General features: G+C 53.7%; 411 protein-coding genes, 3 tRNA genes, 3 rRNA genes, 1 other RNA gene and 2 pseudogenes (2 of these 420 running past the window's edge). 254 read left to right on the top strand and 166 right to left on the bottom strand.

Annotated elements, in window-relative coordinates:
• Positions 1–1,117, bottom strand: partial view of a glycerol kinase GlpK gene (gene glpK, locus PS2015_RS12150; protein WP_058022488.1) — the 5' portion only. It extends 377 nt beyond the left edge of the window; 1,117 of the gene's 1,494 nt are visible here — the first part of the coding sequence; the start codon lies at positions 1,115–1,117; its stop codon lies off the left edge, out of view.
• 89 nt (positions 1,118–1,206) lie between these two features.
• On the opposite strand from glpK, the gene glpD reads away from it, so the two are divergent.
• Both glpD and PS2015_RS12140 read left to right on the top strand, forming a co-directional pair.
• Positions 1,207–2,748, top strand: coding sequence for a glycerol-3-phosphate dehydrogenase (gene glpD / locus PS2015_RS12145; RefSeq protein ID WP_082628125.1), 1,542 nt, complete (start codon positions 1,207–1,209; stop codon positions 2,746–2,748).
• Complete coding sequence (locus tag PS2015_RS12140; RefSeq protein WP_058022487.1) at positions 2,738–4,144, top strand: 1-acyl-sn-glycerol-3-phosphate acyltransferase; 1,407 nt, start codon at positions 2,738–2,740, stop codon at positions 4,142–4,144. The genes glpD and PS2015_RS12140 overlap by 11 nt, the downstream gene beginning before the upstream one ends.
• A gap of 5 nt (positions 4,145–4,149) precedes the next feature.
• Here PS2015_RS12140 and PS2015_RS12135 read toward each other — a convergent pair whose 3' ends face one another.
• Both PS2015_RS12135 and PS2015_RS12130 read right to left on the bottom strand, forming a co-directional pair.
• A complete protein-coding gene (locus PS2015_RS12135; RefSeq protein WP_058022486.1) occupies positions 4,150–4,575 on the bottom strand; it encodes an SMI1/KNR4 family protein in 426 nt (141 codons plus the stop codon).
• Between the two features lie 6 nt (positions 4,576–4,581).
• Positions 4,582–5,361, bottom strand: coding sequence for a class I SAM-dependent methyltransferase (locus tag PS2015_RS12130; RefSeq protein ID WP_058022485.1), 780 nt, complete (start codon positions 5,359–5,361; stop codon positions 4,582–4,584).
• A gap of 62 nt (positions 5,362–5,423) precedes the next feature.
• Here PS2015_RS12130 and PS2015_RS12125 point away from each other — a divergent pair, with 62 nt between their 5' ends.
• The gene (locus PS2015_RS12125; RefSeq protein ID WP_058022484.1) at positions 5,424–6,089 is read left to right on the top strand and encodes an alpha/beta hydrolase; all 666 of its coding nucleotides are present in this window, start codon (positions 5,424–5,426) and stop codon (positions 6,087–6,089) included.
• On the opposite strand, the gene PS2015_RS12120 is transcribed toward PS2015_RS12125, so the two are convergent.
• Both PS2015_RS12120 and PS2015_RS12115 read right to left on the bottom strand, forming a co-directional pair.
• Positions 6,083–6,517 carry a DUF2214 family protein gene (locus PS2015_RS12120; protein WP_058022483.1) on the bottom strand — a complete coding sequence of 145 codons (435 nt, stop codon included), beginning with the start codon at positions 6,515–6,517 and terminating at the stop codon, positions 6,083–6,085. The genes PS2015_RS12125 and PS2015_RS12120 overlap by 7 nt on opposite strands.
• Entirely contained in the window at positions 6,510–6,875 is a 366-nt protein-coding gene (locus PS2015_RS12115) for a glutaredoxin domain-containing protein (protein ID WP_058022482.1), read from the bottom strand. The genes PS2015_RS12120 and PS2015_RS12115 overlap by 8 nt, the downstream gene beginning before the upstream one ends.
• 84 nt (positions 6,876–6,959) lie before the next feature.
• On the opposite strand from PS2015_RS12115, the gene PS2015_RS12110 reads away from it, so the two are divergent.
• The 6 genes from PS2015_RS12110 to PS2015_RS12085 all read left to right on the top strand — a co-directional run bounded on the left by PS2015_RS12110 (position 6,960) and on the right by PS2015_RS12085 (position 13,740).
• The gene (locus tag PS2015_RS12110; RefSeq protein WP_058022481.1) at positions 6,960–7,589 is read left to right on the top strand and encodes a TetR/AcrR family transcriptional regulator; all 630 of its coding nucleotides are present in this window, start codon (positions 6,960–6,962) and stop codon (positions 7,587–7,589) included.
• A 123-nt stretch (positions 7,590–7,712) separates the two neighbouring features.
• The gene (locus tag PS2015_RS12105; RefSeq protein WP_058022480.1) at positions 7,713–9,506 is read left to right on the top strand and encodes a thioredoxin domain-containing protein; all 1,794 of its coding nucleotides are present in this window, start codon (positions 7,713–7,715) and stop codon (positions 9,504–9,506) included.
• A gap of 93 nt (positions 9,507–9,599) precedes the next feature.
• A complete protein-coding gene (locus tag PS2015_RS12100) occupies positions 9,600–10,844 on the top strand; it encodes a serine hydrolase domain-containing protein (RefSeq protein WP_058022479.1) in 1,245 nt (414 codons plus the stop codon).
• A gap of 9 nt (positions 10,845–10,853) precedes the next feature.
• Positions 10,854–11,291, top strand: a complete 438-nt coding sequence (locus PS2015_RS12095) for a hypothetical protein (protein ID WP_058022478.1) — start codon at positions 10,854–10,856, stop codon at positions 11,289–11,291.
• Positions 11,292–11,306: 15 nt separating this feature from the next.
• Positions 11,307–12,278 (top strand): alpha/beta hydrolase, encoded by a 972-nt coding sequence (locus PS2015_RS12090; protein ID WP_058022477.1) that lies wholly within the window; start codon positions 11,307–11,309, stop codon positions 12,276–12,278.
• Positions 12,241–13,740, top strand: coding sequence for an ATP-binding cassette domain-containing protein (locus PS2015_RS12085; RefSeq protein WP_169792317.1), 1,500 nt, complete (start codon positions 12,241–12,243; stop codon positions 13,738–13,740). Before PS2015_RS12090 ends, PS2015_RS12085 begins: the two co-directional genes overlap by 38 nt.
• Here the strand turns inward: PS2015_RS12085 and PS2015_RS12080 are convergent.
• The 3 genes from PS2015_RS12080 to PS2015_RS12070 are packed head-to-tail and all read right to left on the bottom strand — an operon-like array spanning position 13,727 to position 17,940.
• Positions 13,727–16,303 carry a GAF domain-containing hybrid sensor histidine kinase/response regulator gene (locus PS2015_RS12080; protein ID WP_156412732.1) on the bottom strand — a complete coding sequence of 859 codons (2,577 nt, stop codon included), beginning with the start codon at positions 16,301–16,303 and terminating at the stop codon, positions 13,727–13,729. The two genes, PS2015_RS12085 and PS2015_RS12080, sit on opposite strands and share 14 nt — an antisense overlap.
• A 15-nt stretch (positions 16,304–16,318) precedes the next feature.
• Positions 16,319–17,521 (bottom strand): EAL domain-containing response regulator, encoded by a 1,203-nt coding sequence (locus PS2015_RS12075; protein WP_169792316.1) that lies wholly within the window; start codon positions 17,519–17,521, stop codon positions 16,319–16,321.
• Between the two features lie 44 nt (positions 17,522–17,565).
• Entirely contained in the window at positions 17,566–17,940 is a 375-nt protein-coding gene (locus PS2015_RS12070; protein WP_058022473.1) for an Hpt domain-containing protein, read from the bottom strand.
• A 201-nt stretch (positions 17,941–18,141) separates the two neighbouring features.
• On the opposite strand from PS2015_RS12070, the gene PS2015_RS12065 reads away from it, so the two are divergent.
• From PS2015_RS12065 to PS2015_RS12050, 4 genes are all read left to right on the top strand, one after another.
• Positions 18,142–18,441 carry a hypothetical protein gene (locus tag PS2015_RS12065; protein ID WP_058022472.1) on the top strand — a complete coding sequence of 100 codons (300 nt, stop codon included), beginning with the start codon at positions 18,142–18,144 and terminating at the stop codon, positions 18,439–18,441.
• Entirely contained in the window at positions 18,441–21,281 is a 2,841-nt protein-coding gene (locus PS2015_RS12060) for a PAS domain S-box protein (RefSeq protein WP_169792315.1), read from the top strand. Before PS2015_RS12065 ends, PS2015_RS12060 begins: the two co-directional genes overlap by 1 nt.
• Positions 21,282–21,588: 307 nt before the next feature.
• On the top strand, positions 21,589–21,957 hold the full coding sequence (locus PS2015_RS12055) for a hypothetical protein (protein WP_058022470.1): 369 nt from the start codon (positions 21,589–21,591) through the stop codon (positions 21,955–21,957).
• 106 nt (positions 21,958–22,063) lie between these two features.
• Positions 22,064–22,534: a hypothetical protein gene (locus PS2015_RS12050; protein ID WP_058022469.1), complete on the top strand. Its 471-nt coding sequence runs from the start codon at positions 22,064–22,066 to the stop codon at positions 22,532–22,534.
• 24 nt (positions 22,535–22,558) lie between these two features.
• Here the strand turns inward: PS2015_RS12050 and PS2015_RS12045 are convergent, their stop codons facing one another.
• The 3 genes from PS2015_RS12045 to PS2015_RS12035 all read right to left on the bottom strand — a co-directional run bounded on the left by PS2015_RS12045 (position 22,559) and on the right by PS2015_RS12035 (position 25,268).
• Entirely contained in the window at positions 22,559–23,302 is a 744-nt protein-coding gene (locus tag PS2015_RS12045; RefSeq protein ID WP_058022468.1) for a response regulator transcription factor, read from the bottom strand.
• A gap of 48 nt (positions 23,303–23,350) precedes the next feature.
• The gene (locus PS2015_RS12040) at positions 23,351–24,154 is read right to left on the bottom strand and encodes a hypothetical protein (RefSeq protein ID WP_058022467.1); all 804 of its coding nucleotides are present in this window, start codon (positions 24,152–24,154) and stop codon (positions 23,351–23,353) included.
• A gap of 73 nt (positions 24,155–24,227) precedes the next feature.
• Positions 24,228–25,268, bottom strand: coding sequence for an MBL fold metallo-hydrolase (locus PS2015_RS12035; protein WP_058022466.1), 1,041 nt, complete (start codon positions 25,266–25,268; stop codon positions 24,228–24,230).
• Between the two features lie 137 nt (positions 25,269–25,405).
• On the opposite strand from PS2015_RS12035, the gene PS2015_RS12030 reads away from it, so the two are divergent.
• The 14 genes from PS2015_RS12030 to gspN all read left to right on the top strand — a co-directional run bounded on the left by PS2015_RS12030 (position 25,406) and on the right by gspN (position 40,904).
• Positions 25,406–27,052, top strand: a complete 1,647-nt coding sequence (locus PS2015_RS12030; protein ID WP_058022465.1) for a beta-helix domain-containing protein — start codon at positions 25,406–25,408, stop codon at positions 27,050–27,052.
• A gap of 116 nt (positions 27,053–27,168) precedes the next feature.
• Positions 27,169–29,829: a TonB-dependent receptor domain-containing protein gene (locus PS2015_RS12025; protein ID WP_169792314.1), complete on the top strand. Its 2,661-nt coding sequence runs from the start codon at positions 27,169–27,171 to the stop codon at positions 29,827–29,829.
• Between the two features lie 46 nt (positions 29,830–29,875).
• Positions 29,876–30,709: a type II secretion system protein GspC gene (gene gspC / locus PS2015_RS12020; RefSeq protein ID WP_058022463.1), complete on the top strand. Its 834-nt coding sequence runs from the start codon at positions 29,876–29,878 to the stop codon at positions 30,707–30,709.
• Positions 30,710–30,722: 13 nt separating this feature from the next.
• Positions 30,723–32,681, top strand: coding sequence for a type II secretion system secretin GspD (gene gspD, locus PS2015_RS12015; protein ID WP_169792313.1), 1,959 nt, complete (start codon positions 30,723–30,725; stop codon positions 32,679–32,681).
• A complete protein-coding gene (gene gspE, locus PS2015_RS12010; protein WP_058022461.1) occupies positions 32,678–34,141 on the top strand; it encodes a type II secretion system ATPase GspE in 1,464 nt (487 codons plus the stop codon). Before gspD ends, gspE begins: the two co-directional genes overlap by 4 nt.
• A gap of 2 nt (positions 34,142–34,143) precedes the next feature.
• The gene (gene gspF / locus PS2015_RS12005; RefSeq protein ID WP_058022460.1) at positions 34,144–35,367 is read left to right on the top strand and encodes a type II secretion system inner membrane protein GspF; all 1,224 of its coding nucleotides are present in this window, start codon (positions 34,144–34,146) and stop codon (positions 35,365–35,367) included.
• Positions 35,368–35,381: 14 nt separating this feature from the next.
• Entirely contained in the window at positions 35,382–35,825 is a 444-nt protein-coding gene (gene gspG, locus PS2015_RS12000) for a type II secretion system major pseudopilin GspG (RefSeq protein WP_058022459.1), read from the top strand.
• Positions 35,797–36,318 carry a GspH/FimT family pseudopilin gene (locus PS2015_RS11995; protein WP_058022458.1) on the top strand — a complete coding sequence of 174 codons (522 nt, stop codon included), beginning with the start codon at positions 35,797–35,799 and terminating at the stop codon, positions 36,316–36,318. The genes gspG and PS2015_RS11995 overlap by 29 nt, the downstream gene beginning before the upstream one ends.
• Complete coding sequence (gene gspI, locus PS2015_RS11990) at positions 36,315–36,695, top strand: type II secretion system minor pseudopilin GspI (protein ID WP_058022457.1); 381 nt, start codon at positions 36,315–36,317, stop codon at positions 36,693–36,695. The genes PS2015_RS11995 and gspI overlap by 4 nt, the downstream gene beginning before the upstream one ends.
• Positions 36,692–37,393, top strand: a complete 702-nt coding sequence (locus tag PS2015_RS11985) for a type II secretion system protein GspJ (RefSeq protein WP_058022456.1) — start codon at positions 36,692–36,694, stop codon at positions 37,391–37,393. The genes gspI and PS2015_RS11985 overlap by 4 nt, the downstream gene beginning before the upstream one ends.
• A gap of 1 nt (position 37,394) precedes the next feature.
• Positions 37,395–38,459: a type II secretion system minor pseudopilin GspK gene (gspK, locus tag PS2015_RS11980; protein ID WP_058022455.1), complete on the top strand. Its 1,065-nt coding sequence runs from the start codon at positions 37,395–37,397 to the stop codon at positions 38,457–38,459.
• Positions 38,460–38,464: 5 nt separating this feature from the next.
• Complete coding sequence (gene gspL, locus PS2015_RS11975) at positions 38,465–39,685, top strand: type II secretion system protein GspL (RefSeq protein WP_058022454.1); 1,221 nt, start codon at positions 38,465–38,467, stop codon at positions 39,683–39,685.
• Positions 39,682–40,188 (top strand): type II secretion system protein M, encoded by a 507-nt coding sequence (locus PS2015_RS11970; protein WP_058022453.1) that lies wholly within the window; start codon positions 39,682–39,684, stop codon positions 40,186–40,188. Before gspL ends, PS2015_RS11970 begins: the two co-directional genes overlap by 4 nt.
• Complete coding sequence (gene gspN / locus PS2015_RS11965; RefSeq protein ID WP_169792311.1) at positions 40,185–40,904, top strand: type II secretion system protein N; 720 nt, start codon at positions 40,185–40,187, stop codon at positions 40,902–40,904. The genes PS2015_RS11970 and gspN overlap by 4 nt, the downstream gene beginning before the upstream one ends.
• Here the strand turns inward: gspN and PS2015_RS11960 are convergent.
• From PS2015_RS11960 to pxpB, 3 genes are read right to left on the bottom strand one after another with little or no spacing between them, the layout of a single operon-like run.
• Complete coding sequence (locus tag PS2015_RS11960; protein ID WP_058022451.1) at positions 40,888–41,625, bottom strand: 5-oxoprolinase subunit PxpA; 738 nt, start codon at positions 41,623–41,625, stop codon at positions 40,888–40,890. The two genes, gspN and PS2015_RS11960, sit on opposite strands and share 17 nt — an antisense overlap.
• Entirely contained in the window at positions 41,622–42,572 is a 951-nt protein-coding gene (locus tag PS2015_RS11955) for a 5-oxoprolinase subunit C family protein (protein ID WP_058022450.1), read from the bottom strand. Before PS2015_RS11955 ends, PS2015_RS11960 begins: the two co-directional genes overlap by 4 nt.
• Positions 42,565–43,245 (bottom strand): 5-oxoprolinase subunit PxpB, encoded by a 681-nt coding sequence (pxpB, locus tag PS2015_RS11950; protein WP_058022449.1) that lies wholly within the window; start codon positions 43,243–43,245, stop codon positions 42,565–42,567. The genes PS2015_RS11955 and pxpB overlap by 8 nt, the downstream gene beginning before the upstream one ends.
• A gap of 60 nt (positions 43,246–43,305) precedes the next feature.
• Here pxpB and PS2015_RS11945 point away from each other — a divergent pair, with 60 nt between their 5' ends.
• A complete protein-coding gene (locus PS2015_RS11945) occupies positions 43,306–44,034 on the top strand; it encodes an SIMPL domain-containing protein (RefSeq protein ID WP_058022448.1) in 729 nt (242 codons plus the stop codon).
• A gap of 95 nt (positions 44,035–44,129) precedes the next feature.
• Positions 44,130–46,292: a PQQ-dependent dehydrogenase, methanol/ethanol family gene (locus tag PS2015_RS11940; protein ID WP_082628121.1), complete on the top strand. Its 2,163-nt coding sequence runs from the start codon at positions 44,130–44,132 to the stop codon at positions 46,290–46,292.
• Positions 46,293–46,429: 137 nt separating this feature from the next.
• Here PS2015_RS11940 and uvrA (PS2015_RS11935) read toward each other — a convergent pair whose 3' ends face one another.
• The gene (uvrA, locus tag PS2015_RS11935) at positions 46,430–49,258 is read right to left on the bottom strand and encodes an excinuclease ABC subunit UvrA (protein WP_058022447.1); all 2,829 of its coding nucleotides are present in this window, start codon (positions 49,256–49,258) and stop codon (positions 46,430–46,432) included.
• 145 nt (positions 49,259–49,403) lie between these two features.
• Between uvrA (PS2015_RS11935) and ssb the strand changes: the two genes are divergently transcribed.
• The 6 genes from ssb to PS2015_RS11905 all read left to right on the top strand — a co-directional run bounded on the left by ssb (position 49,404) and on the right by PS2015_RS11905 (position 56,253).
• Positions 49,404–49,910 carry a single-stranded DNA-binding protein gene (gene ssb, locus PS2015_RS11930; protein ID WP_269465425.1) on the top strand — a complete coding sequence of 169 codons (507 nt, stop codon included), beginning with the start codon at positions 49,404–49,406 and terminating at the stop codon, positions 49,908–49,910.
• Positions 49,911–49,936: 26 nt separating this feature from the next.
• Positions 49,937–50,842, top strand: a complete 906-nt coding sequence (locus PS2015_RS11925; protein ID WP_058022446.1) for an SDR family oxidoreductase — start codon at positions 49,937–49,939, stop codon at positions 50,840–50,842.
• The gene (locus PS2015_RS11920; protein ID WP_237113326.1) at positions 50,835–52,076 is read left to right on the top strand and encodes a molybdopterin molybdotransferase MoeA; all 1,242 of its coding nucleotides are present in this window, start codon (positions 50,835–50,837) and stop codon (positions 52,074–52,076) included. The genes PS2015_RS11925 and PS2015_RS11920 overlap by 8 nt, the downstream gene beginning before the upstream one ends.
• Before the next feature lie 32 nt (positions 52,077–52,108).
• The gene (locus PS2015_RS11915; RefSeq protein ID WP_058022444.1) at positions 52,109–52,864 is read left to right on the top strand and encodes a hypothetical protein; all 756 of its coding nucleotides are present in this window, start codon (positions 52,109–52,111) and stop codon (positions 52,862–52,864) included.
• Positions 52,865–53,112: 248 nt separating this feature from the next.
• Complete coding sequence (locus PS2015_RS11910; RefSeq protein ID WP_058022443.1) at positions 53,113–54,540, top strand: purple acid phosphatase family protein; 1,428 nt, start codon at positions 53,113–53,115, stop codon at positions 54,538–54,540.
• Positions 54,541–54,663: 123 nt separating this feature from the next.
• Positions 54,664–56,253, top strand: a complete 1,590-nt coding sequence (locus PS2015_RS11905) for an SLC13 family permease (protein ID WP_058022442.1) — start codon at positions 54,664–54,666, stop codon at positions 56,251–56,253.
• Here the strand turns inward: PS2015_RS11905 and PS2015_RS11900 are convergent.
• Complete coding sequence (locus tag PS2015_RS11900) at positions 56,243–56,650, bottom strand: CBS domain-containing protein (RefSeq protein ID WP_237113325.1); 408 nt, start codon at positions 56,648–56,650, stop codon at positions 56,243–56,245. The genes PS2015_RS11905 and PS2015_RS11900 overlap by 11 nt on opposite strands.
• A gap of 163 nt (positions 56,651–56,813) precedes the next feature.
• Here PS2015_RS11900 and PS2015_RS11895 point away from each other — a divergent pair, with 163 nt between their 5' ends.
• Genes PS2015_RS11895 through modC form a run of 4 tightly spaced genes read left to right on the top strand, consistent with a single transcriptional unit; the run spans position 56,814 to position 60,131 of the window.
• Entirely contained in the window at positions 56,814–57,617 is an 804-nt protein-coding gene (locus PS2015_RS11895) for a TOBE domain-containing protein (RefSeq protein ID WP_058022441.1), read from the top strand.
• Complete coding sequence (gene modA, locus PS2015_RS11890; RefSeq protein ID WP_058022440.1) at positions 57,614–58,378, top strand: molybdate ABC transporter substrate-binding protein; 765 nt, start codon at positions 57,614–57,616, stop codon at positions 58,376–58,378. Before PS2015_RS11895 ends, modA begins: the two co-directional genes overlap by 4 nt.
• Positions 58,379–58,383: 5 nt before the next feature.
• Positions 58,384–59,070 carry a molybdate ABC transporter permease subunit gene (gene modB, locus PS2015_RS11885; protein WP_058022439.1) on the top strand — a complete coding sequence of 229 codons (687 nt, stop codon included), beginning with the start codon at positions 58,384–58,386 and terminating at the stop codon, positions 59,068–59,070.
• The gene (gene modC / locus PS2015_RS11880) at positions 59,067–60,131 is read left to right on the top strand and encodes a molybdenum ABC transporter ATP-binding protein (RefSeq protein WP_082628119.1); all 1,065 of its coding nucleotides are present in this window, start codon (positions 59,067–59,069) and stop codon (positions 60,129–60,131) included. Before modB ends, modC begins: the two co-directional genes overlap by 4 nt.
• Positions 60,132–60,147: 16 nt before the next feature.
• Here the strand turns inward: modC and PS2015_RS11875 are convergent, their stop codons facing one another.
• A complete protein-coding gene (locus tag PS2015_RS11875) occupies positions 60,148–60,459 on the bottom strand; it encodes a TraR/DksA family transcriptional regulator (RefSeq protein ID WP_058022438.1) in 312 nt (103 codons plus the stop codon).
• Positions 60,460–60,658: 199 nt separating this feature from the next.
• On the opposite strand from PS2015_RS11875, the gene PS2015_RS11870 reads away from it, so the two are divergent.
• The 6 genes from PS2015_RS11870 to PS2015_RS11845 all read left to right on the top strand — a co-directional run bounded on the left by PS2015_RS11870 (position 60,659) and on the right by PS2015_RS11845 (position 70,042).
• Positions 60,659–61,471, top strand: a complete 813-nt coding sequence (locus PS2015_RS11870) for a UDP-2,3-diacylglucosamine diphosphatase (protein ID WP_058022437.1) — start codon at positions 60,659–60,661, stop codon at positions 61,469–61,471.
• Between the two features lie 7 nt (positions 61,472–61,478).
• Positions 61,479–63,212 carry a bifunctional ornithine lipid synthase OlsF gene (gene olsF / locus PS2015_RS11865; protein WP_335338237.1) on the top strand — a complete coding sequence of 578 codons (1,734 nt, stop codon included), beginning with the start codon at positions 61,479–61,481 and terminating at the stop codon, positions 63,210–63,212.
• Positions 63,213–63,371: 159 nt separating this feature from the next.
• On the top strand, positions 63,372–66,380 hold the full coding sequence (locus PS2015_RS11860; RefSeq protein WP_058022435.1) for a TonB-dependent receptor: 3,009 nt from the start codon (positions 63,372–63,374) through the stop codon (positions 66,378–66,380).
• Between the two features lie 248 nt (positions 66,381–66,628).
• Positions 66,629–67,864, top strand: a complete 1,236-nt coding sequence (locus tag PS2015_RS11855; protein ID WP_082628118.1) for an NAD(P)/FAD-dependent oxidoreductase — start codon at positions 66,629–66,631, stop codon at positions 67,862–67,864.
• A gap of 27 nt (positions 67,865–67,891) precedes the next feature.
• Positions 67,892–68,320, top strand: a complete 429-nt coding sequence (locus PS2015_RS11850) for a protein tyrosine phosphatase family protein (protein ID WP_058022434.1) — start codon at positions 67,892–67,894, stop codon at positions 68,318–68,320.
• 12 nt (positions 68,321–68,332) lie between these two features.
• Positions 68,333–70,042 (top strand): SulP family inorganic anion transporter, encoded by a 1,710-nt coding sequence (locus PS2015_RS11845; RefSeq protein WP_058022433.1) that lies wholly within the window; start codon positions 68,333–68,335, stop codon positions 70,040–70,042.
• A gap of 107 nt (positions 70,043–70,149) precedes the next feature.
• Here the strand turns inward: PS2015_RS11845 and PS2015_RS11840 are convergent, their stop codons facing one another.
• The 11 genes from PS2015_RS11840 to dksA form a co-directional block, all read right to left on the bottom strand.
• The gene (locus PS2015_RS11840) at positions 70,150–71,331 is read right to left on the bottom strand and encodes an acetyl-CoA C-acetyltransferase (protein WP_058022432.1); all 1,182 of its coding nucleotides are present in this window, start codon (positions 71,329–71,331) and stop codon (positions 70,150–70,152) included.
• Positions 71,332–71,336: 5 nt separating this feature from the next.
• A complete protein-coding gene (acs, locus tag PS2015_RS11835) occupies positions 71,337–73,274 on the bottom strand; it encodes an acetate--CoA ligase (RefSeq protein ID WP_058022431.1) in 1,938 nt (645 codons plus the stop codon).
• A 30-nt stretch (positions 73,275–73,304) separates the two neighbouring features.
• Positions 73,305–74,174, bottom strand: coding sequence for a pantoate--beta-alanine ligase (gene panC, locus PS2015_RS11830; protein ID WP_058022430.1), 870 nt, complete (start codon positions 74,172–74,174; stop codon positions 73,305–73,307).
• Between the two features lie 18 nt (positions 74,175–74,192).
• The gene (panB, locus tag PS2015_RS11825; protein ID WP_058022429.1) at positions 74,193–75,005 is read right to left on the bottom strand and encodes a 3-methyl-2-oxobutanoate hydroxymethyltransferase; all 813 of its coding nucleotides are present in this window, start codon (positions 75,003–75,005) and stop codon (positions 74,193–74,195) included.
• 41 nt (positions 75,006–75,046) lie between these two features.
• The gene (locus tag PS2015_RS11820) at positions 75,047–75,694 is read right to left on the bottom strand and encodes a deoxynucleoside kinase (RefSeq protein ID WP_058022428.1); all 648 of its coding nucleotides are present in this window, start codon (positions 75,692–75,694) and stop codon (positions 75,047–75,049) included.
• Positions 75,694–77,229 (bottom strand): polynucleotide adenylyltransferase PcnB, encoded by a 1,536-nt coding sequence (gene pcnB / locus PS2015_RS11815; protein ID WP_237113324.1) that lies wholly within the window; start codon positions 77,227–77,229, stop codon positions 75,694–75,696. Before pcnB ends, PS2015_RS11820 begins: the two co-directional genes overlap by 1 nt.
• 512 nt (positions 77,230–77,741) lie before the next feature.
• Entirely contained in the window at positions 77,742–79,133 is a 1,392-nt protein-coding gene (locus PS2015_RS11810) for a sigma-54-dependent transcriptional regulator (protein WP_058022427.1), read from the bottom strand.
• Positions 79,134–79,164: 31 nt separating this feature from the next.
• Entirely contained in the window at positions 79,165–82,098 is a 2,934-nt protein-coding gene (locus tag PS2015_RS11805) for an ATP-binding protein (RefSeq protein WP_058022426.1), read from the bottom strand.
• Positions 82,082–82,258, bottom strand: a complete 177-nt coding sequence (locus tag PS2015_RS15635; protein WP_156412731.1) for a hypothetical protein — start codon at positions 82,256–82,258, stop codon at positions 82,082–82,084. The genes PS2015_RS11805 and PS2015_RS15635 overlap by 17 nt, the downstream gene beginning before the upstream one ends.
• 13 nt (positions 82,259–82,271) lie before the next feature.
• The gene (gluQRS, locus tag PS2015_RS11800) at positions 82,272–83,177 is read right to left on the bottom strand and encodes a tRNA glutamyl-Q(34) synthetase GluQRS (RefSeq protein WP_058022425.1); all 906 of its coding nucleotides are present in this window, start codon (positions 83,175–83,177) and stop codon (positions 82,272–82,274) included.
• Positions 83,165–83,617, bottom strand: coding sequence for an RNA polymerase-binding protein DksA (gene dksA / locus PS2015_RS11795; protein WP_058022424.1), 453 nt, complete (start codon positions 83,615–83,617; stop codon positions 83,165–83,167). The genes gluQRS and dksA overlap by 13 nt, the downstream gene beginning before the upstream one ends.
• A gap of 273 nt (positions 83,618–83,890) precedes the next feature.
• Between dksA and PS2015_RS11790 the strand changes: the two genes are divergently transcribed.
• Entirely contained in the window at positions 83,891–85,093 is a 1,203-nt protein-coding gene (locus PS2015_RS11790) for an aminotransferase class I/II-fold pyridoxal phosphate-dependent enzyme (RefSeq protein ID WP_082628117.1), read from the top strand.
• A gap of 2 nt (positions 85,094–85,095) precedes the next feature.
• Here the strand turns inward: PS2015_RS11790 and PS2015_RS11785 are convergent, their stop codons facing one another.
• The 3 genes from PS2015_RS11785 to PS2015_RS11775 are packed head-to-tail and all read right to left on the bottom strand — an operon-like array spanning position 85,096 to position 88,077.
• Complete coding sequence (locus tag PS2015_RS11785; protein WP_058022423.1) at positions 85,096–85,440, bottom strand: Rieske (2Fe-2S) protein; 345 nt, start codon at positions 85,438–85,440, stop codon at positions 85,096–85,098.
• Between the two features lie 3 nt (positions 85,441–85,443).
• Positions 85,444–86,685: a cystathionine gamma-synthase family protein gene (locus tag PS2015_RS11780; protein WP_058022422.1), complete on the bottom strand. Its 1,242-nt coding sequence runs from the start codon at positions 86,683–86,685 to the stop codon at positions 85,444–85,446.
• Between the two features lie 9 nt (positions 86,686–86,694).
• Entirely contained in the window at positions 86,695–88,077 is a 1,383-nt protein-coding gene (locus PS2015_RS11775) for a YfiM family lipoprotein (RefSeq protein ID WP_058022421.1), read from the bottom strand.
• A gap of 57 nt (positions 88,078–88,134) precedes the next feature.
• On the opposite strand from PS2015_RS11775, the gene PS2015_RS11770 reads away from it, so the two are divergent.
• Positions 88,135–88,749 (top strand): hypothetical protein, encoded by a 615-nt coding sequence (locus tag PS2015_RS11770; protein WP_058022420.1) that lies wholly within the window; start codon positions 88,135–88,137, stop codon positions 88,747–88,749.
• 42 nt (positions 88,750–88,791) lie between these two features.
• On the opposite strand, the gene PS2015_RS11765 is transcribed toward PS2015_RS11770, so the two are convergent.
• Positions 88,792–89,424: a hypothetical protein gene (locus tag PS2015_RS11765; RefSeq protein ID WP_058022419.1), complete on the bottom strand. Its 633-nt coding sequence runs from the start codon at positions 89,422–89,424 to the stop codon at positions 88,792–88,794.
• A gap of 158 nt (positions 89,425–89,582) precedes the next feature.
• On the opposite strand from PS2015_RS11765, the gene apbC reads away from it, so the two are divergent.
• The gene (gene apbC / locus PS2015_RS11760; protein ID WP_237113322.1) at positions 89,583–90,401 is read left to right on the top strand and encodes an iron-sulfur cluster carrier protein ApbC; all 819 of its coding nucleotides are present in this window, start codon (positions 89,583–89,585) and stop codon (positions 90,399–90,401) included.
• Here apbC and PS2015_RS11755 read toward each other — a convergent pair.
• From PS2015_RS11755 to PS2015_RS11740, 4 genes are read right to left on the bottom strand one after another with little or no spacing between them, the layout of a single operon-like run.
• Positions 90,382–92,091 carry a sodium:solute symporter family protein gene (locus PS2015_RS11755; RefSeq protein WP_058022418.1) on the bottom strand — a complete coding sequence of 570 codons (1,710 nt, stop codon included), beginning with the start codon at positions 92,089–92,091 and terminating at the stop codon, positions 90,382–90,384. The genes apbC and PS2015_RS11755 overlap by 20 nt on opposite strands.
• A complete protein-coding gene (locus tag PS2015_RS11750; protein ID WP_058022417.1) occupies positions 92,088–92,375 on the bottom strand; it encodes a DUF4212 domain-containing protein in 288 nt (95 codons plus the stop codon). Before PS2015_RS11750 ends, PS2015_RS11755 begins: the two co-directional genes overlap by 4 nt.
• 43 nt (positions 92,376–92,418) lie before the next feature.
• A complete protein-coding gene (locus PS2015_RS11745; protein ID WP_058022416.1) occupies positions 92,419–93,438 on the bottom strand; it encodes a phosphotransferase family protein in 1,020 nt (339 codons plus the stop codon).
• A gap of 34 nt (positions 93,439–93,472) precedes the next feature.
• Positions 93,473–94,165 (bottom strand): histidine phosphatase family protein, encoded by a 693-nt coding sequence (locus tag PS2015_RS11740; RefSeq protein WP_058022415.1) that lies wholly within the window; start codon positions 94,163–94,165, stop codon positions 93,473–93,475.
• 103 nt (positions 94,166–94,268) lie between these two features.
• Between PS2015_RS11740 and PS2015_RS11735 the strand changes: the two genes are divergently transcribed.
• Positions 94,269–95,177: a LysR family transcriptional regulator gene (locus PS2015_RS11735; protein ID WP_058022414.1), complete on the top strand. Its 909-nt coding sequence runs from the start codon at positions 94,269–94,271 to the stop codon at positions 95,175–95,177.
• On the opposite strand, the gene yjgA is transcribed toward PS2015_RS11735, so the two are convergent.
• The 11 genes from yjgA to PS2015_RS11680 all read right to left on the bottom strand — a co-directional run bounded on the left by yjgA (position 95,153) and on the right by PS2015_RS11680 (position 103,410).
• Positions 95,153–95,698, bottom strand: a complete 546-nt coding sequence (yjgA, locus tag PS2015_RS11730) for a ribosome biogenesis factor YjgA (RefSeq protein ID WP_058022413.1) — start codon at positions 95,696–95,698, stop codon at positions 95,153–95,155. The two genes, PS2015_RS11735 and yjgA, sit on opposite strands and share 25 nt — an antisense overlap.
• Positions 95,699–95,712: 14 nt before the next feature.
• Positions 95,713–95,979 (bottom strand): HPr family phosphocarrier protein, encoded by a 267-nt coding sequence (locus PS2015_RS11725; RefSeq protein WP_058022412.1) that lies wholly within the window; start codon positions 95,977–95,979, stop codon positions 95,713–95,715.
• On the bottom strand, positions 95,972–96,856 hold the full coding sequence (gene rapZ / locus PS2015_RS11720; protein ID WP_058022411.1) for an RNase adapter RapZ: 885 nt from the start codon (positions 96,854–96,856) through the stop codon (positions 95,972–95,974). The genes PS2015_RS11725 and rapZ overlap by 8 nt, the downstream gene beginning before the upstream one ends.
• A 22-nt stretch (positions 96,857–96,878) precedes the next feature.
• Complete coding sequence (gene ptsN, locus PS2015_RS11715) at positions 96,879–97,346, bottom strand: PTS IIA-like nitrogen regulatory protein PtsN (protein WP_058022410.1); 468 nt, start codon at positions 97,344–97,346, stop codon at positions 96,879–96,881.
• A gap of 67 nt (positions 97,347–97,413) precedes the next feature.
• Positions 97,414–98,910, bottom strand: a complete 1,497-nt coding sequence (locus PS2015_RS11710; RefSeq protein WP_058022409.1) for an RNA polymerase factor sigma-54 — start codon at positions 98,908–98,910, stop codon at positions 97,414–97,416.
• 101 nt (positions 98,911–99,011) lie between these two features.
• Positions 99,012–99,737, bottom strand: a complete 726-nt coding sequence (lptB, locus tag PS2015_RS11705; protein WP_058022408.1) for an LPS export ABC transporter ATP-binding protein — start codon at positions 99,735–99,737, stop codon at positions 99,012–99,014.
• Positions 99,737–100,309, bottom strand: a complete 573-nt coding sequence (locus tag PS2015_RS11700; RefSeq protein ID WP_169792310.1) for an LptA/OstA family protein — start codon at positions 100,307–100,309, stop codon at positions 99,737–99,739. Before PS2015_RS11700 ends, lptB begins: the two co-directional genes overlap by 1 nt.
• A complete protein-coding gene (lptC, locus tag PS2015_RS11695; RefSeq protein ID WP_058022406.1) occupies positions 100,272–100,898 on the bottom strand; it encodes an LPS export ABC transporter periplasmic protein LptC in 627 nt (208 codons plus the stop codon). Before lptC ends, PS2015_RS11700 begins: the two co-directional genes overlap by 38 nt.
• 7 nt (positions 100,899–100,905) lie before the next feature.
• On the bottom strand, positions 100,906–101,448 hold the full coding sequence (locus tag PS2015_RS11690; RefSeq protein WP_058022405.1) for a KdsC family phosphatase: 543 nt from the start codon (positions 101,446–101,448) through the stop codon (positions 100,906–100,908).
• Between the two features lie 9 nt (positions 101,449–101,457).
• Positions 101,458–102,432 carry a KpsF/GutQ family sugar-phosphate isomerase gene (locus PS2015_RS11685; protein ID WP_058022404.1) on the bottom strand — a complete coding sequence of 325 codons (975 nt, stop codon included), beginning with the start codon at positions 102,430–102,432 and terminating at the stop codon, positions 101,458–101,460.
• A 15-nt stretch (positions 102,433–102,447) separates the two neighbouring features.
• Entirely contained in the window at positions 102,448–103,410 is a 963-nt protein-coding gene (locus PS2015_RS11680) for a calcium/sodium antiporter (protein WP_058022403.1), read from the bottom strand.
• Positions 103,411–103,550: 140 nt separating this feature from the next.
• Between PS2015_RS11680 and PS2015_RS11675 the strand changes: the two genes are divergently transcribed.
• From PS2015_RS11675 to hisD, 5 genes are read left to right on the top strand one after another with little or no spacing between them, the layout of a single operon-like run.
• Positions 103,551–104,156: an MlaC/ttg2D family ABC transporter substrate-binding protein gene (locus PS2015_RS11675; RefSeq protein WP_058022402.1), complete on the top strand. Its 606-nt coding sequence runs from the start codon at positions 103,551–103,553 to the stop codon at positions 104,154–104,156.
• A gap of 28 nt (positions 104,157–104,184) precedes the next feature.
• A complete protein-coding gene (locus PS2015_RS11670; protein WP_082628115.1) occupies positions 104,185–104,427 on the top strand; it encodes a BolA family protein in 243 nt (80 codons plus the stop codon).
• 38 nt (positions 104,428–104,465) lie between these two features.
• A complete protein-coding gene (murA, locus tag PS2015_RS11665; protein ID WP_058022401.1) occupies positions 104,466–105,725 on the top strand; it encodes a UDP-N-acetylglucosamine 1-carboxyvinyltransferase in 1,260 nt (419 codons plus the stop codon).
• A 10-nt stretch (positions 105,726–105,735) separates the two neighbouring features.
• Positions 105,736–106,392: an ATP phosphoribosyltransferase gene (gene hisG, locus PS2015_RS11660; protein ID WP_058022400.1), complete on the top strand. Its 657-nt coding sequence runs from the start codon at positions 105,736–105,738 to the stop codon at positions 106,390–106,392.
• Complete coding sequence (hisD, locus tag PS2015_RS11655; RefSeq protein ID WP_058022399.1) at positions 106,392–107,726, top strand: histidinol dehydrogenase; 1,335 nt, start codon at positions 106,392–106,394, stop codon at positions 107,724–107,726. The genes hisG and hisD overlap by 1 nt, the downstream gene beginning before the upstream one ends.
• A 3-nt stretch (positions 107,727–107,729) precedes the next feature.
• Here the strand turns inward: hisD and PS2015_RS11650 are convergent, their stop codons facing one another.
• Entirely contained in the window at positions 107,730–108,911 is a 1,182-nt protein-coding gene (locus PS2015_RS11650) for a S1C family serine protease (protein ID WP_169792309.1), read from the bottom strand.
• A 50-nt stretch (positions 108,912–108,961) separates the two neighbouring features.
• On the opposite strand from PS2015_RS11650, the gene PS2015_RS11645 reads away from it, so the two are divergent.
• Positions 108,962–109,726, top strand: a complete 765-nt coding sequence (locus PS2015_RS11645) for a Nif3-like dinuclear metal center hexameric protein (RefSeq protein ID WP_058022397.1) — start codon at positions 108,962–108,964, stop codon at positions 109,724–109,726.
• A gap of 22 nt (positions 109,727–109,748) precedes the next feature.
• Here PS2015_RS11645 and cysN read toward each other — a convergent pair whose 3' ends face one another.
• From cysN to PS2015_RS11630, 3 genes are all read right to left on the bottom strand, one after another.
• Positions 109,749–111,659, bottom strand: a complete 1,911-nt coding sequence (cysN, locus tag PS2015_RS11640; RefSeq protein WP_058022396.1) for a sulfate adenylyltransferase subunit CysN — start codon at positions 111,657–111,659, stop codon at positions 109,749–109,751.
• Position 111,660: 1 nt separating this feature from the next.
• Complete coding sequence (cysD, locus tag PS2015_RS11635) at positions 111,661–112,587, bottom strand: sulfate adenylyltransferase subunit CysD (protein ID WP_257721217.1); 927 nt, start codon at positions 112,585–112,587, stop codon at positions 111,661–111,663.
• An 87-nt stretch (positions 112,588–112,674) separates the two neighbouring features.
• Positions 112,675–113,112, bottom strand: coding sequence for a Z-ring associated ZapG family protein (locus PS2015_RS11630; protein WP_058022395.1), 438 nt, complete (start codon positions 113,110–113,112; stop codon positions 112,675–112,677).
• Between the two features lie 264 nt (positions 113,113–113,376).
• Here PS2015_RS11630 and zapE point away from each other — a divergent pair, with 264 nt between their 5' ends.
• The 8 genes and pseudogenes from zapE (at position 113,377) to PS2015_RS11595 (ending at position 119,494) form a co-directional block, all read left to right on the top strand.
• Positions 113,377–114,495 carry a cell division protein ZapE gene (gene zapE, locus PS2015_RS11625; RefSeq protein WP_418054910.1) on the top strand — a complete coding sequence of 373 codons (1,119 nt, stop codon included), beginning with the start codon at positions 113,377–113,379 and terminating at the stop codon, positions 114,493–114,495.
• Positions 114,496–114,594: 99 nt separating this feature from the next.
• Entirely contained in the window at positions 114,595–115,023 is a 429-nt protein-coding gene (gene rplM / locus PS2015_RS11620; RefSeq protein WP_058022394.1) for a 50S ribosomal protein L13, read from the top strand.
• Positions 115,024–115,050: 27 nt separating this feature from the next.
• Entirely contained in the window at positions 115,051–115,443 is a 393-nt protein-coding gene (rpsI, locus tag PS2015_RS11615) for a 30S ribosomal protein S9 (RefSeq protein ID WP_058022393.1), read from the top strand.
• 335 nt (positions 115,444–115,778) lie between these two features.
• On the top strand, positions 115,779–116,378 hold the full coding sequence (petA, locus tag PS2015_RS11610) for a ubiquinol-cytochrome c reductase iron-sulfur subunit (protein ID WP_058022392.1): 600 nt from the start codon (positions 115,779–115,781) through the stop codon (positions 116,376–116,378).
• Positions 116,379–116,458: 80 nt separating this feature from the next.
• Positions 116,459–117,646, top strand: a pseudogene (locus PS2015_RS15955) (cytochrome b); the annotation flags it as partial.
• Between the two features lie 6 nt (positions 117,647–117,652).
• Entirely contained in the window at positions 117,653–118,396 is a 744-nt protein-coding gene (locus PS2015_RS15950) for a cytochrome c1 (RefSeq protein WP_418054920.1), read from the top strand.
• Between the two features lie 61 nt (positions 118,397–118,457).
• Positions 118,458–119,090 (top strand): glutathione S-transferase N-terminal domain-containing protein, encoded by a 633-nt coding sequence (locus PS2015_RS11600; protein WP_058022391.1) that lies wholly within the window; start codon positions 118,458–118,460, stop codon positions 119,088–119,090.
• Between the two features lie 11 nt (positions 119,091–119,101).
• Complete coding sequence (locus tag PS2015_RS11595; RefSeq protein WP_058022390.1) at positions 119,102–119,494, top strand: ClpXP protease specificity-enhancing factor; 393 nt, start codon at positions 119,102–119,104, stop codon at positions 119,492–119,494.
• A gap of 13 nt (positions 119,495–119,507) precedes the next feature.
• On the opposite strand, the gene PS2015_RS11590 is transcribed toward PS2015_RS11595, so the two are convergent.
• The 4 genes from PS2015_RS11590 to PS2015_RS11575 all read right to left on the bottom strand — a co-directional run bounded on the left by PS2015_RS11590 (position 119,508) and on the right by PS2015_RS11575 (position 123,038).
• Positions 119,508–120,083, bottom strand: coding sequence for a BON domain-containing protein (locus PS2015_RS11590; RefSeq protein ID WP_058022389.1), 576 nt, complete (start codon positions 120,081–120,083; stop codon positions 119,508–119,510).
• Positions 120,080–120,673, bottom strand: a complete 594-nt coding sequence (locus tag PS2015_RS11585; protein WP_058022388.1) for a D-sedoheptulose-7-phosphate isomerase — start codon at positions 120,671–120,673, stop codon at positions 120,080–120,082. The genes PS2015_RS11590 and PS2015_RS11585 overlap by 4 nt, the downstream gene beginning before the upstream one ends.
• A 94-nt stretch (positions 120,674–120,767) precedes the next feature.
• Positions 120,768–121,151 (bottom strand): YraN family protein, encoded by a 384-nt coding sequence (locus PS2015_RS11580; RefSeq protein WP_058022387.1) that lies wholly within the window; start codon positions 121,149–121,151, stop codon positions 120,768–120,770.
• Between the two features lie 30 nt (positions 121,152–121,181).
• The gene (locus PS2015_RS11575) at positions 121,182–123,038 is read right to left on the bottom strand and encodes a penicillin-binding protein activator (protein ID WP_058022386.1); all 1,857 of its coding nucleotides are present in this window, start codon (positions 123,036–123,038) and stop codon (positions 121,182–121,184) included.
• 128 nt (positions 123,039–123,166) lie between these two features.
• On the opposite strand from PS2015_RS11575, the gene rsmI reads away from it, so the two are divergent.
• On the top strand, positions 123,167–124,054 hold the full coding sequence (rsmI, locus tag PS2015_RS11570) for a 16S rRNA (cytidine(1402)-2'-O)-methyltransferase (RefSeq protein WP_058022385.1): 888 nt from the start codon (positions 123,167–123,169) through the stop codon (positions 124,052–124,054).
• Here rsmI and PS2015_RS11565 read toward each other — a convergent pair.
• From PS2015_RS11565 to PS2015_RS11555, 3 genes are all read right to left on the bottom strand, one after another.
• Positions 124,051–124,404 (bottom strand): YdbL family probable chaperone protein, encoded by a 354-nt coding sequence (locus PS2015_RS11565; protein WP_058022384.1) that lies wholly within the window; start codon positions 124,402–124,404, stop codon positions 124,051–124,053. The two genes, rsmI and PS2015_RS11565, sit on opposite strands and share 4 nt — an antisense overlap.
• A 22-nt stretch (positions 124,405–124,426) precedes the next feature.
• Positions 124,427–124,627, bottom strand: coding sequence for a YnbE family lipoprotein (locus tag PS2015_RS11560; RefSeq protein ID WP_058022383.1), 201 nt, complete (start codon positions 124,625–124,627; stop codon positions 124,427–124,429).
• Between the two features lie 68 nt (positions 124,628–124,695).
• The gene (locus PS2015_RS11555; RefSeq protein ID WP_082628111.1) at positions 124,696–126,408 is read right to left on the bottom strand and encodes an intermembrane phospholipid transport protein YdbH family protein; all 1,713 of its coding nucleotides are present in this window, start codon (positions 126,406–126,408) and stop codon (positions 124,696–124,698) included.
• A gap of 67 nt (positions 126,409–126,475) precedes the next feature.
• Here PS2015_RS11555 and rnpB point away from each other — a divergent pair.
• The 20 genes from rnpB (at position 126,476) to argJ (ending at position 150,121) form a co-directional block, all read left to right on the top strand.
• Positions 126,476–126,864: RNase P RNA component class A (gene rnpB / locus PS2015_RS15370), an RNA gene on the top strand.
• A gap of 278 nt (positions 126,865–127,142) precedes the next feature.
• Complete coding sequence (gene mraZ, locus PS2015_RS11550) at positions 127,143–127,598, top strand: division/cell wall cluster transcriptional repressor MraZ (protein WP_058022381.1); 456 nt, start codon at positions 127,143–127,145, stop codon at positions 127,596–127,598.
• Between the two features lie 27 nt (positions 127,599–127,625).
• The gene (rsmH, locus tag PS2015_RS11545) at positions 127,626–128,549 is read left to right on the top strand and encodes a 16S rRNA (cytosine(1402)-N(4))-methyltransferase RsmH (RefSeq protein ID WP_058023317.1); all 924 of its coding nucleotides are present in this window, start codon (positions 127,626–127,628) and stop codon (positions 128,547–128,549) included.
• A 42-nt stretch (positions 128,550–128,591) separates the two neighbouring features.
• Positions 128,592–128,936, top strand: a complete 345-nt coding sequence (gene ftsL, locus PS2015_RS11540; protein WP_082628110.1) for a cell division protein FtsL — start codon at positions 128,592–128,594, stop codon at positions 128,934–128,936.
• Positions 128,929–130,656, top strand: coding sequence for a peptidoglycan D,D-transpeptidase FtsI family protein (locus PS2015_RS11535; RefSeq protein WP_058022380.1), 1,728 nt, complete (start codon positions 128,929–128,931; stop codon positions 130,654–130,656). The genes ftsL and PS2015_RS11535 overlap by 8 nt, the downstream gene beginning before the upstream one ends.
• Before the next feature lie 3 nt (positions 130,657–130,659).
• Entirely contained in the window at positions 130,660–132,210 is a 1,551-nt protein-coding gene (locus PS2015_RS11530) for a UDP-N-acetylmuramoyl-L-alanyl-D-glutamate--2,6-diaminopimelate ligase (RefSeq protein ID WP_058022379.1), read from the top strand.
• Complete coding sequence (locus PS2015_RS11525) at positions 132,207–133,577, top strand: UDP-N-acetylmuramoyl-tripeptide--D-alanyl-D-alanine ligase (protein ID WP_058022378.1); 1,371 nt, start codon at positions 132,207–132,209, stop codon at positions 133,575–133,577. Before PS2015_RS11530 ends, PS2015_RS11525 begins: the two co-directional genes overlap by 4 nt.
• Positions 133,577–134,659: a phospho-N-acetylmuramoyl-pentapeptide-transferase gene (gene mraY / locus PS2015_RS11520; RefSeq protein ID WP_058022377.1), complete on the top strand. Its 1,083-nt coding sequence runs from the start codon at positions 133,577–133,579 to the stop codon at positions 134,657–134,659. The genes PS2015_RS11525 and mraY overlap by 1 nt, the downstream gene beginning before the upstream one ends.
• 23 nt (positions 134,660–134,682) lie before the next feature.
• Positions 134,683–136,047: a UDP-N-acetylmuramoyl-L-alanine--D-glutamate ligase gene (gene murD, locus PS2015_RS11515; RefSeq protein WP_237113320.1), complete on the top strand. Its 1,365-nt coding sequence runs from the start codon at positions 134,683–134,685 to the stop codon at positions 136,045–136,047.
• The gene (gene ftsW, locus PS2015_RS11510; protein ID WP_156412728.1) at positions 136,044–137,228 is read left to right on the top strand and encodes a putative lipid II flippase FtsW; all 1,185 of its coding nucleotides are present in this window, start codon (positions 136,044–136,046) and stop codon (positions 137,226–137,228) included. Before murD ends, ftsW begins: the two co-directional genes overlap by 4 nt.
• Positions 137,225–138,319, top strand: a complete 1,095-nt coding sequence (gene murG, locus PS2015_RS11505; RefSeq protein ID WP_058022374.1) for an undecaprenyldiphospho-muramoylpentapeptide beta-N-acetylglucosaminyltransferase — start codon at positions 137,225–137,227, stop codon at positions 138,317–138,319. The genes ftsW and murG overlap by 4 nt, the downstream gene beginning before the upstream one ends.
• Complete coding sequence (murC, locus tag PS2015_RS11500) at positions 138,309–139,742, top strand: UDP-N-acetylmuramate--L-alanine ligase (protein WP_058022373.1); 1,434 nt, start codon at positions 138,309–138,311, stop codon at positions 139,740–139,742. Before murG ends, murC begins: the two co-directional genes overlap by 11 nt.
• A complete protein-coding gene (locus PS2015_RS11495) occupies positions 139,739–140,659 on the top strand; it encodes a D-alanine--D-alanine ligase (RefSeq protein WP_058022372.1) in 921 nt (306 codons plus the stop codon). Before murC ends, PS2015_RS11495 begins: the two co-directional genes overlap by 4 nt.
• Positions 140,652–141,566 (top strand): cell division protein FtsQ/DivIB, encoded by a 915-nt coding sequence (locus tag PS2015_RS11490; RefSeq protein WP_058022371.1) that lies wholly within the window; start codon positions 140,652–140,654, stop codon positions 141,564–141,566. Before PS2015_RS11495 ends, PS2015_RS11490 begins: the two co-directional genes overlap by 8 nt.
• 13 nt (positions 141,567–141,579) lie before the next feature.
• Positions 141,580–142,824 carry a cell division protein FtsA gene (gene ftsA / locus PS2015_RS11485; protein ID WP_058022370.1) on the top strand — a complete coding sequence of 415 codons (1,245 nt, stop codon included), beginning with the start codon at positions 141,580–141,582 and terminating at the stop codon, positions 142,822–142,824.
• Positions 142,825–142,840: 16 nt separating this feature from the next.
• The gene (ftsZ, locus tag PS2015_RS11480) at positions 142,841–144,004 is read left to right on the top strand and encodes a cell division protein FtsZ (RefSeq protein WP_058022369.1); all 1,164 of its coding nucleotides are present in this window, start codon (positions 142,841–142,843) and stop codon (positions 144,002–144,004) included.
• A 131-nt stretch (positions 144,005–144,135) separates the two neighbouring features.
• A complete protein-coding gene (gene lpxC, locus PS2015_RS11475; protein WP_058023313.1) occupies positions 144,136–145,047 on the top strand; it encodes a UDP-3-O-acyl-N-acetylglucosamine deacetylase in 912 nt (303 codons plus the stop codon).
• A gap of 18 nt (positions 145,048–145,065) precedes the next feature.
• Positions 145,066–145,998, top strand: coding sequence for a M23 family metallopeptidase (locus tag PS2015_RS11470; protein ID WP_058022368.1), 933 nt, complete (start codon positions 145,066–145,068; stop codon positions 145,996–145,998).
• A 115-nt stretch (positions 145,999–146,113) separates the two neighbouring features.
• Positions 146,114–148,876 (top strand): preprotein translocase subunit SecA, encoded by a 2,763-nt coding sequence (gene secA / locus PS2015_RS11465; RefSeq protein WP_058023312.1) that lies wholly within the window; start codon positions 146,114–146,116, stop codon positions 148,874–148,876.
• Positions 148,877–148,897: 21 nt separating this feature from the next.
• Positions 148,898–150,121, top strand: a complete 1,224-nt coding sequence (argJ, locus tag PS2015_RS11460; protein ID WP_058022367.1) for a bifunctional glutamate N-acetyltransferase/amino-acid acetyltransferase ArgJ — start codon at positions 148,898–148,900, stop codon at positions 150,119–150,121.
• Here argJ and PS2015_RS11455 read toward each other — a convergent pair.
• Genes PS2015_RS11455 through PS2015_RS11430 form a run of 6 tightly spaced genes read right to left on the bottom strand, consistent with a single transcriptional unit; the run spans position 150,107 to position 155,705 of the window.
• Positions 150,107–151,102: a Nudix family hydrolase gene (locus tag PS2015_RS11455; RefSeq protein WP_058022366.1), complete on the bottom strand. Its 996-nt coding sequence runs from the start codon at positions 151,100–151,102 to the stop codon at positions 150,107–150,109. The genes argJ and PS2015_RS11455 overlap by 15 nt on opposite strands.
• A 4-nt stretch (positions 151,103–151,106) precedes the next feature.
• The gene (yacG, locus tag PS2015_RS11450) at positions 151,107–151,319 is read right to left on the bottom strand and encodes a DNA gyrase inhibitor YacG (protein ID WP_211271211.1); all 213 of its coding nucleotides are present in this window, start codon (positions 151,317–151,319) and stop codon (positions 151,107–151,109) included.
• Positions 151,316–151,930: a dephospho-CoA kinase gene (gene coaE / locus PS2015_RS11445; protein WP_058022365.1), complete on the bottom strand. Its 615-nt coding sequence runs from the start codon at positions 151,928–151,930 to the stop codon at positions 151,316–151,318. The genes yacG and coaE overlap by 4 nt, the downstream gene beginning before the upstream one ends.
• 33 nt (positions 151,931–151,963) lie before the next feature.
• Positions 151,964–152,866 carry a prepilin peptidase gene (locus tag PS2015_RS11440; protein WP_156412727.1) on the bottom strand — a complete coding sequence of 301 codons (903 nt, stop codon included), beginning with the start codon at positions 152,864–152,866 and terminating at the stop codon, positions 151,964–151,966.
• The gene (locus PS2015_RS11435) at positions 152,863–154,065 is read right to left on the bottom strand and encodes a type II secretion system F family protein (protein WP_156412726.1); all 1,203 of its coding nucleotides are present in this window, start codon (positions 154,063–154,065) and stop codon (positions 152,863–152,865) included. Before PS2015_RS11435 ends, PS2015_RS11440 begins: the two co-directional genes overlap by 4 nt.
• The gene (locus PS2015_RS11430; protein ID WP_058022363.1) at positions 154,065–155,705 is read right to left on the bottom strand and encodes a GspE/PulE family protein; all 1,641 of its coding nucleotides are present in this window, start codon (positions 155,703–155,705) and stop codon (positions 154,065–154,067) included. The genes PS2015_RS11435 and PS2015_RS11430 overlap by 1 nt, the downstream gene beginning before the upstream one ends.
• 109 nt (positions 155,706–155,814) lie before the next feature.
• Here PS2015_RS11430 and PS2015_RS15910 point away from each other — a divergent pair, with 109 nt between their 5' ends.
• Together PS2015_RS15910 and PS2015_RS11420 are read left to right on the top strand one after the other, a co-directional pair.
• The gene (locus PS2015_RS15910) at positions 155,815–156,261 is read left to right on the top strand and encodes a pilin (protein WP_058022362.1); all 447 of its coding nucleotides are present in this window, start codon (positions 155,815–155,817) and stop codon (positions 156,259–156,261) included.
• A gap of 226 nt (positions 156,262–156,487) precedes the next feature.
• The gene (locus PS2015_RS11420; RefSeq protein ID WP_058022361.1) at positions 156,488–156,886 is read left to right on the top strand and encodes a c-type cytochrome; all 399 of its coding nucleotides are present in this window, start codon (positions 156,488–156,490) and stop codon (positions 156,884–156,886) included.
• Here the strand turns inward: PS2015_RS11420 and nadC are convergent, their stop codons facing one another.
• Positions 156,887–157,765: a carboxylating nicotinate-nucleotide diphosphorylase gene (gene nadC / locus PS2015_RS11415; protein WP_058022360.1), complete on the bottom strand. Its 879-nt coding sequence runs from the start codon at positions 157,763–157,765 to the stop codon at positions 156,887–156,889. It lies immediately after the preceding gene.
• A 65-nt stretch (positions 157,766–157,830) separates the two neighbouring features.
• Between nadC and ampD the strand changes: the two genes are divergently transcribed.
• The 4 genes from ampD to aceF all read left to right on the top strand — a co-directional run bounded on the left by ampD (position 157,831) and on the right by aceF (position 163,752).
• On the top strand, positions 157,831–158,370 hold the full coding sequence (ampD, locus tag PS2015_RS11410) for a 1,6-anhydro-N-acetylmuramyl-L-alanine amidase AmpD (protein ID WP_418054909.1): 540 nt from the start codon (positions 157,831–157,833) through the stop codon (positions 158,368–158,370).
• Positions 158,367–159,260 carry a regulatory signaling modulator protein AmpE gene (ampE, locus tag PS2015_RS11405; RefSeq protein ID WP_058022358.1) on the top strand — a complete coding sequence of 298 codons (894 nt, stop codon included), beginning with the start codon at positions 158,367–158,369 and terminating at the stop codon, positions 159,258–159,260. Before ampD ends, ampE begins: the two co-directional genes overlap by 4 nt.
• Positions 159,261–159,370: 110 nt before the next feature.
• Positions 159,371–162,061, top strand: coding sequence for a pyruvate dehydrogenase (acetyl-transferring), homodimeric type (aceE, locus tag PS2015_RS11400; protein ID WP_237113319.1), 2,691 nt, complete (start codon positions 159,371–159,373; stop codon positions 162,059–162,061).
• 32 nt (positions 162,062–162,093) lie between these two features.
• The gene (gene aceF, locus PS2015_RS11395) at positions 162,094–163,752 is read left to right on the top strand and encodes a dihydrolipoyllysine-residue acetyltransferase (RefSeq protein WP_058022356.1); all 1,659 of its coding nucleotides are present in this window, start codon (positions 162,094–162,096) and stop codon (positions 163,750–163,752) included.
• 302 nt (positions 163,753–164,054) lie between these two features.
• Here the strand turns inward: aceF and PS2015_RS11390 are convergent, their stop codons facing one another.
• The 4 genes from PS2015_RS11390 to PS2015_RS11375 form a co-directional block, all read right to left on the bottom strand.
• Positions 164,055–164,999: an HpcH/HpaI aldolase family protein gene (locus PS2015_RS11390; protein WP_058022355.1), complete on the bottom strand. Its 945-nt coding sequence runs from the start codon at positions 164,997–164,999 to the stop codon at positions 164,055–164,057.
• Positions 165,000–165,124: 125 nt separating this feature from the next.
• Complete coding sequence (locus PS2015_RS11385; RefSeq protein ID WP_058022354.1) at positions 165,125–165,913, bottom strand: ABC transporter ATP-binding protein; 789 nt, start codon at positions 165,911–165,913, stop codon at positions 165,125–165,127.
• On the bottom strand, positions 165,913–166,923 hold the full coding sequence (locus tag PS2015_RS11380) for a FecCD family ABC transporter permease (protein WP_058022353.1): 1,011 nt from the start codon (positions 166,921–166,923) through the stop codon (positions 165,913–165,915). The genes PS2015_RS11385 and PS2015_RS11380 overlap by 1 nt, the downstream gene beginning before the upstream one ends.
• Positions 166,924–166,933: 10 nt before the next feature.
• A complete protein-coding gene (locus PS2015_RS11375; protein WP_082628109.1) occupies positions 166,934–167,908 on the bottom strand; it encodes a 2-dehydropantoate 2-reductase in 975 nt (324 codons plus the stop codon).
• 51 nt (positions 167,909–167,959) lie between these two features.
• On the opposite strand from PS2015_RS11375, the gene PS2015_RS11370 reads away from it, so the two are divergent.
• The 15 genes from PS2015_RS11370 (at position 167,960) to PS2015_RS11300 (ending at position 185,686) form a co-directional block, all read left to right on the top strand.
• Positions 167,960–168,442: a YajQ family cyclic di-GMP-binding protein gene (locus tag PS2015_RS11370; protein ID WP_058022351.1), complete on the top strand. Its 483-nt coding sequence runs from the start codon at positions 167,960–167,962 to the stop codon at positions 168,440–168,442.
• Positions 168,443–169,843: an AmpG family muropeptide MFS transporter gene (locus PS2015_RS11365; RefSeq protein ID WP_058022350.1), complete on the top strand. Its 1,401-nt coding sequence runs from the start codon at positions 168,443–168,445 to the stop codon at positions 169,841–169,843.
• On the top strand, positions 169,840–170,355 hold the full coding sequence (locus PS2015_RS11360; RefSeq protein ID WP_082628108.1) for an FxsA family protein: 516 nt from the start codon (positions 169,840–169,842) through the stop codon (positions 170,353–170,355). The genes PS2015_RS11365 and PS2015_RS11360 overlap by 4 nt, the downstream gene beginning before the upstream one ends.
• A 139-nt stretch (positions 170,356–170,494) precedes the next feature.
• Positions 170,495–170,785: a co-chaperone GroES gene (locus PS2015_RS11355; protein ID WP_058022348.1), complete on the top strand. Its 291-nt coding sequence runs from the start codon at positions 170,495–170,497 to the stop codon at positions 170,783–170,785.
• Between the two features lie 57 nt (positions 170,786–170,842).
• Positions 170,843–172,486: a chaperonin GroEL gene (groL, locus tag PS2015_RS11350; protein ID WP_058022347.1), complete on the top strand. Its 1,644-nt coding sequence runs from the start codon at positions 170,843–170,845 to the stop codon at positions 172,484–172,486.
• Positions 172,487–172,596: 110 nt separating this feature from the next.
• Complete coding sequence (locus PS2015_RS11345) at positions 172,597–173,535, top strand: sodium-dependent bicarbonate transport family permease (protein ID WP_058022346.1); 939 nt, start codon at positions 172,597–172,599, stop codon at positions 173,533–173,535.
• A gap of 2 nt (positions 173,536–173,537) precedes the next feature.
• A complete protein-coding gene (locus PS2015_RS11340) occupies positions 173,538–173,855 on the top strand; it encodes a P-II family nitrogen regulator (protein WP_058022345.1) in 318 nt (105 codons plus the stop codon).
• A 39-nt stretch (positions 173,856–173,894) separates the two neighbouring features.
• Complete coding sequence (gene purE / locus PS2015_RS11335) at positions 173,895–174,398, top strand: 5-(carboxyamino)imidazole ribonucleotide mutase (RefSeq protein WP_058022344.1); 504 nt, start codon at positions 173,895–173,897, stop codon at positions 174,396–174,398.
• 7 nt (positions 174,399–174,405) lie between these two features.
• The gene (locus PS2015_RS11330; RefSeq protein ID WP_058022343.1) at positions 174,406–175,482 is read left to right on the top strand and encodes a 5-(carboxyamino)imidazole ribonucleotide synthase; all 1,077 of its coding nucleotides are present in this window, start codon (positions 174,406–174,408) and stop codon (positions 175,480–175,482) included.
• A gap of 78 nt (positions 175,483–175,560) precedes the next feature.
• Positions 175,561–176,475, top strand: coding sequence for an alpha/beta hydrolase (locus PS2015_RS11325; RefSeq protein ID WP_058022342.1), 915 nt, complete (start codon positions 175,561–175,563; stop codon positions 176,473–176,475).
• 91 nt (positions 176,476–176,566) lie between these two features.
• A complete protein-coding gene (locus PS2015_RS11320) occupies positions 176,567–180,205 on the top strand; it encodes a response regulator (protein WP_058022341.1) in 3,639 nt (1,212 codons plus the stop codon).
• A gap of 25 nt (positions 180,206–180,230) precedes the next feature.
• Positions 180,231–181,286 (top strand): HD domain-containing phosphohydrolase, encoded by a 1,056-nt coding sequence (locus PS2015_RS11315; RefSeq protein ID WP_335338236.1) that lies wholly within the window; start codon positions 180,231–180,233, stop codon positions 181,284–181,286.
• Positions 181,287–181,290: 4 nt separating this feature from the next.
• On the top strand, positions 181,291–183,378 hold the full coding sequence (locus PS2015_RS11310; protein ID WP_058022339.1) for an ATP-binding protein: 2,088 nt from the start codon (positions 181,291–181,293) through the stop codon (positions 183,376–183,378).
• Positions 183,379–183,383: 5 nt separating this feature from the next.
• Positions 183,384–185,276, top strand: coding sequence for a sensor histidine kinase (locus PS2015_RS11305; protein ID WP_058022338.1), 1,893 nt, complete (start codon positions 183,384–183,386; stop codon positions 185,274–185,276).
• Positions 185,277–185,290: 14 nt separating this feature from the next.
• On the top strand, positions 185,291–185,686 hold the full coding sequence (locus tag PS2015_RS11300; protein ID WP_058022337.1) for a response regulator: 396 nt from the start codon (positions 185,291–185,293) through the stop codon (positions 185,684–185,686).
• Between the two features lie 12 nt (positions 185,687–185,698).
• On the opposite strand, the gene PS2015_RS11295 is transcribed toward PS2015_RS11300, so the two are convergent.
• Positions 185,699–186,505 (bottom strand): OmpA/MotB family protein, encoded by an 807-nt coding sequence (locus tag PS2015_RS11295; protein ID WP_058022336.1) that lies wholly within the window; start codon positions 186,503–186,505, stop codon positions 185,699–185,701.
• Positions 186,495–187,304: a motility protein A gene (locus tag PS2015_RS11290; protein WP_058023306.1), complete on the bottom strand. Its 810-nt coding sequence runs from the start codon at positions 187,302–187,304 to the stop codon at positions 186,495–186,497. Before PS2015_RS11290 ends, PS2015_RS11295 begins: the two co-directional genes overlap by 11 nt.
• A gap of 159 nt (positions 187,305–187,463) precedes the next feature.
• Between PS2015_RS11290 and PS2015_RS11285 the strand changes: the two genes are divergently transcribed.
• Positions 187,464–188,699 (top strand): DUF3667 domain-containing protein, encoded by a 1,236-nt coding sequence (locus tag PS2015_RS11285; protein WP_082628105.1) that lies wholly within the window; start codon positions 187,464–187,466, stop codon positions 188,697–188,699.
• A gap of 38 nt (positions 188,700–188,737) precedes the next feature.
• Here the strand turns inward: PS2015_RS11285 and PS2015_RS11280 are convergent, their stop codons facing one another.
• Complete coding sequence (locus tag PS2015_RS11280) at positions 188,738–189,325, bottom strand: superoxide dismutase (RefSeq protein ID WP_058022334.1); 588 nt, start codon at positions 189,323–189,325, stop codon at positions 188,738–188,740.
• Between the two features lie 177 nt (positions 189,326–189,502).
• Here PS2015_RS11280 and PS2015_RS11275 point away from each other — a divergent pair, with 177 nt between their 5' ends.
• The 3 genes from PS2015_RS11275 to PS2015_RS11265 all read left to right on the top strand — a co-directional run bounded on the left by PS2015_RS11275 (position 189,503) and on the right by PS2015_RS11265 (position 191,574).
• Positions 189,503–190,291 carry a hypothetical protein gene (locus PS2015_RS11275; RefSeq protein ID WP_058022333.1) on the top strand — a complete coding sequence of 263 codons (789 nt, stop codon included), beginning with the start codon at positions 189,503–189,505 and terminating at the stop codon, positions 190,289–190,291.
• A 42-nt stretch (positions 190,292–190,333) separates the two neighbouring features.
• Positions 190,334–190,418: transfer RNA gene (locus tag PS2015_RS11270), tRNA-Leu, on the top strand.
• Between the two features lie 136 nt (positions 190,419–190,554).
• Complete coding sequence (locus PS2015_RS11265) at positions 190,555–191,574, top strand: glucokinase (protein ID WP_058022332.1); 1,020 nt, start codon at positions 190,555–190,557, stop codon at positions 191,572–191,574.
• Here the strand turns inward: PS2015_RS11265 and PS2015_RS11260 are convergent, their stop codons facing one another.
• Entirely contained in the window at positions 191,575–192,504 is a 930-nt protein-coding gene (locus PS2015_RS11260) for a hydroxypyruvate isomerase family protein (RefSeq protein ID WP_058022331.1), read from the bottom strand.
• A complete protein-coding gene (locus PS2015_RS11255) occupies positions 192,479–193,768 on the bottom strand; it encodes an MFS transporter (protein ID WP_058022330.1) in 1,290 nt (429 codons plus the stop codon). The genes PS2015_RS11260 and PS2015_RS11255 overlap by 26 nt, the downstream gene beginning before the upstream one ends.
• Before the next feature lie 95 nt (positions 193,769–193,863).
• Between PS2015_RS11255 and PS2015_RS11250 the strand changes: the two genes are divergently transcribed.
• The 3 genes from PS2015_RS11250 to PS2015_RS11240 are packed head-to-tail and all read left to right on the top strand — an operon-like array spanning position 193,864 to position 196,846.
• Positions 193,864–195,021, top strand: coding sequence for a Gfo/Idh/MocA family protein (locus tag PS2015_RS11250; protein WP_058022329.1), 1,158 nt, complete (start codon positions 193,864–193,866; stop codon positions 195,019–195,021).
• On the top strand, positions 195,018–196,085 hold the full coding sequence (locus tag PS2015_RS11245) for a sugar phosphate isomerase/epimerase family protein (protein WP_335338235.1): 1,068 nt from the start codon (positions 195,018–195,020) through the stop codon (positions 196,083–196,085). The genes PS2015_RS11250 and PS2015_RS11245 overlap by 4 nt, the downstream gene beginning before the upstream one ends.
• 53 nt (positions 196,086–196,138) lie before the next feature.
• Complete coding sequence (locus tag PS2015_RS11240; RefSeq protein ID WP_237113318.1) at positions 196,139–196,846, top strand: 3-keto-disaccharide hydrolase; 708 nt, start codon at positions 196,139–196,141, stop codon at positions 196,844–196,846.
• A gap of 33 nt (positions 196,847–196,879) precedes the next feature.
• Here PS2015_RS11240 and PS2015_RS11235 read toward each other — a convergent pair whose 3' ends face one another.
• The 4 genes from PS2015_RS11235 to PS2015_RS11220 all read right to left on the bottom strand — a co-directional run bounded on the left by PS2015_RS11235 (position 196,880) and on the right by PS2015_RS11220 (position 201,717).
• Positions 196,880–197,761 carry a sugar phosphate isomerase/epimerase family protein gene (locus PS2015_RS11235; protein ID WP_058022328.1) on the bottom strand — a complete coding sequence of 294 codons (882 nt, stop codon included), beginning with the start codon at positions 197,759–197,761 and terminating at the stop codon, positions 196,880–196,882.
• Between the two features lie 83 nt (positions 197,762–197,844).
• A complete protein-coding gene (locus PS2015_RS11230) occupies positions 197,845–198,411 on the bottom strand; it encodes a gluconate 2-dehydrogenase subunit 3 family protein (RefSeq protein WP_058022327.1) in 567 nt (188 codons plus the stop codon).
• Position 198,412: 1 nt separating this feature from the next.
• Complete coding sequence (locus PS2015_RS11225) at positions 198,413–200,098, bottom strand: GMC oxidoreductase (RefSeq protein WP_058022326.1); 1,686 nt, start codon at positions 200,096–200,098, stop codon at positions 198,413–198,415.
• Positions 200,099–200,163: 65 nt separating this feature from the next.
• Positions 200,164–201,717 (bottom strand): glycoside 3-dehydrogenase, encoded by a 1,554-nt coding sequence (locus PS2015_RS11220; RefSeq protein ID WP_082628104.1) that lies wholly within the window; start codon positions 201,715–201,717, stop codon positions 200,164–200,166.
• Positions 201,718–201,843: 126 nt separating this feature from the next.
• Between PS2015_RS11220 and PS2015_RS11215 the strand changes: the two genes are divergently transcribed.
• The 4 genes from PS2015_RS11215 (at position 201,844) to PS2015_RS11200 (ending at position 205,521) form a co-directional block, all read left to right on the top strand.
• Positions 201,844–203,235 (top strand): sulfatase family protein, encoded by a 1,392-nt coding sequence (locus PS2015_RS11215; protein ID WP_169792307.1) that lies wholly within the window; start codon positions 201,844–201,846, stop codon positions 203,233–203,235.
• Positions 203,236–203,299: 64 nt separating this feature from the next.
• Positions 203,300–203,623, top strand: coding sequence for a cupin domain-containing protein (locus PS2015_RS11210; RefSeq protein WP_058022324.1), 324 nt, complete (start codon positions 203,300–203,302; stop codon positions 203,621–203,623).
• Between the two features lie 164 nt (positions 203,624–203,787).
• The gene (locus tag PS2015_RS11205; protein ID WP_082628103.1) at positions 203,788–204,177 is read left to right on the top strand and encodes a BlaI/MecI/CopY family transcriptional regulator; all 390 of its coding nucleotides are present in this window, start codon (positions 203,788–203,790) and stop codon (positions 204,175–204,177) included.
• A 12-nt stretch (positions 204,178–204,189) separates the two neighbouring features.
• Entirely contained in the window at positions 204,190–205,521 is a 1,332-nt protein-coding gene (locus tag PS2015_RS11200; protein WP_058022323.1) for a M56 family metallopeptidase, read from the top strand.
• Positions 205,522–205,558: 37 nt separating this feature from the next.
• Here the strand turns inward: PS2015_RS11200 and PS2015_RS11195 are convergent, their stop codons facing one another.
• Positions 205,559–206,323, bottom strand: coding sequence for an acetolactate decarboxylase (locus PS2015_RS11195; RefSeq protein WP_058022322.1), 765 nt, complete (start codon positions 206,321–206,323; stop codon positions 205,559–205,561).
• A gap of 23 nt (positions 206,324–206,346) precedes the next feature.
• Positions 206,347–206,664, bottom strand: coding sequence for a hypothetical protein (locus PS2015_RS11190; RefSeq protein ID WP_058022321.1), 318 nt, complete (start codon positions 206,662–206,664; stop codon positions 206,347–206,349).
• An 84-nt stretch (positions 206,665–206,748) separates the two neighbouring features.
• On the opposite strand from PS2015_RS11190, the gene PS2015_RS11185 reads away from it, so the two are divergent.
• Positions 206,749–207,345, top strand: a complete 597-nt coding sequence (locus PS2015_RS11185) for a Crp/Fnr family transcriptional regulator (RefSeq protein ID WP_156412723.1) — start codon at positions 206,749–206,751, stop codon at positions 207,343–207,345.
• Between the two features lie 52 nt (positions 207,346–207,397).
• Here PS2015_RS11185 and PS2015_RS11180 read toward each other — a convergent pair whose 3' ends face one another.
• The 5 genes from PS2015_RS11180 to PS2015_RS11160 form a co-directional block, all read right to left on the bottom strand.
• The gene (locus PS2015_RS11180; RefSeq protein ID WP_058022319.1) at positions 207,398–209,956 is read right to left on the bottom strand and encodes a TonB-dependent receptor; all 2,559 of its coding nucleotides are present in this window, start codon (positions 209,954–209,956) and stop codon (positions 207,398–207,400) included.
• A gap of 135 nt (positions 209,957–210,091) precedes the next feature.
• Positions 210,092–211,468: a Trk system potassium transporter TrkA gene (gene trkA / locus PS2015_RS11175; protein ID WP_058022318.1), complete on the bottom strand. Its 1,377-nt coding sequence runs from the start codon at positions 211,466–211,468 to the stop codon at positions 210,092–210,094.
• Positions 211,469–211,474: 6 nt separating this feature from the next.
• Positions 211,475–212,158 carry a response regulator gene (locus tag PS2015_RS11170; RefSeq protein ID WP_058022317.1) on the bottom strand — a complete coding sequence of 228 codons (684 nt, stop codon included), beginning with the start codon at positions 212,156–212,158 and terminating at the stop codon, positions 211,475–211,477.
• Entirely contained in the window at positions 212,158–213,612 is a 1,455-nt protein-coding gene (locus PS2015_RS11165) for a sensor histidine kinase (RefSeq protein WP_058022316.1), read from the bottom strand. The genes PS2015_RS11170 and PS2015_RS11165 overlap by 1 nt, the downstream gene beginning before the upstream one ends.
• Positions 213,613–213,616: 4 nt before the next feature.
• On the bottom strand, positions 213,617–215,065 hold the full coding sequence (locus PS2015_RS11160; RefSeq protein WP_058022315.1) for a TrkH family potassium uptake protein: 1,449 nt from the start codon (positions 215,063–215,065) through the stop codon (positions 213,617–213,619).
• Positions 215,066–215,229: 164 nt separating this feature from the next.
• Between PS2015_RS11160 and arsB the strand changes: the two genes are divergently transcribed.
• Both arsB and PS2015_RS11150 read left to right on the top strand, forming a co-directional pair.
• Complete coding sequence (gene arsB / locus PS2015_RS11155; RefSeq protein WP_058022314.1) at positions 215,230–216,285, top strand: ACR3 family arsenite efflux transporter; 1,056 nt, start codon at positions 215,230–215,232, stop codon at positions 216,283–216,285.
• A 101-nt stretch (positions 216,286–216,386) separates the two neighbouring features.
• On the top strand, positions 216,387–217,127 hold the full coding sequence (locus PS2015_RS11150; protein WP_058022313.1) for a cytochrome b/b6 domain-containing protein: 741 nt from the start codon (positions 216,387–216,389) through the stop codon (positions 217,125–217,127).
• A gap of 1 nt (position 217,128) precedes the next feature.
• Here the strand turns inward: PS2015_RS11150 and PS2015_RS11145 are convergent, their stop codons facing one another.
• Genes PS2015_RS11145 through PS2015_RS11130 form a run of 4 tightly spaced genes read right to left on the bottom strand, consistent with a single transcriptional unit; the run spans position 217,129 to position 222,867 of the window.
• Positions 217,129–217,419, bottom strand: coding sequence for a DUF3240 family protein (locus tag PS2015_RS11145; protein ID WP_058022312.1), 291 nt, complete (start codon positions 217,417–217,419; stop codon positions 217,129–217,131).
• On the bottom strand, positions 217,416–220,508 hold the full coding sequence (locus PS2015_RS11140) for an efflux RND transporter permease subunit (RefSeq protein ID WP_082628102.1): 3,093 nt from the start codon (positions 220,506–220,508) through the stop codon (positions 217,416–217,418). The genes PS2015_RS11145 and PS2015_RS11140 overlap by 4 nt, the downstream gene beginning before the upstream one ends.
• Positions 220,508–221,608 carry an efflux RND transporter periplasmic adaptor subunit gene (locus tag PS2015_RS11135; protein ID WP_058022311.1) on the bottom strand — a complete coding sequence of 367 codons (1,101 nt, stop codon included), beginning with the start codon at positions 221,606–221,608 and terminating at the stop codon, positions 220,508–220,510. The genes PS2015_RS11140 and PS2015_RS11135 overlap by 1 nt, the downstream gene beginning before the upstream one ends.
• The gene (locus PS2015_RS11130; RefSeq protein WP_058022310.1) at positions 221,605–222,867 is read right to left on the bottom strand and encodes a TolC family protein; all 1,263 of its coding nucleotides are present in this window, start codon (positions 222,865–222,867) and stop codon (positions 221,605–221,607) included. Before PS2015_RS11130 ends, PS2015_RS11135 begins: the two co-directional genes overlap by 4 nt.
• A 147-nt stretch (positions 222,868–223,014) precedes the next feature.
• Between PS2015_RS11130 and PS2015_RS11125 the strand changes: the two genes are divergently transcribed.
• The 5 genes from PS2015_RS11125 to PS2015_RS11105 all read left to right on the top strand — a co-directional run bounded on the left by PS2015_RS11125 (position 223,015) and on the right by PS2015_RS11105 (position 227,487).
• Entirely contained in the window at positions 223,015–223,710 is a 696-nt protein-coding gene (locus tag PS2015_RS11125) for a response regulator transcription factor (protein ID WP_058022309.1), read from the top strand.
• Positions 223,707–224,996 carry a sensor histidine kinase gene (locus PS2015_RS11120; RefSeq protein ID WP_058022308.1) on the top strand — a complete coding sequence of 430 codons (1,290 nt, stop codon included), beginning with the start codon at positions 223,707–223,709 and terminating at the stop codon, positions 224,994–224,996. Before PS2015_RS11125 ends, PS2015_RS11120 begins: the two co-directional genes overlap by 4 nt.
• A gap of 75 nt (positions 224,997–225,071) precedes the next feature.
• Positions 225,072–225,998 carry a patatin-like phospholipase family protein gene (locus PS2015_RS11115; protein ID WP_058022307.1) on the top strand — a complete coding sequence of 309 codons (927 nt, stop codon included), beginning with the start codon at positions 225,072–225,074 and terminating at the stop codon, positions 225,996–225,998.
• A complete protein-coding gene (locus PS2015_RS11110) occupies positions 225,988–226,734 on the top strand; it encodes a VWA domain-containing protein (protein ID WP_237113317.1) in 747 nt (248 codons plus the stop codon). The genes PS2015_RS11115 and PS2015_RS11110 overlap by 11 nt, the downstream gene beginning before the upstream one ends.
• A 6-nt stretch (positions 226,735–226,740) precedes the next feature.
• Positions 226,741–227,487 carry a DnaJ domain-containing protein gene (locus PS2015_RS11105; protein WP_058022306.1) on the top strand — a complete coding sequence of 249 codons (747 nt, stop codon included), beginning with the start codon at positions 226,741–226,743 and terminating at the stop codon, positions 227,485–227,487.
• Between the two features lie 4 nt (positions 227,488–227,491).
• On the opposite strand, the gene PS2015_RS11100 is transcribed toward PS2015_RS11105, so the two are convergent.
• Positions 227,492–228,253 carry an enoyl-CoA hydratase gene (locus PS2015_RS11100; protein WP_058023295.1) on the bottom strand — a complete coding sequence of 254 codons (762 nt, stop codon included), beginning with the start codon at positions 228,251–228,253 and terminating at the stop codon, positions 227,492–227,494.
• Between the two features lie 25 nt (positions 228,254–228,278).
• Positions 228,279–229,283, bottom strand: a complete 1,005-nt coding sequence (locus PS2015_RS11095) for a ferritin-like domain-containing protein (protein ID WP_058022305.1) — start codon at positions 229,281–229,283, stop codon at positions 228,279–228,281.
• Between the two features lie 227 nt (positions 229,284–229,510).
• On the opposite strand from PS2015_RS11095, the gene PS2015_RS11090 reads away from it, so the two are divergent.
• From PS2015_RS11090 to PS2015_RS11070, 5 genes are read left to right on the top strand one after another with little or no spacing between them, the layout of a single operon-like run.
• The gene (locus tag PS2015_RS11090) at positions 229,511–231,118 is read left to right on the top strand and encodes an AMP-binding protein (protein WP_058022304.1); all 1,608 of its coding nucleotides are present in this window, start codon (positions 229,511–229,513) and stop codon (positions 231,116–231,118) included.
• On the top strand, positions 231,115–231,396 hold the full coding sequence (locus PS2015_RS11085; RefSeq protein WP_058022303.1) for an acyl carrier protein: 282 nt from the start codon (positions 231,115–231,117) through the stop codon (positions 231,394–231,396). Before PS2015_RS11090 ends, PS2015_RS11085 begins: the two co-directional genes overlap by 4 nt.
• Entirely contained in the window at positions 231,393–232,610 is a 1,218-nt protein-coding gene (locus PS2015_RS11080) for an LpxL/LpxP family acyltransferase (RefSeq protein WP_058022302.1), read from the top strand. Before PS2015_RS11085 ends, PS2015_RS11080 begins: the two co-directional genes overlap by 4 nt.
• Positions 232,585–233,838 (top strand): HlyD family secretion protein, encoded by a 1,254-nt coding sequence (locus tag PS2015_RS11075; protein WP_058022301.1) that lies wholly within the window; start codon positions 232,585–232,587, stop codon positions 233,836–233,838. Before PS2015_RS11080 ends, PS2015_RS11075 begins: the two co-directional genes overlap by 26 nt.
• Entirely contained in the window at positions 233,835–235,910 is a 2,076-nt protein-coding gene (locus PS2015_RS11070) for a peptidase domain-containing ABC transporter (RefSeq protein ID WP_082628101.1), read from the top strand. Before PS2015_RS11075 ends, PS2015_RS11070 begins: the two co-directional genes overlap by 4 nt.
• A 61-nt stretch (positions 235,911–235,971) precedes the next feature.
• Here the strand turns inward: PS2015_RS11070 and PS2015_RS11065 are convergent, their stop codons facing one another.
• The 6 genes from PS2015_RS11065 to PS2015_RS11040 form a co-directional block, all read right to left on the bottom strand.
• On the bottom strand, positions 235,972–236,961 hold the full coding sequence (locus tag PS2015_RS11065) for an FAD binding domain-containing protein (protein WP_058022299.1): 990 nt from the start codon (positions 236,959–236,961) through the stop codon (positions 235,972–235,974).
• A 10-nt stretch (positions 236,962–236,971) separates the two neighbouring features.
• Positions 236,972–239,410, bottom strand: coding sequence for a xanthine dehydrogenase family protein molybdopterin-binding subunit (locus tag PS2015_RS11060; RefSeq protein ID WP_058022298.1), 2,439 nt, complete (start codon positions 239,408–239,410; stop codon positions 236,972–236,974).
• Positions 239,407–239,994: a (2Fe-2S)-binding protein gene (locus PS2015_RS11055; RefSeq protein WP_237113316.1), complete on the bottom strand. Its 588-nt coding sequence runs from the start codon at positions 239,992–239,994 to the stop codon at positions 239,407–239,409. Before PS2015_RS11055 ends, PS2015_RS11060 begins: the two co-directional genes overlap by 4 nt.
• Before the next feature lie 157 nt (positions 239,995–240,151).
• Entirely contained in the window at positions 240,152–241,357 is a 1,206-nt protein-coding gene (locus PS2015_RS11050) for an E22 family MetX-like putative esterase (RefSeq protein WP_237113315.1), read from the bottom strand.
• A gap of 4 nt (positions 241,358–241,361) precedes the next feature.
• Positions 241,362–242,984, bottom strand: coding sequence for a long-chain fatty acid--CoA ligase (locus PS2015_RS11045; protein ID WP_058022297.1), 1,623 nt, complete (start codon positions 242,982–242,984; stop codon positions 241,362–241,364).
• 23 nt (positions 242,985–243,007) lie between these two features.
• Positions 243,008–244,312 carry a GntP family permease gene (locus tag PS2015_RS11040; protein WP_058022296.1) on the bottom strand — a complete coding sequence of 435 codons (1,305 nt, stop codon included), beginning with the start codon at positions 244,310–244,312 and terminating at the stop codon, positions 243,008–243,010.
• A gap of 160 nt (positions 244,313–244,472) precedes the next feature.
• Between PS2015_RS11040 and PS2015_RS11035 the strand changes: the two genes are divergently transcribed.
• Entirely contained in the window at positions 244,473–246,758 is a 2,286-nt protein-coding gene (locus PS2015_RS11035) for a TonB-dependent receptor (protein WP_058022295.1), read from the top strand.
• A 117-nt stretch (positions 246,759–246,875) separates the two neighbouring features.
• Positions 246,876–247,592 (top strand): response regulator, encoded by a 717-nt coding sequence (locus tag PS2015_RS11030; protein WP_058023288.1) that lies wholly within the window; start codon positions 246,876–246,878, stop codon positions 247,590–247,592.
• Here PS2015_RS11030 and PS2015_RS11025 read toward each other — a convergent pair.
• Both PS2015_RS11025 and PS2015_RS11020 read right to left on the bottom strand, forming a co-directional pair.
• Positions 247,569–250,949, bottom strand: coding sequence for a hybrid sensor histidine kinase/response regulator (locus tag PS2015_RS11025; RefSeq protein WP_058022294.1), 3,381 nt, complete (start codon positions 250,947–250,949; stop codon positions 247,569–247,571). The genes PS2015_RS11030 and PS2015_RS11025 overlap by 24 nt on opposite strands.
• A 378-nt stretch (positions 250,950–251,327) precedes the next feature.
• On the bottom strand, positions 251,328–251,624 hold the full coding sequence (locus PS2015_RS11020; protein ID WP_058022293.1) for a hypothetical protein: 297 nt from the start codon (positions 251,622–251,624) through the stop codon (positions 251,328–251,330).
• Between the two features lie 160 nt (positions 251,625–251,784).
• On the opposite strand from PS2015_RS11020, the gene PS2015_RS11015 reads away from it, so the two are divergent.
• Positions 251,785–253,311 (top strand): fumarate hydratase, encoded by a 1,527-nt coding sequence (locus tag PS2015_RS11015; protein WP_058022292.1) that lies wholly within the window; start codon positions 251,785–251,787, stop codon positions 253,309–253,311.
• Between the two features lie 15 nt (positions 253,312–253,326).
• Here PS2015_RS11015 and PS2015_RS11010 read toward each other — a convergent pair whose 3' ends face one another.
• The 3 genes from PS2015_RS11010 to PS2015_RS11000 are packed head-to-tail and all read right to left on the bottom strand — an operon-like array spanning position 253,327 to position 256,542.
• Positions 253,327–254,859 (bottom strand): diguanylate cyclase domain-containing protein, encoded by a 1,533-nt coding sequence (locus PS2015_RS11010; protein WP_058022291.1) that lies wholly within the window; start codon positions 254,857–254,859, stop codon positions 253,327–253,329.
• Positions 254,856–255,287 carry a hypothetical protein gene (locus PS2015_RS11005; RefSeq protein ID WP_058022290.1) on the bottom strand — a complete coding sequence of 144 codons (432 nt, stop codon included), beginning with the start codon at positions 255,285–255,287 and terminating at the stop codon, positions 254,856–254,858. Before PS2015_RS11005 ends, PS2015_RS11010 begins: the two co-directional genes overlap by 4 nt.
• Position 255,288: 1 nt before the next feature.
• Positions 255,289–256,542 (bottom strand): hypothetical protein, encoded by a 1,254-nt coding sequence (locus PS2015_RS11000; RefSeq protein ID WP_058022289.1) that lies wholly within the window; start codon positions 256,540–256,542, stop codon positions 255,289–255,291.
• Between the two features lie 135 nt (positions 256,543–256,677).
• Between PS2015_RS11000 and PS2015_RS10995 the strand changes: the two genes are divergently transcribed.
• The 4 genes from PS2015_RS10995 to PS2015_RS10980 are packed head-to-tail and all read left to right on the top strand — an operon-like array spanning position 256,678 to position 258,795.
• Positions 256,678–257,304 (top strand): hypothetical protein, encoded by a 627-nt coding sequence (locus PS2015_RS10995; RefSeq protein WP_058022288.1) that lies wholly within the window; start codon positions 256,678–256,680, stop codon positions 257,302–257,304.
• On the top strand, positions 257,301–257,858 hold the full coding sequence (locus PS2015_RS10990) for a sigma-70 family RNA polymerase sigma factor (protein WP_237113314.1): 558 nt from the start codon (positions 257,301–257,303) through the stop codon (positions 257,856–257,858). Before PS2015_RS10995 ends, PS2015_RS10990 begins: the two co-directional genes overlap by 4 nt.
• A complete protein-coding gene (locus PS2015_RS10985; protein WP_058022287.1) occupies positions 257,855–258,307 on the top strand; it encodes a hypothetical protein in 453 nt (150 codons plus the stop codon). Before PS2015_RS10990 ends, PS2015_RS10985 begins: the two co-directional genes overlap by 4 nt.
• Positions 258,308–258,309: 2 nt before the next feature.
• Positions 258,310–258,795, top strand: coding sequence for a periplasmic heavy metal sensor (locus PS2015_RS10980; RefSeq protein WP_169792305.1), 486 nt, complete (start codon positions 258,310–258,312; stop codon positions 258,793–258,795).
• Positions 258,796–258,797: 2 nt separating this feature from the next.
• Here PS2015_RS10980 and PS2015_RS10975 read toward each other — a convergent pair whose 3' ends face one another.
• Positions 258,798–260,711, bottom strand: coding sequence for a beta-ketoacyl synthase (locus tag PS2015_RS10975; protein ID WP_058022285.1), 1,914 nt, complete (start codon positions 260,709–260,711; stop codon positions 258,798–258,800).
• A gap of 86 nt (positions 260,712–260,797) precedes the next feature.
• Between PS2015_RS10975 and PS2015_RS10970 the strand changes: the two genes are divergently transcribed.
• The 4 genes from PS2015_RS10970 (at position 260,798) to PS2015_RS10955 (ending at position 263,106) form a co-directional block, all read left to right on the top strand.
• The gene (locus PS2015_RS10970; protein ID WP_058022284.1) at positions 260,798–261,325 is read left to right on the top strand and encodes a M15 family metallopeptidase; all 528 of its coding nucleotides are present in this window, start codon (positions 260,798–260,800) and stop codon (positions 261,323–261,325) included.
• A gap of 63 nt (positions 261,326–261,388) precedes the next feature.
• Positions 261,389–262,414, top strand: coding sequence for a lytic murein transglycosylase (locus tag PS2015_RS10965; RefSeq protein ID WP_058022283.1), 1,026 nt, complete (start codon positions 261,389–261,391; stop codon positions 262,412–262,414).
• A gap of 29 nt (positions 262,415–262,443) precedes the next feature.
• Positions 262,444–262,833: an HPF/RaiA family ribosome-associated protein gene (locus PS2015_RS10960; protein ID WP_058022282.1), complete on the top strand. Its 390-nt coding sequence runs from the start codon at positions 262,444–262,446 to the stop codon at positions 262,831–262,833.
• A gap of 6 nt (positions 262,834–262,839) precedes the next feature.
• Complete coding sequence (locus PS2015_RS10955; RefSeq protein WP_058022281.1) at positions 262,840–263,106, top strand: DUF1244 domain-containing protein; 267 nt, start codon at positions 262,840–262,842, stop codon at positions 263,104–263,106.
• Here PS2015_RS10955 and PS2015_RS10950 read toward each other — a convergent pair whose 3' ends face one another.
• Genes PS2015_RS10950 through PS2015_RS10935 form a run of 4 tightly spaced genes read right to left on the bottom strand, consistent with a single transcriptional unit; the run spans position 263,107 to position 266,910 of the window.
• On the bottom strand, positions 263,107–264,102 hold the full coding sequence (locus tag PS2015_RS10950; protein WP_058022280.1) for a GlxA family transcriptional regulator: 996 nt from the start codon (positions 264,100–264,102) through the stop codon (positions 263,107–263,109).
• Positions 264,103–264,104: 2 nt separating this feature from the next.
• The gene (greB, locus tag PS2015_RS10945; RefSeq protein WP_058022279.1) at positions 264,105–264,605 is read right to left on the bottom strand and encodes a transcription elongation factor GreB; all 501 of its coding nucleotides are present in this window, start codon (positions 264,603–264,605) and stop codon (positions 264,105–264,107) included.
• Positions 264,602–265,690 (bottom strand): 3-phosphoserine/phosphohydroxythreonine transaminase, encoded by a 1,089-nt coding sequence (gene serC / locus PS2015_RS10940; RefSeq protein WP_058022278.1) that lies wholly within the window; start codon positions 265,688–265,690, stop codon positions 264,602–264,604. The genes greB and serC overlap by 4 nt, the downstream gene beginning before the upstream one ends.
• Before the next feature lie 38 nt (positions 265,691–265,728).
• Positions 265,729–266,910, bottom strand: coding sequence for a phosphoglycerate dehydrogenase (locus PS2015_RS10935; RefSeq protein WP_058022277.1), 1,182 nt, complete (start codon positions 266,908–266,910; stop codon positions 265,729–265,731).
• Between the two features lie 198 nt (positions 266,911–267,108).
• On the opposite strand from PS2015_RS10935, the gene PS2015_RS10930 reads away from it, so the two are divergent.
• From PS2015_RS10930 to PS2015_RS10865, 14 genes are read left to right on the top strand one after another with little or no spacing between them, the layout of a single operon-like run.
• Entirely contained in the window at positions 267,109–267,984 is an 876-nt protein-coding gene (locus tag PS2015_RS10930) for an MBL fold metallo-hydrolase (RefSeq protein ID WP_237113313.1), read from the top strand.
• Positions 267,977–268,288, top strand: coding sequence for a GIY-YIG nuclease family protein (locus PS2015_RS10925; protein WP_058022276.1), 312 nt, complete (start codon positions 267,977–267,979; stop codon positions 268,286–268,288). The genes PS2015_RS10930 and PS2015_RS10925 overlap by 8 nt, the downstream gene beginning before the upstream one ends.
• Positions 268,269–269,225: a YbgA family protein gene (locus PS2015_RS10920; RefSeq protein WP_058022275.1), complete on the top strand. Its 957-nt coding sequence runs from the start codon at positions 268,269–268,271 to the stop codon at positions 269,223–269,225. Before PS2015_RS10925 ends, PS2015_RS10920 begins: the two co-directional genes overlap by 20 nt.
• 53 nt (positions 269,226–269,278) lie before the next feature.
• Positions 269,279–270,538 (top strand): glutamate-5-semialdehyde dehydrogenase, encoded by a 1,260-nt coding sequence (locus tag PS2015_RS10915; RefSeq protein ID WP_058022274.1) that lies wholly within the window; start codon positions 269,279–269,281, stop codon positions 270,536–270,538.
• On the top strand, positions 270,535–271,182 hold the full coding sequence (gene nadD / locus PS2015_RS10910; protein ID WP_058022273.1) for a nicotinate-nucleotide adenylyltransferase: 648 nt from the start codon (positions 270,535–270,537) through the stop codon (positions 271,180–271,182). The genes PS2015_RS10915 and nadD overlap by 4 nt, the downstream gene beginning before the upstream one ends.
• Before the next feature lie 19 nt (positions 271,183–271,201).
• Complete coding sequence (rsfS, locus tag PS2015_RS10905) at positions 271,202–271,546, top strand: ribosome silencing factor (protein WP_058022272.1); 345 nt, start codon at positions 271,202–271,204, stop codon at positions 271,544–271,546.
• Positions 271,543–272,013, top strand: a complete 471-nt coding sequence (gene rlmH / locus PS2015_RS10900; protein WP_058022271.1) for a 23S rRNA (pseudouridine(1915)-N(3))-methyltransferase RlmH — start codon at positions 271,543–271,545, stop codon at positions 272,011–272,013. Before rsfS ends, rlmH begins: the two co-directional genes overlap by 4 nt.
• A gap of 46 nt (positions 272,014–272,059) precedes the next feature.
• Positions 272,060–274,024 (top strand): penicillin-binding protein 2, encoded by a 1,965-nt coding sequence (mrdA, locus tag PS2015_RS10895; RefSeq protein ID WP_058022270.1) that lies wholly within the window; start codon positions 272,060–272,062, stop codon positions 274,022–274,024.
• A 56-nt stretch (positions 274,025–274,080) separates the two neighbouring features.
• Positions 274,081–274,932 carry a septal ring lytic transglycosylase RlpA family protein gene (locus tag PS2015_RS10890; RefSeq protein WP_058022269.1) on the top strand — a complete coding sequence of 284 codons (852 nt, stop codon included), beginning with the start codon at positions 274,081–274,083 and terminating at the stop codon, positions 274,930–274,932.
• Between the two features lie 16 nt (positions 274,933–274,948).
• Positions 274,949–276,154, top strand: a complete 1,206-nt coding sequence (locus PS2015_RS10885) for a D-alanyl-D-alanine carboxypeptidase family protein (protein WP_058022268.1) — start codon at positions 274,949–274,951, stop codon at positions 276,152–276,154.
• Positions 276,155–276,442 (top strand): HP0495 family protein, encoded by a 288-nt coding sequence (locus PS2015_RS10880; RefSeq protein ID WP_058022267.1) that lies wholly within the window; start codon positions 276,155–276,157, stop codon positions 276,440–276,442.
• Complete coding sequence (gene lipB, locus PS2015_RS10875) at positions 276,439–277,119, top strand: lipoyl(octanoyl) transferase LipB (RefSeq protein WP_058022266.1); 681 nt, start codon at positions 276,439–276,441, stop codon at positions 277,117–277,119. Before PS2015_RS10880 ends, lipB begins: the two co-directional genes overlap by 4 nt.
• A gap of 14 nt (positions 277,120–277,133) precedes the next feature.
• A complete protein-coding gene (locus PS2015_RS10870; protein ID WP_169792304.1) occupies positions 277,134–278,132 on the top strand; it encodes a peptidylprolyl isomerase in 999 nt (332 codons plus the stop codon).
• Positions 278,129–279,481, top strand: a complete 1,353-nt coding sequence (locus PS2015_RS10865) for a sodium-dependent transporter (RefSeq protein ID WP_058022264.1) — start codon at positions 278,129–278,131, stop codon at positions 279,479–279,481. Before PS2015_RS10870 ends, PS2015_RS10865 begins: the two co-directional genes overlap by 4 nt.
• Positions 279,482–279,484: 3 nt before the next feature.
• Here PS2015_RS10865 and PS2015_RS10860 read toward each other — a convergent pair whose 3' ends face one another.
• From PS2015_RS10860 to PS2015_RS10850, 3 genes are all read right to left on the bottom strand, one after another.
• A complete protein-coding gene (locus tag PS2015_RS10860) occupies positions 279,485–280,687 on the bottom strand; it encodes an aminotransferase class V-fold PLP-dependent enzyme (RefSeq protein WP_058022263.1) in 1,203 nt (400 codons plus the stop codon).
• A 2-nt stretch (positions 280,688–280,689) separates the two neighbouring features.
• Positions 280,690–282,162, bottom strand: coding sequence for an aspartate kinase (locus tag PS2015_RS10855; RefSeq protein WP_058022262.1), 1,473 nt, complete (start codon positions 282,160–282,162; stop codon positions 280,690–280,692).
• Positions 282,163–282,263: 101 nt separating this feature from the next.
• Entirely contained in the window at positions 282,264–283,646 is a 1,383-nt protein-coding gene (locus PS2015_RS10850) for a nucleotidyl cyclase domain-containing protein (RefSeq protein WP_058022261.1), read from the bottom strand.
• 143 nt (positions 283,647–283,789) lie between these two features.
• Between PS2015_RS10850 and PS2015_RS10845 the strand changes: the two genes are divergently transcribed.
• From PS2015_RS10845 to PS2015_RS10835, 3 genes are all read left to right on the top strand, one after another.
• Positions 283,790–284,356: a methyltransferase family protein gene (locus PS2015_RS10845; protein WP_058022260.1), complete on the top strand. Its 567-nt coding sequence runs from the start codon at positions 283,790–283,792 to the stop codon at positions 284,354–284,356.
• A complete protein-coding gene (locus PS2015_RS10840; protein ID WP_058022259.1) occupies positions 284,329–284,952 on the top strand; it encodes a hypothetical protein in 624 nt (207 codons plus the stop codon). Before PS2015_RS10845 ends, PS2015_RS10840 begins: the two co-directional genes overlap by 28 nt.
• A 114-nt stretch (positions 284,953–285,066) precedes the next feature.
• Positions 285,067–285,324, top strand: coding sequence for a DUF4404 family protein (locus tag PS2015_RS10835; RefSeq protein ID WP_058022258.1), 258 nt, complete (start codon positions 285,067–285,069; stop codon positions 285,322–285,324).
• Here the strand turns inward: PS2015_RS10835 and holA are convergent.
• The 7 genes from holA to miaB are packed head-to-tail and all read right to left on the bottom strand — an operon-like array spanning position 285,293 to position 293,136.
• On the bottom strand, positions 285,293–286,333 hold the full coding sequence (gene holA / locus PS2015_RS10830; RefSeq protein ID WP_058022257.1) for a DNA polymerase III subunit delta: 1,041 nt from the start codon (positions 286,331–286,333) through the stop codon (positions 285,293–285,295). The two genes, PS2015_RS10835 and holA, sit on opposite strands and share 32 nt — an antisense overlap.
• Positions 286,330–286,818 carry an LPS-assembly lipoprotein LptE gene (locus tag PS2015_RS10825; RefSeq protein ID WP_058022256.1) on the bottom strand — a complete coding sequence of 163 codons (489 nt, stop codon included), beginning with the start codon at positions 286,816–286,818 and terminating at the stop codon, positions 286,330–286,332. The genes holA and PS2015_RS10825 overlap by 4 nt, the downstream gene beginning before the upstream one ends.
• Entirely contained in the window at positions 286,818–289,298 is a 2,481-nt protein-coding gene (leuS, locus tag PS2015_RS10820) for a leucine--tRNA ligase (RefSeq protein WP_058022255.1), read from the bottom strand. The genes PS2015_RS10825 and leuS overlap by 1 nt, the downstream gene beginning before the upstream one ends.
• A gap of 35 nt (positions 289,299–289,333) precedes the next feature.
• Positions 289,334–290,194: a CorC family transporter gene (locus tag PS2015_RS10815; protein ID WP_058022254.1), complete on the bottom strand. Its 861-nt coding sequence runs from the start codon at positions 290,192–290,194 to the stop codon at positions 289,334–289,336.
• Positions 290,191–290,709 (bottom strand): rRNA maturation RNase YbeY, encoded by a 519-nt coding sequence (gene ybeY / locus PS2015_RS10810; RefSeq protein WP_058022253.1) that lies wholly within the window; start codon positions 290,707–290,709, stop codon positions 290,191–290,193. Before ybeY ends, PS2015_RS10815 begins: the two co-directional genes overlap by 4 nt.
• On the bottom strand, positions 290,681–291,730 hold the full coding sequence (locus PS2015_RS10805; protein WP_058022252.1) for a PhoH family protein: 1,050 nt from the start codon (positions 291,728–291,730) through the stop codon (positions 290,681–290,683). The genes ybeY and PS2015_RS10805 overlap by 29 nt, the downstream gene beginning before the upstream one ends.
• Positions 291,731–291,789: 59 nt before the next feature.
• Complete coding sequence (miaB, locus tag PS2015_RS10800) at positions 291,790–293,136, bottom strand: tRNA (N6-isopentenyl adenosine(37)-C2)-methylthiotransferase MiaB (protein ID WP_058022251.1); 1,347 nt, start codon at positions 293,134–293,136, stop codon at positions 291,790–291,792.
• A 140-nt stretch (positions 293,137–293,276) separates the two neighbouring features.
• Here miaB and PS2015_RS10795 point away from each other — a divergent pair, with 140 nt between their 5' ends.
• Positions 293,277–293,609, top strand: a complete 333-nt coding sequence (locus PS2015_RS10795; protein WP_058022250.1) for a DUF1820 family protein — start codon at positions 293,277–293,279, stop codon at positions 293,607–293,609.
• A gap of 112 nt (positions 293,610–293,721) precedes the next feature.
• A complete protein-coding gene (locus tag PS2015_RS10790; RefSeq protein ID WP_058022249.1) occupies positions 293,722–294,192 on the top strand; it encodes a hypothetical protein in 471 nt (156 codons plus the stop codon).
• On the opposite strand, the gene PS2015_RS10785 is transcribed toward PS2015_RS10790, so the two are convergent.
• Positions 294,189–295,478, bottom strand: a complete 1,290-nt coding sequence (locus tag PS2015_RS10785; RefSeq protein ID WP_058022248.1) for an aspartate aminotransferase type Ic — start codon at positions 295,476–295,478, stop codon at positions 294,189–294,191. The two genes, PS2015_RS10790 and PS2015_RS10785, sit on opposite strands and share 4 nt — an antisense overlap.
• A 102-nt stretch (positions 295,479–295,580) precedes the next feature.
• Here PS2015_RS10785 and PS2015_RS10780 point away from each other — a divergent pair, with 102 nt between their 5' ends.
• Complete coding sequence (locus tag PS2015_RS10780) at positions 295,581–296,591, top strand: serine/threonine protein kinase (RefSeq protein WP_058022247.1); 1,011 nt, start codon at positions 295,581–295,583, stop codon at positions 296,589–296,591.
• A gap of 26 nt (positions 296,592–296,617) precedes the next feature.
• Here the strand turns inward: PS2015_RS10780 and PS2015_RS10775 are convergent, their stop codons facing one another.
• Both PS2015_RS10775 and PS2015_RS10770 read right to left on the bottom strand, forming a co-directional pair.
• Positions 296,618–297,145, bottom strand: a complete 528-nt coding sequence (locus PS2015_RS10775) for a TlpA family protein disulfide reductase (RefSeq protein WP_058022246.1) — start codon at positions 297,143–297,145, stop codon at positions 296,618–296,620.
• A gap of 30 nt (positions 297,146–297,175) precedes the next feature.
• The gene (locus tag PS2015_RS10770; protein WP_058022245.1) at positions 297,176–298,354 is read right to left on the bottom strand and encodes an acyl-CoA desaturase; all 1,179 of its coding nucleotides are present in this window, start codon (positions 298,352–298,354) and stop codon (positions 297,176–297,178) included.
• A gap of 141 nt (positions 298,355–298,495) precedes the next feature.
• Here PS2015_RS10770 and PS2015_RS10765 point away from each other — a divergent pair, with 141 nt between their 5' ends.
• A complete protein-coding gene (locus PS2015_RS10765; RefSeq protein ID WP_058022244.1) occupies positions 298,496–298,753 on the top strand; it encodes a SlyX family protein in 258 nt (85 codons plus the stop codon).
• Positions 298,754–298,798: 45 nt separating this feature from the next.
• On the opposite strand, the pseudogene PS2015_RS15810 reads toward PS2015_RS10765, so the two are convergent.
• Positions 298,799–299,005 (bottom strand): annotated as a pseudogene (locus PS2015_RS15810) (cold-shock protein); the annotation flags it as partial.
• Between the two features lie 425 nt (positions 299,006–299,430).
• Between PS2015_RS15810 and PS2015_RS10755 the strand changes: the two are divergent.
• From PS2015_RS10755 to PS2015_RS10740, 4 genes are all read left to right on the top strand, one after another.
• A complete protein-coding gene (locus PS2015_RS10755) occupies positions 299,431–299,979 on the top strand; it encodes a glycine zipper 2TM domain-containing protein (RefSeq protein ID WP_058022242.1) in 549 nt (182 codons plus the stop codon).
• 84 nt (positions 299,980–300,063) lie between these two features.
• Positions 300,064–300,396 (top strand): PepSY domain-containing protein, encoded by a 333-nt coding sequence (locus PS2015_RS10750; RefSeq protein WP_156412722.1) that lies wholly within the window; start codon positions 300,064–300,066, stop codon positions 300,394–300,396.
• Positions 300,397–300,402: 6 nt separating this feature from the next.
• Complete coding sequence (locus PS2015_RS10745) at positions 300,403–301,080, top strand: response regulator transcription factor (protein WP_058022240.1); 678 nt, start codon at positions 300,403–300,405, stop codon at positions 301,078–301,080.
• Positions 301,081–301,083: 3 nt separating this feature from the next.
• Positions 301,084–302,460 (top strand): ATP-binding protein, encoded by a 1,377-nt coding sequence (locus PS2015_RS10740; RefSeq protein WP_058022239.1) that lies wholly within the window; start codon positions 301,084–301,086, stop codon positions 302,458–302,460.
• Positions 302,461–302,492: 32 nt separating this feature from the next.
• Here PS2015_RS10740 and PS2015_RS10735 read toward each other — a convergent pair whose 3' ends face one another.
• On the bottom strand, positions 302,493–303,251 hold the full coding sequence (locus tag PS2015_RS10735) for a sulfite exporter TauE/SafE family protein (protein WP_058022238.1): 759 nt from the start codon (positions 303,249–303,251) through the stop codon (positions 302,493–302,495).
• Positions 303,252–303,368: 117 nt separating this feature from the next.
• Between PS2015_RS10735 and PS2015_RS10730 the strand changes: the two genes are divergently transcribed.
• Positions 303,369–303,722: a type IV pilus modification PilV family protein gene (locus PS2015_RS10730; protein ID WP_156412721.1), complete on the top strand. Its 354-nt coding sequence runs from the start codon at positions 303,369–303,371 to the stop codon at positions 303,720–303,722.
• 68 nt (positions 303,723–303,790) lie between these two features.
• Positions 303,791–304,348: a hypothetical protein gene (locus PS2015_RS10725; RefSeq protein ID WP_156412720.1), complete on the top strand. Its 558-nt coding sequence runs from the start codon at positions 303,791–303,793 to the stop codon at positions 304,346–304,348.
• Positions 304,349–304,487: 139 nt separating this feature from the next.
• Here PS2015_RS10725 and PS2015_RS10720 read toward each other — a convergent pair whose 3' ends face one another.
• Positions 304,488–305,015, bottom strand: a complete 528-nt coding sequence (locus PS2015_RS10720; RefSeq protein ID WP_058022235.1) for a GspH/FimT family pseudopilin — start codon at positions 305,013–305,015, stop codon at positions 304,488–304,490.
• A gap of 75 nt (positions 305,016–305,090) precedes the next feature.
• On the opposite strand from PS2015_RS10720, the gene thiO reads away from it, so the two are divergent.
• From thiO to PS2015_RS10705, 3 genes are read left to right on the top strand one after another with little or no spacing between them, the layout of a single operon-like run.
• Positions 305,091–306,206: a glycine oxidase ThiO gene (gene thiO, locus PS2015_RS10715; protein ID WP_058022234.1), complete on the top strand. Its 1,116-nt coding sequence runs from the start codon at positions 305,091–305,093 to the stop codon at positions 306,204–306,206.
• A gap of 8 nt (positions 306,207–306,214) precedes the next feature.
• Entirely contained in the window at positions 306,215–307,879 is a 1,665-nt protein-coding gene (locus PS2015_RS10710) for an NAD+ synthase (protein WP_058022233.1), read from the top strand.
• A gap of 12 nt (positions 307,880–307,891) precedes the next feature.
• Positions 307,892–308,494: an SIS domain-containing protein gene (locus PS2015_RS10705; RefSeq protein WP_058022232.1), complete on the top strand. Its 603-nt coding sequence runs from the start codon at positions 307,892–307,894 to the stop codon at positions 308,492–308,494.
• Positions 308,495–308,522: 28 nt separating this feature from the next.
• Here the strand turns inward: PS2015_RS10705 and PS2015_RS10700 are convergent, their stop codons facing one another.
• Positions 308,523–309,539 carry an outer membrane protein assembly factor BamD gene (locus PS2015_RS10700; RefSeq protein ID WP_058022231.1) on the bottom strand — a complete coding sequence of 339 codons (1,017 nt, stop codon included), beginning with the start codon at positions 309,537–309,539 and terminating at the stop codon, positions 308,523–308,525.
• A 111-nt stretch (positions 309,540–309,650) separates the two neighbouring features.
• Between PS2015_RS10700 and rluD the strand changes: the two genes are divergently transcribed.
• The 5 genes from rluD (at position 309,651) to ilvN (ending at position 316,627) form a co-directional block, all read left to right on the top strand.
• Positions 309,651–310,613 carry a 23S rRNA pseudouridine(1911/1915/1917) synthase RluD gene (gene rluD, locus PS2015_RS10695; protein WP_058022230.1) on the top strand — a complete coding sequence of 321 codons (963 nt, stop codon included), beginning with the start codon at positions 309,651–309,653 and terminating at the stop codon, positions 310,611–310,613.
• Positions 310,594–311,397 carry a peptidoglycan editing factor PgeF gene (gene pgeF, locus PS2015_RS10690; RefSeq protein WP_335338234.1) on the top strand — a complete coding sequence of 268 codons (804 nt, stop codon included), beginning with the start codon at positions 310,594–310,596 and terminating at the stop codon, positions 311,395–311,397. The genes rluD and pgeF overlap by 20 nt, the downstream gene beginning before the upstream one ends.
• A 104-nt stretch (positions 311,398–311,501) precedes the next feature.
• Entirely contained in the window at positions 311,502–314,105 is a 2,604-nt protein-coding gene (gene clpB, locus PS2015_RS10685; protein ID WP_058022229.1) for an ATP-dependent chaperone ClpB, read from the top strand.
• 304 nt (positions 314,106–314,409) lie between these two features.
• The gene (locus PS2015_RS10680; protein WP_058023280.1) at positions 314,410–316,134 is read left to right on the top strand and encodes an acetolactate synthase 3 large subunit; all 1,725 of its coding nucleotides are present in this window, start codon (positions 314,410–314,412) and stop codon (positions 316,132–316,134) included.
• 1 nt (position 316,135) lies between these two features.
• A complete protein-coding gene (gene ilvN / locus PS2015_RS10675) occupies positions 316,136–316,627 on the top strand; it encodes an acetolactate synthase small subunit (RefSeq protein WP_058022228.1) in 492 nt (163 codons plus the stop codon).
• Between the two features lie 504 nt (positions 316,628–317,131).
• On the opposite strand, the gene ilvC is transcribed toward ilvN, so the two are convergent.
• A complete protein-coding gene (gene ilvC / locus PS2015_RS10670; protein WP_058022227.1) occupies positions 317,132–318,601 on the bottom strand; it encodes a ketol-acid reductoisomerase in 1,470 nt (489 codons plus the stop codon).
• A gap of 159 nt (positions 318,602–318,760) precedes the next feature.
• On the opposite strand from ilvC, the gene ilvY reads away from it, so the two are divergent.
• From ilvY to rrf, 8 genes are all read left to right on the top strand, one after another.
• Positions 318,761–319,684 (top strand): HTH-type transcriptional activator IlvY, encoded by a 924-nt coding sequence (gene ilvY, locus PS2015_RS10665; RefSeq protein ID WP_058022226.1) that lies wholly within the window; start codon positions 318,761–318,763, stop codon positions 319,682–319,684.
• Positions 319,685–319,729: 45 nt separating this feature from the next.
• On the top strand, positions 319,730–320,542 hold the full coding sequence (gene pssA / locus PS2015_RS10660) for a CDP-diacylglycerol--serine O-phosphatidyltransferase (RefSeq protein ID WP_058022225.1): 813 nt from the start codon (positions 319,730–319,732) through the stop codon (positions 320,540–320,542).
• A 28-nt stretch (positions 320,543–320,570) separates the two neighbouring features.
• A complete protein-coding gene (gene msrP, locus PS2015_RS10655) occupies positions 320,571–321,614 on the top strand; it encodes a protein-methionine-sulfoxide reductase catalytic subunit MsrP (protein ID WP_058022224.1) in 1,044 nt (347 codons plus the stop codon).
• Positions 321,615–322,265 (top strand): protein-methionine-sulfoxide reductase heme-binding subunit MsrQ, encoded by a 651-nt coding sequence (msrQ, locus tag PS2015_RS10650; protein WP_058022223.1) that lies wholly within the window; start codon positions 321,615–321,617, stop codon positions 322,263–322,265. It abuts the gene before it with no gap.
• A 445-nt stretch (positions 322,266–322,710) separates the two neighbouring features.
• Positions 322,711–324,247, top strand: a 16S ribosomal RNA gene (locus PS2015_RS10645).
• Positions 324,248–324,354: 107 nt separating this feature from the next.
• Positions 324,355–324,431 (top strand) — tRNA-Ile (locus PS2015_RS10640).
• A 284-nt stretch (positions 324,432–324,715) separates the two neighbouring features.
• A 23S ribosomal RNA gene (locus PS2015_RS10635) occupies positions 324,716–327,770 on the top strand.
• 182 nt (positions 327,771–327,952) lie between these two features.
• Positions 327,953–328,068, top strand: a 5S ribosomal RNA gene (gene rrf, locus PS2015_RS10630).
• The 16S, 23S and 5S rRNA genes sit together here with 1 tRNA gene alongside, the layout of an rRNA operon.
• A 262-nt stretch (positions 328,069–328,330) precedes the next feature.
• Here the strand turns inward: rrf and PS2015_RS10625 are convergent.
• Positions 328,331–328,909 carry an NnrU family protein gene (locus PS2015_RS10625; RefSeq protein ID WP_058022222.1) on the bottom strand — a complete coding sequence of 193 codons (579 nt, stop codon included), beginning with the start codon at positions 328,907–328,909 and terminating at the stop codon, positions 328,331–328,333.
• Positions 328,910–329,103: 194 nt separating this feature from the next.
• On the opposite strand from PS2015_RS10625, the gene PS2015_RS10620 reads away from it, so the two are divergent.
• The 5 genes from PS2015_RS10620 (at position 329,104) to PS2015_RS10600 (ending at position 334,344) form a co-directional block, all read left to right on the top strand.
• Positions 329,104–329,604: a DUF4136 domain-containing protein gene (locus tag PS2015_RS10620; RefSeq protein ID WP_058022221.1), complete on the top strand. Its 501-nt coding sequence runs from the start codon at positions 329,104–329,106 to the stop codon at positions 329,602–329,604.
• A 21-nt stretch (positions 329,605–329,625) separates the two neighbouring features.
• Positions 329,626–329,892, top strand: a complete 267-nt coding sequence (locus PS2015_RS10615) for an OadG family protein (protein ID WP_058022220.1) — start codon at positions 329,626–329,628, stop codon at positions 329,890–329,892.
• 66 nt (positions 329,893–329,958) lie between these two features.
• Positions 329,959–331,755 carry a sodium-extruding oxaloacetate decarboxylase subunit alpha gene (gene oadA, locus PS2015_RS10610; protein WP_058022219.1) on the top strand — a complete coding sequence of 599 codons (1,797 nt, stop codon included), beginning with the start codon at positions 329,959–329,961 and terminating at the stop codon, positions 331,753–331,755.
• Between the two features lie 5 nt (positions 331,756–331,760).
• Positions 331,761–332,891 (top strand): sodium ion-translocating decarboxylase subunit beta, encoded by a 1,131-nt coding sequence (locus PS2015_RS10605; protein WP_058022218.1) that lies wholly within the window; start codon positions 331,761–331,763, stop codon positions 332,889–332,891.
• Positions 332,892–332,967: 76 nt separating this feature from the next.
• Positions 332,968–334,344, top strand: coding sequence for a PhoH family protein (locus PS2015_RS10600; protein WP_058022217.1), 1,377 nt, complete (start codon positions 332,968–332,970; stop codon positions 334,342–334,344).
• Here the strand turns inward: PS2015_RS10600 and cysE are convergent, their stop codons facing one another.
• The gene (gene cysE / locus PS2015_RS10595) at positions 334,345–335,124 is read right to left on the bottom strand and encodes a serine O-acetyltransferase (RefSeq protein ID WP_058022216.1); all 780 of its coding nucleotides are present in this window, start codon (positions 335,122–335,124) and stop codon (positions 334,345–334,347) included.
• A gap of 54 nt (positions 335,125–335,178) precedes the next feature.
• Complete coding sequence (locus PS2015_RS10590; RefSeq protein WP_058022215.1) at positions 335,179–335,913, bottom strand: ExeA family protein; 735 nt, start codon at positions 335,911–335,913, stop codon at positions 335,179–335,181.
• A 126-nt stretch (positions 335,914–336,039) separates the two neighbouring features.
• Between PS2015_RS10590 and PS2015_RS10585 the strand changes: the two genes are divergently transcribed.
• Together PS2015_RS10585 and PS2015_RS10580 are read left to right on the top strand one after the other, a co-directional pair.
• Entirely contained in the window at positions 336,040–337,776 is a 1,737-nt protein-coding gene (locus tag PS2015_RS10585; RefSeq protein ID WP_058022214.1) for a methyl-accepting chemotaxis protein, read from the top strand.
• 86 nt (positions 337,777–337,862) lie between these two features.
• On the top strand, positions 337,863–338,810 hold the full coding sequence (locus PS2015_RS10580; RefSeq protein WP_058022213.1) for a Ppx/GppA phosphatase family protein: 948 nt from the start codon (positions 337,863–337,865) through the stop codon (positions 338,808–338,810).
• Here PS2015_RS10580 and ppk1 read toward each other — a convergent pair.
• A complete protein-coding gene (ppk1, locus tag PS2015_RS10575) occupies positions 338,770–340,938 on the bottom strand; it encodes a polyphosphate kinase 1 (protein ID WP_237113312.1) in 2,169 nt (722 codons plus the stop codon). The two genes, PS2015_RS10580 and ppk1, sit on opposite strands and share 41 nt — an antisense overlap.
• Before the next feature lie 148 nt (positions 340,939–341,086).
• Between ppk1 and phoU the strand changes: the two genes are divergently transcribed.
• Positions 341,087–341,812, top strand: a complete 726-nt coding sequence (gene phoU, locus PS2015_RS10570) for a phosphate signaling complex protein PhoU (protein ID WP_058022212.1) — start codon at positions 341,087–341,089, stop codon at positions 341,810–341,812.
• Positions 341,813–341,829: 17 nt separating this feature from the next.
• On the opposite strand, the gene phoR is transcribed toward phoU, so the two are convergent.
• Positions 341,830–343,146: a phosphate regulon sensor histidine kinase PhoR gene (phoR, locus tag PS2015_RS10565; RefSeq protein ID WP_058022211.1), complete on the bottom strand. Its 1,317-nt coding sequence runs from the start codon at positions 343,144–343,146 to the stop codon at positions 341,830–341,832.
• Positions 343,147–343,195: 49 nt separating this feature from the next.
• Positions 343,196–343,909, bottom strand: coding sequence for a phosphate regulon transcriptional regulator PhoB (gene phoB, locus PS2015_RS10560; RefSeq protein WP_058022210.1), 714 nt, complete (start codon positions 343,907–343,909; stop codon positions 343,196–343,198).
• A 224-nt stretch (positions 343,910–344,133) separates the two neighbouring features.
• Here phoB and PS2015_RS10555 point away from each other — a divergent pair, with 224 nt between their 5' ends.
• The 3 genes from PS2015_RS10555 to PS2015_RS10545 all read left to right on the top strand — a co-directional run bounded on the left by PS2015_RS10555 (position 344,134) and on the right by PS2015_RS10545 (position 347,000).
• Positions 344,134–345,183, top strand: coding sequence for an OmpA family protein (locus PS2015_RS10555; RefSeq protein WP_058022209.1), 1,050 nt, complete (start codon positions 344,134–344,136; stop codon positions 345,181–345,183).
• Positions 345,184–345,262: 79 nt separating this feature from the next.
• The gene (locus tag PS2015_RS10550) at positions 345,263–345,805 is read left to right on the top strand and encodes a chorismate--pyruvate lyase family protein (protein ID WP_058022208.1); all 543 of its coding nucleotides are present in this window, start codon (positions 345,263–345,265) and stop codon (positions 345,803–345,805) included.
• A 4-nt stretch (positions 345,806–345,809) separates the two neighbouring features.
• Complete coding sequence (locus PS2015_RS10545; RefSeq protein ID WP_058022207.1) at positions 345,810–347,000, top strand: CaiB/BaiF CoA transferase family protein; 1,191 nt, start codon at positions 345,810–345,812, stop codon at positions 346,998–347,000.
• Here the strand turns inward: PS2015_RS10545 and PS2015_RS10540 are convergent.
• Complete coding sequence (locus PS2015_RS10540; protein ID WP_058022206.1) at positions 346,987–348,432, bottom strand: energy transducer TonB; 1,446 nt, start codon at positions 348,430–348,432, stop codon at positions 346,987–346,989. The two genes, PS2015_RS10545 and PS2015_RS10540, sit on opposite strands and share 14 nt — an antisense overlap.
• 333 nt (positions 348,433–348,765) lie before the next feature.
• Here PS2015_RS10540 and PS2015_RS10535 point away from each other — a divergent pair, with 333 nt between their 5' ends.
• The 6 genes from PS2015_RS10535 to PS2015_RS10510 all read left to right on the top strand — a co-directional run bounded on the left by PS2015_RS10535 (position 348,766) and on the right by PS2015_RS10510 (position 355,406).
• A complete protein-coding gene (locus PS2015_RS10535) occupies positions 348,766–349,986 on the top strand; it encodes an aspartate aminotransferase family protein (protein WP_058022205.1) in 1,221 nt (406 codons plus the stop codon).
• Between the two features lie 30 nt (positions 349,987–350,016).
• The gene (gene curA / locus PS2015_RS10530) at positions 350,017–351,033 is read left to right on the top strand and encodes an NADPH-dependent curcumin/dihydrocurcumin reductase (protein ID WP_058022204.1); all 1,017 of its coding nucleotides are present in this window, start codon (positions 350,017–350,019) and stop codon (positions 351,031–351,033) included.
• Positions 351,026–351,865 carry an SDR family oxidoreductase gene (locus PS2015_RS10525; RefSeq protein ID WP_211271210.1) on the top strand — a complete coding sequence of 280 codons (840 nt, stop codon included), beginning with the start codon at positions 351,026–351,028 and terminating at the stop codon, positions 351,863–351,865. Before curA ends, PS2015_RS10525 begins: the two co-directional genes overlap by 8 nt.
• Before the next feature lie 123 nt (positions 351,866–351,988).
• Positions 351,989–352,753, top strand: coding sequence for an SDR family NAD(P)-dependent oxidoreductase (locus PS2015_RS10520; RefSeq protein WP_058022203.1), 765 nt, complete (start codon positions 351,989–351,991; stop codon positions 352,751–352,753).
• Between the two features lie 75 nt (positions 352,754–352,828).
• Entirely contained in the window at positions 352,829–354,043 is a 1,215-nt protein-coding gene (locus PS2015_RS10515) for an acyl-CoA dehydrogenase family protein (protein ID WP_058022202.1), read from the top strand.
• 103 nt (positions 354,044–354,146) lie between these two features.
• Positions 354,147–355,406: an NAD(P)/FAD-dependent oxidoreductase gene (locus PS2015_RS10510; RefSeq protein ID WP_058022201.1), complete on the top strand. Its 1,260-nt coding sequence runs from the start codon at positions 354,147–354,149 to the stop codon at positions 355,404–355,406.
• Here the strand turns inward: PS2015_RS10510 and PS2015_RS10505 are convergent, their stop codons facing one another.
• A complete protein-coding gene (locus PS2015_RS10505; RefSeq protein ID WP_257721203.1) occupies positions 355,407–356,504 on the bottom strand; it encodes a winged helix-turn-helix domain-containing protein in 1,098 nt (365 codons plus the stop codon).
• 215 nt (positions 356,505–356,719) lie between these two features.
• Between PS2015_RS10505 and PS2015_RS10500 the strand changes: the two genes are divergently transcribed.
• From PS2015_RS10500 to nfsA, 3 genes are all read left to right on the top strand, one after another.
• Positions 356,720–358,144, top strand: coding sequence for a Do family serine endopeptidase (locus PS2015_RS10500; protein WP_082628234.1), 1,425 nt, complete (start codon positions 356,720–356,722; stop codon positions 358,142–358,144).
• A gap of 169 nt (positions 358,145–358,313) precedes the next feature.
• The gene (locus PS2015_RS10495; protein WP_169792302.1) at positions 358,314–359,582 is read left to right on the top strand and encodes a serine hydrolase domain-containing protein; all 1,269 of its coding nucleotides are present in this window, start codon (positions 358,314–358,316) and stop codon (positions 359,580–359,582) included.
• Positions 359,579–360,316: an oxygen-insensitive NADPH nitroreductase gene (gene nfsA / locus PS2015_RS10490; protein ID WP_058022197.1), complete on the top strand. Its 738-nt coding sequence runs from the start codon at positions 359,579–359,581 to the stop codon at positions 360,314–360,316. Before PS2015_RS10495 ends, nfsA begins: the two co-directional genes overlap by 4 nt.
• A gap of 22 nt (positions 360,317–360,338) precedes the next feature.
• Here nfsA and PS2015_RS10485 read toward each other — a convergent pair whose 3' ends face one another.
• On the bottom strand, positions 360,339–361,523 hold the full coding sequence (locus tag PS2015_RS10485) for a CaiB/BaiF CoA transferase family protein (protein WP_058022196.1): 1,185 nt from the start codon (positions 361,521–361,523) through the stop codon (positions 360,339–360,341).
• Between the two features lie 174 nt (positions 361,524–361,697).
• On the opposite strand from PS2015_RS10485, the gene PS2015_RS10480 reads away from it, so the two are divergent.
• Positions 361,698–362,441, top strand: a complete 744-nt coding sequence (locus tag PS2015_RS10480; protein WP_058022195.1) for a class I SAM-dependent methyltransferase — start codon at positions 361,698–361,700, stop codon at positions 362,439–362,441.
• A 48-nt stretch (positions 362,442–362,489) separates the two neighbouring features.
• On the opposite strand, the gene PS2015_RS10475 is transcribed toward PS2015_RS10480, so the two are convergent.
• Positions 362,490–364,646, bottom strand: a complete 2,157-nt coding sequence (locus tag PS2015_RS10475; RefSeq protein WP_156412718.1) for a TonB-dependent receptor plug domain-containing protein — start codon at positions 364,644–364,646, stop codon at positions 362,490–362,492.
• 161 nt (positions 364,647–364,807) lie between these two features.
• Between PS2015_RS10475 and PS2015_RS10470 the strand changes: the two genes are divergently transcribed.
• The 3 genes from PS2015_RS10470 (at position 364,808) to PS2015_RS10460 (ending at position 368,759) form a co-directional block, all read left to right on the top strand.
• Positions 364,808–365,722, top strand: coding sequence for a TIGR01777 family oxidoreductase (locus PS2015_RS10470; RefSeq protein ID WP_058022193.1), 915 nt, complete (start codon positions 364,808–364,810; stop codon positions 365,720–365,722).
• 68 nt (positions 365,723–365,790) lie between these two features.
• Positions 365,791–367,455: an electron transfer flavoprotein-ubiquinone oxidoreductase gene (locus tag PS2015_RS10465; RefSeq protein WP_058022192.1), complete on the top strand. Its 1,665-nt coding sequence runs from the start codon at positions 365,791–365,793 to the stop codon at positions 367,453–367,455.
• A 119-nt stretch (positions 367,456–367,574) separates the two neighbouring features.
• Complete coding sequence (locus tag PS2015_RS10460) at positions 367,575–368,759, top strand: tetratricopeptide repeat protein (RefSeq protein ID WP_058022191.1); 1,185 nt, start codon at positions 367,575–367,577, stop codon at positions 368,757–368,759.
• 5 nt (positions 368,760–368,764) lie between these two features.
• Here PS2015_RS10460 and PS2015_RS10455 read toward each other — a convergent pair whose 3' ends face one another.
• Both PS2015_RS10455 and PS2015_RS10450 read right to left on the bottom strand, forming a co-directional pair.
• Complete coding sequence (locus tag PS2015_RS10455) at positions 368,765–370,624, bottom strand: acyl-CoA synthetase (protein WP_058022190.1); 1,860 nt, start codon at positions 370,622–370,624, stop codon at positions 368,765–368,767.
• 99 nt (positions 370,625–370,723) lie between these two features.
• Positions 370,724–371,689: a polyprenyl synthetase family protein gene (locus PS2015_RS10450; protein ID WP_058022189.1), complete on the bottom strand. Its 966-nt coding sequence runs from the start codon at positions 371,687–371,689 to the stop codon at positions 370,724–370,726.
• Positions 371,690–371,932: 243 nt separating this feature from the next.
• Here PS2015_RS10450 and rplU point away from each other — a divergent pair, with 243 nt between their 5' ends.
• The 4 genes from rplU (at position 371,933) to proB (ending at position 374,949) form a co-directional block, all read left to right on the top strand.
• A complete protein-coding gene (gene rplU, locus PS2015_RS10445) occupies positions 371,933–372,244 on the top strand; it encodes a 50S ribosomal protein L21 (RefSeq protein WP_058022188.1) in 312 nt (103 codons plus the stop codon).
• An 18-nt stretch (positions 372,245–372,262) separates the two neighbouring features.
• Entirely contained in the window at positions 372,263–372,520 is a 258-nt protein-coding gene (gene rpmA / locus PS2015_RS10440) for a 50S ribosomal protein L27 (protein WP_058022187.1), read from the top strand.
• Positions 372,521–372,648: 128 nt separating this feature from the next.
• Positions 372,649–373,821, top strand: coding sequence for an Obg family GTPase CgtA (gene cgtA / locus PS2015_RS10435; protein WP_058022186.1), 1,173 nt, complete (start codon positions 372,649–372,651; stop codon positions 373,819–373,821).
• Positions 373,822–373,824: 3 nt separating this feature from the next.
• Complete coding sequence (proB, locus tag PS2015_RS10430; protein WP_058022185.1) at positions 373,825–374,949, top strand: glutamate 5-kinase; 1,125 nt, start codon at positions 373,825–373,827, stop codon at positions 374,947–374,949.
• Between the two features lie 127 nt (positions 374,950–375,076).
• Here proB and rpsT read toward each other — a convergent pair whose 3' ends face one another.
• Entirely contained in the window at positions 375,077–375,343 is a 267-nt protein-coding gene (rpsT, locus tag PS2015_RS10425; protein WP_058022184.1) for a 30S ribosomal protein S20, read from the bottom strand.
• Positions 375,344–375,507: 164 nt separating this feature from the next.
• On the opposite strand from rpsT, the gene PS2015_RS10420 reads away from it, so the two are divergent.
• Positions 375,508–375,978, top strand: coding sequence for a Dps family protein (locus PS2015_RS10420; protein WP_058022183.1), 471 nt, complete (start codon positions 375,508–375,510; stop codon positions 375,976–375,978).
• A gap of 25 nt (positions 375,979–376,003) precedes the next feature.
• Here the strand turns inward: PS2015_RS10420 and PS2015_RS10415 are convergent, their stop codons facing one another.
• Entirely contained in the window at positions 376,004–377,236 is a 1,233-nt protein-coding gene (locus PS2015_RS10415; protein ID WP_058022182.1) for an NRAMP family divalent metal transporter, read from the bottom strand.
• 166 nt (positions 377,237–377,402) lie between these two features.
• Between PS2015_RS10415 and murJ the strand changes: the two genes are divergently transcribed.
• The 3 genes from murJ (at position 377,403) to PS2015_RS10400 (ending at position 380,914) form a co-directional block, all read left to right on the top strand.
• Positions 377,403–378,956, top strand: coding sequence for a murein biosynthesis integral membrane protein MurJ (gene murJ, locus PS2015_RS10410; RefSeq protein WP_335338273.1), 1,554 nt, complete (start codon positions 377,403–377,405; stop codon positions 378,954–378,956).
• A 68-nt stretch (positions 378,957–379,024) separates the two neighbouring features.
• On the top strand, positions 379,025–380,104 hold the full coding sequence (locus PS2015_RS10405) for a 3-deoxy-7-phosphoheptulonate synthase (protein ID WP_058023275.1): 1,080 nt from the start codon (positions 379,025–379,027) through the stop codon (positions 380,102–380,104).
• A 372-nt stretch (positions 380,105–380,476) separates the two neighbouring features.
• Entirely contained in the window at positions 380,477–380,914 is a 438-nt protein-coding gene (locus PS2015_RS10400; RefSeq protein ID WP_058022180.1) for a universal stress protein, read from the top strand.
• A 73-nt stretch (positions 380,915–380,987) separates the two neighbouring features.
• Here the strand turns inward: PS2015_RS10400 and PS2015_RS10395 are convergent, their stop codons facing one another.
• The 5 genes from PS2015_RS10395 to PS2015_RS10375 form a co-directional block, all read right to left on the bottom strand.
• Entirely contained in the window at positions 380,988–382,184 is a 1,197-nt protein-coding gene (locus tag PS2015_RS10395; RefSeq protein WP_058022179.1) for an amino acid aminotransferase, read from the bottom strand.
• Between the two features lie 2 nt (positions 382,185–382,186).
• Complete coding sequence (locus tag PS2015_RS10390; protein ID WP_335338233.1) at positions 382,187–383,077, bottom strand: bifunctional 5,10-methylenetetrahydrofolate dehydrogenase/5,10-methenyltetrahydrofolate cyclohydrolase; 891 nt, start codon at positions 383,075–383,077, stop codon at positions 382,187–382,189.
• A gap of 67 nt (positions 383,078–383,144) precedes the next feature.
• Positions 383,145–383,564, bottom strand: coding sequence for a VOC family protein (locus PS2015_RS10385; RefSeq protein ID WP_058022178.1), 420 nt, complete (start codon positions 383,562–383,564; stop codon positions 383,145–383,147).
• A gap of 19 nt (positions 383,565–383,583) precedes the next feature.
• Positions 383,584–383,997, bottom strand: coding sequence for a hypothetical protein (locus PS2015_RS10380; protein WP_058022177.1), 414 nt, complete (start codon positions 383,995–383,997; stop codon positions 383,584–383,586).
• An 83-nt stretch (positions 383,998–384,080) separates the two neighbouring features.
• The gene (locus PS2015_RS10375) at positions 384,081–385,136 is read right to left on the bottom strand and encodes a hypothetical protein (protein ID WP_058022176.1); all 1,056 of its coding nucleotides are present in this window, start codon (positions 385,134–385,136) and stop codon (positions 384,081–384,083) included.
• 150 nt (positions 385,137–385,286) lie between these two features.
• Between PS2015_RS10375 and purU the strand changes: the two genes are divergently transcribed.
• From purU to pstB, 6 genes are all read left to right on the top strand, one after another.
• On the top strand, positions 385,287–386,156 hold the full coding sequence (gene purU, locus PS2015_RS10370; RefSeq protein WP_058022175.1) for a formyltetrahydrofolate deformylase: 870 nt from the start codon (positions 385,287–385,289) through the stop codon (positions 386,154–386,156).
• Positions 386,157–386,188: 32 nt separating this feature from the next.
• Entirely contained in the window at positions 386,189–387,856 is a 1,668-nt protein-coding gene (locus PS2015_RS10365; RefSeq protein WP_058022174.1) for a Na/Pi cotransporter family protein, read from the top strand.
• 100 nt (positions 387,857–387,956) lie between these two features.
• Positions 387,957–388,934 (top strand): PstS family phosphate ABC transporter substrate-binding protein, encoded by a 978-nt coding sequence (locus PS2015_RS10360; protein WP_058022173.1) that lies wholly within the window; start codon positions 387,957–387,959, stop codon positions 388,932–388,934.
• Positions 388,935–389,131: 197 nt separating this feature from the next.
• Complete coding sequence (locus PS2015_RS10355; protein WP_058022172.1) at positions 389,132–391,429, top strand: ABC transporter permease subunit; 2,298 nt, start codon at positions 389,132–389,134, stop codon at positions 391,427–391,429.
• A gap of 35 nt (positions 391,430–391,464) precedes the next feature.
• Positions 391,465–393,132 carry a phosphate ABC transporter permease PstA gene (gene pstA / locus PS2015_RS10350; RefSeq protein WP_058022171.1) on the top strand — a complete coding sequence of 556 codons (1,668 nt, stop codon included), beginning with the start codon at positions 391,465–391,467 and terminating at the stop codon, positions 393,130–393,132.
• 50 nt (positions 393,133–393,182) lie between these two features.
• The gene (gene pstB / locus PS2015_RS10345; protein WP_237113424.1) at positions 393,183–393,950 is read left to right on the top strand and encodes a phosphate ABC transporter ATP-binding protein PstB; all 768 of its coding nucleotides are present in this window, start codon (positions 393,183–393,185) and stop codon (positions 393,948–393,950) included.
• Between the two features lie 281 nt (positions 393,951–394,231).
• On the opposite strand, the gene PS2015_RS10340 is transcribed toward pstB, so the two are convergent.
• Together PS2015_RS10340 and dacB are read right to left on the bottom strand one after the other, a co-directional pair.
• Complete coding sequence (locus PS2015_RS10340) at positions 394,232–395,092, bottom strand: hypothetical protein (protein ID WP_058022169.1); 861 nt, start codon at positions 395,090–395,092, stop codon at positions 394,232–394,234.
• A gap of 14 nt (positions 395,093–395,106) precedes the next feature.
• Positions 395,107–396,495: a D-alanyl-D-alanine carboxypeptidase/D-alanyl-D-alanine endopeptidase gene (dacB, locus tag PS2015_RS10335; RefSeq protein WP_058022168.1), complete on the bottom strand. Its 1,389-nt coding sequence runs from the start codon at positions 396,493–396,495 to the stop codon at positions 395,107–395,109.
• 575 nt (positions 396,496–397,070) lie between these two features.
• On the opposite strand from dacB, the gene PS2015_RS10325 reads away from it, so the two are divergent.
• Complete coding sequence (locus PS2015_RS10325; RefSeq protein WP_058022166.1) at positions 397,071–397,370, top strand: hypothetical protein; 300 nt, start codon at positions 397,071–397,073, stop codon at positions 397,368–397,370.
• A gap of 76 nt (positions 397,371–397,446) precedes the next feature.
• Here the strand turns inward: PS2015_RS10325 and uvrA (PS2015_RS10320) are convergent, their stop codons facing one another.
• Positions 397,447–403,155: an excinuclease ABC subunit UvrA gene (gene uvrA, locus PS2015_RS10320; RefSeq protein WP_058022165.1), complete on the bottom strand. Its 5,709-nt coding sequence runs from the start codon at positions 403,153–403,155 to the stop codon at positions 397,447–397,449.
• Between the two features lie 108 nt (positions 403,156–403,263).
• Here uvrA (PS2015_RS10320) and PS2015_RS10315 point away from each other — a divergent pair, with 108 nt between their 5' ends.
• The gene (locus PS2015_RS10315; RefSeq protein ID WP_082628093.1) at positions 403,264–404,736 is read left to right on the top strand and encodes a carboxylesterase/lipase family protein; all 1,473 of its coding nucleotides are present in this window, start codon (positions 403,264–403,266) and stop codon (positions 404,734–404,736) included.
• Between the two features lie 42 nt (positions 404,737–404,778).
• Here the strand turns inward: PS2015_RS10315 and PS2015_RS10310 are convergent, their stop codons facing one another.
• Entirely contained in the window at positions 404,779–405,363 is a 585-nt protein-coding gene (locus tag PS2015_RS10310) for an HD domain-containing protein (protein ID WP_058022163.1), read from the bottom strand.
• A gap of 397 nt (positions 405,364–405,760) precedes the next feature.
• Here PS2015_RS10310 and PS2015_RS10305 point away from each other — a divergent pair, with 397 nt between their 5' ends.
• The gene (locus tag PS2015_RS10305; RefSeq protein ID WP_058022162.1) at positions 405,761–406,360 is read left to right on the top strand and encodes a DUF502 domain-containing protein; all 600 of its coding nucleotides are present in this window, start codon (positions 405,761–405,763) and stop codon (positions 406,358–406,360) included.
• A 40-nt stretch (positions 406,361–406,400) separates the two neighbouring features.
• Here the strand turns inward: PS2015_RS10305 and PS2015_RS10300 are convergent, their stop codons facing one another.
• The gene (locus PS2015_RS10300) at positions 406,401–407,291 is read right to left on the bottom strand and encodes a radical SAM protein (RefSeq protein ID WP_058022161.1); all 891 of its coding nucleotides are present in this window, start codon (positions 407,289–407,291) and stop codon (positions 406,401–406,403) included.
• A 95-nt stretch (positions 407,292–407,386) separates the two neighbouring features.
• Here PS2015_RS10300 and PS2015_RS10295 point away from each other — a divergent pair, with 95 nt between their 5' ends.
• Together PS2015_RS10295 and PS2015_RS10290 are read left to right on the top strand one after the other, a co-directional pair.
• On the top strand, positions 407,387–408,112 hold the full coding sequence (locus tag PS2015_RS10295; protein WP_082628233.1) for a sulfite exporter TauE/SafE family protein: 726 nt from the start codon (positions 407,387–407,389) through the stop codon (positions 408,110–408,112).
• A 104-nt stretch (positions 408,113–408,216) separates the two neighbouring features.
• Positions 408,217–408,990 carry a TetR/AcrR family transcriptional regulator gene (locus tag PS2015_RS10290; RefSeq protein ID WP_058022159.1) on the top strand — a complete coding sequence of 258 codons (774 nt, stop codon included), beginning with the start codon at positions 408,217–408,219 and terminating at the stop codon, positions 408,988–408,990.
• Here the strand turns inward: PS2015_RS10290 and PS2015_RS10285 are convergent.
• Together PS2015_RS10285 and PS2015_RS10280 are read right to left on the bottom strand one after the other, a co-directional pair.
• Positions 408,968–409,576, bottom strand: a complete 609-nt coding sequence (locus PS2015_RS10285; protein ID WP_237113311.1) for a lysophospholipid acyltransferase family protein — start codon at positions 409,574–409,576, stop codon at positions 408,968–408,970. The genes PS2015_RS10290 and PS2015_RS10285 overlap by 23 nt on opposite strands.
• Positions 409,577–410,134, bottom strand: coding sequence for a nitroreductase family protein (locus tag PS2015_RS10280; RefSeq protein WP_058022158.1), 558 nt, complete (start codon positions 410,132–410,134; stop codon positions 409,577–409,579).
• A 167-nt stretch (positions 410,135–410,301) separates the two neighbouring features.
• Between PS2015_RS10280 and PS2015_RS10275 the strand changes: the two genes are divergently transcribed.
• Complete coding sequence (locus PS2015_RS10275; protein WP_058022157.1) at positions 410,302–411,930, top strand: B12-binding domain-containing radical SAM protein; 1,629 nt, start codon at positions 410,302–410,304, stop codon at positions 411,928–411,930.
• 27 nt (positions 411,931–411,957) lie between these two features.
• On the opposite strand, the gene PS2015_RS10270 is transcribed toward PS2015_RS10275, so the two are convergent.
• Both PS2015_RS10270 and PS2015_RS10265 read right to left on the bottom strand, forming a co-directional pair.
• The gene (locus tag PS2015_RS10270; protein ID WP_058022156.1) at positions 411,958–413,328 is read right to left on the bottom strand and encodes an MATE family efflux transporter; all 1,371 of its coding nucleotides are present in this window, start codon (positions 413,326–413,328) and stop codon (positions 411,958–411,960) included.
• A 1-nt stretch (position 413,329) separates the two neighbouring features.
• Positions 413,330–414,112 carry an inositol monophosphatase family protein gene (locus tag PS2015_RS10265; protein ID WP_169792301.1) on the bottom strand — a complete coding sequence of 261 codons (783 nt, stop codon included), beginning with the start codon at positions 414,110–414,112 and terminating at the stop codon, positions 413,330–413,332.
• A gap of 122 nt (positions 414,113–414,234) precedes the next feature.
• On the opposite strand from PS2015_RS10265, the gene PS2015_RS10260 reads away from it, so the two are divergent.
• Both PS2015_RS10260 and PS2015_RS10255 read left to right on the top strand, forming a co-directional pair.
• Positions 414,235–415,062 carry an RNA methyltransferase gene (locus PS2015_RS10260; protein ID WP_058022154.1) on the top strand — a complete coding sequence of 276 codons (828 nt, stop codon included), beginning with the start codon at positions 414,235–414,237 and terminating at the stop codon, positions 415,060–415,062.
• Positions 415,063–415,077: 15 nt separating this feature from the next.
• On the top strand, positions 415,078–417,393 hold the full coding sequence (locus tag PS2015_RS10255; RefSeq protein ID WP_058022153.1) for a Tex family protein: 2,316 nt from the start codon (positions 415,078–415,080) through the stop codon (positions 417,391–417,393).
• 69 nt (positions 417,394–417,462) lie between these two features.
• On the opposite strand, the gene PS2015_RS10250 is transcribed toward PS2015_RS10255, so the two are convergent.
• Together PS2015_RS10250 and PS2015_RS10245 are read right to left on the bottom strand one after the other, a co-directional pair.
• Positions 417,463–419,589, bottom strand: coding sequence for a YgiQ family radical SAM protein (locus PS2015_RS10250; protein ID WP_058022152.1), 2,127 nt, complete (start codon positions 419,587–419,589; stop codon positions 417,463–417,465).
• A gap of 59 nt (positions 419,590–419,648) precedes the next feature.
• A complete protein-coding gene (locus PS2015_RS10245) occupies positions 419,649–420,413 on the bottom strand; it encodes a hypothetical protein (protein ID WP_058022151.1) in 765 nt (254 codons plus the stop codon).
• A gap of 324 nt (positions 420,414–420,737) precedes the next feature.
• Here PS2015_RS10245 and PS2015_RS10240 point away from each other — a divergent pair, with 324 nt between their 5' ends.
• The 3 genes from PS2015_RS10240 to PS2015_RS10230 all read left to right on the top strand — a co-directional run bounded on the left by PS2015_RS10240 (position 420,738) and on the right by PS2015_RS10230 (position 431,653).
• Positions 420,738–424,184, top strand: a complete 3,447-nt coding sequence (locus PS2015_RS10240) for a TonB-dependent receptor domain-containing protein (protein ID WP_058022150.1) — start codon at positions 420,738–420,740, stop codon at positions 424,182–424,184.
• 254 nt (positions 424,185–424,438) lie between these two features.
• Positions 424,439–427,900, top strand: coding sequence for a TonB-dependent receptor (locus tag PS2015_RS10235; protein ID WP_058022149.1), 3,462 nt, complete (start codon positions 424,439–424,441; stop codon positions 427,898–427,900).
• A 396-nt stretch (positions 427,901–428,296) separates the two neighbouring features.
• On the top strand, positions 428,297–431,653 hold the full coding sequence (locus tag PS2015_RS10230) for a TonB-dependent receptor domain-containing protein (RefSeq protein WP_058022148.1): 3,357 nt from the start codon (positions 428,297–428,299) through the stop codon (positions 431,651–431,653).
• Between the two features lie 109 nt (positions 431,654–431,762).
• Here the strand turns inward: PS2015_RS10230 and PS2015_RS10225 are convergent, their stop codons facing one another.
• On the bottom strand, positions 431,763–432,512 hold the full coding sequence (locus PS2015_RS10225) for an EAL domain-containing protein (protein WP_237113310.1): 750 nt from the start codon (positions 432,510–432,512) through the stop codon (positions 431,763–431,765).
• Positions 432,513–432,709: 197 nt separating this feature from the next.
• Between PS2015_RS10225 and PS2015_RS10220 the strand changes: the two genes are divergently transcribed.
• A complete protein-coding gene (locus PS2015_RS10220) occupies positions 432,710–434,476 on the top strand; it encodes a bifunctional diguanylate cyclase/phosphodiesterase (protein WP_058023270.1) in 1,767 nt (588 codons plus the stop codon).
• Here the strand turns inward: PS2015_RS10220 and PS2015_RS10215 are convergent.
• Positions 434,436–435,668 (bottom strand): MFS transporter, encoded by a 1,233-nt coding sequence (locus PS2015_RS10215; protein WP_169792300.1) that lies wholly within the window; start codon positions 435,666–435,668, stop codon positions 434,436–434,438. The genes PS2015_RS10220 and PS2015_RS10215 overlap by 41 nt on opposite strands.
• Before the next feature lie 396 nt (positions 435,669–436,064).
• Between PS2015_RS10215 and PS2015_RS10210 the strand changes: the two genes are divergently transcribed.
• From PS2015_RS10210 to PS2015_RS10195, 4 genes are all read left to right on the top strand, one after another.
• On the top strand, positions 436,065–436,982 hold the full coding sequence (locus PS2015_RS10210) for a recombination-associated protein RdgC (RefSeq protein WP_058022145.1): 918 nt from the start codon (positions 436,065–436,067) through the stop codon (positions 436,980–436,982).
• A 109-nt stretch (positions 436,983–437,091) separates the two neighbouring features.
• Complete coding sequence (locus PS2015_RS10205) at positions 437,092–438,279, top strand: efflux RND transporter periplasmic adaptor subunit (protein WP_169792299.1); 1,188 nt, start codon at positions 437,092–437,094, stop codon at positions 438,277–438,279.
• Positions 438,276–441,425 carry an efflux RND transporter permease subunit gene (locus PS2015_RS10200; RefSeq protein ID WP_237113309.1) on the top strand — a complete coding sequence of 1,050 codons (3,150 nt, stop codon included), beginning with the start codon at positions 438,276–438,278 and terminating at the stop codon, positions 441,423–441,425. Before PS2015_RS10205 ends, PS2015_RS10200 begins: the two co-directional genes overlap by 4 nt.
• A gap of 163 nt (positions 441,426–441,588) precedes the next feature.
• Positions 441,589–441,807 (top strand): DUF2970 domain-containing protein, encoded by a 219-nt coding sequence (locus PS2015_RS10195; RefSeq protein WP_058022143.1) that lies wholly within the window; start codon positions 441,589–441,591, stop codon positions 441,805–441,807.
• Positions 441,808–441,834: 27 nt separating this feature from the next.
• Here PS2015_RS10195 and PS2015_RS10190 read toward each other — a convergent pair whose 3' ends face one another.
• Positions 441,835–442,323, bottom strand: coding sequence for a hypothetical protein (locus tag PS2015_RS10190; protein ID WP_156412717.1), 489 nt, complete (start codon positions 442,321–442,323; stop codon positions 441,835–441,837).
• Between the two features lie 189 nt (positions 442,324–442,512).
• Here PS2015_RS10190 and gdhA point away from each other — a divergent pair, with 189 nt between their 5' ends.
• Genes gdhA through PS2015_RS10160 form a run of 7 tightly spaced genes read left to right on the top strand, consistent with a single transcriptional unit; the run spans position 442,513 to position 448,618 of the window.
• Positions 442,513–443,862 carry an NADP-specific glutamate dehydrogenase gene (gdhA, locus tag PS2015_RS10185; RefSeq protein WP_058022141.1) on the top strand — a complete coding sequence of 450 codons (1,350 nt, stop codon included), beginning with the start codon at positions 442,513–442,515 and terminating at the stop codon, positions 443,860–443,862.
• Positions 443,863–443,889: 27 nt separating this feature from the next.
• Positions 443,890–446,436: a PEP/pyruvate-binding domain-containing protein gene (locus PS2015_RS10180; protein WP_058022140.1), complete on the top strand. Its 2,547-nt coding sequence runs from the start codon at positions 443,890–443,892 to the stop codon at positions 446,434–446,436.
• 54 nt (positions 446,437–446,490) lie between these two features.
• A complete protein-coding gene (locus tag PS2015_RS15945) occupies positions 446,491–446,703 on the top strand; it encodes a trimeric intracellular cation channel family protein (RefSeq protein ID WP_335338232.1) in 213 nt (70 codons plus the stop codon).
• Entirely contained in the window at positions 446,663–447,112 is a 450-nt protein-coding gene (locus tag PS2015_RS16030; protein ID WP_418054908.1) for a hypothetical protein, read from the top strand. The genes PS2015_RS15945 and PS2015_RS16030 overlap by 41 nt, the downstream gene beginning before the upstream one ends.
• Positions 447,015–447,617 carry a YoaK family protein gene (locus tag PS2015_RS10170; RefSeq protein WP_418054919.1) on the top strand — a complete coding sequence of 201 codons (603 nt, stop codon included), beginning with the start codon at positions 447,015–447,017 and terminating at the stop codon, positions 447,615–447,617. Before PS2015_RS16030 ends, PS2015_RS10170 begins: the two co-directional genes overlap by 98 nt.
• A gap of 6 nt (positions 447,618–447,623) precedes the next feature.
• Positions 447,624–447,839 (top strand): RNA-binding S4 domain-containing protein, encoded by a 216-nt coding sequence (locus PS2015_RS10165; protein WP_058022138.1) that lies wholly within the window; start codon positions 447,624–447,626, stop codon positions 447,837–447,839.
• Positions 447,840–447,865: 26 nt separating this feature from the next.
• Complete coding sequence (locus tag PS2015_RS10160) at positions 447,866–448,618, top strand: M15 family metallopeptidase (RefSeq protein ID WP_237113308.1); 753 nt, start codon at positions 447,866–447,868, stop codon at positions 448,616–448,618.
• Positions 448,619–448,633: 15 nt separating this feature from the next.
• Here PS2015_RS10160 and PS2015_RS10155 read toward each other — a convergent pair whose 3' ends face one another.
• The 4 genes from PS2015_RS10155 to PS2015_RS10140 form a co-directional block, all read right to left on the bottom strand.
• Positions 448,634–448,942 carry a cupin domain-containing protein gene (locus PS2015_RS10155; RefSeq protein ID WP_058022136.1) on the bottom strand — a complete coding sequence of 103 codons (309 nt, stop codon included), beginning with the start codon at positions 448,940–448,942 and terminating at the stop codon, positions 448,634–448,636.
• 260 nt (positions 448,943–449,202) lie between these two features.
• Positions 449,203–449,279: transfer RNA gene (locus tag PS2015_RS10150), tRNA-Arg, on the bottom strand.
• A gap of 77 nt (positions 449,280–449,356) precedes the next feature.
• Positions 449,357–449,854, bottom strand: a complete 498-nt coding sequence (locus PS2015_RS10145) for a PaaI family thioesterase (protein WP_058022135.1) — start codon at positions 449,852–449,854, stop codon at positions 449,357–449,359.
• 3 nt (positions 449,855–449,857) lie between these two features.
• The gene (locus PS2015_RS10140) at positions 449,858–450,094 is read right to left on the bottom strand and encodes a hypothetical protein (RefSeq protein ID WP_058022134.1); all 237 of its coding nucleotides are present in this window, start codon (positions 450,092–450,094) and stop codon (positions 449,858–449,860) included.
• Between the two features lie 186 nt (positions 450,095–450,280).
• Between PS2015_RS10140 and PS2015_RS10135 the strand changes: the two genes are divergently transcribed.
• Complete coding sequence (locus PS2015_RS10135) at positions 450,281–450,970, top strand: TIGR04283 family arsenosugar biosynthesis glycosyltransferase (RefSeq protein WP_335338231.1); 690 nt, start codon at positions 450,281–450,283, stop codon at positions 450,968–450,970.
• Entirely contained in the window at positions 450,970–451,617 is a 648-nt protein-coding gene (locus tag PS2015_RS10130) for a TIGR04282 family arsenosugar biosynthesis glycosyltransferase (protein ID WP_058022133.1), read from the top strand. Before PS2015_RS10135 ends, PS2015_RS10130 begins: the two co-directional genes overlap by 1 nt.
• On the opposite strand, the gene PS2015_RS10125 is transcribed toward PS2015_RS10130, so the two are convergent.
• The 4 genes from PS2015_RS10125 to flgA form a co-directional block, all read right to left on the bottom strand.
• Complete coding sequence (locus PS2015_RS10125) at positions 451,574–452,278, bottom strand: flagellar brake protein (RefSeq protein WP_058022132.1); 705 nt, start codon at positions 452,276–452,278, stop codon at positions 451,574–451,576. The two genes, PS2015_RS10130 and PS2015_RS10125, sit on opposite strands and share 44 nt — an antisense overlap.
• Positions 452,279–452,290: 12 nt before the next feature.
• Positions 452,291–452,767: a flagella synthesis protein FlgN gene (locus PS2015_RS10120; protein ID WP_058022131.1), complete on the bottom strand. Its 477-nt coding sequence runs from the start codon at positions 452,765–452,767 to the stop codon at positions 452,291–452,293.
• A 24-nt stretch (positions 452,768–452,791) separates the two neighbouring features.
• Complete coding sequence (flgM, locus tag PS2015_RS10115; protein WP_169792298.1) at positions 452,792–453,124, bottom strand: flagellar biosynthesis anti-sigma factor FlgM; 333 nt, start codon at positions 453,122–453,124, stop codon at positions 452,792–452,794.
• A gap of 115 nt (positions 453,125–453,239) precedes the next feature.
• The gene (flgA, locus tag PS2015_RS10110; RefSeq protein WP_058022129.1) at positions 453,240–454,010 is read right to left on the bottom strand and encodes a flagellar basal body P-ring formation chaperone FlgA; all 771 of its coding nucleotides are present in this window, start codon (positions 454,008–454,010) and stop codon (positions 453,240–453,242) included.
• 205 nt (positions 454,011–454,215) lie between these two features.
• Between flgA and PS2015_RS10105 the strand changes: the two genes are divergently transcribed.
• The 8 genes from PS2015_RS10105 to flgG form a co-directional block, all read left to right on the top strand.
• The gene (locus PS2015_RS10105) at positions 454,216–455,148 is read left to right on the top strand and encodes a chemotaxis protein CheV (RefSeq protein WP_058023265.1); all 933 of its coding nucleotides are present in this window, start codon (positions 454,216–454,218) and stop codon (positions 455,146–455,148) included.
• On the top strand, positions 455,148–456,002 hold the full coding sequence (locus PS2015_RS10100; protein WP_156412716.1) for a CheR family methyltransferase: 855 nt from the start codon (positions 455,148–455,150) through the stop codon (positions 456,000–456,002). The genes PS2015_RS10105 and PS2015_RS10100 overlap by 1 nt, the downstream gene beginning before the upstream one ends.
• Positions 456,003–456,216: 214 nt before the next feature.
• The gene (flgB, locus tag PS2015_RS10095) at positions 456,217–456,615 is read left to right on the top strand and encodes a flagellar basal body rod protein FlgB (protein ID WP_058022128.1); all 399 of its coding nucleotides are present in this window, start codon (positions 456,217–456,219) and stop codon (positions 456,613–456,615) included.
• Between the two features lie 2 nt (positions 456,616–456,617).
• A complete protein-coding gene (gene flgC / locus PS2015_RS10090) occupies positions 456,618–457,058 on the top strand; it encodes a flagellar basal body rod protein FlgC (RefSeq protein ID WP_058022127.1) in 441 nt (146 codons plus the stop codon).
• A gap of 10 nt (positions 457,059–457,068) precedes the next feature.
• Entirely contained in the window at positions 457,069–457,743 is a 675-nt protein-coding gene (locus PS2015_RS10085; protein ID WP_058022126.1) for a flagellar hook assembly protein FlgD, read from the top strand.
• 29 nt (positions 457,744–457,772) lie between these two features.
• A complete protein-coding gene (locus PS2015_RS10080) occupies positions 457,773–459,836 on the top strand; it encodes a flagellar hook-basal body complex protein (protein ID WP_058022125.1) in 2,064 nt (687 codons plus the stop codon).
• A gap of 30 nt (positions 459,837–459,866) precedes the next feature.
• On the top strand, positions 459,867–460,607 hold the full coding sequence (gene flgF / locus PS2015_RS10075; RefSeq protein ID WP_058022124.1) for a flagellar basal-body rod protein FlgF: 741 nt from the start codon (positions 459,867–459,869) through the stop codon (positions 460,605–460,607).
• A 32-nt stretch (positions 460,608–460,639) separates the two neighbouring features.
• Positions 460,640–461,373, top strand: the 5' portion of a protein-coding gene (gene flgG / locus PS2015_RS10070) for a flagellar basal-body rod protein FlgG (protein WP_058022123.1). Its footprint extends 52 nt past the window's final position; 734 of the gene's 786 nt are visible here — the first part of the coding sequence; the start codon lies at positions 460,640–460,642; its stop codon lies beyond the right edge, outside the window.

Here is a 461,373-nt window from a genome sequence, read left to right as displayed (position 1 = left end):
CATCACGGGTCAGACCAAAAATAGCGCCCCGGGCATCGGGGTCCCACCATGGCGCGCCCAGTCCGGTAAATGCCGGGACCAGCATCACCGACAAACCCGGATCGGCCTGAGCCGCCAGCGCCTCAGTTTCAGCCGTTGAGCTGAACAGCCGCAGTTTATCCCTTAGCCATTGCATGGTTGCGCCGGCCATAAAAATGCTGCCTTCCAATGCGTAATGGGTTTCACCGTTCAGACGAAACGCAACAGTAGTCAGCAGGTTATGTCTTGATGTAAGCGCTTGCTTACCCGAGTTCATCAGCAGGAAGCAGCCCGTTCCGTAGGTGCTTTTGGTCATGCCAGGTTCAAAGCAGGCCTGTCCGAATGCAGCGGCCTGTTGATCACCCATCATGCCACCGATTGGAATTGAGTGGCCGAATAGTTCGGGTGTGGTGAAGCCGTAGTTATCGGCGCAGTCTTTGACCTGAGGCAGAATTTTCTCGGGTATGCCAAACAACTCCAGCAGCTCCTGATCCCATTGCTGCGTGTGAATATTAAACAGCATGGTGCGTGAGGCATTGGTAGCATCTGTGGCATGGAGTTTTCCGGCGGTCAGGTGCCAGAGCAAATAGCTGTCAATGGTGCCGAATGCCAGGTCGCCTTGTTCCGCGGCCTGGCGTGCGCCGGGAATATTGTCGAGCAGCCAGACAATCTTGCTGGCTGAAAAATAGGCGTCAAGTAACAGTCCGGTCTTCTGCTGAATCAGTCCCGCTTGACCTGCTTTCTCCAGCTTCTCGCGCAGCGCGCTGCAATAGGCGGCCGTGCGCCGATCCTGCCAGACGATGGCCCGATGCACTGGCTGGCCCGTCCTGCGATCCCAGATCACGGTGGTTTCGCGTTGATTGGTAATGCCGATTGAAGCGATCTGCTGCGGTTTTATGTCGGCGGCTTTTATCGCATCCCGGCAACTGGTGATGGTGGTACGCCAGATATCCTCGGGTTCATGTTCCACCCAGCCGTCGCGCGGATAGTGCTGGGCGTAATCGTGCTGACCGATGGCCACCCGCTCCCCGTTCTCTGTGAAAATGATTGCGCGGCTACTGGTAGTTCCCTGATCTATTGACAGCAGATATTGAGTCATCGGTGCTTCCCGCTTTTTTATCGCATGCTACTATAACACGAAGAATTTCTTAACCGGTTTGGTGCAAGCTTACCTGGATGGAGAGCAGGATGGATGCAGTCGTGGCAGCAGGGAACAAAGTTCTGGATACGGATCTTCTGGTCATTGGTGCGGGTATCAATGGTGCGGGAATTGCGGCTGATGCGGCGGGCCGGGGGTTATCTGTCATATTGTGTGATCAGGCCGATATCGCAGGCGCAACATCATCATCCAGTACCAAGCTGATACATGGCGGGCTGCGTTATCTGGAAACCTGGCAGTTTCGGCTGGTTCGTGAGTCCCTGCAGGAGCGCGAGGTATTGCTCAAGGCTGCGCCTCATATCATCTGGCCAATGCGTTTTTGTCTTCCGCATCATCCGGGGCTGAGGCCGAAGTGGATGATTCGGCTGGGCCTCTTTTTATACGACCATTTGTCCAGGCGCATATCGCTGCCCGCCTCAAGCCAGATAAAGTTCGACGCCGAAGAACCATTGCAATCGCGATATTCAGTCGGATTCGAATACTCTGATTGCTGGGTTGATGATGCTCGCCTGGTCATCATGAACGCGCGTCAGGCAGCGAACCATGGCGCTCTGGTTTTACCGCGAACAAAGTGCGTCAGCCTGGTTAAAGCAAAGAGCACTGCTGACCAGTCGCCGCAGTGGTCAGCGAGACTGGTTAATCAGTTAACGCAGCAGCAAACCGAAGTCAGGGCGCGCTGCGTTATCAATGCGTCGGGCCCCTGGGTAGATCAGTTTGTGCGCCAAACATCAGCTGTCAAATCACAGCATCGCATCCGTCTGGTCAAAGGCTCACACATCGTTGTACCGCGGTTCTATAGCGGCGACGAGAGTTATCTGTTGCAGAACAGTGATGGCCGAGTTGTATTTGTCATTCCCTATGAGCAGGACTTCTGTCTGATTGGTACAACAGAACAGGACTATGCGGGCGATCCGCAGCAGGCCGTAATCTCGCAGGAAGAGATTACCTATCTCTGTCAGCTTGTGGGCGAGTATTTCAATCATCGTATCACGCCGACTGATGTTTGCCATCACTATGCCGGCGTCAGACCCCTTATGGACGAAGACGAGGAAAATGCCAGCAAAGTATCCCGGGATTATACTCTGGAGTTGAGTCATGACCCAGCGCCCTTACTGTCAGTCTACGGTGGCAAAATAACTACTTATCGTCGGCTGGCTGAAGCGGTATTGCACAAATTGAGTCCGGTTTTTGGTGAGCTGCCTGACTGGACAGCCAGTGCCTGTTTGCCAGGCGGAGATTTCGGGACCCAGCCAGGTCTGCTTGCTGAAATGACACAGCGCTATCCATTTGTGGAAAAGGGGCAGATGTCACAATGGATCAGGCGTTATGGCACATTAATTAATGTGATGCTGAAAGATTGCCGCGACCAATCTGATCTGGGCACAGAATTAGGGCCGGGTTTATTCAGTATAGAAGTAGACTACCTGGTTCGCCACGAGTGGGCCTGCACGGCCGAAGATGTTCTGTGGCGACGAACCAAGCTTGGCTTGCGTTTCTCGGCAAACGATGTCCAGGAGCTGACAGACTACATTGAGGCCAGGTCGCAACCAGGGGCGTCTGATGCTGGATGAGAATATCAGCCTGCCTACATGGCTGTATTTTTTACTGATAGCAGCCGCGACTTACGCCGTGGTAGTCAGTGTGTTGTTCCCAAGTGTGCGATGGTTCATCCATCGTCGGCTAAAACGTACTGTTGAGCGGCTTAATGATACGCTCAGTATAAAAATAAAACCATTTCAGCAAACGCGACGACAAGAGTTGATCGATCGTCTGGTGTTTGATCCGCAGGTACTGGAGGTCCTGGAGCACCAGTCTCAGCAGACCGGTGTGCCCAGAGAAGCGTTGCTGCTGGACGTTAAACGTTATGCCCGTGAAATCGTGCCAGGTTTTAACGCCTATGTGTACTTTCGTCTGGGTTATTGGCTGGCGCGCCGCATATCCAGATTTTTTTACCGGATCAGAGTGTCTGCCGTTGATCAGCAGGTATTGCAATCACTGGATGATGAGTCAACAGTCGTCTTTATCATGAATCATCGCAGTAATATGGACTACGTACTGATCTGTTATCTGGCTGCGGAGCAGGTCACCCTTTCTTACGCCGTGGGTGAGTGGGCGCGAGTGTTTCCGCTGGAATCCCTGATCAGAGCCATGGGAGCCTTTTTTGTGCGACGTGGCTCTCAAAATCCGCTATACCGCAAAGTGCTGGGGCGCTACGTTGACATGGCGACGCATTCGGGCGTCTGCCAGGCAGTATTTCCTGAGGGTGGATTGAGTCGCGATGGCAACATGATGGAACCTAAGGTCGGCTTTCTGGATTATATGCTGAGAAACTATGACTACCAGCGAGACCGGAATATTACCTTCATCCCGGTAGGTATTAACTACGATCGTGTGATTGAAGACAAAGATCTGCTGCATTGGGACGACAAGTCCAGACGTCAGTCGCGCTGGCGGTCGCTGCTAAGGGCATTCAAGTTTATTCGTGTTAACCTGTTTTCGGGGTCACGAAGCCGCTGGCAGCGTTACGGCTATGCTGGCGTAAATTTTGGTATCCCGTTTGATATGCGGGCTTACTGTGAGCAGCACGAGATTAATTTTTCCAGTCTCTCAACACGGGAGCGTATTCCTGCCATCAGAGCACTGGCAGACGAATTGATGGGGAGAGTGCGGTATGTGATTCCGGTGCTTCCTGTGCCGGTCATAGCGTCAGTACTGTTAGCGCACGGTCAAACGGAGATGCGGTCTCTGGATATTATTGCAGCCTGCGACAGATTAGTGGATGAGATGATCGACGCAGGGGCTGCGATAACCGCGGATCAAAAGCCACGATCCAGAACCATCACGTCTGCATTGGATAGTCTGGTTCATCGGCACATTCTGCTGGAGTCGCACGATGTTTATCAGATAAACCCGGAGTTCAAGCCGCTGCTGGAGTATTATGCCAACTCAATCCGGCACTGGCATTAAGCTGCTCAGCTTTCCGCCTGTGGTATCCAGACGTCGCGTATCCATTCCCACAGATTGGCCCATTGCTTGACCCCGTCGGCATTTTTTCCCAGTTTGTAGCCATTCCAGAACAGCACCACGCCGTCCTCGCGGATACAATAATACTGCTCACCCAGCTGACAGATTGGTAACAGATGACGGGGCAGGCCGTCATTCCAGGCTTGTGCTGCCACATCCGGCAGGTAGGTGTGTGAGCGGGGGTCACTGACTGTCACTGGTTCCATGGTGCCCAGTACGGTATCACTGGCCTCCAACAGATATGCTCGCAAATCTTCCGGGATGGGCAGCAAAAGCTGCTCTTCTATTTCGACCAGCAGATCGTCATCGGGCAACTCCAGGGGAACCGGAATGTCCTCACTCAACTCATGCAGCAGGTCGACGATATCTTCCAAGGTGGTTTACTCCGGTTTGCGGGCACGAATGACGAACTGACTGGTGCCTCGGTTGAGCATGGGATCAAAGATCGAGCGACGGGGGTTGTCGCTGCGGTTTTCCAGGAGGTCGCTGCCAGCTTCAATAACAAAACCGGCTGTTGTAAGGGCGTCGTGTGCCTGTGCCAGGGTCATTCTGTGCAGGCGCTGATTATCCAGTCCGTCCAGGCCGTGATGATCGATCACGCCCAATATGCCGCCGGGTTTCAGTACGCGAAATAATTCACGGAGCATCTGTTGGGCGCTGGCCGGCCGGCGGTTGTAATAGTCATGCAGAATCTGGGAAACGAGTGCGAAGTCTATGCTCTCGGAGTCCAGTCCGGTTTCGTCAAGGGCTTTATCCACGCGAATGACATTGGCCAGATTACCGCGTTCAATTTTTTGGGAAAGGGCGTCACCCTGTGTGATGTCACTTCTGTCTTCATCGTATCGCAGAGCGCGGGGAGAGTTCTGTGCGTAAACACGTCCATCAGGCCCGACTGCTCGTGACAGTACAAAGGTGAAGTAGCCGCCCGCCGCGTAAACCTCCAATACCGACATGCCCTGCTGCAGGCCAAGGAATTCCAGTACTTCAACCGGCTTACGGGCCGGGTCGCGCATACGGTCTGCTATTTCCCGGTCAGGGCCATTGATGGATTGCCGCAGCGCGGAAGTGTCGAGTGGCTGAGCTTGCAGGCTGCCTGACATCATTAACAGGGCAATGCTCAGCAAGCCGTTCAAACCACGCAGGCATCTGGACAGGGACATTTTGTTCTCCGCTTAAACTTCCTATAATGAGTCTTTGATACAAAGTCTCTTAAGGATCTGTTATGAGTCGATTGCCCGCCATTGTCCGAGAAACGCGTAAGGATGTTCCCGCTGATGCTGCCGTGATCTGGCTGCACGGACTGGGTGCTGACGGACATGACTTCGCGCCTATTGTACCTGAATTGCGGCTGCCGGCGCAGATGGCGGTTAGATTCATATTTCCACATGCGCCTTCGATTCCGGTCACCATCAATCAGGGTTATGTAATGCCAGCCTGGTATGACATCCGGGACATGAGCGTTGACCGTCGCGTGGATGACGTGCAATTGCGAGCTTCTGCCTCAGCCGTGCACGAAATTATCGAAGAGCAGATGGCGGCGGGTATCGATAGTCGCCGTATTGTTCTGGGTGGATTCTCCCAGGGTGGCGCCGTGGTGTTGGAGGCAGGATTGAGTTGCCCCCACCCGCTGGCCGGCATCATGTCGCTGTCCAGTTATTTTCCCACCGCGGATACCGTGTCGGTCAATCCGGCCAATCAATCGCTGCCGGTCCGGGTTTTCCACGGTACTGATGATCCGGTGGTCAATGAGTCGCTTGGCAAGCAGACCGTCGCTGCGCTGGAGCAGAAGGGTTACAAACCGGTGTATTCAAGCTATCCGATGCAGCACTCCGTGTGTCTGGAAGAGATAAGGGATATATCTGCCTGGTTACAGGACGTCCTTCAGTAACCGATACCGCGTGCCATCAGATAGGCCAGTACAGGCAGGACGACAATAAGCGGAATGGCAGCGCGCTGCATAATGCGCACTGATACCGGAATGCTGACTGACTCTTCGTCAGTTGACGCACCTGCCCGGTAAAAGAACAACGCTGGCACCAGCAGCAGAATGGTCAGAATCACAACCAGACCCATCTTGGCGTGAAATACCGGGTTATTGCTGAAAAAGGCGGCAGGCTTACCTACCCAGAGCCACAGCGCCAGACCCGCCAGAGTGGTCAGGACGAGTGCGATCAAGGTCAACAGATAAGTCTTGGCCAGGCCGTCAGTATCGTCGCGGCTGAGGCTGGGGCGGGTGACAAGCACCGCAATCACCAGCCCGGCGGCCACTCCCAGCAGGCCCAGCATGTGTAAGGTTCTGAACAATGCTTCAGCCATGACTCAGCAACTCTTTCAGTTGTCCGTTACGGGCGGCCGCCAGGGTTTCAGTATACCCCCCAACGTTAACGTCGCCTACAAATACCTGCGGCAGCGTGCGGCTTCCGGTCAGCTCGGAAAGCTGTCGGCGCAGTCGGGTATTCAGTTCGGTTTCGCTCAGTGCGCCGCGATCAAGCACGTGCTCGGTGTACTGTATATCCAGGCTGGTCAGCAGTTGCCTGGCGGCATGGCAGAAAGAACACCATGACAGGGAGAACAGCGTCACTGGTGTATCCCCGGCCTGCAGAAGGGTGGTGATGGTCGTCTCATCTGATGAAGACGAACCTGCTGAGTTTGAGTGCTTAAAATCTTCGTTCATGACGGTTCCTGCGGACAGAATTGCCCTATTGTGCCATAAGCGTCTGTGGTAATCTTTAGCGCGTTATCAGCGGGATGGACGATTATGGCGGTTGAAAAAAGGACAGACGATCCAGCACTGGCGTCGCTGGGTCTGCGTGAGCGCAAGAAGATTATCCGATTGCAGCGCATTGTAGCAGCTGCGCGCAGCCTGTTTGTTGAAAAAGGCTTCAGCAACACCACGATTCAGGATATCGCTGCAGAGGCAGATGTCGGTCTGGGCACTCTCTACCTGTATGCAAAAAGCAAAGAAGACCTGCTGGTGATGGTGTTCAAGGACGACATCATCAGCATGATCGAGCAATCCTATGCCGAGATTGAGCCCGATTCGCCGCTGCTGGATCAATTAATGGTGTTTTTTGACGGTCATATTCGCTACCACAATCAGGACCAGGGGCTGTCGCGTATCGTGCTCAAAGAGCTGTCATTTTCGATCACTGAGCAGCGTCGTGAAGATATCGATCAGATCATGACTCGGACGTACTCCAAGCTGATGAAATTAATAGAAAAAGCCAAGAGGGATGGACGGCTGGAAAAACGTCTTTACACAGGAACGGCAGCCTGGAGCGCCTTTGCCCTGTACTACCACCTGCTACAGGGCTTCTTGTGCGGTTTCCACTCAGAAGCGGAATTCCGCAAGAGTCTCCGAAATGCACTGCATGCCCTGTTTGAATAATGTGACTTTTGTCATTTGACATTGCATGGCACGGTGATAGGATCAAAAATCTGAATTGACTCAGAATTTTAGCAAATCTGGCAGCTGAGCAGGCTGACGGTTTTTTTACAGTTGGAGGGTAGTATGATCAGTTGGTTGCAGAAAAAAGGCAGAATGACTGCCGGCACCGCGCTGACCGCCCTGGCATTGAGTATTGGTGCCGGTGTCAGTCACGCTGCTGATGAGCGAGTAGGCGATTTTGCGCTGTTGGACCATGAAGGTTATTTCCACCACATGGCGTGGTACGACAACAACAAGGCGGTTGCATTTCTGGTTCAGGGCAATGGCGCCGCTGAAACCCGTGATGCGCTGGCCAAATTCAGTTCCCTGAAGGCGGACTATGCAGACCAGGGCATCGTCTTCATGATGATTAACCCGCTGGGCGAGGCACGCAGCGAAGTCGCAGCAGAAGTCGCTGCGATGAATACTGACATTCCTGTGCTGATTGACGATGTTCAGGCTGTGTCTGAGTCCATGGGCATTGAACGCTTCGGCGAAGCAGTGATTTACGATCCGAAATCGTTTCGTGTTGTTTATCGCGGTGACGCAGGTCAGCCGTTTGCTGACGCACTGGCGGCCGTGGCTGCAGGTGAGCAGGTGAGCAACGCGTTTGTGGCCACTGCTGGCACTGAAGTGCAGTACGTTGAGCGTAATCCCAGCGATGTGTCTTATGAGAAGGACGTTGCTCCGATCATTGCTGAAAACTGCGCAAGCTGTCACCGTGAAGGTGGTGTAGCGCCGTTCGCATTAAACAGCCATGCTATGGTTCAGGGCTGGAGCCCGATGATCCGCGAGGTCATGATGACCAAGCGTATGCCGCCGGGTCAGATGGATCCGCATGTTGGCAACTTCCGCAACAGCTATGTTGTGCCTTTCGAAGATCAGCGTAAAGTGCTGGACTGGATTGCCGCTGGCTCCAGGAAAGATGGTACAACAGATCCGCTGGCAATGATCGAGTGGCCGCCGACCGAGTGGGCTTTTGGTGAGCCGGATTACGTCATTGAAATTCCGGAGCAGCAGATTCCTGCCACAGGTGTGCTGGATTACCGTTATGAGTTCATACCGATCAATCTGCCCGATGGCAAAGATCGCTTCGTTAAGGCCAGCCAGTATATGCCGGGTGACCGCACTGTGCTGCACCACACGCTGAACGCCCTGTTCAAGCCGGGTGAGCGCCCCAGTGGTCGTGGTTTCGTGGGTACGCCTGATCCGAACCTGGCCTATATCACGCCATACATTCCGGGTGCTGCGCCTTATGTGGAAGAGCCCAACACTGGCGGTCTGCTGATGGACGGATCTACCATTGCCATTCAGCTGCACTACACCACTACCGGTCGTGAGGCAGTTGACGCCAGCCGTATCGGTGTCTGGTTCTATCCGGAAGGTGAAGAGCCGCAGGAGCGTATGACAGGTGAATGTGCGTGTATCTTCACACCGACATGGACCAACATTCCTCCTTACGATCCCAACTTTGAGCAGCAGGCTCAGATTGTGATCCCGGATGATGCGTATCTGCACAGCTTCCTGCCGCACATGCACTTCCGCGGCAAGTACATGCGCTTTGAAGCACATTACCCGGATGGTTCAACTGAAATGCTGGCCAACATTGCCAACTACGACTACAACTGGCAGATGGAGTACAAGCTGGCAGAGCAGAAGCTGGTACCCGCGGGCACACGCATTGTGGTAACCGGTGCTTTCGACAACTCTGAGCAGAACAAGGCCAACCCCGATCCGTCACGATCAGTGCCGTGGGGCGACCAGAGCTGGGACGAGATGTTCTTCGGCCAGGTTTACTACAAGTTTGTAGACCAGAGCCGTTATCAAGCGCAGGCTGATGAAGCCGTTGACGCTAACCTGGTGAGCAGCGCGCAATAATCGCTGACTTCAGGCTTTACAAAAAGGGGTGGTAGCAATACCGCCCCTTTTTTTATACATTTGAAAAAATGTTTTTCGGTCAGGTTCAGGGGTATGAAGTCCGCTTTTCTTTCATTTGTTATGATTTTTGCCAGTCAAGGCTTGGGGGCCTTGCCACTTGCCGAACCTCAGGAACATCAGTTAAAACCGCAGGCACTTGCACTCGTCGACCAGACCTTAAGACATTTTGTTGACAGTGGTGCCATCCCCGGTTTTGTGGCGGGAGTCGCCCGCAATGGTGAGATTGTTTACCTTGGCAGTGCCGGTTGGCAGGATGTCGAGCAGGCCGTTCCGATGCGCGATGACGCCATCTTTCAGATTCGCTCAATGAGCAAACCCATCGCGTCGCTCGCAGTCATGCAGTTGATTGAGCGTGGCCAATTAGAACTGGACGATGCGGTATCAACGTTTATCCCCGCATTTGCGGATATGCGGGTATTCAGTGATCCTGAGGATTTTGACAGCGAGACGGTCGCTGCTCATCGAGAAATGACTGTGCGTGACTTGCTGCTCCACATTGGCGGCTTGAGTCATCGCGACCGGACCCTCTATCAGCGCCACCAGGTTCGTTCGCGGTCGGATACCCTGGCAGAGCTGGTCGACAAGGTGGCGGCCGTGCCACTCATTTCACAGCCCGGTACGCAATGGAACTACAGTATTTCAACAACCGTTCTGGGGCGCATTGTGGAAGTGGTCAGCGGCCTGGCTTTTGATGACTATCTGCAGCAGCACGTATTTTCGCCTTTACAAATGCATGACAGCGGGTTTTATGTGCATGAAGAAAAAGCCGGCCAGCTGACTGAAGTGTATCGCCTGCAGGAATCTGGCATGCAAAAGATGCCGCCAATGGATGTGCCGGTGACAGTTGATCCGCCGCTTAAAGAAGGGGCTGCCGGTATGGTCAGCACGGTGGGTGACTATCTGCGGTTTTTACAGATGTTCCTGAATGCAGGAGAGCTGGATGGTCAACGACTGCTTTCAGAAGAAGGTGTGCGTTTGATGACAGAAAATCAGCTGGCAGAGAGCATCATGCCCATAACGCTGTTTCCACCCAATCCCATGCGAGATCTTGGCTGGGGGTACGGTTTCAGTGTTGTGGTTGATGGCGGTCACAGCCCTTACCCGCGCAATGATGGTGAGTTTGGATGGAATGGTTCGCTGGGGACATTCTCGTGGGCAGATCCGCAAACAGGCCTTGTCGCCGTGCTCATGCTGCAGATCCAGCCATCCGGTGCACATAATCTGGCAGCTTTGTTCAAAACGCTGGTATGGTCAGCTGTACAGCCTGCCGCGGAATGATTAAGATCCATGCAGGCGTCTGAATATGAGGAGAGGACATTGCCCATTGCACGATTTATCCTGATGGCGGCAGCGGCACTGCTGGTCGGCTGCGGAGGCAGTCCGAACTGGCAGGCACCGCCTGCAGATGAACAGCTGATTCCGGAAATCGCGCAAGACGGCACCAAATTTTTTACCTTTCAGCGTGATTATCTGGTGGCAGTCTCAAGCCGTGAAAACCGTGAAATGGTCAGTCGTAGTCAACGCGGCATCCGTATCGGAGAATATGAGGTCGAGGCGCGTGTTAACGCCATACTGGAGCGGACCGGATACTGTCGGCAGGGCTTTTTTGAGTTATATCGTGAGCAGACCTTTCAGCGCTTTCTGGTGCGGGGAGAATGCCGCGAGGCGGCCGATGAGTCTGACCGTGCGCGTTTTACCGGGCCGATTCCGCTGCTGGCCAATTAACAAGAGTCTGATGTCATGAAGTTTATCTATGTGCTTGTAGCGCTCACGCTATTGTTTCCAGCCTCCGCAGTAACGGCACAGGACCTGCCCGAAGGTCTGCAGACTGTGTCATTTTATAGTCCTGCCGTTGCACGTCAGATGAAGTACGACATCGTTTTGCCGCCCGGTTACGAAAGCTCCGATGAACGCTACCCGGTACTGTACCTGCTGCACGGTTACATGCAGAACTATACCGTCTGGGGCCGCAATCTGGGTGCCGCTTTTTACGCCCGGGAGATCGGCGACCTGATTGTGGTGATGCCGGATGCGGGCAATAGCTGGTACATCAATTACGCGCGTAGTGAGGATGGACAGAAGAATAACTGGGAAGACCATATCATCAATGATGTGATCAATAATGTGGATGCCAATTTCAGAACGCTGTCCCGGCGCGAGGGAAGGGCGATCGCCGGCCTGTCCATGGGAGGTTATGGCGCTCTGACGCTGGCGCTTCGTCATCCGGACAAATTTGTGTCTGTGGCCAGCACCAGCGGTGCGCTCACACATGCCCGCAGCAGGGCTGCAGCCATTGAGGCGGGGCAACCGCCTCCTGTGCCTCGCAGCACTCAGGATTCAGAACGCCTTGCCCAGGCTGATGCCATAATCTCACGCATTATCGATATCCCCGGATTCAGTACTCAGGATGAACGTAACCCCAAAGGGCTGGATTTTGAAACCGTGGAACAGGCACAGGCCTACGATCCGTTTCAGATTATCTACAGGCTTCAAAAGAGTCAGTTGCCACACTTTTATCTGGATGGTGGGCTGCAGGATGATCTGCTCGATGATGCGCGCGAATTCATGCAGGTCCTGCTACTCAATGATATTCCGTTCGAGTACATGCAGGCACAGGGGCGCCATAACTCCGAATACTGGCGCCGCTCGGTTGGGCACTTTATGAATGTCCAGAATGAAGTCATGCAGCGTGCATTGGGTAATCGCCCCTGACATGACAGCTTCGCCACTGTTCGAGATCCGTGGCCTCAACTGCCGAATATCAGCCCGTCATCAGTTGGTGGTTGACAGCTTCAAAGTTGAGCCGGGGCAGCACTGGTGCCTGTTTGGTGGTAATGGGGCAGGAAAGTCTCTGCTGGCTTCGCTTTTCAGCGGCCGGCTCATGCTGGCACGTTCCCGCATACAGTACGCGACCGGTTTTGATCCCTTGCACGATATTCAGGTGGTTTCCTTTGAAGAGCAGCAACGACTGTGGCAAAGCGAAACCCGGCACGACGTCAGTGAGTTCAGCGAGTCAGCCAGTGACCCGGGTACCACGGTCGCTAAGCTGGTGACCGGTCGCGATACCGATGATTGTCTGGCCGGCGAGTTTTTGCAGCGACTGGATATAAAAAATCTTGCCGACCGGGGTATCCGCTTTCTGTCTTCAGGTCAGATAAGGCGCGCCATGATTGCGAAGGCTCTGTATCAAAAACCAAAGTTACTGATCCTGGATGATCCCCTGGCCAGCATAGACCGACAAAGTGCTGAATCGATTCGTGAGATATTGAATCAGTACGTGCAGGCAGACAATGCCATGATCCTGCTGGCGCGTCGTCAACAGGATATTCTGACCTCTGCGACGCATATTGCAGTGATGGACAGCCTGAAATTGATAAGCAGTGGCGAGCGATACGTGGTTGAGCAGCTGGCGGCCTTTCGCCATATCGTTAACAGGCAGGCGCTTGTGCCTGAAAACCTGCCAGCGCTCGATGAACGTTTACCGGGGGTTATGAACTACCGGCGCGCCGACCGCACACAAGCCCTGATCAAACTTGATTCGGTGACCGCGCAATATGGCAGCAAGGTCGTGTTTCGCAACTTCAGCTGGCAGATGGACTGGGGCGATCATGTGTTGATAGAAGGTCCGAACGGTAGCGGCAAATCCACACTGCTGGGACTGATCAATGGTGATAACCACATGGCCTACGGCCAGGCAGTGACAGTGTTTGGTCAGCGTCGCGGCAGCGGTGAGTCGGTCTGGGACATCAAACAGCGCTTTGGTGTTGTGTCCAATGAGCTGCATAACAGGTACATCAAAGGCTGGCGCGTCCTCGATGTGGTAGTAAGCGGATTCTTCGACACCATGGGGCTGTATGAGAATACAACAGCCATCCAGCAGGAATCTGCCCGGCAATGGTTGCAGGCCTTCGGGCTGGTCGGTCAAGGCAGTTGCTGGTATCACGAACTGAGTTTTGGCCAGCAGCGTATGGTTCTGCTGGCGCGTGCCATGGTCAAATGGCCGCTCATCCTGATTCTGGATGAGCCCGGGGTTGGTCTGGATGACTATTATTCAGACTTTCTGATGGCGATTCTTGAAAAGATTGTGCACTCAGGTCGCACACACATTATCTACGTCAGCCACACATTTGATGAGACGCCGCAATTTATCAACAAGCGGCTTAGTATGAGTTAATCTTTAAATGCTTGATTATCAAATTTATCAATTGATTTTTGGTGAACGGTTTAGTGAGAACATCATCCATTCCAGCCTGCAAACAGGTTTCCCGGTCAGATTCCATGGCGCTTGCCGTAACGGCAATTATAGGTAAGCGGCTATCAGCGGATTCTTGCAGCCTTATCACTTTAGTTGTGTCAAACCCATCCAGCTTGGGCATTTGACAGTCCATAAGAATTAAATGGTATCTAGATCTGACGTAGGATTCGAGTACCTGTTCACCATCGCCAACGATGTCGATTTGACACCCGGATTTTGAAAGATAAGCTCGAATGAGTTGTTGATTAATAGGATTGTCTTCAGCCAGCAGTAACCGATAACCGGACAATTTGGTCTCGTCAACTTCAGAGCTGATTACTGATGCCGTGGTGCACGATGTGCTTCCGATTTTCAGAATCAGGTTGAATTTAAAAGACGAACCTTGATGTTTTACGCTGTTTACTGTAATCGTTCCCTTCATCTTCTGAGCGATGAGTTTGGATATAGGCAATCCTAGACCAGTTCCACCCAATTGATCTCTTTTTGATTCATCCGATTGGAAGAATGGATCGAATATACGATCCATATCATGGGCGGCGATTCCTGATCCAGTGTCCGACACTTCAAAGCACAGTGCAACGGAATCAGTAAGTTGTCTGCCGCCGTTCCTCTGGTTATTTAGAGTAACTCGTAGCGTAACACCACCCAGCTGAGTAAATTTGATAGCGTTACTTAGAAGATTACTCAGGATTTGCCTGATACGTAACTCGTCACCAACTAGAATATCAGGAATTCCAGGTTGAATATGGCAATCGAAAGCAATTTCTTTACGTTTCGCAAGCGGACGGAATAGTCTTTGAAGGGTATTTATGAGTTCTACAATGGAAAATTCTTCAGACTTGATTGAAAGCTCATTCGCCTCAGCTTTAGAGAAGTCCAGAACATCGTTAATAAGTTCCAGTAGCGTGTTGCCGGCGTTGCGAATTGTGGAGATATCTTCAGCTAACTTCGGATCCTCTGTGCGCTGGCTCGCTAAATCTGCTATTCCAAGAATAGCATGTAAAGGCGTTCTGATTTCATGGCTGACACTAGCAACAAAGCGGGACTTGGCGATACTGGCTGCCGAAGCCTCTTTAGCGAGAAACCGTGCAGTGTCGCGGGATTGTATGAGCTCCTGCTGCGTTTGTTTGATGAGTAAATCATTGGTTGCCTTCATTTTTGCATTGACAAGCAGCTCTGCAAGGAGTTTAAGGAGGCTAATATCTACATCGTTCCAGTGACGCTCTTGTCTTACCGAGTCAAACCCAATAAACCCCTTACAGTTATTTCCCTCCATTAGAGGTATCGTAATTAATGAACGTATTCCTTGTGGTTCCAGAATTACGCGTAGGCCGTGATTCTCTGGTAGATCTTGAACACGCCTCACAAACATAGGGAGGCCCGCTTTATGGGAAGTGACCCAAATGTCTATGTCATCGAGTGATACACATTGGAGATTGTCGATTTCCGGCTCAATGCCGTCATTACACCACTCATGGGTGTTGTCGCAGGTGTTTTTCTTAAAGTCATATTCAAACAGATACGCTCGGTCGGCTCCGACAAAGTTTCCGATTACAGCTAGAGCTTCGTTAGTAACCTGATCAAGTTCCTCTGCCTCTGATCGTATCACTTGCATCGATAGATCAATCAGCAAACTTTCCAGTTTGGATCGGTAGATAGACTGAGTTCTGGCTGTTTCGAGTTCGGTTACGTCGTAGTTTACACCGACCATCTGCAGTCTATTGGAAGGCTTGGCTATCAGGGTTGCATAACCTGCAAGTTTTCTTACTTCTCCACTCGGTGTGATGATGCGAAATTGAAAGTCAACTGACTCTGTCTTTTTCTGTGAAGTATAATTGTCCAGAAACTTCAGCAATTCCGGCGCGTCATCGGGGTGCAGCATCGACTTGAAGAATTCGTAATCGTTGGTAAAGCTACATTGATCGACGTCATAAAGACAAAACATCTGTTCATCCCAATGCAGCTCTCCAGTGATCGTATCCAATTCCCAAGTGCCTATACGCCCAGCTTTGGTGGCTAGAATCAATCGTTTGTTTTCTTCCGCCAGCAGTGTGCGCTGTTGATCATTAGTGAGCGTATGTATGGCATGTGTGATGATCCTGGCTATGTATGTTGTAAACTCATCTGATATGTCGGATGTGTACAGCCCTACGAAAATGCCAGCTGGACCCGCTGGGATCGCAAGCCAGTAATCTTCTCCACTGCGCATAGATTCACTGTTTTGGGTGCGCTCAGTATGGTCGATTAGTTGCATTAGACTTCTGTCATTCTGCAACTGGCTTGTAAATTTGCCTCGATTATCAATGTTGTATAACTTACTGATTTCAAGTTTATTGGGTATGTTTTCTGTTCTTTGAACAAATGCACATAATCGAAATCCGAGCTGGTATTGGCAGGCATCGATAACTGATTGCAGAACATCATTCGAGGTGTTGAGTTCAAGCAGAAGCTCGGCCACTGCGCTGTGAAATGATGGGCTCAAGGGTTGTTCCAGATGTCAAAACGATGGAGGCTGAAGAATCCAGCTGGTCAGCGAGGAGACCGGTAATGGTTTCGAAAAATGATATCCCTGTACGACATCACAATCCAGTGATTTTAGCGTATCAAATGTTTGTTCGTCTTCGACGCCTTCTGCGACAACCCTTATCCCGGATTTGTGAGCCAAAGACAACACACTCTCTACTATTGTTCGGGATTCCGCTGAGATATTCAGGTCTGTTACAAAGGAACGGTCAATTTTTATTTCGTTAAATGCCGCAAATTTCAGCCTGCTTAGGCCTGATTGCCCGGTACCAAAGTCGTCAATTGATAGTTGGACATCATGCATTTTAAGCCTTGTCAGCGAAGCGATAGCCGGTGGAGACAGCTCGTGTATCCCGCGTTCTGTCACTTCACATATGAATTTTCTCAATGGGAAGGAATAACGTTCAGCCAGATCAATGAATCTCTTAATGAAATGTGCATCCCCCAATACATGTGGCGGAACATTTACGCTGAGAGTGCCTATGAAACCGGTATGTCGAGAGATGAGCTGGTAGTCCCGAAGCGATAGCTCTATCATTAGAAGGGTGAAATCGACAGCGAGACCGGGCATTTCTAAAGTTTCGATAAATTGCGCTGGAGGAAGTATGCCGCGTTCCGGATGATCCCAGCGGGCCAATGCTTCGAGTCCAACAATGGTTATTCCGTCTTTGGCCATCTGAGGTTGGTAGAATGCAATAAACTCTCCGGCTTTCAGTCCGTTAGTTATCTCCTTTTCATCGGGACCAGGACGAGCAGCCCCGGAAGCAGAGAACAAATCGGAGTCTGTCGACTCAGCAAGCCTGTTAATAGATTGATCAAACTGACGTCTGGTTAATGGCTTGTGAAGCAGTTCCAGTTGATTGATTCCAAACATTTTTGCGGTTCGCCCCGCCATTTCTATAATTGGCTGGTCGTGGCCGCTCGCAATTAGCAGTTTTGGCCTGGGCTTCATTGTTGCCAAGGTTTTAAGAAATTCAACTCCGTCAGTTTTTGGCATGTTCAAGTCCAGCACCACCATTTCTGCTAGCACTAGAACTTCAGGAGCAACCTCCTCTGGATCGCAGTATTCGAATACGTCATATCTTTGTGAAGCGAAGGCTTTGATCTGAGTTCTGAATAGAGCATCGTCATCGATAACTAGAAGTATTGGTCGACTTTGACTTTGCGTGTAGTCCACAGTCTGTATTGTTCGTCTAACCATCTCTACAGTACTCGAAGAGCTTAAGTAAAATTACTTGATGTGTCAATTTTAACCCGGTGTAGCCGGACGCGCTCAAAAGTAACGTCTACAATCGTTGATATTCGTTGTAGCAAGTCGTCTGCAGCAGCCCCTTCCTCCGTTGTCTTTTCGAGTTCAGCCATTGCAGTCCCGAGCGTCAACGCACCGATGCTGCGTGATGATGATTTCAATGAGTGAGCCAGAGTGCTGACTTTTTGCCAGTTTCCAGATTTCGCGGATGACACAAGTTCCTGCCAGGATTCGGCTGTGAAAGATAGAAATATATCGTAAAAGTTTATTAGCACAGCCGGATCCGAATCCCCCAAAACGTCTGGAAGGATGTCGGGGTCGAAAATAGCGTCAACTGCAAAGGTCATACAATATCCGAGTCGTTCAGATTGAAAGTCACATTTTGTTATTGGAATTATGGCAGTATCAGTCAGGCATATACCAGTAAGAAGAGGGATATTTTACAAAACATTACAATGGGTGTGTATAGAAACCATTAACATCCAGTTACAAATAAGGTGCCATAAGTGATGTGCCTTAGGTGATATGGTTGGGTGGGATTTAAATATATGCCTGAGAAAATCGGTGATGGTTTAGAGCGCTACTCTGTTTTGGAAGCCCGCGCTTTGCTCGCTGTGGGTATAGATGGCAGTATGGTAATTCTCGAAGTTGATCCCAATAACTTCTACCTTCTTCATGACGCCAAGTCTCAATCGGTAACTCTTTCAAGCGTACTGAAATTTACCCCTGAATTTGAGCCCCAAGGCCCTGGCCTTTACGAATTTAAGGGATACTCCGCGTTTGAGTTCGACCAGAGTGCCGTTCCCAGGGTGATTCACCGGGGGCAATGTACTAAAGTGGCATGCTGATGAATTCTGACGTCATGGTATTGAGAGTCCTGCAACAAAGAATTCCTGGGGTCACTGGAGTTTATTATGATGATGGACATTTTTTCACAGATATCCATGGTTCACGATTCAATAGTCGCTGGCACGATGAAGTGATTAGTCGTTGGGCCTCTATTGATGTTGAAGAAAAAGAGAATTGGTTCCGTCATGGGTATGTAATGTCCACTGCAGATGGGAGTGAGCCTTTGTTGGTGTTCCCAATTCAACTCGAGTTTCATCCGCATACAGCGCCTAAAGCCTGGTTAGGTCTCTCCGGGGAGGCGTTGCTGAGTTTGACTCAGGAGCATCGCGCCCTGATTGATTTCGCGATTCAATTGCTTGACTCCTGCAAAATAGAAACGCTGAAACACTTCTCTGTAACGCCTCAGATGTTTTGCGTATGTGGGTTCGATGGGAGGTTTGTCGCAGTCAACTCAGCCTTTGCCCAGACTTTGGGCTACTCTAAGTCCGAAATTGAGGCCCTGTCATACCTCGAATTAGTTCACCCCGAGGATCTCAATTCAACAAAGCAGAAGCTGAGTGACCTCTCAAATGGAGATGTAGTCAGGAATTTTCGTAACCGCTACCTGCGTAAGGACGGACAATACAAGTTGCTCGAGTGGTCGTCTTCGATAAGCGGTGATGACGGCTTGATATACGCGGCAGTACAGGATGTCACTGAGAGAGCTTTAGCAGAAAAAGCAATATCTGAAAGTAATGATATGCTTTCAGCTGTTAGTCAAGCCTTGGCAAGTTTCATAAAATCAGATGACTCACAGAGTCCCTTTGAAGTGATGCTGCATCACCTTCTTAGTATCAGTAATAGCGAGTATGGCTTTATTGGTGAAGTTTTATTCGACGAGGACGATAATCCCTACCTGAAGACTCATGCGCTCACCAACATCGCCTGGGATGAAGCAACTCGCGAGTTGTACGCTCAGAGCTATGCAGAGGGCCTAAAATTTACAAATCTTGAGACACTTTTCGGTCAGGTACTAAAAACTGGGGAGCTTCTTATATCCAATACTCCGTACTCTGATCCCCGGAGTGGAGGGCTCCCGCCCGGGCATCCACCCTTAAATTCTTTTATGGGGTTGCCAGTCAGGAGCGGTGAAGCTCTTGTCGGCATGATAGGGATTGCGAACCGACCAGGTGGTTACAACGTTGGAATAGCTGAACACCTGAATTTGCTTGTAGCTACCTGTTCAAACTTGATATTGGCGTTCAGGGCAGAAAAGGCGCGACATCATATTCAGGACAAATTGAGCCGCAGCGAGGCCGCGTTTCGGGTTCTGTTTGACAGTGCAGCAGATGGCATTCTTGAGTTGGATGAGGATGGATCCATTCAACGATCAAATCCCGCGATGGAAAAAATATTTGGTTTCAACAGTAAGTTGTTGCTAGGAATGTCAGTCTCTGACTTGTTCCATCCTGATTGCCGTTCATCTCTTGCCGCTCTGCTGTCTCAGGCTAAGGACCGAGATTACGGGGTCCGTGGAGAGCTTACAGGTCATCACCGTCTTCTAACGGAATTTCCGGTTGAGATCACAGTGAGTACAATGGCATTTGGGGAAAGTACCCACTTCGTCGCAATTGTCCGTGATGTTAGTGAATGGAAGGCTCTTCGTGAAGAGTTGATTTCCGCAAAAGCGCAGGCGGATAACGCAAATAAAGCTAAAGGAGAATTCCTTGCTAACATGAGCCATGAGGTCCGAACGCCAATCAACGGTGTTATTGGAATGACTGAACTGGCTCTTGCGACAAAATTGGATGACGAGCAAAAGGATTATCTGGAAACAGTCTATGAATCGGCAAAATCCTTATTGCGTGTGATCAATGATATATTGGATTTTTCTAAGATCGATGCAGGCAAAATGACGCTGGACCTTGCATTGTTTGACGTCCGTGAATATCTGAAAAGGATGTTGGGTGACCTGGCTTTAAGAGCGAGGCAGAAAGGCATAGTTTTCGAATATGATTTTGACAAGAGAATTCCGCAGTATGTTAATGGAGATGCGTATCGGCTCCGACAGATTCTTGTGAATCTAATTTCAAATGCCATAAAATTCACCGAGTATGGAGTCGTGAAACTAATTGTATCCGCAATAGATGGTGAGGGCGACTGGGTGAAAATCAGGTTCTCCGTGCGGGATACAGGAATCGGTATTACTTCTGAGCAAAAGAAAGATATATTCAAGGCTTTTTCCCAGGGTGATGCCTCCATCACCAGGAGGTACGGAGGGAGTGGCCTTGGTCTGGTGATAAGTTCTAATCTCGTAAGCCTTATGGGTGGCCATATCAAGATGGAATCCGAGTTTGGAATGGGGAGTCTGTTTTACTTTGATCTAAAATTTGATCTTTCAGGTAATTCTTCTGCCAATTTGTCTCAAAGAGTCGATGAATCGGATCAGATAGCCCCTGAGGCTTTGATCAATTCATCACCCGATAGTCGCGTTGCCGATATTCTTATCGTAGAAGATAACCTCATCAATCAAAAGTTGACAAAGGAAATTCTTGTCAAGGCAGGTCACAAGGTTACTGTCGCTGATAATGGGCTAAGAGCGTTAGATCTCGCTAAAGAGAGATTGTTTGATGTGATCTTGATGGATATTCAAATGCCAGTTATGGATGGTCTGGAGGCAACCCGACTGATCAGATTAATGGAAAGAGAAAGTGGTGGGCATGTCCCTATAATTGCTCTTACCGCACATGCAATGGTTGGCGATCATCAGAGATTTATTGAAGGCGGAATGGATGCATATATATCGAAACCAATTAGTTCAAATGCATTGTTGAAACTTGTGGGTGAGCTATTGAGCTAGCCTATCGATAGAATAAGTTCGCCAAGTAATGCAAGTAACATCCAAATTCCTATAAATAAGGTCCATATAAACCTTGCTTCTTCAAGTGAAGGGTTTCTTAGTTTGCCAATTATTTTGAAAAGAATTTTCATAAATATCGATGCGTATATGACAGCGTAAATCTAAATCAATTGATCTAAGTTTGTACTGAGGCGATTATATTCTAGATTGATCCAACATGATTCTTCGTGATACCAAATTTTACATTTTTATCTTCTGTTCTCTGATATTAATCTGATTCGTTTGCTGGAGGGGATATGGAGTACAGATGTTGTTCGATCCGCCAAAATTACTCGTGGCTCTGAAAGACAGAAGAGACCGAGACGCAGTAGCGTCTATGCTCGAGTCTTATGGGCTAACTGCGACAGTAAGCAGTGACATTGATGTCCTGCACGACCGTTTGACTTTAGGTGAGTATGCGGCGGTGATTGTTAGCTCTAGTCTGCTGAAGGATGGAGGCGCGATAAGAGCTGTTAGTGACTCTAAGGAAAAAGTCATCATATTCCAAGATGAAATTGAAAACAGTCCTTCGCCCTCTTCTGACATATCTGATGTATCGACTCTTTTGAAGCCAATTTACCGAAGCGAGTTGCTTTCTGCCATTGCAGTGATACTGAGTCAAAGCTCTTGGCAGTAAGTAAATCCTCCAACATACAATGCTGAGAATACCAAATCTTACATACGATGCGAGTCTAGCTTTATTTGAGTGTCTGGTTCTGGATGATTATACGCAAATAAAGCGTATGATTCTGACCTCTTCAGTTATTAATAGACATGAGTTAGTGACAATTTTTGTTTCCTATCTTGTGGACCAGAATCCTGCGGGTTTCAGGTCCGACAAAGATCACAAGGTAATTGAATTTGTAAAGCAAACTGAAGTATTCCTGGGGGCGTTAGTTACAATCACAATGCTTAGGCAAGAGGCAGGCGGGGTACCTTTTTATAGTCCTAGAGGTCGTGATGCTTGTTTGTGTAAGTTGGGCTCGTCCATCATCAGGCAAGGTGCTCCAAATTTCTATAGAAATCCGAGAAGTGTTTATGATTACGTCAACAGTAAATTTTCGAAATCGACTAAAGGAATGGAAGCGCTCCAAAAGGGTGAAACTTTGTCGAACGAGCTTAAAATAGAACAGATTAACCGTCTTATGAGAAAATATAGGGTTATTAAAGAAGTGCGAGATTTCGATGGAGTGGAGTGGGTGGAGACTCAATGACGATATCAAGTCCAATTCTCTGAATTATTTCTTTTTATAGAGAACGTAGCCGTGCCCGCGCAGGGTTTTGATACGATAATCATCGTCTAATTCTCTCAACTTTTTGCGTATTCGGCTCACCAATACATCGATTGATCTGTTCAATGGATCCATTTCATATCCATAAAGCGACATAAACGCTTTGCGCCTATCGATATACCGATTTTGTTCACGTAAAAATAGCTCCAGTAGCCCGAGTTCTTTCTGTGTAAGATGTGAAATTCTGCCGTCTGAATGCTGCAGGCTTTCATTTTCCCAGCTAATTGATATGTTTTCATCCAGAGGAAGGGTGAGCGAATTTTCTCTGTAGCTGCTACGTGTATCCTGGCGTCGTAAAGTAACTTCTATACGTGCGACGAGTTCTCTTACATCGCACGGTTTGACGATGTATTGATCGGCACCTGCCGTCAGGCAGCTGACCAGTGTCTCTACGTTATCGTTGCCAGTTAACATAATAGCCGGACGATTAAAATATGTGACTACTCGTCGGCATATCTCCAGCCCAGTCGGTTCTTCATCTCCCAGAAAATAATCAAGAATAAAAATGTCTGGATTTCCATGTGTCTTTATATGATTAAAAAGAGCATTTGTAGAACCGCACAGTTTCGATTCGAACCCGCTGGCTCGAAGTTGAAATTCGAGTACTTTGCCATAGATCTTATCATCTTCCAGTATGACAACGCTGTTCTTGCGATTGCAGTCAGCCGGGCTTGGCGGTAGTGCTGGCATGATCGATACACCATTTACGTTCTTGGATTGATTATATGCGAGGTTTTATCAATAAGGTACCCCTGTAATACTGCCGTCACCGGGTATAAACAGAGTGGCTTCATCTGGGGCCTGATACAATCGGGTAATCATAAGTATCACGCCTGGCACATCCAATAACTCATGGTCTGACAGCACCAGCTTGCCGCGTATTTTTTCCCGCCTCATCAGCATGTGTCCGTAAGGTGTAAATTCAATCAGGTTAAAGTACTCGCCAGCCTCACCCCAGTCAGCGGAGATCATTTCCTGACCCACCTGACCTGCCTGGTTATCGAAGGGGTAGAACCAGCGCGCGCCTTTAACACCCGCCAGATAAGTCACAATATAACCTTCCGGGTAGTACCAGGCCTCATTAGCAGTCCTGAAGCTGAATGTGGCCGGATTTCCGTTAGGCCAGTAGATGGTCTGCCCGCCACGCATCCAGCTATACGCCATCACCTGGCCATTGGGGTAGTAAATTGTGCTGTTGCGCCCCGGACGGGCGGTAAACAGTTGACCGTTGGCAAAGTACCAGGCTCTGTTGTTGAGATCGTCGGAAACACGACGCCCATTTGCATAAGTGCTGTTGTATTGGGTCAGCTCTGAGTGCACAACCGGCTGGCAGGCCAGTGTGTTTAATTGCTTAAGATGCTCCCGGATGTCACGCAGTTCTGCAGGCGAGTCATAGTTGGCGGGAAGCAAAGTATTGATGGCCACCATCTTGGCCATGAACTCCAGTGTTGCACAGGCGCTGGCGATATTGTCGCTGGCATGAGCAGTTGCGCCTGTAAACAGGGTGGCTAGAAGGGTGATTGTTAATGTCAGGATTTTCATAAGCTGTCCTCGTCCTTATATATGACAGGGACAGCTTATGGGGGTGAGGATTAATCGGGGCTGAACAGCTTACCTACTTCCCATGCCAATGCAAAATACCACCATGGATATTGGCAACCTTGTCATGCCCGGCATTCTTCAGAATGCCAAGCGCGAGGGAAGACCGTTTGCCCGACCGGCATAATGTCACCACAGGTTTGTCGCCAGGTACTTCACTGACCCTGTCGCGCAACTGCGACAGCGGAATGCTGATGGCATTATTCAGGCCAGTTAAAGGTTCTTCAATTTCATCGGTTTCTCTCACATCCAGAATAGTCACTGACGGCTGATTCTGAACCACCCATTCCGGTTCTACTTCTGCGATGCCTGCATAGGTAATTCGGATATCCGCCCAATCAGGTTCCGGCGGCAGCTTGCCATCTTCAGGCATGCCGCTGCGCATATTGGCCGGCAGTGCCTCATCTATTTTTTTAGGGTGGGGCAATTGCATGGCGTGCATGTAATGCACAAAGTCTTTCTCGTTGGCTCCGCCGCCAACCCGCGGGTTGTGTTTTTTCTCTTCGCCAACGGACGATTCGGTCCGGCCGTTATAGTCGTGTGCCGGATAGATGGCGCAGTCATCTGGCAGGCTGAAAATTTGCTCGGTGATCGAGTGATATAGTCGTGCTGCATCGCCCTGCTGGAAGTCACTTCGTCCGCATCCTCTGATAAGCAGGGTATCGCCTGTAAAGGCCATGCTATGGTCCGACAATACGTAAGTCTGGCAGCCGTTTGTATGTCCCGGAGTAGCCCGTACTTCCAGACTGATTCCCTTAACGCCAATGGTATCGCCATGTTTCAGTGGCCGGTCAACATTCTCCGCACCTGCGGCAGCAGACAGCGCAATCTGACAGCCGGTCTTCTGTTTCAGAAGCCAGGCGGAGGTAACATGATCTGCATGTGCATGGGTATCGGCGACCAGTTTTAACGTCAGATCCAGCTCACGTAACAGCGCCAGATCGCGGTGCAGCTGTTCAAAAACCGGATCAATCAGGATGGCTTCGCGAGACCTTTCATCAGCCAGCAGGTAGGTGTAAGTGGACGAAACTTCGTCATAAAGTTGTCTGAAAATCATGATCTTACCTCCAGCTTAAAGGGCGCGAAACGGCGCGCCCGGTTTTTTTTTGAATTGTCACGATACTGACAAATAACTCCGGCACCATGACGCCCATCAGTAAGTTACCCGACAAGCAATCAGGAGCGATATAAGGCATGAATATAAAAACTGTTTTCGGCGTCAGCGTATTGGCTGCAGCAATTACCGCCTGCGACGGCGGCGGCGTAACGCTGGCACCCACAACCTCTGTCAGCAACTCCAATAATACTACCGTGGAAGGTGGCGGGAGTACACCGGCTACCAATCCTTGTGCCAGCTACACCGTATCAGGCCAGGTTCTGCAGGGTTCTTATGATGGTAGCAACTGCACCTATTCCAATACGTTTGTCAGCGATACCCGCCCTTTGACCACTGATCTGGTAATCAACGAATTGCCTAACGGCGGTATTCATATATTTGAAGACAGTCTGTTTGTCGGAGAAGACGTCAACGCCAATGCCGCAGCGCAAGGCGTGCGTATCCCCCAGGACGGTGAAGGCCCCGAGCTGACCCTGGCCCCGGGTACAAAGCTCGCGTTTTTCAACTCGGAAGACTACATTCGTATCAATCGTGGTTCACGCATTATTGCAGATGGCACTCGTAGCAAGCCCATCATCATGAGTGGCGTCAAGGACCTGCGTGACAATCAGGCGACTGAGTCCGATCGCGGTCTCTGGGGTGGTCTGGTAATCAACGGTAACGGTTTGACTAACAAGTGTACCGACGCTGATCGTCAGCCTACTGCTAATAATCCGCACAATTGCCATGTGACCACTGAGGGTCGTCCGTCAACTTACGGCGGTATCAACAATGCAGAGAGTTCAGGTGTGCTGCGTTACCTGCAGGTGCGCCATGCAGGATTTGAAGTGGTAGATGGTGATGAATTGAATGCTATCACTTTCAATGGCGTCGGTAGTGGCACGACTGTTGAGTACGTACAGACCTACACCTCGCTGGATGACGGTTTCGAAATGTTTGGTGGCGCGGTCGATATGAAGCGCATCGTGGCAGTCAATGTGGGCGATGACTCAATTGACTATTCTGAGGGCTGGCAGGGCGATATCCAGTTTGCTCTGGTTGTCCATACCTCAGGCGCCAACCGCTGCATCGAAGCTGACAATACGGGCAGCAGCCAGCCGGATGACCTGCAGCCCTTTACCAAAGGTCGTGTTTCCAATATGACCTGTATCACGTCCAACGTGGACACCAATACGGGCACTGCACCCAGCGCCAAAGGTGATTCAGAAGGCTCTCTTTACCGGGAAGGTGTTTACTTTGAGGAATACAATTCCATCATCACTTCCAATGCCAGCGGCATGGCCAGTAATGAGTGTTTCGAAGTAGAAAGTACACAGGCTATCGCGGGTATCAATTCAGGAATCAGCGCGGCATCCGGCAACGTGTATGCCTGTACAGAAGCCGTCAAGGTATCCGCTTCAGCGGGTCTGGACCTGCGTAACTGGCTGGTCAGTAACGGCAACGCGGTGATTGATTCGTCAGCCAGTCTGCCGGCCACAGTGATCAAGGATCTGAGTCCGTCCAACCCGACAGCCTACATCACTGCACCCAGCATGACCGATGCCAATGGCAACCCGATCAATGTCACGGTGTTCGATGTAACTCGTTTGCGGGACAACTTCGCGGCAGATGCTGCCCCGGCCCTGGGCTCATCGGGCAGCAGTTCTTTCTTTGAAGCCGTCGACTTCATCGGCGCTGTCAAGGAAGGCGACGACTGGGTTTCCGGTTGGACAGTAGGTCTGTAACCGATAGAGCGAATGGATACAGCGTAAGGCTCTCGGGGATAAGGCCATCGCGGACTTATCCCCGATCGAGTTTCAAAAACTCAATAATTCGACGGGTTACGATCATGAATAATGTGATGCAAGGAAAAAAGCGGGAACTGTCACTCGCGATAGCGATCGCCCTGACGGGTGTATCCCTGAGTGCTAACGTCCACGCACAACAGGAGGGCTCAGCAGTGGCAGCCCCCCAGATTGAGGAGATCATGGTGATGGGGCGGCTGCGTGACGCGTCGCGGTCGATCATCATGGAACGGGTCGAACAGCCCTTCGCAGCGGAAGTGATTGGCATTGAGCAGATTTCCCGGGCTGGCGATTCTGACGTTGCCATGGCATTGCGGCGGGTGACGGGTCTGTCCCTGGTGGAGGGCAAGTATATTTACGTTCGCGGCCTGGGTGAACGCTACTCAAGCGCGACCTTGAACGGTGCGGAAATCCCCTCCCCGGAGCTCAGCCGGAATGTGATTCCGCTGGACTACATACCGGCATCGATTCTTGAATCGGTCAAGGTTCACAAGGCTTACTCGGTGGATCAGCCTGCCGCCTTTGGTGGCGGTAACGTTGACATTCGCACCAGCGGCACGCCTGATGGCCTGGTGTTTGATGTCTCTGTGGGTACCGGCTGGAACAGCGAAAATTCTGGTAAGGGTTTGCGCAACCTGGGTGACCAGGGTGGATTGCCATCCGGAATCCTGGAAGCTCTCAATAAGTATCAGGGTAATATCCAGCCGTCAAATATTGCCCGATTCGAGTTTCCTGGTTCCCGAATACCCACACCAGCCCAGCAGTTGGAAGCCCAGCGCATCAATCGAGACCTGATGCTGTCACTAAACCGTGATGTTGATATCAAGCAACCGACGTCCATCAGTCCGGATATGAGTGGTTCTGTCACGCTGGGTAATGCGTTTGACATCAACAACGACCTGAGTGTCGGCGTGCTGGCCAATGCGGCGATCGGTACATCCTATAGCAACTCGGATCAGTTTGAGCAGGATTTCAATAATCCGGAAGAAACATTTCGGGAGATCCAGCGAACCTTTACCAATGAAAGTGTGACCGGCGCGCTGAATCTGAGCCTGAACTATCAGGATCGGCATACAATCTCGACCAACACTTATTTGCTGCAGGATGACGAAGATCAGGCGTCGATCGTTGAAGGCTATAACCCGGATTTTCAGCAGCCCAGTGGTCGCCAGCGCCGGACGCAGGTGAGCAATCTCGAGAAACGGGAGTTGTTTGTTAACCAGGTCATTGGTGAGCACTCATTCACCATGAGCGATCTGGACTTCCTGACCGTGCCGACCTTTCTGGATGTCATCGACGATATCGATCTACGATGGTTTTATTCCGATGCCACCGCCACGTCTGAGGTGCCCAATTCAAGTTCTGTGCAGTCACTCAATCTGCGCAATCCGCAGACCGATGAACTGATCTCGACATCAGTCAACCTTGGCTCCTCAGCGCAGTTTGCTTTCCTGGATCTTGAAGATGATGTGGAAAGCTGGGGGTATCAGTTTGATGCTCATTTTGATCTGGGATTCACCCGTGGCACGGTCTCTGGCGGTTATACCTACAGTGAGAAATCACGACAGTACTACGGTTATACGGCTAACATTGTTGTAGGTCCGACAGGGCGTGAAGGCTTCCCGTCTGATGTTTTCAGTGATCAGAGCCTGGCAGATCTTGGTAATGGTTTCTCTCTGAATATGGGATCCAACTTTGGTACAGAAAGTTATATCGCCGGAGAAACCAAGATGGCGTCTTTTGGTTCGGTGGATGCCTACTTCTATGATAACTGGCGTGTTACTGCCGGTTTGCGATGGGAAGACTTTACCCGTGGCATTCTGCCGCTGGATCTGCTGGATTACTCCGGAACGTCCCTGAACGCTACTATCCAGGATCTGGAACAACCGGGTACTACCGCAGTCCTGTTGGGTGATGATTTTTATCCCGCCGCTGCTTTGACCTATATGCGAGACGGCCTTTTCGGAACTGACAACTTTCAGGTACGCCTGGGTTACGGCAAAACAGTCGTGCGACCTGACTTGCGTGAATATGCCGACATCCAGTTCCTCGACCCTGAATTGAATAACCGGGTGCAGGGCAATCCGAACCTGTCGTTTTCAGAGATCGACCATATTGATCTGCGGTCTGAGGCATTTTTTGACAACGGCGATAACTTAACGGTCTCGTTGTTTTACAAGGATATAAGCCGTCCAATCGAGCGGGTTCAGCGGCCAGGTCCTCAGGATGCGACACTGCTGAGCTTTGAAAACGCCGAAGCCGGAGAAATCTACGGAATCGAGTTTGAGGGGCTCAAAAATATCGGACGTGGTTTCTTTGTCAGCGGCAACCTGGTGCTGAGTGATTCTGAACTGACCTTCGACGCCAGCAGCTCTCAGACAAGTCTCAGTCGACGCCTCACCGGACATTCTGAGTATGTTGTTAATGCTCAGCTTGGTTTTGATTCAGATAATGGACAGCATTCAGCGTCACTGCTGTACAACGTGTTTGGTGACCGTATCTACTTCGGTGGCCGTAACCAGACGCCGGATGCCTTCGAAGATCCGTTCCATTCACTGGACCTGACCTACACCTATTATCCGACTGATCGTATTTCAGTGCGACTGCGAGCTCAGAACCTGCTTGATGAGAATCGCGAATTCTACCAGAATGACGTGAAAATCATTGATGTGGCAACCGGCTCGCGGATCCGTCTGGATCTGCAGTGGAAACTGTAAGACGTAACAGGAGAAAATACTGAAGACAACTCTGCAATCTTTCTCCTTGACCCAAGCACTGGCATTACTGCTGACCGTAGTGATGCTGGTGTGGGCTGGTCACAGTCTGGCCCGTGTGTTCTGGATCCTTTTTCCGTCTGCTGAAACGTCAGTCTCAGGCTCTTTGTTGTCGCTACCAGTTTCACCAACAACCGCCCGGGCCGTTGACCTGTCGACGATCCGTCGTGCCTTTATTCTGGCACCGGCCGGAAGCGGAGTGCTGGTTGATAGCTCTCAGCAGTCGTCAGCAGCAGACACTCGTCTCGATCTGGTTTTGCGTGGCTCCATGGTCAGTAACCTGCCGCAGCGTTCACAAGCCATTATTGCAAGCGGTGCAGAGCAGCAGGTGTATCAGCCGGGCGACAGGCTGAGTGGCATAGCCGCCGATGTTGAGCTATTGGCAGTTTATCCTGACCATGTAATCTTGATGAATGCCGGGCGCGAAGAACGTCTGTCAATGTATGAAGTGCGCATCGAAAGATCACAAGCTGCAAATGCAATTGAGGCAACAGCCATTACCGTCGCTTCAGAAGTGGCAGAGTCTGTTCCACTTGCGACAGCGGCGCTCAGCAATATCATCCGTCTTCAGGTTTATCAGCAGGACGGGCGGCCGGTTGGTTTGCGCATCCGCCACGGCAGTCGTGCTGATCTGCTGGGCAATGTGGGTCTGCGTGTGGGTGATCTGATTACAGCAATAGATGGCCAGGCGGTGACGCAGCTGACCCAGCTGCCCGGTCTGCTGCAGACAATTGAACAGAGTGAGTCCGTGCAGCTTGAGGTGCAACGGGATGACACCCGTTTCGACGTCAACCTGAATCGCGCAGCGCTGGGCCTGCAATGACATGAGAGTGATTATGAGAGCAAGTCTGAAAGTCAGTGTATTGCTGTGTGTCTGTCTGATGTCGACAGTCTCACTCGCACAAGATGAATTATGGACACCCAATTTCCGGGACAGTGATATTCTGGAGGTGATCCGCGCCGTGCAGGATGTCACTGGCAAAACCATGATTATTGATCCACGTGTGCGTGGGCAGATGACCGTAATCAGCAGTATGCCGGTTGATGCGGATACCTATTATTCGATTTTTCTGCGCGCGCTGGATGTCAACGGCTTTACGGCGGTAGAGACGGCGGACAACATGGTCAGCATCCTGCCAACGCAGGATGTACGTGCCGCGCCGCTGCCGTTTTCCTCGGACAGCAACACAAGCAGCAGCCAGTATGTGACTGAAGCCATTCAACTGGACAACGTATCAGTCAATCAGGTTCTGCCTGTGCTGCGTCCGCTGATTTCGCAAAGTAATGGACAGATGTCTGCTTATCCGGCGGGCAATATGCTGGTAGTTGTAGATACCGTGGCGAATATCGAGCGCGTCCGCCGGATACTGAATGAGATTGACCGCTCGGCGGTTCCCGAAACTGAGGTGGTTCGACTGCAGTTCGCGAATGCCGCCGATATTGTCAATCTGCTGCGGGAAATGAACGAGAGCCCTCAGATTGCCGATCAGGACCCGGAGACCTCGCGTCTGCAGGTAAATGCCGACGGTCGCACCAACACCATTTTGGTCACTGGTGGGCAGCGGCAGCGAGATCACGTCAAGCAGTTGATCACGCTGCTGGATCAGCCCCGCGAGCAGACCGGCAATACCCGGGTTGTTTATCTGGAGTACGCCAATGCGACGCGTGTTGCAGAAGTGCTGCAATCGGTCGTTCGTAACACCTACGAGCTAGGTGCGGCAGAGGTAGAGGCTTCAACTGCCAGAGCTACTCCGGCATCACGCTATGCCAGCATCGAAGCCGATCCTGACAATAATGCCCTTATCATTACTGCAGATCTGGACATCATCGATTCCCTGATGGACGTGGTGAGTCGCCTGGATATCCAGCGTGCGCAGGTGCTGGTGGAGGCCATCATTGTCGAAATCAATGACGATGTGGGGCAGAACCTGGGTATCCAGTGGCTATTTCGCGATGAAAGCGGCGCCTTTGCCAGCAGCTTTGATGCCGGCAATAATCTGCAGCAATTGGGTCTGGTGGCTGAGGGCGCCTTAAACGATAACCGTCAGGACGGGTTGACCAGTCTGGCAGCAGGCCTGGCCAGCGCAGCAGGGCAAACCATCGGAATCGGACGGATTGGCAGCAGCACTGATCTGCTGGCTCTGGTTGATCTTTTGCAGGCCAGTTCCGGAGCCAATATTCTGTCGACGCCAAACATACTCACCACTGACAATACTGAAGCCATGATCACCGTTGGTGAAAGCGTGCCGTTTATTACAGGCTCGTATACCAATACAGGCAATACCGGCAGTATTGACAGTCCGTTCCAGACCATTAACCGCCAGAACGTGGGTACCACATTGCGCGTCACGCCCCATGTGAATCGGGGTGACAAGGTGGCGCTGGATATCAACCAGGAAATTTCGAGCATTTCGCAAAAAGCCGGCGCAGTGGATCTGATTACCAATGAGCGAAAAATAGAGACACGTGTCACGGTTTCAGATGGCGAGATCGTGGTGCTGGGTGGATTGATTCGCGACAATGTGATTCAGAGCGAAACACGTGTACCGCTTTTGGGTTCAGTGCCAGGTGTGGGCCGCTTGTTCCGGTCAACATCCAGTTCCGTACAGAAAACCAATCTGCTGGTTTTTATTCGTCCGACCATACTGCGTGATGATGCGGCGCTGCGCGGCGCCACCGCCGAAAAATATCAATTGATTCGCGATCAGCAACTGCGTCAGTTGCCGGTTAATGGAGGTGCCTTTGGTGGTACCCAGATGCCGGTTTTACCGCCGTGGGAAGAGTCAGCTCCATGACAGCGGTGCACTTATTGCCTTACGAGTTCGCCTCTGCACACGGTGTGTTTGTGGAGGGTGATCAGGTACTGTGCCGTGATCGGCTCAGCCTGACAGTGCTGTTAGAACTGCAGAGAGTGCTGAAGAAGTCGTTTTCTCCACGTCAGTTGCCGGCTGCCGAGTTTCAGCAGCGATTGACGGATCTGTATCAAAGTGGCGCAGATGATGCACAGCGTGCTGCCGACGAACTGGGTGATGATGTGGATCTGTCAACACTGGTTGATGAGTTGCCACGTAACAGCGATCTGCTGTCGGATGCTGATAACGCGCCGGTGATTCGTCTGATTAATGCAGTTCTGTCTCAGGCAGTGCGTGAGCAGGTTTCTGATATTCATATCGAACCGTTTGAGCATCGGGTTTCAATCCGCTTCCGCGTGGATGGTGTGCTGCGTGATGTGTTGTCACCGAAATCTGAACTGGGACCGGTACTGGTCTCACGGCTCAAGGTGATGGCGCGCCTGGACATCGCCGAAAAGCGTCTGCCGCAGGATGGTCGGATCAGCGTGCGTCTGGCAGGTCATGCGGTTGATATACGGGTATCAACCATTCCTTCGTCATTTGGCGAGCGGGTGGTGCTGCGGCTGCTGGATCAGGCCGCCGGTCAGCTCAGCCTGCAGCAACTGGACATGCCACCGTTTGTTTATCAGGCGTTTGCCGACGCCCTGGCTAAACCGCATGGCATTATTCTGGTGACTGGACCCACCGGCTCCGGGAAAACCACTACCCTGTATGCTGGTCTGCAGCATATCAACAGCCGCCAGCGCAACATCATGACCATTGAAGACCCGGTAGAGTATCAGTTGCCCGGCATTGGTCAGACGCAGGTCAACACTAAAGTGGATATGACCTTCGCCAGGGGCCTGCGTGCCATTCTGCGCCAGGATCCGGACGTGGTGATGGTTGGTGAAATACGTGACCAGGAAACCGCCGCTATTGCGGTACAGGCTTCTTTAACGGGACACCTGGTGCTGTCGACTTTGCATACCAATACAGCGGTGGGTGCTATCACACGATTGCAGGATATGGGTATCGAACCCTTTCTGCTGTCTTCCAGCCTTGAGCTGGTGCTGGCGCAGCGACTGGTCAGGCGGCTATGTTCATCCTGCCGCCAGGCCGTGCAGGCCACTGACTCGGAGTTGCAGCGCTTCAGCCTGCCGTCAGGCTCTGTTATTTATCGGGCCTCAGGATGCGAGTCTTGTGGCAACAGCGGCTACCGCGGCCGCACGGGGCTGTATGAAGTGATGCGAGTTGATGACACACTGCGAGCCATGATCCATGACAACGCCTCAGAGCAACAGTTGCTGGCGCACGCGCGGCAATACAGCGAGTCAATTGGCGAACACGGAAGACAGCGCATATTGGCCGGCGACACCAGTCCCGAAGAGGTGTTGAGAGTAACCACCATGGGTGGCGGCAGCTGATCATGGCCTCATTTCGTTACACGGCGCTGAATACAGAGGCCAGGACTGTGAAAGGCATGTTGGAGGCTGACTCTGAGCGGCAGGTTCGCTCTCAGCTTCGCACGATGCGCCTGAAACCTCTCGCAATTACCAAAACATCAGTCTCTTCATCGGCGGCTGGCAGTGTACCGGTGTGGCTCAGGCCCCGACGTCGTCTGTCTGTCTCTCAGTTGTCCCTGATCAGTCGACAATTGGCGTCCCTGGTGCAATCCGGCATGCCACTGGATGAAGCACTGCAGATCAGCGCCCGGCAGGCCAGTAATATGCACGTCAAGGATATCCTGTCGCAGGTTCGCTCGCGGGTGATGGAAGGCCACACTTTGGCCCAGGCTATGGCAGAGCACCCCGGTGCGTTTGATCGTATGTACTGCGCCATGGTTCGCGCTGGCGAGTCAGCCGGATACCTTGGGCAGGTACTGGAACAGTTGGCTCAGTATGCGGAGTCCAGCCAGCAATCCAGCCAGAAAATAAAAATGGCCATGATTTACCCATTGGTGCTGATGGGAGTCAGTGTGCTGGTTGTCATTTTATTGATGACCTTTGTAGTGCCGCGCCTGGTCAGTATGTTTGCCACATCTGGCCGTGAGCTACCCATGCTGACGCAGCTTCTGATTGGCGCCAGTGAATTTCTGACTTCGGTCTGGGCACTGGTGACTCTGGTCGCTTTGATATCGTTGCTGGCGCTGTTCAGGTTCTGGTTGCAGAAGCCTGCGAATCGCCTGCGATGGCATGGTTGGCTGCTCAGCTTGCCCGTGCTCAGTCATACCTTCCGGCAGATGGACACCGCACGGTTTGCTTCCACATTGGCGATTCTGCTGGGCAGCGGTGTGCCGCTGCTGGAATCGGTGCGCATTGCCGGTCAGGTGCTGGACAACGAGGTGCTGCGTCGCAGTGCTGAACAGGTAGCTGTCAGCGTTCAGGAAGGCGGCAGCTTCAGCAAAAGTCTCAGGCAGAGCGACGAGTTTCCGCCCTTGTTGGTGCAGATGGCTGCAAGCGGCGAGGCTAACGGGACGCTGGCCAAACAGCTGGCTTATGCTGCAGATAATCAGGAACGTGAACTCAGTGCCCGAATCGGTACTACCATGGCGCTGCTGGAACCGCTCACGATTGTCATTATGGGTGGACTGGTCACCCTGATCATGCTGGCGGTATTGCTGCCCATTTTCGATATTAATACTCTGATATAACGGCAGGTTGATTTATGAGGAATAAAACCGGAAAACAGCGCGGGTTCAGTCTGATTGAAATACTGGTGGTGCTGGTGATCATGGGCTTGCTGATCAGTATTATCGCGCCCAATGTGATGGGGCGTGCTGATGAGGCGCGGGTGCAGAAAGTGTTCGCTGATTTCTCGGCGATTGAAACAGCCCTGCGCATGTACCGACTGGACAACTACGACTACCCCAGCAGCGAGCAGGGGCTCAGTGCACTGGTCGAGCGTCCATCGCTGGAACCGGTGCCCAGAAACTGGAAAAGTGATGGTTATCTGGAGTCCCTGCCGGTTGATCCCTGGGGCAATCCCTATCTGTATCTGAGTCCCGGCCAGAATGGTCCTTACGACATATTCACGTATGGTGCCGATGGTGTACGCGGCGGCAGCGGACAGAACAGTGACTATGGAAACTGGCAAAACGCTGAGCAATAAGCAGACCGGCTTCAGTCTGATTGAGCTGCTGGTGGTCATGACCATCATGGCTCTGATGATCAGCGTGGTGTCTCTGTCGATCGGTGGTGTTGGTGCGCGCAAGCAGACCGAAGATACCGCAGTGAGCCTTCGCGCCATGCTGGAAACGGCTGCCACCCAGGCCATTGTGCGTCATCAGCCAATCGCCATGCATTGGCAGGCGCCTTCACAGACTGGTACTGAACAATGGCAGGTCCGCTGGTCTGGTTGGCGGCAAAACCAATGGCTGGATGAGATTGCCGCGCTGCCAGTTGCAGCGCTGCCACCGGGTGTTACGCCGGATATAACGGTTGACGGGCTGCGCTGGTCAGAGCAGAACAGCGAACTGCCCGTACTGGTGTTCTACCCGACAGGAGAAACCATGACGTTTACACTCACGCTCATTGGTGAGCAGCGGATGGTGATCAGTAACGAGGTCGATGGGGCTATCGAGATCATGAGTGACAACACATGAGGCTGGATCGTATTTCGGAAAACGGGTTCACACTTGTCGAAGTCATGGTTGCGCTGTTTATCGTGGCGCTGGCTCTGCCCGCCTTGATGTTTCAGATCGGGTCGCAGGTCAATACCGTCAGCGAGTTGAGAGATCGCACCGTGGCCTCCTGGGTGGCGCAGAATCAATTGGCTCTGCTGGAGTTATCGATGTTGCCGGACAACCGGGGACAGGTTGAGATGTCCGGTCGGCAATGGCTCTGGCAAATGAACACCGAGCCAACTGCCGTTCCCGGGCTGCAGCGATACACCGTTGAAGTGACATCCGTGCAGCGTCCGGCAGATACCTTGTCACGTCTGGTTGTATACCAGCGAACAGCGTTGACGGAGTCACCGTGAGATTGAAACTTCACAGATTCGCGGCTGGTTTTACATTGATAGAATTGCTGATTGCGATGTCACTGACGGTTATGATCGGCGCCGTGTCTTATCGCTTTCTGGACGGGGCCATCAATGCGGGTGATGGTGCCACACAACGGTTGCAGGAACTGAATCAGATGGAGCGGTTCTGGACCTTGTTGAGTGCAGATCTGGCAACGGCGGTGGCGCGCGACCTGCCGTCGCCGGCCGTCGGGGTTGACCGCTTGCAGGGTATGTTTGATCCAGAGTCGGCACCGCCGGCCTTATTGTCGGCCAGCGGTGATGGGTTTTTTCTGTCAGAACTGACGGGCCGTGCGAACGCTGAACTGTGGCTGGTACGCCATGGCTGGACAAATCCCTTGCAACTCCCCCGTTCAGAGTTGCAGCGGGTGTTGTATCGTCTGGACAGTGACGGTGTTCTGTACCGCGATTATTGGCAGGAAAAGAATCAGACGCTGATATCAGCGCCAACCGGCACATCAAGAATTACAGAGGATATTGAATCGCTGGCGTTTCGCTTTTTTGCGTCGGCCAGCGAAACCGCCGAGGCCGCCTGGTATCCCTCATGGCCAGCCACGTCGCAGACAGGCGGGCTGCCGCGAGCCGTTGAAGTCACCGTGGAAAGTGAAGCTTTTGGCCGGATTCAACGAATTCTGACACTGACCGGAGGATATTGAGGTGAGTGTGATCAGAATCAGACAACGGGGCAGTGCATTGATTGTTGCCATGTTGGTGGCGGCGCTGGTTGCGATTCTGGCAGTACAGCTGGCGCAGGCCTTCGTGGTTAATGCCAGCCTGGCAGAAAGTCGACTGCTGCAGCAGCGCTTTGAGACCTATCTGCGTGGCGCGGAAGAACTGGCTCTGGCGGCACTTCAACAGGACTGGCAGCACGATAGCATGTCGGCAGAAGGCGTGGTCGATCACGCGGGCGAAAGCTGGGCGCTGGAATTGCCGCCTCTGCCCACTGACGATGGCATGCTGCAGGTCAGTATTGTTGATGCGCAAGGACTGTTTAATATTAACAACCTGCGTGTACGGACGGCTTATCATGATGATAACGGAGCCCCGCCGGCGCAGCGTTTCAGTGCACCGCAGCGACAATTTATCCGTTTGCTGAAAAGTATCGAGTCACTGGCTTTGAGCGACAGCGAGGCCATGGCAGTCACCGAGGCGATTACTGACTGGATAGACAGCGATGACCAGGTCAGTGGCATGGGTGGCGCTGAGTCACTTTTTTATCAGAATGCCGGCACCGGGCTGCAGGCTGCCAATCAACCTCTTAGTGACCTGAGTGAGCTGTTGCTGGTGCGACATGTGACACCTGAATTACTGGTACAGTTGCGTCAGCGTGCTGTCGCCTTGCCTGGCCTTACCTCTCTTAACGTTAATACGGCGACGCCGCTCGTGTTGCGAGCATTAAATGATGAGCAGCAACTGCAGGCGGCGGACGAAGAGGATGTTTTAGCGATTCTGGACCTTCGTGCCCGACAGCCGTGGCTGCAGGTGGCAGAATTTATGACGGCAGGTTTTCCGGCTGATCCGCAAGGACCATTGGCGATGATTGGTGCCGAAGATGCCGATACGGAACAGGATGCAACGCCGCTTTATTCTGTATTCAGTCAATACTTTCTGGCGTCTGTCAGGGTGATGATCGATGATCAGGAGCGCCAGATGCAATCTTTAATATACCGGGATGATAATGGCGTCTATGCGCTGGCCCGCTACAATGGTGATATCAGGTAAAACGTATGAACACACTGGCTGTACAGTTTCTGGACCAGAGCGACCGCTACCGTTGGCGTGCTTGCAGCCGGCAGGGTACGTGGCTGAGTCCGTCAGTTGAAGGTTCACTCGATGAACTGGTCGCAGTGGCAGATGGCGCATCGCTGTGTTTGTTGCTGGATGGCAGTGATGTACTTACCCGCCACCTGCACTTTAGTGCCGCCGAGAAAAAGCACCTGGCACGCCTGGTGCCGTTCGAGCTTGAGTCTGTTGTGGCAGCCGACATCAGCAGTCTGCATGTTGCCCTGGCGGAGCCGGATGGGCTCACTGTCACGGCCGCTTACCTGGATAAAACGATGCTGCGCAAACTGGTTGAGCCGTTGGAACGCGCGGGTTTGTGGGTAGACCGTTGTTATGCTATTCCCCATTTGCTGCAGGCTGATCATCGCCACTGGCACATGAATATCCGGGACAACAACAGAGTGGATCTGGCGTGGGGGCAGCAGGCTACGACTGTGGCCGCGGATATGCTGCAAGTAGCCATTGCTGCGCTGCTGACTGACGTACCGGGCCCCTTGCCGGAACAGATTACGGTGTCTGCGTCGCAAGAGAGCACGACGCAGGCTGTGCAGTCGATCTTGAACGAATTGTTGGTCGACTGCCAGATTGATGTTGTGCGTCTGCATGACCCCTGGGACGCCTTGCAGCCTGGCATAAGCAGCGCAATCAATCTGCGGCAGGGCGCTTTTGCAGCGCCTGTCCGCTGGCAGCGGCTCTGGAAGCCGCTCAAAATGCCAGCAATGGCGAGCGCTGCTGCGGTTGCCCTGTTTGCCTTGTCGGCAGCGGTTGAAATTCAGGTGAACAGCAGCCGTTTTGATCGACTTCAGCAGCAGATTGAGACAGCGTATCGGCGCGCTGTGCCTCAGGGTATGCTGGTGGATGCGGAACAGCAGCTCACAGCGCAGATAAGGCAGTTTCGCGGCGGTGGAAACCAGTCGGGATTGATGCCGGTTCTGAGCGCCGTCGCGCCAGTGCTATTGCAATACCCGCAAATCGATACACATCGGCTTAATTTCAGTGCCGCCCAGGGCGAGCTGCAACTGGCCGTTACAGCCGCCAGCAATGCGGAAATTCTGACATTCACCGATGCCCTGAATGAATCCGGCCTGACGGCACAGGCTCGCAATATCAGCTCGGCCGGTGACCGGCAGCAGGCCAGTCTGTTGATTAGCGGGAGGGGCTTATGAGCTGGCTCAGACAGTGCCTGAGCGCACTGGATCTCTGGTTTCGTCAACGTAGCCGACGGGAGCAGGTCTATCTTCTGTTGGTGACTGCCTGCCTGTTGATTTACGGTGTCTGGATGTGGATGCTGGTACCGCTGCAGGAGTCGCGGACATTGTCGGCTCAGCGTTTGAGCTCGGCGCAGCAGAGTCTGGTGGCCGTTGAACAATTGGCCGCAGAGCTGATTGCCTTGCGCGAACAGGGCGATCAGAGCACGGCCGTCGACAGACTGCCGCAGTTCCTGGACAGCAGTGCGCGCGCTGCAGGCTTGACGGTCAGCACACTGGAGCCTGCCGCTGACGGCCTGTCCGCGTCACTCAGAATTGAAAACAGCCAGATGCCGACGGTGCTGGGATGGCTGGCCGAGCTGGAGTCGACGGCTCAGTTCGTGGTGGAAAGTGTCGCTGCAACGCCTTTGTCATCCGGTGGGGTCAGTGTCAGCTTGCGTATCAGGAGCCGTCGGGGGTGAGGATAAGGTCGTTGGTGTTGATTGTCCTGCTGCTGTCGCTGGCCTGGATAGTATGGCTGGCGCCGGCAACACTACTGGCCATGGTGAGCAATCGTGCAGGCGTCCATCTTGTCAACCTGCAGGGTTCGATTTGGCAAGGACAGGCAGCCCTGGCTCTGATTGACGGTCATGGCCTTCGTCTGCAGGCGCAGCGACTTCGCTGGCAGGTCGATCCACTATCGCTGCTTGGCGGTCAATTGTGCATGCAGTTTACAGCCATGCTGCCCGCGCCGGCTTTACCCGTGCATGGTATGGATGGGCGAGTCTGTGTCGGTTCGCACGGGCGTCTCAGTCTGACTGATACCCAGCTCGAACTGCCCGCCTCACAGGCCATCCGAGAGTCCAGCATGAGGGTCTCCGGTGACATCAGCCTGGAGATCCAGCGCCTGGAAACGGATGCTGATCAAAAGCTGGTCGCGCTGCAGGGCCGTGGACTGTGGTCAGATGCGTCGATGACGGTGTCCAGTGGTTATGATTCATCACGACTGATTATCGGTTCCGCCGCCATACAATTGTCGACGCTGGATGGTCTTGAGATGTTGATCACCGCCGACAACCATCACGAGACAGATGCAGATCTATTTGAATTGCAGATAAGTGCGCCGTTACGACAGCCGCAGAATTACGCGGTGCAAAAACTGGTGCTGGGCGAGGAGCTGATTACTGACACACCCTGATGCCGGATCGGGTTAATCGATCAACCAGAGACTGTGCCAGTTGCAAGGCCTCGGGGTTGTCGCCGTGAATGCAGAATGTATCGGCAGACAGGGTGACCTGCTGACCACAGTGACTGAGCACTGTACCCTTTTGAATGATCGATAGCGTCTGCATGATGGCGTGCTCCGCATTATGCAGCACAGCGCCTTTCTGATCGCGGGGCAGCAATTTGCCATCCGGCTGATAGGCTCTGTCGACAAAGGCTTCTGCATAAAAGCGCTGCCCGTGACGTCGGGCGGCTTCCTTCATGTAACTTCCAGCCAGTCCAACGACGGCCAGTGTCGGGTCAAACTCTTTAATCCAGGCGCACAGTTCATCCGCCAATTCAGGATCCTGTGCGGCATCGTTATAGAGCGCACCATGCGCTTTGACGTGCTGCAGACTGCCCCCCGATGCCTGCACAAGCCGGCTCAAGCGGTTGAGCTGTGAGTGTATGCTGTCGCGCAGTTGAGCCGTCGGCAATTTCATGGATCGGCGGCCCATGGATTCGCGGTCCGGGTATGAGGGGTGGGCACCAATACGTACCTGACTCCGTAAGGCACAGTCTATCGCGTGCAGGATGTCACGCTCAGTCCCGGCGTGCGCGCCACAACTGATGTTGGCTGAACTGACCAATGTTAACAGTGCCTTGTCACAGGGGCCGCCTTCGGCCAGGTCGGCATTGAGATCAATCTGTGTCATGTTTGTCCCCATGACAGATACTGACGCAGCTTCTGCAATTCCATTGCCTGTGCCGCGGCCAGTCCCTGAGCCTCGGCAACGCTGACCTCCCGGAATACAAACGGGTCACCCGGTGTCAGGTAAGCGAGTTTCCAGAGATCAGCGTTGATGACGCTGGCAATCACAGGGTAGCCGCCGGTCGACTGGGCATCATTGGCCAGTATGACTGGTTGTCCACTGGCCGGTACCTGAATCTGCCCTGGCAGCACCCCGCAGGACAGGCGTAAATGCTCGGCCGGCACTGCCAGGGTGGCACCTTCCAGCCTCAGTCCCATGCGGTTGCTTTGGGGTGTCAGCCACCACTGATTCTGAAACAGAGTGTCCTGCGCACGTGTACTGAAATACTGAATATCCGGTCCGGGAATAATTCGCAGAATCCGATCAGGGGTCAATTGTCTTATGGAACGAGACATTTTGCAGCGACTGATATTTTCAGCGCTCAGGGCGCCGACCTCCAGCAGATCGCCGGATTTCAGTGCTCGGCCCTGAAAACCACCGAAACGGTTGTTCAGGTCGGTGCTGCGTGATGCAAACTTCATAGGCACTTCTATGCCACCAGCTACTGCCAGCACTGCTCTTTCGCCCGGCCTGCGGGGGCGGGTCAGTGTCAGCACGTCGCCCGGAGACAGGGTAAATGGGACACCCGGCAGCACCGCCTGAGCGTTGACACTGGCCTGCATGTCTGAGCCCATCAGCACCATGCTGTGGTCTTGCAGACTTCTGATCGTAACGGGTGCGGCGCTGATCTCCAGCCCGGCCGCATCAACTGTATTACCGAGCAATAAATTGGCCCGCTGCAATGCCAGGGAGTCCATCATGCCACATCGGGGAATGCCCAGATGCCGGTTTCCAAATCGGCCGGTATCCTGAACAGTCAGCAGGGGAGCAGTGTTTACGATTTCAATCATCACCGCTCCCCTTTTCTATAACCACAAATCTGACCTGGTCGCCCGGCATCAGCAAGGTTTCCGGCTGCCCGTCGGGATTGAAGAGGCAGGCATCGGTGCGTCCTATAACGTGCCAGCCGCCAGGGCTTTCGACAGGATAGATGCCTGTTGAACTGCCTCCGATAGCCACAGATCCGGCAGCTACACGCGTAGCCGGATTATGCTTGCGCGGTACACTAAGTCTTGAATCCAGGCCGCTCAGGTACGGAAAACCGGGCATGAAACCCAGGCACTGCACAAAATAAAGCGGTTGGCTGTGCAGCTTGATTATATCTGCAGTGCTCAGGCCTGTATGATCAGCCACAGTTGGCAAATCTGAACCGTCGTAGATTACCGGGATCTCAATGATACGACTGGCAGGCGGCAGAGTTTCCAGCGTGTCCCCCAGGGACTCGGCCAGTCGCACCACACGTCGGGCGCTGTGACCATTGTGCAGCACCAGCAGCAGGCTGGCCGGCGCGGGCACGGCCTCCTGAATCAGCGCGGCACTGCCCTCATGGTTGCGCAGTTGCTCTGCCAGCTGACAGAGTCGGCGTTGTAACTGATGATCCGTGTCATTCAGCTGCGATTCATCAAACTGCAGCATAATGGCATTCTCGGTCACAAAACGAATGGCGGGTTCTGGTATGCTCATGGCTCTACTGTTATGTAACTTCCCTCGCCAGTCAACTGTTTGAATCAGGGAGATGAAACAATGATCAAGGCTTTCAGAGCACCTGTTACAGGGCTTATTTCAACCTTACTGCTGCTTGCGCCGTTCACGTTGGTCCAGGCGCAGACAGCGTCACTGCTGCCGCAGGGGCAAACCCTGATCACTTTGTCGGTCACGGAGCGCAGCCAGGTGGCGCAGGATGAGTTGCTGGCTGAGTTGCGTGTTGAGGTCGAGGACCGCGATGCCCGGGCAGTTCAGGATGCGATCAACTCAACGATGGCCGAGGCGCTGCAGCTGGCGTCTGGCAGCAGCACTGTGGATGTGGCCACCGGTCATTACGGCGTCTATCAGTTTAATCGCCAGCCGCAGGCTTCCCGGCCGGATCCGGTGTGGCGCGGGACACAGCATATCCGTCTGACCTCAAAGGATGCGGCAGAGCTGCTGGAGCTGGCAGGCGATCTGCAGGAACAGGGATTTGTCATGAATCAGTTGTCCTGGCGTCTGAGTACAGAAAAAGCCGATGAAGTGCGCGACTCCCTGATGGAAGCTGCTATCGCCAGGGCGCAGTCCAAAGTGCAGCGTGCGGCGGCGGCACTGGGTAAATCAGATTTTGACATGGCCTCAGTCAACGTGGTTGGTGCCATGGATTTTTCGCCCCCCGTGATGATGCGTGCCATGGCCGCTGACAGCCGCGAAATGGCTCAGCCGGTGGCCGATGCCGGTGAAACAGAGGTGTCACTGACCATCAGTGTGCAGGCTGTGGCCCGCTGACTGGCTTTTTGAAAGCGAGCGACTGCTCTTGCCATGAGCGGAAGGCCTGTTTATGCTCCGGAACAGATAACAATAAAGTTGCGGAGAACACAGGTATGACTTTCCAGACCAGGCCGGGATTCAACTCAGGCAAGCTGTTATTGGCGGCGACGCTGTCAGCACTACTATTTGCCTGCTCAAACGATGAGCCAGCAGCGCCTCAGAGCGCCGCCGAACCGGCGCAAGATGCGGCACCGGCAGTGACCGAAACGGCGCAGCGTCCGGTTAACGCTGCGCGCATCACCTCGGCAGCGGGTAATACCAGTGACTGGCTGACTCATGGCCGTACCTATTCTGAACAGCGTAACAGCCCGCTGGACCAGATCAATCGCACGACGGTGACCGACCTCGGCCTGGCCTGGGACTTTGAACTCGATACTGACCGCGGGCAGGAAGCCACACCACTGGTCATCGATGGGGTGATTTATTTCACCTCGGCCTGGAGCAAAGCCTTTGCGCTGGATGCCCGCACCGGTGAGGAACTGTGGCGTTTTGATCCGCAAGTGCCGGGATCAAAAGCCGTGGATGCCTGCTGTGATGTGGTGAACCGGGGCATGGCCGCCTGGGGCGATAAGGTTTACTTTGGCGCACTGGACGGTCGCCTGATCGCACTGGATCGTGAGACCGGCCGCCAGGTCTGGTCCACCATGACCGTTGATCCCGAGAAACGTTACACCATTACCGGTGCACCGCGTATTGTTGATGGCAAGGTCATCATCGGCAATGGTGGTGGCGAGCTGGGTGTGCGCGGTTATGTGACCGCTTACGATGCTGAAACCGGTGATCAGGTCTGGCGCTTTTATACGGTACCAGGCAACCCCGCTGAAGGCTTTGAAAGCGACGCCATGGAGATGGCCGCAGAAACCTGGGCTGGCGAATGGTGGCGGTTGGGTGGTGGCGGCACAGTCTGGGACTCCATGGCCTACGATCCGGAGCTCGACCTGCTGTACATCGGCGTAGGTAACGGCAGCCCGTGGAATCACCACATCCGCTCTAACGGCGAAGGGGATAATCTTTTCCTGTCATCCATTGTGGCCTTGCGCGCCTCTACCGGTGAATATGTCTGGCACTTTCAGACTACGCCGGCAGAGTCCTGGGACTACACCGCCACTCAGCACATGATTCTGGCTGATATGGAAATTGATGGTCGCATGCGGCAAGTTATCATGCAGGCGCCCAAGAATGGCTTCTTCTACGTGATTGACCGAACCACCGGTGAGTTTATCTCTGGAAACAATTACGTGGAAATCAACTGGGCCAGCGGTCTGGACGCCGTTACCGGTCGTCCCATCGAAGCAGAGATTGTCCGTTACGAGCGTGATCCGGCGGTAGTGATACCTGGCCCTCTGGGTGGTCACAACTGGTATCCCATGTCTTATGATCCGCAGACCAATCTGGTCTTCCTGCCTACTCAGAATACCTCCTACGTATACTCAAATCCGGCCGAGTTTGCTGAGCAGGAAGTGGGCTGGAACCTGGGTCTGGATGCCGCGCCCGGACCAACCGTGAATCCGCAGGATGAAGCTCGCATGCTGGAGCTGCCGGCGTCGCAACTGGTGGCCTGGGATCCGGTTGCCCAGGCAGCCCGCTGGGCCGTTGATTATTCCGTGTTTGGCAACAGCGGCTTGCTGTCCACCGGCGGCGGACTGGTCTTCCAGGGCTCAGCCGATGGCTTCTTCCACGCCTACCGTACTGATAATGGCGAGCGTCTTTGGTCATTTGAAGTGGGTGATGCCATTTTGGGTGGCCCGGTCACTTATGAGCTGGACGGTGAGCAATACGTGCTGGCGCTGGCCGGCCAGGGTGGCGCCATTCCCATGACCATGGGCCTGCTGTCAGGCAACTATCCACGCCAGCGCAACGGCCGCCTGATGGCCTTCAAGCTGAACGCTGACGGCCAGTTACCTGACATCAGCATGACCCCGCTGCAGCCGCTGGATCTTACCGGCATCAGCAGCGAAGGTAACCCTGACGTGGGTGCCGTGCTATACGGAGCATACTGCTCAGTCTGTCATGGCCCGGTCGGTCTGAGCTCCGGCCCGCTGCCGGACCTGCGCCACAGCCCCATGCTGCTGAGTCAGGAGGCCTTCCACGGCATCGTACTTGAGGGCAACCTGCTGTCGCGTGGCATGCCTGGGTTCGCTGCGGACATTGGTGCCGCAGAGGTTGAGAGTGTGCGTGCCTACCTGCTTCAGTTAGCGGCGGCGGTCGGCAACTAAACACTCCATAGCCCGGGGACAGTGGGTTGGCACTTCGTAGTTCCGCGCCTTGCGCTATCCGGGGTAGTGCGTCAACACTCCACAGCGCGGCCGAACTACGGAGTGTTAACCCACTGTCCCAGGCCAGCGCGGCCGGACTACGGAGTGCTGAGTAGCCGCTTGAGGTACTGCCCCGTGTAAGAGTGTTCACAGGCCGCCACCTGCTCAGGTGTGCCCTCGGCGATGATCTGCCCGCCGCCGCTGCCGCCCTCCGGCCCAAGATCCACAATCCAGTCGGCTGTCTTGATCACATCCAGATTGTGTTCAATCACCACGATCGTGTTGCCCTGATCGCGCAGCTGATGCAGCACCGCCAGCAGCTGGCGGATATCTTCAAAGTGCAGGCCGGTGGTTGGCTCGTCCAGGATGTAGAGCGTCTGGCCGGTGTCCCGCTTGGACAGTTCGCGCGCCAGTTTGACGCGCTGAGCCTCGCCGCCGGACAGTGTCGTGGCGGCCTGACCCAGGCAGATATAGGACAGGCCGACGTCCATCAGGGTCTGCAGTTTGCGCGCGATGACCGGCACCGGATCAAAGAACTCGCGGGCATCCTCGATGGTCATGGCCAGCACATCGGCGATGTTTTTGCCCTTGTATTTCACTTCCAGCGTTTCGCGGTTGTAGCGTTTGCCGTGGCAGATGTCGCAGGCCACGTAGACATCGGGCAGGAAGTGCATTTCTACTTTGACGACGCCATCGCCCTGGCAGGCTTCACAGCGGCCGCCCTTGACATTGAAGCTGAAACGGCCGGGTGTGTAGCCGCGTGAACGGGCCTCCTGGGTGCCCGCAAACAACTCGCGCACGGGCGTGAAAATGCCGGTATAGGTGGCCGGGTTGGAGCGCGGAGTGCGGCCGATGGGGCTTTGGTCAATGTCGACCACTTTATCCAGCTTGTTCAGGCCTTCAATGCGCTCGTGGGGTGCGGCGGTTAATGTGGTGGCACCGTTGAGTTCGGTGGCGGCTACCGGGTATAGCGTATTGTTAATCAACGTCGACTTGCCAGAGCCGGAGACGCCGGTAATACAGGTCAGCAAGCCCAGTGGCAGATTCAGATTTACATTCTGCAGGTTGTTGCCGGATGCCCCGATCAGACGAAGCTGTTGTCCTTTCCTGGCAATCTGTCTTTTAGCCGGTATTTCGATACGACGCTCACCGGAAAGATACTGGCCTGTCAGAGAGCGTCCGGAGCCAATAATATCCGATAAGGCGCCTTGTGCCACAATTTCACCACCGTGCACGCCCGCACCTGGACCGATATCAATCAGATGGTCGGCTGCGCGTATCGCGTCTTCGTCGTGCTCCACAACAATCACCGTGTTGCCGAGATCGCGCAGGTGGAAGAGGGTAGCCAGCAGGCGATCATTGTCGCGCTGGTGCAGGCCGATAGAGGGTTCGTCCAGAATGTACATCACGCCCACCAGCCCGGCACCGATCTGGCTGGCCAGGCGGATGCGCTGCGCCTCACCACCGGACAGTGTGTCGGCGCTGCGACTTAATGTCAGGTAGTTCAGTCCCACATCAATCAAAAACTGCAGACGTTGTTGCAGCTCCTTGAGGATTTTTTCGGCAATTGTTGCGCGTGAACCAATCAGTTGCAGTTGTCCAAAATATTCAGCGGCCTGAGCAATGGTCATCTGCGTTATCTGTGGCAGGGTTGTACCTTCGATATAAACATGACGCGCGTCGGCGCACAGGCGCGTGCCTTCGCAATCCGGGCAGGCGTGTGAGCTGAGGAATTTGGCCAGCTCGTCACGGACCGTCTGCGATTCGGTTTCCCGGTAGCGCCGCTCCATGTTGGGCAGGATGCCCTCAAAGGCGTGGCGTCGAACCGTGGTGTCGCCCCGGTCATTCATGAACCTGAAGTCTATTTCTTTGCCCTGACTGCCATACAGGATGGCGTCCTGATGGCTTTTTGTCAGGCTCTCAAAAGGCTGGTCGACCGCAAAACCATAGTGGTCTGCCAGTGATGTCAGCATCTGGAAATAGTAAAAATTGCGTCTGTCCCAGCCACGGATGGCACCTTCAGCCAGGGACAAAGACGTATCTATGATGATGCGCCCGGGGTCGAAGAACTGCTTCACGCCCAGGCCGTCACAACTGTTGCAGGCCCCCGCCGGATTGTTGAACGAGAACATGCGCGGCTCAAGTTCACTGATGCTGTGGCCGCACACCGGACAGGCGAAACGTGATGAGAACATCATTTCGTCGCCATCGCCGTCCATAAAGGCCACGCTGACGGTGCCGTCGGCCAATTGCAGGGCGGTTTCCAGGCTTTCGGCCAGGCGCTGCTGGATGTCGTCGCGCACTTTCAGCCGGTCAATGACAGCCTCTATGGTGTGTTTTTTATTCTTCTCAAGACTGGGCGGGTAGTCCAGCTCAGTGACCATGCCATCGATGCGGGCCCGGATAAAACCGCTGGATTGCAGCTCTTTGAAGACATGCAGATGCTCGCCTTTGCGCTCGCGGATGACCGGCGCCAGAATCATGATCTTGCTGCCCTCGGGCAGGGCCAGAATCTGGTCCACCATCTGGCTGACGGTCTGAGCCTGCAACTTTTTATGGTGGGTCGGACACATGGGTTCGCCGGCGCGGGCAAACAGCAGTCTCAGATAGTCATAAATCTCGGTAATGGTGCCAACGGTGGAGCGCGGGTTATGCGAGGTCGACTTCTGCTCAATCGAAATGGCTGGCGACAGACCCTCAATGTGATCAATCTCGGGTTTGTCCATCATGGACAGAAACTGGCGGGCATAGGTGGACAACGATTCGACATAGCGACGCTGGCCTTCGGCATACAGGGTGTCAAAGGCCAGCGAGGATTTGCCGGAGCCCGACAGCCCGGTGATGACGATCAGTTTATCCCGGGGAATGGTCAGATTTACATTCTTGAGGTTGTGGGTGCGCGCCCCGCGAATGGTAATGTTGTCCATGATTGTTCCGCTGCAATAAAACACGCCATTATGGGCAAATCCGGGCGGCAGCGCAAAGGGCGCCAATGAAGAAGGAGGCACTGTTGATTATCGGCGAGTGGCGTTGAATCGTGCTATGCTTTATTGAACACACAGACGGAACCGAATGGGAGGGTACAACAAGGTGGCAAGCCGCGGCGTAAATAAAGTTATTCTGGTAGGTAATGTAGGCAAAGACCCGGAAACCCGGTACTTGCCCAGCGGGGGTGCTGTCACCAATGTGACCCTGGCAACCAGCGATCAGTGGAAAGATAAGAACACCGGTCAGCCTCAGGAAAAGACTGAGTGGCACAGGATCGTGTTTTTTAATCGACTGGCCGAGATCGTCAATGAGTACGTGCGAAAAGGCAGCAAACTGTATATAGAAGGCAGTCTGCGAACCCGCTCCTGGGAGCAGGACGGCATTACCCGTTATGCGACAGAGATCGTTGCCAATGAGATGCAGATGCTTGATTCGCGGGGGTCGTCCGGCAGTGATGATCGCTTTGGCCAGGATATGAATCAGGACGCACCGCAACAGGCGCCCAGACAGAATGCGCCTGCTCCTGCTCAGAGAAGCCAGGCCCAGCCAGCGGCATCGTTTGATAATTTTGACGACGACATTCCGTTCTAATACCTGCTCCGGAGTCTACATAGTCGGTGAAGGTCTTACTTTTAGGTGCGCAGAGCAGTATCGGGCGTGAGTTGATTCGCCTGTTTGATGAGCGGCAGATTGAATGGCAGTCCGCTGATGAGGCGGGTATCAATGTCGATGATCCAGTCGGCACGGCGCGCACCCTGACTCATGCCGGCGCAGATCAGGTCATCAATCTACTCAGTTTTGCAGCCGGGCAACAGGGCGCAGTCAGCGCGGCAGAGTCCGCCGTTGATCAGGCGGACAAGATCAATCATATGCTGCCAGACCTGCTGTCGCAGGTCTGTGACCACTTGCATATCCCATTGATCCATCTGTCATCGGTTTATGTGTTTGGTGGCGATAAGAAGCTACCCTATAACGAGCAGGATGCGCCAAAACCGCTGGGTGTTTACGGCGTCACCATGGCAGCTGGCGAAGATGCCATTCAGGCCAATCTGAAGCAGCATGTGATTTTGCGCGCCGGCTGGCTGTTTGGCCCCGGGCAGGATCAGCGTCTAAAAAACTGGCTTCGGGAGCTGCGCGATAACGACGGTGCCGTGACCGTGAATCGCGGCAAGATTGCACCGACACCGATTGAAGACCTGGCAAGGGTTATTCTGGCGGTCGCCCTGCAGGTTGACTGTGATGCAGACCTTTGGGGCACCTATCATTACGCTGCGCTGGAACCGCTGAAAGAGAGTGAGTTTGTTCAGCAGCTTATAAAGTTCGCCGCGCAGCATGACGAACAGGTGTATGCGCTGCTTGATCACCTGACGATTCATCTCAACCGCATTGAACCGCCACTGCTGGCCAACTCCACATTGGCGACAAAAAAAATATTCGAGACTTTTGGTATCAAACAGCGACCCTGGCAGGGTAGTCTGCAGAAACTCGTTAAATCCTGGTACAAGGATGCGGGTCGTGGTTAGGGACAAGCCAGTTGGCCTGATGCCGGTAGCAACTGCGATAAACCGGGTGCTGGCGCTGGCAATCGGGCGGCAGCGACCCGAGACTGTTGCGCTTCAGGATGCCGATGGGCGTGTGGCACTGGACGACATCTTCGCTGCTTCTGATGTGCCTCCCTGGGACAACAGCGCCATGGATGGTTACGCCGTGCGTGCAGTAGACGCCGTCGCTGATGCCTCGCTGGCTGTCAGCCAGCGCATACCGGCTGGTTGCTCTCCTGGGCCACTGCACCCTGGCAGTGCTGCCCGCATATTCACAGGCGCGCCGCTGCCTGCGGGTGCTGATTCGGTGGTCATGCAGGAAAACACTGAGCTCATTGAGCCCTTTCAGGCTGATCGTGAAGGTCAGGTCAGAATTCTTCAAACTGCCAGCAAAGGTGAAAATGTCCGCCGATGCGGAGCCGACATCGCCCGTCACGCTTTGCTGGTTAGCCGCGGACAGCGACTGTGGCCTGCCGATCTGGGGCTGCTCGCATCGGCGGGCGTCGCCAGTGTTACTGTCGGGCGACTGCCCACAGTGGCACTGGTCACCAGTGGCAGTGAATTGAGAGAGCCCGGGCAGGACCTGCAGGCCGGTCAGATCTACAATAGCAATCGATATGTCTTGCAGGCCATGCTGGCGCGACTGGGCATCAAAGCACAGTCAGTCATCCATTTGCCGGACTCTGAAGAACAGACTCGCAAGATTCTGCAACAGCTAAGTCAGGATCATGACGTCGTGATCAGTACTGGCGGCGTGTCTGTGGGCGAAGAAGATTATATGCGGGCTGTCATGCAGAAACTGGGTCAGCTGGACATCTGGAAACTGGCGCTGAAACCCGGCAAACCATTTACTCTCGGTCAGATAAATCACACATTGTTTTTTGGTCTGCCCGGTAACCCGGTCTCCGCATTTGTCACCTTTATTCTGCTGGTGCGACCTGCATTGCTCGCCATGATGGGCGCCGAACAAGCAGAGCTGCCATTGCATCGTGTCGTGGCGGCATTTGAGGCATCGCGTTCAGGCGAGCGGCAGGAATACGTTCGAGCCAGGCTGTCCGGGTGCGATGCGCAGCGCGCTGTCGAGCCGCTGGATGATCAGAGCTCTGGCGTTTTCAGTTCCGTCAGCCGTGCTGATGGTCTGGCAATTATCCCTCCACATACGGCGGTCGCCCGGGGTGATACATTGAGTTTTATCGCGTTTAGTGACATATTCTGACGGCGCAATCATTCCCGGATCGGAAAGCCGTCATGACGTTCACTATCAGCAAAAATGCCTCAACGACTGTGCGTATTATGCCCGGCCTGTTTTTCATGCTGACCCTGACAGCGTGCGCGACACAGCCACCGATGCAGGAACCACCCCGGGTGGTTGTCGATCCTGAACCGATAATTGATGTGGAAAGTGTTGTCGCTCAGCAGCGTGAGCTGGACGATGCGGAGCGTCATCGCCGTTATGTTGCCGATATTCTCTATAACGGATTGCGGGCTCTGCGGGCCGATCGCCTGATGACTCCGCCAGAAGACAGTGCGTTTCATTACTTCAACCGGGCCCTCGCACTGGATCCTGGCAATACGGTTGCAGAAGATGGCCTGCAGGATATTCTGCAGCGTTATCTTCAGCTGGCAGATACAGCATCCTGGCAGGGCCAGTTTGATAATGCGGAATTGTTTCTGCGTCGGGCTGCCGAGGTGGATGACCAGCATCCCGGCATACAGGTGGCGCGCGACAAGTTGCAGCTTGAGCGGCAACGCACCCACAGTGTTTACCGGATTGATTCGCGCGGCCTGCGCAGTCGTCATGAAGATGTGGTTCGCCAGTTGCAGGATGTTGCCGCCGTGCTGGCCGCCAACGATATTTTTGTTTTGATAACGGCGCCCAGCGACGAGACTGGCCGCTGGATTTACGCCCAATTGCAGGATGCCCTGAGCGACCAGCGGGTGCGTGCTGATATCGAGATTGGCGAGCAGGCCAGCGTGCGTCTGGTCTTGTCACAAAACTCCTGAAAATTCTTCATCATTCTGTAATATCCCGCCGCTAGACTACGTCCGAACTGCAGAAATGTGTTCATTGATAGACTATCCCTTGATAGTAGTAGTGATTATCTCCCCGCTTTAAAGCCGGTTTCAGATCAGTCTGATACCGGCTTTTTTTTGACTTGAAACCGTCATCCGGTTGTGGTGAAACTATCATGTTGATGTCACACAGGCGCATCTATGATATCGGCCAGCGATTAATTTCACCTGGAGTACACATGAAACAACTGCAATCAAATAATGAATATAAAACTCCTTTTTACGTGGGTCTGCTGATTCTGGTCAGCCTGTGCTTCAGCCCAGTAGTTGTTGCTCAAAATACACTGGTGCCACCCGGCGAAGTGCGCTACGCACCAACAGCATTTCCTGACCGAATTATATTAACGGCAACCGTTGACCCCGCTCACAACCAGACCGTCAGCTGGCGAACGCGTGATTCAGTTAATCAGGCTTATGCGCAGATCAGTCCTGCAACAGATACACCGGCCCTGCACCTGACATCAAAGCAGATTGAAGGCAACACTGTAGCGCTTAAAGCCGGTAACGGCACGGCCCATCACCACAATGTGACCTTTACAGATCTGGAACCGGATACGCTGTATGCCTACCGGGTCAGGGGTGATGGCACATGGAGCGAGTGGTTTCAGTTCCGTACGGCTAAGGCCGGTTTTGAACCGCATACCGCTATTTACTTTGGCGACGCCCAGAACGCCGTCAAAGCCCATTTTTCCAGAGTCATTCGTGAGGCCTTCAGCACCGCACCGCGTGCTCAGGTGATGGTTCACGCCGGTGATCTGGTCAATTCCAGCCGGGATGCGAATCACGATGACGAATGGGGCGAGTGGTTTGATGCCGGCAGCTTTATCAACAGCATGCTGGTGAATTTCGCGGCGGCAGGCAATCATGAGTACCTGAGCCAGGAGAGTGGCCCCCGTTTGCTGGTGCCGCAATGGCCTGTGCATCTGACTTCTCCGAAAAATGGGCCGGCAGCGCTGCGCTCGACAGTTTATTACATGGATTATCAGGGCGTTCGATATATCGCGCTGGATTCTCAGCAGGCTCTGCAGGATGATGACATGATGGCGGCTCAGGTGAGCTGGCTGCGTCAGGTGTTAAGCAATAATCCAAATAGTTGGACTGTTGTAACCTACCACCATCCCATGTTTTCTGTGTCATTGGGGCGTGACAATCCCAAACTGCGTGAGCACTGGCAACCTGTGTTTGACGAGTTTAATGTTGATCTGGTACTGCAGGGACATGATCATACATACGGGCGTGGCGAGAACGTGCCTAGCGGCGCATCGGGCCAGCTCAACAGCACCGGACCGATGTATGTGGTATCTGTCTCTGGACCCAAGATGTATATGATAGGAGAGTCTGCGCCGGAAATCATGGACCGACTGGCTGAAGATACACAGTTGTTCCAGGTGATCCATTTTGAGTCTGATCGTATTGTCTACGAAGCGCGGACGGCGACCGGAGAGTTGTACGATGCCTTTGATATTGAAAGGCTTGCCGACAACAGCAAGCGGCTGGTTGATCGTCGTCCCGATACACCTACCCGTCTGTGCAGTAACCCGGAAGAGCGCACTGGCTCCAGTTGCTGGGGTGGCAACAGCCATATCGAGCTGGAACATTCGCATTAGAGTTATTGTTGCAGTGGCGTGAGGGTACGTCCCCGCGGAGTCTTGCCCCTTTACTTTTAGACGGCCTGTAATTAGGCTTGGTCGGGAATTGGGCAGGACGCACCGCGGGGCAAACCACACGATATGAGCAATCCCTTGATCAACCTCTGGCAATCATTGTGGCGTTCACACAACCACACTAAACGCAGCCTTATTCCTTCCGGCGCCGCATCGAGCGGTGAAGCACCCGGCCCATACTCACGTTCTCAGCTTATAGGCTTGCTGCTGGGACCAAGCTTATTTGTCATTACGCTGTTGTTTTTTTCCCCTGAAGGCCTCAGCTATGAAGGTAAGGCTGTACTGGGCGTCACCTTGTGGGTGGCCACCTGGTGGATCACCGAAGCCATACCCATTCCCGCCACATCCTTGCTGCCAATTGTGCTCTTGCCGGTGACCGGTGCACTGGACAGTGCTACCGTCACATCATCTTATGGGGACGATATCATTTTCCTGTTTCTGGGCGGTTTTTTTATTGCCACGGCCATGGAGAAATGGAATCTGCATAAACGCATGGCACTGGCCATCATTGCGTTTGTCGGTACCAGCACGCAACGCATTTTGCTGGGTTTCATGCTGGCTACCGCGTTTCTGTCCATGTGGGTCTCCAACACGGCGTCCGTCATGATGATGGTGCCAATGGCTTTGGCCATTACGGCACAGGTGGCTCATTCACTGAGGGGAAAAGAGGGTGAGGAAGATATCCCGGTGTTCGAGAAAGCCCTGCTGTTTGGGGTGGGATATGCCGGTACCATCGGCGGGCTTGGTACTCTAATCGGTACGCCGCCGAACATCATTCTGGCAGCACAGGCTCGTGAGCTGTTTGGTGTCGATATCAGCTTTGCGTCCTGGATGTTGATTGGTGTGCCCATGGTGATAGTGTTGTTGACGATATGCTGGGTTTATTTGGGGCGGGTCGCGTTTACCATGCATATCAAATCATTGCCGGGCGGGCGTCAGCTTATACAGCAGGAAAGGCATGCATTGGGCCCTATTTCCTATGAGGAAAAAGCCGTTGCCAGTGTGTTCTGTTTTGCCGCGTTTATGTGGATTACCCGGGGATTTATCTGGTCGGACATCCTGCCCGAGATCCGCGACGGCATGATCGCGGTGACTGCAGCGGTACTGCTGTTTGTAATTCCGGCGCGCTCTGGTGAGGCTACACGTGTCCTGGCCTGGAGTGATTCAAAAGAGATTCCCTGGGGGATTTTGTTATTGTTCGGCGGCGGGTTAGCCATCGCCTCCGGTTTTAGAGCGACCGGATTGTCAGACTGGATGGGCAGTCAATTGACTGTGCTTGATGGTCTGCACCTGATAGTCATGATTGGCACCGCCGCACTGTTGATCCTGTTCCTGACAGAGATTACCTCCAACACGGCCACGGCAACCATGATTCTGCCGGTGGTGGCCGGCCTGGCGCTGGCGCTTGATATTCATCCGTTTGCGTTGATGATTCCCTGCGCCATGGCGGCCAACTGTGCCTTTATGCTGCCAGTGGGAACACCGCCGAATGCCATCATTTTTGCTACCGAGAAACTAAAAATCACGGAAATGATGAAAACCGGTTTTGCGCTGAACATCATCGCAACCATTCTGATCACGCTGATGGTTTACTTTGGGGTACCGGTTATCTGGGATCTGGATCTGCGCATCATACCGGCGTCATTTATCCAGTGATCAGCTTGCGGACGGCCGCCAGAATCTGGCGGCAGGTAATCTGGCCGGCCAGACGACCGTCGGCGGAGAAGACAGGCCTGCGTCGTTGTCCCTTGGCCAGCATATCGGATGCTACGTCGATGATGTCGTCGGTGGGGCGTGCAGAGTTGATGTTCTCAGATACCATGTAATCGCGGACCTGGCCGACAGAGGCCTGATCATAGCTGGCGCTGAGGATACCGCGCAGGCAGTCCAGTTCTGACAGGATGCCCAGAAACTGTCCCTGATCATCCACCACACACAGTCCGGATACGCGGTTATGCACGATCAGGTCCAGCGCTTCTACCAGTGGCGCTTCCGGCGCAACCGTCACCGGCTTTTCAACCATGTAATCTTCCAGTTTGACTGACCGCAGCATAGGGTTTCCTCTTGATTTTGATTGTTGTTTTTCCTGAGTCTAGCTGTCTGCAGGATTGAACTCAAATGAATTGATGGTTGACAAGGATATTTACCTGAGTAAATATCGCTATCGAAATTTACTCGGGTATATATTGCTTAAAGCGGATTAAACGGAGACTGGGGTGTCCGAAGAGGGTTTGGGCTCATTTGTTGCACCGATAGCGCTTGCAACTCGCGCAGGCGAGATCTCTCCACGCCGCCTGTCTTTGTTGGTTGCTGTGGGTGAAACCGGCTCTATCAGTCGCGCGGCAAAGGCCGTGGGCATGACCTACAAGGCGGCCTGGGATGCTGTCGACATCATGAACAACCTGGCAGGCGAGCCACTGGTTGTTGTGCAGCATGGCGGCCGAGGAGGTGGCGGTGCTCAACTTACGCCGGCAGGTGAAGGCCTGGTCCGCAATCTGTCGCGTCTGGAACAACTGCAGCGCGATTTTATGCGCGAGGTTGTCAGCGCAACCGGGGACATCACGTCGCTGAATTTATTGCAGAGGATGAGCATGAAAAGCAGTGCACGGAATATCCTGCTGGGTACTGTCAACAAAACAACCAGGGGTGGCATCAACACTGAGGTCAGTCTGCAACTGCGCACTGGTGGTGAGTTGCACGCCACTGTCACCAACGAGAGCGCGGATGATCTGGCTCTGACACCGGGGCGGGAAGCGATGGCACTCATAAAAGCCTCGTGGATCATACTCGCCGCCGCGGATACGCTGCCCAGGACATCTGCGCGCAACTGTCTGCGCGGCCGGGTGGTGCGGGTGCAGGCGGGTCCGGTAAATGCGGAGGTCGTGCTTGATCTTGGCGATGGGGTGACGCTGGCCGCTGTGATTACGCGTGGCAGTCTGGATGAGATGGATATCAAAACGGACAATGAAATGTTTGCGCTGATCAAATCATCACATATTATTCTGGGAGTGGATTCATGAAGTTCTGGCTGTTCCTCTGCTTTCTCCAGCTAAGTGTGTGGTCTGGCGCTTTGCGTGCTCAGGAATTCACCATTGCAGCGGCATCAGATCTCAGGTTTGCGCTGGATGAGATTGTTGCTCTGTTTGCTGAGCATTACCCCGAGTATAGCGACGATGCCTCCGTGATTTATGGGTCATCAGGACGATTGACTACACAGATTATAAATGGGGCGCCGTTCGATGTTTTCTTCTCAGCGGATATCGCTTTCCCGCAGCGCCTTTATGCAGAGGGACTCACGGCCATTGACCCTGCTGTCTATGCGACGGGGCGGATCGTACTTTGGAGCGCCAGAATGGATGCATCACAGATGACTTTAAATGACCTGCTGAGTGATGATATTCGCCGCATCGCAATCGCACAGCCCGCCCATGCGCCTTATGGCATGCGTGCTCGCGAGGCACTGCAGTCGGTGGGAGTCTGGCAGGCCGTGGAGTCGAAACTGGTTTTTGGCGAAAATATTGCGCAGGCAGCGCAGATGGCCGAATCGGGTGCCGCGGATGTCGGCATTATTGCGCTGTCGCTGGCCCTGTTTCCGTCGATGCAGATTCACCCCTACGCCCTGATAGACGACTCTCTGCATGAACCACTGACACAGGCTTTTGTCCTGACGCTTCGCGGACGAGGCAAACCATCTGCGCAGGCGTTTGCTGAGTTCATGAGCTCTGAGGCAGCACGCGAAATCATGACCCGTTACGGATTTGTTATGCCTGAGGCCAACTAATAACCATGTTCGAACTTAGCGCTGCTGATTGGCAGGCCATTCAGGTCACACTGAGACTGTGTACACTGACCACCCTGATTTTGCTGGTAATTGCCACACCACTTGCCTGGTGGATGGCCAGCGGGCGCTCGCTGGCACGTACCATTGTGCAGGCAGTTGTCGCCTTGCCGCTGGTGTTGCCACCGACGGTGCTGGGTTTTTACCTGTTGATGACGCTCGGACCAAGAGGTCCGGTAGGCCAGTCAATGGAGTGGCTGGGGCTGCAGCATCTGGCGTTTTCGTTTGAAGGCATATTGCTGGCCTCGGTTCTGTATTCCATGCCGTTTGCCGTACAACCTCTTTTGGAAGCCTTTAATCAGCTGGGCAGACGTCCGGTAGAGGTAGCAGCATCGTTGGGTGCCGGGCTGGTGGATCGTTTTTTTACCGTGATCCTGCCACTGACACGCGGTGGTTTTGTTGTTGCTGCCACACTCAGCTTTGCTCATACGGTTGGCGAGTTTGGGGTAATACTCATGCTCGGGGGCAGCATACCGGGTGAAACCAAAGTCCTGTCAGTACTGATTTATGATCATGCCGAAGCCATGAACTACGCGGCCGCGCACCGCCTTTCACTAATGTTGCTGGTGTTTTCATTTGCCGTGCTTTTCCTGGTCTACAGCATTAACCGGCGTTTCCATGTGGTGAAGGTATGAGTCTTCACATCGCGGTCGACTGGCGGCGAGGCGACTTTGCACTGAAGTGCCAGGTCGACCTTGAAACGGATGGGGTGACAGCCCTGTTCGGACGTTCGGGCTGTGGCAAGACATCGCTGTTGCGAGTGGTAGCCGGACTGGAACGTGTGCCCGGTACGCGGGTGCGGTTCCGCGGAGTTGACTGGCAGTCAGATCGTGACTTTGTGCGGCCGGAGCAGCGTTGCATCGGGCTGGTATTTCAGGAGCATAGTCTGCTGCCACATCTTGATGTAAAGCATAACCTGCTGTACGGCTGGCGCCGGATGCCCGCTGGTCAGCGTCGGGTGGCTCTAAAAAGTGTGCTTGAGCTGCTGGAGATAGGCAATTTGCTGGAGCGGCGTATTCATCAACTCTCGGGCGGACAACGGCAGCGGGTTGCATTGGGACGGGCACTTCTGCGCAGTCCGGATCTGCTGCTGCTGGACGAGCCTCTGGCGGCTCTGGATACTCAGGCCAAACGGGAGATTCTGCCTTTTCTGGATAGGCTGGCGCGGGAATCAGAGGTGCCGATGCTGCTGGTGACGCATGCACCCGATGAGGTGCAACGGCTTGCCGATCGGGTGGTTTTCATGAGTGACGGCCGTGTCGATGAGATCTGCTCCTTGCAAAAAGCCATGACTCGGGCAGACTCCCCGTTGTTTGCCGATGATGGCCCGGCCAGCATTTTGCACGGTATGCTGAGCTCTGTTGATGAATACGAATCGCAGGTCTTCGAAACAGGTGGCGGCGTGCAGCTTTTTCTTCAGATGACTGGCAGCAGCCCTGTCTCCTCGCGTGTCAGGATTAAAGCACGGGATGTCAGTCTGGCGCTGGACGACCCGGCTAAAATCAGCATTCGCAATCACTTGCCGGTTGTTATTGAAAGGCTGCATGAATTGCCCGGCCAGCGTGTGCTGGCCAGTGTCAGGCTTAATGATGGGCAGGTATTGATGAGCGAGATCACGTCCTGGTCTGCGCAGCAACTGCAGCTCAGTCCGGGTATGCAAGTCTGGGCGCTTATCAAATCGGCTGCGCTGGTTTAAGCCGGGATGTGATAGTTCAGGCGCAGTTTATGCACTTGACTGCCATGGGATAGGCGTCAATTCTGGCGGTGGCAATGGCTTCTCCGCAGGTGGTACAGGTGCCATAACTACCGTCATGAATGCGGGCCAGTGCGGCATCGATTTCGCGTATCTCGTTGCGGGCATCGACTGCAAGCGCCTGCAGAACCTCTTCGTTCTCATTTTCCTGTGCACGTTCTTCGGAATCCTGACTGCGTCCCGACGAAAGATCGGCCTGAATGCCCTCCATGCGCGTCGTCAACTCTTGTCTGAGTGCCTGCAATTTCTGTTCGGTTACAGTCAGATCCATATCTACTCCCGGTTTCTTAGTCAAATCAGTGCCAGAGCGTTGATGCTACCGCCAGTCAGTAAATTGTTCAATTGCTCCCCCGATTCAATAAGCCGGTTTAAGTCCTGAAAATTGTCATACAACCGTCACCGCGCCGAGACAATTCTGTTATGTACAGTCGCTAAGCTACAGATCCATCAACAACCAGCCGGAGGGCAGGATGATGGGCAGACGCACACACTACCGCACGGTATTTCTCTCAGATATTCACCTTGGCGACAAGGACTGCAAAGCTGACTTCTTGCTCGATTTTCTTGAGCACAGTCGCATTGATTGTCTGTATCTGATTGGCGACATTATCGATATGTGGGCCATGAGCCGACAATTCCTCTGGCCGGACGCTCACAACCGCCTGCTGCATCGTTTGATGAGTCTGCCGGGCGAGGGCACCCGGGTGATCTACCTGCCAGGTAATCATGATGAACCGGCCCAGCGCTATGATGGCATGGCCTTGGGTGATATCGAGATACATCGGGAATACATCCATACCCTGGCTGATGGTCGAAAACTGCTGCTGATGCACGGTGACCAGTTTGATCAGGAAGTCTGCTTCGGTCCCATGCACGCCTGGATTGGTGACAAGGCTTACAAGCTGCTGCTGTTTGTGAACCGCTGGTACAACCGCTACCGGGTCTGGCGCGGCCATGATTATTGGTCGTTGGCCGGTTATATAAAACAGCGGGTCAGCGGTGCCAGCGAAGCCATTGCACGCTATCGGCAGATCGGCTGTCGCTATGCCAGCGAACGCGGCGTCGATGGCATCGTCTGTGGTCATATTCACCACCCGGAGATCACGGAGCAGGACGGCATGCTTTACTGCAATGATGGTGACTGGGTGGAGAATTGCTCCGCCCTGACCGAGGACAAGGACGGCAAATTGGATCTGTTGTTCTGGACGCGACAACGGCAGCGGGCAGATGTTTACAAACTGCCGCCATTGCTGCCGGTGGCTCGTAAACAGGATGCAGCCTGAGATGTTTATGGTTGACGAACTGCTGCAACAACAGTTTCCTCAGCTTAACCGTCGGCCATGGCTTTTTCGTCCCCTGAAATTTCTGGTCAGCAAGCTGCTGCATGAACGTGAGTTTCAGGAATTCGCACAAGATTATCCGCATCTGACCGGAATCGACTTCGTGGAGCAGGTGCTGCTCTACTTCAATTTTAGTTACTCGCTCCGGAGCTGCGAGAGGGAGCGCATTCCCGCTGATGGTCGGGTGGTCATCATTGCCAATCATCCGATCGGTTCGCTGGATGGGCTGGCGCTGATCAAGTTGATCAGTGAGCTCAGACCGGATGTGAAAGTCGTGTCGAATCAGATGCTGATGGCGCTAAAACCTCTGCACCCACTGCTGCTGCCGGTCAACAATATGAGTGGCGGAACGGTGAGAGCGAAGTTGAAAAGCATACATCAGCACTTGTGCGACGAGGGCGCGCTGATCATTTTTCCGGCCGGGGAAGTTTCCCGGCTGCGTCCGCAAGGCGTTCGTGACCCCCGCTGGCACGATGGTTTTCTTAAAATAGCCGCCCGAGCCCAGGCACCGATTCTGCCCGTCCATCTGGAGGGGCGCAACTCATCGCTGTTCTACAGCGCGTCCATGATCTACAAGCCACTCTCTACTGCGCTGCTGGTCACAGAGATGTTCAAACAAAGATCCCATGATCTGCCCGTGCGGATCGGGGAGATGATTCCGTTTGACTCATGGCAGTCATTGCCATTGGCGTCAGAGCAGATTGTTAAATTGTTCAAACGCCACCTGTACAGGCTCGGTCGCGATGGAAAGCCAGTTTTTCGTACTCAACCTGCAGTTGCCTTGCCAGAAAGTCGCGCGGATTTGGCCAGGGTACTGTTTGCTGAAGGCAGACAGCTGGGTAAGACCGACGACGGTAAACTTATCTGGCTCTATGACTATCGAGCGGATTCTCCAGTCATGCGTGAAATCGGTCGTTTGCGTGAAATCGCGTTTCGTGCCGTGGGCGAGGGGACTCAGTCGCGTCGCGACATTGATATTTTCGACTGTGTCTATCAACACCTGATTTTGTGGGACGCAAGGGAGTTGGAAATCGTCGGCGCCTATCGTTTGGGTGATGCGTGGCGTCTGCATCGGCAGACCCCGGGCCTGTATTCGGCCAGTCTTTTTGACTACCTGCCAACAATGGACCCTTATTTCGAGCAGGGCCTGGAGCTGGGTCGCGGTTTTGTCCAGCCCCGTTATTGGGGCAAGCGCAGTCTGGACTATCTCTGGTACGGCATTGGCGCGTTTTTGAGATGCTACCCGCAGTATCGCTACCTGTTTGGGCCCGTCAGTTTGAGTGGTCAGTTGCCTGTAGCGGCCCGTGACCTGCTGGTTGATTTTTATGGCAGGCATTTCCGCTCGCGGGAGATGCTGGCAATTGCGCATCATCCGTATGTGGTGTCAGACAACACCTGTTTTACGCCAGCGGCACAGTACGCAAGCCAGAGTTATCCGGATGCATTTCGCGTGCTCAAGGCCAGACTGGCCGGGATGGGTGTGGCAGTTCCAACGCTGTACAAACACTACACAGAGCTTTGTGCACCGGGGGGAGCCAGATTCCTTGCATTCGGTGTGGACGAACATTTTGGTAACTGCATTGATGGTCTGATTTTGATTGACACACAGATGATGGCTGCCCGGAAGAAGGAACGCTATCTTGTGCGGCCCTGCCACGGTCCCGAGTCACAGCTTGTCAAATAAAGTTCACGCAAATCGAGAATTACTGTCACATACCCCCCCCTATACTGCGCCAGCTTTCTGATTGACTGCACAGCATCCTGCAACGGTGATCAGTCAAATCCTCAAAAAACACACGCCACCTAATGGCGGATCAGCAGCATTTTATTTATTCGGAGTTACATGATGATCTTCAAACGAAAACAGTTACGTCAGGCGATTTTGGTTGCATTGTGTGCAGTACCGGCAACGGAACTGATGGCACAGATACCTGCCGCTGAAACACTCACTATTGCTCAGGCCAGCGGTTCCAGCTCAATCCCCGCAACCGGAGAAATCAGCGGTGTGGTCACAGACGCTATTCGCGGCGGATTTCTGGTTGGTGCCGAGGTGCGCATCAGTGGATTTGAAGTGGTTGCCGTCACTAACAGTGAAGGCCGCTACACATTTCGCGGCGTCCCGGTTGGCAACTACACGCTGGATGTGAGCTATCTGGGCCGTCCGGCGCGTCAGACCCAGGTCACTGTAACCGGTAATCAGGTCTCTGTGGCCAACGTGGTGCTGGGTGCCACGGGTGATGACAATCAGGCCATCGAGAGTATCGTGGTGATCGGTGCCCGCCCGCAGGCTGAATCCGAAGCCAGAGCCCTGCAGATGCAGCGCTCCTCAGCCGCCATCATTAACGTGGTATCCGCCGACGCGGTGGGTCAGTTCCCCGACCAGAACATTGCCGCCGCTCTGTCGCGCCTGCCCGGTATCGCGGTAGAACGTGATCAGGGACAGGAGCGCGCCATCAGTATGCGCGGCGCACCGTCGCGCTGGAGTTCGATTTCCTTCGACGGCGTTAACGTTATTGCCCCCAGCGGTCGCCGTGCACGGACTGATACCGTACCGGCCGCCATCGGCAGTGCCGTTGCTGTGCGAAAGGCCGTAACGCCAGCCATGCAGGGTGAATCACTGGCCGGTAACGTTGATATTATTACACGTGGCGCTTTTGATTATCCCGGATTCAAGTCAGCCTTGAACGTGGCTGCCGGTTACAATGATCTGGGCGGTGGCGATCAGTACGACGTCGGTGGTTTTGTTGCCAATACCTTTGCGGATGGACAGTTTGGTGTGCTGTTGTCAGCCTCACGTTATGAGCGCGACATGGTCACTGATAACTTTGAGACCGACTGGGAGACTGGCGAAGACTCACAGGATCGTGAGCCTGGTTTCGAAGAACGTGCCTGGGCGGATGCTCACCAGAATAAATTGTATCGTCTGGTGCGCAGCAACACCGCCTATTCTGGTCGTTTCGATTTCCGCCCTTCGGACAATCATCATTTCTTCTTCAGCACCATCTACACCGAATTCACCGATGATGAGATGCGCAATGCTCATGAGTTCGATTTTGATGACGGTGCAGTCCGCACAGATCGTGCCAGTGTGACACGTGGCTATGCTGATATCCGGACTGGCAATACACCGCTGCAGGGTACAATTTACGCGGTAGAGTTAGACAGCACATTGAATTCAAACAAGACACTGGAAAGCATTTTCACAAACACACTGGGTGGCGAGCAGCGCTTTGGCATCTGGGACGCGTCTTGGCGTCTGAACTACAGCAATTCAAAGGCTGAAGGTGGTCCCTCTGTGCAGTCAGCCTGGAGAAGCCCCAGGGGTGCTGACGCGCTCAGTCTGAGACCGACAGTGGTTTATGACTACAACGATCGCACACGACACGGCGTGAAGCTGTTTGAGACTATCGTTAATCCGGATGGCTCCTTCTCACGTGGTGCCATCAAGCGCTCTCTTGATCCGCAGGATTACGAGTTTGTTCGCCTGCGTAACAACACAAGATTGCAAGACAGCAAGTCCATCAGCGCACGTTTTGATTTGACACGTGAGATGGACCTGTTCGGCCAGCCGAGCGAAGTCCAGTTTGGCGTGCAGTACGACGACCGTTCCAAGGAAGACACTCGCCAGACACTGCAAATCCTGCCCGGTGCATTGACGGCTGCAGGTGTCGCTTTGCCGACGACTGATGACTTTGCCATCAATGATCCATATAAAGGTGAGTTGCCGCTGGGTTACACCTTCCGGTACTTCTCTGACAGGGGGCTGCGTAATCTTTGGAGCAGCCTGGCAAGTCAGGGATTCGCCGAAGTGCTGGCTGACACATCAGAAACCAATAACTACGAAGTAACAGAAGAAGTACTGTCCGCCTACGCCATGGCGACCACCTATTTTGACTGGGGTAACATCCTTGCCGGTGCCCGTGTCGAGCGAGTTGATAATACCGGCAGTGCGCTGGTGCGTTTTGGCAACACTTATCAGCCAGCTTTGGTGGGCGGTGATAACCTGCAATTTTTCCCCAGTGTGCATGTGAACTGGGACATCAATGATGAGCTCAAGCTACGTGTTTCAGCTAACAGTGGCGCGGCTCGACCAGATTTCACCATCCTGCGTCCTAACTTCAACGTCTCGGATGAGAATCAGTCCATCAGTGGTGGCAACCCGTTGGCTGAGCCGGAAAAAGCCATGGGGCTGGATGCTTACCTGGAATGGTATATGCCTTCAGGCAGTTTTTTCTCGGTGGGCGCGTACTACAAGTCTCTGGATGATGTGCTTTTCACCGTGCAGCGACCGACCTTTGGCAGCGACGTGTTGAATCAACCTGGCTTTGATCGTTCAACGTACAGCTACACCACTACTGACAACGGTGGCAGTGGGCATATTGCCGGTTTCGAAGTCGCGGTATCACAGACGCTGGAACCGTTCGCTGAGCGTCTGAATCTGCCTGACTGGGCCACAGGATTCGGCTTCCGCGGCAACCTGACGCTGAATGATTCCGAAAGCGAAACGCCTGACGGTCGCAAGATTCAGCTGCCAGGTTCATCTGACCTGATATACAACCTGGCGCTGTCCTATGAGCGTTACGGTCTTTCCACCCGTCTGAGCTGGCAATACCGAACCAAGTGGATTGACAGCATCGGCGACGGCGATATTCTGGGCGATGGTTACTGGGATGAAGTCGGCCGTCTGGACTTCAAGGTCGGGTATACGTTTAACGACAATGCCAACGTTTACCTGGAAGCCAACAACCTGTTGAGTGAGCCGGGTATCCGCTACGAAGGCGATCCCATCCGGGTTTCTGAGTACGAGGAGTTTGGTCCGCGTTATCTGGTAGGTCTGCGACTGAACTTCTGATAGCAGTCTGGTTGATAGTAAAAGCCCCTTTCAGCATTGGCTGGAAGGGGCTTTTTTGCTTACCAATGTCAGTAAGTATTGCCAGGCCCGGACTCTGATTGATCTGCGTCAATAGCACGGCAGTTGACCGGCAACAGACGGAGGTTCATGATAAGTCCTCTGAATTATAAGCTTATACTGCTTTTCATATAATTGATGGTATCGTTGTCGACGATCGATCAGCCAAGACATTTAATCAGGAGGCAGAAATGGCTAATCAAACGCATTTTGACGTGGTGGTTGTAGGTGCTGGCGCTGGTGGTATCTCCGCCGCCGCCAGTCTCCTGAAACGTAAGCCGGATTTGAACATTGCTCTGGTTGATAAGGCTGACAAACATTATTATCAGCCCGGCTGGACGATGGTCGGCGGCGGTGTATTTACCCCGCAACAGACTGAGCGCCCGATGGCGAGCCTGATTCCGCGAGGTACCACTTGGGTCAAAGCCGCTGTGACTGGGTTTGAGCCCGACAACAATAAGGTGCTGCTGGACGATGGTAAGGCACTGACCTATGACCGTCTGATTGTTGCCCCGGGTCTGAAACTGAACTGGGATGCGGTGGAAGGGCTCAGTGAGACGCTGGGTAAAAACGGCGTGACGTCCAACTACCGGTTTGACCTGGCACCTTATACCTGGAAGCTGGTCAGCGAGCTGAAATCTGGCAAGGCTATTTTTACGCAGCCACCTATGCCCATTAAATGCGCAGGTGCGCCTCAAAAAGCCATGTATCTGTCCGGCGATCATTGGGTAAGGCAAGGTCTGATCGATAAAATTGATATCCATTTTTGCAATGCGGGTGGCGTGCTGTTTGGGGTGGCTGACTATGTGCCCGCCCTCATGGAATATGTAAAACGTTACCATGCGACGCTTAATTTCAGTCATAACCTGGTCAAGGTCGACGGTGAAGCGCGCACGGCGTGGTTTGACAAAACGGATGCGGACGGCAACAAGGAAACGGTGGAGATGCAATTCGACATGATGCATGTCTGTCCACCACAACAGGCGCCGGACTTTATTCGCAGCAGCCCGTTGGCCGATCAGGCCGGCTGGGTGGATGTGGACCAGGAAACGCTTAAACACAAACGATACGCGAATATCTGGTCGCTGGGTGATGTCATGAACGCACCCAATGCCAAGACTGCAGCGGCGGCGCGTAAGCAGGCGCCGATTGTGGCCTTTAATATGCTGGCAGATATGGGCGTTACGAAGGGCGAAGCACGCTATAATGGCTACGGTTCATGCCCGTTGACCGTGGAGCGCGGCAAAATTGTGCTCGCCGAGTTTGGTTATGGCGGTAAGTTGTTGCCGAGTATGCCGGGTTGGCTGCTTGACGGACGTCGCCCGACGCGTATGGCATGGACTTTGAAGAAGGATTTTTTGCCGTGGCTTTACTGGAATGGCATGCTGAAAGGCAGGGAATGGCTGGTCGCACCGGATGTGGTGTAAATTTTTTTAAAAGTTCAGGAGTAGTTTATGAAGGCTAAGCAGGTGACTGATGATTTTGCAGTCGCGGAGCAATTGACGGCAGACGATGTGGACATGATGGCAGCCGCCGGATTCAAGACCATTATCTGCAACCGCCCCGACGGCGAAAGCCATGGTCAACCCTTGCGAGCGGAAATTCAGGCCGTTGCAGAAGATCATGATATGGTCTTTAAGTACATTCCGGTAGTGTCCGGCCAATTGAGTCTGGAGGATGTGGCAGCCTTCACAGAGGCGCTGGATGAGGCGCCCAAGCCGGTTCTGGCCTATTGCCGCAGTGGTACGCGTTCCATCCAGTTGTGGGGGCTGGCCAGCGGATTGAAGGGCATGGCCCCTGAGGAAGTGGTTCGTCTGGGCGCACAGGCCGGTTACGATCTGAATGGTGTGGCTGGTTGGCTGGCCCAGCAGAGCGAAGGTTAAACTGGAGCTGACTTGAAAAAGTACCTGCCAATTCTGGACTGGGCGCGTCGGTATCGATCCGAGCAGTTCTCTGACGACATCCTGGCGGCCATCATTGTCATGGTCATGCTGGTACCGCAGTCACTGGCCTATGCGATGCTGGCAGGGCTGCCACCCGAGATGGGTTTGTATGCGAGTATCCTGCCGCTGATGGTGTATGCGCTGTTTGGCACCAGCCGGGCATTGTCGGTCGGTCCGGTAGCGGTGGTATCGTTAATGACCGCGGCGGCTGTGGCCCGGCTGGAGTTGCAGGATCCCGCCCAAATGATAGCTGCAGCTACGCTGCTGGCATTTATGGCGGGAGCTTTTCTGGTCATTCTGGGCGTGCTCAGGTTGGGTTTTCTGGCGAACTTTTTGTCGCATCCGGTGATCGCCGGGTTTATCACTGCCTCCGGGGTAATTATTGCCCTGGGGCAATTACCCGGCATTCTCGGTATCAGCGCAGGCGGTCAGACCCTGCTGCAGTTGGTGCCATCCATTGCTTCTGGTGTGCAGGCGTCCCTGGATAACCTGAACTGGCCGACGATACTGGTCGGCGGTGGTACATTGATTTACCTGTTCTGGTCGCGGGCCAAACTGGCGGGTTTGCTGAAAAAAGCCGGTATGAATGACCGGACAGCGGTGATCACCTCGCGACTGAGTCCGATTGTGGCCGTATTGGCCACTGGGTTTGCGGCCTGGTCTCTGGACCTGGGTGAGAAAGGTCTGGTTCTGGTTGGTGATGTGCCGACCGGCCTGCCGGGGCTGGCACTGCCGAGTTTCTCGCCAGATCTGTGGTCAGCGCTGGCGGGTTCGGCAGCCCTGATTGCTATCCTGGGATTTGTTGAGTCTGTGTCTGTGGCTCAGGGACTGGCAGCCAAAAAGCGTGAACGCATCGATCCGGATCAGGAGCTAATCGGTATCGGTGCCTCCAATATGGCAGCCTCGGTGGCGGGCGGTTTTCCTGTGGCGGGCGGTTTTGCGCGCTCGGTTGTCAATTTTGATGCCGGTGCGGCTACGCCAGCGGCCGGATTTTTTGCCGCTCTGCTCATGGCTGTGGCGACCTTCTTTTTGATGCCGTTACTGGCCTGGTTGCCCAAAGCGACGCTGTCAGCGACCATTATCGTTGCTGTCTGGTCACTGGTGGATTTCAGTATTTTGAAGAAAGCCTGGAGTTATTCGCGTGCCGATTTCATGGCGGTTACCGCCACCATCGTTCTGACCTGGCTCGAGGGTGTGGAGGCCGGTGTCGCGGCGGGTATTCTGGTTTCCGTGCTGATACATCTGTACAAGAGTTCTCGTCCGCACGTGGCCATTGTGGGACAGGTGCCGGGCACCGAGCATTACCGCAATGTGCATCGTCATCATGTCACAACATATCCACAGATATTGTCTTTGCGGGTCGACGAAAGCCTGTACTTTGCAAACACGCGTTTTCTTGAAGATCTGGTCTACAAGGAAGTGTCGGAACGGGCTGATTTGAAGCATGTGGTGCTCATGTGCAGTGCCGTCAACGAGATTGACCTGAGTGCGCTGGAGTCATTGGAGGCCATTAACAGCCGGCTGAAAGACAATGGTATTCAGTTACATCTGTCTGAGGTCAAGGGACCGGTCATGGACAGCCTGCAACGCTCGCATTTCCTTCATGAACTCAGTGGCAAGGTCTATCTGAGTCAGCACCAGGCCGTTCAGGATTTGTTGTGAGATACCTGGGTTGAGATACCCGGGTTGTCAGATACCCGGGCAGTCAGAGGGTGGCAAGTGGACATCAGGGATACTCTTGAATGTCGTGGCTGTCCACTTGCTTGACTTCAACCCCGCTCAACAGCAATTGCCACACCCTGGCCACCGCCAATGCACAGTGTAGCCAGGCCTTTGTGAACATCACGGCGAATCATTTCGTGAATCAGTGTCACCAATACCCGGCAACCTGAGGCGCCAATCGGGTGACCTAATGCAATGGCACCGCCGTTGACATTAACTTTGTCCATATCCCACTTGAGTTCGCGGGCGACTGCCAATGATTGGGCAGCAAAGGCCTCGTTGGCTTCGATCAGGTCAAGGTCATCAATGCCCCAACCCGCCTTTGCCAGGCAGCGTTGAGTGGCAGAGACCGGGCCAATGCCCATGATTTTTGGATCCACAGCGGCATTGGCCCAGGCTTTGATCCGTACCAGAGGGGTCAGACCGTTCTGCTCCGCAGCGCGCTGGCTGCAGACGATGACAGCGGCGGCGCCATCGTTGAGCCCGGACGCATTGCCGGCGGTCACTGAGCCATCTTTCTTGAAGACGGCTGGCAGACGGGAGAGAGCTTCGATAGACGAATTGGCGCGCGGGCCCTGGTCTATATCGACAATGATTGGCTCCCCTTTGCGCTGAGGAATCTGGACGGGCAGGATTTCCTGTTTGAAGTGGCCGGCCTGTATCGCAGCAACGGCTTTTTGCTGTGAGGCCAAAGCGAATTCGTCCTGCTCCTGCCGACTGATCTGATATTTCTCAACCAGATTCTCGGCCGTGATGCCCATATGATAATTATTGAAGGCGTCCCACAGACCGTCATGAATCATCGTGTCGACTGCCTGCCAGTTGCCCATTTTCTGACCTGTGCGCGAATTGGGTAACACGTGCGCAGACTGGCTCATGTTTTCCATGCCGCCAGCGATGATCATGTCGGCATCGCCGCACTGAATAGCCTGGGCGGCCAGGTGCACTGCTTTGAGACCGGATCCGCACACTTTATTGATGGTCATGGCTGGTGTTTCGACGCCCAGCCCGGCATGGATACTGGCCTGACGTGCCGGATTCTGACCACAGCCGGCTGTCAGCACCTGACCCATAATCACCTCGTTAATCAACGCGCTGTCTACTGCCGTGCGCTGTACTAACTGACGGATGATCTGGGCACCCAGCTCGGTGGCCGGCAAAGCAGCCAGGTCACCCTGAAAGGTTCCAATAGCGCTGCGTCCGGCAGCGACGATAACGATATCCTGCATACGGTTTACCTGTTAACTCGATGTTCGATGAGATTATCTACGACAGAGGGTTCAGCCAGCGTGGTGGTATCACCCAGGTGGTCTATTTCATTGGCGGCAATCTTGCGCAGAATGCGGCGCATGATTTTGCCGGAGCGTGTTTTGGGCAGCCCTGGTGCAAACTGTACGATTTCCGGCTTGGCAAAGGCCCCGATCTCGTCAGCAACAAATTGAATAAGTTCCTTTTTTAAATCGTCGGAGTCTTTGATGCCAGTCATCAGTGTCACATAGGCATAGACAGCGTTGCCCTTGATATCATGTGGGTATCCGACCACGGCAGCTTCTGCAACTTTAGGATGTAAAACCAGGGCGCTCTCCAACTCCGCGGTGCCCAGACGATGCCCGGAGACGTTGATTACGTCATCCACCCGGCCAATGATCCAGTAGTAACCGTCCTTGTCACGGCGTGCGCTGTCGCCGGTAAAGTAATAGCCCGGGTAGGCCTTGAAGTAAGTGTCCACACACCGCTGATGATCACCAAATACGGTACGTATCTGAGAAGGCCAGCTCTGTGTAATAACCAGATTGCCTTTGCCGGCACCTTGGATAACCTTGCCGTGAGCATCCAGTAGTTCTGGTTTAACACCAAAGAAGGGCAGGGTTGCGGAGCCGGGTTTCAGGTCAGTAACGCCAGCCATGGGGCTGATCATGGTGGAGCCGGTTTCAGTCTGCCACCAGGTGTCGACTATCGGACAGCGCTCTTCGCCAACTACTTTGTGATACCATTCCCAGGCCTCCGGGTTAATCGGTTCGCCGACTGAGCCGAGCAGGCGCAGCGATGCGCGGGAGCTGCTCTTGACTGGCTCGTCCCCCAGACTCATGAGTGCACGCAGGGCTGTAGGCGCGGTGTAAAAAATATTCACGTGATGTTTGTCGATCACCTGCCAGAAGCGCGAAGCATCGGGGTAGGTGGGTACGCCTTCGAACATCAGGGTCGTTGCGCCGTTGCACAGCGGCCCGTAAAGGATATAGCTGTGTCCGGTCACCCAGCCTACATCAGCCGTGCACCAGAAAACCTCACCTTCGTGGTAGTCAAAGATGTACTTGTGGCTCATGGCGGCCTGCAGCAGGTAGCCGGCTGTGCTGTGCAGCACTCCCTTGGGTTTGCCGGTGGAGCCGGATGTATAAAGAATGAATAAGGCGTCCTCAGCGTCCATGACCTCAGCAGGGCATTGGTCATCGACCTGGGAAATAGCCTCGTGGTACCAGACATCGCGTTCCGCATGCCATCCTGTGTCGGCCTCAGTGTGCTTCACCACAATGACAGAGTGCACATCCGGGCACTGCTCCAGCGCCTTGTCCACGTTGTGTTTCAGTGGGATGAGTTTGCCACCGCGGACGCCCTGGTTGGCTGTAATAACAGTGCGACAATCAGAGTCCTGGATGCGGTCGCGGATAGCATCGGGCGAGAAGCCACCAAACACAACCGAATGAACGGCACCAATGCGGGTGCAGGCCAGCATGGCATAGGCGGCCTCGGGAATCATGGGCATATAGATGCACACCCGGTCGCCTTTTTTGACACCGCGCGCTTTTAGCACATTGGCCATGCGACAAACTGCCTGATGCAGGTCGCGGTAAGTGATGTGCAGACTGCTGTCGGGCTCATCTCCCTCCCAGATTATGGCTGTCTGATCGGCGCGTTGGGGCAGGTGGCGATCAATGCAATTCCAGCTGACATTCAGCTTGGCATCTTTGAACCAGGCGACCTGAGCCTTGGCAAACTCGCCGTCAAAAACCTTGCTCCAGGGTTCAAAAAAGCCGACAAACTTCTCTGCCTGTTCGGCCCAGAATATGTCGGGCTGATCAATTGATTGTTGATACAGGCGGTGATAATCGTCGATATTGATCAGGCTATGAGCGGCTCGCTCTTTGTCGACGGGATAGACTTTATCTTCTGCCATAGCTTGCTCCCAGTATTTTTATTGCGGCACTCAGGCCGTCAGCGTCAGTTCCAGGTTATCAATCAAGCGGGTGTTGCCGATGTATGCAGCGGCCAGTATGACCAGCTTCTGACCGGGATGACGGTGTGTGTCATCATCGGCTGGTTCCAGCGTATGAGCATCACAGATGCTGAAATAGTCGGGCCGCAGCCCCTCTTTTTGCAGTTGTCTGACGGCGTCACTTTCCAGCTGCCGGAAATGATTGCCGGTGGCTGCGACGTTCTTTGCTGTGTCCTGAAGCGTGCGGTACAACTGCGCTGCGGTGATCTTTTCGTCTGAACTCAGGTAGCCATTACGAGAACTCATAGCCAGACCACTTGGTTCGCGCTCTGTCGCCACGCCCGTGAGCGTGATCGGAAAACGCAAATCAAGTGTCATTTTGCGGATCACCTGAAATTGTTGATAGTCCTTAAGGCCGAAGACGGCATGATCTGGCTGTACCAGATTAAACAGTTTGCTGACCACGGTAGCCACGCCATCAAAGTGCCCTGGACGGCTCGCACCGCAATAACGTTCTGAAATGCCGGGCACCGTCACCACTGTGTGACGATCCAGACCGTCTGGATAAATTTCAGACACAGGCGGGGTGAATAGATAGTCACAGCCGGCCTGAGTCAGTTTGTTGATATCAGCGTCCGGTGTGCGGGGGTATTTGTCCAGATCTTCATTGCGGCCGAACTGCATGGGATTGACAAAAATCGTGGCAACGGTAATGTCTGCCAGCTCATTGGCGGTATGTACCAGTTTGATATGACCGGCATGCAGGTTGCCCATGGTGGGCACCACAGCAATGGTGTTGCCCTTGTGCCGTTCACCGTTCAGAGCCTGGCGAAGTGATTCAGTTGTGAAACAGATTTGCATAGAGAGATGTATCCGGAATTAGTCGAAACAATGTTCCGGCGCAGGGAAGTGTCCCTGTTTTACATCATCTGCATAACGCTTGATGGCGCCAGCGATGCCGTTGTCTGATTCGGCCAGAAAGTTTTTCACAAACTTGGGTTTGATGGGCGATATGCCCAGAATATCCTGCAGCACCAGCACCTGGCCGGTTGTGTCGGGTCCGGCACCAATGCCAATCACTGGAATATTGAGCGCTTCTGTGATGCGCCTGGCGAGCGAAGCGGGTACACACTCCAGCAGCAATATGCTGGCACCGGCTTCCTGTAGTTGCAGCGCCTCTTCAACCATTTTTTCGGCCTGCTCCGGGTTACGACCCTGAACCAGATAGCCGCCAAACAGGTTAATGGACTGTGGGGTGAGTCCCATGTGAACGCAGACCGGAATACCTCTCTCGGCAAGCAGGCGAGTTGAACTGGCCAGCCAGGCACCGCCTTCCAGTTTGACCATCTCTGCCCCGGCTCGCATCAGGGCAGCGGCATTCTCCAGAGTTTCCGTTTCTGAGGAGTAACTCATAAAGGGCATGTCAGCCATGATAAAGGACCGGCTGTTGCCACGCTTGACACATTCCACGTGGTAGATCATGTCTGTCATGGTCACAGGCAGTGTGTTGTCGTGCCCCTGCAACACCATGCCCAGCGAGTCGCCGACCAGAATTACCTCGACACCGGCATCATTCAGCAGCCGGGCATAGAGCGCATCATAGGCCGTCAGGCAGGCGAATTTTTCGCCTTTGGCGTTGATCTTGTTCAGAGTAGCCAGCGTGACGTGCTGGCGATCGGATTGTGCACTCATGTTGTTTCCCCTTCCTGATGCAGCTTAGCGTGACCCGATAGTCACAGCAAGGTGGGTTTTGGATTAAAGTACTGAACGCCGCGGGGAGAGCTCATGATGCGTGAGATTAATTGTTGGTAGTCGTCGTCACCATCCACCAGATCCAGATCACTGCAGTTGACTATCAGCAGCGGTGAGCGGTCGTAGTAGTGGAAAAAACGCGTGTAGGCATCATTCAGCCGGTTCAAATAGTCGGCGTCAATGGTCTGTTCGGCAGCAATACCGCGCTTCTGGATGCGCTGCAGAAGTATCTGGGTGGGCGCCTGCAGGTAGATGACCAGATCCGGGGCCGGTGCATCGATGGTCAGGTGATCGAAGACATTCTGATACAACAGGAACTCATCCGGATCCAGATTCAACTGGGCAAACAGCACATCTTTGTCGATCAGAAAGTCGGCAATGCGCACGGGCTCGAACAGGTCATCCTGTTTGATCGCCTGTAACTGTTGTGCACGCTGAAACAGGAAGAACAATTGCGTGGCCAGGGCATGCTGGCGCGGGTTGTTGTAGAAACGCTCAAGAAAAGGATTTTCCTCGGGCTTTTCCAGCATGATGTCATAGTTGAACGACTCCGCCAGGCGTTTTGCCAGGCTGGTTTTGCCGACCCCGATGGGCCCTTCGACGGCAATGTAGCGAGGCATGGTGTGCATCAATCCGCTGACTCCGACTGTTTACGTGGTTTGCGGCGGCGCGGGCGTTTCTTTTTAGCGCTCTGCAGGGCAGCGATCATGTTTTCCTGATCAGCACGATCTCCCAGCTGGAAACGGGTCCACCATGCGCCGGTTCCGCCCAGATCTTCACCTGCCTCTTCGCGCAGCAGCAGAAAGTCGTAGGCGGCGCGAAAACGCTGATGCCCCATTGCGCCGTCAACCGCTCTTTTACTGACCGGTTCCAGTCGCCACTGCAGTTCCCAGATTTCCCGCATCATGGCTGTAAAACGCTTGGGGATTGCCGTATAACGTAGCTGTGATGCAATCACATCGCTGGCTGTCTGCTGAATCTGTGTGGCAGTGGGTCGCCGGTTGCCGTTCTGCTGCATCAGCTCATGGCGCAGTACTGGCCACAGCAGAGCCGCATACAAAAACGCGGGGGTTATTGACTTGCCTTGCGCCAGGCGCTGGTCTGTGTTGCGAAACGCCAGTGCAACAAATTGTGTATCTATCGGATTATCGTCGGTCAGGTAGCTCAGCACAGGCTTGAACAGATATTCAGCGATGCCGTAGTGGCGCAGCATTGCAAAAGTCTCGGCAGATTTGCCGGTCGTAAACAGTTTCACGGTTTCGTCGAACAATCTGGCAGATGATATCGACTGCAGCAGATGTGCCAGACGCGGCAAGGGGGCTTCGGTGGATTTTTCAATGTCAAAATCCAGTTTGGCGGCCAGGCGCACGGCCCTCAGAATTCGCACCGGATCTTCGCGGAAACGGGTATCAGGGTCGCCAATCATGCGTATCTGTCGGCTTTTGATGTCTGCCAGTCCGTTCACAAAGTCCAGCAGTACAAACCCTTTGGTGGTGTAATACAGCGCGTTGACCGTGAAATCGCGCCGCAAGGCATCCTCGTTAATGCTGCCATAAACATTGTCGCGCAGGATCATGCCGCCGGATGTATGTGCGGAGTCGAGGTCGCGGATATGACGGCGCGACTGATCATCTTCAACTTCAGTTTCAATATCGTGATGCGCCCGAAAGGTGGTCACCTCAATAATTTCACGCCCAAAGCGGACATGCGCAATTTTGAATCGGCGTCCGACTACCCGGGAATTTCTGAACAGCTCTTTAACCTGCTCCGGGGTTGCATCTGTCGAGATATCAAAATCTTTTGGATGGCCTTGTAAAAGCAGGTCGCGCACACCGCCGCCGACCAGAAACGCCTGGAATCCTGCATCGTTCAGTCGATACAGTACCTTGAGAGCATTGGGGGAGATATTCTTGCGGGTAATGCAATGATCTTCGCGTGCAATGATATCTACGTCCTGAAGATCCAGCTCCTTGAGCAAATTTGATGTATTGCTGGCCCGGGTTGGACTATTGGAAGAGGTTGCATAGTGTTTGCGGGCTTTGCCGGTTTTTGTGCTGGCGCGAGTGTCTTGTTCAGGTTCGGGTTGATTAGCGTCCACTACCTTGGCAGGCGAGCCAAACAGGAATCGGGTCAGCTTTTTTAACATCGGCACGTCAGGGTCCATATACGCAATAATCCTGGTGAGCTGTATCCATGCGCGCAGCTACCAACTGATTTTTTGCAATAATACACGGAAGTGAGAAAGAGTGCAGGGTGAAATGCTCTGGGGGGTGACTCGACCCCCCCGCAAGGAAGGTATTTGTTTATTATTATTGTTGTTATTTCTTTTTGTTCTTGTGATGCTTTTGTTTTTATTGGAGACACAAATACGTGTCAAGTTCAGTAACAGTGACGATCAGCTTCGGCATACCCGATTAAACTGCCTTCCTGTTTGATTATTTTTATTATTTTGCACCTATTTGGATGCCAGGTTTATTTATTATTGTTTGTCGAGTTTTATTTTTATTGTGTTTTTTTATTGTTATTACCTTTACTAATGCACTTAGTGTGCCAAAAGTAATATTTGCTTTATAAACAATTAGTTATAAATTAAAGCGATGTTTCTACTACTGAGTATCAAGAAAAGTGTTACCAAATAACTCTAAACTAATGGGTAGATGAGTATCGGTAACAGTTTCAGGCCTGCTTCTTTTTGCGGGGCAGGCCAAAGCGCTGACGCCGCTCCCACAGACATTTGCGGCTGATGCCAAGTTTCTTGGCCAGTTGCGTCTCGTTCATCTGATCCTGGTGTTCCAGCACAAACTTCTGGAAGTAATCTTCCAGAGACAGCTCTTCAGCCGAGTCATCGTCATCAGTCTCGGTAATACGGGTACGTTCGGTCAGCGGCCGAATGACTCTCTTGCTGTTCAGATCAATCGCCAATAACTCTGCGCCAATCTCTGATGTTTCTGCCAGCACAACGGCGCGCTCAATGGCATTTTCCAGTTCTCGGACATTGCCGGGCCAGGAGTAGCTGGCAATGGCCTGGGTGGCCTCATTGGTAAATGTCAGAATCGGGGACTTCAGGCGTTGGCATGTGCGGGTGAGTATGGCATCAGCCAACTCCAGAATATCGTTACCGCGCTCACGAAGCGGCGGTAGCACCAGGGTCATCACATTAATGCGATAGTAGAGGTCTTCACGGAAATCGCCGTCGATAACCAGTTGTTTGAGGTCTCTGTGTGTTGCGGCGACCAGTCGTACATCCACCTTGCGGGACTGCACAGAGCCCACCTTGCGGATCTCATTTTCCTGCAGCACTCGCAGCAATCGGGCTTGCGCGTCCAGAGGCAGCTCGCCGATTTCGTCCAGAAACAGAGTGCTGCCATTGGCGGCTTCTACCAATCCGGTCCGATTGGCCGTGGCGCCGGTAAACGCGCCTTTTTCGTGGCCAAAAAGCTCGGACTCAATCAGATTCTCAGGGATCGCGGCGCAGTTCACGGAGATCATCTCTGCCTCGTGGCGGTCACTGAGCCTGTGAATGGCCTGCGCCACCAGTTCTTTGCCGGTTCCCGATTCGCCATTGATCAGCACCGTGGAGCTGGTCAGGGCCACTTTGCGTATACGGCGGAATAACTCCATCATCTGAGGGCAGCTACCGATCATTCCCGGCACCGGCGGTTCGTGTTCGGTATCGTCTGCTCTTGCTCTGCTGCTTATTGGTGTTGGTTTGGGGTTGTCTTTAATGATGCGCTCAACAGCCTGCAGCATCTCTTCGTGTTCAAAGGGCTTGGGTATGTAGTCGACTGCACCCAGTTTCATGGAATCGATGGCAGAGCGCAGGCTGGAATAGCTGGTCATGATCAATACCGGTGTGTCGGTGGCCTTGATCAGGTCGGTGCCCGGAGCCCCGGGCAGGCGCAGGTCGCTGACAACAATGTCGTAGTGGTTCTGAGCCAGCAGCTCGACGCCTTCCTTGACCGAGCCGGCTTCGCTGACCTGGTAGCCGTGACGCTCCAACAGCCGCCGGAGCGCTGTGCGTATAACCTGCTCGTCTTCAACTACCAGAACATTGTGCTGTGCTGTCATGGTTTTACTCAGTCAATAATAAACGGGGCCATTAGGCTTTTGCGTGCTGGGCATCATAACAGGGAAAACTGAGGATTACCCGTGCACCCGGGTTATCCTGCCTGTCACTGGCATTCATTATATCAATATGTCCGCCGAGGTTTTCAACCAGGCTGTAAACCAGCGACAGGCCCAGACCGGTGCCTTCGCCGGGCTCTTTGGTGGTGAAAAACGGCTCGAACACCCGGTCCCGGATTTCATCTGGTATGCCGGTTCCCTGATCGCTGATGCTGATTTGCACCGATGCTGCAATTCGTTCACAGCAGACCGTAATCGTGCTTTCTTCCGGACTGGCATCACGGGCATTATTGATCAGATTGACCAGGATCTGCAGTAGCTGCTGGGAATCACCGAGTATACGGGCATCCGGTTCACAGCTGACATCAAAGTGCATGTATTTGCCTTTCTTGTTCAGTGATACCAGCGTGATGGCTTCATCGATACATTCTGCAACGGAAACAATTTCGTGCCGTTGATCAGCTTTATTGTGCGTACCACTATGGGCAAAATTTACCAGAGATTGAACGATGCGCGATGTGCGATCAGTCTGTTCAATGATTTGTCTGGCCATGGTGCGCAACTCATCGTTCTGGGTCTCGTCACGAATGTTCTGTGCCAGGCAGGCAATACCGGTGATGGGGTTGCCAATTTCATGAGCGACACCGGCCGCCAGCCGACCAATTGAGGCCAGGCGTTCCGAATGCGCCAGCTCTTCTTCAAGCAGCTCAGTATCGGTGAGGTCTTCCAGCAGGATAATCACACCATCCTGGCGGATACGCGGGCTGGCTGATTGTTCGATGACGGCCTTGTGCAGGCTGATGTAACGCTTGTTGCCGCCAACATTGACGGTTACTTTGTGCAGGTGCGCGTTGTCGCCTTCCCGGAAGCGATTGAGCAGGGAGAACCAGGGTTCGCCGATTTCGCTCAGGTGGAGACCCACAGCCTCATCGGGTGTAGTGGCCGTGAGTGTTTCCATGGCGTGGTTCCACATGATGATCTGGTCGTCCGGTCCAAGCGAGCAGACACCCAGCGGCAGATCCATAAGAATCTGACGATGATAACGTCGCAGGTTGTCCAGATCGGCAGCCATGCCGGACAGGTTGCTGCGGTAAGCTTCGATCCGGCTTTCAATGGCTGCTACATCGGATGCGCCTGACTCGCTATTGGCTGTATAGGGCAGAAAGCGGTCAATCAGATCGTGCGCAATGGCGGGCCCCAGCAGTCCTGACAGATTGGCTTCCAGGCGGCCACGCAGCAGACGCAAGGACTTCGGGCGGCGATCCTGTTTATCCATGTTCAGGTCGCGCAGTGCCTGCATGACTTCGCGCGTGGCTGTGCGCTCGCCAAGAGGTTTGGTCAGTTGACTGATAAACTCGTCAGCTGAGCCGGCGGTGACCCGGGCACGACGTTGTCTGCGCAGGTTATCGACAGAGCAGATATCCGCCGAGATTTTTTCTTCGTTTGAACTGCGTGTGAGCAATGAGACAATCACGAACAGGGTGACATTGCATACCAGCGACAGTGCGACAATTTCACGAGTATTCAGATCACCGAGAGTGAAAAAGTTAATGCCGGTTGCAACCGGCAGAACCAGGAAGGCGACCCAGATGGCGGTGCCTGCCGCCAACCCTGCCATAAATCCTTTTTTGTTGCCGCGTGGCCAGTAGAGCAATGCGATAATGGCGGGCAGGAACTGCAGGCTGCCGATCAGGCCGATATTGCTGACTGCCCGGATGCTCTGACTGTCAGAGGGTATGTAATAAAAAAGGAAACCACCCCAGATCAGTGCGGCAATCAGTATGCGCCGCTTCCACAACAGCCAGCGATAGATATCCTGCCGCGCACTGGGTTGCCAGACAGGCAGGATCAGGTGATTCAGACACATGGTCGACAAGGCTAATGTAATCACGATAATCAGTCCGCTGGCGGCCGAGAGTCCGCCAAGGAAGCCGATAATGGTGAACAAAGGATTGTCATAGTCCATGCCCAGCGTAACCGGATAATACTCCATGGGCGACAGGCTGCCGGACTTGAGTCCTGCCCATAGTATTGGCAGCACCGGCAGGCTCAACAGCAGAAAGTAGAGTGGCAGTCCCCAGCTGGCAACGCTCAGTGCCCGCGGGTGGTTGTTCTCGTGAAATGTCATGTAGAACATCTGCGGTGTAGCCACCGCCGCGGTAAAAAACACCAGCATCATGACCTGGAACGTGCCCGGTGGAGCGGGCTCCTTCAGTCGTCGCAGCAGTTCAGGTTGTTGTTGCAGCCACTGCTCCATGGCGTCAAAACTGCCAAAACCCTTGAATACTGCAAATCCGCCTACCAACAGCAGAGCAACCAGCTTTACGATGGACTCAAAAGCGATGGTCATCACCAGGCCTTCGTGGCGTTCTCGCCCCGAGCCTTTGCCTGTTCCAAAAAAGATGGCAAACAGGGTGATTAACAGGCAAAAAGTCAGTGCCAGCGACAACTGGGTGGCTTCGGGTGCCAGCAACCCAACCGTGTTGGCAACGGCCTGAATCTGCAGGGAAAGCAGGGGCATAACAACAATCAGCATGACCAGTGTGGTGAGTGTGCCGGCCCAGGGGCTGCGGTATCGGAAGGCCAGAAGGTCGGCCAGCGAACTGAGCTGATAGGTTTTGGTCAGATTGAGGATGGGGCGCAGCACCAGGGGGGATAGCAGAAAGGCCAGCGAAATACCGATGAATGGAGCCAGATAACCAAAGCCGTCCCGGAATGCATTGCCGGTTGCGGCATAGTAGGACCAGACGCTGGCGAACACCCCCAGCGAAAGCACATATACAACCGGGTGGCGGACGATCCGCTCGGGAATCCAGCCTTTCTCGGTGACGTAAGCGATGCCGAACAGGATGGCCAGATACCCTATGCCGATGGCAAAGAGCGTGCTGAGTTCAAAGCTCATCGGAATTTTGTTCCCGATATGCCCAGGCCCCGGCCATGATAATCATTAGACACAGGATAAATGGTCGGTACCAGGCTCCGTCCATCTGCATGGCCCACTCAACGCTCAACAGGTACAGCAAGTAGCTGAACACCAGAATGATGAGGGTTGAAGGAGGCAGATACATAACTAGTCCACAATTAACTGAGCTGAGGAGAAACCACAATATTAGCCAACTTGGGTACACGCTGTATATCCCAGTTCCGGATTGCCCAGGGCAGAATATCGGAAACCGGGGCATCTGACAGCTCGCTGGGTACAGGATGGGCCAGAAAGCTGAGCGCCTGACGGATCATGTTGGCGCCTTCGGTCAGACTCAACGCACGCGAAAAGTGCTGTTTGCTTAATTTCTGGCCATCTTCATTGCTGGCAACAGGCAAGTGCGCATAGCGTGGAAGCGGGAGCTGCAGGCATGATTGCAACCAGATTTGCCGTGGAGTCGACTCCAGCAGGTCATAGCCTCGCACAATATCTGTGATTTGCTGCCAGGCGTCATCGACAACCACGGCAAGCTGATAAGCAAACAGGCCATCACGACGGCGCAGGATAAAGTCACCGCAGTGCGTTTTTAATTGTTGCTGGTAAAGTCCCTGTATCTGATCTTCAACGCAGATGACAATGTCATCCACTTTCATGCGGATCGCATAATCCTGCCGGGGTGGTGATTTGCGCTGGCGGCACTTGCCATCGTAAACGCCCCCGAGCGCATGGACACGTTTGCGTGAGCAGGTGCAGCGGAAGGTCAGGCCGACCTGTTCCAGTCTGTCCAGCGCATCCTGGTAGGCATCGAGCCGTGTGCTTTGATAAACAACGTCGCCGTCCCAGTGCAGGCCATATACATCCAGGGTGCGGAGAATCTGATCAGCGGCACCGGGTGGTTCGCGGGCCGGGTCAAGGTCTTCCATTCGAAGCAGCCAGCGGCCGTTATGAGACCGGGCGTCCAGATAGCTGGCCAGCGCAGCCAGCAATGAACCGAAATGCAGGGCGCCGCTGGGAGAAGGTGCGAAGCGGCCGATGTAAGAAGGGGTGCCGCTCAGGCACCCCATTGCTTTTCGCGGATTTCATCCAGCGTTTTGCAGTCAATGCATTTATCGGCCGTCGGGCGAGCCTCAAGACGACGGATACCAATTTCAATGCCACATGACTCACAGTAACCGTAATCGTCCTGGGCAATTTTTTCGATTGTCGAGTCGATTTTTTTTATCAGCTTGCGCTCACGATCCCGGGTTCGCAGTTCCAGGCTGAATTCTTCTTCCTGAGTAGCACGGTCGGCTGGGTCTGGATAATTAGCCGCTTCATCCTGCAAATGATGCACGGTGCGATCGACTTCTTCCATTAACTGGTTTCGCCAGCTTCTCAGAATAGCCTTGAAGTGCTCTTTCTGAGCCTCGTTCATGTACTCTTCGCCTTTTTTTAACTTGTAAGGCGTAAAGTTTTTCAGCACGGATGCGCTGTCGGTTGCAGTAGTTGCTTGCGTCTTGGACATGGTTAACCAGGCCTCTTACCCTCACGGGTTTCCCGAAATTTCCGCCCAGCGTTGCAGGGCCGGAAATTTGACTCTTAACAGTAGCGCGATCCTGCGCGCTTGCCAACAGAAACTATGCCTCTGTCATGGATCTGCATTCCCTGCAATCCCGGCTGAAAACTCAGGCCGACTTCGGCAAGCGCAGTAAGCTACCAGATTATTATCGCTCAGGCTACAAAAAATGTTATGTTGCCGAGCTTGTTTTTCGTGCTTCAAAAGTATGGCTCAGGAACTATGACAGAACGACAGTTGACAGCGGCAATGCGCACCCGAAAAGTGAACCCATTCAAGGTTATGGATGTGCTGGAACGAGCGCGTCAACTGGAGTCAGCCGGTCGGTCAATTGTGCATCTTGAGGTCGGGGAGCCTGACTTTACGGCACACCCTCTTATTGTGGAAGCTGCGGTGCGGGCCATGCGCAGCGGCAAAACTCAGTATACACCGGCCAGTGGTCTGCCAGCTCTTCGGGAGCGCATTGCGCAATTCTATTCTCAGCACCACGGTGTGCAGGTAGATGTCAGTCGTATCATCGTAACACCGGGTGCCAGTGGTGCTCTGGTACTGCTGTCGAATTTGCTGCTGAATCCATCAGATCAGGTCATGATGCCCGACCCGGCTTACCCCTGTAACCGAAACTATGTCCACCTGATGGGTGCTGAGGCTGTGCTTATTGCGCCGGAAACACCGGGATTGGCGGCACCGACCACTGCGCAGTTAGATGCAGCATACAATGAGTCCAGCAAGGGATTATGGCTGGCATCTCCGGCTAATCCGACAGGCGCAGTCATTGACGCCACCCGTATGTCTGAATTGAGTGACTGGACGCGGCAGCGGGGCATGCATCTGGTCATGGACGAAATCTATCACGGCCTTGATTTTGTTAAGCCCGTAGCAGACGTGACGCCAATGGGCGATTTACCGACTGCGCTGAAATTTGACGATAATAATTTTGTTATAAACAGCTTTTCAAAATATTTTGGTATGACTGGTTGGCGTGTGGGTTGGGTAGTGGTGCCGCAAGCCTTCAGCGAAATGGCGAATATTCTGGCGCAGAATCTTTTTATCGCCGCATCAACGCCTTCTCAGTACGCCGCCTTGCATGCTTTCGATGACGATGTGACAGGCGTGCTGGAAGAGCGACGGTCAGAGTTTCGCCAACGTCGCGACTTTTTGGCCAGCGCCTTGCAACACATCGGTTTCAGTCTGCCATGGCAGCCGCAAGGGGCTTTTTACTGTTACGCAGACATCGGGGCGTTTGCAGATGACTGTGAGTTGTTCTGTCAGCAAATGCTGGAGCAACATGGCGTCGCGATGACGCCGGGCACCGATTTCGGGCAGCATCAGGCCAGAAGGTATGTGCGCCTGGCTTATACGCGCAGCATGCCTGACCTGGAACTGGCCGCCCAGCGCATAGTTGATGCGCTGCAAAGTCGCTGAATTCAGATTCGCCCGAGCGTGGCGATATGTGCTTCTTCCACCATCATAAAGCCATTGCCCATTTCAAACGGAATGGCTTTTAATGATTTGCCCTTACAGGGCCCCTGTATGCACAAGCCGTCTTCCACTACAAACAGCGCCCCGTGTGTTGCGCATTGAATGAACACGCCATCCGGATCCATAAACTGATCTTCCAGCCATTCCAGAGGCGTGCCCAGGTGGGGGCAATAGTTGTAATAAAGGTGAAGCTGATCATCCTTCTTGACAACAAATAACTGCTTGCCGTTAACATCAAAACCTTTGGCGCGACCTTCTTCAATGTCGCTGTGGTGACACAGTGTAATCATCGTTTATTTCAAAGCCTGTTCAAAATCGTTCAGCAGATCGTCAATGTCTTCGATGCCAACTGACAAACGAATCATATTGTCGCCGATGCCCATGGATGCGCGACGTTCCGCACCCATCTCGTAAAAGATGGTATGAGCAACAGGAATCGCCAGCGTTCGGGTATCACCCAGATTGCTGGAGGCGATGACGCAGTCGAGTTGGTTCAAAAAGTCGAAACAGTCCAGATCATCCTGCAGGTCGATGCTCATAATGGCACCCGGTTTGCGGAATAATGTCCTGGCCAATTGATGCTGAGGGTGTGTGGTCAGACCCGGGTAATAAACTTTCTTGATCCGGGGGTGTGACTCGCAAAACTCGGCAAGGCGCTGCGCATTATCGGCGGCGCGATCCATTCTCAAAGGCAGTGTTTCTGATCCTACAGCCAGGTGGTGGGCAGCTTCAGGCCCGAGCGTAGCCCCAAAGTCTCGCAGTCCTTTTTTACGAATCTGGGTGGTGCCCCAGAGTCGAACATCACCTTGCCGATACAGGTCCAGAATATTCGGGAATTTTTCCCAGTCATACAAGCCGGTATCCGTCAGCATTCCCCCCAGTGCATTGCCATGGCCACCGATATACTTGGTCAGCGAATTGACAATCAGGCTGGCGCCAACCTGGGCTGGCCGGAACAACCAGGGCGAAGTCATGGTGTTATCCACCATATAGATGATTCCCTTTGATGCGCAAAGCTGCCCGATTAGCTTCAGGTCGGCAACCTGGGTGACGGGGTTGGCGATCGTTTCGGTAAACACCAGCCGGGTCGCAGGAGTCAGAGCCGCTTCAACATTTTCCACGCGTGTGGTGTCCACAAAGCTGACATCAATGCCGAAGTTGCGAAAGGAGTTCAGCAGGCTGTTGGTGTTACCAAACAGAAAGGCGCTGGAGATAATGTGATCGCCGGGGCGCAGCAGCGCAAACAGTGCAGAGCCAATGGCCGCCATGCCGGTCGCAAATGCAGTACTGGTCAGACCCTGTTCCATTTTTGTAATGCGGTTTTGCAGGGCATTAACTGTCGGGTTCTGCTGACGGCCATAGTTATAACCCGGTTTTTTGCCCTGAAATACAGCAGCGAGATCGTGTGCATCGTCGTAGGTAAATGCGACGGAAGTGTGTACCGGTTTGTGCAGAACACCATGCTCCGGATGATCGCGGCGGTCAGCGTGCAGATTGGTGGTGGTGAAACCGGAAGCGTCAGATTTTGAACTCATGGTGTAGGATTAATCCAGGTAAATTGGCAACACAGCAATTTGGTCGCTGATCTGTGCAAGGCGGTCATTGTATACATCACTGTTACGATCTTCAAAAATGTCTGCAAAAGCGCTTTCCGAGAGGGCGTCAGCATCGGTCGCCGGCGAGGGCATAAAATCGGTTTCAGCACCGGCTGAGGCCATGCGCCGCTGCAGTCTGCGGGCGGATTCTGGATTGCTCGTTGCCGCTTCGGCAAACGCCACACCGGCCAGGTTGGCAGTCATATCACTGAAACTGAAACCGCTGCGTCGTTGGCTGTCGTACACCTCTTTGATGTTACTTAATACCTGGGCGATTTCGGCGCCGGCCGAAACGGCCAGAGCAGCTGAGGTAATGAAGTGCTGGCTCAGGTCACTGCGGCGAAACAAGGTGGTCTGCAAGCCGCTGGTGTCCTGCAAAGGTGTATCTGCTGATACGGCAATCAGTTCGTCAATGGGTAATCGATTTACAAACAGCGATAACGAGAGCAGCAAGGCCCGGTTTTCCGCGATGGTGTCCGCATCTGAGTCGCTGCGCTGAATGGCGAGTTTGAATAACTGCGGCAACAATTGAACCAGGGAGGCCGAGCGGCCATGCGCAGATAGCTGTGCTGACAGTTCCAGAGTTCTCAGGTGATAAGCCAATACGCGGTCCCGGTCCTCCGGCGGCACCAGCACCTGCCGGGCCTGGTCACGGATGCGAGTGAGCGTTTCAGGCTCCCAGTGCAGTTGCAGATGCAACTGATCATTCGCCAGTGTAATGGTCCGCACTTGATGGCGCAGAGTCGCCATTTCCTGAGTTGCCGCATCGGCGTTGCCCAGTCGCTTGCCAGCCAACTGCTCGGCTATTCGTATCACAGGGGCGGGTATTGGCAGATAACCGGCTCTGACTGAGACCAGACGAGCTTCTCCTTCGCGCTGGGCAAAGTGAGCAGAAAGGTTCGCATAAAGCGGTATGACATTGCCGAATATCGGCATGCTGAGCTGGCCGTAAGCCTGGTCACCATCGATCGTGAATGCCACGGCAGAATCTTGCAGAAGGTCCAGATTATTCAGCGCGAAATTGCCCAGCAGGCTAAGTTCGTCGCCTGTCAGGCTCAGCTCGCGTTGCCCACTGCTGCTGAGTCGGGAAGGGCTGTTGTCCGCAATCAACTGTTCCAGTTGTCTGATGTCGGCAGCCTGCAGGGTGCCGTCGCCCGGCACAAGTGGAGTCGGACGCAATGTCAGGGCCGCGAGCATGACTGCCAGAATCAGGGGCAGGCTCAGAGCCAGCAGCAAAAATAGGCGGATACGGTAAATGGGCATGTCGGCATTATAGATGAACAGCCACCCGGGCAGCCAATTTGTTGCAGAATTGGTCCGGGCTGTTGGCATGGTGTGTTAAAGTTAGCGAAATTGATCCGAAAACGATGGGTTAACAGGAATCTGGCTATGTTCGAATTACGTCGCTCAGGCACTATGCCACTGATGGTAGTGGTCACTCTATTACTGACTGCCGGCTGCGCCGGGCAGTCGGCTCAGGACGCTATTTTAGCGCAGCAGCAGGCTGAGGCGCAGGCCCGCGAGATGGCGGAGCAGGCACGCCAGGCGGAGATTGCCCGACTGGAAGCTGAACGCAGCGAGAGAGAGCTGCGCGAAGAGCTGGCGAGAATGCAGGAGGAGCGGGAAGCTCTGGCCCGCGCCCGGGAAGCGGCAGAGCGCGAAGCGGCTGAGCGGGCTCGCCAGGCTGCCCTGCTGGAGCAACAACAACGTCAGGCTGAACAGGCTCGGCTGGCGCGCGAGCAGGAACAGAGAATTGTCGAGCTGGAGCGACAACTGACCGATTATGAGGCGCGCATCAGCCGTCGCGAACGAGCCAATGAGCGGCTGTCGCAAGCGATTACAGCTGCCGAGGAACTGTTGCAAATGCTGGCCAGTGAGCAGAGCAAGTACGAAAATCTGGATGAAAACGGTCAAACCGTTGAGCCCTTGCAGAAATCACTGATCTCCGAGCTTGAGGCACGCAAGGATCAATTGGTGCGCGAAGCACGTTCGCTGGGCAACTGATAGCGTATCGGCCGGACGCAGGCTTGCCCGGCAGGCGTGTCGTCAGTCGATGGGCAGCCGCTCAAAATGATACATCAACCACTGCGAGCCGTAATTGATCTCATCACTTTGCACATCACGCCAATAGGTGCGTACGCTGCGTACGCACTGGTAAATGCGGAAGGAACGGGTATCCTCGATGATCAGGCCGCGAACTGAAGGGTTCAGTGTGTAGTTGGATATCTCCACCAGCTTCCAGTCTTCCAGCATGGTACGGGTGACACATTCGCTGCCGCTGAGCAGATCCTGATAGGGCACCTGAGCCTCCGCCCAACCTTGCGGTGGCACGCTTAACTCCAGTACCAGCTCTGTATCTTCCTTATCACCTGTTTCATCAGTAAAAATAACTTTCTGTAGCTCGATTGTTGCATCGCTTTGGTTTTGTGCGACGATGCGCAGGCCAGCATTTGAACTCAGGTGCCAGGCCGAGGAGTAAATAGCATATTTGACAGGGTGATCAAAGGCTTCCTGCGTCGTGACCAGCGGATCATTGCCGGAAGTCGCCTGTTCGGCTAACGCGCCGCCAGGCAGCCATGTCGATGCCAGCAGGCAGCTCAGCAGCCAGACGGGCGTCTTCCGGAAGCCGTGCGGCCTCGGGTTTCGATCAGTGGAACAGGTCATAGTGCTTACAGTCATAAGCTGATCTTATATCGTCCATTCGCCTTAATATCAAGGCCGTAAGTGTGTCGAAGCGCAACAGCCGAACGGTTGTCGGGTCAATTGCGGTTGTGGTGCTGAATATAGCAGACTGTTTGTTGGATAATGCAGTTTTATCGACCGGTGGGAGGTGTCAATTGAAAGGATTGTCAGCAGTTAAACATATTGTCTGCATTGCGTCGGGTAAAGGCGGCGTGGGTAAATCCACCACGGCGCTCAATCTGGCGATTGCCCTGCAAAAAATCGGTGCCAGGGTGGGGCTGCTGGACGCTGATATCTATGGCCCCAGTCAGCCGTTGATGCTGGGCGTGCCGCCAGGCACCCGGCCGCGCGTGTTTGATAAACAGAGCATGGAACCGGTTATGGCGCATGGCCTGCAGACCAACTCTATCGGTTATCTGGTCGAACCGGAAACGGCGATGGTATGGCGTGCACCGATGATTGTCGGGGCATTCAATCAGATACTCCAGCATACCTTATGGGAGGATCTGGATTACCTGATTATCGACATGCCGCCCGGAACCGGAGATATACAGCTCAGCCTGTCACAGACGATCAAGCTCAGCGGTGCTGTGATTGTAACTACACCGCAGGACGTTGCGCTGCTTGATGCCCGAAAAGGTATCGAGATGTTCCGCAAGGTCAGTGTGCCCATTCTGGGCGTGGTGGAAAATATGAGCATGCATATCTGCTCCAACTGCGGTCACAGTGAAGCGATTTTTGGCAGCGGCGGTGGCGAGCGATTGGCGCAGGACTACGGTGTACAAGTGATTGCTACTCTGCCACTGGATCTGTCGATTCGCGAACATACTGATGCTGGCACACCTCTCCTGCTCAGTTCGCCGGACAGCCCGGTTGCCCGGGCGTACCTGGAACTGGCCGAAACGCTTGTCAGCGCGGTGAACAATTCGGCAATTGATGCCACCGCTCCCCGGATCAGTGAGACTGATGACTGAGCGGGACAGTTGGCACGTTGCCGGGCAGCCGGATTTCTTCAACCATATTCTGAATGTCACGCGGTGGCGCCGGGCTGAACCGGCAGACAGTCAGGGCGACCGCTGCATTGATCAGTGTGCCCACGGTGCCGATGCCTTCCGGTGATATGCCGAACCACCAATTTTCCGGTGTGCTGGATTCCGGTGATACGAACTTGAAGAAGATGATATAAGCGGCTGTGAACAGGAAGCCGCTGAGCATGCCGGCAATCGCACCTTCGCGATTCATGCGCCGATAGAAAATACCCAGCACGATAGCCGGGAAGAACGAGGCTGCTGCCAGGCCAAAGGCAAATGCGACAACCTCGGCCACAAACCCGGGCGGATTGATGCCAAAGTAGCCGGCAATCAGTATGGCAACAAATATTGCCAGTCTGGCAAACAGCAGCTCCTGCTTTTCACTGATACCTGGCATCATACTGCGCTTAAGCAGGTCGTGTGACACGGCAGTTGAAATGACCAGTAGCAGGCCGGCGGCTGTTGAAAGCGCCGCCGCCAGCGCTCCGGCCGCTACCAGCGCGACAACCCAGTTGGGCAGGCCGGCAATTTCCGGGTTGGCCAGCACCATGATGTCACGGTTGACTGTCAGTTCATTGATGGCGGGGTCGCCGGAGTACTGCACACGCCCGTCGCCATTCTGATCATCGAATTGAATAAGCTGGGTAGTCTCCCAGGTGCTAAACCACGAGGGCAATTCCTCATAGCTTGCATTGTTGACTGTGTTCAACAGATTGGTTTTGGCGAATGCCGCAACCGCCGGTGCTGTTGTGTAGAGTATGGCGATGAACACCAGCGCGTAGGCTGCGGACTTGCGGGCATCACGCACACTGGGGACAGTGAAAAAACGAATGATGACATGGGGCAGGCCGGCCGTTCCGAACATAAGAGCGGCCGTAATAAAGAACACATCCTGTGTCGCGCGTTGCCCGGCTGTGTAGGTGGCAAATCCAAGCTCCTCACTCAGGCTGTCCAGCCGGTCCAACAGGTAGCCGCCACCGTATTCTTCGGTCAGTTCGGCGCCAAAACCCAATTGTGGTATCGGGTTTCCGGTCATCATCAGGGAGATGAAAATGGCTGGCACCATGTAGGCAAAAATCAGCACACAGTACTGGGCAACCTGAGTGTATGTGATGCCTTTCATGCCGCCCATCACGGCGTAGAAAAATACAATGGTCATGCCGATGATCACACCGGTAGTGATATCGACCTCAAGAAAGCGGGAAAACACAATGCCGGCACCCTGCATCTGGCCGCAGACATAAACAAACGATACGGAGATGGCACAGAAGATGGCCACCATGCGTGCGCTGCGAGAGTAGTAGCGGTCGCCAATAAAGTCCGGTACCGTGAATTTTCCGAATTTGCGCAGATAGGGTGCCAGCAACAGGGCAAGAAGCACATAGCCGCCGGTCCATCCCATCAGATAAAAAGCACCATCGCGGCCCAGGAACGAAATCAGACCAGCCATGGATATGAATGATGCGGCTGACATCCAGTCAGCGGCCGTTGCCATGCCGTTAGCTAGTGGATGAACACCGCCACCGGCGACATAAAAATCGTTGGTTGATGCCGCTCTGGACCACACGGCGATGCCGATGTAGAGACCAAACGACAGGGCAACAAATACATAGGTCCACAATTGCACGTTCATGCCTGGGTCTCCTTTTCTGGGTCACTCACTGAGCTGTCCCGGTGATAGCGGGCGTCCAGTCGATCCATCCAGAAGACGTAGACAATAATGAGTATCACAAAGACATAGATGGAGCCCTGCTGGGCAATCCAGAAGCCCAGTTTGAAGCCACCAAAGCGGAAGTTGTCCAGAAAATCAGCCAGCAGAATGCCGCAAACAAAGGATATAAATGCCCAGACTGTTAACAGTGTTGCCAGAATTCTGACATTTGCTTTCCAATAGGCTCTTGCGTGTTTATCGCGCATACCCAGACCTCAGTTTTTATTATTCGCTCGATGGTAGCACTCGTCACTTGATAGATGCCAGCCCCAATTCTGCCAGCGGTTTGACCAACTCCCCCATGCGTATCGCCCTGGCACTGGAAGCATTGCCATCAAGTCCGCGTTTGTATACGCCCTGCAAAATGGCAGCCAGTCGGAAAAAACTGAATGCCATGTAAAAGTCCCAGTTGGCGGGTGATTTTATCTGTCGGGCCTGACAATACAGATCAATCAGCTCGGCTTCTTCGGGGATGCCCAGTGCGGACAGATCCAGGCCCTGCAGGCCTTTGATTTCGCCTTCACCTGGCAGGCGCAGAGCCATCAGGTAGTAAGCCAGATCGGCCATTGGGTGACCCAGTGTCGCCAGTTCCCAGTCCAGCACGGCACGTACGTCAGGACTGTTATGGAAAAACATGACATTATCCAGGCGATAGTCGCCATGAATGATGCTGCTTTGGGCGTCGTCATCTGGCAGATTGGCCTGCAACCAGTCGATTAACTGATCCATAGCGGTTATGGTCTGAGTGGCTGACGCCTGATATTGCTTGGTCCAGCGTGATAGCTGGCGTGCAAAATAATTGCCGGGACGGCCAAAATCCTGCAGTCCTGCAAAGACATAATCGACATTATGCAGACTGGCCAGTGTATGGATCAGAGATTGGTAATAGGCGCGGCGCTGGCCGGTTTCGATCGCCGGCAGGGCAGGGTCCCAGTGCACGTCGCCGGCCTCATAGCTCATAATGTAAAACATACTGCCGATGACACCGTCATCCTCACACAGTGCCAGGGCGGTCGGCACCGGCACGGCACTGCCCTGCAATGCCTTGATCAGCCGATATTCACGATCAACGGCATGAGCTGAGGCCAGCAGCTGCCCTGGTGGTTTGCGCCGCAACACATATTGCTGCTCACCGCAGTTCAGCAGATAGCTTGGATTGGATTGCCCGCTGGCAAATTTTTCAAGTTGATAGCGCCCGTCACAGTCCGGCAGATGAGATTGCAGCCAGCTCGCCAGTGCGTTGTTGTTGTTCATCGGGTCATTGCTCATGCGTGGTATACCTTTTGATTTTAGAGCTTGCTGATCAGGTATAGGTCAAACAATGCAACCGGTCTTTGCGCTGCAGGTGCGGCAGACTATTGAAAGTGGTCAGCTGCAGACCGCGCTGATTGAAGTAAAAATGATGGGTGCCGGTATTACGAGTCTGCATGTTCAGGTTAATCAGGGTTTCTACCCCGCAGCCCAACACTTGCGCGACAGCCATGGCCATGGCGCCGCCTGAGCTGACCACCAGTACGGACTGCTCGGTTTCGGCCGTTGTTATGCTTTTTAAGGCCTGTTCAACACGGTCATAGAACTGCTGCCAGGTCTCCAGGGTGTTGGCACAATCCGGATGCGCAGCGTGCAGTTCGTCTTTGGACCAGGCTTCCATGGCGCGGCGCAGCATCTGGAAAAACAGCCGTCCACCGTCTGCCGTGCCTGGTGTTTCAATGCCCGCGACCTGGCAATAGACGGCAGCCAGGGTATGGAAATCGAACTCATTAAAGCCGACGTCGCACTCAAGTGACTGTTCCAGGTTCATCGACTGCAGAATGCCCCGGGCGGTCTGTTGCTGACGGAGCATGGAGCCGGTGATAACCCGGTCAAAATGAATGCCAAGTTCGCTGAAATAGTCGCCCAGCCATTGAGCTTGTTGCAATCCAAGAGGCGATAATTGGTCGTAATTATCTGCGCCAAAAGACGCCTGTCCGTGGCGGACCAGGTACAACTGGCTCATAAGTCAGAATCCGCGCTATTGATTTGTGTTATTGATAGATTAAAGTATCATTCATGAGAATAATACATTTGATTGACTCCGTCATGCGGAGAGGGGCTTTGTTCTGAAAAAACTGGACCTTAATCTGTTTCTGGTATTTGACACCATTTACACGGAACGCAACCTGACCCAGGCCGCCAGGACACTGGCGATTACCCAGCCGGCCGTCAGCAATGCCCTGTCACGTCTGCGGCGGGTCTTCAATGACGAGTTATTCGTGCGCACATCAAAAGGGATGCTGCCGACCCCCGTGGCCGACAGCATTGCCCAGAACATATCGGCAGCACTGAATCTGCTCAATGCCAGCGTCCTGGAACGCGAGGAGTTTGACCCCAGATCAGCAGAGCGCACATATAGCTTCAGCATGACAGATCTCGCGGAGGCGGTGATATTGCCGCGACTGTTTCCCTACTTTGAAACTCATGCGCCAGGTTTGTCCCTGCAAAGTTATTACACCAAACGCCATGAACTGGTTCGACAACTCTCGCGTGGTGAGCTGGATTTTGCGGTCGATGTGCCGTTGATTGAGGACGCCCAGGTTGCGCATCAGTCCCTGATTAAAGAAAACTATGTGTGTGCCATGCGACCTGATCACCCATTGGCGGGCCAGAATCTGACATTGGACGCCTATCTGGCGATGAGCCATATCCATGTGTCCAGTCGCCGACGCGGCCTGGGGCAGGTTGATATGGCGCTGCTGAAACACCAGGCAGAGCGCAAAATTCAACTACGGGTTCAGCACTATCGGGTCGCGGCTGAAGTCGTCAGTGGCACAGACCTGGTGCTGACCGTACCGCGCTTTCTGGCCGATCAGTACGCCTTGCTTTTACGGCCATTGCCGTTTGAAGTGCCTGCTCTGGATATGCATCTGTACTGGCATCGACAGTCTGACAGCGATCCGTCGCACAGATGGCTGCGTGACTCACTGATAGGTCTGTTCAGGACTCATCAGTTGATGACTGATTTAACATAGTCAAGCAGCTTGCGTCGTGCACGCATGAGTTGATCATCGGAACCAATGTGCTCGCTCGCCGTATCTGACAGTGTGCTGTAGTTGCGCTGCAGTTGTCGCAGCGTCTGCCGCTGCGCCATCGGCCACTTGTCCAGAAACGCCTCCAGGGCATCATTGTCTGCGCTCAGCAGGCGTTGCCCCCAACGTTCAATGTCCTGACTACGTCTCACCTCGCGAGCACTGGGCGTTCGCAGTTTTTGCAACGCTTCGGCGATTGCTTCATGATCAGCCGCTCGCATGACCTTGCCGATAAACTGCAACTGGCGGCGCTTCGCCTCATTTTTGTTTGGTAGTCGCTGGTATTCCTTTAATGCCTGCAGCAGCGACTCAGGAAGCTCTATTTGTTGTAACTGGCGCGCATTCAGGGTCAGCAGCTCTTCACCCAGTTTTTGCACGGCAGTCATGCGTTGTTTGCGACGGGTCTTGCTTTCAGCGGTATCGTCCGCGTGCAGGACCGCGCTTTTATCGTTGGGAGAAGTCATTCTGTGCCGGAGCCCTATTCGCCTTCATCGAAGCGGTCATTAACGAGTTTTGTGATAGCCAGCAGTGCCTGCTCTTCGTCATCGCCGTCAACGATGATTTTTAAAACGGTACCTTTGCCGGCGGCCAGCATCATCAGTGAAAGAATGCTGTGCGCATCAACCAGCTTTTCTGTGCCAATGGAGACTTTGCTGTTGAACTGATTAACAATGCCGACCAGTTTGGAGGCGGCGCGCGCGTGAAGGCCGGCCTTGTTGCAAATAGTAATGGTTGACTCAATCATGTTGCACTTTCCCGGTCGCAGGCCGGCTTAATTCGCGATGTAGAAGCTGCAGGTTGCTTATTTTGTCAGAGAACTCACCATACAGGCGCTCGCACAGATAGACAGAGCGATGCTGTCCGCCGGTGCAACCAATGGCGACAGTCATGTAGCTGCGATTGCTGGCTTCGTAGCTGGGCAGCCAGCGTTGCAAATATTGGGTGATATCCGTCAGCATGGCCTCAACATCGGGATGGCTGCTCAGAAAGCTCACTACGGCCGCATCCTTGCCCGTGAGATGGCGCAGGCTGGCATCCCAGTACGGATTGGGCAGGCAGCGTGCATCAAACACCAGATCGGCATCAACCGGAACGCCGTTTTTGAATCCAAATGACTCAAACATCACTGACAGACTGGCGTTCTTTCTCTCCAGTATTCGGGAGCGCACCAGTTCGCGCAATTGATGGACTGACATTGAACTGGTGTCAATAGACAATCCGGCCAGAGTGGCTATGGGCTCCAGCAATTCCCTTTCTTTGTTGATGGCCTCGCGCAGTCCAATGCTGTCGGTAGTAAGCGGGTGGCGCCGACGGCTTTCGCTGAAACGGCGAATCAGTACCGGGCTGCTGGCATCCAGGAAAATCACTTCCGGGTTCAGGCTTGATTCCTGCAGGTTTCGCAGGATATCAGGGACTTTTTTAAGATCATCAGGAATGTTGCGGGCATCAATACTCACGGCAACGCGGGGCAATTCCTGCTGCTCATGGCTGATGCGCTGAATGAAGGCAGGCAACAGGCTGGCCGGCAAATTATCGATACAGTAATAACCACTGTCTTCCAGCATGTTAAGCGCCGTACTTTTACCTGAACCGGAGCGACCGCTGATTATCAAGAGTTTCACGCGCGTACCTGCCTGACGAGGGTTATTGGCTGCTTTGCTGATCGAATCGAATGGCGGTGTCGTAAAGTTCCTGGTCTGTTGCAGCGGCTCGTAAAGCCTGGCAGAAAGCCTCCTGGTGGAACAGGTGCGCCAGCGCGCTTAACACACGGAGATGCTCTGCTGTTTCTTCAGCCGGTACAATCAGAATGAACAACAGGTCCACCTGTTGCGAGTCGACGGCGTCAAAATCAATGCCTTCTTCCAGCTTGACCAGTGTGCCGGTGATCGCATCGCACTCGGCGACCCGGCAATGCGGGATAGCAATACCGTTGCCGATTCCCGTGCTGCCAAGTTGCTCCCGTGCCAGCAGCGCTGTGTAAATGGAGTCGGCGGACAGTTGCGGTGCTGACTTGGCGATCTTTTCGCTGATGGTTGTCAGAAAGCGTTTTTTGCTGACCCCGGGCAGATTACAAAAAACCCGTTCCGGGGTAAGAATACTGGTCAGTTGCATGAATAGGTCCTGTTATCCGGAGACGACATTCTAGAGCCTTGCTTCTTTGCTGGCAATCGGACTGGTCTCAGTCCAGGCGTTTTCGCTCGTTGGAGGGCGGTATCGCCAGTGATTCACGATACTTGGCAATTGTCCGCCGTGCTACGTTAATACCCTGCTCTTCCAGCAGTTTGGCAATTTTACTGTCACTCAGCGGCTTGCGGGTATTCTCTGAAGCAACCAACTTTTTGATCAGGGCACGTATGGCGGTAGATGAACATTCGCCCCCGGCAGCTGTACTGACATGGCTGGAGAAAAAGTACTTAAGCTCGAAGATGCCGCGCGGCGTGTGCATATATTTTTGTGTGGTGACCCGGGAAATGGTCGACTCATGCATTTCAACCGCTTCGGCGATATCGTGCAGAACCAGGGGTTTCATGGCTTCTTCGCCATGTTCCAGAAAACCCTGTTGATGCTCAACAATTCGACTGGCGACTTTCAGCAGGGTTTCATTGCGACTCTGCAGGCTTTTCAGAAACCAGCGGGCTTCCTGCAGATTGTCTCTCAGGTAATTGTTGTCTGCACTGTTTTCAGAGCGTTTTACCAGTGCTGCGTAGTCGGCATTGATGCGCAACCTGGGCGCTGTTTCAGGGTTTAGTTCGACCTGCCAGCGGCCACTGCGTTTGTCTTTGGTGACAATGACATCGGGTATAACATAATTGGTATTGGCCGGCGCAATGTCGGCGCCGGGTCGCGGATTAAGTTTTTCGATGATGGCAATTGCATCACGCAGTTCATGTTCCTTCAGTCGGGCCAGACGCATGATCTGTGCGTAGTCGCGGCTGCCAAGCAGGTCCAGATGGTCTTTGACCAGCACCAGGGCATGTTCAATTGCCTCTGTTCGGGCCGCAACCGGAATCTGTTGCAACTGGATGCTCAGACACTCGGATAGATCGCGGTAAGCAACACCCACCGGATCGAATTGCTGGATGCGGTGCAGTACCGCGATGACTTCGTCCTCGTCGACCTCCAGTTCGCCCTGCAATCCTTCCAGAATAGACTGCACACTGACTGACAGCTGACCATTAGCGTCAATGGCATCGATAATGGCCATGCCGATCAGCCGGTCTATATCGGACATATTGGTCAGATTGAGCTGCCAGCTCAGGTGATCCTGAAGTGTTTCTGAGGCGGAATCGCGAGACTCAAAGTCGTTGTCGTCACTGTCAGATGCCGGGCCGCCGGTTGTGTAGGTGCTCTGGTAGATGTCGTCCCAGTGCGTGTCGACGGACAACTGCTCCGGAATGCTGTCTTCCCATTTGGAGTCGCTGCTGTCTTCAGAGGTGTCTTCTGTGGCTTTGGCTGTTGCCTTATCAAATGCCAGTTCGCGTTCTTCGTAGGAGTCGTTGGTACTTTCTGGCGCTTCCTGTGACTCGTCGAGTTCCAGCATGGGATTGGATTCCAGTGCTTCGTGGATCTCGTTCTGAAGGTCCAGTGTTGATAACTGCAGTAGCCGGATAGCCTGCTGCAGCTGCGGTGTCATGGTCAGTTGCTGACCAAGTTTTAGCTGTAGCGAAATTTTCATGGCGACAAGTACTTCATTTAAACCTGGTGCCCGGCACAGAGGATTTGAAAGCAAGCATCATGCCGAGTTGGTGATGTTTTTGCAAGATCACGGCGGTCCATCTAAATGTGAAAGTTCTTGCCAAGATAGACTTCCCGGACCTTCTCATTGGCCAGGATCTGCTCTGAGCTGCCTTCAGCGATGATACCGCCTTCGCTGACGATGTAGGCTTTGTCGCAGATGTCCAGAGTTTCCCGGACGTTGTGATCGGTCAACAGTACTCCAATGCCGCGCTGCTTCAGGTGTTCGATAATCGATTTGATATCGCTGACAGAGATCGGATCTACGCCAGCAAAAGGTTCGTCCAACAAGATAAAGCGCGGGTCATTTGCCAGAGCCCTGGCGATTTCTGTGCGACGACGCTCACCGCCTGACAGGCTCATACCCTTGTTCTTGCGGATATGATTGATGTGAAACTCCTGAATCAGACTGTCGAGCTTCTCTTGTCGGCCAGCTTTATCGAGGTCGTTGCGGGTTTCCAGAATGGCCATGATATTGTCTTCGACCGACAGGTTGCGGAAGATCGAAGAATCCTGAGGCAGATAGCCAAGTCCCAGTCGCGCGCGCGCAAAAATTGGCAGACCGGTCAGGTTTTCATCATTGATAAGAATGCGGCCCCTATCGGCATTAACCAGACCGACAATCATGTAGAAACAGGTAGTTTTACCGGCTCCGTTGGGGCCCAGCAGGCCAACGATTTCGCCGCTTCGCACAGACATGGAGACGTCGCGGACGACCTGGCGGCCTTTGTAAGATTTGGCCAGATTAAAAGCGTTCAGAATATCCATTATTCAATGGGCGCCAGCACGCCGGAGCAAGGGCCGGGTGAGTCAGTCGCGCCGGTTTCAACAATGTGTTTGATTTGGGAGCACTCCAGCGCCGTGCGGCCACGGGTAAAGCTGGCCTGGCCCTGGAATTCGACCACGGACAGCAGGACCTGGCTGTTACTCTGAGTATCTGTCTGGTTGTAATACACAATTCTTGTGCTGGAGCCATTGATGGTTTCCGCGCTGTCTTCTGCATTGCGTACAAATCGGGCGGGTTCACCTTCCACTGTGACGCGAATCAGGTCGCCGCTGCTGACGTCCTGCTCCAGGGTGGCGGTATCACCGAATATGACAATCAGCCCCTGTTGAATGCGAACATTGCCGCGTAGTGTAGTGGTTCTGACGTTGCCAACTGTTTCAATGCTGCCGCCGCCATCGGCACTGTAAAGAATGTCCTCAGTGCTGTCAGAGGGGGCAACGGCCGACAGGCCGGCCGCCGGAATGAGCAGACAGCAAAGACTCAGCAGGCAGTGCAGCGCAGTCAGCAAGACTGGTTTACGGCGGGCTGATGTTAGAGAAGCGGCCATTAACATTTGATAAAAATTCCAGTGAATCTGATGACAGGTCAGCACGCATGCCAACCGCCTGTTGTGTAATACTGCTGCCAGAAACATTGACCACGGCATCTGTGTGAAGGCGCTGAGTGTCGGCGTCTACAACAATCCAGTCAGTTGTCAGGCGAACGCTGTCCGTGCCATTCAGTTCATGGCGGATCTGCACACCCTGTTCAAGTTCCAGCTGCTGTATGCTGCCCCCGGAAGTGGCACGAATTCTGCCTGATAATGCTGAGATATTCCAGCGCTCCTGATTGGCTTCATACATTCTGATGATGGGTATATCCAATTCAGAAACTTGATCGGGATACATGCGCTGAGACTCGGCACTGATCTCGTAAGTCAGTTCACCACTGGCGTCGAAAATATGGCTCCGGATGCCGCGGCCAAAGGCTTCGTAAGGTGTTTGTCCGGCGATTTCCATTGGCGTGTCGGGTTCGTCGGTTGTTGAAACTCCAAGTCGACCGGTGATTACCCAGGCGATAATCACCGCCGGAGCGAGTGCCAGCAGCCAGTTCCTCAGGCGGATGGTGCTTAGTTTGCGGCCTGCCAGGTCTTTCAGATTCATAGGGTGCTCACGACGTGTAGCTGTCCAGAATGTCCTGGTATTTTCCCTGTGACTGTAACAGATAGTCGGCTACTTCGCGCACCGCTCCCTGCCCGCCCGGGCGCTCTGTACAAAGTGACGCATATTGCCGCAGACTGGCATGGGCATTGGGTACTGTGATTGCCAGGGCGCTGGCCAGCATTATCGGCAGGTCCGGCAGGTCATCCCCTACACAGGCAATTTCATGCGGTGCATACGGCGCGTTTTGCAGCAGCTCCTGCAGAGCATTCAGCTTGTCTTCCCGTCCCTGCCAAAGCAATGTGATTCCAAGTGCAGTGGCACGCCGTTCCAGAGCTGCAGAGCGGCGTCCGGAGATTATGGCGACCTGTATGCCATTAGCCTGCAGCAGTTTGATACCGTGTCCGTCCAGGGTGTTAAACGCCTTCAGGCTTTCGCCCTGTTCGCTGAAGTACAGTTGACCGTCGGTGAGCACGCCATCAACATCCAGCACCAGCAACCTGATATTTTTGGCACGTTGGTCGAGCGTCTGCTTATCGCCTGTATATTGCATGCCGGATCCTTAAACTACGTTGGCTTGCAGCAGGTCATGCATGCGGATGATGCCCGCCAGCTGCTGTTGCTGATCAAGTACGACCAGTGTGTAAATACGATAATCTTCCATCAAGCGAGCCGCTTCGACTGCCATGGCGTCCTGGTTCACGGACTTGAAGTTGGGCGACATGACATCCGCCAGTTGTGTTGTGCGAATGTCTTTGCCGGCATCCAGTGCGCGACGCAGGTCGCCATCGGTGAAAACGCCGCATAGCTGGCCGCGTTCGTTTACAACAGTTGTCATGCCGAGACCCTTGCTGCTGATTTCGAACAGGGCGTCTTTAAGCAAGGTGCTGGTTGAAGTACGCGGGATCAGATCGCCGCCCTTCATGATGTCTTTTACTTTTAGAAGTAAGCGTCTGCCCAGGCGGCCGCCGGGGTGTGAGAAGGCAAAATCTTCCTGAGTGAAGCCTTTGGCTTCCAGTAGAGCCATGGCCAACGCGTCTCCCAGCACCAGCGCCACTGTGGTGCTGGCTGTTGGGGCCTGGCCCAGAGGGCAGGCTTCTTCAGTGACACTGGCATCGAGGTTGATGTCCGCCGTCTGTGCCAGGGTCGACTGTTTGTTGCCCGTCATACTGATAAATGTCGCCCCTTTGCGGGTTATCAGTGGCAGTATGTTGATCAGCTCCTCCGTTGTGCCGGAATAGGATAGCGCCAGCACAACATCCTTGCCGGTGATCATGCCTAGATCTCCATGACTGGCTTCCGCAGGATGAACAAACATGGCCGGGCTGCCGGTGCTGGATAACGTGGCAGCAATTTTGCGGGCGATATGTCCGGACTTGCCCATGCCGGTGACCACAATACGGCCCTGACAGGCCAGCATCACCTGGCAGGCCTGTACAAAGTTCTCATCAATGCGTTCCGGCAGCGCTCCGATAGCGTCGTGTTCAATTCGGATAGTGCGCAGCGCGCTGTTGATCAGCGCCCGTGAATCAGTCATGGACCGGTCCTCAGATCAGTGAATCTGGTAATACATTATGCCGAACCAGGCCAGGTAAAGCATTATGAATGCGATACCACTGCTGCGGCCCAATTGGCGTCTGGCGCGAATGGCAGGGTAGCTGATGGCTAACAGCAGGATTGTCATTACCATCATGGCCACGTAGTCCCGGTAGAAGAGATTGCTGTCAAAATAACTTGCTGCCAGCAGTCCGGGGAATGGCAGTACCACCAGGATATTCAAGACGTTAGAGCCGATGATATTGCCCACGGCCAATTCATGATGGCCCCGGAGTGCACAGGTTACAGTAGCGGCAAGTTCCGGCAGGCTGGTGCCCAGAGCCACCAGGGTCAAACCGATAATGCCGGATGAGACCCCGAGCAGCCCGGCAACGCTGATAGAGGCTTCTACCAGGTATTCAGCGCTGACAATCAGCAATGCAAGCCCCAGAATCAACCAGGTCAGGGCTTTGCCGGTGCTGACATCGTCCGGGATCTCATCGTCATCATCACACTCGGCGTCTGCCGGTTGTGAGCGTTTTCGGCTGAACAGGTAAATGATAAAAAACGACACGACAGCAATCAGTGCCAGTGCATCCCAGACGCCTATATACAGGTTCATCATCAGCAGCCCGCAAAGCACGCTTACCAGCATTAATGCCGGCAGTTCTTTGCGTGCCAGTGATCTGGGCGGTGTGATGGGTTTTATCACCAGAGCGACACCCAGTGCGATGCCCAGGTTAAAGATGTTCGAACCAACGGCATTGCCGATGGCAAGTTCTGGTTCGCCGGCCAATGCCGAGGCAGCTGAAGAGAAGATTTCGGGAGCTGACGTGCCGAATGCCACGATTGTCAGTCCAATGACCAATGGTGGGATGCCGACATTGCGGGCGAATGCAGAGGCGCCGAAAACAAACTTGTCGGCACCCCATATCAGACCGGCAAATCCCAGGCAGATAATGACAACATTTACGAGCATAAATTAGTGATAACAGGCTGTGGCGAATCGATCATGACAACGGGCGTCCATTAGACGGATGATTTCGGGGCTTTGCAAGTAGTAATTTATTGGCTGCTCTATTTGAGGTACACTGCGCAACCACTGTGGAGGAATTCTAAATGAAGTTGTTACTCAATAGTACTCTATTCATATCAGCCCTGTTTGCTGCGCTTCTGGCAACTGCACAGTCTGAGACGCCCAGTGCCGTCGAAGCGGCCGAGCAGTCAGTCAGTCAATTGCTTAAGCGGGTTGAAGAGCTGCGGCCTTATTTTGACAGCGATAAAGATCGCTACTATGCCGGTATTGAAGAGGAAGTTGGCAAGTTTGTTGATTTTCGCGAGGTGGCGGTAGGTGTAATGGCGCGATTCTCACGGGATGCCAGCGACGAGCAGCTGCTGGCATTTGGTGAGAAATTACGCAGCACTCTGACACGTTTCTATGGTTCGGCACTGGTTGAATATGGTGGCCAGGAGCTGGTTTACCTGCCGCCTCGTGAAGCGCCGGAAGACCCTGATGCGCCCACGAACGTGCGCATGCAGATCAATTCCGAAGGCGCCCGGATTGAGCTGCAGTACGCGCTGTTCAAAAACGCTGAGGGTGAATGGAAGCTTCGTAATCTGTTTGTTGGTGGTATAAACCTGCGTCGCCAGTACCATACCCAGTTTGCTGCGCTGATGGCGCGTCACGACAACGACATTGATGCTGTGATTGAAGCATGGCAGTGAGCAGTAACTTGCGCTCAGAGGTTAAGTAATGAGTATAGATGCACAGCAGATAAGCGGGCTTCTGCAGGAAGCCCTGCCCGGATGTCAGGTCGCCGTTGAAGGTGGCGCCGGCAAATTTCAGGTCACAGTCATCGGTGAGATATTCACGGATCTGGGAGCGGTCAAACGCCAGCAATTGATCTATCAGCATCTTAACTCACACATTCAAAGTGGTGCGGTGCATGCAGTGAGCATGCGCCTTTTGACGCCGGCGGAAGCTGGTCAGCTCTGATCCCTGGCCAGACGGCCTCACTCCCGACAGGACAATTGATGGACAAGCTCTTGATTCAGGGCGGTATCTGCCTAGATGGTGAAATCCGTTGTGCAGGCGCAAAGAATGCGGCCCTGCCGATTCTAGCCGCGACACTGCTGACGGATGACACCATGCGGATCAGCAACCTGCCGCATCTGTTTGATGTTACGACCATGCTGGAGCTGCTGGGCTGCATGGGCGTAGATACGGTGGTTGATGAATCGTTGGCAGTTGAAGTCACTGCCGGCACCATCAGTCACTTCAATGCGCCCTATGAGCTGGTCAAGACCATGCGTGCCTCGATTCTGGTGCTGGGGCCGCTATTGGCGCACTTCGGGCAGGCTCAGGTGGCCCTGCCGGGTGGCTGCGCCATCGGCAGCCGTCCGGTAAATCTGCACATTCAGGCCCTGCAGAAAATGGGAGCGGATATAGTTGTTGAAGACGGTTACATCAAAGCCTCAGTTAAGGGACGACTTAAAGGTGCTCACATTCTGATGGACATCTGTACTGTGACCGGTACAGAAAACGTGCTGATGGCAGCGGCTCTGGCTGATGGTCGGACGGTAATCGAAAATGCCGCCAAAGAGCCGGAAATTGTTGATCTGGCTAAATGCCTGATTGCCATGGGTGCGGATATCAGCGGCCATGGCAGCGATACCATTGTCGTTAACGGTAAACCTCGCTTGCATGGCTGTAGCTATTCGGTGATGCCCGACCGGATCGAGACCGGCACCTATCTCATTGCGGCAGCTGCTACGCGAGGGCGCATTCGCATCAAGGATACCTGCCCGGATACCCTGGATGCTGTGTTGTTGAAGCTGGAAGAGGCCGGTGCCGAGATCAAGACCGGCAGCGACTGGATCGAGCTGGACATGCATGGCCGACGTCCATCCGCGGTGTCAGTCCGTACGGCCCCGTATCCGGCATTCCCCACCGATATGCAGGCTCAATTCACGGCACTGAACGCAATTGCGTCCGGCACCGGCATCATTACAGAAACTGTATTTGAGAATCGTTTTATGCACGTACATGAAATGAATCGCATGGGGGCTAATATGTTGGTGCAGGGCAACACAGTCACTGTCACTGGTGTTCGTCAGCTAAAATCGGCGCCTGTCATGGCCACCGACCTGAGAGCTTCCGCCAGCCTGGTGATTGCCGGGCTGGTGGCTGACCATGAGACGGTTGTTGACAGGATCTATCATATTGATCGCGGTTATGAGTGTATAGAAGAGAAATTGCAGTCGCTGGGTGCCAAAATCCGGCGCTTGGCGTAAGGACTTAAATATGACATCGAGTGACAATCAGCCCCTGGTTATTGCGCTGACCAAGGGCCGTATTCTCGAGGAAACCATGCCTCTGTTGTCAGATGCGGGTATTCATCTGCTGGAAGATCCGGGTAAAAGCCGCAAGTTGATTTTTGACACTAATCTGCCCGCTGTGCGGATCATGATAGTGCGAGGCTCCGACGTGCCAACCTATGTTGAATTTGGCAGTGCCGACCTTGGTGTGGTGGGCAAGGATCTGCTCATGGAGTATGGTGAAGGGGCTTTTTATGAGCCGCTGGATCTTGGTATCTCCCGCTGTCGTTTGATGACTGCCGCGCCGGTTGGTGCGCCAGCACCCCAGGGGCGAGTGCGTGTGGCCAGCAAATTTGTCAATATTGCGCGGCGCTACTTCGCGGAGCAGGGGCTGCAGACAGACATTATCAAGCTGAATGGTGCACTTGAACTGGCGCCTTCGATGGGTCTGGCCGACTGGATCGTTGATATTGTCGACAGTGGCAATACGCTCAAGGCAAATGGTCTCGAGCCGCTGGAACTGATTGCAGATATCAGCTCCAGGGTGATCGTTAACAAGGCGTCGATGAAAATGAAACATGCCTCTGTCAGTGTGCTTCTGGATAAATTGAAAGTAGCGGCGTCGAAACGGGTGCAAGCATAATGTCTGAACAACGATTTCCGGTTTCCCGGCTGGATGCGTCCCAGCCTGATTTTGAGCAAGTGCTCAATAAACTGCTTGACCGTCGCATGATTGAAGATGCCGATGTGGCACGGACAGTGGCCGATATCATCTATCAGGTGCGGACTCGCGGTGATGATGCCGTCCTGGAGTACACCCGGCGCTTTGATCGATTGAACGTAGACAACATGGCGCAGCTGGAGGTCAGTCGCAGTCAGATGGAGGCGGCGTTGGCAGCGCTGGAGCCTGAACTGGCCGAGGCACTCCGGCACGCCGCGGATCGTATTCGTCGTTATCATGAGCGTCAGTTGCAAAGCTCCTGGCAGTATGAGGAAGACGATGGTTCTGTGTACGGTCAGCATGTCATCGCCCTGGATCGCGCTGGTCTGTATGTGCCAGGAGGTAAGGCGAACTATCCGTCTTCGGTATTGATGAATGCCATCCCGGCGCGTGTTGCCGGTGTTAAAGAAATTATTGCCGTTGTGCCCACGCCTTATGGTGAAGATGCCGGCGGTGCTGGTCGGCTTATTTTTGCAGCCGCCGCTGTAGCCGGTGTGGACAGGCTGTTCACGATCGGCGGTGCTCAGGCCATTGCGGCATTGGCCTTTGGTACGCAGACCATTGCTCGGGTCGACAAGATTACCGGGCCGGGCAATGTCTTCGTGACGGCCGCCAAGAAACAGGTTTTTGGTGAAGTTGGTATTGACATGATTGCCGGTCCTTCGGAGTTGACAATAGTCTGTGACGGAAAAACCGATCCGGACTGGATTGCCATGGACCTGTTTTCACAGGCTGAACATGATGAGCAGGCGCAGTCCATTCTGATCAGTACAGATCGTGAGTATCTGGATGCGGTGCATGACAGCATTACCCGACTAATGCCGCAAATGGAACGTCAGGCGATTATCGCCACGTCAATGCAGAACCGTGGCGCGCTGATTTATGCGCCTGACCAGCAGAACGCTCTGGCGATATGCAATCAGATTGCGCCAGAGCACCTGGAATTGTCTGTTGAAAAACCGGATGAGTGGCTGCCCGGCATTCGCCATGCCGGTGCCATTTTTATGGGGCGATATACGCCGGAAGCATTGGGGGATTACTGTGCTGGTCCCTGCCATGTGTTGCCAACTTCCGGAACCGCACGGTTTTTCTCTCCGCTGGGTGTTTACGATTTTCAAAAGCGCAGTTCAATTATCCGTTGTTCAGAACAGGGTGCAGCCAGACTTGCGCCTGTGGCTGAAAAACTGGCATACAACGAAAAGCTGCAGGCACATGCCTTGTCCGCAGCCTGGCGAATTCCGGGACGTAAGGCCTGATAGCTACTGGCTGTCAAGCTGGGTGCGGTACTGTGCTGTGCCCGTACCCAGTGTCACAGTAATATCCAGTAGCTGACCATTGCGATAAAGAGTCAGCACGACCTCATCGCCCGGTGGCTTGCGGTTGATTTGCTCAATAGCACCAATCACGCTCTGAATGCCCGTGCCATCGATACGGGTCATGACATCACCGGCAACAATGCCGGCTTGCTCGGCGGGGCTGTTTTCATTGACCTGTTCAATCAGCAGCCCGCGGACATCCGGCCTGCCAAAGAAGGTCTGGCTGGTTTCCTCATTTAGCAGTTCGCCGGTAATCACGCCAAGATATCCGGGTGTAAACACGCCCTGCTGCAGCAACTGCTCAACCACAATCATGGCTTTATTGATGGGTACGGCGAACCCGATGCCGTCCGAACCGCCTGACTGAGAGTAGATGAATGAGTTGATGCCTATCAGTCTGCCTTCCGCGTCTATCAGCGCACCGCCAGAATTGCCATAATTCATGGCAGCATCCGTCTGTATATACTCAACAATGGGCAGGCCATCTCGGGGAATGCCCAGTGCGCTGACGATGCCGCGAGAGACGGATTTCTGGTTCATCAGATCGCGGCGCGGATAGCCAATAGTCAAAACCGTGTCGCCGACCCGAACTTCGTCAGATGAGCCAACCGGAATGGCCGGCGGCAATACCGGGCTGTCAACCTGCAACAGGGCCAGGTCAGAGTCAGCATCCGAGCCGACCAGCCGGGCTCTGGCTGTCACCATACCACGTTGCTGGTCGCCAAAATGCACTTCTATGTCTTCGGCGCCTTCAATAACGTGCAAGGCTGTGAGAATGTGTCCTTCATTGCTTACGGCCACGCCGGAACCCAGGCTGTCCCAGAGTCTTTCGGAAGGAATGCTGGCCAGCAGATCCCGCAGGGCAGCGGGCAGTTCGTCAACCGGTGGTAGCTCAATCTGCTCGCGGATGGTCGAGTGAATGCTGACCACTGACGGGGATGCCCGATCAATGGCATCAGCAAAGGAGGCGGTCTGCAATTCAGCTGTTACAGCCGACGGTGCGGCAATCGCCAGCTCGGCGATTTGTCTGGAAAGACGTTGCATCTGCTGATATTGAACCAGCACCAGGGCAAACAAAATTCCGGCCACAGCAGGCCAGCTGATAAACTGCAGAAAGTTTTTCATAACATCGCGCATTATGCGAATAAACAAACATTATGTGAAGGTAAATCGTTATGCCTGTGAGTCGTCGTCAACTTGTGTCGGAATTGGATAAACTACTCAGGACAGATCAGTTTAATGACTACTGCCCAAACGGTCTGCAAGTTGAAGGTTGTGAGCAGATCACACGTATTGTCAGTGGAGTGACGGCAAGTCAGGCCCTGATAGCCCGAGCAGTCGACCTCAACGCGGATCTGTTGCTGGTTCACCACGGGTATTTCTGGCGCGGTGAAAGTCCCGTGATTACCGGCATCAAGCAGCAACGTATCAGGCAGCTACTGGCACACAATATCAATCTGCTTGCCTATCATTTGCCATTGGATTCACATGGCGAGCTGGGGAACAATGCCCAACTGGCATCAATCCTCGGATTTGAGATCGGTGGCGAGCTGACAAAAATCAATAATCAGCCAATGGGGCTGTATAGCGATCTGGCGGAGCCGATCGGTGCGCTTGAGCTTGCCCGGCGAATTACATCTGGTTTGGGCCGTGAACCACAACATATCGCACCCGGGAATGAGCAACGCATAACTCGAGTCGCATGGTGCACCGGTGCTGCCCAATCCTATATTGAGCAGGCCGTCAGTATTGGTGCTCAGGCGTTCATTTCGGGTGAAATCTCAGAGCCGACCGTGCACATTGCCAGAGAGCAGGGGATCCATTATTTTGCCGCCGGGCACCATGCGACCGAGCGCTATGGCGTCAGAGCGCTCGGTAACTGGATCGCCGAGCGCTTTGAGCTGGAGCACCAATTCATCGATATTGATAATCCGGTCTGACCGATAGCCATGTCCGGTGCCCTTATTGTCCTTTCAGTATGCGGCGCTCCTGCATTATGGCTATGACCTGATCCAGGCAGTCGTCAACACTGAGGCTTGAGGTATCCAGTTCCAGATCCACCTTTTCCGGCGGACTGTAGGGGAATGACACTCCCGGTATATCGGCTGATCCAGTTGACTCGGCGGCGGCATAGATGCCGCTGGGGTCGCGCTGCTGACAGACGTCGATCGGCGGGTTGAGATAGACAATGAGGCAATTGTCCTTGCCGATGACGCTCATGGCGTGCTCGCGTGAATCCGGATTGGGTGCCACAAAAGCGGCGCAGCAGATGAGTCCAGAATCATTGAGGAAACGGGCGATATGGGCACTGCGGCGAAGATTCTCGGCGCGACCTTCCGCGTCATGAGGCAGATCTTTACTGATACCCAGCCGCATCGCCTTGCCATCGAGCACCGTGCTGACCCGGCCCAGGTCAAACAGTCGGCGCTCCAGTCCGTGGGCCAGAGTTGATTTGCCGGCGCCGGAAACTCCGATAAACATCACGGTGGCCGGCTTCTGACCATATCGTGCCGCCCGTTCTTCACGTGTAACGTGGGTATTGCTGCTGCGCTTGCGGCGGCGTGCAGCCGCATTGTCGAGCGTGATCATGCCAGCACCGACAGTTACGTTGCTGAGTCTGTCGATTACAATAAAAGCACCGGTGCTGCGGTTCTTGTCATAGCTGTCTATGCAAACCGGCTCGTCAACTGAAATTTCACACAGGGCGATTTCATTCAATTCCAGGGCCGGTGCAGGATTTTCTTGCAGCGTGTTGACATCAATCTGATGTTTGATGGCGTTTACCCGGCCGCTTACTGTTTTTGTGCCCAGTTTGAAGTCATACATTTTACCGGGCAATAGCTGATCTTCAGTCATCCAGACAAGTGCTGCCTCGAACTCTTCAGCAACAACTGGCAAATTGCCCCGGTGCACAATCATGTCACCACGGCTGATATCAATTTCATCTTCCAGGGTTATTGTGATGGCCATGTCTGTGTAGGCCAGTTCCAGCTCCTCATCAAACGTCACAATAGACTTGATGCGGCTTTTTTTGTTGGAGGGCAGCACGGTGATTTCGTCGCCTTTGCGAACTACCCCTGATGACACGGTTCCGCAGAAACCCCGGAAATTGAGGTTGGGGCGGTTTACATACTGTACCGGGAAACGGAAGTCGTCGTAATTACGGTCTTCGGCAATCTGCACATTTTCCAGCAGTTGCATCAGCACCGGCCCCTCGTACCAAGGCATGTTGCTGCTGGGGTTTACCACATTGTCGCCGTCCAGTGCGGACATGGGAACAAAGTGGAATTCAGCAGGTTTCAGTTTCTCCGAGAATGCCAGATAGTCCGCTTTAATCTGCTCAAAGACGTCCTGGCGGTAATCGACCAGATCCATCTTGTTGACGGCAACCACAATGTGTTTGATACCCAGTAATGAGGTGATAAAGCTGTGGCGCCGGGTCTGTACCTGTACACCATGACGCGCGTCAATCAGGATGATGGCCAGGTCACAGGTGGATGCACCGGTGGCCATGTTGCGGGTGTACTGTTCGTGACCAGGCGTATCGGCAATGATGAATTTGCGTTTGGCTGTGGAAAAATAACGATAGGCGACATCAATGGTAATGCCCTGTTCGCGTTCGGCCTGTAAACCGTCCACAAGAAGCGCCAGGTCTAACTTTCCACCGGTGGTGCCAACTTTCATGCTGTCTTTCTGGATGGCAGCAAGCTGATCCTCATAAATCATCTTGGAGTCGTGAAGCAGGCGGCCGATCAGGGTGCTTTTGCCATCGTCAACGCTGCCGCAGGTCAACAGGCGCAGCATTTCCTTGCGTTCATGCTGTGCCAGGTAAGCGGTGATGTCGGTGGCGATCAGGTCTGATTGATGAGACATGTCAGAAGTACCCCTTGCGTTTCTTCTCTTCCATAGAGCCGGCCTGATCAGAATCAATCAGTCGCCCTTGCCGCTCAGAACTGGTGGTCAGCAGCATTTCCTGAATAATCTCCGGTAAGGTGGTGGCTTGTGATTCCACCGCACCAGTCAGTGGGTAGCAGCCGAGGGTGCGGAAGCGCACCATTTTTTCCTCAATCTGCACGCCTGGCGGAATAGGCATGCGCTCATCATCGACCATGATGTCAATGCCGTCCATATTTACCACGGGGCGTTTTTGCGCGAAGTACAATGGCACGATATCGATATTGTTCAGATAAATGTATTGCCAGATATCCAGCTCGGTCCAGTTGGAGAGCGGGAAAACCCGAATGCTTTCGCCCTTGTTGATCTTGCCGTTGTACAGATTCCATAACTCAGGGCGCTGGTTTTTGGGGTCCCAGCGATGGTTTTTGTCGCGGAACGAAAAAACCCGCTCCTTGGCACGTGACTTTTCTTCGTCCCGTCGACCGCCTCCAAAGGCTGCGTCGAACCTGTGTTTGTCCAGCGCCTGACGCAGCGCCTGTGTTTTCATCACGTCGGTATGTTTTTCGCTGCCGTGTGTGAACGGCCCAACGCCGGCTTTCAGGCCTTCCTGGTTAGTGTGTACGATCAGATCCAGTCCCAGTTTCTTGATCTGGTTGTCACGAAACTGAATCATTTCCCGGAATTTCCAGGTGGTGTCAACGTGCATCAGAGGAAAGGGCAGGCGACCCGGATAAAAGGCTTTCAGGGCCAGATGCAGCATGACAGATGAGTCTTTGCCGATGGAGTAGAGCATCACCGGGTTGCTGAACTCGGCAGCCACTTCGCGGATGATGTGGATGCTCTCGGCTTCCAGTTGTTTCAGGTGCGTCAGATTGTAGTCAGCCATGCCAGATACCGCTTGCAGGCTGCGGATGCGCAAGTACGCCCCGCAGCATGATTGTCAGGTCAATTAGGGTTGGCTTTGTATCGGGACAGGCGCAGCGCTGACGTTTCAGCTTTCCTGGCGACTGGTATTTTTGTCCAGTCCGAACTCCTCAGATAATGCACCCGGTCCCGGACCGGTTTTAGGTGCGTAATCCTTGGGAGGTTCCAGTGTGTCGTCATTGTCCTGTTCGCTGCTGAACATGGCCTGGTCATTGGCCGGCAGCAGCTTGCTTGCAACATCCTCGGTACAAAGCTGTTGAGCGCCGGTGGCCAGATGCTGGTAAACATCGCGATAACTTTCAGTCATCTGCTGAACCAGTTCTGCTGTGGTATTGAAGTGATCGCTGACATTCTCGCGATAATCTGCGTGATGTCGCTGCAGCTCCTGAACCTGGGCCTCCAGTTCGGTGACTCTTGCAGGATTGCCGGTCTGAACCTTTCTGCCAACAAGCAGGCCGGCAACCAGGCCGACTGCCAGACATGCGATGCCTGTTAACCACAACATATCATTCCACCTTCGCTGTAATGCGACACAATATAGAAGTTTTTAAAGCATGTATAGCTATATAAAAACATATAAATATAAAATAAAGGAATAAGAGGTCTGTTAAATCTGCCCCTCCAATTCTGTGCAAGCGCGCTGTCGATTCTAGCATGAAGCAGGTCGCCTGTGTTGTTTGAGGCGGATCTGTTGCTTGGTTTTGTGGTTCGCCATGGCTTAGAATGCGCGTCTTTTCATGTTGAACGCAAAATTCAGGGGTTTTCCACGATGCAAATGGCTTCGCCGCGGCAGCGTTACCAGGCCGATCTGGATGCCGGAAAACTCACGCCTGATCCGGCGCAGCGTGCAGCCATTGAAAAGGTGCAGCAACTGTACGAAGCGTTGTTGAATCAATCGAACCGCCACTCTCGCTTGTCATTGAATCCGCTGCGCTGGTTACGTGTGCAGGCGGCCTCATCGGCCGCCCCGCAGGGCATTTATTTTTACGGCGGGGTGGGGCGTGGCAAGACCTATATCATGGATCTTTTTTACGAGAGTCTGCCATTTACGCAAAAGCAGAGAACGCATTTTCATCGTTTTATGCAGCAGGTACATGCTGCGCTGGCGGCGTTAAAGAATCAGAAGAATCCGCTTGAACTGGTAGCCGGACAGATTGCCGGGTCTGCCCGTGTGCTGTGTTTTGATGAATTTTTTGTATCCGATATTGGAGATGCCATGATTCTGGGCGGGCTGCTCGAGCACCTGATGGCCCGCAACGTGGTGCTGGTCGCTACCTCCAATATTCATCCCGACGGGTTGTATGCTAACGGTTTGCAGCGGGCGAGATTTTTGCCGGCCATTGAGTTGCTCAAAAAGCACACGCAGATTGTCGAGCTCGATGGCGGAGTAGACTATCGTTTGAGGACTCTGCAGCAGGCCTGCCTGTATTTTCATCCACTGGGAGCCGATGCTGAGGCAGGGCTACTGCAGGCGATGGAAAGGCTGAGCAGTGGTCACGCGGAAATTTCTGAGAATGTAGAGATAGAAGTGTTGGGCCGGGCTATCAAGGTCAGACGGGTTTGTGACGAAATAGCCTGGTTTGACTGCCGTCAGTTATGTGATGGTGCCCGCAGTGCGTTTGATTATATTGAGTTGGCCAGGCTTTACCACACCATCATCCTGTCGGACGTGCCGCAAATGGATGGTGATATGGATAATATCGCAAGACGATTTGTCAGTTTGGTCGATGAGCTGTATGATCGCCATGTCAAATTGATCATTTCCGCCGCCGTTCCCCTGACGCAGCTGTACTCGGGCCATGACCTGGCCTTCGTATTCGAGCGCACCCGGAGCAGGCTGCTAGAGATGCAATCCGAGGAGTATCTGGCGCGGGAACACCGCCCCTGATTTATTTCGTTGAAATGCTCCAAAAATACTTGAAGTTTAACAGGCTCTTCGGTAGTATTCGCGCTCCCTGAAGAATATGCCCTTTTCGGTGATTGTTACATGAAGACTTTTAGTGCCAAACCACAAAATGTTGAACACAACTGGCTGCTGGTAGATGCAGAGGGTCAGACGCTCGGTCGTCTGGCGGCAGAGATCGCAACCCGTTTGCGTGGAAAACACAAGCCTGAATACACGCCTCACGTGGATACCGGCGACTTCGTCGTGGTTGTCAACGCTGAAAAGGTCCAGGTGACCGGCAAGAAATCATCTGACAAGATGTATCATCACCACACCGGTTATCCGGGTGGCCTGAAGTCTTTCAGTTTTGAAAAGCTTATTGATCGCTCGCCCGAGAAAGTGCTGAAGCTGGCCGTGAAAGGCATGCTGCCACGCACTCCGCTGGGTCGGGCTATGTTCAAAAAGCTGAAGGTGTATGCCGGTAACGAGCATCCACATGCGGCTCAGCAGCCTCAGGCTATGCAACTCTAAGAATTTTAAGAGGTTCACGGAATCCCTATGTCAACGACTCAATACTACGGCACCGGCAGACGCAAGACCGCGACCGCGCGTGTGTTTATTCGCAAGGGCAGTGGCGAAATTACAGTTAATAACCGTCCGCTGGATACTTTTTTTGGCCGTGAAGTGGCGCGCATGATTGTGCAGCAGCCTCTGCAGCTGCTGGATATGGATGGGCAGTTTGATATTAAAGTGACTGTTAACGGCGGTGGTAGCTTTGGTCAGGCCGGCGCTATTCGTCACGGTCTGACGCGCGCTCTGATTGCGTATGATGAAGAGCTTCGTTCACCGCTGCGCAAGGCGGGTTTCGTGACTCGTGATGCGCGTGAAGTAGAGCGTAAAAAGGTTGGTTTGCGTAAGGCGCGTAAGCGTCCGCAGTTCTCCAAGCGTTAATACATTGCTGCGGTGGCAGCAAAGACAACAGAAAAGCGCTGTTGCTGATCGTGGCAGGCGCTTTTTTTGTGCCCGTTAAAAAATAATTATCCTTGTTGATCAGTTGTTTAGGCATAAAGTTGGCGAACGGGCGCTTGAAAAAAATCGCTAAATTAACTACTATTCAGCCCGTTTGCCGGTTTGCGCCACTCCAAAGTCTGAGTCCGAAGGCGAATTCCAGACAACGGCAGTACAGCAGCATTAGCAGATAGCAGATTTTCGTCCTCATCCCACCCGAACGGAGGGTTGTGGGCTCAGTTCTTTTTGATAGACGACAAAGCTCAGGAGAATACACGGTGAGTGAAGACGGTACTGATTCTGGCCGCAGGCGGTTTTTGTTAGGGTCAACCTCGGTCGTAGGGGCAGCCGGTGTGGTAGGTGCAGTTGTGCCTTTCGTCGGTTCCTGGAATCCCAGCGCCAAAGCGCGCGCGGCGGGAGCTTCGGTTAGGGTTGATATCAGTCGGATAGAAGAGGGCAGCATTCTGGGTCCGATTCCAGCCTGGCGTGGACGACCCATATTTGTGGTACGCCGCACACAAGCGGCACTTGATGCACTGGGTACCATCACGGATCAGTTACAGGATCCGGATTCAGCCCAGCCCGAACAGCCTGAGTACGCAACCAATGCGTATCGCTCGCGTGAGCCGGAGGTTCTGGTGCTGATTGGCTTGTGTCCGCATCTGTTCTGCTCTCCGACTCCGCGTCTGAGCATTCGCCCCGAGCCATTTGAAGAGAACTGGAAGGGTGGATTCTACTGTCCATGCCATGGTTCAAAGTTCGATATGGCTGGCCGTGTGTACAACGGTTCACCGGCATCCCGTAATATGGAAGTTCCCCCCTATTACTACGAGTCAGACAACATCCTTGTGATTGGTGAAGACGAGGTGAACGCATAATGAGCGATACTAAGAAACAAGGCTGGATAGTGTCCTCACTCGTCGGCCTCCGCGACTGGACCAATGATCGTTTGCCGATCATGACAGCGTGGGAAAAGCACATGAGCAAATACTACGCGCCGAAGAACTTCAACTTCTGGTACTTCTTTGGTGTGTTGTCTCTGGTTGTTCTCGTCATTCAGCTGGTCTCCGGTATTTTCCTGACCATGCACTACACCAATAGTGCTGAGGGTGCCTTTGCCTCTGTTGAATACATCATGCGTGATGTGGAATTCGGCTGGCTTATTCGCTACATCCACTCCACGGGCGCGTCGGCCTTCTTTGTTGTGGTCTACCTGCATATGTTCCGAGGTCTGATGTACGGCTCCTATAAAAAGCCGCGCGAACTGATCTGGGTATTTGGCATGGCCATCTATCTGATTCTGATGATGGAAGGCTTCATGGGTTACGTTCTGCCCTGGGGTCAGATGTCCTACTGGGGTGCGAATGTTATCGTGTCGCTGGTTGGTGCGATTCCTGTCATTGGTGAAGATCTGCTGATCTGGGTGCGTGGTGACTTCCTGATTTCCGGCGCCACCCTGAACCGCTTTTTTGCCCTGCATGTTGTTGCTCTTCCGATTATCCTGATCGCGCTTGTTGTGCTGCACCTGCTGGCCCTGCACGAAGTCGGATCCAATAACCCTGATGGTATTGAAATCAAGAAAAACAAAGATGAAAACGGTATCCCGGTTGACGGTGTGCCTTTCCACCCGTACTACACTGTCCATGACATGGTGGGTATCTCGGTATTCTTCTTTGTATTCTGCTTTATCGTGTTCTTTGCGCCGGAAATGGGAGGCTACTTCCTTGAGCCACCAAACTTCCAGGAAGCGAATCCCCTGGTAACACCGGCACACGTGCCGCCAGTCTGGTACTTCACGCCGTTCTACTCGATGCTGCGTGCGGTTACCGTGCCATTGTTTGGTATTGATGCCAAGTTCTGGGGCATGATTGTCATGTTTGGCGCTATCGCCATCCTGTTTGTTCTGCCCTGGCTGGACAAGAGCCCGGTGAAATCAATTCGCTACAAAGGCTGGTATAGCCGAATTGCATTGTTGATTTTCACTGCTTCTTTCCTGATTCTCGGCTACCTCGGGACGCTTGGCACCAGCCCGGCACGTATTGCTCTGGCGCAGTTCTGCACAGTGCTGTACTTCCTGTTCTTCTTCCTGATGCCCTGGTACACCAGAAAGGAGCAGACCTTCCCGGAGCCGACCCGCGTAACAGGGCGCTGGATCACCAACAAGCAGTTGTTGATCACTCTGGTGCTGCTGGCTGTGCTGGTTGGTCTGCCGCTCAAAGCTGTGGGTGCTGAGTCTTCGAATGTTCCGCTGGATCATGTGGAGATGGATCTGCGTGATGAGGCGTCACTGCAGAATGGCTGGAAAACCTACATGAACTACTGCCATTCCTGTCACTCATTGCAGTATGCACGTTACGAGCGCACTGCAGATGATCTGGGCGTACCGCATGAGCTGGTGATGGAAAATCTGGCGTTTGGCAATCAGGCGATCGGTGATCTGATGGACAACAGCATGCAGGCCGAGCAGGCTAACAACTGGTTTGGTGTTGTGCCGCCAGATCTGACGCTGATTGCCCGGGTGCGTGGTGCTGACTGGCTCTACACCTACATGCGCTCCTTCTATGAAGATGACAGTCGCGTGTGGGGCGTTAACAACAAGGTATTTGCCAATGTGGGGATGCCGAACGTTCTGTATGATTTGCAGGGTGATGTGATATGCAGCAATAACGCTGAATCCCCCGAAGAGTGCGATTTGCGTCATGTTGAAGGCTCGGGCGAGCTGACGCCGGAAGAGTTTGACAAGGTGATTTATGATCTGGTCAATTTCCTCTACTACATTGGCGAGCCAGTGCGCCTGAAGCGACAGTCTATTGGTGTATTTGTGCTGGGTTTCCTGGCCATCCTGATCATATTGACGCTGTTGCTGAACCGTGAGTACTGGAGACGTATTCACTAATAGCCGGGTATCTGATATCTGTTTAGATGCAGGCTGGCGGTTTTTATTGAGGAACAGATTTATGGGTGTTGTAGCTAAGCGCTCTTCCATGATTTTTTATTCGGATGGCAGTAGTCAATACAGTCACCGGGTCAGGATCGTGCTGGCAGAAAAAGGCGTTACCGTTGAGACAATCAATGTTGACCCTGCAAACCCACCGGAAGATCTGTCCTCGCTGAATCCGTATAACAGCCTGCCGACACTGGTGGATCGTGATCTGGTTTTGTATGAAGCCAATATCATGATGGAATATCTTGATGAACGTTTTCCGCATCCGCCTCTGTTCCCGGTCTATCCGGTGGCTCGTGCTCAAAGTCGTCTGTGGATGTATCGCATTCAGCGCGACTGGTGTGCTGTTGTGGATGATCTGACAGCCGGTAAGGGTTCTGCTGCTCAGCAGGAAAAGATGCGCAAGGAGTTACGGGAAAGCCTGACCTCTATTGCCCCGATTTTTGCTGAAAAACCCTTTTTTATGAGCGATGAATTCACCATCGTTGATTGTTGCGTGGCGCCCATCCTGTGGCGCCTGCCGGCGCTTGGTGTAGAGCTGGGTAATCACAAGGCTGTCCAGCCTCTTCTGCAGTATCGAGCGCGACTTTTCTCCCGGGACTCGATCAGAAGCAGTTTGTCTGATCAAGAAAAGGAGATGGTGTAGGTCATATGTCTATGACCTCCAGCCGACCTTATCTGCTGCGTGCTCTGTATGAGTGGATTCTGGAAAACGAGTGCACGCCATACATCGTTGTTAATGCCTATGCTTCTGGTGTGCAGGTTCCTCAGGAGTTCGTGAAAGACGGGCAAATCATTCTTAATATTTCCCCCGCGGCAGTGCATGCATTGCAGATGAATAACGACGCCATTGATTTTAATGGCCGCTTCTCGGGTATTCCCACACCGGTTTTTGTGCCGATTGCCGCAGTGATGGGCATCTATGCTCGTGAGAATGGTCAGGGTATGGTCTTTGAGTCTGAGCCTCAGGCACCGGATCCGGAACCCACACCGCCGGAAGACAAACCCGGCAAGCCAGGCAGTCGCCCGGCGTTGCGGGTTGTCAAATAGCCCTCAGCCAGGTTTATAAATACTCAAAGACGCTGACTACGCGGGTAACTCCGCCGACGTTACGAGCCAGACTTGTGGCTCTGTTACCCTCATCTCGGTCGACGATACCCATCAGGTATATCGTGCCGTTATTGGCAACAACGCGCATACGGTTTGAATTGACTTCGTCGTTGGCGGCCAGTTGAGTGCGTACTTTGGTAGCCAGCCAGGCATCGTTGCTGCGCGCCAGCAAGCTGCGACTGCCTGCCACTTCCAGTTCATTGTGAACTCGTCTCACATGCACGCTGGCTTCCGCGGCGATCCGTGCCGCCTCTTCTTTGAGTGCCTGCGTTTGAACCTGACCGACCAGCAAAACAATGCCATTGTGACTGGTGACGTTAAAGCTGGCTTGTCGGAATTGGGGTTGCTGTGATCGCATATTGACGGCAACCTTGGTTTCTATTGATTCGTCTTCTACAACTGTACCGGCAGTTCTGAGATAGGGGTCTTCCTGCATGCCCTGATCACCCGTTGTTTCGGTCAGAATGGTTGTACACGCAGCGCTTGTAATAAACAGGCTGACCCATACCAGATGCTTTAATGGACTCACAGCTCTTCTCCAAAAATTTGAATATCAATTAAATCACACAGACAATGAACCAGCAGCGTATGCGTCTCCTGGTTGCGATCCCTGTGACTGCCCGGCGTACGCACAATTATCGTTTTAGAGTTTAGTTCGCTCTGCAGGTCAGCACACTGCTCATTGTCTATCAGAATGACCGGGATGTCTCGGTCATTGGCTGCGCGAACGGCCTCGCGCAGGTTGGCAGCGTCCCGGTCTGCGCAAAAAACTACCAGACAGTCAGTTGCCTGTCCCAGGGTGCGCAGAGAGTTGGCATAGACATTTTTGTAGGCGTCTTCTGCTGCCACTCCGGAGACGAGTACATTGTCTGCGCTCAGCGCAACAGCGGGCAACCCTGGACGCTCTCGCTGATAGCGATTCTGCAACAGAAGTGCAAAGTACTGAGCCAGGGCGGCCGAGCCGCCGTTTCCGCAGCTCATGACTTTTCCGCCCTGCAGCAATGCAGCGCAGATTGTATCGGCAGCCAGTAACAGAGAATCGCCCACCAGTGGTCTTGTGTCGCGAATATTATCGACACATTGCTGGAACTGTTGTTCGATCCTTTCTGCCAAATTCATTGTAGATTCTCGCCCTGATAACACGACAGCCTGTGGAGCCATTCTACTGCAAAGCTGTGGGTTTTGTGGCGTATCATTTTTATCGTCTGGTTACTCAGGGCCCCAAAGCATTTCTGATCCATTCGAATTGTGTACTGTCGTCATTACAGCGCAGCAGGCCCAATACATCAATACGTGCCTTCACTCTGTTTGTGAGTCGGTGATGTTTCAGATAAACCTCGGCGGCACGCTGCATGCGTTTTTGCTTGCGAGCATTGATAGAGGTGATTGGGTCAATAAAGTCAGCATTGGTCCGGCTGCGGACTTCTACAAAAACCAGAGTGTCACCATCCAGCATGATCAGATCAATTTCTCCGAGTCGTGTGTAGTAGTTGCGCTCCAACAGCGTCAGGCCGCGTTGGCCAAGATACTCTGCAGCAAGGCTTTCCTGCGCGTTGCCAAAATTGCGTCTTTGGGTTGGTGGTATGACAGCAGACATCCTTGTCTCCATAGTGGTTCGTTATTTGTGTCAGGGGCTTATATCGGCACCCGCGGGTAATATTTCGGCCTGACCGTTGACGAATCTGGCCAGCAGTAATTCGCGCTCAATGGCTCCATCGTCGCGCATCTTCAGCACTCCGGTTGCACCCTGCATGCGAGTCGTTGGGAAGTTCTGCAGCTGGGCAAGCCGGGCGTGCAGTCGGTAGACATCAATTCCCATTGCTCTCAGGCGCTGCACTGTGGCAGCAGACGCCGGCCAGTTCTCATTGCTGATACTTTTCAGTGGATCATTATTGTCCAGCATCCACGGTGCATCCAGAAACGCGACACCATTCAGGTCGCGGTTGCCGCTGGCGCTGCGGGGAGGCTCGTAGATGGCTGGCATCGCAATAACCGGCAGATCGCCTGCGTAGTGAAATCCCAGGGTGGGTTTAAGTTGCCGGCCTTCTGCGGGGTTTGCCTGCAGGAAAATAAAATCTACATCCTGGCGGCGGCGCGGGATAAATTCCATATTATTACGTGGCAGAGTTTCAAGCAGCTGATCAGCCCTGGCCTGGCTGGCATCGGTATTAAACATCCGCTCAATGGTTGCGGAGTAGGTGGCGGCCGAACCATAGCCAGCCGTGCTGACCAGTTGGCCGCCGAGGTTTTGCCACTGTTCTGCGAATGTTGTCTGAATTCGCTCAAATTCTTCGCCTGCCGGGGTCAACACGGCGGCAGAACGATATCCCTGCTGCCAGGCGATGCGAGCTGCCTGCTGAATTTCATCTTCGGGAGCCAGGCCAAACTGGAAGAAGCCGGGTGGATTAAGTCGGCCGGTATCTCCGTAGTTCAAAGCCAGTGTGGTGACAGCCAGGCGTTGCTGGCGTTGCAGTTGTCGAACTGACTCCTTTCTGAGTGGCCCGATGATCAGGTCAGCGCCAGACTCTGCCGCCTGTCTGTAAAGTGGCATGATGTCGATGATGGCAGTAGTGTCAAAGAGTGTAATGTCCGGAGTTGCCTGATTTTTGGATAAGGCGTCGTAGTATGCTGCCAGAAAGCCTTCGCTGACGGCGCGACCGGCGGCTTCGCCCAATGGAAGCAGCAAGGCTATGCGCTGCGGTCGTTGTTGCAGAAGCTGCTGTGCAAAGGCCAGGGACTCGGGCAGCATGTCGACAGCGGAGTGCTGATTCCAGCGATCCTGCCAGCGGTTGACGGCTACAACCTGTTGCTCGATGTCGGCTCCGCTGTTGCGTACTGCATTAAGCAGTTCCACCCAGCCGCGCAGTTCATAGGAGTCGATCAGGTCGCGCTGAGAGGTCAGATTATTTGCGGGCGCGGCACTAAGCACATCCCAGATGCGATTGATGTGCTGCTGTTGTTCAGTAGCAGTCAATTGACCGGTCAGCCTGCTTAGTTCACGCGCAGCAGCAAGGTACTGACCCTGCTCCGTCAGAAGCTGGCTGCGCAGTTCAATAATTTGCCGATAGACCTCCGGTCCGCTGGCGTCATCCGACAATGTATCTGGCGCATATTGTCGACGGTCAAGATGAGAGAGAGCGGTGTCCGCATCGTCTCTTGCCAGTGCAATCCTGGCCAGAGCGAGTGATTCCCGGGCGCGCGCGATAACAGGCAAACCTGTGCTGGCGGAAATGCTACTGAGTATGGCGGCTGCAGTATCTGTGCTGCCAGCCTCAAGCGCGATCTCTGCAGCAGATATGAGCAGAATTTCTGCCTGCGGGCTTTCCGCATCGGCCGCGAGGGCCAGATAATCATTGACTTCGTCGCCGACCGCGGCGCTCTCCTGACTTGTGGCGACACCTGTTGATGAGCCCGGGGCACCGGAACCGGCGCAGCCGAGAATCAGCAGAGAAAACAGCAGAACGAGTAAGGTTTTTGGATGCATGGCAGCAGATATACCGTTATTCCTGTAAACTTCGACATGAAGTATCTCTCAGTCAAATCATAGCAGGCGCCAGATGCAGATGCGACAAAACGCTCTGTTCTATACGCTGCTTATCAAGAGGACCAGGCATGGCTCCGGACTCGGCGACACCCAACAGGCAGGTATTGGTGCGCCCGGCTTTGTACGTAGTAGCAACACCGATTGGAAACCTGGCCGACGTCACCGAGCGCGCCCGGCAGGTTCTGGCGCAGGTGGATCTGATTGCGGCTGAAGATACCCGTCACAGCGCCAGATTGCTGCAGCACCTGGGTGTAACAACACGAATGATTGCCTACCACGATTTCAGTACCGGCCAGCAGGAGCAGGCCCTGCTGACCAGATTGCAACAGGGTAATGCAATTGCGCTTATTTCCGATGCGGGTACACCACTGATTTCCGATCCGGGTTACGGGCTGGTGAGGCAGTGCCGCCAATCAGGTGTGCCTGTCATTCCAGTGCCGGGTGCGAGCGCCCTGGTGAGCGCTCTGAGCGTGGCTGGTTTGCCAAGCGACCGATTTATTTTCGAAGGATTTTTACCAGCTAAAGCGGGTGCGCGTCAGAGCTGTCTGAAGGCTCTGGCCGACGAGGTGAGGACGCTGGTTTTTTACGAATCTCCGCACCGGATTCTTGCCAGTATTGATGACATGGCCGCGGTCTTTGGTGGCCAACGTGAAGCTGTGATCTGTCGCGAGTTGACCAAAACCTGGGAGACGGTATATGGCGATAGCCTGGCCGGAATACAACAATGGTTGCGTAATGATGATAATCAGCAGCGCGGAGAATTTGTTGTATTGGTGCATGGCGCTCCCAAAACGGCCGGGCAGGACATTGACCCGGCCGATGAGCATGTATTGCAGTTGTTGTTGCGGGAGCTGCCGATGAAACAGGCCTGCAGTCTGGCGGCTGACATTACCGGGCGCAAAAAGAACCAACTATACAAGCGGGCTCTGGAGCTGGCAGTTGTTCAGGATTCCTAGGGTTTTCTGACCCAGCGTCCGTCGGCATCTTCAATAAAGTGACCCGGTTTGGTGGCTTCCACGGCGCGCAGATAAGCGAGCTGAGCGACTTCACCAATGCCGATATTGTTTTGCCGCGCGATCTCGGCGTAACGGGCACGGCGCTGACGGTTGACATCATTTACCAGCGCTACCAGCGCAGCAGGCGGACTTTCCTGCACGAACCCTATGTAACCATCGCTTTTCTCACCGATCAAGCCGCTGGATTTGGCTTCGTCAAGCGATTGAGCCAGAGCCATCGGACTGATCAGGATGACCAGAATGGCGAAGACCCAGCGGCTGATATCTGCTCTGATCAAATTTATAGTCATGGTGACCTCCTGGTTTAAAACGTCAGAAAAGATCGCTGTCTTCGCTGAAAATATCGTCAAGTTCACGTTCAACCCGCACCCGGACTTCGTGTTCAATTCGGACATTCAGATTGATGGTGATGGGCTCCTGCGGCATGGCGACCTGCACAGTTGGTGTGCAGGCACTTGCCAGCAACAGACCAATCAGCCCTGTGGTTGACGCAAAGCGTTTTGGTGATTTCATGAGGCTGTCCCGATTGCTTGATAAGCGGACTATAACAGAAGTGCATGAACCCTGGCTTAACAATCAGCTTAATCGTTCAGCCTGCGCATCAGTGTTTCTGTGACAGAGCGGCCAGCCTGAAGACTATTTAACAAAGCGGGAATATTGTCAGTAATGTTCAGGTTAAGATTGATCCTCTGGCCGTCATTGAGCATCGGACTGCTGCCTTGCAGCGCGGTGTTCAAGATCAGATCACCGTTGGTGAGCAGATCAACCTGCATGTCCAGCGTGTCGTAGTTGTAGCGTTGCAGGGCGCGAAATACAAGATCCGTGTTGTCATTACCGCTCGTTTGTGAGGGATGCCGGTAACTTATTGTGCCGCCTGGCGGTGCGGCACGTATTCGGCCTTCTGTGATAGTTGCCTGGGTGCCGCTCAGTCGGACCGGTAGCTCGCCGTTGAGGATGCCGGTCGCGCTGACGGCCTCGTAAGCCGTAAGGGAGAGCACATCGGCGATATCGATATCGCGTAGTTGCAGCTCAATATCGCTGGTCTGCTCAGCTTGCCAGCTAAGACCGGGAGCGCTGACAGTGCCGCCAAAAATGCTGATCGATGGTCGGTCCAGCTCCAATGTTCGTGAAGCCGTGTCAAACCTGGCGCGGGTGTTGATGTCAGTCAGGGTCACACCGATATCAAGCCCGGCCAGTGCCACAGACACTGTGTCACGTGACTCGACTGTCCCATCGCTCTTCAAAAATAACGGCGCATGCCAGCCCAGGCGAGTGAAAACGCTATCATCGACATAACCACTCAGCGATTGAGCCATGAGCGTTATGGGTCCATGCACTTCACTGAGCTGCGAATCTGTCCAGCGCCAGGTCAGGCTTCCATTTGCCAGTAACTGTCCGTCTACAACATCAATATCCTGCGGCAGAGAGGGCAAAAGACGGGAGAGTGTAAGTTTCGAGTCGAATTTCAGCGCGTCCAGTGCGAACTTTCCGTTGCCATTACCGCTTTGCAGATTCTGTGTGAACTGGGCGCTGAGTATCTGCTTGCTGTCAAGGGACATGCGGAGGTCAGCGTCAAGCAACTGTCTGCCAAGTGTGACGGTTTGTTGAAATTGGAAGTCGGACAGGTTTGCGCTGAGGGAGTGGCTCTGAAAGTTGCTGATCCTGAATTGACTTTCCGTTTGCAGGTCTTCGAGCAGCCAGCCGCGCTCAGAATCGTATGCCAGTGACAGTGGAGCTTGCCAGTATGCTGAGGCCTGGCTGAGCCCGATGCCGTCATAGCTCAGCTTGCCAATGGTGACATAGCCTTGCCCGGCAATTGACACCTGACACTGGTATTGCCTGTCGCATTCAAGTGAGCTGGAGGGAATTTCGGCGCGCAGATCATCAATTCGCAACTCCTGATCAAGTGCTCCGTCAGTCAAATTGCCGGACCAGCGCACATAAAAAGGATCCAGTCTGGCTGTCAGGCGTCCAGAGCCATTAAACCCAGGCTCCAGAATCAGGTTCTGCAACTGCAGTGACAGGCCGCTGGCAGGATGCCTCAAGGTGATATTATCGATCGCAAAGCTGGACTGCCTGAATGTGAGATTGTCCATCCGATCCACAATCAGTCCATAGGGCTGCACTGCGTTATTGGCGACGACCAGCAGGAGGTGCCTGTTGTTGGTCCAGAGCGTTGTCAGTACAAGCGCTGTCAGCATTACGACCAGCAAGGTCATGGTAATGCCGGATAAGGTCTTGATTGTTTTTCGACTGACATGCTCGCTCATGGCTTGAGTTTGACACGAGCGCATCTGGTCGTGCTACGAGCGTGATGACAAAAAGCTTGTTTTCAGCCAGAGAGTCGCTTAAATTGGCATCCGAGTCAGCCAGACAGTCGCTGACGGACCAGCTTGTCCTGCCGACTGGTCGGCATTTCAGGTTACCGTTGGAGGAAAGTCCGGGCTCCGCAGAGCAGAACGCCAGGTAACGCCTGGGAGGCGAAAGCCTACGGAAAGTGCAGCAGAGAGTAGACCGCCTGTTTATCGCTTCGGCGCTGGGCAGGTAAGGGTGAAAGGGTGCGGTAAGAGCGCACCGCGCGACTGGTAACAGTTCGTGGCACGGCAAACCCCGTTCGGAGCAAGGCCAAATAGGAACCCAATGGTGTGGCTCGCACTGGGTTCGGGTAGGCTGCTTGAGGTCAGTAGTGATGCTGATCCCAGATGAATGACTGTCCCCGACAGAACCCGGCTTATCGGCTGACTCAACTTTAATTCCTTCGTCTGCACTTTGCCACCCTCATGTCTCATGACAATTTACATTAAGTAAATCCCCCAGTTTTTTGATAAGTCATGTCTTTTTTCGGACTTCTCCTGTGGGGTCTGTAAAATCCTCATTTTTTCCTGAAATTTCATACGCTTCTGTCTCACAAAAAGTGCAAATAGTACTTGCGCTGTGCATTTGCTGTGCATATAGTGTCGCAATGTGGTGTGAAGTGGGACAAAGTGCATCAAAGTGGGATTAATGACAGAGGCCGGGAGTCCAAGTCGTGTTCAGGGGAGTCAACACAATCAATCTCGATGCCAAGGGGCGCATGGCCATGCCGGCGCGCTATCGGGAGATGTTGGCCGATAAATACGGTGGGCGGCTGGTGGCGACTGTCGATTTCTCCGGGCAATGCCTGCTTCTTTACCCCATTGATGAGTGGGAAGTGATTCAACAGAAAGTGGAAAGTCTGTCCAGTTTCGATGCGGCCAGTCGACGGGTGCAGCGTATGTTGATTGGTCATGCGCATGATCTGGAGATGGACGGCAGCGGACGATTGCTGTTGCCGCAAATTCTCCGCAGTCGTGCGCAACTGGATAAACACGTGGCCCTGGTTGGTCAGGGCATGAAATTTGAAATATGGAACGAGGAACGTTGGAGCGCGCAGGCTGACAGTTGGTTTGCAGGTGAGTCCGGTCAGGATGAGTTGCCGCCGGAACTCTTGAATCTGTCTCTATAAATGTCTGATCTGGCAGAACGGTGCGATATGGCTGCAATGCAGGAACATGAAACCGTCTTGTTGCATCCGGCAGTGGATGCACTGGTGACAGACTGCGCCGGCTTTTATGTGGATGGAACGTTCGGGCGGGGAGGACATTCCCGTCTTATTCTGGAACAGCTTGATGAAAACGGGCGATTGTTGGCAATCGATAAAGATCCGGGGGCGATAAAGATCGGTCAGGAACTTTCAGCCAGCGATGCCCGTTTTTGTATTAGACATGGTGCGTTCAGTGATGCTGATCAATGGGTGGCGCCGGGGCAGGCCGCAGGCATTTTGCTGGATCTGGGGGTGTCATCTCCGCAGCTGGATGAGGCCCAGAGAGGGTTCAGTTTTACTCACGACGGGCCATTGGATATGCGCATGAATCCGGAAGCTGGTGAAAGTGCGGCTCAGTGGCTGGGTTCTGCGAGTGAGAAAGAGATTGCTGATGTGATTTTTCAATATGGGGAGGAGCGTTTCTCCAGGCGAATCGCCAAAGCAATTGTCATGCAGCGTGAGGATCAGCCCATTACCCGTACGCTGCAGCTGGCTGAAATTGTGAAGCAGGCCAATCCTGCCTGGGAAAAGCACAAACATCCGGCAACGCGGGCATTTCAGGCAATCAGGATTCATATCAACCAGGAGTTGCTTTCCTTGCAGGAGTTGCTCAGCAAGTCTTTGCAGTTGCTCAAGCCTGGCGGTCGTCTGGTGGTGATCAGTTTTCATTCGCTGGAAGACAGGATGGTCAAGCAGTTTATACAAAAACAGAGCCGTGGTGATGAGTTTCCGAGGGATTTGCCAGTGCCGGAATCTGCACTGAATCCGCGGCTGAAAAAGATCGGCAAGGCAGTCAAGCCGGATGCGCAGGAGATAGCTCGTAATCCACGCGCGCGAAGTGCCGTTATGAGGGTGGCTGAACGTATGGCGTAGTCGTTTGGCCTGACAGGAAAAACCAACAATAGACACGAAGTTATGAAAAAACGGGACATACAGAACACAGATTTATCATCTCAACCAGTGCCGGTGTTGCGCTGGCTGGGTGTGTTTGCGCCTGCTCATCTGTTGTTGGTTCTACTTGCGCTGGCAGTTCTGGTCTCCTCATTGGCTATCGTTGTTTCTTCGTTTGAATCACGCTCCGTATTCCACGCCTTGCAGCAGCAACGCGAGCTCAGTAACGAGCTGGACATGCAGTGGGGTCAGTTATTGATCGAGCAAAGTACTTTCGGCCTGGAAGGGCGTATCGAGCGTCGTGCGATTGATGACTTGAACATGCAACTGCCTGATTGGTCGCAAATTGTGGTGGTGCGAAATGAGTGAGTCAGTCTCCCGTTTCAACATGACAGGCTGGCGTCTGTGGCTGGTCTGCCTGGCGCTGCTATTGGCGGCAGCTGCGCTGCTGTGGAAGCTGGTCACGCTGGTATGGGTGGATGGTGAATTTCTGCAGAATCAGGGCGATGCCAGAACCATCCGCACCGAGCCCATTGTGGCGCACCGCGGCATGATCGTGGATCGAAACGGCGAGCCCCTGGCAATCAGTACGCCGGTTGAATCGATCTGGGTGAATCCGCGCGAGCTGGCCAAAAACGAGTCGGACATTCGCGCTCTGGCGACCAGCCTGCAGTTGAACCCCGACAGTCTGACAGAAAGCGTGCTGGCTAACGCCGAGCGCGAGTTCATGTATGTGCAGAGACGCATTCCACCTGATCAGGCACAGGCTGTCATGGCGCTGGGGCTGGACGGCGTTTACTCCCGCCAGGAATTTCAGCGTTACTATCCGCAGGGTGAGGTCACAGCACATGTGCTGGGATTCAGTAATATTGATGACATTGGTCAGGAAGGGCTGGAGCTTGCATTTGATGACTGGCTGAAAGGAGTCCCCGGTCGCCAGCAGGTTATCAAGGATCGGCGTGGACGCATCATTCGTGAGCTTAATACGGTAGAGCCGGCGCAACCCGGAAAAGCGCTGGAACTGAGTATTGATTTCAGAATTCAGAACCTGGCTTACAAAGAACTCAAGGCTGAGTATATCTACCGAAGGGCCCGTTCGGCCTCTGCTGTCATTCTGGATGCGCGAAATGGCGAGATACTGGCAATGGTCAATCAGCCGTCATTCAATCCCCACAATCGAGCCTCAATTACGGATTTCGGTGCGCTGCGTAATCGCGCGGTGACCGATTTGTTTGAGCCGGGTTCAACGCTTAAATCATTTACCGCGGTGGCGGCTATTGAGTCAGGCCTGTACAGCCGCGATACCATGATTAATACCAGTCCGGGACGTCTGCGTGTTGGACGCGATTGGGTTGAAGATCGCGGTTACAACTACGGCGAAATTTCTTTGGAGGAAATGCTGGTCAAGTCCAGCAATGTCGGTTCAGCCAAGATTGCTCTGGCTGTTGGTCACGAAAAATTGCGTGATGTGTTGCTGCGCGTCGGATTCGGTGAAAGCCCGGCCAGCGGGTTTCCGGGCGAGCGCGGAGGGGTGATGCCAAATCACCGGATCTGGCACGACATTGAGTTGGCTACTCTGTCCTTTGGTTACGGAATGTCAACCTCAGCCCTGCAGTTGGCGCAGGCATACGCAGTCATTGCCAATGACGGTATGCGCACGCCGGTCACAATTCTTAAAGATGGCAACAATAATGGATCTGGTGTAGTGCCTCAGCGTGTCATTGCGGAAGATGTTGTGCACGAAGTGAAAAGCATGCTGAAGGCTGTGGTGGATCCGGAGCTGGGTGGGTCTGACAGCGCCAGTGTCCCTTTTTATTCGATTGCAGGAAAGACCGGTACCGCACGCGTGGTTGGTGCTGGTGGTTATCAGGCAAATCTGCACAACTCCATGTTCGCCGGTTTTATTCCAGCTGATGATCCCCGGATTGTGGTGGTGATCATCATTAATGAGCCTCAGGGCGGGGAGCACTACGGCAGTCAGGTGGCCGCGCCAGTCTTCGCACGAATTGCGTCCGGTGCCATGCGAATACTTGAAGTTACCCCGGATCGGCTCGATTCTTCACGCATCATGACTCTGACAGCGAGGTAAGGTATGAATACTGTTCGTCAATCATCGCCCTTGCCCAGTCTGGCTGAGTTATTATCTGATTGTCCGGAGATGCAGGGATTGCTGGATGATTCAGTTGCTGGCATCACTGTCAGCGGACTGAACATGGACAGCAGGCAGCTAAAGGCGGGCGAGGTTTTTGTTGCTTTATTTGGCAAGAATCATGACGCTCGTGATTATATCGATGTTGCAATCAGTAAGGGCTGCGTTGCTGTGCTTGCCGATGCGGGTGGTGACTGGCACGGTCTCAGGATGACGGGTAAAGTGCCTGTACTGGCGATTGATAATCTGCGTCGCCGGATTGGTGAATTGGCAGCCCGATTCTACAATTACCCTTCACGTCGCTTGCCAGTTATTGGTGTAACTGGCACTAATGGCAAAACCAGTTGCACTCAGTTTATTGCTCAAATACTTGCTGGTTTGGATAAAACCTGTGGTGTTATTGGCACTATGGGTTACGGTGTATTTCCTCAATTGTGTGATACAGGTTTTACCACGCCGGACGCAATTGTTTTGCAACAGGCGCTTTCAGACGTTGTCAGAAACAATGCCAAAGTTGTCGCCATGGAAGTGTCATCACAAGGGCTGCATCAGCACCGGGTGAGCGGCACAGTGTTTAATTCCGCGGTGTTTACCAATCTTACCCGTGACCATCTTGACTATCATGGCAGCATGGCCGCTTATGCCGAAGCCAAACGCAAATTATTCGAGCATGAAGATTTGCGCGTTGCCGTCATTAATGCCGATGATAGTTATGCGGCAACCATGCTGAATGCCTTGCCAAGATCTGCGCAAAGTTTCACTTATAGTCTGCACAGCAAACGAGCTGATGTGTTTGCAGAGGAGCTGACTTTCACGGCCGATGGATTCCAGGCCATCATCAACAGTCCGTGGGGTATTGCCAGCGTGACCGGCCATCTATTGGGCGCGTTTAATTTCAGCAATATCCTGGCGGCCCTGACAGCCGTCATGACACTGCCAGAGGAAATGGATTTTCAGTCTGTTGTTGGCCAGATTGCCAGTTTGCGTCCGGTTAACGGACGCATGGAGCTGATCGGCAACGTCGACGGCGTTTCTGCCGTTGTTGACTATGCGCATACCCCGGATGGTTTGCGATGTGCCCTGGAGGCTGCGCGCCAGCATACCAGAGGGCAAATATGGTGTGTGTTCGGGTGTGGCGGTAACCGTGATCAGGGTAAGCGTCCATTAATGGCAGAAGTGGCGGATCAGCTCGCGGATCAGATCATTGTGACCGATGACAATCCACGCAATGAAAACGCCGACGATATTGTCAGGCAGATTATGTTTGGTTTCTCAGATAAATCCAGGGTTGCAGTGGAGCGCGATCGGGCCAGGGCTATTGAGTCCGCTATCCGCTCAGCAAAGGCTGGAGATCTGGTTCTGATAGCCGGCAAAGGACATGAGTGTTATCAGGATGTTGCCGGACAAAAAATGGCATTCAGTGATGCTGCCCAGGTTCGGCTGGCCTTGCAGGATCGGGCGGCAGAAGCAGTTAAAGGCGGAGGTGTCCAGTGATTGGCTCTCTTTGCCTTTCAGATCTGCAGGCAGTCATGAGTGCTGAGCGCATCGGTGAGGATGTCTGCTTCACGCAGGTAAGTACTGACTCCCGTACTATTGTGTCAGGTGAATTATTTATTGCTCTGACGGGACACAACTTTGATGGCCACAGATTCGTGAAACAGGCAGCGGCAGCGGGTGCGTCAGCTGTCATTGTCTCGAAAAAGCAAGATGTGTCTGTGCCACAACTGATTGTGGATGACACAGAAAAAGCGCTGGGCTGGCTGGGTAATTTGAATCGTAACCGATCCACCGCCGTGATCGCAGCCGTTACCGGCAGTCAGGGTAAAACCAGTGTGAAAGAAATGGCAGGAGCTATCCTCCGCGAGCAGTTCAAAGTGCTTGTGACGGAAGGTAATTTGAATAACACCATCGGCGCACCGTTAATGTTATTGCGTCTCGGTAGTGAGCATGAGCGCGCGGTTATCGAATTGGGTGCCAATCACGCAGGTGAAATTGCTCACACGGTGGCCATGACTAATCCGCAGATTGTCTTATTGAATAATGCGGCGGAAACACACCTGGAAGGTTTCGGAAGTCTTGAGGGAGTGGTGCAGGCCAAGGGCGAAATTATCGATTCAGCGTCAGCCACGCAAACTGTGATTCTTAATGCGGATGACCCGGCCTGTGAAATATGGGTGAATCGGGCGGCCCACCGCACCGTGCGCCTGTTTTCGGTTCAGAAGAATAATGCCGACTATTTTGCCGATAATGTAACAGCCGAAGCAGATGGTATGCGCTTCCGCTTGCATACACCTTCCGGGGCTGTGGAATGTTTTCTGGCATTGCCGGGACGTCACAACGTAGCCAATGCAGTCGCTGCATCAGCCATTGCAGTTGAAGCTGGAGCCGCTCTGCAGTCTGTCAGAAATGCCCTGGCAGCAGTCAAGCCAGTTGCAGGTCGATTGTGCCCGCGACAGGGAATACAGGGTGCAGCCTTGCTGGATGATTCTTATAACGCCAGTCCGTCTTCGTTTAGGGCGGCAATAGACGTATTGTCAGACGTTGCCGAGCAAAGCAAAAAATCGAGCATAGTCATTATGGGTGATATGGCTGAATTGGCCGGCAAGGCTGTCTCAGCTCATCAGGAGGTTGGTCGATACGCCAGACAAGCGGGTGTTACCAGGCTCTGGACTGTCGGTGAATTCAGTCGTTACGCCAGCGGTGCGTTTGGTGAAGGCGCCAAACATTTTGAGACTGTTGAACAGCTGTGTGAATACGCGCGGCAGACCATGAATAATGCCGTGTTAGTGCTCATCAAGGGGTCGCGTAGTGCCGGCATGGATGTAGCTGCTGATTACCTGTCTGAAGGGGAGATGCACTGATGCTGGTACTGTTATCCGAATACCTGTCCCAGTTTAACAGCGGCTTTACGGTGTTTCAGTATATTACTGTGCGCGGCATCATGGGTATTTTGACCGCATTGATTGTTGCGTTAATGGTCGGGCCAGCGATGATCAGGCGTCTGAACAGGCATCAAATAGGCCAGGTTGTGCGTTCGGATGGTCCGGAGAGTCATTTCAGCAAAGCAGGTACGCCAACGATGGGCGGCGCCCTCATATTGGTTGGTATCGCCTTCAGCACATTGCTTTGGGCAGATCTGCGCAATGTCTATGTCTGGGTAGTCATGCTGGTGACATTGATGTTCGGGGCGATTGGCTGGGTCGACGACTACCGAAAAGTTTTCCGTAAAGATCCCGTAGGTCTGCCTGCCCGCTGGAAGTACTTTTGGCAATCTGTTGTGGGTCTGGGTGCTGCGGTGTTTCTGTATACAAATGCAACTGACCCGGTACAGACTGCCTATATTGTTCCGTTTTTCAAAGACGTTGCTATAGAGACTGGGCTTCTTTACATCGTCATCACTTATTTTGTCATTGTTGGTGCCAGTAATGCGGTCAATTTGACCGATGGTCTGGATGGCCTGGCTATCTTGCCGACAGTCATGGTCGGTGGGGCGCTGGGAATTATTGCATATCTGGCCGGTCACGCCGAATTTTCCGCTTATCTGCGAATTCCGTTTGTCAGTGGTGCTGGTGAATTGGTCATTTTCTGCGGTGCAATGCTGGGCGCCGGACTTGGATTTTTGTGGTTTAACACTTATCCCGCACAGGTTTTTATGGGTGATGTCGGTGCGCTTGCATTGGGCGCGGCGCTGGGGATTGTCGCCGTAATTGCACGCCACGAAATCGTGTTGTTCATCATGGGTGGAATATTCGTCATGGAAACGGTCTCGGTCATCCTGCAGGTGGCATCGTTCAAATTGACCGGCAAACGAATTTTTCGAATGGCGCCGATTCATCATCATTTTGAATTGAAGGGTTGGCCAGAACCGCGGGTTATTGTCCGGTTCTGGATTATTACGGTGATGCTGGTTCTGTTCGGACTGGCAACATTGAAACTCAGATAGGCTGTATACAGGCGAGCATGGTAATGAGTGACAACAACGCACCAAAATTCAAGGTGATCGTTGGTCTGGGCAAGACAGGGTTGTCGTGCGCGCGTTATTTCCATGAACGAGGCGAGGCGTTTCGGGTTATCGATAATCGATTCAGCCCACCCTGCCTGCCAGAGTTTGAAGTTGAGTTTCCGTTTGCTGAGGTCGAACTGGGAGAATTTTCCGAGAGCACTCTGATGGAGGCGGGCGAAATTGTTCTGAGTCCTGGAGTCAGCAAGGCAACACCCGAGATTGCCAAGGCCATTGCGGCCGGGGTGTCTGTGACGGGAGATATCGACATTTTCAGTCGAGCTGCCAAGGCGCCGATTGTTGCAGTAACTGGTTCCAATGGGAAAAGTACGGTGGTCACACTGGTTGCAGAGATGGCAAGGCAGTCAGGATTGAATATTGGAGTCGGCGGCAACCTTGACGGACGTGCCAGCGTGCCGGCGCTTGATCTGCTGCGTCTGGGCAACAAGGATCTGTATATTCTTGAGCTCTCAAGCTTTCAGCTGGAAACCACAACGAAACTTGGGGCAGAAGTCGCCACGATACTCAATATCAGCGAAGACCACCTGGATCGCTACGAGAGTATGTCTGACTATATTGAGGCCAAGAAGCGTATCTTCCGCTCCTGTCATCAGGCGGTCATCAATCGTGACGAAACCCCCGAGCTATACAATAGTCTGACAGCGCAGCAGGTGGTCTGCTCGTTTGGTAGCGATGAGCCAGGCAATAATCAACTGGGTGTGGTGTTGCACGAGCGTGAGTCATGGGTGGCGATGGGTGATCATCTCATTATGCCTGCGCGGGATATACGACTGCCAGGCAGACATAATCTGAGCAACGCCATGGCCGCATTCGCGCTGGGCCAGGCCGTCGGTATCTCAGAGAGCGCCATGGTTACCACTTTGCGGGAATTCGGTGGTCTGCCACATCGTTGCCAGCATGTAAGAAATCTGCGTGGCGTGGATTATTACAATGACTCCAAGGGTACTAATGTGGGTGCCACACTGGTGGCCATTCAGGCTGTAGCTGAGCGCACTCGCGGCGAGCTGGTGCTGATTGCTGGCGGTGTTGGCAAAGGTGCCGATTTCTCACCCTTATTGCCGCTATTGGACAAATATGTCAAGCGCGTGATTCTGATTGGCAAGGATGCTCCATTGCTGGCCTCGGTTATCAAGGACAGCACAGATATCATGCGAGCCTCATCTATCGAGGAAGCGGTGCTTGAGGCGGCAGAGAGTGCCAATGACAATGATGCCGTATTGTTGTCACCGGCCTGTGCCAGTTATGACATGTTTAAAGACTTTGCTCATCGCGGTCGTGCCTTTGTTGCCGCTGTGGAGGCGCTGTCGTGACTAGTCTGATTAATAGATCCAGAGGCGCGGTCAGAGTTTCCGTCAGTGACAAGGCGGCAATGCCGAATGTGCTGCTGCTGGTCATGATTGCTTTGCTGGGGGTTGGTCTGGTGATCATGACATCCGCCTCGATGGATATCGCCAACAGCCAGTCGGGTGATCCACTTTACTTCTTCAAGCGCCAGGTATTTTTCATCGGGGTTGGTGTCGGCGTGTTGATGATTATGTTGCACGTCAGCATGGAACTCTGGTATCGCCTTAGTACGGCTTTGCTGGTTTTGTCTCTGGTGCTATTGGTGTTGGTTCTGATTCCGGGGGTCGGCACGGTGGTAAATGGCAGTGCCCGGTGGATCGATCTGGGTTTTTATCGCCTGCAGCCTTCTGAGATGACAAAAGTATTTATGGTTCTGTATATGGCTGCGTTTCTGTCACGTCGACGCGATGAAGTTCAACTGAGCTGGTCCGGTTTCCTCAAGCCCATGGTGATAATGGGGGTAGCGGTAGTGCTGCTGCATTTTGAGCCAGATCACGGAGCCATGGTGATAATAATGGCGACCACCTTTACGCTGTTGTTTCTGGGTGGTGTCAGGCTGCATCGGTTTATGTTGCTGGTAATGCTGTGTTTTGCGGCTTTTGCCTACCTGGCCATCAGCAAACCCTATGTAATTAATCGACTGACCTCCTTCCTGAATCCGTGGGCTGCGGAGTACGTATATGGTGAAGGTTATCAATTGACACAAGCACTGATTGCCTTTGGCCGGGGAGAATGGTTCGGTGTTGGTCTTGGCAACAGTATACAGAAGCTTTATTTTTTACCGGAGGCACACACCGACTTTGTCTTGTCCATTCTGGCAGAAGAGTTAGGTATTGCCGGTGTGCTGCTGGTGCTTGGTCTTTTCACTGTATTGATAGTCAAGGCTCTCAAGCTGGGCAGTCAGGCGCAGCAGCAAGAGCAGTTGTTCAGCGCCTTTGTGGCGTATGGGCTGGCGATGATTTTCGCCACCCAGACGTTTATCAATTTTGGTGTCAATACGGGATTGCTACCAACAAAAGGGCTGACACTGCCCTTTCTGAGTTACGGTGGCAACAGCCTGTTGATCAGCTTTGTCATGGTGGGTCTGTTGCTGCGCATAGATTATGAATTGCAGAATCCACGAGATCATCGGGAGGATTCGCAATGAGTTCTCCGACCGTGTTGATTATGGCTGCAGGTACCGGTGGACATATCTTTCCGGCGTTGTCGGTTGCCCGGCGCTTGCAATCAGAGGGTATCAATGTCGAATGGTTAGGTACACCAACGGGCATGGAAAATGATGTCTTGTCGGGTACCAATATCGTTCTGCATCAATTGCCGGTGAGGGGGTTGCGCGGTAAGCGCCTGATATCACTTTTAAGTGCACCGATCATGCTGCTGACATCGCTTTGGGCAGCGCTGAAAGTGATGAAACAGATCAAGCCGTGTTGTGTCCTGGGTATGGGAGGCTATGTGGCTGGTCCGGGTGGGTTGGCTGCCTGGTTATCACGTCGCCCCCTGGTGTTGCATGAGCAGAATTCAGTGGCCGGAACGACCAACCGCATTCTTGTTCCGTTTGCGCAGGCGGTGCTGCAGTCATTTACTGGCACGTTCAAACCCTCCAAAAAACTTGTCAGCAGTGGCAATCCTGTTCGCGCTGATATTGAAGCTTTGTATAGTGTGCAGCGCTCTTTCTGCAAAGATGGCAAGCTCCATGTGCTGGTTATCGGCGGCAGTCTGGGTGCTGCCAATCTTAATACGCACGTAATTGAGGCTGTGTCTCGAGTAAAACCGGAACTTGATATTGAAGTCTGGCATCAGACCGGCAGACAAAAGTATCAATCGGCAATGGACATGTGCCAACGTTACAAGCTGAGTGAATCTGATGCGTATCGATTGGCACCATTCATTGATGATATGGCTGAGGCTTACCAATGGGCTGATCTGATCATTTGTCGCGCGGGTGCGGGTACTTTATCTGAGCTTGCAGTGGCAGGTTTGCCGTCCGTGTTAGTGCCTTATCCATATGCTATCGATGATCATCAGACAGCAAATGCGCGTCACCTGTCGGATGCCGGTGCCGCCGTGCTTATCGCCGACCACATGCTTGATTCCGGGCAACTGGCGCAATTACTGCAATCTTTTGCGGCCGATCCCGCGCGGTTGCAGACGATGTCTGTAGCAGCCAGAGCCGCAGCACATCCCGATGCCTGTGCCAGGGTGGCCCGTGTTTGCCAGGAGGTGTGTCATGTCGCCTGATCGTTCTCGCTATTATCAGGTGCCTGAGATGCGCCGTATCAAAACCATTCATTTTATCGGTGTTGGTGGAGCCGGAATGTGTGGTATTGCGGAAGTGCTTCTGAATCAAGGTTATCGTATAACGGGCTCCGATCTGCGTGCATCTGGTGTGACGGAGCGGCTGCAGAAAATGGGTGCTGAGATATTTATTGGCCACGCGGCTGCGAACACTGATCAGGCAGACGTAGTCGTTTATTCAAGTGCCGTGCGAAAAGATAACCCCGAGCTGTTGCACGCGAAAGAACAGGGCAAACCAATCATTCCCCGGGCTGAGATGCTGGCGGAACTGATGCGATATCGCCATGCGGTTGCAATTGCCGGTACTCATGGCAAAACCACCACCACCAGTCTTGTAGCCTCAATTTTCGCGGAAGCCCGTCTGGCGCCTACCTTTGTAATAGGCGGGCGCTTAAACAGCGCAGGGGCCAACGCCGGGCTGGGAGAAAGTCGCTATCTGGTTTGCGAAGCGGATGAGAGTGATGTATCGTTTTTGCACCTTCAGCCAATGGTGGCAGTTGTCACAAATATTGATGCTGATCATATGGGGTCCTACGACGGCGACTTTAACAAGCTGAAGAGTTATTTTATCGAGTTTCTTCATAATCTGCCGTTCTACGGTCTGGCAGTATTGTGCATTGATGATCCTGTGGTGCGTGACATCGCGCCCAGAGTTGCGCGTCCGATTATTACTTATGGGTTTTCTGAGCAGGCTGATTACCAGGTGCTTAACTGGCAGCAGACCGAGCAGTATTCAAAGTTCGACGTAAAACGTCCGGAAGGAAATGCGACACTGAAAATCAGCATGGCAATCCCGGGCCGTCACAATGCGTTGAATGCCGCTGCAGCGATTGCCGTCGCGACAGACGAAGGTGTGGATGATGAGTCGATCATCGAAGGGCTGAGAAAGTTCCAGGGAGTAGGCAGACGGTTTGAAATTCAGGGTCACTTTCCTATTGTCGGAGGTGGTCAGATTATGTTGCTCGACGACTACGGCCATCACCCCAGTGAGGTTGCTGCGACTATCGCGGCGCTTCGTGCCGGATGGCCGGAGGCGCGGGTCGTCATGATTTATCAGCCGCACCGCTATACAAGAACCAAGGATCTGTACGACGACTTTGTTCAGGTGTTGTCAGAGGTTGATGTGTTGCTGATGCTGGAGGTGTATTCGGCCGGTGAAGATGCTATTCCGGGAGCCGATGCTCGCAGCCTGTGCCGCAGTATTCGCATGCGCGGCAAAGTCGACCCGGTATTTGTCAAGCACGAAGATGATGTCAGGGATGTACTAATGGATATGGTTAGAGACGGTGACATTGTGATCACGCAGGGTGCCGGCAGTGTGGGTGGTATTGCCAAATCTCTGGTGCAGCAGGGGTTGAAATCATGACGGCTCTTGATCGCTACGGCAAAGTGGCGGTGCTGATGGGTGGTAAGTCCGCTGAACGCGAGATCTCCCTGATGAGTGGTCAGGCTGTTCTGCAGGGTTTGCTGCGCGCCGGTGTTGATGCCATGGGAATAGATGTGGACGCAGATCTGTATGATCAGTTGCGTGCTCTGAAAATAGACCGAGTGTTTAATATGCTGCACGGTCGGGGCGGAGAAGACGGCACTATTCAGGGCTTTCTGGAAACGCTAGGCATTCCATATACCGGCAGCGGGGTACTGGCTTCTGCGCTGGCCATGGACAAAATGAAAACCAAGCTGATCTGGCAAAGTCTAGGGCTGCCGACACCTAAAAGCGAGTTTCTGACAGATGGTACAAACTGGACGGCTTTGGCAGAAGACCTTGGAGAGTTGGTCGTAAAGCCGTCTCATGAAGGATCCAGCATCGGTATGTCGATGGTGTCTGATGCCAATGCGCTGGAGCAGGCATATCTGAAAGCCCGTGCGTTTGATACTGCCGTGATGGCTGAACAAAGAATATTCGGTAAAGAGTTCACGGTACCAGTTATAAATGGCGAGGTTTACCCCGCTATTCAGTTACACACCAGTCATGAATTTTATGACTTTGATGCCAAGTACAAAGCTAATGATACGCAGTATCTCTGTCCCGCGCCTCTGAGTGCCACTAAAGCTGCTGAACTGTCTGCATTGTGTATGGCGGCATTCGACGCGCTAGGCGCCTGCGGTTGGGGCAGAGTGGACGTGATGCAGGATAAACAGGAAAGGTTCTGGTTGCTGGAACTGAACACCGTGCCAGGTATGACAGATCATAGTCTGGTGCCGATGTCAGCAGCAGCCAAAGGTATTTCCTTTGAGGAACTGGTTGTCAATATATTGCAGAGTAGCTGTGACCATGAGTGAGCGTCGTTCAACAGGATCATTCTCGGCCTATGATGATCGGCAGAATTCGCCGGTTGATTTTGCGCCCATACGCGCCGAAGGTCGGGCACGTGATGCTGTGCAAAATGATAGCGAGAACTCTCCAGTATCTCGTGCTCGATTGCCGCGCTGGTTCCTGATGCTGGCGCTGACGGGCGTGGCGATAATTGCGACTTACCAGTATCGCGACCTCATTGTCAGTGCCATGCCTGACGTCGAATGGCCTGGTTTGAATCTGCCGCAGGTTAATCGGCCAATCATTAATCGGGCGATCAATACTGTGCGAATGGAGTCGCCTTTGACAAACGTCACTGAGCAGGAGGTCAGATCGCTGCTGGCCAGGTATACCGATTCCGGTTTCCTGGGTGTGGACGTGCAGGACCTGCGTGATGAGTTGGAGCAGAATCCGTGGATTCATAGTGCCAGTGTGCGTCGTGTGTGGCCCGACATTCTGGTTATCAGTCTGCAGGAAGAAATTGCAGTGGCCCGATGGAAAGAGTCAGAGTTGATCAACGAGTACGGTATGGTATTTGCCGCCCCATGGCGCGGCGGAGAAGAGGGGCTGCCTCAGCTATCAGGCCCCACCGGCAGTGAATCACTGGTGCTGAGTAATTACAGCCGCTTCGGCGATGTTATCGCCAGTGCAGGTTTCAGGATCCGGGCGTTGGCCGTGGATGAGCGAGGCAGTTGGCAGATGGAGACGGCAGATGGGGTCACGATACGCCTGGGCCGCGAATTGGTTGACGCCAGATTGTCACGGTTTATCGATGCCTACAGACGTGGATTAAACAAGGAGCTGGCTGATGTGGCCAGCATTGACCTTCGTTACAGCAATGGTTTTTCCGTCAGCAAACGCTCGGCAGCCTCAGATGCTGTGGCGAGCCGATAGACAGGTGTAAGTTATGAGCGCTGCAGAAAACAGCAAAATGATCGTTGGACTCGATATTGGTACGTCCAAAGTCGTCGCGATTGTCGGTGAGGTCAAAGAAGATGGTGTGCTTAACATCGTTGGTATTGGCAGCCACCGCTCGCGGGGCCTGAAAAAAGGCACCGTTGTCAATATTGAATCGACGGTTGAGTCGATTCAGCGGGCGGTCGAAGAGGCCGAGCTGATGGCAGGTTGCCGTATTCACTCCGTATATGCGGGCATAGCCGGCAATCATATCCGGAGTATGAACTCACACGGGATTGTTGCTATCCGTGACCGGGAAGTGACCCGCGCTGATATCGACAGGGTGATTGATGCCGCGCAGGCGGTTGCCATTCCGGCCGATCAGCGCGTGCTGCATATTCTGCCACAGGAATACATCATTGATTCTCAGGAAGGCGTCAAAGAACCGCTGGGCATGTCGGGTGTGCGTCTGGAAGCCAAGGTCCATCTGGTGACCTGTGCCATTAACGCCGTGCAGAATATCGAGAAGTGCATCAAGCGCTGCGGCCTGCAAACTGAAGAGATCATACTGGAGCAGCTGGCATCCAGCTATGCCGTGCTGACGGATGACGAAAAAGAACTCGGTGTCTGTCTGGTGGATATTGGTGGTGGTACCACGGATATCGCTGTGTTTACCGAAGGTTCCATACGCCACACAGGTGTCATTGCGGTGGCCGGCGATCAGGTGACCAACGATATCGCTATGGCACTGCGAACACCCACCGATAATGCCGATGAAATAAAAATCAAATACGCCTGTGCGCTGACCCAGCTCGCCAGTGCCGGCGAGATGATAAAGGTGCCAGGTGTCGGTGATAGACCGGCGCGTGAGCTGTCCCGTCAATCGCTGGCCGAAGTCGTTGAGCCCAGATACGACGAATTGTTCACCATGGTCAAGGCCGAGCTGCAACGAAGTGGTTACGAGAATTTGCTGGCGGCGGGCATTGTGCTGACCGGTGGCACAAGCAAAATGGAAGGTGTTATAGAGCTTGCTGAAGAGATATTTCATATGCCTGTTCGTCTGGGCATGCCGCAAAGCGTCAAGGGGCTGGCGGACATTGTGCGCAATCCGATTTACTCAACCGGAGTCGGTTTACTGCTCTGGGGAATGAAACAACAGCAACACCAGGAAAAAAGTCATAGTCCGGTCGCTGTCAAGGACACACAGATTAATGTGTTCAAGCGCGTCCGAAACTGGCTGAAAGATAACTTTTAAAAACGAGGGGGCCGATATGTTTGAACTATTAGAAAGTGTTCCGCAAAATGCAGTCATTAAAGTAGTTGGCGTTGGGGGTGGTGGCGGAAACGCTGTCCGCCACATGATTAATAATCAGGTGGAGGGTGTTGAGTTCGTCTGCGCCAACACCGATTCGCAGGCATTGAAGGACGTGCAGGCCAAGACCCTGCTGCAGCTGGGTGGCACGGTCACCAAAGGCCTGGGTGCCGGTGCTAATCCGGAGGTCGGTCGTCAGGCTGCACTGGAAGACCGGGAAGAAATCGCCGAGATTCTCTCTGGCGCTGATATGGTCTTTATTACGGCTGGGATGGGTGGCGGAACTGGTACCGGTGGCGCGCCGATTTTCGCCGAAGTTGCAAGAGAGCTGGGAATACTGACTGTGGCGGTGGTTACCAAGCCGTTTCCGTTCGAAGGCAAAAAGCGCTCCGCCATTGCCGACCGTGGCATCGAGGAATTGTCACAGCACGTTGACTCGCTGATTACCATCCCCAATGAGAAATTGTTGGCTGTACTGGGAAAACAGGCCTCATTGCTGGAAGCGTTCAAGGCAGCCAATGATGTGCTGCAGGGTGCCGTGAAAGGTATTGCTGACCTGATCATTCGTCCCGGCATGATCAATGTCGACTTTGCCGATGTGCGCACAGTGATGTCAGAAATGGGTATGGCCATGATGGGCACCGGGTATGCGACCGGCGAAGAGCGTGCTCGTGAGGCCGCGGAAGCCGCCATTCGCAGTCCTTTGCTTGAAGATGTCAACCTGCATGGTGCCCGCGGCATTCTGGTGAATATTACGGCGGGCGAAAACCTGTCGTTGGGTGAGTTCTCTGAGGTTGGAGACACGATCTCTGAATTTGCCTCTGACGATGCCACGGTTGTGGTGGGTACGGTGATCGATCCGGAGATGGGTGACGAAATCCGTGTTACTGTCGTGGCGACAGGGTTGGGTCCTGTGGCAGCGGCTGAACAGCGTCCGACCAAGGTGGTCGACAATACCACCCGTGCAGCGACCAGTCCGGCCGCCAGTACCGGTCTGCGGTCACGACCTGCCGCGACAGCGCATACCATGCCGCAGGGCAATACCTTTGCCAAGGCGGTCGGGGCCGAAGATGCCATGGATTACCTGGATATACCGGCATTCTTGCGCCGTCAGGCGGACTGAGCATGATACCAGCCCGGAGGCGGCTCCCCCCGGGCTGGTAGCCATCACAGGGGGCTAATCAGTGTTTGGGTTATTTGTTGATATTTGATATCATCCAGCGGAATTACCATTCCCCGGAACAGATGCCCTCTATGTTGAAGCAGCGCAGCTTAAAAAATGTCATCCGAGCGACAGGCGTAGGTCTGCACACGGGTGAGAAGGTCTACTTAACCCTTCGTCCTGCACCCGCCAACACCGGCATCATTTTTGTCAGAACAGACCTGGAAGGGCGTCCCGAGATCCCCGCCCTGGCGCATTTCGTTGGTGAGACTACCCTGTCCACTGCGCTTGTTAAAGACGGTGTGCGGGTCTCTACCATTGAACATCTGATGTCGGCGATGTCAGGCCTGGGTATCGACAATGCCTATGTTGAGGTCAGTGCCCCTGAGGTACCGATCATGGATGGCAGTGCTGGCCCTTTTGTATTCCTTATTCAGTCGGCTGGTATCGAAGAACAGGACGCACCCAAGCATTTCGTCCGTGTGACCAGGCCGGTGAGCCTTCAGGACGGCGACAAAACCGTCAGCATCGAACCGTTTGATGGATTCAAGGTCAGTTACACACTGCTTTACGATCACCCGGTATACCGACGTTACACCAAGTCAGCGACCATCGATTTTTCCAGCACCTCCTTTGTAAAAGAAGTGAGCCGCGCGCGTACATTCGGATTCATGCATGAGTTTGAAGAACTGCGCAACCGTAATCTGGCGCTGGGTGCCAGTATGGATAACGCCATCGCAGTGGGCGATTACAAAGTCCTCAACGAAGATGGGTTGCGTTATGAAGACGAATTCGTCAAACACAAGATCCTGGACTCCATTGGAGATCTCTATCTGCTTGGACATAGCCTGCTGGGTGAGTTTAAAGGATACAAATCCGGCCACGCCCTGAATAACGCCCTGCTGCGTAAGCTGCAGGCCGAGCCTGATAGCTGGGAACTGGTCACATTCGACTCGAATGAACAGGTGCCCATCGCCTACATCAAAGCCGGCCTGGCGGCCTGAGCGGGACTCTGACGAGACATGAAACTCATACTGATCAACCAGCGTTATGGCCACAGCCGCACCATTGTCATCAAGGGCTGGCTGAAGGGCCTGCTGTCCCTTTGCTTGCTGGGTGCACCGGTCGCCATGGGCTATCTCGGGTATCACCTGGCGATCAATCAGTCAGAAAATGAACAGATAGTCAGCCAGGAAGCCAGTGATGAGTGGCAACTGAGACTTGAAGAGCAGTCGCAGACTGTTGGCGAACTGCGTCGCAATGCTGAATTGCAGTTGGAGGCGCTGACCTCCCGTCTGGCCTCGCTGCAGGCCCGCCTGCTCCGACTCGATGCGCTGGGTGAGCGACTGACTGCCGTGGCAGAGCTGGACCCTGAAGAGTTCAATTTCAGTCAGGCGCCCGCCGCCGGCGGAGTGTTGATCTCCGATTCTGGTTCAGTTCAGCAACCTGACTTTCTGGTTGCCATCAATCGTCTGGAAGAAGAAATAGAACGTCGCAGTCAGCAATTGGAGACGATTGGCGAGTTGATCAGTGATCAGCGCTTGACGGCCGAGCAGGAAATCAGTGGCAAGCCGGTCGTCAGTGGCTGGATGTCTTCTGCATATGGTCGTCGCACAGACCCCTTCACTGGCCGCCTGGCCTGGCACAACGGCGTTGATTTTGCCGGGGCAGAAGGTGATGACATCGTCAGTGTGGGTGCCGGTGTTGTGACATTTTCCGGTACACTCCCCAGTTATGGCAAAACAGTTGAAGTTGACCATGGCAATGGTTATCTGACGCGCTATGCGCATGCCAGTGAAATCCTCGTTGAAGCCGGCGACGTTGTTGCGCAGGGACAGCAAATAGCCCTGATCGGCAGCACCGGTCGCTCAACCGGTCCCCACGTCCATTTCGAAATCTACAAAAACGGCCGTGTCATCGATCCGGCTTCCTATGTGCGCCGCACACACCGCTGACTCTTCTCTGTCGCAATAGCCGTTCCGAAATCCTGGCAATCTAATCCATCAAGAGTGTCAGATACCGGATGTGTCATCCGGAATATCCAAATTTGAAAAAGTTAATCAGGTCATTATGAGCACATCGTTTCTAAGCAAGATCTTCGGGAGCAGTAACTCCCGTAAACTCAAAAAACTGCAAAAAATGGTCCGCAAGATAAACGAGCTGGAAAGCGGTCTGGAAGCGCTTTCTGACGCTGAGTTGCGAGGCAAAACTGATGAGTTCAAATCTCGCTATGACGCAGGTGAATCGTTGGAGAGCCTGTTGCCTGAAGCGTTTGCAGTTGTACGCGAAGCCAGTAAAAGAACACTGGGGCTGCGGCATTTTGATGTCCAGATGATAGGCGGTATGGTCCTGAATCAGGGTGATATTGCCGAAATGAAAACCGGTGAAGGTAAAACGCTGGTGGCAACATTGCCCGCCTATCTGAATGGTCTGACGGGCGAAGGTGTGCACATCGTCACCGTCAACGACTACCTGGCGAGCCGGGATGCTAACTGGATGCGGCCACTGTACGAATTCCTGGGCCTGACTGTTGGTGTAATTGTAGGCGGACAATTGCCGCAGGAAAAGAAGGCCGCTTACGAGGCATCGATTACCTACGGAACCAACAACGAATTCGGGTTCGATTACCTGCGTGACAATATGGCGTTTCGCGTGGAAGATAAACTGCAGCGTGACCTGAACTTTGCAATCGTTGACGAAGTGGACTCCATCCTGATAGACGAGGCTCGTACGCCATTGATTATCTCGGGAGCGGCAGAAGACAGCTCGCGTCTTTATCAGATGATCAATACGCTGATCGATAAACTGGAAAAAGGCGATGCGCCGCCGGAGACAACACCGGGTCTGGCTTTGGAACGACAGGAAAAAGTCGAGTCCGGCCATTTTATGGTCGACGAGAAAACGCGCCAGGTAGAACTCACGGAAGCGGGTCACGAATATCTTGAGCAGCTGCTGGCGGAGCGCCAGTTGCTGAAAGAAGGAGAAAGCCTTTACGCAGCCGCGAACCTGGGCCTGTTACACCACATTCATTCCGCGCTCAAGGCCCATTATCTATTCCATAAAGATGTTGAATACATCGTCAAGGAAGGCCGTATCGTTCTGATTGATGAGCACACCGGTCGCACCATGGAAGGTCGGCGTTTGTCTGAAGGTTTGCATCAGGCGATCGAAGCCAAGGAAGGTCTGGAAATTCAGAGTGAAAGCCAGACACTGGCCTCAACGACCTTCCAGAACTATTTCCGGCTGTACAACAAGCTGTCAGGCATGACCGGTACAGCCGACACTGAGGCCTTTGAATTTAAACAGATTTATGACTTGGATGTAGTTGTTATCCCACCCAATACGCCCATGCAGCGTCGTGATATGAACGACCTGGTGTTCATGAGTATTGAGGAAAAATTTGAAGCGATTGTGCGGGATATCAAAGAGTTCAGCGCTGCTGGTGCACCGGTTCTGGTGGGTACGGCTTCGATTGAAACCTCGGAAATGCTGTCAGCCTTTTTGCGCAAAGAAAAGATTGAGCACGAAGTTCTGAACGCTAAATTCCATGAGCGCGAAGCCCAGATTATTGCCCAGGCTGGCAGGCCAGGTGTGGTCACTATTGCCACCAACATGGCAGGTCGGGGAACGGATATCGTGTTGGGTGGTAACTGGGAAGTTGAAGTGGCCGCTCTGGAGAATCCGGCGCCTGAACAGATTGCCGAGGTCAAGGCCGCGTGGCAGCAGCGTCACGATCAGGTGCTCGCTGCAGGTGGGCTGCACATTGTGGGTACCGAGCGGCACGAATCAAGACGTATCGATAATCAGCTCAGAGGTCGTGCAGGTAGACAGGGTGACCCGGGTTACTCGCGATTCTATTTATCGCTGGAAGATAATCTGATGCGAATCTTTGCCTCGGAGCGAGTCAAAAATATCATGCAGGCTTTAGGCATGGAACGCGGCGAGGCCATCGAACACGGCATGGTGTCCAAATCCATCGAAAAGGCACAACGCAAGGTGGAAGGTCGCAACTTCGATATCCGCAAGCAATTGCTGGAATACGATAACGTTGCCAACGATCAGCGGACCATAGTCTATCGTCAGCGTAATGAAATCATGGCCAGCGACGATATTGGCGAGCTGGTCAGTAATATGCGCAACGATGTGGCTGATGAGGTCATCAGCAGCCATGTGCCGCCGCAGAGTATTTTTGAGCAGTGGGATATTCCTGGTCTTGAAAAAGCCATAGAAGCCGAATTTGCGATTCACCTGCCGGTTGCGCAGTGGCTGGAGGAGGATGAGAAGCTTTATGAGGAAACCCTGCGTGAGAAAATCAAGGATGCACTCACTGAAGCCTACGAAAACAAGCGGGAAACAGTGGGCGAAAAAATGAAACTGCTCGAGAAGCAGATTGTGCTGCAGATTCTCGACACCTTATGGAAAGAGCATTTGCAGGCGATGGATCACCTGCGCCAGGGTATTTTCCTGCGCGGCTATGCAGGCAAGAACCCTAAACAGGAATACAAGCGCGAGGCATTTGGACTGTTTGAGAGTCTGCTGTCTCGACTGCAGCATGATGTGATCCGATTCCTCAGTCATGTACAGGTCAGATCACCTGATGAAATTGATGCCATTGAAAGGGCCAGAGAGGCCGAGCGCGCCAAAGAGAAAATGCAGTTTCAGCACTCTGAGGCCAGCGCCATGCAGGCCGAAGAAAGAACGACATCCGGCTCATCTGCAGCGGATGAACAAAAGGCACCGTTTGTTCGTGAGGTGCCAAAGACAGGACGTAATGACCCTTGTCCCTGCGGTTCTGGCAAGAAATATAAACAATGTCATGGCCGTTTGAGTTAACGGTAGTAACTGGAGTTATAAATGGCAACAGGAAAGCAGGATCTGGATCGGTTGTTGCCGATCGAGGGTGTCAAAATTGCCGCTGTGCAGGCGGGAGTTCGTTATGCCAATCGCTATGATGTGGTGGTTATGGCCCTGTCGGCACAATGCCGGACAGCCGGTGTGTTCACCCAGAATGCGTTTTGTGCGGCACCAGTGGTGCTGGCCAGACAATACCTGCAAAGCAGTCAGGGGCGTGCCCGCTATCTGTTGATCAATACCGGTAATGCGAATGCTGGTACCGGCCAGCAAGGCATGGCAGATGCCCGCAACTGCTGTCAGTCGCTGGCGGAATTGACAGGTGTCAGCGCCGATCAGGTATTGCCATTCTCTACCGGTGTTATCGGTGAGCGACTGCCTGCTCAAAAAATTGTTGCTGCTTTGCCGGGTGCCATGGACGCATTGCAGGCCGACAATTGGTTGATGGCGGCGAAGGGAATTATGACCACCGATACCCGCCCCAAAGGTCTGTCGGTTTCGCTCGAACATCAGGGCCAGCGCATCACTGTGACCGGCATCACCAAAGGTGCCGGCATGATCAAGCCCAATATGGCGACCATGCTGGCGTTTGTTGCTACTGACGCCGACATTGCTCAGGAGCTGTTGCAAAACCTGCTGCGCACGGCTGTTGAATATTCGTTTAACCGCATCACTGTTGATGGCGATACCTCGACCAATGACTGCTGCATGCTGGTGGCCAGTGGTGCCAGTGGCGTAGTTATTGATGAAACTGACAGTGATCTGCTGGCTCAATTCAGTGACTTGTTGAATAATCTGATGATTGGGTTGGCGAGACAGATTATTCACGACGCCGAAGGCGCCCGCAAATTTGTCACGGTCCAGGTGAACGGCGGTGCGGATTCGCAAGAATGTCTGAAGGTGGCATATGCTATTGCCGAATCGCCCCTGGTCAAAACTGCACTGACAGCATCAGACCCTAACTGGGGACGTATCCTGGCAGCGATAGGCCGCGCAGGTGTTGCTGATCTTAACGTGGATCTGATTGACATTTATCTGGGCGATGTGGCTCTGGTCAATCAGGGAGGTCTGGCGCCAGACTATACCGAGGCGCAAGGTCAGTCGATCATGAGTCAGGAAAATATCGAGCTGCGCATAGAACTCGGTCGCGGGCAGGTTTCTGAGACTGTATGGACCTCCGATTTATCGGAAGAGTACGTACGGATTAATGCCTCATACCGAAGTTGACACATTGAACATGGAAATGCCGGCGATACCGTGAGCACCGGCTGCCATGGCTGATTCAAGATCCTGATGTGTCATGCCTCCCATCGCAAATGCCGGCCCCGGGAACAGCCCGGCCAGTTCGCTGAATTGCTTCCATCCCAGGCCTGGGTCTTGCGGATGACTGCGGCTTGGCAGTACCGGTGAAATGATGACAAAGTCAGCGCCCAGTTGTCTGGCCGTGCTGACTTCCGCTGCGTTATGAGTCGCACAACCAAATATCAGATCATCACCGTCCGGGCGGCTGGTCATCGACTGCGCCACATGGCGGTTGGCAAAAAAACCTTTAATTTGCCTGTGACTTTCCCTCAGCTCGACAAGCGCTTGCTGTTCTACCCTGGCTGTCGGGAGGTCCACCAGGATGTCATGTGTGATATCCGGCACTAATACGTTTAATGTATGCAGGTACTCACCAAAGCTTTGTTCCTGTCCCATAAAACGCAATCGGATCAGGCTGCGATCGGGGAGTTTGCTTGTCACGGGCAGGTTACGAGTCAGTTGTTCGTCGCAATTGATCAGCATAAGTCGTCGCGGCAGGCGAAGGGCGCGAATGATGCCGCGATTGCCGGGCGGAAACTCATCAGCGACCAGTTTGTCAGCGGCAACCCAGCGCAGAGGTTGGCCTTCCATGCCCAGTGGTGCGCCGTTGTAGCGATCGGTCTGCCAGACATCCAGCAGTACGGATTTATCCGGGTAGTCATGACGGATGCAGCACAGCGGTTGCAGGCTTTCGGCGCTTACCGTGATATTCAGCTCTTCAAGCAGCTCTCTTGACAGAGCCTGTCGAACGGATTCTCCGGGCTCTACCTTGCCGCCCGGAAACTCCCAGAAGCCGCCCATGTGCTGCGCCGCGCTGCGACGCGAGACAAGAATTTCTCCAATGTTGTTTCTAATGACACCGACGGCTACATGCACAATCCGGGTGCTTGCTGTTGTTTCGGCCATCGTATTAATTGTCGCTGTATTCGTCCGGGCGGGACGCCGCCATCAATTGTTCCGGATCCACCGGTTCACCGGGAATGCTGTGGCGCTCGCTGGCCCATTCGCCGAAGTCTATCAGCTTGCAGCGCTCAGAGCAGAAGGGACGGTATCTATTACTTTCCACCCAGGCTACGATTTCATGGCAGGTCGGACAATTCACTTTCAGGTCGCGTGTGCTCATTGGGCTAGTTCCAGATATGTCTGATGAAGGTCTTTAACGGCCTGATGAAGTTGTTCCAGGGTGCCGTCGTTAACGATGATGTCGTCCGCGTGACTGCGGCGTTGATGGCGGGGCATCTGGGTTTGCATGATGGCTCTTACACTGGCCTCATCACTTTGATCCCGGTCGGCTGTGCGACGGATTTGCAGTTCCTCCGGGGCGTCGATCAGCAGGATACGGGAGCACAAAGTCTGTTGGTCAGTTTCCAGCAATAAAGGCGATGCGAGTATGGTATACGGCGATTGACTGTTTTGCAGGCCCAATACAATTTCCTGACGGATCAGCGGGTGCAGCAACTGTTCAAGCCATTTTTTGGCGTCATGATCCGTGAATATGATCTGTCGCAAAGCGCGCCGGTTTAGTTGTCCATCTTCTGTGAGGATCTTGCCAGCACCAAAATGACCGGCAATGGCTTGCAGGGCAGGCGAGCCGGGTTTGACAACTTCCCGGGACAGTCGATCGGCATCAATTACCTCTATGCCCAGTGCCGCAAACTGGTCGGTTGCCGCCGTTTTTCCACTGCCGATACCGCCAGTGATGCCAATGATCAATTTATTTGCCTTTAATTGCATAGAATCACTCTATATCAACTCGCGTCGGTTAGCTTATTGTCCTGCCACTGTGACCATGTACCATGCGTTTATGGTATCGCCCCAGATGAGCGCAATAAAGCCCGCGATGGCCAGATAAGGCCCAAAGGACATGGGGATGTTTTTATCTCTGCCGGCAACAATAGTCAGCACGATGCCAATGATGGCTCCTGCCAGGGAAGAGAGGATAATAATGCCCAGAAGCTGTTGCCAGCCCATCCAGGCACCCAGCACGGCCAACAGTTTGAAATCGCCGTACCCCATGCCCTCCCGGCCGGTCAGTAGTTTGAAAACCCAGTAAATACTCCACAGACTCATATAACCAACTGTTGCACCCAGCAACGCATCGGTCGGGGTGGTCCCGAGGCCATAGTCACTGAGGCTCAGCAGCAGGCCAAGCCACAGCAGCGGCAGTGTAATATTGTCCGGCAATAACTGGTGGTCAATGTCGATCACGGTCAGTGTGACCAGCGACCAAAGCAGAATCAGGGCGCTGATTGTTACCGGTGTGGCACCGAATTTCCAGGCTACCAGGCCTGACAGGAGCGCAGTGCAGAGTTCGACGACCGGGTAGCGCCAATGAATGCGCGTTTTACAGTGGCCACATCGGCCCTTCATCAGCAAATAGCTGATCACCGGGATATTCTGCCACGGTTTGACCGGATTTTTGCAGACCGGGCAGTGCGAGTCGGGTTTCAGCAGGTTGAAAGTTTTATGTTCTGGTATGGGGTCTTCAACTTTCAGAGATTTCGCATCGCACTGCAAAAACTCCAGACACTGCTGCTGCCATTCGCGTTGCAGCATCAAAGGCAGACGGTAGATCACGACATTAAGAAAACTGCCCACTAACAGGCCGAGCAAGGTGGCCAGCGCAATCGTAAGAGGCGCTGACTCGGCCATGATATCCAAAATTGTCATAACACAGATCCCAGATTGAAGACTGGCAGGTACATGGCAAGCATCAGAATGCCTATAACCAGTCCCAGTACGGTCATCAGAAGCGGCTCAAGCAGACTGGTCAGCACGTGAACCGATGACTCCAGCGACTCCCTGTAATGAACAGCGCATTTCTGCAGCATGTTCTCCAATGTGCCGGATTCCTCACCAGCTTTAACCATCTGCTCAATCATAACCGGAAATGCGCCTGCGGTGCGAACTGCCTGGTACAGAGAGTCACCTTTTTCTATTTGTACGGCGATCGATTTTAACTGCTGCTCGTAATACCGGTTGCCACAGGCTTTTGCTGCTGCCTGCAGGCATGCAAGTAGATTCAGTCCACTGTGCATCGTGATAGCCAGTGTGAAGCATATTCTGTGAAGCGTGCCAGACTGAATAATGTGTCCAAGGATCGGAATTGATTGCAGGTGTCTATCTGTCCAGAGCCCGACTCTTGATGAGCGTCTCTGAATAGCCACCCAACTCACACTGATCAGCACCGCGACGATCAGGACCCCGGGGCCGCAGGAGTTTGCCAGCTGGGCCACATGCATGACAGACTGGGTTAGAGCTGGTAACTCGGCATCCAGGCTTTCGTAATTGCCTGCAAACGCGGGTACGATACGCGTCAGCATCAGCCAGATGACCAATACGGCAACGGTCAGTACGATGGCGGGATATTGCATGGCCCTGATCAGCAGCGCACGTGTATGCATTTGTTGGCGTTGCATAATACAGACCTGGGTCAGCATCTGTTCCAGTTTGCCTGATGTCTCGCCTATGCCGATCAGGTTGATCGTCAATGTCTGAAAGCATCGTGGGTGCTGACGCAGTGCCTCGGTCAGCGTCGAACCCCTTGAAATCTGCTGGTGGATATTCAGCAGCAGTGTGTGCAAGGCGCGGTTGGCATTCGCACCGGCGATCACATCCAGTGCCTGGGTTAGTGGCAGGCCTGCGGAAAGCAGGTTGGCCAGTTGTTCCAACGCATCAAGAATCATTTTTTTGTGCGGTAATTTGATGGCAGCGCGTTCTTGCCGAATTTTTTTTGCTGAGGTGACAATGACGCCTTCAGCGAGTAGTTGTACTTTGACAGCCTGTTTGTTGTTGGCCTGAAGCTGCCCGCTGACTACCCGCTGTTCGCGGTCGTATCCCCGCCATTGATAGACGCTGAGACCGGCCATCAGCACACCCGATCAATTTCGGCCAGTGTGGTTTGGCCGGCGGCAACTTGTGCCAGACCATTTTGCCGCAGCCTCTGGTGCCCGGCCTGATCGGCTGCAGCGCGTATCCTGGCGGCGTCGGCTTGCGAGGTGATAAGATGCGATATAGTCTGATCGACAGGAATCATCTCAAAAAGTGCCAGGCGTCCCTGATAGCCCTGATGACAGTGTGCACATCCCACCGGATCAAACAGAACTGCTTTCTTGATCATTGAATCCGACATCCCGGCTTGCCTGAGCGCTTGATCCGGAAGTTGCGTGGATGATTTGCAGTGAGCGCATAGCCGCCGACACAGACGCTGGGCAATGATCAGTATTACCGCCCCGGCAGTATTGTAGGTGGCAATGCCCATGTTCTGAAGCCGGGTAATGGCTTCGGCCGCGCTGTTGGTGTGCAGGGTGGTCAGCAACAGATGGCCTGTTTGTGCCGCCTTGACAGCAATTTCAGCCGTTTCACTGTCGCGCACTTCGCCAACCATGATGATGTCCGGGTCCTGGCGCAGAAAAGCGCGCAGAGCGCAGCTGAAGTCCAGGCCCGATTTACGGATGACACTGACCTGATTCAGGCCGGGGACAATGGACTCAACCGGATCTTCGACGGTGAAAATGTTTTTCCCGACATCGTTCAGATAGGCGAGCGCTGAAAAAAGTGTGATGGATTTGCCGCTCCCGGTGGGGCCGGTTACCAGGATCATGCCCTGGGAGCGGCCTAAAGCCTGCATGAACAATTTGTGCTGCTGTGTATCGAACCCCAGCGCGTCTGGGTGGATGCGCTGAGGACCGTTGCCAACGATACGCAGAACAATTTTTTCACCCCATAGGGTGGGCAGTGTGCTGATACGCATGTCGGTGCTGTTGCCAGCAGTTGACGAGAATGACAGTCTGCCATCCTGTGGTCTGCGTCGCTCGGTAATATCCAGCTCAGCCATGATCTTCAGGCGTGAAATGATTTTTCTGTGCAGTGATGAGGGGGCAGTAGCGGATTCATAGAGAATGCCGTCACGGCGGATTCTCACCCGGAAGCTTCGATCGCCGGGTTCAAAGTGTATGTCCGAGGCCCCGCATTTGATGGCATTGTTAAGCGCCCGTTCTACAAAGTGAACAGCAGGTTCCTGGTGTTCATTTGTTTCAACGGGTACCTCTTGTGCGGTAGCGTCAACAATTGTCTGATGCTTGCTTGTTAAAAGGTCCCGGAACGCCTTTTTCAGACACTGATGACCGGTCACCACGGCAGTGACTGGCTGTTTGAGCCGGGATTGCAGCGCATCGATTTCTGCGAGGCGAGCGGGGTCGGCGAATAAAACAAGCAGCTTCCCCTGCCACTTGAAAGCAGGCAGGATCTGCCGCCTGTTCAGGTGTTCCAGATCAAGGTCCAGTGTCCCGGGAAGGTCGAAGTCAAAGCAAAAGGCGTCGATCCAGGGCAGGGCAAAAAGACTGGCAATGGTCTGTGCCAGTTGTTTTTCACAGATCACTTTTTTATTTGCCAGCAATCCCGTGAAAGAGATGTCTTGCTGCTGAGCGTCACGCAGATATTGATTTGCCAGATCGGCATTCAGCAATCCGGCCTGTACCAGCGAGTTCTTGAGTTCCAGGTCAAACATGATTTTCCGAAATCCTTTTCAGATGCAGGTTTTATAGCAGATGCAATCTGGCTCTGCTATAAAACCAGAACCAGGAAAACGGACACGGATATTTTCAGGGAGGAAAATTATGTCCAGAATTAACAAGTGCAAGCGAGCCCCTGCCTTAGTGGAAGGTTTTACATTGATCGAGCTGATGATGGTGGTGGCTATTATCGGAATTCTGGCAGCCATTGCCTTGCCGTCCTATCAGGATTATGCGGCACGCGCCAGATACGCTGAGGTGCTTGCGGCAGCAACACCGGCCCGCACACGGGTGGATCTGTGTGTGCAGGCAAACGGCGCGGGGCAGTGTGGATCGATTCCCTCGGGAAGTGGCTGGGCTGCCGCCGATGGAGTCGGCTCAGTAGCAATCAGTGTTGATGAAGATGATTTTCTGGTTACCGTTGCCCCAAGCGGCCTGTCTGCCGGAATCGCCACGGATGATACCTATGTGTTGCGCGGCGTCGTCTCTGCAGGGTCCGTCAACTGGTCAACAGATGTCGGCTCCGGCTGCCTTGCCAGCGGACTTTGCTGAAACAACTTGTTTCAGCCTGACAGGATTGCTTGCTACCCCGGTTCACGGATTTTTGCTACATTAGCGCCTGGCTGAAAAATACGTTGTATTGTTAAGCTTCAGTTCAGCCGTGTTTTCCTAGACTGATACTCAGGAAACAGGCTGATCATGTTGAGCCTTGAGACGCAGCGCATGCAGCCTGGCAGATCAGATTGAGTAAAGGGCACCAGGTGCCGGAGTAGCAATTATGAAGAAATTTACTTATGGAATGTTGACTGCCACTTTTATGGCAGCAGGCCTGGCGGGTGCGGCGTTTGCACAGACCGGTACGATCAAGGATGGTGTCTACACGGCAGAGCAGGCGGAAGCCGGTCAGCCAGTTTATGAGCAGCGATGTTCAGCCTGTCATAACGCGGACTTCTACAAAACAGCCTTGTCGAACCGCAACAATCAGCCTTTGCTGTACCTGTTTGAGGAAATTCTGGGCACCATGCCGGCTGATATGCCCGGTTCGCTGACAGATCAGGAGTACCAGCAGGTGCTGGCGCACATCCTGCAGATCACTGGTTTTCCGGCCGGTGACACCGAGCTGGACTACTATAGTGGCAGCATGGAAAGCATCCGAATTGTTCCGCCGGAGTCCTGATCAGTCCGACAGTCCGCTATCCATGCTGTCAAAACGCATGGACAGATCGATTGCCCTGACATCTTTGGTCAGGGCACCAATCGAAATGTAGTCCACCCCGGTTTCCGCAATGTCCACAAGATTATCCCGAGTAATGCCGCCTGAGGCCTCAAGTTTACAGGCCTTGCCGAGCCGTGCCTGATTCATGCGGACGGCTTGTCGCATGTCTGTTGCAGTGAAGTTGTCCAGCATTACAATGTCTGCTGCCGCCTCTAAAGCTTCTTCAAGCTCTTTCAGATTCTCCACCTCAACTTCCACGGGTTTGCCTGGCGCGATCCGGCGCGCCTCAGCTATCGCCCGGGTAATTGAGCCGCTGGCGTTGATGTGGTTTTCTTTGATCAGAAAGGCATCCCAGAGTCCCATACGATGATTGCTGCAACCGCCAACCCTGACGGCGTATTTTTGGGCGCTTCGCAGACCTGGTAATGTTTTGCGTGTATCAAGCAGTTGGACGGCTGTGTGACCCACTAAGCTGGCGTATTGCCGGCTCAAAGTGGCCGTTCCTGAGAGGGTTTGCAGGTAATTCAGCATGCTGCGTTCGGCAGTCAGCAGCGCTCTGGCGGGCCCTGTCAGGCGCACAATCAACTGGTCAGCCACAAGCTCTTCACCATCTTTCAGTTGCCAGTCGGCCTGAATGGCGGGTGATACTTGCCGAAGCACTTCATTAGCCCAGGGAATGCCGCACAGGACGGCTGGCTCGCGACAGATGATTCGCGCCCGGGCCTGTGTATCTTCGCCAATCAGTCTGGCAGTAATGTCGCCGCTGCCAATATCTTCAGCCAACGCCAGTTGGACATGCGCTGCGATATCTGACGGAATCTCTGACTGCGTGTGAACCATGTTGATTGCCTTGCCGGGTGCTATACTGTGGACCGCGACTTTAGCATAACTGAGGGGGCATGTGCTTGACGTCAGATTACTGGTTGGAAGGAGTCAGGCGGCTTGAATCGCCAAACTGCAGCGAGCGGCCGGAAGATGGCGACATCAGTCTGTTGGTCATTCACAATATCAGTCTGCCACCGGGTGAGTTTGGCGGACACTGGATCGACCACCTGTTCACCAACCAATTAGACCCCGAGGCCCACCCTTACTTTGCAGATATCTATCAGTTGCGGGTGTCGGCTCATTTGCTGATCGACCGTCTTGGCCGGATTACTCAATATGTGCCCTTTAACAAGAAGGCATGGCATGCGGGACAGTCAGTTTTTTGTGGGCGTGAAAATTGTAACGATTTTTCAATTGGTATTGAGCTTGAAGGGTGTGATGATAAACCTTTTACTGATGCACAATATCAGCGGCTGGCTTCGGTGACCCGCGAGTTGCGCCAATGTTTTCCGGCGATTACAGATGAATCCATTGTCGGTCACAGTGATATCGCCCCAGGGCGTAAAACTGACCCGGGCCCCTGTTTTGACTGGCACCACTACCGGACTCTGAGTGTATGAGTTTTCTGACTATTCTTGTTGCCCTGATCATCAACCACTATTGGCAGCGTGAGCGGCAGCTGCAGGTGGACAGCTGGTTTGAAACCTGGCTGCGTTGGTTATTGCAGCGTCAGAGCAGTATCCCGTCGGTAATGCGAGACTGGCGCGGCACTTTGCCTTTGTTGGTCGTATTGCTGCCCCTTGTGCCGCTGGCGTGTCTGCTGTGGCTGGCGCAGGGTGTACTGTTCGGGCTGCTCACATTGGGCCTGCATGTTATTGTTGTTGTCTATTGTTTTTCGCGGGTCAATCAGCCTGCCCTGATTGAGCAATATCTGGCCCTGTGGCGGGCCCGTGATTATGAGGCCGCTTATTTGCATGTGGAACAGGCAGTTCCCGACGTATTTGATGCCTCATTGCAGGATTATGCACTGATGCACCGCCAGTTCACCCGCTATATTCAGCTGGCAGCATTCCGCCAATTGTTTGCAGTTCTGGTGTTTTATGCTCTGCTGGGGCCGATTGGGGCGTTGGCTTACTGGTTGCTGGTTACCTTGTATCGGCGAGCTCAGTCACTCGATACCCGTGAGGAAGCAGAGTTTGTTGATCGTTTGCTGGCGGTAGCGGAATGGGTGCCAGCCAGGCTTCTGGCACTGGCCTATGCATTGGCAGGTGATTTTGCTGCCACCTTTAATGAGATCAAGCGCTTCGGGCTTGGTGAGCTGCAAGCAGTATCGAATATTGATATGCTGGAGGCCTGTTCTGCTGCAGGTGCAGGGGTGACTGAGCTTGCAGCCGATACCACTGATTTCAGTCAGCGTGCTGCTCTGTCGCTGGAGGCATTGCGTGATTTGCTGCTGCGCACTCAGGTTGTATGGATCATGGGATTGGCGCTGGCTGCTCTTGTAGTTTAACTACAAAAATGCCGTCTTCGGCTTGAAATGACTCTCCGGAAAGAGTAATATTTGCGCCAGAATGTAATTGACCTACAAAATTAAAACCAACCAAACAGAACAGAATGCTTATGACTGACCATAACGACGATCTTAATCCGACAGAAACCGAGGAATGGCTTGAGGCTCTTGGCGCCATCATTGAATATGAAGGAGCCGACCGGGCAAACTTTCTGCTTACCCGTCTGACAGACAAGGTTTCCCGCGACACTCAGCAGCTTCCCTACGCGGCCGTCACGACACCGTATCGTAATACCATTTCCTCGCAGGCTGAAGATCGTATGCCTGGCGATATGTTCATGGAGCGCCAGATCCGCGGCATTATTCGCTGGAACGCGCTGGTCACGGTGATGCGTGCCAACCTTGATGATTCTGAACTGGGTGGCCATATTTCTACCTTCTCCTCATCGGCCACACTGTACGATGTGGGTTTTAACTATTTCTTCCGGGGGCCGACCGAGAATCATGGTGGGGATCTGATTTATTTTCAGGGGCACTCTGCGCCAGGCATCTACGCTCGTTCCTTCCTGGAAGGCCGTATTACTGAAGAACAGTTGGACAAGTTCCGTCGTGAAGTCGGCGGTGACGGTCTGTCCTCTTATCCACACCCCTGGTTGATGCCTGACTACTGGCAATTCCCGACCGTATCCATGGGGCTGGGGCCTCTACAGGCGATTTATCAGGCGCACGTCATGAAGTACCTGGAGGCGCGTGGCCTGCTGGAGCAGGAAGATCGTAAGGTATGGGCCTACCTGGGTGACGGTGAAATGGATGAGCCGGAATCACTTGGCGCGATCAGCAAGGCGGGTCGTGAAGGTCTGGATAATCTTATTTTTGTGATCAACTGCAACCTGCAGCGCCTGGATGGTCCGGTGAGGGGTAACGGCAAAATTATTCAGGAACTGGAAGGTGTGTTCCGCGGCGCTGGCTGGAATGTGATCAAGGTGGTCTGGGGTCGTCACTGGGATGCCCTGCTGGCGGCCGATAAAGATGGCATTCTGCAGGCGCGCATGGACGAAGTGGTTGATGGTGAATACCAGAACTACTGGGGCCGTGGCGGCGCCTATACCCGTGAGCACTTCTTTGGCAAGAGCCCAGAGTTGCTGAAAATGGTTGAGCATCTGTCAGATGATGACATCATGGCTTTGAACCGGGGTGGTCACGACCCCTTCAAGGTTTATGCAGCGTATAAAGAAGCGGTAGAAACCAAAGGCAAGCCGACCGTTATTCTGGCGAAAACTGTTAAAGGATACGCGTTTGGTTCTGCGGCCGAGGCTCAGAACGCGGCACACCAGACCAAAAAGCTGGATATCGAATCACTGAAGCGCTTCCGTGACCGATTTAATATTCCGATTCCTGATGACAAGTTGAAAGACCTGCCTTACTACCGTCCGGCTGACGATTCGTTAGAAATGCGCTATATGCGCAAGATGCGCGAAGCACTGGGCGGTGCCGTTCCACAGCGTCGCGCTCAGAGCTACGCTTTACCGGTACCGGATATCAGTGCTTTTGACGCGCAGCTAAAGGGTACAGGTGAGCGCGAAATCTCGACCACCATGGCCTTTGTGCGCATGCTCAACACCCTGTGCAAAGACAAGGAAATCGGTAAGCGTATTGTGCCAATCGTTCCTGATGAGGCGCGTACGTTTGGTATGGAAGGCATGTTCCGTCAGCTCGGTATCTATTCAGCCGTGGGGCAGCTTTACGATCCCGCTGACTCCAATCAGGTCATGTATTACCGCGAGGACAAGAGCGGCCAGATGCTGGAAGAGGGTATCAGTGAAGCTGGTGCATTCTCCACCTGGCTGGCGGCTGCCACATCCTATAGCGTCAATAACTTCCCGCTGATTCCCTTCTACATCTATTATTCGATGTTTGGTTTCCAGCGCATCGGTGATCTGGCCTGGGCGGCTGGCGACTCACAGGCGCGCGGTTTCCTGATTGGTGCAACTGCAGGGCGTACAACCCTGAACGGTGAAGGTCTGCAGCATCAGGACGGTCACAGCCACCTGCTGGCTTCAACCATCCCCAACTGTGTGACTTATGATCCGACCTATGCATACGAGCTGGCGGTCATTATTCAGGATGGTTTGCGCCGCATGTATCATGAAAAAGAGTCTGTGTATTACTACATCACCACCATGAACGAGAACTACCAGCATCCGGAAATGCCCGACGGTGCTGAGCAGGGCATTATCAAGGGAATGTACTTGCTGGAAGATAGCAAGGCCAAGGATTATAAAGTTTCAGGCAAGGCTCTGACTGATGAGCCGCTGCGTCTGCTGGGAAGTGGTACCATCCTGCGCGAAGTGCGTGAAGCTGCGGCAATGCTGCGAAGCAAATACAAGGTGCCGGTTGAAGTATGGAGCGTCACCAGTTTCAATGAACTGCGTCGTGACGGTATCGACGCAACACGCTGGAACATGCTGCATCCGGGCAAGAAGAGTAAGGTGCCGTTTGTCACTAAATGTCTGGGCGACAGTCAGGCCCCGGTTATCGCGGCAACCGACTATATGCGAATCTATGCCGATCAGGTGCGTGAGTATATTCCCGCCTCCTATCGGGTGCTGGGTACAGACGGTTTTGGACGCAGTGATTCACGACAGAATCTGCGTCGCTTCTTTGAAGTGGATCGCAACTACATCGTGATAGCTGCACTGACTGAGCTGGGTGCCAGGAAACTGGTCAGCGCTGATGTGATCAGCAAGGCGATCAAGGATCTGGGCATTGATGCCGACAAGCCAAATCCAATGACCGTCTGAGATCCGGGCGCAACAATAAAGGAGCATGCCAAGTGGCTGTAGAGAACATTAAAGTGCCCGACCTGGGCGACAGCAAAGACGTCGAGGTAATTGAAATCCTCGTCAAGGCCGGTGATACGGTCAGTGAAAATGACTCCCTGCTGGTGCTGGAAAGTGACAAGGCCGCGATGGAGATCCCGTCGCCTGTGTCGGGTGTGATCAAGAGTATTACTGTCAAGGTGGGCGATCAGGTTAATCAGGGCGATGATATCGCCACCATCGAAGTTGAAGGTGCCGGTAATGAAGCGGCCGAGTCTGACGCCAGTGAGGCCAAAGCACCGGCTGCAGCCGAGCCTGCTGGGCAGAACGAAGAGCCGTCGGCGGACGACGACAGTACTTCAGAGTCACGTATTGAGCTGGTCAGCGTGCCGGATATTGGCGGCGACAGCGATGTAGAAGTCATCGAGATTCACGTTAAGGAAGGCGACGAGATCAAGGAAGAGGATGCACTGATCACACTGGAATCTGACAAGGCAGCCATGGATGTTCCGTCTCCGTTGTCGGGAGTCGTGAAGTCAGTGAAGCTGAAAGTGGGCGATAAGGTGTCCAAAGGGTCCGCCGTGCTGGAGCTGGAGGTTTCGGGTGGTAAACCAGCGGCAGCCAAAGCGTCAGCGGGCAGCGGTGTGGCTGATAAAAAGTCAGAGGCGGCTCCGGCTAAAGCGGACAACAATACAGCCGAACCGGGCAAGAGTCTGTCACGCAAGCAGGCTGAATTTGCTGAAGAAGCAGCCGCTCGCAATGACAGCAAAGTCTATGCGGGTCCGGCGGTGCGCAAGATGGCTCGTGAACTGGGCGTTGACCTGACTCAGGTAGAAGGTACCGGTGCCAAGGGCCGCATTCAGAAGGACGACATCCACCAGTTCGTAAAATCCAGATTGAGTGCGCCGGTGACGGCGTCGCTGTCCGGTGGTGGCGCGGGCATTCCCGCAGTACCTGATGTCGACTTCAGCCAGTTCGGTGAAGTTGAAGAAGTCCCGATGAGCAAGTTGCATAAAGTGACAGCCGCCAATATGCACCGCAATTGGCTCAACGTACCGGCCGTCGCTCAGTTCAATGAGGCCGATGTCACCGAGCTGGAAGAGTTCCGTGCGGCTCAGCGCAAAGAAGCTGACAAGCGTGGTGTCAAACTGACTCCGTTACCCTTCCTGCTGAAGGCCTGTGCCAAGGTTCTGGATGAGTACAAGCAGTTTAATGTGTCGCTGCACTCTTCAGGCGAAAAACTGATTCAGAAAAAGTACATTCATATCGGTGTTGCTGTTGCAACAGACGCCGGACTGGTTGTGCCTGTGGTACGCAATGTCGATCAGAAATCAGTGTGGCAATTGGCGGCTGAGTTTGCTGAGCTGGCTGATAAGGCCAAGCAGCGCCGACTAAGCAAGGAAGATATGCAGGGTGCCTGCTTCACGATCTCCAGCCTGGGTGCATTGGGCGGAACCGGGTTCACGCCTATTGTGAATGCGCCTGAAGTTGCGATTCTGGGCGTTTCCAAAACGCAGGTGAAACCGGTTTATATCAATAACGAGTTTGTGCCGCGTCAGATGATGCCTTTTTCACTGTGCTACGACCATCGGGCAGTGAACGGCGTGGATGCGGGCATGTTTGTGACGCGTCTGGCGGAGTTGTTGTCAGATATTCGATTGTTGATGATGTAAAAAGACCGGGGGACGGAGGCGGTCTACGTCCCCCGGTTTAAGCTTTCGGTTAATCGCGTCTTGGTGGGGACTGGCATTACGGTCGGCCACATCCCTGGCGGGAATTTCCGGCGCTGCAGAACTCGCCCTCGCGCGCTTCGCGGGCTCGGAGCTCAGACAGGCTTCGCGCTTTATCGGAAATTCCCGCCAGGGATAAGCGTGGCCTGATTGACCGTAATGCCAGTCCCCACCAAGACGCTTTATCACTGACAGTGCGCGGGGGACGTAGACCGCCTCCGTCCCCCGGGCTTTTCACTACTTTATCAGTCGTCGCGACCGGCGTGCTCGCGAGCGATGCTCAGGTTTTCAGCCGTGCTGCCTGAAATGCCGGCATCTCCCCAATAGCCCACAGTCGGGAACAGGAAGCCCTGGTCCAGACGATCGCGGATGTCACGTGGGTTAGTTGTAATGCCACATGGCACATTGTGCTTTTTGCAGAGCTCAACAACACCAGCAATGGCGTCCTGTACTTCCTGGTGACTGCTCGGCAGGCCCATGGACATGGACAGGTCAGCAGGGCCCACGAACACTGCACTAACGCCAGGTGTGGTGATAATGTCCTCAGCGTTCTCGACGCCCTTCACAGATTCAATCTGCATGACTGCCAGCAGCTCACCGCGTGGGTTCAGCGGCCAGGTGTCAGCGCGTTGTACGTAGTCCATGGCGCCCCAGTACCAGCTTGCTACACCCGGTGAGGAACCGCGTACACCGGCAGGCTCAGCAATATCGGAGCCGCGTGGCTGCGGATAACGCATGGCTTTCACAGCGCGCAGTGCTTCTTCGCCGCTTTCCACGTAAGGGAACATGATGCCGAAGGCGCCGATATCCAGAATCTGTTTGACCATCCATTCCGGATCGTTACGGCCGTTGGCAGGCAGGCGCACGATTGGTGTTGTGCGCATTTGACTGTGACCCTGACGGGCGACTGCCATCTTGTCGGTCATGCCCAGCAAGAACTCCTGCAGGGTTTCCATACTCCAGGCGGTGTGCTCCATGTCGATCAGAATGTAGTCGAGGTTGGAGCGTGCCAGGGCGCGTGCGTTGGCCAGCGAAAAGTTGCCGGTGAACAGGCCGAATACCGGATCCCCGTTTTCCAGAGTCTGAATGCTGCGATTCAGACGGACATCATCCTGCGCCATGACCGGGGTGGCGGCCAGACCGGCTACGGTCAGCACGGAAAAAAGCGCGGTGAGACATTTCTTTTTCATATAATGTTCCTTAATGTTACGGCTGTAAAGATTTGTAATAATTTGAATTTTAAACAATTATTGCTCTTCTTGGGCGAGCCAGATTAAACCACTCGGGTGTTTTTATCAAATGGCGGGTGGCGGAATTATACCTGCGGTATAAAAAAACGGCCGATGCTGGTATCGACAGATTCAATCGCGCAATTAAAGGCCCGGCTGAGCAGTTCAGACTGCAGGATATCCTTGGCATGGCCAAAATGATGCTGGCCATCGGGCGTCAACAACAATACCCGGTTGCAAAAGCGGTTGGCCAGATTGATGTCATGTGTTGCCATGACCAGCAGTTGTTGTTGGTTGCGCACCCTTTCAGCCAAGGTGCCAAGAATTTTTAGCTGGAAGGCGATATCAAGATGATTGCTGGGTTCGTCCAGCAGGTAAATGTCGGGCTGCTGGGCGAGCAGTGCTGCAATTGCTACACGTTGCTTTTCGCCGCCGGACAGGCTTGCCAGGTCACGGTCGGCCAGCGCTTGCAGCTCGAGTTGCTCTAGCGTGTTCCTGACGACCTGATGATCGGTCTCACTCTCCCACTGCCAGCGGCGAGCATGTGGCAAGCGCCCGAGCATGACGCTTTCGTAGACGGATGCCGGCATCTGCTCGGCCTCATGTTGAAAAACAATGCCGATGCGGCTGGCTCTTTGCTGTGGGCTGAGCGAAGTTACATCCAATTCGGCAGAATTTTCTGGCTGCAGCAGCAATTGGCCGCATCCGGCGATACCAAGCCCGGCCAGGGTATGCAGCAATGTCGTCTTGCCGGTGCCGTTTTGTCCCAGCACCGCCAGACGGTCTCCCGGCTGCAGGGAAAAACTCATCGGTCCGCACAATGCCTGCGAGGGTGTCGCAAGCAACAAATCATGCACTGACAAACCGATCGGCATCACGATTGTGGCCCCGATCGACGAAATCCGCGGTGCAGGATGACAAGAAAAGCAGGCACACCAATCAGTGCGGTTAGCACGCCGACAGGCAATTGCCGTGGCGCAATAATGGTCCTCGCCAGGGTATCCGCCAGCATCAGGAATGCACCACCCAACAACAGAGAGCCGGGAATCAGCCAGCGATGATCCCTTGCGCCGGACAGGCGCAGCATATGAGGCACCACCAGTCCCACAAAGCCTACAGAACCCGCTATGGTGACAGCCACGGCTGTTAAAATGGAGGCCGAAAAATACAGCAGAATTTTCAGTCGCTGCACATTAATGCCCAGCGCCGCAGCACTCAGTTCTCCTCTGGCCAGCGCATTCAGGGCGCGTGCCTGGCTGAGCAAAATCAACAGGCCGGCCAGCAGAATCAGAAAATGCCAGCTTCTGGTCTGGCTCTGGCTCAGGTCGCCCATCAGCCAGAACAGCATGCTCTGTACATTATTGGCAGAGCTGCTGGTCAGCATGACGTTGATGACAGCGCCCCAGCCTGCCGAGATGACAACACCGGTCAGAAGTAGCCGGGTGGGTGACCATTGCCGACCTCTGGCTACCAGCCCAAATACCAGCAGTACGGATAGCAGCGCACCAGCAAACGCAGCTTGAGTAATCCACAGTGCGCTTACGCCAGCCAGGATGACCAGCAGGGCGCCGACAGCGGCGCCGCCGGAAACTCCAAGGATATAGGGATCTGCCAATGGGTTGCGCAATAACACTTGCATGATGACACCCGATAATGCCAACAGGGCACCGCACAGGAATGCCGCCAACGCCCTGGGGATGCGGATTTCGTTAATTATGCGGCCCCTGGCGTCCGGCTGATCTGATACTAATTGCTGCCATATTTCTGTTGGTGAAATAGAGACGCTGCCGTAGCCGATAGCCAGCACAAAGCAGGCTATGCAAAGCAGCAGCAACCCTGCCATAAGCAGGTAAAAACGTTTATGTTGTGATGAATACGTCGACATGGGGCAGATTCTAGCAGCTAAGTTGTGCCGTGACCTGCTCGAAAATAGACCGGTTGAGAGGGCATGGCAGCCCGACGGATTCCGCCAGCTCGCAAAGATAGCCGTTAAACTCGGCAATCTCCGTCTGTCGGCCACGTCTAACATCCTGCAGTGTTGAGGAGATATTCGCTGCTGTTAGCTGTAGGACTTGTGTTACTTCGGCCAACAGATCCGGGGCCGGATATGCCTGTGGCAGGTTTGTCAGCAGATTTTCAATTTCGGCGCACACACTGCGCAGGTGCTGTTGCGCGTCACGCCGGTCCAGTAGTTGCCCGTTCCGGCAGTCGTAGATGACGGTCAGGCCATTGATCGCGCAGTTGATCGCGAATTTTCGCCATAGTCGCGGCAATATCTGTGCCTGCCAGTGAATATTCATGGTCCGGGAGGGCAAGTGGTCAACGATCCCGGGATCCTTGCGCGCACGACTGGTTAATGCTCCCAGCCAGCACTCACCGATGCCGGCATGCACGGCCCGATAGGCTCGGCGCAGCCATGCGCCGTGCTTCAGACTGATGGCATACAGAGAGAAATCGGGTAGCAGCTCCCGGGCTTGAAGATGCGTGCGCAGCCCGTTCTGCAGCAGCACGATTCGGGTTGATGGCGCCAGGTTGCTCTTCAGCAAGCTGAGTCCCGAAACCACATCAGCTGCCTTGCAGGTTACCAGCAGATTGTCTATACCGGTGCCAGTGACAATCAACTCATCCGGACAGGTAGCCGGAAAACGTGTTCGCAGCATGGAGCCGTCTGCCTGCTGCAGCTCAATAGCGCCGGGATAGTCTGTCACTGCCTGCCTGTCCCGCAGAATCAGTGTCGTTCGCTGTGAGGGTGCATGCTGCTGCATAATGCTGGCCCACAAGCAGCCCATGGCTCCCGCACCCAGAATATGCCAATGGGGCTGTCCGGGATTTGCGGCAGGCTGGGGCGGTATATGGACTGGTGGTGACATAGTGATAGTATAGGCGGCAATATCTTGTTTGTCGTGAATACAGAGGTTGTTATGCCATCGTTTGATGTGGTTTCAGAAGTGGATCTGCCAGAAGTGCGCAATGCCGTTGATCAGGCCAGCCGGGAGATCGGTACTCGATTTGATTTTAAAGGCGTGGATGCCAGTTTCGAGCTGAATGAAGCGGAGATCACCCTGACGGCCGAGTCGGATTTTCAGATTCAGCAGATGCTGGATATTCTGAAAAACAAGCTCATCAAACGCAACGTCGATATCAAAAGCATGCAGGAAGGCGACATTGTTGAGACCGGCAGAAAAGCCAGTATGAAAGTCACCATTCAGCAGGGCATTGATGCTGATATGGCGCGCAAGCTGGTCAAGATGATCAAGGATGCCAAACTGAAAGTGCAGACCGCCATACAGGGCGACAAGCTGCGGGTCACAGGTAAAAAACGTGATGATCTGCAAACCGTGATTGCCATGTTGCGCGAGGCGAATCTGGAGATTCCGCTTCAATACAACAACTTCCGCGATTAAGTGGCGCCCTTTGGTTCGGCAGGCGGCCAGGTAGCGACTCTCCGGGAGTCCCTGCAGCAGCTGCGTGACAAGCGCTTCATCGCCATTTTCCTGCTGGGATTCTCCAGTGGTTTTCCCTGGGTGTTGCATGGATCAGTCCTGACGCTGTGGATGCAGTCGTCAGGGTTGTCGCGCTCGGCAATAGGCTATATCGGGGCGGTGGCCACTGTTTACGCTATCAACTGGATGTGGGCGCCGATTATCGACAAAATTCGTCTGCCGCTGTTGTATTCACTGTTCGGTCAGCGGCGCAGCTGGATTTTGCTGACTCAGGGTGCTATTGCGTGCGCCATTTTGCTGTTGAGCCTGGGTGATCCGGCCGAGAGCCTGACCCTCATCAGCCTTTGTGCATTGGCTGTGGCGTTCTTTTCTGCCACGCAGGATATTGCGGTGGATGCCTATCGCATCGGTATTTTTCGGCGCGATGAAATGGATCAAAAAATGCCTTTTGCCGCGGCTGTCACCACCACCGGCTGGTGGGCCGGATACGGCTTTATCGGCGGCGCGTTTGCGCTGGCGCTGGGCGGCGAAACAATCGGGCTGGACTGGCCGATGGTCTACCGGATTCTGGCGCTGCTCTATCTGGCATTGATGCTGTGCATTGCGATGGTTGCCGAGCCGGCCGAAGAGCTGGAAGCATCCGCCGTTGTGCCGAAGATTTCCGCTGCTGCACCATCGCTGTGGCGCAGCACGATCAATGGATTTTCGACATTGATCGTTGGGCCCTTCCGGGAGTTTTTTGTACGCTGCGGCCTGAAGCTGGCTCTGTCGATCCTGATCCTGTTGCTGATCTTTCGCCTGGGCGATGCCATGCTGGGTCGTATGTCGCTGGTTTTTTATGTGGAGATTGGTTTCTCCCGTGACCAGATTGCCTTCTATTCCAAGTTCTTTGGTGGTCTGATGACAGCCTTCTTTTGTCTGGGTGGAGCGCTTATCAATACCCGCTTTGGCGTTATCAAAGGCTTGATGGTCGGCGGTGCCGCCATGGGCGCCACCAATCTGATGTTCGCCTGGCTGGCGGTGGTCGGGCCCAGTGTGCCGGTATTACTGGCGGCGCTGGTGCTGGATAACTTTACCGGCGCCTTTGCCACCGTGGCTTTCATATCCTTTATTTCCTACTTTACCAGCCGCACTTATACAGGCACTCAATACGCCCTGATGTCATCAGTCTCCAATTTCGGGCGTACCACGCTGGCAGCGGGCAGCGGTTTGATCGTTGATACCATGGGCGGGAACTGGTCGCTGTTCTTTGTCCTGACAGCCCTGATGGTGATCCCTGGTCTGATCATGTTAGGCTGGATAGGCAAACAAATTGATGAGTACCGAGTCAGGCAGGATGCCCTGGCCGAAGAGAAAGCATGATGAGAATACCGTTCCTTGCGCTGATTGCCGTTCCCATTGCTGAGCTGTACCTGTTGTTTGCCGTGGCCGATATGATCGGGGGGCTGGCAACCCTGGGGCTGGTGATTCTGACCGCCGGCATAGGTCTGAGCGTACTGAAACGGCAGGGGTTTAATACCCTGAATCGTGCTAACGCCCGCATGCAGAGCGGCCAGCTACCCGGACAGGAGATCATCGAAGGCATGATGCTGGCCGTCGCGGGGGCACTGTTGCTCACGCCGGGGCTGATTACCGATACCGTTGGTTTTCTGCTGTTGACTCCGGCGGTGCGTCGATATCTGGCCGCCCGTGCCATGCGCAAAGGCAGTACAGTGTTTATGGGGGGCTTCAGCACACAATATACCTGGCAACAGCGGCCAGGCGGTCGATACTCCGAGGGTGACATCATTGACGGCGAAGTGGTTGGCAAAGAGTCTGCCAACCAGGACGATGCCCTGCATCATGACAGTGATCGGCACAGGGACGGCCGGTAGACAAAAGTTCTGCAGAATTTTTAAATTTTTTTCAGTCCAGCCATTGAAATTTTTCCAGCCAGCCCCATCTTGGCTGTCACAAGCAATTTGCTTTTATTAATCATCGATAATCAATGTTTCAGTCAGGAGAGTACGAATAATGAAAATTCGACCTTTGCAAGACCGAGTTGTCGTGCGCCGCAAGGAAGAAGAGACCAAAACAGCAGGTGGCATCGTGCTGCCGGGTTCAGCCGCTGAAAAACCGGCACAGGGTGAAGTCATTGCTGTGGGCCCGGGTCGCATTCTGGATAACGGTGACAAGCGTCCGGTCGATGTCAAAGTGGGTGACACTGTGGTGTTCGGCAAATATGCCAGCAACACCGTGAAGATTGGCGACGAAGAGCTGCTGATCCTGAGCGAAAACGAAATTTACGGTGTGATCGAAGGCTGATGTAACCGCTTTTCGAACACCACTTTCTCAAATTCAGCTTGAAAGGAAACTAGTAAAATGGCTAAAGACGTAAAATTCGGTGATTCCGCCCGTCAGAAACTGCTGACCGGCGTTAACGTACTGGCAGATGCCGTAAAAGTCACGCTGGGTCCCAAGGGCCGCAATGTGGTGCTGGATAAGTCATTCGGCGCGCCGACAGTGACCAAAGACGGTGTTTCTGTTGCTAAAGAAATTGAACTGAAAGACAAGTTCGAGAACATGGGCGCCCAGATGGTCAAGGAAGTGGCTTCCCAGACTTCTGATGTCGCTGGTGACGGCACCACAACAGCCACCGTGCTGGCGCAGGCCATCCTCAACGAAGGCCTGAAGTCTGTTGCGGCCGGCATGAACCCGATGGATCTGAAGCGCGGTATCGACAAAGCCGTTAAGGCACTGGTTGAAGAAATCGGCAAAATTTCCACACCCTGCGCTGATTCACGTAGTATCGCCCAGGTTGGCACCATCTCCGCCAACTCCGATTCAGACGTTGGCCAGATCATTGCCGACGCAATGGAAAAAGTCGGCAAAGAAGGCGTAATCACTGTTGAAGAAGGTTCCGGATTCGACAACGAGCTGGACGTGGTTGAGGGTATGCAGTTTGACCGCGGCTACCTGTCTCCTTACTTCATCAACAATCAGGACAACATGAGTGCTGAGCTGGAAAACCCGTACATCCTGCTCGTCGACAAGAAAATTTCCAATATCCGCGAAATGCTGCCACTGCTGGAAGGCGTTGCAAAGTCCGGCAGACCGCTGTTGGTTATTGCGGAGGACGTAGAAGGCGAAGCACTTGCTACGCTGATCGTCAACAACATGCGCGGTATTGTAAAAGTAGCGGCTGCCAAGGCACCTGGGTTCGGCGACCGCCGCAAGGCCATGCTGGAAGATATCGCCATCCTGACCGGTGGTACGGTGATCAGTGAAGAAGTGGGCCTGAGCCTGGAGCAGGCCGATGTCTCTCATCTGGGTAGCGCCAAAAACGTGACTCTGTCCAAGGAAAACACCACCATCGTTGATGGTGCGGGTGATTCCAAGGCCATCGAAGCACGTGTCGGTCAGATCCGCAAGCAGATCGAAGACACTACATCCGACTATGACAAAGAAAAACTGCAAGAGCGTGTCGCCAAGCTGGCGGGCGGTGTGGCAGTGATCAAGGTCGGCGCCGGCACCGAGATGGAGATGAAAGAGAAGAAGGCTCGCGTGGAAGACGCGCTGCACTCAACCCGCGCGGCGGTTGAAGAAGGTGTGGTACCTGGCGGTGGTGTTGCCCTGGTACGTGCGCTGCAGGCCGTTGACGGCAAGCTGAAGGGCGACAACGAAGATCAGAACGTCGGTATTGCTCTGCTGATGCGCGCTGTGACTGCTCCGCTGCGTCAGATTGTTCGCAACGCCGGTGATGAGCCCTCAGTGGTGCTGGACAAGGTCAAGGCCGAGTCCGGAAACCGGGGTTACAATGCGGCAACTGGTGAGTATGTGGACATGGTGGAAGCCGGTATCATCGACCCGGCCAAGGTAACCCGCAGCGCGCTGCAGGCTGCCGGCTCTGTAGCCGGTCTGATGATCACCACTGAGTGTATGATCACCGAGATACCTGAAGAGAAGCCAGCGGCACCTGATATGGGTGGCATGGGCGGTATGGGTGGCATGGGCGGCATGATGTAAGTCGCCAGTTCACGGTGCCATATAAAAAAGGCCGATACGTCTTCGATGTGTCGGTCTTTTTGCTTTCAGGTGTCTGATATACTCGCACAATAAATTGAGGGTGCGATTTTATGGGTTGGGATCCGGTCGTTCTGTTTTTTGTTTTTGGTCTGATCGCCGGCTTGCTGCGTAGCGAGCTTAAGTTGCCACCGGCGCTATACGAAACGCTATCGATTCTGCTGCTGCTTGCGATCGGCCTGCATGGTGGAGTGGAATTGGCAGAGCAGGCTAGCATGGCGCTGTTATGGCAGATGGCCGCTGTGTTGTTAATGGGCGTCATGTTGCCGTTGATTGCTTTTCCTCTGTTGCGGCTGCTGCGCTTTGGGCGGGTCGACTCGGCCAGCATTGCTGCGCACTATGGCTCGGTCAGCGCCGGTACCTTTGCGGTTGTAGTTGCCTATATGCTTAGTGAAGATATTTTCTTCGAAAGCTACATGCCGCTTTTTGTCGCAATTCTGGAAATTCCGGCGATCGTGGTTGGTATTGTGCTGGCACGAGGCTTATCTAAAAACACCCAGTGGCGCGAACTGAGTCGGGAGATCCTGCTTGGGAAAAGCATAATGCTGCTATTGGGTGGTCTTCTGATTGGTGTATTGGCGGGCAAGGAGGCCGTAGGTCCGCTGGAGCCGCTGTATACAAGCATGTTTCCACTTGTGCTTGCCCTGTTTCTGCTTGAAATGGGGTTAATCGCGTCGCGACAATCGGGTGCGCTGCGAAAAGTTGGTCTGAAACTGGTGAGCTTTGCGCTTTTGATGCCGTGGTTGGGTGCCGCTGTTGGCCTGACAATCGGCGCTCTTATTGGCTTGTCGGTCGGTGGTGCAGCCATGTTGGCAACGCTTGGTGCCAGTGCCTCCTATATTGCCGTACCTGCTGCAATGCGACTTGCTCTGCCTGAGGCGAATCCTTCACTGTCGCTGGCTGCGTCACTTGGAATAACGTTTCCGTTTAATATCCTGATTGGCATACCCATTTATCTGCAGGCAGCTCAATGGCTGCTGCCCGGAGCATGATCATGAACGAGACTCAAACTACTGCGACCCGGCGAACGCTGATCACGATAGTCTGTGAGGCGATTCTGGAATCGAAACTGTTAAAAGATCTTGAGCTGCTTGGTGCCCCGGGGTGGACCATTTCTGAGGCACGGGGGCGTGGCAGCCGGGGTGTGCGAAGCTCGGACTGGGATAACAACGGTAACATCAGGATTGAAGTTGTCTGCAGCCGCCGTGTGGCAGAAAAAATCATGGGTCATGTGCAGGCGCATTATTATGCTGACTTTGCCATGATCTGCTTCCTGTCCGATGTGGAAGTGCTGCGGTCAGACAAGTTCTGATATATACTACGCGCTTTTTCTTTCTGCGAGGAAACGCCAATGACCACACCGACACACCCTCTGGTGGGCGTCATTATGGGATCAAAGTCAGACTGGTCCACAATGAGCCATACGGCCGAGATGCTGGAGCAGCTGGGTATTCCTCATGAAGTAAAGGTGGTCTCTGCGCACCGGACGCCGGATCTACTGTTCAGTTATTCGGAACAGGCTGCGGAACGTGGTATCGAAGTCATTATTGCCGGTGCCGGTGGTGCCGCTCATCTGCCAGGTATGTGCGCTGCCAAGACGCATTTACCTGTGCTGGGTGTTCCCGTACAGTCAGCCATGCTCTCAGGTGTTGATTCATTGTTATCCATAGTGCAGATGCCAGCAGGAATTGCCGTTGCTACGCTGGCTATAGGGCGAGCTGGCGCAGTGAATGCCGCTTTGCTGGCCGGTAGCATTCTGGGTAATAAATACCCCGATATTCAATGCGCCGTGAAAAACTTCCGCGAAACCCAGACCAGCAAGGTACTGGATAACCCTGACCCGCGTCAGGACTGAGCAGATTATGAAAATTGGCGTGATTGGTGGTGGTCAACTCGGGCGCATGCTGGCGTTGGCCGGCACGCCGCTGGGCATGCAGTTTGTCTTCCTGGATCCAGCCTCTGACGCCTGTGCGGCTGCTCTTGGCTCTCATATCTGTGCGGATTACAGCGACTACGATCACCTGCAACTGCTGGCTCAGCAGGTCGACCTGGTGACGTTTGAGTTCGAAAACGTGCCCGCCGAAACGGTTGCTTTTTTATCGCAACTGGTGCCGGTCTATCCGGGTGCTGAGGCATTGCGTGTCGCCCGCGACCGGCTGATGGAAAAAACCTTATTCAAAAATCTGGGTATTCCAGTAGCACCATTTGCCGAGGTGAACAGTCAGTCAGATCTGGAGCAGGCTGTCGCCCACATCGGTTTGCCGGCAGTGCTTAAAACCCGTACGCTGGGATACGATGGCAAAGGTCAGAAAGTTCTGCGCGAAGCATCAGATTTGCACGGGGCATTCGCGTCTCTTGGCGCCGTACCCTGTATTCTGGAGTCTTTTGTCCATTTCAGTGGTGAAGTATCTTTGATTGCAGTACGCGGCAGGGATGGGGAAACCCGCGCCTATCCGTTGGTACACAATACGCATGCGGACGGTATCCTGCGTGTGTCGCGTGCCAGTGACAGGCATGCACTGCAGACGCTGGCAGAGGATTATGTAAATCGCATCCTTGAGCACCTGGACTATGTTGGTGTATTGGCATTCGAATTTTTTGAAGTAGACGGGCAATTAAAGGCCAACGAAATAGCACCTCGTGTGCACAACAGCGGCCACTGGACGATAGAGGGTGCCGAGTGCAGCCAGTTCGAAAACCATCTGCGTGCGATCGCCGGTTTGCCCCTGGGCTCCACCGCGAAAGTGGGTGAAAGTGCCATGATTAACTTCATAGGCGAGGTGCCGGATGCAAAACCCCTGCTCTCTGTAGAGGGCTGTCATTTGCATCATTACAATAAAGCTTTTAAAGAAGGTCGCAAGGTGGGGCATCTGACGGTGCGTTGCGACAGTGGTGATACTCTGAGCGAGACTGTTGCTCAGATTCAGCAAATGATTTGACAGGCGCCAACCGCTGAGCAAGCATTAACCCCGCCGCACATGATTCGTCATGCCAGGAAAATAATAAGGGGAAATGCCATGCTAAAGCGCTCAAAAGTTAATCGCCTGACACTTCGCAGCCGTTTTACCAGCTGGGTACTGAAGCGCAAATTCAAACCCAAACTGCTGGCTGATGACTTTGACCCGATTCGATTTCGAAAAGTTGTCGAGCGTGATATGGGCAAAGTGGCACCTGCTGACAGCGTCAGTATACAGGTGGTCGACCAGAGTGGCCTGAAAGGGGAATGGCAGATTCCAGAGGGTGCGGCGGCAGGTCGATGCATTCTTTACTGCCATGGCGGTGGTTATCTGTTTGGTTCCCCCACCGCTTACCGCGCATTTACTACACGTCTGGCGCAAGCCAGCGGGCTGGCGCTGTTCTCTCTGGATTACCGTCTGGCGCCCGAACATCCCTTTCCTGCCGCGCCTCAGGATGCCATGGCAGCCTGGCACTACCTGCTCGAATCTTATCAACCCGATCAGATTATATTGGCAGGTGATTCGGCCGGTGCCGGTCTGGTAATGTCATTGCTGCATCAGATCAAACAGGCCGATATGCCCATGCCTGCCAGGGCAGCACTGTTGTCCCCTTATGCTGATCTTCTGGGTACAGGTGCCTCACTGGATGCCAATTCAGCCAGTTGTGCCATGTTCACCGGTGACGCCATTCGCCGGGCGGCAGCGACCTACCTGAATGGTGCTGATGGGGCTGATCCGCTGGCATCGCCGCTTTATGCTGATATGAGCGGGTTTCCGCCGTTACGTATTTATGTCAGCGACAATGAGGTGTTACGTGACGACGGTATCCGCGTTGCGGAAGCGGCCGCAACAGCAGGGGTAGAGACTGAGCTGCAGATCTGGCGTGGACAGCCACATGTCTGGCCGCTGTTTGTCCCGGTGTTGCCAGAAGCCAATCAGGCGCTGGAGGATATGTCGGAATATTGTCGCAAATAATTGAATAAATCCTGATAGAACTTGGCCGATACAGTAAGGATAATTGGGTGATGCTGTACATGCGCTGACAATTTCTAACAGGCCGTTAATTGTGAATTCTGATACTTATCACGAAGTGCAGCGAGCACTGTCATCGTTGCGACAGACCTTTATTAAAGATCTGGAAGACCGCATTGATATCTTTTCTCAGTTGGCTATCCGCTTGCACGAGGCTGATCCGCAATCAGCGCGCCAACAACATTTCGACACCTTGTATCTTGAGATCCATCGGCTGGCCGGTGCTGCTGGCACCTTTGGATTGTTTGAACTCTCAGAGTCGGCCGTCGAAGTTGACCGTTTTATGTCACGGGCCAGGAAAGACAAGCAGATTGCTTCGTCCGGATTTTCCGCGCAACTTGTCGGGGCCATTGCGGAGCTCGAAAAGATTATTCGCCAGGTACTGCCATTGGCTGCGGCTGAGCGCCCGGTATCAGATGCTGCCTTCTCCAGACGTAAAAACCAGCCCGTTTTTATCGTTGAAGATGACCTGCAGCAGGCAGAAAAGATACAACTGGCCTTGAGTGACGCCGGTTATCAGACTGAGCTTTTCCTGACACAGGAATCATTCAGTCAGCGCATGGAACAGACATCTGACAGCATGCCGTTGGCAGTTGTAATGGATATTATGTTTCCGGACGATGACAGCGGCGGACTGGAGCTGCTTGGCAAGTACAGCGAATCTTTTTCTGAGTTCAACATACCCGTAGTTGTGCTGTCAGTACGCGATGACATGATGGCTCGCTTGCGTGCCTTCCGGGCCGGCGCCAGTCGCTACCTCTCCAAACCGGCAGATACAGGCATGCTGGTTGATCTTCTTGATACACTGACTGGTCGGAGGCCCGTGGAGCCTTATCGGGTTCTGCTGGTGGATGATGATGCCTTGTTGATGAAGGCTCATGCCAGCGCACTCACAGCCGCCGGTATGAACGTCCTGTGTGTTGGTGATCCACTGAACATACTTGAAGCGCTGAACGGCTTTGATCCCGACGTGGCTATTATTGATGTTTACATGCCTGATGTATCGGGTCCTGAGCTGGCTGCGGTGCTCAGAGAGCGTTTTGCCTATCTGCATATGCCGATTATCTTCCTGTCGGCTGAATCGGATCTGAGTCAGCAATTGATGGCGCTGAATCTGGGTGGTGATGACTTTATGGTCAAACCGGTATTACCGGAGCATCTGATTGCTGCTGTCAGTGCCCGGGCCCGGCGGGCGCGACAGGCGTCAGCGATTCGGACCAAACTTGAAACCACATTGTATGAGCGTGAAAGAGAGCATGTTGCATTGAATCAGCATGCTATTGTCAGCATTGCCGATGGCCGCGGTGACATTATTTACGTCAATGACAAGTTTTGTGAGATTGCCGGTTATCAGCGTCATGAGCTGTTGGGATTAAATCATCGAGTGGTTAAATCGGGCCTGCATGATGCGGAATTTTACGGCGACATGTGGTCGACCATAAAGCAGGGAGAAGTCTGGCAGGGAGAAATCTGTAACCGGAAAAAAGACGGCTCACTGTATTGGGTCTCATCAACCATTACGCCGTTTCTGGATTCTGATGGTAAACCCTACCAATACGTATCGATTCGAACAGACATAACAGAGATCAAATCCAGAGAGCTGGAACAGAAGCGCCAGTCAGACCTCAGGCAGTTGATTGCTGAAGTCGGCGCGACATTGATGGATGCGCCGGCCAGTGCGATGGATGATGCAGTTGAGCAATCACTGGCGTTGGCAGGACAACTGTTGGGTGCCGAGCGGGCTAATCTGTTTCAGTACGCTGCAGATAATGGCACTGTCACGCACACACACGAGTGGTTCAGACACGGTTTATGCTCTCAGAAAGCACGGGTTAAAAATGTGCCGGTTGCCGATCTGCCCTGGTGGTGGGATGCTGTGCAGACTGACTCCTTAATTTATCTGCCAGACATTAACGCGCTGCCATCTGATGCCACAGCAGAGAAGGCTTTTTTCAGGTCCCTGGGGATAAGTTCGGTGATTGCGTTACCGATTGTAAGAGACGCAAAAGTCAGTGGCTTGCTGGGTTTCGCAACATTGAACGAGCCTCACGCCTGGCGTGAGCAGGATCTGAAACTGCTACAGGTAGTTGCAGAATTAATCAGCAGCGCCTTAAAGCGCTGCGAAGCCGAGCTCCGTGCAGAGTCTCACAAAGAAATGCTCAGAATTGGTCAAGTGTTTGCAAACATTGGAACCTGGGACTGGAATATAAAAACCAACCAGCTGTACTGGACAGAGCGCATCGCCCCCTTGTTTGGCTACGAAGAAGGCGAGGTGGAAACCTCCTACGATAATTTTATGGCTGCCGTGCATCCCGAAGATCGTCAGGCTGTGGGTGACGCAATCAATGCCAGTCTGAATGATAAACAGCCCTATGAAATTGAGCACCGCGTGGTGTGGCCAGATGGCACGGTCAGGTGGTTGCTGGAGCGCGGTTCGGTAGTCTATGACGCGGATGGTGTGCCCGACCAGATGATTGGTGTTGTGCAGGATATCGATGATCGAAAACGGGCGGAAATGGATTTGCAGGCAGCACGGCTGGAAGCTGATCGGGCCAATCTTGCTAAATCGGAATTCTTGTCCAGTATGAGTCACGAACTCAGAACACCCATGAATGTCATTCTGGGCTTCGCTCAATTGCTTCGCTACGATGAAGATCTGTCTGAAGAAGCCAAGGATAGCGTCAGTGAAATACTCAAGTCCGGTAACCACTTGCTGGAGCTGATAAACGAGGTATTGGACCTGGCAAAAATCGAATCCGGACGACTGACAATTTCACAGGAGCCCATCGAAATTAATCAGTTGCTTAATGACTGCGTACGTCAGATTTCGCCGCTTGCCGATGAACGCAATATCGGAATAAGAGTGGTTACGGAGTCATCACTGGCTGTTGTCGCTGACCATACCCGTTTGCGACAGATTCTGCTGAACCTCTTGTCGAATGCCGTTAAATATAATCGCGAAAGCGGACGTATTTCTGTCGATATCTGCCGACTGGAAAAAGGAAGGATCAAACTCTCTATAACGGATACGGGAACGGGTATCGAGGATGATCAGATTTCGCATATCTTTGAGCCATTCAATCGGTTGGGAAAGGAGAGCAGTGCGGTCGAGGGAACCGGAATCGGCCTTGCTATCAGCAAACAACTGATTGAGATGATGGGCGGAGAGATTCATGTGTCCAGCACTAAAGGCGAAGGTTCCTGCTTCTGGATCGTGCTGGATGCGGCGGATAGTATTTCTTCGACTGATCTCAGCGATCAGATCGAACCGTGTCTGGATGCGCCTGATCTGACGATCAGCACTGAGCGTAGACCTGTGCTGTATATTGAGGATAATCCATCCAATATCCGCCTGATGGCAAACATCGTCTCCAAGAGACCTGATTTCGAGTTTGTGAGCGCGATGTCGCCTCAGTTGGGGATTGATCTTGCACAATCCAGAAAGCCGGATTTGATATTTCTTGATATAAACCTGCCTGATATGGACGGGTACGCTGTGCTTAGAAAATTGCGCAACATTGATGCGCTGAAGGCGACACCGGTGATTGCTATCACCGCTAATGCCATGAAAAAAGATATGGAGCGCGGAATGGCGGCCGGCTTTGCAGACTACCTGACAAAACCCATTCAGGTCAGCGAAGTACTGGCGATATTGCAGCGCCATTCATGGTGAGCTTTATGTACGGAAAAATGTTGTTATGCAAAGAATGACGCGATCACAGAAAATACTGGTAGTAGATGATGAGCAGAGTAACCTCAAGCTGATTGTGCGGTTGTTGGCACATCACGGTTACAACAATGTCATCCCACTGGATGATTCTCGCCAGGTGTCACAGATTTTTCAGCAGGAGCGGCCAGACTTGATTTTGCTTGACCTGAATATGCCGCACCTCAATGGCTTTCAGGTGCTGGATCAGCTCAAGGCATTAAACGAGTCTGTGTTACCCCCAGTGGTCATGTTGACGGCGCAGCACGGGCGGGATTTTATCCTGGAGTCGCTGTCCCGCGGTGCCCGGGACTATATCAGCAAACCATTTGATCCCTCAGAACTCATCATGCGCGTGCAGAACCTGTTGGAAGTACATCTGGCACACAAGCTGTTGGTGAATCAGAAAAAAACGCTGGAGGAAATGGTTGCCAACCGGACCCGGGAGCTGCGGGAAACCCGGCTTCAGGTGGTACAGCGACTGGGTCGGGCCGCCGAATACAGAGATGAAGAAACGGGCAACCATATCCTTCGCATGTCCCATACCTCGGCCTTTCTGGCTGAAAAACTCGGCTGGTCAGCGGACCAGTGTGAGCTATTGCTGCACGCCAGCCCCATGCACGATATTGGCAAAATTGGTATTCCCGATTATATCTTGCTCAAGCCTGGCCGCCTGATACCGGACGAGTGGGAAATAATGAAAACCCACGCTGAAATTGGCGCGAAGCTGCTGGATGGGGATGATTCGGATCTGATGGTCATGGCACGAGAAATTGCCTGGACCCACCATGAAAAATGGGACGGATCAGGGTATCCGCGTGCTTTAAAGGCTGATCAGATTCCGGTGGCAGGTCGCATTGTGGCGATTTCAGACGTGTTCGATGCCTTGACCTCGGAGCGACCGTATAAAAAAGCCTGGGACATTGAGCGGGCTCTGGACTACATTCAGGAAAGCAAAGGGCTGCACTTTGATCCAGATCTCGTGGAGCTTTTCCTTGCCAATATAGGTCAGATTCTGGCCATACGTCAGCGCTTTGCGGAGCCCTGAATCCATGCAGGCGCCTCTTCCGGGTAATGAGACAGAACGGCTTCGCGCCCTGCATGCTACGTGTTTGCTGGATAGCGAGCCTGAGGAACGCTTTGATCGATTGACCCGGCTGGCACGTCAACTTTTTTGCGTCCCGTATGCATTTGTGTCGCTTGTTGATCAAGATCGCCAGTGGTTTAAATCGGGTGATATTGATGGGGTTGTGGAGTTGCCACGCTCTGAGTCGATTTGTGCTCATGCCATACTCGATAAACAGATGCTGATTTGTGAAGATTTGTGCAAAGACACCAGGTTTGCTGACATGGCGGCTGTCAAGGGTGCGCCCGGGTTGAGGTTTTATGCTGGCGCACCCTTGGTACTGGAAGGCCAATACAGCATTGGCACGCTTAGCATTGTCAGCACCTCCCCAAGGCGATTCACCGCTGAGGATATAACCGCGCTCAAGGATCTGGCAGCCTGTGTTGTTGATGAGATAGCGCTGCTTCGCGAGCGGGAACTACGCCATCGACTCTTTGATCAGGATCGGCTTAGTGCCGTGATCAACAGAATTCAGGCCCAACAGATTCGTTATGCCGATTTTAATAAGACATTCGGCACTTTGATTAAGGACATTCTGCAGCTGATCGATGCCGATTTTGGCATGATTTGTGATGTCACTGCCAGTGATGGGCGCGAATCAATGGCTTTGTCGGTTCGCGTCGTCAGCTCAGAGGGTCAGGTTTTTTTTCCTGATGGGCAGGCCATCCCGAACCTGAACAGGCTGTTCTATCAAACATTGGTCTCCAGACAGGCGATGATTGTTAATCAGGTGGCAGAGGATCCCTGTCCGTTCTGGAGAGAGCGGGGCTTTCCGCAGCTCCGGAACTATCTGGGCATCCCCGTCATGTTGGGTGGTAAACCGGTAACTATGCTGGTTCTGGGAAACCGGCGAGGATCATTTGATCGAGATACTGTGCAGTTTCTGCAGCCCCTGTTGTTTACATTGGCTCAGTTGGTTCAGGCGTCGGCGGTCCGTGAGCAGAAGCGCGAGATTCAGTCGGAAATATTACGTCTGTCACAGGTGGCCAGCCAGACTACCAACGGAGTAGTCATTACTGACATTGACGGTCGTGTACGATGGATCAATGAGGGCTTCAGTCGCCTTGCCGGCTATACCCTGGAAGAAATAAAGGGCCTGTCACCGGGGCGAATTCTGCAGGGCGAAGAAAGTGACCGGCGTGTGGCTGATCAGATGGCGCGCGCCGTAAAGGATCGCGAGCCCTTCGATGTTGAATTGATCAATTATCATAAAAGCGGTCGGCCCTATTGGGTTCATATCAGTTGCAACCCTTTGCTGAATGAGTCCTCGGAGCTGGAAGGATTTATTGCCATCGAGTCCGATATTACCGACCGAAAGCGCCTGGAGAATGTAAAGGATCAATTCATTGCTAACGTCAGCCATGAACTTAAGACTCCGTTGACGGCACTAAACGGTGCTTTGTCATTGATGCAGTCACAATCAGCTGGTGTACCGGTCGATAAGTTGCTGGATATGGCAGCACGTAACGGTCGCCGACTGGCGCTATTGATCGATGATCTGTTGGATACGGAACGACTGATGCAAGGAAAGGTGAATCTGGAACTCGCCGATTATCAGATAGTCCCATTGCTGGAACAGGCAGTAGCAGACAACAAACCGGCGATGGCGGATCGGGCGGTGCAATTGGTATTGAACCTGGCCGGGAATGAACTGGGGCGTCAAGCTGTGCGTGTTGATCAGCTGCGCTTCCATCAGGTCATTAATAATCTGATCTCAAATGCAATTAAATTTTCTCCGCACAATGAACCGGTTACGGTTACAGCATCAGTCCATGACAGTCATTGCAAAATCAGTGTGACTGACCATGGCCCCGGAGTTCCTGACAACTTCAGGCCCCATATCTTCAAGCGCTTTTCACAGGCGGAAATAGGCAGTCGCCGGGAACATGGGGGTGCCGGATTGGGGCTGGCTATCAGTAAGGAGCTGGTGGAACAGATGCAGGGTGAAATAGGCTTTGACAGTGTACCCGGTAAATGTCATTTTTATTTTACTGTTCCATTGAGCGAAAAATAAAAACAATGACCATTTCGGGGCGTCAACTGTCGATTGTTTTGGTGGCCCTGCTTATCCTGTTAGCGGTATCGGGCAACTATTACCACCTGACGCTGTTTGACGGCGAACTCAGATATCTGCTGGGATCGACTTTCTCACTGCTGGCCTTGCGGCTGTTTGGTTTCACCGCAGGGCTTCTGGTCGCTCTTTGTGCGTCGGCCATGACAGTAATAGTCTGGCAGCATCCACTCGGATTTGTGATCTACCCGCTTGAGATAGTCATAGTCCATTTTTTTATTGGTCGCTACGGTTCGTCCTTGTTGTTGGCGGCCATGTTTTATTGGCTGATGCTCGGTGCGCCACTTATCTGGGGTCTGTTGAGCGTAACCGGGTTGCTCGCGTCTGAACTGCTAACCATTGTTGCCTTAAAACATGCGGTAAACGGAGTTCTGAATGCGTTCCTGGCTGAGATTGTTTACACCTTGCTGCGTTTTCACCGGCCCAGCCGGTTGCGTCTGCGTCTGAATCGACTGCGTATTCCGGATGTAATTTTCTTCTCGTTATTGCTCAGCATGACGATACCAGTCACAGCCATACTGCTCAACTTTCCCTTCGTAGCGTCGACATCTGATCTCGCTATCTGGCTGACCTGGCTGATCGTGATGATAATAGTGAATATGATCCTGGCCAAAGCAATCAGTTCCTGGTTTTCAGGACATCTGGCTCGTCTTGCTCTGGTCGGCAGCGCCGAGCAGAGGCTGATCAAGCATGACCTGGAAGAATTTACAATGCTCGGAAAAGCGCTGGGTACAGTCTCGGACGCGCTTGAGCGGCGCGCACAAGACCAACAGACTCATACCCAGACAATTCTGGATAATATTATTGACGGCATTATAACCATCGATGCAAAAGGTTCGGTGCTCTCATACAACCGTTCTGCTGAGCGAATATTTGGTTACCCGGAGCAAGCAGTTCTGGGTCGCAATGTAAGTATGTTAATGCCCGAGCCGTATCACGGTGAGCATGATAGTTATCTGGAAAATTATCGGGTGACTGGCAATAAAAAGATCATTGGCAAAGGCCGAGAGGTTCAGGGACGCCATCAGAACGGAACAGTGTTCCCACTTGATTTGATGGTCACTGAAATCAGCCGAAATGACCAGCCGGTATTTATCGGCACTGTCCGGGATATCAGCGAGCGCAAAAAAGTTGATCGATTAAAAAATGAGTTTGTGTCAACCGTGAGTCATGAACTGCGTACTCCCTTGACGGCCATTTGTGGATCATTGGGTTTGATCAGTGCTGCTCAGCCCGGCGGACTTGAGGCTAATGCATTAAATTTGCTTGATATAGCTCAAAATAATTGTAAACGCCTGGGACACTTGATAGAGGATCTGTTAGATATTGAGAGTCTGGCAAGTGGCCGGATGACTATGCAGATAAGTAGAGAGTCAATCACTGAACTGGTTGGACGTGCTGTCAGTGACAGCGCCGCATTGGCATTGAAGGCAGATGTGGAAATAGTCCTTGGTCGTCGGGACCAGGCACTGGTCGATGTTGACGAGCGGCGCTTTACCCAGATAATGAGTAATCTGCTATCGAATGCCATCAAATTTTCTCCCCGCCAATCATCGGTTCTGGTCGAGCAGATTGTCCGCGACGGCAAGATCAGAGTCAGTGTGCAGGACTATGGCCCGGGTGTGCCCGCTGCGTTTCACTCGCGTATTTTCAGTCGGTTTGCGCAGGCTGATAGCAGTGACCTGAAAAGCCATGGCGGAGCCGGGCTTGGTCTGGCTATCTCCCGAGAGCTTGCTGAACAGATGTCGGGTTCTATGGGCTTTGATTCGATTGAAGGCAAGGGTGCCACTTTTTATGTGGAGCTTCCGGTGCAGTTAATGGAAGACATCACATCATCATGAAATGGAGGTGACGGGTGACGGAGCTCAGGAAAATTCTGTATGTCGAGGACGAAGCGGACATTCGTGAAGTGGCACGAATTTCACTGGAGATGATCGGTGGATTTGAGGTCTCAATTTGTGCATCAGGTGAGCAATGTCTTGAATTGGCCCCTGAAGTTAAACCAGACCTGATTATACTGGATGTCATGATGCCCGGCATGGATGGGCCTGACACGCTGCAGTTGCTGAAGTCGATACCCTCAGTCGCAAATATCCCGGTGGTTTTTATGACGGCGAAAGTGCAGTCGCATGAAATGGATTCTTACCGCTGTGCCGGTGTGCTGGGCGTAATAGCCAAACCTTTTGATCCAATGACATTGCCGGATCGGTTGCGCGAGTTATTTTTTGAACCAAAGGTTTGTTCGGTTTAACTTTGGAGTGACCTAACCCGGCTCCCGCAGCACAATCTCTACACGCCGGTTCGCGGCACGACCTTCTGCACTGTTATTGCTTTGCAGGGGTTTTGTGTCAGCATATCCGATCGCGCGCATGCGTGCTGCTTCTATGCCGTCGGCTTCCAGAAAGCGTAGCACTGAAATGGCACGCGCGCTGGACAGCTCCCAGTTTGACGGAAATTGAATGGTGTTGATGGGTATGCTGTCAGTGTGCCCCTCAACCGAAATTTCTCCTTCAAAACTTTCCAGCACTTCACGTAGTTGGCTGATTAGTATCATGCCGTCATAGCGCAGTTCAGATTCTCCGCTGGCAAACAACAGGTTGTCGGCAATTCGCAGGGTCAGTCCTTCTCGTCCGATTTCGGCATCTACGCCCTGCAAGGCAAGAGAGTTAAGACTATCTTCCAGCTCGCCAAAGCGTTCCTCATTCTCGTTGTTGTCTTCGTCTACAGAGCCGCCGGCCTCGGCGTCCGGACTGCTGTCCCCGTCATCTCCTGCAATCACTGCATTGTATTCCGGCAGAACACCAATGCCCCCGCCAAGCACTCCATCTGGTCCGGCGCTTGGAGTCAGACTTGAAGTCGGATCGTCTGAGTCTGCGCCGCCAGTGGCAGAAACCATGGACTGTAGAATTTCCTCTTCTGCGATTTTAGGTTCGGACATGGCCAGCAGCAGCACAAAAAAAGCGATCAGGAGTGTCAGAACATCCAGATAGCTGAGCATCCAGGAGTTATCGGCCTCGGGGGGGCTGTCATCGTCGCCGACCTGAGTAACTGAGTAGCGGCTATTTTCCACGGGGAGCAGGCCTCAGCGGTGGCATACCCTTGTCGCGGATTTCGTCTTCATAAGTTGCGGCAAAGGACTTGAGTGTATCTTCGATAAATGATGGCGGGCGACGCTTGCTCATCATGGCAACACCCTCTAGCACCATGTTCATCGCGATGAGGCGCTCTTCCGTGCGTCTTTCCAGCTTTACTGCTATGGGCTGAAAAAATACATTGCCCAGCAGAATGCCGTAGAACGTCGTCAACAGCGCCACGGCCATCTGTGGACCAATCAGATCCAGGCTGCCAGAGTCCATGACCGCCAGCATGTTTACCAGGCCGACCAGGGTGCCGATCATGCCAAAGGCGGCTGCATAGGTCGACATGGTGCGGAATATATGCGCCTCGGCGCGTTCGCGGGCTTTCACGCGCGCGATACGCCAGCGCAGGGTGTCAATGATCTCCTGTTCGTCTGTATTGGCAATGACCAGTTGGATGCCATTACGCAAAAACGGGTTTTTGATTTTTACCAGGGCATCGTCTACATCCTTGATATTGCCCTGAAACCACAGTCTTGAGACCTGCACCATTTCCTTGATGTCATCACGGGTGTAGGTGTTTTCACGCTGAAAGACCAATGCTACCAGCTTGAATACTCGCACCACTTCCTTCATGGGATAGCTGATGAACGTGGCCGCCATGGTGCCGGTGATGACGATGGCAAGTCCGGGCAGATTCAGAAAACTGGCATCGGACTCGGCTGAAAAGAACAGCACACTGCCCAGCAGCGCGATACTGGACAGCATGCCAATGATGGTGGACGGATTCATAGCAGACCTGTGTTGGGTGAACGTAAATGGCACATCTCTGCTGTCTGTAGCGGCCGTTTGCCGGATAGCTTTAATGATTGCCACATCGGAGGCTCGCAGGTCGGCTGACAGTTGCTTGCACCGGATTGTTGCATTAGGCTTCGTATCAGCGTCAGATTGATGACTAATAAAAATAAAGCCGGATACACTCACATGGGTACCAACACCAGCGATCTGCCAGAGCACTGCCTTAACTGTCGTACTCCGTTGCAGGGACAGTGGTGCCACCACTGTGGGCAGAAGGCAAAAAGTCAGGTTCGTCATTTTGGGTCGGTATTTATGGATATCATGGATACCGTGTTTGAGTATGACAACCGGATCTGGCGTACCCTGGTACCACTCTATTTTCGTCCCGGAAAGATTACTCGCGATTACATAGTCGGCAAACGTGCCCGGTATGTACTGCCATTTCGCCTGTTCTTCGTGTTAAGTGTTGTCAGTTTTCTGATTCTCCAGTTGTTCGCAGTCCCGGACCGTATCATGACACTGGATACCAGTGCCGGGATTGAGCAGTTCGTCCAGCTCGATACGCCAGAACGGGTGATCGCGGAACGGGATCGACGGCTACTTGAAGTAGAGCAGACTATCACTGATCTTTTGAACGATGAGCAATCGACTGCCAATGATTTAACAGTCCGCACCCTGGAAGCGGCAAGGTCTGCCATCAATCAGGCTGCTGATAGAAGGCTCGCGGAGCTGGAGCAGTCGTCCGGAGTGTCAGAGCTAAGCGGGCTGGCTGAATCAACTCCGGGTATGCCTGAACAGTCAGAGGCTGTCGAGGACACAGATGCTGATGGCGGTATTGTTATTGACGGTGTTTCCTGGAGTCCGACTGACAATCCGGTGCAAGTGTCCTGGCTGCCAGACAGAGGTAATGAGCTGATCAATTCCTGGATGGAACAGGGTGTGCAGAATCTTGAGCAGGTCAGCGACGACCCCCGTCAGTTGGTGGAGTCCATGCTGAGTCTGCTGCCCATTGTGTTATTTTTCATGATGCCGGTATTTGCCCTGCTGCTGAAGGGTTTTTATCTGTTCTCTGGACGGATCTACATGGAACATTTTGTGGTGGCTTTGCACAGCCACAGCTTTCTGTTTCTGGCCATGCTGATAGCCTTGCTGCTGTTTACACTACAGGGTTGGACAGCGGATGGTAGTATTCTTAACAGCGGTTTTAATACCCTTTACTGGCTGGCGATCTGGTGGATTCCGCTCTATCTTTTGCTGATGCAACGCAGAATGTATGAACAGGGCTGGATAATGACGCTGTTGAAGTACTGTGCGGTGGGAATTGTGTACATTTTTCTGGTGGTTTTTGCCCTGCTGGCAGCGGCGCTGATCAGTCTTGTCAGTCTGTAACCAGAGACAAAATCAGCACAACGCTGCCGGGCACGGATTTACGCCAGATTTTCGTTGGCAAAATCCCAGTTGACCAAGTTATCCAGGAAGCTGGTCAGGAAGTCCGGACGACGGTTCTGGTAGTCCAGGTAGTAGGCATGTTCCCAGACGTCGCAGACCAGAATCGGCTTGGCGCTGGTGGTCAGCGGGCACTCGGCATTCGGTGTTTTGGCAATCTTCAGCTTGCCACCGTCCAGGACCAGCCACACCCAACCGCTGCCGAACTGGCCAACACCGCCATTAACAAACTCTTTCTTGAAGTTGTCATAGCTGCCGAAGTCGGCATTGATCTTGTCGGCGATCGCACCGGTTGGCGCACCGCCACCGTTTGGCTTCATGCTCTTCCAGAAGAAGTTGTGGTTGAAGACCTGTGCCACGTTGTTAAACAGCGGGCCGCCCACCTTGGCTGATTCGCGCACCAGATCTTCCAGGTTGTCAGCGTCAATGCCGGCATCCGCCAGCAGTTCGTTGCCTTTCACGACATAGGCGTTGTGGTGCTTGCCGTGGTGGAAGCTGAAGGTCTCTGCCGACATGTGTGGCTCCAGCGCATTGGCTGCATAAGGCAATTCTGGCAGTTCTAATTTCATAACATCCTCGGTATTTGTCTGAGTGGAAAAATTCTTTTATTGATCAGAATCAAAGGGCGTTCAGCATAAATCACAACGGGTATTGATTCAAGGCGGCACCTGCCATGCAAGGCCCTTTGCCGACAGCCAGTAATTACGACTACAATAGCCGTTCAGACTGATTTGAGGACCTGAGTAATGCGTGATAATGACGATCTTGGTGATGATATTCCTTCGATGTCGGTGCCGAAGGATGAGGTAGCGTCGCGTCAGCAGGCCCGTCGTCAACCTGATCTGGTAAAGCCGGTCAGCTACGCTGAACAGGTAAAGGTCAGTACCTGGCCGGTGCGCATCATGCTGGGTGTGTTGACACTGGCTATCGCCGCCGGTGCCTATGTCGGGTACACCGTCTATGAGGAGAACCTGCGGCAACTGCAACAGGCCAATCTGCGTCTGCTGGATCTGGAGGATCGACTGGCACTGGTCGGCGACAGCGCCGAGGAAACCACCGGTAATATCATCGAGCGCCTGGACTTCAATTTTTCCGAAATCGACAAACTCTGGGCCGCGCGCAACGCCACCAATCGTGATGTCACGGATTTGACCGGTCGGGTTGCCAATGTTGAAACCCGCTCTCAGGAAAACCAGACGACCATCGAAGAAACCAACGTGCGCCTGGTCCAGGCCAGCAACATGGCCGAAGGCACACAGCGCGATGTGGTGGCTCTTCGCAATGAATCAGAGCAGGTAGCTGAGCGCCTGACTACGCTCGACTCGCAGGTCCAGAACCTGCGTGGCGTGGCCCAGGAGCTGGTTAACCTGCAGGCGACCATCAGCACGGCAGAGAATGTCTCCGGCGGCATGAACGAGCGCCTACAGCGGGTTGAAGAGGCGATTGAAGCCATTGATGCCTATCGATTGCAGTCCAATCAGGCACTGCAGCGCCTGCAACAACAGATTGAGTCAGTTGCTGAAAGCGTGCAGTGACAGCCGGGCCGCGCCGCTATATAATGCGCGGCCTTCCTTAAGGCGGACGTGGTGGAATTGGTAGACACGCTGGATTTAGGTTCCAGTGCCGCAAGGTGTGAGAGTTCGAGTCTCTCCGTCCGCACCATTAATAACGGGTCATTTCTCTCTGGCGTGGTGACGTGGATACATGATTCGTCGCAGTGCTCCCCATGTCGGCTGACTTGACTCCGGCTGACCATGTGTTTAAAAGTAGCAATCTCTGATAACACAGAGACTGCAAATTGCCGGATAAATCTAGCTTCACTCCGATTACCCTGGTTGCCGATATCGGGGGCACTCATGCACGTTTTGCACTTTCGCAGGGAAGGCAGGGCGTCATCAGCCATGTTCACACGCTGCTATGTCATGATTTCGCGTCTCTCGAGCTGGCAATCAAGGCATATCTGGACGACTGTCGTGCCGTGGGCCTGGCGCTGCCGGGGCGCGCCTGCCTGGCTGTAGCGGCGGCGACCGATCAGGATATCATTGCCCTGACCAACAACCATTGGCGTTTTAGTCAACTGGCTTTGTCCGCCACGCTAGGCATTCCGGTGCAGGTGATCAACGATTTCACAGCGCAGGCGTGGTGTCTGCCAACACTCGGCGATGCTGACTTGCAATGGTTGCAGAAGCCGCAAGCTGACTGGTCGGGTAGCTGGCACTCCGGCAATCGCAGTATAGCAGGTCCTGGCACGGGCTTCGGCGCAGCGACCATGACCCGTCGCGGCGAAGTGCTGGAATCTGAACCTGGACAGGCAGCGTTTGCACCACTGGATATTCGCCAGCGGGATATCCTGACCAGATTGTGGTCTCGGTACTCGCGAGTCAGCGCTGACCATCTGCTGTCCGGACCGGGGTTGGCCAATATTCATTTGGCGCTTTGTGAGATTGCGGATAGAAATTATATGGAAGTCCCTCAGTCGGCAGCAGAAATTGTGCTGGCGGCGCGCAACGGCGATCTCATTGCCGGGCAGGCTATTGCCGAGTTCAACAGGATGCTGGGCGCAGTGTGTGGGGACCTTGCGTTAATTATGGGATCCAGCGCCGGATTTTTCTTTTCAGGTGCCATGTTACAAAAGATGGGGGACTTGTTTGATCATGCAACTGTCATGACAGCTTTTAGCGACAAGGGCAAATACAGTGACTGGTGCAGTCGTGTTCCAGTGGCGTTGGTCACCTTGCCGGATCTCGGCTTGCGCGGTTGTGCAATCTATGCGAGTCGACACTTGCATGCCGATCCGGCAAACCACCCGAAACACTGATTACACATCACAGATGCTTACTGCCTGAGCCAGTGATGCGATGCGCTCTTCATCGCTGCGTGCACCATCAGGCGTCTGTCGGCGAGGAATGAACTCCTGGGCGACATATCCGCTGAAGCCGGTTTCCACGATGGCACGCATGATGGCAGGATAGTTTAACTCCTGGCTGTCATCAATTTCATTGCGGCCAGGCACACCGGCTGTGTGATAGTGTCCGAACCACTGATGATGATTGCGGATAGTGTGAATGATATCCCCTTCCTGCACCTGCATGTGGTAAATATCGTACAGCAACCTGAAATTGGGTGACCCGATACGTTCACAGAGCTCGATACCCCAGGCAGAGCTGTCACACATGTAATCCGGATGATCGATTTTACTGTTGAACAGCTCCATCTGCACCGTGATGTTGTGACGCTCGGCCAGACTCATGATCTGTTTCAGGCCATTGGCGCAGTTCTGCAGCCCGGTTTCATCATCCATGCCATCACGATTGCCACTAAAGCAGATCAGATTGGAATAGCCGGCCTGCGCCATCAGTTCAATATGGGAACGGTAGCTGCCGATCAGGGTGCTGTGCAGGTCCGGGCGATTCCAGCCCTCTACCAGACTGATTTCCGCGCCATTGCACATTGAGCAATCAATGTTGTGATCTTTGAGGATTTGCCACTGCTCCGGGCCGATCAGATCAATGGCAGCAAAACCGATGCCGTTGACCACTTCACACAACTCCTCCAGCGTCAAAAAAGCGTAGGTCCATTGTGCAACCGAATGACGTATGTTGCCGCGCGCCTGAAAATTGCGGCCGGCGTTGGGGGACGATTGGCCCGTTTGTGCAAGAACGCCTGCCCCGCCGCCTGCCGCAGCCAGCGCCAGGCCAGCGGCAATGGCGCGTTTTACCAGTTCACGCCGGCTGATCGACAGTGGCATGTGCCTGCTCCCGTTTGAAGGTCATCGCAAAGAATATGAGGATGATCACCGCCAGCACCGCCGGCATGATCCAGAACCCGAAGGCGCCATCCTGCCAGCCGGCCATGGACGAACCGTCCAGCGCAATACTGTCGCCCCACCAGCCCAGCATGTAATTACCCACCAGCATGCCGGCGCCATAGGTCAGCAGCGCAAACAGACCCTGCGCACTGGCCCGAATGGACACCGGCGCCTTGCGATCCACGTACAACTGCCCGGTGACAAAAAAGAAGTCATAACAGATGCCGTGCAGGGCGATACCAAAAATCAGCATGGCCACCGACTCTGGGAAACTGGCGAACACAAAGTAACGAAGTGCCCATGCACCCATGGCCACAATCAGCATCCACTTGACGCCAAAACGAATCAGGAAAAACGGCACCAGCAACATGAACAGTACTTCGCTGATCTGTCCGATGGCCATGAAGGAAGCAGACTGCTCGCCGAAAGCCATGGCGGCAACAAAATCGTTGGTGCGCGCATAATAAAAGGCCAGCGGAATGCTGATCAGGAAACTGCACAGGGCAAACACCAGAAAGTTGCGTTCCTTGAGCAGATTAAGCGCATCCAGTCCAAAAGCCTTGCCCAGATTGAACTGTTGTCCCCTGGCCTGCGGCGGCGTGGCAGGCAGGGTCAGACTGTACAGCCCGTAGAGCACAGACAGCACGGCGGCCATCTGCAGTGGCACACTGGTGGCCTGCGCGTTGGTGACACCCGTGAGCATGTTCAGCAAGGGAATATTCACCCAGCCCAGAATGGTCTGCGCCACGACGAAACCGGCCACAATCCAGCCGACAGTGCCCCACACACGAATGGCCGGGAATTGTTTGTCCCTATCTTCAATATTGGAAAAAGCGATGGTGTTGACCAAGGCAAGCGTGGGCATGTACAACATGAAGTAGACAAACATCACGGCAATAAAGATACCCGGTTCCGTTACCGATGATGCATACCACAGCAACACCCCACCAAGGATCTGACACAGGGCATTGAGTCGCTCTGCATTGATCACCCGGTCGGCCAGCAGACCAACAAAAACCGGTGCAAGCAATGCAGCCCAGTTATGAGTGGCATAAGCCTGGCCAATAATGCTGTTAATGCCCTGCTCGTCCTGAAACACCTCAAGCAGATAGCTGCCCATGGTGACAAAAAAAGCGCCCCAGACAAAAAACTGGAGAAACATCATGATACTCAGACGGGTAACAAGATACGGCTGCGCAGTCATAATCGGTCCTTGTCAGTTATTGTTGTTTTTAACGCAGTGATAGATTTAGACTCTAATAAATAAAAACACAATTTGGAATCAATATTTCGCAGCGCATGGATAAAGTCAGGCTGGGCATGATAGGTGGCGGCAGCGGGTCGTTTATAGGCGCGGTGCATCGCAAGGCGGCAGCGCTGGATGCCTGTTATGAGTTGGTATGCGGTGCCTTCAGCAGCCAGGCCGACAATTGTCAGCAAACCGGCCTGTCCCTTGGGCTGGACGCCTCGCGATGCTACGCAGACTGGGCAGACATGCTTGTACAGGAAGCTGCACGACCGGCAAATGAGCGTATGCAGGCCGTGAGCATTGTGACACCCAATCATCTGCATGCCCCACAGGCTATTGCGGCTCTGAAACGCGGTTTCCATGTCATCCTCGATAAGCCCATTGCCATGTCCCTGGTCGAGGCACGCGCTATCCAGGCAGCGGCGCAGGCGTCGGGCTGCAATTTGGCGCTGACACACACCTATGCAGGTTATCCGATGGTCAAGGAGGCCCGCCAATGGGTACAACAGGGCAGGCTGGGCACTATTCGCAAGGTGCTGGTGGAGTATCCACAGGGCTGGCTTGCCACTGCAATGGAACAACTTGGACAGAAACAGGCCACCTGGCGCACTGATCCGGCACGTGCCGGGGCGGGTGCGATTGGCGATATTGGTACCCATGCCGCCCACCTGGCTGAGTATGTCAGCGGCCTTAGAATCTGCGAGCTTTGCGCGGAATTGAATTCCGTGGTTACTGGCCGGCAGATTGATGATGATGCCGCCGCCCTGCTGCGTTTTGATAATGGCGCCAGCGGTGTGCTGGTGGCTACACAGGTTGCAGCAGGCGAAGAGAACAATGTCCGGATACGTGTTTATGGCGAGCTGGGCGGACTGGACTGGTCGCACGCCGATGCCAGCTCGCTACGATGGGTACGCCCTGATCAGCCGGTGCAGATCCACCGCGCTGGAGAAGGCTACCTGTCTGCCGCCGCGACCAACAACACACGGCTGCCATCGGGGCACCCGGAAGGTTTTATCGAAGCGTTTGCCAATATCTATCGTGCCTTTGCGCTGGTATTGCAGGACAATGCTGAAACGCGATCTGATACCCTGGCCAGCAACGGTCATGACTATCCCTCCATTGCCGAAGGTCTGCGCGGCATGGCATTTATCGAAGCCATGCAGGCCTCCGCCCAATCCACCCAAAAATGGACACCGGTCAAGCTATGAGCACTATGAAAACCATCAAGGGCCCCGGCATTTTTCTGGCGCAGTTTGTTGATGACAGGGCACCGTTCGACAATATCGACAACATCTGCCGGTGGGTCGCCTCACTGGGTTACAAGGGAATTCAGATACCGACCTGGGATTCACGACTGATCAATCTGGAATTGTTGGCAGAAAGTGAAACCTATGCACACGAGTACCAGGGCCGCATTGCCGAACACGGATTGGAGATTGCCGAGCTCAGTACACATTTGCAGGGTCAGCTGGTGGCCGTGCATCCGGCCTATGACGAACTCTTTGACGGCTTTGCACCGGAAGCCCTGCGTGGCAAATCGGCCCAACGGACCGACTGGGCGGTGAAGCAGTTAAAGATGGCTGCCAAAGCCAGCCGTCATCTGGGCATCAAGGTGCATGCCACCTTTCCGGGAGCCCTGCTTTGGCATACGGTCTATCCATGGCCCCAGCGACCAGCAGGACTGGTGGAACAGGGTTTTGCGGAGCTGGCGCGGCGCTGGGTGCCGATTCTGGATGCCTTTGATGAGCAGGGAGTGGATGTCTGTTACGAGATCCATGCCGGTGAGGATCTGCACGATGGGGTCAGCTATGAACGCTTTCTGGCTGCCAGTGGCAACCACCCGCGCGCACGCTTGCTGTTCGACCCCAGTCACTTTGTGCTTCAGCAGATGGACTACTTGCAGTTCATCGACATCTATCACGAAAAGATCGGCATGTTCCATGTCAAGGATGCCGAGTTTAACCCATCCGGCCGCAGCGGCATCTATGGCGGTTACCAGGAATGGATAGACCGTCCGGGACGCTTTCGCTCGCTGGGCGATGGCCAGGTCGATTTTGTAGGTATTTTCAGTAAACTCAGTCAGTATGGTTATGATGGCTGGGCCGTTCTGGAATGGGAGTGTTGCATCAAACATCCGGAGCAGGGTGCCGCCGAAGGCGCACCGTTTATTCAGAGTCATATCATTGAAGTCACTGACAAGGCGTTTGACGATTTTGCCGGACAGCAAGCCGATGCCGCATTGAACCGCCGCATACTGGGCCTGGAACCCTGAGCGCATGTTGCCGCCCCGCCAGTGCATAGAAGATCACCAAGAGGATCGATATCATGAAAAATGTCCGACCGTTACAGATGCGTTTGATCATGTTTGCAACTGCGCTGATGATGTCTTTGTTCGCCAGCACTAGCGGTGCAGACGAGGGCCAGTGGCTGGTCCTGTTTGACGGTTCTTCCACCGACGAGTGGCGCGGCTACAACACCGACAGTTTCCCGTCCGCCTGGCAGGTGGAGGGGGACGAGTTGGTGCTGCGCCCCGGAAGTGGTGAAGGTGGCGACATCATGAGCAAGCGCATCTTTGGAGACTTCGAGCTGCACATGCAGTGGATGGTTGAAGAGCGAGGCAACAGCGGCATCTTCTACCACGTGCTTGAACAACCCGACAAAGCCATCTACTGGTCGGGCCTGGAGATGCAGATACTGGATGACGAAAACCATCCGGACAGCTTCCGCGGCGTGGATGGCAACCGTCAGGCAGGTTCCCTGTATGATCTGCTGCCGATCGAACCCAAAACCGCCAAACCCTATGGACAGTGGAACGACATACGCATTATCTCGCAGGGCCCCTTTGTGGAACACTGGATGAACGGTGAGATGGTGCTACGCTACGAGCGCTGGACCGTGGAGTGGTTCGCCCTGCTGCGCAACAGCAAGTTCCGCGAGCACAACGAGTTCGGCGTCATGCAGCAGGGGCACATAGGTCTGCAGGACCATGGAGACGTGGTTCGCTTTCGCAACATCCGTATTCGCGAGTTGTGACGCTGGGGACGGAGGCGGTCTACGTCCCCAGCGTCACCCAAACCGGAACTGTTGCATATACACCGCATTGTCGCGGCTGCTGTCCAGTGGTGTGGTGCCGGCATAGGACTCCTGCTCGACCATGAACCAGCGCATGCCCAGTTCATAGGCGACAGGCAGGATTGATGGGTAATCGATGATGCCCTGGCCTAATGTCGTGGTGGCAGAAAATGAATCAGCGGGCATATTTGCCAGTCTGTCCTTGACGTGGGAGAAAGGAAATCGGCCGGGGTATTTGCGTAACCAGTGGATAGGATCCTCGCCGGCTGCGACCAGCCAGAAAATGTCCAGTTCGAAATCCACCAGGTCGGGATCAGTATTCTGCATCAGAATATCTTGCGGCTTGAGACTCTCTCCACCCGTGCTGTCATTGGTCATATTGAAAAACGAGTAATGGTGGTTATGGTAGGCAAAACCTAAGCCGTTGGAGCGACAGATTTCTCCGCATCGGTTAAACGTGTCAGCATAACGTCGATAATCATCCATGCTTGCCTGTGGCCCGATGAGCGGGCAGATCAGGTATTGCATGCCTGCTTCGGCCGCATCACTGGCTTTCTGTTCGAAGCCCTCGTTGATACTGCAATGACTGGCCACCAGATCCATGCCCAGATCGCGTACATAAGCCGCAAACCGTGCCGGCGACTGTCCCCAAAACATGCCCTGCGGGCCTTCATAACTCTCTATCTGGGAATACCCGAACTGCGCGAGTTGTCTCAGGACCGCCTGGGGATCGTCGGGCATGTCTTCGCGTAATGTATATAGCTGGATACCATAGGGGTAGTGGGTTTGCGCCACCAACCGTGATGGCGCCAGCAGTCCCAGCGCGCTGCCACCTGCCACAATACTGCTGTTTTTCAGAAACGCTCTTCTATCCATACTGACCAATACCCCTTTGTTTACGCTTACATTGCTACAGTCATTTTACCGAAAAATGCTCGTGCATCTCTGTCGCAAGTGCTTTATATGGCCCAGGCAGTCTCGCCCTGTTCATAGGGGTAACACCCGTCAAAACGACCTGGAATCGGCACATGCCGCAGAACCTGAGTCTGCACCAGCTCGGAGGTGAAATAGGCGAACAGAGTCAACTGTTTGATCATCGTAAAATAATGCGCACTGCCTCCTTCCGGACGCTGATAGTTGCGTGCTGCCACATCCAGCTCTGCCAGAAAAGCCGTGCGCTGATCGGCGGGCGCGGATTCAAACGTGGCGCCAAATCGGGACTGGCTCTCTGCCCGAATGGCGCGCAAGCCGGCAAGGAAGGCCATCTGATCGGCATCCGAATAGCAGTTATCCACAATTTTTGTCATAAACGGCGCCACCCCGGCATCTTTTGCACCCGGGGTATGAGTACGAGGCACAATGGTTTCGGCAAGCTCAGCCAGCAAATCAATGTCATCCGCGCTGAAAGACTCGCTGCGATAGGCTCCCTCCGGATTGCTGGCACAACCACTGAGCAGCAGCGGAGTGCCAATCATCGCGTAGCCAGTCACGGCGCTGATCATTTTTAGAAGTTCACGTCGGTTCATGTCAGAGATTCCCCCGTTTGAGTTCCTGCACAGCATATTCCGCTGCACGCGCAGTGAGCGCCATGTAAGTCAGTGATGGATTGACGCAGGACGCTGATGTCATACAAGCGCCATCGGTCACAAATACATTCATGGCATCCCACACCTGATTGTAGGCATTGAGAACCGAGGTGCGTGGATCACGCCCCATGCGTGCGGTGCCCATTTCATGAATGCCCATGCCGGGAGCATAACCTGCGTCACGCGGTGCTACATCTTTTACGCCGGCTGCCTCGAGCATCTCGGCGGCATCTGCCATCATGTCCTTGCGCATTCTGAGTTCGTTGTCTTTGATCGCAACATCAAAAGCAAGGATCGGCAATCCCCATTTGTCTGTGCGCCCCCGATTGAGGAATATGCGATTTTCATGATAGGGCAGCATTTCCCCGAATGCGGTCATGCCAATCGTCCAGTCGCCGGGTACAGACAGTGCGTGTTTCAGGTCTGCACCAATGTTTAACTCGCTAATATTGCGGCTCCAGCCACTGCGGCTGGCTGAACCCTGATAGCCAAAACCACGCAGGTAGTCACGACGGTCGGCGCCGATGTTCCGAAAACGCGGTACGTAAAAGCCGTTGGGACGACGGCCATAGACGTACTTGTCGTCATAGCCCTCAACCCGTCCTGATGCACCCAGTCGGAAGTGATGATCCATGACATTGTGACCCAGCTCGCCGCTGCTGCTGCCAAGGCCATCGGGCCAGACATCAGTCGCAGAATTCATCAGGATCCAGGTGGTGTTGAAGGTTGAAGCATTCAGGAAAATGATCTTCGCCTTATATTCAATCACCTCGTGCGTCTCGGCATCAATTACCTCGACCCCGGTCGCACGTTGTGTGTCCTTGTCGTACAGCACACGGGTGACGATGGAAAACGGACGAAGGGTCAGATTGCCGGTCGCCATGGCTGCCGGCAGGGTGGTTGACTGGGTACTGAAGTAGGCGCCAAAGGAACAGCCACGCCAGCAGCGATTGCGGTACTGGCACTGAACCCGGTTCTGTTCCGGACGTGACTCGGTGATATTGGCTACCCGGCCAATAAACAAGTGACGATCCCCGTTGTAGTGTGCTTTGATTCGTGCCGCCACATCCTTTTCAACGCAGTTCAGTTCCATGGGGGGCAGGAAGTTACCATCTGGCAGAACCTCCAGCCCTTCCTTCGATCCGCTGATACCGGCGAAACCTTCAACGTAGTCGTACCAGGGTGCCAGATCTTCGTAACGAATGGGCCAGTCGACCGCGATACCTTCTTTGGCATTGGCTTCAAAATCCATCTTGTTCCAGCGGTAGCTCTGCCGACCCCACAACAGTGAGCGGCCGCCTACCTGATAGGAGCGATACCAGTCAAAGCGCTGGATTTCCTCGTAAGGCGAATCCTGCTCATTGGTCCAGCTTCCCAGCGTCTGCTCATTCAGTGGATAGTCACGGCGCAGTACCGGGTAATTCTCCACCATTTCCCGGGTACGCTGATCGCGATGTGGAAATTCCCAGATTTCCTTGTGCTCATTCACATAATCTTTGGCGTGTTCCAGGCTGCGACCACGCTCCAGCATGATCACCTTCAGCCCTTTCTCGGCCAGCTCCTTGGCGGCCCACCCGCCACTGATTCCGGAACCCACTACGATGGCATCATATTCATTGTCATTCATAAACGATCATTCCTGTTCTTGGTTTTCAATCGTCAGGCAGTGAAATGAAATACACAGCCGGCGCTTCACGCCGGCATCGGTGGCAACGACCAGCCGCTGCGATACTGTGTACGAATCAGGCCCTCGGCAAATGCCTGGGCGTTGATGGGTTCAGTTCTGGGTCTTGAGAACGAGGGACGCCCATCGGTAATACTGAAGCCTTCTTCCATGATGATGGTCAGTTCTTCATCGGCCGATATATTGGTGAAGCGCATGTTCTCACCATCCCAGTGCAACTCCTTGTTGAGTGCCTGCAGTCGCACCGCCAGCACGCCCATGACCACTGTTTCGTTGAATGGGCCGGCCTCGTGGAATGCGGACTTGGTTTCCGTGCGACTGTCCGGGCTTTCCTTGCAGGCGCGGATCCAGTCCAGTTGATGGTTAGTTGCAACGCGACGCTCATGCTGAGGTACTGACGGTACCCTGCCGGAAAGCAGCCAGGGGTCTGCACCATAACAGCCGCAAACCAGCGTGTCCTTTGTGCCGTGGAACAGCACACCGCCGCCACGATGATTCATGTTGCGGCCATCGGGCCAGCCTTCAGGACGCAAAGGCTGAAGACCACCGTCGTACCAGTCCAGTCTCACAGCCGGCAGGCGACCGAAACTGCTGTCGCGCTGCGGATAAAAGAGCGCAACTTTCTGAGCCATCGGTGCACTGTCCTGCAGCAGCAAGGTTGAACTGCCCTGCACCCGATCCGGATAACCCAGCTCCAGCGCCTTGAAGGCCGGATGCACGATATGACAGGCCATATCACCCAAAGCGCCTGTGCCAAAGTCCCAGAAACCGCGGAAGTTCCACGGTGTGTAGATTTCGTGATACGGGCGCATGCGCGCGGGGCCGATAAACAGGTCCCAGTTCAGGGTATCCGGGACCGGCATGGCGTCTTTGGGTGTATTAATACCTTGCGGCCAGATGGGGCGGTCTGTGAAGGCTTCAACATGGGTGACCTCACCGATCTCACCGTTGCGTATCCACTCAACCATCAGGTTAACGCCTTCATCCGAGGCTCCCTGGTTGCCCATTTGCGTGGCCACTCTGTATTCAGCCGCCAGACGCGTGAGCAGGCGTGATTCATACACGGTATGAGTCAGCGGTTTTTCCACGTAGACATGTTTGCCAAGACTCATTGCGTAGGCTGCGACGGCAGCATGCGTGTGGTCAGAGGTTGCCACAACAACAGCATCGATGTCGTTCAGCATTTCCTCATACATCACACGCCAGTCCCAGTATTTCCGGGCATTGGGAAAGTGATCAAAACAGCGCTGCGCATAGCGCCAGTCAACATCGCAAAGCGCGACAATATTTGCGTCATTCTCCATGGCCTGCAGCACGGAAAAGCCGCGCCCGCCCACGCCAACACCGGCGATATTCAGCCGATCGCTGGGCGCGGTGTGGCCAAGGCCACTGACCACAAAACTGGGAACAATCAGTATACCCGCGCTGGCGGTAGCGGATCGTTTAAGAAAACCACGCCGCGATAGATGGGTGCCAGAATTGGTACCGCAGGCATTATCTTTGCCCGCAGCCTGAGAAATGGACGATAGATCTGATTTATCAGGGGTATCAGTCTGATTCATAGTCTTGGCCTGTTGTTATTCTGGTCGACCGCCTGACTGAGCATAAACCGACACCCCGTGTACGTCTAGCTTTAACGTTATATGCTAGTATCGAAAAACCACGACTGCTGGCGGAGAATAAACCTGATGTCCAAGAACCGGATGGTGGTTACCCGAATGGTAAATGCGCCATCGAAGAATCTGCTGTGCAGAGCATTGCTCCTGATACTGATGCTGCTCAACATTGCTTGCACGACGGCGCATGACGCCTCCTCTGCGGCAGATAAGGGGCCGCCCAACTTCATTGTCATTATGGCTGATGATCTTGGTTATGGTGACATCGGTGTGTTCGGCGCCTCGCTTATCGATACACCCAACCTGGATCGAATGAGTAATGAAGGTATCCGGCTTGAGAGTTTTTATGCCAGTGCCAATACATGCACGCCCTCCAGGGGCGGTTTGCTGACCGGGCGTTATCCAATCCGCCTGGATCTGGTGAGCGATGTTGCCAGGCCTACCAACGATATAGGTTTGTCTCCCAGTGAAATCACCATCGGCGGCGCTCTGCAGGCTCTTGGCTACCGTACCGCATTAATTGGCAAGTGGCATTTGGGGCATCAACCGGAACGCTCACCGTTGCACAATGGTTTCGACCGTTTTTATGGTTTGTTGCACAGCAATGATATGCACCCATTGGAACTTTACGATAACACTCAGGTGATTGAAGATCCGGTTAACCAGTCAACGTTAACTGAACGGTATACAACCGAAGCCATTCGTTTTATTGAAGAAAACCAGCAGCATCCGTTTTTTCTGTATCTGCCACACACAATGCCGCACACGCCTTTGTTTGTCTCTGAACGGTTTGAAGGTCAGTCGCAGGCCGGGCTTTATGGTGACGTGGTGGAAACACTGGACTGGAGTACGGGTGAGATACTGAATACCCTGGAACGACTCGGGCTTGACGACAACACCATGGTGATATTCACCTCAGACAATGGACCCTGGTTTGAAGGCAGCGCCGGCTCGCTCCGTGACCGAAAAGGCGTGGCATGGGACGGAGGCTTGCGTGTGCCGTTTATCGCCAGATGGCCCTCGGTCATCCCGCCGGGCCAGGTCAGTGACGAACCGACCATGAATATCGATCTGTTCCCAACCCTGCTGGCACTGGCAGGTGGTGAGCTACCAGATGACCGGGTTATAGACGGGAAGAACATCATGCCTGTCTTGCGTGACGGAGCAAGATCACCTCATGAGGCATTGTTCATGTTTCAGAATGACCGCATTGCCGGTGTGCGCAGCGGTCAATGGAAACTGGTGGTTGAGTCCAATTATCTGAGCGTTGTTACCCGCTTTGATCACCCGGATTCTTACTATGGCCCGACAGGATTGTTGTTTGATCTGCAACGGGATCCCTCGGAAACATACAGCTATGCCAGGGAGTATCCGGACGTGGTGGCGCGCCTGCGTGGATACCTGGAACAGGCGCAGCGTAATTTTGACTCGACGATATTGGAATCCATGTGGAACCGGCCCTGATCGGGTCGAACGGCCATCGCTGTCACAGGCGTCCCGATGTTCAGTTTTTGGTGAAGTCACAGTTATGAAAGCAGGTAAGTTTTTTGAGTCGCTTCCGCAGGTGCCGGACGCGGAACAGTTTACTGACATTCTGAACAGGCCCGGCATACGCATCGAACGAATTGTCTCCAGGGGCCACACATCTCCTGCAAAGGGCTGGTACGACCAGGATGAGCATGAATGGGTGATGCTCGTTCAAGGTGCTGCTGTGCTTGGTTTTGAGCAGGGTGGCGATGTCAGGCTGGAGGCCGGTGATTACATCAACATACCCGCCCACTGCCGTCACAAGGTCTCCTGGACCGACCCGGACCAGCTGACAGTCTGGCTGGCTGTATTCTACCCCGCATAAACCCGATCCTTTCCGGATACTGTTAATTTTTTAGCAGATATCGCTTGACTTAAGCTTTCAGGTGTTATTTTATTAGCATGATGTTAAAAAATTAACATTATTTGTAATAACAACGGTCAAAGCCAGCGTAAGCATGGTGCAGGCCACCAGGCCGGGAGACAGACATGACAAATGCGGATCAGCTCAGCCGACGTGAGCGTCAGATTATGGACATCCTGTACCGTACTGAGAGCGCCAGCGTGAAAGAGGTCATGGCAGAAATGGAAGACCCGCCCAGCTACTCGTCAGTGCGCACCTTGTTGGGCAAGCTGGTGGAAAAAGGACATGTTGGTCATCGCGAAAATGGTTTGAAGTATGTCTATTTCCCTTTGGTGGCCAGGGAAAAAGCGTCGCGGTCTGCGCTTGGCAATGTGGTCAGGACGTTTTTTGACGACTCACCTTACCTGGCGGTGAACTCCCTGCTGGACATGTCGATAGACGAGTTGTCAGACCAGGAGCTGGACGAGCTGAAAAACATGATCCTGATGCACAAGCGCCAAAAGTCAGCGGACTGAGGAGATAGGGAAATGGAACAAGCTATCTGGATTATGGATCTTCTGTTCAAGTCTGTGGCCCTGGTGGGGGTGTTTTCTTTGGCTGACTTCATTCTGGGTCGGCGCATCCATCCAGCCGGTCGCCACTTGCTGTGGTTGGTCTGTGTGCTGTGTCTGACGATACTGCCACTGGCCGGGCCAATCACCATCTGGCTTTCCGCGGTTGCTGACAGCGGTCCTGCGACGGGTGCACTATTTGAACTGAGGATTGATTCAATGCAGCTGTCGGCGCCTGGGTATTGGGCTTATTGGTCACCCGGATCTATTGCAATAGGAGTCTACTGCGCGGTGGTAACCCTCATGCTAGCCAGACTGGCCATCGCCGCACTCCGCCTGGCATCGATCGTCCGGCGTGCCAGCAGGGCTGCGGACAGTCGACTGGCTGCCATGCACGGCCGGCTATGTGCCAGCCTCCGGATCGCCCGACGGGTCGACATAAAGATGAGTCCCGATCTGGACTCGCCTGTGTCATTCGGATTGTTCCGCCCTGTCATTCTGCTCCCGGTGCAGTCGCAGCAATGGTCGGAGGCAGTATTGACTGATGTCCTGTTGCACGAGCTCTGTCACATCAGGCGTCTCGACTGGCTAAGTGCTTTGCTCTGTTACCTGGTGCGCACTGTTTTCTGGCCGAATCCGCTGGTCTGGTATGCCGCACAGCGATTGCACGAGGAGTCTGAAAACAGCTGTGATGCGGCGGTGGTCAATGCCGGGCGCAATAACAGCGACTATGCTGAAAGCTTACTGGGGGTAGCCAGCAGTTGTATCCATGCTCGCCGATCCAGACGCACCAGTCGTTTGCTGATGCAAACCATGCACGATCGAAACACACTCAAAAAGAGAATAAGCCGTGTGCTTGAGGAGCAAGTGATGAATGCAGCAGAAATGAAACAACAAGTACAAAAAACCGTGGCGATAGCCGTGGTATTGTCGACCGTTATGCTGGGCCTGCTGGGTAGCAGTCAGGTACTGACAGCACAGGAGCGACCTGACGCGGATGGTCGTGAAATAGACAGGGAGATGATACCGCTGAATACCGTTGAACCCATGTATCCCTCTCAGGCGGCTGAAAAGCGCATTGAAGGCTGGGTACATGTGCGCTTTACCGTAAAGGCTGACGGGGCGGTGGATGCGGAGTCATTGCGAGTCTTGGAGGCTGAACCGCCGTATGTCTTTGATCATACCGCGCTGGCCGCTGCCAGGCGTTTTCTTTTCAGCCCGCGTATTGTGGCAGGCCAGGCGGTTGACGTGCCTAATGTGCAGTATGTGTTTCGTTATGCGTTGAGCAACCCGGATGCTGAGCAGTAGTCATTGTCCTTTGCCCCAGGCGGAGCCACCTGAACCGTTAGTTCGGCTCAGGTGCCTCTGGCAGGCGTAGCGTCATCTGCCCCTCAAAGCGCAAATCATCTATGTGGCCTGCTGACTGTCGGTCCCTGCTGACTAAATGCAGATGCAGCGCATTCTGCTCGGGCTCGCCTGCCATCGCCGGCGCATAAGTGCCGATAAATACACCGTTATGTAACTCTGAATAAAAGCCGACAATGTCTACCTCTTCATTCTGCATTATGTAGTTGTCTTTGGATGCCTGAAATGACTCGCGGGTAATTTCTTGCCCTGCGGTCCGGTTAATATTGATATGCCACTGTAATTCGCGGGCGCGTCCTGAAAGCAGAAACGGGAAGGCGGTGGTGCGGGTATCAATGCCGACTGCTGCTGCCTGGGTACGAATGAAACGCTGCAATTCGGCATAGGTGTTGACGTCGGCGGGCACGGGCTCATCACGCCAGGCGCTGTTTTGGGTCCAGGCTCCAAAGATCGCAGCGCCTTCCGTGGAATGGGTCATGGTAAAGGACTCTCCGCGGACATGCGTGACATAAGGCTTGCCTTCGAAGATGGTGATTTCACCGTCCAGCCCTTGGTACGCCCCCACGCCAAATGCACCGTTGCGTCCGGACATGGCTGTTATCGGGATCAATCCCTCGATGTTGTTCCGGACCACAATATCACCTTGCCGCCCCGCGTATTCCACCCAGCCATTGTTGTTGACCAGCAATGAGCCAGAGCAGGCGCTTAAAGTCATGAATGCGATCACTGAAATAAACTTTTGCAAATCTTATCTCCAGGCCCGATGGATCAGTGGTGATGTCCAAACGCACTGGTTGCCATCATCAAGTGATGGGGCTGATGGTGATTGCCCTGCACCATAAACCCGGCAAAACCCAGGCCGCGGATTTTTACAGTATCTGCCGGTTCGATGGCAGTTACTGTCAGAATCAACCCGTCGGGTATCTCTGATGTGCTTGCCAGCCATGCGGTAACCGTGCTGATTTGCTGCGCATGCTGTGCCATATGGTTGTGACTGGTATGCTGGTCATGTTGTGCAACTGCCAGCAAGGGAGTGCTCAGTATGCCGATCACGGCTGATATAAAGACTATTTTCCGGCTATTCATTGGGTGCCTCCTGTTGCCTGGCTTGTATTGAAAACATCGCTAGTTTACGCTGCGTCAACCCTGAATTTTTATGATTTCGATCATATGCAAAACAAACTTCATCAGATAATTGCGGAACTGCCGCGTCGTGCTGTGAGTCACAAGTCCGTAACTCGTGGTACATTCTTGTTTCGCCAGCAGCAACCGGCAAAAGCCATTTTTGCGGTAGAGACAGGGCGAGTGCGCCTTTTCAGAGACCTGCCGGATGGCTCTAGCGTGACACTGCATGTGGCTGGCGAGAACGAAGCCTTTGCTGAAGCCTCGCTGTTTGCCAGTCATTATCATTGTCATGCATTGGCTGAGCTCGACAGTACCGTAATCAGTCTGGATGCCGAAGAGTTGTTGCAGGTGATGAGCGAACGCAGTGATTTGCATCTTGCATTCAGCCGTTTACTGGCTGCCCAGGTCCGGGAGATGCGGGCCATGTTAAGCCTGAGAGATATCCGCTCGGCGGACGATCGCCTGTTAGCCTGGCTCCGTTTGCGGGCCAGGACAGATGATTTGACGATTGAAATTGATCGGCCCTGGACGACCATCTCCGAAGAGCTGGGGCTGACCAAAGAGGCAGTCTATCGGAGTCTGGCGCGCCTTGAGCGTAGTGGGCAGATTTCAAGACAGACCGGCAGAGTGCAACTGTGCTGAAAAATGCCCGGTCAATAGACCGGGCATTGTCATCGTTAACTCCAGTGGCAGATCAGAAACGACCTTTGATACCAAAGGCAAACGTCGGACCGTACTCTTCCAATTGCAGCGTGTAACCTTTGGAACCCTGATACAGCTCCAGTGGTTCGTCGGTCAGATTGATCAACTCTGCTACCAGCTCAAGTCGATCACTGAAACGATAGGACGCCGTTAGATCCACCTGCGTGTGAGAAGCAACGTAGATGTCAAAGTTGGTGTCATCACCCACTTCATCCAGCATCTTGCCACGATAGGTGGCGCTCAGGCGGGTGCTGAAGCGCTCGTTTTCGTAGCCGATGTAGATATTGCCGGACTCTTCAGCCGCCGCGGGCAGCATGAAGTTTTCACCTGTCCGCTGAGACAGTTTCAGCTCAGTATCCAGCAGGGTGACATTCACGCCAGCCAGCAGGCCGGTCAGCGATTCACTGAAGATTTCCAGTCCCTGCTGAGCATTGAACTCGATGCCCTTTACTGAGGCTTCGGTGCCGTTGATTGGCTGGGTGACATCATAGCCGCCAAACGCCGGGTTGTTACGTGAAGTGAACTCCACGATGTAGTCTTCGATGTCCTTGTAGAACACCCCGGCTGAGACCACACCTGAATCGCCGAAGTACCAATCGGCAAGCAGGTCAAAGTTGGTGGCTTTGTAAGGATCCAGATCCGGGTTGCCGGCATCGATTCTCAGCCGGTCGCGGTCGACCACCGAGCGGGGCGAAATATCACCGAAGGATGGTCTGGCAATGGTGTTGCTCCAGGCTGCGCGGATCACCAGATCGTCAGTCGGCTCGTAACGCACATGCAGTCCCGGCAGGAAGTCAGTGTATTTGGAATTGACATTGCGGGCGTTCACGCTCAGCGAGCCATCCACACCGTAGACCAGCTCGTTACCGCGGGCACTGTATTCAGTGCGCTCGACCCGGCCACCAGCGATGATGCGCAGACGATCCAGTTCCCAGGTGCCCATCATATAGGCGGCTGTGACGTCTTCATCAGCGACGAAATCCTGCGACAGTGACAGCTCGGTATTTTCGTCCACATCCTGCGGGCGCGCCGTGAACAGGCTCTGGTTTTGATCATAGAAACTCATGAAGCCTGCGGAGCTGATGCCTTCACCCATATCTGCCAGACCATGCGAGTAAGGGTTGGTGGTGAATTGGGCCAGATTGACATCAGGCGTGCGGCGCAGTTCGATCTCATCGACGTTGATGTCTTTTTCTTTAAAGCGACCGTCCAGGCCGGCTTTCACGGTCAGTGTATTGATGCCAAACGCTTCCGGTACTTCCATATTGATGTTGAAGTTCACATCCCGGTCGTCAACCAGGATGGGTTCAACCACAACCCGGTCCAGCTCATAGTTGCTGTTGATCAGGTGCTCGCGGGTGACCGCATTGCCGTTGCGAATGGTAAATGAGGGCAGTCCACCACCGATCAGCACATCAGCGTTCAGGGCGTCACCGGTTTTTTCAAAACGGCCTTCCTTTTCATCCAGCACACGCTCTTTGGTATCAGAGATGCCGACGTTGTAGTCCAGGCGCCACTGCGAAAAGTCGTGCTCACCCCCGGCATTAAAGGCCAGTGTATCCTGGTCCTTGGTACGGAAGCGGATACGACGACGGAAGCCGTCTTCATCAATGTCTTCGTAAACAGCAGCAGAGCCGTTAAAGCTGGTCAGATCGCCATCTTCAAACACGTAAATGGTACGCTGGCGCGTTTCTGCATCTTTGAAGTTACTGTAAACCGTTGATGCGTGCAGGCGCGTCCGGTCATCAGGGCGGTATTCCAGATTCAGGTTGGCCCCAGTGCGTTCACGGGCCAGGTCATACTTGCGCTCCTGCAGTTCGATAACGGAGAAGACGTCACTGCCATTGAAGTCCAGAAAATCGTATTCCGCTTCAACGTTGTCAGACTCCATCTGGCGCTCGGTGTAGTTCAGGCCAAAGGTTACGCCCAGATTCTCGGTGCCACCGAAGGCGCTGTAGACGTCGCTGAAGTCAATCTGACCCTTGGGGCTGGTTTCGCCACTCAGTTCGTTGTAAGAAGCCTCAGCGCGATATGCCAGTTGTTGGCCTTCACGATCAAAGGCAGAGGCTGAGCGCACATTGACCGATCCGCCAATAGCATCGCCCGGCATGTCTGGCGTCGGTACCTTGGTCACTTCCAGCAATTCTACCGAGCCGGTGGGAATCACATCCAGGGGCACTGCGCGTGAACCGTCTTCCGGTGTGCCAATGCGCATGCCATTGATGGTGACGGTGCTCAGACCTGCATCAATACCACGGACGCTGACAAAACGGCCTTCGCCCTGGTCGCGGGAGATGGAAATGCCAGGCAGGCGCTGCAGGGACTCTGCCACGTTCTGGTCAACGAACTGACCCATGTCGTCGGCAGCAATGTAGTTGGTAATGGAGTTGGCGCGACGGTATTCGTCCAGCGCCTTGTTCTGAGCGGCACGTTGGCCGAATACCAGAATTTCTTCCAACTCTGTGGTCTGCGCAACAGCGCCAGTGCCGGCGCTGGCCATCAGCATCGCGACCAGTAACTTGTGCGGCGTGAATCTGTGGGAATTCTGCATGTGTTAACTCCGAAATCTAAGAATGAATGTATCGTTCTTGTTATCGGAGACATATGTTATGACGCTGTTGTGACGGTTTGATGTAGTTTGTTTAACAGTTTGGTGACAGACGGCTGATAACCGGCTGCCGGAGCCCTAGAAGAAATTAAGCGCAACCTGAAACAGTTGTTCAACCTGCTTCAGTGCCCTTCTGTCGGCGACAAATACGATTACGTGGTCGCCATCTTCAATGACGAGGTCATCGTGAGCAATCAGCACATCAGCTCCTCTGACCAGGGCACCAACGACGGCTCCCGCAGGCAAGTTCAATTCACCGATAGCACGGCCGACCACGTGTGAGGTTTCACGGCTGCCATGTGCTACTGCCTCAAGTGCTTCTGCCGCGCCGCGCCGCAATGAATGCACCGCCGCCACATCGCCGCGCCTGACGTGGGTCAGCAACGCGCCGATGGTGGACTGCTGTGGTGACAGCGCGATGTCGATGGTACCGCCTTGAATCAGGTCAACGTAAACCGGGTTATTGATCAGGGTAATGGCCATTCTGGCACCTGACTTTTTCGCCAGCATGGATGCCATGATGTTGGTTTCATCATCATTGGTCAGTGCCAGAAAGACGTCTGTCTTTTCGATGCCTTCGGACACCAACAACTCTTTGTCGGTGGCGCTGCCATGCAGGACGGTCGTGCGTTTCAGACGCACAGACAGCGCCTTGCAGCGTTGTTCAGAGAACTCGATCAATTTAACGCGATAGTTGCCCTGTATATGCTCGGCCAGTCGTTCGCCGATATGTCCGCCACCGGCGATCATGATGCGGTGGTAGTGTTCGGTTTCCGGTGTCAGCTTGTTAAGGATTTGCCTGATGTGCTTCTTGGCGGCGACGAAGAATACCTCGTCGCCCGCTTCCAGCACAGTTGTGCCACTGGGAGCAATGGCCTGCTCCTGGCGAAAAACCGCAGCAATTCGCATGTCGTAGTCGGCAATATGTTGACGTAGTTCTGCTATCTGGCGCCCGGTCAGGGCTCCACCAAAACTGGCTCTGACGGCCACCAGTTGCAAGCGGCCGTCAGCAAAGTCCAGTACCTGAAGTGCGCCCGGATACTCCAGCAAATGTTCCAGACGCTCAGTTACCAGGTTCTCCGGACTGATCAGCACGTCAACCGGAACACCTTTTTCGGTAAAAAGGGACTGCTCTGCTGACAGATAATCGGCCTCACGTACTCGCGCGATTTTTCTGGGGACCTGAAAAAATGTCATTGCCACCTGGCAGGCAATCATGTTGATTTCGTCGCTGCTGGTGACGGCGATCAGCATATCCGCGTCATCCGCGCCGGCTTGCCTTAGAACGCCCGGCAGCGAGGCTGAACCCACCACCACCCGCACATTCAGCTTGTCCTGCAAGGCCTGCAGAACACGCTCATCGTTGTCTACCACGGTGATGTCATTCGCTTCACCGGCAAGGTGTTCTGCCAGTGTGCCGCCAACCCGGCCAGCGCCCAGAATGATTATTCGCATACTGAATTACCCCTGGCCCATGAAACGGTAGCCGACGCCTGCTTCGGTTTCGATGTATCTTGGTTGTGTAGGGTTGTCACCAAGTTTGGCTCGCAGTCGGCCAATGAAAATTCGCAGGTAGTGTGTATCCTCTGCATGACTGGGTCCCCATAGCGTTTTCAGCAGGTGTTGCTGGGTGATAATCCGCCCCTGGTGGGCGATCAACAATTGCAGCAGTTCAAATTCTTTTCGTGACAGGTGTATTTCTTTTCCGGATAAGCAAACACGCCGACTCGCCATATCGACCTGCAGGTGGCCATCGTCATATTGCGTGGCAGGTACCTCGATGTTGGCAAATGTTCGCAACAATGATCTGATCCGTGCCAGTAGTTCATTGGCACCAAATGGTTTTTCAATGTAGTCGTTAGCGCCCCGGTCCAGTGCTGATACTTTTTCTTTTTCCGTATTTCTCACAGACAGCACCAGAACCGGTCCCTTGTAAAATTCTCTGAGTTGTAGCAGCAGTTCCTGCCCATCCATATCCGGCAGGCCCAGATCCATGATCACCAGGTCAGGGCTTTTTAATGCCACCGATTCCAGCCCCTGCCTTGCAGTTTCCGTCAGCAGGACTCGATAGCCCTGAGATTCCAGACAGATAGTCAGAAAGCGCCGGATCTGGGGCTCATCGTCGATCACCTGAATCGAGAACATTACTGATCCTCCTTCGGCAGCTCTGTGGGAACATGGATGGGCAGGCTGATGCGGAAAGTTGTTCCCGTTGACTGCGGATTGCTCGGCAGTACGCTGACTTGTCCGCCATGAGCCACAAGAATGCTGCGACAGATAGTCAGCCCCAGGCCTGTTCCGGCTTGCATCTGATCGCCGTGACTGACGGAGTGGAACATGTCGAATACCCGTTCGCTGTCCTCAGTTGCAATGCCCGGACCTTCATCGTGTATGTCAAGATCCAGGCAATCATCATTACTGGATGCCGTCAAAGAAATTTCCCCATTGGGTGGCGAAAAACGGATGGCATTTTCCAGTACATTGAAGATGGCCTGTTCAATGAGAGCAGGGTGGACATGCAGTAGAGGCATATCCTCCGGCATCTCAACGCGGATGCGGATTCCACCCAGAAGGGATTGGCCGCGCCGCAAAACCACGCTGATGATATCGTCCAGTCCAATCCAGTCACGATCCAGTGACAGTTCGCCGTGGCCAAGACGGGTCATATCCAGCAGCTTCTGGATATAGCGATCAAGGCGGCGGGCTTCGCTCAGGGTATTGTTTAGCAGTTCGTCGCGCTGAGACTGATTCAGTGAGTCAGCCAGATCGATCAGACTGGAAACCGAGCCGATCATGGCTGACAAAGGTGTCCTCAGATCATGGGATATGGAGGACAGCAGAGCCGAGCGCAGCTGTTCACGTTCCTTCTCAAGTGTTTCCTGTCGCAAGGAGTCGGTCAGTTGCACACGGGTCCATGCCAGTCGGGCAAGTTTTACCAGCGCATCAACGCGTTCGCGATGCCAGTCCTGCACGGGGCTGGTGGCTGCCAGTCTCAGTATGGCGGCGCACTGTCTGTTGTGATCCCAGAAAGCGATGCTGAATCCAGCGGGGTCTTCGGTGATCAGTATGTCGCAAGACTGCTCGACAGTGTCCTTGTGTTGTCGGGTGGTGTCATGGCTGGTGACATGCCAGTGAAGTGCGTTATGCAATTCATTCTTGAGTATGCGGATAATTTCCTCAGCATTGGCAAGCCCTGAAAACAGGCTGGCAGCCTGCATCTGTTGCATACTCCAGCTTTCGCTTGCTCGCAGGGCTTCCAGCTGCTCGCTCAAACGTGCTGTCAGGGGGGCTGTGATCAGCGCTACGGCGATCAGCATGAGGCCGGTCAGCAGATCCTCGCGGTGCGAGATGAGCAGAGAATAATAGGGCTCGGTCAGAAAGAAATTGTAACTGATAAAACTCAAGACGGCACAAATCAGTGCGGGACGGATGCTGGTGCTGACAGCCGTTATCAGAACAGCCACCAGATAGATCATGGCCAGATTAGGTGTTGCAAACACCGGTCTCAGAGCCATAGCGAATGCTGTCGCCATGAGCGGGCTCAGCCACGGCAGTACCCAGAGACGCCAGTTCAACTTGTCAGTTAACCGAAAGTGCATATTGTCAGTCTCGCCAGAATACCGGTGCGAACAGCACCATCACGGTCATCAATTCCAGTCTGCCCAGAATCATGGCAAAGCTTAGCAGCCACTTGGCCGTATCGGGCAGCGGGGCAAAATTTCCGGCCGGACCGATAACAGGTCCCAGTCCGGGTCCTACATTGGTTAATGCTGTGGCAGAAGCCGACAGGGCTGTGACCAGGTCCAGCCCCAGTAAGCCGAGTATCAACGTTAATACGGCCAGACAGATAAAGAATAAAAACGTGAATGCGACTGCTGACAAGACAATATCATCGGTCACCACCTTGTTGTTATATTGCGTGACAAACATACCCTGCGGATGCACCAGTTTGCGGAACTGATTTCGCATAAACAGATAACCTAGCTGAAACCTGAATACTTTGAGTCCACCACTGGTCGACCCGGAACAGCCGCCAATAAACATGACCAGAAAAAACAGCACAATGCTGAAATTGCCCCAGGTCGTGTAATCAGCAGACGCATAACCGGTTGTGGTGATCACAGACACCAGGTTGAAGGTTGCCTGAGTGTAGGCTTCAAATGAGGTGAAACGCGATTGAGACCACAGCCACGTGCCAAGCACAATTGAAACCGTTGCAACAATGCCAAGCAACGATAACCACTGTGAATTCTTTAATAGCGATAAATCAGGCCTGCGCAGGAAGGCGATGATCATTGTGAATGGCGTGGCGCCAAGCAGCATGAATATAATGCCGACCCACAGAATATTTAAATCAAAGCGCCCCATGGAGCGGTCATCGGTTGCGTAGCCTCCAGTTGAAACGGTGGTCATGGCGTGGTTGATGGCATCAAAAATACTCATGCCACTGGCCCAGTAAGCCAGTGCGCAGGCGATCGTCAGAGCGGCATAGGTGGCCAGCAGGAAACGGGCGAGATTCTGGATGCGGGGCATTGATTTATCTGACCAGTCGGATGATTCTGTCTGAAACAGGCGCATGCCCCCAACCTGCAGGAAGGGCAGGATGGACACGGCCATGCCAATGACGCCCAGACCTCCGATCCACTGCAGCAGAGAGCGCCACAACAACAGACTGGCTGGCAGGTGCTCCAGACCAGACAGGATGGTTGAACCTGTGGTGGTGATGCCCGATACGGCCTCAAAAACGGCATCGGTAAAAGTCAGCTCAAAGTGGCTGAAAAACAGGGGCAGTGCGCCGGCAAGCGATATCGTAAACCAGCAGGCAGATGTCAGAAGATACAGCTGGCGGGCGACCAGATTGAATTTGGCGCCGTGAGTTGGAATGATCAGAGCCAGCCCGGAGACTCCCGTCAGTGCTGCTGAGGCAAGAAAGATGGTTGCCTCGGGATCAAGGCGAATCCATGCAAAACCAGCCACAACAAGCATCAAAAACGCCATTGCCAGTAGCAGCAAGCCGCAAACGAACAGAATTGGGCTGAATAATCTCCACATAGTCAAAGCATAACGCCAGACGATGTAAATAATCGATTCATAAGACAGTACTGTTGCGTAAAAATATCGTAAAAATATCGTACATAAAGGGGAGCGGGGCTTTTTGCGACGTAGTTATTTCGTATTCAATTGAGATATTTTAGTAATAGTTGTAGTTTTGACGTATGAGCGAAAATCAAGGCATCAGTTTTTTTGAGCGTTATCTCTCAGTCTGGGTAGCACTTTGTATTGCAGCAGGCATTGCCCTGGGCATCCTTCTGCCTGATCTGTTTCAGGCTCTGGCCGCTTTGGAATACGGCTCAGTGAATTTTCTGGTCGCTGCGTTGATCTGGTTCATGGTCTACCCAATGATGGTGGCTGTGGATTTCGGCAGTCTGCGGCGTGTGCATGAGCGCCCCAAGGGACTGATTATCACCCTGACAGTCAACTGGCTGATCAAACCCTTCACGATGGCGGCGCTTGGTGTTTTGTTCTTCCATACCTTGTTTGTTGATCTGATTGATCCTGCCAACGCCAGTCAGTATATCGCCGGACTGATTCTGTTGGGTGCAGCACCCTGCACGGCCATGGTATTTGTCTGGTCGCAATTGACCCGGGGCGACCCCAACTACACACTGGCGCAGGTCGCGCTTAACGATGTCATCATGATCTTCGCTTTTGCGCCGATAGTTGCATTGCTGTTGGGAGTAACTGACATAGAGGTGCCATGGGCAACATTACTGCTGTCAGTTGGGCTTTATGTTGTGATTCCTCTGCTGGCGGGCGTGATCACGCGTCAGCGACTGAGTCGTCGGGCCCGGAATGCTGATGAAGCGGAAGCAGCAGTGTCACGGTTTACCGCAAGGGTAAAACCCTTGTCGGTATTGGGGCTGCTTGCCACCGTTGTGCTGTTGTTTGGCTTTCAGGGGCAGGTGATTCTGGCTCAGCCCTTATTGATTGGACTAATCGCCGTACCTTTGTTGATACAGTCATACGGTATGTTCGCGATTGCCTACATCGCCGCGAAACTCTGGAAGGTACCCTTTAACGTCGCGGCACCATGCGCGTTGATCGGTACATCCAATTTTTTCGAGTTGGCGGTTGCGGTAGCTATCGGCTTGTTTGGTCTCAATTCCGGCGCAGCATTGGTGACAGTGGTTGGTGTGTTGGTTGAGGTGCCCGTCATGTTGTCACTGGTGGCCTTTGCTAATCGAACCCGTCACTGGTTTCCTGCAGGTTAACAGCGCCTGCAACGCAGTTTGTTTGCTGTTTGATTCCGTTCATGCGCCCGACATATATCCCCGCGAAAATGGTTTAAACGACCACAACAGGAGTGGAACACATGACGACTGAAAACCGGCTCTATGAAGAGAAAGTGTGGGATCGTTCCATCAGAATATTCCATTGGGTCAATGTACTGTGTGTCCTGGCCTTGATGATCATCGGGTCGACCATCCTGTATGCGAACCTGTTAGGCATCAGTAGTGAGGGTAAAATAACGCTCAAGATCATGCATGCCTATGTGGGTTATGTGTTTGCATTCAATCTGCTGTGGCGGCTGGTTTGGGGGTTTGTGGGCAGCAGCACGGCGCGCTGGGGAGCGGTGATGCCGTTCCGCCGGGCTTATCCTGGCGAGTTAAAGGAATGGCTGCGTGGTATTCGCACGGGGCAGGCGCCTGAATATCGTGGGCACAATCCGGCCGCCAAATTAATGTTGCTGGCTTTGTATGTGCTGCTGGTCGGGCAAATGACGACGGGTCTGGTGTTGGCTGGCACTGATCTGTATTTTCCGCCTTTTGGGCACGAGTTTGCCGAGTGGGCAACAGGGGCTGGAGAAGATCACAGTCAATTGGTGGGGTTGGTGCCCGGCGCCAAGGAAATGCTGGATCCGGAAGGCTACGCAGCCATGCGTCAGTTCCGCGAACCATTTATCTATATCCACAAGTTATTTTTCTGGGTGATGCTGGTGGCTGTGTTTCTGCATGTACTGGCGGTGGTGGTTGAGGAAATCCGCCATGGAAACGGTCTGGTTTCCGCGATGATTTCTGGCAAGAAAGTTTTCCGTCAACCACCGCGGAACTGACTCAGGTATGGCCAATGCCACTTACCGGCAGTTGCCAGTAGGCAATGTCCTTGCCGACGCGGGTTGAAAGGCCCGCGATAACCCTGTCTGCAATGTCTTCGTCAATGATGATTTCAAATTGAACCCGTTTGCGGCGGCCGCTGACCTGCTCAGTGACGGTCAGCTGCTCGCCGCCGCCATGGCCCTGGGCTGCAAATGAGGTGAAACCGCGGACTTCCTCCATTTCCAGCAGGTAATCGACCATGTCATCTTCCAGTGCTGGTGGAATATTTAAGACCAGAAGTATTTTCATGCAGATTCTCCTGCCATTGCCAGGCTGTCTTTTTTATGAAACTGTCGATAGATGATGGGCAGCAGGAACAGCGTCAGCAGGGTTGAACTGATCAGGCCGCCAATCACCACAATGGCCAGTGGTTTCTGGATTTCAGAACCCGGGCCGGTCGCCAATAACAAGGGCACCAGGCCTATGGCACAGATGGATGCCGTCATCATGACGGGGCGTAATCTTCGCAGCGCGCCTTCAAAGGCCACTTCAGCAGCCGACATGCCTTTGGCTGCCAGATGATTAAAGTGAGACATCATCACCACTCCGTTCAGCACCGCAATGCCCAGCAAGGCAATAAAGCCAACCGAGGCCGGTACCGACAGAAACTCACCTGTCAGCCACAGTGCAATCAGCCCCCCGGTCATGGCAAAGGGGATATTGGATAGAATGATGACTGTCTGCTTAATGGAATGAAATGTCATAAACAGTACCAGTGCGATCAATAACAGCGCAACGGGTACTACCAGGCCAAGGCGTGCTGCAGCGCGCTGCTGGTTTTCGAACTCACCGCCCCAGGCCAGCGTGTAACCTTCCGGCAGATCAATCTGCTGGGCAATGGCCTGGCGGGCTTCATCCACAAAACCAACCAGGTCACGGCCTTCCACATTGGTGCGCACCACGGCAAAACGTTGACCATCTTCGCGGTTAATGGTGACAGGACCTTCAACGCGCGCAATGGTGGCGATGCTGGACAACGGAATATAGCCACCATCCGGCAGACTGATCAGATTGTTGCGCATGGCGGCATCACCGTCGCCACCCACCTTGTCAAAGCGGATCATCAAAGGTACCCGAGCGCCGTCTTCAATCACAGTGCCAACATTCAGTCCTTCGATCTGCGCACGCAGGCGGCGCTGCAATTGATCGGCATCCAGACCCAATTCTCCGGCGCGGATGCGATCCACGGTGATCTGCAGATATTGTGCACCCTCATTCAGGGTGGCGGTTGTATCGACCGCGCCCGGGATGGATTCAACGGTGTCCGAGATGCGCTGGGCATACAGGTTCAGGTCGTCCAGATCGGTCCCGAACAGTTTGATGGCCACATCGCCCCGTGAACCGGTCAACATCTCTGAAACGCGCATATCAATCGGCATAGTGAAGCCGTAGTTGATGCCGCGGTAGCGATCCATGATGGCACGTACGTTGTTTTCCAGCTCTTCCTTGGACGCTACCTGCCATTCACGCATGGGTTTCAGGTGCAGGAACATGTCCACCTCATTCAGACCCATGGGGTCCATGCCGATTTCGTCAGAACCGGTACGCGAGACCAGTCGCTGAATTTCCGGAATATCTGCCAGCAGTGCGCGTTCAATCTGAGTGACCAATCGGGTGGAGGTTTCCAGGTTGATGGAAGGTATCATCTCCAGTTGCACAATCATGTCACCCTCATCCATAGAGGGCATAAAGGTTTTGCCGACCATCGGAAAAATGGCCACGGTGGCGACCAGCAGGGCAGCCGCCACGCTGATGATGTACAAAGGTTTGGCCAGTGCTTTTTTCAGCAGTGGTGTGTACAGCTTCAGCAGATTTCTGGCCAGCCAGGGATCTTCGTGCTCGGCTTTGGTGATCAGATAGGATGCAACCACCGGGATGACAGTCAGCGACAGCGTCAGTGAGGCGATCAGTGCAAATACAATGGTCATGGTGACCGGGCCGAACAGCTTGCCTTCCAGTCCTTCCAGCGACAGCAGGGGCAGGAAGACGATGATGATGATCAAAATGCCCGAGGTGACGGGTACAGCCACCGACTTGACGGCTCGAAAGATCACGTGCAGGCGCGGCAGACGGTTCTGATTATTGTGATGACTCATGGTGGCGACAATGTTTTCAACCACCACAATTGCCGAGTCGACCAATATGCCGATGGCGATGACCAGGCCGCCCAGACTCATCAGGTTGGCTGTCATTGAAACACTGTTCATCAGCAAAAAAGTGACCAGTGCCGAGAAGGGCAGGATCATGGCAGCGGTCACTGCCGCGCGGATGTTGCCAAGGAAGAGAAACAGCAAAATCACCACCAGCGCGACAGCTTCCAGCAGCGCCTTGGTCACGGTATTGACCGCGCCACCAATCAGAATGCTGCGGTCGTAAAAGATATCGAAATGCGTGCCCGCTGGCAGGGTGGTTTCGATTTCTGCCATTTTGGCCTTGACGCCGTTGACCACCTCGCGAGCGTTAGCGCCGGTCATACCGATCACCAGCGCCTGCACCGCTTCGCCGGTGCCATCGGCAGTGACTGAACCGTAGCGTTCCATGGTCCCGGCTGCCACGTCAGCCACACGCGAGAGCGGTACGACGTCACCGTGGGTATTGGTGACGCGGATGTCACGAATATCCTGCAGGCTGCCAATCGCGCCGGATACACGCACCAACAGAGCTTCCTCACCCTGATCAACTCGTCCGGCACCGTCGTTTTTGTTGTTGACTTCCAGTGCTGTGATCAGATCTTCGTGACTCACACTCAGTGCGGCCATGGCAGCGGGGTCGGGTATCACTTCATAGGTGCGTACATAGCCACCCAGCGCGTTGACATCGGCCACACCGGGCACGGTGCGCAACGCCGGGCGAATGGTCCAGTCAATCAGGAAGCGCTTTTCTTCCAGGGTCATGGTGTCACTTTCAACGGTGAACATGAACATGTCACCCAGGGGAGTGCTCATGGGTGCCAGACCACCGCTGATGTCACCCGGCAGGTCACTCCAGACATTATTCAGTCGTTCGGCAACCTGCTGGCGCGCCCAGTAAATATCAGTGCCTTCTTCAAAATCCAGGGTGATGGAACTCAGTGCGTATTTGGAAATTGAGCGCAGAATGGTTTTGCGGGGTATGCCCAGCAGCTCCACTTCGACCGGCTGGGTAATCAGCGCTTCAACTTCTTCCGGCGTCATGCCCGGTGCCTTGATAATAATTTTGACCTGCGTGGGGGAAATATCCGGAAAGGCATCAATGGGCAATTGCAGCAAGGCCCGCATACCGAATCCGGCGATCAACAGTGCCAGCAGGCCAGTCAGCAGGCGCTGGCTCAGCGATAGTTGTACGAGACGGGACAACATTATTCCGTTCCTCCCAGTCCCAACTGAATGCCCTTAAGTACGGCTGCACCCTGGGTGACGATATCCTCGCCGGCGCTGATGCCACTGACAGCCAGATAATTGCGCCCGGCAGGTTGCAGCTCGACTGTGCGGGCTTCCACGCCGCCCTGGCGGCGGACATAAATGGTGGTGTCTGCACCGTTGAACACGACTGACCCGGCTGGAATGCGGATGCCGGTGTCCGCCGGTGGCAGAATCAGCGTCAGAATCTGGCCGGGCATCCAGCTTGTGCTATCGGTGAATTGCGCCAGCACACCGATGGTCTGTGTTTGAGGATCAATCTGCTGGTCAATCTGGCGCAGCGCCAGGCTGGCGTTTTGCTCGGCAATACGCATGCTTTGACCATTGCTCAATTGCCCGGCCAGGTAGGCGGGTATCCGTGCCTGCAACCAGGGCAGTTCCTCGCCGTTGATTGCTGCAACAGCGCTGCCATCGGCAATGTAATCGCCTACTTGTGACAGGCGGCGCACCAGCGTGCCGCTTTGTGATGCCCGGAGCGTGTAGGTGCCGGTGGCCTGCTGTGAACGGGTCAGATTGTCCAGATCAGCGGCCGACAGGCCGGCGCTGAGCAGGCGCTGTCGGATGGCTCCCGTTGCCAGCGCCGCCTGCTGAGACTGACGACGGGTTTCGTCCAGTCGCGCGGCGGCGATCACGCCAGCGTCAAACAGGTTTTCGTCGCGTTGCAGCGCCGCTTCGGCGCTGGACTGTGCAATCAGTGCGGCGAGAAAAGCCTGTTGCGTTGACAGTAACTCTTCACTTCGCAGTGTGACGATAGCCGTGCCGGATTCGATTGAGTCGCCCGGCGAAACGTGCCAGCGGTTCAGTACACCTTCAAACCAGCTGTGTATCGTGTTACTGGCATCCGGAGAGGCGATGACGGTGGCGGGCACCTGCTCGCCGTCGGTATTGCCTACCGGGGTAGCCGGAGCAAATAAAATGGCCAGGTCGCGTATTTCATCATCTGATACCGGGATGAATTCCTGGGCTGACAGGGTGCCGCTCAGTGGCAGCAGAATACTGCTCAGGCTGTATGCCAGCAGGCGCTTCAGGGCGAGATTCATGGCAGGACTCCGATAATCTGGTTATACGAGGAAATAAGGTGTTGTTGCTGTAATTGCAATTCGCGGAAGGTGTTTTCAGCTGCTCTGGCCTGCTGCATGATGCGAACCACATGAGTCATGTCGACCTCGCCATTCCTGTAGGCAGTCTCTGCCATCTGCAATTGACGCTGAGCCAGTGCGTGCTCGCGTTCGCTCAGGGGCAGGGATTGCTCAAGTGTGTGCAACTCGTGCTCCACTTCATGTAGTTGTTGGGTCAGGCTGCGCATCTGATTAATCAGCGCCACCTCAGCTTCCGTGCGGCTGGCACGCGCGTCACTGGTGCTGGCGTTAACCACACGGCGGCTGCTCAGCGGGATGGAGACGCTGATACCCACGCTTTCTACATAGGGCTGGGCAAAGTCGCCGCGCTCGCGGCGCACACCCAGTTGTACAGACGGGCTGCCTTTTGCCTGACGCTCGGCGTCCAGAATGGCGGCATCACTGATCTGCAGATTCGCCTGTAGCAGTTGCACCAACGGGTGATTGCTGCTGATTTCTTCGTCGGTGGATTGCTGCTCATGCAGAGCCTGCGCCGGTCTGGCTGTCAGGCCGCCGGTGAGGATCTGGTATTCGCGTTCGGCGTCGACCACCATGGCGTCGGCTGCCAGCACCTGTTTGTCAGCCGCCAACAGCAGGCTTTCAGCCTGTAATACATCCATCTCGGCGGCACTGCCAGCTTGTTGCAGTTGTCTGGTAATCTCGAGCAGTCGGCTGGCATGTTGTTGGGCCACTATGGCGTTGGACATGGCCAGATCTGCACGTTCCAGCTCGGCCAGCGATTCGCGCACCCGACCGGCAGTCATCAGTTGATACCATGCCTGCCAGGCCTGGCTGCGTGAGTTGTAAGCTGAGCCGCGCTGGCGGGCGTCGCTGCGTTCACCCGGGCGCCACAATTGTACCTGCACGCCGGCTTCCATTTCGCGCTGGCCGACATTGCTCATCAGCGAGTCGTTAATAATATTGGCTTCCAACGAAGGACTGCCGACGATCCAGCGTTGTCCTATAGCACGGTAGGCTGAAGCCTGATCACTGGCCGAATCGGTTAACAGACGCTCCGGAGATGCTTGCAGAGCATGCTGCATGACTGTCTGCACATCCAGCTGGTTGCTGCGCTCCAGCGGCTCGTGATCGATACCAGTCGCCTGGGTGGTGATGGTGAGGGTCAGCAGAGCTGAAGCAATCAGCTTTAGAGGCTTTGCTGACAGAACAGAGTGTTTCACACGGTCACTCCTTTCGAGTTTAAATAGGACCTTTCCTTCAAAGTATACGAGTGCAAATGTCGAAATTTTGTCGACGGGCAAGGATTTGACATATTTTTTGCAATTCGCGTGTGACAATTGAGGCACAGACACCGAAGGTGGACAGTCATGAATATATTGATCGTGGAAGATAATCGGGATATTGCCGAAAACATCGCCGACTATCTTGAGCCGCTGGGTTATACGCTGGATTTTGCGGTGACAGGTCGTGGCGGACTGGAACTGGCGACACGGAATCGCTATGACGTCATCGTGCTGGATGTCATGCTGCCGGGTATGGATGGTTTTGCTGTATGCCGGGCGCTGCGCGATCAGTCCAGCGCCGGGCCACCGATATTGATGCTGACAGCACGCGATCAACTGGACGACAAGCTGCAGGGTTTTGCGGCTGGCGCTGACGATTATCTGGTCAAGCCGTTTTCCATTCGTGAGCTGGAGGCGCGCCTGAACGCACTGGTGAACCGTCACCAGCGTCGCGAAGGCTCTGACGTGTTGACCGTTGGTCCCTTGAGTTTTGATCTGGAAACCCTGCACGCGCAGCGCGAAGGCGTCGCTCTGGAGCTGAATCCGATTCAACGCAAATTACTGCAGATCCTGATGCGAAATTCTCACCGGGTAGTGACGCGGGATGAACTGGAACAACAGGTCTGGGGCGATGACCCTCCGGATAAGGATATACTGAGGACACATATCTACGCGCTGCGTGCGGTCATTGATAAACCATTTTCTGAAAAATTGCTGCAGACAGTGCACGGGACTGGTTATCGCCTGGCTCAGCCTGCAGAGGGAGAGCTGCCAAGATGACTGCTTTCAGGTCTCCACGCTGGCTGTTGGCACTCAGTCTTCGTGCCCGGCTGATTCTGGCAATAGTACTGCTGGTCACGTTTATCAGCAGTGTGTTCGCTCTGGCTTTGTGGCAGATTAAAACACGGCTGGAAGCAGTGGCTTTTGGTCATATGGCCGAAGAGCAGTTGAATCTGATTCTGAGTGAGGATGCAGATCCTTCCAGTCTGGATATACGCCTGCTGCGTGACTGGTCGCTTTATGCTGGTGACGCGCTGGGCACCATGCCTGTCGTGTTCAGTGAATTGCCACCGGGCTCGCATCACAGCGTCAGGGTCGAAGATCGTTACTATCAGGTGCAGGTCAGTGATGACACACTGGCGGTGCTGACTTACGACATCACCGAGTGGGAGAATCAGGAGCACTGGGTTCTGCTGTTGCTGGTGCTCGGCATTGTGCTGGTTCTGGTGATTGCTGTGGTGTCGGCATTCAAGGCGTCTGCCGCTGTCTTGTCGCCGCTGCGCCGTTTGACCGAACGGATCGCCGCCATTCAGCCCCAGCAGCGCGGAGTGCGACTCAGCGCCGAGTTTACGGGCAATGAGGTAGGGCGCATCGCGCAGGCAGTCGATGCTTATCTGGAGCGGCTGGACGGATTCGTGTCACGTGAAAAGTATTTCACCACTGCGGCGAGTCACGAGTTACGAACACCATTGTCAGTGGTGACGGGGGCGGTGGAGGTTCTGGAATCGCAACTCGATGACGGTGCCCCGCATGCAGCTTCGTCACGAGCCATTAACCGCATCAAGCGAGCCTGTTACGACATGCTGGGGTTTATTGAGGTCAGCCTGTTGCTGTCCCGGGAAGAGGCCCAGCCCCTGCATGCTTCAGGTAGTGCAGATGTGGCAGCGCTTGTTCATCATCTGATTGATGAATTAAAACCGCAATTGCAGGAACGACATATTGAAGTGGAGCTCACTGCGACACGGGAATTACACTTGGATCAACCGGAAAGTCTGGTGCAGATTGTCATCAGCAATTTATTGCGTAATGCGGTGGAGCACACCAGCCATGGGCAAATCCATGTGCAGATTGATAAGGATTCGCTCTGTATTTCTGACACGGGCGATGGGATTGCGCCGGAGAATCTGCAACGGGTCTTCGAGCGCAGTTTCACCACCAAGGTGCAGGGCACGGGACTGGGGCTGAACCTGGTGCATCGACTGTGTGAACGGTTGAGCTGGCAGATTGACTTGCAGAGCGTGGTTGGTGAGGGAACCCGGGTGTGCGTGATCTTCCATAAACCCTGATGTGCTGCTGACAACACGTGTCGGCAATCTGATTGTGCTATCTTGTGTCATGGATTCTGAGCGTCGGAGCAGTGCATGAGTGAGACTAAGATCCCGGTATCCCTTGTGCTGGGCAGTGGCGGGGCCCGGGGCCTTGCCCATATCGGTGTTATCAGGGCCATTCACGAAAGCAGCCGTTATGAAATCTGCGCTGTCAGTGGCTCGTCAATAGGCGCCCTGATTGGTGGTTTATATGCGGCAGGCAAACTCGACAAGTACGAGCAGTGGGTTAAAGAGTTAAGTGCAACGGACGTCTGGAAGTTGCTGGATTTTTCTTTCACCAACACCGGGCTGTTCAAAGGCGACCGGCTGATGGACAAGCTCAGTGAGCTGGTGGGCGACAAGGATATTGCTGATCTGAATATTGCCTTTACCGCAGTCGCTTCCGACATTGGTCACCGGCGTGAGGTCTGGCTGGACAGTGGGCCCTTGTTTGATGCCATCCGGGCGTCGATTGCCATACCCGGGTTTTTCACGCCTGTTCAGCACGAGGGCTGCACTCTGGTTGATGGGGGACTGATGAGTCCGCTGCCGGTGGCGCCCGTGAAGCGTATCGGGGCTTCAAAGATTATGGTGGTGTCTTTAAACGGTAATTCGTCGCCGCCAGAGCATGCTGAGCGTTCGCCATCCAAACATATTTCGGCGTCTGTCTCTGGACCGGAGGGCGGCCTGCGTGGCTTGCTGAATGGCTTCAGGCAGCGCCTGGGCTGGGAATCTCAGGGTGAGGACAGCGACTCTGCTATCGATATATTGAGCAAATCGCTTGAGGCAATGCAGGACAGAATTGCCCGCTATCAGATGGCGGCTTATTACCCGGATATCTTGATAGAGATCCCGGTCACGGCCTGCGATGTATTGGATTTTCATCGGGCCGACGAGATGATTGAATTCGGTTACGAGAGCGCCAGGGATGTGCTGTCGCGAAATGACGATCAACAGCAGGAGGCAGATCATGAAAAGTGATTTAAAATCCCTGATCCGCAAGATGGGTGATGTAAAGGCTGAGACCGGCAAGCATGTGGCCGAGCGGCCAGCGGTCAGCCAATTTCTGGAGCAGGTGCGGCGTATGCCGGCAGTCAATACCCAGGGGCGCGCGGGTCGGTTGATTTTTGCACTGGATGCCACGGCGTCGCGGGAGGCGACGTGGGATCAGGCCATGCAATTGCAGGCCGATATGTTTTCCAGCGCTCAGTCACTCAGCGGCCTGAGCATGCAGTTAAGTTATTTTCGCGGCGTATCTGAATTTTATGCCAGTGACTGGTACTCTGATTCTGCTCAGCTGCTGCAACAAATGACCGGCATTCGCTGTCAGGCGGGCATGACCAAGATTGAGCGCCTGTTGCGTCATGTGCTGTCAGAGACGCGTCAGGAAAAGGTACACGCGGTGGTCTATATCGGTGACTGCGTTGAGGAAAGCATGGATGTGCTGTGCCAGAAGGCTGGTGAGCTGGGTTTGCGTAAAGTGCCACTGTTCCTGTTCCAGGAAGGTCATGACAATGCGGCGCGGCGTTGCTTCACTGAGATGGCGCGTTTGTCAGGTGGCGCCTATTCGCCCTTTGATCATGCCAGTGCCGGGCAATTGCGGGATCTGCTAAAAGCCGTTGCGGTATACGCCAGTGGTGGTTTAAAAGCCTTGCAGGACTTCAGCCGTACAGCGCACCCGTCAGTGAAACTGCTGGGTCATCAATTGTCAGGTTAACAATCCGTGTTTATATTTCGACTACTCGCACCGCTGCTGTTGGCTGTCCTTGCCTATTGGGGCCTGGTTCGTATTCAACGCAAATATGCGCTTAACCAGCAACAGTTTCGCTGGTTGATCGTGATAACGGCCGTGCTTCTGGTGGTGCTGATCCTGATTGTGATGGGGCGCCTGCCGATACAGGCACTTGCCGCGCCTGCCATCTTTATTCTGACTTTCGCCTTGCGAAACGCACACTGGCTATTGCAGTTGACATCGTGGTTGCGGGGACGGCGTACATCGGGGCCAGGCGGTGGACGACGCTCAGGTCGCTCGAGTGTCAATACCGATTGGCTGGCCATGGAGCTGGCGCACAGCACAGGGCAAATGGATGGCACAGTGCTTAAAGGGATGTTTCAAGGGCAACGGTTGTCAGCTCTGACTTTGACTGAGTTGCTCGAGCTGGCGCAGGCTTGCCAACATGATGCTGATTCCCTGCAGCTTCTGGAGGCTTATCTGGAGCGGGTGCATCCCGGTTGGCAGGAAAACGCCGGTGCGGCACACGGTGCCAGAGAGGATTCGAGTGCCGAAGGTTCCATGAATGAAACGTTGGCCCTCGAAATTCTGGGTCTGTCGCCGGGTGCCACTGAAGATCAAATAGTCGCGGCTCACCGGCGGTTGATGCAAAAACTGCACCCTGATCGCGGAGGCTCAGACTATCTGGCGCAACGTATTAATGCGGCCCGGGACTTCCTGCTGTCCAGGATCGGCTGAATTCTCACTTTTTCTTGTTCAGAAATGCCTGGAAAATAGCCTGGGCATCGGGTGATTGCAGCAGACGTGCAAATTGCAGCAGCTCAGCCTGAATCGTGTCGTTCATGGGTGATGCCTGATTGCGCTTGATCAGTGCCTTGGATGTCTGCACCGCATCAGCGGGAAGCTTTGCCATCTCGTGTGCCTTATCCAATGCGTGTCCCAGATACCCGGCAGATGGCAGTACTTCATTGACCATACCGTATTCACGCGCCTTGGCGGCCGAGAAGCGCTCGCCCAGCAATAACAGCTCACTGGCGCGCTGATGTCCCAGAATCTGCGGTAACAGGGCGCTGGAGCCGGCCTCAGGGCACAGACCCAGGCGGGTAAAGGGCAGCTGAAAAAAGGCGTCCTCTGCCGCGTATACCAGATCGCAGTGCAGCAACAGGGTGGTGCCGATACCAATCGCCAGACCTCCTACGGCGGCAATGACCGGTTTGCCGGCATGGGCAATGGCTTTCATGAATTGCACCGAGGGGCGTTCGGTGCCCGTGTCCGGCGCTTTCACAAAGTCATTCACATCGTTACCGCTGGTGAAACAGTCTTCCGCGCCACGGATCAGGATCACTTTAATGGCATCGTCCTGCTCGGCCGCCTGAATGCCCTTTGCCAGCGCCTGATACATGGTCTGGGTCAACGCATTTTTTTTGTCCGGGCGGTGAATCTGCAGGGTAAATACGCCCTGATCGGCCTGATAAAGGATATTGGCATCGGGGGAAGTGATCATGTCTGACTGCTCGCATATGTGAATGTCAGCCCGATTGTAGAGCAAGCCGGCGGGCATTGGTAGGTCTGCGCAAGCTCTGTAACAGAGCCTGCGCTTCAGCTGTCATCAGCCCCGCCTGCTGAAGATTCAGCGTAAATTGCCGCAGTCTGGACTGGGCAAGTTGCGGCCGGCTGAGGTGAAAATGACGAAGGTGACGCCTCAACTGTGCGCAATCCCAGCCCTGTTCTCTGGCAATGCGCTGGCAAACGAAATTACTGTTACTTAAAGACAGCGCCATTTGCACAAGAGACAAGCCAAGTTGCTGCCTCTCGGTGTCTGGCATCGATAAACAGCTCTCCTTTAAAAGGTCGGTGCCAAAATTCACGTGACGGGCTTCATCATTCAGAATCAGACTCAAGGCCTTGCACATGAGGGGTGAACAGCTGAATTTTCGCAGTTCACGAAACCGCGCCAAAGCCAGACTTTCTATCAGGATATGACAAATACTCAGTTTCATTGGCAGAACGCCGCTTTCCAGTGCCTGGGTTATGATCTTCTGCAGGTAGATGCTCGGTTCATGGACTGGCTGATTGCAGGCCCGTAAATAGTGACTGAAGAATTCGACATGGCGTGCCTCATCACTGACCTGAGTGCTGATAAACAGCTTGCCGGCACTGCCTTTAATCATCGATACCAGTTGCGAGGCGACCAGCAGCGCGGCCTGTTCGCCATGCAGAATTTCACTGATCTCCATGCTGTGGCGTTGCCAGCTTAGCTGGCAGCGAAGCGCCGGAGTCTGCTTTTCATAGGCGGCAAAGCCGCACAGAGGATCATTTTCGGGCTGCTCCGGTAGCTGCCGGGTATCGATTGTCCGCCAGTCCAGATCTTTGTGCGACTGCCAGAATTTTTCACCAGCCAATTGATAGAGTCGCCTTCGTTGTCTGTCGGCTTCCGACTCCGCCAGGTGATAACGGGTCAGAAAGTGTCCCTCAAGCCGGGCCGAAAATGTTTGTGTGACGCGTTCGGGCGATGATGCGTTAGAACCAGGCATAAGCAGAATCCTTTTGTCAGATGCATGTTTCAGTTTTCATATTAATCACTATAGTTCGTGAAAAGTCAGTTTGCATAGTTGACTGTAATAAATTGGATAAAACTGCTAATGAAATTTTTCTGCAAAGGGGTGATTGATATGCTTTAACTTCAGGTGTGCATATGACATTCGCTAAAGAGGTCATGTCGCACTATTAATTTACCAGAACCTGCTTAGACAAGGATGTCATGTCAGTAAACAACCTGGGTACAATTTTGCAGTCGGCTGCTCATAGCGCACCACACAGAATTCAGTATTCATTTCTGAATCGACGTGGAGAGATCAGTGAACAACTGAATTGCCTGCAGCTCTACACACAAGCAGAAAATCTGGCCAAACGACTTCGGCAGTTCATTGGCCCTCAACAGTCTGTAGCGCTGCTGATGTTGCCAGAAAAAGAGTTTGTTGTGTCATTCTGGGCCTGTCTGCTGGCTGAAATCCGGCCTGCACCCATGTCCAGGCAGCGCGGACAGACACCGGCCGATATCGTTGACCAACTGACGGAAAAGGGTATTGCCGCCGTGCTCACAAAAGACAGTCTGCGAACTCGCGTTGAAAATGAAGTTCCAGCGTTTTCCATAGCGCAATTAATGGAGCGTGACCCATCGAATTGTCAGCTTTCATTCTCAGAAGTAAACAGCGATGAGCCGGCGTTTATCCAGTTTTCTTCAGGCTCGACCCGGCAACCTCGTGGGATTGTGATCAGCCACAAGAACGTTTTGCATAATCTGGCATGTATTCACAAGGCCTTTGCTATTGGCCGATCCGATGCAGGTCTGTGCTGGCTGCCGTTGCATCATGATATGGGACTTATTGGTCATGTGCTGCAACCGGTATTCTCTGGCATACAAAACTACTTTATGACGCCGATAAATTTTATCGGTCGACCACAATCCTGGTTGCGGAACATATCGCGTTACGGCGTCAGCATTAGCGGTGCACCTGCATTTGCCTATCGACTTTGCACGGTATCCGAAAAATTCAGAACGCGGGAATGTTTGTCCGGTCTGGATCTGAGTAGTTGGCGTCTGGCGTACTGCGGCTCAGAGAAAATTGATGCAGATGTGTTGCGCGTGTTTGCTGAGCAATGGGCAGGCAATGGATTCAAACTATCTGCATTTTACCCTTGTTATGGTCTGGCCGAATCCACTTTGTTTGTCAGTGGTCGTCAGGGCATAAAACGAGACATTGAAACGGGGCAGGTGTCGGTGGGTAAACCTGCCGCAACTGTCTGTATTGTGAACCCGAATACCGGGAAGTTTTGTCCATCTGGTCAATGTGGAGAAATTCTCATACGTTCCGATTCGGTGGCAAAAGGGTACTTCCGTAGTCGAGTCAGCACTGAAGCGACTTTTGACAGGATTCTGCCTGGTTTGCAAGGCAACTATATGAGGTCGGGAGACCTGGGTTTTTTGACAGAAGGGGAGTTGTATATCAGTGGAAGACTCAAAAACGTCATCAAAATCAGGGGCAGACAAATTCAGGCTGAAGACCTGGAAGCAAGTGTGTTGTTGGGCGCACAGCAGGATGACGTCTGGCTTTGCGCGGTTTTGCCGGTGATGGCGGATGGTGCCGAGGGTCTCGCTGTCATGGTCGAGACAACAGCGCCTGATCCGGATGCACTGAATGCCCGCATAAGAGCAGCGGTAAGCGCCCATGCCGATGTCTTGCCCGCCTGTATTGTTCATGTGCGCAGGGGACGAATTCCGCTGACAAGCAGTGGCAAAGTCCGCAGATCGGCATTGGCTAATCTGCTGGATGAACTGACGCCCAATTCAATAAGGAGTTTGTCGTGACAACAGATAAACAGGATGCCTTCATCAGGGAGCAGGTGTTTGCTGCGCTGCAGCAGGCAGCGAAACAATGTGGTCAGACCATGTTGCTTGACGATGCAGGAATAAAACTCGCGGACCTGGGCCTTGATTCACTAAAACTGATCGAGGTTGTATTTGATCTGGAGCAGCAGTTCGATGCTCAGGTAGATGAGAGTGCCATGGCTTCGCTGCATACGGTCGGGGATATTGTGCGAATGATAACAAAGTCTGTGAGGCAGTCACGGGAGGAGAGTCTGTGACTCAAGTTCATGAATCTGAGCCGTGTTCTGACCAGCGAGCACTGGTAGTGCTCTGCACGAGGCTGGAGGGCATTCTGAACAGCCGTGCAGAGGTGGTCGTAGTTGGTGAGCTGCAACATCTGTGTAGCGATAACATTGCTGGTCTTCGTATAGTCAGGTCTGAGACAGGCTTCAAAGTGTATCCTGAAGGTCAGTCGCCAGACCTGGAGCGAATACAACAGGCTGTTCACAAGATGGAATGTCGCCTGCGTAAAGAACGAAGCGCCACTGAAAAAATTTACATGCGCGTCGAGAATCATCTTCGCACCCAGGCTGCAGCCGCCAGCTTGCACACAGGCATGGGCAGAGTGGTTTCTGGCTTGATGTTTCGCTTTATACATGGCTACAACAAACGATGCGGCGAGCAGCGGTATTCGGGTAGGCGACGGATAGTGATCGCATGTCTTCTATCAGAACCTGAGCGTATTGTGGATAATCTGCTGCTCCGCAATGCTTTTATGAACGCCCAGTTCTATTCGCGCCGAATGGCACATCTTGCCAATTCAGTGGAATCCGCACGCCTTGTCAGAGAGTTTGTATGGCCAGATGAGTCTGACTATCAACGTGTCATCAACGGTGATAATGGCTCTCGAATTTTGCTGACCATACACATGGGAGACTTCACTGGTGCGTTTAAACGCATTTCTTCGCACGCAGCTGAACATCGGACTGCAACCTCTCTAAGGCGTGAGGGGCTGGATGAGGGGTGGAGCAATCTCTTTGCAGGTGGCAGTTCCCGTCATTTCGTCGCGTGTCATGGTCGTGACTCACCATTGCAGATTGTCAGTAACTTACGTAGAGGTGGCCATACAGTTGCCATTCTGGCTGACCTCAAGGATGAGTTTGGGCAGACAACGAATGTTCAGTTTTTGGGACGGACAGCGCGCTTTGTAAAAGGACCGGCGCAATTGGCTGTTTCCGGGCGCGCCTTTATTTATCCCTTTGTCACGTTTCAGTCGGGTCAGAAACAACGTATTGAGTTCTCGGAGCGGATATCACCAGAACTGCTCCCCGGGGAAAATATGACTGATGCTGTAAACCGCATTACCCAACAACTGGTCAGACAGGCTGAGCAATGGATAAAAAGAGCGCCCGATCAGTGGAAGTTTCTCGGCACACTACCTGGTTATTTTGTCATGGAGGACAACAATGAGCAGCAGCCTGTTCAGGCATGAAGCCCTGTTATTCAGTTGCAGAACCGCAGATGGAGAGGCGGTGTTTTATCAACCCTGGAGCATCAAGGCGCTGGTGATGTTGTTGGCAGGGATTTTTTCCTGCTTTTTGGGTTTCGCCTGTTTCGCCAGCATTTCCCAGACAGAACGCGTGCGAGGCTATCTTAACCCCGCCGAAGGCCTGTTGAAGGTCCAGGTTCATCGTGGTGGCACCATCAGCAAGCTTCTTGTCAGTAATGGAGACAGTGTCATGCAGGGTGATGTACTGATGACGGTGATTGATCCACTTACCAATCACCAGGGTGAGCGTGTTGTGCAGGATCAGTTGTCTTTTCTGGATCAACAGATTGGTGCGATGCAGCGCAGAATAGATCTGCGGTCGCGTAAAGCCGCGCTGGATAGTCAAAGGTTGGCGGCAAAAATAAATGAACTGGCTTCAGAGCGGGATCTGCTGGCAGAAGAGTTCGTGCTCATAAATCAGCAAAGTACGCTCTCTGCTGCTGATTACGAGAAAATATCAGATTTGCATGCGCTTGATCTGGCCTCTGAGCGCGAACTGCGACAGGCGCGCATAGCGCTTTATCAATTGCAGCAGCGGGGCAAATCGGCAGAACTACAGATACGTGTCCGTGAAGCTGCCTTAAATGAGGCTCAGGCGCGCCAGGCAATGTTGCCTACCGTGATGGAGGAAGACATTCAGTTCCTGAAGAGCAGCATGGTTCAGCTGCTGCAACAACGTTATGAGATGGCTGCAGCGGGTGAATTCAGCATTGTCGCGCCCGCCGATGGCCGGGTCGATAATCTGCTGCTTCGAACAGGCGATGTGCTGCAGTCGGGATCAACCGTCATGACGGTTTCTCCGAAGACGGATGATTTGCGTGCATGGTTGTTTCTGCCGTCAAAGTCCCGCGGCAATATCGAGGTTGGTCAGGCGATCAGGCTTAATTATGATGCCTATCCATTTCAGACTTACGGCAGTTTCGCTGCTGAAATTATATCTGTGTCAAAAATAGCCATGGATCCACGTGATTTCAGGCTGCCAATTGATTTGAGGGAACCGGTTTATCTGGTGCAGGCGCGCCTGAACGGGCCGAGCGAATCAGACAGGGCGCGCAGTCCCGATATCAAGCTGCAAACGGGGATGCAGTTTTACGCTGATGTGATTACCGGAGAGCAGACAATGATACAGAAGGTATTCAAGCCGTTGGCGAATCTGGGGCAGCGTTTGTGACTTTTTTTGACCTTTTTGGCAACTCGCGTGGTTTGCCTTTGATACTGCAGGCTGAACGATCGGAATGTGGTCTGGCCTGCCTGGCCATGATAAGTAGCTGTTTTGGAAAGCATACCGATTTGAACAGCCTCCGTCAGCATCATCCTGTGTCGGCTGCGGGCGCTTCACTCGCTGAGTTAATGGCAATCAGTGCCGCATTGGAAATGAGTGCGCGGCCGTTAAAAATTGACATGCCTGACCTCGCTAATCTTCAGCTACCTGTGATTCTGCATTGGGATATGAATCACTTTGTGGTGCTGAAAAAAGTGTCAAGCAAAGCCATTGTCATTCACGACCCGGCGGTGGGCATCCGCTCCTATACCATGGAGGAAGCATCCAGGCATGTCACCGGTATTGCGCTGGAATTGACGCCAGCAGCTGACTTCACGCCGGGAACTGAAACCCGTCGATCGAGACTGACTGATCTGTTTCGCCGCTACCCTGGTTTCTACGCAGCCGTTTCGCAATTGTTTCTGCTGTCACTACTGTTGCAACTGGCATCGATAGGCAGCGCGTTTTACATGCAGATGGTTATCGATGAAGGATTGTCCCGGCAGGATCGGGATATTCTGGGGATTCTGGCGCTGGCTTTTTTTCTGCTGGGATTGAGTTCGGTTGCCATGACTTATGCGCGATCGCAGGTGCAACTGTATTTTTCAAATCAATTGGGCTTTCAGATGGCCGGTAATGTGTTCAGCCACCTGTTGGGGCTGCCGGTCGACTATTTTGAAAGGCGTCACGTAGGAGATGTCGTGTCAAGGTTTGGCTCCATCCGGGAGATCAGACGAATTCTGACGGAAGATCTGATTACAGTCGTACTCGATGGCGTGCTGGCCATGATCACCCTGGCAGTCATGTTCTATTTTAATGCTCTGCTCGCCGGCATTGTGCTGTTGTTTGTTATTGCTACTGCCATTTTGAAACTTGTGTTTATACCCAAAATAAAATCTCTGCAGGAACAGGTGCTGGTGGCGGAAGCCAAAACCAGCTCCGGGCTGATGGAAAACATGCGTGCTATCGAGATTATCAAATTTTATTGCCGGGAAGTGCCTCGCCTTGCGAGCTGGCGTAACCTCTATGCCAGTCAGATTAATTCCCAGGTATCCTTGAGTCGATTCTCCATCAATATTGAAGCTGTATATGGTGTTCTGGGAGCGGCAGAAAACATACTGGTTATTTATCTGGCGGCACTATTGGTCATTGATGGTCATATTACCCTCGGCTTTCTCACGGCATTTGTGGCTCTAAAAGGTAACTTTACGGCCTCGATCAGATCATTTATCGATAAGTTGGTGCAGATTCGTCTGGTTCGGCTGCAGTTGGAGCGTGTGTCAGATATTACGTGCAGTGAAAAAGAGGTCGCGCGCTTACAGTTGCCGACACTCCGTCGACAGATTAGTGGTAGCCTGGAAATCAAAGGAGTTTCGTATACATACCCGGGATCTGGCAGTCCGGTTCTGAATAATGTTTCCTTGACCATTGATGCCGGTCAGATTGTCGGAGTTGTTGGTCGATCAGGCAGCGGCAAGTCAACCCTGCTGAAAATAATGGCCGGTTTGATTAAACCTGATCAGGGCAGCGTGTTGGTGGATGGTGTTGATATACGCGAATTTGGTGTTCGACAGTTTCGTGATTCCTGCTCTGGTGTTCTGCAGACAGATCAGTTGCTCAGTGGCAGCATTATGGACAACATCACCCTGTTTGATGAACCGGTGGATCATAAACGTCTTGAGCTGGCAGCAAAGCAGGCCAGGATTGAAGATTTTATTCGTTCATTACCCATGACTTACAACAGCCTGGTAGGGGATATGGGTTCGATCATGTCAGCAGGCCAGAAACAACGGATATTGTTGGCGCGGACGTTTTATAAGCGTGCCAGAATAATGTTTCTGGATGAAGCGACGGCTAACCTGGATCTGGCTGTCGAAAAGGAGTTGGTCAGTGAGATTGCGGGGATGGGGATATCAGTGGTGATGGTTTCTCATCGGGAAGCGCCACTGGCAATTGCCGACAAAATTATTCGTTTCCCGTAAAAATTTCCGGGCCGCACCTGTAGGATGCGGCCCGGAGTTTATTTATCAAGCAGTTTATCGATCAGGCGGTCAGTGCCCGTTTAACAAGATTATCCATCATTGGAATCTTGTAGTGATTACGGGCGAGGGGCTTGGCGCCCTGAACAGCCATACCGGCAACCATGTCTGCAGTAGCCTGATTACGCGGGCGGCCACGAATTGCACGCTCAACTGAAGTCAGGCGACGCGGTGTACACTCCACAGCACCGCACACCAGTCTCGAGTCGGCAATGTTGCCGCCTTCAATGCGCATGGCGGCTGCAATACTGACCAGAGCAAAGTCCCAGACATTTCGATCTGCTACTTTTTCATAGTAGAACTCAGCGTTTGCCCACTTGGCGGGGATCCGAACAGCCGTGAGGATTTCGCCTTCACGCAGCACAGTGGTGTTCTCGATGTCGACCGCCGGGCCCACAAAAAAGTTCTCAGCTGCAACCACGCGTTGACCACCGTTACGGGCTATGACCATTTCGGCTTCAAGTGCCACCAGCGCGGGCGCTGTGTCACTCGGTGTTACTGCCACACAGCGGCTGGCATTAAACAACGCGTGTTCGCGGTTCTGTGCTTCAGGAGTATCTGCATAGCAAAGGTTGCCACCGGCACGGTAGCAGTCCAGACCGCGGCGGTAGTACCAGCAGCGCACGTCCTGAGCCACGTTACCGGCAATGGTGCCGACATTACGGATCTGTGGGCTGGCCACCACGGATGCGGCCTTGGCCAGCAACGCGTAGCGTTCCTTGATCAGTGAGTTATTGGCTACTTCAGTCAAAGTAGTCAATGCCCCAATTTCGATTCCGTTGCTGGTCTCACGTATCCCGCGCATTGATTCGATTCCATTAAGATCGATTAATGCTTCGGGACGCTTGGCGCGATCCTTGATCCACCCGTAGGTGTCCTGGCCGCCGCCCAGCAACCACCCTCGATCAGCTAAACGTGAGGCGAGGGCTAAAGCGTCCTCTACCTGTACCGGCTGATAGAGGTCCATTTCTGGCATATTGTCATAAGCTGGCATAGTTTAAACCTCAGAATGTATTCGATTTCAGATCGCCGGTATTGAAGCTATCCAGCCCTGCAACGTGATTCACAATCATGTCAGGGGTAACCGGGTAGCGATTGAACTGGTGTCCCAATGCATCAGAGATGGCACTGGCAAGTGCCGCGCAGGCGCTGCCTTGTGCCGGCTCACCCACACCGCGTGACCCCATCGGGCTTTGCGGGTCAGCCATATTAGTGGCATCACTGTGGGTAACATGCGGGATATCCAGGAATGTCGGAATCTTGGCCTGATACAGTCCGATGTTGGCCGGCAGTCCGTTCTGGGTGTCATACACCAGACGTTCGTAGCCTGCCAGGCCAACACCCCATACGCCACCACCGTTCATGCTCTGGCGGAAGCCCATCGGGTGAATGATGGTGCCACAATCTGCCACGGCAGTGTAATCGAGGATGTCGTATTTGCCGGTCATGGTATCGAGCTCGATTTCCATGAAGCCGACAGTGAATGCCGGGACGGTACCGCTGTGGCGAGAGTCCTTGGCTACACCAATCAGCCCTGTTCCGGCAAGACCTTCTACGGCACGCTTGGTGACCGGATTCAGATCGTCAGGATACTGCTGACCGCTATATTCGCCACCCATTGACACGGCACGTTGCGCCGCCTCGGCATAGGTCAGACCCTGGTCCGGATTGCTGGTCAGGAACACCCGCGCTCCGTCAATATCGTAGTCGTCAGGTTCACCACCCAGCTCACTGGCAGCAATCGCTTTCAGTTTGCGCAATGCATCCTGCGCGGCTACGTAGTTTGTGCGCACTTCGGTGAACATGGTGTTACTGCCTGCCTGGAAAGTGCTGTAGGGCAGGTGAAGATCGGTATTGCCGCGAACAATTTCACAGTTTTCCCAGTCTACCTTGAGCACTTCTGCGGCCGTTCGGACGACTGCAGCGTAAGAGTAGGTGCCCAGGTTGCCTACACCTGTATGCAGGTACAGTTTGCCGTCCGTGCCGATACGGCACAATCCGTCATATCCGCTGGCACCGGCAGAGTGATAGCCCATACCGATTCCAATGCCAGTCACCTTGTTGCCGTTTCGACGTCCGGACAATTGTCTTTTCTCTTCCCAGCCAAACATCTCTGCCGCCTGAGCGATCGCCTGCGGCATCCAGGCGCCAGTCAGGGTCCCGCGCTGCGGGCCAATCAGGCCGTTGCTGTCGGGCGCATTCATGATTCTGACCTGTGCCCGGTCCAGTCCGGCCTGTCTGATGGCTTTGTCGAGAATCGGGTCAAGCACAGTTGCCATCTCGTTCTCACCGGGCCCGCGCTGGGCGGCTCGAGGTGAGGTGTTGGTATACAGTGATACACCACGGAAGCGCATCGCTTCGGGCTGGACCATCAGTGAAACGAAACGTGCAGCGCCAGAACCACTGGCCCCGCCGCCAGCACCGGCATCACCAATTACGATGACATCCACTGCGCCAACTTTCCCGTCAGGTTTCAGGCCCAGCTTCATGAGGCCCTGCATACCAGCTCGCGCGTGCCCGATGTAAAATTCTTCTTCACGGGTTATGCGCAGTTGTACCGGACGATTGATCTTGCGGGCCAGATGGCCGGTAACAGCCATGATGGGATACGGGAAGATCTTGCCGCCGAAACCACCGCCGGTGTATTCGTTGATGAAGACCAGATTGGCCGGGTCAATGCCCAGCATGCCCGCCAGCGGAGCAACAGCGATTGTGTGACTCTGCAGTGAACCGTGGAAGTAGCAGCGACCGTTTTCCCAGTATGCCATGCCGCTGCGCGGTTCCAGCGCGTGGTGGGGTTGGCCTATGGTAACAAATGGCTCTTCAACGATGACCGAGCACTCAGCAAAGGCTGCATCCAGGTCACCAAACTCCCACTGATCTCCCCAGGTCACGTTGCTCGGCTCGCGGCCGGCGCGGAAGGCGGCAACGGCGTCGCGAGACCATTTGATCTCGCCGACATCGGTACCGGACTGAGTTGTGCCTGCTGCGGCTGCTGCGGCGTTGCGAATCAGGGTATTACCATTTGGATAGGGGTTGGGGCCGCCTTCGACCAGAGTGTCCAGGGGATCAACAACAAACGGGCGACGTTCGAATTCGATCCGGACTTTCTCAATGGCATTCTCAGCAATCTCTTCTGTCACGGCCGCAATTGCGAGAATCGGCTGTCCCAGATAGGCGATGACATCGGATGCCAGCGGGGGGTTTGCGGGTGGGGCCGCCTGCGGCAGGTCCTCGGTAGTCAGGATACCTACCACGCCTTCCATTGCCAGAGCTTCTGAGTAATCAATACTGACAACCCGGCCAGCCGGCAGCGGGCTGGTCAGCAGTCGGGCGAACACCATGCCTTCTTTTTTGAAATCTTCTGCATAGCGCGCCGTACCGGTGACTTTGGCTTCGATATCCGGTGGCGTAAAGTTTTTACCTATGTGCTTGTATGTCATGATAATTGCCCCGAGGCGCGCATCACGCCATTCAGATAGTGATCATAAGCGCCGCAGCGACATAGGTTGCCGGCCAGAGCCTGGCGGGCTTCCTCCCGAGTCGGCCGCGGATTGGTTTTCAGCAGCGCCACAGCGGACATGATCTGTCCCGGTGTGCAGAAACCACATTGCGGGCTTAGCTCATCAATGAATGCCTGTTGTACCGGATGCAGGCTGCCGTCGGCGGCTCGCAAACCCTCCACTGTTACAACGGCGCGATCCTTGACCGAGTGTGTCAGCATGGAGCATGCGTAATGCGTGACGTCGTCAACGGTGACGGTGCAGGCTCCGCATTCGCCGCGATTGCAGCCGATCTTGGTGCCCGTCAGGCCCAGCTTGTAGCGCAGGGTATGAGCAAGTGTTTCCTGGGGAGTCACGTCAACGCGGCGCGTTCGGCCATTGACATTCAGTGAGATCAGGCGTTCTACGCCACCGGCAGGTCTTGAAGCAGCCGATGCGAGATAAAATCCGGCGCCACTGGATGCGGCAGCTCCGAAAAATATGACGCCCTTGATAAATCGTCTGCGGGTCAGTCTAGAGTTCACGGATGAATTCTCCATTTATTATTAAAGATTGATGGAGGCGGGTTTTTTGTACTCAGTACTATAATATTTTATTGCCTGTAGTACTAGGCTATGCCTGATTGCCAAAAGGATCAAGTTCTAATACAAAAATGTCACAATTTGTGGTGATTTGGCAGCGTCAGTCCGTGGACAGGAACTGCTCGATCAACTCTGCCTTTTGGTCAATCAGATAGACTCCGTCCAGATGCCCCCAGGGGCCGTCAATCTCCTCATAATAGCTGGTTTTACCCAGTTCCATAAGGGTTTCATGCGCTGTGCGTGCCAGATAAGGCTGCAACAAAAGATCATTGCTGGCCGGCAGGAATAATGTCTTGGCGCTGACCCGCGACAGACCAGCGCGCAGGTTTTCGGAAAAACCTGCCATAAACAACTGGTTGGCGCGCACCAGGTAAAGCACATGGTTGGCATCGGCAAAGGTGGTCCTGGCATCTGCAGCGGCATTCAGTTGATCCACCACGGTGAAGTTGGCGCGAATATCATGCAAGGGAGCGGATTCGCCCGGACCACTAGCGGCGTACAACTGGTTAAACATCAATGGGTGCATGGCCTGTAAAGTCACCATGCCAAGTGCCTGACGCAGTCCGGCCAGCGGCGCCTCGCCACCATAGTAATCGCCGTTGTTCCAGTTGGGGTCGGCCAGAATCGGATTGGCCCATTGTTGCAGTGTGGCGATGGTCCATGGATCTACGGCGCCCCCGCCAATGACGGAAATCACGCGTTCGACGAAATCCGGGTAGGCGGTTGCCCAGTCCAGGGCCTGCAGCGAGCCCATGGAAGCGCCTATGACAGCGTGCAGGCGGCTGATACCCAGGCTGTCCAGCAAGGCTTTTTGAACATTGACAAAGTCGCGGATGGTGACAACCGGAAAGTCCAGCCCGTACGGCTCGCCGGTGGACGGATTGATGCTGGCCGGACCGGTCGTGGTGACCAATGGATTGTGAGGTTCCTGGTTAACCAGTGTGTCGGAACTGATGACGTAGTAGCGGTTGGTGTCGATGGCCTTGCCCGGCCCGATGATGCTGTCCCAGTAGCCGGGCAGAGCGTCGTCTTCGGTGTACCGGCCGGCGGCATGGCTGTTGCCAGAGAAGAAATGGGTAATCAGAATGACATTGTCTTTATTGGCATTCAGCTCCCCATAAGCTTCCCATCCAATATTCACAACAGGGATCTCTGAACCGTTGAAGGTTTGAAAATCGTGTGTGCTGAAGGTCTGTTTATTGACCAGTCCGACTGAATTGTCGTCTGCAGCAGCTAAGCAGACTGCGCCTGACAAGACTGTTGCCAGACCGATCATTTGGCAGAACACTTTGAATGACTGATTCATCGCATTAACTCTCCAGTAAGATAGTGCCATACTGCTCGCGCAGTTCGTTTTTAAGGACTTTGCCTGTGCCCGTGCGGGGCAGGGATTCAACAAAAATCACCCGGTCCGGCATCCACCAGCGTGCGATTCGCCCGTCCAAAAAGCGGCTGATGTCTTTTACATCGATATCAGCATTTGTGTTTTTGACCACCAGCAATACAGGCCGCTCGTCCCATTTTTGATGTTTTGCACCGATAACTGCGCATTCGCTGACCGCCTCATGCTGACTGACGATGCTTTCTATTTCCAGCGAACTTATCCATTCCCCACCGCTTTTTACAACATCTTTAATGCGGTCAACTACGCGCAGAAAACCCTTGGCATCGATGGTGGCAATATCCCCGGTTGCCAGCCAGCCATCGGGAAATGCACTCATGTCGGAGTTTCTGTAATAGCTGCTGCAGATCCACGGACCCCGGACTCTCAGCTCGCCTGAGGTGACGCCATCGTGGGGCAGGGCATTGTTGTTTTCATCAAAGATTGCCAGGTTGACATTAAAAGCTGCGCGCCCGGCGGTGGCCTGCAGTTTATGACGCTCGGCCAGCGGCAGTGCCATGACGTCGGGCGTGGGCGGCAGCGAGGTGGCCAGGGGGCCGGTTTCCGTCATGCCCCAGATGGGTTGCCAGTAGACATTATGGTGTTTGTGATAAAGCGCCACCATACCAAGTGGTGACGCTGCACCGCCGACGCATACCCTTTTCAGATACGTGTTGCGAATACCGTGTTCCAGCCAGTAATTGTGCAGGGTCAGCCAGACTGTGGGTACACCCAGTCCGATGTTGACCTGTTCCTGCTCAATCAGCTCGGCCATGGATGCGCCGTCCATGCCGGCGCCGGGCAGTACCAGTTTGCAGCCGACTAATGGGGCTGCATACGGGGCGCCCCACGCTCCGGCGTGGTACATGGCGACCATGGGCATGAGCACTGCGTCCCTGGACAAATCGAGCAGCTCGCGCGACGCAGTGGCCTGGGCATGCAGGACCATGGCGCGGTGCGAATACAGCACGCCTTTTGGATTGCCTGTTGTCCCTGATGTATAGCACAGCGCTGCAGCCGTATTTTCATCGAGCAGCGGCCAGTTGTAATGCTCGTCCTGGGCGTTCAGCAAATCTTCGTAGCAGTACAGACCGTCAAGTCCGCAGTCAGGCATGTGCGCGCGGTCAGTCATCACAACAATGCCTTTCAGCGTAGGCAACTGATCTGCAATGCTCTCCAGAATCGCAATAAAACTGAGATCAACAAAGATGAACTGATCTTCGGCATGATTGATGATGTAGGCAATCTGCTCGTGAAACAATCGCGGGTTGATGGTATGCAGAATAGCGCCGATACCAGAAACGCCGTAATAGAGCTCCATGTGCCGATGGGTGTTCCACGCCAGTGTGGCGATGCGGTCGCCAGGTTTTACGTTCAGCTGTTGCAGCGCATTGGCCAGTTGTGCACTGCGCTGCCAGATTTCGCGATAGGTACTGCGGTGCAGATCACCCTCGATGCGGCGGGAAACAACTTGCTGCTCCGGGTGCTGTCGACGTGCGTGATCAAGCAGGTCAATGATCAACAACGGCGACCGCATCATATTGCCATGCATTGCGTACTCCTCATGGAATTTTTTCAGAACAGATTGAACAGCAGTATGGCAAGTGCGAGACCCAGCAGCGGGACGACCACAGTGACCGCGCCTACGGCCCAATAGGCATCTTTGTGAGATTCGTTGCAGATGCCACGAATGGTAGTGACCACGTAACCGTTGTGTGGCAGAGAGTCTAAAGCGCCGGATGATATGGCCACCACCCGGTGCAGTTGCTCAGGATTAACGCCCAGATCCAGATAGTGCGGGGCGACTGCCGGTAAAGCGATAACCTGGCCACCCGACGCGGAGCCGGTCAGTCCGGCAATGGCGCTGACAGCAATCGCGGCGCCAACCAATTCATTGCCGGGTAAGGATGTGACGGCAAGCACTGCCATATCAAAGGCTGGCGTGGTGCGCGCAACGCCACCAAATCCAACAACCGCTGCGGTATTGCCGATTGCAACCAGTGCACCAGTGGTGGCATGACCCAGCGCGGCATGCAGATCCTTGAAATAGGTCCAATTGATGATTGTCAGCGACAGAACCCCACCCAGCAGGGCGACAATCAGCGCGTTCTGCATCAGTGAATCGTGATAAACAAAGGACAGGCCAAGTACGACGCACAGCGGCAATAATCCAGTCAGCGGATGCGGCAAATTGCGTTCGCTGACTGTCGGGTCTGACGCGCGTTCCAGAAATCGTTCGCCCCGGCCAACAGCGGTAGCGATGATGCGCTGCAGCCACCAGTACCCAAATACTGCCATAAAAACCGCAACAACAAGACTGACTTCCCAGGCAGCATAAGGTGTGGTGCCCAGATACTCCATCGGAATCCAGTTCTGAATTTCCGGTGAGCCGGCCGAGGTCATGGTAAAGGTGACCGAGCCGAAGGCCAGGGCTGCCGGTATAAACCGCCTGGGCAGATTGGCTTCTTTGAACAGGCTCAGCGCCATGGGGTAGACCGCAAAGGCCACAACAAACAGGCTGACACCGCCATAAGTAAGCACGGCGCAGGCAATAACCACGGCTAATACGGCGCGCTGTTTGCCCAGTCGGCCGGTGATCCATGCGGCGACGCTGTCAGCCGCCCCGGTGTCTTCCATGAATTTGCCAAAAATGGATCCCAGCAGAAACATAAAAAACCATGAGGCAATGAATCCGGTAAACCCGCTCATGTAGCTCTGGACAAAATTGACATCATCGGCAAACAACGGGATACGGCTGGTGAGAGCGACCAGCAGAGCGCATAAAGGGGCGCTGATAAACAAATTCCAGCCGCGCAGGGTCATGACAATAAGCAGGGCAAGGCCACCGACCAGGCCGACTAAACTGATGACTTCTGACATGTTGCCCTCTCGTCTACTGATGATTGCTATGGTTATTTCAGTGAGGGTTATTGTTCACGAATGCATCTGCGCAACCCATAGTACTATGGTACAGGTCACAAACCTCGAGACTTGCAGTAAGGTGGCTGCCGACCAATAAAAATCACGGGGAGCCATTTCGATGCAACAGACATATTTCAAACATTCAGCCTGCGCCCTGGCCGTATCAGCCGCGATCAGCGGGCTGGCCACCCCGGCGCTGGCCCAGGACAGCACACAAAGTGAAGGCCGTATACTGGAAAGCATAGAAGTAACGGCGCGCCGCACTGTTGAAAACATGCAGCGAGTGCCGTTGGCCGTCACGTCTATCGGTGAAGGCGATATTGAAAATCGCGGATTGCAGACCATTCTTGAAGTTCAGCAGTTTTCACCGAATACCACCTTGCAGGAAAGTCGTGCAACTAATTCCACCCTGACAGCATTCATCCGCGGTGTCGGTCAGGAAGATCCGTTGTGGGGCTATGAATCGGGCGTGGGCATCTACATTGATGATGTTTATATAGCACGTCCTCAGGGTGCAGTTCTGGATATACTGAACGTTCAGCGTGTAGAGGTGTTGCGTGGGCCTCAGGGTACCCTATATGGAAAAAATACAGTAGGCGGTGCCTTGAAATATGTTACCCAGCGCATGAGCGGCGACGCCGAGCTGGATGCCAAACTGACACTCGGTAACTACGGTCAGCGTGATCTCAAGCTGGTCGGCCAAGTCCCGGTCTCAGATAAGCTTTATCTGGGTTTTGGATTCGCTGACCTGACTCGCGATGGTTACGGAAAATTCCTGGTTAGTGACCTGCCAGGTCAGGATCTGGAGAACTACAACAAGGATCTGCAGGCGTTCCGGGTGACCGCAGAATATGCACCTGCGGATAACCTGTTTATTCAGTTTGGTTACGACCAGACGGATGACAAGTCCAACTCCAAGGGCGGTTACCGTTTGCTGCCCAGTCTTTTGACTGATTCGGCTCCGGTTCCGGACAGTATTTACGATTCTTATACCAGTCTGCCAACCAAAAATCGTGTTGAAACCGAAGGTGTCAATCTAACAGTCACCTGGGATGTCAACGAACGTACCACACTCAAGTCGATTACTTCGCAGCGTGAAAACTATTCGCCGGTGAGTATTGATTTTGATAACACGCCACTGCGTATTTTTGATGTTCCAGCCATCTATGATGATGAATGGTTCACCCAGGAGCTTCAGCTGAATTATCGCGCTGAGAACTGGAATCTGGTGTCCGGCCTGTATTATTTTGACTCCGAGTCATGCGGTGTATTTGATGCGATTCTGGAAGGACTCGGACAGTCTCTGGGGCTGCCAGGTCTGACCCGTGAAGTTTCAGGCTGCAGCAACAGTAAAAGTACTGCAGTCTATGCTGATGGCACTTACCGTTTAAATGAACAATGGAGTATCAGCGGTGGTTTGCGTTACACCAAGGATGAAAAGGATTCTTTGGTGCGTAATGGCCTGATCTTTTCGACAGTCTATCCCGAATCCGGTTGGGTTCCCGGGTATGTGCGCGCCCCCGGTACTGGAACGCCAGTTGTACTGGATGATTCAGAGAACTGGTCGAAAGTAACACCACGAATCAGTGTCGAGTTCCAGGCTAATGACGATACCATGTATTACGCCAGCTACAGTGAAGGCTTCAAGTCGGGTACCTTCAACCCACGTGCCGAGCGCGCCGAACCGGCAGCCGATCCAGAAGATGTACAGTCGTACGAAATCGGCGTCAAAACTGATGTCACTTCAACGTTCCGGCTGAATGCGGCAGCTTTTATGCTGGATCACAAGAACCGCCAGTATATTTCTGTGATTCCTGACCCTGATAATGCGGCGGCACTGAATCAACGTCTGGGAAATGTCGGTGAGTCCGATGCAACTGGCGCTGAATTCGAGTTCACCTGGCTAGCCAGTCAGAATCTGAGTGTGTTCGGCAACATCGGCTTTATCGATGCCAGTTTTAACAATGTATTCAGCTTTGACGCGAACCTGAATCGTATCGATATTACTGATAATTTTGTCATTACCAATACACCCAAGCGCACCATGAATCTCGGTTTTACCTATGATATGCCGATCTCGACTGGAGGGCTGGTATTCACAGGTAACTACAATTACCGCAGCAAATACAGTCTGACCGAGCTAGGCAACGTGCTTGAACAGGATGGTTATGGTGTGCTGAATATTGGTGTCAACTGGCTCAGTGATGATGGTAAGTGGTCAGTTGGCCTGCATGGCAAGAACCTCACCAATGAGGAGTTTCTGGTCGGTAACTACGCCTTCCTGGGTGCCGCTGATGCGTCGCTGCCGAATGGTTATGCACCGGGACTTGGCGGCGATACCACATTGATTGGTTATTACGGCGCACCGCGCACAATCAGTCTGTCAATGGGCTATCGATTCTGATTGACCGGTCAGCTCTACGACCTTTGCCACCATGATGAAGATCATGGTGGCATTTTTTTTGTTGCTGGTTTAATTTGGTGTAAACCTGTTGATCAGCCAGTTTCAGATGAACAAACGATGACGCTATCTCACCCAGATGCTACCGACGCACGAGCTTCGGAGCCTTCAAAAGTAGTAATTGCTGATGACCACCCTTTGTTCAGGGCCGCTTTGCGACAGACTTTGAGTGCTACGCTGAATGCGGGTGTGCAGGACGCTGCTTCATTTGCAGAATTGATGCTCTGTCTGGAAAGCAATGCACAGATTGAGTTGGTTTTTCTGGATCTGAATATGCCGGGGAACCACGGTCTGGCTGGACTGACAACAATCAGAAATCAGTTCCCTGATGTGCTGGTGATCGTTGTTTCCGCCAATGAGCAACTGGACGTGATTGCCCGTTCCATGAGCTTTGGCGCCAGCGCCTATGTCCCGAAATCAACACCATTACCCGAAATCATTCTGGCGGTTGAGGCAGTGCTGGCTGGCGACAGCTGGTTGCCGTCGCACCTGCTTACTGCGCTGAGTAATCGGCCCAATCGATTGCATCAGGAATTTGCCACTAAACTAGGTCAACTGACTCCTCAACAGTTTAAAGTGCTGCGATGCATCGCTGATGGACTACTTAATAAACAAATAGCTTTTGAATTGCAGGTTCAGGAAACGACTGTCAAACAGCATGTTTCGGCTATTCTGCGCAAGCTGGGTGTTATAAACCGAACTCAGGCGGGTGTCCTTTTTCACGACATGCTGCGCGCTGATGATGAGGATAATTTACCAGCTCAGGACACTTTTTAGCAGTCTCTTAAGCGCTGCCTGTTTTACGGGTTTGGGCAGGAACATGGCCTTGACCTGCACTACCTGCTCACGAATATTTTCGTCCGGGTCGGCGGTGCTGAGTATGGCTGGTATGTCTGAGCGATATCGATGCCTCAACTCTGTTATAGCTTCAGTCCCGACATCATGATCTGACAGGTGGTAATCGATAAACAGCAGGTCAGGCTCTTTTTCGAGCTGCAGGGCGTCTTGCAGTGTGGCACAGGCTGTCACCTTCGCGCCCCAGCCCTGGAACAATGAAGTCAAAGCATCCCGTATGTTGTCATCGTCATCCAATATCAGTACGTGGGTGTTATCCGGTACTGACCAGCGGGCCGCATCGTATGCGCTTCGGCGTCGCTTGAGGGTAGTGCTTTGCCAGTTGCGCACAGGCAAAGTCAGCGCAAAACAGGTGCCACGACCCAGTGTTGACTCCAGGCGCAAAGGGATTTCCAGCAGCTTGCACATGCGATCTACGATAGCCAGACCCAGCCCCAGTCCGGGATTATGATCCTGCTGATCCAGCTGTTTAAACTCCATGAAAATTTCCTGGAATTTTTCATGGGGGATGCCGCGTCCGGTATCCCAGACCTGCAGTTCAAGCTGCATGTCAGTTCTACGCCGGACACCGCAAACGACCCGTCCATGCGGGGTGTAGCGAATAGCATTGCTGAGCAGATTTTGCAGTATGCGTTGCAGTATCTTTTGGTCCGTATATACGACCGCCTGAGAGGGATGCATACGGAAGTCGAGTCCTTTGTCCTGTGCCAGCAGTTGGAAAGAAGCCTGCAAGGGTTGCATGATGTCCCATAGTGCTACGTCGTTCTTAATGGGCTGAAGGTTGCCGGATTCGAGTTTTGTCATTTCCAGCAGCATGGTCAGTAATTCTTCAGCATTCTGTAATGACTGCTGAATTTGCAGGGCCAGTCTGGATTCATCATGCTGCAGCCTCTGCAATAGCATCTCACAGAACAGACTGGCGGCATTAAACGGTTGCATCAGGTCATGGCTGGCCGCCGCAAAAAACCTGGATTTGCTCTGATGTGCGAATTCGGCGGCCTGTTTTGCTTCGGACAAGGCCTGTGTGCGCTCTGCAACCCGGGCTTCCAGCTCAGCGTTGATACGCCGGAGCTCATCCTGGGCAATGACCAGTTCGGTGATGTCTGTGTAAGTGGTGACAAACCCTCCATCAGGCATGGGATTGCCCTGCAGTTCGATGATCTGGCCCGATGGCTGCTGTCGCTGGTAGCGATAGCGGCTGCCGCTGCGCAAGTGTTCCAGTCGTTTGCTGACCTCCTCTTCGATATTGGCATCAGGCGCGCCGAACAGTCCCCGGCGGGCATTAAAGTTGAGGATTTCTTCAATGGCCACACCCGCTTTTATCAGTCCGTCGGGATAGTCAAAAATTTCCAGATAGCGTTGGTTCCAGGCTACCAGGCGCAGCTCCTTATCGATGACGCTGATGCCCTGCGGTATGTTTTCCACAGATGCCTGCAACAGTTCGCGATTGAAGCGATAGAGTTGTGAGGCTTCCGATGCCCAGTCAACGACCTCATCTACAGCATCCGCCGAGGTTCTGGCCAGACTGCTGATCAGCAAACGGCTTGCAGAGCTACCGATGGCGCCGGCAAGCTCTCGTTCCATCCTCGCCAGCAGCGTTGGGTGCACCAACTTTTCATCCGGTTCGTCGGCAATGGTTAAGCCCAGACGTCGGTCAAGGCCGCTGGCATCGGCCGGGTTGACAAATCGTGACAACACGGCACGCAGCTTTCCCCAGGTGACTTGCTGACTGTCATTAGGCAGAGCGGATTCCCGATCCGGACGGGTGAAGTGTCTGGCCTGATTTTGTTCCAGTGCACTCTGTCGAGTCACCAGCGATACAACAACGTAAATGGCTATATTGACGGCCAGGCTGATCACTACGCCATCACTGATGGCTTTGTCAGACAGAATAACAGCCGGGTTTATGGATGGCAGCAACAACGTGAAAGTCCACACTCCCGTGCCCGAGAGAAGTCCGGCGATGGCTCCGCCGAGATTGGCGCGTGCCCATAACAGCCCACCAAACATGGCGGGTGCAAGCTGCGAAACCAATGCCATGGCTATCAGGCCGTTGCTGACCAACGGCACCCCGCCTTGTGTCAGCTTGTGATAAATGTAGGCAAGCACAACGATCAGCAGCATGGTTAGCCGCCTGGTCAGCAGAATATCGCCAGGCATCAGATTCGATATGAGTTTGCCAGGGCGTCTTGAGCGCAGCCACAGCGGTGTGATCACGTCATTCGAAATCATGATGCTCAAGGCCAGGGTGGCCATAATGACCATGCTGGTTGCAGTGGAGAGCCCACCTATAAAGGCCACCAGACTGATATCCGGCCTATCGGCAAGAATGGGCAAGGAAAGCAGAAAGGTATCCTGCGATTGTGCCTCGGGAGCCAGTAGCATGCCTCCCATGGCTATTGGCAAAATGAAAAAATTGATGGCAAACAAATACAAAGGAAAGGCCCAGCGCGCTTTTTTCAGTTCCTCGGGGCTGTTGTTCTCGATGAAGTTGACCTGAAATTGTCTGGGTAATACAAACATGGCCAGTGCGCCCAGCAACATGTGAGTGAGGTAGATATAAACCCCGTTTTCTTTTGGTTGCAGCATCGTCCGCGCAATCGGGTCTGCCGCCGTCTGTACAACCAGATCGTTAATGCCATCAAACAGTTGGTAACTGACAAACATGCCTACTATGGCAAAAGCTGTCAGTTTTACGACGGATTCGAAAGCAACTGCGTCCATCAAACCAGAGTGCTGCTCTGCCAGACTCAGTCGTCGGGCACCAAAGAGGATGGCGAAACCGATCATGGCAAGCGCAACCGCTGCCGCCAGATCCATGAACCAGGGAGCGAGTGCGGGCCCCATGCCGGTCACCGCGGCAAAACTGGCGGCAACGGCTCGCAATTGCAATGCGATATATGGAATCAGAGCTACCAGGCAGATCAGCGCGACAACGGCAGCGAGCATGGGTGATTTGCCATAGCGGGAGCCGATCAGGTCGGCGATGGATGTGAGGTTTTGCTGCTTGACCAGCTTCAGCATTTTAATCTGGAACTGGTGGGCGAACAGAAAAATACAGATGCCACCCAGGTAAGTCGGTGCAAACCACCAGCCATACTGCGCGGCCTGTGTGACCGTGCCATAAAACGCCCAGGTCGTGCAGTGCACACCCAGCGCCAGCGTGTAACGCCAGGGGCGAATCCCTTGGGCGGAACGTCGCTCACCATAGGAGGCGATACCAAACAGCAGTGTCAGGTATATAAAGGCGGCGCATAACACCAAGGGTATAGACAGCATCCGCAGACTCGTATTATCAGGTTCCTTATGGGTCCCTCATGCTAGCGCGTTGCAAACAGTTTTTCGAACTATTCGAGCCAAATAGGCAGGACGTTATTGGCAACCCTGATGATATCCGCAGTAATCATTAGACCGACAGCAAGCCACTGCCTGATCGGGACAGGCTCTTTGAGCATAGATCTCAGCCATGAAACGGTAGATTGAGATGGTATGAGAAATAAAATGAGCCCTGATGAGCTAAGCGCGTCGAGCCAATTGCCATACGTAATGCTCTGAATTAAATTGATCGATGAAGGCACAAGCAATACAAAAAGCAGAACATGAATGAGTGAAAGCCTTCTCACAAGCCTGTGCCTCCATACTGAGTGATAGAAAAGATCAGGAACCTTGTCGGTAATACGGATGGCCGTCGACAAAATCCTGCAGGCCTAACATTGAATTTCCCTGGCTATTAATCGCCTCACTGTAGCTGCCCCACGCTGAGTTTGCCCAATCAAGGGTCTGATCAAAATCACGTACCATGGTAAATACGGTGTATCCAATAGTTAATGGACCCCAAAATCTTCCACCATTGGCATTTATTACTTCAGATTGCGCAAGCTCTCTCATGAAATACTCAATTACTTCACATATTGTTGAAAATTGATTATTGAGCTCTCTTTCCAGAGGAGTCATTAGGGTTATAGCTGAGTATTCAGCTGTTTTCCTGATTACATTTAAAAGTTGTCAGTTGCGCTCGTAAGTCGTGCAGACGGTTGTGGTAAAATCTGGTCCTTTCTAAGAATATAAATTGGTAGGCGGTTAGCGGGTAGTCCCGATAAAACAGGATTTTTTCATGACTGTAATCAAGCAAGACGACGTGATCCAGAGTGTAGCCGATGCGCTGCAATATATCTCTTATTACCACCCCCTCGATTTCATCAAGGCGGTCAACGACGCTTATGAACGGGAAGAATCCCAGGCGGCCAAGGATGCGATGGCGCAGATTCTGATCAATTCCCGCCTTTGTGCAGAGGGTAAGCGTCCGATCTGCCAGGACACCGGTATTGTGACGGTGTTCATCAAAATTGGCATGAACGTGCAGTGGGATGCCAGCATGAGTGTGGCCGACATGATCAACGAGGGTGTGCGTCGAGCCTACCTGAATCCCGATAATGTTTTGCGCGCGTCGATTCTGGCCGATCCGGCTGGTGCAAGAAAAAACACGCGCGACAACACACCCGCTGTTATCCACATGGAGGTCGTGGAGGGCGACACAGTCGATATTACGGTGGCGGCCAAGGGCGGCGGCTCTGAAAACAAAGCCAAAATGGTTATGCTCAACCCCAGTGACAGCATTGTCGATTGGGTGGTGAAGACGGTGCCTACCATGGGCGCTGGCTGGTGCCCGCCGGGTATGCTGGGCATCGGCATTGGCGGAACCGCAGAAAAAGCGGCAGTTCTGGCCAAAGAATCGCTCATGGATCCGGTCGATATCCATGAACTGCGGGCCCGCGGACCTCAGAATCGTGTGGAAGAGCTGCGCCTGGAGATCATGGACAAGGTCAATGCCCTGGGTATCGGTGCGCAGGGTCTGGGTGGTTTGACCACGGTGCTGGATATCAAGATCAAGGACTATCCCACTCACGCGGCCTCGTTGCCCGTGGCGATGATCCCCAACTGTGCTGCCACCCGCCATGCGCATTTTGTGCTGGATGGCTCCGGTCCTGCGCACCTGACGCCGCCAAAGCTTGAAGACTGGCCGCAGATTACCTGGGATGCAGGTCCCACCGCGCGGCGCGTCAATCTGGATACGGTCACGCCGGAAGAAGTCGCCAGCTGGCAGCCAGGTGAGACCCTGCTGTTGTCAGGCAAAATGCTGACTGGGCGTGATGCCGCCCACAAGCGCCTGGTGGAAATGTTCGAGCGTGGTGAATCGCTGCCGGATGGCGTGGATCTGAAAGGCCGCTTTATCTACTACGTGGGTCCGGTTGATGCGGTCCGCGATGAGGTCATCGGGCCGGCGGGTCCGACCACGGCAACTCGGATGGACAAGTTCACGGAAACTGTGCTGGACAAAACCGGACTGCTTGGCATGATCGGCAAGGCTGAGCGCGGGCAGGTGGCCATCGATGCCATTAAAAAGCACAAGGCAGTGTATCTCATGGCTGTGGGTGGGGCGGCCTATCTGGTTTCCAAGGCTATTCGTGATGCCAAAGTGGTGGCATTCGAAGATCTGGGTATGGAGGCCATTCATGAGTTTGTGGTTGAAGATATGCCGGTGACTGTTGCCGTGGATGTAAATGGCACTTCCGTGCATCGAACCGGACCCGCTGAATGGCAGGCCAGAATTGCGCAGGCGCAGCCGGTAGAAGTCAAGTAGAAATCCGGGTTTGTGTCAGCGGGGCTCAGCTTGTCTGAGGTCCGCTGGCAGCTCTGCAAACAGTCTGATCTGGTTGCGGCCTTCCTGTTTGGCCTGGTACATGGCCATGTCAGCGTGTTTGGTAAGTGTCTGTTCATCCAGCCCGTCATCGGGGTAGACACTGGCGCCAATGCTGACTGTGATCACAGTCTGCTCACCGTTCAGCGAGTAGGGTTCACACACTGCCTGCATCAATTTTTCCGAGATATCGGTGATGTCAGATGCCTCGCTGGTGTTTCGCAGCAAGATAATGAACTCGTCGCCACCCAGCCGGGCCACAACATCACTGTTGCGCAATGTGGCGCTAACCCGGCGCGCCACTTCCTGCAGCAGGACATCTCCTGCATCATGCCCCAGTGTATCGTTGATGAGTTTGAACTTATCAAGATCCAGAAACATCACGGTCAGTTGCTGCTGGTCTCGTTTGGCTTCCCGGATGCTCTGATTGAGCAGGCGGGAAAACAGGCTGCGATTGGGCAAGCCGGTCAGGCTGTCGTGAAACGCCAGGTGTTCAACGTGCTGGGAATGGGCTATCTGCTCGGCCATCAGTCGCATGCGGCTGCGCTGTAATTGCAGACTGGTGCGCCCCAGAATGCCCATCACCAGCAACAGGGCCAGTGTACTTATGGCACTTTGCAGCAATGACTGGTGCCTGAAAACATAGAACTCGTTCATCTGCTCTTCCACTGCTACACCGGTCACCAGAGTCAGCGGATAACCAAACAGATCCTGCGTGGTGTAATAGCGGTTAATGTTGTCTGTGGAGTGGGCGTATTCCACCAGTTCTGCCCCGCCAGCAAGCAAGGCAGCCGGCACATCATCGGTGAGCACCGAGCCACCAAAGCTGATGTTGTCTCCGGATCGTCTGGCGATGATATTGCCATTAGGGCCAATAATGGCCAGCAGCCCGCTGTCGCCCAGCTGACTGTATTCATACGAGCTGACAAAATACTCAGCATCGGCACTGACAGTGAGAATATGCATGGTGTTGTCAGTAGCCATGAAATGGGCAGTGGCAAAGCTTACCCAGGTTCGGTTGTCATTGTGCGCGAATGGCTGGCTGACATGAATCTGCGAACCGGGCTCAATAGACAGATTGTTAATGGCCAGTTCTTCTGGCAGCGGCAGATCGTTTGGCGGATATCCTGCCAGTTGACGTCCTGTCTGATCATAAACATTAACCCGGAAAAACAACTCTGGCGGCAACAATTGGCTATCAGCCAGTATTGACAATGCAGTACCGGGATCCAGAATGTCAGCCTGGTAGTCAAGCAGTGCCAGCGTCAGTTCTATTTCGCGCAGCGCACGCAGGAGCTGTGCCTGGTAAGTTTGTGCCATATCCCGGGCGCTATCCTGTGCCAGTATCGCTCTGGCTTGTCTGCGGCTATCGATATTCTGCAGAGTTGCAGTCCAGATGATCAGTATCAGAATCACCGTCAAGCCGGGAAAAAGAATTTGCGGTTCAGTCAGTTTCTGTAAAAATGTTTTGCTTTGCAGTCGCTCTGTCATGGCTCGAAAACGACCTTGATATGCTGGTTGACGGCCCTGCGGGCCAGATAGCCAATAATGCGGACGTCCTGCTGCAACAGTTCAATAAGCGCGGCATCATTTGTCACGCTGCGGAGCGGTCGCGCCCTGCCTGTAAATGTCATACGTGCCCAATGGCTGCGGACCTGAGCCGGTGTCATGTCCAGAGCGCTGGCATAAAATTCAATATAGCTTTCGCTGTTCTCAGGTTGATCTACTGCGATGACCGGACTGCCATCCGGAAAAAACTGTGAGTAACCCAAAAATATGTCCTGCACCTGCTGAAGGCTTAATGAGGTCACGGCGCTGGCGTCTGCAACCACCACCACAACGGGCGAATTGCTCTGCGCGTTGGTCTGGCTACACTGCAAAAGCAGAAACGCCGTGATAAGCAAATGAACAGGCCTCATCTCAAAACACCATATCAACGGTAGCGCTCAATAATCGAGTGCGTCCCGGATCACGAGGATTTTTCAGGTTGATGAATGTGCCGCTGGAATCGTCAGCCGGTCTGACAAAATCCAGCTGTAACTTGGCGCTGAATCCGGGCGCAAAATCCCAGCGAGAGCCCACGGATATGGTTTGTTGCCGCGGCGCCAGGCTGTCCTGCGTGCTGAGCAGGATGCCGTTTAATGCCTGTGCTGTTTCCCGCACGCCGGCAGGCAGAGACGCCGGATCCAGACCATTTACCGCGTTGTGACCGCCCTGCGCCCTGGCGAAGGTGAGGTAGGGGCTCCACTGACCAAGTCTCTGGCCTGCTGACAGATACCAGCCACTGCGTGATCCGAAGTCCGAGTGCATATTGCTTCGTCCCCATTCGCCCATCAGAAACCACTCGCCCGGGTCATAATTGAATGCCAGAGCGGTAAATACCGAACGACGTTTGCTGGGTCGGTAGCGATTGACTACCTCGTCACCCACCGCGCCGAAGGCCTGGAACGCCTTCCACAGTTCATCAACCTCGCTGTATACAAGTTTATAGGAGGTGTAGCTGCCCTTGATGGTCAGATCACCCAGCTCCAGTCTCGGGAACAGCCCCCAAAGATTGGGGGCCTTAAGATAGCCATCCAGCTCATCCATGGAGTTTCGTCCGTAATGTGCAGACAGCGTCAGTAACGAGTTGCCCATTCTTCGCTGGAAAGTGGCATCCAGGCCGTCGCTGTTGCTGATGGATACCAGTTTATAAAGTTCGGTGGGCGGTCTGAGCCAGGGAAGGGCATAACTGACCTTGCGGTAATCCGAAACGAGAAAGGTGTCCAGTAAGCTGCGCCCGACGCGCAAGCTGACATCGGATGACAGTTGATAACTCAGGTTGGCCCACTCGAGTTCCGGTTTGAAGTCACCGTCGAACTGGCGTTCAACAACCACCTGAACGACGCCGCTTAATCGGTTAGTCAGATTTGCCGATACCTGAAACCCCAGGCGAGTGTCCAGGCCGGGATCCCAGACCCGGCTGCGCCCGGGACCCTCGCGGTTCAGCGCATTAGCCAGGTAGTCTGCCTCGCGGTTGTCAGACCACGCTGCCCCCAGTGTTGCATAGCCGTTGAATGATGTAGCGACGCTGTCGGACTGGGCGTAAACAGTCTGAACACCGGCAGTCAGTCCGGCTGCCATGAGAATTGCAACTGTGCGCGAGGCCCGATTGTCATGTTGTGCTGGCAGCATTTTTTATATGCCTCTTTGTGGTGCATCTGAGTGTAGTGGATCGGGTGTGGCAAGTCTATTTTCCAGAGGGGCGACGGATTTTCTAATCAAGAACGTATAATGACTGACAACTGAAATTAACCCGGGAGACCTTTGATGTTAAAACCAGCAGCGATCCGCCGTATAGCCATCATTCCTCTGATGATGCTGTCAACGCTTGGCCTTGCCGCGCAGGAACAGAACGCTGAACAGCGTGCCGATAATCGGGCCGAACGTCAGCAGGAAAGATTCAATGAGCTTGATACCAACAAGGATGGTAATCTGACTATTGAAGAATTTAATGCGGCGCCTCTGGCGGCCTTTGATCGACAGGATGTTGATGGGGACGGTGCGATTACCCGACAGGAGGCGATTGAGCGACGATTTCAGATGCTGGATACCGACGGCAATGGTCTGCTGTCGGCCAGCGAAATGCAGCGAGGCAATCGTGAGCGCCCGCGCCAGGGTGGACAGGGGGCCGGTCGTGGCGGTGAAATGAGCGCCCAGCAAAGAGAACAGAGACGTGAACGCATGCAGGGTATGGATCCGCAGCAACGCGAGCAGATGCGTGAGCGAATGCAGAATATGGACCCACAGCAGCGTGAACAGATGCGTGAGCGTATGCAGAATATGACACCTGAGCAACGCCAGCGTATGCGCGAGCAGATGCAGGGGCAACAAAATCGCTCGCAGGGACAGTCTCAAGACCACAATCACAATCAGGGGTCACCACAAAATCAGTGACCGACGAGCAGTTGATGGCGGCCATTACTGGTGGAGATCGTGAAGCCTTTTCGCTGGCCGTCATGCGCTTTGCCAGATCGTTGGCAAACTATGCATACAGGATGCTGGGCAATGAGGCTGAGGCTGAGGACGTGACGCAGGAAACCATGCTTCGCTTGTGGACACAGGCGGAGCGCTGGGATCCTGCCAGAGCATCCCTCACAACATGGCTGCATCGTATTACGCATAATCTGTGCATCGATCTGATTCGCAAAAACCGGTTGCTGACTGGTCAGAATGACGATCAGCTGGACGATGAGTCGAACGCAGCAGGCCATGAAGAGGCATTTGATCAAGGTGCCATGAGTGACCGCCTGCACGCAGCAATTGCGACCTTACCAGAGCGACAGCGCAGTGCACTGGTTCTGACGCATTTTCAGGGCCTGTCAAATCGTGATGTGGCCATCATTCTCGATATATCAGTTGGTGCGCTTGAGTCATTGCTGGCGCGGGCCAGACGACAATTAAAGTCCCTGCTGATCGATACAGAAAACGCGGGAGGTGCTCATCTATGAGCGTTAATGAGGATCGTTTACTCTCACTGGTTGCGGCTTATGGGGCAGATTCGCAGCGCTGGCCGGCAGCTGAGCGTGATGATGCGTTGGCACTATTGGCGGCGAACCCCGCATTGCAGCAGGCTGTTCACGGGCAAGTGCAACTGGATCGCTGGCTGGATGTCATGGAGCCACCTGATTTTGACGCACTGGAGTCGCGACTTTTGCGGATGTCGCTGCCTGCCAGGCACCCGTCCGCGTTGGACAGGGTATTGGCATGGTTGTTACCTCCGTCAACGTCTGCGACACTGCCTTGGTTCAGGGTAGCGTTGCTTGGATCCGTTGTTTTCGCTGGTGGTATTGCAGCTGGCAGCTCCTATGATTCTGTGCTGTCGGACGCCAATCGCCTGAGTGTGGAACAGGAACTGCACTTGCTGGCGCTGGGAGATCTGTCGGAGGATATATTGTGACAGTGTCAGGCAGAAATATCAGAACTCTGGTGTTGCTGGTATCGCTGGGCGTCAATCTTTTTTTATTGGGTGCGGTGATTACTCACATGCTGACACGCCAGTCGCCCCCGGTAGTACCGGAAATGTCGTGGATGGTTCGTGATCTGGGCGCGGCAGACCGCCAGGCAATAAGGCCCCGGCTGCAGGCGCTTGGTGACAGCCTGAGACCTTTGCGCGTAGAGATGTTTCAGGCTCAGCAGGAGGTGAACCGTCAGTTGCAGCAGGAGCCGCTGGACGAAGAGGCAGCTCTGGCGGCTTTTGCGCGATTGCGCGAGGCAAATCTTCGCTATCAGCAGCAGTCCCACCAGCAGATGGTGTCGCTGATGGCCAGTGTCGAACCAGAGCAGCGACGCCGTATCATGCGATTTATGTCTGATCGCCGTCCTCCCGAGCCTCCGCGCGGTGAACGTTCTACGCGCGATCCGGCCTCTTCGCCGCTGCCGCGATAATGCTACAGCATGTCTTTATACGGTGATGTGTCGGCCAGTGATATAGGTTTGCTGAACCCGGGTATCTTTATCTGCCGTCGGTCAATAGTCAATTCATGACCGCTCAGTACATTTTCTCCGAATCGATAGGTGGCCGCTGCTGAACTGCGAATGGCCGCTTGATCATAAGTCTGCGTGAGTTCGCAGACAGATTCGTTTTTGGACTTCCAGTTTTGAATTTTTTTGAGTCCATGGCGACGCGTCAGCATTCGCATTGTCTGTGCTGGCGAGAGGACCGAGGCAGTTGCATTGTTACCACCGAAACCTTTGGCGTTAATCAGGGCGGCGTCCATGGTGTCTTTATCAATTTGTTGATGCTTCAGTACAAAATCAAGGTGATTATGGTGAACATCCTCGGCAATCTCATCAATGGTGGTGATGCCGGGTATGATGCCATAGTGCCAGACGCCCAGGCTGGCAATCAACTGATCTGCAGAGGCTGATGCCAGGGAATGACCCAGATGGGCCTTGAGAGCCGTCACGGGCCAGTCTTTGATGCCCCAGGTCGCAGCCAGAGAATCCAGTATGTGTGACTCTGTAGTACGATTCTGAGGCGTGCCAGTGCCATGTGCCTGTACGTAGCTGCGATGCTGCAGTCCCTGCTCGCCAATCACGGCAGCCGTGGCGGCCATGGCTTTGGCCATGGTGATGTAGTTACCGGCGCCCGGGCTGGAAATCGATTTTTTGTAGCCATCGGCATTCACAAAGACGTCGTTTACCGATCCGTAAATATGAGCACCCAGCTCCACCGCCAGGCTATCGTCGCAAAGAATAACAAATTGTGCTGACTCACCCAGTGTGAAACCGGCATTGTTGCCGAACGGACGACAGGCGCGTCGGTGATCGGCTTGAGTGGCGCCAAGGTGTGCATCCAGAGCGAGCAGGGCAGCGTCGTCTGCCAATGCTCCCATGGTGTGGTAGCCGTCCATGATTTCGGGTGTCAGAGGTGCTTCAGAGGTGCCAACGATCACCAGTCGCTGAGTTCCGCTACGTATGTCGCGGATACCTTGTTTAAGGTTGTAAAGAAAGGTGGCGCAGGCAGCTGCATTGGTGCCGGTTGTGCCCAGATTGCCCAGTACATACGCGTTGATAAAGTCTGCAGGCATTTCTGCGAATCCAAGCGCCAGTTGCTTGGAGCTGACTTTTTTACCCAGCAGGCGCGCCTGCAGCAGACCACCATTGCCTTCGTAGTCCATCTGGCTCATGCTGCTGCCAGCATAGACACTGATCTGATCGGCGGGCACGTGAGACAGCACGGTCTGCCAGTCGATACCCAGAGACTGTATGGCATCGCTGGCCCCGAAGACGGTCATTTGCAGACCTCGGGGATGATTGCGGGAGGCATACAGTGCTTTAGGATCAAAGCCGCTTGGCAACTGTCCGGCAGAATTGACCGCCGCTTTGCGATAGTTTTCGGTCAGCACGTCAAGTGATGAGGGGATCTCTACATCAACCATACCGTCGCCGGCATCACTGAGCAGCCAGCCCATGGGAATGTTGTCCGGCAGGTGCTGACGGCGCATGCGGAAGCTGATTGGCCGTTCAGCGCTGGCTTGCATGGTAGACTTTTTGTGATAGAGCAGGCGCTCCGGGTCAAACAGATTGGACTCAAGCTTGCGGATCAGCGTGCTGTCGCGCAAATGCAGATCTATGCCGGACAGGTAGCTGTTCAGTTCAACCGCCTGTTGCTGCGAGTCGAACCACTGTCCATTGCGCCAGTGCAACAGACCCATCAACGCGGCCAGGCTGGCGCGCGTCTGCTGAGCATCTTCCGCGGGGATCTGGTCCAGCACCAGTCGCCGGTAACCATGATGCAGGGAGCTGCGGCCCGCCGGGTTGATGCCGCCAAATCCAATGATCACGGGTAACGCTGTCATGAAAACTCTCCGTTGAAATCCTGCCGACTTACTGCCTAATATAGCTAAACAGGCTTGCAAATATTGTGGCATTAAAGACATTAAATATGGCTATTAAGACAATTGAAGATTTGCGGGTCATTCACCGACGTCTGCAGATTCCCGACGAATATATCGATATCTGCGGCCTGCCATTTTGCCCGGAACCGGAGGAGTTGGCAGCCGCTGGCCCTGATGTGTTCGGTCGTCCTGCGCTGCTGGAACCTCAGGCACTGCGGAGCTGGCAGCAGATGCGGCAGGCGGCTGCGCAAGACAGTGTGGAACTGCATCTGGTATCGGCTTACCGCAGTATCGACTATCAGGCGGAAGTGCTGGCGCGCAAAGTCGCATCAGGGCGATCGATGGAGGATGTGCTGACTGTGAATGCGGCGCCCGGTTTCTCCGAGCATCATAGCGGCAGGGCCATTGATATTGGCACACCGGGTTGCCCACCACTTGAGGAAGAATTTGATCAGACGCAAGCTTTCCGCTGGTTGTCAAAACATGCGAAGGATTTTGGTTTTTTGTTGTCATATCCCAAAGGGAGTTCAGGTATTATCAACTATGAGCCTTGGCATTGGTGTTTTCATGCTTGACATAATTTGGACAAATGAGAGGCTTAGCGATAGTCTGAACATCAGTAAAGGAGTTGCTGTCTGATGAGAAAAACCAACTACAGATTTGTAGTGTCCTTGTTGCTCGGCATGGTGGTCAGTTTTGCTGCCGCGCAGTCGACAGAAACTGACGATGCCGATTTTCGCCAATGGCGTCAGGCGCTGATAGACGAGGCTCGTGAGCGCGGTATTTCCGATACCATCATCGAGCAGGCGCTGGTCAATGTCACACCCATCCCGCAGGTTGTCAGTAATGACCGCAATCAGGCCGAATTCGTTGAAACGCTGGCCCAGTACCTGGAAAAGCGGGTAACCGACTGGCGCATTCAGACGGGTCGAACCCGGTTGGCCCAGCACCGACCACTGCTTGAAGAGATCGCGCGGGAATACGGTGTGCCAGCGCGTTTTATCGTGGCAATCTGGGGTATCGAAACCAACTACGGTAACTTTACCGGCGGCACGGATGTGATCAGGGCGCTGGTGACACTGGCCTACGATCCGCGCCGGGCGGATTACTTTCGCAGAGAGTTGTTTTCTGCTCTGGATATTCTGCAGGAAGGTCATATCGATCACGCCAATATGAAGGGTTCCTGGGCGGGCGCCATGGGTCAGAGTCAGTTCATGCCCAGCAGTTTTCTCAACCATGCCGTTGATTACGACGGGGATGGACGGCGTGATATCTGGACCACGGAGGCGGATGTGTTTGCCTCAATTGCCAACTATCTCAGGGACGCCGGCTGGCAACCCGGTCAACGCTGGGGACGTCAGGTCACTTTGCCGCAGGATTATCAGCAACGGGCAGATCAATGGAGTCAGGGAGAGGTGAGTTATTCATGCAGTGTGCTGCGTCGTCATACTATTCAACAGCCAGTTGATCAATGGCAGATGATTGGCGTTCGTCAGCACGATGGCGCGGACTTGCCGCAGTCTGATATTCCCGGGTCCATTGTATTGCCGGATGGCGATGCCGGACCTGCCTTTCTGACTTACCCCAATTTCCGCGCCATATTGCGTTACAACTGTGCTAATAATTATGCATTGGCTGTTGCCACCCTGGCAGACAGCTTTTAGTCACACCCTCGAACAGGAGAAAAGGGATAATGTCCAACGATTTTCAAATTGTATTTCACAACCTTGACCAGTCCGATGCCATTATTGACGCGGTAAACAAGCGCATTGAGAAGTTGCGCCGCTTCAGCAGTGACATTCTGGGTGGCCGGGTAGTACTGGACTCCCCGCACAACAACCATCACAAGGGCAAAGTGTATTCAGTCGCCCTGGAGCTGCATACTCCGAACAAGCCTGTCATGGTGACTCAGGACCAGCATGACAACCATGCCCACGAAGACCTCTATGTTGCCATCCGTGATGCCTTTAATGCGGCAGAACGGCAATTAAAATCTGTTGACAAGAAACACCGCAAAGAAGCCATGCACAAGAATCCCGATGCGGTGGATGACGGCATGGATGATATTGACGAACAGGAGTAATAAACAATGGCTGAGACGTCCCCGGACGCACAGCAGCAACTGGAGCTGGAAGCAGCCGCCTTTCGGCGGCTGTTACAGCATCTGGATGCTAACAAGCAGGTGCAAAACATCGATTTGATGGAGCTGGCCGGATTTTGCCGCAATTGCCTGGCCAAGTGGTATGCCGCCGCGGCCGAAGAGCGCGGCCTGCAAGTAGACTACGATCAGGCGCGGGAGTATGTCTACGGTATGCCTTACGAACAATGGAAAGCGCAGTACCAGACGCCGCGCTGATCAGGTATCCTGATTAACGTTGAATTGTTTGGTGCGCACCAACTGGCGATATGCTCTGGGCGTCACGCCCTGCAGTTTCCGGAACAGGCCAGTGAAATGACTGACATCCTGATAACCGACTGCATAGGCCGTTTCGGCAATGCTCAGGTTGCTGTGTTTGAGTAACTCCCTGGCCTGATTAACCCGGATCGTTTGCAGGTACTGCATCGGAGACTGATTGGTCGCCTGACGGAAGCGACGATTGAAGGTGCGTGGATTCATATTGAATTGGTGTGCCAGCTCACCCAGATTAACCGTCCGCTCGAAATTTGCGTGCAGCCATTCCTGAATTTTAATAATGACTTCATCGTGATGGCTGTCTTTGTGATCGGTTGCCAGTAGCAGGGATTCGTAAGAGCGTTTGATCTCGTGAGTGAAGTGATGTGCCACCTCATCGGCGGTATCTGCGTCAAAGAGTCGTTCGACAAAATGCAGCAGCACATCTCGCACCGCGTTAACACTGCCGGTGCAGTAGAGCCGATCCTGATGGGTGATGAATCGTTTGCGCTGTAGCCCGACGCCTGGATAGTGCCTGGCGAAATCATCAAAAAATCGCCAGTGCGTTGTCGCTTGTCGATTGTCCAGCAAACCGGCTTCGGCCAGAAAATAGCTGCCCGTGCCCACACTGCATAACATGGCTCCCTGCTGGTATTGTTGTCTGATCCAGCGAATTGAATCAGGATGTTTACGGACTGCTGCGCGCGGGTTACCCCACAAGGCCGGTATGAAGACCAGCGTCATCGGGTCGTGTTCGGGCAGCGGGTCGGTGACCAGCGCCAGGCCTCCCATGACCTGCAAGGCAGGGTGGCATTCGGAGACAAGCCTTATTTGCAGCTGACTCTTGCGTCTGCGATGATGCAGCCGGTCAATGGTATCGGCCGCGCTGATCATTTCCATCGGAATGGACATGCTCGATGCCAGTGCCTGTGGAAATCCCATGACGGCGATGTTAATCATGATCAGAGCCTGTATTTGACGCTGAGCAGCCAGTAACGAATGCGACCGGAGGGCGAGTTGATGCTGATTTCATCATCGACAGTTTTACCCAGCAGCGCTTTTCCCAGGGGAGCATCCATACTGATATAACCGGGACCATCCCCGACCTCGTCTGGACCAACGATGCGAAAGGTCTGCTCCGATCCGTCTTCGTTTTCCACTGTCACCCAGGCCCCGAAATACACCTTGCTGGTGTCGGCCGGAAGCGATTTTACAACGGTAGCACTCTCCAGGCGATTGCGCAGATAACGCACCCGACGGTCGATTTCACGCAGCCGTTTTTTACCGTAGATGTACTCTGCGTTTTCACTGCGATCACCAAGTGCGGCCGCGTCGCTGACCTGGCGGGTGACCTCCGGTCGTTCGATACGCCAGAGCTGTTCCAACTCCTGCCGCAGTCGACTTTCGCCTTCTGCGGTCAGGTAATTGGACTTGGGTGGGGCGGGCGGCCGATAGCGACTCATCCGTTCTGCTTGGCAAAGTCCTTCATGAAATCCGCCAGCTCCTGACAGCCTTCCATGGGCATGGCATTGTAGATCGACGCACGGATGCCGCCTACCAGGCGGTGACCTTTCAGAGCATACAGGCCCCGGACCAGTGCTTCGTCAAGAAACTTCTTGTCCAGCGTGCTATCGGCCAGGTTAAAGGTCACGTTCATGTGTGAGCGGTGGTCTTTGTGGGCTGAGCCAATGTAGAAATCATTGTTATCGATGATGTCGTAGAGCAAACCGGCCTTTTTGGCATTCAGTTGTTCGATAGCCGCAACACCACCCTGATCGCGCAACCATTTCAGCATCAGGTTCATGATGTAGATGGCAAAGGTATTAATGGTGTTGGGCATGGAGTGGTTTTTTTGATACGTCACATAGTTCAGCAGAGCCGGCGTTTGTGACATGGCGTGCCCCAGCAATTCCTTGCGCACCAGTACGGTTGCCATGCCTGATGGCCCGAGGTTCTTTTGCAGACCGGCAAAAATGAGTCCGAACTGCTCAAAGTTGAGTTTGCGGGACATCAATTCCGATGTCATGTCTGCCACCAGCGGGATCTTGCCGGTATCCGGGAATTGGTGCCAGCGAGTACCGAATATCGTGTTATTGCTGGTCAGATGGACATAGGAAGTATCCGGATCCAGTGATGCCGGGTCAAATGCCGGGATTCGGTCAAAGCCAGTCTCTTCGCTGCTGGCGGCGATAGAGATGTTACCGAAACGTGACGCCTCTTTACGCGCCAGTTGGGCAAAATTTCCGGTCTCCAGGTAGGCGGCCTTGTGAGCGGGATTAAGGTCCAGCAGGTTCAGCGGAACGGCGGCAAACTGCATCTGCGCGCTGCCATGCATATAAAGAATCTCGAAATCTTCCGGCAGACCAGCCAGCTCCCGCATCAGCTCATCTGTTTCGGTGAGCAGTACCTCAAATTCTTTACTGCGGTGACTGATCTCAACAACCGAGACCCCTATGCCCTGCCAGTTCAGCATTTCATCTCTGGCTTGTTCCATGACGCTGGTTGGCAACATGGCCGGGCCGGCCCCGAAGTTGTACACACGATTCATAGCGTTGTTCCTGCCTGAAAAAATTAACACGGATTGATTTATAAAACAGTCACTTTGATCACATCGTCGGTCGCCGCGATCGCACTGACAGCGGCTTCCGAAGGCGGACTTGCCAGGTCGATCAGGTTATAGGCAATTTCACCCCGGCTTTTGTTAATCATGTCGACCACATTGATATTCTGATCTGCCAGTAAGGACAGAATTTTGCCCAGCATGCCGGGCACATTTTTATTGGTGACGGCCAGACGCGTCCCCGATTCGGCGCCGGAGACCCGCTCGAGACTTAACAACGGGAAATTCACCGAGTTGCGGATATTACCATTCTCCAGAAAATCCTTCAGCTGCTCGGCGGCCATCACGGCACAATTTTCTTCTGCCTCGGCCGTGCTGGCACCAATATGCGGCATCAGGATGACATCATCACGGCCGATCAGTTCGTAGCGCGGGAAGTCGCTGACGTAAGTACGAAGCTGGCCGCTGTTCAGACCGGCAACAACGGCAGCAGTATCAACAATTTCATCGCGTGCGAAATTCAGCAGGCAAAGGCCCGGCTTCATACTGGCTACAAGGTCAGCGTTCACCAGGCCGCGAGTGCTGTCCAATACTGGCAGATGCAGGGTGACATAATCGGAATTGGCAACCAGAGCGCTCAGGTTCTCGATTTTGTGGACCTGGTTGGGCAATCGCCAGGCGGCATCGACTGACAGCGCCGGATCGTATCCAAGTACCGTCATACCCAGATCAATCGCCATGCCAGCAACCATGGAACCGATGGCGCCGAGGCCAATGATGCCCAGGGTGCGTCCGGCGAGTTCATTGCCGGCAAAACGCTTTTTCTCCGTTTCCATCAGCTTCGACAGTTCGCCATTGTCCTGCATGCCTGCCAGTGTGCTGATGAACTGCATGCCCGGTAATATACCGCGTGAAGCCAACAGCATGCCGGTCAATACCAGCTCCTTGACCGCGTTGGCATTTGCGCCTGGGGTGTTAAAAACCACGATACCGCGCTCGGTGCACTGGGCAACCGGGACGTTATTGACGCCAGCGCCGGCCCGGGCTACCGCTTTAATGCTGTCTTCCAGTTCGTCGGCGGACAGTTTGTGGCTTCTCAGCAGCACTGCGTCTGCCTGATTCTGTGTGGCATCTACCTGATAACGGGTAGTGGAGAAACGGCTTATCCCCTTGTCGGATATCTGATTGTAGGTGCGTATTTTGAGCATGAGTTCTCGACCTTGAAATCTGAAGTATTTTTATTGTTGGCTGATGTGTGCCTGGCTGTTTGTCCGGCAGTTCGTCTGAAGGGTGCCTGTTATAGCCTGAAATGCCATGAAAAACCAGCCCCGGCGGCACATGGAGTTGTTGGCGTGAACCCGTTATTATGTGCCCTGTTAAAAGACTGGTTGAATAGCAGACTATCTATGCAGGATTCGCGATTTATTCCCGGTCAGGCGGTTGCGCTGGCCACATCAGAAGTGACTGTTTATCGCTTGCTGTGTCCCAATGCGAGTGCGATGACGGGGCCGGGCACCAATACCTACCTTATTGGCAGCAAAGAGCTGGCTTTAGTAGATCCTGGCCCGGCTCTTCCCGCCCATATAGAGGCGATTACCGCTATGCTTGCCGGACGGCCGTTGCGCCGGATATTCGTGACGCACACTCATGGTGATCATTCACCGGCGACGGCCGAATTGCAGCGTCTGACCGGTGCCGAGGTCATCGGACTAAAACCTGCAGCCGGTGCCGCATACCAGGACGCCAGCTTTGAGCCTTCACGTCTTTATAGCGATGGCGAGTGCATCGATTGTGGTGAGTACGCAGTGCGACTGATCCACACACCCGGTCATGTGTCCAATCACCTGTGTTTCTTGCTGGAACAGGAAGGCATGCTGTTTACCGGCGATCATATTCTGCAAGGTACTACGCCGGTCATTCTGCCACCTGATGGTGATATGAGCGATTACCTGCGTTCGCTGGAGCAGCTTCTTGGCTTGCCCCTGCGCTCACTGGCCCCCGGGCATGGCGATGTGATGACTGAGCCAGCGCAAATGATAGGTACACTGATCCGCCACCGTTTGCGACGTGAACAGAAAATAGTCAGTGCGCTGGCCGGATTTGATCTCGTGACACTGGATGAGTTCGTAATACCGGTTTATGACGATGTGCCACAACATCTGCTGCCCTGGGCCAAAAAGACCTTGTTGGCGCATCTCTACAAGTTAGAGTCAGAGGGCCGCGTGCGACAATTTGCTCAGTGCTCAGCGGAAAATGTTCGCTGGCAACTGATCGATGACTGATTCTTCCTGGTGGGTCTACATCGTGCGCTGCGCCGACGATACCTTGTATACCGGTATCAGCAACGATGTGGAGCGGCGCGTCAGTGAGCATCAATCGCAGGGCCGCAAAACAGCCCGCTACCTGCGCGGCCGGGCACCGCTGGCGCTGGTCTATACACAACAGGCGGGCGATTATGGGGCCGCGCTGCGACTTGAGTATCGCATCAAACAGTTAGACAGAAGAGCAAAACTACGACTGATCAGTGGTGATGAGTCAATTCTTACATCATTAATGGAGCAGGCAGATGAATCCTCATCAGGATGAAAAAATACCCGTTGGCATCAGTGCCTGTCTGCTGGGCGAAGAAGTTCGGTTTAATGGCGGACATAAACAGCATTCTTATATCCAGAAAACCCTGGGCGAGTATTTCAGTTTTCGGACTTTTTGTCCTGAGGTCGATATAGGTCTGGGCATTCCTCGCAAACCGATCAGGCTGATCCGGCGCGATGAGCAGGTCATCTGTGTGGATATTGAGGATTACAAGCTGGACTACACGCAACAGCTGCGCGACAGTGCCGATGCTCAACAGGGCTGGATCAGGGATATGTGTGGTTTTATCCTGAAAAAGGACTCGCCCAGTTGTGGTATGGAGCGGGTCAAAGTGTATGAAGGTCACGGCACCACCAAGGATGGCGCGGGTATATTTGCGGAGACCATGATGCAGAGATTCCCGGCCCTGCCTGTAGAAGAGGAGGGGCGATTGGGGGATGCTGTACTCAGGGAGAATTTCATCCAGCGTGTTTATGTCATGTATCGCTGGCGACAATTACTGCGAGATGGCTTGACAGTCGCCTCGCTGACCGATTTCCATGCCCGCCACAAACTGATACTGATGAGCCACTGCCAGGCAGCCTACAGAGCCCTGGGGCCGTTGCTGGCCGGTGCCCGCAAAGACAATGTGCAGGAGATTGCCGGGCAATATATCCCGCAACTGATGACAGCGCTTAAAAAACGTGCATCGCGTGGCGACCATGTAAATGTGCTGCAACACATACAGGGCTATCTGAAGGCTGACCTGGATGCTGATGACAAAGCGGAACTGCGCGAATCCTTTGAACGTTATCGCCAGGGGCTGTTACCGCTGATTGTGCCGATTACCCTGTTGAATCATCATTTTCGCAAATACCCCAATGACTACATCAGTCGTTCCTGGTACATGCACCCGTACCCGGCGGAAATGGCACTGCAGAATCATATCTGAGTAGGCTATAATGCCGCTCATTCCTGATTTACAGACTATTCGGAACAGATTCCATGAGTGACATCAGCGCGTATATGCGCGACGTTGGTGAGCAGGCACGCAAAGCATCCAGGCTTGTGGCAGCTGCGACCACCTCCCAGAAGAACCATGCCCTGTTGGCTATGGCAGACGCTATAGAACAATCCCGCGAGCAACTGCAAAAGGCCAATGAACAGGATTTGCAGGCTGGTCAGGCTAAAGGTCTGGATGCGGCCATGCTGGACCGGCTGGCACTGACGCCAGCACGCATTGATGGCATGATCGAGGGCCTTCGGCAGGTGGCCGCCTTGCAGGATCCGGTGGGTGAAATCACCGATATGCGTTATCGACCCAGCGGTATACAGGTCGGAAAAATGCGCGTCCCCCTGGGCGTGATTGGCATCATCTACGAATCACGTCCCAATGTGACCTGCGAAGCGGCCAGCCTGTGCCTGAAATCCGGCAACGCCGCCATTCTGCGCGGTGGCTCAGAGGCGTTACATTCCAATCAGGCCATCGCCGACTGTATTCGCCAGGGGCTGGCGAGCGCCGGGTTGAGCAAGCACGCTGTGCAGGTCATCGAGACCACTGACCGGGCGGCTGTTGGCCTGTTGATCACCATGCCGGAGTATGTTGATGTAATCGTACCGCGCGGCGGTAAAGGGCTGATTGAGCGCATCAGTGCAGAATCACGTGTGCCGGTGATCAAACACCTGGATGGCAACTGTCACGTGTATATCGATGACCAAGCGGATGCAGAGAAAGCCATCAGGGTGACAGTTAATGCCAAGACCCAGCGTTACGGCACCTGTAACACCCTGGAATCCTTGTTGGTGGCGCAAAGCCGTGCTGCAGAAATTCTGCCGCTGCTGCATCAGGCGCTGGCAGCACATCAGATCGAGTACCGGGCCTGCCCGACAGCCATGGCCCTGCTACCCGGTGCAAAGGCAGCGACAGAGCAGGACTGGGGCGAGGAATATCTGGCGCCTGTGATGTCTGTCAAGGTGGTTGAATCGATCGATCAGGCCATTGAACATATCAATAAATTCAGCTCCGGCCACACAGAATCCATCATTACGGAAAGCTTTCATCGTGCGCAACGTTTTTTGCGCGAGATTGATTCCAGTTCGGTGATGGTGAATGCCTCAACACGTTTTGCGGATGGCTTTGAGTACGGACTGGGTGCGGAAATCGGCATTTCGACCGATAAGCTGCATGCGCGAGGTCCGGTTGGGCTTGAGGGTCTGACCTCACAAAAATATATCGTGTTGGGTGACGGTCATATCCGCACATGACGGCACGCCTGGGCATAATGGGTGGCATGTTTGATCCTGTTCATACCGGGCATCTGAAGGTGGCCGCTCTGGCCTGTGATGAGCTGGAATTGTCACATGTGCGATTGGTACCGTGTTCAGTACCCAGTCATCGTGGCACGCCGGGCGCCAGCGCTGTCGATCGGCTGAAGATGTTGCAACTGGCTCTGGCTACTGAAACGCGATTTCTGGCAGATGATCGTGAGATCCGTCGTCCGGGCGTATCCTATATGGTGGATACTCTACATAGTTTTCGGCAGGAATTTCCCGACACAACACTTGTTTACATCATGGGGCAGGATAGTTTTGCCGGTTTAACCGGCTGGCACCGCTGGCGGGAAATCTTGACACTCTGCCATCTTTGCGTGGTCAGCCGCCCGGGGGCTGGTCAAATTGTGCACCGGGACTTGCTAGCCAGTCAGGTTAGCACCAGGGCTGCGCTCTATGAGCAGCAGACAGGGCATATTATCCAGATTGACGGAGCGCAATTCTGGCATTCATCAACACAGGTCAGGCAGTTGATTTATTCAGATTCATTGCCAGAAGATCCCGCTGATATTATCCCGGCAAGTGTTTTGCACTATATAAGACAACATAAACTTTACCAAACAAGGCCGTCATCATAACGGCAGGAGAAATCAGGCATTGGAAACCAAACAGCTTGTAGACGTGGTCACCGCCGCACTCGAAGATATAAAAGGATTGCAGATTGAGATTTTTGATGTGGCTGATCTGACCCCATTAACTGACAGCATGATCATTTGCACGGGCACATCCAGTACTCACCTCAAGGCCTTGGCCGATGAGGTTGTGGTCAAAGTAAAGGCGGCCGGTGGTCAGGTATCTGGTGTTGAGGGGCGTGAACAGGCGGAGTGGGTGCTGGTTGACCTGGGTCCTGTTATCGTTCATCTGATGCTTGCCGCTACCCGCGCCATGTATCGTCTGGAGGATCTTTGGAGCATCCGCCCGGAGGGTGGGCAGGCGCAGTGAAGATTACCCTGCTCAGCGTTGGCACACGCATGCCTGCCTGGGTAGAGCAGGGTGTGCAGGAATACAGCAAGCGGCTGCCGCAGGATTTTCGGCTGATCTGCACCGAAGTGCCACTGGGTCGTCGCAGTCGCAGTGGTTCCATTGCTCAGGCGATCAGGCAGGAGTCTGATGCCTTGCTGGCCAAACTGGACGCGCGGGATTATGTGGTTGCGCTGGATGTGCAGGGTCGTCACTTGAGTACGGAGGCGATGGCAGCAAAGATAGGCTCGGTTCGCGACGACGGCAGACATCTTTGTTTGATGGTGGGTGGCCCCGATGGTCTGTCCGAAGAATGCCTGAAGCGCGCCGAGGAGACATGGTCGCTGTCAGCGTTGACGCTGCCACATCCGCTGGTTCGTATTGTGGTTGCAGAGCAGGTTTATCGTGTCTGGAGTGTATTGGTCGGTCATCCTTATCATCGAGAATGAATTCGGTGTACACTATTTGAAACGGGTCACTTACTGACAGGTCAATATGGCACACAAGTTCCGGCTGGACGCACACAAGCAGGAAATTCAGGTCTTTCACAGACGCGTTATTTTTGCTGCCGGATTCGTTGCGCTGCTGGTTCTGGTGCTGGCAGGCTGGATGATCAATCTGCAGTTTTTTAATCACGATTATTTTTCGGCCCGCTCCGATGGCAATCGATTGCACTCCCAGTTTATTCCTCCTACCCGAGGTCTGATTTACGATCGCAATGGCCGTCTGCTGGCTGACAATCGGCCAATATTTAATCTGACAGTGGTCCGCGAAACAGCAACCGATTTTGATCAGTCTCTCGAGCTGTTGCGTAAAATTGTCAACCTGACTGATGATGATATTCAGCAGTATCAGACCCGACTGAGTAGACGGGCCGTGCCTCATACATCAGTGCCACTGAAAATCAAACTGAGTGATGATGAAATTGCCCGGGTTGCAGTCAGCCAGCATAAATTGCCCGGTATTGCCGTTGAGGCTCAGTTACTGCGCTATTATCCCTATGGTGAAGCCATGGCGCATGCGCTTGGATATGTGTCAGAGATTAACCGGGAAGAGTTGCAGGCTATGAGCGAGGAGCAGGCTCGCAATTATCGCGGAACCAATCAGGTCGGCAAGACGGGTATTGAAAAAAACTACGAGTCCTATCTTCACGGTACGGTCGGGTTTGAAACGGTTGAGAAAAATAATCGTGGACGGGTGACCCGAGTGCTGGGGCGCACTGACCCGATTCCGGGTAAGGATATCCAGCTGCATCTGGATTTGCCATTACAGTTGGCGGCCGAGCAGGCGCTGGGAGAGCGGCGCGGCGCTATTGTGGCTATTGACCCGGCGACAGGTGGTGTGCTGGCAATGGTAAGCAAGCCTGACTTTGATCCTAATCTGTTTGTTACCGGGATCAGCCGCGACCAGCTGGCTGCCATGAACCGTTCACGCTATTCACCCATGTTTAACCGGGCTATCAATCCGCGCGTGCCTGGTTCCACCATCAAACCCATTGTGGGCCTGGCTGGCCTGTACCACGGCATTGTTGATCAGGAGTTTGTGATTAATGATCCGGGTTTTTATCGACTACCCGGTCGATCGCGTCCCTATTATGACTGGACCTGGTGGGTCGATAAATCAGGTCATGGACCGGTAGACCTGGAGCGGGCCATTTATCAGTCCTGCAATACTTATTTCAGTCATATCGCTGTGGAGTTGGGCATTGATACGCTGCATGACTATTTGCTGACCTGGGGGTTTGGCAGCAACGCCGCCCTGGATATTCCAGATGCCAATCCCGGACTGGTGCCGTCACCCGCCTGGAAGCGCGAAACGCGCGGTGAACCCTGGTATCCGGGCGAAACTCCGCCGGAGGGATTTGGTAATGGCATGTTCCAGGCCACCACGCTGCAAATGGCCAGTGCGGCAGCGACTATTGCCAATCACGGTGTGATGAAACGTCCCCGCATGTTGAAAGCCCTAAATGACGGTACCGATGATGATTTTGCAGACATTATATTTGGTGATGAGGATGTTTTGCAGCCCCTCTTGCCTTCACCTGAAGACATCGCTTATGTCAGAAAAGCCATGGAACACACTGTCAGTAAACCTTATGATCGCGAGCATCGCCGTCATGAAGGTACCGCCTATCCTTATGTGCACGGTGCGGAACCGCTGGCCTATCCCATGGGTGGTAAGTCCGGTACCGCGCAGGTGGTTGGTGTGCAGGTAGATGCCCGGGGAAACCGGATTGATCCCGAAGAGATCAATCAGGACCATCTGAATCACGCCATGTTTATCGCCTTTGATGCCTCGCCGCAGTCGCGCATTGCCGTGGCAGTCTACGTAGAAAACGGTGAAGGTGGCAGTTCAGTTGCCGGCCCGCTTGCTCGCGAGGTACTGGACGCCTACCTGTTGCCAATTCTTGAGAATGAGAAGCTGGACGAGGAAGCCATGTTGCTGACAAGCAGTCACTAACAGGTTAACATTGCGTCAGATTGGTACGCTCCAATAATGACAGGCTCAGAGGCGGAATGTTTAAAATACGTTTATTGGTCGTTTTAGCAAACGTGTTGATTCTGGCGGCTTGCAGCAGTACCGCGCCGTCGGGCACCACATCGTCTGCCCAGAGTAGTCGATACAGCATCAGTCAGGACCGCGCACCCAGTCAGGCACTGGACCCTTCCCTGATACGTGAAGTCATACCCGAACCCCTGACCCGTACCACCGCAGGAAATCGTTCTCCCTATACCGTCAACGGTCGCACCTATCGTGTCATGGCCAGTGAGGAGGGTTTCCAGCAAACCGGGCTGGCATCGTGGTATGGAGAAAAATTTCACGGGCATCTGACGTCAAATGGCGAAATTTTTGATATGTATCAGGTGTCTGCCGCGCACACCAGCTTACCGATCCCCAGCTTCGCGCGGGTCACCAATCTGGAGAATCAGCGTAGCATTATTGTCAGGGTAAACGACCGCGGCCCCTTTCATAACGACAGAGTAATCGATTTGTCCTATGCGGCGGCCTGGCAATTGGGTTTTGCCAACCAGGGAACTGCACTAGTGCATATAGAGTCAATAGTCCCGGATCAGCGTCTGCTTGCCTCCAATGACAGCAGTTCTGCGGTGAATGGTGTGATGGCCAGTGCCGGTCGTTACCTGCAGGCAGGTGCATTTGCAGATCTTCGGGCTGCCGAACGCCTGTCAGCGCGATTGCGGGAATTAACGACGCGGCCGGTGTTTATTCGTTCGGTTAATGCCGGCAACACCCGCCAGCAGATGCACAGGGTTCGGGTTGGTCCTATAGCGGATCAAAATGAAATCAGACGTATTACAGAAATGATGTCGGCTGCCAATCTCGGGCAGCCGTTTATGGTAGACGAGTAACAGGGATACACAGGATATGACCATAGTTGGAAATAACGGGCAGTCGGCAATAATCAGCGGCTGGCGCAGGTTGACAGCCTGGGTGACACTGGCAGGTGTTTTGATGCTGAGTATCGTGCCCGCCAGTGCGCAGACAATCATGCCGCGGCCACCTGAAATTGCTGGCAGCAGTTACATTCTGATGGATGCCACAACCGGCTACGTGATCATGGAGCACAATGCTGACGAGGCGTTACCACCGGCAAGTCTGACCAAAATGATGACCTCCTATGTTGCCGAAGTTGAAATAGACAATGGCAACATGACCTACGAAGATCAGGTATTTATCAGTGAAAAGGCCTGGCGTACCCAGGGCTCCAAGACGTTTGTGGACGTAAACAGCTATGTCAGAGTTGACGACCTGCTTCGCGGCATCATTATTCAGTCCGGCAACGACGCCAGTGTTGCCATGGCTGAACATATAGCAGGCAGCGAGGAAGCATTTGCTGATCTCATGAATCAGCACGCTCAGGTACTGGGAATGACTAATTCCTATTTTATCAACTCAAGCGGCCTGGATGACGATGGCAACACCAACCTGATGTCGGCACGTGATCTGGCAACGCTGGCGCGGGTCAAGATCATGGAGCATCCGCGTCACTACGCGATGTACTCTGAGCGGGAATTTACATTTAACGGCATTACTCAGGCCAATCGAAATACACTGCTGTTCCGTGACCCCTCAGTGGACGGCATGAAAACCGGTTGGACCACTCAGGCAGGTTACTGTCTGGTGGCTTCGGCCGAGCGCGATAATATGCGCCTCATTTCTGTGGTCATGGGGACAGCCAGTGAGGATGCACGTGCCGTTGAGACTCAGAAAATGCTGAGCTATGGTTTCCGCTTCTATGAGACTCGCAAGCTTTACGATGCCGGTGAAGTGCTTGACAGCGCCCGGGTCTGGTCGGGCGCGGAAAATTCTGTTGATCTCGGTATTCGCGATGAAGTCGTCTTGACAGTACCTCGGGGCCGCTCGGACGATCTGGTGGTCACTCTGGATACAGAAGAGATCATTCGCGGGGGATTCGATGCCGGGACTGTGCTGGGGCAAGTGCAGATCACATTGGATGAGGATGTGCTTTACAGTGGTGATGTGATTGCCACGCAGGCTGTTGAACGGGCCGGATTCATCAAGCGCATTATCGATGCCCTGACCCTGTTCTTTATGGGATTGTTCAGCTAAATGACCGTTAACGTTCACAACATAGAGCAGCAGGCACCGAAAATTGAGTTTCCGTGTCGCTATCCTATAAAGGTCATGGGACATGCCATTGACGGTTTCGAACAAGCTGTCATCGATACCGTCAGGCGTCATGCACCAGAAGTGCAGGAACAAGACGTTAGTTCTCGCCCAAGTGCTAAAGGCAATTACCTGTCCGTTACCATCGTTATTGAGGCGACCGGGCAGGAGCAGCTTGAAATTCTGTTCGCGGATTTAAAAAGGCTGACAGCGGTCAAGCTGGTGTTATGACCCGGGCTTTAGTGCTGCGCCAGTTGGGGCTACAGGACTATATCCCTGTTTTTCACGCTATGCGTGAATTCACCAATCATCGTCAGACAGATACACCCGATGAGTTGTGGGTGCTGTCTCACCCACCAGTCTTTACTCAAGGGCAAGCCGGCAAAGCAGAGCACTTGCTGGCGCCCGGCGATATACCGGTGGTGCAGATCGACCGTGGTGGTCAGGTAACCTATCATGGACCCGGACAATTGGTAATTTACCTGCTGATTGACGTCCGCCGGGCTGATATAGGTGTGCGCGACCTGGTCAGCCTGATCGAGCAGTCTATTATCGAGACGCTGTCATCTCTGGGAATAAACGCTCAGACCAGGGATTCCGCCCCGGGAGTGTACGTGAACGATGCCAAGATAGCAGCATTGGGCTTGCGCATCCGCCGTGGCTGCTCGTACCATGGCCTGAGTCTGAACGTGGACATGAATTTACAGCCCTTTGCCCGGATCAACCCTTGTGGGTACCAGGGCATGGAGGTGACACAGGTCAGAGATCTGATTGATACCAGGGAATGTGGGTTGACTGATTCTGTCGATTTGATGTCGGCAGTTGAAAAATTACTTCTGCAGGCACTGATCGCACGTTTGCCTGCACATGGTTGGATTGATGTAAAACAATCGCTGGATGAGCGATGATGACGGGAGATTTTATGCGGTTGTGGGAAAGGATGTCGGGCCATGCAAGACGGCCATTAAAAGCGGCAGTGTTGCTGTCATGTGCGCTGATTGCCGGCGGTACAACATCAACGGTATTTGCCAATACATTGGTGCGGGTGGCGACCAGTTATGGTGACTTTACCATTGAGTTGTTTGATGAACAGACACCTCAGACCGTCGCGAATTTTCTGGGCTATATCGATCGTGGCGACTACAGTGGCTCGGTTTTCCATCGTTCAGTGACTGACTTTGTAGTGCAGGCCGGCGCCTACCGCTGGCTGGGTGACTGCGATTTTGCCGAGCGCCAGCCCGGCGTTAACTGCAGTGCCCAGCGGATTACACAGCAGGCGCCAGTAGTGAATGAGCCTGGAATATCCAATACTCGCGGTACGTTGGCAATGGCAAAGCTGGAAGGAAATCCGGATAGTGCCACCAGTCAGTGGTTTATCAATCTGGGTGATAACAGCGAAACGCTGGATAGTCAGAACGAAGGTTTCACTGTGTTTGGTCGAGTGCTGGGAGACGGCCTGAATGTGGCTGAGTCCATTAATGATCTGCCGGTCACGGCAGCAGGCGGTGAGGCGCAGCAGATGCCCGTGCGCGGCTCGTCTGTGCTTGGTTTGCCATTGACCGAAAATCTGGTTTTGATCAACATGCACCGGGTGCAGCGTTATTCGACGGCGTTGCATGTTTTTGAGCATCAGACCGGCATATTGAGCACTCAGGTCACTACCGACCAGTTCGGTCGCATGAGCTTGGTGCTTAAACTTGTCGAGTCAGAAACGGACATCATTTTTGAAGTTGATCCGCGCAGTATGGTGGATCTGGAAATCGAACCGGCCGCCCTGGCCAGTTTCAGCTCTGATGATCAAAGGCTGCGAATTCCGCAGCTGGAAGTGAATGACAATGGCAACCTGTCGATTCTGAATAATGTAGTGCTGCGTCTGTCTGATGAGGCACGATTGCGCTTTGTGCTGGAATCCTACGAATGAGCGCGCCAAGAGGTGAGTTCAGCTCCCGTTTCGGGTTTCTGATGGCCGCCTCGGGCTCAGCCGTCGGACTGGGCAATATCTGGGGTTTTCCTACCAATGCCGCCAGCAATGGCGGTGCAGCATTTTTGTTTACCTACCTCATCCTTGCATTTGCGTTGGCATACCCGGCGTTGATGGCCGAGTTGATCATTGGGCGCCATGCCAAAGCAAATGCCGTCGCAGCTCTGCGCGGATTGGCCCGCAATGATGCCACCCGTGCACTTGGAACCACCGTCGGTTTTGCCGGCATGGTGACAGTTAGTTTTATTCTGAGTTTTTATGCCATCGTCAGCGGCTGGATGCTGGCTTACATGTTTTCCGCACTAGCCGATATTGTTCGTGCAGATGGCCTGTCATCATGGCTGCAGACGCCGTCATTGATTCGTGATGGACTGTTTACCGTCATTTTTATGAGTCTGACCATTGTGGTTGTTGTAGCCGGTGTGAAACACGGTATCGAGAAATGGGCGTCGCGTTTAATGCCGTCTCTGCTCCTTATCCTGTTGGCACTGATTGTTTATGTGATGACTCTTGATGGCGCAATGGACGGGCTGAGAATGTATCTGGTACCGGACTTTAGCCGGCTGGCAGACACCAGTTTGCTGCTAAGTGCCATGGGTCAGGCATTTTTCTCGCTGTCGCTTGGTGTGGGCACCATGCTCATTTATGGCTCCTATGTCAGCAAGCGGGAAAATCTGCCAGCGCTGGGCGGTATGGTAACCCTGCTGGATATTGGTATTGCCGTTACGGCAGGTTTGCTCATACTGCCGGCCATGATGGTGGCGCTCAATAGTGGTATTCAGATTTACGATGACCAGGGGGGGCTGGTCGCTGGCCCCGGATTGATTGTTGCCGTGCTGCCAGCTTTGTTTCAGCAAATGGGTGATGCCGGGATTCTGGTGGCACTGGCCTTTTTTGTGTTGATGAGTATTGCTTCCGTGACCTCTTCAATTTCCATGCTTGAAGTGCCACTTTCCTACATGGTGGAAGAACATGATCTGTCGCGGCGCAAGGCGGGTGTTCTGTTGGGTGGTGGGATAACGCTGATCAGTCTGGTGATTGCAGTTAATTTTGACACGTTGTTTGAGTTGGTCGTGAGCCTTACCACCGAATACAGTCAGCCGCTGTTAGGCTTTTTCTTCGCGATATTTGCTGGCTGGATCTGGAATCGGAACGGTATTCTGCAGGAAATCAGACAGGGATGTGATGATGCTGAGCACGGACTGTTCTGGCGGATCTGGCCTTTTTACATCCGTTTTATCTGCCCAGTGGCAATCATGGCAGTTTACGTGCAGATGATCTGGGGCTGATAATCAGACTTGGAAAGTCCGCACCGCCTGACAAAAGGCATCAATCTCAGCGCTGGTATTAAAATAGTGTACTGAGGCGCGATTAATGTCCGGCAGGTCTCTGACCTCAAATTCCAGGCGGGTATTATTGCGTCGAATGACTGAGGTGTTGATTCGGTGCTGGCGCAGGTGAGTCTGTAATTTAACGGCATCGGCATTCTTCACACTGAAACTGACGATGCCGCCCAGAATATTCAGTGCAGTTTCTGAGTCTGTGGCAAACGCCTGGTCATGTATCTGCACTCGAGGCAGTTCTGATAACTTGCAGCGTAGCTCGTTAGCAAGCGTTTTAATTCTCTTTTCTATATTGCTCACACCCAGGGCCGTGGCGTAGTCGGCTGCGACTGTCAGTCCAATTCTGGCCGCCACATTGTGCTCCCATAATTCGAAGCGCCGGGCATCGTCCCGCCAGCTGAATTGGTCACGGGATGTCCAGATGACTGACTGCAGATCCGGCGCATCCGGTTTCAGGTAATTCAGCACGGAATGTCGCACATACATGAATCCTGTGCCACGAGGGCCCCGTAGATACTTGCGGCCACTGGCGGTCAACATGTCGCAATTTATGTCATTGACATCAATATGCAGTTGGCCCGCCGACTGGCAGGCATCAATCAAATACAGAATGTTGTGTTTGCGAGCCAGTTTGCCGACTTCGGCGACCGGCTGGATCACTCCATTCTGACTGGCGACATGAGTCAACGCGATAAGCCGCACGTTTTCGTCCAGGCGCTGCTCCAGTGCCTGAAGAGAGATCAGCCCATTGTCATCATTATTGATGACTTCAATATTCACCTGATGACGATGGGCCAGCTCCAGCAGGGAAAGGTAATTACTGGCGTACTCGGATTCGCCGATAATGATTCGCTCACCCGGTTCGAAAGCGATGGCGTGTAACAGCAGGTTCCACGCTCGGGTGGAGTTCTCGGCATAGGCAACTTCGCGCGGATTACAGTTCAACAGGCCGGCAACCGCCGTGTAGAAATGTTCACTGGCTTGATGTTGTGCCTCGGCAGCCTCATAGCCACCGAGGCGCTGTTCCAGCGTCAGATATTGCAGGACTGCATCCGTCACCGATTGTGGTTGCAGGGAAGCGCCAGCGTTATTGAAGTGAATAAGTTCACTGCAAGCCGGTGTTTCTTCACGCAGCCGGTCGATGTTCAGCATAATCAGGCCAGTTTGATGGCGCGGCCATGGTTGTAAACTTCGACCAGCTTCTCGTGCATGGCACGAATCGCTTTTTCGTAGTCATCTTCATCCAGCACAAACTGCATATCCACCTGACGCATACACTGATGCACGCCCAGAATGTCGACGCCATTATCGGCGAGGGCCTTGGCGGTTCGTGCCAGCATGCCGGGGATTTTCAGATCACTGCCGATAGCGGAGACAATGCAGACCTTGCGCACGTTTATCTCAGCGCCGGGAAACAGCTCATTGAGTTGAGTCTGAATGCGTTTGACGGTTTTCAGGTTGGCAGACAGGTAATGTGTAATGGTATTGGCATTCAAATCTTTATTGATCACCTGACCTTTATATCGGGTGATCTGCGCAAGAAACTGTTTTTCGTAATGAGACAGATCGCCGACCATATCCTGGTCAAACAGCTCGATGGCATAAACCCCCTGGCGACCGGCAATAATTTCGACACAGGCTGAATCGCTGACATAATCCCGCGTAATCAGGGTGCCGCCATGCTCAGGCTCAAAAGTATTCTTGACGCGCAGATGAATATTGTTCTGACGCAGGCCTTTTGCTGCCCGAGGGTGAATCGCCTCCATGCCCAGATTGGCCAGTTGGTCAGCCACGTCATAATTGGTGCGGCCGATCGGTACCGCTTTAGATTCGCCAACAATGCCCGGATCAGCACTGCTCAGGTGAAACTCCTTGTGAATGATCGCTTCGCGCGCGCCAGTCAATACGGCTATTCGACTAAAGGTCATTTCGCTGTAACCACGGTCGAAAATAGCCATCAGGCCGCCTTCGCAGTGGCTGTAGCCGGTTGCGATAGGTAACTCCTGACTCAGATCAATACCTTCGAAAGCTTTTGAGATATTGTCATCCAGACTAAGGTGTTTAGTGCTTGCCCAGCCGGACAGGTCAACAAAGCGTGCATTAATGCCGTGGAGTTGCAGCAGTTTGGCGGTGTTAAATGCGCTGTGCATTTCACCCAGGCTGGCGAGCATTTCTCGAACCGTTAACAGATAATCCGACAAGGCAAAGTGGCCATGTTGACAGAGGCTGGATACGTCCTCCAGGACGCTTTCAGCATCACTCAATCGATCCAGAATGAAGTCATCGGCCAGTTTGCACTCACTCTTTGGATGCGGCGCAAACAGTTCACCATTGATTTCCAGCATGCGCGCCCGTAAGGCTGCAAATGCATCACGCCAGCTTTGCTGCTCTTCGGCGTCAGAAAACAGTGCGTACACGCCCGGTTGGCCGGTTTTCTTATGCTCAAGCAGCATGTTGGTGATGCCGGAATAGGCGGAGACTACAAAAATACGCTGATAGTATTCTCCGTTCAAAGCCGGATTCATAAAGATGTTCTGGCGGACCGCATCAAACTGGCTCATTGAAGTGCCGCCAATTTTTTCAACGGTATGTTCGCGCGCGTTACTAGAAGCGTTCGGGTCAGTCATTTGTCATCCTGTGATGATGAATTTAATGCTTGAAGCGCGCGCATTATAGCGTAACTGGCTATTGATTTCATGAGTAACCCAGTGACAGTCAGGTAACCTGGTCACTCAAGAACATGGAGATAGATAAATCTGGCATTCGGATCCTGGGGGATGGGGTGGGCTTCCGCATTCAGTTCAATAGCGGTGAAAAGCGCCTTGAACGACTCGCATAGTGTGTTATAGATGACCTCTTGAATGATCAGGATATTGTAGTGCTCCAGACCTCTGGAGCGGGCAAGGATCTTCATCTGTGATGCGATTTCCGGGTGCTTTCGCAATTCTTCATAGCGATACGCCTGGACGAGTGCGTCGCCGAACAGGTCATAGGCGCGAATACCGCTGCTTTGGAATGTTCCCTGTACGGAATTGTAGGCGAGTCCCATAGCTGCTTTGATGGGGTAGCCATAGCCGAACTTCTGGACTTCTTCATTAAAGGCCTGAAACATCATCAAGGCAGTCTCAACAGCGTGATCTGACAATGTTCTGGAGTTGTCTGTCAGGAACGGATAACCGATGGCGCTAATGAAGCCGTCTCCGGTTTCTTTCAGGCGAAAGGCTCTGGCTTGCAGGGGGTTATGTTTGTAACCCATCATACAGATTTGTGAGAAGGCACGAAAAACCTGCAGGAAAAAAGCCTGGGTACGTTCGTGTCTGATGTTGCTTGAGCTTTGAATATCGAATACGTTGATAATCGCCTGGCTTTTATCCACTGGCATGGTTTCTTCAAGTTGGTCGCCGGCTTTGATACGTTCCAGTTGATGCTGGTAAACAAGTTTTGACAGCTGTTTGTAGAGGTGTTGACGGGTGTCTGCATCAATCGACTTGTAATAGAAACGTGTCTGGATACGGCTGAAGAACAGCCAGCTGACAATGATGCCCCCCAGATACCCCTGTATCAGCTGGATGGCATTGATTGCCAGATAGTCGGCGTTTATCAGATAGATCAGTAGCGCGGTCAACAGCGTAAAAAAGGAATTGCGCAGCAAAGTAATAGTGAAGCTGATGTGATACGAAAATGCCGTGGTCATCAAGATGACAAAATTAATCTGACCGGACAGTGCCAGGAAAATATCGGATTGATTGTCCTGGTCAAGCTGTGGCAAAAATACGATGTACAGTGACAGACAAAAGCCGAACAGAATGCTGAGCAGAAATAGATCCAGTATCTGTCGAGAGTATTTCTCGATTCCTGCGAAAAGCAGCGACAGCCATGGATAGACAAATACCAGCGCAATCGGGAAAGCGTAGGTCAGCAAACTTTGATATGCATGGGGGTTGCCACTATCCTGCAGGCTCAGCCAGGTTAACAAGGAAGACAGGGCCAGCAACAGAGCGGCTGTTTTGCCTGGCCAGTTGCGCAGTGCCCTGGATGCATCATCGCGCATCTCGTCCCTGAACTCTTTGGCGTGCTCCTTGCAATACGCCTTGTACTTATCTGTTTTCATGGGCGCTTTTCATAATGATGTTCCGGCCTGTAAGGCTGTGGTGCAGTGATTATACATAAAAGACAGAGCGCAGCAATTGCGTAGAGCGTACACAGCCGTGTATAACAGGCGGCAAGTCAATTTCAGATAGCAGGGTGTACAGCATGTTAGCGAATATGGTTCTGGTTCTGTTTGTCGCGATTATCTTCAGCCTTATCTGGGGGCGTCTCAGGTTCTTTAAAATCAATAGCGGAACGAGTAGCTGGCTTGCATTGACCTATGATCTGGCAGTCGCTGTTCAGATGATTGTGACAGTCTGGTCATTTCTTAATGTGACGTCCATCACAAAACTATCGTTGCTGGTTTGTGCTCTCTTGTATCTGCTTTCTCTGGTGCTATTCTGGTGGTCGATTGTGAAGGCAAAGTCACTCGATTTTGCCTTCAGTAATCATGTTGGAAGTATTGTGACATCAGGTCCGTTTGGGCTGTTCCGACATCCGTTTTACGTCTCATATATTATTGCATGGTTTGCTGGTTCATGGTTGTTCGGTTCGATCATCTTGTGGGCTACGTTCCTGTATCTATTGGCGTTTTACGTGATTTCGGCGCGCAAGGAAGAGCGAATGATCATGTTGAGTGATCAAGCCGCGCAGTACAAAGTATACAAAAATAACGTGGGCATGTTCTTACCGAGGATAAAACTATGGAAGCGATTAAATTCAGAACGTTGACAGAAGAGCAGGACATTGATTTTTTTCTGAGCCGATTCGAGAGTTATGTTGGTGTTAAACTGCCTTACGACTACGCCGCCAGAAGTCAGTTTGTAGCCGGGTTTAAGGGCGATGAAATGGTGGGTGGTTACATGTTGGTCACCAGGCCCGAATTCAGAAGTCTGATGTTTGTGCCGGATGATGTAAAATCATCGCATGAATTTTTTCGGCATGACGACTACGACATGATGGAAATTAATGGTGTCTGGATGAGCGCCAAACTCAAAACAGCATCGGAGCAGTTTTCAATCTGGTTAAAACTGATACTTGACGCGTTTCGATGTCGAAAACAGTTTGTGCTGCTGATGGCCAATCAACGCAATATCAATATCCGACACGTCCATGCCATGACTGGTGCCACAGATATCTATGAGGGCGAGCCTATGCTGATGGCGGGCGAGAAGAGTCATTCGAGCATACGGGTGAGCTATACCACGCGCTGGTCCTTGTTGCTGAATGTGCCGCGTTACTGGCTGGAGTACAAAAGCCGCGAGCGCCGTTTCCACCGTCGCCTGAAACAGCGCGCTTATTCCAGAGTGGCCGGCAGGGCAGGTTGATACGATAAATCGGTATGCTTCCACGTTGGCATAGCAGAGCTGAGTTCGCACAGTTCTGCTTGTGCCCGGCTGGGTCTCCATTTAATATGAGACCTGCATAGCGGAGGATACATTGTGACTCAGGATCGCGTTAAAACATTATTGGCTCAGCTCCAGGCCGAGCTGTCAAAGGCTGAAGATCTGGATGAGGAAACGCTGGCTCTTGCCCAGCAACTGGACGACGACATCGACGCACTTCTTGAGCGTCAGGAACCGAATAGTCCGGAGATGGACAATGCAATTGCCCTGGAAGCCAGATTTGCAGCAAATCATCCAGTTGCCGAACGGATCGTACGGGAAATTATTGCGACGCTTGGGCGGATTGGAATTTGAGCGCTCTGCCACTCAGATGGCAGATTAACTGCTCAAGGATGATCCAGGGTGACTGTGATCCCAGGCCTTTTACTGCCATGTCGACATCCCTTAGCTGGGATAGCATTGATTGAAATGAATCGCTGGAATGGCGTTGCAGTGTCCTGTTGACTAATGATTGTCGGTTTTTCCAGACACGAGCGCTTTGCACAGCCGCAGCAAGGGATGTGCCTTTTTCTATCTGCAGCGCCATGCTCATAAGCAGTCTGATTTCTCTGGCCAGCATGGCGACGATCATCAGTGCTTCTGCACCTTCTTCACGCATGCGCTGTAGCGTGTGTACTGCTTTGACTGGATCTCCTGCCAGGCAGGCATCGATCAGGGAGAATACGTTGAACCGTGAATTGTCGGCGACGCTACGGGCGATATCCTGGATGCCAAGTTGTCTGTCCTTGCCATACAGCAAAGATAGTTTTTCTATTTCCTGGTCTGCCGCCAACATATTTCCTTCTATCCGATCCGCCAGAAGCTGCAAAGCATCGGCGTCAGCCCGCAAATTGAAGTTGGCCAGACGTCGGCTGATCCAGGCATTGAGTTTGTCAGTCTCAACAGCGTAGACCTGCACCAGAACAATATTCTGCTCAATTTTCTTGAACCACTGAGTTTTTGTAGCGGCACTATCCAGTTTCGGACTTATCATCAGCAACAGTGTATCGGTGGCCGGGGACAGCAGGTACTCTGTCAACTGTTTACGCGCCGGCTCATCCAGTTTGCCCTGCCGAAGGCGCAGCTCGATCAGTTTTTTATCGGCGAACAGAGACATGCTGCTGCTGGCGGCGTGAAGTGTGCGCCAATCGAACTGTCGGTCGACCTCATAAACTTCACGTTCGGTATATCCGTTGCTGCGACTTTTTTTACGTAAGGCGTCGGTCAGCTCACGTAGCTGTAGAGGCTCATCCCCGCAAATCCAGTACGCATTATGCAACTCGCCTTGCAGGTGCCTGTTGAACTGATCTGCATAGACCTTCATAAGGAAACAGCCTGCAGGCGTCTGATCACCTGACTGGCAAGCTCGCGTCTGATATCTGCCAGCAACAATTCCTGACCGCTGCTGCTGCCGCTGATATTGGCAGTATCTTCATAGAATGTGCCGCTGGCGGTGAGTGTTTCGGGACCGGCCAGGTGCTGGCCGGCGCGATAAAGATTCGCCTGGATACTGACTGTCAGCTCATACTGCCCGGCGCCGGCGCGGGTATTGATACTGATCGTTCGGCGTTCCTGTTCTTCAGCCGACAGCACGAGCTGCAGATCACTGTTATTGTTTTCGACAAGGTCCACATTACTGGCCCGCAAAGCCTCGATAAGCGGAGCCCGCAAGGGGTAGGGGCCTGCCGGATGACTCAGGATAAGCGTCGGGAATGGCAGCGCTGCTGACTCTGAGCCGCGCAGGGTAAAGCCACAGGCGCTGACAGCAGACAGGCCCAGTGTCAGGATCAGCACGCGCACCGCGTTCATCAGGCCACCACAATGTTGATCAGCTTGCCGGGAACAATAATGACCTTACGCACGGTCTTGCCTTCTGTGAAGTTGCGTACATTGCCATCGGCCAACGCCAGCGCTTCCAGCTGGTCCTTGCCGATGTCGCGTCTCACGTCCAGTCTGCCGCGCAGTTTGCCATTAACCTGAATGACAATCTGAATCTGATCCTGTATCAGAGCGTCGGAGTCTACTGACGGCCAGGCCTCATTGATAATGGCCTTTTGGTGTCCCATGCTCATCCAGAGTGCGTGGCAGAAATGCGGGACAACCGGCGACAGCGACAACAGAACGATCTCCAATGCCTCCTGAACCACGGCGCGATTTTGCTGGTTATCAGCGCTGCAGTCGTTCTCGTCCTGGAACCGTGTAATGGTGTTGACCAGCTCCATGACAGCGGCGATGGCCGTGTTGAATGTCTGACGGCGACCATAGTCGTCGCTGACTTTCTGCAAAGTGCTGTGAGTTTTAAAACGCAGTTGTTTCTGTGAATCTTTCAGGCTGGTCGTGTCAAACGCTGCCTCACAGGTGCCATGAGTCACTACAATGCGCCAAAGCTTCCGCAGAAATCGCGAACTGCCTTCCACGCCGCTGTCGGACCACTCCAGGGATTGATTGGGTGGCGCTGCAAACATGGTGAACAGGCGGACCGTGTCAGCGCCGTATTGCTCTATCAGTTGTGCTGGTTCAACAGTGTTACCCTTGGACTTCGACATTTTACTGCCGTCTTTTAACACCATACCCTGAGTCAACAGGCGCTTGAATGGCTCATCGGAACTGATCAGTCCTTCGTCGCGCATCAATTTGTGGAAGAAACGGGCGTATAACAGGTGCAAAATGGCATGTTCAATTCCCCCGATATACTGGTCAACCGGGAGCCAGTAATCGGCCCGCTCGTCCAGCATGCCGGTTTTCAGGTCCGGGCACGCATAACGGGCATAGTACCAGGAGGACTCCATAAAGGTGTCGAAAGTATCTGTTTCGCGCTCAGCATCGGAACCGCAGGCAGGGCATTTGACCTGATAGAACTCGGGCATACGTTTGATGGGCGACCCCGAATCGGTGAAGCTGACATCCTCGGGCAACACAACAGGCAGATCTGACTCGGGAACCGGCACCGCGCCGCAAGACGAACAATTGATGATCGGAATAGGTGTGCCCCAGTAGCGCTGACGTGAGACACCCCAGTCGCGCAATCTGAAATTGACCTGCTTGCGGCCGATACCCCGTTTGTTGAGCCAGGCTTCAATCGCATCAAACGCCGCGCTTGAGCTCAGTCCGTCGAATTCGCCGGAATTGATAAGTACGCCTTTTTCGGTAAAAGCCGCTTTTTCCAGATCGCATTCAGCATCGTCCGTAGCCGCTTGTATAACCTGTTTGATTGGTAATTGATATTTGCGGGCAAACTCGTAGTCCCGTTGATCATGGGCCGGAACGGCCATGACTGCGCCGGTTCCGTAGCTCATCAAAACAAAATTGGCGACAAAAATCGGAATAAGATCACCGGTGATCGGATGCACAGCCTTGACGCCGCTGTCCATGCCCAGTTTTTCCATGGTCGCCATATCGGCTTCAGCTACCTTGATGTGGCTTTGCTGTTCGATAAACGCGGCCAGGGCAGGGTTGTCAGCGGCAGCCCGTTCGGCCAGCGGGTGCTGAGGTGCCACGGCTGCGTAGGTGACGCCCATCAGGGTATCCGGTCGGGTGGTATAGACAGTGATCTGCTCATCACTGTCGGCGATTTTGAAGCTCAGCTCTACACCTTCTGAGCGACCAATCCAGTTGGCCTGCATGGTGCGCACTTCATCTGGCCAGTCTTCGAGCTTGTCCAGATCGTCAAGAAGCTCCTGAGCGTAATCAGTGATCTTGATAAACCACTGTGGAATTTTGCGCCGCTCCACCAGAGCACCAGAGCGCCAGCCGCGTCCGTCAACTACCTGTTCGTTTGCCAGCACAGTCTGATCAACCGGATCCCAGTTGACCTCGGCTTCTTTCTTGTAAACCATGCCCTTTTGGAACAGTTTGGTAAAAAACCATTGTTCCCAGCGATAGTAGTCTGGGTGGCAGGTCGCCAGCTCACGACTCCAGTCATAGGCATAACCCAGTTGTTTGAGTTGTTTGCGCATGTAATCAATGTTGCTCCAGGTCCAGGACGCAGGTGCAATGCCGCGCTGCATGGCCGCATTTTCGGCGGGCAAACCAAATGCATCCCAGCCCATAGGCTGCAGGACATTCTTGCCCAGCATGCGCTGGTGTCGACTGATCACATCGCCAATCAGGTAGTTGCGTACGTGACCCATATGCAGGTGGCCGCTGGGGTAGGGGAACATGGACAGGCAGTAAAATTTCTCCTTGTCCGGGTCTTCAGTGACGCGGAAACTTTGTTGTTCCTCCCAGTACTGCTGGGCGGTCTGTTCTACCTGGGCTGGCTGGTATTGAGTGTGACTTTCAGTGCTCATCTTGGATTGTGTTTTCCTGCGGGCATAAACAAAAATTAATTGGGTTCAGTGGACGTCGGTACTGTCAGTTTTAATAGCCTTATCTGACGGCTGTCGGCGTTAAGGACGGTGAAGCGATACTGGTCCAGTTCTACGGTCTCGTCCCGCTCCGGAATGTGACGCAGTTTTTGCAGCAGCAGGCCGCCGACGGTGTCTGCTTCTTCGTCACTGAACTCGCTGCCGAAGTACTCGTTAAATTCTTCAACCGGGGTCAGCGCCTTGACGATGAATTGCGAGTCTCCCAACGGTTTGATATAGCTTTCATCGTCGACATCATATTCATCATCAATTTCGCCAATTATCTGTTCCAGCACATCCTCAATAGTGACCAACCCGCAAACCATGCCGTACTCGTCAATAACCACTGCCATATGGTTGCGGGTTTCACGAAACTCTTTCAGCAGAACATTGAGCCGCTTGCTCTCCGGCACGCAGGTGGCGGGGCGAACCATGTCTTTCAGATTAAAGCGTTCGTTGCTGTCCGTTAAAGCCAGCGGCAACAGATCTTTGGCCAGCATAATTCCGATAACCTGGTCTGGATTGTCACCCGTGACGGGGAAACGGGAATGAGCCGCTTCAATGACGATATCCAGAATCTCCTGCAGGGAGTCGTTGATCGATACGGTGACCATTTGCGAGCGAGGGATCATGATTTCCCGTACCTGCATACTGGACACTTGCAGTGCGCCCTCGATAATGCTCAGAGCATCGGCGTCGAGCACTTGATCCTGTTCAGCGTTTCTGATCAGATTCAGCAGGCTTTTGGTGTCCGTCGGCTCATCGCTGAACACCTGCACAATGCGCTCCAGCCAGGATTTCTGGCGGGTTTCGCCAGTACTGGGGGGTTCGTCGGTCATGCTGTCTCAATGCTCCTGTCGATATAAGGATTGGCAACGGCCATCTGGGCCAGAATATTGATTTCAAGTGTTTCCATTTTTTCGGCGTCGGCATCGTTCTGATGGTCAAACCCATTCAGATGCAGAACACCGTGTACCAGTATATGCGCCCAGTGATCAGCCAGCGATTTATGTTGCTCCTGCGCTTCCGTGCGTAGAACTTCCGGGCATATCAAAAGGTCGCCCAGCGGGATATATTCCAGATGGTCGGTAACCACTGAAGGCAGATCACCAGGGAATGACAACACATTTGTCGCTGAATTTTTGTGACGAAAGTGACTGTTTAATTCTGCGGAGACCTCTTTGCCGACCAGTCGAACGACCAGCTGTACTGGCCGTGCGTCAGCCGCAGCCAGTGACGGACCGGCCTGCTGCTGAGCCAGCTCGCACCAGCGGGCTATTTGCGTATCGTCTGGTGCATCGTCGAAGACTTCATCCCGAATGATGTCAACCGTCACGGTCTTTGCTGTTGGCATTGTCCTGGCTCAGTGGTTTGATGGTCGACTGTTTCTCATACGCATCATAAGCTTCTACAATTTTCTGCACCAGGGAGTGGCGTACCACATCTTTGGAGTCAAAGTGGCTGAAACCGATGCCGGGTAGATTGTTTAATACTTTCAGGACATGAACAAGCCCGGAACGGGTGCCTTTGGGTAGATCGATCTGGGTGATATCTCCCGTGATAACAGCCGTTGAGCCAAAGCCGATTCGGGTCAGAAACATTTTCATTTGAGATACGGTGGTATTCTGGCTTTCATCCAGAATGATAAATGAGCCGTTCAGTGTTCGACCGCGCATGTAGGCCAGAGGCGCGACCTCGATCACATTTTTCTCAATCAGCCGGGTGACTTTTTCGAAACCCAGCATTTCATAAAGTGCGTCATACAGAGGGCGCAGATAAGGGTCGATTTTCTGGGACAGGTCGCCAGGCAGAAAGCCCAGTTTTTCGCCTGCCTCCACCGCCGGTCGCACCAGCAGCAGACGCTTGACCTGGTCCTGCATCAAGGCTTCAACGGCGCAGGCCACGGCCAGGTAGGTTTTGCCTGTGCCAGCCGGTCCGATGCCAAAGTTGATATCCATCTGGCGGATGTTCTCTACATATTGGCGTTGGTGCTTGCCGCGGGGTTTGATGGAGCTGCGCGGTGTCTTGATCAACACCGGCTTCAGATTCTCGGTCAATTCACTTGGCTGAACGCTGATCTGCTGTTCAGTGACAGGCACAAAACCAGACTCCCGCAAGGTCAGGTGAATGATGTCCGGACTCACGGCGGTGCCGTCTTCGGTTATGGCATAAAGTGAGTCCAGGACGCGGGCGCCTTCCTTGACAGAGTCCTCAGCACCAGAGAGCTGAAATACATTGCCGCGATGGCGGATCTGCAGTGCCAGTGAATTTTCGATCTGGTGGATATGCTCGTTCTGGTGCCCGCACAGATTGGCCAGGCGATAGGTGTTGTCCGGCTCCAGCGTGAGCCGTTGAGTGCTTTGTTCAGTAGCCATGCAGCAGGGGGTAAACCTCCGGGAAATTGACAGACATTACGCAGTCAGTATAGAGCAAGTTAAAGCTCGCCTGCCAGAGAGTTAGGGTACGCTTCCACAATTTTAACTTCAACAAAGTTTCCGACCAGTTCCGGGTCATCACAGCTGAAATTGACCACGCGATTATTTTCCGTGCGTCCTTGCAGGCTGTTGAGCCCCCGTTTTGACTCGCCGGTGACCAGGATCCGTTGCGTGCTGCCCACCATAGCCCGACTGATGGCTGCCGCCTGTTGATTGATCTGTGCCTGCAGCACGGTCAGGCGGTGTTTTTTCTCCTGCTCGCTGGTGTTGTCTGGCAGATCCGATGCGGGTGTGCCGGGGCGTGGACTGTAGATGAAGCTGAAGGAGGTATCAAAACCAACTTCAATAATCAGGTTCATGGTGTCTTCAAAATCTTTGTGTGTCTCTCCCGGAAATCCGACAATAAAATCTGATGACATGCTGATATCCGGTCGAATGGCTTTAAGCTTGCGGATGAGCGATTTGTACTCCAGCGCAGTATGTCCGCGCTTCATCGCCGCCAGAATGCGATCGGAGCCACTTTGCACGGGTAAGTGCAGGTGGCTGACCAATTCAGGAACATGTCGATAGACCTCGATCAGATTGCCGTTGAACTCTGTCGGGTGAGAGGTGGTAAAACGAATCCTGTCAATACCGTCGAGTGCCGCGAGATAGGTAATCAGGGTGGCCAGATCAACAAGCTGCCCGTCGTGGCTGATGCCCCGATAGGCGTTGACGTTCTGGCCTAACAGGTTGATCTCCCGCACGCCTTGCGATGCCAGGTGAGCGGCTTCAGCAAGGACATCGTCCAATGGCCGACTGACTTCCTCACCCCGGGTGTAGGGAACGACGCAGAACGAACAATACTTGCTGCAACCTTCCATAATGGTCAGGAAGGCCTGGCAACCCGATACGCTGGGCTCGGGCAGACGATCAAATTTCTCTATTTCCGGGAAGGTAATATCGACCAGCGGCAGTCCCTTGGCGGAGCTTTTCAGCATGCCGGGTAACTTGTGCAGTGTCTGGGGACCGAACACCACATCGACATAAGGGGCGCGCTTGCCGATGGCCTCGCCTTCCTGACTGGCCACGCAACCGCCTACCGCAATCTTGATGTCGGGCCGTGCATCTTTCAGGGACTTCCAGCGGCCGAGCTGGGAAAAAACCTTCTCCTGCGCTTTTTCGCGGATGGAGCAGGTATTCAGCAGCAAGATGTCGGCTTCTTCCGGGTTGTCGACAACATCGGCGCCCTCAGTCTCACGCAGCAGATCCAGCATGCGCGATGAATCATATTCATTCATCTGGCAGCCGTGGGTCTTGATGTACACTTTTTTACGGGCGGGGGCCGTCGATTGCTTGGTTGTCATAGCAGAAACACAGAAAATTATCGAAAGAGGAGGATTATATCAGCTAATTTATGGAGATGCTGTATCTGCCGGCAGGCTTTGCGCTACAATACGCCGCTTTATCGGATACACCCACTGAATGACCTTCTCAAGAGAAACCTATGGCCAGTCGTCAGGAAATCTATCGCATCACCTTTCTGAACAAGGGCAAGGTGTATGAAATTTTTGCCCGCCAGGTCTATCAGAGCGAGCTGTATGGTTTTATAGAAGTGGAAGAGTTTCTGTTTGATGAGCGTAGCCAGGTTGTTGTTGATCCGGGCGAGGAAAAACTGAAAACTGAGTTTCAGGATGTGAAGCGCAGTTTTATCCCGCTGCAGGCCATTATCAGAATTGATGAGGTTGAAAAAACCGGGATTGCCAAAATTTCCAGTGGCGACAACATCATGCCCTTTCCCATGCCCAACTTTGGCAATCGCTCAGGCAGCGAGAGCTGAGATTCATGCCCGATTCGGGCTGACGTTAAGCAAACGTTCAGGCTGCTTCCGCTACAACTGAACCTGGGTCCGCAGATGCGGGCTCAGGATACAAGGTCAGGAGGAAGCACAGATGAACATAACAGCAATGACAAGGCGATTATCCATTGGCGCGATATTGGCCGTGGCCTGCGTGTTGGCGGTCAGTCCGACTTTTGCAGACAGCTACACCAGCGTCAGAATTTACCACACCGTCAGTAAACCCCTGGTTGTTATTCACTCGGTCGACAGTCAAAGTATTCGCTATGTGAAGCGCGGCGATCACTACGCTTATGCCAGCAAAGGCAAGGACTATGGCTATCGCAGTTACAAGCATCGCAAAGGTAACAGTTACCGTGGCCACGGCAAGTATGACAGCTATTCCGGTCACGCCCTGTGGGCCCGGCCTTCGCAGAGTTACCATGGTTATCGGAAGCCAACACGCGGCAGCTGGTCATCGGACCGCCACCGCGAGAAAGTGAAATACAACCACCATGGGCGCGACAGCAAAAGCTACCGTCGCGCGGAGCGACACAGCGTGACCGTTCGCCAGCGTTCCCGCTAGTTGCCAGCGCTCTCGCTGGCTTCCAGTGTGGCCAGCTCGACACACAGTACAAATACCTGCATGGCTTCATCAATCTCTTTCAGACTTGGGAATGATGGAGCCAGGCGGATGTTGGTATTCGCCGGATCTTTCTTGTAAGGCCAGGTGGAGCCGGCCGGTGTCAGTTTGACGCCTGCCGCTGCGCACAGTTCAACTACCCGACCTGCCAGGCCCGGCTGCGTATCGAACAGGATGAAGTAACCACCAGCCGGTTCAGTCCAGGAACCCAGAGCTTTGTTGTTGATGGTTTTTCCGCTCAAGCCCTCCCGCAAGTGTTTTAGCACCAACTCAAACTTGGGTTGCAGGATTTTGCGATGTTCCTGCATCAGTGCCCGCAGGCCAGTCATGTCTTTCAGGAAGCGGACATGCCGGAGCTGGTTAACCTTGTCTGGGCCGATGGTAGAGATGCCCAGGTATTCAGCAAACTGTTTAATGTTCGCTTCTGACGAAGCAACAAATGCCATGCCAGCACCCGCAAAGGTGATTTTGGAGGTGGATCCGATCACGATGGCGTTATCCAGCGTGCCGTATTTATCGCTTAACTCCAACAGATTGGCCAACTGTGGCGGCTCATCACTCAGGTGATGTTCGGCATAGGCGTTGTCCCACATAATGCGGAAATTGGCGCCAGCGATTGTACCCAGGCGGGCAAAACGATCAACCACCTCATCAGCATAGACCACGCCGTTAGGGTTGGCATACTTGGGCACACACCAGATGCCTTTGATCAGCGGGTCCTGACTTAACAGTTGTTCGACTTCATCCATATTCGGTCCCTGCTCATTCATGCGTACAGGGATCATTTCGATATTTAATGCTTCACAGATCGAGAAATGTCGGTCGTAGCCGGGGGCAGGGCATAAGAACTTGATACGCTCCGAACCTTTTGCCTCGTTCTGCCAGGCCGATTCAGCGCCTTGCAGGCCATTAAGCATGGCGTTGGCGACGTACTGATACATGATCTGCAGAGAACTGTTGCCACCGACCATCACCTGAGAAGGGTGTGTTTCCAGATAGTCGGCAGCAAACTGGCGAGCCTCGGGGATGCCCAGGCCACCGCCATAATTGCGCGCGTCTGTGCCGTCAGCACAGCGGTAGTCACCGTTCAGGATGCCATCCAGGGCGTTGCTCAGATCCAGCTGCGCAGTGGCTGGTTTGCCACGGGTCAGGTCAAGGTTGAGTTGTCGGCTCTTGATGTTTTCGTACTCTGCCAAAAGTGCCTGTCGGCGGTCGGCTGCGTTAGTCATGCTGGGGTCTGACTCCTTTAACGGATGCTGTTGAATTCAGGGTGCGGGGCGGTATTTTACAGTATACTCGCGCCAAACTCGATCCAAAGGCAGCAGCTTATGATGACTCCCGCGACTCAGGCCCACCCCTATGCGGTACTGGGGCCGGATCAGGTTCTGGATGCCATTGAAGCGCTGGGGCTGGAAACCAGCGCCCGGGTGTTTGCCTTGAACAGCTATGAGAATCGTGTCTATCAGATTGGCATGGCCAGCGGTGAATTTTTAGTCGCCAAATTTTACCGGCCCGGGCGCTGGAGTGATGACCAGATTCTGGAAGAGCATGCGTTTTCTGCAGAGCTGGCAGACCTGGACATACCGGTGGTGCCGCCGATGACCATAAATGGACGCACTCTGCACCATGTTGACTGTCAGGGGCAAAGGTTTGCATTGGCCCTGTTTCCGCGCCTCGCCGGACGCGCGCCGGAGCTGGATAATCCCGATAACCTGCTGGTGATGGGGCGTTTCCTGGGACGTGTCCACCTGGTGGGTGCGCAATCAGCTTTCAGGTTTCGCCCGGCGCTGAGCATTGAGCGTTATGCGATAGACAGTCGAGAATTTTTACTGTCCCACAAATTTTTACCCGCCTCGCTGATCCCGGCTTACGAGACGCTCAGCAAGGATCTGATCGCTCGCATGCAGCACATTTTTGAGCGCGCATCTGATGCTCTGCATACTATCCGGCTGCACGGTGACTGCCATCCGGGCAATGTGCTGTGGCGCGAGGATCGGCCATTTTTTGTGGACTTTGATGACGCGCTGAGTGGGCCTGCCGTGCAGGATCTGTGGATGATGTTGTCCGGTGAACGTGATCAGCAGCAGGCCCAGTTGTTGGAAATAATAGAGGGTTATGAGGAATTTGCGGAGTTTGATGCCCGGCAGCTGGCGTTGATTGAATCGCTGCGCACCCTGCGTATGATGCACTACAGTGCATGGCTGGCCAGGCGCTGGTCGGATCCTGCATTTCCAATGAGCTTCCCGTGGTTTAATACTGAGCGTTATTGGTCCGAACACATCCTTGAATTACGCGAACAGATGGCAGCACTGGATGAGCCGACTTTGAGACTGTATCCCTGACTAATGCCCGGTTTCAGGTGCTGCTGTCAGTCGGACTCCGCCAGAATGGCTCGCAGCGCCTCTTCAAGCAGATCGGTATCACCCTCGCGAAATCCCAGATGTACCTTGCGAACGATCCCCTCTCGGTCAATCAGAAATGAGGTCGGCATACCAGCCACTCCATAGAGATCCATTACCTCGGCTGTCTGGTCTGCCACAACGTGATAAGCAAGAGGGACTTCCAGATCTTCGAGGAACTCATGCGCGTCTTCTATCGGGTCGTCAATAGTGATAGCCACCACCTCAAAGCCTTGCTCCCGATACTGCTCGTACAGTGTATTGATCTGCGGCAGTGATCGGAGACAGGGCAGGCACCAGGACGCCCAGAAGTCGACATAAACAACCTTGCCACGGAGTTCACTCAAGGTAATGGCCGCGTCTGATGAGCGTACGCCCGGCAGCTGGAAGTCCGGCGCGGGTTCTCCTTGCGGCACGGTGGACGCGGCCAGCGAGGCGGGCACAGCCAGCAGGCAGAAAACCATGATGCGTTGCAGAAGCGCTGTCGTATTCTTCATCTTGGGGAGTCCGGTCATTTATCAGTGGCTTCAGGCGGCGTTCTGTTGCAGGTTGGAGAAACCCTGCATCAATTCCTGCCAGCGTTGTCGCTGCAATTTAAGCTTGTAACGCACCTCGCGGTAGCTGTCTCGCAACGCCAGCTGATCCCATTTTTCATGCAGTTGATCCTGCAATTGGGTGGTTTTGGCCTCGTACCACTGCTGGCGATGCATGGCCCATAAGTCCAGCGTGGCCTTCAGTTGCTGGTACTCCTCTTCCAGCTTGCTGCGCCATTTTTCGGCATTGGCCAGCGCATTGCATTTCTCGCTTGCGTGGCGGTACTGCATTTCCAGGCGAGCCGTTTCAATGGTTAGCGGGGATACCCGTTTCAGATCGCTGGTCAGGCCAAGCCATTCGCAACTGCGAATCAGCCACTTGGTCGGGTCAAAATGCCACCAGCGGATGCCATTGCGATAGTCCCACTGGAAGGTATGATGGTAGTTGTGGTATCCCTCTCCGTATGTCAGAAAAGCCAGCACTGTGTTGTCCCGGGCGGAACTCTTGTCGCTGTATGGTTGCTGACCCCACATGTGCGCCAGTGAGTTGATAAGATAGGTTACGTGCTGGCTGAGAACCAGTCGCAACAGGCCGGCCAGCAGCAGGCCGGCCATAATGCTGCCGCCCAGATAGCCGAGCAGGGCCGGCAGCGCGATATTCATGACCAGAACCAGCGTCAGGTAATGCTTGTGTTGCCAGCAAAGGATGGGGTCGCGTTGCAGATCCTTGATGTTGGAAAAGTCCTGCTTGCCGCTTTCATAATTGCGAACTATCCAGCCGATGTGCGAAAACCAGAAGCCACGGCCGGCAGAATATGGATCACGGTCGTTGTTATCAACAAATGCGTGGTGGCGGCGATGATCGGATGCCCAGTTAAACACATCATTCTGCAGGGCGCAGGCACCGCCCAGAGCGAAAATGAAGCGCAACACAGGGTGCGCCTTGTAAGCTTTGTGTGACCACAGGCGATGATAACCGGCCGTGATGGAGATGCCGCAGAATCCCATCATCAGGACAAAGACGGTCCAGTCGTAAACTGAATAACCGTAGGTAAAGCCGTACCACGGCACCAGGGTCAGGGCAAAAAGGGGTGTCAGGCTGAACAGCAACATGTTTGTCCAGTTAACGGGGGCGTTTTCTTTTACGCTGCTGTTTTCGGAAATGTCTCGCATAAACTACGGATCCTGAATGCTCATAACTAAGTAATGACGTCTTTGCCACAAGTCAAAAGACACGATATGACTTATTAATCTTACACGGTTGCGCGTTTAAAATGAAACCGACGCTGTCACAGCCTGGCGTCACGCGCTAACATGACACAGGAACACATAGCTAACACAAAAGAGGTGGAGATGCTCAGCGACGAACAGCTTATAGATCTGCAATCGCGCATCGCGTTTCAGGAAGACAGTCTTATCGCTTTGAATGACGTGATCTCTCGCCAACAACAGCAGATAGATGCGCTGGAGAGAGAGTTGCTGCTCCATCGTGAAAAACTTGTGGAGATTCTTGATTGGCAGGCGACTCGCGCTGAAGGGGCGGCGGCGGACGAAAAACCGCCGCACTATTGATTAACGAAATCTGATTAACGAAATCGATAGCTTTCGCCCGGTGGATCAACCCGGGATGGATGCAACATCGTCCGCCTGCAGGCCTTTTTCGCCCTGACTGACGGAAAATTCGACGCGTTGGCCATCCTTTAATACCCGATGGCCTTCACCACGAATTGAGCGGAAGTGAACAAAAACGTCATCGCCGCTGTCGCGGGTAATAAAACCGAAACCTTTGCTGGCATTGAACCATTTAACATTGCCCTGCTCGCGTGGCGTGTTGCTGGCGGGTCGTGAATGGCGACGTGCAGTTTTTTTCTTGTTGGCAGAGCCCGCCCTGGTGGCCAGGTTGGCGCTGACGGCAGTGGCTGCCAACAGGACAATGGCCGTGATGGCAAACTGGCTGTCGACAGTGGGATTGGTAAACAGGTAAATAATGGCCAGGCCGACCACTGTGGTGATCAGGGCAGGTATCAAAGTGTTGCGGAACATGTGCTCTCTCTTGGGTGTCACGCCGGATCTGGGGTCCGGCTTTGTGTAAATTATCGTTTTTATTAAGTCTTGCGACCGGACGATTGTAACCGCAACCGGCAAGGATGCAAACAACTGGCTCGACAAGCAGAGCTGACTTTCCGTTCAGTCTCTATTCAGCTCCGCAGCGATATTCTGCAACTGTTCACAACAGAAGGAGGTGAGTCATGCGACGCAATAACGACAAACGCGCGGGTTTATTGGTGGCCGCATTGAGCGGTTCCGCTTTGCTGCTCAGTTCGGCTCTGGCCAACGCCCAGCCGCATTATGTGTTTGCTGATGTCATTGAGACCCGGCCAATATACGAGGCAGTTACTGTCTCCGAGCCTCGGGAAGAGTGCTGGAACGAACAGATTCGGATGAAAGATGCACACCGCTCTGATAGCCGCACACCCGTGCTGATCAGCACGATTGTAGGCGGTGCGATCGGCAATGCATTGGGAAATAATAAATCCAGCCAACGTGTTGGCACGGTTGTCGGTGCTGTTTTGGGCCATTCTGTGGGGCGTGATATAGTGTCCGCCAACAACAGGCCGGAGCCGGTCCGTTATCAGACTGTTCAGCATTGCGAAGTGGTAAATCATTACCGGGATGAAGAACGGTTAACCGGTTACCAGGTTCGTTACCTCTTCAACGGCGAAGAGTACACGGTGCACACCGATCGCGATCCGGGTGAGCGCATTCGTCTGCGTGTTGATGTGGTGCCAGTATTGTAAATCGTGATGGATGGCCAACCGGCTGTCCGGCGATTTGTGTTGGTGTCACAAGGCTCAGCAGTATTAATTTCGGAGACTTTTCTTGTGACATTATCAGGTTCTGAACTGACGCGCCGAGCCGGTTTACCAGGCTTGCTGAGCATGGTTGTGCTTGCCATGACCCTGTTTATGGCTGGCGATCTGAGTGCGCAACCAACCCCGCCTCCGGCTCAAACGGCTGAGCAACAGCAAGCCGTTGGGCCGGTCAACCAGCGCCAGGCGCTAGACCGGGTGCGGGCACGTTTTCCTGGTGAAGTCATCAGCATCAATGAAGTGCGTCAGGGAGATCGTATCCGCTTTCGGGTGCGGCTGGATAATGAAGGCAATATCTACACCGTTTATGTGGACAAGGCCACGGGTGTGGTCAGCAGGGAGTGAGCCGTCATGCGTATATTGTTGGTTGAGGATGCCAGTCTCCTGCGTCAGCAGTTGAAAATGGGGCTGGAGCGGGCAGGCTTTGTCGTTGATGATGCGGCCGACGGTAAAACAGGCCTGTTCCTGGCTCTGGAAAATGATTTTGATGCTGCCATCATTGATCTCGGCTTGCCAGAAGTGGATGGTATCAGCATTATTCGCAAACTCCGTGAGGCGGGACAACAGTATCCGGTGCTGATTCTCACCGCCCGCGGCGATTGGCAGGACAAGGTGGCCGGCCTGGACGCCGGAGCCGATGACTATGTGGTCAAACCCTATCGTATTGAAGAAATCCAGGCGCGCCTCAATGCCCTGATGCGTCGAGCCGCCGGTTTCGCCAGTCCGGTCATTAACGCTGGCCCGGTGAGCCTTGATACGGCAGCCAAGCGGGTCTGTGTTGGCGAGCGTGAAGTTGATCTGACTGCCTTTGAATATAGAACCCTGGAATATCTGATGTTGCATCCTGACCAGGTGATTTCCAAAACCGAGTTGACCGAGCACCTGTATGCGCAGGATTACGATAGAGACAGCAACGTCCTGGAAGTGTTTATCAGACGCCTGCGCCAGAAGCTTGACCCGGATCAGACCCTGCAGCCAATCGAAACGGTTCGTGGGCAGGGTTATCGGATACGGGCCATGAGCGCTTAAGCAATGCCGTCCAATCACCGCTACTCCCTGCAGAATCGCCTTCTTCTGTCGGTTTCCGTGCTGTTAACGGTCTTTCTGGGTTTGACGGGCGTTGTGCTGGACAGAGCATTTCGGGCCAGCGTCGAAAGCGGCGTAGCAGAGCAGTTGCAGGTACAGATTTATGTATTGTTGGCGGCCGTTGATGAAGCCGACGGTGAATTCTACTTCAGTGAGAATCTGCGCGAACCGCGTTTCTCCCAACTCAATTCAGGCCTGTACGGCTTTTTACTGGATGCCCACGGCCAGGTGTTGCTGCGGACATCATCCGCACTGGAAATTGATCTGACTTTGCTGCCTTTCACCCATGACCTGTCGCGTGGCGACACAGTATTCAATCGTCTGCAGTTAAATGATGAAATTGATTATTTTTCCAGCAGCTACGCGGTGACCTGGGAAAACCGGACGACACCAGTGGTATTTACAGTGCTGGAAAGCTCTCAAACTTATTTATTGAGTGTCAGTAATTTCAGGGCCAGCCTGTGGTCCTGGCTGGGCGGCCTGGCCGCTTTATTATTAGTGTTGCAGCTCTTGTTATTGCGCTGGGGCCTGGCTCCCTTGCGTCGGCTGGCGCGGGATCTGACACACATTGAGCAGGGTCAGACTGAGCTGCTTAGTGAAGACTATCCGCAGGAATTAAATACAGTAACCCGAAACATGAACCTGTTGATTCAGTCTGAGCGCAAGCAGCAGCAGCGTTACCGCACAACTCTGGGCGACCTGGCACATAGTCTGAAAACGCCCCTGGCGGTTATTCAGGGAGAGCTAAATACAATTAAGACGCCTGATGCTTCCGGAGCTCAGATTATCCAGGAACAGTTAGAGCACATGAATCAGATTGTCGGGTATCAATTGCAGCGTGCCGTGCGCTCAGAAAACAGCCGTACCCTCGCCAGGCAGGTGGATCTGCAAGAGACCGCGGAGCGGATATGTCGAGCACTGGAAAAGGTCTATGCGGACAAGGCGGTGAAAATCGAACAGCAGGTAGAACCCGGGCTGCTTTTTTTGGGAGACGAGCGTGACCTGATGGAGATGCTGGGCAATCTGCTGGACAACGCCTGCAAGTATGGACACGGACGAGTTGTTATTCGCGCCATCCGGAATACTGATGGAGAACTGCCAGTTAGCCTTGTTATTGAAGATGATGGCCCGGGTATTTCAGAAAATGAGCGGAGTGTGGTGCTGGAGCGGGGTGTCCGGCTCGATACACTGGCGCCGGGACAGGGCATCGGCATGGCCGTAGTCGCCGATATTGTGCAGAGTTATGGTGGTCGCATCGACATTGATCGATCGTCGCTGGGCGGCGCGAAGCTTAGTTTGCTGTTACCTAATGTGAGGTTTTAAGAAATCACTGCGAAAAGCGCCACAGGCGGCTTTCAGAAAAACAAGGCCGCCGCGCAGGCCACCAGCGTCATGGCAAACAGAAACCATTTGACTGTATTCTGGCTGGCGCGGATCGCAAACTTGACACTCAGATAGCTGCCGGCCATGGTGCCGACTGCCAGTATCAGTCCCGGCAACCAGCGTATCTGATCGAACCAGATGAAGACAGCCAGCGATACAGAGGTAAACGACAGTGTGCAGACCATCTTGAGTGCATTGGCTCTGACCAGGTCGTAACGTAAACCACCAGACAGCGCTGCCAGAAGAATGAAACCCACGCCCGCCTGCACAAATCCACCATAGACGCCCGCCACAAAAAGGCCCAGCCAGGCGCCTCTGCTCTCGGAGACCTTGCGGACCGGTGTGCCTTCAGGCGGTGCAATGAATCCTGGTCGGACCAGAATGATAAACGACATTGTCAGAATGGTGCCCAACAGCAAAGGTTTAAGTGCCACATTGGGCATCACGGCTGCAACCACTGCACCAATCGCACCTCCGGATAATGTCGGAACCAGGATTGAGGTGATGGATTGGGTGTCGAGACGGCCATAGTGATGGAAGCCGCGCACGGCGACGGCGCCTTGCAGAAAAACGCCCACCCGGTTGGTGCCGTTGGCGACATCGGGGGGTAATCCCAAGAGCATAAGCATGGGCAGAGTCAGGTTGGAACCGCCACCGGCCAGAGTGTTGATCCAGCCGGCAACCAGGCCGGTCAGGGTCAGAATGACCAGCAGAAAGGGATCGTATTCCATGCCTGGCGGGTTTCCATGCGCTAAGGGGAGCTGGATTATAAGGAAATGTCAGCACAAACTCCAATCAGGGGCTATAACACAATCAGTGTCGTAGAAAAATTTGTCGGAGTTTGTTGAATGCGTGTGCAAGCGGGGTTCTCAAGCCTTGAAATCATGGTGGCAGGATTAATTCTCAGCGGTTCAATTCTGACAGCCCTGCAATGGCAGGCATCTGCCGGGCAGGTCATGCAACGGACTATTGAAGAGTACATCGCAGGTGTGCAAGCGCAGGAAGTGCTCAATGTGTTGATGATGGCCAACAACCTGCCTTGCGCAGAATCAGAGCGCCTGATTGACCATTGGATGGACCGCACCCGGCTGCATCTCAGCGAGGCCGCAGTCGATTTCAACGATATTGAGGGACGTATGACTCTCAGCTGGTTCAGTCATCCGACCGGGCAGCGTCTCAGTCTAACGGTTTTGCTTCCCTGATGCGATTGCATAATCTAGTCCGATACTTTATCGTCCGGCAATCTGGCGTAACGCTGCCGGAACTTCTCGTGTCATTAGTCGCCGGCTCTTTGATGAGTCTGGCCTTCTTGCAGGTCTATCTGGATATCAGTCAGCATCAACTGTCGCTGCGTCAGTCTCGACAGTTGATGCATACGGATCACGTTCTGCGTCGTGTGCTGCAGGCCGAGTTCGATGACTATATTGCCAGTGGCAGTGCCCGGATGGTCAGCCGCTGGCATCACAAGGCTGACTTTGATCGGCCAACGGCTGCGATCAGTGGCAGTGATGTGATCAGAATCAACGGCAGCACGTTCTACATTGCTCATCGTGGGCGTCGGGCAGATCAGCCGGCTGGTTTGTATCGACGACGGGATCGACCGGCGTCCGGTTACTACCCTGGAGAAGAGATAGTAGAAGGTGTGACTTCACTGCAACTTGAATTGTGTGACACGCGATGCGATGAGGCACTTGATGAGTTGTCATCAAATCAGCTGACAGGTCTGCGTATACATTATGAGCTGAGACCCGATCAGCGGCTTCCGGGTCAACAGGTTCTGACGCTGGCGGCCAAAGGGTTGGTCAGAGATGATGTGCAACGTGAATAGCCTGTTACAGTTCAGACGGCAGAGGGGTTTTATGTTGCCGCTATGCTTGATGTTCAGTGCTGCAATAGCGATGCTCGCCCAATCTCAATTGCAGGCCGGACTGCTGGCCCGTCAGCAGGTTCTCAATATTAATCAGGCCTCAGCAATCCAGATTCGCCTCAGCGACCAGGCGCATCCGGCCGGCACTGTTTATGATGAGTTGCTGGCTGGCTGTTGATGAGGGGTCTGCCGGGCAAAGGCCGAAGCTGCCGTTCTGGTATAGCAGGATACCATCGGGTGTGAATTCCAGCACCTGACTTCCGCTGAAGCTTCGCCAGCTCAGACTGCCGGGTGCTATTTGCCAGCGTTTCTCCATAAGGATCTTGTCGTTCAGCATGATCATGGCACCTGCGCCCCAGTTGTTTCCGCACTGCTTGTGGCCCCAGGCGCAAACAGTCACGCTTTGTCTGTGCCGGATCGCTTCGCTGCTCGCCAGGCTGAGCAGATCGGCGAGTGAATCCATAATTGCACTCTGACGCGATTGCTGAGTAACCGGCAAGCCCGGCAGGGACAGCAGCACCATAACTGATATAATCGTCAGGCAAAGCATTAGCTCCAGCAGGCTAAAACCTTTGGTCGGCAGGCAGGCTGGCTGGGCTGATGCGCAGCCCGAATTTGAGCGTATCATCCTTGATGCTCCGGACGGGTCAGTTTGTTGTCACTTAAATAGAGTGTAGCAGGACATTTTTTCGGGAATAGATTTTTGACTGATTTTTTGATTTGTGGAGCCGGCATTTCTGGTCTTCTGGTCGCTCGCGAGCTTTTGCAGGCGGGTGCTACTGTCCATCTGATAGAACGTGGCGAACCAGGGCAAGAGGCTTCCTGGGCCGGAGGCGGTATCGTATCGCCCTTGTACCCCTGGCGTTACAATGATGCTGTATCTGCCTTGGCCAACAAGGCTCAGGATGCTTACCCGGAGCTGAGCCGGGCATTGGCTGAAGAGACAGGAATTGACCCGCAGCTTAACATCTGTGGACTGCTCATGCTGGATGCCCCTGATACCGCGCAGGCGCTTGCCTGGGCAGGCCGCTATGGGCGGGATATGGAGCTGTTGAATGAATCACAGGTATACGCTCGAGAGCGTGAACTGGCAGACGGTTTCAAGCAGGGATTATGGATGCCGGGTGTTGCCAATGTGCGTAATCCGCGTCTGCTGCAGGCATTGCGTCACTTTGTGGAGCATCACGAGAATGCCCGGCTTTCCTCAGACTGCGAGGTGCTGGGATTCAATACCCGGGGACGTGTTGTGACCAGTCTGCAGGTCAGCATGAACGGTCGCATTGACTTGCTCAATGCTGGCAACTACGTGCTGACGGCGGGGGCCTGGACAGGCCTGCTGCTGGAGAAAATCGGACAGGCGCTGCCAATAGAGCCGGTAAAAGGACAAATGCTGCTGTATCGGCTGGATAAAAGATACATCAACAGTATTATACTGACCCAGGGTCGCTATCTGATTCCCCGTCTGGATCAGCATGTGCTGGTTGGCAGTACGCTGGAGCCTGGCGGTTTCGAGAAGACAACAAGCCGTGATGCGCTCGATAGTCTGCGTCAGTCTGCGTCTGCCATGCTGCCAGTGCTGGCACATCAGCCGGTGATAGCTCACTGGGCGGGTCTGCGACCAGGGGCGCCTGATGGCACGCCATTTATTGGGGCGTTACCGGCCTTTACGAATCTGTTTGTCAATGCCGGGCATTATCGCAATGGCCTGGTGCTGGCGCCTGCATCGGCCCGGCTCCTGGCGGATATCCTGCTGGGCCGCCCACCTGACATTGAACCTCAACCGTACGACCCTTCAACGCGGATGCGTCCTCAGGAGTAAGGCTGTTTATGACAAATCAGTTAACACTGGTGCTTGCCCAGATAAATCTGTTGGTCGGTGATATACATGGCAATTGTGAACGTATTCTGGCGACAGCGGCTGAGGCTATACAGACACATGACGCCGATGTCATTGTTTATCCTGAATTGACCCTGACGGCTTATCCACCTGAGGATCTGTTGCTGCGCCCATCGCTGCCCGGCCGAATTGAAAAGGCCATGCAGCAACTTTGCGAAGCGCGGCTCTCGGCGACGCTGATCGTCGGGCACCCGCTGTTCGAAAAGGGGAATCTGTATAACGCACTGTCAGTAATCGCCGATGGCAAAGTGCTGGCCACTTACAGGAAGCAGTGCCTGCCCAACTATCAGGTGTTTGATGAGCGACGTTATTTCAGCGAAGGTACAGAGGCGTGTCTTCTGGATATTAACGGTGTTCCGACTGCACTCACAATCTGTGAGGACCTTTGGCAGACGACACCGACGCGTCAGGCATCGCAGGGTGGTGCCGCGTTGATGTTGAATATCAATGCATCTCCTTTTCACACCGATAAACTGGAACAGCGCATGGAGCTGCTGTCGCGTCGCGCTCTGGAATCCGGTACGGCAATTGTGTATGTCAACCAGGTCGGCGGTCAGGATGAGCTGGTCTTTGACGGCAACTCCATGGTGGCCCGGCCAGACGGAGAGGTTCGCGTCGTTGGGCCCGCGTTCGAAGAGGCCCTTGTGCCCGTCAAATTTGTCTGGCCCGCGCCACCTGAGGCGACTTTTTCTGCGCCGATTAACTATACAGCGTTGGCCTCTGAGTCATCATTGGAGCAGCGCTGCTATCAGGCGATGGTCATGGGGCTGCGTGACTATATTCGCAAAAATGGCTTCAATAGTGTTGTGCTTGGCCTGTCAGGGGGTATCGACTCGGCGTTGACGCTGGCTGTCGCCGTGGATGCGCTGGGGGCGGACCATGTCACGGCCGTCATGATGCCGTTCAGTTACACTTCTGATCTCAGCTTGCGGCTGGCCTCTGAACAGGCTGCCCGGCTCGGTGTGCACTATCGGACTATTGCGATTAATGACATCTACAGCGCTTTTTCCTCTGCTCTGGCTGAAGAATTTGCTGGTTTGCCGGCAGACCTGACAGAGCAGAATATTCAGGCCAGGTGTCGGGGTGTATTGCTGATGGCCATTTCCAACAAGAAAGGTGCTCTGGTGCTGACGACTGGTAATAAAAGCGAGATCGCTGTCGGGTATTGTACGCTTTATGGTGATATGGTGGGTGCGTTCAGCGTGTTAAAGGATGCCAGCAAGACGCTGGTTTACAGCATAGCCCGCCATTGTAATGATGTCGCTGTGCAGGCCGGTGAGTTGCCAGTCATTCCCTATGGCGTGATTGACAGGCCTCCTTCGGCCGAGTTGGCTCCCGGACAGCGTGATGATGACAGCCTGCCACCTTATGACAGGCTGGACTGCATTATTTCGATGTATGTTGAGCAGGATATGAGTGCGCAGGCTATTATCGATGCCGGATTCGCCAGAGACGAGGTGCAGCGAGTACTGCGTCTTATCGATATCAATGAATATAAAAGACGTCAGGCCCCAGTGGGTGTGCGTCTGACACAGCGGGCGTTTGGTCGTGATCGGCGATATCCGATTACACAAGGCTGGCGCGCTGGTGATTAATATGAGGTTAACATGCCGCACACATTCGATTCGCTGATTGCCAACACTCTGGCGGATGCCGGTAATTATTTACAGCGCTTTGCCAGCGAACAGAGCAAACAGAATACTGTAGCTCGTGCAGCACAGTTAATGATCAGCACTCTGCAGCAAGGTGGCAGCATCTATAGTTGTGGCAATGGCGGCTCAATGAGCGATGCCATGCATTTCGCCGAGGAGTTGACCGGACGTTATCGAGATGATCGTGCACCTCTTTCTGCTACCGCGATAAGCGATTCGGGTCACATCAGTTGCGTGGCCAACGATTTTGGTTATGAACATGTCTTTTCAAGATATCTTCAGGCAAGAGGGCGCCGTGGTGATTGTCTTTTGGCGATCAGTACCAGTGGCCGTAGCGCAAATGTTATACGCGCAGCGGAGCAGGCAAGACTTAACGGTATGGTAGTGGTCAGTTTGACAGGGGCACCGGGGTCACCGCTTGCCAGCCTGGTGGATGTCGATATCAGCACGGGTCCCAGCGACTATGCAGATCGCATTCAGGAGGTACATATCAAAGTCATACATATCCTGATTGAGCTGATTGAGCGCTCTTTCTATCCTGAAAACTATTCGGGCTGAGTCCGCTGACCAACAGCCCTCATTGTTCTCAGATAGAATCAATTGGAGTGCCGGGCGGAGGTTCGGTCGGTATGACGCGCTCATCGGGGCCACGGCCGAAGCGTCCCAGTGTCAGAATGTTCAGCAATGAACGGCCCTGATTCAAGGGGTCGGCTTCAGGCGCGATTGATCGTTGTGGCCGGGTGGTTGGTGCCAGCGGCGTATCGTCCACATTGCTGCCCAGCAGTCCAAAGCTGACGGTGTACAGCAATGAGGGGTCAGTGACGTGATTACGGACGATAAATTGGCCGTTTGAATCAAGAGTCGGGTGATCCGGGTAGTTGTCTCGCAACAATGCCAGAGATGTGTCAGCCAGGTCGTCCAGTCCCAGGCGCAGGTAGCACTCAATCATGATCGACAGTGCTTCGGCGACTACAGGGCTGCCCTGGAAGTTTTCAACTACATACTTGCCACGGTTAAGAGCGGCAATGTAAGCGCGACGTTCCAGATAATAATTGGCGACATGAATCTCATAGGTGGCCAGATTGTTGCGCAAATAAATCATGCGTGCCCGGGCATCGGCCGCATAGTCACTGTCCGGATACAGGGACAGTAATATAGAAAATTCATTGAATGCGTCGCGTGCACGACTGATATCGCGCTTGGATTGGTCGGTGGGCAGAAATCGACTCATGAATCCCGTGTTTTCCGAGAAGCTCGCTACCCCTTTCAGATAATAGGCATAGTCGATGCTTGGATGATCGGGATGCAGGCGCATAAACCGGTCAGCTGCCGCGCGCGCGCCCTCCAGGTTGCCGCTGCGAAAATGTGCGTAGATCAGCTCAAGTTGTGCCTGCGCGGCATACTGGCCGAAAGGAAAGCGTGATTCCAGAGCCTGGTAGGTGCGCACAGCAGCCGTAAAGTTTGAGGCATTGAGTTGCTGGTTGGCAGTTCGGTAAAACTGTTCCTCAGTCGACAGGCTGGCGAACTCGTCTCGTTCCTCACTATCAAACAGTGAACATGATACGCTCGTAAATAAAATGACTATCGCTAACAGCACTCGCACGCGGTTTACACCTCAATGACTTTTAAACAGACTATAATGTCCCGTTACGGCCGCTTATTTAACCACACCACGGCCACATAACCCAAGGGCGCGGAGGCCCAGGTTTACAAGATGATCGAAAATATCCAGTTAACAGCACGGGTGCCAGAGGAGCTGGATGGCTCCCGGTTTGACCAGATCGCCGCCGTTTTGTTCCAGGATTATTCCCGGGGCAGACTGCAGCAGTGGATAAAAGCGGGTGATTTGACTGTCAACGGTGAGACCAAACGGGCCAAGGACCGTCTGCTGGTTGATGATGTGCTGCGTCTTCAGGCTGAGCTTGCGAATGATTCGGGTCAGGAGTGGCGGGCGGAACCGGTTGCTCTGGACATAGTCTACGAGGATGATTCCATACTCGTCATCAACAAGGCTGCCGGGCAGGTGGTTCACCCGGCGGCCGGTAACCGTTCCGGTACCCTGATGAATGGCCTGCTGCACTACTGTCCGGATCTGCAGCATGTGCCCCGGGCAGGTATCGTGCACCGGCTGGATAAAGACACCACAGGTTTGATGGTGGTTGCCAAAACCCTGCCGGCGCATCATCGGCTGGTCCGGCAGTTGCAGAAACGTGCAGTCAGTCGGGTTTACCAGGCTGTGGTATGCGGCGTGCTCACTGCTGGCGGCATTGTTGATGAGCCGCTGGGACGACATCCGGTGATGCGTAAAAAACGCGCTGTGACTGCCGACGGCAAGGAGTCAGTCACGCACTATCGGCTTCTGTCACGCTTCCGTGCGCATACCCATGTGCAGTTAAAGCTGGAAACCGGCCGTACTCATCAGATCCGCGTTCACATGGCACATATCCGGCATCCGCTGGTGGGCGATCCCGTTTATGGTGGCAGGCTGCATATTCCTTCCGGTGCCTCTGAAGAATTGGCGCATCAATTACGCACTTTCCGTCGTCAGGCATTACATGCCGCATCATTAGGATTTTTGCATCCGGATACAGGCGAGGAAGTCAGTTTTGAGGCGCCGCTGCCTGATGACATGCAGGTATTGCTGCAAGTGCTGAGGAATGATGCTGAATCTCAGTGAAAACAAAGAGTCAGGTGTGAGTTGGCTGCAGGCCGACTGGCCGGCACCGGAATGGGTCGACGCCAGAGTGTTTACGCGATGCGGTGGAGTAAGCCAGGGGGCCTGGCGAGGATTGAACCTGGGATTGCATGTCGGCGATCAAGCGGCGGATGTGGAACGGAACAGGCGATTGATGCGTGAAGTTCTGGCGCACAATTATCGCCTGCAATGGCTCAGGCAGGTGCATGGAACTGATGTGGTCGACATTGATACGGCAGCCGACAACCCCCCTGTAAAGGAGGGTGATGCTGTTTGTATTCGCCAGCCCGGTGATGGCGCTGTCATTATGACGGCAGACTGTCTGCCTGTTCTGTTTACCGATCAGGAAGGTACTGTTGCGGCGGCAGCTCATGCCGGTTGGCGCGGCCTGGTCGCAGGGGTGCTGGAGAACACAGTCGCCGCGATGCAGCGGCCACCAGAGACCCTGCTGGCCTGGCTGGGTCCGGCAATTGGTCCCTGCCACTTCGAGGTCGGTGATGAAGTCAGGCAGGCATTTTTGGGAAAGTCTCCAGATTCAGAATCAGTCCGTCATTCAATTGCTCAGGCCTTTAGTCCTCTTCCTGAGACCGGCAAATGGTTGGCGGATCTTTATGCACTGGCGCGGAGCCGGTTGCAGGCTGTTGGCGTCAACGAGATTTATGGCGGCGGTCTGTGCACATATTGCGATGATAAGCATTTTTACTCCTTCCGCCGCGAATCTGTCACAGGACGGACGGCTAGTGTGATCTGTATCAAAGCCCGTTGACCCGGCACTTGATTTTTTCCAGTTCTACCTCAATCTATTGAAGCATCTGATAGTTAATGCGGCGCCGGAGGCCTTTGCCCGGTGGTGCCAAACGAGGTGAATGTATGAGAATGGATCAATTGACCAGCAAGTTACAGGCGGCGTTGGCTGATGCGCAGTCTATGGCGTTGGGACAAGACAATAATTTTATCGAGCCAGTGCACCTGATGCTGGCGCTGATTGATCAAAAAAGTGGTTCACTGAGGCCCTTGCTATCGCAGACTGGCTTCAACCTCCAGGCGCTGCGAACGGGCCTGCAGGACATTCTGCAGCGTCTGCCTAAAGTGGAAGGTACCGGCGGTGACGTGGCCATGTCTAATGAGCTGGGTCGGTTGCTTAATCAGGCAGATAAAATCTCCCAGAAAAACGGCGATAAGTTTATCTCCAGCGAGGCGGTATTGCTGGCTGCCATGGAAGATAAAGGTGAGCTGGGCAAGCTACTGAACAGTTTTGGAATCAGCACCAAAGCACTTGAGACTGCCATTTCAAACCTGCGCGGTGGCGAAAAAGTGACTGACGCTGATGCCGAAGATGCGTTTCAGGCGCTGTCCAAATATTGTGTAGATCTGACTGAGCGCGCCGAGAATGGCGACCTGGACCCGGTTATTGGTCGTGACAGTGAAATCCGTCGCACGATTCAGGTGCTGCAGCGGCGCACCAAAAATAACCCGGTTCTGATAGGTGAACCGGGGGTCGGTAAAACGGCCATTGTCGAAGGGCTGGCTCAGCGTATTATTAATGGAGAAGTGCCAGAAGGCCTGAAAGATAAACGTATCCTGGCGTTGGATATGGGTGCTCTGATTGCCGGTGCCAAGTTTCGTGGCGAGTTTGAAGAGCGACTGAAAGCTGTTCTAAAGGAGCTGTCCAAACAGGAAGGGTCCGTCATTCTGTTTATTGACGAGATTCATACCATGGTGGGTGCCGGCAAGGCAGATGGCGCCATGGATGCCGGCAATATGCTAAAACCAGCACTGGCCAGGGGTGAATTGCATTGCGTTGGCGCGACTACTCTGGATGAATATCGGAAATACATTGAAAAAGATGCCGCCCTTGAGCGGCGGTTCCAGAAAGTTCTGGTGGATGAACCAACAGAAGAAGACACTATTGCCATCCTGCGTGGTCTGAAAGAACGTTACGAAGTGCATCACGGCGTGCAGATTGCGGATGCAGCGATCATAGCCGCCGCGCGACTTTCCACGCGCTACATCCCTGACCGGCAGCTGCCTGACAAGGCCATCGACCTGATCGATGAGGCGGCCAGTCTGATCCGCATGGAAATTGATTCCAAACCCGAGGAAATGGACAAGTTGGAGCGCCGCCTGATTCAGCTCAAAATTGAGCGTGAAGCGCTGAAAAAAGAGGAAGACGAAGCATCGCGCAAACGACTTGAAAAGCTGGCCGAAGATATTTCCAGAGTCGAGAAGGAGTATGCGGATCTGGAAGAGATTTGGAAGGCAGAAAAAGCCTCCGTTCAGGGTACCCAGTCTATCAAGAGTAATCTGGAAAAAGCCCGTGCGGATCTGGAAGTGGCCAGGCGCGCCGGCGATCTGGCACGCATGTCTGAGTTGCAGTACGGCATTATCCCCAATCTGGAGAAGACTCTGGATATGTCGACCCAGGCCGAGATGATGGAGATGCAGCTGTTACGTAACCGTGTGACGGAAGAAGAGATTGCCGATGTCGTATCGCGCTGGACGGGCATTCCTGTCTCAAAAATGCTGCAGGGCGACAAGCAGAAATTGCTGGAAATGGAAGATGCGCTGCACAAGCGCGTCATAGGGCAGCATGAAGCCATCGCGGCAGTGGCCAATGCCGTGCGCCGGTCTCGTTCGGGGTTGTCTGACCCTAATCGTCCGAATGGCTCATTCCTGTTTCTGGGGCCGACCGGTGTCGGCAAAACAGAACTGTGCAAGGCGCTGGCCGAGTTTCTGTTTGATACGGAAGAGGCAATGGTGCGCATTGATATGTCAGAGTTCATGGAGCAGCACTCCGTAGCTCGCCTGATCGGTGCACCGCCCGGTTATGTCGGATACGAAGAAGGCGGTTATTTGACAGAAGCGGTGAGGCGTCGACCTTATTCCGTTCTGCTGCTCGATGAAGTCGAAAAAGCGCACCCGGATGTCTTTAATATTCTGTTACAGGTTCTTGATGATGGTCGCTTGACTGATGGCCACGGACGCACTGTGGATTTCCGCAATACAGTCATAGTGATGACATCCAACCTTGGGTCTGACCGAATCCAGGAAATGCTGACTGACCCTGCCGATGAGGTGGCATACCAGCGGGTCAAGCATGAAGTGATGAGTGTCGTAACCCGACACTTCCGACCAGAGTTTGTTAACCGGATTGATGAAACTGTGGTCTTCCACCCGCTGATGGCCAGTCAGATCCGTGGTATCGCCGATATCCAGATCGCCTCGCTCAACAAGCGACTGCAATACAACGATCTGGGCATCGAGGTCTCTGATGCGGTCCTGGACAAGATTGCCGATCTGGGCTATGACCCCGTGTATGGCGCGCGACCATTGAAACGTGCTATCCAGAACTGGATCGAAAACCCGCTGGCGCAGCGCGTGATCAAAGGCGAATACGTTGCCGGTGATATCATCGTGGTTGATGTTAAAGATGACCAATTCAGTTTCGGCAAACGCCGCGCGGATGTTGATTGATCTTGACAATGCTCCCAATCATGGGACAATTGCCTGCTCTCAGCAGGGCGTGTTTATCTGACACGTCCTGCTGTTGCAGACTGAGAAGGTAACCCCCTCCCCAAATCTGCTTTGACCGGGACGCTAATAATAACCGACCGGTAATTGCATAGGTGTCTGACAACATCCACCTATGGCTGAAACGCGTTACAACGCAACAGGCCGTTCATCAATTGATATAAACTAGTGCCAGAATGCCGGGCTGAACCGGTGTTCTCCGGATGCCATGCGGGTAATCCGGTATTTATTCAACGAGGCTAAGACTGTGGAATTGCTTTCTGGTGGTGAAATGCTGATTCGTGCGCTGCACGACGAGGGCGTGGAGCTGATGTTCGGGTATCCGGGCGGCGCTGCGCTGCACATTTACGATGCGATATTCAACCAGGACAAGGTGGATCACATTCTGGTACGTCATGAGCAGGCGGCAACGCATGCAGCAGACGGTTACGCCAGAGCCACCGGTAAGCCTGGTGTGGTGCTGGTGACGTCTGGTCCGGGTGCGACCAATGCGATTACCGGTATTGCAACGGCATTTATGGATTCCATTCCCATGGTGGTGATTTCCGGCCAGGTAGATAGCTCTCTGATTGGTTCTGATGCGTTTCAGGAAACTGATATGGTGGGTGTATCACGCCCCATCGTCAAGCACAGCTTTATGGTGCAAAAGGCTGAAGACATCCCCATGGTTGTCAAAAAGGCTTTCTACATTGCGACCACCGGACGTCCGGGTCCGGTGGTGATTGATGTACCCAAAGATGTCACGGATCCGGCCCGCAAGTATGAATACCGATATCCTGAATCGGTCAAAATGCGTTCTTACTCGGTGCCGGGCAAAGGTCATACCGGGCAGATCAAAAAGGCCGTCGAGATTTTGCTGGCAGCCAAGCGCCCGGTTATCTATGCCGGTGGTGGAGTTATCCAGGGTAACGGCGCAGAGTTGTTGACGGCTCTGGCGAAAATGCTGGGCTTTCCGGTAACGAATACTCTGATGGGACTGGGTGCCTACCCGGCTACTGATAAACAGTTTCTTGGCATGCTGGGCATGCACGGCACTTATGAGGCCAATATGGCCATGCACTTCAGCGATGTGGTGCTGGGTATTGGTGTGCGCTTTGATGACCGGGTCACCAATGCGGTCAATAAATTCTGTCCGGGGGCAAAAATCCTGCATGTGGATATTGATCCAGCGTCAATCTCCAAAACAGTGACAGCCGACGTGCCGATTGTGGGCTCGGTTGTCAGTGTGCTGGAAGAAATGATTGAGCTCGTGCGCCAGGCGGATTCGCATGTTGATAGCAAATCTCTGGAACTTTGGTGGCAGCAGATAGAAGGTTGGCGAGCCAAAGAATGTCTGAAAGTGGAACCGGCTGGTGGCGATATCATCAAACCACAGCAGGTGGTGCAGAGTGTCTACAAGGTGACGCAGGGTCAGGCCTATGTGTCGTCCGACGTGGGGCAGCACCAGATGTTCGCAGCCCAGTACTATCACTTTGATAAGCCGCGGCGTTGGATCAATTCGGGCGGTCTGGGCACCATGGGTTTCGGCTTCCCGGCTGCCATGGGCGTGCAGCTGGCCTACCCGGATGCCATCTCGGTGTGCATCACCGGGGAAGGCAGTATACAAATGTGTATTCAGGAACTGGCAACCTGCCTGCAATACGGCCTGCCTATCAAAATTGTCTGCCTGAACAATGAAGCGCTTGGCATGGTGAAGCAGTGGCAGGATATGCAATACGGCGGTCGACACTCACACAGTACCTATTCCGAGTCCCTGCCGGACTTTGTGAAACTGGTTGAAGCCTATGGTCATGTGGGTGTGCGTATCGAAAAATTGTCCGAGCTGGATGCAAAAATGTCCGAGGCGTTTGCCCTTAAAGACAGGCTGGTCTTTATTGATGTGGCCGTTGATGATCGGGAGCATGTTTACCCGATGGCGATCAAGGGTGGTTCGATGAAAGATATGTATTTGAGCAAAACGGAGCGAACATAAGATGCGGCACATTATTTCCATTTTGTTGGAGAATGAACCTGGCGCCTTGTCTCGTGTGGTCGGTTTGTTTTCTCAACGTAACTACAATATTGAATCTCTCACTGTTGCTCCGACCGAGGATCACACTCTCTCCAGGCTGACGATTACGACTATCGGTGATGATCGCAAGATCGAGCAGATAACCAAGCATCTGAACAAGCTGATCGATGTGGTGAAGCTGGTTGATCTGACTGAGGGTTCTCACATTGAGCGGGAGCTGATGTTGATCAAGGTGAAGGCCAGTGGTGCTCAGCGTGCTGAAGTGAAACGCACGACCGATATTTTCCGCGGACAGATCGTGGATGTGACCAGCACTGTGTACAGCATTCAGTTGACCGGCACTTCGGATAAGCTGGACAGCTTTATCGCGGCGCTGGGTAATGCGTCAGTGCTTGAGGTGGCGCGCACCGGGGTGACGGGTATCTCGCGCGGTGAGAAGGTGCTCAGCCTTTAAGTGCCAGCCTCAGGGTCTGGGTTAGTGGCTTCGTTCTGGAGCGGTCCGGGTGGCGGGTAGCAGATTGCGCCCGGCCGCATCCTTTTGCCGCTCAGCCGGCGGGGGGGGGAACTCGACGTCGCGGCGTTGCCGCTCCGGACTCGGACAGTCCCGCCCGCTGATCGGCTGAGCGGCAAAAGGATAGGCGCGGCCTGAATGGGCGCAATTCTGCTACCCGCCACCCGGACCTTGTGACATCTTCCACCTATAGCGTTCGCGTGGTCTGACCTGAGTGACTTGTCTTGCTGATGCAGCAGCACAATTTCTGTTCCAGGCAGCGTTTTCGAAGGCTCAGCACAAGGCCGGATCCAGGTGGCGGATTCGGAAGAGGGGGTGAGAGCGAGGAAAACCTGACGAGGAGCACCCCCTCTTTCGGAGCCGTCGCCGTCAGGCGTTTAACTTTCCAGCCTTCGGAGGCGCTGCCGTCAGGCGCTGAGTCCTGTCCGGCAGCAGCAAATCGAGAGTTTAGATCGCCTTTTTCATGGCGGTCATGTAGGAGCGCAGGCGACGGCCGACGATTTCGATCGGGTGATTGCGGATGGACTGGTTCACGGCGATCAGCTCGGCGTTGTCAACGTTGTTGTCCTGCAGTTGCAGGCCCTTGCCGATGACGTCGGTGTCGACTTTCTGCATGAAATCTTCCAGCAGTGGTACGGCTGCGTGAGAGAACAGGTAGCAGCCGTATTCCGCCGTGTCAGAAATCACTTTATTCATCTCGTAAAGCTTCTTGCGGCCGATCAGGTTGGCGATCAGTGGCGTTTCGTGCAGAGACTCGTAATAGGCAGATTCTTCGATAATGCCGGCATCGGTCATGGTTTCGAAGGCCAGCTCGACGCCGGCTTTCAGGAAGGCGGCCATCAGAATGCCGTTGTCGTAGTATTCCTGCTCGGAGATATCCATGCTGCCAGCAGTGGATTTTTCAAAGGCCGTTTCGCCGGTCTGCTCGCGCCAGGTCAGCAGATTGATGTCGTCATTGGCCCAGTCTTCCATCATGACACGAGAGAATTCACCGCTCATGATATCGTCCATGTGCTTCTGGAACAGAGGCCCCATGATGTCCTTCAGTTCGGCCGCCAGTGAGTTGGCAACCAGTTTGGCCGGGTTGGACAGGCGATCCATCATGTTGGTAATGCCGCCATGCTTCAGACCTTCGGAAATGACTTCCCAGCCGTGCTGAACCAGCTTGGATGCATAACCGGCATCAACGCCCTTTTCGATCATGCGGTTGTAGCAGAGAATGGAACCGGTCTGCAGAACACCGCACAGAATGGTCTGTTCACCCATCAGGTCGGATTTGACCTCGGCGATGAAGGAGGACTCCAGCACGCCTGCGCGGTGGCCGCCGGTTCCGGCCGCGTAAGCTTTGGCGATTTCCAGGCCGTCACCGTTGGGGTCGTTTTCGGGGTGCACGGCAATCAGTGTGGGGACACCGAAGCCGCGTTTGTATTCTTCACGCACTTCGGAACCCGGGCACTTCGGTGCAACCATGATGACGGTCAGATCGTCGCGGATCTGCATGCCTTCTTCCACGATATTAAAGCCATGTGAGTAGGCCAGGCAGGCACCCTGTTTCATCAATGGCATTACCTGCTTGACTACGGCGGTGTGCTGTTTGTCCGGCGTCAGGTTCAGCACCAGATCAGCCGTCGGAATCAGATCTTCGTAAGTACCAACATTAAAGCCGTTTTCAGAGGCATTTTTCCATGACTGACGCTTTTCGGCGATGGCTTCTGCTCGCAGTGCATAGCTGATATCCAGGCCGCTGTCACGCATGTTCAGGCCCTGGTTCAGACCCTGAGCGCCACAACCTACAATGACGATTTTCTTGCCGAGCAACTTGTTGACGCCATCGGCAAATTCGGCGCTGTCCATGAAGCGGCACTTGCCCAGTTGTTGAAGCTGAACGCGCAGAGGCAGAGTATTGAAGTAGTTCATTGCAGTTTCCTGTTTTGATAGTTCTGAGATTGGTGATCGGGGGTCAAGTTTTGATTGGGCTGTATCATAAACGCTCTGTTATGCTTGCGTAAAATGATATATTTGCAAATTAATATTGCGAAATCCGGAATTGTTGCGCGAGTCAGTCTGGGATTTAACATGGATCTGAAAGACCTGAAAATGTTCCTGCACCTTAGTCGAACACTGCATTTTGGCAAAAGCAGTCGTGAACTGCACATCAGTGCCTCCGGCCTGACCCGCGCAATTCAGCGGCTGGAGCAGGAATGCGGTGCCACGCTTTTTGAGCGGGACAAACGCACAGTCAAGCTGACAGAACAGGGTGCGATGCTACGTGACTTTGCGAGCGACGTGACCGATCGTTGGGCAGTATTGAGTGAACAGTTGCATGATGATGGACAGGTCCATGGTGTGCTGAGCCTGTTTTGTTCGGTGACCGCCAGTTACAGCTTTCTGCATGCTTTGCTGCAACGCTTCCGGAATGAGTATCCGCGCGTCGAGCTTCAGCTGCATACAGGTGATTCCGCTCAGGCGATTGCGCGGGTTGCCGATGGTATGGATTCCCTGGCTATCGCGGCGCGGCCGGAGAGGCTGCCGGAAAACATTTCCTTCCTGCCTTTGGGCGAGTCTCCTCTGGTGTGTATCGGTCCGGCAACAGAGTGCCCTCTGCGCGATCGCTTAAATGAAGCGAGGGCGTTAGATAACTACAATTGGCAGCAGATTCCCTTGATAGTCTCCGAAACCGGATTGTCCCGTATACGACTGGAACAGTGGTTCCAGGAGCGCTCAATCAGGCCGCGAATCTATGCGCAGGTCAGTGGGCACGAGGCGATGGTCAGTATGGTCAGTCTGGGATTCGGTCTTGCAGTTGTGCCCAGAGTAGTTGTTGACAGCAGCCCCGTCGGTGACCTGATTGAGGTGCTGCCCTTGATGCCAGAGCTGGAGCCGTTCACCATTGGTTTGTGTGCACTGCATCGCAAGCTGAGCAATCCATTGGTCAAAGCGTTCTGGGGAATTGCAGAGACTTCCGTGGCCCCGCTACAAGCGCAGACCAAGTGTGTATAATCGGAGCAAGTTGTTTCATTTGCCGATCAAAGGTTCTCAGAGTTAATGAGTAACGAAGACGAAAGTTTTATACCTATCGATGAGCATGAAGAGTTTGTGTCAGAAGATGGCCGCAAGATCAGCCGCAAAGGCATCTATTTGCTGCCCAATCTCCTGACTCTGGGTGCGTTGTTTGCAGGTTTTTACGCCATTATCGCGGGCATGAATGGAAATTTTAACGCTGCAGGATGGGCGATTTTGGTGGCGGCCGTCATGGATGGCCTGGATGGCAGGGTGGCTCGCCTGACCAATACCCAGAGCGCGTTTGGTGCACAGTTCGACAGCCTGGCGGATATGGTGTCTTTTGGTGTGGCGCCAGCATTGATTGTATTCAGCTGGAGTTTGTCATCGCTTGGCAATGCCGGATGGGCTGCCAGTTTTATATTTATGTCCTGCGCTGCCCTGAGGCTTGCCCGTTTCAATGTTCAGCTGGGAACCGTGGATAAGCGGTTTTTTGTCGGTCTGCAGAGTCCAGTCGCCGCAGGTCTGGTGACCTTTATGGTTTGGGTGGCGTACAAGTATGAGATCGAGCCTGGCTTTGGACTGGCCGTGGCGACAGCGGTTTTGACAGCGCTCACAGGCTTGTTGATGGTGTCCAACTATCGCTATTACAGTTTCAAGGAAATTCATTTTAAAGGCACAGTGCCCTATGTGGTATTCGTCATGGCAGTAGTATTACTGGTCGTCATTGCCCAGCGACCCCATGAGGTGTTGCTGACCATGTGTGTTTGTTACGTAAGTTCCGGTCCTGTGATTGGCCTGTATCGAAAACTCAAGACACGTCGGAGCAATAAAACCGATACAGCATCTGAGTCGTAATCAGGATATATAAAGGCGAGGTGTGATCATGTTAATCAAAACCAGATCCGAAATTCCATCTTCTGAAATTACGCCAGAGTCGGTTTATCACAGCCGACGGCAATTCATGGGCAATGCGCTAACCCTGGGGTTGGGCGCTGCAGGCATGGGTGGGGCAGGGCTGTCGTTGGCGGCAGCGCCAGGTGATGGTCTGCGTGCTCGTGCGCCCTCAGATATGGTGAGATCGGCGCCGGCGCCGTGGTGGCAGGAGAAGTTTCAGAACATTCAGCCGGTTGAGCGTGGCGGAGACTTCTGGACCGACGAGGACCTGACGCCGTATCGAGATGTTGTGACTTACAACAATTTCTATGAATTCGGTATGAATAAGGACGATCCTTACAAGTATTCGCAGACTTTCAAGGTTGACCCCTGGTCTATCGATATTGGTGGTGAGTGCGATAAGCCAGGTGTTTATCATCTGGAAGACTTTCTCAAACCACAGCAACTGGAAGAGCGCATCTATCGCCTTCGCTGTGTAGAGCGCTGGTCGATGGTCATACCGTGGGTAGGGTTCTCTCTGGCCGATCTGATCCGGCGTGTTGAACCTAACTCAAAGGCAAAGTATGTCGCATTCGAGACTCTGGTGGACCCCGAGCAGATGCCTGCTCAACGGAGTCGCTTCAGTATCGTGGATTGGCCTTATCGCGAAGGGTTACGCATGGATGAGGCGATGAATCCGCTGACATTCCTGGCGGTCGGACTTTATGGTAACTATTTGCCTCCGCAGAATGGAGCGCCTATCCGCCTGGTCGTGCCCTGGAAGTACGGTTTCAAGAGCGTTAAATCAATTGTGAAAATCCGCTTCACTGAGCAGGAGCCGCCAACGACCTGGAACATGATGCAGCCCAGTGAGTACGGCTTTTACGCGAATGTTAACCCCAATGTGCATCATCCACGATGGCGTCAGGATATGGAAACTCGTTTGCCCAGAACGTTGTTCTCGGTGTCCCGTCAGGATACCCTGATGTTTAATGGTTATGGCGACCAGGTTGCTCATTTGTATGAGGGCATGGATCTGGCGCGCTACTATTGATTGGCGGCTCGCGTGGGTCTTGATGGTGTGTCGACATGGCGACGCAACCCGCAGCTGTGGCTCTGGTTGCGTCGGCTGGTCTGGGTTCTGGCGTGTGTGCCTTTTGTATTGCAGGTGCAGGGCATCGTAACGAATACGCTGGGTGCCGATCCAGCCAAGGAGCTGGCACTTGATACCGGGCGCTGGACTTTGCGCTTTCTGCTGATGAGTCTGGCGATAACACCACTGCGGGAAATTTTCAGCCTCGGAAGCTTGGCGCCGCTGCGAAGAACGCTGGGGTTGTTTGCCCTGTTCTACGCAAGTCTGCATTTTCTTGTCTATATACTCTTCCTGCTTGAGTTGCGCTGGTACGAGATCGGTACTGATATCCTCGAGCGCCCGTATATTACCGTGGGATTTGTGGCTTTCCTGATTTTGTTGGCGATGGGTATCACTTCGCCCAAGCGCATGGTCAGGCGCCTCGGTAAGCGCTGGAAGCCGCTCCACAGGATGGTTTACCTGGCTGCCGTTCTGTCGATTTTGCATTTGGTCTGGATTCTGCGAACAGATGTTTTCGATGCGGTTTTTTATGGTACACTGCTTGCCCTGCTTTTGGCTTACCGCGGCTTCAATTCAGTGAGGAAGCGGACTAACAGGCCGATCAGGAATTGACGTCTTTATTGTGCGTCGTGTCCGGCAAGACTTCTGATTAAAAATTTGTCGAAAAAGCTTGCAGCAAAAAATGTCTATGGCATAATGCGCGCCCCTGACAGCTGAAGGGTAACTTTCAGGTTGGGGCAGCAAGAGAACTGATCGACAAATTGTTTGAAAAAGCTCTTGCCAGAATGATTCAAACGCGTATAATACGCGGCCTCTTAGCCATGAAGGCTGAGGCAAAAAGTTCTTTAAAAGACAGAGATTAAGTAATAGAGGTGGGTGCTTGCCGGGGTGTTTTTGCGACATTTCGCAAAGATATCAAAGGTAAGCAACTGCGTTAATTTACTGAGTAAATTATTTAAGTCTTATAGACAGTAGTTGTGACTTTGAGCATGATTTAGCTTGAGAGTAGTTTTGGTCTAGTTAAGCAGTACAGATCAAGTGAACTCGAGCGAACCTTAAACTGAAGAGTTTGATCATGGCTCAGATTGAACGCTGGCGGCAGGCTTAACACATGCAAGTCGAGCGGTAACAGGGGTAGCTTGCTACCCGCTGACGAGCGGCGAACGGGTGAGTAACGCGTAGGAATCTGCCTGATAGAGGGGGATAGCCCGGGGAAACCCGGATTAATACCGCATACGCCCTACGGGGGAAAGCAGGGGATCTTCGGACCTTGCGCTATCAGATGAGCCTGCGTCGGATTAGCTAGTTGGTGGGGTAAAGGCCTACCAAGGCGACGATCCGTAGCTGGTCTGAGAGGATGATCAGCCACACCGGAACTGAGACACGGTCCGGACTCCTACGGGAGGCAGCAGTGGGGAATATTGGACAATGGGGGCAACCCTGATCCAGCCATGCCGCGTGTGTGAAGAAGGCCTTCGGGTTGTAAAGCACTTTAAGCAGGGAGGAAAGGGCAACGGTTAATACCCGTTGCAGTTGACGTTACCTGCAGAATAAGCACCGGCTAACTTCGTGCCAGCAGCCGCGGTAATACGAAGGGTGCAAGCGTTAATCGGAATTACTGGGCGTAAAGCGCGCGTAGGCGGTTTGGTAAGTGTGATGTGAAAGCCCAGGGCTCAACCTTGGAACTGCATCACATACTGTCAGGCTAGAGTACGGGAGAGGGGGGTAGAATTCCACGTGTAGCGGTGAAATGCGTAGAGATGTGGAGGAATACCGGTGGCGAAGGCGGCCCCCTGGATCGATACTGACGCTGAGGTGCGAAAGCGTGGGGAGCAAACAGGATTAGATACCCTGGTAGTCCACGCCGTAAACGATGTCAACTAGCCGTTGGGAGCGTAATGCTCTGAGTGGCGCAGCTAACGCACTAAGTTGACCGCCTGGGGAGTACGGTCGCAAGATTAAAACTCAAATGAATTGACGGGGGCCCGCACAAGCGGTGGAGCATGTGGTTTAATTCGACGCAACGCGAAGAACCTTACCTGGTCTTGACATCCAGAGAACTTTCCAGAGATGGATTGGTGCCTTCGGGAACTCTGAGACAGGTGCTGCATGGCTGTCGTCAGCTCGTGTCGTGAGATGTTGGGTTAAGTCCCGTAACGAGCGCAACCCTTGTCCTTATTTGCCATCATTTAGTTGGGCACTCTAAGGAGACTGCCGGTGACAAACCGGAGGAAGGTGGGGACGACGTCAAGTCATCATGGCCCTTACGACCAGGGCTACACACGTGCTACAATGGGGCGTACAAAGGGTTGCCAAGCCGCGAGGTGGAGCTAATCCCATAAAACGTCTCGTAGTCCGGATTGGAGTCTGCAACTCGACTCCATGAAGTCGGAATCGCTAGTAATCGTAAATCAGAATGTTACGGTGAATACGTTCCCGGGCCTTGTACACACCGCCCGTCACACCATGGGAGTGGGTTGCAAAAGAAGTGGGTAGTCTAACTTCGGAGGACGCTCACCACTTTGTGATTCATGACTGGGGTGAAGTCGTAACAAGGTAGCCGTAGGGGAACCTGCGGCTGGATCACCTCCTTAAACAGAAAGCGCAAAGCATCCCGGACAAGTGTCCACCTCTATTACTTAATCCTGAACTTTTTAGAACCCAGGGTGGTTGCCTTGAGCGACCGACCTGACACGGATTCGGGTCTGTAGCTCAGTTGGTTAGAGCGCACCCCTGATAAGGGTGAGGTCGGCCGTTCAAATCGGCCCAGACCCACCATATTAGTGTGACTGGTTTACAGTAATGTGACTGGCCATTAATAGTTTCCTGGATCCTGTAGATTCAGGTAAGTGTTCTTTAACAATCGATGAATGAAGACACAGCTTGTTAGTGTTTTTTGTGCTGTTTGTCACGGAGACGATCTGTGATGGGCATTTAAGTGCAAGAGATAACTGATGAGATGTGTATGCTGAATAAATTTATACAAGCGCAAAATCTGTACGATGATCGAAGGCGAGTTTGGTTGTGTAATGTTGGGCTTTTAAAAGAGTCTGAGGTTATATGGTCAAGCAATTAAGCGTACGTGGTGGATGCCTTGGCAGCCAGAGGCGATGAAGGACGTGGTAGGCAGCGAAATGCTTCGGGGAGCCGTCAAACAGGCTTTGATCCGGAGATGTCCGAATGGGGAAACCCGGCCCACTTGTGGGTCATCCTTAACTGAATCCATAGGTTAAGGAAGCGAACGCGGGGAACTGAAACATCTAAGTACCTGCAGGAAAAGAAATCAATTGAGATTCCCTAAGTAGCGGTGAGCGAACGGGGAAAAGCCCTTAAGCAATTTTAGTGTTAGTGGAACGGTCTGGAAAGTCCGGCGACAGTGGGTGATAGCCCCGTACACGAAAGCACTGGGATTGTGAAAACGAGTAGGTCGAAACACGTGTAATTTTGACTGAAGATGGGGGGACCATCCTCCAAGGCTAAATACTCCTGGCTGACCGATAGTGAACTAGTACCGTGAGGGAAAGGCGAAAAGAACCCCGGAGAGGGGAGTGAAATAGACCCTGAAACCGCGTACGTACAAGCAGTCGGAGCAGGCATTGTGTCCTGTGACGGCGTACCTTTTGTATAATGGGTCAGCGAGTTAATGTCAGTAGCAAGGTTAACCGTGTAGGGGAGCCGTAGGGAAACCGAGTCTTAACTGGGCGAATGAGTTGCTGGCATTAGACCCGAAACCGGGCGATCTACCCATGGGCAGGTTGAAGGTGCCGTAACAGGCACTGGAGGACCGAACCGGGATCTGTTGAAAAAGATTCGGATGACCTGTGGGTCGGAGTGAAAGGCTAATCAAGCCCGGAGATAGCTGGTTCTCCTCGAAAGCTATTTAGGTAGCGCCTCGTGGAATTGACTGCTGGGGGTAGAGCACTGTGTCGGCTAGGGGGTCATCCCGACTTACCAACCCGATGCAAACTCCGAATACCAGTAAGTTTTATCACGGGAGACAGACGGCGGGTGCTAACGTCCGTCGTCAAGAGGGAAACAACCCAGACCGCCAGCTAAGGTCCCAAATATCAGTTAAGTGGGAAACGATGTGGGAAGGCTCAGACAGCTAGGAGGTTGGCTTAGAAGCAGCCATCCTTTAAAGAAAGCGTAATAGCTCACTAGTCGAGTCGGCCTGCGCGGAAGATATAACGGGGCTCAAACTGATAACCGAAGCTGCGGATACGTGCACTTCATTAAAACCATTTGTAAGGCAAGCTCCTGTCGCGCGTTAGCGCGACAGTCAAGCACCCCCCAACGTCGAGTCGGGGGTAAAGCTCCTGGCGCGCGTTAGCGCGACAGTCAAGCACCCCCGAACGTTGAGTCGGGTGCAGGAAGTGGGTTTAATGAAGTGCACGTATGGTAGAGGAGCGTTGTGTAGGCCGTTGAAGGTGAATCGAGAGGTTTGCTGGAGGTATCACAAGTGCGAATGCTGACATGAGTAACGATAAGGGGGGTGAAAAACCTCCCCGCCGGAAGATCAAGGTTTCCTGTCCAACGTTAATCGGGACAGGGTGAGTCGGCCCCTAAGGCGAGAGCGAGAGCTGTAGTCGATGGGAAATCGGTTAAAATTCCGATACCGGCTGTTACTGCGATGGAGTGACGGAGAAGGCTAGGCCAGCGCGGCGTTGGTTGTCCGCGTTTAAGGTAGTAGGCTGAGGGTTTAGGTAAATCCGGACCCTTAAGGCTGAGAGCTGATGACGATCCTGTTTTTAAACGGGAGAAGTGGTTGATGCCCTGCTTCCAGGAAAAACTTCTAAGCTTCAGGTAACAGACGACCGTACTGTAAACCGACACAGGTGATCAGGTAGAGAATACCAAGGCGCTTGAGAGAACTTGGGTGAAGGAACTAGGCAAAATGGTACCGTAACTTCGGGAGAAGGTACGCTCCTTTTGGTGAACTATTTACTAGGTAAGCTGAGAGGAGTCGAAGTGACCAGGTGGCTGCAACTGTTTATTAAAAACACAGCACTGTGCAAACACGTAAGTGGACGTATACGGTGTGACGCCTGCCCGGTGCCGGAAGGTTAATTGATGGGGTTAGCGTAAGCGAAGCTCTTGATCGAAGCCCCGGTAAACGGCGGCCGTAACTATAACGGTCCTAAGGTAGCGAAATTCCTTGTCGGGTAAGTTCCGACCTGCACGAATGGCGTAATGATGGCCACGCTGTCTCCACCCAAGACTCAGTGAAATTGAAATCGCTGTTAAGATGCAGTGTACCCGCGGCTAGACGGAAAGACCCCGTGAACCTTTACTATAGCTTCACACTGGACTTTGACACTATCTGTGTAGGATAGGTGGGAGACTTTGAAGCAGGTGCGCCAGCACTTGTGGAGTCATCCTTGAAATACCACCCTGGTATTGTTGAGGTTCTAACTCAGTGCCTGAAACGGGCACGAGGACCGTGTGTGGTGGGTAGTTTGACTGGGGCGGTCTCCTCCCAAAGTGTAACGGAGGAGCACGAAGGTACCCTAAGAGCGGTCGGAAATCGCTCGTTTAGTGTAATGGCATAAGGGTGCTTGACTGCGAGAGCGACGGCTCGAGCAGGTACGAAAGTAGGTCATAGTGATCCGGTGGTTCTGAATGGAAGGGCCATCGCTCAACGGATAAAAGGTACTCCGGGGATAACAGGCTGATACCGCCCAAGAGTTCACATCGACGGCGGTGTTTGGCACCTCGATGTCGGCTCATCACATCCTGGGGCTGAAGCCGGTCCCAAGGGTATGGCTGTTCGCCATTTAAAGTGGTACGCGAGCTGGGTTTAGAACGTCGTGAGACAGTTCGGTCCCTATCTGCCGTGGGCGTTGGAGATTTGAGAGGAGCTGCTCCTAGTACGAGAGGACCGGAGTGGACGAACCTCTGGTGTTCGGGTTGTCACGCCAGTGGCATTGCCCGGTAGCTATGTTCGGACAGGATAACCGCTGAAAGCATCTAAGCGGGAAGCCTCCCTCAAGACGAGATCTCCCTGGGGCCTTGAGCCCCCTGAAGTGCCGTTCGAGACCAGGACGTTGATAGGCTGGGTGTGTAAGCGTTGTGAGGCGTTGAGCTAACCAGTACTAATTGCACGTGAGGCTTGACCATATAATCGCAGGTTTTTTTAAAGCGACAATTATATGAGACGAACTTGCATGTTCGAATCAGCGTATGGATAACGTGGTTTGTATAGATTTTAGAAAGACAAAGACAGCATACGATCTTCATTCAGTCGATTGTCAAAGGGTAAGCGGTGGTGTGTTCAAATGGACACAGCCATCCACGGTTTGCCTGACGACCATAGCGAGTGTGAACCACCTGATCCCATCTCGAACTCAGAAGTGAAACTGCTCAGCGCCGATGGTAGTGTGGGGCCTCCCCATGTGAGAGTAGGACATCGTCAGGCATCAAAAAAGCAAAAACCCCTATCGGCGCTGCCGGTAGGGGTTTTTTGTTTTTGATACTCGCCGATGTTCTACGGACATGGTCACTCGGGCCTTCCTTGGCCCTCGCCCTTCGGGCAGCCTTCGGCTGTGCAAAACGGCTGTCCTGCCGTTTTGTCAGGCATCAAAAAGCAAAAGGGTCACCCCATCAGGGGTGACCCTTTTTTTATGCCCGGGATTGAATGACACTGCCTGCCGTACACGGTGACAGTGTCGTTTCAGCAATCAGGGCATCGGGCTGATGCCAATCAGTACTACGTGTAAGTACATGGCGAATACGGCCCAGCTTGCGAGGCCTGCGATAATCACTGTGATGTCCTTGCTCATGCCGCCTGCGGGGTAGGTCACGCCGTTTATACGGTCCCGTTTACGACGGATTACAAACCCGGCAACACCCCATACTAAAAACGATCCGAACAGCAACAAGTCAGCCAATGTTCCATTCGCCAGTAAATGTGCCAGAGCCCAGAACTTAACGGCCAGCAGCATAGGATGCCCTACGCGCGATTTTAGCCGATTCCCAGGCACATACGTGGCAGCCAAAAGAATAAAAGCGATAAGCGTTAATAGCAGGGCTGTGTGGCGCATCGCCACAGGAGGTTGCCATAACCAGATGGGAGACTGCCGTGCTTCTGCATATCCATAGATAATCAGAGCCAGTGATATTAGTGATGCAACTGAGTAGAGTACTTTCCACCAGCGCTCACCAATTTGTCTGATTATGTTACTTCTGCGTTCCGGAGCAAAAATTGCGGTAGAATGCAGGCTCAGAAACAGAGCAAGACCCACGATCAATAATGACATAATTTCAACCTGTTGCTGTTATGAAAGTTGTTGAGAGTATATAGGTAAGTCGGTGCAAGACAAGTAAGCATCAGGACAAACCACTCATAATGTTGTATTGTTTGCGCCTTTGAGTGCGCTTTATAAAAACTAATAAGAGGACACCACACATGTCAGCAAGAAACTTGAGCCCGCGAGCGAGTGCAAGATTTATCGTGAGTATATTGTTGTTGGGCTTCCTGGCGGGCTGCGCCCAGACCGGGCATCAAATTGGTTACAGCGTGAATGTGTGCTGTCCGGGAGATTATGCGTCCTACGAGTCGTATGGGCTGCAGACCCAGGATATTCCGGGTTTCTTGTCTGAATATGTGGTTGCGGAATTAGACGCAGCATTGCAGGAGAAGGGTCTGGTCCGCAACGACCGGCTGAATGATGTGGTCGTGACATTGAGTTACAGGCATGTAAACCTTAATCCGGATCAACAGGACATTGATCCCTTTGAGCGTCGTATCGAAGAAGATGTCATGCTTCGATATGTCGCAACCCTGCTGATCGATATCGCTGAATCCGACTCGGGGAATATCGTTTGGTCTGGACAGATCAATCGTATACATACCGTGCTGCCGGGCGAGTATATGCACGAAGACAATGCCCGCCCGGAATTTCGTGAGGCATTTCATCAAGTACTGAGCAGCTATCCAGCGTTGAACCAATAAAGCTTGCAAGGGGGGAGCGATATGTCGGAATTGATGCTGGAAGGTTTTAATCTCGCCCTTTACGGGATGGGCTTTGTATTCACTTTTCTTGTTCTTCTGGTGTTTCTGACAGTCGCCATGTCAGCAGCGGTATCGCGTTTTTCTCCCCCCGCGCCAACTGTTGTGCCCAGGCGAAGAACTTCAAAACGCAAGGATAGCGGCAGCGGTGCTTCAGCTAAATCAGCGGATAAGGCGCAAATAGTGGCTGCTATTACTGCTGCAGTCAGACAGCATCGTCAATCGGATTGACATAATTTCCTTCCAGATACACTGTGGCTGGACTGCCACCCCGGATAACAAAAAGGGTTATATCTCATGAGCGACTCCAAAAAGCCTCTGGCAATTACTGATGTCATTCTTCGCGACGCGCACCAGTCCTTACTTGCTACGCGAATGCGACTGGACGATATGCTGCCCATTGCGGACAAACTCGATAAGGTTGGTCTGTGGGCAGTTGAGTCCTGGGGTGGAGCAACATTTGATGCCTGTATCCGCTATTTGGGTGAAGATCCCTGGGAAAGGATAAGAAAACTGAAAGAGGCCATGCCCAATACGCGTCAACAAATGCTGTTCCGCGGACAGAATATTTTGGGTTATCGACATTATGCGGACGACATTGTCGATCGATTTGTCGAGCGTGCCGCGGTAAATGGGGTAGATGTCTTTCGTGTATTTGACGCCATGAACGATGTACGCAACCTTGAAACAGCCATCAAGTCAGTACGTAAACATGAGAAGCATGCGCAGGGCACCATGTCATACACCGTCAGTCCGGTGCATACATTGGACAGCTGGTTGCAGATGGCCCGTCAGATAGAGGAGATGGGGGCTGAATCCTTGTGTATCAAGGATATGGCTGGCCTTCTTGCGCCCTATACAGCCTATGAATTGATCACTAACCTGAAAAAAACAGTGTCGATTCCGATTCATATGCAATGTCATGCAACGACCGGGCTGTCTACTGCGACTTATATCAAGGCTGTGGAAGCAGGAATTGACAATCTGGACACGGCGATATCTTCCATGAGCCTGACTTATGGTCATACCCCTACAGAAACGATGGTAGCGATGCTGCAAGGCACTGATCGTGATACTGGCCTGGATATTGTGTTGTTGGAAGAAATAGCATCTTATTTCCGGCAGGTGCGCAAAAAATATGCCCGGTTCGAAGGGGCCCTGAAGGGCATTGACTCGCGAATTCTTGTGGCTCAGGTGCCTGGCGGCATGCTGACCAATCTCGAGAACCAGCTGCGCGAACAAAACGCGACTGACCGCCTGGATGAGGTGTTGGAGGAAATCCCGAAAGTTCGGAAAGATCTGGGGTATATTCCCCTGGTCACGCCGACATCGCAGATCGTTGGAACACAGGCGGTTCTTAATGTCCTGTCGGGTGAGCGTTACAAGAATATTACCAAAGAAACTGAAGGCGTCCTGAAAGGCGAATATGGCGCGACGCCTGCGCCGGTCAATGAGGCGTTGCAGCAGGCGGTCTTGCAGGGCGGCGAGGCGATCACCTGTCGTCCGGCAGATCTGCTCGATCCGGAGTTCGAGCGCTTGCAAAGAGAGTTGCTCGAGCTGGCCGACAAAGAAAAATTTGAAATAGTAAATGGGATTGACGATACGCTGAGTTATGCCCTGTTCCCTCAGGTGGCGCTGAAATTCTTCCGCAACCGTAACAATCCAGATGCATTTGAACCGGCTCCCTCAGAGGAGCCACCCACTGAACCCACTAACGCGAAGACCGCTCGTAAGAAGCCTGCACAGGATGGCGTTTACACGGTCGAGGTGGATGGTACAGCCTATGTTGTCAAGGTAACCGAAGGCGGCGAGCTGACGGACATCGCTAATAAAAACGTCGCCAACAATGCTTCCGACGTCAGTCAGACTTCAGACACAGAAGGTCATGACGTGAATGCTCCGCTTTCAGGGACCGTACATAAACTGATGGTCAATGAGGGTGATACGGTAGCATCCGGTGATGTCCTGATGGTTCTTGAGGCGATGAAAATGGAAACGGAAATTCGCAGTAGTAAGGATGGCGTGGTTGTCGTGATTCATGTCGATGAGGGAGAAACTGTGTCCTCCGGCGATGTTCTGGTGACGCTGGAGTAGGATAGATGGATCAATTAATTGAGTTGTGGCAGTCCACAGGCATCTATCAGATGGAGCCGAAACAGTTACTGATGATACTTGTCAGTCTGGTGTTGTTGTACCTGGCTATTGCAAAAAAGTTTGAGCCTTTGCTGCTGTTGCCGATCGGTTTTGGCGGTATGCTGGCCAATATCCCCGGCGTGGAAATCGCGGTTGGAGATGGGGTTCTTGCGCAATTCTACTCAATGGGATTGTCTACCGGGATATTTCCACTTCTCATCTTCCTGGGTGTCGGCAGCATGACCGACTTCGGGCCGCTGCTGGCCAACCCCAAGACTCTGCTTCTCGGTGCTGCTGCCCAGTTCGGTATTTTCGCTACCGTTTTGGGTGCTTTGTTCTTTTCGGATCTGGGGCTATTTGATTTTACAATAAGGCAAGCTGCGGCGATCGGTATTATCGGCGGTGCCGATGGACCAACAGCCATTTATGTGGCGGGGATGCTCGCACCGGAATTGCTGGGTGCCATTGCAGTATCAGCTTATTCTTACATGGCGCTGGTCCCGTTGATTCAACCACCTATTATGCGGGCGCTGACAACAGTGCAGGAGCGTAAAATTGAAATGACCCAGCTGCGTGCCGTTTCGCAGCGAGAGAAAATTCTGTTTCCGCTGCTGCTGCTGATATTGGTGGCGCTGGTAATTCCCAGTGCTGCGCCGCTACTCGGTATGTTCTGTCTGGGCAACCTGATGCGTGAATGCGGTGTTGTCGATCGCCTGACAAAGACAGCGCAGAACGCACTTATCAATACCGTCACTATTCTGCTGGGTTTGGCAGTTGGTTCAAGACTGATTGCAGAACAATTTCTGGTGCCCAGCACGCTGGGTATTCTGGCGCTTGGCATTGTGGCGTTTTCAATCGGAACCGCGTCAGGTGTGTTGATGGCCAAGCTCATGAATGCCTTGTCCAGCAGCAAGATCAATCCCTTGATCGGTGCCGCCGGTGTGTCTGCCGTCCCGATGGCCGCCCGCGTTGCCAATCGCCTCGGAACCGAGGCGAACCCACACAACTTCCTGCTGATGCATGCGATGGGTCCCAATGTGGCCGGCGTCATTGGTTCAGCTGTTGCGGCAGGTATTCTGATTCAGATCGTGGGGTAAGCAGGACTGTCACCGTACTGTCATTGATGATGTATAGTGTCGATGAAGCCTAACCTTTACAGGGAGTTGACGGCTTGTGACCTTGCACAACATCTTTTACGTTCTCGATACAAATGTTCTGATTCACGACCCCACAGCAGTCTGGAATTTCGACGAACATCACGTTGTCATCCCTATGACTGTACTGGAGGAGCTCGATAACCTGAAGAGTGGGCGAGGTGCCGTGGCCGCAGACTGTCGGCACGCGATTCGTGAGATTGACCGAATTCTCGGCAGCGCAGCGCCGCAAACAGTTGAAAAAGGTGTACCGATTCTCAGGCCTTCCAGGAAAGATCCCCAGGGGCTGCTGTCAGTGGTGATGGGGGAGACGCCAGTCGATAAGCAAATACTTCCGCCGCACTTGAACGATAATAAAATTCTTAATGCTGTGGCTTGCCTTAAACACGGCCATGAGAAACAACGAGTTGTGCTGGTCACCAAAGATATCAATATGCGGCTAAAGGCCCGGGCATGCGGCATCGATGCGGAAGACTACCACACCGATCAGCTTATTGATGACATTGGTGATCTGAATAAGGGCTATCTGCATTTTGGGAACAATTTCTGGCAGGAAGTCGAATTGGTTGAAACCCGCCAGACCCCGAACGGAGAAACCTTGCATATTCTGCCGCGTAGTCAGCGCCTGCAGGATGTCTGTCCTAATCAGTTTGTGACCGATGACAGCGGGTTTATTGCTCGTGTCGTTGAGGTCACAGATGATCATGTCACCTTGCGGCACCTTGACCGGCAGAAACTGATGTCTCTGGACGTTTGGGGCCTTGCGCCACGGGATCTCTATCAAGCCATGGCTCTGGATCTATTGCTGGATCCGGATGTGCATCTGGTCAATCTTACCGGATCAGCCGGATCAGGCAAAACCATTCTGGCACTGGCGGCCGCGATAGAATTGACATTGAATGCCAAGTCCTTTCGGCGAATCATCGTTACCCGAAGTACTCAGGGACTGGATGAAGATATCGGCTTTCTGCCGGGCACAGAAGCTGAGAAAATGGAGCCCTGGCTGGGCGCTATTACTGACAATCTGGAAGCCCTCCACTGGGATGACGAGAACTGTGTCGGCAGTATAGAGTACGTGCTCGACAGAGTGCCGCTGCAATTCAAATCCCTGAACTATATCCGCGGCCGCAGCTTTCAGCACAGCCTGATTCTTATAGACGAATCGCAGAATCTGACGCCGCATCAGATAAAAACCATAGTCACTCGGGCAGGGACCGGATCAAAGGTAGTTTGTCTGGGTAATCTGGCTCAGATAGACACGCCCTATCTCACGCCCGTCAGCTCTGGTTTAACGTATTTGACAGAGCGGTTCAGGTTGTTTCCCTATGGCGGCACGGTGCAGCTTCAGGGTGTACCCAGGTCGGCGTTGGCAGCTTTTGCCGAGGAAAATCTGTAGTCAATCGGTGTCGACCAGTTGATTCATGGTATGCGAGGGATTTTCCGGGCAGGGAGACCCTACATGATGCGCAGGAACTCCCACCACCGTTGTATGCGGTGGTACATCTTTCAGAACGACGCTGCCTGCACCGACCTTGGCGCTGCGACCAATTTCAATGTTACCTAACACTTTGGCTCCGGCCGAAATCAGCACGCCAGAACGTATTTTCGGGTGGCGATCACCCTGTTCATTACCTGTGCCGCCCAGGGTAACTGATTGCATAATGGACACATCATCTTCGATGACAGTGGTTTCGCCAATAACAATCCCTGTAGCGTGATCAAACATTATGCCCTTGCCAATCACGCAGGCCGGGTGGATATCAACACCAAAAACTTCGGAATTGCGACTTTGCAGAAACAGTGCAAGATCCTTACGTCCCTTATTCCACATATAATGAGCAACTCGATGTACCTGTATCGACTGAAAACCTTTCAGATGCAGGATGACAGGTAAGTAGCTGCTTGTGGCAGCGTCACGGTCACGAACAGCCTTAATGTCAGCCGCTGAGGCATCAACAATCTCAGGGCTGTTGCTGAAGGCGTTGTCCAGCAGCTCGCGAATGGCGACTGCAGACATTACATAGTTTGCCAGTTTGTGCGCTAACAAATAGCTCAGAGACGAGCTGAGGCTGCTGTGATTGAGTACACAGGCGTAGACATAGCTGGCGAGCAGGGGTTCACGGGCAATAAGGTCGCGGGCTTCAGCCTGTAGCTGTTCCCAAATACGGTCGGACATGGTTTCTTCGATACCTCTGGGGTTGAGTCTCGCTGACTATATCAGTTTATGGTGTCAGACTTGACGGAATTCAAGCGTTTGGCGCGCCAGATTCAAGTGCTCTTTTGTGAGTTCGTGGCAATTTTCCAGCTCGGCATGCAGGATTGCTTTGCGCATCAAGGTGTTAATCATCCTTGGTACACCATTGCTGAATGTAAATATATTGTCAATCAGTGCCTCATCGGGCATGAGTCTGGATGTCGATGCGGCCCTGCTTATCCTGGTATAGATATAGTCGGCCGTTTCCGTTTTAGTGAGGTTTTTCAGTTCATAACATTGTTGAGGAATTTCTGACCACAGTGTCAGAGCCGGAGCATGTAACCTGTTGGCTAGTTCAGGTTGAGCAAAAAGCACAAAGTGAGTCTTGCCACCAAGGTTAATGTGTCGGGCTATGGCCAACAGGGTTTGGTTGGGGACAGCCTGAGCTTCGTCAATGACAAGGACATGCCTGTAATTGACAGAATCCGGAGCTGACGCAGGCATCAAGTCGTTAAGGTCAATACTGGGGTAGGGCATAAAGCGGACGCGATAACGCTGGTCATGGGCTCGCAGGCTGTAATAGATTCTGCGGGCTAATAGCGTTTTACCCAGGCCAGGTTCGCCGTAAACTAATTGCAAGGGCATGCAATTGCTAATATTTTCCAGCAGCGATACATAGACCTGATGCAGAGTCGGCGACTGCCATAGCATGCCCACGTCCGGTGTGTCACCGAACAGGTGCCCTGTGCTGTTCAGTTCTGTCGCTGTCATGAGCTGGCTGCCTGTCGCCTGAATAATGACCCTAATGTTCTAAGAACCCGTGCCGTTATAAGTTGATAATAACATCAATAATAAGGTTTGTTAGCGCAACCATCACAGCAAGGCAGGGAAAACAGCATGTTCAGCAAATTTACCATACGCTCGCGCATTGGGCTGATCGTCGTGGTCAGTGTCATCGCGATTATCGGTCTGAGTGTGTCCATATTAATGCAGGCGCGTCAGCAATTTATGGAGCAATTGCGATTGGGGAGCATGAATCAGGTTCACATGATTCATGATGCCCTGGAGGGTTTGCATGAGCAGGTGTTAAGCGGTCAGATGAGCGACGCAGAAGCTAAACGTATGGGGCGCTATCTGATCAACAACACAGTTGTCGATGAACGTAACTACCTGCTGCTTTATCACCGCCTGGGCCAGATTCTCGCGCATCCGTTCCGCGGCGTTGACAGTGCCCTGGATACCGAAGCACAGGTGAGAGCGTCTATTGCCGCGGCTGCTACGACACCCGAGCAGCGTATGGAGCAAAATGGTTACAGTGATCCGACACCTACCATGACCGAAATCATTAACCGCTATACAGGTGACAGTTACACTGGGTTCGCTGAGTATCTCTATCACCCCGAACCCATGTTCGGTTATCGGTTTCTTACCTATACCGATGATCCTATCGCTCACCCTGAAGCTGAAATAAAAACGGTGTATGCGCAGCTCTTTGAGCCATGGGACTGGGTGCTGATTCACGGCCTGTACGAGGAAGACGTTAACGCGCAATTTATGCAGTGGGCGATGAGCTCCGCTGTGATCGTTGTGGTAATTCTGGCCATATTGGTGATTGCCGCCTACTTCCTGTCAATTTCAATTACGGCTCCGCTGGTTCAGGCCAGGGGATACATGCAGGATATCGCTCAGGGCTCAGGTGATTTGAGTCGACGCTTGTCTGACAAGGGTGTCGACGAGATATCCGAGCTGGGTGCCAGTTTTAATACCTTTGTGGGCAAACTGGCCGGCATCATAGGACAAGTTTTGTCCACCAGCGCAGAAGTCAGCAAGAAGTCGGTGCAGTTCTCAGACATGATTGAGCGAACAGCGGGTCGCTCTTCGGCTCAGCTTGAGGAGACTGAATTGTTGGCCTCATCAACTACGGAGCTCTCATCATCACTGTCTGATGTGGCGGCTGGTGCTCAGGCCAGTGTGGAAGCAGCCAGCGAGGCAAATGGTGCGACCAAGCAGGCCACACAGGTGGTCTCTCAGACTCGTTCTTCCGTTGAGCAATTGTCCGGCTCACTCTCCCAGATTCAGCAGAAAGTGCATGATATGAGAGATCATAATCAAAAAGTTCATTCGGTTCTGGAGGTGATTCAGGGCATTGCTGAGCAGACCAACCTACTGGCCTTGAATGCCGCTATTGAGGCTGCCAGGGCTGGCGAGCAGGGGCGAGGCTTTGCTGTAGTCGCGGATGAAGTGCGCAGTCTGGCGCAGAAGACACAGTCCTCGACCCTGGAAATCAATACCATTATTCAGGATCTGCAGGAAAATACAGTGCAGATCGTCCACGCCATGGACAGCGGCGTCAGCCTGTCCAGAGATTGTGTGGGCACCGCTAATTCAGCGAATGAACTGCTGGAATCTGTTCTGGCATCGGTGGAATTGATTGCCGAGCGCAGTAAGGATATTGCCAATGCGGTGAGACAGCAGTCAGAAGTGACCGAAGGCATTGCCAAGAGCAGCGTAAAGATAGCGGGTGATGGTCGACTGAATACTGAGGATTACATGAAGTGCAAGCAGTATCATGCCGAGATCAACACTCTGCTTGCCAACCTGGACGGTCTGGTCAGTCAGTTCAAGCTTGGCTAGTCCAATGTGGCTGGTCGAGTTTAGGTTTGTCGTTCAGAGCACATCCGTGTTTTAATCACGGCTGTTTATCCGGATGACGCCGTCGAATGTTTGCATGTATTGACCTTGGTTCCAATAGTTTCCACTTGCTGATTGCTGAGTGGCATGAAGGGCGCCATCAGATCGTTGAACGTTTCAGTGAAAAAGTACAATTGGGTGAGGACCTGGCGATTAATTCCCGGATCACCCCGGCGGCGTTCAGTCGCGGCCTGAACTGCCTGGAAACATTTCGCCACGCGCTGGCACGCTATCCCATCAAACACTGTTGGGCCGTTGGCACCAACGCCCTCCGTATTGCGGACAATGCTGACGAGTTTCTGGCCGCTGCACGTCTCAAGGATATCCATATTGATGTTGTGAGCGGCCCGGAAGAGGCCACCCTGGTTTATGCAGGTGTTAACTCGGCCTTGTCGGCGGCGGAAGAAAATCGGCTTGTCATCGATATCGGTGGCGGAAGTACAGAGCTGGTAGTGGGGTGTAATGAGCGTATATTACAACTTCACAGTATGCCGATTGGTTGTGTCAGCTGGCGTGATAAATGGTTTACACGGGTAGATGGGGAAGTCTCGATCTTGGAGCTGACCTTGCAGAAAGCGTTAGCAGATGCTGAGGCTGTTTTCAGGCCGATCGTTGCTCAACTTCGTGAACAGAACTGGCATGAAGTTTATGCCTCGTCAGGAACGGCGAAAATGTTGAGCTCGGTTTGTGCTGCCTCCGGGCGTCAAGCCGGTTTTGTGACACTCGACACTCTTGGTAAATTGCGCACAGAAGTGTTGCGCGTCGGAAGTGACCCGGCATACTCCATGGCGGGTCTCAAGAACAGCCGTCGTGAGCTGATTTTGCCAGGTTGGTCAGTGCTTTTTGCTTTCATGTCCGTTGCCGGCATTGAGAGTCTGAGATTCAGTCCCGCCGCCCTTCGCGAAGGCATGTTGCATTATATGGTAAAAGCGTCGCTCAGCGGCGTGGCACCGTTGCATGAGTTGCGAGGGCATTGAGTAACAAGTTCTGAACGCCATCTGCCGTTTCGCCTGCATCCAGTTGATCAAGTTTCAGATAACTGCCATCGGACTGCAATTCCCAGCTTTGATTGAGATCCTGAATGTGCATCTCCATCTCACTTAAAATACGTTGAACCCATTTTTTTTTGAGTATTGGAAAAGCAATTTCAATACGACGTTGCAGATTTCGTTCCATCCAGTCGGCGCTCGAACAGTACAGCGGGTGCTGGGCATTGGCAAAGTAATAAACCCGGGAGTGCTCAAGGAAGCGACCGATTGTTGATACGACACGGATATTTTCGGATACATTCGGTACACCGGGTTTCAGGCAACATATGCCACGCACGATAAGATCAATTCTCACGCCAGCCTGCGAGGCGCTATACAGTTCCTGAATGATCACGGGGTCAGTCAAGGCATTAACCTTGGCGATAATGCGCGCCGCTTTTCCTTCTCGAGCGGCCGCCTTTTCATGCTGGATGAGTTGGATCAGGCCTTTCATCAGTTTGAAAGGCGCATTGAGGATCAACTCAGGAGCAATTTTCTTTCCCATGCCAGTAATCTGCTGAAACACCTTGTGCACATCGGCACACAATGCTTCGTCACAGGTGAGCAGGCTGTAATCAGTGTAAAGCAATGAGTTTTTGCGGTGATAGTTTCCGGTACCCAGGTGGGCATAACGTTTTAGTCGGCCGTTTTCCCGCCTGACGATCAGTACCATTTTGGCGTGAGTCTTGTAGCCCATCACGCCGTAAACTACGACGGCACCTGCTTCCTGGAGAATGCTGGCGAACTGAATATTTTCTTCTTCATCGAAGCGCGCACGCAGCTCGATGACAACGGTGACTTCCTTGCCATTGCGCGCAGCTTCGGCAAGCGCTTCGACCAGTTCGGACGATTCGTTGGTCCGATACAGCGTCTGTTTGATCGAAATCACGCCGCTGTCACGAGCTGCCTGCCGCACCCAGTCAATAACCGGTACAAAAGATTGGTAAGGGTGAAGCAGGAGCTGATCCTCGCGCGTAACCGCACTGAAAATGCAGTTATTCTCTTCCAGTGCAGGGGGCAGGCCGGGTGAAAACGGTGGAAACTGCAGTTCGGGTCTGTGCACCATGCTGTTCAGCGCCACCAGTCTTTGTAAATTAACCGGGCCATCCAGGCGGAATAGTTCTTCTTCTGTCAGATTGAAACGCTCCAGCAGAAAGTCAGTCAGCTCAGCAGGGCAACCAGCGCCCACTTCAAGTTTGGCGGCCGCTCCGAAGCGACGCATATGGAGCTCACCCTGCAAAGCACTGGCAACGTCCTCAACTTCGACATTGCTCATCTCCAGATCCGAGTTTCGCGTCACCCGGAATTGATGGCACTCCTTGACTTTCATGCCCGGGAAAAACTCTTCTACATGCGCGTGGATGATGGATGACAGGAAAATGAAATTGTCACCATCGGGGGTAATGTGAGCGGGTACCTTTATGAGTCGTGGCAAAGCCCTGGGAGCCGGAACAATGGCCAGACCGCTGTCGCGTCCAAAAGCATCTTTACCTTCCAGGGAAAGTATGAAATTAAGGCTTTTGTTAACCAGCCGGGGGAAGGGGTGGGCCGGATCCAGTCCCAATGGGCTGATGACAGGCAGCACCTCATTGCGGAAATATTCCAGTGACCACTCCAGCAGGTTGTCACTCCATTCGTGGCGATAAAGAAATCGAATATTCTCGTCAGCCAGTGCGGGTAGCAGATCTTCGTTCAGGATACGGTATTGTTCCTGCAATGCCAGACGTACCTGGGCATGAATTTCACTGAGTACTTCCTGCGGATATTTTCCGTCCGGCCCCGGGCGTTGACGCCCGAAGCCGAGCTGTTTTTTGAGCCCGGAAACGCGAATCTCATAAAACTCGTCCAGATTGGAGCTGAAGATCAGCAGGAACATCAGCCGTTCCAGGAGCGGGTGGCGAATGTTACGGGCCTGATCCAGTACGCGGAGATTAAACTGCAGATAGCTGAGCTCGCGATTCAGATAGAAGCGACTGTCGCTCAAATCAATATCTTGAGGAACTTCCGGGCAGGCAGACACTGAGGGGTGCTCCTGTTCCATTGAAGCCTTACGGTCTTCTGATGCTATGCTGCTCATGCGATTTTCCGAAACCAAAAAGTCCATTCTAGCCTAGCCGGGCACTGAATACACGACCAGGAAGTTGACAGTTTTTATATGGCAAAAATGTCACATTAATGTCATATTCATACACTAAAGTACGCGTCAAACTGCAAGGAAATTTAACATGAAAACCGATGCCGGCGTTCACAGTCACCACATTTCGCAACAATTCAATATTGAACTGGAAGAAATCAAAAGCAGCATGCTGGAGATGGGCGGTCTGGTTGAAAAACAACTGGCCGATGCCCTGACCGCGTTGATTACGGCAGACAGTGAATTGGGCAGTCAGGTGCGCGCACTGGATGATGAAGTTAACGAAATGGAGCTGGCAATTGATGAATCCTGCAATCGGATTCTGGCGCGCCGCCAGCCGGCTGCAAGTGACTTGCGACTGGTCATGGGCATCATCAAGGCGATTAACGATCTGGAGCGCATCGGCGACGAGGCTGCCAAAATTGCGCGGCTGGCCATGGAATTGGCCGAGCAGGACGGGTCTTCCAAAGGCTATGTTGAGGTGCGTCACATTGGTGAGCGAGTTCGTCACATGGTAAATATGGCACTTGATGCTTTTGCCCGATACGACGCAGAGGCAGCGCTGGCTGTAGCCAAGGAAGATGTCAATGTGGATCTGGAGTATGGCAGCGCCATGCGCGAGATGATCACCTACATGATAGAAGATCCGCGCAGCATCACACGCGTATTGAATATCATATGGGCTTTGCGTTCTCTGGAGCGCGCGGGTGATCACGCCAAGAATATTGCTGAACATGTAGTTTACATGGTCATGGGTACGGATGTCAGACATGCCGGTTTGAGCAGCATGGAAGAACAGGTCAAATCCGAACTCTGAAACCCGGGTTATTCAAGTCAGTCGATCGCCGCTCGAGAGATCCTCTCGGGCGGAAAGTGACAGATAAAATCACTGCCTTTCCCTACTTCGCTTTTGATATTCAATCTGGCATCATGCCTGGCCAGAACGTGTTTAACGATAGCCAGTCCAAGGCCTGTGCCGCCAGTGTCAGTGGACCGGCTTTCATCAACCCGATAGAAACGCTCGGTAAGCCGGGGAATATGTTGCGCCGCGATGCCGGGACCATTGTCCGAGATGATAACGTCAAGGCCGCCGTCGGTTGTGTGCTGCACAGTAAGTCGTATTTCTCCTTCTGGCTGAGTGTACTTGGCTGCATTGAGAACCAGATTGGAAATGGCGCTGTAGAGTTCGTTCATGTTGCCGCGAATCTGTGTACTATCTTCGCACGCAAGGTGAAATTGTTGTTTCTTGTCAGTAAACACCTGCTCAGCGTCTCGTTTGATATCCCGCAGCAAAGATGCCAGTTTAATGTCACTCTGTTGCTTGGAAGCTGAGCGTGTCTCAAGTTGCGAGAGAGTCAGCAGGTCGCGAATTATATTTTCCATGCGATGCGACTGCTGTGACATCTGCTCTATGGGGCGCACCCAGCGTTTAGGCAAATTATCTTTGTCGTCCAGCATGGTTTCCAGGTAGCCGGTAATCACTGTGATTGGAGTTCGTAACTCGTGAGAAACGTTGCCCACAAAGTCTTTGCGCATCATTTCCAGTTTATGTAGTTGAGAGATATCACGAACCAGCATAAGTCTCTCTCCCTCACCAAAGCTGGTTATCTGAAATTCAAGCATCAGACTGGAGTTAATCGGCGAGTTTAGTTTCAGCGGGCTTTTGTACAAGCCGCGATTGAAATATTCAATGAATTGAGGCTCCCGTATCAGGTTGATAACGGGCTGGTTTTGATCTTTTGGCGACTGGAAACCCAGCAGGCGGTTGGCTGCCGGATTCCACCAGACCAGTCCTCCCTTGCCATTGATCATGATGACGGCCATTTCCAGAACGGCCGTGGATTCCTGGGCTTTGTTGATGATGCCACGCAGGTCAGCGATTGCCTCGTGCTCGCGTCGCTGTAGTAGATACATGGCGTCAAACACATAACCCCAGATGCCGCGCCCTTCGGGTGGCGTGGTGGGTTCAGAAACTTCGTTATGCTTCAGCCAGTTATAGAGTTTTCGCAGTTGACGGAGATGGTACAACAGATAAATCAGCACTCCCGCCAGCGTAACCGTCGCCGGTGCGCCGAGCAGCCAGCCTGTTGCGAACAGGGCCGAAAAGATCAGAGCCAGGCGCCTTAGCGCTGAGTACCAGTCAGAGAACAAACAAGAAACCTGCTGTCAGTTAGTGAGTCTGGAACAGAACGATAGGCGCTTATTGCGGTTTTGTCGAGAATCTATAACCCGCGCCCCGCACTGTCTGAATCAGGCCAGCATAATTGATGCCGGAACTGGAGGCAGCTGTCAAAGCTTTACGCAGGCGTCCGATGTGGACATCGACAGTCCGCTCTTCCAGATAAACATTGGCGCCCCAAACCTGATCCTGAATGTGATCCCGGGAGAATACTTTCTCGGGATGGGTCATGAAGAAGTGCAGCAAACGATATTCGGTAGGCCCCATGTCGACAGCCTTTTCGTCTATCGTTACCCGGTGACTGCCCGGATCCAGCTCCAGGTCGAATACGCGTATTGGCTTGTCGCGCAGATTGCCTGTGCTACGGCGCAATACGGCCTTGATTCGGGCTATAAGTTCGCGAGGGGAGAACGGTTTGGTAACATAGTCATCGACGCCAACATCCAGCCCCTGAACTTTGTTGTCTTCGCTGGTTTTGGCAGTCAACATGATAATCGGGATATCAGCTGTTAGTTCTTCGCGTTTAAGGCGACGTGCCAGCTCAATGCCACTGCCGCCGGGCAGCATCCAGTCCAGCAGAACCAGATCAGGGCGCTTATCAACTATATTGACGTGCGCCTCCAGGGCGCTTTCGGCCTCAAGGCTGTTGAACCCTGCGGTATCCAATGCTATGCCAATCATGTCCCGTATGGCGGGCTCGTCGTCGACAATCAGGATGGTGGGCTCTTTACTCATTTGAAAAATACCTGAAATATCCAATGTGACGATATTAGACCAGTGCAATATTACATTTTTATGACATAAAGGCAGCAAAAACCTGCCACGATCAGGGTTGAATCAAGATATCTCGAGTTGCCTGTGATTTCAGAGTCTGACTGAGCTATAATTCGCGGTCTGGAAGTCATCAATTTGCTGGTGACCGCTCACGCAGTTTTGTCCAAGAGGACGCAGGAGGGATTATGAATTTTGTATCATTACGCAAGATGGGACTGGCAGCTACACTGGCCTCAGGTCTGGTGGCATTTTCGGCACAACCCGCGCTGGCCGATGAAGGGCGCTTTTACATAGTACCTGGTGTTCAGTGGATGGATTTTGACAGCGAGCGCCAGTCTGACGAAGAAACCGGTTATACCATTGGTCTGGGTTATGGGCTGACTGATAATCTTGCTGCTGAGCTGAACTTTACACGCATCAACATGAACACATTGGCTGGTCGTGATCGCCTGCGGGCGCTGCGCCTGGATTTGCTCTACACGCTTGATAATTCGATAGGTTCCTTTTCGCCCTATTTTGTGGGTGGTATTGGCGACAGTGATTTCTCCAGTGATCAGGAAACGACGGCAAACCTGGGCGCTGGTCTGCGCTATCGCTTCAGCGACCGTGTAGAATGGCGAACCACAGCACGAACGTTCTTTGGGTTTGATGATAATACCTATGACTTTGGTATCGACACCGGCCTGCTGTTCCGTCTGGGTGCAGCGCCTGTGACTGAGCGGGTAGCGGCATCGACACCACCTCCTGCTGCACCGGTTGATCCGGATTCGGACGGTGATGGTGTGCCAGACAGCCGTGATGCATGCCCGAATACTCCGCGTAACTATGCCGTTGATGAGCGCGGTTGCCCGATTGTGATCGAAGAAGTGGCACGTATTGAACTGAGCGTTCAGTTTGACTTTGATCAGTCAGTAGTCAAGCCGGAATATTTTGATGATATCCGCCGTGTCGCTGACTTCCTGTCACAGCATGATGATGTCATTGCGGAGCTTGAAGGTCACACCTGCAGCATGGGTGAGGAAGACTACAACCAGGGTCTGTCAGAGCGACGTGCCAATGCTGTCCGTCAGGTGCTGATAGATCGCTTTGGTGTTAACCCGGCACGCATCAGTGCGGTGGGTTACGGTGAAGCGCGACCCGTAGTGAGTAATGATACGATGGACGGTCGCATTCGTAATCGTCGGGTTGAAAGTGCGCTGTCAACGACGGTCCAGCGCCCGCAAACCCGTAACTGATCGTTCAGTTGACGTTACCTCCGCAAAGCTCCCTGTTGCCCATAAGGCAGCAGGGAGCTTTGTTGTTCAGAGAGCAGGTGTGTTTCAGTTAGATACATTTGTCAGCGACTTCAGGGCCGACTCTGAAGGAAACTGGCGACCCGTACAAAAGATTTGGCCCGGACCCGGCCCGCTATGGCGTGACTGGTTGCTTGACCATGGGTCGCTGACACGTCGGCTCAAATTGATGTCTCAGGGGTCATTCAGAGTCAATGTCCTGCATGAGGGCTGGATAAGAGGCAGTGCGCGTCATCAGCAGCTGTTGGCGGCCGGTAAAGCCTGTCAGCCACTCTGGTCGCGCCATGTTGAGCTATGTCTGTTCGGTCGGCCATGGGTGGCCGCCCACTCATTGATTCCCTACAGCAGCATGAAAGGTTCGCTGCGACAACTGTCACGTCTCCGGGACAAACCTCTGGGTGGCTTCCTGTTTGAGCAGCCCTCATTACGTCGTAGTGAGCCGGAACTTCTGCACCTTGATGAGTGCTGGGGTCGCCGCTCTGTCTTCACATTACAAAATCGACCGCTTATAGTGGCTGAATTCTTCTTGCCCGAGATGCAGTCGCAATTGGGACTCAGGATTTGACGATATGAACACTGGTGCTCTGGCCGGACTTAAAGTTGTTGATTTGACACGTGTGCTCGGAGGCCCGTATTGCACCCAGGTGTTGGCTGATCATGGCGCCCGGGTTATCAAGATCGAACCGCCACAGGGTGATGAAGTCAGGGACTGGGGCCCCCCGTTTCATGGAGATGATGCAGCTTATTTTATCGGCGTGAACCGCAATAAAGAAGCCATGGCACTGGATCTGACTCAGCAGGCGGGCAGAGATGTATTGCTGCAGTTGTTGGCAAACGCTGATGTGCTGATCGAGAACTACAAACCCGGCACCATGGAAAAGTGGGGGCTGGGGTATCACGAGGTTTTGTCTGCACAATTCCCTCGCCTGATTCATTGTCGAATCAGTGGCTTTGGCAGCGACGGACCTCTGGGTGGTGCGCCGGGTTATGATGCGATTGTGCAGGCCATGGCCGGGTGGTTCAGTGTTAATGGTGTTCAGGGCGGAGAGCCGACGCGACTGGGTGTTGCCATGGTAGATATGGGAACGGGACTTTATTCTGCCGTTGCCATCCTGATGGCCGCGCTGGAGCGCCAACACTCAGGCTTGGGCCAGTATATCGATATGACACTGTTTGATTGTGCTGTTTCGCTGATGCACCCGCATGTTGTTAACTTTAATATGTCAGGAGACATTCCGGTGCCGACCGGAAATGCTCATCCCAATATCAGCCCATACGAAACCTTCAGAACGCGCACTGTGGATATTTTTATTGGCGCCGGTAATAACCGGGCATTTGAGAAACTTTGCCAGTTTATCGAAGCGCCCGAGCTGTTGGATGATGCCCGTTTTGTCAGCAATGCGAGCAGAGTGGCAAACCGTGCCGTACTCAAAGTCGAGCTGGAAAGCCGACTGATTCGCCTGGATGGTGCCGAACTTGCCGAGCAGCTGCTGGCGGCGGGTTTGCCTTCGGGGCCTATATACAATACCGCTCAGGTTGTAGCACATGCTCATACGCGGCACCGCAAAATGATCGTCGAGAAAGACTGGTACAAAATGACTGGCATTCCCATCAAGTTCTCAAGAACTCCTGGCTCTGTCAGGACATTGCCGCCCGTTTTCAGTGAACACAGTCAGAAAATTCTTAAGGACGCCGGCTTCAGTGAGGAACAAGTACAGAATTTGATTGATGCTGGCATTGTGCCGCTCAGTCGGCGTTAAGGCTGATCATGGTGATGCGGACGTTCTGCTGACGCTTGCTACGGCCATTCTCCAACGCTGGTCGAAACTGCATTTGTTGCAAGGCGTCGCGTCCCCGGATGCGAACGCTGACCGTATCCGGTTCAGCGCTGGTCGACTGAATACGGCTGGCCTGCCCATTGACACCGACTGTAAAGCTGACCTGAACCCGGACGCCCTCCAGAGTGCTATTGCTGCGCGTTTGTTCCAGATTATGATAGATCAAGCCGGGAGAGCGGTCTTCCGTGACAAGCACCTCCGGCAACTCTATGGTGCCATCAGCGAGCTGCGTACATGGCGGATTATCAAAACCCAGACGAGTTGTCAGTGATGGCATGGGCAGCAGCATGGGGCAGGCGAAAAAGGCGTTTAATTGACTTTCGGTAATGCCGGCTTCGAGAAATAGTTGCCATGCTTCATCGTAATGACTGCCGGCACTGCCAATATTGCTGGAGCCGCGGGTAGGGCCGCTGTTGCCCAGAGGGCGAAGCTCATATTGCTGTCGCAGCAGCACGGAATCGCCCAGATAGATCTCCATCGTTGCCTGGGTCAGAGGATCATTGTCCTGACGCCCGGCTATTTCTTTTATCAAACTGTAGTGGCGATTCATCGCCGTCCGGTGAGCCCGTTCTATAACCGAACTGGCGCGGGCACCATAGGCTCTCTCCACATCGCTCACAGAAACCATCTGGCGCGGCGGCGTGAATGCAGAAGTCTGCAGATTCAGTTCATGGTTGATCAGCAGTCGGCTGGTTTCGCCGGGTGTCGCCATGGCCAGTGCGATATACAGCTCAGATTGCGCCAGGTCATATTGAAGCTGGTCCAGTAACTCCTTGTCTGCATCGGTGGCGTTGTCGTCGACCAGCTTATAGCTTTGTGATTCCAGATCTCTCAGACGAAGAAGGTAGCGCCATTCCTCATTGCGGGGGCCCTGTTGCAACAATACCTGAACCCATCCGCTGAGCTGTTTTAATCCATCTACACGTTGTTCCAGATTGCGATCGGATGCCCGTTGCTGGATCCATTCCAGGTGACTCAGGCGATCATAAAGCGAGTCCCACAGTCCTGAGCTGGCCAGCACCTCCAACTGCTTGAGGACGACATCAATCTGAGCTTCGGCATGCAGCCCCTCATGGATCTTGATCAGCTGCTGATGCTGCTCAAGCACCTCGAGCGCTTCGTCGTAGGCGCGGGCATCGATCAACGCCTCTGTCAGTTGTGCATATAGAGGTAGCAGGGCATTGCTGTAAGTGCCCTCCGTTTCCTGGAGGCTCTGCAGCTCTGCCCGCAGCTGATTCAGTTTCTCTACCCGTTCGCTCAATTCCTGGCGATTGTCTTCAGCGGCTTCACCCAGGGTGATACCTGTGCAAAGCGCTGCAATCAGAGCAGCGGATTTCAGTGAGACGTTTCGCATACAGGAACCCTGACAGAGCGATGATCCACTAACTTTACTAAGGCCGGGTATTGACATCAATAGCTTCCATCAAATACATTGCGCAGCTCTCTGATCATTGAATTAAATCAAATGACTCTGTCGATGCCTGCCATCATATCTGCTATCGCAGCTGCAAACGCGGCGCGCTCTGCGCGTGCTGCGGCGCGTGCGCGCGCTTGTGGGTCAGGAGGAACAGGCTGAGTTTCTAAGTAATCAGATTCAGAATTGAAGTCAAAACCTCCGAGCGGCCACCGCCTCCGGAGGTTTTTTTTTGCCATTAAAAAGTGCCATGCGGCAGATGAGGAGCAAACCATGAAAGTGCAGGAGACTGAGGATACATACGGGCTTGCCGTGACCAGGCGGCAACCACTGGTCATTGAACGTGGAGATGGAGTTACGGTATGGGATGAAAAGGGCAACGCTCTGCTTGATTTTTCGTCGGGTTGGGGTGTTGTATGTCTGGGACATAACCATCCGGTCATTCTTGAAGCGCTGACTGATCAGGCCTCCAGGATCATACAAAACCCAAACTCAGGTTTTACCTATTCGCCGGCAAGGGCTGCTCTCATGTCTGCGATGAAGGAGGTGCTGCCCGACGCACTGACAAAAATCTGGTTTGCCAATAGTGGTGCCGAGGCGAATGACGCCGCATTGAAGTTGGCCCGAAAAATCACCGGCCGTGAATCAGTTTTGGCACTTGAGGGTTCTTTTCACGGGCGAACACTGGCAGCGCTGTCGGTGTCCGGCGGGCCGGAGAACCCTGCTCGCTATTTGCCGAGGCTCTCAGGCAATTACTTCATTCCGGCCGACGATACAGAGCCATTGCAATCCGCCATGCAAGTGCCGCTGGCTGCGGTTATTATTGAATTAGTGCAGGGCGAAGGTGGTGTGAGAGCATTGGATCATGACTATCTCAGGTCATTGGAACAGATGTGCAAAAACAACGGTTGCCTGCTGATTGTTGATGAGGTGCAGACCGGTTATTGCAGGACCGGTGAATTTTTTGCCTGTGAGCGTTATGGTCTTGTGCCAGATATGATGACAATGGGGAAGGGGATAGCCGGTGGTCTGCCATTCGCCGCACTGGCGATGCGGGAGGAACATGCAGCACGGGTTGAGCTGGGAGATCATGGTGGTACTTATTGTGGTAATCCTTTGTCCTGCGCCGTTGCTGCAGCAGTAACAGCCTTTCTTAAACAACAGAATATGTCTCAACACGTCAGGCTATTGGGTGCCGAAGCCTTGACTGACCTGCATAAACTGCAACAACAATTTCCTGAACTTGTCGCTGAGGTGCGTGGCATCGGGTTGATGCTGGCGATTGAGTTATCCGATCACGATCTGGTCTGGCCCTTGACCGAGGCCTGTCAACAACAGGGGCTGATTGTGACGCCGACCCGTAACGGCGTCGTGCGCCTATTACCGCCACTGATACTGACCTCGGTCACTTGGCAGCAAGGCGTCGAGCGGCTGCGCGCCGCACTGCAAGCCTTGTGGCAGTCAAAGTGCTGGGCTAGTATGCGGACAGCCTAAAATGCATTAATAAGGACAGGAGCAGTTCAGATGAAAAACAGAAAGATGGTTATGGCGCAGCGGCCAGTGGGTGAACCAACGGATGATTGTTTTCGCCTGGTGGAAGAGGATGTGCCAGAGCTGGCGCCGGGTCAGATATTAATCAAGGTAATCTGGCTGTCTCTGGATCCCTATATGCGCGGTCGTATGAATGACGTCAAATCCTACGCCAAACCGCTTGAGATAGGCGATGTCATGACGGGTGAGTCGGCTGGCATTGTAGTGGAATCCAGATCGGATCGTTTTAAAGCCGGCGATTACGTGACCGCTCACATGGGTTGGCAAACAATGATCGTAGCCGATGACGATGAACCACGGCTGATGAAGGTTGACCTGAAAAACGGCTCCTTGTCAGCACACCTGGGTGTTGTTGGTATGCCGGGCAGAACGGCTTATTTTGGTCTTTCCGAAGTCGGCAAGCCGCAGGCAGGCGAGACGCTGGTCGTGGCAGCAGCTTCCGGCGCGGTTGGCTCGGTAGTGGGTCAGATCGCCAAAATCAAAGGCTTGAAGGTGATCGGTATTGCAGGTGGCGCGGATAAGTGTCGCTATGTCAAAGACGAGCTCGGTTTTGATGAGTGTATTGATTACAAAAATGAAGATCTGCAAGCCCGATTGCGAGAACTCTGCCCGGATGGCATTGATATCTATTTCGAAAACGTGGGTGGTGATGTAACGCGGGCTGTTGCACCACTACTCAATGAGGGCGCCAGAGTGCCAATTTGCGGGTATATCTCCAACTATAACGACACCGATATTACCAAGGCCGAGACACCGTTCCACATTCTGAAAACAGCCCTACATATCCCTGAACATCGATTCTTTGTCGTGACAGAGTGGCAGGACCAGTGGCAGCAGGCAACCGAGCAATTGGGTGAGTGGGTCAATGCCGGCAAGATCAAGTATCGTGAGTCGATTGGTGAAGGGCTGGAAAACGCGCCTGAACTGTTTCGTGGTCTGCTGAAGGGCCGTAACTTTGGCAAGCAACTGGTGAAAATTGCCGATGAATAAGCATGTTGATATATCTCTGACGGTGTCGGCTCTGTTCTCTGTGCAGGGGAAAACAGCCTTGATCACAGGCGGCAGCAGTGGTTTGGGACTGATCATGGCCGAAACGCTGCTGCGCGGCGGTGCCCGAGTCATCATTGCGTCTCGTCGCCAGCAAAAATGTGACGAGGCCATGGAAATACTGTCCCCCCTGGGTGACTGTCTTGCCGTGGCAGCCGATGTCACTCAGCCTGATGGCAGAGCAGTACTGCTGGATGCCGTGCGTGACTTTTTCGCCGACAACGGGCTGAATATTCTGATAAATAATGCCGGTGCAAACTGGGGAGCGCCTATCAGTGATTATCCTGATGAAGCCTTTGATAAGGTGATGCGAACCAATGTCAACGCGGTATTTGCGCTGACCCGGGATGCCTTGCCTCTATTGAGTGCCGGTGACAGTTTTGATCCGGCACGTGTCATCAACATCGGGTCGATGGATGGGCTGCAGGTACCTGTTGTCCAGCGCGTTCCCACATTTGCCTACTCCGCCAGCAAGGCGGCCCTGCATCACTTGACCCGCACCCTGGCGGTCGAACTGGGGCCTCGTCAGATAACCGTCAATGCAATTGCGCCCGGTTTCTTTCAATCTCGCATGAGTGATTTTGTGATGAAAGAATACGGTGACGATATAGCGGCTGACAGCCCAATGCGTCGCGCCGGTATGCCCGAGGAGATTGCCGGTATTCTGCTTTATCTGGTGACTCGTGCCGGGGCATACACCAATGGTGCAGTAATTCCTGTTGATGGTGGTACCCATGTCAGCAAGGGGTGGCGGCCATGGATGGAGGAGCGTTGAGTCTTTACATTCAGGGCTTTCGATTGTTATCTTATAATGCATCGATCAAGTATTCATTAAATTTATAATGCACCATAAGCATGATTCGCCAGAACTTTGCTGCATGGTCGGAAGGGGGATTCCATGAGTCTGTTTGATCTGTCGGGTAAGGTAGCCTTGATTACGGGCTCTACCAAAGGCATTGGCAAGGCCATTGCAGAACGTATGGCCGAGGCGGGCGCCAAGGTGGTGATTTCAAGCCGTAATCAGGATGCCTGTGATGAGGTCGCTGAGGCCATTAAGGCCAATGGTGGTGATGCCATGCCCCTGGCCTGCAATATCAATTACAAGGAGCAGTTGCAGGCGCTGGTGGATAAAACGCTGGCTCACTATGGCAGGATTGATGTGCTGGTCATTAACGCTGCGTTAAACCCGTTCTACGGCAAGTCTCAGGATATTCCCGATGAGGCTTTTGACAAAATCATGAACTCCAATGTGGGCAGCGCTCACCGCCTGTGTCAGATGGTGCTGCCGGGAATGGCGCAGCGCGGCGGCGGAGCGGCAATCATTGTGTCATCAATTGCCGGCATCAAAGGCAGTGATGTGCTGGGCGCTTATGGTATATCCAAGGCTGCCGATATGCAGATGGCACGTAATCTGGCCGTCGAGTGGGGGCCGCAGAATATCAGGGTGAACTGCATAGCGCCGGGATTGATTCGTACCGATTTTGCCCGCGCTCTGTGGGAGAACCCTGAGACTTACAAAAATACGGTTTCCAAGTATCCGCTGCGCCGTATCGGTGAACCTGATGAAATTGCCGGCGCGGCAATTTTTCTGGCTTCTGATGCCGGCAGCTTTACCACAGGTCAAACACTGGTAATTGATGGCGGTGGGACCATAACCGGATGAGCAAAACGTCAGATAATCTGGCAAGCACGATCCGGCAACATCACAACAAAATGCTTTACTAATGAGGAATACAAAATGAATCTGGGACTGTCCGAAGAAATGCAGGAAGTGCGGGAGAAGATCCGCAAATTTGTTGAGGTTGATGTTGCTGCCGTGGAAAAGGAATACCATGCAGAAGTCAGTGTGGGCGATCGTTGGTCACACACGCCGCGCCAGGATGAAATCATGGAAGGCCTGAAGGCCAAGGCACGTGCGCTGGGGCTGTGGAATTTTTTCCTGCCAAAGAGTCAGGGCGGAGCCGGAATCAGCAATCTTGAGTATGCTCATCTGGCTGAAATCATGGGCCGAAGCCGATTGGCATCTGAAGCCTTTAACTGCAGTGCACCCGATACCGGGAATATGGAAGTTCTGGAACGCTATGGTTCTGAAGAGCAGAAAAAAATGTGGCTGGAACCCCTGCTGGAAGGCAAAATTCGATCGGCCTTCGCAATGACAGAGCCGAATGTCGCCTCCTCAGACGCCACAAATATTTCAACAAGCGCTGTGCTGGACGGTGATGAGTGGGTGATCAATGGCGAGAAATTCTATATCTCCGGGGCCGGTGATGCTCGCTGCAAGATCATGATTGTTATGGTGATTACGGATCCGGACGCACCCAAGCACAATCGTCAATCGCAGATACTTGTGCCGATGGATACACCCGGAGTGGAAGTACTGCGACCCATGTGTGTATTCGGGCATGACGATGCGCCACACGGACACATGCATATCAAATTCACCAATGTGCGAGTCCCAAAGGACAATATCATTCTGGGTCGCGGCCGCGGTTTCGAGATTTCTCAAGGTCGCCTGGGGCCAGGTCGCATTCATCACTGTATGCGTTCAATCGGTGCAGCAGAAAAAGCCCTGGAGTTGTTGTGTCAGCGTGCTGTGAGTCGTGAAGCCTTTGGCAAACCGTTGGCAGAGCTGGGTGGAAACTACGATGTGATTGCCGACAGCCGGATCGAAATCGAGATGTGTCGCCTGCTGGTTTTCAAAGCCGCTTATCTGATGGATACCATTGGCAATAAGGCCGCCCGTGATGCCATCTCCCAGATCAAGGTGGCCGTTCCGAATATGGCTTTGCGAGTCATCGACAGAGCCATTCAGGTTCATGGTGCGGCCGGGGTTTCGCAGGACTTCCCGCTGGCAGGTCTGTGGACATCGCAGCGTACTCTGCGCCTGGCCGATGGTCCCGATGAGGTACATCGTCGGGTAGTTGCCCGCAAGGAACTCGCTCAGTATCGCTGATATAGAGGTGTTGCTTGATTGAACAGGGGACGGGTAGCTGGTCCGGTAGCTCAGATCTGACGTATCAGAGATCAATTGTCTGATACCGCCAGGAAGTTCTGAATTGAAAATTGCAATTATTGGCACCGGCATCGCCGGATTGACGGCTGCCTACCGGCTTGCGCCCCGTCACGATATCACTGTTTATGAAGCGGCAGATCGCATTGGTGGCCACACGGCCACCATCGATGTGACGCTGGATGGTAAAGATTTTGCCATCGACACAGGCTTTATCGTTTTTAACGACTGGACCTATCCCAATTTCATCGCCCTGATGAATGAACTTGATGTGGATTGGCGTGACTCGGACATGAGTTTCGGGGTGCAGTGCCAGAGCAGTGGCCTTGAATATGCTGGCGTCAGTGGTCGGCTGGCCATGTACAACAGCCTGTTTGCCCAGCGTCGGCAGCTTGCCTCGCCAACTTTCATCAAAATGTTGCTGCATATCCTGGCCTTTAACAAGCAGGCCATTGCGGATGTTGAGGCGGACAGCATTCCTGATGAAACGCTGCAGGCGTATCTGCACCGTCATCGCCTCTCCAGTGCCTTTGCTGATTATTATCTGGTGCCGATGACCTCGGCCATCTGGTCTACATCTTTTAATGACATGCTGGATTTTCCAGTGCGCTTTATGCTGCCGTTCATGTACCGGCATGGGCTGTTGAATGTGCACCATCGCCCCCGCTGGCGAACGTTGAGCGGGGGTTCGCGTGCCTATCTTGAGCCGATGAGCCGAAGCTTTTCTGATCGCATCCGCTTATCGACACCTGTTGAAAGCATTTGTCGTCAAGCAGGTCATGTGACTGTGTCATCGAACCGGGGCGAGGAGCAGTACGACCATGTTGTGCTCGCTTGTCACAGTGATCAGAGCCTGTCTATGTTAAGCGATCCGACGGCGGCTGAAACAGACCTGCTGTCAGCCATCAACTATCAGGCTAACGATGTTGTGCTGCACACGGATACCCGAGTAATGCCTGACAATCGACGTGCCTGGGCCAGTTGGAACTATTATCTGCCGATTGAGCGCGGCGGCCTGCCCCGGGTGACTTATGATATGAACCGGCTGATGGGTATTGAGTCACCTCATCGTTTTCTGGTCAGTCTGAATGATACGGACCGAATAGTGCCGGAGCGTATTCTGGGGAGCTTCGAGTATGCACATCCGGTATTCACCCGCGCCGGAGCGGACGCTCAAGCTCGATGGTCGACGATCAATGTTGATCGCACCTGGTATTGCGGGGCCTGGTGGGGGAAGGGTTTTCACGAGGATGGCGTTGTCAGTGCACTCCGGGTGGTTGATGCGATCGGTCAACTAACCAGCTGATCAGGTCAGATTGCCACTGGGTGCAGTGTGGTTGTCGACTTTAGGTGCACCTGGTTTCCTGTACAGTTCATGCAGTGCCAGAGTGTTGATGTCAAGCAGCATCAATCTCTGGCTTGCCGTATCGCCTTTCTCCAGTATTTTGCTGCTGACGGTAAACATCACGCCATCACCCAGCGGTGACCATTGCACTGAAGTAATGGTTTCATCGGTTGTAAATGCCGTCCATGGTTCGGCCTCGGCAAATGCCGGTCGCAGCTTCAGACTGTAATAATCATCCTGCTGCTCTACATAAGCCATGATATGGCGTTCGGGCGACAGAACCGCCAGCGTCGGAATTTCGATTGCCGGTGCAGCAAGGTACTTGTCTGACGACGTTTCATTCCACAGCAGCGGAGAGAGACGGACGCCCATTGCGTCCAGGCCAGCAGATGTCTTGTGTGCCTGTGTGTAAGGTGATTGAAGCACCCTGTCAAACAGGCCATCGGCCGCCAATTGCTGATTGTCGCCATTTGGCGAGGATGTGGTCGTCAGCCAGCCAGGCAGTGCAGCCAGTCCAGCCACCATGAGTGCTGGCAATGCAAATGCGGGCCACCACTGATGCCACCAATGCCGTCGAGGCGGTTCACTGGCTTCGCTGGTGTGATGGCTACGTTCTACAGTCTCGCTCGCCACGCCGTTATCGGGACAGCTCTGAGCAACAGCAATCAGCGAGTATCCGCGCTTGGGTATGGTTTTTATCTCAACACTGTGATCCGGTGTATAACGCAGTGCTTTGCGCAGATCCGAGACCGCTCGGGTCAGCGAGTTCTCGTTCACAATCACACGCGGCCAAAGATAACTGATCAGCTCATCCCGGCTGATTACCCTGTTGGATTGCTCCGCAAGCCGACACAGCAGTTTCATCAAACGCGGCTCCAGGCTTCTGGAGCACAGAGGTGACCGGGTCGTGTCAGTATGGCTGTACAAACTGACCTGATGCTGGGCTGGCTCAACCAGCCAGTCGTTCAACCAGAATCCGGTCGAGGCTGATTCGTACAGGCCCCGTTCAGGCTGAGGTGAACCTCGATGTTCGCAACTTGTGTGTGTGATCTCGGACATGCTGTTCATAGTCAGTTAGGCCACAACGCCGGTTAAAGGTTCCATACGGGCTTATATGTATCATACATAAGCACTTATTGTCCTTTTTCAAGGGGCTGAAAGTGCCATCTTCAGCTTTTCTGGATGTTTTCTTCGCCTGAATTTCAGGTTTTGAGTGCTCAGAGTCGTCAGCATGACTGCCAATCGTATCGTCATGAAGTCAGGAGAAGATGATGATGAGCAGACCAGCAACTTTCGCAATTCACAACAAAGTGGTTCTCGATCAAGTGGCTCTCAGTAAAGTGAAGGCGCGTTATCTGGCAGCGGGTGTGCTGCTGGGGCTGAGCTTGCTGGGCGGCATGGCAGCCAAAGCAGAAACATTTCCGTCTGGCACGCAGCTCAGAGAGGTTCAGCCGCTGCCATCCTTGGCCCCGATGTTGGAGCAGGTGACTCCGGCGGTGGTCAATATAGCTGTAGTCAAGTCACAGCGTATGCCAGATGCTTTGCGCTTTTTCGGACAACCAGGTGAACCGCCTGTGCGACGCTCACGCGGTGCCGGTTCGGGCGTGGTGGTGGATGCAGAAGAGGGTTTAATTATCACCAACCACCACGTCGTCAGCGATGCTGACTCGATATCTGTGGCACTGGCTGACGGACGTGTTTTTCAGGCAGAAATGCTGGGCAGTGATGAACGGACCGACATAGCACTGCTGCAAATAGACGCGGAGAATCTGACCGCCATCGCTTTTGCTAATGCAGCTGAATGGCGGGTTGGTGACTATGTGGTGGCAATCGGCAATCCGTTTGGCATAGGTCAGACCGTGACCTCGGGCATCATCAGTGCCCTGGGACGCGCCGGTATCAACAACGAAAACTACGAAGACTTTATTCAGACCGACGCGGCTATCAATGTCGGCAACTCTGGTGGTGCATTGGTTGACCTGAATGGTGAGCTGGTAGGCATCAATACGGCCATTATTTCCGGCTCCGGTACCAGTTCTGGTGTGGGTTTCGCCGTTCCGGTGGATATGGTCAACACGGTGATGGAGCACCTGTTGCGCGATGGTGAGGTGCGAAGGGGTCAGCTGGGCGTAATTATCCGCGACCATACGCCAGCGCTGGAGCAAGGATTGCAGCTTGGAGCTGACAGTGGTGCCCTGATTACCCAAGTGGCGCCGGATTCGGCCGCCGAACGGGCGGGTTTGCAGGTGTCTGATCTGGTCGTTGCAGTTGACGGTCAGGCTATTGAAAGCAGCCGCGATCTGCGCAATATCGTCGGGCTTGCCGGTGTAGGTCGGGAGCTGACGCTTAGCATTTATCGTGATGGTCGCCGTCAGGAGGTTGAGGCGTTTATTGCAGGCGATGCAATGTCTGTCGGCGGAGCCACCAATGATGCCGACCGGGATTCCCGTCGAGCAGATGACAATCGCTTCTTTGGTGCTTTGCTGGATACCAGCGGTGGTCGACTGCAGGTCAGCAACATCGATCAGCGCAGTCCGGCCTGGGCCGCAGGCCTGCGCCCGGGTGACACTATAGTCGCGTTTAATCGCCGTGAAGTGGCTTCTCTGGCCGAATTGAACGAACTGATCAACGAGCAGCCCAGCGTCATGGCTTTGACTGTGCAGCGTGATGATCAGCGCCTGCTGCTCATTATGCCGTAATCCCCGCAAGGGTATGCTGCGCCGGGCACGCACTATACCGACAATCGCTCTCTGCCCGTTTGGCCGGTTGGTGTATCGCACATCAGTCGGCCTTTTTTTCAGGCTTGCAATATCTGCTGAGCATGTTATTTTCCCTGCTATTCGAATTATGCCTTCAGGGTCTGCCATTTTGTTGTTTCCAGCACTGTTGGGTCAGTTTTTGCGTCGTAATTTCAGTGCCGGAGCATCACCAGCGCCAGCCCTGGCGGGATTGTCGCTGATAGCCCTGCTGCCTGCACTGGCCACCGCTGAACCCGCTCCATTGCCAGCCAGTTATACCGGGCCGATCTTCGAACAGCATTCACCGGACCAATTGCCCCAACCGGCAGCCTACAATGATATCGTTGATTTCAGCCCCTACACCCTCTGGCTGAAAGGCGAAGTCGATGAATTGAAAATTCCCGGCATTGCTGTTGCCATCGTCACGTCCAAAGGTATTGTCGATATTCAGACCTGGGGTGTACGCAGCGTCTCTGAGGGTGGTTCTGTGAACGATGATACGGTATTCCGTATCGCCTCGGTTTCCAAGACCTTCGCTGGAACTGTCGCGTCACAGCTCGTCAATCACAATATTTTCACCTGGGACGACCCCATTAACGGCATTCTGCCTCAGTACGCAATTGGTACTGACCCGTCGACTCAGCAGATGACACTCCGCCACGTGCTCAGCCACACCACCGGGTTGATGCCACATGCCTTCTCCAACATGCTGGATGCTGGTGTGGCGTATCAGAAAATTCAGGAAAAATTTCACGAGATACCCACGGTTTGTCCGCCAGGGCAGTGCTATGGCTATCAGAATGTAGTCTTCTCGCTGGTAGCTGATGTCGTTGAAGCGAGTTTGCAGACCAGTTATGACGATTTTGTCGAAGAGAATATATTTGCGCCACTGGGAATGAACGATGCCTCAATGGGATATGACGGCTTTGTTAATAATCCCAATGCCAGCGCGCCCCATCAGTTCGGACGGGGTAACTGGCGGGTCAGCTCTGTCAATCCGGCTTACTACACGGCGGGCCCTGCGGCGGGTGTCAATGCCACTATTCTGGATATGAGTCGATGGGCGCAGGCCAACCTGGGCGCATTTCCAGAGGTGCTGTCTCCGGATCTGCTGGCTATGCAGCATACGCCGATTGTTGAAACCCCAAGAGGTAACTACTTTAATCGTTGGCCCAGGGTTCAAAAAGCCTGGTATGGATTAGGGTGGCGGGTAATGGACTACGACGGCGTGCGCATAGTACACCACGGCGGTGGCGTCCGGGGTTACCGCTCAGAAATGGTGCTGGTGCCGCAATATGATCTTGGACTGGTTGTGCTGTTTAACGCAGAAACGCCGCTGGCCAATGATGTGGTACCGAAATTTCTTGATAACCTTCTGGCCTCAGTGAGTCACCCATGAATGAAACTTTGACTCTGTTGCATGCCCATCGCAGCATCAGAAAATTTACCGATCAGGCTCTTGCCGATGGACAGCTTGAACGCATCATCGGTGCGGGACAGTGCGCAGCCACTTCCAGCTTTCTGCAGGGCGCAACAATTATCCGGGTGAGCAAGCCGGAAAGCCGGCAAAAACTGGCCACTTATGCTGGTAATCAGCCTTATGTGGCGAATGCTGCCGAATTTCTGGTGTTCTGTGCCGATCTTCGCCGCGCGGGTAATTGCTGCGAGCAGTATGAAAAACCGTTCTCCGGGGACTATACGGAACACTTTATTATCGCGACGGTTGATGCGGCATTGCTGGCGCAGAATATTGTGGTGGCTGCGGAGTCGGAAGGTCTGGGTATTTGTTACATTGGCGGCCTGCGAAATAACCCGCGAGAGGTTTCGGATCTGTTGCAGTTACCTCAGGGGGTCTATCCGGTGTTCGGCTTATGTCTGGGATATCCGGATCAGAATCCTGAAGTTAAACCCCGTCTGCCTCTGGAAGTCATCCTGAAGCAGGAAACGTATAACGATGAGGGTGATGCGGCACTCATCGAGTCCTACGACGAAAAGATACGTGAATACTACCGGACTCGCACTGGTGGTGGACACGGCATCTGCTGGAGCGAACAGGTGGCCAGCCTGCTCAGCGAAAAAGCCCGTCCGCACATGCGGGGTTTTCTGGCTGAGCAGGGATTCCACTTCAAATAACGATCCCTGAGGGTCAGTCAGTTCAGATCACACGCTTCTGTTTCAGTTCTGCGATATCCGCCTCACTGTAACCCAGTGATTGCATGATGCTTACCGTGTGTTCACCGAGTGTGGGCGCGCGTTTTTCAACCGCCGGGGGTGTGGCCGACAGGCTGAAGGGGGTCACCATGACCGGTGCCGGTTGGGCCGCTCCAGGGTACGCCAGCGGTTTCAGCATCTGACGCGCCGCGACATGCGGATCATCCAGCACCTGCTGAGGCGACATGATCGGTCCCGCCGGGATGCGGGCCGCTTCCATCTCGGCCAGTACCTGCGCGGAGCTACGTTCAGCGCACCACTTTGCCAATCTCGCGCTGATGATTTCGCCATTTTCACCACGATTGATGTCATCTTTAAAACGCGGATCTTCCAGCCACTGCGGTTCGCCCATGAGGTTTACCCAGCGCTCGAACAGTGGGCCGCCAACAGATTGCACCAGTACCCAGCCATCCCGGGTCTTGAAAGTATCCGCCGGACCGGAGGTCTGTGAGCGGTTCAGGGTGGCTACCCGGTTGCGGTTGATCATGGCCTGCTCAATCAGGGTGCCGTTCATCATGGTCAGCGCGGTGTTAAACAGGGATGCTTCAACGACCTGGCCGCGGCCGGTCTTCTGACGTTCCAACAGCGCCGCCATGGTGCCAACAGCACTGAGACTGGCCGTGCCGAAATCGATGAATGGTGCATAGGATTTAACGGGTTGCTCCGGTGTGCCGGACATGTACATGGCACCGGACATGGCCTGTCCCAGACCGTCAAAACCGGTTCGGTTACTGTAGGGGCCACCGGTGCCGAAAGCAGAGATCATGGTCAGAATAATATCGGGTTTAACCGCGCGCAGACTGTCGTAATCCAGTCCCATTGCGCTTAAGGTATCGGGTGGCAGGTTGGCGACCACAACGTCGGCGGTGGCCACCAGTTTCCTGACAATTTCGCGGCCTTCCGGTTTCATCGGGTTCAGCGTCATGCCCAGCTTGTTGCGACCCATTTGCATAAACAGAGCGCCGTCGCCTGATTCGCTGACGGGGGACAGGAATCGATCCTCACTGCCGTCAACTTTTTCAATACGGATAACTTCGGCACCCATGTCACTTAACAAACTCGCGCAAAACGGCCCGGCGATGTAACGTCCGAAATCAAGAACCCTGATACCTTCCAATACCTTGCTCATAAATCAGCCTTCGATGTGTGTAATCAATTCCGGCCCGATTCTATCACAGGCATTTCATCGCCGGGGGGCATGCCTGGCGTCCAGCATGTTAAGCATCCGGAGAATAGTGACAGCAGGCTGCATGTGTCCGGCCTTTGCTTTACAATCAATTCATCGACCAGGGAGTCATTAGATATGAAACTGTTCAGACAAACACTCAACAAAGTGCTGCTGATCGTCGGGTTTAGCCTGAGCGCAGCGCTTTCTGCCATCACCACTGGTGCGGCCGAGCATCCGGGTTATGAGTTTGATCCGGGGCAGAGCCGGGGTGGTATTGGCAAGTTTTATCTGGGCCGGGAAATCTCCGGAGTGATGGGACATCAGGCGGCGGGTTGGCTGGAACGCACGCAACGCACTCACGAAGAAATGCCCGATGACGTAGTTGCCAACATGAATCTGAAACCGGATGATGTGGTCGCCGATATTGGCGCCGGCACCGGCTATTTTTCCTTCCGTATGGCGCGACAGGTGCCGCAGGGCAAGGTCATTGCCGTGGATATCCAGCCCGAGATGCTGGCAATTATCGAGCAGCGGATTCAGGAAACCGGCTTGAACAATGTGGAGCCCCTGCTGGGTGAGATAGACAATCCCCGTCTGCAGCCCGGCACGGTTGATGCCGCGCTGCTGGTTGATGCCTACCACGAGTTTTCACATCCGTTTGAGATGATGCAGGTCATTTACGATGCCCTGCGCCCCGGCGGGCGGGTATTCCTGATTGAATACCGCGCCGAGGATGATTCAGTGCCAATCAGGCCCCTCCACAAAATGAGCGAGGAGCAGGTGGTGCGGGAAATGAGTGTATTCGGCCTGCACTGGGATGACACCCTGGACTTTCTGCCCTGGCAGCATATGTTTGTATTCTCCAAGCCGACCGAATAAAGACATCTGGCTGCACGCAGCCCAACTCGGATTTGCCAGTCAAGCCAATCAGAAGGTGGTTCTGACTTTCAGTGCCACCTTGCGGCCGCTTCCCCAGCAGGTATCTTCCAGTTCCCGTATCGTACCGCTTGCCGTGGTGCCGTCGTAACGGATTCGGTTGCGGCAGGCTTCTTCACTCATCACGTTATTGGATTCCAGCCGGAAAGTGACATCATCAAACATGACCGTTGAAACGAACATGGTCAGACTGGGAGCGTCGTGGTACCAGTCAATAGTGGTAATGTCGATGTTGCGGTTACCCCCATTAAAGGGAAGGCCATAGTCGAAACCGTAATTCAGATTCAGATCCGTCAGGTCATGGCGAAAACCCAGATTGAAGCGGCCGCGACCATTGATGCGCTCGCGAGTACCCAGTAATGCATCGGTGACTTCTGAGTCGAACAGGTACAGGCTGGAAGAGATCAGTGCATCAGGCATACCAAGCATGTTCAGGCGGGTGCTGCCATCGAGGTATACGCCCCAGCGCTTTGCATCGCCTATATTGCCCTGGGCAGAGATGGGCGATGCCGGATTCGTCGTGGCATCAACCCGGCCGATCTGATCACTCAGGTCGCGCAGGAAAAACCGGGAGCTAACCACGCCGGTATCATCAGGCAGACGATACTCGAGCGTCAGTTCGTAGCGCACCTCCTGAGTCGGCACCAATCCCGGGTTGCCTGCATTGGCGTCGCGATCATTGTCTGAGCTGTTGGCCGTTGCCGAAAAGTTGGCAAAACTCAGTTGTTGCACCTGTTTGCCGACAGTGGCCCGGAGCTGCAGGGCATTGGTGATGTTAAAGCGATAATCGACTGAAGGTTTTAAAAAACTGAACTCGCGCGACAGATTTACGGTACCGGACTGGCTTATCTCAGAAGTCTCATAGACCAGACTGCTCTCCAGAGTCATCCGGTCATTCAGTGTCCAGTTATGCACGGCAAAACCTTCGTAGCGCATTTCTTCTACGGTTGTGCCCAGGTTGGAAACGCCCAGTGCCGGGCGCAGACCACCAAAATCAGGAGACGGTGCCTCGGTGCCGGTTTCCCGCCCAATCAGCAGAGATGAGTCGAGGATTGTCTGGGCTCGTTCCAACCCAAGTTGCATGTCCTGTTGGTCTGCCAGTTCCCAGTTGTAGGTGCCCTGAACGATCCGTTCGCGAGTTCGGCTGCCAGAGCCGATAAACAGCGTTTTACGCTCTTCATCGGGCTTGGTCTGTGGCTGGTCTATCTCGTAGCGGTCGCGTTCGTAATTATTGGTCGCATCATTCACTACAAACAGCACTAGTGCTCGTGAACCATCAGCCAGCGTGTATTCATAGTCACCACCAACTTCCCAGTTGTTTTGCTCGTAGTCGAAGCGTTCACGCTCGGCACTGACTATCTGATCCGGCGTTTCGGGCAGGTAGTAATTGCGCCGAATATCAACCGGGTGATCTGAAGTGCCATACAGTGCGTTTAACTGCATGCGGTGCTGATCAAGCTGGTAGCCCATCGTGGTGCTGGTCTGGTAAGCCATGCGGTCCCGGATGTTACTTTCCCGCATAACTTCCACAGGTGTGCGATCGGGCGCGTAGCTGTTTTCCAGGCGCTTTTCATGTCGGTACTGCGGATCAGCCATGACGTTGAACATCATGCTGAGATTGCCTGATTGCCGACTATGAGACAGCGAAGCGCCGGGCTGTAAGGTATGATCCAGATGGCGGTCACTGCTGACTTCGACGGAGGTGCTTGCACGAGCTCCGCTGTCCTGCAGAACGATATTGACGACCTGGCCTGAGCCACGCACGGCCAGCTCGCCTGAGGTGCCACGGATGATTTCGATGCGTTCCACTTCGCGCGCCGCAATCCGGCTTAACTGGTCTCTGGGTGAGTTGTCTTTCCCTGCCAGACGCTGTCCGTTAATAAGCAGGTCGCCGCCGCTGCCCAGGCCGCGCCCACTGCTGCCGTTGCTGATTGAAACGCCGGGTATACGGTCTATCATGTCATTGACCGAAACCGGATTGTAAGGCTGGAAAAACGAGGCTGGGTAGATAACGGTGGACGATTCGTCCTGCATGTCCGGATTCTGTTCGGTTGCCCAGAGCAGGCTGGTGGTGCTGGCCATTGTCAATAAAAACAGCGAACGGACACCAGCTCGCAATACAGGTGAGATAGTAAGCCTGCGGGTCATGAATACTCCAAGAAACTAATTAGGCGTGCGGCATTAAAATCTAATGTTATCAAAAAAATGCGATTAATTGTTGTTACATTTTGTGAGATTCCTGTGGCAGCATGCCATAATTTGGGCAGTTTTTCGGCCGGATTAAATAATCAAGCCTCAGAGGACAAGATATGAATATTCTGATTACTGGCGGCACTGGATTCATCGGACGTCCCCTGGTCCGTCTGCTGTTGGAGCAGGGCCATCAAGTGACAGTGCTGGTGCGGGATTATGCCTCGGCCCGACTTAAGTTGGGTGTGGGCGCTGAATTGCTCAGAAGTCTGGATGAGTTGCCGGTCAGCGCCCGAATTGATTGTGCGATCAACCTGGCTGGGGCTGGCATTGCGGACAAGCGGTGGACCCTGAAGCGCAAGCAGGTATTGAAAGAGAGCCGATTGGCAACAACCCGGCAACTGGTTCAGCTCTTCCAGCGTCTGGAAACACCACCCGCGTGCCTCCTCAGCGCTTCAGCCATTGGTTATTATGGCGCCGGGCGAAAAGAGCCGCTGACTGAAAATGATATCGGCATCAGTGAGTTCAGTCATGATCTGTGTCGCCTGTGGGAGGCAGAGGCTCGCAAGGCGGAGTCGCTGGGCATACGAGTCTGCCTGATGCGATTCGGTGTGGTGCTGGGCGCCGGAGGCGGTATGCTGGCGCGATTGCTGCCATTTTACCGAATGTGGCTGGGTGGTCGCCTGGGGAATGGTCAGCAAATGATGTCCTGGGTTCATCGTGACGATGTGCTGTCAGCGATGCTGTTTCTAATGCATCAATCAGAGCTGTCGGGCGAATTCAATGTAACAGCCCCGAATGCCGTTAATAATGAACAATTTAATGATACGCTGGCGGCATTGCTGCGCCGCCCGGCATTGTTTAACCAGCCAGCCTTTTTGGTGCAACTGATGTTTGGAGAAATGGGCGATCGTTTATTATTGAATGGCCAGCATGTGGTACCGGAGCGATTGCTGCATGCTGGTTTCAGCTTCCGCTATTCAGATCTGCAACCGGCACTACAGGCATGTCTTTGCGATTCAGGACTGAATTAAGGATAATACGCCGCTTACAGCAGCAGTTATCCGCATTCAGCCAAAAAAGCCAGAGGGGAAGTCAGACTATGCAGCGCGAGTCTATGGAAGTTGATGTCGTTATTGTTGGTGCCGGCCCTGCCGGTCTGGCAACGGCCTGTCGATTGTTGCAGTTGGCGCAGGAAGCCGAGAAAGAAATATCAGTATGTGTGCTTGAAAAAGGCTCAGAAGTCGGTGCGCATATCCTGTCCGGCGCGGTGTTTGAGCCTACGGCACTTAATGAGTTATTTCCTGACTGGAAGGAAAAAGGTGCTCCGCTGCACACGGCGGTGACCGGTGATGATGTTTATTACCTGCCGGGTGCTGAAAAATCTGTGAGATTTCCTGACATGCTGGTGCCCAAGCCCATGCGGAACCATGGCAATTACATTATTTCTCTGGGCAACCTGTGTCGTTGGCTGGCCGAACAGGCCATGGAACTGGGCGCTGAAGTATTCCCTGGTTTTGCCGCCGCCGAAATTCTCTATCATGAGGACGGCACGGTAAAAGGTGTGGCAACCGGTGATATGGGGGTCGATGCCAAAGGCGAGAAAAAAGATGCCTACGAACCGGGCTTTGAATTTCATGCCAAATATACAATTTTTGCGGAAGGCTGCCGGGGCCACCTGGGTAAAGAGCTGATCGCCAGATTCGATCTGGATAAGGACAGCGATCCGCAACACTATGGCATCGGCATCAAAGAAATTTGGGAAGTGCCAGAGGACAAACATAAAGAGGGTCTGGTTGTTCATACCGCCGGTTATCCCATGATTGGCGACAGCTATGCAGGATCCAGCGGTGGTTTCTTATATCACGCTGAGAACAATCAGGTTTATGTTGGTTTGATTGTAGATCTTGGGTATCAGAACCCGCATATAAGCCCCTTTGATGAGTTCCAGAAATACAAGCAGCACCCTGTGATTCGTCAGTATCTGGAGGGTGGCAAGCGCATCAGTTATGGGGCGCGCGCCTTGAATAAAGGCGGTTTGAATTCTTTGCCCAAGATGAGCTTTCCGGGAGGTCTGATTATTGGTTGTGATGCCGGCACCCTGAACGCCGCCAAGATCAAGGGGAGCCACACAGCCATGCGCTCTGGTATGTTGGCGGCCGAGTCAATCATTGAATCCATGAAGCAGGATGAGGTGCAGGCAGGACATGATCTGACGGCTTATGGAGAGCGTTTCCGCGCATCCAGCCTGCACGATGAACTGCATAAAACCCGTAACTTCAGCGCCGGCTTTCACAAGTTTGGTTTCTGGATTGGTAGCAGCCTGAGCTTTATCGAACATAATATTTTTGGCAGCCACTTCCCGTTGACCTTCCATGACAAGTCGCCTGATCATGCGCAACTGAAACCGGCCAGCGAGTGTCGAAAAATTGAGTACCCCAAGCCCGACGGAAAGATCAGTTTCGACAAATTGTCGTCAGTATTTTTGTCCAACACCAATCATGCAGAAGATCAGCCCTGCCACTTACAGCTGATTGACCCGGATGTGCCAATAAAACATAACCTGCCCATTTATGACGAACCAGCGCAGCGTTATTGTCCGGCTGGTGTGTATGAGGTGCTCGAGGATGGTGATGGCGGTAAGCGTTTCCAGATCAATGCCCAGAACTGTGTGCACTGCAAGACCTGTGATATTAAAGATCCGTCGCAGAATATCCGCTGGGTAGTGCCGGAGGGCAGTGGCGGTCCCAGTTACCCGAATATGTAAGCATCAGTTCCTGATGCTTCCCCGGCACGCTGTTTGATGGCGTGCCTGTTTTCCGGGCTGCCGACAGCGGAATTAATTGTTGGGCTTGACGGTCTATAGACGGGAACAGAGGGGATTTCGTGGATTACAGTTTTCGATTATTGTTTGGCGTATTTTTGCTGGCTATGCTGCCAGCCTGCCAGTTTATAAATCTGAATCCGGGATTTGAGCCTGACACAGAGCTCGAGCGCCGGGTGCTTGGCGATTTCAGTCTGTCTGTTCCCGATCCGCAACTTCTGCAGATGACGCCGGAGTTGCAGAGTTACCTGGAAACCCACGTGCCCGCGAATCTGTCGGGCTGGAACCTCGTGTCGCGCTTGCAAGAGCTGCTGTTTTCCGAAGATTACCTCAACATAAGTTACGATGAGAGTGCCAATCTGACGGCTGCCGGCGTGTTTGCACAACGGCAGGCAAATTGTCTGTCGCTGGTTGGTCTTTATATCACCATGGCGCGTCACTATGGCCTGGACGCCAACTACCAGACAGTGCAGGTGCGACCGGTCTGGGACCGGCGTGGCAGTCTTTTGGTGCTTAGTGAGCATGTAAATGCCATCGGTCGACTCAACAGCACTGACAGATACATTATTGACTTTACGCCTGAAGTCCGACTCCAGCACAATACCGCCAGAATTGTCAGTGATCAGAACGCCAGAGCCCTGTACTTCAATAATATGGCGGTGGAGTCGCTGATAGCCGGTGACTTGCAGCAGGCCCGGGAGTATGCCACCTTTGCTGTGCGCACGGACAGTGAGCTGGATTTGGCCTGGAATACTCTGGGCAGCATTCTCAATCGACTCGATGAACCTGAGCTGGCGGAATACAGTTATCAGAAATCGGCCTGGCTGAATCGTAATAATCCCAGCGCTATCAATAATCTGGCGAGATTCTATGCGGCGCAGGGCGATGAGGAGACGGCGGAACGTTATCGTCGGGCAGTTGAATCCTACAATCAGCGCAATCCCTATTATCACTACTCATTGGGCGGAGTCGCCTTTGAGGCAGAGCAGTTCCAGGACGCGGTGGGGCATTTTCAACAGGCCATAAGACGTAATGATCTGGAGCCAGATTTTTATTTTGCGTTGGGTGTCACATACCGCGAACTGGGTGATGAGGAGCTGGCCGATCAGGTGTTACAGCTGGCTGCTGCGATGCGCGAGCTGGGTGACCAGGTTTACCGGCCCACCCAGGATCGCGTTAGGCGAATCGATGGTCGTTCTATCCTGCGTTCAAGCAGTGCAGGTTTCACCGTCGAGTTTGTTGACTGACCCGTCTATCTGGCAAATGTAATCGCAACATTGTAGGCTTCCAGTGACCTGCCGGCTGCTTCGGATTGTGATGCGTCATCAAGCCAGACCATGGCAGTCATGCCTTTCTTGTTGTCGATTACGGCCTCTACCCGAGCTCTTATTCCCTGATTTTGCAGGTGTTCAGTCAGGACCAGTGCAGTGATTTTTTGTCTGAGCGCTGGCCGGAATATCTTGCCGACAGCGGTCACCGGCATGGCGTCGATCAGTTCAAGTCGTTTGGGTATGGCGGCGCGCTCACTGACGTGCGCTTCACAGTAACTGAGTAGCTCCTCCGGAGTCACCTGGCTGCCAGGCCGTGTCACCACAAACGCCATAGGCAGTTCGCCGGCATAGGGATCCGGCATGCCCACGGCAGTGGCGCTTATCACATCGGGATGTCGATTCAGAGGCTCTTCAATAAGCTCCGGATCAATATTGTGTCCGCTGCGAATAATCAGGTCTTTTGCCCTGCCGGTAAGATAAAGGTAGCCGTCATCATCAACGTATCCCAGATCTCCGGTATTGAACCACTCCTGCTCTACCCATGCCGAGGCGTCATCCTGAGCTGACTTGTAACCTGCAAATACCTGCGGTCCCTTCACCAGAATTACGCCGCTTTCCCCGGTGCTGCAGTCTCTGGTGACTGTTGTGCCATCCAGGTGGGCAATTCTTACGCGCGAATAAGGTAGCCGCAAGCCCACGCTGCCCACTGGTTGAGTGTCCGGCGGACGACTGATCAAAGAGGTGGTTTCTGTCATGCCATAACCATTGGTGACAATGACGTTGTAGGTTTCTTCAAATCGTTTCTCAAATGCCGGAGACAAGGGGGCAGCACCTGAATTGATGCGCCGCAGACTGCTGATATCTTCATCGCCAACCGGAATCTGTGACAGAGCAGTGAGCACAGTTGGAACGGTTGAAAACGAGTTTGCCCTGAAGCGCGCCACGTGATGCCACAAATTCTTGATGACTTCCGGATTCCGGAATCCAGACGGTGTTAAAAGCACGATACGGTTTCCGGCTGAAAATGCACCGATGCCCAGAATGATCACCCCAAAGATATGGAACAGAGGCAGACCGCATAATACTGTCTGGCGACCGAGATGGTGATTGATAGAACGTGCCACCTGCCCCAGGAAGGCCATATTGCCATGCGTGAGCTGTGCAATCTTGGGTTTGCCGGTGGTGCCACCCGTATGAAAACATGCGGCGATAGTGTCTTTGCGCAGTTCGCGAGTGTGCAGTAAATGGCTGCCGGGCTGCTCCCGCAGCGCGTGGTTGAAATCGACGCTGATTACCCCGGGCAGTGAAATATCGGCCTGGCTGTCAGTCAGCCCTGGCTGGTGAACCGCCAGCACAGTATGGACCTGGGGAAGGTCCTGAAGTATGCCCTGCAACTTCTGCCATAAATCGCTGTGCGGCGATGGTGCCAGGCAGGCAACAACAGTTGCGCCTGATGACTGAATAATTTCTGCAATATGGCCCGGATCCAGTAGCGGGTTGATCGGATTGGCAATGCCGGCTACCTGGCTGCCCAGAATCAGAGGATGTGATTGTGGCAGGGTCGGTAATATGATCGAAACAGCCTCGTTACCCTGTAATCCCAAGCTGCTGAGCAGATTGGCAACCTGACGGGTCTGTGTGAGCAGATCGTTGAAACTCAGAGTATGCGGTGCTTCATCGCGTTGGCCGGTGAGCAGGAAGTCAATTGCCGGCTCGTCACCGAAACTGGCGGCGCTTTGTTCAATCAGCTGCAGCGCATTAGTGGCAGGAAAGCGTTCCGGCAGTGGTACCTGTTCGAAGTTCTGAATATCAGCCAGCGTGTCGAGTAGCGGTCGAGTCATGAGTTTCTGTTCTCCCCTGTTATCAGATTAACCCATCTGATTTAACACACCTGTGGGAGAAACACTACTTTTTTGGCTGCTGTATGGCTGGCTGTGTGCTCAACTGACCCTGGCAACGGCCAGGTCGCACATTTGCAGCAAAGCCTGCTGGTACTCCGACGCCGGTAATGTGGTCAGGTGTTGGCGAGCCAGGTCTGCATGTTCATGTGCACGTTTGCGTGTGTACTCAAGCGCACCACTTTGGCTGATGATCCTGATAACCTCATCAAGCTGCTCGGCACCACCAGTGATAACGGCCTGGTGCAGCAAGTCGGAATCTTTTGAATCGCTGTTCTGCATGGCATACAACAGGGGCAGAGTGGGTTTGCCCTCGGCCAGGTCATCGCCGACGTTTTTGCCCAGGTCTTCAGCCTTGCCGTCATAATCCAGCGCATCGTCTACCAACTGGAATGCCAGTCCCAGGTGCAGGCCAGCTGCTTTCAGGTTCTGGCTGACCACTTCATCAGCGCCGGCAATCAAAGCGCCGCAATAGGCGGCCGCCTCAAACAGCACTGCGGTCTTGTCACGGATGACCCGCATATAGTCCTGTTCTGTAATGTCCGTTCGGTGTTTGTTCAGTAGCTGCAGAACTTCGCCTTCGGCAATGGTGTTGGTGGTATCAGCAATCACCTTCATGATGCCCATGTGATTGATGCTGACCAGCACCTGAAAAGCGCGGGAGTACAGAAAATCGCCGACCAGGACGCTGGATGGATTATTCCACTGCTCATTGGCCGTCGGTCGGCCGCGTCGCATGCTGGACATATCTACGACATCGTCATGCAGCAACGTTGCAGTATGGATAAACTCAATTACTGCCGCGAGCTTTACAGCATTATCACTGGCGCCTTGACAGGCTCTCGCAGCCAGCAAGACCAGCATTGGCCGCATACGTTTGCCGCCTGCACCAATAATATAGTGGCCGATATTCTCTACCAGCTCGACATTGGAGTGGAGCTGTTCCACGATGAAGGCGTTAACAGCTTCAAAGTCGACAGCTACGGTCTCTCTTATGGTATTGTGCATGGGCTTGCCGAAGGTTACGGTTAAGGTCAGTAAATATGCGCCGCAATGCTAGGGGTGATGCGGTGGAGTGTCAAGCCAGAGCGCGCTGAATGCAGCGGTATTCTGATACAGTTTGAGTAAATCTGCAGTAAATGTCAGTTTAATGCTTGCCTGAGGCGGACGATTCTCGTAAAATGCCCGCCCTTAAAGCATCAGGCTCATGCGTTGAAAAGGGCCCGGCGTGACCAAATTCTGGAGTTTATTATGTACGCGGTTATTGAAAGTGGTGGCAAACAGCACCGAGTGGTTGAGGGTGAGACCCTGAAGCTGGAGAAAATCGAAGTGCCGACAGGTGAGTCTATCGATTTTGACAAAGTGCTGATGGTTGGCGAAGGCGAGTCTGTAAAGATCGGTGCGCCTTACGTTAAAGGCAGCAAGGTCACCGCAGAAGTGGTTGCTCAGGGTCGTGCACCCAAAGTGACCATCATCAAATTCAATCGTCGCAAGCACTACCGTAAGCGTCAGGGACATCGTCAATGGTTTACGGAAGTTCGTATAACAGGTATCAAGGCCTGATCTGGCCGGGAGTAGACAATGGCACATAAAAAAGCAGGCGGTAGTACCAGTAACGGTCGCGATTCGATTTCCAAGCGCCTTGGCGTGAAGAAGTTTGGTGGTGAGCAGGTTCTGGCTGGCAATATTATCGTTCGTCAGCGTGGTACACGCTTCCACGCCGGCAAAAATGTGGGTATCGGTAAAGACCACACCCTGTTTGCCACGGCTGAAGGCAAGGTCCAGTTTGAAGTCAAAGGTCCACGTAACCGTAAATACGTGAGCATCGTTACAGCGTGATGACGCGCTGCCCCGGGCAGCAAGCGGTCATCGTGGCATGATGCGTCACACCCGAAAGCCCTGTCACTTGACGGGGCTTTTTTATATGGGCTGGCTAAGTCTGGCCAAATTGTCCAACGGAGATGCACGTGAAGTTTGTTGATGAAGCCGAAATTACGGTAGAAGCCGGTAAAGGTGGCAATGGCTGCATGAGCTTCCGTCGGGAAAAATTTATTCCCAAGGGCGGTCCTGATGGTGGCGACGGCGGAGACGGCGGCAGCGTATATCTGGTAGGTGATGCCAACCTTAATACTCTGGTTGATTTTCGTTATCAGCGCCGTTACAAGGCGCAGGCCGGTCAGGGTGGCATGGGTGCCAATTGCACGGGCAAAGCCGGCGAAGATCTGTATGTCCGGGTGCCGGTCGGCACCTCTGTGGTTGATAAGTTCACCGAGGAGCTGATCGCTGATATTGCTGAGCATGGCCAGACCGTTGTGGTGGCCAAAGGCGGGTTTCACGGGCTGGGCAATACACGTTTCAAGTCCAGTACCAACCGTTCGCCGACCAAGGCTACCAAGGGTACGGATGGGGAAGTACGTACTCTGCAACTGCAGCTCAAGGTGATCGCCGATGTGGGCTTGCTGGGCATGCCCAATGCTGGCAAATCCACCCTGTTGCGTGCGGTTTCCGCAGCGCGGCCGAAAGTGGCTGATTATCCTTTCACCACTCTGGTTCCGGGCCTGGGTGTGGTCCGTATCGAGTTGGAACGCAGCTTTGTCATGGCTGATATTCCGGGGGTGATTGAAGGTGCATCAGAGGGTGCGGGTCTGGGTTTTCGATTCCTGAAGCATCTATCAAGAACACGCTTGCTGTTGCATCTGGTTGATGCGGCGCCTCTGGATGATGCTGACCCGGTGCAACAGGCGCAGGCCATTGTTGATGAACTGGCCAGCTTCAGCCCCACTCTGGCGCAAAAAGAGCGATGGCTGGTCCTGAATAAGGCAGATATGGCATCCGCGGAGCAGTTGGCAGTCCTCGAACAGCGTTTTCGCGATGAGCTCGGCTGGCAATTGCCGATTTATCGCATTTCAGCTATTAATAGCGGCGGTTGCGACAGGTTGTGTCAGGACGTAATGCGATCAGTTGAGCAGCATCGCAGGCGGCTGGCTGAGGATGAGGACTATAAGTCAGAGCAGGCAGCCCGTGATCAGCGGATGGAGCTGGAAATTCGCCAGAGCATAGAGCGCAGCCGTGCTCAGCGCGCGGCGGCACGCCAGGCACTGGAAGATGACGATTTTGACGATTTTGATGATGACTATTAAGCCATGAGCAGCAATCAGGAAGTTGTTAAGCGCCGCTGGGTTGTAAAGATCGGCAGCTCGCTGATTACCAATAATGGGACAGGGCTGGATCACGCGGCAATCTCTGAGTGGGTCAGGCAGTTGGTTGGATTGCGGGAGAAGGGCATTGAGGTTGTATTGGTGTCTTCCGGCGCGGTGGCTGAAGGTGTCGCCCGCCTGGGTCTGAAATCCCGCCCGCGACAGGTGCATTTGCAGCAAGCGGCAGCGGCAGTGGGTCAGATGGGGCTGGTCCAGACCTATGAAACCCGTTTTCAACAATTTGGTGTGCATACTGCCCAGGTTCTGTTGACGCACGATGATCTGGCTAACCGCCGTCGTTATCTCAACGCGCGTAGCACGCTCACCGGCCTGGTGGATATGGGGGTGGTGCCAGTGATCAATGAGAATGACACTGTGGCAACCGCTGAGCTGTGTTTTGGTGATAACGATACGCTGGGAGCCCTGGTAGCCAATCTGTTGGGCGCAGACACGCTTGTTATCCTGACAGATCAGCGCGGCTTGCATCGCGAAGATCCACGGGCTGTTCCGGATGCGCCATTGATTTCAGAGGCGATGGCGGCAGATCCGGCCTTGCTGAAAATGGCCGGCGGCAGCGGCTCGCTTGGGCGCGGTGGTATGCGCACCAAGATTACTGCGGCGCGACTGGCAGCCCGTTCCGGCGCCTGTACAATCATTGTCAATGGGCGCGAGTCTGACGTGCTGCTGCGCCTGGTACAAGGTGAGTCTATAGGTACCCGCCTGTTGCCGGAGAAACAGCCTGTTGCGGCGCGCAAGCAATGGCTGGCAGGGCAGTTGAAGGTTAAGGGCAGTTTGACTGTAGATACCGGCGCAGAACGTGTGTTACGTGAATCCGGGCGCAGTCTGCTGCCTGTCGGCGTGATTGCAGTGAACGGACGCTTTGACCGGGGCGAAGTTGTGGCATGCGTTAATGAGTCAGGTCAGGAGGTCGCCCGCGGACTGGTCAACTACAATAGCACTGAGGCCGGGCAGCTGGTCAGGCAGCCCAGTCGAATGATTGAATCCCTGCTCGGTTATGCCGGCGATCCGGAGATGATTCATCGCGATAATCTGGTACTGAACGACCACTAATGTCTGCGGGTGTGGCAAGCCATCAGCCAGGACAATAAAATAGACCAATAAAAAAGGCCGCATCAGCGGCCTTTTTTTGTCAGTCACTGTCGACATCATCAAATGATACGACACTGAGAATCGCTTATCAGGCTTTCAGTGCCACAATCGCAGCATTCAGACGGCTTTTGTGCCGCGCTGCCTTGTTCTTGTGGATAATGCCTTTATCCGCCATACGGTCGATCACCGGAACTGCGCGATTATAGGCAGCGGTCGCATTTTCATAGTTGCCTTCTTCAATGGCAGTTACAACCTTTTTGATGTAGGTACGAACCATTGAACGGAAACTGGCGTTGTGACGGCGGGCGGTTTCATTTTGCCGCGCGCGCTTACGGGCTTGTGCAGTGTTGGCCAACTGATGCTCCTTACGATACTGTCAACGTGTGGCAAAATTCAAGACGCGGTACTATGCCGATTATGAGCAGACATGTCAAGCGAGAATCTTAATTTACTGCCTGGCTGATCGACTGACATCTGGCTGTGTTAAGCTGAGGTGACCACAAAGGAGGAGATTGAATTATGAGCAAGATCGATATTGGCATCAAGCAGGCTGACCGGGTCAACATTGCCGAGGGGCTGAAGCGTCTGCTGGCCGATTCCTACACCCTGTACCTGCAGACTCATAATTTCCACTGGAACGTTGAAGGCCCGCAGTTCCGTGAATTGCACCTGATGTTTGAAGAACATTACACCGAACTGGCGCTGGCTGTCGATGAGATTGCTGAACGTATCCGCACCCTGGATGTTCCCGCGCCGGGCACCTACAAGGAGTTCGCACGACTCAGCTCTATTGAAGAGGTGGAAGGTGTGCCGGATGGTAAAACCATGGTTGATCTGTTGACCAAAGGCCATGAACAGGTCGTCAAGAGCTGTCGTGATGTCCTTAAACTGGCGCAGGAAGCCGATGACGAGTCAACAGCCGCGCTGGCCTCAGACCGTATGCGTATCCATGAAAAAACGGCCTGGATGTTGCGTGCGCTGAATAAGTAATTGCGGCCTTCGGTCTGGTACCTGCTCAAATGAACAGGTACCAGATCAGATAAAGAATACTGAATGCGCTGAGATAGATAATACCGACCCAGGCCCACATGGCCATGCCCTTGCTCATGGTGCCCAGATTTCGCATCAGGCTGAAATTCAGCCAGGCAAAAAACGGCGTGGTCAGAAAGGCCAGGGTCATGGCAAAGGTCAACATAGGACTCAGTGCTGTCTGGAAGAACAGGATAATGGACATACCGGCTGCGGACTGGGCAACTATCCATGCGCTCAATGTCCATCCTGCACGGGGAGCATTTTGATCCCTTAGCAAATGAAAAGACTCGTTCAGTGTACGTGCATAACCATCGAGCACTGCCAGGGTGGTACCAAACATACACATAAAAGCAATAAACGCGATGAATGATCTCGCCCATTCGCCGATAGTACCGGCATACATGGACACTAATTGTTGAGCGAAGGCGGCGCCCGCCATCTGGATTTCCTGTTCGGTGCCATGTTGCAGCAAGGCACCCAGGGCCAGAAAAACAACGGCCAGAATGACGGCCATCGCATATCCCAGATTAAAGTCAAACAGTCCGTCGCTCAGGTTTACCTGCGTCAGACGCTGTTTCGAACGCAGCCACATTGAGTTGATGGCTGACAGTTCGATGGGCACCGGCATCCAGCCCATGGTAGCAACAATAAAAGCCAATGCCGACAACTGCCAGGGAGAGGGACTGACATAATCAGCCGGTGCCATGGGTCCGTTGTTCCAGGCAATCGCCAGGGCGACCAACGTGCAGATGGTCAGCACCAGCATCAACAGGCGTGACAGACCATCCAGTACCCGGTAATGGCCGGCCAGCAAAATCAACAGACAGATTGCCAGAAGCAGAATGCACAGAAATGTCAGTGACAGGTTGCCGGGGATAAAATATTGCAACAGGCTGGCGGTCAGCAGCAACACGCCGGCGGTATTGACAACCGCCGCCACAAGATTCAACAGCGTAAAGGCTATCAGCCAGCCACGACCCTTGCGCAGATAGCCTTCCACCAGGCTTTCATTGCTGCTCAGTGTGTACTGCACGCCAAAGCGGAAAAATGGGTATTTAAGAGCGTTAACCAGGACAATCAGCCATAACAGCTGCCACCCAAACAGTGCGCCGGACTGGGTCGAAGCTACCAAATGTGAGGCCCCTACGGCCGCCGCTGCCATAATCAGGCCAGGCCCGGTAGCCCGCCAACGTTCAATCAGTCGGTTCTTTTCCATAATTGTTATTCTGCCAGTAGAGTTTATAACCTGCATTTTTTTGTGAAACTGCGATAATACGCCACGCGCAGCATAATAGAATGCCGGTCGCGGGTACAGACTTGACGGGAATGCAAACGCTTTGACACAGGATCCGGCAGACAAGCAACAGCCATCGGGCTCTCAGGTGAAGCCGCGGCCACGTGGCCTGCTGCGAGCCAGTGCTGTTACTGGTAGCATGACATCAGTGTCGCGCGTTCTTGGGCTGGTCCGCGATATCGTGCTGGCCCGCGTATTTGGTCCAGGTGATGGTGCCGATGCTTTCTTTCTGGCATTCAAGATACCGAACTTCCTGCGCCGTCTTTTCGCCGAGGGTGCGTTTAACCAGGCCTTTGTGCCGGTGCTGTCAGAATACCGCAGCCAGCGTTCGCTGGCGCAGGTACAGGAGCTGGTCAATGCTGTGGCCGGCTATCTTGGCTCAGTTCTGCTGCTGATTACGCTCGCAGTGGTGTTGGCAGCGCCGCTGGTGGCCTTGCCGATTGCTTATGGGTTTACGGCTGATCCGGAAAAGTTTGATCTGTTTGTGCACATGCTGCGCATTACCTTTCCCTATCTGCTGTTGATTTCCCTGACCGCCTTCGCCGGTTCCATTCTGAACAGTTATGACAGGTTTGCCGTGCCAGCGCTCACACCAGCCTTACTGAATCTGTCATTGATAGCATCGGCTCTGTTGCTTAGTCCGTATTTTTCCAGACCGGAAGTGGCGCTGGCCTGGGGTGTTCTGATAGCCGGCATCAGTCAACTGCTCTTTCAATTACCGTTTCTGATTCGTCTGCAGCTAATGCCGAAACCTGTCATCAAACGCGGCCATGAAGGCGTCGGTCGCATTATCAGGCTGATGATTCCAGCCATGTTTGGCGTATCCGTCAGCCAGATTAATCTCTTGTTTGATACGTTTATCGCTTCTTTGCTGGTTGCTGGTAGTGTCTCCTGGCTTTATTTCTCGGAGCGGTTGATGGATCTGCCGCTGGGTATATTCGCGGTGGCAGTTGCAACGGTAGTTCTGCCCAGCCTGTCTCGCCGTCATGCTGAGCAGTCTGCTGAAGCGTTTGCGGCATTGCTGGATTGGGCTTTTCGTCTGATCCTGCTGATCGCTCTGCCAGCCAGTCTGGCTCTGGTTCTGTTGTCCGAACCGATGATTATTACGCTGTTTCACGGCGATAACTTTGTCACTGAAGATGTTGTGCAAGTGACCCGGAGCCTGCAGGCCTACTCTCTGGGTCTGGTGGCCTTCATGGCGATCAAGGTGTTCGCGCCGGGTTTCTATTCCCGCCAGGATACACGCACGCCGGTGCGCATCGGCATCATCGCCATGATTGTTAATATGATCCTGAACGTGATCCTGGTGTTTGGCCTGCAGATGGCGCATACAGGTCTGGCGCTGGCGACATCACTGGCAGCGTTCCTCAATGCGGGTATGCTCTGGGTCGGCCTCAAGAAAGCGGGTGTGTTTCAATTTCAGCCGGGCTGGGCTTTGTTCAGCGCACGGGTGACTGTAGCCAATGTCGTTATGAGTCTGTTTCTCATCTGGCTGGCCGGAGACTGGCGGGACTGGCTGGACTGGTCGACCTGGCGCCAGGTGTGGATGATGGGTCTGCTGTGTTTTGGTGGTATGTTGGTATACGCTGGGACATTGCTGCTGAGCGGCATGCGAGCGGGAGATTTCCGGCGCCAGGCTTGAATCGTGAGGCAGGTGACACCAGAATGCAGTAGCAGATGGCAAGATGTTCCAACCATGAGATCAGATTTATGAGCAAGCGCACCGCCGAAGTCGATAATTTACATATCATTGCCTGCGAGGAGTTGCCTTCACCGGCCGAACTTAAGAAATCCATGCCTTTGCGGGGCACTGCCCTGGATACAGTGTTATATGGACACAGGAGTGTCAAAGGCATACTGGAACACAAAGATCACCGGCTGCTGGTGATTGTTGGTCCCTGTTCAATTCATGACCCGGCGCTGGCCATGGATTATGCGCGCCGTCTGAAAGTGCTGGCAGATGAACTGAAAGATACACTGATGATTGTCATGCGGGTCTACTTTGAAAAGCCACGCACGACGGTCGGCTGGGAAGGTCTTATTTATGATCCTCATCTGGATGGCAGTCACCGCATAGAGCATGGCCTGAGAATTGGCCGCCAACTGATGATTGATATTAACGAGCTGGGTTTGCCGATTGGTGTAGAGGCGCTTGATCTGATATCGCCCCAGTATCTGCAGGATCTTGTGAGCTGGACCGCCATTGGCGCCCGAACCACCGAATCACCCACGCATCGCAAACTGTCCAGTGGCATTTCTTCGGCAGTGGGATTCAAGAATAATGTGGATGGTACCCTGTCAGTTGCCGTTAATGCCATTCGCGCGGCGTCTGCTGTTAATACCTTTATCAGTGTTACTGAAGGCGGCAAAGTGGCTGCTTTCCGGACCTCCGGCAATCCGCATTGCCATGTCATTCTGCGTGGCGGCAAACAGCCTAACTACCATGCCGAAGCGGTCAAAGCCTGCGAGGAAGAATTGCATAAAGCGGCATTGCCTCTGAATATCATGATTGATTGCAGTCATGGTAATTCCAACAAACAACATGAACGTCAGTTAGATGTTCTGAAGGACGTGACAGAGCAAATTGTGGCAGGCAATCAGTCAATTATGGGTGTGATGCTGGAGAGCAATATCAATGCCGGTAATCAGCCCATTCCGGATGATCTGGAAGAAATTCAGTACGGTGTATCTATTACGGATGCCTGTATCGACTGGCAATCAACCGAAAACGCATTACGGGAAACCGCCGCGAAACTCAGATCTGTCCTGCCGACACGACACCGGGAGTGAGACTCCAGCGACAACGCCCCGTACCCGGGTCAGGACGGGGCAGCTGAAGATGTGTAGCCTTACATGCCGGCGCTGTTGCCGATGATGGTTGAAACGGTGATCAGGGCAATAGCGACCAGTGCTATCACGCCAATTGCTATGCTCATGTTACGAACGACCATTTTGTCTTCCATTGTCTGTCTCCTGGGGTTGTCAGATTGCCGGAACTATTGTGATGGCAATCCTGAGGCAGACAGGGCAGGTATAACTTGATTTGAATCAAGTGATTTCTGTCAATGAGCATTGCACGCGATGATTGATTGATCGACCTCAAACTTTTCACTATGATGCTGTCAGACCGTACGATGCGGATAACAATATGGGAGAGCAAAAATGGCTGGATACAAGAACGTGCTCGTTGCTGTAGATGGTTCGGAAGAGTCAGATAAAATTATCGACAAAGCAGTCGCCATCGCCAGTGATAACGGCGCCGACCTGAATGTGGTGCTGGTGTTTGAACCACTGCTGGGCAGTTACTCTTTTGAGTTGAATATGGCTGATTTTGAGAAAGTCCAGAAAGAGCACCAGGCGCAGGTGGCTGACAAAATGAAGGCAGCCATGGCGCAACGCTCTCCATCAGTTGGTGAGGACAAACTGCATTTTTTACGTGGCAAACCGGCCACTGAAATCAAGAAGCTGACTGAGTCTCTAAAGACGGACCTGCTGGTCATTGGCAGTCACGGCCACAACCCGGTCCGGGCGGTGCTCGGTTCTACTGCCAATGCGGTCCTGCATGGCATTCACTGCGATGTGCTGACCATCCGGGTGTGAATTCTGTTGGCCCGGTGACCTGTAACAGTCAGCCGGGCCAATTTCCTGCAGTCTCTTGGCCTTTCAGAACAGCTTAGTCTTTCAGTACCGTGGCGATGCTGCTCGCCAGGTAAGGCAGATTATTGTGATTGATACCAGCTATATTGATACGGCTGGAATCAACCAGATAAATGCTGTAGTCGTTCACCAGCCGATGAACCTGATCAACAGACAGGCCCAGGAAGGAAAACATGCCTTTTTCTGCCTGTATAAAACTGAAATCTTGATCGACTCCCTGTTCGGCGATTGCTTTGACCAGTGCACCTCTAAGATCATTGATTCGGCTGCGCACTTGCTGCAATTCCGCCTGCCAATCGTTATTCAGTGCCTGATCCTCCAGAATAGTGGCAACTACGGCGGCGCCATGATCCGGTGGCATTGAGTACATGCCCCGGGCGGTGGCTGCAATCTGGCTGGCCGCTGCTGCTGTGGCATTTTGGGTGCCGGTTATCAGGCTCAGCGCGCCGGTTCGCTCTCGATACAGTCCAAAGTTCTTTGAGCAGGAGCTGACGACGATCAGCTCGGACAGAGACTCCGCCATCAGGCGCACGCCATAAGCGTCTTCGTCCAGGCCATCGCCCAGGCCCTGATAGGCCATGTCGATAAATGGTGTGAACCCGTTTTGCAGTGCCAGCTCAGTGACCGCTTGCCATTGCTGCTGGGTCAGATCTGCTCCGCAAGGGTTGTGACAGCAGCCGTGCAGCAGCACCAGGTCATCAGATCCAGCTTTGCTCAGAGCATCCATCATCTGATCGAAGCGAATGCCATGATTTACCTTGTCGTAATACGGATAGGTTTCAATCCGCAAGCCTGCATCACCCAGTAGTGGAATATGGTTGGCCCAGGTCGGATCGCTGACCAGTATTCTGGCACCGGGTCTGACTTTCTGAACGAATTCAGCCGCCAGTCTCAGCCCTCCGCAACCGCCGGGTGTCTGGAAAGTGACCCGTCGCCCCCCCAGTTCAGTATTCAGGCGCTTGCCGAACACCAGGTTCGCAATGTGATGGTTAAAACTGTCCTGACCGGCTGGAGCGACGTAGGTTTTTGAGTCCTGCGTGGCCAATAAATGATGTTCAGCCGCTTTTACGGCTCTCATCACCGGGGTGCGCCCCTCTTCATCCTTGTAGACACCCACGCCCAGATCAACTTTGTGCGGATTGTTGTCTTTACGATATGCAGCCATGAGGCCCAGAATGGGGTCAGCGGGCAGGTTCTTGATGTTCTCGAACATAATTAATCCTTGAATTGCTGACGCAGGTTCTGGGCTTTAAGGGTATTCTGCAGCAGGGATGCGCGGGTCATGGGGCCAACGCCACCGGGAACAGGCGTGATAAAGGCACATTTGGGACTGACGGAAGTAAAGTCCACATCGCCGGTCAGCCGGAAGCCGCTGGCGCGCGAGCTGTCGGGCAGACGGGTAATGCCCACATCAATGACGGTGGCGCCTTCTTTGACCATATCGCCAGTAATAAAGTCAGGTTTGCCAATGGCTACAATCAGAATATCAGCGCTGCGGCAGACCTCGGCCATATTGGGTGTGCGGCTATGCACCAGTGTCACCGTGGCATTGCCAGGGTTGCTGTTACGTGACATCAGAATCGACATGGGGGTGCCAACAATATTGCTGCGACCAACAACCACGCAGTGCTTGCCGCTGGTTTTCACCTGATAGCGGGCGAGCAGTTCCATGATGCCGTTGGGCGTGGCTGAGATAAAGGTTGGCAGTCCAAGACACATACGGCCCACGTTGGTCGGAGAGAAGCCGTCTACGTCTTTGGCCGGATCGATGGCCAGTGTCACGCGCGTTTCGTCGATGTGAGCGGGCAGGGGTACCTGAACGATGAAGCCGTCGATGTCATCGTCGCTGTTCAGCTTGTCGACCTGAGCAAGCAGCTCGTCCTCTGACACATCAGCAGGCAAACGAATCAGTGTGGAGTCAAAACCCACTTGCTTGCAGTCGGCCACTTTGCTGTTTACGTAAGTTTCGCTGGCACCGTCGTTGCCGACCAGGATGGCGGCCAGATGAGGGATTTTGCCGCCAGTTGCCTTGATTAGCTCAACCTGTTGCGCTATCTCAGTTTTAATGGTCTCTGCGGTCTGCTTGCCGTCGAGTAACTGCATCATCTGGTCCCCTGCTGGTAAAGGACGCAATCATAAACGAGACAGGGAAGTGGTCTCAAGCGAATGTCGATCACCACTTGCCGGTGTTGGGCATGCTTTGCCATGGCTCGGCTGGTGCCAGAGGCTCGCCGGCCTGCAACAGTTCTATAGAAATATTGTCAGGGGAGCGGATAAAGGCCATACGACCATCGCGCGGCGGGCGGTTAATGGTGATGCCCTGATCCATCAATCGCTGGCACAGGGCGTAAATATCATCTACCCGATAGGCGAGGTGGCCGAAGTTGCGGCCTTCACTGTATTCTTCCGGGTCCCAGTTCCAGGTCAGCTCGATTTGCGCATGTTCATCGCCGGGGGCTGCAAGAAACACCAAAGTAAAACGTCCCTGCTCGTTTTCTCTGCGCTGAAGTTCCTGCAGCCCCAGTTTGTTGCAATAAAAATCCAGTGATTCGTCCAGGTTACTGACGCGCACCATGGTGTGCAGATACTTCATAACATGACTCCGTGCAGTTTCAGGGCTGCGCTCTCTCGAAGCGCAGCGGAATGTATTCACCTGACTGATTCCAGTCACCCTGCAGCGCAACGATCTCCTGGCCGGTAGATTCGCTTATCAGGTCGCCATAAAACTCAGCCTGAAGGGCTGGCAGTCGAAGGGTGATCTGGCCATTTCGAACAATCACCGTTTCAACAGGCAAACCCACCCGATTCTGGGACGGGATATCCAGTGAGGCCTGGTATGATTCGTTGTTAGCAGTGCTGCTGATATGCAGCACAAATTCGACAGGTTCGTAACGGGCGGCCGTCATCTGGCCACGCCAGGTGCCAATCAGCGACTCAGCCTCTGCCCGCGCAATTGACGGCAGGGCCAGTGTGATCAACAGGCTCATGATCAGCATGAAAGGGGGGATTGTCAGTTTCCGCATCATGCGCTAAGCATAGCCTGCGCGCGCCAATAAAAAAAGGCCGCAGCACAGGCTGCGGCCTTCCCGAGAACAAAGCGGGACAAGGCTTACTTCTTGGTGTACTCGTAAGTCAGGTTATAGGACTGATTGACCGTAACGCCGCTGGAAACCGTGGTTGCCGAGAATTCGGCTCGGAAGAACACGCGGCTGTCGGTAACGCTGACTTCACTGACCGTGAAATTGGAGAAGGTTGATACATCAACGCCATCCGCGTCAGCCAGCGCCTTCTTGACTTCATCCTCCAGCGCATCCAGATCACTGGATGAGGGCGCTTCAATGGAGTCGATTTTCAGCGAGAACGGCGTGGTTGTGCTGGTGCCGAACACCACAGCAGTAACGGTGCCGGAAATAGTCAGTTCGTAGTCACCTGCAGGAATATCGACGGTTGGTTCTTCAACAGGTGTGACTGGCTCACCGCTGATTTCAGCTTGCAATTGCGCCAGCGTGTTGGCTACGCTGCCAACGGTCACCGGCGTATCGCCAAACTCGCCGCCCAGGACGTACACGGTACCATCTTTGATGCCGATATAAATGCCGGTAGATGGGTAGCTGCGAGCGATGTAGCCGTCTATGACCTCAAAGGTGTTATTCACCTGATCAGCCGGGAAATATTGCGAGTACGCCTGCTCGGCCATTTTGAAAACATCGGCGATGGAGCTGATATCGGCCGGACTGGTGCCCAGCGATGCACAGGTTGTGTCGTTGCTGCTTTTCTGGCCGGAGAACTGTCCCAGAAAGGTACCTGAAGTCGTCATGACGTTTAGCTCATTGAAGTCACCGGACTGAATATCAGACAAGGCCAGTTTTACATTAAGTGCCGGCGCGCTCCAGATGGCTTCGTAGGGATTGTCATTTTCCAGGACTGGATTCGCAAGCACATACTCAGCAATACACAAGGCGCCGCCTGGACCTATAACCAGGTCAGCTGTTGCGCCATCAGCGACCGGCGCGTTGGCGGCATTGCTGGCGTCTGACGTGATCTGGAACGATACCGAATAGGTGCCCTGCATTGAGGCCGGAATGGTTGCCTCACTCTGCGCCAGAGCAACACTGCTGGCCAGCATCACTGCGGCGGTGGCTAAACATTGCTTGAATACTTTCATTACCTCTGCTCCATGATTTGTCAAAAGAATTGCCCAACGTCGCCATAGCCTAAGGAATCAGGGTGGCTGGCAACACCCCCTGATCGGGGGGCATATCACGCGAGAGCACATAAAGTGGTAAGATGCGCGATTGTTTTATAGGCAGGCTGTATGAAAATCGATAACCGAAACAAATATGTGTTAACCGTCTCCTGTCCGGAAGCCAATGGTATTGTCCGTGCAGTGAGTGACTTCCTGTTTCAGAGAGGTGCAACTATCAGCGAAGCCGCTCAGCATCGTGATCCGGTCATCGACCGGTTTTTTATGCGGGTAGAGTTCGAAGAAGCTGAAGCTGATCTGCCCAGCTCCGAAAAGCTGGATGAAGACTTCCAGTCCGTTGCCGACAAGTTTCAGATGCAGTGGCAGTTCTTCGATCTGCGCCATCGGCCTCGCGTGCTGTTGGCAGTATCCCAGCATGGACATTGTCTGATTGACATTCTGCATCGCTGGAGCAGCGGTGCGTTGCCCGCAGATATCGTCGGAGTAGTCTCTAACCATCAGGATATGCGAGGTATCACGGAATGGTACGGGCTGGACTTTCATTACCTGCCGATAACACCAGAGACCAAGCAGCAGCAGGAAAGCGCCATTCTGGACATCATTCAAGAGCAGTCAGTGGATCTGCTGGCACTGGCGCGATACATGCAGATTCTCTCGCCACGCATGTGCGAGGCGATGGCGGGCCGGGCGATCAATATCCATCACTCGTTTTTGCCCGGATTCAAAGGCGCAAATCCCTATCGGCAGGCTTATATGCGTGGTGTGAAAATTATTGGCGCCACAGCGCATTATGTGACCACTGAGCTGGATGAAGGTCCGATTATCGAGCAGGCAGTGGAGCGCATTGATCACAACTTCGACATTGAAGAACTGATGCAGATCGGGCGGGATGCCGAATGCGCCGCTTTTGCTCGTGCGGTAAAGTGGCACTGTGAGCACCGTATTATTGTTAATGGCAATAAAACGGTCGTGTTCCGCTAAACGGTCACCATGCTGGCGCAGGAGATTGAATAATGCTGGTTGCTTTAGGCACATTGGCTGGCGGTCTGGGTTTGTTTCTGCTGGCCGTCGCCATGATTACCGACGGTCTGAAAATGGCGGCTGGCAATTCCCTGCGCGGTATTCTGAGCAGTTCAACACGCACAACTTTTCGCGGCCTGCTGTCCGGATTTTTTCTGACCAGTCTGGTGCAGTCCTCCAGTGCGGTCACCGTGGCCACTATCGGTTTTGTAAACGCCGGGCTACTTGGCATATTCCAGGCGTTGGGAATAGTGTTAGGCGCCACCGTGGGAACCACCATGACAGGCTGGCTGGTGTCGGCGGTTGGCTTTCAATTCAAAATCAGCAGCTTCGCTCTGCCATTGATAGGCGCGGGCATGATCATGCGCCTGGTCGGTCCATCGCGTCGCCTCGGAGCGATCGGCGAGGCAATCGCCGGCTTTGGCCTGTTTTTTATTGGCATTGATTTCCTGCGCAGTGCCTTCGAAGGCGTCGCCGCGTCCATTGATCTGGCCGCTCTGTCCCCTGACGGTTTTGTGGGTGCGATTGCCTTTGTGCTGGTTGGCCTGGCAATGACCCTGTTCACCCAGTCGTCCAGCGCCGCGATTGCGCTGACCCTGACGGCACTAACTGGCGGGCTGATCAGCTTTCCGGCGGCAGCGGCTGCCGTCATTGGTGCAACAGTTGGAACTACCTCAACTTCCGCCCTGGCCGTGATTGGCGCCACACCTAATGCCCGTCGTGTGGCCGCCGGGCATGTGTTTATCAACAGTTTCAATGCGCTGGTGGGCATTGCCCTGTTGCCAGTTATCATTTATCTGTACGCACAGTATCCGCAGCTTGCGCCGTATCCGGCATTGACCCTGGCGGCCTTTCATACCAGTTTCAACCTGATTGGTGTTGTTGTGCAGCAACCCTTGATGGGATGGTTGTCTCGCTGGCTGTCAGCGCGCTTTACCAATCTGGTTGAACAACTGGGTCGCCCCCAGTTTCTGGACAGCAATGTCATGGTTTCACCGGTGCTGGCTCTCGATGCCTTCCAGCAGGAACTGCAACGTATGGCTGAACTGACCCGCGCACATGCTGTGGCAGCGCTCAGCAATGAAGGCCCGCCCGGCAAGAGCCTGAATGACCAGCATGACGGCTTGCGCATGCTGGCTCAGGCGGTCGAACAGGCTGTCACAAAATTGGAGTCTGAACGGCTGAGCACAGATGTGGCCCGACAGCTGCCACTGGTGTTAAGAATCGCCGGCTATATTGATGAGGCTGTCGCACAGGCTCACGAAAATGCCGAGAATGACGCCGATGTGGAATTTTTACTGCAAACCTCGATGCGAGATGAAGTGGCAGCCTACCAACTTGAGATTTTGAATCTTATAGAGGCCAGTGATCCGCGCTTGCCGGATTTTGACATTGCGGCCCTGGAGGCACGCTATCAGCAGCTGCGCGAAAACTGGCGGCTACTCAAATCCAGGCTGCTGGAGGCGGGGGTCAGTGGTCAGGTACCGGTCCGCCGATTGAATCCGGCGATTGATAACCTGCGCATCATGCTGCGAGTGGCTGAGCGCTCGACTCGCATAGCCGCCCGGCTTAGTGAATTTGCGACAGCTTTGCCCATCTTGCATGACCATGGACAGCTAGCAGAAACTGCAAATACTGATCTGCAATCTCCTCCCACATGAGGCTTGTATTACAACTTTGTCACAATTTTGTCATATCGTTTTTGTATAGTGCGGCAACGTAAAGCGTGACTATTGATCCATCACAACGGAGACATGACGGATGACAAAATTCAAAACCCTGCTCAGTGCCTTGGCATTGTCCGGCACAGCGGTTATTTCCGGCCAACTGGCGGCCGATGTAGATCCGAACCTGCGCGAATATGTGCGTGCGTCCGGCGTATCCGGCAACCTCTCCAGCATCGGCTCAGATACGCTGAATAACCTGATGACATTGTGGGCCGAAGAGTTCAACAAGCTCTACCCGAATGTGAATGTACAGATTCAGGGAGCGGGTTCCTCAACGGCGCCGCCGGCCCTGACAGAGGGCACAGCCATGCTGGCACCAATGAGTCGCGGCATGCGCCAGTCCGAGATTCAGGAATTTGAGGCCCGTTTCGGCTACCCGCCTACCGAACTGCCGGTTGCTGTTGACATGTTGGCGGTTTTTGTCAATCGGGATAATCCTGTTGAGTCGCTGAGTATTCCGCAGATTGATGCCATTTTCTCGGCAACACGTCGTTGCGGATATTCTGGGGACGTTACCCGCTGGGGGCAGTTGGGTCTGACCGGAGCCTGGGAGAATCGCGATTTCGCTCTCTATAGCCGAAACGCCGTATCCGGAACCTACGGTTTCTTCAAAGACAATGCACTGTGCGGTGGTGATTTCAAATCCAGCATCAACGAGCAGCCGGGGTCGTCATCAGTAGTTCAGGGAGTGACTGAGTCCATTAACGGCATTGGCTATTCAGGCATTGGTTATCAGACTTCCGGTGTGCGGGCTCTGCCGATTGCAGCGACTCAAGGAGCTCAGGCCTTCGAACCAAACGCCGAAAACGCGGCCTCTGGTGATTATCCTCTGGCGCGCTATCTCTTTATCTACATCAACAAACACCCGAACCGACCGCTGGATCCGCTGACACGGGAATTTGTCAAGATGGTGTACAGCAAGCTGGGTCAGGAAGTCGTGGACCGTGATGGCTTTGTAACACTCCCCGCTGTCGTGGCAGATCGTATCCTGAATGAGCTGGGAATTGAATGATTGCAGATTGGCTGCCAGTCACAGGATCGTCACAGGAATGATGCAGGCTGGGGATTTGTCCCCTGGATGAAAACAGGACAGGGATGTCCGGATTTTACACATTGAGCAAATAAGACAGTTTTGTCACAAAACAGTCATAAATTTGAGATATGCTCCGCCCATCTAAATTGGCACATGCATCAGGACAGTCTTCGCCCATGCCCGATCTCTCTCCGGATATTCCTGTACCCGATAAACCCAAAGTGAGCCTGTTGCCTGATTCTCAGCAGCGCCAGGCATTGCGTCGCAAACGAGCCCGCAACGATAAATTCTCCCGATGGGGTATCACCTCGGCCGGTTACGGTGTTGTGCTGGCTCTGGCGACCATATTTATTTATCTTTTTTATGAAGTTGCGCCCATTCTCAGGGGAGCCACAGTAGACCGTCAGGTCGCTTATCAATTGCCAGTGCAGGACAGCCCAACGCTGCGCCTGGTGTTGGAGCGGTATCAAACGCTGGGCATCCAGTATACACAAGCCGGAGAAGTGGTCTTTTTTGAAGCCGACTCCGGGGCAATAAATAGACGCTTCAGTGTAGCCGTACCGACCGATGCCAGGGTCACAGCGTTTGGTGCAGCTGAATCGATTTCCAATACGCATGTCTACGGCTTCAGCAATGGTCAGGCACAGGTGGTCAGTCATGCGTTCGACATCAGTTTTCCGGAAGATACGCGCGTTCTGGAGCCGAAACTGGAGTATCCGCTGGGTCAGGCACCCATTCAGATTGATGATCAGGGCCGTGCCCTGCAGCAGGTGGCAGTGGCAACCGTGACCCGTGGGCCGGGCGGTAGCGCCATTGCGGCGGTGACCGAGGATGGTCGTTTATTACTGGTAAATCTGAGCACACGAACCAATCTGCTGACCGGACAGACACAGGTGACACGAACGGCGCATACTCTGCCGGCCATCCCGGGACGTGCATCGGAACTATTGCTGGATAAATCGCTTCGTAACCTGTTTGTGGTTGATACCAGCGGTCGGGTGCATTATTACGATATCTCCAATCCTGCTCAGAGCCGGCTGGTGCAGTCTGCCGATGTGGGGAAAGGTCGAAATATCACCGCATCCGCCTTTCTGGTGGGCAGTGTGTCTCTGATCTTTGGTACCGATGCCGGAGAACTCAGTCAATGGTTTCTGGTGCGCGATGAGCAGAACAATTACAGCCTCGAGGAAATCCGCAACTTCCGTCAGCACAGTGCCGCTATTACCGCCATCGCACCTGAGTACACGCGCAAAGGTTTTGTCGCCGTCGATGCGGCGGGCGAGATTGGAATCCACTATGGCACCTCCTCACGCACACTGCTGCTTGAGTCTTTCAGTGATTCAGCACTGCAGCAGGTGGCTATTTCCCAGATAAACGAGCGACTGTTATTGCTGGACGATCAGCAGACGATTACCGCCGCCAGTCTCTGGAATGAGCACCCGCAATTGTCCTGGTCGGCCATGTGGAACAAGGTCTGGTACGAAGGCCGCGCCGATCCGGAGTATATCTGGCAGTCGTCCTCGGGCACTGACGAGTTCGAATCGAAGTTCAGCCTGGTGCCACTGTCACTGGGCACGCTGAAGGCGGCCTTTTATGCCATGCTCTTTGCAATGCCATTGGCTATTGCGGGCGCTATCTATACAGCCTATTTTATGACTCCGAAGTTGCGCGGAGTTGTTAAGCCCAGCATCGAGATCATGGAAGCATTGCCCACGGTTATTCTGGGTTTTCTGGCTGGTCTGTGGCTGGCACCTTTTGTCGAAAGTAATCTGCCGGCGGTATTCAGTTTCTTTATTTTGATGCCTCTGATGATGCTGCTGTTTGCCTTCGCCTGGTCCAGACTGCCGGCTGAGTGGCGCAATCGAGTCCCCGAGGGCTGGGAGGCAGCACTGCTGGTGCCGGTCATACTGTTGTTCGGGTTGATTTGCATACAGTCCAGTCCGTGGATGGAAGTTGCCTTTTTTGAGGGCAGTATGCGCCAGTGGTTCACCGATATTGGCATTACTTACGATCAGCGCAATGCCCTTATTGTTGGTATCGCGATGGGTTTTGCGGTCATTCCAACGATTTTCTCAATTGCTGAAGATGCTGTTTTCACAGTACCTCGTCATTTAACGCAAGGCTCGCTGGCACTGGGTGCGACGCGATGGCAAACGGTTATGGGTGTGGTATTGCCAACAGCGAGTCCGGGCATTTTCTCAGCCGTTATGATGGGCTTCGGACGCGCGGTCGGGGAGACCATGATTGTATTGATGGCGACCGGTAACAGCCCGGTTGTCAATTTCAATATCTTTGAGGGCATGCGCACACTGTCGGCCAATATTGCCGTTGAACTGCCCGAAACGGCCGTAGGCTCGTCGCATTTCCGTGTGCTGTTCCTGGCGGCCCTGGTGCTATTGGCACTGACATTTATTGTAAACACGCTGGCGGAAATCATTCGTCAGCGACTACGTCAGCGCTATAGCAACCTGTAAGGCTGGCGGACTGGTTAACCAATAGGGATTTCAGAATGAAGCAGTGGCTTAAAAGCGGCACACCCTGGATCTGGCTTAACGGCGGCGCGGTTGCCTTTTGTATGATTATGGTGGTTGGCCTGATTGGTCTGATTGCTGTGCGCGGTTTCAGTCATTTCTGGCCGGCAGACATAGCCATGTTCAATCTGACGCAGGCCGACGGGCAACAGCGTACGATAATCGGTACGCCTGTGCGCAGTCAGATTGTCCCGGCGGCGGTAGCCCGGGATTCCGGTGAACCCGTGCCTGAATCCGAGGAACTGGTTACCCGGCATCTGTTGAAACTTGGCAACCGTGATGTTTACGGTCAGGACTTTTCCTGGTTCCTGGAAATATTCATGGATGAATGGCACTACCCGGAAGACATCCTGGCCATTGAACGTCGGGAATGGGGTAACTTCTATGGCCAGCCGGTGGCTTTGCTGAGAGAAGGCAGTGTTATCAGTACCCCGACAGACACCGATTTCCATGAGCAGTTGCAGTCATCCGTTGAGCGCAGCCTGACTCTGTTCGATCAGATTCGTCGTCTGGAGCGCGGTGAGATCGGACGCATTAATGCGTCACTGGAACGCCTTCGACTGCAGGAGCGCGGCCTGGCGATCAATCCCCTGCCTGCCGATGAGGACGCGCGTGAACGAGAGCGCATTGCCATGGAGCGTGCGCAGTTAGATGCCGATTACGCGGTGCTGCGACAGGAACTGGATGTCATTTATGACAGTACTCGTCGTGATGCCTTACGGATGGTCACGGCTGAGGGCACTCAGCAGGATATTTCCCTGGCGGCCATAGTCAGAGTGACAGCACCCAATGCGATGTCAGTGCTCCAAAAAGTGGGGCAGTATTTTGAACGCCTTTGGGAATTCCTGACCGACGAGCCTCGCGAAGCTAATACTGAGGGCGGTATTTTCCCGGCGATTTTTGGCACGGTAACCATGGTGTTTGTGATGTCCATTATCGTCACGCCATTTGGTATTCTGGCAGCGATCTATCTGCGCGAATACGCCAAACAGGGCACCATGACCCGGATTATCCGCATATCGGTCTACAATCTGGCCGGTGTACCCTCCATTGTCTATGGCGTGTTTGGTCTGGGCTTTTTTGTTTACTTTTTAGGCGGCAATATTGATCAGTTGTTTTATGAGGCTGCATTGCCTGCTCCAACGTTTGGTACGCCAGGCCTGTTCTGGGCATCGCTGACCCTGGCTCTGCTGACACTGCCAATTGTTATTGTGTCTACCGAAGAAGGTCTGTCACGCATTCCCAGCACGATCCGCCAGGGCAGTCTGGCACTGGGTGCCACCAAGTCAGAAACACTCTGGAAAGTTGTAGTACCGCTGGCAACCCCGGCCATGATGACCGGACTGATTCTGGCGATTGCGCGAGCTGCGGGAGAGGTGGCCCCTCTGATGCTGGTGGGTGTCGTCAAACTGGCGCCGACCTTGCCCGTTGATGCGACGTTCCCGTTCATCCACCTGGAACGTAAAATTATGCACCTGGGCTTCCACATTTATGATGTCGGCTTTCAGAGCCCAAATGTTGAGGCCGCGCGCCCGCTGGTGTATGCGACCGCCCTGGTGCTGGTGCTGCTGATTGTGGTTCTTAACCTGACAGCTATCAGCATCCGCAACCATCTGCGCGAACGTTACCGAAGTGCGGGCGATTAAGGAGCCACAAGCCAAACATGTCTATTTTGCAGAACAAAGAGTCCACATTCATGAATGCTGACGAAACGCCCAAAATACGGGTTCAGGATCTAAACCTGTACTATGGAAACGACCAGGCCCTGCACAATATCAACCTGACCATTCCTGAAAAAAAAGTCACCGCTTTTATCGGGCCATCAGGCTGCGGTAAATCGACCCTGTTGCGCTGCTTTAATCGCATGAATGACCTGGTTGATATCTGCCGCATCGAAGGGCAGATCCTGATGGATGGCAAGAATATCTATGACCGCGATGTCGATGTGGCCGACCTGCGTCGCAGCGTTGGTATGGTATTCCAGAAGCCCAATCCATTCCCAAAGTCCATCTACGAAAACGTTGCTTACGGTTTGCGGCTGCAGGGCGTCAAGTCCAAGCGGGTGCTGGATGAGGTGGTGGAGAAGTCACTGCGTGCAGCGGCGCTGTGGGATGAAGTCAAGGATCGTCTGCAGGACAACGCCTTTGGTATGTCCGGCGGTCAGCAGCAACGTCTGGTGATTGCGCGGGCGATTGCCATTGAACCGGAAGTGATTCTGCTGGACGAACCGGCCTCGGCACTGGATCCGATCTCCACGCTGAAAATTGAAGAGCTGATTAATGAGCTCAAGCGTGATTACACCATTATTATCGTGACCCATAACATGCAGCAGGCGGCACGTGTCTCAGATTACACGGCGTTTATGTATATGGGGGATCTGGTTGAGTTTGGGGATACGGATACGTTGTTTACCAATCCTAGCAAGAAGCAGACTGAGGATTATATTACTGGGCGCTACGGGTAGAGGCTTCGTTTGGGGTCCGGGCCGGCTTCAGCAAAGTTTTTCCATTTGGCCTGAATGGTGCGGATTCTGCTCACCCGCTACCGGCCCTTGTGCCGATTCCACTATCCTTAGTGCGGTATACTCGTTTTTACTACCCGGCTCACTACCTCCCGGTGTTTAGTACTCGCTTTAGCGACTTCAGTGCCTGACGGCAGCTGGATCAGCGGTACAGTCCTCGGGTACACCCTCGCTCCTTGTACCGCTACTCCCGCGGCCTGGAACAGGCGCTGGTGCCTGCTCTCTTATTGGCCCATTACGGCGCGTCTTGTGCGGGTGGCGCTCATGGTGTTTTCTACGGTGTTGATGTTGGCGCGCACGCGGTTATTGGTGTCGGTTCTGTCGTCGGTAGGTGGCAGTGGCTCGTCAAACCGGGGCAGGGCGAAGAGCAGGGCGGCGGGGCGTTGTTCGGCGTTGGTGTAGTCGTAGTTGTTTTCTTCGTCGCCGCAGTTGATGAGGTCGCTGCGGCGCTGGCGGGTGTCACAGTCGATGTTGTTGCGGTTGTTGGCGGTGTGCCGGGTGGCGCGGCGGATGTCAGTTGTTGCCGGGGCGAGCAGGCGGGGTGCGTCCGTGGGCAACGGCCTTTCGTTGCTCAGCGGAATTTCAACGGTTTCCAGTGATGGCGGTGCCGTGGGTGCTTGTTCGGGTTCTGCAGCTACGCCCGGTTCGCTCTCCTGAAGTGTTGAGGTGTCGCTGGCTATGCTCGCAGGTTCGGGTTGTACCTGAGGCGGGCTGGTCTCAGGGCTGATGTCCGGTTCTGGCTGTGGCGTCGGGCGCGGGGTGACCAGCGTAATCTGCACACGGTTAAACTGCTCAGGTGCTGCTGTTTGACGTGTTACCCATCCGTAGTTTGTAACTAAAATCAATAAGGTGAGATGCGTGGCGATGCTCACCAACAGGATTGCAAAGAAACGCCCTGGTGAGCTGTTCTGTGGATCAGGGTGGCGGTCATCGGCCTGCCAGTCAGGCTGGTCGGGCAGATTGAGATGAATGTGCTCGGGTAGCGTTGGTGTGCGGTGTTCCATTTCGGCGGCTATCGGCAGGGTGTCAGCAGTCTTTGACCCGTCTTTGTTTGAACGGTTCCCGCCGAACTCTCTGATCGGCACGGGGACTATTGATGTTACTGCTCGCTTGCCCAGCGCAGCAGAGCGTCAGCCAGCTCCTGGCCTGTACCCCGGTCAGCGCCGGGATGGTTGACCAGTGCAACCACAACATAGCGCTTGCCGGAATGTGCATGCACATAGCCGGCGATGCCCGCCACGCCGCTCAGGGAGCCGGTTTTGACATGGATACGCCCTTGCGCCGGCTCATCGGCCAGCCGGTCGTCCATGGTGCCATCCAGTCCCGCCAATGGCAGGGAGGAAAGAAACTCCGGCATGATTGGCTGCTGCCAGGCATGCTGCAGACTGTCTGCCAGCATGCGTGCCGTCAGGCGTGTGTCGCGGGACAGGCCGGAGCCATTGGCGATCAACAAGCCGGTGCGCTGCACGGCGATACCATCCAGATACTCATGAATCGCAGCTATGCCCGTGTTGATGCTGGCCGGTGCGCCACTGTGTTCCAGTCCCAATGTCAGCAGTAACTGACGGGTCATCATATTGTTGCTGTATTTGTTGATGGATTTGACGATGTCGCCCAGCGGCGGCGACTGCCAGCTCACAATCGGTTCAGCCGCGGGGCGACCTTCAATGGACGGCAGTGTGTTTGTCTGCAAACTCCCGTCAAAGCGGCCACCCAACTCCTGCCACAGGTAGCGAAACAGCTCGTAGGTGTAGGTTGGCGCATCCAGCACCGCGCGCGTCATGGTGTATTCCTGGCACTGTGACGGAAAGCTGCCGCTGAAAATGACGGTTTGAGTGCTCTTGTCTTCGCTGAAACTGACACCACGCTGAAAGCCTGTGCAGGCACCCTGTTGCACACGCAGGCGGTTGTCGATACGCAGCCCGGGCAGGGGCGGGTCAGCAACGATGCGTACATTGCGCCCGTCTTCGGCGGGATAAAAATAGAAAGTGACTACCTGAAAGTTGGTGATTGCTGCATGTGGCAGCACGTTATAGGCGCGGTTGGACTGCGCATCAAGACTGTCTTCTACTGACACCGCCGGGTCAAACAGGGTGTCATTGATGAGCAGATTGCCGCTGATGTGCTGTACGCCGCGTCGTTGCAGGGTTTTCAGCATGCTTCGCATATGCTCTTCCACCAGAAACGGATCGCCACCGCCGCGCAGCAGCAGGTCGCCATTTAATACGCCGTCATTGATGGATCCCAATGCATACAACTCAGTACGCCAGGTGTAGGCCGGTCCCAGCATATCAAGCGCCGCCAGCGTGGTGAGGGTTTTCATGGTGGAAGCCGGGTTCAGCGGCAGGTCGGTATTGATGGCAAGCACCGGGGTGTAGCTGCCGATCTCCTGCACCAGCAGAGCGAAGGAGTCTTCCGGGAACTGATGGCCGTTGATAACCACCTGAACGCCGGGTGGCGCCTGATTGCTTTGGGCGCTGACTGCCATCGGTAGCCATGTCAGGCTCGCCAGCAGGACGTATGTCGCGGTGGATAACTTCAAGAATTTTCGGATTACAAACAAACACGTCATGGGTGATTACTTTCAGGCAGAAGACTGGTTTGACCAGTTTAAGCTGATTTGCATCCGGCTACCAAGTCGCGGTGGTAGCGACAAAGCATCTGCCGGTGTCTGACTCGAATGTGCAATCGCTCGTCAATTAGTCTATTAATTACTGAGTTTTTCGGTAAGTGTACATATACTGTAGTTTGATTGCATAAGGCACACATTGTGATAATATTTCCCTCCATGAAAATCTTTTCGTGGGATAACGAGAAAAACAAATGGTTGATCGCTGAAAGAGGCGTGTCGTTTGAGAGGATTGTTTTTCTTATAGAAAACAATGCTCTGATTGACCTGGTTAGGCATCCCAACTCCGATAAATATCCATCTCAGAGGATGTTTATTGTTGAGATCGATAATTATGCCTGGTTGGTGCCCTTTGTGGAGTCCGATCACGAGATTTTCCTGAAAACCGCTATCCCAAGTCGTAAAGCGACAAAGAAGTATCTTGGAGGTGATGTATGAACACAAAGCTGACGCGTGATGAGCAAGATATCCTTGAGTCGTACGAGAACGAGGAGTGGCATTCAGTCAAGACCAATAAGTCAATGGAAGCGTATCGGGCAGCGGCTCGGGCAACGTTCAAGAAAGACAAGCGTGTGAATATCAGAATATCCGGGAAGGACCTGGAGCTACTTCAGGAGCGCGCCTTGATCGAGGGTATCCCGTATCAGACGCTGATGTCGAGTATTCTCCATAAGTATGTATACGGTAATTTGATCGACAAATCTCGTGAGATAAAAGATCAAACGGAAGCGTAACTGCGATCAATGGTCAGATCGACAGTCCGATGATCGGTCAGGATACCGGGCAATGCCGACGACTATGCTCGTCAACTTATTTAAGCATGTCCATCAAGTAGCGCCCGGTATGCGATCGCTTGCTGCGCGCCACTTTTGCTGGCGCTCCCTGCACCAACACCTTGCCGCCTTTATCGCCGCCTTCGGGTCCCATGTCGATGACCCAGTCGGCCTCGGCGATGACGTCCAGATTGTGTTCAATGACGATGACTGAATTGCCGGCATCGACCAGTCGGTGCAGCACGCGCAGCAGTTTTTCGACATCGGCCATGTGCAGCCCGACAGTGGGTTCGTCCAGCACATAGAGCTTGTGCGGCGGCTTGCTGCCGCGCAGGCTCAGGTGTGGTTTGGCCTTGGCCAGCTCGGCGACCAGTTTGATACGCTGGGCCTCTCCGCCGCTGAGTGTCGGACTCTGTTGGCCCAGGGTCAGATAACCCACGCCAACATCCTGCAACAGCTTCAAAGGGTGATGTACGGATGGTACTGATTCAAAAAAATTGACGGCCTCGTCGACATTCATGGCCAGCACTTCGCCAATATGTTTGCCCTTGTATTGCACCGCCAGGGTTTCATCATTGAATCGCCAGCCTCCGCAGGCTTCGCAGTCCACGCGTACATCGGGCAGGAAATTCATTTCGATCTTCTGCATGCCATTGCCGCTGCAGGTTTCGCAGCGCCCGCCGGAAACGTTAAAGGAGAAACGGCCGGGCAGGTAGCCGCGTAGTCTGGCATCGACGGTATCGGCGAATAGTTTGCGGATGGTGTCCCAGATGCCGATATAACTTGCAGGGCAGGAGCGAGGTGTCTTGCCAATCGGTGTCTGATCCACCTGCAGCACGCTGTTGATACCCTGCCAGCCGTCAATGGATTCGCAGCCCTGCCAGTTGCTCTTGCGTTTACTGCCTTTGGTCTTGCCGCGTTTATTGTTGGCGATTACCAGATCACGCAGATTGTCATACAGAACACCACGAATCAGTGTGCTCTTGCCGCCACCACTGACGCCACTGACCACCACCAGTTGTCGCAGTGGGATATCGATGTCGACATTACGCAGGTTGTTCTGGCTTGCGCCGCGTATCCGCAGTGTTTCTTTTTCCTGTTGTTGGCGCAGCGTGTCATCGCGCAGATCAGGCAGTGGGTGACGCATGGGATTGGCCAGGAACTGTCCGGTCAGCGACGTTTTGTTCTTCTTAAGCTGCTCAAGCGTGCCGGTTGCCACAATTTCACCACCATTGACACCAGCGCCTGGGCCGACGTCAATCAGATGGTCCGCTTCGGCCATGGTGGCGTCATCGTGCTCAACAACAATGACGGTATTGCCGTGCTGCTGCAGTTCGCGCAGCGTCGCGATCAGCAGGGCGTTGTCGCGGGCATGCAGACCGATGGTGGGCTCATCCAGAATGTAACAGACGCCCTGCAGGTTGGAGCCCAGCTGTGAGGCCAGCCGGATTCGCTGTGCCTCGCCGCCGCTGAGTGTGGGTGCTGCGCGGTCCAGGCTTAAATACCCCAGTCCGACTTTCTGCAGAAAGTGCAGCCGGCCATTGAGCTCTGGCAGGATGTCTCGGGCGATAGCCAGCTGTTTGGTATCCAGTTTGATTTTGCCAATGTGGGTGGCAGCCGCATCGACGGACAGCCGTGTCAATTCAGCAATATTCTGGTTCTGGAAACTTACCGCCAACGCAGTCGGGTTGAGTCGGCTGCCGTTACAGCTACGGCAGACTTTGGCGGGTTGCGCATTCTCGTCTTTGTCCAGGAAGTTTTCTTCTTCACCAGTCAGCTCTTCATTAAAGTCGGCCAGTTGTTCGCCGGTGCCAAAGCAGGATGTGCACCAGCCATGCCGGGAATTAAACGAGAACAGTCGGGGGTCCAGGTCATCAAAGCTGCTGCCACAGCCAGGGCAGGCACGTCGCGTCGAGAACAGGGCATCGGCTTTGGTCTTCTTGCGACGCTTGCCGGTGGTCACTTCGCTGATGCTCAGCAGGCCATTACCAACCGCCAGCGCTTCACCGATCAGCCGGTTCAGTTCGGCTTCGTTTTTCTTGTCGATAGCGCATTCGCCTATGACGACTTCGATGTCGTGTTCCTTATAGCGGTCCAGCACGGGCCAGTCGTCACTGGGCAGTATCTTGCCGTCGGCACGCAGATGGCTGTAACCCTTGTTGGCTGCCCAGGCCGCCAGTTCCTTGTATAAACCCTTGCGGCCGACCACAACCGGGGCCAGCAGGGTGACCTGACGCCCCTGCCATTCGGATTGCAGCCGCGACAGAATCATGTCCTGACTCTGAGGTTCTATGGGTACATCACAATCAGGGCAGTATTGTGTGCCCAGTTTGACAAACACCAGACGCAGGAAGTGATAAATCTCGGTCAGTGTGGCGACCGTACTCTTGCGACCGCCACGGCTGGTTCGTTGTTCAATGGCAACAGTAGGCGGGATGCCATGGATGGCATCCACATCCGGTTTGCTGGCTGGCTGTACAAACTGCCTGGCGTAGGCATTCAGCGATTCCAGATAACGGCGCTGACCCTCGGCAAATACAAGATCAAACGCCAGTGTGCTCTTGCCGCTACCGCTGACGCCAGTGATGACCGTGAATTCATTCCATGGCAGGCTGACGTCAATGTTCTTCAGGTTGTGTTCGCGGGCATGATGAATCTGGATCGCCTGTACTGGCTTGACGCGTTTACTGCTGCTTGCTGAGCTTGATAGTGTTTGTAAGACAGTGCCTCGCTTTTTGCCACTACCCTGATTGCGTTTTAACTCGGCCTCGTAGTCTCTCAGCGCATGAGCTGTGTGGCCTTTGCCGCTGGCTATGAACTGTTTCGGTGTGTCCGCTGCAATCAGTTGCCCACCCTCAGCGCCACCTTCCGGACCAATCTCGATCAGCCAGTCTGCTGCACGGATTACATCCAGATTGTGCTCAATGATCAGCAGCGAGTGGCCTGCGTCCAGCAGTTTGCGAAACGCTTTCAGCAACACATGGATATCATGGAAGTGCAGCCCGGTGGTGGGTTCGTCAAACAGGAACAGAATGCCTGTTTCTGATGTCTTGTTTCCAGAGGATTTCTTGCCAGCCGCCGATTTGCTGCCAGGTTTTTTGTTACTAAGCTTTTTGTGACTAACTTGGGCCAGATGTCCGGCCAGTTTCAGGCGCTGTGATTCACCACCGCTGAGCGTTGGTACCGCCTGCCCCAATTGCAGGTAGTGCAGGCCGACATCGAGTAGTGGCTGCAGGCAGTTCTGCACCTCGGCATCACCGTCAAAAAACGCCAGGGCTTCTTCAACTGTCAATTCCAGCACGTCGGCAATGGACAGCGCACGGCGACTGTCATGTGGGTCCAGCAGTGTCACTTCGAGAATTTCACGGCGATAGCGTTTGCCGTTGCATTCGCTGCAGCGCAGGTAGACATCGCTGAGGAACTGCATCTCCACATGTTCAAAACCATTGCCAGCGCAGACCGGACAGCGACCGTTGCCTGAGTTAAAACTGAAAATGCCCGGTTTGTATCCGCGCTCGCGTGCCAGAGGCTGATCAACAAAACGTTTGCGAATAACGTCGAAAGCACCCACATATGTGGCCGGGATTGAACGCGTGGTCTTACCCAGTGGACTTTGATCGACAAACACTATGTTACTGATGTGTTCATAACCGCTCAGACTGTCGTGCGCACCCGGAGCTTCGGTGGCGATACCCAATTCACGACACAGACCGCGATACAGAATGTCGCGCATCAGGGTTGATTTGCCAGAGCCGCTGACACCGGTCAGGCAGACCAGGCCATGCAGGGGGATGTCAACATCAACGCCCTTGAGATTGTTCTCACGTGCGCCGCGAATACAGATTTGAGGAACGATTGAACCTTCAGGCTCTGTGCGGCGGCGTTTTTTAAGATCGTACACTGCTGCAGGCTCAGCAACCGCGTCGAGGCGCTCATCAGCTGCTTCGGCCACCAGCAACTCGCTGCGCAGGTATTTTGCGGTCAGTGAATCCTTGTGTTTGAGCAACTGTGCCGGTGTACCCATAAAGCGTACTTCACCGCCACGCTTGCCCGGTCCGGGTCCGATGTCGATGATCAGGTCGGCAGCCAACATGACCTGCGGGTCGTGTTCCACAACAATCAGTGAATTGCCGGCGTCCCTCAGGCGGTGCAGAATCCCGACCATGCGCTGCATGTCGCGAGTGTGCAGGCCGATGCTGGGTTCATCCAGCACAAACAGCGTGTTGACCAGCGATGTGCCCAGTGCTGTTGTCAGGTTGATACGTTGTACCTCGCCGCCACTGAGTGTGCGTGACTGGCGGTCAAGCGTCAGGTATCCCAGTCCAACATCGAGCAGATACCCAAGGCGGGACCGGATCTCGCCGATCAGAAGCTCGGTGGCCGCATCCAGCTTGCCGGGCAGTCGCAGTTTCTCAAAAAAATCAGCACAGTCCTGCAGTGGGAACTGCATCAGCTCATTGATGGTGTAGCTGTTGCCCGGAATGCCGGTTTGTCCGGCCGCCTGGGGCTGCTGATGCAGCCGCCACCACAATGACTCAGGTTTCAGGCGCGCGCCGTGACAGGCGTGACACTCAGTGTAGGCGCGGTAGCGGGACAGCAGTACGCGCACGTGCATTTTGTAGGCACGGCTTTCCAGCCAGGCAAAAAAACGCCGAACGCCATACCAGACATCTTTTGCCCAGTCGCCTTCGCCTTCCAGTACCCACTCCCGGTCCGCATCAGACATCTCCCGCCAGGGGGTGTCCAGCGGAATGCCGCGCTTGCGGGCGAGTTTCTCCAGGTCAAACTGGCACTCCAGAAAGCTCTTGCTCTGCCAGATTTTGATGGCGCCTTCGCGCAGCGTTTTATTGTGATCGGGGATGACCAGGTCAAAATCCACGTCGATGATGCGACCGAAACCGCGACAGGTTTCACAGGCACCAATGGGTGAATTGAATGAGAAGGCACCTGGTCCTGCATCGCTGAATTCACGTTCGCAATCCGGGCAGTGCAGATGGCTGGAGTAGGCCTTGATCTGCTGTTCCGGCTGATCGGGTTCGGCGTATATCAGCACATGGCCACTGCCATGGTGCAGCGCGGTTTCCACGGCCTCGGCTAGTCGCCCCTGATTGTCGGCGCGCAATCGCAGGCGGTCCTGTACCACATGCACCTGGCCCTCATGACTGGCCTGAATGCGGGTATACCCTTGCTGGTTCAGCCACTGACGTACTTCATCTTCACTGAAATTGTGCGGCACTTTAGCCGGGAAACAGACATGCAAGCGCGTCTCGTTGGGCAGGCTTGCCTGCAGGTCGGCAACAACGCTCTGTGTAGTGTCGCGTTTGACCTCACGGCCGCAGCCGGGACAATGCAGATTGGACAGCCGTGCAAACACCAGTTTCAGATAATCATTGAGCTCGGTCATGGTGCCGACTGTGGAGCGCGAGGTGCGCACCGGGTTGGTCTGATCGATGGCGATGGCCGGCGGGATGCCTTCAATGCTGTCCACTGCCGGCTTGTCCATGCGGTCCAGGAATTGCCGAGCATAGGCGGAAAATGTTTCTACGTAGCGGCGCTGGCCCTCAGCATAGATGGTGTCAAAGGCCAGTGTGGACTTGCCCGAGCCACTGACGCCGGTAATGACTATCAATTTGTTGACTGGCAGCTCCAGGCTGAGGTTTTTCAGGTTGTTCTGACGGGCACCGCGCAGAATGATGGAGTCGATGACGGGCGCGGTGCGTTTGGTGTTGGAGGCAGTTTTAGGCATGGGACTCTGGTTTTGGGGATAGCGAAGGTAGCTGTTTATTTATACAGTATTGCTGATACCTTGTCCATGCTACTTTAACAGCTCGGCCATGACTCCACTAAGCACAAAATGAACCGATTATCGTCCGCCTTTATGGCAATCCTGCTGCTGATCAGTACCGCTGCCCAGGCGGCACTGCCCGAACGCATCGTCACCGACAAGGGGGCCATTCTGGGTGCTGCGTTGCCATTGACTGGCGGCTCGGGAGTTCACGAAGATGTCATGAGTTACCGGGGAATTCCCTATGCGGCGCCGCCGGTTGGTGATTTGCGCTGGCGCCCGCCGCAACCCGCGGCGAGCTGGCCGGGTGACCGCGATGCGGCCACGTTCAGCCCGATGTGTGCACAAAATTTCCCCTCCGGTCGCGGTAATGACAGAGTCCAGGAGTCGGGCATGAGTGAAGACTGCCTGTACCTGAACGTGACCACGGCGGCGGAATCGCCGGACGCCCGCCAGCCGGTGCTGGTGTGGTTCCACGGCGGCAGCCTGACATCAGGGTGGGGCAACTCGCATGGACCCAACAGTGCACCATTGCCGCGCCGGGGGCTGGTAGTTGTGTCAGTCAATCATCGACTGGGGCCTCTGGGTTACTTTTCGCATCCGGCGCTATCAGCCGAGTCGCCGCAAGGCGTGTCCGGAAATTATGGCAGTCTGGATACCATTGCAGCGCTGCAATGGGTGCAGAAGAATATCGCTGCCTTCGGGGGCGATCCTGAGCGGGTCACAATAGCAGGCGTATCAGGCGGTGGAGAAAAAGTCCTGTTTCTGATGGCCTCCCCCCTGGCCGAAGGTCTGTTTCATCGTGCACTTGTCATGAGTGGCGGCATTGCCAATGTGCCTCTGCAGAGAACCGAACAGGCCGGCGTCGATCTGCTTAACCGCATTGGTATGCAAAGCACTGAGCAGACACTGGAGCGAATGCGTGCCGTGCCGTGGCAGGATCTGGTAACCACGGCCTCGCGGCGCGAGGGCCGTTATCGCTCGGTATTTACGCTGGATAACTGGTCATTGCAGGGGCTCGCTGCGCAACACGATGTGCCGATTATTCTGGGCATGATGGGGGGTGAAAAAGAACCGGATACCTCACCGCCTTATATCGCACGTGCGATTACACCCGCTGTCCAGGACTTGAGTGATGTCTACGCCTATGTTTTTACACATCTGCCTTACGGTTGGGGCAGTCGTGGCGGACTTGCCTACCACGGCGGGGATGTCAGTTACCTGTTTGGAACCCTGGACAATATAGCCGGTCACTATGGCAACCTGTTTCGGCCCCGGCCCCGCCAGGATATACCCGCTGATCCCGGTATTGACGCGCGCGATGAGTGGGTCAGCGACGCCATGATGTCCATGATTGTGCAGTTCGCCAGCACAGGCGATCCCAATCTGAGTGATGAAGATTTTGCACGCTTAGGCGAATCCTGGCGCTGGCCGAAACTGGACTGGATTGATCAGTATCTGGATATCGGCACAAAACCCATCGTCAAGACCGGCTGGGCGTTTCCTGGCAGTGATCAACAGCGCCCGCGCTATGACGAGTAAACGGCAGGCCCGTGCGCTGTGATTATAGAGTGGTGATACGCTTTAGGCGTCCTTGATACCATTAAATATCGTCTTCTGAGGCCTGGCCATGACCCGTTTGACCATCGGAATGAAAAACTCCAGAGGCTTTGACTCGTAATCCGGGTCGAATGCCTTGCCATCATAAAGCTCACAAAAGCGTTTGGTGTGCTCATAGTAAGGAGAGTCGGCATACTTTTCGCGCATATCGCGGTCACCACCCAGATGGTGGAAGTAGTCGTAACCCTGAAAAATCTGATGATGGCGCAGCAGCCAGTGATTGGCCTCGCTCACAAAGGGTTTGAGAATGGCTGCAGCCACTTCGCCGTGATCGTAGGTTCCCAGCGTATCACCGATGTCGTGCAGCAGCGACACCACGACGTATTCTTCATCTTCGCCAGCCTCGTAGGCGCGAGTGGCTGTCTGCAGGCAGTGCTCCAGTCGATCCACCGGGAAGCCACCACAATCTCCCTTTAGCAGCTCCAGATGTTTGATCACGCGCTCGGGCAGGTTTTTGGCAAAGTCGTTGAATGCTTTGCCGATGATTTGCCAGTCTTGCTGGGTGCTGGTGTCGAAGCTTTTGAAAGTCGCCTGTTTATGCTCGCTCATGAGGACCTCTGTGACTGTGTACCTGGTGCTGGATTCTAGCATGGTCTGACGGTACTCCGTAGCCCGCGCTGTGCGCTGGTCCTTATCACTCCGTAGCGCGCGCCGGGCTGTCGGGTGCTGCAGACTGGACACGCCCGTGAATACGTCCTTGTAGGGCTCGGCGGCGGACGTCCTGTCCGCCGACGGTCCAGTCTGTCAGCACCCGACATCCCGTCGCTGACATTGTGCTGGATTCCACGTCGAAGCAAACGCCTGAACGCTTCCGCAGGCTCAGCGCACGCCGCGGGCTACGTAGTAATAGGGACCAGTGCACAGCGCGGACTCCGAAGTGATAACGTCTGTACGTTGCGCCACCAATACGACACACTTAAGGGCAAACGACCTGAGGAGATAGATTTTGAAAAAGCTGAGCAAGGATCTGTTGACGGGCCTGTCGCTGTTGTTACCCATCGTACTGTCGATTCAGTTACTGATCTGGGTGCTGACGACGGTAGAGGAGTGGCTGAAGCAGGTTTGGGATCTGGTGCTGCCGGCCGAGTGGTATATTCCGGGACTGGCGATTGTGTCGTTTTTGGCGCTGGCGGTTGTGACAGGCATCAGCTTTCGGGTGCGTATCATAAAGCCACTCTGGCTTTGGGGACATAAGCTGATTGATCGTATCCCGGTGCTGAACTACCTGTATAACACCATCAAGGATTTCTTTGACCTGATCGGCGGGCAGAATTTCAGTGATCAGAAAGTGGTCTGGGTGCGCATGCCCGATACGCCGTACCGCCTGTTGGGCGTGGTCACCAAGCAAGGTGACGACGAGCGCTCTCGGCTGGGGCAGATGATCGGTGACGATGAGGTGGCGGTCTATCTGCCGATGAGCTATCAGGTCGGAGGTTATATGGTGGTACTGCCAAAGGATTGCGTGGAATCCGCCAACATCGATGCAGGTGATGCGCTGCGGCTGATCATGAGCGCCGGCCTTGGCCAAAAGAAATCCCGTGCCTGACTTGTAGGATCACTCCGTAGCGCGCTACGAAGTGAGCGCCTCAAAGTCCGCGCTGCCACTCTTCGCGCAAGGCAATGCGCCCCGGCTGATGAATCGCAGTCCGCACGGTCTGCAGCAGCGCGTCTTTATCCTTGCCCAGCACACCTTTCAGAACCAGATAATTCGACGCATGATCACTGCGGAAAATTGTGCTCTCCAGCTCCAGATGGTCCAGAAAAATTTCCATCTCCCGGAACAGCTCCAGCTTGCCCAGCTTGCGCCAGCGATCACCAAAGTGCTTTGTAAATCGCTCAGTGCCGTTGGGCAGCTCAACCACCAGCGTAGACAGGTATTCGGGCTGAGCCGCGTTCATCAGGCGAGCGCTGTTGATGGCGTGGCGCTCGCTGAGTTCGGGACCACCCAGGCCGTTGAGCACCATGACCGAGCTTTTGATGCCGGCAGCCTTCATCTTTTGCAGGGCTTCCAGCGAGCTGTCGAAAGTTTCGCCTTTCTCGATCAGTTGCAGCAGTTCGTCATCGCCGGTTTCGCAGCCCACGTAAAGCAGGCTCAGACCTTTTGCGCGCAGTTCGCGAAGGTCTTCAACGCTTTTATTGCGAAGATTGCGGGGCAGGCAGTAGGCGCTGATGCGGGGTTTGTGGGGCAGCCAGCGGTTGAGCATGTCCAGGATGTCGTGCAGGCGGCGGGTCGACAATGTCATGGCGTCGCCGTCGGCCAGGAAGACCCGGTAGACCGGCAGGTCGGCCTGCACGATGTCGCGCACCTGGGCTTCCAGGGCCTCGATGGGCTGGGGTTTGAAGCGCTTCTGCGGGGCGGTATACATATCGCAGAATGTGCATTTGTTCCACGAGCAGCCGTTGGTTACCTGCAGAATCAGGGACTTCCATTCGCTGGGTGGGCGGAACACCGGTTCGATATAGGACATGGGATACATGGGCGTGAAGTATACCAGATTGCCTGGTGGCGATGAGCAGGGCAGGGGCGTAGAATACGCGCCTTTGATGTTTGGTCAGTGCGGACGACACGACTTTGGATATTATTTTAGCGGCTGCGTTGGTGTTTGTTGGCGCCTTTGTACAGACGGCCATTGGTTTTGGCCTGGCGGTGGTAGCGGCACCGGTTCTGTTTTTTGTTAATCCGGATTTTGTACCTGCACCGGTGACTGTGTCTGCGCTGGTGCTGTCGTTAATTAATGCCTGGTACTTCCGTGATGGCATATCACTGCAGGGCTTAAAGGCCGCTGTCATCGGGCGGATACCCGGTTCGCTGGCAGGGGCCGGACTACTGCTGTGGATTGATAAGGACATGCTGGCGCTGTGGATCGGTATATCGGTGTTGTTTGCAGTAGTGGTGAGTCTGACGTCGTTACGCTGGAGTCCTACCAATAGCCGAATGATGGCCGCTGGCTTTTTGTCCGGTTTTATGGGCACCAGTACCTCCATTGGCGGGCCGCCCATGGCCCTGTTATGGCAGCATCAGAACGTGGCGCTGATTCGCGCCAATCTGGCCGCTTTTTTTACAGTCAGTTGCATCATCTCTTTGCTGATCCTGGCACCGATCGGCCATTTTGGCTGGTTGCATGTCGCACTTTCTTTGCCTTTGGTGCCGGCAACCGTGCTTGGTTTCTGGGTGGCTCGCAGAACCATGCATCGCATGTCGCCGGGCTTGCTCAGGGGTGGCTCTCTGCTGCTGTGTGCTTTTTCTGGCCTTTATGCGGTAGTCAGCGCATTGGTTAATAGTGGTGTCTTGGTGTAAACTTCCTGATCTTCAAGGGAATTGTACTGTTCGATACAGGCTGCTGTGATAGTGCGAACGGTATTAGAGAATTATAAAAAACAATTGATCAGGAGTAACGCTGGATGGCAGTTGAATCCATGGCTGACGTATGGCCCCACAACACTTCAGTGAAAGCCTTTCGCAAGGCCTGGCCTTTGGAAGGCGAGCCTCTGTGGGAGCGGGTCTTTGCGGTGCATCATGACCGTATGCAGATCAAAAACGGCAAAACGGCGCTGCGTAATCTGCAGAAAATCTTCACCTGCACGTTTCGCCTGGCAAACAGCCAGGGGTTCCATTCCATGAGCCTGCGCGACCTGAGCCGGGAAACCGAGATCAGCATGGGCGGTCTGTACGCGTATATTGGCAGCAAAAGTGACCTTGCCTCAGCCATCGAAGCTGTTGTGCGCCAGACGATTGATGATGTCATGTCGGATATCAGCAATCACAACCTGCCGCCCTATGAGCACCTGAAAGCCGCCTTATTCGCTGATATTTACATGAACGATATTATGCATCAGTGGTACTACTTCTGCTTTATTGAAGCCAAGGGTCTGGATAAACAGCAGCGGGAAGCTGCCACTCAGATGGAACAGAAATTTGATGAGCGTTTGAAGTCCATTTTCAGACAGGGTATCGACGCAGGCGTTTTCTCTTACGATGACGATCTGGGTTTGTTGGCAGCGGCGACTACAGCGATGCTGCAGCAGTGGTACCTGAAGCGCTGGAAGTTTCAGCAAATGAAAACCAGTATTGATACCTTCGCCGGATTTACCTTGCAGCACGTCTTGAATGCACTCAACTATGATGTCAATGCGGCGCAGCAGACTCCGCTTGTTAATCAGCGTTCTCTGGCCTGATGCCTTTTTTGTCAGCATAAAACTGACGTATGGCACGCATATCCTCGTCAACGTGACCTGTGGGATTAAAGAAGTCGGCCAGTCCGGCTTCTTTTCGGCTGACATCCAGATAGCCCATCAGGATGGGTACACCAGCGTTATTAGCGATGTGATAAAAGCCGGTCTTCCAGTCCTTGACCCTGGAACGGGTGCCTTCAGGTGGCACCAGAACTACAAGCTCGGGATTTTCCCCATACTGCTGCACGACCTGATCGACCACACCATGATGGCGTGTCCTGTCAATTGGAATGCCTCCCAGCCAGCGCATCACCCCGCCAACCGGGAATGGGAACAGGCTGTGTTTGCCCATCCAGTGCAGCCGCAAGCGTAATTTCAACACCACCATAAGCATCAAAGGGAAATCCCAGTTGCTGGTATGCGGAGCTCCAATCAATACAAAGCGTTGATCCTTGATGGGTTTACCGATGGCCTTCCAGCCCATCAGCCAGAGAATCAGTGACGACAGTCCGCGCAACAAAGGCGTCACGAGAGGTGTGCAGAAAACGGTCGTGCGCATTATTTTTATTTTTGAGTGTTGTTCTGACATTTACCATTCCTGAAAATAAGGGGTAGTGGGCTCCGGGCGCAAGGGACGCCGGGGACCATCAACCTGCCCCAGATAAAGAAAACCTATAATTGCTTCATGCGGTTGCAAGCCCAGACCCTCTAGGACAAGCGGATGTTCGGCCATTGGGCCAGTGCGCCAGATAGCACCCAGATCCAGGGCATGAGCGGCATTGAGCATGTTCTGCAGTGCAGCACCGGCTGACAGGTGTTGCTCGGTAACGGGGACTTTTGGGTGCTCTTTAGGGCTGACGATACCAACAATAATAATGGGCGCGCGCAGGAGTTTATTGCGCTGCGCCTGCAGTTCTTCCGGGGAGATCTCGCAATTGTCCAGGTGACAAGCCTTGGCCCATAAGTCTCCCAGCCGATATCTGGCGTCACCTTTTATCACCAGGAAACGCCAGGGTCGCAGCAGCGCGTGGTCGGCGGCCCGCAATGCTGCCCGATAGATGGCGTCGAGTTGCGAAGCGTCGGGTTCAGGCCCGGTAAGTCTGGGGGCCGATACACGGTTGTGCAGTTTTTCCAGCAGATCATTCATAGTACAGACCATCGCGTTTACGTGTTTCTGAGTCGCAAGTCTCGGAAGCATAAATCAAATGCAGCACAGGGCAAAGGTGACTTTCCGATTATCCGTGTCAGCAATCCTTTCATGTGCGGTCGATGGGGTGGTATTATTTCCCACGAATAGCCAACCGAGAGGAGTATATGACTTCAGTCGCGGATGTAATTGCTGTCAGTCGCGAGCGTCCTGTCTATCCACAGGAACTGTCGCGCTGGCACGGTAAGGCAGCGGGCCGCAAGTTAAAGCTGGTGCTGAGTTTTTACTCGCCCGATGGAAATGAGGTCGCCATGCCGCTGGCCAGCATTTCAGCTTACCTGAAACGTGATTTTCCGTGGGTTGAGGTTATCCTTAAGCCTATACTGATTCTGCGCGATGAACAGGCGTATTCGCCGGAGAACTTTGCAGCATCCATTGCCGAAATCAAACCGGACATTGTGGCGTTCTCGGTGATGAGTCCGCATTGGTTCCCGATGCTGCCATATTTTTCCGAACTAAAGCGGCGGCTTCCCGAAACAGCGATCTGTGTGGGCGGTTATCAGGCCATGTTGTCGCAACAGCAGACTATTGAGAACCCCGATATCGACTTTATCTGCACCGGCGATGGTGAGTATGCCATGGGCAACCTGGTGCAGTTTCTGCGCGGCAGTAAAGATGGTCCGGTTGATGGTATGTGGGAGACCATGGCCGATGGCTCTGTGTTTGAAACCGACGCTCATCAGATCGGCGACCTGGCGGCTTTGCCTTTCCCGGACTACGACATCTTTGAAAAGGAAGATGGTTTTCAGAACGTCAATACATCGATTTTCGGACCCAAGGAAAAACTGGTGCTGCCGGTCATGACCGGGCGGGGTTGTCCCTATCGGTGCACCTATTGCTGCAATACTCCTTTGCTGGAAGGCTGGAAAAACAAAAAAGAGTTTCTTCGCAAGTACGAACCGCAGGCCATGGTGGATGAGCTGATCCGCCTGCGTGATAAATATGGCGCCGGATATTTTGAGTTCTGGGATGAGCTGTTCCTGTCCAACCTCAAGTTTGTGAATGCTTTTTTTGAGCTTTATCAGGATCAAGTGGGCCTGCCCTTCTCGATCAATTCGCGCGTTGAAGTGATGAATGAAAAGTTCTGCGAAAAAGCCGCTGCGGCTGGATGTCACACTATCTGGTTTGGCATTGAAAGTGGTGATGAGACCTATCGCAGCACCATGCTGGGCCGAAAAATGACCAATCAGCAAGTGATCGATGCGGCAGAGAATTGCAAAAAAGCAGGCATCAATCGCCTGACATTTAATATCGTTGGTATGCCACTGGAAACAGCGGAGAACATGCGCCAGACACTTGAACTGAACAAGCGCATTGCTCCGGAGTTTTTCTTCTTTTTTAACTACATTCCATTGCGTGGTACGCCGTTGTACGAATTGGCTGAGCGGGAAGGTCTGTTGATCAAGGACAAGAAGAATCTGCACTACCTGTCTGGTTCCATGAATCGTCGATTCTTCCTGAATCTCCAGGAGCGTCCGGATCTCCTCCCGCAGGATGAGTTCGAGAAAATCTGCTTTGAAATGCTCGAATTCCAGGAGAAGAATAACCGATTGAGCTTTGCTGACGGCGAAGATGCGCCGCGAATCGTGAAAATGGAAGATAAGAGTCTGTCACTGGCGACCGACGCTGAGTCAGCCGAGCTCGACAGTGCTGCTGCGACAGCTGATCCGGTCGTGGCGGCCAGTCGCACCGGTAGCCTGATGAAGGGTCTGAGAGGATTGTTCAGAAGTCCCTGATTGGTGCCGGTGCAAATGTAGTCGCGGTCATGCTGGCAGCATCTGTGCTTTTTCCAGATTGAGTACGCGTTTAAACACAATCCAGGACAGTATGGCCATTAGCAGGTTGCCAGCAAAAGCCCCGACAAAAATACCGGTCAATCCCCAGAACTGACTGCCGATCCAGGCCAGCGGCACATAAAACACAAAAAAGCGGGCAATGCTCAGATACAGCGCAACCATGGGTTTATGGATGGCGTTCAGTGCCGAATTGCACAAGATTATGACGCCCTGCATGCCGTAACCCAGCGGCATGATCCAGATATAAAGCCGGATAATATCGGCGACCTCGGTATCACGCGTGAAGATCCAGGCAATCAGCGACGCGCCCAGCGCCATCACGATGTAGATGAGCATCTGCCAGCCCAGTACAAAGCGCACGGACTGGCGGCAGGCATCTTCTATCCGGTCCAGCTTGCCAGCGCCCAGGTTCTGGCTGACAAAGGGCGGCAGCGTGCTGGACAGTGCCAGTATCACCATACAGGCAATCGATTCCAGGCGGGAGCCAACACCGAAAGCGGCCACCGCCGTTTCGCCGTAGCTGGCGACAATCGCCGTCATGATACCTGCTGCAATCGGGGTCATCATATTGGCCCCTGAGGCAGGTATACCGATCTTTAACATCTCCAGTGCGGAGGTTTTAAACACCGGGCCGGTCGGGACGCCGCGATAAATCAGCTCATGACGAATGGCCAGGAAGTAAAACAGAAAGACGACGCCTGCGATCCAGGAAATCATGGTGGCGATGGCAGCGCCCTGTATGCCCATCGCCGGGATGGGGCCGAATCCGAAAATAAAGATGGGATCCAGTCCCGCATTGATCAGGCCGGCAGCCGCCATCAGGATGCTGGGCGTGCGGGTATCGCCATTGGCACGCAGCACTGAGTTGGCACAGATAATAGCCACCAGCATCACGCTGGTTGGCATCCAGATGTCCATATAGAGGCGTATTGTCGGCAGCATGGACTGCGGCGCCCCCATCAGCAGGAATATTTCATCCATCAGCAGATAGCCTATTGCGGCCAGTGCTGCTGCCAGTGCTATGGCGACATAGTTGGTGACGGTGGATGCCTGCTTGGCCTTTTCATGCTCACCGCGGCCAATGTATTTGGCAACAACCGCCGATGTGCCGATGCTCAGGCCGATGGCCAGGCTCATCAACGTGAAAGTCACGGGAAAGGTGAAGCTGATGGCAGAAAGTGCTTCGGTACCCAGCATACTGATGAAAAAGGTATCCACCAGGTTGAAGCTGAACATCATCAACATGCCCAGAATCATCGGCAATGTCATTTTGATCAGAGTGGCCGCGATGGGCCCTTCTGTCAGGTTGTGCCGTGAACTGCGCCGGTTTTCTGCCATATCAGATAGTGATGCCCTGTCGTATCTGCAGCAGATGTTTGAAGCATTTGGGGTTGCTGAACAGCAGTTCCTTGCTGTTTGCAGTCTGGGGATTGCCCTGCGGATCGCCCAGCAGGGCACCGGCTTCTAATAGTATCAGCCTGGCGGCAGCGATTGTGCATTCCGTTTGCTGCGCACACCAGGCTGCATCCAGCCGACCTGCGGCGACATTTACCATATCCATGGGCGGGCAACCGCTGATGCGAACCTGCGCAGACATGTTTATCAAATCTGAGAGCATTTTCTGCATGACCACAGGTTCGCCATCCGGTGCGCCATCCAGCGCCACCATGGCGCGATCCAGGCTGGTAGCCTTGCCGGCACGAATACGGGTCGCATTAAGCTGAGCACCATCACCTTTGCTGGCAGTGAACTCTTGATTGCTGGTGGGGTTGACCAACACGGCATGAGTGATGCCGCGTGACGTTTTCAGCGCGATGGACACACAGAATTGACCGGCACCACGCTGGAAATTGCGATTGCCGGCAATCGGGTCAATCAACCAGATATTGTCGCGATCCGCGCCTTCGGTAAACCCGCTGATCCGTGACTCCACACTGAAATCCGGATAAGCCTTGCGCAGGTGATAGAGAATGGTGCGCTCGGCATCCAGATCCATGCTGGTCACCAGGTTACCGGCATGGTCCTCGACGACAGTGACGCGATCCAGACGATCTGCGACGTGGGCGATTTGTTCAGCAGCGCTGCGGGCAGCGCGCAGGGCAATATTAATGGCTGGATGCATAGTGTGATCAGATTGACAGTTAAAAACCTTGAAGCGGGCAATCATAGCAAAATGCTGGCAGACAGTCCTTAACTAGTTGTTATAATCGCCAACCGATTTGCCTGTAGAACCGGAGAGTCACATTGATACGTCCAGATTTTTCCAATATCCACGTTGTGCTGGTTAACACATCACACCCCGGTAATATCGGGGCGGCGGCCCGGGCCCTTAAAAATATGGGTATTCCGAACCTGAGGCTGGTTGATCCGCGAGACTATCCCAGTGATGTTGCGGTTTGGCGTTCAGCCTCAGCAACCGATGTGCTGGAGCGCGCTGAAGTGTTTCCGGACCTGCAGGCGGCGGTCTCTGATTGCGCGTTGGTGATTGGTGCCAGTGCGAGGTCCCGAAAGATGCCATGGCCGGTGCTGACTCCACGCCAATGCGCCAACCATGTGGTGGCCGATGCCGGCCAGAGTAAAGTAGCACTCGTTTTTGGCCGTGAAGACAGCGGTCTGAACAACGAGGAGCTGCAGCTCTGCCACTATCACGTGCAGATTCCTGCCGATGAGGCCTATAGCTCACTTAATCTGGCGGCCGCTGTCATGGTGATCTGCTATGAAGTGCGGCTGGCGATGCTTGAAGCACAAAAAACCGGGCAAATTCCGCAGCCCGTGAACAGTGGTGACTTCTACGACCCGAGCGTTGAAGCAGAGTATTGGGATGTGCCCAAAGCAGATAATCACCAGCTTGAACTGTTCTATGAACACCTGGAGCAAGTGCTGGTTGATATGGATTTTCACGATCCCAAAAATCCGCGACTGCTGATGCCACGCATGCGTCGGCTGTTTGGTCGTATTCGGCCGGACGCAATGGAAATCAATATATTACGAGGTGTGCTGACCTATATCGATGATCACGTCAGACGCGCCAACGCCCATCAAGACCCTGAGAATAATCAGAAGGATAAGTAATTCGTGTTAACCGCCATGTATGAACAGATCGCCGGGGAAATCGGTGCCAGAGCTGAACAGGTTGTCGCTACGGTGAACTTGCTGGACGAAGGGGCAACCGTGCCGTTTATTGCCCGTTACCGCAAGGAAGTGACCGGTGGTCTGGATGATACGCAGTTGCGCCGCCTGCAGGAGCGCCTGATTTACCTGCGTGAATTGGAAGATCGTCGTGAGGTGATTCTGAAAAGCATCGCCGAGCAGGAAAAACTGACACCTGAGCTGGAAGCAAAAATTCGCCAGGCGACGGCAAAAAACACCCTGGAAGATCTTTATCTGCCCTACAAGCCCAAGCGTCGTACCCGCGCACAGATTGCCCGCGAAGCCGGGCTTGAGCCGCTGGCTGATGCGCTGTATGCAAATCCGGCTCTCGATCTGGAAACAGAAGCAAAGGCCTATATCAACACAGAAGCGGGTGTGGAGGACAGCAAAGCAGCGCTGGAAGGAGCCCGATATATTCTCATCGAGCGTTTTGGTGAAGACGCAGCCTTGCTGGGCCGACTTCGTGATTATTTCTGGCAGAATGCACACATGATTTCCGAGCTGGTCGAAGGTAAGGCTCAGGAAGGTGCCAAGTATCGCGATTATTTTGAGTTCTCTGAAGCGATTAATAAAATTCCCTCGCACCGGGTTATGGCGCTGTTCCGTGCGCGTAATGAAGGCATTCTGAATCTGAAGATAGATATCCCTGTGGATGCCGACGCCCCGCCGGTGCGGCATCCCTGTGAGGGCATGATTGGCGCTCACTGGAAGGTTAGCGATGAAGGCCGTGCCGCCGACAAGTGGCTGCAGGATGTGGTGCGTTGGACCTGGCGGGTCAAGATACATACTCACCTGCAGACCGATTTTCTGACACAGTTGCGTGAGCAGGCTGAAGAGGGCGCAATCGAAGTATTTGCGCGTAATATCAAGGATCTGCTGTTGGCGGCGCCGGCCGGTAAAAAAGTTACAATCGGTCTGGATCCCGGACTACGCACGGGTGTGAAGCTGTGTGTAGTTGATCAGACAGGCAAAGTCCTGGACTACGCTGCTATTTTTCCAAATGCACCGCAGCACAAAACTGCCGAAGCTGCGGCTGTGCTAAAAGCCCTGTGTGAAAAATATCAGGTTGAACTGATCAGCATTGGCAATGGTACCGCCTCGCGGGAGACGGATCAGTTCGTGGGTGAATTCAGCAAAAATTTTCCGCAGTTCAAATTGCAGAAGGTGATGGTGAACGAGGCCGGTGCATCAGTTTATTCAGCTTCGGAGTTTGCATCCCAGGAGCTGCCGGATCTGGATGTGACGATTCGTGGTGCAGTATCAATCGCTCGTCGTCTTCAGGACCCGCTGGCTGAGCTGGTCAAAATTGAACCCAAGTCCATTGGTGTTGGTCAATATCAGCATGATGTCAGTCAGGTGAAATTGTCACGCAGTCTGGACGCTGTGGTTGAGGATTGCGTGAATGCGGTCGGCGTGGATGTGAATACCGCATCGGCGCCATTGCTGAAACGTGTTTCGGGTCTTAACCAGTCTCTGGTCAATAATATTCTGGAATTTCGTGACAAAAATGGTCAATTCCGCTCCCGCGAAGAGCTGAAAAAAGTACCACGATTCGGTGAGAAGTCCTTTGAACAGGCGGCTGGCTTTTTGCGGATTATCGAGAGCGATAATCCGCTGGACGGTTCCTCTGTTCACCCGGAATCATATCCCCTGGTTGAAGAGATTGCCCGCCGCAATAACAGAGATCTGCGCTCTTTGATTGGAGATGCGGTATTTCTTCGCACACTGAAGGCGCAGGACTATGTCACTGAGAAGTTTGGACTGCCTACGGTGCGAGATATTCTGAAAGAGCTGGAAAAACCCGGCCGCGATCCGCGCGGTGAGTTCAAAACAGCCAACCTGAAAGAAGGCGTGGAAGAGATCAAGGATCTGGAGCCTGGCATGGTGCTGGAGGGCACGGTAACCAATGTCACCAACTTCGGGGCTTTTGTTGATATTGGTGTACATCAGGACGGCCTGGTACACATTTCGGCGCTGTCTGACAAATTTATCAAGGATCCCTATGAAGTTGTTAATGCCGGCCAGATTGTGAAAGTAAAGGTGCTGGAGGTTGATCGCGAGCGCAAGCGCATTGCGTTGACCATGCGCCTGGATGATCCGCTGCCGCAACCTGGTGAAAGCCGTTCTGCCCGCCCGGCTGCCCGGCCGGCCTCTACGCGCGGTAAAAAGGATTTTGGCGCCGCATCACAGAACAAACGACAGACAGGCACGATGGCGGCACTGTTTGAGCAGGCACTTAAAAACAAGAAATAAATGTCGACCTGAATTCGGTTCTGACTGGCGGGGCTGACGGTTATGCCGGCCCCGCTTTTTCTGACAGTGTCAGTGTACGCGTCTTTTGGCGGTATTTCTGACAGGCTTGCGTTTGCCTCGATGCTTATGAACCGGTTTGTCGTCCGGCACCAGACAGTGCGGTGCACTGCCAATCAGGTCAGCGCGTCCCATCTGCTTCAGTGCCTGGCGCAGCAGTGGCCAGTTCTTTTCATCGTGGTAGCGTAGAAAGGCTTTTTGCACGCGGCGCTGCTCGATGTCTTTGCAGACACTGACCGATTCGCTTTTATAAGTAACCTTTTTCAGCGGGTTTTTGCCGGAGTAATACATGGCCGTCGCCAGTGCCATGGGTGACGGATAGAATGTCTGAACCTGATCCGGCTTGAATTTATATGTTTTCAGCCAGCGCGCCAGATTCATCATGTCTTCGTCGTCTGAACCCGGATGGGCAGCGATGAAATAGGGAATCAGATATTGTTTCTTGCCAGCTTTTGCAGAGAACTCGTCAAACATTCGTTTGAACTCATCATAGGCACTGATGCTGGGTTTCATCATTTTTGACAGCGTTTTTTCTTCGCTGTGTTCGGGGGCAATTTTCAGGTAGCCGCCGACATGATGAGTCACCAGCTCTTCAACGTATTCCGGATCTTTGACAGCCAGGTCATACCTCAGTCCCGATGCAATAGCGACGCGCTTGACGCCGGGAATGGCTCTGGCTTTTCTGTACAGCTGTGTGGTCGGACTGTGATCGGTGTTCAGATGCTGACAGATGGTCGGGTACACACAGGACAGGCGCTTGCAGTTTTTCTGAATGTCGTGCGACTTGCAGTTCAGCTTGTACATGTTGGCAGTTGGCCCGCCCAGATCCGAAATAGTGCCAGTAAAGCCCGGCACCTGATCGCGGATCTTTTCGATTTCCCGCAATATGGATTCTTCTGAGCGACTTTGAATAATACGCCCTTCATGTTCAGTGATCGAGCAGAAGGTGCAGCCACCAAAACAGCCGCGCATGATGTTGACCGAGGTCTTGATCATGTCATAGGCCGGTATTCTGGCATCACCGTAGACGGGATGTGGCCGACGCTGATAAGGCAGATCAAAAACGGCGTCCATCTCATCTGTTTCCAGCGGAATGGGTGGCGGATTCACCCAGACATCCAGCGTGCCATGCTGCTGTACCAGCACTTTGGCGTTGTAAGGGTTGGACTCCTGATGCAAGACACGCGAGGCATGCGCGTAGAGCGCCGGGTCTTTTTTTACTTTGTGGTAGGCTGGCAGCCGGATGTAGGTGTGTTCTGGATCGCTGTCGTATTTGCGATGCAGCGGAAGAGGAATAATGCGCACCGCACTGACCTCTGAGTCAGTGGGTGCCGTGTTGCTCTCGCCTTTTTTTCGGGCATCCGGCTCAGTCACCTGGTCGTGAGGCACGTCATAAGGGTTTGGAATCTGGTCAATTTTGCCCGGCCAGTCGATTCGGGTCGAGTCGATTTCTGTCCAGCCCGCCGGAATAGAACGACGCACAAAGGCCGTGCCACGAATATCGGTCAATTCCTCAGTGCTTTTGCCGCCTGCAATCTGGTGGGCGACTTCGACTAATGCACGTTCGGCATTTCCGTAAAGCAGGATGTCTGCATTTGAGTCGATCAGAATGGACTGACGTACCTGGTCACTCCAGTAATCATACTGGGCAATACGGCGCAGGCTGGCTTCGATACCACCAATCACGATCGGTGTCTCGTAATAGGCTTCCCGACAGCGCTGGCTGTAGACAATCACGGAGCGATCCGGTCGTTTGCCTGGTTCGGCGTTCGGCGTGTAGGCATCATCGCTGCGGATACGCAGGTCTGCCGTGTAGCGGTTGATCAGGGAATCCATATTACCGCCGGTGACACCAAAAAACAGATTTGGCTGCCCGAGCGCTTTAAATGGTTCTGCGCTGTGCCAGTCGGGCTGGGCGATAATGCCCACGCGAAACCCCTGGGCCTCCAGCAGGCGGCCGACAATGGCCATGCCAAAGCTTGGGTGATCGACATAGGCATCGGCAGTCACAATGATGATGTCGCAGCTATCCCAGCCCAGTGCGTCCATCTCTGCACGTGACATGGGCAAATACGGTGCGGTGCCAAAACATTCAGCCCAGTAGCGGGGATACGAGAACAGGTGTCGGGGTTTCTGCATGATAAAGGTGAATACCCTAGAAAAATACTCGGCTATTCTACACGAAATTGATAGTGCGTTTAAGGTGTTGCGTCTGGAGTGTCTGCGAACAGCAGCTGTCGGGGGAGAGCGCTGCCGTTAATGCTCAGACTGTCCGGTGCCAGGAGCATTTGAGTATGTGCCCGGCTGCCCCTTATATGTGTCCAACCCTGTTGCTCATATACCTGTAAGGCGTCGGCGGCCGGACTGACAGCCAGGGCGGCTGCATCGGCATCCAGGGTCAATCGGGCGTCCAGTTGACGCAGTATGGCCATCGGCCCTAGCAGCATTGCCAGTGCCGGCCAGTTGCCGCGAATATCCAGCCAGTGATTGCCCCCCAGGGCACTGAAGCCGGTAATGGCTTTGAGTTGCACATTGAACCCGTTGTCCAGGGTCAGCAGAGCAGATCCGGACAAATGAGGTGTGTCTGCTCCTGTGACCGGACTGAGATTGATCAGCTGAATCTCGGCAATCGCCAGCAGACTGTCGAACAGGTGCCAGATGACCGGACCGTGCGCCACTGATAACAGCAGTCTCTGCGACGCAGGCTGGGTTCCGGAAACAGACAGCACATTGCCAGTCATATAAAGATAATAGTCACTACGAAGCAGGCCGGCATCGACCCGGTCAAGGTGCAATGTCAGTTGTCCGGGTTCTGTCGGACGATTACCCAACTCCAGCAAAAGCGGGTTGATCTGCTGGCGCAGGACAAAACCCAGCAGCGCGGGCAGCACAACAGTCAGCAGTGCAATCAGCAGCAGTGTTGTCCACAGCAGTTGTCGCAGTTTTCGCAATATTCCAGCCACAGCTCAGTCCGGGATTGATCGGTCGTTCAGTCTAACTCATGGCGGTGTTCCTGAGCTATGTGTACAAGCTGAAAATCACTCCGATTAATATGCAATATTTTTGATTTTGATAAAGGACGGATGGCACTTTTTTGCCGTTATACCGATTGCAAACGCTCGCTCTATTGGCTATCGTTGCCCTGCTGTTCACAGTGGTACCGCGTGTCTTTTATCCGCCTGTTGCTGGCCGGACGCCGCGGTGTAGTCGTAAACAGCCTTGAAAAATGAGCAACATGTAACCGCTGTTCAGGTATTTTACATAACAAAAATCAGGAGTAGTCACTCATGTCCAGATGGCTTGGAGATAAGAGTCTGGCGCTTGCTATTGCGGGAATCATGTCAGGGGTCGCCAGTATCCCGGCAGTTGCGCAAAGCGGTGCGGAGTCAGATATAGAAGAAGTAGTTGTCACGGGTTCCTATCTGCGCGGTAGCCCCCTTGATGCACCATCACCGGTGCAGGTTGTTGACAGATCATCAATCGAAGCGCAGGGCGCATCCCAGGTCTGGGACGTCATCAAAAATCTCGAAATCAACTCCGGTTCAATTTCCAATGAAGGTGCCGATGGTGGCAATGCGGCGCTGGGCAACCTGTCCGGTACAGCCAACGTCAATTTGCGTAACCTGGGTGAAAACTCCACATTGACACTGGTGAACGGAAAGCGTCAGGTGTCTGCCGCCACCACCACACCGTCGGGCGGAGAGTTTGTTGACATCAACACCATCCCGCTGGTGATGGTTGATCGTGTCGAAGTGCTGACCGATGGCGGATCAGCACTGTATGGTTCTGACGCTGTGGCAGGTGTTGTGAACATCATTATGCGCACCGAGTTTGAGGGACTGGAGCTGTATGGTGATGTCCAGGCTCTTGAGAAAGAGATGGGTAATCAGGATCGCACCGCCAGCGCCATCTGGGGCTGGGCCAGCGACAGTGGCAATACCAATCTGGTGTTGGCAGGTGAAGTATTCCGTCGCGACGCCGTGCCGGTGACTGCAGCACGCTTTTACGACAATCGCTCTGAATTTACCGCCCCGGTCGGCGGCATGGGCACCCTGATCAATCAGGCAGCGTTTGGTGCGCGGGTTAATCCTGCCTATATTAACCAGGCAGCTGTTGACCAGGCGATATCCGAGGGTGGCACCAGCTCGCTGCGTTATACCGATCCTTTGTGTGATGACCTGACTGCGGCGGATGGTTCCGCCCTGTTCTGGGGTACCCGCACTTCCCAGCGTGGGCAGCCCAGTTCTGTATGCCGTGAAAATGATGCGCAGTGGCGCTTGCTAAACGTCGGCATGGAGCGCGACAGTCTGTCGGCCTCTTTTATGCACAGCTTCAGCGAAGCCGCTGAGTTTTATTCATTTGCTCAGTGGTCCAAGAGTGATATTGAGCGCTCTGATTCCGGTTATGTAACCGCGCGCGGCCCCAGCATGTTTCTGGCCGCTCCGGGCTCGCATCAGGGCAATCCTGCCTGGGCTGGCTATTCTATCGGACAGCCCGCCGAGCTGGGTTATTTCGCGCCGGCCATTGGTCTGAGCCGCCCGACGGCTGCCGACATCCCCAATGCACCCATCGCACTTGCTAACGGTGGCCCGAATGTACCCATGTCTGCCAACGTGCAGATCGGTAACTTCCCGCGCCAGGGTGGCAATACCAACGTTAACCTGACTGAAACCGTCGGTGTGCAGGCGGGTGTGCGTGGTGAGTTTTTTGCGGTCAACGACCGCCGCTTCAACTATGACGTCAGCTACTCCTGGAGCGGCACCAGCTTCGAACTGGAATATCAGACATTCCAGCGCGACCGGGCGGAATTGGCTGTTAACGGTCTGGGTGGTCCGAACTGTACGCCTAACGGTGTGAGCGATTTTGACTTTCTGAGCGCCAGAAGTCACATCTCTCCCGCATTGCCGACATTCTGGGACTTCCTCGGTGGCACGTTCACCCAGTATTACTTCCCCGGGTTTGTCCACACTACCCGTGAAAGCCTGTCGCTGGCCCTGACTAGTAACAATCATGGTCAGGATGGTTGTCAGTTCTACAATCCCTTCCTGACTTCCGTGACTGATGCCAGTCTTGGTAACAGCCAGGAATTGATTGACTGGATGACTCCCACGGTGCGCCGCGCGGATAAGCGCAACAAACTGGCTGTTTTTGATGCCGTCCTGTCAGGCGATCTGTTCCAGATGAGTGGCGGCATGGCTCAGTTTGCGGTGGGTGCCCAGTATCGACAACAAAACAACAAGTCCAGGGCTCCGTATCTGAATGATCCGGGTCTCCCCAATGCGATTCTGGGATGGGGTGCGGACGGTCGTCCGGATGAGTTCCACTATGTCAGCAACAACTACGAGTGCTCGCAGTGTATCTTCAACTACGACCATGATCGTGACGTCAAAGCTGTGTTCAGTGAGTTCTCGTTGCCGCTGATCAATAACGTGGAAACGCAGTTTGCCTTGCGATGGGAAGACTACGGTGACAGCATTGGCAGTGAAGTGACGCCCAAAGTTGCCGCCAGCTGGCGCCCGATCGATGAGCTGCTGATTCGCGGTTCATTTTCGCAGTCCTTCCGTGCGCCCAATGTGGGTGTGCAGCGAGAAGGTCTCGAGGCCAGCTCAATCACCTTCCGTGATCCGCTGCGCAATCAGGCAGTGCGTGCCGGACTGGCGGCCGTTGATAATGCCAATGCGCAACCGAATACGACCTACACTGTGGGTGCCCCGGCTCCGAATATTGGCAATGAATCAGCCAACACCTATGGACTGGGATTCCAGTGGACACCTTACGGCGCTCTGGAGGGTCTGAGTGTGGGGGCGGACTTCTGGCGCTTTGAGGTAAAAGACCGCGTGATGCCACAACCAGGTATTTCGTCAATCGCCCAGGAGCTGGTTGCCTTTGAAGCGGCCGCTGCCAATCCTGCTAACTATGTACTGAACTCTTCGCTCGCCAATGATGCGGCGCAGCCGTTCCAGGCCTGTGACCCGGTAGCGCTGGAGGCGCAGTGGGGCAGCAGTCCTGATGGCTCGCGTAACGCCACTGGTCAGGTCATTCCGGGTTCACGCCTGGATTGTGTGGTTGACCCGCGCAGCTACGTGGTACCTGATGTGGTCAGAACACAGGGCAGCACTGAAGGTGCTCTGGTGACGATTGTCAGCTCCAGCATCAATGCAGGCGAAGTGACGGCCGATGGTGTTGACCTGAAGCTGGGTTATCAGTGGACAACCGATATGGGTCGTTTCCGCCTGAGTTCCGACTTTACCTACGTTAATCAGTACAAGCTGAGCGATGTCCCGGGTCTTGAGCTGGGCCTGCTGGAAACGGGCGTCTTTGACGCGGCCGGTACTACCGGTGACGGCGTGCTGGTGCGTTCACTGCCCGATGTAAAAGGCAACATCACGCTTAACTGGAGCAGCAATAGTCTCCAGCACAGCGTCACCCTGATTAGCCGTTACGTGGGCTCTTACCGTGATCTGGCTTACCGCAACAACTTTGAAAACGGCAACGACTTTGTCCGCTCCGTCGTTTCAGAGAAGATCGACAGCTACAACAGTATCGACCTTCAGTACAGCTATGTACACGAGTGGGGTAACCCGGATCTGGGCACGGCCATCTTCACGGTAGGTGCGCTGGATGCCTTTAATGCCACCCTGCCGTTCCGTTACGCGGGCGCCCTGAACTACGATGCGACGGTGTTTGATGGCCGTGGCCGCCGATTCTATGCAAGGGCTCTGTTACAGTTCTGATGCCAGTCCCTTAACAGTGTCGCCTTTGCGACGCTAAAGTGAAAACCGGCAAACTGCCCTTCGGGGTGGTTTGCCGGTTTTTCTTTGTAAAGCCGTTGCATTGCCTGTTTCAATTAGATACATTCCATAACGATTCCCTGTTGTCCCGGTATTTCCAAGGAAGAACGCCGGGGTAGTATCGAAGTGCTAAGGCTTCTGGCCTCTAAACAGCAGTTCTTTCAAACAATAAAAATTATTAGAGTAGGGGAATAGCTATGTCTGAATGGCCCGCTTTTCGCAAGAAGGCGCTGGTGCTGTCTTGCGTTGTCTCCAGCCTGAGCAGTCTGCCTGCACTGGCTCAGGAAAGTCAGGATCCCGAAGTTGAAGAAGTTATTGTAACCGGCTCGTATCTGCGGGGAAGTCCGCTGGATGCGCCATCGCCGGTACAGGTAGTAGACCGTGCCTCCATCGAAGCTCAGGGCGCTGCCCAGATCTGGGATGTAGTGAAAAATCTTGAAGTTAACTCCGGTTCAATCAGTAACGAGGGCAGTGACGGTGGTCTGGCAGTCATGGGTGGTACCGCCGGCATGGCAAATATCAACCTGCGTAACCTCGGTGAAAACTCCACTCTGACCCTGATCAACGGTAAACGTTTCACCCCGGCCGCCACATCAACGCCGACCGGTGGAGAGTTTGTGGATATCAATACCATTCCACTGGTCATGGTGGAACGACTGGAAGTGCTGACTGATGGTGGCTCTGCACTATACGGCTCTGACGCAGTGGCCGGCGTGGTCAACGTGATCATGCGCACCCAGTTTGAAGGTTTTGAACTCTATGGCGATATTCAGGCTATTGAGAAGGAAATGGATAACCAGGATCGGACTGTCAGCGCCATCTGGGGTTGGGCAAATGAGTCAGGAAGTACCCACTTCGTGTTGTCCGGCGAAATGTTCCGGCGCGATCCAGTGTCGATCAGCGCCGCCCGGTATTTTGATGAACGCTCTGAATTTACCGGTACTGTTGGCGGCATGGGTACGCCTCTGGCCAATGCGGCATTTGGCACCCAGATCAACCCTGCCTATTTAAATGATGAAGCAGTAGCACAGGCTATTGCAGAAGGCGGCAACGCCAATCCTCGCTACACCGATCCACTGTGTTATTCGCTAACCTCTGCTGATGGAACACCTTATTTTACCGGCACCAGGACATCAGAGCGGGGCCAGCCAAACACAAGTTGTCGCGAGAATACTTATGAATGGAGCCTGCTGAATGTTGGCATGGAGCGGGACAGTGTCGCGGCTGCGTTTAATCATGCCTTTAATGATAATACGGAGTTCTATTCATTCGCTCAGTATTCGACGAGCGATATCATGCGCTCTGACGCGGGATCGTACAGCGCCCGTGGACCAACCATGTTTTTGGCTCAGCCCGGGGCGCACCAGGGCAATCCGGCCTGGGGTGGTTACTCCATCGGGCAGCCTATGGAGCTTGGATATTTCGCGCCGGCCATCGGATTGGCCAGACCGACAGCGGCTGACATTACCAATGCTCCCATTGATATACGCAATGGGGGGCTGAATGCGCCAATGTATGCCGCACCCAATATCGGCAGCTCACCGCGCAACGGCGGTGGTAATCAGGTCAGCCGCACCGATGCTGTTGGGGTTCAGGCGGGCATTCGGGGTGAGTTTACCGCCATGAATGACCGGCGCTTTAACTATGATGTCAGTTATTCCTGGAGTGGTACCAGCTTTGAGCTGGAGTACAAAACCTTCCAGCGTGATCGTGCCCATCTGGCGGCCAATGGCCTGGGCGGTCCCAACTGTACACCCAATGGCGTGCCGGACTTTGATTTCCGCAGTGCCCGGGGGCATATTTCTCCGGCAATCCCGACGGGTTGGGATTTTGTGGGAGCCAGCATGACCCAGTTGTTCTTCCCGGGTTTTGTGTTTAATACGCATGAATCGCTGTCATTGGCATTAACCAGCAACAATCATGGCAAGGATGGCTGCGAGTTCTACAATCCCTTCCTGACCCGCCAATCGGATCCGAACATGGCCAATTCGCAGGAGCTGATTGACTGGATGTTGCCGACCATCCGACGGTCGGACAAACGCAACAAACTGGCTGTGTTTGACGCTGTCTTGTCTGGTGAGTTGTTTGAAATGGCCGGTGGTATGGCGCAGTTTGCGGTTGGTGGCCAGTACCGTGAACAGAATGCAAAGTCCATCGCACCAGCAATGAATCAGCCGGGTCTGAATGCCATTGCCGGTTTCGGACCGGATGGCAGACCGAATGAGTACCGTTACGTTTCAAACAACTTTGAATGCTCAATGTGTATTTTTAACTATGATCATACGCGAGATACATCGGCTGCGTTCCTGGAATTGTCACTGCCGTTCCTGAATCGGGTGGAGTCCCAGGTGGCACTGCGTTATGAGGACTACGGCGGTCAGATCGGTGGCGAATTGACGCCCAAAGTTGCCTTGAGCTGGCGGCCAACCGACTCATTCCTGTTGCGTGGCTCTTACTCTCAGTCATTCCGGGCGCCTAACATCGGCGTGCAGTTGGAAGGGCTGGAGGCCAGCAGTGTAACTTTCCGCGATCCGATCAGTGCTCAGGCCGTGCGTGCCGGCATGGTGCCGCCCACTAATGAAAATGCGGAACCTGAGTTTACCTATACAGTGGGGTCTCCGGCTCCGGATATAGGCAACGAGTATGCTGATACCTTCAGCGCCGGCTTCATCTGGACGCCCGGTGGCGTTTTCGAGGGATTGAGTGTTAATGCGGATTTCTGGCGCTTTGAGGTGGAGGATCGGGTTATGCCTCAACCGGGTATTTCCGCGATTGGCCATGAAATTGAGGCCTTCTCTGCAGCTGCTGCCAACAAGTCAAATTACGTTTACAACGGCACGATTGCCAGCAGTCCGACGGCCGCCTATGCTGGATTACCACCTTTTGCCTCATGTGATCCCGATGCATTGGAGGCTCAATGGGGTAGTGATCCGGAAGCGTCAAAAACACCGTCTGGACAGGTGATACCGCTGTCTCGCCTGGATTGTGTGGTCGATCCCCGCACCTATGTTGTTGACGGTGTGGTCAGGGCGGCAGGCAGCACAGTCGCCAGTCTGATTACAATCAGCGCTGCGGCCATTAATGCAGGCAAAGTAACCGCTGATGGTGTGGATCTGAAAATTGGCTATACCTGGAATACCGATATCGGCCGATTCAGGATCAGTTCGGACTTTACCTACGTGAACCAGTACACGTTGAGTGATGTGCCCGGGCTCGAGCTTGGTCTGCGTGAAACAGGCATTTTTGATGCGTCGGGTACAACGGGCGATGGGTTGCTGGTCAGATCACTGCCAGACCTGAAAGGCAATCTGACCCTGAGCTGGAGTAGCCTGGATGCCAGACACAGCGTGACGGTCATTAATCGTATGGTAGGTTCCTATCAGAACCTGGACTATCAGGATGCCTATGACAATGGTAACGATTACGTGCGTTCCATCGTCAACCGTTCGATTTCCAGCTATAACAGCGTGGACCTGCAATACAACTACGTACATGAATGGGCTAATCAGAATATGGGCACCACCCTGTTTACAGTAGGTGCACATGATGCCTTTAATGCGGAGTTGCCGTTCCACTACGCCGGCGCGCTGAACTATGACGCCTATCAGTTTGACGGTCGTGGCCGTCGTCTTTATGCCCGGGTATTGATGCAGTTCTGATATCCGTCTTTAGTGTGACACAGGGTCAGGTTGCCTTAGGTGACCTGACCCTTTTTATCATTTCAAACTATATCTTTTATCACTGCTTTTGATCATTATCCCCCATTGCGACAGACTGTTTTGTGAATCAGTTCAAATTCGATTGCATTGCCTGTTTCATTTGGATACAGTCGTTGACGATTCCCTGTAGTTCCGATCGCCAGTAAGGGATGTCTGATCGGAGAAGTATCGAATTGCCAGCGCCGGATGCGCACACATGCAACTCTACGAATTAACAATAAAAATCATGGGGGAACATCCATGTCTAACAGGCCTGGTTTCCGAAAGAAGTCCCTATTACTAGGGGTAGTTACAGCAATCTCATGTGTCCCGGCAGTCGCTCAACAGGACACTGAAGTGGAGGAAGTGGTTGTCACAGGCTCATACCTGCGCGGCAGCCCCCTTGATGCACCATCCCCGGTGCAGGTCGTCGACAGAGCGTCCATTGAAGCACAGGGTGCCGCCCAGATCTGGGATGTCATCAAAAACCTCGAAGTAAACTCCGGTTCAGTCAGCAACGAAGGCTCTGACGGTGGTAATGCCGCCATGGGTAACGTGTCTGGCATGGCCAATATCAATCTGCGTAACCTGGGTGAAAACTCAACCCTGACACTGATCAACGGCAAGCGCTTCGCCCCGGCTGCAACAGCTACACCGACTGGCGGGGAATTCGTTGACATCAATACCATTCCGCTGGTCATGGTCGAACGGATGGAAGTGCTGACTGATGGTGGTTCGGCACTGTATGGTTCTGATGCGGTTGCTGGCGTGGTCAACATCATCATGCGTAATCAGTTTGAAGGCTTTGAACTTTACGGTGATGTTCAGGCCATTGAAAAAGATATGGGCAACCAGGATCAAACAATCAGCGCCATCTGGGGCTGGTCCAATGACACCGGTTCTACCCATTTCGTGATTTCCGGTGAAATGTTCCGTCGTGATCCGGTCCCGATTTCAGCAGCCCGATACTTTGATGAGCGCTCGGAATTCAGCGGAACAGTGGGTGGGCTGGGTACTCCGCTGGCAAATGCCGCGTTCGGCACGCGCATCAATCCGGCCTATCTGAACCAGGCGTTGGTTGATCAGGCAGTGGCTGAAGGTGGACAGAACACGCCCCGATATACCGATCCGTTGTGTGATACGCTGACCTCCGCTGATGGAACGCCTTACTTTGTGGGAACGCGCACCTCGCAGCGTGGTGAACCCAACTCGTCCTGTCGTGAAAATACCTATCACTGGGATCTGCTCAATGTGGGTATGGAAAGGGACAGTATTGCTGGTGCCTTTGACCATGCTTTCAGTGACAGCATGGAATTTTACTCATTTGCCCAGTATTCAAACAGCGATATTCAGCGCTCTGATTCCGGCACCTATACCAGCCGTGGTCCAACGATGTTCCTGGCTCAGCCCGGGGCGCATCAGGGTAATCCGGCCTGGGGCGGTTATTCAATCGGTCAGCCAATGGAACTGGGTTATTTTGCACCAGCCATCGGCCTCGCGCGTCCGACGGCTGCCGATATCACCAATGCACCAACCGATATTCGCAATGGCGGTATCAACGCACCTTCCTATGCCAACATGAATATTGGCAGTTCGCCACGAGAGGGCGGCGGTAACCAGATGAGCCGCACAGAAGCTCTGGGCGTTCAGGCGGGGTTGAAAGGCGAGTTCATGGCAATGAACGATCGTCGCTTTAATTATGATGTCAGCTACTCCTGGAGCAGCACCAGCTTCGAGCTGGAATACAAGACATTCCAGCGCGACCGAGCGCATCTGGCGGCTAACGGTCTGGGAGGTCCCAACTGTACGCCTAATGGTGTTCCTGATTTCGATTTCCTGAGTGCGCGCGGCCATATTTCGCCGTTCATTCCAACGGGCTGGGATTTTGTTGGCAGCAGCATGACTCAGCTGTTCTTCCCCGGATTCGTCTTTAACACCTACGAGTCGCTGTCTTATGCACTGACCAGTAACAACCACGGCAAGGATGGCTGTGAGTTCTACAATCCTTTCCTGACCCGTCAGTCTGATCCAAGTCTGGCTAACTCTCAGGAACTGATCGACTGGATGATGCCGACCATCCGTCGCGCCGACAAGCGTAACAAGCTGGGTGTGTTTGATGCGGTGCTGGCCGGTGAGTTGTTCGAAATGCAGGGCGGCATGGCACAATTTGCGGTCGGCGCGCAGTACCGAGAGCAAAACTCCAAGTCCATCGCGCCGGAGATGAATCAGCCCGGTCTGAACGCCATTGCCGGTTTTGGGCCCGATGGTCGTCCGAATGCCTATCGCTATGTGTCCAATAACTTCGAGTGTTCTGAGTGTATCTTTAACTACGATCACACCAGGACAACAAACTCGGCGTTCATGGAGCTGTCACTGCCATTCTGGAATAATATCGAATCACAGGTTGCGTTGCGGTATGAGGACTACGGCGGTCAGATCGGTGGTGAGCTAACACCCAAGGTTGCCTTGAGCTGGAGGCCGACGGATGAGCTGTTGTTCAGAGGTTCATTCTCGCAGTCTTTCCGTGCACCGAACATCGGTGTCCAGTTGGAAGGACTGGAATCAAGTTCAGTCACTTTCCGTGATCCGATCAGTGCTCAGGCTGTGCGCGCCGGTATGGTGCCGCCAACCAATGATAACGCAGAACCGGAATCGACCTATACCGTGGGATCGCCAGCTCCAGATATTGGTAATGAGTACGCAGATACTTTCAGTGCAGGCTTTATCTGGACTCCAGGTGGTGCACTGGAAGGTCTGAGTATCAATGCTGATTTCTGGCGTTTTGAAGTGGAAGATCGGGTGATGCCACAGCCTGGAATTTCTGCCATTGGTCATGAGATCGAGGCATTCCAGGCGGCAGCAGCCAACCCTGCAAACTACGTATACAACGGTACGATTTCCAGCAGCCCATCTGCAGCATACGCTGGATTAGATCCATACGCCTCGTGTGACCCCGTGGCTCTTGAAGCACAGTGGGGTAGTGACCCTGAGGCGTCCAAGACGGCTAGCGGTCAGACGATCCCGCTTTCCCGTCTGGACTGCGTAGTCGATCCACGTACTTATGTGGTTGAAGGTGTTGTTCGCTCCGCAGGCAGCACTACGGGTGCATTGGTGACCATCAGTTCGGCCGCCATAAATGCAGGTAAGGTCACTGCTGACGGTATGGACCTGAAGATGGCCTATCGCTGGGATACTGACATGGGCCGCTTCCGTATCAGCACTGATTTCACCTACGTGAATCAGTACAAGCTGAGCGATGTGCCTGGGCTGGAACTGGGTCTGCGTGAAACCGGCATCTTTGATGCTGCCGGTACCACTGGCGATGGCCTGCTGGTACGTTCGCTGCCGGACAAGAAGGGTAACCTGACCTTGAGCTGGAGCAGTCTGGATGCCAGACACTCAGTGTCGGTGATTAACCGTTTCGTCGGCTCTTATCAGAATTTGTCTTATCAGGACACCTTTGATAATGGCAATGACTATGTACGTTCCATCGTGAACCGTGAGATCTCCAGCTACCACAGCGTGGATCTGCAGTACAGCTATGTGCATGAATGGGCTAATCAGAATCTGGGTACCAGTATTCTGACGGTCGGCGCCCTGGATGCTTTCAATGCTGAGCTGCCTTTCCACTACAGTGGTGCACTCAACTATGATGCATATCAGTTTGATGGCCGAGGTCGTCGACTCTATGCCCGTTTGTTGATGCAGTTCTGATGAGTTAGTTATCAGTTACAGTGGACATGGATGTCCTGGATACTAAAAACCCCGCTTCGGCGGGGTTTTTTCTGGTAATGGGGTTTTGGGCTTGCTGTCTGCTCAATACTCAGTAACTACTGTCCGCGACTTCAGGCAGACATTCGAAGCCGGGCCTGGCGAAATAGTATCCCTGAAACAGATCAATGCCTGCGCTACGCAACCACTCATACTCTTTACGCCGCTCAACACCTTCTGCCAATACGTCAATGCCCAATTGCTTGCAGGTATGCAAGACGCCGCTGATAATGGCCTGTTTGACGGGATTCTCATCGATGTAGTCAACCAGCACGCGATCAATCTTGATGTAATCCGGCTGAAACTCGGCCAGAAGATTAAGGCCTGAATAGCCTGCGCCGAAATCATCAATGGCCGTTGTGAAGCCCAGTTTTTTGTAGGCCTCAATAATGCCGGCCAGATGGCGTTTCTCACGGACCTCTTCACTTTCTGTGACCTCGAAGTGAATCCTCTCCAGCGGGAAACCGTACTCGCGCGCCGCCGCCAGCGTCGTACGGATGCACAGTTCGGGGCGATACACGGCATTGGGTGAAAAATTGATATTCAGGTCTGTGGTAATGCCCAGCTGGGTGGCCAGTGCAATTGCCTTCACCCGACAGCTCTGGTCAAAATGGTATAAATTGCTGTCATTGATCTGTTCTTTGACAAAGAGAAAACCCTCGCCGGCCGGGCCTCTTGCCAGCGCTTCATAGGATACTATCTGGCGGGTGCTGGCCCGTACTATGGGCTGAAAGGCAAAACTCAGATCAAATTTAACGGAATTGTTGCGACACTGGCCGCATCCGGTTGTTGTGGAATCCAATACCAACCTCGCTGAATGGGCCGAGTCGACCCAGGATAAATCTAACGCGTATCATATCATTTCGACTGATTTCAATAAAACTGAAGTAATCAGTACATATCATGTCGCATAGTCGTAGTCCGGCGCCTACATTCATCATTTTGTCATCGGAATGTGAAAACCTGACAAGTGTGTTCAGTTTTAGTCAGTATCAGAATATGCCAGTTTCCCAGCAATTCAATGCCCTGCACCAGCTCATCGAAGATGGCGAAATTCATGTGCTGTTTCAGCCCGTTATTTCCGGTGTTGAAAAGAAGGTCGTCGGGTACGAAGCGTTGAGCCGTGGCCCCTCCGACAGCCCACTACACTCACCATTGACATTGTTTGCTGCGGCTCGACATGTTGGTTTGCTCAGTGAGCTCGAAATTCTTTGCCGACGCAAAGCAATGGAAAAGTTTGTCGAGCTGGGACTGGATGGTCTGCTATTTATAAATGTGTCGCCGGAGACACTGCTGGAACAGCACCACAACTCCGGCCTCACGCTGAAAATGCTCAAAGATATTGGGCTTGCACCATCGCGAGTAGTCATCGAATTGACTGAACATGCACCCATTGATGATGTCGGCCTGCTGAGTGCAGCGCTTATTCATTACCGACAAATGGGTTTCGCCATTGCGATTGATGACCTTGGGGCTGGCTATTCTAGCTTGCGTCTTTGGACTGAGTTGAAACCTGACTATGTCAAAATCGACCGACATTTCATCAGCAATATTCACAAAGATTCGGTGAAGCGTGAATTTGTTGCTTCACTTATTTCCATGTCTAAGGCATCGCGGTCGCATATTGTGGCAGAGGGGGTTGAGCTTGCTGAAGAGTTCAACACGTTGATGCATATGGGCGCAGACTGGATGCAGGGGTTCTGGTTCGAGAGACCCAGCAATCAGCCCCAACTGAGCAATTGTGATCTGACCCAGCAATTGGAAGCGGTTGAGCGAGCCGGCATTCTGGAAACTGGTCTGCACAATCTGGTGATCGATGTAGACAGCGTACACCATGACGACAGAGTAGAGGTGGTATTGCAGCGCTTTCAGCGTCAGCCCAGTCTGAACAGTCTGGCTGTCGTAAATAACGAACAACGGCCTGTGGGTGTGGTTCACTGTCACTCATTAAGTCAGCTCATGTTGAAACCCTATGCCAAAGAGCTGCACGGTCGAAAACCGATCTCCCAAATGCTGGAGGCCGATTCGTTGATGGTCGACGTACAGCAAAGTCTGCAGAGAGTCAGCCGTCTGTTAACCAGCCGGGCACGTCAGCGTCTGGAAGAGGACTTTGTGATTACAGAGAACGGTCGCTATCTGGGACTCGGTCGTGTCATTGATGTCCTGAAGCAGATTACTGAGTTGCAGATCAGGCAGGCTCAATCAGCAAACCCTTTGACTTTGTTACCTGGCAATGTATCTATTCAGGAGTGCATAGAGCGTATTCTGAGGGCAGGACTGAGTGCCCGGTTGTGCTACGTTGACCTGGATGCATTCAAACCCTTCAACGATGTCTACGGCTACGGCAAAGGCGATGAGGTATTGTTGGGGTTGGCGCAAATACTACGTGAGATTTGTGACCAGGATTGTGACTTTGTGGGTCATATTGGTGGTGATGATTTTATGCTGGTACTGCGGTCCGACAAATGGCAGAGCCAGTTGAACGAACTGAATGATCGCTTTCAACGTCTGTGTCAGGCCCTGTATCGATCGGAGCATTTGCGTGCAGGTGGTTTTCAGGCACCGGATCGTGACGGCAACTGGCGCCATCACGATCTGCTCAGCCTTTCAGTAGGTGTATTGCATCTGCCTGCCGGCAAACGCCCGGGAATCACTGCCCAGTATCTGGCAGAGCGGGCGTCTGTCAACAAACATCTGGCCAAAAAACAGCCGGGTTTCAGTGTCGTTACGGCTGAATTGATCGAGGAAGATTCGGTAGCGCTTTGACAGCAATCTTCCTGACAGCCATTATCAAAGGCAACATAATCAACACAAAGCTTATTACTGACATGATGCCCAGTGCGCTAAATGCTGCCTGCAGGCCGTGTTTGTCGGCGATGAAGCCGATCAGCGGCCCGGTCAGAATAAAACCGAACCTGAAAATCAGACTGCTCATTGAATTAATAGTCGCCCTGAATCGATCCGGTATGCGTCTGTTAAGTGCATTAACCAGAATGACCTGATACAGTCCGCGGCAGAAAAACAATACAAAACCAACCATCACGCCAGTCCAGCCATTGAGCATCGCCATGCCCCAAATGCCAACGGCGGGCAAGACACCCACCACGATCAAAGCCCTGACGGCACCTGCAGATTTTTCCAGCAGATAGCCGCACTTGCTGGCTAAGGCCACAGTCAGGCTTTGGGCGAACCATAAGGCTCCAAACAAGGCCAGCGAGAGACCCATGTCGTCCCAGTATGGCTGGATCAGCCAGGCAACATGTATGGTTGCCAGGTTATAGACTGGAAGGGCAATAAAAACCAGCTTCAGTATCCGGTCGCCTTTAATGAGATGATTCCATATCTCTTGCAGGCTGACGCTGCGCGGTTTCGGCTCGTCTGAGTGCTCGCCGGGTGGTTCGGTCACCATAAGCGCCATCCATAGACAGACCCATGCGGTGAGTGACTGAACCAGCACCATCAGATCAAACGAGATCATCGCCAGCGCCCCTCCCATCAGGGCACCTGTGCCTTCTGCCAGCGACTTCATGAACCCCAGATGCGCGACACTGTATGTGTGTTCGCTGTCTTCCCTGGCCAGCGCGCGCTCACTGTCATACAACAGTGCCAGGTCAGCCCCTGATACCATGCTGACCGCGACAGCCATCAACATCTCGAAGATCAGCAGCCCAGTAAAGTCCTCGGCAAAGTTCAACCACAGATAGCCCACGCCATGTGCGCTTGCACCGATCAGTAAAACGATACGCCGTCCAAGCACATCGGCCAGATAACCTGATGGCGCCTCCAACAAAACAACGCCTGCCGCATAGAGTGCCTGCAGATAAAAAATCTCCGCCAGACTCAGGCCCTTGCTCTGAAAAAATGGCACCATGACCGGCACGATCAACATAAACATGTGAAAGAAGGCAAGTCCATAGACCACGTTGATATTACGTTTGAGTTTCTGTTCCCTGTTCATCGCTGTTACTTCCATCGCACTGCTGCCGGCTGTTAACCGGCCAAAAAAAAAGGCCTCTGAATTTTTTGAATTCAGAGGCCTTCTGTTACTCATCATGTTACTGAAATGTTCAGTGTCCTATGATGATACCCTCCAAACTCAATACCCACGCATGGCGCACAGACATGCCCTGGGCGCTTTCCCAGTGCAGGCTGCAAATTGGCAGCGATGTCAGTGCATGATGTTTAGACATTGAGCGTTTTCTCATCTGATAAATTCAGGCTGCGGATTGTAATCCTCTCCAGTATGTTGTCAACGCTTAATTAACTCATAATGAGCCGATCATTCATCTTGTGTGATTGAGATCACTTTCCGGTACAATGCGCCCCTTGCCTGAATTCTTTATACGGATGTTTTATGTGGTTTAAAAATATTAGTGCCTATGTGTTGGCAGAAGGTTTTGATCTGGATGTCGAACGTTTGCAGCAGGCCCTGACGGATCATCGGTTTCGCCCTTGTGCCCGCTCGGAACAAAGTCGCGTTGGTTGGGTAAATCCGGTAGAGAGCCGGAATACTGACTCGGATCAATTTGTCCACCAGTTGGGCACTTACGCCATGGTCTGCCTGCGAAAAGAAGAAAAACTGCTGCCTTCGGCTGTGGTTAGTGATTTAGTCGAAGAGCAGGTGCGCGAGATTGAAGCGCGTGATGCGCGCAAGGTTTATCGTAAAGAAAAACTGCAACTGAAAGATGAGGCGATTGCCACCTTGTTGCCACGCGCATTCAGTCGTCATCGCGTTATTCACGCCTACCTGTCGCTGAAAGACCGCATGCTGATTGTGAATTCCTCCAGTGCTTCGCAGGCTGAAGAATTGATCAGCGCGTTGCGTGATGCCCTGGGTTCCTTTCCGGTGCGTCGATTAAATGTACAACATTCACCCATGGCACTGATGACGCAGTGGCTTAAAGACGGTCAATGCAGTCACGGTTTTCGCATGGATCAGGACTGCGAGCTGGTGAATCCAATGGAAGATGGCAACGTGATTCGCTGCAAGTCGCAGGACTTGAGTGCCGATGAAGTCACGGCGCACCTGGATGCTGGCAAGCAGGTAAGAAAGCTGGGTGTGGTCTGGAATGATGCAGTGTCCTGCGTGCTGACAGCCGAGTTGTTAATCAGCCGGGTACGATTCGAAGATATGATCCTGGAAAAAGCTCGTGAGCAGGAGGCAGAATTGGCCGCCGAGCAGTTCGATCAGGATTTTGCCGTGATGAGCCTGGTCATCTCGGATCTGCTTGCTGCGGTGCTGGAAGCCTTTGATGGTCTTGCCGACGTCTGACACTTTGTCTTGTTGTGCTATGACTTCACCGACTCTGCGACTTCCGGCACTGGTCAGCAGGCCGGAATTAACGCTAGTGTGCTGACTATTTGACAGAAGGATGTTGTTGATGGCGCAAAATCAGTTTGTTAAGAGCTGGCTACGCCGCTTGCTGCCCGTCGCTATAGTTGCCGCGGCGGTCGGCCTGACTGTGATGCTGGTCTCAATGCGGCCGGAGCCGGAAAGCGTGGTTCAGCAGGAGCGAGTCGTGCCGGTTCAGGTGGTGCCAGTTTCTCGAGAGGATGTCAGGCTCGTCATTCGCTCGCAAGGTACTGTTATGCCACGGACTGAAACCCTGCTGGTGGCAGAGGTTTCCGGTGTGGTGCGCTCGGTATCCGACAAACTGATAGCGGGTGGGTTTGTACGCGAAGGCGAGGTTTTGCTGACGCTTGATGATGCGGATTATCAGGTGGCGGTGGACCAGGCTCAGGCCAACCTGATGTCAGCCCGGGCTCAGTTGACGCAGGAGCAGGCGCAATCCGAGCAGGCGGCCCGGGAGTGGGACATGTCTGGCCGTTCACGTGACAGTGCGCCGGTACTGGCGCTACGCACACCGTTTCTGCGCGAAGCGGAGGCTCGTGTTCTGTTTGCTGAATCAGAACTGCAGCGGGCACAGCGACAACTTGAGCGGACACGTGTGCGTGCGCCATACGACGCGCTGGTGCGTGAAAAAATTGCTGATATTGGGCAGTTTCTTGGTGCAGGGGCGCAGGTCGCCAGGATATTTGCTACCGATTACGCTGAAGTGCGTCTGCCACTCAGCACACAGGATCTGAACTGGTTGCAATTGCCAGCGCCGGGACAACCGTTTGTTGCACCGATGCCTCAGGTCACTTTGCATGCCGGTATTGGCGATAAGGATCACAAATGGCCAGCGGCACTGGTCAGAACGGAAGGTGTTGTCGATAGTAGCAGTCGCATGATCTATGTGGTGGTTCGTATAGATGATCCTTATCAGCAATTGCGTTCTGATACCCGGCGTCAGGCACTGATGGCCGGTACTTTTGTGAGCGCAGATTTGCCTGGTACGGTGCTCAGCGGTGTCTTCAAGATTCCGCATAGTGCCATGCACAATACAGATGCCGTGCTGGCCATGGATGCTGATCAGCGGCTGCGATTGCGAACGGTTACGGTCATACATACCGATGCGCAGTGGGTTTATGCTCGCGACGGGCTGCAGGAGGGGGATCGGTTAATTGTGTCGCCGGTCCAGGTGCCAATTGATGGCATGCGTGTCAGCCCGGAGGCAGCACAATGATGAAGGAGCTGCCGGAGTCCAGCCATAAGGGACTTATTGCCTGGTTCAGTGCCAACAGTGTCGCAGCGAATCTGCTGATGTTTTTTATTCTGGCTGCCGGTATTGCGTCAGTTTTTTTCATAAAAATTCAGGTGTTTCCGGATTTCGAAACGCGCACCATTCAGGCCACCATGGCTTATCCCGGCGCCGCGCCGGAAGAGGTAGAGCTGGCCATTGTCGTGCCCATCGAAGAATCGGTTCAGGGGCTGACGGGCATCAGTCGACTTCGCTCGAGTGCGCGCGAAGGCTCGGGCAACGTCACCATGGAAGTGGAAAGTGGTTACGATGTCACAGAGTTGCTGAATGAGGTCAAGAGTCGCATTGACCGTATTTCTACCTTCCCGAATGGAGTAGAACGACCTGTTGTTCGCGAAATCGAAATGGTGCAGCCTGTGCTGCAGATTTCGGTTTATGGCGATCTGGATGACCGGGCGCTGAAAACACTGACTCAATCAATACGCGACGATATTTTGCTGCTGTCTGAAGTCAGCCAGGCGCAGATCCAGGGCGACCGTGATTATGAAATTGCCATTGAGGTTTCAGAGCATACCCTGCGGGAATATGGGTTGACACTGGCGCAGGTGGCCGCCGCTGTGCGGGCAGGATCAATAGACGTGCCGGGTGGCGCTATCCGGACTGAGAACGGTCGGATTCAGCTTCGCACGCAGCAGCAGGCCTATACCGGTGACGAGTTTGGCCGTATCGTCCTGCGCACCAATCCGGATGGCTCAAGGTTGCTGGTGCGTGACATAGCCGACGTGCGTGACGGCTTCGTCGAGACTGAAAATTTCTCCCGCTTTGATGGTAACCGGGCCCTCAATATTCAGGTCATGGTTACACCCGAGCAGAATGTGCTGGATGTCGAGCGCGCGGTGATGCGTTACATCGATGACAACAAAGCCACATTTCCGTCCGGGGTCAGTATCGATGCCTGGGGCAGCAATGCCTTCTATCTGCAAGGCCAGCTCAATATGATGCTGGGTAATCTGATCATGGGTGCCGCCCTGGTCTTTCTGGTGCTGACTACATTCCTGCGATTGAATATTGCCTTGTGGGTCATGGTAGGCATACCAGTAGCATTTTTTGGTGCCATCTGGCTGATGCCTCTTGGGCCTTTTCCGGTGGACATTAATATGATCAGTTTGTTCGGGCTGATCCTCGTACTGGGTATCGTGGTGGATGATGCCATTATCACGGCAGAGAGTGTGCATTCCGAAGTCTCAGCAGAAGGGCACAGCCTGGACAACGTGGTTGCTGGTGTTAAACGAGTGGCAGTGCCGGCGACCTTTGGCGTGCTGACCACTATTGCTGCTTTCGCGCCGATGCTGCTGGTTGGGGGGCAGGTAGCCCCTTTCTTCGAGGCCATCGGTATGGTGGTTATACTGTGTCTGCTGTTTTCCCTGATTGAGTCCAAGCTGATATTGCCGGCGCATCTGGCGCACTCCCGCATCGGCTTGACGTCACGTGCGCAGCGCAACTGGCTGGAGCGATATCAGGTGTGGGTGGCTGAAGGTCTGGATCGGTTTATTCAGCAGATCTATCGCCCGACATTGTCGCGTGCCCTGGAGTATCGTTACGCAACAGTTGCTGGTTTTATCGGCGCCCTGATTTTAAGTGCTGGCATCATCATGGGTGGCGTTGTCCGTTTTGAATTTTTCCCCAATATTCCCAGCGACTTTATCGAAGCACGACTGACCATGAATGATGGTGCTTCTTTTGAGGCCCGCAATGCGGCGCTGACCCGTATGGAGCAGGCGATTCTGACCATGAATGACAGTATCCCGGATGAGGATCCGGTAGATCATGTGGTGGTCTTTACCAATGGTGATCTGGGCGGATCGCTGGTTGTAGAGCTTACCAAAGCTGAAGACCGGGAAGTGTCGCCAACTGACATTGAGCAGCTCTGGCGCGAAAAAGTCGGTGAGATAGCTGGTGCCCGCGAAGTGCGGTTTTTTTCCAGTACCAGTGCCGGTGGTGGTTCGCCGATCAATCTGCGGCTGATGGGGGCAAATTATCAACAACTCGAGCAGGCTGCCAATGATCTGGTGTTGAAGCTGGAAGAATACGCTGGTGTGTTTGACGTCACCAATTCTTACAGTCAGGGCGGCGATGAAATAAAGCTGCGAATTAAACCACAGGCTGAACAATTGGGGCTGACGGCCAGTGCCCTGGGTACCCAGGTCAGACAGGCGTTTTTTGGGGAAGAAGCGCAGCGTTTGCTGCGGGGCCGTGATGAGTTGCGAGTGATGGTGCGCTATCCGGAAGATGAGCGACGCTCCATCGCTAACCTGCAGGATATGCGTATTCGAACCGCCGATGGCACTGAAGTGCCTTTCAGTGACGTGGCTGACGTCACGATGGGTGAGGGCTTTTCAACCATCAGCCGCATTGACCGTCAGCGCACGGTCACTGTCAGCGCTGATGTGAATCCACTGGTGGCACAATCGGGCACCATCATCAGGGATGTGATCAGCAATTATGTGCCTGAGCTGCTGGCTCGTTATCCGGAGGTCAACTTTGGTCTGGGCGGTGCCAGTGAAGAGCAGGCTGAGCTGATACAACGCATTGCACTGTTTTTTATGGCCGCCATGTTTCTGATTTTCACCCTGCTGGCGATCCCGCTGAAATCCTATCTACAACCTCTTATTGTCATGTCAGTCATACCTTTTGGCATTATTGGTGCCGTCATTGGTCACATCGTATTTGATGTCACCGTTAGTATGATGTCGCTGTTTGGACTGGTGGCCCTGGCCGGGGTGATTGTGAATGACAGTCTGATCATGGTTGATTTTGTGAACCGGGGCCGGCGCACCGGTCTGTCGATTGTGCAGGCGGTGCTGGATGCGGGCACCAGCCGATTCCGTGCCATTCTGCTGACAACGCTGACAACTTTTTTCGGACTGCTGCCCATCATGTTTGAGACCAGCATGCAGGCTCAGCTGGTCAAGCCAATGACGCTGTCACTGGCCTTTGGTATCGCCTTTGGAACGGTGCTCACCTTGTTCCTTATTCCCTGTCTGTATCTGATGCTGGATGATCTGGTGAGAGTGTTTCGGGGGGAGCGATCCGTGCAGGTTGCGACGGAAGAAATGACAAAAATGACGTAATATTGGACATAAATGGCAATATATGTCTTGTGTAAATTTATAAAATCTTATAAATCAAATAGATATCGGGTGGCATGCGAATTGCTAAATACTAATCAGGGGTTAATGGTTATTATCGAGATCTTTCTCAGCAGGCACATTGCCGAATACAGGAGTCGTCACCATGAATTCAGTAAAAGGTCCCCAGCAGTCCCGGTCAGTGAGTTTCCTGCAGGCCGTCGGCAGCAGTATTGCCGCCGCTTTTGGTGTGCAAAGTCGCAAAAACCGTGAGCGTGATTTTGAGCACGGCGACGTCAAAACATTTTTCTTTGCGGGCTTGCTGGTCACCGCCGTGTTGTTGTTTGGCATGATTGGCATAGTGCAGATGGTGCTGGCGCCCTGAGCAGGGCGCCAGATGATAGCGTAGTGATCAGGTGGCCGGATTCCACTGTTGCCATTCGGTGATAAACAGTCCGACACATTCTGAGGCTACGCTGTCGATGTCAAAGCGATTGGCACTGACTAATGACATGCGGCTGTTCTGCCACATCAGCTTATTAACGTCTGTCGATGCCAGCAGCCAGTATTCGACGCTGACATTGTAAGCGATGCGGTTGCCGTCACGGCTGGCCTGCAGATTGCAGACCAGATAATCGCGGCCGGCTGAACGTCTGCGTATGCCGGCAGACTTGAACTCATTCTCCAGTTTTTGCAGCGTTTCCAGCCGGAAGCTGCCCTCATCACCGTCCATGGCCTCCCACTGCTGAATCTGCACGTACATATCAAACTGATCGAGACCTGCCAGAGACAGACCATTGCCGCGCGGAAACACCTGGGCGGTTGCACACTGTGAGGCCAATGTAAGTCCAAAAATCACCGCAATCACTAGTGTTTTTGCAGGTTTGATAACTCCGTTCAATGTCGCTCTCCCAGTCGGCGTTTCAGGTTCAGGCCGAGAATAATAGCGCAAAAACCCAAAAATGCCAGATAAGTAACCAGGCAGACAAAACTCGTCACAAGCCTCGTCTTGCCATATTGCGCCCTGTCATGGTGCAATCATGCACCATGAAAGAGCCAGGCAGTTAAAAATGACATCAGAGGAACACAGATGAGTGCACGTCTTGACGAAAAACTGGAACCTATTTACCAGGAAGTTTTGCATCGCAACCCCGGGGAATCCGAGTTTCACCAGGCAGTCCGTGAAGTGCTGGAGACGATGGGGCCGGTCCTCGTAAAGTACCCGGAGTTTGCCGATAAAAAAATCATTCAACGCATCTGTGAGCCAGAGCGGCAGATCATTTTTCGTGTACCGTGGCAGGACGATCGGGGTGAGATCCATATCAACCGCGCGTTCCGGGTTGAATTTAACAGCGCACTTGGACCATATAAAGGCGGTATGCGTTTTCATCCGTCGGTTTATCTGGGCATCATCAAGTTTCTGGGATTTGAGCAGATTTTTAAAAATGCCCTGACCGGCATGCCAATTGGCGGCGGCAAGGGCGGCAGCGATTTCGATCCCAAAGGCAAATCTGACGATGAGATCATGCGATTTTGCCAGAGCCTGATGACGGAGCTGTATCGGCATCTGGGTGAATATACGGATGTGCCGGCGGGGGATATTGGTGTTGGCTCTAGAGAGATCGGTTATATGTTTGGTCAGTATAAACGAATCACCAATCGCTATGAGTCCGGCATTTTCACTGGCAAAGGTATCGGTTGGGGTGGCAGCCTGGCGCGAAAAGAAGCCACTGGTTACGGAACCGTGTTCTTCACCCACGAAATGCTGAAGGCACGCGGAGACACTCTTGAAGGCAAAAAAGTGGTGGTCTCCGGATCGGGTAATGTGGCCATCTATGCCATAGAAAAGGCACACGAACTGGGCGCCAAAGTCATTGCCTGTTCTGATTCGGCCGGCGTGATCATTCATGAGGCGGGTATTGATCTGGAGACCGTTAAGCGTATCAAGGAAGTTGAGCGCCGCCGTATCAAAGCATATCTGGAAGTTCACAAGGACGCGAAATATGTGGAAGATGGCAATATCTGGTCAGTGCCCTGTGATATCGCGCTGCCTTGTGCCACTCAGAATGAATTAAATGGTAAAGATGCTGAGCTGCTGATTAAAAACGGCTGCATTGCCGTGGCTGAAGGTGCCAACATGCCAAGCACACCGGAAGGCATTCAGGTCTTCCAGGCTGCGAAAATTGCCTATGGGCCGGGTAAGGCCGCCAATGCCGGTGGTGTAGCGACCTCGGCACTGGAAATGCAGCAAAACGCCAGCCGTGATTCCTGGTCCTTTGACTATACACAGAAGCGCCTGGAAGAAATTATGATTGGCATTCACAAAAGCTGCTATGAAACCGCTGATGAGTTCGGGGCGCCAGGCAATTATGTCATCGGTGCCAATATTGCCGGTTTCCTGAAAGTCGCCCGTGCCATGGATGCCATGGGCGTTATCTGATTTTACACTGTGCACAGAGGCCAGGCCATGAGGGAGACCGAACAAAGCAATGAGGTCCGGGTCTCCTCGGGCCTGGATGCACTTGATTCTGTACTCGATGGACTGCGCATTGGCGATAATGTCGTCTGGCGAGTCAGTGATATCCGCCATTATCGGCGCTTTATCCCGGCGTTTATTCGTACCTCGGCAGCGGCAGGTCGGCAGATCATCTATCTGCGTTTTGGTCAGCATGATGCCCTGGTGCAGCCGCAAACTGGTGTCAAAATCGTGTGCATCGATGCGCAGGATGGTTTTGAGGCGTTTACAGGTCAAGTCTGGCGACAGATTGAGCAGCACGGTCGTGGCGCTTTTTATGTGTTCGACAGCCTGAGTGAGTTGCTTGACGCCTGGGCTACCGATGTCATGGTCGGCAATTTTTTCCGGGTAGTGTGTCCCTATCTGTATGAGTTGGATACCGTTGCCTGGTTCGCCATGCATCCGCAGCGTCATGCCTCAGTGACTCAGGATCGCATCCGCAATACAACTCAGGTCATGATTGATGTCTTTAGTCTGAACGACGAGCTGTATATACAGCCCGTCAAAGTCTGGCGACGGCATTCCCCCACCATGTTCCTGCCGCATCAACTGCTTGGGCAACAATTCAAGGCCGTCACCGACAGCAACACAGCCGCCCAATTGCAGAGTGCACTGGAGGCGGCTGTCATCGGTGAACGCCCCGTTCTGGATTACTGGGAGCGCTTGTTTGAGCAGTTGCGTGAGCAGGGCGATGTGGTCAGCGAACGGGCCCTGCGTGTGCTGTTCAGTCGAGAGCAGCGCATACAGTCGCTGGTGGGACGCTATTTTACAGTTAATGACCTGTTGAGTATCCGGCACCGTATGCTGGGCAGTGGTGTGATTGGTGGCAAGGCCACAGGTTTGCTGCTGGCCGGTGCAATTCTGCGACGCAGTGCGCGCGCTTCCTGGCAGGAACGCTTGCTGGCGCACGATTCCTGTTTTATCGGTTCAGATGCGTTTTATGGCTATCTGGTGCACAACGGCCTGTGGTCAACCCTGATGCGTCACCGCTTTTCAGAGAGCGACTATTTTTCGGCAGCCCGGGATTTACACGCGGCTATTCTAAAGGGCCGGTTCCCGCCAGAGTTCAGTGCAGCGCTGGACAGAGTTCTGGAGCATTTTGGTCAATATCCGATACTGGTACGCTCCAGCAGCCTGCTGGAAGACGGCTTTGGCAATGCCTTTGCGGGCAAATACGAGAGTGTGTTTCTGAGTAATCAGGGTGATCCTGAAGAGCGCCGTCTGGCATTGGAAGGGGCTGTCCGTCAGGTCTACGCATCGGTTGTCAGTGAGGATGCGCTACTGTACCGCCAACAACGGGGTCTGCAACAGCGCGAGGAGCCTATGGCACTGTTGTTACAACGGGTAAACGGTCGCTTTCACGGTCGCTATTATCTGCCCGATGCTGCTGGCGTTGCAGTATCACGCAATACCTTTGCCTGGGATCCTGATATGAATCCGGCGGCTGGCATGATGCGGCTTGTTGCCGGTCTCGGCACACGCGCTGTTGATCGGATTGCAGAGGATCATGCTGCTGTCATTGCGCTTGATCTGCCGCTGAAACGACCTTTCCGGAGCGAGCATGATGCGTTCGCCTGCACGCAGCAGCAATTGGATGTACTGGATATGAACAGTGGCAGACTGTCGTCACTACCCGTGGGGAAGGTGACAGTCGATTTACCTGAGCTGCCTTTGGCCCGCTTTGGCGAGATTGATCGTCAGGCCAGTGAGGCGGCCAGAGATCTCGGTTTACCAACGCCAGTCTGGCGCCTGAGCTTCAAGCCTCTGCTGGCGCGTACCGATATGGTGCAGTGTCTGCGCGGAATCCTGCAAACATTGGAAGCGGCTTACCAGCATCCCGTTGATATTGAGTTTACCCTGCACCTGCAGGCCGATGGGACGCCGCAGTTCAATCTGGTGCAGTGTCGTCCGCTTGCGACTCTTGGTTCTCAACAAACGGTGGCGATCCCGGATTCGATTTCGGATCAGCAGTGCCTGTTTGAATCCCGGGGCCACTTTATGGGTGGTAATATTGATCTGGAAATCGATATGATCATCAGAGTGGATGCGGGTCGCTATTCCGCATTGGGCAGCGAGGCACGATACAGCACGGCCCGCGAGATTGGAGAGCTGGTCAGAGCGAATGCTGACTCGCACCGCATTTTGCTGATTGGTCCCGGTCGTTGGGGCAGCAGTAGCCCGGAGCTGGGGGTGCCAGTCCGGTTTGCGGATATCGCTGGTGTGGCCATGCTGGCTGAGGTGGCAGAGATGTCAGAAACGGTGGTGCCGGATCTGTCTTATGGGTCGCACTTTTTTCAGGACCTGGTGGAAGCCAGTATCGCCTATGTGGCGCTGTTTCCTGACTCATCTGCGTGCCGGTATTTTCCACAGCATTTGCCTGAGGCTGCAAAAACAAGTGCACATGGCGCTTTGCAGGTGTACAAGCTTGGTCAGCAAGTGCTCAGCGTGCAGGCCGATATAGTTGAGCAGCGCATGCTGGCGTATCTGAGGGTAAATTGATGCTGCTGTATATTCTTGACCTGATGGGGGTCGCCGTTTTTTGCGGTCAGTGGTGTGTTGGCTGCACGTGACCGCGAACTGGATATTCTGGGCGTGATCGTAGTGGCTGCCATGACAGCTATTGGCGGTGGTACATTGCGAGATCTGTTATTGGATCGTCACCCCATCTTCTGGATTACCGATGTCAGTTACCTGCTTGTGATTATCGCCGCTGCTGGTGGTGCTGATGGGCACCATGACGGGCGTTACCGGTGGCGTATTACGTGATGTTGTAACGGCCCCGCATTCCTTTGATATTACAACGCGAGATCTATGCCTCAGCAGCGATCGCGGGAGTGGTCTGCTACCTATTGATGCAGGCCATTGGTGTACCTCAAACTTACGCTTTTGTAGGCGGTGCTATGGTTGTGGTGGTATTGCGATTGGCGGCATTGCGCTGGAACCTCAATTTACCAACCTTTCGATAAGAGCCAGACAGTACAGGCAAGGAGTTTTTCATGCCGTTCACTCAGGTGGAGCATGTACAGGACGAATTTATGCGTCAAAGTCGCAGCCGTGTTTTTTTCGGCGCGGCGCTATTGGCAACTATTGCCGGTTACGTGAACGTGGTTATGCTGAGTTTTTTTGCGGTACCGGTCAGTCACATGAGCGGGGCGGTTTCACACCTTGGCATTAATCTGGCGGCAGTTGAGCTTGCTGACGTGATGCTGGCGGCGGCCATTGTAGCGGGTTTCTTTCTGGGTGCACTGCTTTCTGGATTGGTGCTGCGGGATACACAGTTTAAAATGAAGCGACGCTACGGCTTTTTGTTAATATTGGAAAGTGGCCTGCTGACGTTGACTATGTTTTTGGCGCTGCGAGGAGCTAATGCGACTGTGCCGCTGGCAGCGATGGCCTGCGGATTGCAGAATGCCATGGCCAGCAGCTATCGTGGGCTTACCCTGCGTACGACTCACGTCACAGGTATAGTGACAGATCTGGGTGCACTGCTGGGTAATCGAATCCGGGGTCGGCAGATCAGCAGCTGGAAATTTGGTTTGTTGTTCTCCGTGCTGGTGGCTTTTTTTCTGGGTGGGTTAGCTGGCGCCATGGTGTTGGTTTTTCTTCAGATGTGGGCATTGAGTTTAGTAGCGTTGCTTTGTCTGATTCTGGGTCTCCTTGTTTTGATGGTATCGAGTTGAGTGAATATGCGTAACGTAGAAGTGAGCAAAGTACCGGTGGAGTTATACAAAATACTGAAGTTTGAAGGACTTGTTGGCAGCGGGGCAGAAGCCAAGGCTGTTGTGGCTGACGGGCAGGTGCGAGTTAATGGTGCGGTAGAGACGCTAAAGCGCAAGAAGATTCTGCCAGGCGATGTGATTGAGTTTGGGACGGAGAAGTTGTGTATCGTGCTGCCTGAATGACAAGGTATCAATTGCGGGGAAATGTGATGGCTTATTCAAGAATTACTCTAGGGATTTTGTTATTGGTACAGATGGCTGCCTGTTCAAACGATGAACCCTACCCACCAGAAGGGTTTAGCTCAATCGCTGAACTCGACGCTTCCATTGAATTGGATATTCGCTATATCGGCAACAACAATTTTCTGGGACGTCCTGTGGCTGGGTATGAGGGTGCGGCCTGTATTCTCAGCACACCAGCCGCGTCAGCACTGGTGCAGGTTCAGCGCAGTGCGAATGAGCAAGGTTATTCCCTGAAAATTTATGATTGCTTCCGTCCTCAGCAAGCCGTGGACAATTTTGTGCGCTGGGCGGCTGACGCAGACGATGTTGTCATGAAGGCCTCCATGTACCCAAGTGTGCCCAAAGAAGAATTGTTCTCCCGTGGTTATATTGCTGAGCGCTCTGGCCACAGCCGCGGCAGTACAGTTGATTTGACGCTGGTGCCGCTGGGCACTCATCAGCCGCAGCTCGATCCGTTTGCGCCCTGGGATTGTCGTGCCTCAGATGAAGCTTTGCGCTTTCCGGACAACAGTATCGATATGGGCACCAGCTATGATTGTTTTGATGTGCTTTCTCATACGGCGCATCCGGCTATCAGTGCTCAGGCGATGGCTAATCGTCTCCTGCTGAAAGAGCTGATGGAGGCTGCCGGTTTCGAAAACTACGAAAACGAGTGGTGGCACTATACGTTGCAAGACGAACCCTTTCCGGATACGTTCTTTGATTTTCCGGTGCGTTGATGGGGCGGCTACTATTCAGACCTTGAACCAGAACTCAACTTCGTCTGTCGCTACTTCAAAGTCAGCTGCGTGAGGCGTGTGTGCCGGTACGTGATACCAGCTGCCCACGCCATAGCGTTCTGTTTTTCCGTTCATTGTCAGTAGCAGCTCGCCGCGGGTAATCACTCCGTGATTGTCAGTATCATGAGTGTGTTCGGGGATTGAAGTCCCGGCGGGGTAGGATGCGAATAACACGTCAGCGCCTTCAGCCGTCAGTTTGTAAGCGTCAAATCGCCCATCGTATAAGGGGAGCTGTTTGATGCGGTTGGGGTATTTGCCGGACATGGGTTCAGTCTTTTATTTATGGTTGTGCTTCAGGTGGGTTCGCCTCCAGTATGCGGTGGAATCTTTGCTGGTTGCAAGTTTTGAAAGAGTTATAAAAGGCAGGATTGATTCGGTATTTGGCTGAGCCAAATACCTCACCCCTGCGGGGCGGCTTGCAGCCGTCCTGATTGCGATGCTATCAGTCGAACCGGCAGGTTCTCATCTACTGCCCGGGGCACCAAGCAAAAACGGGCCACCCTGGTGGGTGACCCGATTATGTATGGTGCCCCGGGCAGGATTCGAACCTGCGACCTGCCCCTTAGGAGGGGGCCGCGCTATCCAGCTGTGCCACCGGGGCATGCGGTGTACTGAGTCTGGCTGATCGGACAGCGCTGCGGATTATAACACGGTAAAACTCAGGTCGCAGGCTGCTGGTCAGTTCCTGGCAGCAAGCTGAGCGGCATCAACCCGCACAAAAATGGAGTCGGCACTGGCAGTCAGGGTATCGCCTGCCCAGATTTCACAGATCACCCGCGTTTTGCGCCCGACTTCGCCTTCAACATAGGCTTTCAGGGTCAGCTCGCAATCGATGGGGGTGGGTTTGATATAACGAATACTCAGTTGCCCGGTAACACAATCGATGCGTGGCAGACTTCCTGGCTCGCGCCCCTCGGCCCGATAGTGCCAGGCCATGGCTGTCCAGTTGGAATGGCAGTCAATCAGCATGGCCAGCAGCCCGCCGTACACAAGTCCTGGCCAGCCCTGGTAAGTGCGTTCGGGCGTATGGTGACAGATCAGTGCGCTATGTTCGTCGTTCCAGTAGCTTTTGATATGCAGGCCGCTGGGGTGGGCGCTGCCGCAACCGAAACAGATGCCCTCGGGGGCTGCAATATCCTGAAGAGCAGGGGGTTGTGGTGGGATCAAGGTGCTCATGCCTTAACGAACAGCTGTATGGCATGCCATGTGCTGAATAACGCCAGGCTTCTGGCAGGCCAGTTTGCAGATGCGGTATTGATACAGTCGGGCACTGGGGTCCAGTTCGGCTGCCTCATCAATGGCAGCCTCCAGATCAGCCTGAGCGGCTTTGCGAGTCAGGTAAGGACCGGAGATGTTGACCTGCAGAGCGGGCTCGTCAGGATCGGTTGCGACTATATAAAAATTTTCCAGATTCATCGGTACTACACGTTGTCTTTCATGAAGAGAACGGCTGTCAGGCCAATTTATTCCGGCTCAGCCAACTTTTGATCGACTGCCGATAATGGCGCGGTATTATCCGCCTTTAATCTGCTCCCGCCTAGTCCCTGTGAGCAGTTTTTTTAAGTATTTGCATGGTTGTCTACTGCGCGGTAATCTGCGCCGGTGATTAACCTCAGTATTATCATTCCTGTACTTAATGAACTGACCGCTCTGCAGCGTTGTCAGATGTCTTTATATCGGCTGCGCTCACCGACAGTTGAATTAATAGTCGTGGATGGTGGCAGCTCTGATGGCACAGTGCAAGTGGCCCGGCAGATTACTGATCAGGTTCTGGTTTGCCTGCCGGGCCGGTCCCGGCAGATGAACGCTGGTGCGGCGATGGCCAGCGGCAAAGTGCTGTTGTTTCTGCACATTGATACTGAGTTACCGCCCGGGGCATTAGAGCTCCTTGAAAGTGGTCTCGGGGCATGCCAGTGGGGGCGTTTTGATGTGCGGCTAAGTGGACGGCATCCGGCGTTTCGTGTCATAGAAACCGCCATGAACCTCCGGTCACGGGTGACCTCGGTGGCCACCGGGGATCAGGCGATGTTTGTCAATGCGGCGCTGTTCCGCCAGTTAGGTGGTTTTCCGGACTTGCCATTGATGGAGGATGTGGCGCTGAGCAAAATATTGCGACGCCATGGCAGACCGCTGAACCTTGCCGCCAGAGTGACCAGTTCCAGTCGTCGCTGGGAGCAGCGCGGCATTTTAAGAACAGTGCTGTTGATGTGGCGTTTGCGTCTGGCCTATTTCATGGGGGCTGATCCGGCGGTATTACACCGACAATATTATCCAGACAGGTATACCGATTGATGCGAAGCGCCAGATTGCTTATTTTTGCTAAAACGCCCTTGCGTGGTCAGGTTAAAACTCGCCTGAATCAGGAGCTGGGCATTGACGGTGCGCTGGCCGTGCATACCTCACTGATTGAATTCGCCTGGCAGGAATTTGGTCGACAGCAAAGACTCCGCACCGAGATGTGGGTGTCCCATCCGGGGGCTGAGAATTATTTTAAGGATCTTTGCGGAGCCGATAATGTCCACCAGCAGGTCGGGCATGATCTTGGCGCCCGAATGCAGCATGCGGCCGAGACTGCGCTAAAGACCTCGGACTCTGTTGTCATAGTGGGTGCAGATTGTCCGTCGGTTGACACGGCCTATGTTCAACAGGCGTTGTCGGCGCTTGCAGCACCGGATGTTGATGTTGTCCTGGGTCCGGCCGAGGATGGCGGATACGTGCTGGTCGCACTTAAAGAGCCGGTACCTGGTTGCCTGTTTCAGGATATCGATTGGGGATCTGACAGAGTGTTGGCGCAAACCCGGCTTGCGCTCCGTAAGAATGGAGTGCGCTGGCGTGAGTTGTCACCGCGTTGGGATGTCGATCGTCCGGCGGACGTGCAACGTTATCGGCAATTACTCAGGTCACGCTCTCACGCTGAAGTTGGGTTACAAATCGATTGATGGCTATCTGTACCGGGCGGGAAAGGTTACCGAAGCGAAAACCACAGGTGGTCTGATTGCTTTCCGGCGAATGATGTGAATACACAGCTTCCAGTGGGCATTCAATGTCTTGGCCGATCAGTGTCAGATTTATGTGGGCGTCCAGCTTTTCCAGCATTTCAAACGGCGGTGTTAACTTGCCTTCCAGCAGAATCCGGCAGCCGGTGGCTGACATATTCTGGACGCGGCCCATTAATTTATCTGATCGTTTATCGCTCTGCAGGCTGGCCTGGACCATCAATGTTCCTGGAACCCAGGCTCGGAAGGCATCACGGCGCTGCAAGTAAAGCATGCGGGATGGAAATGCGATTTCATAAAACTTGCCGCGGCTGTCTTCGCCAATGCGCACGACAGTTAACTCTTTGGCGTGAACCCGGATGCCATTGATTGATGCACGGAGGCTGAAGGGCGAGCCTTCTTCTGCACGTTTTCTGGCAACTGAATTGGAAAACTCGTCCAGCCAAAAGGTTCGGTTTTTCAGGCTTACATCCAGCACCATGCTGCTGTAAGGTGCGGTTGAATCCTCAAACTGGATGTTAACTGCCGAGCGATCAGACTGCAAAGTGCGCAGCACACTGTAGATGTCGCCGGTGGCGGTGTAATAGCGCTCGTCGTTGGCCATAGGACTGGACCTTCAGACGTTGCCGAGATCGCGTTTAACGGTACCGGCCTGCGTGCTGCCATGGCTCGTGTACAGGCCGTTAACAGCTTCGGTGCCACGCATGATATCCAGCGCTTTCTGGGTATTAAGTCGGCTGCGATGCACAATAATACTGTTGGTTTCGCTCATTTCGCGGCAGTGCCGTACTTTGTTTTCTATGTTCTCCAGCAATGTCGTCAAGGCGGTATCGGTGCTGTTTTCAAGCAGAACCCGCAATTGAGACAGGCTGGTGCGATCAGCCGGCGCGCCAGCCTGCTGTAATAATCGCCGTCGGTTGAAGTCGTTGGTTTCGATTGCTGTCAGCAGGGTCTGTTTTTGTTGAAGTAGTCGCGTCAGGTTCTTTAGATCACGGCGCTCCAGACAGTCGCGCTCAGCCTGCAAAACCTCGCTCAATTCGTCCAGCTGCAGCCGGTCCTGTTCGAGCATGTTGTGCAGGTCGCTATTGTTCATTCGTCTCCGTTCGGTGCGGCGCCGTTACTTTAATTCTTTTTCGAAGGCGAGGATCTTATCAGCCACCCGCTGGCTGTCAATCTGGTAGTCGCCCGTACTGATCTTGTCTTTGATCTGACTGACACGTGCTACATCGGTATCAGGCAGAGCCTTGATGCGTGTTTCCAGTGCTTGCAGATCGCTTGCCTGGCTGCTGATGGATACCGCATCGACAGGTGCCAGAGCACCACTGCCACCGTGTGCGTCAGTTTTGCCGCTGCCCGTGCCTGACCCTGATGCAGGTTGACTGCCCGGCTGCTTGACGGGTGAACGGCTGTCTGTCGGTGATGTCGGATTGCCGATCGATGAAATGCTCATAATCATACACCCTGGCTGACGCAGACCCTCAAACGGGTGCGTGCAGCGTTGATTGATTGACTTCTACTATCCGGTGTAGCGGCAAGCACTCTGGAAACTTTAGCCCCGATCATCGCTAAAAAACCACCTCGGCCACGCCGATTTCGCGAACTACTGCCTGCACCACACGCTCGGAGCTGTTATTGCGTACCGGTATCTGCTGGCCCGCTTCTCCATCCTGTAATGCTGTGCCTGTGTGGCGGATTGAGATACCGCCGCGCGAGGCGATCAGCACAACCGTGTCGCCCCGTTTCACCAGTACTGGTGCTGTCAACATATCCAGTGTCAACGGTGTGCCGTGGTTCACTGAACGGCGCAGCGCCTTGCCAACAATGTTTTCTGAAAGCCCCATAGTCTGCCCCCGAAGCTGACTGATATCAAGCTCTTCCATCGTAACATCATGGGGCTGGATAACGCTGCCGCGAGCTAATGCCCGCGCACTGACGGCAACCGGGCGAAATACTTTCACGTTGGCGGAGACGTAGCGGGTCCATGGTGAGGCGTCCTGGCACTCGACACGAACTGTAACCCGGCCACCATTACCGTTGCCAGGCTGATTGGCGGTGGCGGCAAGCGGCATACCACACACAGGAATCTGCAGACGTGCATCTATGGTGGACATTTGTATTTCAATGCGATCCGTGCTGCCCTGCCAATGCTCTTCCAATGCCTGCATGGCGGCTTGCTGCATGGCCTGGGCGCTATCACTGACCAAGGTCTGCGCTGTAATCTGTGTCCAGCAATTCCCTGTCAGTAGTACAAGCGTGAGTGATACCAGCCATGAACGGAGTCGCAGACAGTCAATTTTATGACGTTGTTTTACTGGAAACGAGATTGTTGGCTTCATAAGCGTTAAATTTCTGTCGAAAAACGGCGGCAAGGCCGACGAATTCATGAAACTCGAAGATGTGTTGTACTACCTGCGTAGGATATGCAAATGGCGTGCCGATAATCGCACTCAAAATTGAGTGTTTATTGCAATTTATACTTATGAAATCGGAAAATTGGACGATAACCGCAGCAAGAGAACTGTTATTTTGCGGGAGTTAGACATGGCTGGGGTACTCGATAGCGTCAATCAGCGCACTCAACTGGTGGGTCAGAACCGCCTGGAGCTATTGATGTTCCGGCTCAATGGCAGCCAGGTGTATGGCATTAATGTCTTTAAAGTCAAAGAGGTATTGCCATGTCCCAGCCTGAGTGTGCTGCCTCACAGCAACCGGGTTGTGCGCGGTGTTGCTTATATTCGTGGCCGCACTATTTCCATTCTTGATCTGAGCGCAGCCACCGGTGGCCGGCCACTGGATGACATCGCCAAGTGTTTTATTATCATCACTGAATACAACAATACCGTGCAGGGTTTTCTGGTGAAGGGGGTTGATCGCATTGTCAACCTGAACTGGGAAGCCATCCACTCTCCGCCCAAAGGCTCAGGCCGCGAACATTACCTGACGGCAGTGACGGAAGTTGATAACAAACTGGTTGAGATCCTGGATGTAGAGCGCATCCTGGCAGAAGTCTCTCCGGCGTCAGCGAGTCTTAGCGAGGCACTGGTCAGCAGTGGCAAGCGGGAAGACGCACTGAATACGGTCTTGATCGTTGATGATTCCAGTGTGGCGCGTGCCCAGATTCGTAAATGTTGTCAGTCGCTGGGATTTGAGACCGTTGTGCTGAACGATGGCAAACAAGCCTTGAAGCACTTGAAAGGCATGATTGCCGACGGGCAGAGTCCGTTGGATAAATACATTCTGGTCATCTCTGATATCGAAATGCCGGAAATGGACGGCTACACACTGACAGCCTCCATCAAAAATGATCCGGCTATGACAAACTTGCATGTCATGCTGCATACTTCGTTGAGCGGTGTCTTCAATCAGGCCATGGTCGAAAAAGTAGGAGCCGACGATTTTCTGGCTAAATTCCATCCGGACGAGCTTGCCAAGCGGGTTCTGAAACAGTTGGAATTGCGCCAAGCCGCTGCCTGATGACTATGGTAAACGACGCGTGGCAATCGATTGCCGACTCTGATTATCAGGCCTTCAGGGCCTTTCTGAGTCAGGCCTGCGGTATCGTTCTGGGAGACAATAAACAATACCTTGTTGCCAACCGCATGCGGCGCATTATGGAGGAATATCAGTTTCAGTCCCTCGCTGCATTAGTAAGCAGTATTAATCAGAACCGCCCTCATGGCCTGAAAGAAAAAGTCATTGATGCCATGACTACTAATGAAACCTTCTGGTTCCGGGATAGTTCTCCCTTCGAGGCACTGCGCGATGTTTTGCTGCCGCGACTGGTCACGATCGAGAAACGGCCGCATATCCGTATCTGGTCGGCTGCCTGCTCCTCTGGTCAGGAGCCATACTCCATCAGCATGATTATTGATGAATTCAAAGCGCGACACCCGGGCCAGTTACGTCGTGAACCAGAAATTATTGCCACAGACATTTCCATGACAGTGCTCAACAGCGCCCGACAGGCTGAATATGACAGTCTGAGCGTCAGCCGGGGGTTGAGTGCGGAGCGGCGTAGGCTTTTTTTTGAAGAGAAGGCCGGGGCGCGCTTTCACTTGAAACCCCACATCGTGAACCGGGTCAGCTTCCGGCAGTTGAACCTGCAGGACAGCTATGCCGGCATCGGACGCTTCGATATCATCTTCTGCCGGAATGTGTTGATCTATTTTGCTGCTGATCTCAAGTTGGATATTCTCAATCGCATGCAGCAGTCACTCAATCCGGCCTCCTACCTGATTCTGGGTGCATCGGAGTCGCTGCCGGCGGCGCTGGCGAGTCAATATGCGCTGGAGCGGGTGGGCGTTAATACCAGCGTCTACAAATCCTGAGAACAGCTATAGCCGTCCGGCCAGGTCTTGCCGCTTGCTCACTCTCATCCCCCCAATTGCCGCTGATTGACAGCATGAAGGTGGCAAATGCTTGCCGCTGATATGTATTTACCAGCCTAACTATCTGTATTTAAAGTTAAAAATATTATGGCATGGCTTTTGCTGTTCTGTTGTTGTCAACGCTAATCGACAATGATCAGACAGGAAAAAATTAATGGCCATCAACTTCTCTAATGCCCTGGGTATACACGAACAGGCACTGGTTCTGCGAACGCAGCGTACGGCTTTATTGGCCAATAACATAGCCAATGCCAACACGCCCGGATACAAGGCGCGCGATATTGATTTTGCTGCCATGCTGGCGCAGGCCAACGGTCAAAGCCGTGCGATCGGCATGGAGCGCACCCATCAGCGCCATCTGAGTGGCTCTGCTGAAGCCAGTTCACCTGAAATCCTGTATCGGGTTCCCGCACAGCCTTCCCTGGACGGTAATACCGTTGACGAGCAAGTGGAAAATGCCGAGTTTGCCCGCAACGCGCTGGAGTATCAGGCCACCTTCCAGTTTCTGAACAGCAAATTCACCGGCTTGCAGAAAGCCCTGAAAGGAGAATAAGCATGAGTCTGATGCAGATTTTTGATATTGCCGGCTCCGGCATGAGCGCCCAGTCGCTGCGCCTGAATACCACCGCCAGCAATATGGCCAATGCCAACAGCGCGGCCAGCAGTGCCGATCAAACTTACCGTGCTCGCCATGCCGTTTTTGCACCCATGATGAACGCGGCCATGCAGGATGTGTTTGCTGATAGCAATCTTCAGCAGTCAGCCGTTGGCGTTCGTGTAGCGGGTATCGTAGAGGACAGCCGTCCGTTGCAGCCGCGTTATGAGCCAGGCAATCCCATGGCGAATGAGGAGGGTTATGTGTACTACCCGAATGTGGATATCGTCGAAGAGATGACCAATATGATTTCTTCCTCGCGATCCTTTCAGATGAATGTTGATGTGATGACGGCCGCACGCACCATGATGCAGCGGGTCATGACATTAGGCCAGGCGTAAGGAGCGCATGATGGACGTCAATAACAACAATGCACTGAGCAGGGTGCTGGGTGACTACGCGTTACCAGAAAAGAAGGATACACCCAGCCAGGAGCTGGGCCGCGATGAGTTCCTGAAACTGCTGATTGCCCAGCTTGAAAATCAGGACCCGACCAGTCCGCAGGATAACGGCGAGTTTGTGGCACAACTGGCACAGTTTTCCCAGCTGGAAGAGTCACAGAAGATTACCCAGAGTTTTGAGCAGTTTTCATCCGCTTTCCAATCCACGCAGCATTTGCAGGCGACTTCTCTGGTTGGTCGCCCGGTTCACGTTCAGAGTGAAGTCACCATGCTGACCGACTCAGGTGCGGTGAGTGTGCTGGCTGACTTTGCAACGGCGGCGCAGTCAGCCAATCTGACTGTCTATGACAACAGCGGCACTGTGGTGGATAAATTTGCATTGGGTCCGCAGGAAGCCGGCAAACAGGAATTCTACTGGACTGGCACCGATGCTAACGACCAGCGCTATCCGCCAGGCGAATACCGCTTTGAACTCAGTGCCAATATTGGCGGCGTGACCGAAGTCGTGCCGACCTACCTGAGCGCCAACGTCAACAGCGTGACTATCGAAAAATCCGGCAATCTGACACTCAACCTGGCAGGTGTGGGTTCCGTGTCTATGTCAGACGTCATCCAGATTAACTAACTGATCGATCATAAAATACGAGGTGTCAGATGAGTTTTAACATTGGTTTGAGTGCCCTGAATGCGGCGCAGCAGGAAATCAACGTAACCGGTAACAACATCGCCAACGCCGGTACCAACGGCTTTAAGGCGGCAAAATCAGTTTTTGGTGACGTTTATGCGGCCTCGGTACTTGGCGGCGGCGGCACCCAGCAGGGCAGTGGTGTTTCCTTGCAGGAAATCAAACAGAGCTTTGTGCAGGGCAATATCAGTTTTACTGACAATACGCTGGATCTGGCGATTAACGGTGAAGGCTTTTTCATCCTGCAGGGTGAGTCAGGTATTGCCTACTCCCGTGCCGGTGCGTTTGGTACGGACAAAGATGGTTTCGTAGTCAACAGCGACGGCGAGCGCCTGCAAGGGTTCGCACCGTCAGACTCTGGCCAGGCGACCGGTGGTGGTCCTCTGTCTGATCTGCGGGTAACGACTGGTGAGATTCAGCCGCGTCCGACAACTTTTGTAGAAACGACCATCAACCTGGACGCAGCTGCACAACCGTCAACCATTATCGGTTCTAACTATGTTTCCAAAAATGGTGATGCCACCAATGTGCAAAGGATTGCAGCGGGTGACCCGGTGCGAAATGGCTATGAAGCAACAGCTATTAAAGTTATTGGCGCTGACCGTCAATTTCAGGTGTTGGAAGTACCTGCGAATGCCAGCGCCAACGCGGTTGCACAAATTTTTGCAGGTGCTACAGGTGTTTCTGCCACAGGTAAAACAGTCGGGTATGTCAGTGGTATTAATGCCGCAGCTGGCAGCAACCCAAGCTTCACGGTCAATGGCATCGCCTACACGCTGGATGAAACTAAACTTGGCCCGCCCTCAAACACCAGTTATCAGCAACAACTGGCCGATCAGATCAATGCGGGTTTTGGTAATCTGTCCGCGAAAGTTATAGATAATGGTGGTGTGGAAACTGTTGAAATTACGCACACAACGGGCGCTGATCTGGTGATTACCGGAGGAGTGGGCGGTAACGGTACGCTTAACCTGATAACCTCCAAGCGCCAACCTGATACTGGATTGTTTACTCCTCTTGGCGCAGCTGAGAATATCGATTTGAGTTCAGGCGAGACGCTGGTCATTGGCGGTATCGTGCAGTTCAGACTTGAAGAGAATGTTGAGTTCAAACTGCCGACTGATGCGGAAATGGACAATGGCGACCCGGCACCGACCGGCGTAGAAGCAAGCATATTTGGTGATATCTCTCAGCCTGAAGGTTTGTTGGGAGTTGCATTCGAGACCAATCAGTTCGATTCCAAAAATCCTGACACCTATTACCGTTCAACCGCTATCACCATTTACGACACTGTTGGTACACCACACTCACTGGCCATGTACTTTGTCAAAGAGCGTCCCGATGATACCGGAGACACTAACCTGTGGAGTGTTTACTTCGAGATTGATGGACGAAATATTGGTTTTGATCCTAACTCAGAAGATGGCCTGCCTGTGCCGGCCCGTTACGATCTGCGGTTTGATGAAACTGGTCGATATGATCCTAACCAGACCCCTATTGATATTACCAACTGGTTCCCGGTGGACTCGGCTGGCCGTCGAATCGGTGCCGGTCCGGTTCCGGGTGACCCCAACGTGGGGGAGCAACTCAATAACTCAAACTTCCGTATCGACCTGTCAGGAATGACGGCCTTCGGTGGCGACTTCTCCGTACAGAATAACGATCAGGATGGTTTCGCCAAAGGACAGCTAACAGGTCTTGAGGTGAACACTCGTGGCCTGGTTTCTGCGCGCTTCTCCAACGGACAGTCCCGTGTGCTGGGTGAGGTAGCTCTGGCTAACTTCGCTAACCCAAGCGGCCTGGCCAACCTGGGCGGATCAAAGTTTGCCGAAACCAGTGAATCCGGTGCGGCTTCTATTTCCGGTGCTGGTACTGCAGGTCTCGGTGCCATTCAGTCCGGTGCCCTGGAAGACTCCAACGTCGATCTGCCCACTGAGCTGGTGCAACTGATTATTTCGCAGCGCAACTATCAGGCCGCCGCGCAGATCATCTCGGCCACGGACGATTCCACGCAGACCATTATCAACCTGTAAGCCAGTTAGTCAGCCTGACCGGAGACCATCATGGATAAAGCACTTTACATCAGTATGACCGGAGCCTCGCAGACCATGCGCGCGCAAACGGTACACGCCAATAACCTTGCCAATGCCAGCACTACCGGCTTTCAGGCAGATCTGGCACAGGCGCGTTCCATGGCGGTTTACGGACAGGGCATGCCATCGCGGGTTTACAGCATGACTGAAAACCCCGGCACCGACTTTGCACGTGGCCAGTTGCAGCAAACCGGCAATGAGCTGGATATGGCCGTGCGCGGAGAAGGTTTTATTGCCGTGCAGGCCCCGGATGGTTCGGAAGCCTACACCCGCGCCGGCGATCTTGAGCTGACCGTGTTTGGTGAGCTGGTGACCGGCAGCGGTTTGCCGGTACTCGGCAATAATGGCCCTGTGGTGTTGCCACCTTTCGAGACCGTTGAGTTTGGCGAAGATGGCACCGTGTCTGTCCGTGAGCTGGGGCAGGGCGCTGAAGTACTGGCGGCGATCGATCGCATCAAGCTGGTTAATCCAGAGCCGCAGGACTTGATCAAAGGCACCGACGGCCTGCTGCGACGCAGAGATGGCGCGGATTCGCTGGCTGATGCCAATGTACAACTGGTCTCTGGCTACCTGGAAAGCAGTAACGTCAATGTGGTGGATTCCATGGTGGAAATGATGAGTCTGGCCCGTTCCTACGAGATGAATGTGAAATTTATTCAGACCGTGCAGGAAAATTCCGAAGCATCGGCACGGCTTTTGCAAATCCAATAACGAGTTAACAGAATCTTTCAGGAGTCGCTGATATGCACGCAGCACTGTATGTTTCAAAAACCGGTTTGAGCGCCCAGGACACTCGCCTGGCGGCTATCTCCAACAATCTGGCCAATGTTGCTACTACCGGTTTCAAAAAAGATCGTGTGGTGTTTGAAGATCTGCTGTACCAGATCCAGCGTCAGCCCGGTGCCAACTCCACGCAGAACACGGAGCTGCCGTCGGGTATGCAGATCGGTACCGGCGTGCGCGTCACTGCCTCCCAGAAGCTGTTTAACCAGGGTGCGTTGCAGACCACTGGCGAAGCATTGGATATTGGTATCAATGGTCGTGGTTTTTTTGAAATTGTCATGCCTGATGGAACTTCGGCCTATACGCGCGATGGTCAGTTCATGATCAATGCCAACGGTGAAATGGTGACCCCGCAGGGCCATTTGCTGAACCCCGGACTGACAATTCCTCAAGACGCACAGACAGTCACTATTGGTGATGATGGTGTGGTCTCGGTCAAACTGGCCAACCAGCCCGACACAGTTACTATTGGCAACCTGAACCTGGTGGATTTCATTAATCCGTCCGGCTTGCAGGCGCTGGGCGGTAACCTGTTTGCCGAGACTGTATCCAGCGGTAACCCACAGCAATCAGCGCCCGGTCAGAACGGAATGGGGAAATTGGTACAGGGATCGCTGGAAAGCTCGAATGTGGAAGTTGTTGAAGAGTTGGTGGACATGATTACGACTCAGCGTGCTTATGAGATGAACTCCAA

It is taken from the genome of Pseudohongiella spirulinae, from assembly GCF_001444425.1.
GTDB lineage: Bacteria > Pseudomonadota > Gammaproteobacteria > Pseudomonadales > Pseudohongiellaceae > Pseudohongiella > Pseudohongiella spirulinae.
The sequence above is the reverse complement of the archived record's forward strand: the minus strand, read 5'-3'. Positions and strand labels throughout refer to the sequence as shown.

What these genes read in the sequence shown, in the direction of transcription:
- glpD (WP_082628125.1), top strand. Translation starts at nt 1,207, where the DNA reads ATGGATGCAGTCGTGGCAGCAGGGAACAAAGTTCTGGATACGGATCTT.
- PS2015_RS12140 (WP_058022487.1), top strand. Translation starts at nt 2,738, where the DNA reads ATGCTGGATGAGAATATCAGCCTGCCTACATGGCTGTATTTTTTACTG.
- PS2015_RS12130 (WP_058022485.1), bottom strand. Translation starts at nt 5,361, where the DNA reads ATGTCCCTGTCCAGATGCCTGCGTGGTTTGAACGGCTTGCTGAGCATT.
- PS2015_RS12125 (WP_058022484.1), top strand. Translation starts at nt 5,424, where the DNA reads ATGAGTCGATTGCCCGCCATTGTCCGAGAAACGCGTAAGGATGTTCCC.
- PS2015_RS12120 (WP_058022483.1), bottom strand. Translation starts at nt 6,517, where the DNA reads ATGGCTGAAGCATTGTTCAGAACCTTACACATGCTGGGCCTGCTGGGA.
- PS2015_RS12115 (WP_058022482.1), bottom strand. Translation starts at nt 6,875, where the DNA reads ATGAACGAAGATTTTAAGCACTCAAACTCAGCAGGTTCGTCTTCATCA.
- PS2015_RS12110 (WP_058022481.1), top strand. Translation starts at nt 6,960, where the DNA reads ATGGCGGTTGAAAAAAGGACAGACGATCCAGCACTGGCGTCGCTGGGT.
- PS2015_RS12105 (WP_058022480.1), top strand. Translation starts at nt 7,713, where the DNA reads ATGATCAGTTGGTTGCAGAAAAAAGGCAGAATGACTGCCGGCACCGCG.
- PS2015_RS12100 (WP_058022479.1), top strand. Translation starts at nt 9,600, where the DNA reads ATGAAGTCCGCTTTTCTTTCATTTGTTATGATTTTTGCCAGTCAAGGC.
- PS2015_RS12095 (WP_058022478.1), top strand. Translation starts at nt 10,854, where the DNA reads ATGCAGGCGTCTGAATATGAGGAGAGGACATTGCCCATTGCACGATTT.
- PS2015_RS12090 (WP_058022477.1), top strand. Translation starts at nt 11,307, where the DNA reads ATGAAGTTTATCTATGTGCTTGTAGCGCTCACGCTATTGTTTCCAGCC.
- PS2015_RS12085 (WP_169792317.1), top strand. Translation starts at nt 12,241, where the DNA reads ATGAAGTCATGCAGCGTGCATTGGGTAATCGCCCCTGACATGACAGCT.
- PS2015_RS12070 (WP_058022473.1), bottom strand. Translation starts at nt 17,940, where the DNA reads ATGACCTTTGCAGTTGACGCTATTTTCGACCCCGACATCCTTCCAGAC.
- PS2015_RS12065 (WP_058022472.1), top strand. Translation starts at nt 18,142, where the DNA reads ATGCCTGAGAAAATCGGTGATGGTTTAGAGCGCTACTCTGTTTTGGAA.
- PS2015_RS12060 (WP_169792315.1), top strand. Translation starts at nt 18,441, where the DNA reads ATGAATTCTGACGTCATGGTATTGAGAGTCCTGCAACAAAGAATTCCT.
- PS2015_RS12055 (WP_058022470.1), top strand. Translation starts at nt 21,589, where the DNA reads ATGTTGTTCGATCCGCCAAAATTACTCGTGGCTCTGAAAGACAGAAGA.
- PS2015_RS12050 (WP_058022469.1), top strand. Translation starts at nt 22,064, where the DNA reads ATGATTCTGACCTCTTCAGTTATTAATAGACATGAGTTAGTGACAATT.
- PS2015_RS12045 (WP_058022468.1), bottom strand. Translation starts at nt 23,302, where the DNA reads ATGCCAGCACTACCGCCAAGCCCGGCTGACTGCAATCGCAAGAACAGC.
- PS2015_RS12040 (WP_058022467.1), bottom strand. Translation starts at nt 24,154, where the DNA reads ATGAAAATCCTGACATTAACAATCACCCTTCTAGCCACCCTGTTTACA.
- PS2015_RS12035 (WP_058022466.1), bottom strand. Translation starts at nt 25,268, where the DNA reads ATGATTTTCAGACAACTTTATGACGAAGTTTCGTCCACTTACACCTAC.
- PS2015_RS12030 (WP_058022465.1), top strand. Translation starts at nt 25,406, where the DNA reads ATGAATATAAAAACTGTTTTCGGCGTCAGCGTATTGGCTGCAGCAATT.
- PS2015_RS12025 (WP_169792314.1), top strand. Translation starts at nt 27,169, where the DNA reads ATGCAAGGAAAAAAGCGGGAACTGTCACTCGCGATAGCGATCGCCCTG.
- gspD (WP_169792313.1), top strand. Translation starts at nt 30,723, where the DNA reads ATGAGAGCAAGTCTGAAAGTCAGTGTATTGCTGTGTGTCTGTCTGATG.
- gspE (WP_058022461.1), top strand. Translation starts at nt 32,678, where the DNA reads ATGACAGCGGTGCACTTATTGCCTTACGAGTTCGCCTCTGCACACGGT.
- gspF (WP_058022460.1), top strand. Translation starts at nt 34,144, where the DNA reads ATGGCCTCATTTCGTTACACGGCGCTGAATACAGAGGCCAGGACTGTG.
- gspG (WP_058022459.1), top strand. Translation starts at nt 35,382, where the DNA reads ATGAGGAATAAAACCGGAAAACAGCGCGGGTTCAGTCTGATTGAAATA.
- PS2015_RS11995 (WP_058022458.1), top strand. Translation starts at nt 35,797, where the DNA reads ATGGAAACTGGCAAAACGCTGAGCAATAAGCAGACCGGCTTCAGTCTG.
- gspI (WP_058022457.1), top strand. Translation starts at nt 36,315, where the DNA reads ATGAGGCTGGATCGTATTTCGGAAAACGGGTTCACACTTGTCGAAGTC.
- gspL (WP_058022454.1), top strand. Translation starts at nt 38,465, where the DNA reads ATGAACACACTGGCTGTACAGTTTCTGGACCAGAGCGACCGCTACCGT.
- PS2015_RS11970 (WP_058022453.1), top strand. Translation starts at nt 39,682, where the DNA reads ATGAGCTGGCTCAGACAGTGCCTGAGCGCACTGGATCTCTGGTTTCGT.
- PS2015_RS11960 (WP_058022451.1), bottom strand. Translation starts at nt 41,625, where the DNA reads ATGACACAGATTGATCTCAATGCCGACCTGGCCGAAGGCGGCCCCTGT.
- PS2015_RS11955 (WP_058022450.1), bottom strand. Translation starts at nt 42,572, where the DNA reads ATGATTGAAATCGTAAACACTGCTCCCCTGCTGACTGTTCAGGATACC.
- pxpB (WP_058022449.1), bottom strand. Translation starts at nt 43,245, where the DNA reads ATGAGCATACCAGAACCCGCCATTCGTTTTGTGACCGAGAATGCCATT.
- PS2015_RS11945 (WP_058022448.1), top strand. Translation starts at nt 43,306, where the DNA reads ATGATCAAGGCTTTCAGAGCACCTGTTACAGGGCTTATTTCAACCTTA.
- PS2015_RS11940 (WP_082628121.1), top strand. Translation starts at nt 44,130, where the DNA reads ATGACTTTCCAGACCAGGCCGGGATTCAACTCAGGCAAGCTGTTATTG.
- uvrA (WP_058022447.1), bottom strand. Translation starts at nt 49,258, where the DNA reads ATGGACAACATTACCATTCGCGGGGCGCGCACCCACAACCTCAAGAAT.
- ssb (WP_269465425.1), top strand. Translation starts at nt 49,404, where the DNA reads ATGGGAGGGTACAACAAGGTGGCAAGCCGCGGCGTAAATAAAGTTATT.
- PS2015_RS11915 (WP_058022444.1), top strand. Translation starts at nt 52,109, where the DNA reads ATGACGTTCACTATCAGCAAAAATGCCTCAACGACTGTGCGTATTATG.
- PS2015_RS11910 (WP_058022443.1), top strand. Translation starts at nt 53,113, where the DNA reads ATGAAACAACTGCAATCAAATAATGAATATAAAACTCCTTTTTACGTG.
- PS2015_RS11905 (WP_058022442.1), top strand. Translation starts at nt 54,664, where the DNA reads ATGAGCAATCCCTTGATCAACCTCTGGCAATCATTGTGGCGTTCACAC.
- PS2015_RS11900 (WP_237113325.1), bottom strand. Translation starts at nt 56,650, where the DNA reads ATGCTGCGGTCAGTCAAACTGGAAGATTACATGGTTGAAAAGCCGGTG.
- modA (WP_058022440.1), top strand. Translation starts at nt 57,614, where the DNA reads ATGAAGTTCTGGCTGTTCCTCTGCTTTCTCCAGCTAAGTGTGTGGTCT.
- modB (WP_058022439.1), top strand. Translation starts at nt 58,384, where the DNA reads ATGTTCGAACTTAGCGCTGCTGATTGGCAGGCCATTCAGGTCACACTG.
- modC (WP_082628119.1), top strand. Translation starts at nt 59,067, where the DNA reads ATGAGTCTTCACATCGCGGTCGACTGGCGGCGAGGCGACTTTGCACTG.
- PS2015_RS11875 (WP_058022438.1), bottom strand. Translation starts at nt 60,459, where the DNA reads ATGGATCTGACTGTAACCGAACAGAAATTGCAGGCACTCAGACAAGAG.
- PS2015_RS11870 (WP_058022437.1), top strand. Translation starts at nt 60,659, where the DNA reads ATGATGGGCAGACGCACACACTACCGCACGGTATTTCTCTCAGATATT.
- olsF (WP_335338237.1), top strand. Translation starts at nt 61,479, where the DNA reads ATGGTTGACGAACTGCTGCAACAACAGTTTCCTCAGCTTAACCGTCGG.
- PS2015_RS11860 (WP_058022435.1), top strand. Translation starts at nt 63,372, where the DNA reads ATGATGATCTTCAAACGAAAACAGTTACGTCAGGCGATTTTGGTTGCA.
- PS2015_RS11855 (WP_082628118.1), top strand. Translation starts at nt 66,629, where the DNA reads ATGGCTAATCAAACGCATTTTGACGTGGTGGTTGTAGGTGCTGGCGCT.
- PS2015_RS11850 (WP_058022434.1), top strand. Translation starts at nt 67,892, where the DNA reads ATGAAGGCTAAGCAGGTGACTGATGATTTTGCAGTCGCGGAGCAATTG.
- PS2015_RS11840 (WP_058022432.1), bottom strand. Translation starts at nt 71,331, where the DNA reads ATGCAGGATATCGTTATCGTCGCTGCCGGACGCAGCGCTATTGGAACC.
- acs (WP_058022431.1), bottom strand. Translation starts at nt 73,274, where the DNA reads ATGGCAGAAGATAAAGTCTATCCCGTCGACAAAGAGCGAGCCGCTCAT.
- panC (WP_058022430.1), bottom strand. Translation starts at nt 74,174, where the DNA reads ATGCAAATCTGTTTCACAACTGAATCACTTCGCCAGGCTCTGAACGGT.
- panB (WP_058022429.1), bottom strand. Translation starts at nt 75,005, where the DNA reads ATGAGTGCACAATCCGATCGCCAGCACGTCACGCTGGCTACTCTGAAC.
- PS2015_RS11820 (WP_058022428.1), bottom strand. Translation starts at nt 75,694, where the DNA reads ATGCACACCATGCCTCGCTACATTGCCGTCGAAGGGCCCATCGGGGTC.
- pcnB (WP_237113324.1), bottom strand. Translation starts at nt 77,229, where the DNA reads ATGGACCCTGACGTGCCGATGTTAAAAAAGCTGACCCGATTCCTGTTT.
- PS2015_RS11810 (WP_058022427.1), bottom strand. Translation starts at nt 79,133, where the DNA reads ATGACAGCACAGCACAATGTTCTGGTAGTTGAAGACGAGCAGGTTATA.
- PS2015_RS15635 (WP_156412731.1), bottom strand. Translation starts at nt 82,258, where the DNA reads ATGTATCTGCCTCCTTCAACCCTCATCATTCTGGTGTTCAGCTACTTG.
- gluQRS (WP_058022425.1), bottom strand. Translation starts at nt 83,177, where the DNA reads ATGGGGTGCCTGAGCGGCACCCCTTCTTACATCGGCCGCTTCGCACCT.
- dksA (WP_058022424.1), bottom strand. Translation starts at nt 83,617, where the DNA reads ATGTCCAAGACGCAAGCAACTACTGCAACCGACAGCGCATCCGTGCTG.
- PS2015_RS11790 (WP_082628117.1), top strand. Translation starts at nt 83,891, where the DNA reads ATGACAGAACGACAGTTGACAGCGGCAATGCGCACCCGAAAAGTGAAC.
- PS2015_RS11785 (WP_058022423.1), bottom strand. Translation starts at nt 85,440, where the DNA reads ATGATTACACTGTGTCACCACAGCGACATTGAAGAAGGTCGCGCCAAA.
- PS2015_RS11780 (WP_058022422.1), bottom strand. Translation starts at nt 86,685, where the DNA reads ATGAGTTCAAAATCTGACGCTTCCGGTTTCACCACCACCAATCTGCAC.
- PS2015_RS11775 (WP_058022421.1), bottom strand. Translation starts at nt 88,077, where the DNA reads ATGCCAACAGCCCGGACCAATTCTGCAACAAATTGGCTGCCCGGGTGG.
- PS2015_RS11770 (WP_058022420.1), top strand. Translation starts at nt 88,135, where the DNA reads ATGTTCGAATTACGTCGCTCAGGCACTATGCCACTGATGGTAGTGGTC.
- PS2015_RS11765 (WP_058022419.1), bottom strand. Translation starts at nt 89,424, where the DNA reads ATGACTGTAAGCACTATGACCTGTTCCACTGATCGAAACCCGAGGCCG.
- PS2015_RS11755 (WP_058022418.1), bottom strand. Translation starts at nt 92,091, where the DNA reads ATGAACGTGCAATTGTGGACCTATGTATTTGTTGCCCTGTCGTTTGGT.
- PS2015_RS11750 (WP_058022417.1), bottom strand. Translation starts at nt 92,375, where the DNA reads ATGCGCGATAAACACGCAAGAGCCTATTGGAAAGCAAATGTCAGAATT.
- PS2015_RS11745 (WP_058022416.1), bottom strand. Translation starts at nt 93,438, where the DNA reads ATGAGCAATGACCCGATGAACAACAACAACGCACTGGCGAGCTGGCTG.
- PS2015_RS11740 (WP_058022415.1), bottom strand. Translation starts at nt 94,165, where the DNA reads ATGAGCCAGTTGTACCTGGTCCGCCACGGACAGGCGTCTTTTGGCGCA.
- yjgA (WP_058022413.1), bottom strand. Translation starts at nt 95,698, where the DNA reads ATGACTTCTCCCAACGATAAAAGCGCGGTCCTGCACGCGGACGATACC.
- PS2015_RS11725 (WP_058022412.1), bottom strand. Translation starts at nt 95,979, where the DNA reads ATGATTGAGTCAACCATTACTATTTGCAACAAGGCCGGCCTTCACGCG.
- ptsN (WP_058022410.1), bottom strand. Translation starts at nt 97,346, where the DNA reads ATGCAACTGACCAGTATTCTTACCCCGGAACGGGTTTTTTGTAATCTG.
- PS2015_RS11710 (WP_058022409.1), bottom strand. Translation starts at nt 98,910, where the DNA reads ATGAAAATTTCGCTACAGCTAAAACTTGGTCAGCAACTGACCATGACA.
- lptB (WP_058022408.1), bottom strand. Translation starts at nt 99,737, where the DNA reads ATGGATATTCTGAACGCTTTTAATCTGGCCAAATCTTACAAAGGCCGC.
- PS2015_RS11700 (WP_169792310.1), bottom strand. Translation starts at nt 100,309, where the DNA reads ATGTTAATGGCCGCTTCTCTAACATCAGCCCGCCGTAAACCAGTCTTG.
- lptC (WP_058022406.1), bottom strand. Translation starts at nt 100,898, where the DNA reads ATGAATCTGAAAGACCTGGCAGGCCGCAAACTAAGCACCATCCGCCTG.
- PS2015_RS11690 (WP_058022405.1), bottom strand. Translation starts at nt 101,448, where the DNA reads ATGCAATATACAGGCGATAAGCAGACGCTCGACCAACGTGCCAAAAAT.
- PS2015_RS11685 (WP_058022404.1), bottom strand. Translation starts at nt 102,432, where the DNA reads ATGACTGATTCACGGGCGCTGATCAACAGCGCGCTGCGCACTATCCGA.
- PS2015_RS11680 (WP_058022403.1), bottom strand. Translation starts at nt 103,410, where the DNA reads ATGCTCGTAAATGTTGTCATTATCTGCCTGGGATTTGCCGGTCTGATA.
- PS2015_RS11675 (WP_058022402.1), top strand. Translation starts at nt 103,551, where the DNA reads ATGAAGTTGTTACTCAATAGTACTCTATTCATATCAGCCCTGTTTGCT.
- PS2015_RS11670 (WP_082628115.1), top strand. Translation starts at nt 104,185, where the DNA reads ATGAGTATAGATGCACAGCAGATAAGCGGGCTTCTGCAGGAAGCCCTG.
- murA (WP_058022401.1), top strand. Translation starts at nt 104,466, where the DNA reads ATGGACAAGCTCTTGATTCAGGGCGGTATCTGCCTAGATGGTGAAATC.
- hisG (WP_058022400.1), top strand. Translation starts at nt 105,736, where the DNA reads ATGACATCGAGTGACAATCAGCCCCTGGTTATTGCGCTGACCAAGGGC.
- hisD (WP_058022399.1), top strand. Translation starts at nt 106,392, where the DNA reads ATGTCTGAACAACGATTTCCGGTTTCCCGGCTGGATGCGTCCCAGCCT.
- PS2015_RS11650 (WP_169792309.1), bottom strand. Translation starts at nt 108,911, where the DNA reads ATGAAAAACTTTCTGCAGTTTATCAGCTGGCCTGCTGTGGCCGGAATT.
- PS2015_RS11645 (WP_058022397.1), top strand. Translation starts at nt 108,962, where the DNA reads ATGCCTGTGAGTCGTCGTCAACTTGTGTCGGAATTGGATAAACTACTC.
- cysN (WP_058022396.1), bottom strand. Translation starts at nt 111,659, where the DNA reads ATGTCTCATCAATCAGACCTGATCGCCACCGACATCACCGCTTACCTG.
- PS2015_RS11630 (WP_058022395.1), bottom strand. Translation starts at nt 113,112, where the DNA reads ATGTTGTGGTTAACAGGCATCGCATGTCTGGCAGTCGGCCTGGTTGCC.
- zapE (WP_418054910.1), top strand. Translation starts at nt 113,377, where the DNA reads ATGCAAATGGCTTCGCCGCGGCAGCGTTACCAGGCCGATCTGGATGCC.
- rplM (WP_058022394.1), top strand. Translation starts at nt 114,595, where the DNA reads ATGAAGACTTTTAGTGCCAAACCACAAAATGTTGAACACAACTGGCTG.
- rpsI (WP_058022393.1), top strand. Translation starts at nt 115,051, where the DNA reads ATGTCAACGACTCAATACTACGGCACCGGCAGACGCAAGACCGCGACC.
- PS2015_RS11600 (WP_058022391.1), top strand. Translation starts at nt 118,458, where the DNA reads ATGGGTGTTGTAGCTAAGCGCTCTTCCATGATTTTTTATTCGGATGGC.
- PS2015_RS11595 (WP_058022390.1), top strand. Translation starts at nt 119,102, where the DNA reads ATGACCTCCAGCCGACCTTATCTGCTGCGTGCTCTGTATGAGTGGATT.
- PS2015_RS11585 (WP_058022388.1), bottom strand. Translation starts at nt 120,673, where the DNA reads ATGAATTTGGCAGAAAGGATCGAACAACAGTTCCAGCAATGTGTCGAT.
- PS2015_RS11580 (WP_058022387.1), bottom strand. Translation starts at nt 121,151, where the DNA reads ATGTCTGCTGTCATACCACCAACCCAAAGACGCAATTTTGGCAACGCG.
- PS2015_RS11575 (WP_058022386.1), bottom strand. Translation starts at nt 123,038, where the DNA reads ATGCATCCAAAAACCTTACTCGTTCTGCTGTTTTCTCTGCTGATTCTC.
- rsmI (WP_058022385.1), top strand. Translation starts at nt 123,167, where the DNA reads ATGGCTCCGGACTCGGCGACACCCAACAGGCAGGTATTGGTGCGCCCG.
- PS2015_RS11565 (WP_058022384.1), bottom strand. Translation starts at nt 124,404, where the DNA reads ATGACTATAAATTTGATCAGAGCAGATATCAGCCGCTGGGTCTTCGCC.
- PS2015_RS11560 (WP_058022383.1), bottom strand. Translation starts at nt 124,627, where the DNA reads ATGAAATCACCAAAACGCTTTGCGTCAACCACAGGGCTGATTGGTCTG.
- PS2015_RS11555 (WP_082628111.1), bottom strand. Translation starts at nt 126,408, where the DNA reads ATGCGCTCGTGTCAAACTCAAGCCATGAGCGAGCATGTCAGTCGAAAA.
- rsmH (WP_058023317.1), top strand. Translation starts at nt 127,626, where the DNA reads ATGGCTGCAATGCAGGAACATGAAACCGTCTTGTTGCATCCGGCAGTG.
- ftsL (WP_082628110.1), top strand. Translation starts at nt 128,592, where the DNA reads ATGAAAAAACGGGACATACAGAACACAGATTTATCATCTCAACCAGTG.
- PS2015_RS11535 (WP_058022380.1), top strand. Translation starts at nt 128,929, where the DNA reads ATGAGTGAGTCAGTCTCCCGTTTCAACATGACAGGCTGGCGTCTGTGG.
- PS2015_RS11530 (WP_058022379.1), top strand. Translation starts at nt 130,660, where the DNA reads ATGAATACTGTTCGTCAATCATCGCCCTTGCCCAGTCTGGCTGAGTTA.
- mraY (WP_058022377.1), top strand. Translation starts at nt 133,577, where the DNA reads ATGCTGGTACTGTTATCCGAATACCTGTCCCAGTTTAACAGCGGCTTT.
- murD (WP_237113320.1), top strand. Translation starts at nt 134,683, where the DNA reads ATGAGTGACAACAACGCACCAAAATTCAAGGTGATCGTTGGTCTGGGC.
- murG (WP_058022374.1), top strand. Translation starts at nt 137,225, where the DNA reads ATGAGTTCTCCGACCGTGTTGATTATGGCTGCAGGTACCGGTGGACAT.
- murC (WP_058022373.1), top strand. Translation starts at nt 138,309, where the DNA reads ATGTCGCCTGATCGTTCTCGCTATTATCAGGTGCCTGAGATGCGCCGT.
- PS2015_RS11495 (WP_058022372.1), top strand. Translation starts at nt 139,739, where the DNA reads ATGACGGCTCTTGATCGCTACGGCAAAGTGGCGGTGCTGATGGGTGGT.
- PS2015_RS11490 (WP_058022371.1), top strand. Translation starts at nt 140,652, where the DNA reads ATGAGTGAGCGTCGTTCAACAGGATCATTCTCGGCCTATGATGATCGG.
- ftsA (WP_058022370.1), top strand. Translation starts at nt 141,580, where the DNA reads ATGAGCGCTGCAGAAAACAGCAAAATGATCGTTGGACTCGATATTGGT.
- ftsZ (WP_058022369.1), top strand. Translation starts at nt 142,841, where the DNA reads ATGTTTGAACTATTAGAAAGTGTTCCGCAAAATGCAGTCATTAAAGTA.
- lpxC (WP_058023313.1), top strand. Translation starts at nt 144,136, where the DNA reads ATGTTGAAGCAGCGCAGCTTAAAAAATGTCATCCGAGCGACAGGCGTA.
- PS2015_RS11470 (WP_058022368.1), top strand. Translation starts at nt 145,066, where the DNA reads ATGAAACTCATACTGATCAACCAGCGTTATGGCCACAGCCGCACCATT.
- secA (WP_058023312.1), top strand. Translation starts at nt 146,114, where the DNA reads ATGAGCACATCGTTTCTAAGCAAGATCTTCGGGAGCAGTAACTCCCGT.
- argJ (WP_058022367.1), top strand. Translation starts at nt 148,898, where the DNA reads ATGGCAACAGGAAAGCAGGATCTGGATCGGTTGTTGCCGATCGAGGGT.
- PS2015_RS11455 (WP_058022366.1), bottom strand. Translation starts at nt 151,102, where the DNA reads ATGGCCGAAACAACAGCAAGCACCCGGATTGTGCATGTAGCCGTCGGT.
- yacG (WP_211271211.1), bottom strand. Translation starts at nt 151,319, where the DNA reads ATGAGCACACGCGACCTGAAAGTGAATTGTCCGACCTGCCATGAAATC.
- coaE (WP_058022365.1), bottom strand. Translation starts at nt 151,930, where the DNA reads ATGCAATTAAAGGCAAATAAATTGATCATTGGCATCACTGGCGGTATC.
- PS2015_RS11440 (WP_156412727.1), bottom strand. Translation starts at nt 152,866, where the DNA reads ATGACAATTTTGGATATCATGGCCGAGTCAGCGCCTCTTACGATTGCG.
- PS2015_RS11435 (WP_156412726.1), bottom strand. Translation starts at nt 154,065, where the DNA reads ATGGCCGGTCTCAGCGTCTATCAATGGCGGGGATACGACCGCGAACAG.
- PS2015_RS11430 (WP_058022363.1), bottom strand. Translation starts at nt 155,705, where the DNA reads ATGTTTGACCTGGAACTCAAGAACTCGCTGGTACAGGCCGGATTGCTG.
- PS2015_RS15910 (WP_058022362.1), top strand. Translation starts at nt 155,815, where the DNA reads ATGTCCAGAATTAACAAGTGCAAGCGAGCCCCTGCCTTAGTGGAAGGT.
- PS2015_RS11420 (WP_058022361.1), top strand. Translation starts at nt 156,488, where the DNA reads ATGAAGAAATTTACTTATGGAATGTTGACTGCCACTTTTATGGCAGCA.
- nadC (WP_058022360.1), bottom strand. Translation starts at nt 157,765, where the DNA reads ATGGTTCACACGCAGTCAGAGATTCCGTCAGATATCGCAGCGCATGTC.
- ampE (WP_058022358.1), top strand. Translation starts at nt 158,367, where the DNA reads ATGAGTTTTCTGACTATTCTTGTTGCCCTGATCATCAACCACTATTGG.
- aceE (WP_237113319.1), top strand. Translation starts at nt 159,371, where the DNA reads ATGACTGACCATAACGACGATCTTAATCCGACAGAAACCGAGGAATGG.
- PS2015_RS11390 (WP_058022355.1), bottom strand. Translation starts at nt 164,999, where the DNA reads ATGAAAAAGAAATGTCTCACCGCGCTTTTTTCCGTGCTGACCGTAGCC.
- PS2015_RS11385 (WP_058022354.1), bottom strand. Translation starts at nt 165,913, where the DNA reads ATGCCGATCGGTTTGTCAGTGCATGATTTGTTGCTTGCGACACCCTCG.
- PS2015_RS11380 (WP_058022353.1), bottom strand. Translation starts at nt 166,923, where the DNA reads ATGTCGACGTATTCATCACAACATAAACGTTTTTACCTGCTTATGGCA.
- PS2015_RS11375 (WP_082628109.1), bottom strand. Translation starts at nt 167,908, where the DNA reads ATGTCACCACCAGTCCATATACCGCCCCAGCCTGCCGCAAATCCCGGA.
- PS2015_RS11370 (WP_058022351.1), top strand. Translation starts at nt 167,960, where the DNA reads ATGCCATCGTTTGATGTGGTTTCAGAAGTGGATCTGCCAGAAGTGCGC.
- PS2015_RS11360 (WP_082628108.1), top strand. Translation starts at nt 169,840, where the DNA reads ATGATGAGAATACCGTTCCTTGCGCTGATTGCCGTTCCCATTGCTGAG.
- PS2015_RS11355 (WP_058022348.1), top strand. Translation starts at nt 170,495, where the DNA reads ATGAAAATTCGACCTTTGCAAGACCGAGTTGTCGTGCGCCGCAAGGAA.
- groL (WP_058022347.1), top strand. Translation starts at nt 170,843, where the DNA reads ATGGCTAAAGACGTAAAATTCGGTGATTCCGCCCGTCAGAAACTGCTG.
- PS2015_RS11345 (WP_058022346.1), top strand. Translation starts at nt 172,597, where the DNA reads ATGGGTTGGGATCCGGTCGTTCTGTTTTTTGTTTTTGGTCTGATCGCC.
- PS2015_RS11340 (WP_058022345.1), top strand. Translation starts at nt 173,538, where the DNA reads ATGAACGAGACTCAAACTACTGCGACCCGGCGAACGCTGATCACGATA.
- purE (WP_058022344.1), top strand. Translation starts at nt 173,895, where the DNA reads ATGACCACACCGACACACCCTCTGGTGGGCGTCATTATGGGATCAAAG.
- PS2015_RS11330 (WP_058022343.1), top strand. Translation starts at nt 174,406, where the DNA reads ATGAAAATTGGCGTGATTGGTGGTGGTCAACTCGGGCGCATGCTGGCG.
- PS2015_RS11325 (WP_058022342.1), top strand. Translation starts at nt 175,561, where the DNA reads ATGCTAAAGCGCTCAAAAGTTAATCGCCTGACACTTCGCAGCCGTTTT.
- PS2015_RS11315 (WP_335338236.1), top strand. Translation starts at nt 180,231, where the DNA reads ATGCAAAGAATGACGCGATCACAGAAAATACTGGTAGTAGATGATGAG.
- PS2015_RS11310 (WP_058022339.1), top strand. Translation starts at nt 181,291, where the DNA reads ATGCAGGCGCCTCTTCCGGGTAATGAGACAGAACGGCTTCGCGCCCTG.
- PS2015_RS11305 (WP_058022338.1), top strand. Translation starts at nt 183,384, where the DNA reads ATGACCATTTCGGGGCGTCAACTGTCGATTGTTTTGGTGGCCCTGCTT.
- PS2015_RS11290 (WP_058023306.1), bottom strand. Translation starts at nt 187,304, where the DNA reads ATGAATCCGTCCACCATCATTGGCATGCTGTCCAGTATCGCGCTGCTG.
- PS2015_RS11285 (WP_082628105.1), top strand. Translation starts at nt 187,464, where the DNA reads ATGACTAATAAAAATAAAGCCGGATACACTCACATGGGTACCAACACC.
- PS2015_RS11280 (WP_058022334.1), bottom strand. Translation starts at nt 189,325, where the DNA reads ATGAAATTAGAACTGCCAGAATTGCCTTATGCAGCCAATGCGCTGGAG.
- PS2015_RS11275 (WP_058022333.1), top strand. Translation starts at nt 189,503, where the DNA reads ATGCGTGATAATGACGATCTTGGTGATGATATTCCTTCGATGTCGGTG.
- PS2015_RS11260 (WP_058022331.1), bottom strand. Translation starts at nt 192,504, where the DNA reads ATGCCACTGTCGATCAGCCGGCGTGAACTGGTAAAACGCGCCATTGCC.
- PS2015_RS11255 (WP_058022330.1), bottom strand. Translation starts at nt 193,768, where the DNA reads ATGACTGCGCAGCCGTATCTTGTTACCCGTCTGAGTATCATGATGTTT.
- PS2015_RS11250 (WP_058022329.1), top strand. Translation starts at nt 193,864, where the DNA reads ATGGATAAAGTCAGGCTGGGCATGATAGGTGGCGGCAGCGGGTCGTTT.
- PS2015_RS11245 (WP_335338235.1), top strand. Translation starts at nt 195,018, where the DNA reads ATGAGCACTATGAAAACCATCAAGGGCCCCGGCATTTTTCTGGCGCAG.
- PS2015_RS11240 (WP_237113318.1), top strand. Translation starts at nt 196,139, where the DNA reads ATGAAAAATGTCCGACCGTTACAGATGCGTTTGATCATGTTTGCAACT.
- PS2015_RS11235 (WP_058022328.1), bottom strand. Translation starts at nt 197,761, where the DNA reads ATGGATAGAAGAGCGTTTCTGAAAAACAGCAGTATTGTGGCAGGTGGC.
- PS2015_RS11230 (WP_058022327.1), bottom strand. Translation starts at nt 198,411, where the DNA reads ATGAACCGACGTGAACTTCTAAAAATGATCAGCGCCGTGACTGGCTAC.
- PS2015_RS11225 (WP_058022326.1), bottom strand. Translation starts at nt 200,098, where the DNA reads ATGAATGACAATGAATATGATGCCATCGTAGTGGGTTCCGGAATCAGT.
- PS2015_RS11220 (WP_082628104.1), bottom strand. Translation starts at nt 201,717, where the DNA reads ATGAATCAGACTGATACCCCTGATAAATCAGATCTATCGTCCATTTCT.
- PS2015_RS11215 (WP_169792307.1), top strand. Translation starts at nt 201,844, where the DNA reads ATGTCCAAGAACCGGATGGTGGTTACCCGAATGGTAAATGCGCCATCG.
- PS2015_RS11210 (WP_058022324.1), top strand. Translation starts at nt 203,300, where the DNA reads ATGAAAGCAGGTAAGTTTTTTGAGTCGCTTCCGCAGGTGCCGGACGCG.
- PS2015_RS11205 (WP_082628103.1), top strand. Translation starts at nt 203,788, where the DNA reads ATGACAAATGCGGATCAGCTCAGCCGACGTGAGCGTCAGATTATGGAC.
- PS2015_RS11200 (WP_058022323.1), top strand. Translation starts at nt 204,190, where the DNA reads ATGGAACAAGCTATCTGGATTATGGATCTTCTGTTCAAGTCTGTGGCC.
- PS2015_RS11190 (WP_058022321.1), bottom strand. Translation starts at nt 206,664, where the DNA reads ATGAATAGCCGGAAAATAGTCTTTATATCAGCCGTGATCGGCATACTG.
- PS2015_RS11185 (WP_156412723.1), top strand. Translation starts at nt 206,749, where the DNA reads ATGCAAAACAAACTTCATCAGATAATTGCGGAACTGCCGCGTCGTGCT.
- PS2015_RS11180 (WP_058022319.1), bottom strand. Translation starts at nt 209,956, where the DNA reads ATGCAGAATTCCCACAGATTCACGCCGCACAAGTTACTGGTCGCGATG.
- trkA (WP_058022318.1), bottom strand. Translation starts at nt 211,468, where the DNA reads ATGCGAATAATCATTCTGGGCGCTGGCCGGGTTGGCGGCACACTGGCA.
- PS2015_RS11170 (WP_058022317.1), bottom strand. Translation starts at nt 212,158, where the DNA reads ATGTTCTCGATTCAGGTGATCGACGATGAGCCCCAGATCCGGCGCTTT.
- PS2015_RS11165 (WP_058022316.1), bottom strand. Translation starts at nt 213,612, where the DNA reads ATGCACTTTCGGTTAACTGACAAGTTGAACTGGCGTCTCTGGGTACTG.
- PS2015_RS11160 (WP_058022315.1), bottom strand. Translation starts at nt 215,065, where the DNA reads ATGTGGAGATTATTCAGCCCAATTCTGTTCGTTTGCGGCTTGCTGCTA.
- arsB (WP_058022314.1), top strand. Translation starts at nt 215,230, where the DNA reads ATGAGCGAAAATCAAGGCATCAGTTTTTTTGAGCGTTATCTCTCAGTC.
- PS2015_RS11150 (WP_058022313.1), top strand. Translation starts at nt 216,387, where the DNA reads ATGACGACTGAAAACCGGCTCTATGAAGAGAAAGTGTGGGATCGTTCC.
- PS2015_RS11145 (WP_058022312.1), bottom strand. Translation starts at nt 217,419, where the DNA reads ATGAAAATACTTCTGGTCTTAAATATTCCACCAGCACTGGAAGATGAC.
- PS2015_RS11140 (WP_082628102.1), bottom strand. Translation starts at nt 220,508, where the DNA reads ATGTTGTCCCGTCTCGTACAACTATCGCTGAGCCAGCGCCTGCTGACT.
- PS2015_RS11135 (WP_058022311.1), bottom strand. Translation starts at nt 221,608, where the DNA reads ATGAATCTCGCCCTGAAGCGCCTGCTGGCATACAGCCTGAGCAGTATT.
- PS2015_RS11125 (WP_058022309.1), top strand. Translation starts at nt 223,015, where the DNA reads ATGAATATATTGATCGTGGAAGATAATCGGGATATTGCCGAAAACATC.
- PS2015_RS11120 (WP_058022308.1), top strand. Translation starts at nt 223,707, where the DNA reads ATGACTGCTTTCAGGTCTCCACGCTGGCTGTTGGCACTCAGTCTTCGT.
- PS2015_RS11115 (WP_058022307.1), top strand. Translation starts at nt 225,072, where the DNA reads ATGAGTGAGACTAAGATCCCGGTATCCCTTGTGCTGGGCAGTGGCGGG.
- PS2015_RS11110 (WP_237113317.1), top strand. Translation starts at nt 225,988, where the DNA reads ATGAAAAGTGATTTAAAATCCCTGATCCGCAAGATGGGTGATGTAAAG.
- PS2015_RS11100 (WP_058023295.1), bottom strand. Translation starts at nt 228,253, where the DNA reads ATGATCACTTCCCCCGATGCCAATATCCTTTATCAGGCCGATCAGGGC.
- PS2015_RS11095 (WP_058022305.1), bottom strand. Translation starts at nt 229,283, where the DNA reads ATGCCTGGTTCTAACGCATCATCGCCCGAACGCGTCACACAAACATTT.
- PS2015_RS11090 (WP_058022304.1), top strand. Translation starts at nt 229,511, where the DNA reads ATGTCAGTAAACAACCTGGGTACAATTTTGCAGTCGGCTGCTCATAGC.
- PS2015_RS11075 (WP_058022301.1), top strand. Translation starts at nt 232,585, where the DNA reads ATGAGCAGCAGCCTGTTCAGGCATGAAGCCCTGTTATTCAGTTGCAGA.
- PS2015_RS11065 (WP_058022299.1), bottom strand. Translation starts at nt 236,961, where the DNA reads ATGCCAGCTTATGACAATATGCCAGAAATGGACCTCTATCAGCCGGTA.
- PS2015_RS11060 (WP_058022298.1), bottom strand. Translation starts at nt 239,410, where the DNA reads ATGACATACAAGCACATAGGTAAAAACTTTACGCCACCGGATATCGAA.
- PS2015_RS11050 (WP_237113315.1), bottom strand. Translation starts at nt 241,357, where the DNA reads ATGAATCAGTCATTCAAAGTGTTCTGCCAAATGATCGGTCTGGCAACA.
- PS2015_RS11045 (WP_058022297.1), bottom strand. Translation starts at nt 242,984, where the DNA reads ATGCATGGCAATATGATGCGGTCGCCGTTGTTGATCATTGACCTGCTT.
- PS2015_RS11040 (WP_058022296.1), bottom strand. Translation starts at nt 244,312, where the DNA reads ATGTCAGAAGTCATCAGTTTAGTCGGCCTGGTCGGTGGCCTTGCCCTG.
- PS2015_RS11035 (WP_058022295.1), top strand. Translation starts at nt 244,473, where the DNA reads ATGCAACAGACATATTTCAAACATTCAGCCTGCGCCCTGGCCGTATCA.
- PS2015_RS11030 (WP_058023288.1), top strand. Translation starts at nt 246,876, where the DNA reads ATGACGCTATCTCACCCAGATGCTACCGACGCACGAGCTTCGGAGCCT.
- PS2015_RS11025 (WP_058022294.1), bottom strand. Translation starts at nt 250,949, where the DNA reads ATGCTGTCTATACCCTTGGTGTTATGCGCCGCCTTTATATACCTGACA.
- PS2015_RS11020 (WP_058022293.1), bottom strand. Translation starts at nt 251,624, where the DNA reads ATGACTCCTCTGGAAAGAGAGCTCAATAATCAATTTTCAACAATATGT.
- PS2015_RS11015 (WP_058022292.1), top strand. Translation starts at nt 251,785, where the DNA reads ATGACTGTAATCAAGCAAGACGACGTGATCCAGAGTGTAGCCGATGCG.
- PS2015_RS11010 (WP_058022291.1), bottom strand. Translation starts at nt 254,859, where the DNA reads ATGACAGAGCGACTGCAAAGCAAAACATTTTTACAGAAACTGACTGAA.
- PS2015_RS11005 (WP_058022290.1), bottom strand. Translation starts at nt 255,287, where the DNA reads ATGAGGCCTGTTCATTTGCTTATCACGGCGTTTCTGCTTTTGCAGTGT.
- PS2015_RS11000 (WP_058022289.1), bottom strand. Translation starts at nt 256,542, where the DNA reads ATGCTGCCAGCACAACATGACAATCGGGCCTCGCGCACAGTTGCAATT.
- PS2015_RS10995 (WP_058022288.1), top strand. Translation starts at nt 256,678, where the DNA reads ATGTTAAAACCAGCAGCGATCCGCCGTATAGCCATCATTCCTCTGATG.
- PS2015_RS10985 (WP_058022287.1), top strand. Translation starts at nt 257,855, where the DNA reads ATGAGCGTTAATGAGGATCGTTTACTCTCACTGGTTGCGGCTTATGGG.
- PS2015_RS10975 (WP_058022285.1), bottom strand. Translation starts at nt 260,711, where the DNA reads ATGACAGCGTTACCCGTGATCATTGGATTTGGCGGCATCAACCCGGCG.
- PS2015_RS10970 (WP_058022284.1), top strand. Translation starts at nt 260,798, where the DNA reads ATGGCTATTAAGACAATTGAAGATTTGCGGGTCATTCACCGACGTCTG.
- PS2015_RS10965 (WP_058022283.1), top strand. Translation starts at nt 261,389, where the DNA reads ATGAGAAAAACCAACTACAGATTTGTAGTGTCCTTGTTGCTCGGCATG.
- PS2015_RS10960 (WP_058022282.1), top strand. Translation starts at nt 262,444, where the DNA reads ATGTCCAACGATTTTCAAATTGTATTTCACAACCTTGACCAGTCCGAT.
- PS2015_RS10955 (WP_058022281.1), top strand. Translation starts at nt 262,840, where the DNA reads ATGGCTGAGACGTCCCCGGACGCACAGCAGCAACTGGAGCTGGAAGCA.
- PS2015_RS10950 (WP_058022280.1), bottom strand. Translation starts at nt 264,102, where the DNA reads ATGATTAACATCGCCGTCATGGGATTTCCACAGGCACTGGCATCGAGC.
- greB (WP_058022279.1), bottom strand. Translation starts at nt 264,605, where the DNA reads ATGAGTCGCTATCGGCCGCCCGCCCCACCCAAGTCCAATTACCTGACC.
- serC (WP_058022278.1), bottom strand. Translation starts at nt 265,690, where the DNA reads ATGAATCGTGTGTACAACTTCGGGGCCGGCCCGGCCATGTTGCCAACC.
- PS2015_RS10935 (WP_058022277.1), bottom strand. Translation starts at nt 266,910, where the DNA reads ATGCTCAAAATACGCACCTACAATCAGATATCCGACAAGGGGATAAGC.
- PS2015_RS10930 (WP_237113313.1), top strand. Translation starts at nt 267,109, where the DNA reads ATGCAGGATTCGCGATTTATTCCCGGTCAGGCGGTTGCGCTGGCCACA.
- PS2015_RS10925 (WP_058022276.1), top strand. Translation starts at nt 267,977, where the DNA reads ATGACTGATTCTTCCTGGTGGGTCTACATCGTGCGCTGCGCCGACGAT.
- PS2015_RS10920 (WP_058022275.1), top strand. Translation starts at nt 268,269, where the DNA reads ATGAATCCTCATCAGGATGAAAAAATACCCGTTGGCATCAGTGCCTGT.
- PS2015_RS10915 (WP_058022274.1), top strand. Translation starts at nt 269,279, where the DNA reads ATGAGTGACATCAGCGCGTATATGCGCGACGTTGGTGAGCAGGCACGC.
- nadD (WP_058022273.1), top strand. Translation starts at nt 270,535, where the DNA reads ATGACGGCACGCCTGGGCATAATGGGTGGCATGTTTGATCCTGTTCAT.
- mrdA (WP_058022270.1), top strand. Translation starts at nt 272,060, where the DNA reads ATGGCACACAAGTTCCGGCTGGACGCACACAAGCAGGAAATTCAGGTC.
- PS2015_RS10890 (WP_058022269.1), top strand. Translation starts at nt 274,081, where the DNA reads ATGTTTAAAATACGTTTATTGGTCGTTTTAGCAAACGTGTTGATTCTG.
- PS2015_RS10885 (WP_058022268.1), top strand. Translation starts at nt 274,949, where the DNA reads ATGACCATAGTTGGAAATAACGGGCAGTCGGCAATAATCAGCGGCTGG.
- PS2015_RS10880 (WP_058022267.1), top strand. Translation starts at nt 276,155, where the DNA reads ATGACCGTTAACGTTCACAACATAGAGCAGCAGGCACCGAAAATTGAG.
- lipB (WP_058022266.1), top strand. Translation starts at nt 276,439, where the DNA reads ATGACCCGGGCTTTAGTGCTGCGCCAGTTGGGGCTACAGGACTATATC.
- PS2015_RS10870 (WP_169792304.1), top strand. Translation starts at nt 277,134, where the DNA reads ATGCGGTTGTGGGAAAGGATGTCGGGCCATGCAAGACGGCCATTAAAA.
- PS2015_RS10865 (WP_058022264.1), top strand. Translation starts at nt 278,129, where the DNA reads ATGAGCGCGCCAAGAGGTGAGTTCAGCTCCCGTTTCGGGTTTCTGATG.
- PS2015_RS10860 (WP_058022263.1), bottom strand. Translation starts at nt 280,687, where the DNA reads ATGCTGAACATCGACCGGCTGCGTGAAGAAACACCGGCTTGCAGTGAA.
- PS2015_RS10855 (WP_058022262.1), bottom strand. Translation starts at nt 282,162, where the DNA reads ATGACTGACCCGAACGCTTCTAGTAACGCGCGCGAACATACCGTTGAA.
- PS2015_RS10850 (WP_058022261.1), bottom strand. Translation starts at nt 283,646, where the DNA reads ATGAAAACAGATAAGTACAAGGCGTATTGCAAGGAGCACGCCAAAGAG.
- PS2015_RS10845 (WP_058022260.1), top strand. Translation starts at nt 283,790, where the DNA reads ATGTTAGCGAATATGGTTCTGGTTCTGTTTGTCGCGATTATCTTCAGC.
- PS2015_RS10840 (WP_058022259.1), top strand. Translation starts at nt 284,329, where the DNA reads ATGGAAGCGATTAAATTCAGAACGTTGACAGAAGAGCAGGACATTGAT.
- holA (WP_058022257.1), bottom strand. Translation starts at nt 286,333, where the DNA reads ATGAAGGTCTATGCAGATCAGTTCAACAGGCACCTGCAAGGCGAGTTG.
- PS2015_RS10825 (WP_058022256.1), bottom strand. Translation starts at nt 286,818, where the DNA reads ATGAACGCGGTGCGCGTGCTGATCCTGACACTGGGCCTGTCTGCTGTC.
- leuS (WP_058022255.1), bottom strand. Translation starts at nt 289,298, where the DNA reads ATGAGCACTGAAAGTCACACTCAATACCAGCCAGCCCAGGTAGAACAG.
- PS2015_RS10815 (WP_058022254.1), bottom strand. Translation starts at nt 290,194, where the DNA reads ATGACCGACGAACCCCCCAGTACTGGCGAAACCCGCCAGAAATCCTGG.
- ybeY (WP_058022253.1), bottom strand. Translation starts at nt 290,709, where the DNA reads ATGCCAACAGCAAAGACCGTGACGGTTGACATCATTCGGGATGAAGTC.
- PS2015_RS10805 (WP_058022252.1), bottom strand. Translation starts at nt 291,730, where the DNA reads ATGGCTACTGAACAAAGCACTCAACGGCTCACGCTGGAGCCGGACAAC.
- miaB (WP_058022251.1), bottom strand. Translation starts at nt 293,136, where the DNA reads ATGACAACCAAGCAATCGACGGCCCCCGCCCGTAAAAAAGTGTACATC.
- PS2015_RS10795 (WP_058022250.1), top strand. Translation starts at nt 293,277, where the DNA reads ATGGCCAGTCGTCAGGAAATCTATCGCATCACCTTTCTGAACAAGGGC.
- PS2015_RS10790 (WP_058022249.1), top strand. Translation starts at nt 293,722, where the DNA reads ATGAACATAACAGCAATGACAAGGCGATTATCCATTGGCGCGATATTG.
- PS2015_RS10785 (WP_058022248.1), bottom strand. Translation starts at nt 295,478, where the DNA reads ATGACTAACGCAGCCGACCGCCGACAGGCACTTTTGGCAGAGTACGAA.
- PS2015_RS10780 (WP_058022247.1), top strand. Translation starts at nt 295,581, where the DNA reads ATGACTCCCGCGACTCAGGCCCACCCCTATGCGGTACTGGGGCCGGAT.
- PS2015_RS10775 (WP_058022246.1), bottom strand. Translation starts at nt 297,145, where the DNA reads ATGAAGAATACGACAGCGCTTCTGCAACGCATCATGGTTTTCTGCCTG.
- PS2015_RS10770 (WP_058022245.1), bottom strand. Translation starts at nt 298,354, where the DNA reads ATGCGAGACATTTCCGAAAACAGCAGCGTAAAAGAAAACGCCCCCGTT.
- PS2015_RS10765 (WP_058022244.1), top strand. Translation starts at nt 298,496, where the DNA reads ATGACACAGGAACACATAGCTAACACAAAAGAGGTGGAGATGCTCAGC.
- PS2015_RS10755 (WP_058022242.1), top strand. Translation starts at nt 299,431, where the DNA reads ATGCGACGCAATAACGACAAACGCGCGGGTTTATTGGTGGCCGCATTG.
- PS2015_RS10745 (WP_058022240.1), top strand. Translation starts at nt 300,403, where the DNA reads ATGCGTATATTGTTGGTTGAGGATGCCAGTCTCCTGCGTCAGCAGTTG.
- PS2015_RS10740 (WP_058022239.1), top strand. Translation starts at nt 301,084, where the DNA reads ATGCCGTCCAATCACCGCTACTCCCTGCAGAATCGCCTTCTTCTGTCG.
- PS2015_RS10735 (WP_058022238.1), bottom strand. Translation starts at nt 303,251, where the DNA reads ATGGAATACGATCCCTTTCTGCTGGTCATTCTGACCCTGACCGGCCTG.
- PS2015_RS10730 (WP_156412721.1), top strand. Translation starts at nt 303,369, where the DNA reads ATGCGTGTGCAAGCGGGGTTCTCAAGCCTTGAAATCATGGTGGCAGGA.
- PS2015_RS10720 (WP_058022235.1), bottom strand. Translation starts at nt 305,015, where the DNA reads ATGATACGCTCAAATTCGGGCTGCGCATCAGCCCAGCCAGCCTGCCTG.
- PS2015_RS10710 (WP_058022233.1), top strand. Translation starts at nt 306,215, where the DNA reads ATGACAAATCAGTTAACACTGGTGCTTGCCCAGATAAATCTGTTGGTC.
- PS2015_RS10705 (WP_058022232.1), top strand. Translation starts at nt 307,892, where the DNA reads ATGCCGCACACATTCGATTCGCTGATTGCCAACACTCTGGCGGATGCC.
- rluD (WP_058022230.1), top strand. Translation starts at nt 309,651, where the DNA reads ATGATCGAAAATATCCAGTTAACAGCACGGGTGCCAGAGGAGCTGGAT.
- pgeF (WP_335338234.1), top strand. Translation starts at nt 310,594, where the DNA reads ATGATGCTGAATCTCAGTGAAAACAAAGAGTCAGGTGTGAGTTGGCTG.
- clpB (WP_058022229.1), top strand. Translation starts at nt 311,502, where the DNA reads ATGAGAATGGATCAATTGACCAGCAAGTTACAGGCGGCGTTGGCTGAT.
- ilvN (WP_058022228.1), top strand. Translation starts at nt 316,136, where the DNA reads ATGCGGCACATTATTTCCATTTTGTTGGAGAATGAACCTGGCGCCTTG.
- ilvC (WP_058022227.1), bottom strand. Translation starts at nt 318,601, where the DNA reads ATGAACTACTTCAATACTCTGCCTCTGCGCGTTCAGCTTCAACAACTG.
- ilvY (WP_058022226.1), top strand. Translation starts at nt 318,761, where the DNA reads ATGGATCTGAAAGACCTGAAAATGTTCCTGCACCTTAGTCGAACACTG.
- pssA (WP_058022225.1), top strand. Translation starts at nt 319,730, where the DNA reads ATGAGTAACGAAGACGAAAGTTTTATACCTATCGATGAGCATGAAGAG.
- msrP (WP_058022224.1), top strand. Translation starts at nt 320,571, where the DNA reads ATGTTAATCAAAACCAGATCCGAAATTCCATCTTCTGAAATTACGCCA.
- PS2015_RS10625 (WP_058022222.1), bottom strand. Translation starts at nt 328,909, where the DNA reads ATGTCATTATTGATCGTGGGTCTTGCTCTGTTTCTGAGCCTGCATTCT.
- PS2015_RS10615 (WP_058022220.1), top strand. Translation starts at nt 329,626, where the DNA reads ATGTCGGAATTGATGCTGGAAGGTTTTAATCTCGCCCTTTACGGGATG.
- oadA (WP_058022219.1), top strand. Translation starts at nt 329,959, where the DNA reads ATGAGCGACTCCAAAAAGCCTCTGGCAATTACTGATGTCATTCTTCGC.
- PS2015_RS10605 (WP_058022218.1), top strand. Translation starts at nt 331,761, where the DNA reads ATGGATCAATTAATTGAGTTGTGGCAGTCCACAGGCATCTATCAGATG.
- cysE (WP_058022216.1), bottom strand. Translation starts at nt 335,124, where the DNA reads ATGTCCGACCGTATTTGGGAACAGCTACAGGCTGAAGCCCGCGACCTT.
- PS2015_RS10590 (WP_058022215.1), bottom strand. Translation starts at nt 335,913, where the DNA reads ATGACAGCGACAGAACTGAACAGCACAGGGCACCTGTTCGGTGACACA.
- PS2015_RS10585 (WP_058022214.1), top strand. Translation starts at nt 336,040, where the DNA reads ATGTTCAGCAAATTTACCATACGCTCGCGCATTGGGCTGATCGTCGTG.
- PS2015_RS10580 (WP_058022213.1), top strand. Translation starts at nt 337,863, where the DNA reads ATGTTTGCATGTATTGACCTTGGTTCCAATAGTTTCCACTTGCTGATT.
- ppk1 (WP_237113312.1), bottom strand. Translation starts at nt 340,938, where the DNA reads ATGAGCAGCATAGCATCAGAAGACCGTAAGGCTTCAATGGAACAGGAG.
- phoU (WP_058022212.1), top strand. Translation starts at nt 341,087, where the DNA reads ATGAAAACCGATGCCGGCGTTCACAGTCACCACATTTCGCAACAATTC.
- phoB (WP_058022210.1), bottom strand. Translation starts at nt 343,909, where the DNA reads ATGAGTAAAGAGCCCACCATCCTGATTGTCGACGACGAGCCCGCCATA.
- PS2015_RS10555 (WP_058022209.1), top strand. Translation starts at nt 344,134, where the DNA reads ATGAATTTTGTATCATTACGCAAGATGGGACTGGCAGCTACACTGGCC.
- PS2015_RS10545 (WP_058022207.1), top strand. Translation starts at nt 345,810, where the DNA reads ATGAACACTGGTGCTCTGGCCGGACTTAAAGTTGTTGATTTGACACGT.
- PS2015_RS10540 (WP_058022206.1), bottom strand. Translation starts at nt 348,432, where the DNA reads ATGCGAAACGTCTCACTGAAATCCGCTGCTCTGATTGCAGCGCTTTGC.
- PS2015_RS10535 (WP_058022205.1), top strand. Translation starts at nt 348,766, where the DNA reads ATGAAAGTGCAGGAGACTGAGGATACATACGGGCTTGCCGTGACCAGG.
- curA (WP_058022204.1), top strand. Translation starts at nt 350,017, where the DNA reads ATGAAAAACAGAAAGATGGTTATGGCGCAGCGGCCAGTGGGTGAACCA.
- PS2015_RS10525 (WP_211271210.1), top strand. Translation starts at nt 351,026, where the DNA reads ATGAATAAGCATGTTGATATATCTCTGACGGTGTCGGCTCTGTTCTCT.
- PS2015_RS10520 (WP_058022203.1), top strand. Translation starts at nt 351,989, where the DNA reads ATGAGTCTGTTTGATCTGTCGGGTAAGGTAGCCTTGATTACGGGCTCT.
- PS2015_RS10515 (WP_058022202.1), top strand. Translation starts at nt 352,829, where the DNA reads ATGAATCTGGGACTGTCCGAAGAAATGCAGGAAGTGCGGGAGAAGATC.
- PS2015_RS10505 (WP_257721203.1), bottom strand. Translation starts at nt 356,504, where the DNA reads ATGTCCGAGATCACACACACAAGTTGCGAACATCGAGGTTCACCTCAG.
- PS2015_RS10500 (WP_082628234.1), top strand. Translation starts at nt 356,720, where the DNA reads ATGAGCAGACCAGCAACTTTCGCAATTCACAACAAAGTGGTTCTCGAT.
- nfsA (WP_058022197.1), top strand. Translation starts at nt 359,579, where the DNA reads ATGAATGAAACTTTGACTCTGTTGCATGCCCATCGCAGCATCAGAAAA.
- PS2015_RS10485 (WP_058022196.1), bottom strand. Translation starts at nt 361,523, where the DNA reads ATGAGCAAGGTATTGGAAGGTATCAGGGTTCTTGATTTCGGACGTTAC.
- PS2015_RS10480 (WP_058022195.1), top strand. Translation starts at nt 361,698, where the DNA reads ATGAAACTGTTCAGACAAACACTCAACAAAGTGCTGCTGATCGTCGGG.
- PS2015_RS10475 (WP_156412718.1), bottom strand. Translation starts at nt 364,646, where the DNA reads ATGACCCGCAGGCTTACTATCTCACCTGTATTGCGAGCTGGTGTCCGT.
- PS2015_RS10470 (WP_058022193.1), top strand. Translation starts at nt 364,808, where the DNA reads ATGAATATTCTGATTACTGGCGGCACTGGATTCATCGGACGTCCCCTG.
- PS2015_RS10465 (WP_058022192.1), top strand. Translation starts at nt 365,791, where the DNA reads ATGCAGCGCGAGTCTATGGAAGTTGATGTCGTTATTGTTGGTGCCGGC.
- PS2015_RS10455 (WP_058022190.1), bottom strand. Translation starts at nt 370,624, where the DNA reads ATGACTCGACCGCTACTCGACACGCTGGCTGATATTCAGAACTTCGAA.
- PS2015_RS10450 (WP_058022189.1), bottom strand. Translation starts at nt 371,689, where the DNA reads ATGCACAATACCATAAGAGAGACCGTAGCTGTCGACTTTGAAGCTGTT.
- rplU (WP_058022188.1), top strand. Translation starts at nt 371,933, where the DNA reads ATGTACGCGGTTATTGAAAGTGGTGGCAAACAGCACCGAGTGGTTGAG.
- rpmA (WP_058022187.1), top strand. Translation starts at nt 372,263, where the DNA reads ATGGCACATAAAAAAGCAGGCGGTAGTACCAGTAACGGTCGCGATTCG.
- proB (WP_058022185.1), top strand. Translation starts at nt 373,825, where the DNA reads ATGAGCAGCAATCAGGAAGTTGTTAAGCGCCGCTGGGTTGTAAAGATC.
- PS2015_RS10420 (WP_058022183.1), top strand. Translation starts at nt 375,508, where the DNA reads ATGAGCAAGATCGATATTGGCATCAAGCAGGCTGACCGGGTCAACATT.
- PS2015_RS10415 (WP_058022182.1), bottom strand. Translation starts at nt 377,236, where the DNA reads ATGGAAAAGAACCGACTGATTGAACGTTGGCGGGCTACCGGGCCTGGC.
- PS2015_RS10405 (WP_058023275.1), top strand. Translation starts at nt 379,025, where the DNA reads ATGAGCAAGCGCACCGCCGAAGTCGATAATTTACATATCATTGCCTGC.
- PS2015_RS10400 (WP_058022180.1), top strand. Translation starts at nt 380,477, where the DNA reads ATGGCTGGATACAAGAACGTGCTCGTTGCTGTAGATGGTTCGGAAGAG.
- PS2015_RS10395 (WP_058022179.1), bottom strand. Translation starts at nt 382,184, where the DNA reads ATGTTCGAGAACATCAAGAACCTGCCCGCTGACCCCATTCTGGGCCTC.
- PS2015_RS10390 (WP_335338233.1), bottom strand. Translation starts at nt 383,077, where the DNA reads ATGATGCAGTTACTCGACGGCAAGCAGACCGCAGAGACCATTAAAACT.
- PS2015_RS10385 (WP_058022178.1), bottom strand. Translation starts at nt 383,564, where the DNA reads ATGAAGTATCTGCACACCATGGTGCGCGTCAGTAACCTGGACGAATCA.
- PS2015_RS10380 (WP_058022177.1), bottom strand. Translation starts at nt 383,997, where the DNA reads ATGATGCGGAAACTGACAATCCCCCCTTTCATGCTGATCATGAGCCTG.
- PS2015_RS10375 (WP_058022176.1), bottom strand. Translation starts at nt 385,136, where the DNA reads ATGAAAGTATTCAAGCAATGTTTAGCCACCGCCGCAGTGATGCTGGCC.
- purU (WP_058022175.1), top strand. Translation starts at nt 385,287, where the DNA reads ATGAAAATCGATAACCGAAACAAATATGTGTTAACCGTCTCCTGTCCG.
- PS2015_RS10365 (WP_058022174.1), top strand. Translation starts at nt 386,189, where the DNA reads ATGCTGGTTGCTTTAGGCACATTGGCTGGCGGTCTGGGTTTGTTTCTG.
- PS2015_RS10360 (WP_058022173.1), top strand. Translation starts at nt 387,957, where the DNA reads ATGACAAAATTCAAAACCCTGCTCAGTGCCTTGGCATTGTCCGGCACA.
- PS2015_RS10355 (WP_058022172.1), top strand. Translation starts at nt 389,132, where the DNA reads ATGCCCGATCTCTCTCCGGATATTCCTGTACCCGATAAACCCAAAGTG.
- pstA (WP_058022171.1), top strand. Translation starts at nt 391,465, where the DNA reads ATGAAGCAGTGGCTTAAAAGCGGCACACCCTGGATCTGGCTTAACGGC.
- pstB (WP_237113424.1), top strand. Translation starts at nt 393,183, where the DNA reads ATGAATGCTGACGAAACGCCCAAAATACGGGTTCAGGATCTAAACCTG.
- dacB (WP_058022168.1), bottom strand. Translation starts at nt 396,495, where the DNA reads ATGGCAGTCAGCGCCCAAAGCAATCAGGCGCCACCCGGCGTTCAGGTG.
- PS2015_RS10325 (WP_058022166.1), top strand. Translation starts at nt 397,071, where the DNA reads ATGAACACAAAGCTGACGCGTGATGAGCAAGATATCCTTGAGTCGTAC.
- uvrA (WP_058022165.1), bottom strand. Translation starts at nt 403,155, where the DNA reads ATGCCTAAAACTGCCTCCAACACCAAACGCACCGCGCCCGTCATCGAC.
- PS2015_RS10315 (WP_082628093.1), top strand. Translation starts at nt 403,264, where the DNA reads ATGAACCGATTATCGTCCGCCTTTATGGCAATCCTGCTGCTGATCAGT.
- PS2015_RS10310 (WP_058022163.1), bottom strand. Translation starts at nt 405,363, where the DNA reads ATGAGCGAGCATAAACAGGCGACTTTCAAAAGCTTCGACACCAGCACC.
- PS2015_RS10300 (WP_058022161.1), bottom strand. Translation starts at nt 407,291, where the DNA reads ATGTATCCCATGTCCTATATCGAACCGGTGTTCCGCCCACCCAGCGAA.
- PS2015_RS10290 (WP_058022159.1), top strand. Translation starts at nt 408,217, where the DNA reads ATGGCAGTTGAATCCATGGCTGACGTATGGCCCCACAACACTTCAGTG.
- PS2015_RS10285 (WP_237113311.1), bottom strand. Translation starts at nt 409,576, where the DNA reads ATGTCAGAACAACACTCAAAAATAAAAATAATGCGCACGACCGTTTTC.
- PS2015_RS10280 (WP_058022158.1), bottom strand. Translation starts at nt 410,134, where the DNA reads ATGAATGATCTGCTGGAAAAACTGCACAACCGTGTATCGGCCCCCAGA.
- PS2015_RS10275 (WP_058022157.1), top strand. Translation starts at nt 410,302, where the DNA reads ATGACTTCAGTCGCGGATGTAATTGCTGTCAGTCGCGAGCGTCCTGTC.
- PS2015_RS10270 (WP_058022156.1), bottom strand. Translation starts at nt 413,328, where the DNA reads ATGGCAGAAAACCGGCGCAGTTCACGGCACAACCTGACAGAAGGGCCC.
- PS2015_RS10265 (WP_169792301.1), bottom strand. Translation starts at nt 414,112, where the DNA reads ATGCATCCAGCCATTAATATTGCCCTGCGCGCTGCCCGCAGCGCTGCT.
- PS2015_RS10255 (WP_058022153.1), top strand. Translation starts at nt 415,078, where the DNA reads ATGTATGAACAGATCGCCGGGGAAATCGGTGCCAGAGCTGAACAGGTT.
- PS2015_RS10250 (WP_058022152.1), bottom strand. Translation starts at nt 419,589, where the DNA reads ATGCAGAAACCCCGACACCTGTTCTCGTATCCCCGCTACTGGGCTGAA.
- PS2015_RS10240 (WP_058022150.1), top strand. Translation starts at nt 420,738, where the DNA reads ATGTCCAGATGGCTTGGAGATAAGAGTCTGGCGCTTGCTATTGCGGGA.
- PS2015_RS10235 (WP_058022149.1), top strand. Translation starts at nt 424,439, where the DNA reads ATGTCTGAATGGCCCGCTTTTCGCAAGAAGGCGCTGGTGCTGTCTTGC.
- PS2015_RS10220 (WP_058023270.1), top strand. Translation starts at nt 432,710, where the DNA reads ATGCCAGTTTCCCAGCAATTCAATGCCCTGCACCAGCTCATCGAAGAT.
- PS2015_RS10215 (WP_169792300.1), bottom strand. Translation starts at nt 435,668, where the DNA reads ATGAACAGGGAACAGAAACTCAAACGTAATATCAACGTGGTCTATGGA.
- PS2015_RS10210 (WP_058022145.1), top strand. Translation starts at nt 436,065, where the DNA reads ATGTGGTTTAAAAATATTAGTGCCTATGTGTTGGCAGAAGGTTTTGAT.
- PS2015_RS10205 (WP_169792299.1), top strand. Translation starts at nt 437,092, where the DNA reads ATGGCGCAAAATCAGTTTGTTAAGAGCTGGCTACGCCGCTTGCTGCCC.
- PS2015_RS10200 (WP_237113309.1), top strand. Translation starts at nt 438,276, where the DNA reads ATGATGAAGGAGCTGCCGGAGTCCAGCCATAAGGGACTTATTGCCTGG.
- PS2015_RS10195 (WP_058022143.1), top strand. Translation starts at nt 441,589, where the DNA reads ATGAATTCAGTAAAAGGTCCCCAGCAGTCCCGGTCAGTGAGTTTCCTG.
- gdhA (WP_058022141.1), top strand. Translation starts at nt 442,513, where the DNA reads ATGAGTGCACGTCTTGACGAAAAACTGGAACCTATTTACCAGGAAGTT.
- PS2015_RS10180 (WP_058022140.1), top strand. Translation starts at nt 443,890, where the DNA reads ATGAGGGAGACCGAACAAAGCAATGAGGTCCGGGTCTCCTCGGGCCTG.
- PS2015_RS16030 (WP_418054908.1), top strand. Translation starts at nt 446,663, where the DNA reads ATGGGCACCATGACGGGCGTTACCGGTGGCGTATTACGTGATGTTGTA.
- PS2015_RS10165 (WP_058022138.1), top strand. Translation starts at nt 447,624, where the DNA reads ATGCGTAACGTAGAAGTGAGCAAAGTACCGGTGGAGTTATACAAAATA.
- PS2015_RS10160 (WP_237113308.1), top strand. Translation starts at nt 447,866, where the DNA reads ATGGCTTATTCAAGAATTACTCTAGGGATTTTGTTATTGGTACAGATG.
- PS2015_RS10155 (WP_058022136.1), bottom strand. Translation starts at nt 448,942, where the DNA reads ATGTCCGGCAAATACCCCAACCGCATCAAACAGCTCCCCTTATACGAT.
- PS2015_RS10145 (WP_058022135.1), bottom strand. Translation starts at nt 449,854, where the DNA reads ATGAGCACCTTGATCCCACCACAACCCCCTGCTCTTCAGGATATTGCA.
- PS2015_RS10140 (WP_058022134.1), bottom strand. Translation starts at nt 450,094, where the DNA reads ATGAATCTGGAAAATTTTTATATAGTCGCAACCGATCCTGACGAGCCC.
- PS2015_RS10130 (WP_058022133.1), top strand. Translation starts at nt 450,970, where the DNA reads ATGCGAAGCGCCAGATTGCTTATTTTTGCTAAAACGCCCTTGCGTGGT.
- PS2015_RS10125 (WP_058022132.1), bottom strand. Translation starts at nt 452,278, where the DNA reads ATGGCCAACGACGAGCGCTATTACACCGCCACCGGCGACATCTACAGT.
- PS2015_RS10120 (WP_058022131.1), bottom strand. Translation starts at nt 452,767, where the DNA reads ATGAACAATAGCGACCTGCACAACATGCTCGAACAGGACCGGCTGCAG.
- flgM (WP_169792298.1), bottom strand. Translation starts at nt 453,124, where the DNA reads ATGAGCATTTCATCGATCGGCAATCCGACATCACCGACAGACAGCCGT.
- flgA (WP_058022129.1), bottom strand. Translation starts at nt 454,010, where the DNA reads ATGAAGCCAACAATCTCGTTTCCAGTAAAACAACGTCATAAAATTGAC.
- PS2015_RS10105 (WP_058023265.1), top strand. Translation starts at nt 454,216, where the DNA reads ATGGCTGGGGTACTCGATAGCGTCAATCAGCGCACTCAACTGGTGGGT.
- PS2015_RS10100 (WP_156412716.1), top strand. Translation starts at nt 455,148, where the DNA reads ATGACTATGGTAAACGACGCGTGGCAATCGATTGCCGACTCTGATTAT.
- flgB (WP_058022128.1), top strand. Translation starts at nt 456,217, where the DNA reads ATGGCCATCAACTTCTCTAATGCCCTGGGTATACACGAACAGGCACTG.
- flgC (WP_058022127.1), top strand. Translation starts at nt 456,618, where the DNA reads ATGAGTCTGATGCAGATTTTTGATATTGCCGGCTCCGGCATGAGCGCC.
- PS2015_RS10085 (WP_058022126.1), top strand. Translation starts at nt 457,069, where the DNA reads ATGGACGTCAATAACAACAATGCACTGAGCAGGGTGCTGGGTGACTAC.
- PS2015_RS10080 (WP_058022125.1), top strand. Translation starts at nt 457,773, where the DNA reads ATGAGTTTTAACATTGGTTTGAGTGCCCTGAATGCGGCGCAGCAGGAA.
- flgF (WP_058022124.1), top strand. Translation starts at nt 459,867, where the DNA reads ATGGATAAAGCACTTTACATCAGTATGACCGGAGCCTCGCAGACCATG.